The sequence below is a fragment of the Duganella sp. Leaf61 genome, assembly GCF_001421905.1.
Lineage (GTDB): Bacteria > Pseudomonadota > Gammaproteobacteria > Burkholderiales > Burkholderiaceae_D > Rugamonas > Rugamonas zoogloeoides.
This window is the reverse complement of the sequence record NZ_LMLM01000029.1, coordinates 57,672-519,044: the sequence shown is the minus strand read 5'-3', so window position 1 is coordinate 519,044 and position 461,373 is coordinate 57,672. Positions and strand designations below refer to the sequence as shown.

Here is a 461,373-nt window from a genome sequence, read left to right as displayed (position 1 = left end):
TCAAGCACAACGCCAACTACATCATCCGCAGCAATTCGGGCGACCTCGGACAGACTTCGCTGGAAGGGTCGCGCCGTTTCGATGCATTGAAGCTGTGGGTGTCGTTCAAGCTGCTGGGGGAGGACGGATATGCCGCATTGCTGGGGCACGCCGCCAGCCTGGCTGCTGCAATGCGCGGGCTGATCGCCGCCCAGCCCGACTTCGAACTGACCAGCAATTCGGACAATTTCATCCTGACATACCGCTACCTGCCGCCGGCAATGGGGCAGCGCCTGGCGCAATTGCTGGCCGCCGGCCGCGTCGATGAGGCGACCATCGTCAACCGCCAGGTCAACGAGCTCAATGCGCGCTTGCAGGAGCGGCAAAAGGCCAATGGCCACAGCTTTGTATCGCGCACGGTGCTCGAACGCGCGCCGTTTGCCGATGGCATCACGGTGCTGCGCGTGGTGCTCAGCAATGTCCATACCACGCCGGCGCACCTGCGCGAAATCATCGCCGAGCAGCGCCAATTGGGCACGGCGCTACTGGCTACGGCGTGCTGAACTAATCCGATTTGCCGACGCTGCCACTATCGACCACGCCCGGGATGCCGCTGGTGGGACGCGCAAACTGACCTTGCATGGCATCGACTCCGGTTTGCGGCCGCGCCAGCTCGCGCAATTCTTTGCGCTCGCTACGGATGTGGCTGGTATCCACGTCCAGGCGGCGGTCGAGCTGCTCCACCAGCCCGGGCCTGGCTTCGCCGTCGCGATTGAACGACCAGGCCAGCATCGGCTCGCCGAACGGCAGTGTGTCGTTGTGTTCGCCATGATGGCCCGTGTTCCAGATGTGCCAGGTTTTGCCATAGCTGTTCATCTTCGAGCGCATCAGCGATTTTTCCGCCGCAGCCGGCAGTCCTGGCGCGATCAGCTGGCCGCTGAGGATTTCACCATTGTGCGGGTGCCAGTACTTGCGCTCTGCTGCCGGCAGCGTGGCAAACAGTTTCTCCGAGATGATGTATTCGACCCCGTGCAGATTGGCGCTGCGGCTGCTGCCGTCGAATAATACACATTGGGCGAAGTCTTCGTTCTGCTGCTGGCAGTAATGGTGCGCTTCGATCTGGTTTTCCGGCATGTCGCGCATCGGGTGGAATCCCACCAAGTAAATATGGAAGCCCGGCAGCGGACCATTGCCCTGCAAGACTTTGGCCCCCAATTCGAGCGCGCGAGTGTGGGCCGACTTGTCGGCGCCCGGTGGGGCCGTCGGCTGGGCTTGGCAGTTCAGGACTGAGGCAGCGAGGGCGCAGCCGGTCAGGCGCGTGATGAGCTGGTACATGGCTGGTCTCCTTGGCTGAGAAAAGAGGGGCCTGCAAGTCTAGTCACAGCCAGCCGACAATGTCGCCCGCATGGCGCATGGCCGATGCCGTGATTGAAATCCTTCTTTTAAGAAATAAAAGTGGCGCTCAATTCTTAGACTGATTTACAATCGTCCGCGCTAATCACCACGCAAGTCGACGCCCAGATGAACGTAGATTCACAGGTTTTTATTCTTTTTTCGCTCGGGGTCGATCTCGTCCTGTGCATGGTGCTGGTGTTTTTGTGGTGGCGCCACAACGATGAAAAGCACGCGCTGGCCTGGGCCATTGGCCAGTTTGCGCTCTCGTTCGGCATCGTATGCTGGAGCCTCGGCCCCCAGTACCTGCCCAAGACAGCACTGGCCGCGCTCACGCTGACGGTCAGCGTGGCCGGTTTCTGGGCCGGTACCGAAGCCTTCCTTGGAAAATTGAACCCGGCGCGGCTGCTGCGCGCGGCCGCTGTGTCCGTCGGACTCGGTTTTGCCTGCTATGGCGTTTTTATCGCCATCGGTGTTCCCCGCTCGATTGCATCGGTGACTGCAGTTACCTATGGCCTCACATTCCTGTGGATCGGCTGGCGCCTGTTGAGCCAGCGTTCCGGCTACCGCTTGCTGGCGGTGGTGTTCTTGCTGCGTGGCGTGTTCAACCTGGCCAATGGCATGCACCTGGTGCCGACACTGTTCGAGCTGTGGCTGATCTGGTCGTTCCTGGTCAAGTCGGTCTCGATGCTGTGCCTGATCCACGCGGTGCAGGACAAGATCCAGCGGCGCTACACCCACGCCATCGACAGCCTGGGCAAAGGCTTCCTGGTCTATGACCGCGACGGCGTGATCCGTACCGCCAATGAACGCTGCGTGCAGTTGCTGGGCGCGCCCGGCATGCGGCAACTGGTCGGCAGCAATATCGGCGACTGGATGACGGGCGTCACCCGCACCACGGTGGCCGGCCATTTCCAGCGCTTTGCCAGCGCCGCCACCTATCCCTACGTGGAGACCACGGTATTTCGCCACGGCACCGAAGTCGAGCTGCCGGTGGAGCTGATCGCCTCGCCGCACTACGAGCGCGGCCAGCTGTTGTGCATGATGCTGGTGATGGACATCACCGACCGCAAGAAAAAGGACGACCAGCTCTACCGCGCCGCCCACTACGACAATGTCACCGGCACCCTCAACCGCCATGGCCTGGGCATCGAACTGGACCAGGCGCTGGCCCGCGCCCGCGACGCCGGCCAGCAGTGCGCGGTGCTGTTCATCGACGTCGACAAGTTCAAACGCATCAACGATTCGTTCGGCCACGCCACCGGCGACCAGTTGCTGCGCCAACTGGCGGCGCGGCTGCGCAGTTGCGTGGGCGACGGCGATTTGCTGGGCCGTTTCGGCGGCGATGAATTCGTGGTGGTGCTGCCGGGACTGGCCACCGGCATGGCGCCGGTGCAGGCCGCTGCCTGTGGCGAGCGGGTACTGCGCGCGCTGGGTGACAGCTTCGACCTGGCGCCGCACGCCATCACGGTCTCGGCCAGCATCGGCGTGGCCTGCCAGGGCAGCGACGGCGACGAGGCCGATACCCTGGTGCGCAACGCCGACATCGCCATGCACGACGTCAAGAAGTCGGGCCGGGGCGCGCTGCGTTTCTTCGACGCCGGCATGAGCGCCTACGCGCGCGAAGCGCTGGTGATCGACGGTGCGCTGCGCGGGGCGATTGCCGCCAGTGAGCTGCGGCTGGTCTATCAGCCGATCGTCGATGCCCGCACCGGCCGCATGGACAAGGTGGAAGCCCTGCTGCGCTGGCAGAGCGCGACCCTCGGCCACGTGGGGCCCGACCGCTTCATCCCGGTGGCCGAGGACAGCGGCTTGGTCATCGATCTCGGTGCCTGGGTGCTGGCCGAGGCGTGCCGCCAGCTGGGCGCGTGGCGCGACCAATTGCCGCACCTGTCGGTCAGCATCAATGTCTCGGCCCGCCAGTTGCTCGATCCGGCGTTCCTGGTGCTGGTGGAGCAGGCGCTGGCCGAGCACGGCCTGGCGCCGCAGCGGCTGGAACTGGAGCTGACCGAGCGGGTACTGATCGGTAACGGCGAACAGGTACGTGCGGCGCTGGGGCGACTGCGCGAGCTGGGCGTGAGCATTTCGCTCGACGATTTCGGCACTGGTTATTCGTCGCTCAGCTATCTGACCCAGTTCGAGATCAACACCCTCAAGATCGACCGCAGTTTTGTTACCGGCATGGTGGACAGCCCGCGCAGCCACGCGCTGGTGGCAACCATCGTCGCCATGGGGCAGAGCCTGGGCCTGCAACTGGTGGCCGAGGGCGTGGAAACCGCCGGCCAGGCCGACGCGCTCGACGCGATGGGCTGCCACTACCTGCAGGGTTACCATATCTCGCGGCCGGTGGCAGCCGACGACCTGCTGCGGTTCGCGGCGCTGCGCCGTGAGAGCGACTGATAATAACAGTCCGCGATGGCACTGGCAGCCGGTTTGGCGGCAGTCCTCGTCATCCGCGTTGGGGGTAAGGGAGGGGACGGGGAAGGGGGGGCGCCGCCATCGTAACGCACAACGAGCTATAACGCGACCAATTCACCTGAGCCGGTTATAAAATTATAAATCAGCAGTGCCTCGCCGGTCGCCTCTGCGCTAATGACCAGTTCACCGGCCGTATTCCAGATACCCGATTGTCCGGCGCCCACGAAGTTATCGGCCGGGCCCACGCAATTGGCCATGAATACCGTCATCGCGTGCTGCCTGGCGATAGCCGGATAATGGGCATACGCGGCAGCCACGCCACGTGCTGACTTGGCGACGCTGGTGAAATAAATGTGCGCGCCCGCGTCTGCCGCCTGCTGTGCATGGTTCGGTTGCAATGACTCGTAGCAGATGGCCGGCGCCAATACCTGGTCCCCGCAAGAGAATAGCTGCTGCCGCGCGCCCGGAATGAAAAATGGCAGTTCATCGGCATGCAATAGCTGCTTGGCATAGACGCGGCGCGTCACGCCGGGTTGAAAGGCGATCATGCCGATCTCGATGCCGTCGTTGCCGCGCATGGGCGCACCGACGGCAATCAGCATGCCGAGGCAGTCGCTCAGGCGCTGAAATTCATCGAGGCGCCGGTCGGACGGCTGCATCGCCAGCGTTTCGGCCAGCCCGGGCTCATAGCCGGTCAGCGACAGTTCCGGAAAATAGATGCCGTTGGCGCCGTGGTGGGCAGCGCGTACTACCAATTGCACGTGCTTGACCATATTTTTATCGATATCGCCAGCCATCGGCGCGATTTGTGCAGCGGCGAGCTTCATAAGTAGTCCTTTGTATCCGGTTCGGCGACGTTGCTGCCGCGCGGGCCATGCATCCCGCTGTAGGCGTGGAAATGGATCACGGTGCGACGCTTGAAGATTGTGCCAGCTTCCAGCGCCGGCTCGGATAATCGATGATAATCACCCGGTCGCCCAGCGGCTTCAAACCGAGCACGCCGATCAGCCGCACCGGCGCGTCGAACCCCTGGTTCACGCAATACGCGGCCATTACCGCGCCCACCGGGACGGCACCCACGATAAAGTCGCCAGCGGCCCCGGTCTCGTAGCAATCGACGTCGCGGCCCCAGCTCTTGACCGAGTATTTGCGCACCTTGTCGCTGGCCTGCAGCGGCGCGTTGCCGGTGAGCGCGGCCCATTCTGCGGCCCTGGTGGCGGTGAGGCCGAAGCGGGAGGCGCCAGTGTCGAGCAGGGCGTAGCCGGGTGGACGGCCATGCTGCGCGACCTCGACCAGCGGATGGCCGCCGGTGCCGGTCCAGCGCGCATAGAACAGCGGCTGGGCGCTGGCGTCGTTCGCCAGCAGCGCTTGCGGCGCGTAGGCCAGGCGGGCGCCGCCCAGGTCGAGCGTGAGCGTGCCCTGCTCGAAAAAGGCGTTGCCCAGGCTGGCGATCACGGTCTGCTTGCAGAGCGCGGTGCTCAGCCGCGCCAGGATGGCCGGTTCGGCACTGGCATATGCGCGGGCGCCCGCAATTTCCACCAGCACCTTGCGTGCTTCGGCAGCTGCCGGCGCCTGGGTGCCATCCGGCTGCGCGTGCCAGATCACGCCGCCATTGGCGCCTGTATCGAGCTGGGCGTAGCAGTCGACGCCGTCGATGGTGACCGGCAGCACCACGCCCAGCCGCTCCACCGGCCCGCCTTGCAGGCTGCCCATTTGCCAGTGGAATGCTTGCCAATCGGTGGCGCGGGCGGGCAGTAGCAGGCAGGACAGCAGCAGGGGAAGAGCTAGGCGCATAAACGGGATCTTCAGACAAAGAACGATGTTAGCAGCTATTGATCTCGGCCGCCCAATGCGGCCGCCTTGTCGGCCGCACTGCCAGTGAGCCTCACGCTCGACACATTGCCCGGCTGGCCTGCCTTCCTGGTTTATCTCGATCACACGTTGCCGGACCACGAGGCCGACGAACATTTCATCGTCAAGTTCGGCCGCGGCGACGATCCGCGCCTGGCCGATATCCTGAGGCTGGAAGCGCCGTACATGCAGTTGGCCGCCATGCTGGGCCTGAATGTGCACCGGCCGTTGACGCTGGTGGATCGGGCACTGTTCATTCCGCGCTTCGACCGTGCGGTAGCCGATGGCATCGTGCTGCGCTACGGCCAGGAAAGCGTGGCGGCGTTTTGCGAACTGACCGGATTCGGTGTGGCGCCCACCCATAACGAGGTGTGCCGCCGGCTGGGACTGTGGGCCACCGACCCGCTGGCGGACGTCATCGAATCTGCTGGCCCGGGTGTACCAGGCCGCACTGGACCTTGGCATCGACGAGCAGACTTTTCTGAAGCCGATCGAAAAATCGCTGCTGCAAGTGCGTGCGCAGCTGGAGGCGTTGTAATGGACAAGCGCTACCTTCCGCACAGCCCTTCCGAGCAACTGGCGCAGCGGCGCGCGCTGGCTGCGGAACTGGCGCAGCAGCCGGCCATGCCGATCCCGGACGTGCTGCGCAAAACCCGCACTGCCTTGCGCCTGACGATTGCCGAATACGCCGGCCTGTGCGGCGTCTCGAGCCGCACGCTGGCCGATATCGAACGCGGGCACACCAGTCCCACCCTGTCCACCGTGGAAAAGCTGCTACGTCCGGTGGGGTTGACGGTGGGGGCGGTGACCGCGCCTAAAAATCTTTAACGCACGCCCGAACCGCCATCCTTGCCTGGCCCGCCGTCGATGCGGCGGCTGCCCAGCGTGGTCGCGTATTCGTGGGTGAACAGGGCGCCGAAAAAGAAGATCTGCGCCGAATAATAAATCCACGTGATCAGCGCGACGATGGAGCCGGCCGCGCCGTACGAGCTGCTGAAGTCGCCGTGGCCGAGATACAGGCCGATCAACACTTTACCGACCAAAAACAGCAGCGCGGTCAGGATGGCGCCGACGACCACGTCGCCCCAGGCGATGCGGGTGGCGGGCAGGTACTTGTACACGAACGCGAACACCACGGTGACGATGATCATCGACAGCGCCGAAAACGCGTACTGCAAGATCTTGCCCGGATTGGTGGGATCGGCCCAGCTACTCTGGAATGCCGCCAGGCCGGCATTGATCGACAGCGACATCATCAGCATCAGCGCCAGCACCATCAACAGGCCAAAGGACAGGAAGCGCTCGCGGATGAACAGCCACACGCCCGAGCCTTGCGACGGTGGAATCTGCCACAGCTCGTCCAGGCTTTCCTTGAGTTCCGCAAACGCGCTGGTGGCCGTGACCAGCACGATCACGCCGGAGATGATGCTGGCCGCCAGGCTGCCATCGGCCTGGCGCGCGCCGGCAATGATCACCTTTAGTGCCTCGCTGCCCTGGGTGCCCGTCAGGCCGCCCAGTTCCGTCAGCAATGCGGTGCGCACCACGTCTTCGTCAAAAAACAGGCTGGCTAGGGCGACAACGAGCATCAGCATCGGCGCCAGCGAAAACAGCACGTACAAGGTGAGCGCGGCGCCCTTGCTGGCGGCGCGGCGGTCGAGCCAGGCCATGGCCGCCGACTTGGCCATCTGCGCGACCGCGTACAGCCACGCAGACAGGCCACCCTGCTTGACACGCAGGGCGATCTGGCGGCGGTTGCGGGCGACGGGGTCATCCTGATCGATGGTGGTAGTAGTCATGGATTTAACAATTGGTGGCAATAAGCGCATCGTCGCCGCCAGCGCATTCTGTGGTCGGTGCGCACGCGCACGGAAGCGGGAAGGGCGGTACAGCACACTGAAGTCCAACCCAAGCCGACCACCATGCCAGGAACCCCGATGACCAAAGTAACTCAAGCCGAACCCTATCCCCATCCCGCCGGCGGCTGGGGCTCCGTCAAGGAGGTCGGCACCATACTGCTTGAAGAAGGCGTGCTGCTCAAGGGCGGCAACATCATGCTGCACCAGAACAAGACCGAAGGCTATGCCTGCGTGGGTTGTGCCTGGGCCAAGCCGGCCAATCCGCACCCGTTTGAATTTTGCGAAAGCGGCGCCAAGGCCACGGCCTGGGAAATCACCAGCAAAAGCATCGGCGCCGATTTATTCCACCAGCACACGCTGACCGAACTGCGCACCTGGTCCGACCACCGACTCGAAGCCGTGGGCCGCCTGACCGTGCCGCTGCGCTGGGACCCGGTCAGCGACCGCTACGTGGAAGTGGCGTGGGAATCGGCGTTCGACGAAATCGGCCGTGAATTACAGGCGCTCGATCCCAAGAGCACGGTGTTTTACGCATCCGGCCGCGCCTCGCTGGAAACGTCGTATATGTACCAGCTGGCCGCGCGCCTGTACGGCAACAATAACCTGCCGGACAGCTCGAATATGTGCCACGAGAGCACCTCGGTGGCGCTACCCAAGACCATCGGCGTACCGATTGGCACCGTCAATCTCGACGATTTCGAACAGACCGACTGCATCCTGTTCTTCGGCCAGAACGTGGGCACCAACAGCCCGCGCATGTTGCACCAGTTGCAGGCCGCGCGCAAACAGGGCGTACCGGTGATCACTTTCAATCCCTTGCGCGAGACCGGTCTGCTGTCGTTCGCCAACCCGCAGTCGCCCGCCGAGATGCTGAGCACTGCCGAAACGCAGATCAGCACCCAGTACCTGCAAGTGAAAGCTGGCGGCGACAGCGCTGCCCTCATCGGCCTGTGCAAGGTGCTGATCGAGCGCGACGACGCGGCGCAGGCGACCGGTGGCGCGCGCGTGCTCGATGCCGCGTTCATTGCCGAACACACGGCCGGCCTCGACGAATTTGCGGCCAAGGTACGCGCCACGTCGTGGGCCGCCATCGAGGGCGAGTCGGGCCTGGCGCGCGCGGCGCTGGAAGAAGCGGCAGCCACCTATGCCGCTGCCAAGCGCGTGATCGCGGTCTATGGCATGGGCCTCACCCAGCACCGGCACGGTGTGCAGAACGTCGAGATGGTGTCCAACCTGCTGCTCTTGCGCGGCAATATCGGCAAACCGGGCGCCGGCATCTGCCCGGTGCGCGGCCACTCCAATGTGCAGGGCCAGCGCACGGTGGGCATCACCGAGAAGCCGAAGCTGGCGCCGCTCGACCGGCTGGAAAAACAGTACGGCTTCGCGCCGCCGCGTGACGAGGGATTGAATACCGTCACCGCCTGCCGTGGCCTGATGGATGGCACGGTCAAGGCGTTCGTCGGCCTGGGCGGCAATTTCCTGCGCGCCGCGCCCGACACCGACCGCCTGGAACGGGCGTGGTCGCAGCTGCGCCTGAACGTCCAGATCGCCACCAAGCTCAATCGCAGCCACGTGGTGCCGGGCGCCGTCAATTACCTGCTGCCATGCCTGGGCCGTATCGAGATCGACCGGCAGGCCGGTGGCGAGCAGTCGGTGGCGGTGGAAGACAGCACCGGCTACATGCACGGCTCGCGCGGCCGCGCCGAACCGGCTGCCGACACGCTGTGGTCGGAACCGGCCATCGTGGCCGGGCTGGCGCAAGCCATGCTGCCGCCCGAACGCGCCGCACTGGTGCCGTGGGCCGACTGGGTGGCCGATTACAGCCGCATCCGCGACGCCATCGCGGTGACATTCCCAGAGATTTTCAAGGATTTCAATGCGCGCATGTGGGAGCCTGGCGGCTTTCGCCGTCCGGTACCGGCCGCGCACCGCGAGTGGAAAACCCCGAACGGCCGCGCCAATTTCATTGCCCCGGCCACGCTGGAGGAAGACCCGGACCAGCCGCCAATTGACGGCGATGTGCTGCGCCTGTTTACCATCCGCAGCGACAGCCAGTTCAACACCACCGTGTATAACGAGGACGACCGCTTCCGCGGCATTTATGGCAGCCGCAAGGTCTTGCTGGTCAACCTGGCAGACCTCGGCCGCCTGGGCCTGGCGGAAGGAGATATGGTGGACGTGCACGGCGTGACCGACGACGGCGTGGTCCGCACCGTGCCGGGCCTGAAGCTGGTCGGCTACGACGTGCCGCCGGGCTGCATCGCCGGCTATTACCCGGAATGCAATCCGCTGCTGCCGCTCGAACATCATGCACTGGAAAGCATGGTGCCGGCGGCCAAGGCGATTGCAGTACGGTTGATGGCAGCAGCGGGATAACCGTCGCAAAATCACACAATGTCACGCGGCTGACATACTGCTGCGATAACATCAGGAAACTTTTGTTCCCCTGGATGTTATGTCGCGCTCGTTCGCCTCCCGATATTGGCCCTGGGCCTGGCTGCTGCTGGCCTTGCTGGCAGCGGCCGCCTGCTGGAATCATGCCGTGGTCAGCGCCGAACGCACCCGCCGCGACGTCGAGCAGACGGCGCGGCGCGAGCTGGCCGCCCACGTCGATGCGTTCGAGCATTATCTCACCCGCAGCATCGCCCAGATGGACCAGGTCACCATGCAGCTCAAGCATGGCTGGGAGCAGAGCGGCGGCACCCTGCAGCTCGATGCCTTGTACCGCGACGGCATGTTTACCGATCCCGCGTTTGCCGAGATCGCGATCTACGACGCCAACGGTCGCCTGCTTAGCCGCGCCGGACGTCGCCACGTCGGACGCACCCACAGCGCCCAGGGCCGCGTGCCGGCCTCATTCCCTTTTCATCAGACCAATAACTCATCGGCGCTGCGCATCATCGTGCCGGACGGAACCTTGCAGGCCAACCAGAAATTCGTGCAATTCACACGCCGCCTGGACGCCCGCGACGACGGTTTTGCCGGCGTGCTGGCGCTCACGCTCGACGCCCGTTACCTGACTTCGTTCTACAACCAGCGCCTGTTGGGAGGCAATGGCGTGATTGCCGTGCTGGGCGACGCCAGCACCTTGCGCATGGAAGAACATGGCAATACGTTGACGCTGGCGCCCGGCGCCTCCCTGTTTGCCACGGCGCCCGAACTGGGGAACGGCGTTGGCACCCGCCTGATGCCGGGCGCCGCCTTTTATGATCACGCCGAACGGCTGGTGAGCTGGCGCCACTCCAGCGCCTACCCGGTGCTGGCGGTGGCCGGCATGACCTCGCTCGAAGCGCTGGCGCCGGCCGCGACCGACTGGACCCGGCGCCGTAACCGTGCCTTCTGGCTCGGCTTGCTGACTCTGCTTCTGGGCGCGCTCGCCACGCATTACAGCCGCGGCATCCAGCGTCAACGCGTGCGCCGCAAGGCCGCGCACCAGGCCTACCGCATGGCCACCGAGCACGGCAGCGACGGCTTTTACCTCGCTGCTGCCGTGCGTGACGGCGCCGGCGCGGTCATCGATTTCGACATCATCGACTGCAACGCGCGCGGCGCCTATTTCTATGGGCTCGAACGCGACCAGTTGATCGGCCGCCGCATCTCCGCCCTCGACCAGGGCGTGTTCGGCACGACGCTGCTGCCGGTCTATCTGAAGGCGCTACAGGACGGCAACTACGAAGACGAGCGGCAGATGGCCGGCGATGGCCGTCTGAATATTTGCTGGGGCCGGCGCCGCATCGTGCGCGTGGGCGACTGCCTGGCCATCACCTTGCAGGACGTGAGCGAGCGCAAGCTGCACGAACGCGACATCGAACACCTGGCGCTGCACGATCCGCTTACCGGCTTGCCCAACCGGCAATGGCTGGTGCGCGAGCTGCCGCGCCGCCTGTCTGCCACGTCCGACCGCTACGGCGCACTGGCGGTGCTGCTGGTGGACCTGGACGACTTCAAGCATGTCAACGACACCCTGGGCCACGGCGTGGGCGACCAACTGCTGCAAGTGGCGGCGCAGCGCCTGGCGGCCCTGATGCGCACCGGCGACCGCGTGGTGCGCATGGGCGGCGACGAATTCCTGTTGCTGGTGGATCCGGCGGTGGAAGGCAACGACCTCGCCGAGCTGGCCCTGCTGGCCGAACGGGTGCTGGCCGTGCTGGCCGAGCCGATATCGCTGGGCGTGGAATCGCACCGCATCGAAGCGTCGATCGGCATCAGCTGCTATCCGCGCTATTCCGGCGAAAGCGCCGACCACGAAGCCCTGCTGCGCCATGCCGACATTGCCCTGTTTTCCGCCAAGAGCGAGCAAAAAGGCCATTACCGCTTCTTCGACGCATCGCAATACGTGCTGCTCAGCGCCCGCGCCCATCTGAAACACAGCCTGGCCAAGGCCATCGACGCCGGCCAGTTGAGCCTGCACTACCAGGCCCGCGTGGACGTGGTCAGCGGCCAGCCGGTGAGCATGGAAGCGCTGCTGCGCTGGCAGCATCCCACGCTGGGCATGGTGCCGCCGGTGCAATTCATTCCGTTGGCCGAAGCGAGCGGCTTGATCAACCGCCTGGGCGAGCTGGTGATGCGCCAGGCCTGCGCGCAACTGGCTGCCTGGCGCGACCAGGGGCTGCCGCTGGTGCCGGTATCGATCAATGTGTCGCCGCGCCAGTTCAGTTACGGCAGCGTGGCCGCCCAGCTGGCGCGCCACCTGACGCAGTACAAACTCGACGCCGACCTGCTGGAGGTGGAAATCACCGAATCGGCAATGGTGGCCGACCAGGTCGATGTGCAGGCCGAGCTGACCGCGATCCGGGCGCTGGGCGTGCGCGTGTTTGTCGATGATTTTGGCACCGGCTACTCGTCGCTGTCGCAATTGCAACGGCTGCGGCTCGACGGCCTCAAGGTCGATAAAGCGTTTACGCGCGAACTCGACCGCTCGCACGAGGGACGGGTGTTCTTCCAGGCCATCGTCTCGATGGCGCGCGCGCTGGGCATGACGGTGGTGGCCGAGGGCGTGGAAACCCCGGCCCAGATGGCCTTGCTGCGCGAGCTCGGTTGCCACCAGGCCCAGGGCTATCTGCTGGGTCGGCCGGTGGCGGCAGCAGCGATGGCGGTCACGCTGAAAGAGATCGGATACCACAGCGCGCTTTCCTTGGTGTACTAGCAATAACAGTGTTGTCACAATGGCGTCATATTGAGTTACTACAATACCGATTGCTACTTTGCATTGTTATTTGATTGGGTGAACTGTGGAATTCGACGCCTCCCGCCAGCATTTGCCACGTTACCGCCAGTCGACTGCGGCCGATCTGTGCCGCGAGTCGGTATCGATCGCGGCGGAAGCGTGCAACGCCGACGTGCACACGCTGTTCACCGAGCGCCGCGACCTGATGAGTTTGCCCGTGCTGGACGGCGGCCGCCCGATCGGCCTGATCAGCCGTAACATCTTCATGTCGCAAATGTCCAAGCCGTTCTACCAGGAGCTGTACGGCAAGAAGAGCTGCATCGCCTTCATGGACAAGGAACCGCTGATCGTCGAATGCGATGTCAGCATCGAAGACCTGACCTTCCGCGCCGTCGCTTCCGGCGAAAAAGCGCTGGCCGACGGTTTCATCATCACCCGCGAAGGCGAACTGGCCGGCGTGGGCTTCGGCCTGCAACTGATGAACGTGGTGGCCAATATGCAGGCCGAGCGCAACCGCCAGATCATGCACAGCATCGAGTACGCCAGCGTGATCCAGCGCGCGGTCCTGAAACCGTCGCGCGACGCGCTGGACAAACTCGCCGACGCCCACCTCGAATGGCAGCCGCGCGACCTGGTCGGCGGCGATTTTTACCTGGTGGAGCAGCACGAAGACGGCTGGTTCGTGGCGCTGGGCGATTGCACCGGCCATGGCGTGCCGGGCGCCTTCATGACGCTGATCGCCTCGCAGGTGCTCAGCGGCGCCCTGCAGCGCGTGGGACCGCGCACGCCGGGCCGGCTGCTGCAGGAGGTCAGCGGCGGCGTCAAGGCGCTGCTGGGCCAGACCACCGAGCAGCGCGCCGTGGCCGAATCGGACGACGGCCTCGATGCCGCCTTCCTGTGGTTCGAACCGCGTACCCGGCGCCTGTATTTTGCCGGCGCCCGCATCGCGCTGCACCTGCTGGCGCCAGGCGAACCGCTGCTGGTGGTCGAGGGCGAGCGCGCCGGCCTCGGTTATGTCGATACCGATCCCGACCAGGAATGGCCGACCCACGTGGTGGAGCTGACGCCTGGTACGCTGCTGTTTGTCACCACCGACGGCCTGATCGACCAGATTGGCGGGCCGAAATCGATCGCCTTCGGCAAGCGCCGCGTGCGCGAACTGCTGTCCGAAAACGCCGACGCCAGCGCCCCGGCGCTGTCCGGCGTCGTGCTCGAGGCGCTGGCTGCGTGGCAAGGGCCACAGCCGCGCCGCGACGATCTCACTTTCTTTTGTTGCCGTCCCTAAGGAGTAGCACCGTGTTGTACGAGGAATTCGACGAACTATGGCAAGTGGCGCAAAAGCGCCAGGTCATCTTCTTTTATGCCGGCTATTTTTCGCAGCCGGTGGTGGCCGCCATTTCCGAAACCATCCGCGCGCGCATGGACAGCGCCGGCGCGGCCGGTCCCACGCGGCGCCGCATCTTCTCGGCGTTTGTCGAGATGTCGCAAAACATCATGCACTATTCGTCCGAGGCGCTCACGCCGGCCGACCAGCGCGACGCCCAGATGCGGCGCGGCTCGTTCTGTATCGGCACCAGCGGCGACCATTTCTTCCTGTTGTGCGCCAACCCGGTGTCCACCGATCGCGTGCCGGGACTGCGCAGCCGCCTCGAAGGGCTGCGCACCATGACCGTCGACGAAATCAAGGCCGCTTACAAGCAGGCGCTGCGCGCCGAAGTGCCGGTCGACAGCAAGGGCGCGGGCCTGGGGTTCTTGACCATGGCGCGCGAAGCGAGCGAGCCGCTGGAATTCGAGTTTGCGCCGTCACCGAACGAGCCGGACACCACCATTTTCTGCATCAAAGCCATCATCTGACCGCCATGGACGCCTTATTTATAGCAGCAACTCCCACCTCGCCCGAAGTGGACTTCCGCTTCCCCGAGCACACGCTTTCGCTCAAGGGCGAGTCGTACCCGGAAAACGCCGCCGCCTTTTACGGCCCTGTGATCGAGCGCCTGCGCCGCTACCTGGAAGACTGCCGTGAACAAACCATCACGGTCCACGTCTCGCTGGCGTACTTCAACAGCTCGTCGACCAAGATGCTGTTCGCGCTGTTCGAAGCGCTGAACGACGCCGCCCTGGCCGGCAATGAAGTGCTGCTCAACTGGTACCGCGACGAAGAGGATGACACCATCATGGAATTCGGCGAAGAACTGCGCGACGATTTCGCCGCGCTGCATTTTACCGACCGGCCGATATGACAGCGCCGGTGCCGATCTTCGGCGCAGTGGCCGATGCCGAACCCGACCTGTTCGCGGCCGAGCAGCACGCGCTGGAACAGGCCCGCCGTGCCGCCGCGCACGAAAACAATCACCAGTGCGCGCTGCGCGAACTGGTGGCGCACTACGAACGGCTGCTGCGCGAAAGCCGGCGCCTGGTCCAGCGCAGCGACCGCGCCGAACGCCAGATGAACCAGCTCAACGCCCGCCTGCAGGAGATGGCCACCCAGCTCGAATACCGCGCCACCCACGACCCGCTGACCGGCGCCTTGAATCGCGGCGCCGTGATCGAACACGCGCGCAGCAGCCTGCTGCTGCACGACATCGTGCTGGTCGTGCTCGATATCGACTTCTTCAAACAGGTCAACGACACCTACGGCCACCCGGCCGGCGACACCGTGATCCAGGCCGTGGTGGCCTGCCTGACCGAGATGGTCGAAGGCCAGGCCTTTATCGGCCGCGTGGGCGGCGAGGAGTTCTCGGTGGTGTGGCCGGGTCTGAACCAGGTGCAGGGCCTGGCCCTGGGCGAACGGCTGCGCCAGGCCATCGCCAATACCGAATGGCCGGCGCCGATCACGGCCCCGGTCACGGCCAGCGTGGGCGTGAGCTGGAGCGCGCGCGGCAGTACCTTCGAACAAGCGTACTTCCGCGCCGACCAGGCGCTGTACTGTGCCAAGCGCAGCGGACGCAATTGCGTGCGCACGGCCGATTAAATCAGGAGAACAGCATGACAGAAGCCGTAACCGAACCAGCCATCGACCGCCGCCAGCCGGCCGGTGTTTTGCCTCCAGCAGAGCACAGCCTGGAAAGCGACGTGCGCAAGGCCGTAGCGCTGCGCCAGCAGGTAGGCGTCATCGCCGCCATCGAATACCTGAAAACCGTGGGCGCAGACCGCGAGCTGATCGAGCGGGTGGTGTTCGAGGGGGCAGTCAGGGCAGGGGACCGCGAAGTGGGGCCGAGGGTGGTGAATACGTCGCGGCGGTGGTCGTTGAGGGGTGCGGCGGTCTGATTAATTTTGATTAAGTTTGATTAAGGCTGATTGACTCTGAAACTTCGCCATGGGATCATTGGTCCGTTGCTATCCATCCCGAGGTATCTCCCATGGTAACCGAAACCAAAGTATTGACAACTCATGTACCCTTGCCGTTGGCTGACAAGGTTGACATGTTGGCTGCGCGGCTTGAGCGTTCTCGTGGTTGGGTGGTCAAGCAGGCGCTCAGTGCGTGGGTCGAACAGGAAGAAGAACGTAGCCGGCTGACGCGCGAGGCAATGGCGGACGTTCAAGTCGGCAATGTCATCGATCATCAAGCGGTGCAGGCCTGGGCTGAAAGTCTCGAGAGTGACACCCCGCTACCCGTACCCTCCGTGCGATGATGCGCGTGCAGTGGACCAGCAAGGCGCTGTCCGACCTGGCGCGTTTGCACGAGTTTCTGGCCACAGTCAACAGGCCCGCTGCTGCACGCGTTGTCAAGTCATTGGTGAGTGCGACGTCAGGGCTTGCAACGAATCCGCGTATCGGCGAGAAGCTGGATGAATTTGCACCAGCAGAGGTCCGCCGCATCCTTGTCGGTCAGTACGAGATGAGGTACGAAATCAAGGGATCGACGGTTTTCGTGCTCAGATTGTGGCACACGAGGGAGCAGCGATAACTGTGGCCCCGGCGCCAATCCAGGCAGCGCCGAGATATCGCACCTGTCGTTAAGCCAACCGGCCAGCAATCTCCGCCACGCGCTTGCCATACGCCTTGGCCGTATCGAGGTCGCCCTGCGGAATTTCATCGACGCTCGCATCCGATGGCGATTGCACTAGCACGCCGACCGAGCCGCCCAGGTTGTTCAGGTCGGTGCGTTGCGCGGCCTTGGTGTTGGCCGGCGGGATGCCGAGGCTGACCCAGATGCCGCCGTGTTGCGAGGCCAGGGTTTGCAGGGCGATCAGCGAGACGGCCTTGTCGCCATTGAAGCTGGCGCTGTTGGAGAAGCCGCCGAAGACCTTGTCCTGCCAGCCGCGCGTAAACCATACCTTCGACGTCGCGTCGGCGAATTTCTTGAACTGCCAGCTCGGGCTGCCCATGTAAGTCGGGGTGCCGAAAATGATGGCGTCGGCGGCAGCCAGCTGGTCCCAGCCGCCTTCGGGCAGTTCGCCGTCGGCGCTGATTTGCAGCAGCTCGGCGCCGGCGCCCGCGCCTTCGGCGACGTACTCGGCAACGCGCTGGGTGTGGCCGTAGCCGGAATGGAAGACGATAACAACCTTGCTCATGATTTGTCCTGTTTTTAGTGGGTAATGTGTGCCTGCCGACTATAGGCGAACCGGCGCCGCAACTCACGGTAGAATTCGTACCAGTAATGATCAATATGGGACATGCGATGGCCGGGCCGAAGTCGGTGGAAGTGATGGAGCGGGTAGATTACCAGCCGCCCGAACAATATAATCTGGACATTGAGGTCTTCCGTGTGTCGGAGCTGTGGCCCCGCCAAAAGGCGGAGCACTTCCGCCGCGCGCACCGGATCGAATTCAACCAGTTGCTGTTGCTGACCGAGGGGCGCTGCACGCACACCGTCGATTTCGACCCGGTCGCCTGCGTGGCGGGCACGGTGTTGATGGCCCGGCCAGGCCAGGCCCAGCAATTCGATGTGGACGGCGCCTGGGACGGCTGGCTGGTGCTGTTCCAGTCCGATTTCCTGTTGCCCTCCAGCGCGGCGCAGGATGGCCGCAGTGTCGGGCCCGAACTGGCCTGGCGCGGCCAGCCGATGCAACTCGACACGGCCATGCAGCAACTGGTAGCCGACGCCATCGGCCAACTGCACCGCGATACGCAACTGCCGGCTCAGCGCGGCGACCTGCACGCCTTGCTGCGCTACCAGTTGCACGCGCTGCTGATACGGCTGGCGATGGCCTGGGGCGAGCGCGAGGCGGCCAGCGCCGACCATCCGGTGCGCGCTGGCGAGCGGCAGCGCCACCGGCGCTTCCAGCAACTGCTCGACCAGCGTTTTCGCCACTGGCACCAGGTGCAGGATTACGCGGCGGCGCTGGGCTGCTCCGACAAGACCATCAACCGCGCGGTGCTGGCCGCCGCCGGCCGCACCGCCAAGGCCATGATCGTCGAGCGCATCATGCTCGAGGCCAAGCGCCTGCTGGCCCACACCGCGCTGCCGGTGGCGGTGGTGGGTGGCCACGTGGGCTTCGATGAGCCGACCAATTTCACCAAGTTCTTCCAGCGCGAGGCGGGCATGGTGCCAGGCGCGTTCAGGGCCCAGCACCGGCAAAAATAGTTCTGGATAGAAGCGTGGGTGAGGCTGCGTACAGTCGGCGCCAGGCCGGGAGCGTAAATTGTAACTTTACGCAACCGCGAGTTCACCATGCCACTCTCAGACCGCCGCAAACCGACCGCCACCGCCGCCATCATCGACGAGGCCAAGCAGTTGCTGCCCGCAATGGGCATCGATCCCGCCGCAGAATACGCGATGAGCCGCGGCATTCCGCGCTTTATCGCGTACAAGGTGCTGCGCGCGCCGCAAGCGCAGCAGCGTGTGGCGCCGCGCCGCAAGGACGGCGCTTAAATCAGCACCGGCGGCAGCAATGCCGCTGCCGCATACTGGATCAGCGTATCGCCAAAACCGCCGCGCGCCCGCGCATCGCGGCGGGCGCTGGTGGTCACGCGCGGCGCCGCGCTCCAGGCGATGCTGGCGCCACAGTTCTCCAGAGCTTCGACCAGCGCCACGTCTTCGCTGCATGCCAGTGGCGCGAAGCCGCCCACGCAGCGATAGGCCTTGGCGCAGACGCCCAGGTTGGCGCCGTGGATGTGGCGGTGGCCGTCGCTGTCGGTATAGGTCAGCTCGAAATGCTGGCGCAGCAGGGCCGGTTCTTCATGGTGTGTTGCCCAGTCATCGACACAGACGGTGCCGCACACGACGTCCACACCGAGGCCCAATTGCGCCACCAGCCAGTCGGGCGCCACGCGGGTGTCGGCATCGGTAAAGGCCAGCCAGCGCGCGCCGTTCGCGAGCAGGCGTTCGGCGCCGGCGGCGCGGGCGGCACCCACGTTGCGGGCATCGACCTCGATTGCTTCCACCCGGTAGCCCGCGCCTTGCAGGGCGCGGGTATGGGCGAGGGCGATCGCGCGCGAACCGTCGCTGCAATGGTCGAGCACCACGACCACGTGGACCGATTCGCCGCGCAGTTCGGGATGGCCGCAAGCGAGCCGGATAGCGTTCAGGCAGCCGTCGAGGTAGCGTTCTTCGTTGTGGGCCGGGATGACGATGCCGATCATGGCACCAGGCCCTCCAGCTGCGCGATGGACGACGGATTGCGCGACCAGATGTCGAGCAGGAAGTCGGCCTCGCTGTGCTGCATCAGGCGATGCATGCCCGGCGTGCCGTCGAAGCGGGCGTGGATGTCGGCGCTGTCCATCTGGCGGTCGGCAAACGGCCAGCGCCAGTGGCACAGCACCAGCGTACCATTGTCGGCCAGGGACGCCATGCAGCGATCGCGCAGATTGACCACTTCGTGCTCGGGCAGGTAATAGGCCATTTCGCTGATGACGATCAGGTCGAAGGTACTGTCCTCGGGCCAGTCCTGCGGCACGATCTGCTGGCGCACCCTCACCCGCGACGCGTCGCTTGGATGCTCCTTTTGGATGCGCTGCTGCGTCAGGCGCACTGCCTCGGGCGAAAGGTCGGTGGCCAGCACGTATTCGGCGCGATGGGCCAGGGCGGCGGTCAGCTCGCCGTTGCCGCAGGCAGGCTCGAACGCGCGGCGGTAGCGTTGCAGCGGCAGGCACGCCATCAGCAGGCTGCGTTTGCGTTGCTCGTACCAGCGCTGGCGCACCTTCCACGGATCGGCGTCCTGGGTGTAGAGCTGCTGGAAATGGGTGTGCCGATTGGTGATGGTCATAGGAAGCAGACTTCGTAAGGATGGGTCAGTCGCGCCAGCACATGCGGCGGCAGGATGGCCGGCTGGCCGGTGCTGGGATCGGGATGGAGCTGAGTGGCGTAACAGGCGATGGCGTCGCGCTTGCGTTGCAGCGCGGCGGCATCGAGCGCCAGCCGGCGCGCGCGGTGCCACGGCACGCGCCGGTCGCCCGGTTCGGCCCAGTGCCAGGTCCACACCGGCAGTTCCACCACGGTGGCGCCACACTGGCGCGCGGCCTGCGCGGTGGCGTAGCCACAGGCTTCGTGGTCGGGGTGGCCGTCCTGGCGCCAGGTGGTAAAGACCACGTCGTCGGCACGCAGCAGCTGTTCGAGCAAGCTCTGCAGCGCGCCCACCTGGCTGGTGACGCCGCCATCGGGCAGGCGCGCGCGGATCACCTGCGGCACCGGCTGGCCGGCGGGTATCAAGGCGCGCAGCGCGGCCTCGCTTTCTTTCGCGCGCAAGCGCGCCAGTTGCGCGGGCGGGTACATGGCCGATCCCGGGTGGCTGGCATCGCCGTCGGTGGCGGCCACCACCACGGTGCGCGTGCCTTGCGCCGCCAGCAGTTGCAGCAGCCCGCCGCAGGCCAGTACCTCGTCGTCAGGATGCGGTGCGACGATGATGGCGCGCTGGCCTGGCGTCACCAGCTCGTGGGCGGCCACCGGTGGCAACTGGCGCAGACCTTGCCAAGCCTGCCATGCGGCGTCGGGCGTGCCTTCGCCGGCGATCTGGCGCGGGTGCGCCACCCCTTCAGTGGCAAACGCGGGTGCAAATTTTTCTGTCATAAGGCCCATGGCGACTCTCCCGTCTTGGCCAGTTCCGAACCCAGCGTAGCCAGGTCGCGTTCCGCGTGGCTCTGGCGCAGGAACACGGGCAGGTCGGCCACCATCCGTGCAAAACCGGCGTTGCGGCAGAGCGGACCGGCGCCCAGGGCACGGCTGGCATGTTCCAGCACGGTGGTCGCTGCCGCTTCCACGGTCAAGCGCGCGCGCAGCGCCAGCGCGCAGTGGTCGGCTTGCGGGTGGGCGTCGATGGTCGCGGCGCTGTCGATCAGCAGCGCGGCGGCACCCGACAGTGCGATATCCACGCTGCCCAGGTGCGCCAGCCGGTGCGGATCGATCTTGCTGTTTCTATCGGCGGCCTGGTTGTGGGTGGTGGTCAGCAGGTGCTCGCCGATGGCGCGGGCGGCGCCATACCAGCAGGCGGCCACGCCGGCGCCACCGAGCCAGAAACCGGGCCGGGTCAGGTATGACTCGTGTTCGCCGACCGGCACGGCCTGCGCATCGGTGAACACCACGTCCACGCTGGCGCTGCCGGCCATGCCGACCGCTTGCCAGCCCTGGTCCGTCACTTCCACGCCGGGCTGGCGCAGACTCACGGCCGCCAGCATGCGGCGTCCGGCCGCGTCGCGGCAGCTCACCAGCGCGTGGCTGATCGACGCCGCGCCCGAGCACCACTGCTTGCGGCCGGACAGCGTGTAACGGCCGTTGCCGCCCATGCGCAGGGCCACGCCGGGTCCCGGCGGCTCCGCGCACCAGACTCCCCAGCTGGCGCCGGCGATCTCCGGGCCGTTCAATTCCGCCAGGATGGCCAGGGCGTCGGTATGGCCTTCGTACAGCTTGGCGAACGACAGGTCGTGGCCGCCAGCGATGGACAACGCCTGCCAGCGCGCCAGCGTGGCGCCGCTGCCGGGCAGCGGCAGGCGGTCGAGACCCGCATCCACGGCGCCATGCAGTGCAGACGCCGCGTCGCCATCAGTGACGCCGGCCAGAAACTGCGCCAGCATGGGCGGCACCCTGGCCGGGGCGGGCAGGAATTCCGGGCGCGATTGAGTGGTGAGGGCAGTGAGGGGCATGATGGCGGTCGCAGAAAGATATCGTCCTGCCATCATGTCCGCGATGCGCTGCCGTGTATGTTCGCTTGCACACGCAGGAGCGGGTTTGTTGCCTGTGCTACATACGCAGACGGGTCACCACTCGCACTGGCGGGCGTATGCGCGGCGCAGCATCGGACTGGCGCCGTATCAGCGCATGGTCCATCACCACCTGCTGCGGCGCGGCCGGGGCGCCGTCGCGGCGGTCGCGGATTTGCCGCACCAGCGCGCGCACGGCCGCTTCCGCCATCTCGGCGATCGGCTGGCGCACGGTGGTCAGCTCGGGCCAGATGGTGGTGGCCAGTGCCGTATCGTCGAAGCCGGCCACCGTCAGATCGCCGGGCACGTCGAGCGCCAGGCGGTGGGCGATGGCCACCACGGCGGCGGCCATGTCGTCGTTGCTGGCAAAGATGGCGGTGGGACGCGGCTCCTGCGCCAGCAGCTGCTCGGCGGCGTCCAGGCCGGAACGGTAGGTAAACAGGCCCTGCACGATCAGCTCCGGCGCCTGCGGCAGGTGGTGCTCTGCCAGCGCATCCTTGAAGCCCTGCAGGCGGCGCGCGCTGGCGGTCTGGTTGGGATGGCCGGCGACAAAGCCGATGCACTGGTGGCCCAATGCGATCAGGTGGCAGGCCATGGCATGCGCCGCCTGGTAGTCGTCGATGCGCACGCCGCTCAGGCGATCGTCGGGCTGGCCGCAGGCCACGGTGACCGCCGGCGTGCCCGATTGCGCCAGCAGGTCCACCAGTTCGGCGATGTCGCACAGCGGCGGCGGCAGGATGATGCCATCGACGCCGTTGTCGATCAGGCGCCGCGCCTGTTCCACGCCGTGTTCGTCGGCCTCGCATTTTTCCACCACCAGTTGCACGTTGTGGGGACTGGCCTGGTTGAGCAGGCCGACCAGGAATTCGCTCAGATAGCCGGCGCTGGGATTGGAGTACAAAAAGCCGATGCGGATGGCCCGCGCGCCGGCCAGGCGCTGGGCCGCCTGGTTGGGCACATAGCTGAGAGCTGTCATGGCGTCGGCCACCAGCTGGCGCGTGGCTTCGCGCACGCGGGTGTCGCCATTGAGCACCCGCGAGACGGTCATCGGCGAGACGCCGGCCTTGCGGGCGACGTCGCTCATGGTGGGATTGGCTTTGCTGGTCATGATGATTGGTGGGGTGAATGGTTCAGCCACGGCCCGGCGCATACGGGAAGTGGATGCCCTTATAGTACTCCAGCGGCTGCGGTGGCGGCGCCACGCCGTCCGGCAAAGGCAGGCCCGACACCGACTGGAAGTAGGCGATACAGGCATTGCGCCACAACTCCGCGTTCTGCACCTGGCGCCGCAGCCGCTGCGCCACTTCGGCATGGCGGCGCGCATCCACCACGCCGCGCAGGGCGTCCCAGCGGGTTTGCAGGTTGCGGGCTGCCGCCATGCCACGGTCGTAGTGGTGGATGATCTCGGCCCACAGCGTGCGGCCCGACGGCATCGCGTACGTCCACGGCAGGTGGTGAAACCACAGCAGGTATTTTTCCGGCGTGGTGCGCGGATCGGCGTACAGGCGAGCGAGCGCCGGCGCATACTGTTCCAGCGCATTGGTGCCGCTGGCGGTGCGGTCGAAACCGATGCCGTCGCGTGCGGCGCGGTGGTAGTACACGGGGTTCCAGTCCGGGCGTTCCAGGTCGTTTACCCACGGCGCCGGGCCGTGGTGGTGGGCCGTGCCCATCATGTGATGCAGTCCCAGCGGCGTCATGTAATCGACCACGGCTTCGCGCGACAGCATCAGCATGTCCACCACCGGGATGGTCACGCGGGCGTCGTTGCCGAAGGTTTGCGCGGCCCACTCGATGGCGATGGCGCGCGCGGAGGCCTGCGGATTCCACGCCAGGCGGCCGAAGGCGTACCAGTTGGCCTGGTCGAAATGATGGCCGGTCCAGTTGCGATCGACACCGATATTGGCCACGCCGGCCATGCCGGTCGCTGCCGGCTGGCCACCGGGGGTATCGGCGCCTTCGATGATCTGCGCCACGGTCGGGCCTTTTCCCGCGCCTTGCTGCATGGTGTCGCTCTCGAGCACCTCTTCGAACATCGTGCCCAGGTAGGCGATGTCGGTGGAAAAGCCCAGGTACTCCTTGGTGATCTGGAATTCCATCATCAGCGGCGTGTTGGGCATGGCGCCGAACAGCGGGTGGAACGGTTCGCGTGGCTGGAAGTCGATGGCGCCGTTCTTCACCTGCACCATCACGTTGGCCGCGAACTTGCCGTCGAGTGGCTTGAATTCTTCGTACGCCTGGCGGGCGCGGTCGGTTTCTTTGCCTGCTTCGGGGGCATAGACAAAAGCGCGCCACATCACGATGCCATGGTGCGGCGCCAGCGCAGCAGCCAGCATGTTGGCGCCGTCGGCGTGGCTGCGATGGTAATCCTGCGGGCCGGGCTGGCCCTCGGAATTGGCTTTGACCAGGAAGCCGCCGAAGTCGGGAATGGTGCGATAGATCTCGTCGGCCTTCTTCTTCCACCATGCCTGCACGGCGGGCGAGAGCGGATCGGCGGTATCGGTCTCCTTCAGTTCCAGCGGCGTGGAAAACCGCGCCGACAGGAACACCTTGATGCCGTAGGGGCGCAGCACGTCGGCCACGGCCGCTGCCTTGGCGATGTACGCGGGCGTGAGCACTTCCGGCTTGGAATTGACGTTGTTGAGCACCGTGCCGTTGATGCCGAGCGACGCATTGGCGCGCGCATAATCGGTATACCGGCTGTCGGTAATCTCGGGCAGCGCCCACCAGTCCCAGATCGACGCGCCCGCGTAGCCACGCTCCACGTGGCGGTCAAGGTTATCCCAGTGATTGAGCAGGCGCAGTTGCAGCTTCGGAGAAGATGCCGCTTCCGGCGCGGTGCCGGCAGCGGTCGCGCGCAGCCAGGCAAAGGCGCCGTACAGCAGACCGATATCGGTGTTGGCGGCGATCAGCGTGACCGTCCGGCCTTGCAGCCGCGTAGCGCGCAGCAAATAGCCTTCGCTGCCAAGCCCGGACAATTCGGCCTTCAGCGCTGCGTCGAGCGCCGGCAGGGTGGCCGTGGTGCCCAGCACCAGCGCGCCGTCGGCAATGGCGGTGGTCTGCTCCGGTGCCGGGCCGCCGCCCATGCCGGCCACGCCGCGTTGCAGTTCGGCGACAGCGGCGCGGGTGGTGGGTGTGCCCGCAGTGGTGAGCACGATGCTGCGCGACTGTGCTTTGAGCTTCACCTGCGCGGCCGGCGCCAGCGGTTGATAGCGCAGCCAGAGCTTGTAGCCATCTTCGTCTGCGGGCGCCTTGACTGTATGAGTGGCGGCGCTGGCCGTACCAAGGCTGGCGGCCAGCAGCAGGGCAGCCAGCACGGTGGTCAATAATTTATGCATTTTGTCTCCGTTTATTTTTTTGGATTACCGTGCGCGTGGACTTTCGGGCGGTCCGAGGTAGCTGTCTTGCAAGCCGCCCGTATCGACCACGATTTTTTGCAGCACCACGCCCGCATCCACCGCCCAGAACTTGAGTGTGTGGCGGCCGGCCGTGGCGATGGTGTGGCGCGAGGTCAGCACGGTGGCGCCGTCCGAGACGCTCTTTTCCCACGCCTGCTCGGAACTGTCTGCGTGCATGTTCACCAGCTGCGGCGCCTCGTCGTCGAACGAGACGGCGTAGCGCAGACCGGCGCCGGGCTGGAATTTCTGGGTAGGCGCCAGCGTGGCGTTTACCACGACTTTGCCGGCGGTTTGCAGGTGCAGCGCGTAGTCGAGCCGCATCTGCGGTGTCTCACCTGACTTCGCATCGACTGGCAGCGCAGTCACGCCGGACTGCGTGCGGCCCTGGCCTGGGATCGTGAGCCACTGGCGGCCGGCCGGTGCCACGGCCCTGGCAAAGTTGGCGGCCTCGATGGACACCACGCCGCCAGTCTCGACGAAGTCGCCTGCCACAGCCCCTTTGACCAGCCGGCGCAGCGGTGCCTTGATCGTGACCTTGGCGCCATTGGGGCCTTGTACCGTCAGCGTCGCATGATCGACGCCGCGCGGCACGTCGGCCCAGCGCACCTTGACGTGTACGCGGCGGTCGCGTTCGACCTGGCCGGCGGGCTGGTCGATCTCCAGCCACGGTGCGCTGGTCGTGATGCGGTAGTCGAACGGCTGCCGGCCGCGATTGAACACCTCCAGGAAGGCCGCCGCACCGGTGATTTCATCAAGGGCGGGCAGGGCCAGCTTGTCGCCGCCGGGTCCCGGCCACACTTGCGCATTGCCTTGCACGGCCACGCCCATGTCGCCCGCCAGCGGCGCCTGCACTTCGCTCACGGCAGGCATCACGTTGCGCGGCGGCTGGTTCCAGTAGGTGTAGCCCAGGTGGGTTTGCGACATCATGTGGTTCCATTTGCCGCCGCTGATGTCCTCGTGATAGCGCCGTGTCAGCTCCGCATCCTGCGCAAACAGGCTGCGCGCCTTGGCTGCCAGGTCGTTGGTCGAGGTGCGGCCCTGCACCGCGTACAGCCGGTTGCGGCCAGCTGTCGTATACAGCTCGTTGACCACGGCGCTCGCTTGCGCCGGATACTGCACCAGCTGGAAGAAGGCATCGCGCTGCGCCGCCGGCAGTTGCGCGGCGATGCGCTCAGCACGCGCGGCAATCGACTGAAACTCGGCCGTTACCCGTTCGGCTTCGTCGTAGTTGACGGGGTGGTAGGTGCCCGGTTCCAGTTGCTCGGGCTTGCGGCGGCCGTTGTAGCGCGCGTAGCTGGCCACGATGTCGGCGATGTCATCGGCGTGCTGTGGGCCGAATTCGCGCGTGGCCCACAGTTTCAGGTACTCGGGCAGGCGCTCTGCCGGCCAGGCGGCGGGGTTCCATGCATAGGTGAGGAAAAACTCGGTGGGCACTTCCATCGGTTTCAGGTCGCCCACGTTGACGATCCAGATGCGGTCGGCCTGGTACTGCCACGCCAGGTGCATTTGCTCCCAGATTTTCGGCAGCGGCGTCACATTGAGCCACTTGTACGAGCGCGGGCCGCCCACGTAATCGAAGTGGTAGTACACGCCCGCACCGCCGGCGCGCTTGCGTTCTTCGGTCGTGGGCAGGCGGCGGATATTGCCCCAGTTGTCGTCGCACCACAGCAGCGTGACGTCGTCGGGCACGCGCATGCCCTTTTCGTAGTAGTCCTGCACCTCCTTGTACAGCGCCCACATTTGCGGCACGGTGGCCGCATCGCGCCCCAGTTCCTTGCTGATGATGGCGCGCTGGTCGGCCACGATGCGTTCGAGCAGCGCCACGTTCGATTCTTCCGACATCGGCTCGTCGCCGTCGCCGCGCATGCCGATGGTGATCATCTTCTCGAAGTCGCGCGTGTTGCGCATGCCGCCGGTCCAGAAACTGCGCAGCACTTTCTCGTTGCGCTGGTAATCCCACGGGCCCTTGCCCTGGCGCGTCCACTCCTTCTGAGCGCGCATCATCGGCTCGTGGTGCGACGTGCCCATCACGATGCCATAGTCGTCGGCCAGCTTGCCGTTGAGTTTGTCGTCGTCATAAAACGCCGAATTCCACATCGCCGGCCACAGGTAGTTGGCGCGCAGGCGCAGCAGCAGCTCGAACACTTTCTCGTAAAAGCGATGGTTGTAGCCGCCATAGGTCTGCTGCACCCAGCCGGTCAGCGCCGGCTGCTCGTCGTTGAGGAAGATGCCGCGATACCTGACCACCGGTGCATCGTGCACGGCCGCTGGCGCATAGGCATACAACGCCGACTTTTTTGGTGGCGGCACGTCCGCCCACCAGTACCAGGGCGATACGCCGATCTGCTCCGACAACTCGTAGATGCCGTAGATGGCGCCGCGCTTGTCGCTGCCGGCAATTACCAGCGCGCGCTCCACGCCGGGCAGGGGCCGCAATACGGTTTGCACCTGCCAGCCTTCCCACTTGCCCTGGATGGCGGCGACATCGAGCTTGCCGGCCGCCACCAGCTTGTCGATCAGCGGACTGCGGCCCACGGTGCCGATGATGATGGCGTCGGCGCCGGCCGGTGCGCCGGTTTGCAGCGCTGGCGTAGCGCCGGTCACGCGGCCGATATCGGCCTGCAGGTCGCGCGCGGCGCGCAGCACGCCGGCATGGTCGGCGGTATCCACGTACAGCGTGGCGGTCTTGCCCGCTTGCGCAATGGCGACCGCGTTGGCGGGAGGGGAATCGAACAGCACCAGCCGTTTCTGGCCCAGTGCCTGGGCGGGCAGGGTGCAGCAGAGCAGGGCGGCGGCCAGGATGGCTCCCGCCGCAGCGATCAATGGTTGTCTCATTATTGTAGTTTTCCGTTTTTATGGTAGGTGGTACGGTGTTGGCTCAGGGCCGACTTCGACATCGCCGTCGTAGCATCTCGAGCGGCACCGCGTCGGCCATGGCGCGGTAGCCGGCCAGCGACGGATGCAGGTGGTCGCCCGAGTCGTACTGCGGCGCCAGCCGTTGCGGCTGCGCCGGATCGCGCAGCGCGGCGTCGAAATCGACCACCGCGTCGAACACGCCGGTATCGCGTATCCACGCATTGAGCTCCTGCCGGTCGGCCTCGTTGGCCGGCTCCGGGTGGTAGTAGTCGCTGCCGACATACGGCGTGACGGTGGCGCCGATCAGGCACACGCCTCGCGCGCGGGCGCGGGTTGCCAGCTGGCGGTGCGCCAGGCGCAGGTCGGCCAGCAGTTGCTGGCGATCGGCCGGCAGGTCGGGCGTGTTGCGGTGCAGGTTGCCCAGGTCGTTGACGCCGATGAGCACCAGCGCGTGGGTAACGCCGGCACGGGCCAGCACGTCGCGCTCGAAGCGCGAGACCACGTTCGGCCCCAGGCCGTCTTTCAACATGCGGCCGCCGCCGATGCCGGCGTTGACCGTACCTATTGGAACATTATCGCGACGCAGGCGCGCGGCCAGCACATCGGTCCAGCGGTCGTTGCCGTCCGTGGTCACGCCATAGCCGTCGGTGATCGAATCGCCGATGGCCACCAGCGCGCCGGCCGCGCGCGGCGCCAGTACATCGACGTCCGCGATCGCGAACCAGCGCGTCACCGTGGCGGCGCCGGGCCAGTCGGCATCCGCCGTGCGGTTGCCGGCGGCGAGGAAGCTGCTGGCGCGCGCGCCGCTATGGCTGGTCTGGCGCGCCGGTTCGCCGGTGAAGTGCAGAGAGATTGCCAGGTCGGCGCCGGCTGGTGCGTCGAGGGAAACCGGATCGCTGTAATACTCGGCGCCGGCGGGGATGGTGACCGCGCTGCGACCATCGAAGGTCAGGACTTGCAATGTGGCGGCGTCGATGGCGGCGCGGCCGGGCGCCACGGCGCGCGCCACGCTGGCCGCATCAACCAGCAGCGGCGCCGTGCCGTATGCATTGGAAAGGCGTACCCGCACCTCGCTGCCGCCGAGCGACAGGTGAACGACCTGGCGGATGCTGGCATCGCGCCAGTTGGCCGCTGGCAGTTCATTGGCGGTTTCCGGCACCATTTGCGCCGTGCCCCAGGAAGCGACCCAGTGCTGGCCTGGGTTGCTGGCGGTGCCCGGCGCCGTGGCGCAGCCGCCGAGCGCACCCACCGTGAAGATGATAGCCACTGCCGCAGCGATCTTGCCGCGCTTGCCTTGTTGACGTGATCCCATAAATCCTTCACACTGAGTAAATGGTAGCGCTAATCATTTTAGGATAAAGGCATGGTACAGGCAACACATTTACCGCATTCCTCCCCACGTTCCACGACACCGGTCGTCACGGCCATGCGCGTAATCCCGGTAGCCGGCCACGACAGCATGCTCCTCAACCTGTGCGGCGCGCACGCGCCTTACTTCACGCGCAACCTGGTGCTGCTGCAGGACAGCGCCGGCCACACCGGCATCGGCGAAGTGCCGGGCGGCGCCGGCATTTTGCGCGCGCTGGAAAATGCCGTGCCGCTGGTGGTGGGCACGCCGATCGGGCGCTACAACCGCACGCTGAACGGCATCCGTGCCGCCATCGTCAACCGCGACGTCAGCGGCCGCCAGTACCAGGTCACGTCCGCCGCCGAAGCTGCAGTGCTCAAGCAGCCGCACGAAATCAATCTGCGCCTCGAGAACGTGATCACGGCGGTAGAATCGGCGCTGCTCGATCTGCTGGGCCAGCACCTGGGCGTGCCCGTGTGCGAACTGCTCGGCGCCGGCCAGCAACGCGACAGCGTGCCGATGCTGGCCTACCTGTTCTACATCGGCGACCGCCGCCGCACCGACCTGCCATACCTGCCGGGTTCCGGTGACGACTGGTACGGGATGCGCCACCAGGAAGCGTTGACGCCGCAGGCGATTGCCGACCAGGCCGAGGCCACGGTGGCGCGCTACGGTTTCCGCGACTTCAAGCTCAAGGGCGGCGTCATGCAAGGCGCGGAAGAACTGGAAGCGATTGCCGCCATCAAGGCGCGCTTTCCCGCTGCGCGCGCCACGCTCGACCCGAACGGCGCCTGGTCGCTGCGCGAGGCGATCGACCTGTGTCGCGGCCAGGGCCACCTGCTGGCGTACGCGGAAGACCCGTGTGGTCCCGAGAACGGTTACTCGGGCCGCGAGACCATGGCGGAATTCCGCCGCGCCACCGGCATCCCTACCGCCACCAACATGATCGCCACCGACTGGCGCCAGATGGCGCACGCGCATTTGCTCGGCGCCGTCGATATTCCGCTGGCCGACCCGCATTTCTGGACCATGCAGGGCTCCGTGCGGCTGGCCCAGTTGTGCGCCGAATGGGGGCTGACCTGGGGCTCGCACTCCAACAACCACTTCGATGTATCGCTGGCCATGTTCACGCACGCGGCAGCGGCCGCGCCGGGCAAGATCACCGCCATCGACACCCACTGGATCTGGCAGGAAGGCCAGGAGCGCCTGACCCGCGAGCCGTTGCAGATCGTCGGTGGTGAAGTACTGGTGCCGGAGCGTCCGGGCCTGGGTGTGGAACCCGACATGGACCGCATCGAAGCGGCGCACCTGCTGTACAAGAAAGTAGCCACGACCGCGCGCGACGATGCGCTGGCGATGCGTTACCTGGTACCTGGCTGGACCTATGCCCCCAATAAACCCAGCCTGGGACGTTGAGCGTTTTGTAGTACCCACATAAAAAATATGGAGACAAGTATGAAAACCAACCGCAGGGACTTCCTGTCCTCGATGACCGGCGTCGCCGGCCTGTCCATGGTGTCGGCGCCGATGGCCTTTGCTGCCACGGCCGTCAATGTACCTTACAAGGACGCCGCCTTGCCGCTGGACCGCCGGGTAAACGACCTGCTGGGCCGCATGACGCTGGAAGAGAAAATCGCCCAGATGCTGTGCGTGTGGCAGAAGAAGACCGAGATCCAGGATGCCAGCGGCGAGTTCTCCGCTGCGAAAGCCAAGCTGGCCTACCCGCACGGCATCGGCATGATCGGCCGGCCGTCCGACCGCCAGCTGGGCCAGGCCGCCGGCGCCGGCGACACCGGCGGCGTCAAGAACCGCACGGCGCTGGAAACGGCCGTGTACACCAATGCTGCGCAAAAATGGGCGGTGGAACAGACCCGCCTCGGCATCCCGCTGTTCATGCACGAAGAGGCGCTGCACGGCTACGTGGCGCGCGATGCCACCAGCTTCCCGCAGGCGATCGGCCTGGCCTCGTCGTTCGATCCGGAGCTCACCAAGCAGGTGTTCAGTGTGGCGGCGCGCGAGATGCGCGCGCGCGGCGCCAACCTGGCGCTGGCGCCCGTGGTGGACGTGGCGCGCGAACCGCGCTGGGGCCGCATCGAGGAGACCTACGGCGAAGACGCCCACCTGTGCGCCGAAATCGGCAAGGCGGCGGTGATCGGCTTTGCCGGCGAAACCCCGGTGCTGGCCAAAGACAAGGTGTTCGTCACCCTCAAGCACATGACCGGTCACGGCCAGCCGGAAAACGGTACCAACATCGGCCCCGCCGAAGTGAGCGAACGCACCCTGCGCGAAGACTTTTTCCCGCCGTTCGAGCGCCTGATCCGCGAGACCAACGTGGCGGCGGTGATGCCGTCGTATAACGAGATCGGCGGCATTCCGTCGCACGCCAGCCACTGGCTGCTGCACAAGGTGCTGCGCGAGGAATGGGGCTTCCAGGGCGTGACGGTGTCCGACTACTTCGGCATCAATGAACTGGTCACGCGCCACAAGCTGGCCGCGGATCCGAAAGAGGCCGGCTACTATGCGATCAAGGCCGGCGTCGATATCGAAACGCCGGACCCGCTGGGCTACCTGTCGCTGGCCGCGCTGGTCAAGGAAAAGCGCGTGGCGGTCAAGGAAATCGACACCGTGGTGCGCCGCATTTTAAAACTCAAGTTCCAGGCCGGCCTGTTCGAGCAGCCGTACGTGGACGCCAACCGCGCCGACAGCCTGACCGCCACTGCCGACGCGGTAGCACTGGCGCGCCTGGCCGCTACCCGCACGCCGGTGCTGCTGAAAAACGACAAGGGCCTGCTGCCGCTCGACGGCAAGAAGGTGGGCAAGGTGCTGCTGCTCGGTACCCATGCCAAGGACACGCCGATCGGCGGCTACTCCGACATTCCGCGCCACGTGGTGTCGGTGTACGAGGGCCTGCAGGCCGAGAGCCGCGCCCAGGGCTTCGAGCTGGCCTACGCCGAAGGCGTGCGCATCACCGAAAGCCGTATCTGGGGCCAGGACGAGATCAAGTTCGTTGCGCCGGAAGTCAATACGAAGCTGATCGCCGAAGCGGTGGCGGCGGCAAAGAACGCCGACACCATCATCATGGTCCTGGGCGACAACGAGCAGACCAGCCGCGAAGCCTGGGCGGACAACCACCTGGGCGACCGCGAGACGCTGGACCTGATGGGCCAGCAGAACGACCTGGCGCGCGCCATTTTCGCACTGGGCAAACCGACGGTGGTGTTCCTGCTCAACGGCCGGCCGCTGTCGGTCAACCTGCTGGCGGAAAAGGCCGACGCGCTGGTGGAAGGCTGGTACATGGGGCAGGAGACCGGCAACGCGGTGGCCGACATCCTGTTCGGCCGCGCCAACCCGGGCGGCAAGCTGCCGGTGTCGATCGCGCGCAGCGTGGGCCAGCTGCCGATCTTCTACAACCACAAGCCGTCGGCGCGGCGCGGTTACATCGACGGCTCGACCAAACCGTTGTTCCCGTTCGGCTTCGGTCTCAGTTACACCACGTTCTCCATCTCGGAACCGCGCCTGAGCAAGGCCCGTATCGGCGTCAGCGAGAGCACCACGGTGGAAGTGGACGTGGCCAATACCGGCAAGGTCACCGGCGATGAGGTGGTGCAGATTTACATCCGCGACGATATCAGCTCGGTCACGCGGCCGGTGCTGGAACTGAAGGCCTTCAAGCGCGTGACCCTGCAACCGGGCGAACGCCGCACGCTGTCGTTCGAGATCAAGCCGGCGGACCTGTCGTTCTACAATGTGCGCATGGAGCGCGTGGTGGAGCCGGGCAGCTTTACCATCCACGCCGGCCCGGATTCGGCACAGCTGAAATCCGTCAAGCTGATGGTGGGGTAGTCGACGCCATTTCCGCGTCCACCGGGCGCGGCGCCTGCGGCGGCAGGAAGTGCGCCGGCGGGCGCACGCGCGGGGCGGCGTCGGACTGGCGCCGGATCAGCGAGAAATTCATCAACAGGTGTTCGGGTTTCAGTGGTGCGCCGTCGCGCCGGCGGCGGATTTGCCGTTGCAGCAGGCGTGCCGCTTCGCCCGCCATGTCGGTGATCGGCTGGTGCACGGTGGTCAATGCCGGCCAGATGGTGGTGGCCAGCGCGGTATCGTCGAAGCCGACCACCGTCAAGTCTCCCGGCACGTCCATGCCCAGCCGGTGCGCCACCGCCACCGTGGCTGCCGCCATGTCGTCGTTGCTGGCGAAAATGGCGGTAGGACGTTCTGCCAGCGCCATCAAGGCTTCCGCCGCCTCCAGCCCCGAACGATAGGTATACAAACCCGGAACAATCAACTCGGGCGCGTTATCGGCGCCGGCTTCCTGCAGCGCGGCCTGGTGGCCGGCCAGGCGCCGCGCACTGGCGGTCTGGTTAGCGTCGCCGGCGATGAAGCCGATGCGGTGGTGGCCGAGGCCAATCAGCTGGCGCGTCATCTGGTACGCGGCCAGGTAGTCGTCGATGCTGACGGAACTGACCGGGCTCACATCGGGATCGGGCTGGCCGCAGGCCACGGTCACCACCGGCGCGCCGGCGCTTTTCAGGCGCGCCAGGATGGCCGGATCGTCGCCGAGCGGCGGCGGCAGGATGATGCCATCGAGGTTGTTGCCGATCAGGCGTTCGATCTGTTCGAGCTGGTGGGCCTGGCCATCGCCCTTTTCCACGAACAGCTGCATATTGTGGATGCTGGACTGGTTCAACAGGCCGACCAGCAAGGCGCTCAGGTAGCCGGCGCTGGGATTGCTGTACAAGAAACCGATACGCATCGGCCGCGCGCCGGCCAGCTTGCGCGCTTCCTGGTTGGGCATGTAGTTGAGCGCGGCTGCCGCGTCGGCGACCTTCTTGCGGGTTTTGGCGTGGACCGTGTCCTTGCCGTTCATGACGCGCGATACCGTCATCGGCGACACGCCAGCCAGCCGCGCCACGTCGTGCATCGTCGGCTGGCTGCGCTCTTCTGGCGCCAATTTATTCATTGCGGGACTACCTTAGCTGGAAAATATCACTGGAAATGTCAGGCAACCATCGACCGATGGTTGCGGTAACACTTTAGCATATTTCCACCGTTTGCTTCCGGTCGTCGTACAACTGCTGCAGTACCCGCTACCCGCTACTTGTAGCGGTACAGCTTGACCCGTTGGGCGGTAAAGGCGCCGGTCACCAGCATCACCTGGCGGCCCTGGTGGATCTCGTCGCCATTGAGCCAGCGGCCCGGTACCCACTTGCCGTTCTCGTAGGTTCCCTCGGTGACCAGTTCCAGGCCGATGCTGTCGCCGGCGCCGGTGGCGTCCTTGAAGGTCACGGTCAGACCTTTGCCGGCGATGAGGAATTCGTCGTCGGCCAGCCGTATCACAAGGCCGCCAAACGATTCGATGTCCTTGTTGTCGGCCTTGGCCCACGGATTACCGAAGGCCACGTTCAAAGTGACGCCGCCCATGGTGGCCTGCTGCGGCGCTGCATCGACCACGCCGTCGTACGACACGCGCGCCTTGAAGCCGCGCGTGCGGCCGGCGCCCTGGTGCTGGTTGATCACCGGCGCCAGCTGGCGCAGCAGGCGGTAGGCGGCGGGCAGGGTGTCGTCGCCAAGACCGGTGCTGTCCTCGATGCCGAACGGCGAAAAGCCGAAGGCGTCGTGCTCGCCGATGGCATAAAAGGCCTTGGCGGCGGCGTCGTGGCGGCCGGCGTTGTCGGCCTCCGGCACGAACAGCGGGTTGTCGTGGCGCTTGAACTGCGGCGCCCAGTCGGTAAAGTTGGGGAAGTAGGTGTCGATCGCCAGCAGGTCTATCGACCGCGCCGCCGCCTTCCAGACATCGAACAGGTGCGGCAGCGGACCGGCGCTCGGGTACTCGCCCGGCTTCTTGCCTGGCCGGTTGAGCGCAGCGTTGACGTACAGCGGAATCGGGTACGCGGCTTTGCCGGCCGCGCTCATGGTTTCCACGAAAGCTGCATAGGCCCAGGCCTGGAACACTTCTTCGGCGCCGGTTGACGACCCGAACACCTCGGCCCAGGTGCCGCTGGTGCGCTGGCCCTGCGCATTCCACAAGGCCAGCAGCGATGGATGCAGGGTAGTGCGATGGGCTTGCAGGTAGTCGAGCAGGCGCCGGGGCACCTGGCCGGCCAGGGCGGCATTGGCCAGCGGGCCGAAGTCGCGCACGTCCGGCAGCATGCCGATCTCGTTTTCCACCTGCACCATGATCACGGTGCGCTGGGTGTCGGCCTGCTTCAGGTGCGCCAGCAGCGCGCGGAAGGCGGCGGTATCTCGCTGCAAGGTCTGTTCGCCGAACGGCGTCAGGATTTCCTGCGCGGCGCCGGCGCGGTTCTGCGCGCGCGGGAAGCGCTTGGTATCGCGCTTGACATACGGCGGCACATAGGTGGACATCGAGTTTTTCCAGGCGCCGAACCACAACAGGATCAGGCGCATGTCGTTGGCGCGGGCCTGTTTCAGCATGCCGTCCAGCACCGTGAAGCCGTAGCGGCCTTCCTCCGGTTCCACCTGGTCCCACTGCACCGGCGCCAGCACGGTGTTGAGCTCCGCCTTTTTCAGGGCGGGCCACAGCCGGTTCAGGTAGGGCAGGTGCGAGGCGGAAGAATTATGCAGTTCGCCGCCCAGCACCAGGAACGGCTGGTCGTCGACAATGAGCTGGGTAGCCGTGCCTTGCTGGCGCAGGTGCGGCACGTTGGGTGCGGCGACAGCGGAGGTACCGGCGAAAATGCCGATTACGGCGATGGCGCACAACGCATGAAAAGCGCGGCGGGTCGATGCGCACAGGGTCATCGTGGATATCCTTGGAGTCTGTCAAAAAAGAAGCACCGCCGCCACCCGGCGACGGTGCCCATAAACTGCTCCTTGAGTCAACAAGGGAGCAGGGAGCGACACATCAGAACTTCTTGCGCAAGCCGAAGGAATAGGTGCGGCCGGGGGCATACTCGGTGAAGCGGGCGTTCGAGAACTGGAAGTAGGTCTGCTTCGCGTCGCGGTTCAGGTTGACGATGTCGAACGTCAGCGTCGGCCAGCCGTCGCGGTCCAGCACCTGTTCCAGGTCGATGCTCGACGAGAAATCGAGCTGCTTGTAGTCGTTCACGTAAAGGTTGGCCAGTGCGATGCCGTTCTGGTTACCGGTGGATACCTGGCTGCCCTTGGAGAACGTGTGCGACAGGCGCGCCGAGTAGCCGTAGTTCTCGTAAAAGAGCGAGAAGTTGTTGGTACGCTTCGGTACCCCCAGCGCCACGAAGCCCTGGCTGCCTTCGCCGTTGGCGCGCTGCGTGATGAAGGTGACGGTTTCGTTGAAGCCCAGGCCCTTGAATGGCAGCAGCTTGTCGAGCGGCTGCACCCACCCCAGTTCCAGGCCGCGGATGCGCAGGGTGCCGCTGGCGTTGCGGGTGCGCGTCATGACGACGTTGGCGGCGTTCGGACCACCGCGGTCGTTGATCGCGCTTTGCTGGTTGGGCGTGAGATTGTTGTAGTTGATGCCGAATGCCGCCAGGTCGGTGAACGGCAGTGTCAGGTTTTCGTTGGCGGTGAAGCCGGCCACCTTTTTCTGGAACACGGTGGCGCTCACGTAGCCTTCGCGGCCCGTGTACCAGTCGAGCCCCAGGTCGATATTATCGGACAGGTACGGTTTCAGGGTCGGGTTGCCGATGGTGCCGATGTCCGCCGACGGCGACGAGAAGTTGATGCCGGGGCGCAGCGCGTTCGGGTCGGCGCGCGTCATGCTGCGCGAGACGGCGGCGCGGGCCACGATGTCGCTGCGCAGGTTGAGGGCGGCGGTTGCCGATGGCAGCGTGTTGTTGTAGGTAGTCTCCTGGTATACCCACTGGTCCACGTTCGGGTACTTGCTGCCGTTGAGCGGCAGGGTGGCGTTGCGCGGATCGGCAAACGAATTGTACGAGCCCACCTCCTGGCGCGTGCGCACGTAGCGGATGCCGGCGTTGTAGCGCAGGTCCAGGCCCCACGGCTTGGCTTCGCCATTGAGCTCGGTGTAGATGCCGGTGGTTTTTTCGGCGATGAAGCCGGCGCTGGCGCCGGTGGACGACGACGTGGCAAACGGTGCGTTGTTGTTGTACGTGTCGTAGTTGGAATCCTTGCGGAAGCGGTCCCAGTCGATGATCGGGCGGCCGTACGGGCCGGGCACGATGTAGCTGGCCAGCGCGGTTTGCGGGATCAGCGAGCCGCCGTAGGTGAGGGCGTCGGTGCGGCCGGCGGTGTAGCCGGTGCCGAAGCCCGGGTACAGCGCGGCGGCGCTGGCGCCCGGCGTATTGGCGCCGTTGCAGGCAGGGCCGCCATTGGGACCGGCCAGCAGCACGCTCGGATTGTTGCCGCACACGGCGGCCTGCCACGCGGCCGAATTTTCCTGGGCGCGGATGCGGCGGTTGATGTCGTCGTAGGCGATACCGGCCTTGATGTTGAAGGCGCGGTCGCCCCAGGTCAGGTCGGTGTGGGCGCCCTTGGTGCGGGTTTCGCGCAGCTCGTTGGCGATGTTGACGCGGCCGCCGGCCCACGCGTAGTTGGCCGGGTTGTTCAGATCGAGGCTGGAAGTGATGTTCGGGATGCCGCCGCCGTTGTTGTCATAGGTGACCGTATTGCCGCTGTTGGCAGGCGTGATCGGCATCACCGTCGGCGCTTCGTGGGTGAAGCGGCTGCGCGTGTAGTTCACTTGCGCATCGAGTTTCAGCTTGGGCGTGATGGTCCATTCCATGCCGGGGTTGATGCCCAGCAGGTCCACCTTGTCGCGGCGCGGGCCGTACTCGATGAAATTGAGCGAGTTGGCAAAAGTGCCGCCGGTGACGGTGCAGCCGGCGCTGCAATCGCTGCGGTCCACGGTCATGTTGAGCGGGATGACGCCGTTGTTGCGCACGGCCCAGTTGTAGGCCACGCGCTGGGCCTTGTCGTCACGCTTGCTGTACATCGTGTCGACGTAGAAGTGCAGGTCGTCGGTGGGGCGGTATTCGCTGCTGAAAATCGCCGAGAGCTTGTCCTTGGTGCCGAAGTAGTCCATGGTGCGGCCCAGGCGCGGCAGGATGGCGTTGTCGATCTGCTGGATGGTCAGGCCCGGATTGTGCTGCAGCAGGAAGGCCTGGTCGATCACCGTGCCCGGCACCAGCCCGTTGCCCGCATTGGCCGGCACCACGGCCGGGATGTTCCAGTTGCCGCCGCCGGTGTTGTTGCGGGTGGGCGAAGTGTTCTGGGTGGCGCTCAGGTTCGGGTTGGTCCAGCCTACCGATTCGAAACCGGTGGTGCGGATCTCCTGGCGCGACACCGAAATGCCGCCCAGGATGCCGAAGGTCTTGCCCCAGGTCTGGCTGGCCAGCAGCGAACCCCGGCCGCCGGTCTTGTCGGCGATCTGGTTGCGGGTACCGGTCACGCTCATGGCCACGGTGCGGCCTTCCTTGTCGAACGGGCGTGCGCTGCGCAGGTTCACCACGCCGGCGGCGCCGCCTTCGAGCATGCTGGCCGATGGGCTCTTGCTCACCGTGAGCTTGGTGAACAGGTCGGTGGGCAGCAGGTCGAGATCGACCTCGCGGTTGCTGTTCTGGCCATCGATCGGGCCGGACGACGCCACCGCGATCTGCGCATTGTTCAGCAGGATCTTGGTGAAGCTCGAACCGAGGCCGCGAATCTGGATGTTCATGCCTTCGCCGGTGACGTCGCGCGAGACGCCCACGCCGGGAATGCGGCTGAGCGACTCGGCGATATTCTTGTCCGGGAATTTGCCGAAGTCCTCGGCGTTGATCGAATCCTGGAAACCTACCGCTTCCTTCTTGTCCTTGGCCGACGAGATCAGGCTGTTGCGGTAGCCGCTCACCTCCACCTTCTGGATCGTCGCTTCGTCCACCGGCGCGGTGGGTGCGGTCGGTTGCTGGGCATAGGCCTGGGCGATCAGGCCGGCCATCATGGTGAGGCCACAGGCCAGGCGGGCGGGCACGCGGCGGCCACCGCCGGTTGGGGTGAGGGTACTGGGCATTGCTGTCTCCTAATGGTTTTTTTGACTGCTTTTTTGTTATCTGCCGCAGCCCTGTATTTATTATGGTACCGCGACCATTTGAGTGTAGAAGCGTTGCCAAGTTGTTGTCAACAGAAAGATTTCGCAAAATGTCATGCGCTACCATTTTGCTTGCATCGTGGCTAATCGACAACGCCGGCTTCGGTCCGGCGGCGCTCGGCTACAATGCCGGCTCCCCTTCCTGCGGAGTTATCCATGTTGCGCATTACCCTGACCATCCTGCTTGCCTGCTTTGCCACTGGCGCCGCCGCCAGCGAAGCGGCCACCGGCACTTTCACCGCGAACAAGCGCTGCGAGGCCTACGCGTCGTTCGCCAAGCGTACCAATCCCGGGGCCGCGCAGGTGACGGCAGGCCAGGGCTACACGGTGCGCGAGATCAACAAGGCGGACTACGACTGGGTGCGGGTGGAAGTGCCGGGCGCCGAGCCGAAGCTGCGCTGGGTGCAGCGCGACTGCGGCGCGGCGGTGCTCGAACCGATGGAGGCGCGCTCCACGCGGCCGCCGCGCGGCAGCGATCCGGCGGCGGACGGCGGGTCGTGCAGCATCGCCAACCGCCAGGACAGCTATGTGCTGGCCGTGACCTGGCAGCCGGGCTTTTGCGAACACTTCCTGTTCAAGGGCACCAAGCCCGAATGCGACGCCATGAACGGCGGCAAGCTTGAAGCGAAGACGTTGAGCCTGCACGGCCTGTGGCCGAACAAGAAGGAGTGCGGCACGCGCTACGGCAGCTGCGAAGGCCCGCCGTTCTCGCTGTCCAAGGACACCATCGCCAAGGTGGCGCCGTGGATGCCCAACTTCTACTACGAACGCACCTTTGGCGCGTATGAATGGAACAAGCATGGCAAGTGCCAGGAACTGGGCCCGGACGACTACTTCATCAAGGCCGTATCGGCAGTGCGGGTGGTCAACGATTCGGAAGTGGGCAAGATCATCCTGGGCAGCACCGGCAAGAGCATCCGGGTGGACGACTTTTTCGCGCGCGTGAAAGCGCGCCACGGCGAGAAGGTGGCCGCAAGCCTGACGCTGGTGTGCAGCCAGCGCAAGTACCTGCAGGAGATCCGGGTGTCGCTGCCGCTGGAATTCGGCACCGACCGCGACCTGGCGGCCATGGTGGGCAACGCCCAGCCGGCGCCGGCGCGGGTGCAGGGCTGTGCCGACGAGATCTACATCGAAGCAGCCGGCAAGGACTGATCCCGCGCCGCGAGCTTGCGTTCGGCCTTGCGCCGATACATGGCGTCGTCGGCGTCGGCCACCAGTTGGGCGGCCGTGACCGGCTTGCGCGGCGCGCTACCCGGCGGCGCCAGCATCGCCACGCCGATGCTGGCGCCGGCCACCAGTTCGTGTCCTTCGATGCGGTGCGGCAGGCCCAGGCTGGTTTCCAGTTTGGCCACCACGAGCGCGGTATCGGCAGCGTCGCTGCCCACCAGTACCACGGCGAATTCGTCGCCGCCCAGGCGCGCCGCCAGGTCCGACTTGCGCAATTCAGCGCGCAGGCGCGCGGCGGCGCCGGTGAGCAGCAGGTCGCCGGCGCCGTGACCGTAGGTGTCGTTGATATGCTTGAAGCGGTCGAGGTCCAGGTACAGCAGCGACAGGGGCGCGCCCGAGCGCGCGCACAGTTCCACTTGCCGCTCCAGGAACTCGCAAAACATGGCGCGGTTGGCCAGGCCGGTGAGCGGATCGTGCGTGGCCTGGTGGCGCGCCAGCGCGTGCATGCGCGCCGCATCGACCAGCGCGTTGCCCACCTCGTTGGCCTCGCGCAGACCGTATCTGGCTGCTGCCACCGGTTCGCCGCGCCCCAGCGCCATGGCCGGCGCCACCAGCGCGCCGATCGACTGCGTGATGCGGTTACCGATGCGCCAGGCAGTCAGCAGGCTTGCCACCAGCATGACGACGGTTACCAGTACCAGCAGCCATAGCTTGCGATTGAGTTCCGCATTGAGCACCTCGAGCGGAATGCCGATGCCGACCGTCCAGCCGGAAGCGCCCGCGCGTGTCATCACGGCCAGGATCGGTTTGCCATCGAGAGTGCTGGTTTCGATCGCGCCTTCGAAACCTTCGTGCATGCGCTTCATCACCTCGGGCAGCGCCTTGTAGCCCACGAAGCGTTGCATGTCCTGGCTGCGCGCGACCACGATGCCTTCGCGATCGAGGATGCTGGTGATCCAGTGCTGCGGGTAGCTTTGCTGTGCCAGCAGGGCGTTGAACCGCTCCACCGTGACAGTGGCGCTCAGCGCGCCCACGGTGTCCGGCTCGCCCGTGGCGTACCGCACCGGTATGCCGATCGACGCCACGTGGCGCTGCGAGACGGCGCCCACGAACAGGTTGGAAATCGCCGTCGCCTCGTGCTGCTGGATGTGGAGCAGCGCTTGCCCCACGTTGGGCGGCGGCAGTGCGGCGCCGTATGGCACAAAGGTGTTGAGCAGTTGCTGGCCGCTGGCATTTTCCAGCACGATGTTGAGCATGTTCTGGGCGCCCGCCAGGCCGCGCGCCTGCGCGTAGAACGCGGCCAGGTCGTTGCGCGCCAGGTCGGGCGAGGTGGCCAGCGCGCGCAGCGCCGCCTCCACGGTGGCGAACTCCTTGTCCACGTCAGTCGCATTGGCCCGCGCGGTGGCCATGGCGCCGGTGATGAAAGCGGTGCGCGCCTGCGTGTAATCGTAAGCGATCAGCAGGATCGCCATCAGCGAGGCCGGCACAATGCACGCCACCACGAGGTACAGCAGGCGGGATCGGATCGAGGGTGCGCGCATGGTTCTTCTGGTTCTGATGATGGGGGCTGCCTGCGATGTTACATCAGCAGGGAAAATTTGTGTCTCAATAGCAAGAAAATAGGTGATGCTACGTAGCCGATCGGGCCGGTGGCGTTGTATCCGTGGGATTTTCGACTATCATGTCGCCTATCTATTACGGAGCCTCCATGCATCTCGTCAGCTGTACCGAAGAACGCCACGCGCAAGCCATCCTCGATATCTTCAACGACGCCATCGCCAATTCGACGGCGCTGTACGAATACCATCCGCGCACGCTGGACACCATGAACAAATGGTTCGCGGCCAAGCGCGCCGGCGGCTACCCGGTGATCGGCTATGAAGACGCCGGCGGCACGCTGCTCGGCTTTGCCAGCTATGGCGCCTTCCGAGGCTACCCGGCCAACAAGTACGCGGTCGAGCATTCGGTGTACGTGCGTGGCGATCAGCGCGGCAAGGGCCTGGGCCGCGCGCTGCTGGAACAGGTGATCGCAGCAGCAGGGCAGGCCGACCTGCACACCATCGTGGGCGGCATCGACGCCGACAACCGCGCCAGCATTGCCCTGCACGAGCAGCTCGGTTTTGTCCACGCCGGCACCGTGCGCCACGCGGCCTTCAAGTTCGGGCGCTGGCTGGACCTGGCGTTTTACCAGCTGATTCTGCCCACGCCCGCCGCACCGGTGGACGGCTGAACGCCTTGCAATTCCCTTGTGCCGCCCCTATACTTCGCCGGTAGTCAAGCTTCTGGTATGCGCGGACATCGGGTGTGATCCGGTTCTGCATATTTAAATGGGAAGCCGGTGCGCCCGACCAGGGCCATGCCGGCGCTGCCCCCGCAACGGTAGTCGAGGTCAAGGAAGTGCAACAGCCACTGTGCGCAAGCATGGGAAGGCGCACTGCCAGGAGCAATCCACTCGTCAGCCCGGAAACCAGCCAGTAGCCGTCAACACGTTTGTATTGCGGAGGGCGATACGGGTGAGTGCTGCGCCGCCCTGTTCATCCGTTCCGATGCATCTCCGGCCGCTTCCCCGCTGTCCTTCCTCCGCGTACTTCCACGTATCCACGCACCCTGGAAGGAAGATCATGCCCGTCACCCCAGTCATCTCCGGTCAAGCCGAAGTTTCCAATCGCCTCGTCACCCTGCGCGAAAAGATGATCCCCGCGCTGTGCGCCGCCGGACTTGGCGCCGTGCTGCTGTTCGGCGCCGGTTTCGCGTCGATGGAAGCGCTGCACAATGCTGCCCACGACAGCCGCCACTCGGCGGGCTTCCCGTGCCACTAAGCCGCGCCAGCAATGGCGCCGGGGCGCCGGCCGGCATTTTCAACGGCATCGTGCGCACGGCTGCTGCCGCCGGCATCGTCGCCGGCTTGCTGCTGACCGGCGTGCAGCACCTGCAGGTGATTCCCATCATCCAGCAGGCCGAGGTCTTTGAAAAGGCGCAGGAGGCCGCTCCTGCATCTGAATCTGCTCCTGCCCCCGCCGAACATGCGCATGCCGCCGATGTGGCGCCGCACGCGCATGGCCACGATGCTCATGGCGCGGCGGAAGAAGCGCACAGCCATGGCGGCTGGGAGCCGGAAGACGGTGTCGAGCGCACCGCCTACACGGCGCTGGCCGATGTCAGCATGGGGGTCGGCTACGCACTGCTGCTGGCTGCCATGATCTGCCTGCGCGGCGGTGCGGTGACCTGGCGCAGCGGCATGCTGTGGGGCGCAGCTGCTTACGCCGTGTTCTTCATCGCGCCGTCGCTCGGCCTGCCGCCCGAATTGCCGGGCACCCTGGCTGCGCCGGTGTCGGCGCGCCAGGCCTGGTGGATCTGCACCGCGTTCTCCACCGCTGTCGCGCTCGGGGCGCTGGTCTGGAGCCGCAACGTGTGGTTCAAGGTGGGCGCCGTGGCGCTGCTGTTCGTGCCGCACCTGGTGGGGGCGCCGCAGCCTCCTGTGCACTCGATGGCAGCACCGCCCGAACTGGCTGGTTCCTTCATCATCGCCACCGCGCTGGCCAATGCCGTGTTCTGGCTGGCACTGGGCGGGCTGACTGGCTACTTCTACAAAAAATTCGCCTGATTCATGAGAACCCACCACCGCCACATCTTCATGTGCGTCGGTCCGCGCTGCGAGCCGAAAGAAGGCCGCGCGCAGGCCGTGTTTGAACACATGGGCAAGGTGATCGACGAACATCCCGAGCTGGCCGTCAAGCGTACCCGCACCCATTGCATGGTCGCGTGCCGCTTCGAGGGACCGGTGGTGGTGGTGTATCCGGAAGGCGTGTGGTACCAGCGCGTAAATGAAGCCAACGCCGAGCGCATCGTCCACGAACATCTGCTGGGTGGACGCGAAGTATCCGACCTGGTCTTCCACCGCCTGGGCGTGGGCGACACCTGCGAACCTGGACCGAAATGAATGAATCTTTAAATTTGCGCCGCAGTGAGTCTGATCTGGCGCTGCTGACTCACGCCTCCAACGACCTGACCGTGCTGCACCAGGCACAGGCTCAAATGCCCGAAGGCTTCGGTCCCGTGATGGGCGTAAACCTGCAGGCGCTCGGTGAAGAATCGACCCTGGCACAACTGCTCGACGGCGAATTGCGCGCAGCGCGCGTGATCGTGGTGCGGGTGCTGGGCCGGCTGGGCGGCGTGCCCGGTTTTTCGGACCTGGTCGAGCATGCGCGGCGCCAGGGCCGCCACCTGATCGTCGTCAGCGGTACCGGCGAACCTGATCCCGAACTGGCCGCCGTATCTACCGTGCGTTCCGACGTGCTGGATACGACCTTGCAGTACTTCCGGGCCGGCGGCAGCGCCAACCTGGCGCACCTGCTGCGTTTTCTGTCCGACCATTTGCTGCTGACCGGTTTCGGCTTCGAGACGGCGCTCGCGTTGCCCGACCATGGCATCTATCACCCGGACCTGGCGCACTGCGCCGATCTGGCCGCGTGGCAGGCGCTGGCCGATCCGCAGCGCCCCAGCGTGGGCATCGTGTTCTACCGCGCGCACTGGATGAGCGGTAATACGCGCTTCATCGACGCGCTGCTGAACGCCCTCGAAGCGCGCGGCATGAACGTGCTGCCGGTATTTACCGCATCGCTGCGGTCCGGCGCCAGCGACGGTAACGGCAAGCTGCCCGACGCCTTGCGCTACTTCGGCAGCGTGGATGGCGCTGTGACCCGCGCCCACGTCGATGTCCTGATCAACACCACGTCGTTCGCCATGGGCGAGATCACGCCGGGTGGCCCCACGCCGGCCGGCTGGTCGGTGGGCGTGCTGGAGCAACTCGATGTGCCGGTGCTGCAAGCGATCACCAGCGGCATGACCCTGCCGCAGTGGGAGCAGTCCGCGCGCGGCCTCAACCCGCTCGACGCAGCAATGAACGTGGTGCTGCCGGAGTTCGACGGCCGCATCATCACGGTGCCGCTGTCGTTCAAGGCGCGCACCGCCGGTATGCCGGGCGACGCTGTCGAATACGATCCGCTGCCCGACCGCGTGGCGCGCATCGCCGGCATTGCCTGGCGCGCGGCACGCCTCAAGCGCGTACCCAACGCCGAGAAGCGCGTGGCCTTCATGTTCACCAATTCCAGCAGCAAGGCGTCGCAGATCGGCAACGCCGTGGGGCTCGATGCGCCAGCCTCGCTGATGCGCATCCTCGAATCGATGAAGCAGGCCGGCTACACAATCGGCGAGCTGCCGGAAAGCGGCACCGCGCTGATCCACGACCTGGTGGCACGCTGCTCGTACGACAATATCTACCTGACGGCAGAGCAGATGCGCGGCGCCACCGGCCGGGTGCCGGCAGCCCAGTACCAGCAGTGGTTCGACGAAATGCCGCAGGCCATGCAGGACAAGATGACCAGGCAGTGGGGCGCCGCCCCCGGCGAGGCCTATGTGCACGAAGGCCACGTGGCGCTGGCCGGCATCGAGCTCGGTAACGCTTTCGTCGCGCTGCAACCGCCGCGCGGCTACGGCATGGACCCGGACGCGATCTACCACCAGCCCGACCTGCCGCCCACCCACCATTACTATGCCCTGTACCGCTGGCTGCGCGACGTGTGGCAGGCGGACGCCATCGTCCACGTGGGCAAGCACGGCACCATGGAGTGGCTGCCGGGGAAGGGCGTCGGATTGTCGGAAGAGTGCTTCCCCGACGCGCTGCTGGGCGACCTGCCGCTGTTCTACCCGTTCATCATCAACGATCCGGGCGAAGGCTCGCAAGCGAAGCGCCGGGGCCACGCGGTGGTGGTCGATCACCTGACGCCGCCGATGACCACGGCCGATACCTACGGCGCGCTGGCACAGCTGACGCAACTGGTGGACGAGTACTACCAGGTCGAAGTGCTCGATCCCGCCAAGCTGCCGTTGTTGCAGCAGCAGATCTGGGAACTGGTCAAGCAGACCAACCTCGATACGGATTTGCAGATGCGGTTGCTGCATCATGATCACGACCATGAGCATGGGCACGATCATGGGGATGGGCACGGCCACGGGCACGCGCACGGACCTCACGACCACAATCATGGGCACAAACACGGGCACGATCATGGGCATCATCACAATCACGATCACGACCATCATCATGGCCACGATCACGCACACGACGGCGAACTGCCGACCGCGCTGTCGGCCATGGGCGGCTCCGACGTCGCCCACCTGATCGAGGACCTCGACGGCTACCTGTGCGAACTCGGTTCGGCGCAGATCCGCGACGGCTTGCACATCCTGGGCCGACGGCCGGACGACACGCAAATGCCCGACATGCTGGTCTCGCTCACGCGCCTGCCCAACCTCGATATCCCGGGCCTGCAAGCGGAAATCGCCGGTCTGTTCGGTCTGAACATGGACATGCTGCTCGACCAGCAGGGCCGGCGCCTGAACGTCGATCCCGCGCTCGCCCGCATCTCGGGCCGCGCCGTGGTCTCGCGCGCCAATGCGCTGGAAGCGGTGGACTTGCTGTGCGCGCGCCTGTTCACGGCGCTGGGCGAGGCCGGTTACGATGCCGCACGCATTGACGGCGTGCTCGCTGCGGTGTTTGCCGAACTCGATGCCGCCACGCCTGCCGCACCGCTTTTGCAGCCGGTCTTGAAACCTACCGCCAATGTGCTGTCGCAGATGGGCAAGCCGCGTCCTAAAGTGGCCGCTGTCAAACCTGCGGCGCCGGCGCCGGTCAAGCCGTCCGGCGCTGCGCGTTTCGACGGCTTGCGCAAGATCCTGGCATTCGCCTGCACCGACCTGGTGCCGAACCTGACCCGCGCCACCGACGAAATCGACAACCTGCTGCACGGCCTGTCAGGCGGCTACGTGCCGGCCGGCCCGAGTGGCTCGCCCACGCGCGGCATGGCCCACATCCTGCCAACCGGCCGCAATTTCTATTCGGTCGATCCGCGCAGCGTGCCGTCGCAATCGGCCTGGCGGGTGGGGCAGCAACTGGCGCGTGAGGTGCTGGAGCGCTACCACCGCGAGACCGGAGAGTACCCGGAAAGCGTGGCGATCAGCATCTGGGGCACCAGCGCCATGCGCACCCACGGCGACGATGTCGCGCAGATCCTGGCGCTGCTAGGCGTGCGCCCGGTGTGGCGTGCCGAAAGCCGCCAGGTAAGCGGCGTGGAAGTGATTCCTCTCGACGAATTGAAACGCCCGCGCATCGACGTCACCACTCGCATCAGCGGCTTTTTCCGCGACGCCTTCCCGCAACTGATCGACCTGGTGGACGATGCCGTCAACCAGGTGATCCAGCTGGACGAGCCGCTCACGCACAACTTCGTGCGCAAGCACTACCTGGCCGAACTGGCCGGTTTGATGGCCGAAGGCGTGGCGCAGGGCGAAGCGGAAACGCGCGCCGCCTACCGCATCTTCGGCGCCAAGCCGGGAGCGTATGGCGCCGGCGTGCTGCCGCTGATCCAGCACCGCAACTGGGAAGCCGATGGGGATTTTGCCGAGGCGTACGTCAACTGGGGCGGCTATGCGTATGCGCGCGGTACCCAGGGCTCGGACCAGCGCGACGCCTTCCGCACCCGTCTGAACGGCGTGCAGATCGCGCTGCACAACCAGGACAACCGCGAACACGATATTTTCGACAGCGACGACTACCTGCAATTCCATGGCGGGATGATTGCCACCATCCGCGCGCTGAGCGGCCAGCAGCCGCGCCATTATTTTGGCGACAGCCACGATCCGTCGCGCGCCCAGGTACGCGATCTCAAGGAAGAAACCCTGCGCGTGTTCCGCTCGCGCGTGGTCAATCCCAAATGGCTGGCCAGCATCCAGCGCCACGGCTACAAGGGCGGCCTGGAACTGACCGCCACCGTCGATTACCTGTTCGGTTACGACGCCACGGCGCAGGTCATGGACGACTGGATGTACGAAGACGTGGCGCAGTCGTACGGTTTCGACTCCACCATGCAGCAGTTCCTGCAGGAGGCCAATCCATGGGCGCAGAACGCCATTGCCGAGCGCCTGCTGGAAGCGGCCACGCGCGGCATGTGGGCCGAGCCGAAGCCGGAAACGCTGGAACGCCTGCGCGAGCTGTACCTGCGCAGCGAAGCGCTGCTGGAAGAGCGCGGCGAAACCCCGCGTAACGGTTAAGGGCTGATAGATGACGAATTTTCCTTTCAGCGCCATCGTGGGGCAAGAGCAGTTGCGCAAGGCCTTGATGCTGTGCGCGGTCGATCCCGGCATCGGCGGCGTGCTGATACGCGGCGACAAGGGCACGGCCAAGAGCACGGCCGCGCGTGCGCTGGCCGAGGTGCTGCCGCCGATTGAACTGGTCCCTGGTTGCGCCTTCAACTGCACGGTGGACTCGCCGTGCGAGCACTGCCCAACCTGCAGCCAGGCCGACCGCGTGGCCACACTGTCGCCGGTGCCGTTCGTCACGCTGCCGCTGGGCGCCACCGAAGACCGCGTGCTGGGCAGCCTTGATCTGTCGCGCGCCCTGAACGGCGGCCAGAAGGCATTCCAACCCGGCTTGCTGGCCGCCGCCTATCGTGGCCTGCTGTATATCGATGAAGTCAACCTGCTGGCCGACCACCTGGTGGACGTGCTGCTGGACGTGGCGGCCATGGGCGTGAACCGCGTGCAGCGCGAGGGCCTGTCGGTCAGCCACCCCGCGCGCTTTACGCTGGTGGGCACCATGAACCTGGAAGAGGGCGACCTGCGCCCGCAACTGCTGGACCGCTTCGGCCTGATGGTGGAAGTCACCGCCCCGCGCGAAAAAGCGGTGCGCGCCGAGGTGGTACGCCGCCGCATCGGCTTCGAGGCTAATCCTGCCGCCTACGTGGAATCGTGGCGCGCGCAGCAGGATGCCTTGCAGGCCAGGCTGGCCACGGCGCAGGAGCTGTTGCCGCAAGTGCAGCTCGACGACGCGCTGCTCGATCTGATTAGCCACCTGTGCTGCGAACTGGAAGTAGCCAGCCTGCGCGCGGACATCGTCATGTACAAGACCGCGCGGGCGATTGCCGCACTTGACGGCCGTATCGAGGTCACGCCGCAGGACATACGCGGCGCGGCCGAACTGGTGCTGCCGCACCGCCGCCGCCGCAAGCCGTTCGAGCAGCCGGGCCTGAACCAGGACAAGCTCGATGACTTGATGCGGCAGGCGCAGGACGAGTCGCCGCCGCAGGATTTGCCGCCGGATGACATGGGCAGCGGCCAGCGCACGCAGGACAACCAGCAGAACGGCGGCGGGCAGCAAGCGCAGGGGAGCGGTCAACCCGGCAACGAGCCAGAGCAGGCGATAGAACCGCCGGATGGCGCGCAGCAACCGCATGGCAGCGAGCAGTTCGAAAGCGAGCAGCCGCAGAATGGCGAGCAGCAAGATGGCGAACAGCCGCAACGCGGTCAGGCAGAACAAGTATTTGCCGCCGCAGCCGGCGGGCCGACCGCGCGTATTTCAGTCGAGGCGCAGTCGGCTCCCGGCGATTCCGCCGCAGCCGGCCGCCGCAGCGTCGCCCGGCAGGCATCGCGCGGCCACGTGCTGCGCGCAGTGCCCAACGAGCAGCCGACCAGCATCGCCATCGGCGCCACCTTGCGCAGCGCCGCGCTGCGGGGCGCGGGCGGCGGCGTGCAGGTCACGCGCGCCGATCTGCACCAGCAGGTACGGGTAGGCACCAGTGCCAACCTGATACTATTCGTGGTCGATGCCTCGGGTTCGATGGCGGCGCAGCGGCGCATGGAAGCGCTCAAGGGCGCGGTGGTCAATTTGCTCACCGACGCCTATCAGCAGCGCGACGAAGTGGCGGTGGTGGCGTTTCGCGGCCAGCGCGCCGAGCTGCTGCTGGCGCCCACGCGCAGCGTCGATCTGGCCGAGCAGGGCCTGCGTGAACTGCCCACGGGCGGGCGCACGCCGCTGCCGCACGCGCTGCAACTGGCGCTGGAAACCTTGCAGCGTGCCGGCGCCAATGCCAGGGCCAATCCGCCGCTGCTGGTGCTGCTCACGGACGGCAAGGGCAATGTGCCGATCAGCGAAGGCGGCGATCCGTGGCGCGAGTCGCTGGCATTGGCGGAGCTGCTGGCCGAACGTCGCGTGCCGGCGCTGGTGATCGATACCGAAAACGGCTATCTGCGCCTGGGACGCGCCGCGCAACTGGCGCAGGCGCTGGGCGCCGAGTGTTTGACACTGGAAGAATTATCGGCCGACAGCCTGGCGCTGACGGTCCGGGCACGACTGGCCTGACGCCGGTCTCGTAAAGTTATCAGGAGTAGTAATGATTATTTGTATAGGCGCCGGCCCCGGCGACATCGGTTACCTGACCCAGCGCGGCGCGGAGTTGATCCGTGACGCCGACGTGGTGGCCGGCTTCGAGGCTGTGCTCAACGTGGTGCGCAGCCTGATTCCCGAGACCGCGCGTGTGATCAGCATGGGTTACCGCGACCAGGTCGAGCAGCTCGACAAGGTGGCAGTGGAACACCACGCCGGCAAAAAATGCGTGGTCGTGTTCATGGGCGATATCCATTTCAGCGGCTTCCAGTATCTAGAACGCGTGGAGCGCGCCTGCGGCCACCCGGTCGAATCGCTGCCAGGCATTTCGTCGGCGCAGATCCTGGCGTCTCGCGCCAAGGTGTGCTTCGACGAGACCACGTTCATTACCTTCCACCGCCGTGGCGACCTGGAACCATTCAAACGCCACCTGGTGCACGTGCTGCAAGACCAGCGCAACGCCATCGTGATCCCGTGCCCGTGGGATGCGGCGCGCTCGTTCATGCCGTGGCATATCGCCAAGTACCTGATCGAACAGGGCATCCCGCCGAACCAGCCCACCGAAGTGTGGGAAAACCTCACCCGTGGCGAAGCCGAGTGGCATGGCACGCTGGCCGAATGCGCCGAGCGCGAAGTGTCGGACATGAGCATCATGCTGATCCGCACCATGGCGCCGATGGCCAGCCAGATCGAACCGGCGCCGGTGGTGGCATGAGCGGTGGCGATCAATTCGGCATCGTGATCGCGGGCCATGGCAGCCGCGACCCGGACGCCGTGCGCGAATTCGAAGCGCTGGTGGAGCTGATCAAGCTGCGCGCGCCGCAGGACGTGGTCACCCACGGCTACCTGGAATTCGCCACGCCGACGATTGCGGAAGCGGTGGCGGCCAACCTGGCCGGCGGCACCAGACAGGTAGCGATCGTGCCCGGCGTGCTGCTGGCTGCCCGTCACGCCAAGAACGACATGCCAGCCGAAATGCAGGCCGCCGCGCGCGACTATCCCGAGATCGATTTCCACTTCGGGGCGCCGATGAACCTCGATCCCAAGCTGCTGCAACTGGCGCAGGAGCGCATCGTCGCTGCTGAGGCACTGTCACCCAATACCGTGCGCCGCTCGGACACCTGCCTGGTGGTCGTCGGTCGTGGCACCACCGACCCCGACGCCAACGGCGAAGTGGCCAAGCTGGCGCGCATGCTCGAAGAAGGGCTGGGCTTCGGTGCGGCCTACGTCTGCTATTCCGGAACCGCCAGTCCGCTGGTTGCCGACGGCCTGCGCAGCGCCGCAAAGCTCGGCTACGCGCGCGTGGTGGTGCTGCCGTTCTTCCTGTTCGACGGTGTGCTGGTCAAGCGCATCTACGCTGCGGCCGACGACCTGGCCGAGCGCGAGCCGGGCCTGGAAGTGCTCAAGGCCGGCTACCTGGGCGTGCATCCGTTGATGGCCGACGTGATGATCGAACGCGCGCGCGAAGCGGTGGCCGGTCGCGCGGCGATGAACTGCTCGCTGTGCAAGTACCGCGTGCAGATCGTCGGCTTCGAGCAGCAGGTGGGCGAGCCGCAGCAGGCGCATCACCTGGCGGTGCGTGCGCTATCGGCCAGGCTGAACGAGCCGGTTGCGGCGCAACCGACGCAGTACAAACCTTACCTGCCGCATCCGATCGAAGCGGAGAGTTTCCGCATCATCGCCGACGGCCGCGACTGGACGCCATTCCCGCAGGACCAGCTGACCATCCTGCAACGGCTGGTGCACACCAGCGGCGACTTCGACGCCGTCAACGACATGTATTTCTCGCCGGGCGCGGTGGACAGCGGCATCCGCGCGCTGCTGCGCTGCAAACGCATCCTCACCGATGTGACCATGGTGCAGACTGGGCTCAAGCGCGCGCTGCTCGAAGAGCTGGGCATCGACACCTGGTGCGGCGTGCATGACCGCGAAACGCATTTGATGTCCGAACAATACGGCATCACCCGTTCGGCGGCCGGCATTCGCCGTGGCTGGGAAAAATTCGGCAACGACGTGGTGGTCTCGATCGGCGACGCGCCGACCGCGATTGCCGAAGCCACGCGCCTGATCCGCGACCATGGCTGGCGCCCGCAACTGGTGATCGGCCTGCCGGTGGGCTTTGTCGGCACGCGCGAGACCAAGGAAGATTTGCGCCGCTGCCTGCAAGTGCCGCGCATTACCAACCGCGGCACGCGCGGCGGTTCGCCGTGGGCGGCCAGCGTGGTCAATGGTCTGATGATCGATGCGTTGAACGGCTTGGCGGCGCAACAAGCGGCTGAACAAGCGGCAGAACCGGCGGCAGTGCCGAGGGAAGATGTCGCTGGCTGAACGCCAGCCGTTCGACCTTGGCGTCCTGGCCCTGAACGGCTTGCGGCGCGGACGCACCACGGGCAGTTGCGCCACGGCGGCCGTCAAGGCGGCACTGCGGCTGCTGCTGCAAGGCGTGCGCGTATCGAAGGTGGATATCGGCCTGCCCGATGGCGCCCATTACTTGTCGGTGCCGATCCAGGCGGTGGAGTGGCTCGAGCCGGGGCAGGTGGTGCGCGCCGAAGTGATCAAGGATGGCGGCGACGATCCCGATAACACGCACGGCGCCACCATCTTCGCGGAAGTGCGGCGCAACGAGGCCGGCGAGGTGCGGTTCTTCGCCGGCCGTGGCGTGGGCACGGCAACCTTGCCCGGTTTGCGGGTGGCGGTGGGCGAACCGGCCATCAACCCGGTGCCACGCAAGATGATGCGCGAGGCCGTGGCCGATGTGATGCAGGGCGCAGAGCAGGGTTTTGATCTGACCATTGGCTGCGAAGGCGGCGAGATCATCGCCACCAAGACCTTCAATCCGCGCCTGGGCATTGTGGGCGGCATCTCGATCCTCGGCACGTCCGGCATCGTGGAACCGATGTCGCTGTCCACGTGGATTGCGTCGGTGGAGGTGTATATCCGGGTGGCGCTGGCGGGAGACCAGCAGTGCGTGGCTTACCTGCCGGGCAAGATCGGCCGTGAGTTCGCGCGCGACGTGTTGCAGCTGCCGGAGAAGCGCACGGTGCAGATCGCGAACTTCCTCGGCGACGCGCTCGATTTTACCGAGCAGGTGCTGGTGGAAGAGCAGCGCACGCTCGACGTGTTGTGGCTGGCCGGCCACCCGGGCAAGCTGGCCAAGGTGCTCGACGGCTGGTGGGATACGCATTCGAGCAAGAGCAAGATGGCCATGGGTGGCGTGGCCCGCGTGGCTTCGGAAATGGGATACGCACCAGCGATGGTGCAGCAAATTGAAAACGCCAATACAGTGGAAGCAGCAATGGATATATTAAGGCAGGAACCGGGCGCGCCAGCCTTCTGGCGCGAAATCGAACACCGCATCGCGGCGCTGGCGCGCGCGCGTGTGCCCTCGGCGCGCCGCATCGAGGTGCGCCTGTTCGACCTGGCCGGCAATCTGCTCGGAGAGCACGCATGAAGCTCGGGACTCTTTACGGCATCGGCGTCGGCCCCGGCCCGGCCGGCTTCGTACCGGTGGCGGCGCTCGAGGCGCTGAGGCACGCGGACCTGATCTACGCGCCGCGCGCGCGGGGCGCAGCCGATTCGGTGGCGCTGCAATGCCTGGCCAGCGCCGGTTTCATTCCCGCCCCGGACAAGCTGCGCGAGATCGAGTTCAATATGGACCCGGACCGCTCGGTACTGAGCGAGCATTACGCCCAGCTGGCTGATGCGCTGGCGGTGGAACTGCGGGCGGGCCGCAACGTGGCCTACCTGACCATCGGCGACTCGCTCACGTATTCGACTTACGGCTACGTACTGGCCGGGCTGCGCGAACGGATTCCCGATCTGCCGCAGCGCACGTTCCCCGGCATTACCAGCTACGCGGCGGCGGCATCGGCGCTGGCCTGGCCGCTGGGCGAGGGCAAGGAACGGGTGCTGATCCTGCCATGCCCGGAGACGCCGCAAGAGCTGCGCCACGAGATCGAAACCCACGATATCGTGGTGCTGATGAAGGTGGGTACGCGCCTGCCATGGGTGCTCGACCTGCTGCGCGAGATGAAGATCGCCGACCACTGCGCGTTCGCGCGCCGGATCGGTTTGCCGGGTGAACTGCTGGCGTCCGGCGTGGCCGACCTGGTGGCCGATGATGCGATGGGTTACCTGGCCACCTTGCTGGTGCGCCGCAACCCGCGAAAGGACAGATAAATGAAAGTGTATTTTGTAGGCGCCGGCCCTGGCGCCGCCGATTTGATCACCCTGCGCGGCGCGCGCCTGCTGGGCAGCGTGCGCATGGTGCTGTACGCGGGTTCGCTGGTACCGGTGGAAATGCTCAGCCATTGTGCGCCCGACACCGAACTGCTCGACACCGCGCAGATGGACCTCGAACAGCAGCAGGCCTGCTATGTGCGCGCCAAGGAACAGGACATCGACGTGGTGCGTTTGCACTCGGGCGACCCGGCCATTTACGGCGCCACCGCCGAGCAGATGCGCCGCCTCGAAGCGCTGGGCATCGAGTATCAAATCGTGCCGGGCGTGTCGTCGTTTACGGCGGCAGCCGCTGCCATCGGCACCGAACTGACCAAGCCGGAAGTGTCGCAAAGCGTGATCCTCACGCGCGTCTCTGGCCGCGCATCGGCCGTGCCGGAACTGGAATCGATTGCACGGCTGGCCGAGCACCGCGCCACCATGTGCATCTTCCTCTCCGGGCCGCACCTGAAGAAAATCGTTACCGACCTGCTGCTGCACTATCCGCCGGAAACGCCGGTGAGCCTGGTGCACCGCGCCACCTGGCCGGAGCAGCGCAGCTATACCGGCACGCTGGGCACGATCCTGGAAGAGACCAAGCGCGGCGCCTGGAATCTCACCACGATGATGCTGGTGGGCGCGGCGCTCGACAAGGGCATCGCGGCCGAATCGAGCCTGTATTCGAAAGATTTCACCCATTTGTTCAGGGTGGTGAAAAAGAACGAGGAAGCGGCATGACATCCGCCGCACCGCTCGGCATCTGGCTGGTGCGCCCCGAAGGGGAAGCGCTGGCTGCCGCCTTGCAGGCACGCCTTGGCGGCGACATCTACCGCCCGTGGATCCAGCCGGACCTGGCGCAAAAGACCCAGTTCGCCGCCAGCTATCGGCGCCATGCGCAATGGATCATGGTGGGCGCCAGCGGCATCGCCGTGCGCTTCCTCGAAGGGCTGCCGGTCGATAAGCATACGGATCCCGCCGTGGTGGTGATCGACGAAGCAGGGCGCCACGCTGTGGCGCTGTTGTCCGGTCACGAGGGTGGCGGCAATATCCTGGCGTACCGGGTGGCAAACGTGGTGGGCGCGGCGCCCGTGGTCACCACCGCCACCGAAGCATTGAAGCCGCTGACGGTCGGTATCGGCTGCCGCAAGGGCGTGCCGGCCGCTCGCATCGAGGCAGCGGTCGTGCAGGCCTTGCTGTCTGCCGGCGACTACGGCATGCGCGACGTGCGCGAAGTGGCGACGGTGGACTTGAAGGCGCAAGAGCCGGGCTTGCTGGCGTTCTGCCTCCAGCATGACCTCCCGCTGCGCGTGTTCGCACGCGCCACCCTGGCCGCGCGGCCTTGGGTCACGAAGCCGTCGGACTGGGTACAACAGAATGTGGGACTGAACGGGGTGTGCGAACCCTGCGCCCTGGTGGCAAGCCCGCGTGGCGCGCTGCTGGTACCGAAAATGAGCCTGGACGGCGTCGCCGTTGCAGTGGTGCTGGATAAATGGATGGAAATTTGATGAGTGGTGTTTTGAATCTGGTCTCGGTGGGCCCCGGTTACGAGGACTTGATCGTCCCGCGTGCGATTGCGGCCCTGAAGGACAGCGACGTGATCGTCGCCTACGAACTGTATCTGCGCTGGATCGCGCCCCATATCGAGGGCAAGCAGATTTTCAGTCCGCCGTTGACGCAGGAGCGCGAACGCGCGCAACTGGCGATCGAGCATGCGCGCAATGGCGCCAGGGTCTCGCTGATTTCGAGTGGCGACATCGGCATCTACGCGATGGCCGCGCTGGCGTACGAGGAAATGCGCGAGGACGACACCTACACGGTGAACCTGGTGCCGGGCGTGACGTCGGCCAATGCCTGCGCATCGCTGCTCGGCTCTCCGCTGTCGCACGACTTTGCGACCTTGAGCCTGTCGGATCTGCTGTGCCCCTGGGAGTGGATCGAACACCGCGCGCGCCACATCGCCCAGGCCGACCTGGCCTGCGTAATGTACAACGTGCAGAGCGCCAGCCGCCAGGAAGGCGTGTACCGCGTGCTGCAACTGATGCTCGAATCGAAAGCGCCTGGCACCCTGTGCGGCGTGGTGCGCAATGCGTACCGCCCCGGTCAGCAGGTGGACATTTATCGCCTCGACGAACTGCCCGGCCTGAAGTTCGACATGCTGACCACCATCGTGGTCGGCAACCGGTTTACGGCAAAAAAGCGCGGCCAGATTTTCACCCCGCGCGGATATAACGACTGGGCGCAGCCGGAAGGTCCAAAAACACAACAGGAAGATCAACTGCCCGGGAATGCGGTATGGGTCTTCTCCGGCACCAGCGACGGCAATGCGCTGGCCGCCGACCTGGCCGCAGCCAATATCGGCCCGGTGGTGGTGTCGGCCGCCAGCGATCATGGCGGAGAAATCGCGCGCCAGGATTGCCCGGGCGTTGCCATCTGGTCGGGCCGGCAGGGCGTGGAAGCGCGCCGCCGCGTGTTGAACGCCAAGGGCGCGCGCATGCTGCTCGACGCCACCCATCCGTATGCGCGCAATATGTCGGAACAACTGATGGCGCTTTCAACGGAGCTGGGGATTCCCTACGTGCGCTTCGAGAGGCCCAGCGAGTACGCGCCGCACGATGGCGAAGCGTGCGCCACGATCGAGGACGCGGCTGCACGCGCCGTGGCCTCAGGCCAGCGCATCTTCCTGGCCACTGGCTCGAAAGACCTGGCCACCTTCATGCAAACTCCGAGCGCGGCTGACAAACAATGGTTCGTGCGTCAGACCGCCGAACCGGAACTGATCGAACGCGCCCTGGCGCTGGGCATCCCGCGCGAGCGCATCTGCGCCATGCAGGGGCCGTTCTCGGCCGAGTTCAATACCGCGCTGTGGCGCGACTGGGGCATCGACTGCGTGGTGACCAAGGACTCCGGCGGCGCTGGCGGTTACCAGGCCAAGGTGCAGGCGGCCAAGGCGCTCGGCATTCCGCTGCTGGTCGTGGCGCGGCCGCAACTGGCTTATCCGGCCATGGTGGCCAATGTGGCCGATGTCGTCGATGCGCTGCACGAACTCAAGCCGGGACCAGCCGCAGCATGAAGCAGCTGATTCCCGTCACCATCGTTACGGGCTTTCTCGGCGCCGGCAAGACCACGTTGCTGCGCAGCCTGGTCGAGCGCCGTCAGACGCGCCGGCTGGCGTTGCTGATCAACGAGTTCGGCGAGATCTCGGTGGACGGCGCCGTGGTGCGCGATGCGGTGGGGGCCAACACGCAGATACACGTGCAGGACTTCGCCCACGGCCTGATCGCCTACGGCGACGACGAGCAGTTCGTGCCGGCCATGCTGGCCCTGGCCGCGCGTCGCGCCAACATCGACCATGTGCTGATCGAGACGTCCGGCCTGGCGCTGCCCACGGCCGTGATGGAGCAGTTGCAAGGCCCCGAACTGGCCGAGCACTTCATCCTCGACGCCACGCTGGCCGTGGTCGATACGCCGCTGCTGCTGTCGGACCGCTTCGAACACGGTGGCGGCGACGCACCGGCCGCCACCATGTTCGACCAGCAGCTCGAGTATGCCGACGTGGTGGTGTTCAACAAGATCGATGGCGTCGATGAAGACGCTCTACTGGCGGCCGAAACGCGGGTGCGCGAACGCGCGCCCAAGGTGCGCTTCCTCGAACTGGCCTACAACGCGCAGCTCGATATCCGCCTGGCGCTGGGACTGCGGCTGCACCAGCCCACGCGCATCGAGCACGCCCATGTGTATGCAGCGGTGGCCACCATGCCCGGCCAGGATGCAGCGCCGCTGGCGGTGCAGACGCGGCTCAACGGCCATGCCCATTCGGGCCTGGGCGCGCACAGCCACGGCCTGGCCACCCACAAGCATTTCCACGAGCAGGATCCGGGCTGGCTGTCGTTCGTGCTGCGCAGCGATGCGCCGCAGGACGCGGACCAGCTGGCGCAGGCGCTGTCGGAAGCCGCCAGGGCCGAACCGATTTTGCGCAGCAAGGGCTATGTGCACAGCGAAGATGGCGACGGCGCCTTGCTGGTGCAGGGCGTGCGCACGCGGGTGTCGGTCCATCGCGACCGTGACCGCGCCACGGCGCCGCGCTCGCAACTGGTCTTCATCGGTTACCACATCAATCGCGGCAAGATCGCCGCGCTGCTGTCGGAACGCACCGGTACCAAATGGCACTAACGGCACTAATGGCACTAATTTAATTTATCAAAAAGGGGAAACCATGAATTCGAAAAGCAAACTGTTATTGGTAATGACACTGGCCGCAAGCGGCAGCGCCATGGCGCACCCGGGCCATGCCGAAGGTGCCGTCGCGGGCCTGATGCATCCGCTCACCGGCCTCGATCACATCCTGGCGATGGTGGCTGTGGGCCTGTGGGCCGCGCAACTGGGCGGCCGCGCGCAGTGGCTGCTGCCGGCCAGCTTTGTCGGCTTCCTGGCGGTGGGCGGTGTGCTGGGCGCCAGCGGCTTCGTGCTGCCGATGGCGGAGGCGGGCATCGTCACGTCGGTGCTGCTGCTGGGCCTTCTGATCGGCTTTGCGGTGAAACTGAAGGCCGCGCCGGCGGCGCTGGCAGTGGGCGTGTTCGCGCTGTGCCACGGCTACGCGCACGGCGTGGAAATGCCGGCCATGGGCAGCGGCATGTTGTACGGTATGGGTTTCGTGGCCGCCAGCGCCGCACTGCACGTGTCGGGCCTGGGCCTGGCGCGCGCGGTGCAATCGCGCGGCAACTGGCTGCGCGCCAGTGGCGCAGCCATTTCGCTTGCGGGTGTGTGGCTCGGTCTCGCCGCCTGATTCCGTGATTCGGGATTAACTCTCTCTCATGCCGCGCAGGTGCTCGACGTCGGTGACAGCCTTCTGCCACACGGCGTCGGCATCGCTGATCGATCCCACTTGCAGCGGCAGGTTGCAGTCCTTGAGGACTTTACCGGCCAGTGAAATCTTGTAGCGCAGCGCCGTGTATTCGATATCGTAAGTCTTCTTCTGTCCCTGCCGGCGAACATAGGTGTCGTGTGATGCTGGCATATCTCCTCCCATGGTTTGAATTCTCAGGTTAGCACGCCATCCCGAAAAGTGAAGCGAATTCGGGACGGTCGTGCTATTTGATGAAATTATCCTTGATCAGATCCAGCACGTCGCCACCGCGACCGCTGAGCACTGCCTTGGCCGAATACAGCGCGGTGCCCAGCACCTGCGCCGCCTCCACCGCTGGCGGCATCACCAGTTCGAATTTGTCGGTGGTCACGTCCAGCAGCGCCGGTCCGGGATGTGCCAGCCATTCGATCACCGCGCGCTCGAGCGCAGCGGCCGACTCCACGCGGATGCCGTGGATGCCCATGGCCTCGGCCACCCTGGCAAAGTCCGGATTTTTCAATTCCGTGTAAGCGTCGAGCAGCCCTTCGACCTTTTGTTCGAGTTCCACGAAGCCCAGCGAGCCGTTGTTGAACACTGCCACCTTGATGGCGATATTTTCCTGTACTGCAGTAATCAGGTCGCCCAGCAGCATGGTCAGACCGCCGTCGCCCGACAATGCAATCACCTGCCGGTCGGGGAAAGCCTTCTTGGCGCCCAGCGCCTGCGGCATGGCGTTGGCCATGGTGCCGTGGGTGAGGCTGATCACGGTGCGGCGGGTGCCGACTGCGCGGGTATGGCGCAGCGCCCACACCATCGGCGAGCCGCAGTCCGCCGTGAAGATGGCGTCTTCGCTGGCATGCTTGTCGATCAGCGCGGTGAGATACTGCGGACGGATGGTGTCGCCGTCGCCGGGCGTGGCGCGCTCATTGAGGTTGGACATGGCCTTGTGGTAGCGCCCCACGCAGTGATCGAGCCAGGTGCTGTCGCCCCGGGCCTGCACGCGGGGCATCAGCGCGCGCAGGGTGTCGGCAATGTCGCCCACCACGCCCAGTTCCACTGGATGACGGCGGCCCAGGTGGGTGGGATCGAGATCGATCTGGATGATGCGTGCGTGGCTCGGGTAGAACTGGCGCCACGCAAAGTCGCAGCCCAACAGCAGCAGCGTGTCGCATTCGAGCACGGCGTGATAGCCCGACTCCACGCCGAATACTCCGGTCATGCCGACGTTATACGGGTTGTTCGGCTCGATAAAATCCTTGGCGCGCGAAGTGTGGGCGATCGGCGCCTTCATGCGTTCGGCCAGCGCCATCAACGCCCCATGCGCGTGCTCGCAGCCGGAACCGCCATAAATGGCGATCTTCTGGCCGGCGTTGAGGATCTCGGCCACGCGGTTGAGATCCGTTTCCGAAGGGCGCACATGCGGCTGCGCCAGGTGCACGGAAAAGTGCGGCTCGTCGCCGGCCGGCTCCTGCGAGACGTCGATCGACAGGATGATCACTGCCACGCCGCCTTTCGACAGCGCCGCCTGCGCTGCCATGGCCGTCACGCGGCGTGCCTGCGCGGGTGTGCGGATCTCCTGGCAAAACACGCTGCACTGGTCGAAGATTGGCTTGTAATCGACTTCCTGCGGAAAATCGAAACCCAGTTCATCGCGCTTGATCTGGCTGGCGATCAGCACGACCGGCGAACGGTTGCGGTGCGCTTCGAACAGGCCGTTGACAAAGTGCAGGCTGCCCGGCCCGCACGACCCGGCGCACAGCGCCAGGCGGTTGGCCACGGTGGCCTCGGCGCCGGCGGCAAAACCAGCTACTTCTTCGTGGCGCACATGTACCCATTCGATGTCGCTGCGGCGGATGGCGTCGGTGACGTAGTTGAGCGAGTCGCCCGGCACGCCCCAGCAGTGCCTGGCGCCTGCCTGCTGCAAGGTTTCGATGACGACTTCCGCGACTGTTTTTGCCATGGGGTGGTTCCTTGGTATGGTGAGTGGTATCGGTGGATAGCCGATCATGTGGCGTTCACCGCATGCCGTATGTTCGTTGCCGCACGCTAGGCGGCGTTGCACTGCGACGCGGTGTGACTGCTGGCTGATAATGCAGGCATACCATTCATTACAGCGATGCCATGTCCAAGTCCAAGTCCAAGCCCACCACCGATCATGTCGATACCGGTAGCGTGCGCGTGCGCGGCGCCCGCGAGCACAATCTGAAAAACGTCGATGTCGATATCCCGCGCAATGCACTGGTGGTGTTTACCGGCGTTTCCGGTTCCGGCAAATCATCGCTTGCCTTCGGCACGCTGTACGCCGAGGCCCAGCGCCGCTACCTGGAGTCGGTGTCGCCGTATGCGCGCCGGCTGTTCCACCAGATGGCCGTGCCCGAGGTGGACAGCATCGACGGCCTGCCGCCGGCCGTGGCCCTGCAACAGCAGCGCGGCGCCCCCACCACGCGGTCGTCGGTGGGCAGCGTCACCACGCTGTCGAATTCGATGCGCATGCTGTATTCGCGTGCCGGCGATTATCCGGCCGGGCAGGAATTGCTGTACGCGGAATCGTTCTCGCCCAATACGCCGCAAGGCGCGTGCCCACAGTGCCACGGTCTGGGCCGCGTGTACGAAGCGACCGAGCAATCGATGGTGCCCGACGACAGCCTGACCATCCGCGAACGCGCGGTAGCTGCCTGGCCCACTGCCTGGCACGGCCAGAACCTGCGCGACATCCTGGTCACGCTCGGACATGACGTTGATACGCCGTGGCGCGATCTGCCCAAAAAAGTGCGCGACTGGATACTGTTTACCGACGAGCAGCCCACGGTGCCGGTGTACGCGGGCCTGACGCCCGCCGAAACCAAGCGGGCATTGAAGCGCAAGGAAACCCCGAGCTACCAGGGCACGTTTACCGGCGCGCGTAAATATGTGCTGCAAACCTTTGCCGGCACCGAAAGCGCGATCATGAAAAAGCGCGTGGCGCAGTACCTGGTCGGCATGGATTGCCCGACGTGCCACGGCAAACGGCTGCGCACGGAATCGCTGTCGGTCACGTTCTGCGGCCACGACATCACCGAGATTGGCCGGTTGCCGCTCAAGCGCCTGGCCGAACTGCTGCTGCCGTTCGCCGAAGGGCGCGCCGTCAAACCGAAGGACGCCGCCAGGCATCCGGAAAAAGCCATCGTCACCCAACGCATCGCCGAGGACCTGGTGGCGCGCCTGGGCGTGCTGCTCGACCTGGGCCTCGGTTACCTGAGCATGGAGCGCGCCACGCCCACCTTGTCGCCGGGAGAATTGCAGCGCCTGCGGCTGGCGACGGCCGTGCGTTCATCGCTGTTCGGCGTGGTGTATGTGCTCGACGAACCGTCTGCGGGTCTGCATCCGGCCGACACCGAAGCGCTGCTGCGCGCGCTCGACCGGCTTAAGGGCGCAGGCAATTCGCTGTTCGTGGTCGAACATGCGCTCGACGTAATCCGCCACGCCGACTGGATCGTCGATGTGGGACCGCAGGCCGGAGAACACGGCGGCAAAGTGCTGTACAGCGGCACGCCGGACGGTTTGCGCGACGTGGCCGAATCGCGTACGGCCGGCTACCTGTTCGAGCGTATCGAACGCGATGCCCGGCCTCCACGCGCAGCCACCGGCAGCCTGCAACTGCGCGGTATCGAGCGCAACAACCTGCGCGCAGTCGATGTCGATATTCCGCTCGGCGTGATGACCTGCGTGAGCGGCGTGTCCGGCTCCGGCAAATCGAGCCTGGTGAGCCAGGCGCTGGTGCAGCTGGTGCGCGCACAACTGGGGCAGGATCATGTCGATGCCGAGCCGGAAGGCGCCGATCCGATGCTCGACGTCGGCGACGCGGGTGGTGCGATACCGCTCAAGGGCCGTATCGTCCACGGCATGCAGGGCGTGCGCCGGCTGGTACAGGTCGATCAGAAGCCGATCGGCCGCACGCCGCGCTCCAACCTGGCCACCTACACCGGCCTGTTCGACCACGTGCGCAAGCTGTTTGCCGCCACCCGCGCGGCGCGCGCCCGCAAGTTCGATGCCGGGCGTTTCTCGTTCAACGTCGCCAAGGGCCGTTGCCCCAACTGCGCGGGCGAGGGCTTCGTCATGGTGGAGCTGCTGTTTTTACCGAGCGTGTACGCGCCATGTCCCGAGTGCGAGGGCGCACGCTACAACCCGGAGACGCTGGCCGTGCGCTACAACGACCGTAATATCGCCGAGGTATTGAAACTCACCGTCGATGCGGCAGCCGAGTTCTTTGCCGACCAGCCGCCGCTGCGCCACGCGCTCGACGTGCTGCGCGCGGTGGGCCTCGGTTACCTGCGCCTGGGCCAGCCGGCCACCGAGCTGTCGGGTGGCGAGGCGCAGCGCATCAAGCTGGCAACCGAATTGCAGCGCGCCAGCCGGGGCGACACTTTATATGTGCTCGATGAACCGACCACCGGCCTGCATCCGTCCGATATCGATCTGCTGCTCACGCAATTGCATGGGCTCGTCGATGCGGGCAATACGGTGGTGCTGGTCGAGCACAATATGCAGGTGCTGGCGGCGGGGGACTGGGTGATCGACGTGGGGCCGGGAGCTGGCGAGGAGGGGGGCGCGATCGTGTTTGCGGGCACGCCGGCAACGCTGGCGAAGTGCAAGGGAAGCCGGACAGCTCCTTATTTGCGAAAAATGCTTGGTTAGCTGGTTTTGGTTCCTTCGGTCCCGCCTGCGCGGGACCGAAGAAATTCCGGCTGCAGAATCACACCGGCGGCTGGTTTTTCACGGAGTTGCGGTACTTGAGCCGTGCTGCGTCGCGTTTGACCGCTTCCGCCGCGATATTGCTGGCCTTGATCAGGCGCCGCTCGTCCTTGCCCCGGTGCTGGGCGATATGCTTGTTGCCGATGCGCTTGGTCATGATGTCTCCGTGTGATGAAAGGTGGAGCACCGAGCATAGACCCGGCAACCGGGACGCTCTGTTAGTCAGCTAACCGAAAGTCTACGAACAGCTGAAGTTCGCCGCATCCTCGATACTGCCGCTGCCCTTGTACTTTGCGGCTTTCGGATACGGGCACAGTGGCCGGGAACGCGCCGGCGACCATGCCGCCGGTACGCTGGCGTTCACACCACCGGCATTGCCCGCGCCGCGTGCGCTGGCCGTCACGCTGTCGGGCGCCACGCCTTTTTCCACCCAGTTCACCAGAGGCGTCAGCATGTCGAACTGCTCGGCGCTTGGCCCGCCCGAGCAGTGGTTCATGCCCGGCACCTGGTAGTAACGCGCGAAGTTGGAAGCGTCGCCGCCGTTGGCGGTGCGCAGGCCGTCGTACCAGGCGGCGCTGTCGTTGCTCGAGAAAATGGGATCGCTTGTGCCGTGATAGACCATCATCTTGGCGCCGCGATTTTTCAGCTGCGACAAATCGGTGGCATTGGGCGGCACCATGAACGACAGCGCGCTCTCCGTGAACAGGCCGCTGGTGGCGCCCACCTTGGTCAGCATGGCGGCAAGGTCGCCGTCGCGCACGAACGCCGCACCGTCGAACGTGGCGCCGTTTTCCGGCGGCGCCTGGAATACCAGGCCCACCGCGCCCGAGTCGCGCGTGGTCGGGCTGCTGAACTTCCAGCTGGCCCAGTCGGAAGTCGCCAGGCCCGCATCGTAAGGGAAACTGGTATAAATTCTGGTGCCGGCTGCCGTGGTGGCGCCGGCAAACAGGCCGCCGATGGTGGTTTTTTGCGCCACGCTCAAACAGCTGCCGTCGCGCGCGCCGGTACAGGTAGCCACATCGCGATTGAGGTCGAACGCCGCCTGGCACGCTTGCGTGTTCTGCACCATGCCGTCGGTGGCGCCATCGAGCGCGTCGCACTTGGCCAGCACCGCGTTGGACACCAGCGTGCGCTCGGCCGCCGTAAAACCGGTGGACGGATCGCCGGCGGTGGTGGCCAGCGAGGCGTAGGCCTTGCCGCCGGCGATGTTGGCCACTGCCGCCAACGGCAGCCGGTAGCCGGGGTTGCCGACCAACACGCCGTCGTACTGGTCGGCGTAGCGCGCTGCCGCCACCATCGCGTGGCGCCCGCCGTTGGAGCACCCGCCGATGTACGAGCGGTCCGGCTTTTTGCCGTACGCGGTTTCGATCAGGCTCTTGGCCATCGGCGTGAGCTTGCCCACGGCCTGGTAGCCGTAGTCGAGTCGTGCCTGCGGATCGGCGCCAAAGAAGGGCGTGGGCGCGCCATGGCCGGCGTCGGAACTGATCACGGCGAAGCCCTGGTTCAAGGCGTTGTCCAGCGGGCCGCCACCGCCCACCGGGCCGGTGGCCGGCACCACCGAGCCATCGAGACCGCCGTTGGCCTGATAGAAGAAGCGCCCGTTCCAGTTGGTGGGCAGGCGCATCTCGAAGCCGATCGCGTAGCGCTGGCCATCGACCGTGCTCACGCGGTCGAACATGCGGCCGGTGACCTGGCAGTGTGCCGGCACCGGCTTGCCGGCGATGGTGAGCGCACCGGCCGCAATGGCATTGGCGGCGGTGATGGTGGTGTTGGCAAGCTGGATCTTTGTCGCCAGGTCGGTGCACGATGCCAGCGTGGCGCCGGTGGCGGCGGCCAGTTGCGGCAGGGCCGGGGTGGCGGGCGTATTCGAGCCCAGGTTGGAGCTGCCGCCGGAGCAGGCGGTCAGCAGCAGGTTGGCGGCGATGATCGATAGTTTGAGCGTGGGTTGCATGGTGTCTCCTCGGTTCATTGCAAAAGCATGGGACGAGCCGGCCCGCGCAGCGTCTGCGGCTGCGTCGGACCTCGGGTGTACTACGGGTGGAAAGTTACTGCGGCGGGACGTCTTTGAGGGTGCCGATCGGCTGGTTCAGCAGCTTGCCGCTCACCTTGCGCACCTCTCGGATGTACATGTTCTGCACGATGTCGCGGGTGGCGGGATCGATGCTGATCGGGCCGCGCGGGCTGTCGAGCTTCATGCCGCTCAACACTTTGACAGCTTCGTCGCCGCTGATGTCGCCCTTGAGCTTACGGGCGGTCTCGTAGATCATGGCCATGGTGTCGTAGGCGGCCACGGTCACAAAGGTCGGCGGCGGACGGTTGGGCAGGGCGGCGGCGTAGGCGGCCAGGAAGGCCTTGTTGGCCGGGTTGTCCAGCGCGGTCGAGTAGTTCAGTACCGTGATGGCGCCCAGCGCGCGGTCACCCAGCGCTTCCAGCGTCGGCGAATCGCTGGTCATGTCGCCCACGCCCAGGAACTTGATGCCTGCCTTGTCCAGCCCCTTGTCGCTGAAAGCCTTGAGCAGCGCGGTGCCGTCCTCCGACCCCGGCGCGAAGAAGAACAGTGCATCGGGTTTTTCATCCTTGATGCGCTGGATGAATGGCGAGTAGTCGGGATTGGCCAGCGGCGAACGGGCCGATCCCACCACCTTGCCGCCGGCAGCCGTGAAGCCCTTGACGAACTTGGCCTCGGCGTCGTGGCCGGTGCTGTAGTCGCTCACCAGCGTGTATACCTTGCCCACCTTGTTCTGGCCCGACCAGGTGCCGAACGGCTCCGTCATCTGGTGCATGGTCATGCTGGTGCGCAGCATGTATGGCGACTTCGACGTGATGCCGGTGGTGACCGCGTTCATGACGATCATCGGAATCTTGGCCTTGGTGGCAATCGGCGCCACGGCCAGCGCACTTGGCGTGAGCGAGAAGCCCACCAGGAACTGCACCTTGTCGCGCGAGATCAGCTCCTGCGCGGCGCGCTTGGACAGGTCGGCATTGCTGCCGCCGTCGTCGCGGTAGATGATCTCGATCTTCTTGCCCGCCACGGTGCTGCCGTACTGCTGCATATAGGTCTTGATACCGTCTTCGAACGGCTTGCCGATATTGGCAAATGGTCCGGTCAGCGCGGCAATCACGCCGACCTTGATGGTGTCCTGGGCATATGCCGCATTCATGGTTAGCATTGCCGCGCCTACCGTCAGGCTCATGGCGGCCAGTTTGATGATTTTCATAGTGTCTCCGTTATAGTTGGTGATTTTTATCAGTTGCTATTCAGCGGTGATAACCTGTGGATCCGACCCCTCGTATAAAGCGTTGACCGTGGCCGCGCGGCGCGTGAGCACCGCTGCCTGGTTGATCGAGCCCTTGTCGGTGAGCTCGCGCTGATCGATGGACGGCGGCTCCGCCTGCAACAGCAGGCGGTCGATGCGCATCGACGAGCCGCTCGCGTCCTGGTTCAGGCGTTGCAGCAATTGCCGGAACCATTCCCGTACCGGCGCGCTGGCCAGCACCTCGGCGGCAGTGGCGCCTTCGCCAAGGCAGGCCAGGTTCTGGCAGTGTTCCAGGCGCGGGAATACCAGTAGGCCAATGGCGCTGCGGTCGATGCCGGTGACCACGGCGTCGAGCACATACGGTGTGGCCGCGCTGATCACGCGCGCCCGCAGCGGCCCCACGCTCACGAACGTGCCGGTATCGAGCTTGAAGTCTTCGGCGATGCGGCCATCGAACATGAAGCCCAGTTCCGGGTGCTCCGGCTCGGCGAAGCGCAGCGCGTCGCCGGTGCGATAGTAACCTTCCTCGTCGAAGGCGTCGGCAGTCAGGTCCGGTGCGCGCCAGTAGCCGGGCATCACGTGCGGTCCCTTGAAGCGCGCTTCGAGCTTGCCGCCCACCGGCACCAGCTTGACCTGGCAGCCCGGGACCGGCACACCGACGTAGCCGGCCTTGATGATGCTGCCGGTACCGAAGGTGCACGACGGCGACGTCTCGGTCATGCCCAGGCCCGTGATAATGCGGATCGATTCGCCGGTCTGGCGGATGCCCGCCTGGTCGAGCCGGTCCCACGCCGCCTGCGACAGTCCCGCGCCCGCGCACAGGAACAGCTTGACGCGCGAGAAGAAGTTGGCCGACAGCGTGGCATCGGTCTCCATGGCGTCGGTCAGCATCTCGAAACCCTTCGGGATGTTGAAGTACATGGTGGGCGCGATTTCGGCCAGGTTGCGCAGCGTGACGCCGAAATCGCGCGGCGTCGGTTTGCCGTCGTCCAGGTACAGCGTGCCGCCGTTATACAGCGCCATGCCCACGTTGTGGCTGCCGCCAAAGGTGTGGTTCCACGGCAGCCAGTCCACCAGCACCGGCGGCTCGTCGCCCATGAACGGAAAACTTTGCAGCAGCATTTGCTGGTTGCTGCACAACATGCCGTGCGTGGTGATGACAGCCTTGGGCTTCTTGGTGGAACCGGACGTGAACAGGAACTTGGCGATGGTGTGCTCGTTCACGGCCGCATGGGCTGCCTGCACCGACGCTGGCACGGCATCGAGCAGCGCGGCAAAGCGCAGTGCTTCCTGCTCCGCCACCTCGCCGTGCGCCAGCACCAGCCGCACGTCGGCTGGCAACGCCGGCAGCACCGCATTGATCGCACGGTTGTACGCGGCGCCGTCGCTGGCATAGATCGCGCCCGGCGTCAGGCGCTCGAGCATGTCGGCCAGCTTGGTGAAATCGGTGGCCACCAGCGAATACGACGGCGACACCGGTGCGAACGGCACGCCGGCATACATCGCGCCCAGCGCCAGCTGGTAGTGTTCGAGATCGTTCCCGGACAGGATTACCAGCGGCCGGTCGGCCGACAGCCCCAGGTCGAGCAGTGCCTGGCCGATGCGGCGCGCGCGGTCCAGCATCTGCGCGTAGCTGATGCGGATCCATTCGCCGTCCGGGCCGCGCCGGGCCACCGCGGTGCGGTCCGGGTGCAGCGCGGCGCCCGATTCCAGGCGGTCGGTAAAGCGCGGCGGATAGGCGTCCAGCGGCGTGACGGCGTCCACGTGCCACAACCCGTCGTCCTGCCAGGTTGCGATCTCGGGATTGCCCAGTTTGACCGGGCGCCGTTTTACTGTACCGATGGTCGGCTCCGCATTCAAAGACTGATTCATGCGGAGCTCCTGTCAGATCGGGTAGTGGCGGGGCGTGGTCTGGATCGTGATCCAGCGCAGCTCCGTGAACTCGGCGATGGCCGCCTTGCCGCCAAAGCGCCCGTAGCCGCTGCCTTTCACACCGCCGAACGGCATCTGCGCCTCGTCATGCACGGTGGGGCCGTTGATGTGGCAGATGCCCGATTCGATCTGGCGCGCCACGGCCATGGCGCGGCCGATGTCGCGGCTGAACACGGCCGAGGACAGGCCGTATTCGCTGTCGTTGGCCAGGCGGATCGCTTCCTCGTCGGAGTCGAAGCGCAGGATCGAGACGATCGGACCGAACGACTCTTCCTGGTACACGCGCATCTCCGGCGTGACGCCATCGACAATCGCCGGTTGCAGCAGGTTGCCTTGCACCGCGCTGGACGACTGGGTGACGGTGGCGCCGCGCTGCCGCGCATCGTCCAGCATGGCGGCCACGCGGGTGGCGGCGGCAGCGTCGATCATGCCGGTCAGCGGTGCATCGGCATGGGCGGCTTTCAACGTGGCGGTCTTGGTCGCCAGTTTGTCGAGGAAGGCGCTGGCCACCTTGTTGTCCACCAGGATGCGGTCGGCGGACATGCAGATCTGGCCCTGGTTGAAGAAGGCGCTGAAGGCCGCCGCTTCCACCGCTTCATCGAGGTCGGCGTCGTCCAGGACCAGCAGCGGGTTCTTGCCGCCCAGTTCCAGCAGCACCGGTTTCAGGTGTCTGGCGCAGTGCTGGGCGATGATGCGGCCCACGTTGGTGGACCCGGTGAAGTTCACGCGGCGCACGGCCGGTGCAGCGATCAGGCGTTCGACCACGGCCGGCGCATCGGCCGGGGCGTTGGTGATGACGTTGACCACGCCGGCGGGGAAGCCGGCCTGCTCGAACACGGTGCCGATCAGGCGGTGCAGGCCCGGGCACAGTTCGGACGCCTTGAGAATGACGGTATTGCCGCAGGCGAGCGGCATGGCAATCGCGCGGGTGCCGAGGATGACCGGCGCATTCCACGGCGCGATGCCCACCACCACGCCGGCAGCCTGGCGCACGCCCATGGCCAGCGATCCCGGCACGTCGGACGGAATGACTTCGCCGCTGATCTGGGTGGTCATCGAAGCCGCTTCGCGCAGCATGTTGGCCGCCAGCGTGACATTGAACTGGTACCACATCGGGCTGCCGCCGGCTTCCGCCACGCCGCGCGCCACGAAATCGGCGCGCAGGCCTTCCATGGCATCGGCGGCCTTGAGCAGCAGCGTGCGGCGCGCGCCCGGGTTGAGCGCGGACCAGGCGGGGAACGCTTCGCTGGCCGCCTTGACGGCCTTGTCCACGTCGGCCAGCTGGGCGGCGGCGGCGCGGGTGACGACGTCGCCGCTGGCGGGGCTGCGGCGCTCGAAGGTGATGTTGTCCTGGGCGGCGTGGGTGCTGCCGCCGATGAGCAGATCGGTATCAAACATGGTTGTCTCCTTTTATAATTTTTTGAGAGTTTAACCGCGCTTGAACGTTTGCAGACCGGGCTTGATGGTCTTATCGTCGAGGAACTGCTTGAGTCCCTGGGCGCGGCCTTTTTCGGGATCGCGGTAGTTCGACTGATCGACCTTGGCGTACAGGTAGTCCTCGTTCTGGTCCCAATTGAGTTCGCGGCAGCGCTTGAAGCCATTCTTGGCGATACGCAGCACGACCGGGGCTTTTTCCAGCAGCTTGTTGGCCAGCGCGGTCACTTCGTCCCGTAGCTGGGCGCGCGGCACGCTCTTGTTGATCAGGCCCATGGCTGCGGCCTCCTGGCCGGTGAAGGTGTCGCCGGTCATGATGTAGTGGAGCGCCTGGCGGTGGCCCATGGTGTCGGCGACGGCCTTGCTGACCAGGTTGCCGGGCGGGATGCCCCAGTTGATCTCGGAGAGACCGAACACTGCTTCGTCGGCGGCAATCGCCAGGTCGCAGGCCACCAGCGGCGAGAACGCGCCGCCGAAGCACCAGCCGTTGACCATGGCGATGGTGGGCTTGGCGTACATGCGCAGCAGCTTCCATTGCCACTGCGAGCAGTCGCGGCGCAGGCGCTCCTGGAAGATCTCGGGCTTGCCGTCGTTTTCGCGGAAGTACTCCTTGAGGTCCATGCCGGCGGTCCAGGCGTCGCCGGCGCCGGTCAGCACGATCACCTGCGCTTCTTCGTCGAGTTCCAGCGTCTCGAGGACGTCGATCATTTCACGGTTGAGCGTGGGGCTCATGGCGTTGCGCTTGTCCGGGCGATTGAGGGTGATCCAGCCGATGCCGGCCTCCACGTCCACTTTGACGGTTTCCCAGCGCGCTGCGTATTTCGACATGTTTATCTCCGATGTAAGTTTAGTGTTGCAGTATCAGGCTGCCTGATATGGAACTTATACTATACTCACGTCTTCCGAATTACAAGAAAATTTTATCGCCATGGTTGAACACGCTCCGAACCCGTCCGACGACACCAAGCCGCTGGGCCTGGCCTACCTGGTGGGCCGCCTCGATCACGTGCTGGGCAAGCGGCTGCGCGACTGCTGCGCGCCCGCCGGCGTGACGGTGCCGCAGTACACGGCGCTATCCGTGTTCCGGGCCCAGGGCGCGCTGTCGAACGCGCAGCTGGCCACGCGCACGATGGTGTCGCCGCAGTCGGCCAATGAAATGGTCAAGCAGATGGAGGGAAAAGGCTGGATCGAGCGCTCGCCCGATCCGTCGCACGGTCGCATCATCCAGATCCAGTTGACGCAGGCAGGGCATGCGATCCTGGGCCAGTGCGACGGCAAGGTGCGCGAGGTGGAGCTGCGCATGTTCCCCGACATGACGCCCGAAGAACGGACGCAGCTTTACGTGTCGCTGCGCAGCGCGGTGCGCGCGCTCAGCCTGGAAGGCATCTGAATTAACGACTCCAGAAGTTCATCAACGGCTTGACGCTCAAGCCGTGTACCACGATCGACAGCATGATGGTAAACAGCACGATGTTGGTCAGCTGTGCCGCCAGGTCGGGCGGCAGGCCGGCCTCGATGGCAAACACCAGGTAGTAGATCGAACCGATGCCGCGGATGCCGAACCACGCGGTCATCGCCTGCAAGCGTACCGGCGTGCCGCTGCCGGCCAACCCGAGGAACACGGCTGCCGGCCGTGCAATGAAGAACAGGAAGGCGGCCATGAACACGGCCTGCCAGCTGATCTCCTGCAGCGAGATCATCCCGCCCAGCAGCACTACCAGCGTGAGTTCGGACAGCCGTTCGAGGTGTTCCTTGAACACCAGCGATTCGGTGCTGACCGTGATCGGCGCCTCGCCCGGTGCGCTATCGAGCGCCACCTGCGATTTGCCGGTATCGGGTTCGAGCAGTCCTTCCTGGTCCTTCGGCGCGCCGGCCATCATCAGCTCGGTCTGGCGCAGCGCCACGGCCGCGAAGAACACGGCCAGGAAGCCCCACGCATGCACCAGCGTGGCCACCCCATAAGCTATTGCGATCAGGCCAAGTCCCACCAGGTCGTCCATGATGTCGTGGCGCGGCTTGATCATGCGCAGGCGCCAGGTCAGCCGCGCGGTGAGGGCGCCGAAGGCCACGCCGATCACCACGGCCGCCAGCGCCGCCCAGAACACATCGACGAACAGCCAGCGCCACGGCTGGCCGGCCGTCTCGTCCAGCCCCAGCACGCCGAGGCCCAGGAACACGAACGGCGCGGCGCTGCCGTCGTTCATGCCGGCTTCGCAGGTGAGGGTGAAACGCAGGCGGTCGGTATCGCCGGCGTGGCGGATCTGGACATCGGTGGCCAGCACCGGGTCGGTGGGCGCCAGGATGCCGCCGAGCAGAATCGCCGCGCCGGCGGGCAGTCCCAGCACGAAGAAGCCGAAGGCGGCCACCAGCATCACCGTGAAGATCATCGAAATCCAGGCCAGGCGCATGGGCGCCTTCCAGTTGGCGCGTTTGAACGGCACCGGCATCTTGATCCCGGCCGAGAACAGCGAGACCAGGATGGCGACCTCGGTCAGCACTTCCAGCACGCCCGATTCGTCGGCGGGTTCGAAGTGAAACAGGTTGAGGACGGTGGGGCCGAGCACCAGGCCCACGCCCAGGTACACGATGGCGGACGTGAACGGCGAGCGCGAAATGGTGGTGGCGGCCATGCCGCGCGCCAGCATCAGCAGGCCGATCAGGATGAACCAATGGACGGACGTCATGCCTGTTCCCCGGTGATGGTACGCCGACGTTTGAAAATCAACGGGTCTGGCCCGGGTAGCGCGACCGCGTATCGATCTCGCGGCCCGAGATCATGAACTGGCCGTCGCCGCGGTAGTGCAGGGTTTCGGGCAGCTTGGGACTGGCGGCGACGTGGGCGCGTACCACCTGCCACACGAACAGCGGCGCGTTCGGGTTGGGCGTGGCGTCGGCCAGCCGGCACTCGAAGCTGGCATAGCATTCGGCGATCAGTGGCGCGGCTACTTCCACACCCGGCCGGGCGGTCAACCCGAATCGGGCGAATTTGTCGGTGTCGTTGCCACTGCAGTTGCCGATGCCGATCACCTGCTCCAGCAGGTCCGCAGTGGGAATGTTGATCACGCACTCGCCGCTGCCCACCACCATGTCGTAGCTGTGGTTGGCGGGATCGATATAGCAGCCCACCAGCGCGGGCGTGAAGCCGATCATCATGTGCCAGCCCATGGTCATGATATTGGTCCGGCCGCCGTGGGCGGAACTGACCAGTACGACCGGGCCGGGCTCGAGCAGCCGGCGGATCTCTGCCAGGGCGTAATCGTCTTTGCGGTAGTGTTTCATGTGGCCTCCATGTGGCATGGTAGGCGCTGTCACCGTGGCTGTCTGTTGGTCAGGGCACCAATCAGCGTGATTGCGACAGGCCGATCACCCGGGTGGCCATGCGCGCCGGGATATCGGCGTCGTGCGTCACCAGCAGCACCGCGCAGCCGTACTCCCTGGCATGTTCGGCCAGCAGCGCCAGGGTTTCCTGCTGGGTGACGGGATCGAGCCGCGAAGTCGGTTCATCGGCAAAGATCAGCGCGGGGCGCAGCAGCAGCACCCGCGCCAGCGCGAAGCGCTGCAACTCGCCGCCCGACACCTGCGACGGCAGCCGGTCGAGCAGGCCGGGGCGCAACCGCAGGCGGGTGAGCAAGCCCTCCAGCTCCGGCCACGCCAGCCGGTGCAGCGCGACCACGTCCTGCAGCGACTGGCGCAGGGTTACAGACGGGGCGAACGCCGCTGCCGGGTCCTGGTAAATCTTCTGGAATGCCGTGCGCGCCAGTCCCGCGCCGCGCGTGACCGTGCCGCTGTCCGGCCGCAGCAGGCCCAGCACGATATTGCCGAACGTGGTTTTGCCGGAGCCGCTGGGACCGGTCACGGCGATGAATTCGCCGCGCCGGATCTGCGCCGTCACGCCGGCGAACAGGTGCTGCACGCCGAAGCTTTTTTTCACGTTGTCGATGTGGACCAGTGCCTCGCCTTCGTCGGCCTTGACTGGCGCCAGGTGCGGCCAGGCGGCCGGCTCCGCCGCCAGCAGGCGCCGCGTGTACGCGTGGCCGGGTGCGGCCAGCACGGTCGTGGTGTCGCCGCGTTCGACGATGTCGCCGCCCAGCATCACCGCCACCTGGCCGCGCAACTGGCGCGCCAGCCACACGTCGTGGGTGATGGTGAGCAGGGTGAGGCCGTCGGCGATGGCCGCGCGCAGCACGGCCAGCACGTCGGCGCGGCGGTCGGCGTCCAGCCCCTTGGTCGGTTCGTCGATGATCATCACCGGCGCGCCGGCGGCGTGGGTGGCCAGGAACGCCACGCGCTGCGCCATCCCGCCGGATATCTGGAACGGATATTTTTCGCCGGCGCCGCCCATGCCCAGGCGTTCCAGCCCCGCTTGCGCGGTGGGCGCCGCCACCTCCGGCGCCATGCCGGCCACCAGCTCGTGCACCTCGGCGATCTGGCGCGCCACGCGCATGGTCGGATCGAGCGCCAGCCACGGCTCCTGCGGCAGCAGCGCCAGTTGGCGGCCCCACAGCGCGCGGCGCGCACGCAGGTCGGCCGCGTCGGACCGGTGACCGCCCACTTCCACGGTGCCGCTGCATGACAGCGACGCCGGCAGGTTGCCCATGATGGCTTGCGCCAGCAGCGATTTGCCGGAGCCGCTTTCGCCCAACAGCGTCAGCACCCCGCCGGCCGGAATATGCAGGTCCACCGCGCGCACCAGCGCGTGGCCGGGCGTCCCTACCGACAGGCCGCTGACGGCCAGGTGGGCGGCGGCAAATGGCGTCGCGTGCGACTTGCGGTCGCCGGCGATTGAATCGTTATCGTTCATGCGTGTCTCCGCTGCCCAGCAGGATCATGCCCAGCAAGGTGGCGAACAAAATGAAAATGGGGGCGCCGACCAGCCATGGCGCCTCACTGTAATACGGCAGCAGTTCGATCATCATCACACCCAGTTCCGCCGTCGGTGGCTGCAGGCCCACGCCGATGAAGCCCAGCGCCGCCATGGCCAGCACGGCGCCGGCGTACCCGAAGCGCATCAGCGTCAATATGCGTGGCCGCAGTTCTGGCAGCAGGTGGCGACGCACGATGTACCAGGCGCCAAAGCCCAGCAGGCGCGATGCCTCCACCTGCGGGCTGGCCAGCATGATGGTGGCCGCCGCCCGCACCACGCGGAAGTACTCGACCCACAGCGCCAACGAGATGCCCACGTACAGGGGCCAGAACTGGCCCGGCGCGAACGCGGCCAGCAGCAGCACCAGCAGCAGGCCGGGCAGGGCGAGGATGGCGTCGGCCAGCGCGGTCAGCATGCGCTCGGCCCAGCCACCGCGCCAGGCCGCCAGCAGCCCCAGCGCGGTGCCGGGGATGGCGGCGCTCAAAACGCTCAGCAGCGCCATCGACAGCGACAGGCGCGAGGCGTCGGCCAGGCGGGCCAGCATGCTGCGGCCCAGGTGATCGAGGCCCAGCGGGTGCGCCAGGCTGGGCGCCTCCAGGAAGCGCGCCAGCGTCTGCCGCGCCGGATCGACGCCGATCAGCCAGGGGCCGAGCAGCGCAAACGCGGCGATCGCAATGAGCATGGCCGCCCCGATCACGCGCGCGGCCGGCCAGCGCCGTGGGGGACTCGCTGCCAGCAGCGCGTCGTGCAGGTCGGGCGTATCACGCACAGTGTTCATCGCGGCCGCCTGCGCGGGTCGATGGCGGCGCAGGCCAGGTCCACCAGCGCGTTGAACAGCACGAACATCAGGCCCAGCACCAGCGCCGTGCCCTGGATCATCGGCACATCGCGCCCGAAAATCGCGTGCACCAGCGCGTGGCCGATGCCTGGCCAGGCGAAGATGGTCTCCACCAGCACCACGCCTTCCACCAGGTACACCAGTTGCACCGCCACGTAGGCTACCACCGGCGCGCCGACGTTACGCACGCCGTGGCGCATGAGAGCCTGCCACGGCGACAGGCCCTTGGTCAGCGCGAACGCGTAATAGGCGCTGCCGCGCACGGCCACCATGGCGTCGCGCGCCACCCGCGACGATACGGCCGCGAGGCCGATCGCCAGCGTCAGCGCCGGCAGCGCCACGCTGCCGGAATCGACGTGGCCGGCGGCCGGCAGCGCGTTCAGTTCCACCGAAAACACCAGTACCAGCACCAGTCCCAGCACGAACGGCGGCATCGCGCGCAGCATGACCGACAACGCCAGCGTGGCGCGGTCGAACCAGCCGCCGGGATGCAAGCCCGCCAGCACGCCGGGGATGGGGCCGAGCAGCACCGACAGCAGCACCGCCCAGAACGACAGGCGCAGGGTCTGGCCCAGTTGCAGTCCGATCTCGGTGAGCACCGGCTGCGCGGTCACCAGCGATATGCCCAGGTCGAGCCGGAGCAGTCGCCCCCACCAGTCGGCCAGCGCTGCAAGCGCGGGGCGGTTCAGGCCCAGTTCTGCCCGCACCGCTTCGGCGGCGGCGGCATCGACCATGTCGTAGCCATAGCGGCCGGCAGCGATGCGGAACGCGGTGTCGCCGGGCAGCCAGCGCGTCATGAAAAAGCACAGCGTGCCAACCAGCAGCGCGACCAGCAGCGCCTGCAGCAGGCGCCGGCCCAGCAGCGGCGACCAGCGCCGCGCGGTATCGATCCAGGGTGTCAGGGATTCCATTTGATGTCCGATATCCGGTAGCTGCGCTCGAAGGCGTCGATGGTCACGTTGCGCACGCGGCTGGAGACGGCAATCGTTTGCCGGTACCACACGATCGGCACGACCGGCAGCGATGCCTGCAGGCGCGCGGCGACGATGGCGCGGTCGGCCTGCTGCGCGGCCGGCGCGGCGCCCGTGGCCAGCCGCGCCAGGGCGGCATCGAGCGCGGCGTCGTGCCAGTTCATGGCGCCCCAGTCGCCGCCGCCGCTGGTGTAGTCGCCGACCATGGTGGCGGTGGGATCGGGCGTGGTGCCGAAGTTGCGGGCGACCAGTCCCATGTCCAGCGATCCGCTGCGGTGGCCGGCCGGGATGTCGCTGGAGTTGCCGACCACTACCCGCACGGCGATGCCGATCTGGCGCATCTCTTCCTGGATCGCGGAGGCGATCAGCGGCAGTTCGGGGCGATCGACAAAGGTGTACAGCGTGATGGCGAAACGCCGGCCGCCTTTCACCAGGATGCCATCGGCGCCCGGCGTGAAGCCGGCTTCCTTCAACAGCGCGCGCGCGGCGGCAGGGTCGGTGCGCAACGGCGCCAGCGCCGGCTGGTGCCACTGCGTGAGTGCTGGCGGGAACAGCTGGGTGGCACCCAGGTCGGCGTCGCGCAGCAGGGCGCGGGCAATGCCGTCGCGTTCCACGCCCAGGCTGATCGCTCGGCGTACCCGCTCGTCGCGCATGAACGGGTGGGCCGCATTGAGCTTGAGGAACGTGGTGCGCGGCAGGTTCTGCGCCACCAGCGACACGCCTTGCTGGCGTTGCAGGCGGCGGATGCTGGGCGGATCGAGCGTAAAGGCAAGATCGGCCTGGCGGCTTTGCGCCATCAGCGCCCGCGTTTCCGCGCGCGACACGCTGATGTAGCGCGCGCGCCGCACGTCGGGGGCGTCGCCATTCCAGGTCTCGGCAAACTCGGTTTCGAACATCTGCGGCAGGGTCATCGACTTGATGCGATACGGGCCGCTGCCGACAATGGCCGTTACGCGGCCGGTGGCGTTGAACGACGATGGCGCCAGCAGTTGAGTGCTGTACTGGGTGAACAGGTACGGCAGCGGCGCAAACGGTTTGCGCAGCCGCACCACGATGGCGCCGCGCTCCGCGTACAGGTCGTCGATGCCGGCCAGTTGCAGCACGCCGGGCGTGCTCAAGGCCCGTTGCAACGACACCAGCGCGGTATTGGCGGTAAGCGCGGAGCCGTCGTGGAAGCGGTTGCCCTGGCGGATGAAGAACCGCCATTCGCGCTGGTCGCTCGATACTTCCCAGGTGCTGGCCGCGCCGGCCCGCAGGCGGCCCTGGTCATCGACGTCGAGCAGGGTTTGCGTGACTTCCATGCGGGTAAACATGAAGCCGCTGCGCGACGGTTCCAGTCCGGTCAGCTCCCACGGCCCGACCGCGGTCAGCGTATCGGCACTGGCAGGCGTGAGCTCGTGGACGTGCCCCGGATCGGCCAGGGCCGCCAGCGGCAATGCCAGCAGGGCGGCGACCATCAGGCGGCGTTTAAAGAGTGTGGCGGCAGCTGGTCTCATGGAGCGCACGGGGATGAAAGACCCCGCATGGTAAAGCAAGTTGAAGGGCGGGGCCAGTCCAACAGGCGGACAGGTGTCACGGCTTGTCTCGGCTGGCGACCTGCTACCCCGTACACTGCACAATCACATGAATCACCAACCCCGCCAGCCCACCCACCACCGTGCCATTGATGCGGATGAACTGCAAATCGCGCCCGATCGCCAGTTCGATGCGCTTGCTCATTTCGTCGCGGGTCCACCTGGCCAGCTGGGTTTCGATGAACAGGCCCACTTCGCCGCGATAGTTGCGCACCAGTTGCGCGCTGCCCGCTTCGAGCAGGCGGTTCAGGCCTTCGCGCATCGACTGGTTTTCGGTCAGCATGCGGCCCGCTTTTTCCACCAGCTTTTGCACGCCGGCCGGCACGCCTGGCGTCTCCGTGTGCAGGTCGGCCAGTGCGCGCGCGTGCAGTGCATCCCACAGGCCTTCGAGCATGTGCCGGATCTTGTCGCTGGCCAGTGCGTCTTGCTGGTAGCGGCTGATGGCGTCCTGCCATAGCGGGTCGGCCTTCAGCCGCAGCGCGCTTTCGGCGATCCAGACGCCCAAGCGCGCGCGCAGCGGATGATTGCGGTCGGCGCGCACGTCGGCCACCTTGCGGATGGTGGAGCGGATCAGGCGCGGCATGGCCTTGTGCAGCGCGTATTCGACCACCGAGCTGTCGGTATTGACCGCGCTTTGCACCATGTTGCCGATGGTCTCGTGGTTGTCCTCGTGCGCCAGGTACTCGCCCAACTGGTCGAGCAGCAGGTCCACCAGGTGCTGCGGCTGGTCTTCGGCGATCAGCGCATCGACGCAGTCGCCGGCCAGGCTGGCCAGGTCCAGGCGCGCCAGTTCGCGGGTGGCGGTGTCGCACACCATGCGCCGCATCTTGTCCTGGTCGAGCGAATGCAGCAGCTTTTCCAGCGCGGGGCCGGTCCACTGGGACAGGCGCGCGGCGTTGGCCGGCTGCTGCAGGTAGTTGCCGGCCCTGCCTGCAAGGTCTAGCTCGCGCAGGCGGGCGTTGATGGCCGCTTCGGTAATAAAATGGTTTTCGACGAACTGGCCCAGGCTCTTGCCGATGCGTTCCTTGCTGTTGGGGATGATGGCGGTGTGCCACAGCGGAATGCCGAGCGGGTGGCGGAACAGCGCCACCACCGCGAACCAGTCGGCAATCGCACCGATCATGGCCGCTTCGGAAAAAGCTTCCAGGTGGCCCCAGGCAGGATGCGCATGGCGTTGCGAGCGGGCCAGCGCGAACAGCAGCGCGGCAATCAATAACAGGCCCAGTGCAACCAGTTGCATGGTGCGCAGGCGCGCGCGTTGCAGCACTTCCTCCTGGTCGTCGAGCTGGCGGATGATGTCGACTTCGTGTTCCACGAGTATTCCCCCGGGTTAATTTGATTGCATTGTAGGGCAGGGCGCGCAGGACCGGTCACACGCCTAGCGCCGATGCGGGTAAAATAGCGCCGAGTCGAAAATGAGCAAGCCGGTTGGTAACCCGGCAAGTGTCCCGCTATGGGAGATGCTCCCGCACAACGGACCCACGGCGCCGATCTTGACTAATGACGGTCCGGGGATGCGTGGTGGCGTGTGCGCCATGTGTCTGCCGGCCATTGAGGACAATCCGATGGCATCAACCAATTCCACGGTCTCCGGCCTTGCGCTGGACCGCTCCGAACTCGAACACCACTTGGCGCAAGACACCCGCCACTTCGAACAATGCATGTTCGACGACGAGGACCTGTCGCGTCTCGACCTGCAGGGCTGTACGTTCGACCGCTGCACGTTCGGCGGCGCCAACCTGTTTGCCGCCAAAGTGGCGCGCACCGTGTGGCAGCGCTGCCGCGCTGGCGGCGCCGATTTCGAATCGGTGGACGCGGTCGATGCCCGCTTCGATAGCTGCGACCTGAACAACACCAAGTGGCGCCGCGCCAAGCTGGCCTCGGTCAGCTACCGCGGTTGCAAGCTGACCGGCGCCTCGTTCGAGGAAGTCGCGCACCTGGGCCTGATGTTCGAGGAAAGCCTGCTGGTGGGCGCCGACCTGCGCGGCTTTTCGTTCAAGAAGGCGACCTTGAAGGAGCTCGATTTTTCCGATGCCTACCTGGCTGGCTGCGACTTCCGCGAGTCCGTGTTCGAAGGGGGCAGCTTGCGCAACGCCACGCTCAAATTGGCCAAATTCCAGGGCGCCGACCTGCGCGGGACCGATATCGAAGGGCTGAAACTGTCGGATGCGGCCGTGTTCAAGGGCGCGGTGATTTCGCATGCTCAGGCCGCCAGCTTCCTGCGTGCGCTCGATTTTGTTGTCATTTAGTGTTGTTATTTAGAGTAATCTTTCAATCACCTGATTGATTATTTAAAAGATATCTATTTCTACACGGATATTCTCATACTTTCAGTTGTCTTTTTCTGCTAGCGTTGCTTTAGGGAATTATCCCTATAACAATAGCGGAGAAGACACATGACTATCAGCATCAAAATGACCGGCGCCGCCCTGGCTGTCATCGCAGCTTTCGCGGCCGCTCCGGCCTTTGCCGACGACACCCTGCAAACCGCGCCATCGAACGGATGGGCTGGCCAGAATGGCGGCACCAAGGGTGGCGCCGGCGCCTCGTCGGCGGCGACTTACAAGGTCAGCTCGGCAGCGCAATTACTTGCCGCGATCAAGGCCCAGGGTGACAAACCCAAGATTATCAAGTTGTACGGCACCATCGATCCAACCACGGCCGATAACGGCGGCCCCTACAAGAACGCTGCCGACCAGAAGGCGCGGCTGCAAATCAAGCTGACCAGCAACACCACGCTGATCGGCATGGGTTCCGACACCAAGCTCGTCAACGCCGGCCTGATCCTGAACGGCATCCAGAACGTCATCATCCGCAACCTCAATATCGTCAATCCGTGCGACATCAACCCGATCTGGGACCCGGAAGATGGCAGTGCGGGCAACTGGAACTCCGAGTACGACGGCATCAACATCGCAAACTCGAAGAACATCTGGATCGACCACAACGTGTTTACCGATGCGCCCAAGACCGACGACCAGCTGCCCACCGCCAATGGCCGCCTCAAGCAGTGCCATGATGCCGCGCTCGACGTCAAGAATGGCTCGGACTACGTGACCATCTCCAACAACCGCTTCGAGCTGCACCAGAAGAACAACCTGATCGGCTCATCGGACAGCACCACGTCCGACGATGGCCACTTGACTGTTACCTTCAACAACAACCATTTCCTGCACATCTCGGAACGGGCGCCGCGCGTGCGCTTCGGCAAGGTCCACGTCTTCAACAATTATTTCGAAGGCAGCCGCTCGCACAAGGTCTATCCGCACAAGTACAGCGTGGGCGTCGGCTACAAGGCCAAGATCATCATGCAGAACAACGCCTTCGACATCGCCGGCGCCAGCGCGTGCGCGGACATCGTCAACAATCCGGGCTCGGCCAGCAAGTCGGGTGCAATCACCGATACCGGTTCGCTGCTCAACGGCGCGGCGCTGAACCTGGCCGGGAAATGCAGCTTCAGCAATTCTGTGGGCTGGACGCCGCCGTACACCGCCAATCCGGCAGCGGCCTCGTCGGTCAGGCAGTCGGTATTGAATAATGCGGGGACGGGGAAAATCAGCGTGAACTAAGAACCTGCCGGCAAGCCGTTGCGGCTTGCCGGTTTCAGGGAGGATCAGTTGAGCAGCGAACGCTTGCGCGAGTAGGTGAAATACACGATCAGACCCAGCACGATCCAGATGGCGAACGCCACCCAGGTATGCCAGCTCAGGTAGGTCATCAGCATCACGCAGAAGATCACTGCCAGCGCCGGGATCAGCGGCACGAACGGTACGCGGAAGGTGCGCTTGAGGTCCGGACGTTTTTTACGCATGATGATCACGGCAATCGACACCAGGCTGAACGCGGCCAGCGTGCCGATGTTGATCAGCTCGGTCAGGATGTTGAGCGGCACGAACGCTGCCACCACGCCGAAGAACAGGCCCACCATCCAGGTCGCAAAGAACGGCGTCTGGTATTTCGGGTGAACGGTGGACAGCTTCTTCGGCAGCAGGCCGTCGCGCGACATGGCGTAGATGATGCGGGTCTGGCCGTAGGCCATGACCAGGATCACGGTGGTCATGCCAAGAATGGCGCCAGCATCCACCACGCGCGCCATCCAGTTTTCACCGGCATATTGCAGCGCCAGCGTGACCGGGTGATCGACACCGAGGAATTCCTTGTACGGCACGATGCCGGTCATGATGCCTGCCACGATCACGTACAGGATGGTGCACACGGCCAGCGAGCCGATGATGCCGATCGGCAGATCGCGCTCGGGGCGTTTGACTTCCTCTGCTGCCGAGGTCACGGCGTCAAAGCCGATGAAGGCAAAGAATACCAGCGCGGCTGCGCTCAGCATGCCGTTGTAGCCGTATGGCATGAAGGGTTGCCAGTTGTCCGGTTTGACGTGCGGTGCGCCCACAAAGATAAACAGCAGCACCACGCCGACCTTGATGGCCACCATGATGTTGTTCATGCGCGCCGACTCGCGCACGCCCCAGCCGAGCATGGCGGTCAGTACCAGCATGATCGCCAGCGCCGGCAGGTTGACGATGGTGGCCACGCCCGGCACGGCGCCCGGGGCAGCGGTCAGCGCCACCGGCAACTGGTAGCCATAGCTGGCCAGCAGCGACTGCAGATAGCCGGACCAGCCCACCGAGACGGCAGCCGAGGCCAGGCCATATTCGAGCAGCAAGTCCCAGCCGATCATCCAGGCGGCCAGCTCACCGAGGGTGGCATACGTATACGTGTAGATGGACCCGGCCACGGGGACCGAAGAGGCGAACTCGGCGTAACAGAGGGCGGCAAAGCCGCAGGCAATGGCGGCGACCACGAAGGACAGGGTGAGGGCGGGGCCGGCAGTCACGGCGCCGGTGCCGGTCAACACGAAGATGCCGGTTCCGACAATCGCGCCTATGCCCATCAGTATCAAATCGAATGGACCGAGTACTTTGGCCAGACCACCGGGCTTGTTAGCGCCGGCAATCATATCGTCGAGGTTCTTCGTTCTAAAAAGGCTCAAATTAAGCTCCAGATATTTTTATGGTGGCGGGATTGCACCCCGTGTCCCGGGTCGCGGCGACGGCAAATAATACAGGAAGATGACACCGCCGCGACAGTTTGCTTTGTTGCATTATTGTTTCGGATAACAAGCAGGCGCGGCAAAACTGCCGCGCAACCAGCGTCAGGACTGGTTGATGGGCGAATTGGACTTGAGGGAGCGTGCTATTTCTGCGTCGCGGTGCGGCGTTTTGGAACCGTCGCCTTGAAAGCAGCCCGAAACTCTGGAATGGAAATTCTGGAGCCGCCGAGCACTTTGGTTTGTCCGCCCAGCGTGGAAATAGACTGGGCATTCGCCGAGAGCTTCACCGTTACCACGCCGCCTCTTTGGGTGATGCCGTCTGCATCAGGTGCGCGATCTTTGTGAAGAATGCTACTCGCACGCCGTGCAGCCGCGCCCGATCGATACGCGGCAATCAATTCAGCATCGGTGATCGGCTTGCGGGTCATGATGGGACTCTGGCAAAGGCATTGAACAGGTAGTTTATCAGAACCCGCCATGAGCGGCTTCCTGCAGCCAGATCGAAACTCATTTCACGGCCGCGACCATGTTGTTCCCACAGCACGCTGTCGCGCGCCATCACGTCCAAGACCGATGCACAGCCTTGAAGTTGGGGCCACATATTGATATCCGCCGCAATCAAGGGGGCATCGAAACCAAACTTGGGCCAGATGAAATAGCCGATCAGGTCGTCAGCTTCCGGCTGCAAAGGTAAAGGCCCGCTGCCGCCGGCAAATAGTGTCAGTTGCCTGAATCCATATCGATAGGCCGTGCAGGCCATCAGCCCAATGGCGACCGAGCACAGGCGCGCTGGCGCATCGGGAGAGAACATGATACGTGCCAGATGAATGGAATCGAGCCGCACTCCTGTGCCATGGCTGTCTTGGTAGGCGATCACGACAACTGGCGCGCCATCGAGCACAAAGCCGTTATCGGAACTGACGTTGAACCCCGCTGGATTGCCGTTCGGTTGTTCTGGCAAACGAGAGAACGATACGATCGATTCGTCCGGCGCCAGGAATAGCCGACCTACCTCTGCGGCAGTCAGCGTGATCGTCCCGGGCGCAAAGCCGTCCAGCTCGACTGAAGTGAGCAAGGCATTGTCCGGAGTGTAGAGAACACCGGTGAATAAACTCCCCAGCGGATGGGAAAGCAAAAATTTCTCCAGCGGTATTACTTGCTGATCGAGAAACAGGCTTTCTTCACTGCTAATCATCGCTGTGATTCTCTCTGTGTCTGCCGCTTACTTGATCGCCCCAAACACCTTGCCCAGCAACTTGCTGCCCGTACCGATCGGATCGGCGCGGATGGCTTTTTCTTCTTCGGCGATCATCGTGTAGAGGCCGTCGAGGGCGCGCTGGGTGACGTAGCCTTCCACGGTGGATTGCTCCTTGGTGACCAGGCCCATCTTGGGCGCCATGGCCATGGTGCTGTTGTACTTGGTGGACAGGCTGGAGCGGTCCGTGACTTTTTTAACGATGGGCAGGAATTGCACGGCCAGCTTGGGCGAGGTCTTTTCGCGGAAGAAGTCGGTGACCGAAGTGTCGCCGCCGGTCAGGATGTTCTTGGCGTCGGTGATGCTCATCGATTTGACGGCGTCGAGCAGCAGCGGCTTGGCCAGCGGTACGGCCGCTTCGGCGGCATGGTTCATCTGGATCACCAGGTCGTCGAGCTGCTGGCCCTTGCCGGTCAACTTCAGCAGCGGCCGGGCCTGTTCGAGGATTTTCGGCAGCGGGATGCGCACGCGCTCGTTGTTGAGGAAGCCGTTTTCCACGCCCAGCTTGGCGACGGCCAAGCTGGCGCCTTGCTCGAGCGCGGCTTTCACGCCGCCGGACGCGTCCTGGTTGCTCAGGTCGGACAGCGACAGCCCGAAGGCGCTGGCGGTCAGCAGGCCGAGGGGAAGCAGGAGCAAAGCGCGGCGAGCGGTGACTACGGACTTGGACGGGAACATGGACGACCTTTCAGTTTTGCAGAACCGGCCAATGCCGGGATTGCATTACTGTAAACCACCGGCGCTCAAGCCGCTAGTGCCGGCAGTTCCTGTGCCAGCTGTTGCAGGAGGCGGTCGCATTCGAATACGCTCAGCGTCTGGTGTTGCTGGGTACCGCCTTCGCCGTCGGCCTCGATGTCGATCACGTCAGGCATGTCACTGCTGGGTCCGTTGCTGTCGGCGCCGCGCATGATGCGCGGCGCCGTGAAGCGGCGGCTGTCTTCGATGGTCATGATGTTTTGCACGGCATCGACCATCAGGCCGAATTTCTCCACGCCCAGTTCGCCCATGCGCTCGACCACCAGGATTTTGGTCTGGCCGGTGGTTTCCGCCGGCGCCATGCCGTACAGGCTGCGCAGGTCGATCACGCTGATCATCTGCTGGCGCAAGTTGAGCATGCCGCGCATGAAATCGGGCATGCCGGGCGGGCGTGCGATGTCCGGCGTGTAATCGATGATTTCGCGCACCTGCTTGATTTCGACCGCATAGATGTTATCGAGCGCAAAGGTGAGATAGACCTGGCGCTTGCTGCGCCGCGCTTCGCGCGCTGCCAGGCTCGCTGCTGCCGTGTCGTCGGTAGGGTACAAGCGGGCATGGCCGGTGCGCATCTCGACGATTTCCGAGCTCGACAGGATCTGGCGGTGGTCGAGCAGGATCACGTCGGCCTGGTCCGGCCGGGCGATGCACCCGGCAAACATGCCGGCGCGCGCCCGGCTCAGCAGCGGAATCGGCATCAGGTCTTCCGCATGGTAATTGACGATGCTGTCCACTGCATCGACCAGGAAGCCGATAGTGGCGTCGTCGATGCGGGCAATCACGATGCGCTGGTCGGGCAAAAACTCGCGCGCGGCGCAGTTGGCATTCGCGGTTTCCTTGCTGGCACCGGGCGCCGTGAGCAAGGTGCTGAAACACACGATGGCCACCGGGCTGCCGCGAAAATTGATGCGGCCCAGGCACAGTGCACTGTTAAGGATGGACGGTTGGATCTCGGGCACACGGATAATTTCCTGGATCGCGCTCATGTCGAAGGCAAACTTGAAGCCGGCCGCGCGGAAGCTCACGCATTGGCGCCGTTCACCCTGGTGGCGCCGCGCTGCCTGGCGTCCGGCGTTTTGCAGCGCCAGCACGTGAGGCACGTTTTCGATGCGCACCAGTGCGGCGGGATCGAGCACTTGCAGCAGGCGGGCGCCGTCCGCCAGCAGGATAGTGCCGGCAATCACGGCATGTTCGGCGCCGGGGGCGTAGCTGAGGGTGCTGCGCTGTTCCGGACGCACGCGCAGGATTTCACCGGTGGCGTGGAACAGCATGCCCACCAGCACGCCCTGGTAATCGAGGATGGCGATCTTGTGGCTGTTGTCGGCCTTCGGTGCGCCGGGATCGAACACGCGGCTGAGATTGACCACCGGGATCACCGTGCCGCGCAGGTTGAACATGCCGTCGAGGAAGGGTGGCGACAGCGGCACGACCGTCATCTTGTCCGGGTAATTGACCACTTCGCGGATGCAGCTGGCGGGCAGGGCGAATTCGTCCGGGCCCAGCAGGAAGGAGCCGAACAGTTCTGGCCCCGGTCCCGGTTCCGGTCCCGGTCCCGGTCCCGGTTCCGGCGCCGTTGTCGGCGCCCTTGCCACCGCCATGCTGCTCTCCACGGTGTCAGGCATGGTGCACCACCCGCGCCGGTTTCTGGATCGCGCTGACGCGTACTTCCTGGGTGGCGCAATCGACCGTCAGGGTGCGGCCGCACTTGCCGCCCACTTCGGCAAAGCGCACGTGCAGGCCGTGCAGGCGCAGGTGCTTCTGGGCGGCGTCGATATTTTGCTGGCCGATCTGGAAGCGCGCCGAGCACGCTTCGAGCATATTGCCGCCGCCGGCCACCACCACTTCGATGTCGGCGTAATCGGCCACGCAGGCGCCCATCAGGCGCAGCAGCGATGGCACCGCCTGGCTGACGTAGCGCGCGCCCAGTTCGGTGGGCGGCAGCGGCGACTCGGGCAGCAGGCAATGGGCCAGGCCGCAGCGGCCGCGTTTTTTCCACAGCAGGGCAATGCCCACGCACGAGCCCAGCAGCGCCTGCAACTGGTCGGTGCGGGCGCCCACGCGCAGTTCGCCGATATTGACGTGGAAGCAGCGCTGGCCGCCCACGGCAGCAATCGGCGCGGCGTCGGCATCGAACCATGGCGCCCTGGAGGCGAGGTCGGCAGGGAAGAGGGATGGTTGTGCGTGCATGGCGGCGCCCGTTATTTTTCGAACCTGTAAATCATCGGCCGGTCGAAGTGGTAGGCGGTGTCGAGGCCAGAGATCGATTCGGATTCACCCAGGATTAACCGGGCATGAGGCGCCATGCTGTGGCGGGCTTGCTGCAGGACGGTCTCCTGGTGTTCCCGGTCGAAATAGATCAGGACGTTGCGCAGAAACACGAGATCGAACTGTTTTGCTTGTTTCAGTGGAGTGAGCAGGTTGTGTTGGGCCAGCTCCACGTTTTTTTTCAATGCTTCAACGACTTGCAGGCCATGGCTGCTGGCCTGAAAATATTTTTTCACCCAGTCGGGGTGGCTGGTGCGGATTTTTTCCACCGAGCGGCCGGCATAGCGGCCCGCGCGCGCCTGCGCCAGGATTTGTTGCGAGATATCGGTGGCGTAAATCTGGTACGCGAATCCTGGCGTTCTGGCCTTGAACTCCTCGCCCAGGATCGCCATCGAATACAGCTCTTCACCGCTCGAGGCCGCCGCCGACCATATTTTCAGCGTCTGGCCCGCGTGGTCGCGCTGCCACTGCGGCAGGAATTCCTGCTCCACGTAGTCCCACACTTGCTGGGTGCGGAAGAACAGGGTGTCGTTGGTGGTCACCAGGTCGATAAAATGCGGCACCTCGGCGCGGTCCCTGACCACCTTGTCCAAATAGTCCTGGTAGCTGCCGATCTCCAGCGCCTGCATGCGCGGCCGCAGCCGGCGTTCGAGCAGGATGCTTTTGCGCTCGGACATGGCAATCCCCGTATGCTCGCGCACCAGCGCGATGAGCGCGGTGAGCGTTTCGGGCTGGATGCCGGCGGCCAGGCTCATCGCATTGCTCCCGCTTACACCACGAAACCGGATACGGTTTTGTTGAGGTCGCCGGCGCGCTGATTCAGTCCCTCGGTCGAACGGGCGATGCTGTCGCAGGCTGCCGCCGATTTTTCCGCTTCCTCGGCGATGTATTGCACGGCGGTGGCCACTTCGCGCGCGGTCAGTTGCTGCTCGTTGGTGGCCATCGAGATGTCGGAGATGGCGGCCGTGGTTTTGGCCACGCCGGCGACGATCTTGTCGAACGCTTCGCTGGCCTGGCGCGAAATTTCGCTGCCGGCCGACACGCGTTTCACGGACTCGTTAATCAACTTGGAAATTTCCTTGGTGGCTTGCGACGAGCGCTCGGCCAGCTTGCGCACTTCGTCGGCAACCACGGAGAAGCCCAGGCCGTGCTCGCCAGCCCGCGCGGCTTCGATGGCGGCGTTGAAGGCCAGCATATTGGTCTGGGTGGCGATTTCGCTGATGACCTTGACGATTTCGCCGATGTCCTCCGAGGAGCGGTTGATCAGGTCCATCGCTTCGATCGACTTGGCGACCGCCTTGGCGCCGGCTTCTGCCTCGCGCTGGGTGTCCTTGGCCAGGGCGTCGGCATTGGTGCTGTTGCCGGCGATGATGTTGATCGAGCTGCTCAGGCCGTCGATCGATGCATTCATTTGCTCGACCGTGGCGCCCAGTGCCTGGGTGCCGACCGCCACCGCGTTGGAGCGCTCGGCAATGGTGGTGGAAGCGTCGGACAGGCCGTTGGCAGAGGCCACCACGTCGCCGATCACCTTGCGCAGGTCGGCGATCATCTTGCTGATGCCTTCGGCCAGCTGGTCGAGCGCTTCGTCGCCGGAGATGTCGATTTCGCTGGTGAGGTCGCCCTGGGCAGCGCGCTCGACCGACAGCAGCAGGCTGTGGATCTTGGCGCTGTCCGCTTGCGACTTGGCGGCCACCGAGGTTTCCAGTTCCACCTGGCCGGTAATGTCGCTGGCAAATTTGACGACCTTGTACGGTTTGCCGTTCAGATCGAGCACGGGATTATAGGTGGCCTGTATCCATACTGTTTTACCATGGTTGCCAATTCGTTTATAACGTCCCGTATCGAACTCGCCCCGATTGAGTTTTTGCCAGAAACGCTTGTAATCGCTGCTGGCGGCATATTCCGGTTCGCAAAACATGCGGTGGTGTTCACCCTGAATATCATCGATGTCGTAACCCATTACACCGAGGAAGTTATCGTTGGCGTTGAGGATATGGCCAGACATGTCGAACTCGATCACGGCTTGGGCCTTGCCGATGGCAGCGACCTTGCTTTCATACTCTGCATTCTTGAGCTTGCTGTCAGTGATCACGGTAGCGAACTTGATCACCTTGTAGGGCTTGCCGTTGTCGTCGATGATGGGGTTGTACGACGCGCTGATCCAGATTTCGCGGCCCCCCTTGCCGATGCGCTTGTAGTCGCCACGGTCGAACTCACCGCGGCCCAGCTTGTCCCACAAGGCTTTGTAGGCGCCGGACTGCACGTATTCGGGATCGCAGAACATGGCATGGTGCTGGCCTTGGACTTCGTCCAGCGTGTAGCCGACGGTGGCCAGGAAATTTTCGTTGGCGTGCAGGATGGTGCCGTCCAGGTCGAATTCGATCAACGCCTGCACACGGTTGAGCGCGGTATTAATCGCTTGCAAATCCTGTTCGCGGGAGTGAATGACCTGGGTATGCGCGTCCATAATAGTCCTGTTATATTTGGAGAGAATTATTTCAAGGTAAATATTTAATGTAAGCGGTAATCAACAGCGCGCAATGTCGATCTGCGATAGCGTTTCATTATTCAGGTCTGGCCTCGCAATTTCAAGCCTGTTCGATTAATTTCGCTGTTTTATGTGCTTTATTTTCCACTCGGAATTAATGCCTGAATTAAACCAGTTGAATTATTCTCTCGCAGTAAAAGTTTTATCGCCGCATTCAAAAGCGGGTGGCGGTTTGGGCAAGTTTTCAGGTACGATCACGATCCGGGCCTAGCAGGCCATCCAGGGACAACACATGACTGCCGAATACCAGGTTCACGGCGCCGTTGCCGTTATCACTTTGAACAATCCGCCGGTCAACGGCATGGGGCTGGCCACGCGCACCGCTGCCGTGGCCGGCATCGAACGTGCGCTCGCCGATGACGCCGTCAGGGCCATCGTCATCACCGGCGCCGGCAAGGCGTTCTCGGGCGGCGCGGATATCCGCGAATTCAATTCCCCCAAGGCGCTGGCCGAGCCGTCGCTGCACACTTTTATCGCTACGGCAGAAAGCTCGACCAAGCCGGTCGTGGCCGCCATCCACACCATTTGCATGGGCGGCGGGCTGGAGCTGTCGCTCGGTTGCCATTACCGCGTGGCGTTGCCGGGAGCGAAAATCGCGTTGCCCGAGGTTAAACTGGGCTTGCTGCCGGGCGCCGGCGGCACCCAGCGCCTGCCGCGCGTGCTGGGGCTGGAACAGGCGCTCTCCATGATCGTCACCGGCGAGCCGGTCCTCTCGGAAAAGCTGGCCGCTACGCCGCTGTTCGACCGCGTATTCGAGCCCGGCGCGGATCTGGTCGCCTCGGCGGTGGCCTTCGCCGGAAGCATTGCCGATCTCCGGCCACTGCCCAAGGTGCGCGACCGGTCGGTTGACCATCCGCATGCCGAGGCGGTCCTGCAGTATGCGCACGAGCAGGCCCGCGCCAGAGCGCCCGGCTACCCGGCGCCGCTCGAGTGCATTGCCACCGTCGGTGCATCGGTCACCATGCCATTCGATGAAGGCATGAAATTCGAGCGCGAACGTTTCATGCACTTGATCCAGAGCACCGAATCGAAGGCGCTGCGCCACGCTTTCTTTGCCGAGCGCGTTGCCGGCAAGGTGCCCGATGTACCGGCCGACACGCCCTTGCGCGCGATGACCTCGGCCGCTGTGGTCGGCGCCGGCATGATGGGTGTAGGCATAACGATGAATTTCCTCAACGCCGGCATTCCGGTGGTGGTGCTGGAAACCTTGCAGCCAGCGCTGGACAAGGGCCTGGCGTCGCTGCGCAAGCTGTACGACAATGCCGTCGCCAAGGGCAAACTGAAGCCCGAGCAGCTGCAACAGCGCCTGGCGCTGGTCAGTGGCACGCTGGCGTACGCCGACCTGGCGCAGGCCGATATCGTGGTGGAAGCCGTGTTCGAAAACCTGGCGGTCAAGCAGGCCGTGTTCCGTGAGCTCGACGCGGTGATGAAGCCGGGCGCCATCCTGGCCACCAATACCTCCACGCTCGACGTCGATGCTCTCGCTGCCGTGACCACGCGGCCGCAGGATGTACTGGGCTTGCACTTCTTCAGCCCGGCCCACGTGATGAAGTTGCTGGAAATCGTGCGGGGCGAACACACTGCCACCGACGTGCTGGCTACTGCGCTGGCGCTGTCGAAAAAGCTGCGCAAGACCGGCGTGGTGGCGCGCGTTTGCGACGGCTTCATCGGCAACCGTCTGATCGAGCAATATAGTCGCCAGGCCGGTTTTTTGCTGGAGGAGGGCGCCTTGCCGGCGCAAGTGGATGCAGCGATCGAGCGCTTCGGCTTTGCCATGGGGCCGTTCCGCATGGCCGACCTGGCCGGCAACGACATCGGACTGGCCATTCGCCAGCGCCGCGCGGTGGAACAGCCGGATCTTGCCTACTCAAAAACTGCCGACCTGCTGTGCGCCGTGGGCCGGCTGGGCCAGAAAACTGGCGCCGGCTGGTACGACTACCGGGCCGGCGACCGCACGCCGTATCCGAGTTCGGAGGTGGACGCAATGGTCATTGCCCATTCGGCGCAGCTGGGTCTGGCACGACGGCACATCAGCGACGACGAAATCGTCGAGCGGCTGGTGTATGCGCTGGTTAACGAAGGAGCACGCATCGTGGAAGAGGGCATTGCCTTGCGGGCCTCGGATATCGACATGGTATATCTGACCGGTTACGGCTTCCCGCCGTACCGGGGCGGGCCGATGTTCTATGCCGACACGGTGGGCTTGCCCAAGGTGCTGGCTGCCATCGAGCGCTATGCCGCCGGGCGTCACGGCGAGGCCTGGACGCCTGCGCCATTGCTCGTGACGTTGGCTGCGGAGGGGCGCAACTTCAACAGCTGATGCCGAATGTTGCTGTATTCTCACATGTCTTAAGGAAAACTTAATGGCATGTGAGCATTTGTTTCAAAACAACGCTACAATGGCACTACCTACCCGCCATCGATACCCTAAAAAACGGTTCGAGTTGCAACGACGGAACGGCATCCGCACCGATGTCTTCGTTACAACCATATACTTTTTAGAGGTCATCATGAAGCGCATCGTTATCGCAGCCGCAATTTCCCTGTCCGCCTTTGTTTCCGCGCACGCCGCGTCGATCACCGGCCTGAACAACACCGGCATCGGCGCTGGCGGCGCTAACGACACCAGCTACCAGCTCAGCATTGTGAGCGATACCTGGAATGGCTCGACCGTCCCGGTCATCACCCTCGACAACACCTGGCCGGTGAATACCTGGCTGGCCAACGACAGCACCTCGAAGTGGATCACGCCAACGGCCAACCAGGGCCAGTCGTACGACGCCTGGAATAACGGTACCTATACCTATCGACTCTCGTTCGACCTGACCGGTTTTGACGCCGCCACCGCATCGTTCGCCGGCCGTGTGCTGTCCGACAATACAGTCAAGGTCTTGCTCAACAACACCGAGATCGCCAGTGGCAACGGCTTCACCACCTGGAGCAACTTCACCGCAGCCAGCGGTTTCACGAGCGGCGTCAACCAGCTCGACTTCGTGGTTACCAACTGGGCGCAAAACAGCGGCAACCCGACCGGCCTGCGCGTGGAATTCGGCCAATCAGCCGTCACCGCGGTACCGGAACCGGAAACTTACGCCATGATGCTGGGCGGCCTGGGCCTGGTAGGCTTCATCGCCCGCCGCCGCAAAAACAAGCAAGCCAGCGTATAAGCAAGCAAGTAGGCCACAGAGTGAGTTTGAGCCGCCAGCGATGGCGGCTTTTTTTCGCCCATAAAAATGGCCGGCCCCGCTCGCACGGGGCCGGCCACCTGGATGTCCGCCTGGACGATCAGTCGTTGGCGTAGATGTCGTTATCCTTGGTCTCGCCGACAAACAAGGCGCCGATCACGACCGTGATGAGGGCGATGATGATCGGGTACCACAAGCCGTAATAAATGTCCCCTTTGAATGCCACCAGTGCGAACGAGATGGTGGGCAGCAGGCCGCCGAACCAGCCGTTGCCGATGTGATAGGGCAGCGACATCGACGTGTAGCGTATGCGGGTGGGGAACATTTCCACCAGCATCGCGGCAATCGGCCCATAGACCATGGTCACGTACAGCACCAGCACGAACAGGATCAGCACCACCATCGGCTTGTTCATCTGGGCTTCGTCGGCCTTGGTCGGATAGCCGGCCAGCTTGATCGCATCCACCACGTCTTTCTTGAGGGTTGCCTCGGTCTTCTTGCTCTCGGCACTGAAGTTGAGGTTATCGGGCGTCATGACGGCGTTGAACGATGTGATTTCCTTGTCGCCGATCTTGACCTTGGCAATCGATCCGGCCGGTGCGTCTTCGTGGGTGTACGCCACCGAGGCGCGCGACAGGATGCCGGCGGCGATGTCGCACGACGACGGGAACTTGCGCTGGCCGGTCGGGTTGAACTGGAAGTTGCACGAGGCTGGATCGGCCACCAGCACCACCGGCGAATTTTTGAGCGCCATTTCCAGCGCCGGATTGCCGTAGTGGGTAAGCGCCTTGAACAGCGGGAAGTAGGTGGCCGCCGCAATGATGCAACCGCCAAGGATGATCCACTTGCGGCCAATCTTGTCCGACAGCATGCCGAAAATGATGAAGAACGGTGTGGCCAGGGCCAGCGACGTGGCGGTCATGATGTTGGCGGTGGCGCCGTCGATCTTGAGCGTTTCGGTCATGAAGAACAGCGCGTAGAACTGGCCCGTGTACCACACCACCGCCTGGCCCATGGTCAGGCCGATCAGCGCCAGGATCACCACTTTCAGGTTGCGCCACTGGCCGAAAGCCTCGCTCAGCGGCGCTTTGGACGTCTTGCCCTCGGCCTTCATCTTGGCAAATGCCGGCGACTCGTGCATCGACATGCGGATCCACACCGACACGCCGAGCAGCAGGATCGAGACCAGGAACGGCACGCGCCAGCCCCAGGCCTGGAACTCGTCCTCGCCGATGGCGGTGCGGGTGCCCAGGATGACCAGCAGCGACAGAAACAGCCCCAGCGTGGCCGTGGTCTGGATCCAGGCCGTAAACGAGCCGCGCTTGCCGGGCGGCGCATGTTCCGCGACATAGGTGGCCGCGCCGCCATACTCGCCGCCCAGCGCCAGGCCCTGCAGGATGCGCAGGAACACCAGGATGATCGGCGCCGCGATGCCGATTGCCGCATACCCCGGCAGCAACCCCACAATGAAGGTGGAGGCGCCCATGATCAGGATGGTGACCAGGAACGTGTATTTACGGCCGATCATGTCGCCGAGTCGGCCGAACACCAGCGCGCCGAACGGGCGCACGATGAAACCGGCGGCAAATGCCAGCAAGGCGAAAATGAAAGTGGTGGTGGGTTCGCCGATGAAGAACTGCTTGGCGATGATCGGCGCGAGCGCGCCATACAGATAGAAGTCATACCATTCGAACACGGTGCCCAGCGATGAAGCGAAGATGACCTTGCGTTCCTCTGGTGTGATCGGCGCGCCCTTGGACTGGTTGCGCGGATCGGCAGTACCCGACGATGATCCCATTATTTGTCTCCTTTTTTTAGTGTTGTGTTAAGCGGCAGACCTGGTAAAACCGGTTGAGCAAACCAACAGAAGACAAGCTCGACAGTTTCCAAATCGACAGCTTGGCAGCGAGTGTGAACGCCGAACCTTGCACCAAACTTACAACCGGCGAGCCGACGTACCTGTCGTTGAAAGCTTGCATTGTGCTATTCTTACCACCCTTTATTTGGCGCCTCGCCCGGAGAGAAACTATGTTGAAACACATCGTGATGTGGAAACTGAAAGACCACGCCGAAGGCGCCGACCGCGCCGCCAACGCCATCAAGATGAAAGCCTTGCTGGACGGCTGCGCCACGATCGTACCCGGCATCGTCAAGTTCGAGGCCGTGCTGGCCCAGCCTGGACTGGAAGCGACCTACGACGTGGTGCTGTACTCCGAGTTCACCGGCAAGGATGCGCTGAATGCCTACCTCGATCACCCTGAGCACGTTGCCATCAAGCCATTCATCGGCGCCATCCGGCTGGAGCGCCAGTGCATGGATTACGAGGTTTGACGATGCCGGACAGCTACCGACGCATCGTGCTGGCCAGCCGGCCGCGCGGCGCCGTCACGCCGGACAATTTCCGGCTCGAAACGGTGGCCACGCCCGTCTTGCAGGATGGCGAGCTGCTGGTGCGCAACCATTACCTGTCACTCGACCCGTATATGCGCGGCCGCATGAGCGCAGCCAGGAGTTACGCTGCCTCCCAGGCGCTGGACCAGACCATGATCGGCGGCACCGTCGGTGAGGTGGTCGCCTCGCGCCATGCCGGTTTTGCTGTCGGCGATGCGGTGGTTGGCGTGCTGGGCTGGACCGAGCTGGCGGTGACCGATGGCGCCCAGTTGCGCAAGGTCGATGCGGACAAATTGCCTTTATCGGCCTACCTGGGCGCGGTGGGCATGCCCGGCATGGCCGCCTGGTACGGACTGAACCGCATCATCAAGCCCAGGGCGGGCGAAACCATCGTGGTCTCCGCTGCCAGCGGCGCAGTAGGCAGCGTGGTGGGACAACTGGCGCGCTTGCAAGGCTGCCGCGTGGTGGGTATTGCCGGCGGACCCGCCAAATGCCGATACGTGATCGATGAGCTCGGCTTCGATGCCTGCATCGATTACAAGGCCGGCAAGCTCGAGGCCGACCTGGCCGCCGCCACGCCCGATGGCGTCGATGGCATTTTCGAGAACGTCGGTGGCGTCATGCTGGACGCCGCTCTGGCGCGCACCAGTGCGTTCGGCCGCGTAGCGTTGTGCGGCCTGATCGGCGGCTTCGGCGGCGCCGACATGGCGCTGCACAATGCCCGCCTGCTGCTGATCAACCGCCTGACAGTGCAGGGTTTTATTGTCACCGAGCACATGGAATTGTGGGACCAGGGGTTGACGGAGTTGGCGGAACTGGTGGCGTCGGGCCAGGTCAAATACCGTGAAACCGTGACGCAGGGCATCGCCGCTGCGCCCGAGGCGTTCATCGGTTTACTGCAGGGGTTCAATTTTGGCAAGCAATTGGTAAAGTTGATATGATTTGAACGCGTTGTGCCGCCGCAAACCGGCGGTGCATTTTGTTCGATCACGTCTACAAGGAATCACACAATGAAAACAGCCGCACTAAGCTTGAGCTGCATCCTGGCGCTGGCCGCCATTCAGACCGCCTCAGCAGCTAATGTCACCGCCCAAGCCAAGCTGGCGCCGACCGCCAACAGCAAGACGTCCGGCCTGGTCACGTTCGAGCAAACCGCTGACGGCGTGCACGTCAAGGCCAAGGTCGAAGGCCTGACCCCCGGCTTGCACGGCTTCCACATCCACGAAAAAGGTGATTGCTCGGCGCCGGACGGCAGCAGCGCCGGCGGCCATTTCAATCCCACCAGCGCACCGCACGGCGATCCTTCCCACGCCAGCAAGCACAGCGGCGACTTCGGCAATATCACTGCCGATGCCAAGGGCGTGGCCACGCTCGACGTCAAGGTGCCGCTGTCGCAACTGACGCTGACCGAAGGCAGCCCGGTCAATGCCCTCAACCGCGGCGTGATCGTGCACACGGCGCCCGACGACCTGAAAACCCAGCCGACCGGCAATGCCGGTGGCCGGCTCGCTTGCGGTGTGATTACTGCTGCCAAGTAAACCCGGACCGTGGTCCACTGGAGGGCGTTGCTGGACGCGCCTTCCAACAACGCCTCTCTGGCGATTAATTCAACAACGCCGCAATCGCCATCCCCGCCTCGGTCGTACTGGCCGAACCGCCGAGGTCAGGCGTTCTGGCGCTATCGGCAATCGTGCTTTCGATCGCCGCCAGTATCGCATCGTGCGCAGCCCGGTAGCTGGCGTCGCCCTGGCCCAAAAAGTCCAGCATCATGGCGCCGGACCAGATCATGGCGACCGGGTTGGCGATGTTTTTGCCATAGATGTCGGGCGCCGAACCGTGTACCGGTTCGAACAGCGATGGCCAGGTGCGGTCGGGATTGAGGTTGGCCGACGGTGCGATGCCGATGGTGCCGGTGCATGCCGGTCCCAGGTCCGACAGGATGTCGCCAAACAGGTTCGACGCCACCACTACGTCGAACCGCTCGGGCGAGAGCACGAAGCGGGCGGCCAGGATGTCGATGTGGTACTGGTCGCAGCGTATATCCTCGTAATCCTTGCCCATCAGCGCGAAGCGCTCGTCCCAGTACGGCATGCTGATCGAGATGCCGTTCGACTTGGTGGCCGACGTCAGGTGTTTTTTCGGCCGCGACTGCGCCAGCTCGAATGCATACTTCAGCACCCGGTCCACGCCGGTGCGGGTAAAGATCGACTCTTGCAGCACGAATTCACGATCGGTGCCTTCGAACATCTTGCCGCCCACCGACGAATATTCGCCTTCGGTGTTTTCACGGACGATGTAAAAATCGATGTCGCCAGGCTGCTTGTTGGCCAGCGGGCAAGGCACGCCGGGCATCAGCCGCACCGGGCGCAGGTTCACATACTGGTCGAACTGGCGGCGGAATTTCAGCAGCGAACCCCACAGCGAAATGTGATCGGGCACCAGCTCCGGCCAGCCGACCGCGCCAAAGAAAATGGCGTCAAAGCCCTTCAGTTGCTCGAACCAGTCGTCCGGCATCATCTTGCCGTGCTGGGCGTAGTAGTCGCAACTGGCCCATTCGAAGGTGGTCCATTCGATGCCAATGTTGAAGCGGCGGGCGGCGGCGTCCACCACGCGTATGCCTTCGGGCATGACTTCCTTGCCGATGCCGTCGCCGGCGATGACTGCGATTTTATGAGTATGCATGGCGATCTCCTTGTGCGTGGAAAACAGCATAGCGCGATTCCATTCCGTTTAGAATGGTGCTGTTTGTAAATGCATGGATCACGGAATGTGAATAATAATGACATCGAGAACAGTGACCTGCGCGTCTTCGCCGCCGTGGTGCGCAAGGCCAGCTTTGCTGGCGCCGCAGCCGAGCTGGGCATGTCGCCCGCGTATGTGAGCAAGCGCATTGCCGTGCTGGAGACAGCGCTGGGGGTACGCCTGTTTCACCGCAGCACGCGGAGGGTAGTGGTCAGCGCCGATGGCGAGCAGGTGTATGCACGGGCGCTGACTATCCTGTCCAGTCTGGACAGCCTGTTCGACGAAGTGGCCGAGCGCCAGGGCGTGCCGCGCGGTCAGCTACGGGTCAGCAGCAGCTTCGGCTTCGGACGCAACGTGGTGGCGCCGGCCATCGCGCAACTGGTGGCCGCCCACCCGGCGCTGCAAGTGCGCTTCGAAGTGCTCGACCGGCTGGTCGACATCGTTGCCGAAGGCTTCGACCTTGACATCCGGGTAGGCGAGGACATCGAGCCGAACCTGATCGCCCGCAAACTGATGAGCAATCACCGCATCCTGTGCGCCGCGCCGGCCTACCTGGACCGGCGCGGCACGCCGCGTGCGGTGGCAGAGTTGTCGGGCCACGATTGCCTGCCGATCAAGGAACGCGACCTGCCGTTTGGCGTGTGGAAGCTGCGCCATGGCGCGGGCGAGGACGTGGTGGTGAAAGTGACCGGACCGCTCTCGACCAACCACGGCGAGATTGCGCTGCAGTGGGCGGTGGCTGGCGCTGGCATCGTGCTGCGTTCGCTGTGGGACGCGCAACCGCACCTCGACCGGGGCGAACTGGTGCAAATACTGCCCGGTTATACGCAGGAAGCCAATGTGTGGGCCGTGTATCCGCAACGCCTGGCAAGCTCGGCAAAAGTACGTGTGTGCGTGGACTTCCTCGAACGGCACCTTGCGTGCGACAATCATTGTTTTTCCTGAGCAAACCGAAGCCATGAACGACACCGTCCACCACACGATCCGCTACGGCGACTGGGCCACCATGTCTGCCGAAGCCAAACTGATACGCACCGAAGTCTTTGTCGAAGAGCAGGGTGTGCCTGCCGAACTGGAAATGGACAATATGGATGTGCTGTGCCTGCACGCGGTGGCGTACGACGCTGCCGGCGTGCCGATCGGCACTGGCCGCCTGCTGCCCGATGGGCACATCGGCCGCATGGCCGTGCGCAAGTCGGGCCGGGGTACCGGCGTGGGCGGCGCGCTGCTGCAAGGCCTGATGGCGCAAGCCCGCGCACGCGGCGAAAGCCTGGTCGCCCTGAGCGCCCAGACCCATGCTGCCGCCTTCTACCAGCGCCACGGCTTTGCCATCGAAGGCGAAGAATTCCTCGAGGCAGGCATCCGCCACATCAATATGAACCACAAGTTCTAGTGGATCAGTTCTTCCTGTAACGTCGCAGTGGCGTCGGCGTAGAGCTTGACGACGGTGGACGTGCGGGTTCCGTAGCCGGGGCTTTCGATCTTGACCGACGACAGCACCCGTTCCACTTCCAGCGGCACGCCGGTTTCCGGCAAGCGCTGGTCGGGGGCGGGGGTGGTGTCGGACAGCATTTCGAAGAAGGCATCGTCCGGTGCGCCCAGGCACAACAGGCTGGCGAACTGCGCCTTGGTTTTGAGCACTTTCGGCCAGGGCGCATCGAGCAGAGCGTTCGAGACACCGTATACGCCGGGTTCGAGCGGCTTGCCGTTGCGCGGGTCGCTGTCGCCCCGGTTGGAGTACCAGATCAGGGTGTCGCGGTCGCCGATCACCAGGTTGAAGCCGTTGTATTGGTTGGCCCGCTGGCGCAGGTCATCGATGTACTCTTGCGGGCTCATGCAGCCGGCCAGGTAGTCGGCCACCAGCTGGCCGCGTGACGGCGCGTCGTCGCGATGCTCGCTGGGCGCGCGGATGTTGGTGATCGCGGCAAAACGCGCGCCGCCGTGGTGGTTGGGGCAGTCGGCCGGATGGGTGATGCCCATCCAGCTGCCGCCCGCCTGCAGGTCGCGGCCCGCATACACTTGTGGATGCTCGGGCCACGGCGCGGCCGGCGCGGTGGCGCGCTGGTAGAACTCGTCACGGTTGGCGGCAGCCACCAGCGGCACTGTCGGCAACACTTTCCAGGCAAAGACGATCAGGCACATGGCACGACATCCACGAACGCTTCGAGGTGGCGGGCGCCGACGATCCACTGCGACAGTCCGGCGCGGTCCACTGCTGCGGCCAGCGTGCCGGCGAAATTGCCGGGAGCGGCCGGATAGATTTCCATCCAGGTTTGCACGCCGTCGTCCGCTTCCGGACGGCGTTTGAGTTCGCTGGTAACGGCGAACTGTTCGGCCAGTTGCGCCTGCATGGCGGCAACTGCCGAGTGCAGGGCTGCCGCGTCGGCATCCCTGACCTTGTAGTAAATATAGAGATCCATGCTAGAGATCTAAGGGTTCCAGCACGTACGGCAGCGCCAGGAAGGTCAGCGCGGGGCCTGCAGCCGAGCCGAGGCGCACCGACGCCGCGTCGATTGCGGCGAGCTTCATTTCCACCAGCGCATCGACGCCGCCTTGTCCGTTCGGTGCGGCGTTGACAATCATGCCGCAAGGCTGCTCCGGATCGGCCGTGGCAAATACTTCGGCGCCGGCCACTGCGGCCGGATCGGCAATGCTGACCAGCGTGGTACGGCGCTTGAGCTTGCCGAGGTACTGGCTGCGGGCGACGATTTCCTGGCCCGGGTAGCAGCCTTTTTTAAAGTTGACCGCGCCCAGCAATTCGAAATTGACCATCTGCGGCACGAACTGTTCCTGCGTGGCCTTGTCGATCTGCGGTACGCCCGAGTGGATTTCGGCCAGGCGCCAGGCCTGGGCGCCGCCCACGGCCAGCTTGCTGGCCAGTTCGGCGGCGATGGTGTCGGCAGTGGCCGCCGACATCAGCCACTGGTACCGCGCCGCACCGAAGGCGTCGGCCACGCGCAGCAGCGTGCCCAGCGGATGCTCGACGCGGGTGAACGGTTTCGACGGCAGGGTGTCGAACCAGTTTTGCAGGACGACTTCGGCCTTGTCGCCGCCAAAGCCCAGCACCACCTCCATGCCCGGCAGTTCGGTGGCGTCAGTGAGCTTGGTCTTGGCGCGCAGCACGAACATCGACAGGCGCTTTTGCACCGGCGCCTGGATCTCGCGCGGCAGTTGCAGGAAGATGGTGGTGGCGCTGCGCCACATCAGGAACGATGCCAGCAGGCGGCCCTTGGGCGAGCAATAGCCGGCCAGGCGCACGTCGTCGGCGCCGAGGTGCTCGACATCGTTGGTCAGTTGGCTATGCAGGAACTTCGCCGACTCTTCGCCATCGAGGGCAATCAGGCCCTGGTCGGTGATCGGTGCGACAAAGCCGGCGGCAAGCGCGGCGGTGGTCAGCGGGCTAGCCGGGGCGGCGGCGGATAACAGTTCGGTCCAGGATGACATAATTTCCAATATTTAGCGACGTATGTGACGATGTAGGTGACGATTACGCATTATCATTACGGGCTCATTATAGTGATGTCCCGTCGATCGCGTCGGCAACGGTGCAAAAGCGTCGGAACACTGGCGCATCGCCTCCGGAAGTGGCAAGCTGGTCGATTGACTCAAATATGGCGTAGAAATGGCTTTTATTAAAAAAATAATCACACTCTGCATTCTTGTCGCGCTGGCGGCCGGCGGTTACTTCATGTACTGGCAGCAAGCGCCTATCCTCACCGGCGCTGCCGAACCGATCGCCTTCACCATCGTGCCCGGCAGCGGCGCCCACGCGGTCGGCCAGCAAATCGCCGAGGCCGGCGTGCCGATCCAGCCGCTGCTGTTCAATCTGCTGGCGCGCAGCACCGGCAAGAGCAGCCGCATCAAGGCCGGCTCGTACGAACTGAAGCCGGGCACCACGCCGGCGCGGCTGATCGAGCAGCTGGTGCGCGGCGAATTCGCGCAGGAGCAACTGACCATCATCGAAGGCTGGAGCTTCCGCCAGATGCGCGCGGCAATCGACGCCCACCCGGGCCTCAAGCACGACACCATCACCCTCAGCGACACCGATCTGATGAAAGCCATCGGATCCGAATACCAGCGCCCGGAGGGCCTGTTCTTCCCCGATACCTATTTGTTCGCCAAGGGTTCGAGCGAATTGCAGATCTATCGCCAGGCCCATGCGATGATGATCAAGCGCCTGGAGGCGGCGTGGGCCAAGCGTGAAGCGGGCTTGCCGTACAAGACGCCGTACGAGGCGTTGACCATGGCCTCGATCGTGGAAAAGGAAACCGGGCAAAAGTCCGAACGCAATATGATCGCCGCCGTGTTCGTCAACCGCCTGCGCCTGGGCATGATGCTGCAGACCGACCCGACCGTGATCTACGGCATGGGCCTCAAGTTCGAGGGCAATATCCGCAAGCGCGATCTGGAGACCGACACGCCGTTCAACACCTACACCCGCACCGGCCTGCCGCCCACGCCGATCTCGCTGCCCGGTGTGGAATCCTTGGCCGCCGCGATGGCGCCCGCCAAGACCGCCGCCCTGTATTTCGTCGCGCGCGGCAACGGCACCAGCAAATTCTCAGACAACCTGACCGACCACAACCGGGCAGTGAACCAGTACCAACGATAGAGCCATGACCGATTCCAGTATCCGCAACAACAAATTCATCACCTTCGAAGGCATCGATGGCGCCGGCAAATCCACGCATATCGCGTTTGTCAGCAAGTACCTGCAAGACCGTGGCATCGACCTGGTGAGCTCGCGCGAACCGGGCGGCACCCAGCTCGGCGAGAGGCTGCGCGAACTGGTGCTGCACGAAACCATGCACCTGGAAACCGAAGCATTGCTGATGTTTGCCAGCCGCCGCGAACATATCGCGCAGGTGATCGCACCGGCGCTGGCGCGCGGCGCCTGGGTGATTTCCGACCGGTTTACGGATGCCAGCTTCGCCTACCAGGGCGGCGGCCGCGGCATGGACCTGGCCAAGCTGGACGCGCTGGAGCAGTGGGTACACCCGCACCTGCAACCTGACCTGACCTTGCTGTTCGACGTGCCGCTGGAAGTGGCGCGCGCGCGGCTGGACGCCACCCGGTCGCTCGACAAGTTCGAGCAGGAAAAGACCGATTTCTTTGCCGCCACCCGCAACGAATACCTGCGCCGCGCCGCGCAGTTCCCGCAGCGGTTCCGCCTGATCGATTCCACCCGCACGATTGCCGAGATCGAGGTGGAGATCACGGCCATTCTCGACGAACTGCTGGCGCAGCACTAGCCGCAGATCCCGCAGCCCACGCCGACGGAGCCGACCATGATCTCCAGCCAGTTCGTGTCGCAGGTCCGATTACGCGTGGCCGACGTGCCGGGATTTGACCGGTATCCGTTTTCGCTGCCTGCCGTGCGCCATCTCGACGTGCTCGACCTGCATCCCAGGGTGACCTTTATCGTTGGTGAAAACGGCTCCGGTAAATCGACGCTGATGGAGGCGATCGCGGTGTCGTTCGGTTTCAACGCGGAGGGCGGCACGCGCAATTTCGGCTTCGGCACGCGCGCTTCGCATTCGGTGCTGCACCAGTACCTGCGCCTCTCGAAAGGCGTGCGGCAACCGAAAGACGGCTTTTTCCTGCGTGCCGAAAGCTTCTTCAATCTCGCCACCGAGATCGAAAGATTGGACAAGGAACCGGGCGGGCCGCCCATCATCAACTCCTACGGCGGCAAGTCGCTGCACGAGCAATCGCACGGCGAGTCGTTCTTTTCGCTGGTGATGCACCGTTTCGGCGGCAACGGATTTTATGTACTGGACGAACCGGAAGCAGCGCTCTCACCGCAGCGCCAGCTCTCGCTGCTGACCCGCATCCACGACCTGGTAAAGGACCGCTCGCAATTCGTGATCACCACCCACTCGCCGATACTGATGGCCTATCCCGACGCCGTGATCTACCAGTGCACCGACACCGGCATCCGCCAGGTCACGTACGAGGAGACCGAGCACTTCCAGGTGATGCATGATTTCGTGGTCAATCCGAAGCGAATGCTGGATATTTTGCTGGATTAGGAACCACTGATAGTATGGCGCTTTATTGACCTTAAATTATTAGGTAGCTGAATGTGAGTAAATCAGACTGGTAATTTCCGCCTGCACATTTAACGTTTCTGAGGATTGAAGCGATTCTTTTAGACCGCTAGGGCCCGTCACGCTAGACGCCGTTAGATTTTCGGATCAGGTCGAGTAATTAACTAGAAAAATTGTTAGGGTAAAAATGGATCATTCAACCGCGCAGAAGCTTATGGATGCCTACAAAGGCATTGGAGAGGCTCTCAATGGAGCAGATAGCATCATTCGCACACTGCCGGAAGACGAGCGGACTGCGCACTTGCGTGGCCTTGCCGAGATGATGGGACACCTCTGGTTCAAACTTGAACTTCCAGTTGTTCGCGAACACAGAGATCTGGATCCGGATGGCGATCGTTTCCAGAAAAAGTCGGATCAAGAATGATAAGTATGGCCGCTTTGGGGCGACAACGTCGCATCGGGGGCAGATCATGATGTTTTCGCAACGGCAACATGCTATGCTTGAACGACCGGCTGAGAACGGCCAAAAGCGGCCCTTCGGGAATGATATAGTGCAAGAATTGTGGGTGCAAAACGGGAGAAGCTGAGATGATTGATTATTGTCCGGTTTGCGGATACGGACCAAATCTTGGATACCCTTCAACTGAGGAATTGCGACGCTCACACGAAATCTGCGATTGCTGCGGCTGTGAGTTCGGGTATGACGATAACGTTGAACACTACGACCGATGGGTTTTAAAGGGAAGCCCTTGGTTTAACTCTAAGGCTCGCCCCTTGAACTGGTCGCTTGAAGAACAGCTAGCTCATACAATTCGGCCATGGCCTCCAGCTGCAAGCATCGGGACTTAAGGGCGGCAGTCGACTGCGGATGCAGCCTGTCGCCGCTGCCGCTGGATTCTCGGTCTGGCGAGCTGTTATGCTGGTCGGTACGGCCGGGTTCGGCCAGCAGCGGACCGTGACCTATAAAATTAAAATATGGAATTCATTTCAAAGAAAAATTCGACGAAGGGCAATACGACCGCGTCATTGCTGTTGGCGGTGATAAGGTTGATACTGCCGTTGCTGCAAGCGTTGCCATTTTCGATAGTGACGGTTTGGCGGTGATAAGGTTGATACTGCCGTTGCTGCAAGCGTTGCCATTTTCGATAGTGACGGTTTACGAACCCGAGTGAACGTGCTATCCAGCGCCGGAGCCTCATGCTTCCAAGATGTTCGATATGTAGGCAACCTCGTATTTATCGGCTTTGGTCAATATGTATTTATTTTAGACGTGAAGGCCGGTGCGGTAGTTAGCCATCAACTCGATGGCTATTTTGGCCATATGTACGATGGTGACGATTTTGAAAATCTACCCACAAAATTTTCCGTACTCGTTACATCCGCCTCAGAAGCGCTAGCGATCTCGAGGACGGGTGAATTGCTTTGGGTGCGGAAAAATCTCGGCATTGACGGAGTGCTATTGCATGCCGCAAACTCGAGACAATTCGACGGCGAGGGCGAGTGAGACCCTCCTGGTGGATGGCGGAAATTTTCAGTGTTGGCGGATTCAGGCACCGTCCTATAACGGCCAACAGCAGACATACACTTGAACGATGAAAAATCCAACCACGCAAGAAATTGAAGCCTTGCTGATGAACATCCTTAGCGACGGATTTAACAGATCCTTTGGTGCACTTCGAGCTACAAATTGTATTGATGAGCAAAAGCTGGCTGAAAAGTACAAAGGTGCAGGAAGCGAGTATTACGACTTGGTCACCGCTCAGATCGAGCTCACTGCGAAGTATGCTGCACCTGCCGTACGGGCGCTTTTTTTAGACCAGGAATGTTAAAGCGAGTAGTTCGTCATATTGGCCGCGTTCGGCCAACAGCGGACAGCGACAGGTAATCGAACTAGAGGAAAATGTGGGGACTGGAATTTTGTCAGCAGCCGAAGGGATAGCGCGAACTTATTTGAATCGAGACGAAGTCGAGGCAAGTGACGTGTGCGGCTGCTATCGTTGTGTTCGCTTGTTCGCCCCGACAGAGGTAACACTTTGGGCTGACTCGAACGATCCAAACGATGAGGACCCAGGTGCTTTGAGGGAAGCAAATGATAAGTTCTGTGGTTTGACAGCGGTATGCCCAGCCTGCGAAGACACCTCCGTCATAGGCTCGGCATCAGGGGCGACAATGACACTTTCTTTTCTTAAAGAGATGAATGATTACTGGTGCTCGCAGAATAGGCCAGTTGGCCTTTAGCCGCCAGCAGCAGGCCAATAGCCGACGGTGAGGGATTGTGAAAATTTAAACTGTGCAGCGAGAAAATTTAGACATACGAAATATGGTTTCATCGGAATTATTACAGTCATGGGCTCGAACTGAGATGTTATTGGAGAAAGCTCAGGATTTGCTCTCTCCTGAGGCCTTCCAAGAGCATGAGATTACGCTTACGCAGATGGCCGATTTTATCGAGCATAACGAGCTTGGACTTGCATTTGTTTGGTTGAAGTCGATTGCAGAGGAGAGCCAATGGGATTCTGTAGAGTTATTGAATACGCTCCTTTTAGCAGCAGAAAACATGAATCGAACCGATGATGGAAATGCATTGCGACAGCGTCTCCGTGAGCTGGCTTAGGTATCAGCAGGGTTCGGCAAACAGCCGACATAAGATGATTGTACTTTTGGGGGGAGCAGATGACTACGGTCTTGGCTGAAACTGAATGGGTTCAAAACCTTGCTTCAGAGTTTGTAATTCGTTTCCTAGCCAGGCTCAGTTGCGAGATAACCATTGTCGGGCGAAATGGTTATGAGGCCGGCACTGACGAGTTGATAAAGCCGAGACAACTTCGTAGAGTCAATGAAGTTCAAAATAAGGTTACTGCATGCCTTTCCCAATTGCTCGAAGGCGAATGCCCAGATGGTTTCGTTGAGTCGATTGCTCAGAGGGTGCTTGCGGAAGACGACGATGAGTTGAAGTGCATGCTTGAACGGTCAATGGCTTCAAGCGAAAAAGTACGTTCAATCGAAATGACCGCTTTGGGCGAAAACGGCGTGTCGGGGCAGATCATGATGTTTTCGCAACGGCAACATGCTATGCTTGAACGACCGGCTGAGAACGGCCAGATGCGGCCGTTCGATAAAGTCGCGTAAACCATCAAATCGGAAGAAACTTCCCACCTCCAAGAGGTCTCTTGAATAAGTTACTTTGCTCGTTTTTGTTGTTAATTTCTGGGGCAGCTATGTCAAGCGATCAAAAGGTTTATTTTCCATCGTCACAAGACATAGAGGTGTTGGCACACCAGCGGGCTGTCATCGAGAAGCTCTTGTCCCCATCGGACTTGGAATCAAAATATAGCACTGCACCTGGAAAACTGGGAACGTTGCGCGCGGTTATTGCTGCGAATATGTTCAAAGCAAACCAAACGTTCGAACTTCAGTGCATGGGGGTCGTCTTGGGCGACGCGTTTGTCCTCGACATGGGCTTCCATTGGGTAGTCGTCGAAGACGAATACGGCAGAGATTTTGCTCTTAGATACAAAGACACATCCGTCATAGTCTTCCCCATCACCATGATTTCAAAACGTGTTGAACGGGGAGAGACCGTTGATGTTTTTGATCTCTACAACGGTGTTGCAAACAGGTTTGAAGAGATTTTGAGTAAAAAAACCGACAAACTTTAGTCTAGATTTTCAGTGCAAGAACCGGCGGTGCCAACGGCCGAACGGCCGGCCCACGACTTCATTCACTCAGTCAACAGACTCCCAAGGCAATGGCCCTCCGGAAGAGATGAAGGTCCGCTTTGGGGCGACAACGGCGTGTCGGGCTAAGCATTTTTTTACTATGAAAATTGAACCGTCTGAATCCGGCCCGCAGCTGACTTTGGAGTAAATTCATAACGAAATTTTTACAAAGCGAACGCGAGACGTTGATAGGACCCGCTGCGGTAGGTGTTGCGTTGGGTATAGTTTTATCGGTCTGCACTATCGCGTTCAATAGTGAGTACAACGCAGCAGCTTCGTCCGACTGGGCAACAGTTGGCGACACGGCGTTGATTTTTCTCGGCGGGTTTTTCCTGGCGTTTGTCCCCTTCGGTTTGGCTCCCGTGTTAATCGGACGCATCAGACTCGGAGCCGGAAAAAAGGGCAAGTAACCCCGGCTGCGGCCAAGATCAGCCATTCAAAAAGCGGGTTTTAAACGCCATCACAACCCCGGAATATCGGCGTTATGAAACCTGCTCATCCCCACCACCCGGGTACTGCTGTCCGAATACGATAACTCCACCTTGTCCCCGGGCTTGGTCAACACCAGTTCCTCCGATAAATCCGAACTGCCGGTAAAGATCGTGCCCAGGGTTTTCTCGGCCGTGGCCAGCGTGATGTAGTACATGGTCTGGTTGTTGCGGAACTCCGACGAGATGCGCACCACCGTGCCCTTGAGCTCGACATCGCGCGCTTCGGTGCCGATGTCGGCGGCTACGCGGTTGGTCGAGCGTTTCGACTGGTAGCTGCGCAGCGTGGCGGAGAGCGTGTCGGCCACGCCGATCACCTGGTTGTTGCGCATATCGACCATGCCGAACGCGCGGGACACGCCCTGGGCGTCGCGCAGCGCCATCACGTACGTGGGTGCGCTGCCCACCAGGAATGGCAGCGGGTTGGTGGCCTGGTAGCGTTTTTCCGGGTTGACGTTCTCCGCCGCATGGGCCGCCGTGTATTGCGACACCGACGGCACCTTGAACCAGCGCACCGTCTTGGTCCGTGAATCGACAAAATAAAAGCCGGACAGGCCGTTGTTATTGCCTTTCGAGGTCATGCCGCCTACCCAGTACGGGCGCTGGTCGGAGCCGTACACCAGGTCGAGGTAGCCATCGACGCGCAGCCGGCCTTCGTTGTTGAGGTTGAAGTAGCCGTGGATGAACTCGCCGCGATCCTGCATCTGCTCGAGGATGAATTCCTCGGCCTGGATGCGATCAACCCACTTCGGTTCCGTGCCCAGCTTGTAGCGCACCACGGCGCCGGTGACAGCATTGACGGTGACGATGCCGGTCGATTCGCTGCCGGAGAAGCCCACCTTGTGCTCGTACGTGGTGCCGACGAAATATGGCACGCCTTCATCATCGATTTCCGGCTCGAAATCGGTCAGGCCCACCGTAGCCTGGCCCGACAGGTAGGCGTGGCGCTCGACGTGGTCGCCGAAATAGGCCGACAGCAGGTAGCGCAGCTTGAGCGGCTTGCCATTGAGTTCCATCACCAGTTGCACGTCCGCCGGGTCGTGCGCGGAGACGGTCAGGTAGCCGGGCGTGCCTCCGTCGGCAAACCACTTGAAGAAACCGCTATGCTCGAGAAAGGCCACCCACACCAGCTTGTCGCGCACCAGTTGTTTTACTGGCCGACCCACCCGCACTTGCGACCCGAGCGAGGCGATTTCGGACAGTCGCTTCTGCATCGCCTGCAAGGCCATGTCCTCCGACACCAGCGGCGCCTGGTCGATATCGATCGGCGGCAGGGCGTCGTGGAAATTGGCCTGGTGTTCCGTGCCCAGCATCTGGTAATAGGCATTCGCACGGATGATCGGCGCACTGGTCAAGAACACCACCGCGCCAAACAGCACGGTCAGCGCCGTGTACGCCGCCATCAGTCCCACCCGCCCGGTGAGCGCCACCGCCGGGATCGCCGCCACCAGCACTACTACATAGATCCCGGCAAAGTCCAGCGCCAGGGTCGGGATCTTGAAGTAGAACAGGGCCGCCAGCAGCAGGACCGAGAGGGCCAGGCCGATCATGCTTAATGTGCGGCGCGGGTAGCGGGAGTGGCCAGGGTGACGAAATCTCATGTGCTCCAATCGTAAGGTGCCGGGCTGTGGATGCCGGAATCGATGCATAGAATACCATTTTGCCTATGAGAAAGTAAGAAAACGGCGCCCGGTGGCGTACAATCGCTCACCCGCGTGGAGTATCTTTACTTTGCTTATGCGCATGATTTAAAACACACTACCAAGAATGAGCGATTCCATTTATCCCTGGCAGCAAGAATCCTGGCAACAATTGCAGCAGTTGCGCCAGCGCCTGCCGCACGCGATCCTGTTCCACGGCGCGGCCGGCATCGGCAAGGCCGATTTTATCGAGCGCTTCGCCCAGGGGCTGCTGTGCGAGGCCGTGCGCCCCGATGGTCACGCCTGCGGCCAGTGCGCGTCATGCGGCTGGTTCGCCCAGCACAACCACCCCGATTACCGCCGCGTGCGGCCCGAAGCGCTCGAAGACGAGCCGCCCGAGGGCGAGGAAGGCGAGGGCGATGGCGGCAAAAAGGCGGCCAAGTCCACCAAGACGCCGTCGAAAGAGATCAAGATCGAGCAGATCCGCAACCTGGCCGACTTCATGAACGTCTCCACCCACCGCGCCGGCTTGCGCGTGGTGGTGCTGTATCCGGCCGAGGCGCTGAATATGCCGGCGTCCAACGCACTGTTAAAGACCCTGGAGGAACCGCCGCCGGGCACCGTGTTCCTGCTGGCGTCCAACAGTCTCGATCGCCTACTGCCCACCATCCTGTCGCGCTGCCGCAAATTTGCCATGCCGATGCCGTCGCACGACCAGGCGCTGGCCTGGCTCAAGCAGCAAAACGTCCCGGACGCCGACAGCTGGCTGCGCGAGCAGGGCGGGGCGCCGCTGGCAGCCATGGCCCAGGCCGAAGCGGGCAACCGCGACGACCTGGAAACCCTGCTGCAACTGCTGGCCCGTCCCAGCGTGGAAGGCGCCCTGAAAGTGGCCGACAAGCTGCAAAAAGTGCCGCTCACGGCGCAGGTGTCATGGTTGCAGCGCTGGCTGTATGATGTGTGTGCGCTCAAGCTGGCGGGCAACGTGCGTTACTATCCACGCTATCAGCGCGAATTGGGCAGCCTGGCCGATAAAATCCATATCAGCCGGCTGCTGGCGGTGATCAAGGGCGTCAACGACCGCCGCGCCACGTCGGACCACCCGCTGTCGCCGAAGCTGTTTTTGGAGGATATGTTGCTCGACTATACCGCCGCCTGCACCCACTGAGAGATCGACCATGCCCGCTGACAGCCATTTCGATTCCACCGCCGCCCCGGGCCTGCCCGGCCGGCCCGCGGTGCTGTCGCTGGCGATCCGCGAAAAAGCAGCGCTGTATGCCGCTTACATGCCGTTCCTCAAGCATGGCGGCCTGTTCCTTGCCACCAAGCAGCCGTACAAGCTCGGCGACGAGCTGTTCCTGGCGCTGACCCTGATGGACGAGCCCGAAAAATACCAGGTGGCGGGCCGGGTGGCCTGGATCACCCCTGCGGGCGCCCACCACGACAAGGCGCAAGGCGTGGGCATCCACTTCCCGGACGACGAAGGCGGCCAGAAGCTGCGCCAGCGCATCGAGGATATCCTGGGGCCGGCGCTGCGCTCGGCCCGCGCCACGCACACCCTGTAGCCGCGCACTGGGGACAAGCGGTACAATCGCACCATGTATATCGATTCCCACTGCCACATCAATTTCCCCGAGCTGGCTGCTCGCATGCCCGAGATCCTGGCCAAGATGGCCGACAACGGCGTCACCCACGCCTTGTGCGTATCGGTTGATTTGCCGGACTTTCCGCAAGTACTGGCGCTGGCCCATGAGTATCCGCACATCTATGCGTCGGTGGGCGTGCATCCCGACTACGAGGACACGCCCGAACCCACCGTCGAACAGCTGGTCGCGCTGGCCAATGATCCGAAGATCATCGCCATCGGCGAGACCGGCCTCGACTACTACCGCCTGGAAGGCGACCTGGAATGGCAGCGCGAGCGCTTCCGCACCCATATCCGGGCGTCGCGCATTACCCGCAAACCGCTGATCATCCACACCCGCAGCGCCAGTGAAGACACCATCCGCATCCTGCGTGAAGAAGGCGCCGCTCCGGAGGCCGGCGGCGTGGCCGGCGTGATGCACTGCTTTACCGAATCGCTGGAAGTGGCGCGCGCCGCCATCGAACTGGGCTTTTATATCTCGTTCTCGGGCATCGTCACCTTTAAAAGCGCCAAGGAGCTGCAGGCCGTGGCTTTGGAGGTGCCGCTCGAACGCATGCTGATCGAGACCGATTCGCCGTACCTGGCGCCGGTGCCGTTCCGCGGCCGCACCAACGAGCCGGGCTATGTCGCCCACGTGGGCGAGTACATCGCCAGGCTCAAGGGTATCCCGGTGGAAGAGGTCGCAGCACAGACGTCGGCCAATTTTTTCAAACTGTTCAACGTCAAAGAGGCCGCCTGATGAAACGTCGTCACTGGTTGCTGGCCAGCGTAGCCATCATGTTGTCCGGACCGGCGCTGGCAGCAGCATTGCCGCCTGGCGAGGTGGACCTGTTCCGCGCGGTCGAGCAGGACCGCGCCAACAGCGTGAAAAAGTCGCTGGCGGCCGGCGTCAATCCCAATGCACGCGACCTGGGCGGCGAAACGGCGCTGATCGTTGCCATCCGCAACGACGCCAACGATGCGGCCACGGTCTTGATGGACCAGAAGGGCATCGACCTCGAAGCGAAGGCACCAAACGGCAACACGGCCCTGATGATGGCGGCCTACCGCAAGAACCAGCCGCTGGTAACCGACCTGCTACGGCGCGGCGCCAAGGTCAACCAGTCGGGCTGGACCGCCTTGCACTATGCGGCGGCGGGGGGCAGCGCCGAGATCACCAACTTGCTGCTCGACCACAAGGCCCAGATCGACGCCGAGTCGCCATCGGGCATGACGCCGCTGATGATGGCCGCACGCGAAGGCCAGGAAGACGCGGTCAAGGTGCTGCTCGCACGCGGGGCCAATGCCACCCTCAAGGATGGCGGCTTTCACTTGACGGCGGCGGGCTTCGCGCGCAAGGCCGACAAGCCGTGGATCGCCAAGGCCATCGACGCCCACCTGGCGGCCAAGGGCATCAAACCTCAGTAGCCGATGTCCTCGAGGAAGGTATCGATATAGTTCGAGCTGTCCTCGGGCGCGCTCAAATGCGGGCAATGGCCCACGTTGCTGATGACCTTTACGGTCGAGAGCGGCAGGTGGTCACGCAGGTAGTCGCCCACCTCGCGCGGCGCCACCAGGTCGTCGCTGCATTGCAGGACCAGTGACGGAATGGACGACCTGGCCAGGTCCGCGCGGTGGTCGGCGGTAAACGTCACGCGGGCGAAATGGCGGGCGATCTCCGGATCGTTATGCTCGAAGCGGGTAAGCAGTTCGCGCGTGAGCTGCGGCTGGTTCGGCGCCCCCATGATGGCCGGTGCCATGTGGCGGGCCCAGGCCAGGTAGTTATCATCGATCAGCTTGAGCAGTTGTTCGATGTCTTCCGCATTGAAACCACCGACGTAATCGCCGTCGTTGATATAGCAGGGCGAAGGGCCGACCATTACCTGCGCGGCGAAACGCTCGGGCCGCTGGATCGAAGCCAGCAGGCCGATCATGGCGCTTACCGAGTGCCCGACAAAAATCACCTTGCCTTTCGCATAGAGTTCGATAATCTCAAGCATGTCTTCGGCATGGCCGTGCAGGTCGGCATACTTGTTACGGTCGTAGGCGGACAGGTCGGAGCCACCGTGGCCGGTCAGGTCGAGCAGGATGATCTTGTAGCGCCGGCTGTACGCCGGGTGGATGAAACGCCACATGGTCTGGTCGCAACCATAACCATGGACGAACATGATCGTGTGTTCCCCATCGCCGTGACAATGGACGTTGTTGCGTTGCTGCACCGACATGACTATCTCCTTGAAAGCAACACACAGTATACGGTGAAAGTGCGGACAATAGTGACTAAAAGATAATTTAGCTGGAATCATACCGATAGATCGAGAATTGGCGGGTAATTCCTGTCCATCTCGTAACATCATGCCGAAGCGAAATTCTTGATAATGAGCCTATCCGCATTGCATCCAGAGACAGTGCGATTCATAGTTTGTTAATAGAGGGAAATCGAGGACATCCATGCTGAACGAACGCGAGATCGAAAGCTGCTATCTGGGGCAATTCATACCAGTCCACTACCATCACAATATGTTGATGGACCAAAACCGCATGCACGGGTTCAAATCGGCAATCGATTACGCGGTCCGGCCCGGCGCCAAGGTGCTCGAGCTCGGTGGTGGCACCGGCGTGCTGTCGTGGTTTGCGGCAGCCAAGGCCGCCAAGGTGTATTGCGTGGAATTCAACCCGGACATGGTGCGCGAGGCCCGCAAGATGCTGGCGCTTAATCCCAATGGCGAAAAAGTGGAAGTGATCCACGCCGACGCCTTCGAATACCTGCCACCGGAACCGCTCGACGTGGTGATCTGCGAAATGATCCACGTGGCCATGCTGCGCGAAAAACAGGTGGAAGTGATCGAATCGTTCAAGCGCCGCTACCTGGAACGTTTCGGCGGTCCGCTGCCGGTGTTTCTGCCCGAGGCGGTGATCATGGCAGTGCAGCCGCTGCAGCAGGAATACGATTTCGAAGGTTTTTATGCGCCGATCGTGCAATTCCAGGAAACCCAGGTGGTGTACCCGGGCACCGTGGAAATGGCCCATCCGGCCGTGTACAGCATCATCGACTTCAGCCAGCCCAACGAGCTGACCTATGCGTGGCAGGGCAAGTTCGTGGTCGAGCGCACCGGCGAGATCAATGCCATGCGTTTCGTCACCAAGAACGTGCTGGCCGTGGTGCAGGACCGGGCCACCACCATCGACTGGCTCAACCATTACATGACCTTGCCGCTGGCGCTGCCGGTCAAGGCCCGCGCGGGCGATGTGCTGGAAGTAAGCTTCCAGTACCGGGCCGGCGGTTCGATCCCGTCGCTGCAGGCGTCCCTCAAGGCCGAGCTGGTTTTTGAGGCGGCCACGCAATCCGTGGCACACGTGCCGGCCTTCGCCTAAGTTGCTGCTGTGGACTGCACGGGAACAGCGTATACTTCCGCTTTTATATTTTTAAGTTGAAGAAGATGGAACAGATCGACCAGCGCTACCTCGTCCAGCAGAACAAGATCGCCGACGGCGACACCAAGCCCCCGGTGTTTGCCAAGGTGATGCGCAGCAAGGAAGGCGCCTTCGAGGGCGTCTCGTTCATCAAGTCGAAGGACAAGGCGTCGGTGCTGACCATCGACCAGGCCAACGAGGCGATTGCGTGGTCGGCCAGGAAAAAGCCGAATGCGCACGAGTACGTGACCAAGATCATCTGCGTCGGCCAGTAATAGGTCCAACACCGCGGTCCAGCACCGCGGTCCACCACCCCGGTCCGCCACGCCGTTCATCCCGCCTTTTCCCCGCTTGATCCCCGTCTGGCTGCAACCGGTCGCACCATCGTTGCAGCAAAAACTCCCGGTCACTACAGTGTCAGCATCGACACCACTCTGATCCGGGAGTTTTTATATGTTCAGTTTTTTATTATGGCTCGTCCTGCTGTTCATTTGCTGGCCGCTGGCGCTGCTGGCGCTGGTGCTCTATCCGCTGTGCTGGCTGCTGACGCTGCCGTTTCGCCTGATCGGCATCGGCGTGGAAGGCATATTAGAGCTGCTGCGCGCCGTGGTCATGCTGCCGGCGCGCATCCTCGGTGGCGGCGCGCGCCGTTAAGACGACTTAGAAATCCACTTTCACACCGATGCCGATCGACTTCTGCGCGTAGTTGTAGTCGATCAGGCTCTGGCCATAGCCGCTGAAGCCCTGCACATACCCTTTCAGGTTGGCGGCCACCGGGAACGCCCAGCCCACCTGCAGTGCGCCGTGGTTGGTGTGCAGGTTGCGGCGCGCCAGCATCGTGATCTCGTGGCCGTCCCAACGGTAGCTGGCGGTGACGTCACCGTGGCCGAGGTAGTCGGTGATGTCGATGTTGTCGTTGTCCGAGCGGGAATTGTCGAGGCGCTTCCACAGGCGGAAGTTGACCGCGAAGTTACCCTTTTCGGCGCCGATCTGGGCGTAAATCCGGTTCCAGCTGCGCGACAGCGTTGACGTCTGGCCATTGGACTGGTGCACCATGCCCAGGGTCAGGAAGCGCACATCGACGCCACGGAGGTTCAGCGCCAGCGGCGTGGTCACCATCAGCTCGGGCTGGTAATTGGTTTCGCGGAACGGGCTCGATTCCGACCGGTTGTACGCCTGCCAGAAGCTCTCTTGCGTATAGCCGAACCACAGATCGACCGGGTAGCCGAATGCCTGCTCGAGCATCTTCATCTTGAAACTGAGCTGGTACATCAGTTCCACGTGTTTCGACTCGAGGCCGTCGGGCGAAAATTCCTTGAACGGCTGGTCGTTATTGCCGCTGCTGTAATTGGCCAGCAGCAGGTAGCTGTCGCGGTGCGGACGGAAATTGAACACGCCGCGCTTGGCCGACCGGTCCAGTTCCCACGACTGCACCATGCGCGAGACCCTGTCTTCGGCAGGGATGGTGGTCAGCTCGGCCACTTTCGGCGGCAGGACGGCTTCCGGTGGCGGCGGCGGGGCGTCGGGCTGGGTACGGGGCGGGGCATCCGCCGCCGCGACTTTTTCCGCCTCGGTGGCCGGGCCGCCGGTAGCCGGTGCGGCGGCGACCTGGCCGCCCGGCGTCTTGCGCGCCAGGCCGTCGTAGCAGGCCAGCCGCGCGCTGGCGTCGCCCAGTACCGAGCAACGTTCGACGCGTAATTCAAGTTCAGGGGTGTCGGTGGCGGCTACCTGGGCCAAAGCGAGGACGGGGGCCATGCCAAAGGATAGGAAAAGGGCGGTTTTCGGTCGGACAGTCATGCAGATATTCCCGGTGAGATGTAAGCTTGCAGTTTAGTCCAGAGACTATATTAATTGCTGTTCAGTACGTCGCACATTTGGAAACAACTTTACTGCTTGAAATATTCTGTGCGCGCCGCACCTGAGACTACCCAAACCAGTTGTGTACGAGGAGCTGTGATGACCCGCAAAACCCCTATCGAGCGCTATCGCAATATCGGCATCAGCGCCCACATCGACGCCGGCAAAACCACCACCACCGAGCGCATCCTGTTTTATACCGGCGTCAATCACAAAATCGGCGAGGTACACAACGGCGCGGCCACCATGGACTGGATGGAGCAGGAGCAGGAACGCGGCATCACCATCACGTCCGCCGCTACCACGGCGTTCTGGAAAGGCATGGCCGGCAACTTTGCCGAGCACCGCATCAACATCATCGATACCCCGGGCCACGTCGACTTCACCATCGAAGTCGAGCGCTCGATGCGTGTGCTCGACGGCGCCGTCATGGTGTACGACGCGGTGGGCGGCGTGCAGCCGCAATCGGAAACCGTGTGGCGCCAGGCCAACAAGTACAAGGTGCCGCGCATCGCCTTCGTCAACAAGATGGACCGCATCGGCGCCGATTTTTTGCGCGTGCGCGAACAGATCGCCAACCGCCTGAAAGGCGCGCCGGTGCCGATCCAGCTGCCGCTGGGCGCCGAAGACAATTTTCACGGCGTGATCGACCTGGTGAAAATGCGCGCGATTAACTGGGACGACGAGAGCCTGGGCGTGAAGTTTACGTACGAGGACATCCCGGCCGACTTGCAGGCGCAAGCACAGGAATGGCGCGACAAGCTGGTGGAAGCGGCGGCCGAAGCCACGCCCGAGCTGCTCGACAAATACCTCGAAGGCGAGCCGCTGACCGAAGACGAGATCAAGGCCGGCCTGCGCCTGCGTACCATCCGCAACGAAATCGTGCCCATGCTTGCTGGCAGCGCCTTTAAAAACCGCGGCGTGCAGGCCATGCTCGACGCCGTGATCGAATACCTGCCGTCGCCGGTGGATGTGCCGGCCATTGCCGGCACCGACGAGCAGGACCGGCCGATCGAGCGCCATCCGGCCGACAGCGATCCGTTCTCGGCGCTGGCGTTCAAGATCATGACCGATCCGTTCGTGGGCCAGCTGACGTTCTTCCGCGTGTATTCGGGCGTGGTCAATTCCGGCGATACGGTCTATAACCCGACCAAGTCGCAAAAAGAGCGGCTGGGCCGCATCCTGCAAATGCACGCCAACGAGCGCAAGGAGATCAAGGAAGTGTATGCCGGCGATATTGCCGCTGCCGTCGGTCTGAAAGGCGTGACCACGGGCGATACCTTGAGTTCGCCCGACCACGTGATCGTGCTGGAAAAGATGATCTTCCCCGAGCCCGTGATTTCGCAGGCGGTGGAACCGAAGACCAAGGCCGACCAGGAAAAAATGGGGATTGCCTTGAATCGCCTGGCGCAGGAGGACCCGTCGTTCCGGGTGCATTCGGACGAAGAGTCGGGCCAGACCATCATGTCCGGCATGGGCGAGCTGCACCTGGAAATCCTGGTCGATCGCATGCGCCGCGAATTCGGCGTGGAAGCGACGGTCGGCAAGCCGCAGGTGGCGTACCGCGAGACGATCCAGAAAGCCGTCACGGATGTCGAAGGCAAGTTCGTCAAGCAGTCGGGTGGACGCGGCCAGTACGGTCACGTGGTGCTGGCGCTCGAACCACTCGAACCGGGTAAAGGCTTCCAGTTCGTCGATGCGATCAAGGGCGGCGTGGTGCCGCGCGAGTTCATTCCGGCCGTCGATAAAGGCGTGCAGGAAACCTTGCGCAGCGGCGTGCTGGCCGGCTACCCGGTGGTCGATGTCAAGGTAACGCTCACCTTCGGCTCGTACCACGACGTCGATTCGAACGAAAACGCGTTCCGCATGGCCGGTTCGATGGCGTTCAAGGAAGGCATGCGCCGGGCCGACCCGGTGTTGCTGGAACCGATGATGCAAGTCGAGGTGGAAACGCCGGAAGAGTTCATGGGCAACGCCATGGGCGATCTGACGTCGCGGCGCGGGATGGTGCAGGGCATGGATGAAATTGCCGGTGGCGGTGGCAAGATCATCCGCGCGCTGGTGCCGCTGGCGGAAATGTTCGGCTACTCGACCACCTTGCGTTCGTTGTCGCAAGGCCGTGCCACCTACACGATGGAATTCAAGCACTATGCGGCCGTGCCCAAGCACATCCTCGACCAGATTGCCGTGTCGAAGTCCCGCAACTGAGTAACTGCTTGAATAAGCGATCCCCGCGCAAGCGGGGATTTTTTTACTCGAACACTTTCAATTTCAGCTGTACCGATAAGGCGCCATACAGCCGATCCTTGTATTTCGGTACTACCGCCACGTTCACGCCCACGCTCTTGTACTCGAAGCTGGCCGTCGGTATCGCTGCCGGGAACCAGCCGCCGTCGCGCATCTTCGGGTAGCCGTTGAACCCCCCCACTACCGCGCCCAGCCGCACCGGCCCGATGCTGAACGGCTGGTAATACACGCCCACGTAATTCGAATATTGCCGATCGCTGTTATAGAAGCGTCCCACCGTTGCCGATGCCACGGTCGAGAAGCGGTATTCCGCGCCCAGCCCCGGATTGCTGTTGTTCAGTCCCTTGTCGCGATCGAAGTGGTAAGAATAAAAGCCGGCATTGAGCCACACCTGCTTGAGCGGTGCGGACTCGATGACCTCGAAAGTATCGGCCATGGCCGCGCCGTGCAGCCCGGCCAACGCCAGAACGCCAAAAAGAAAACGCAATCGAGAGCTCATGTCATGGTTCCACGCAGTAAAAGATTGGCAATTATAGCGATCCTCTATAATTGCGCAGCTGAAACTTTAAATCTGAATGCCATGACGCTCGCCACCCGTGTACTCCCCCTGATTCTTGCCGTGCTGCTGGCCGGCTGTTCTGCTTCGATCAAGCAGCGCATCGCTGCCTGCAAGGTCGGCGACTGGCAGCAGATCGGCAAGACCGACGGCGCGGACGGGGCGCCGCCCAACTTCGCCGAGCGCAAGGATTTCTGCGATGACCACGTCGATGGCGGCAAGTCCGCCACGGCCGACGCCGCTGCCCGCTACACGACCGGTTGGGAACAGGGCAACGCCGAGCTGTGGTCGGGGCTGGGCGCGGCCGATGGCACGCGCGGCCTGCCGCAACAGTTTGCCGCGCGCGCTGCCGCCGAGGACATGCGCAAGCGCAAGACCCCGCCCAACCAGGGCGCTTATGACGCTGGCTGGCTCAAGGGCAATTCCCAGTACTGGGAAGGCATCGGCAAACGCGACGGCGTGGCCGGCCAGCCCTTGACCGCCAGGGAAGCGGGGCGCAGCCAGGCCGCGCAAACCGGCATTCGCTTCGACGACGCCGCCTACAGCAATGGCTGGCAGGTGGGCAACCGCCAGTTCTGGCAGGACGCCGGCACCAACGATGCCAGCAACGGTGTGCCCGACAGCGAACTGCAGAAGCGTGCATCGAGCGCCCGCAGCCTCGGCGTGCAAGTGCAGGAAGACGTGTACCGCGCTGCCTGGAATGGCGAAATCGTCAACTACTGGCGCAACCTTGGCGCGCGCGATGCGGTGACCGGTTCCGAATTCGGCGTGCGCGGCCGCGAAGCGCGGCAAAAAGGCCTCAAGATTTTCGAAGCCGAGTACCGGCAAGCGTGGGAAAAGCGCCTGATGGAACACTGGGAACAGGCGGGCAGGGAAGACGGCTACGGCAAACCGTTCCTGCTGGAAGAGCGCATCGCCAACGCCCGCCGCGACGGCGTGTTCGCCATTCCCGACACCCGCACTATCTATACCCGCGCCTGGGAAGCGGAAAATGCCCGCTACTGCGTTCCGGAAAACGCCTTCGAGCACGGCCGCGCCAACCGCAGCATGGCGATAGAAGTCTGCGGCTCGCCGCTGCGCGACAAGCTCAAACACGCGTACTTCAGCGGCCAGGACTTCGCCAGCGCCGAAGTGCGGCAACGCCAGGGAGTCGAAGACGCACGCCAGATCGAAGCACGGTTATACGATGGCCGCAAGCGCCTCGACCGCCTGGACCGCGACATCCGCAACAACCAGCCGACCAAGGAGAAACCGGCCACCGACGAATCGGACAACCAGAACCGCCGCCGCGAACAGGAGCGGCGCGAACTGGTAGATCACCTGCGCCGCCTGGAACGCCAGCTCGACGACGCCCGCCTGTGGCTCGACCAGAACGACCTGCACATGCAACGCCTGCGCCGCAATATCTACTAGGAGCCTGTTCCAATTGGGAATGAGGCGCTGCTTGCGCGCCTCGGCAGCGGGGCTGGCGTTGCTTGTCATTGCATGGCCTGCCCTGCATCTCGGTGCTCGCTTGCGTCTGGTTCTGCTGGCACAGGCGTTACCAGTGCCGCGCATGCGGATGGACCAGCTGCCGCCGACATTAGCCGTTGCCCGGCACACGCCAGGTTCGGTTGCCTCAGGTGTCAGCGGCCGCCCGGCATCCTGGCCGGGGCTGTACCCGCACCGGCACCCGAACCTGCTTCGGGCCGCGCGCCGGGACCGGCGCCACCGGCCCGTCGCGGCGGCGGCGTGGCGCCGCCGAAGCGGTAGCGCATGCCCAGATACATCACGCGGCCGTCGTAGCGCCGCAGCGAATTTTCCTTGAGGGTGCTGGTGTCGCTCATGAACGCCATCTTGTTGCCATTGAAGGCGTCCTGGATGTCGCGCAGCAGGTCGAGGCGCGGCGTGTACGCGTGGCGCACGGTGAAGTTGAAGGTGGTGGTCGGTTCGCGGTAGCCTTGGCCCACCAGGGTGCGCCCTTGGGCATTGAGCATCGACTGCACGGTGGTCTGCGGCGTGAGCTGGTAGCTCAATCGCCCGCGTCCGCTCAGCGAACTGGTGGCGCGCCGGTTGCTTTGCCCGGTGTCGTCGAGGATGCGCTGCTCGCTGCGCGCCAGGTTGCCGCTGGCATTGAGCGTGAGCGTGGGCATCAGCTTGCCGCTGAGACTGAACTCGAGGCCGCTGGCAGCCGAGCCGGGACCGTTGTCGCTGGTGGACAGCAGCACCGACTGGTTGATGAAGTAGCGGCGTGACAAAATGGCGTCGCTGTCCTTGCGGTAATAGCCACGTAGATTGGCGTCCATGCCGAACAAACGGCTTTCGTAGCTTAGCAGGTGCCGTACAACGCAACGATGGTCTCGTCGAGCTGGAAGCGGTTGGTGCGCGTGCTGCTGACGGTTTCCACCTGGCTTTGCGGATTGATGTCGAAGTAACGGGCATCGATATCGTTGTGGGTGCTGACCGCCTTGAAGCCGGCCTTGACCATGGACTGGCCCACCGGGCGCTCGTAGTCGGCGGTGAAGTCGGCCACGCGCTTGTCGTTCAGGTTGGCCTGGCGCGCCCGGGCGTCGAGCCGGCCTGCCGGCCGCACGTGGTAGGTATTGGCGTAAGCGCTGTTACTGCTAGTTTCCGCGCCCGACACGCGCAGGTCGAGCTTGAACAGCTCGCCGTCGATATCGCCCTTGTGATCGAGCCGTCCGCCCCAGCTGTAGCCGGTGTTGTCGCCGCTGCGCCGGCTGCTGCGGCTGTAATCGCTGGTGACGACCGGGCGGGTGTCGGTGAGCGCATAGGAGTCAATGCCGCGATTGTCGTTGCTGCGTGCGTTGTACGAGGCGCTGGCCTGCAGGGTGTCGCGCGCGTTCAGGTTGTAGGTCACCGCGCCATTGATGCCGGCCGAGTCGTTGAGCCCTTCCTGGCGCGAGCGCTGTACCGTGTGCGAACGCTCGCCGGTGAATGGCGAGATGCGGTCGCGCACGGTGTCGCCGGTGCTGTTGCGGCCATCGTGGCGCACGTTGATGCTGCCCTGGACGCCTCACAGACCGTCGTTATAGCCACCGGCCCGTTGGCTCGCGACGCACCAGGCGCGGCCGTGGGCACGTCGGCAGGCCCGGCTGCAGGCGAGGGAGCTTGCGCAGAGGCCGAGGCGCTGGCGCACAACAGCACAACGGTCGAGGCGCGGCGGATGGAATAGTTGATGGAAGGCATGACGCATACCAGCGCCTGTCCGCTCCGCAGAGTGCGCAACCGGTTGACAGTTTCTGGCTTGCACGCGGCAAGTAAGCATTGCCGCGACGCAGCAATTGTGGTTGCGTTTTTTGCACTATTGGTTATGATGGACGTTGATACTGCACAGGAGCAACGATGACTGTTACGCAAATTCCTCATCCGAACTACGACCGCCTGATCGATGCTGCCCGCAAAGCTGGGCACGTCACGGTTGCCGTTGTCCACCCGTGCGACCGCAGCGCGCTCGAAGGCGTGCTCGATGCCATCCGGCTCGGCCTGATCGCGCCGATCCTGGTCGGACCTGCCGCGCGCATTCGCCAGGTGGCCGAGGAGGCTGGCCTCGACATCGCCGGCCTGCCCATCGAAGACACGCCGCACAGCCACGCGTCGGCCGCCCGCGCGGTGGAGCTGGTGCACGAGGGCCGCGCGGCCGTGCTGATGAAAGGCAGCCTGCACACCGACGAATTGATGGGCGCCGTGGTGGCCACGGCCACCGGCCTGCGCACCGCGCGCCGCTTGAGTCACTGCTTCGTGATGGACGTACCGGGCCGGTCCGACCCGCTTATCATCACCGACGCCGCCATCAACATCGTGCCCACGCTCACCGACAAGGTCGATATCGTGCAGAACGCCATCGACCTGGCCCACGTGCTGCACTTCGACCCGGTACTGGTCGCCATCCTGGCGGCGGTGGAGACGGTCAGCGCCAAGATGCCCTCAACGATTGACGCCGCCGCCCTGTGCAAGATGGCCGACCGGGGCCAGATCACCGGCGCCATCCTCGACGGTCCGCTGGCGATGGACAACGCCATCGACCCGCACGCCGCCGCCATCAAGCACCTGGTCTCGCCGGTGGCGGGCCGGGCCAACGTGCTGGTCGCGCCCGACCTCGAAGCCGGCAACATGCTGGCCAAGAGCCTGAGCTTCATGGCCGGTGCGGCGGCGGCCGGCATCGTGCTGGGCGCGCGCGTGCCGATCGTGCTCACCAGCCGCGCCGACACCGTATCCGCGCGCCTGGCCTCGTGCGCGGTGGCGGTGCTGGTCGCCCACGACCGGCTGCGCAGCGCCAACGTGGTGGCCTGAGCGATGGATGCCACGGACAGCATTGTCGTCATCAACGCCGGCTCGTCGAGCATCAAGTTCTCGCTGTACGACGGCGTCGCGCTTGAACTGGCCATGCGCGGCAAGATCGAGAACCTGTATGCGGGCGTGACCCGTTTCGTGGCACAGGACGCCGCTGGCGCCGTCATCGACGAACACCGCTGGAGCGGCGGCGCGATCGACCACGCGGCCGGCATGCGCTTCCTGATCGACTTCGCGCAGTCGCACCTGGCCGGGCGGCGGGTAGTGGCCGTGGGTCACCGCATCGTCCACGGCGGTGTCGATTACAGCGGGCCGCAACTGCTGGACGCCGACGTGCTGGCGCAGCTCGATACGCTGGTGCCGCTGGCGCCGCTGCACCTGCCGCACAACCTGGCGCCGGTACGCTCGATGTTCGCGATGGCGCCGCAGGTGCCGCAAGTGGGCTGCTTCGACACCGCCTTCCATACCGGCCAGCCGGCCGCAGCGCAGGCGTTTGCGCTGCCGGCCCGCATCACCGACCTCGGTATTCGCCGCTACGGCTTCCACGGCCTGTCGTACGAATACATTGCCGGCACGCTGCCGCAGGCCGACCCGCAGCTGGCCAACGCCAAGGTGGTGGCCGCGCACCTGGGCAACGGCGCCAGCATGTGCGCCATGCACGGCGGGCGCAGCGTGGCCAGCACCATGGGTTTTACCGCCGTCGATGGCCTGCCGATGGGCACGCGCTGCGGCGCGCTCGACCCCGGCGTGGTGCTGTACCTGATCGAAGAACTGGGCATGGACGTGGCAGCGGTACAAAAACTGCTGTACCAGGAGTCGGGCTTGCTGGGCGTGTCCGGCCTGTCGTCGGACATGCGCACGCTGGAACAAAGCGCCGATCCGCGCGCGCAGGCGGCCATCGCGCTGATGGTCTACCGCATCGGGCGCGAGCTCGGTTCGCTGGCCGCCGCCCTGGGCGGGCTCGATGCGCTGGTGTTCTCGGGCGGGATCGGCGAGAACAGCACGGCGTTGCGCGCAGCCGTTTGCCGCGATGCCGCGTGGCTCGGCGTACAGCTCGACACCGCCGCCAACGACCGCAGTGACGACGGCGTGCGCCGCATCAGCACCGCCGGCAGCCGCGTGGCGGTGTGGGTGGTGCCCGCCAACGAGGAACTGATGATCGCCCGCCACACCCTTGACATCCTGGAGCAGCAATGAATACCGAAACCGTTTATCCGATATTGGCCGGCAAGCGCGCGCTCGTCGTCGGCGTGGCCAACGAGCACTCGATCGCCTGGGGCTGCGCGCTGGCGTTCCGCAAACTCGGTGCGGACGTGGTGCTGACGTACCTGAACGAGAAGGCGTATCCGCACGTGGCGCCGCTGGCCGCCGAGATCGACGCCCAGTTGCTGCCGCTCGACGTCACCCAGCCGGGCCAGTTGGAAGCGCTATTTGCTGCACTGGCAGGGCAGGGCCCACTCGACATCGTGGTCCATTCGATCGCCTTTGCACCGAAGGCCGACCTGCAGGGCGGCCTGCTCGATTGTTCGCTCGACGGTTTCCTGCAGGCGATGGACGTGTCGTGCCACTCGTTCGTGCGCATGGCAAAACTGGCCGCGCCGTTGATGACCAGGGGCGGCACCTTGTTCGCGATGAGCTACCACGGCGCCAACAAGGTGGTCCCCAACTACAACGTGATGGGCCCGGTGAAAGCGGCGCTGGAGGCGGCGTGCCGCTACCTGGCCTACGAGCTGGGACCGCAGGCGATTCGGGTGCACGCGATTTCGCCGGGACCGCTGAAAACCCGGGCCGCATCGGGGCTGAAGGATTTCGACCGCCTGCTCAACGATGCAGTGGAACGCGCGCCGATCGGCGAACTGGTGGACATCGTCGATGTGGGCAATACCTGCGCCTATCTCGCGTCGCCCTATGCGCACCGGCTCACCGGCAGCACGGTCTATGTGGACAGTGGCCTCAACATCGTCGCCTGACTTCCAAGGAGTTTTATCATGCAAATCATCTTGTCGGGCCTGCACTGCGATGCCTGTGAAACCAGCGTGACCGAAGGGCTGTCGCGCTTCCTGCACGTCAAGCACGTGCGCATGGTGCGCGAAGGAATAGAAGACAACCCGTGGGCGCTGATCGAGGTGGCCGATTCCTACGAGCGGGTATGGAACGTATGCAACCAGCTGCGCGGCGTGTTCCATCGCGGTAAAGTCATCAAGCTGTTTATCCCGCTGCACCAGGACAACGTGTATCACGACCTGGAACCGCACCAGCGCCTCGATATCTTTTAAGGCAAGCGCGCCAGGAAGCCGTGAATCTGCGACACCACGGCCGCGCCTTCACCGACGGCCGCCGCTACCCGCTTGGTGGAGCCGGCGCGCACGTCGCCGATGGCGAATACGCCCGGTACGCTGGTTTCAAGGCTGGCTACCGGCCGGTCGCGGTCACGGCGCTGGTCAGACGAACGATCATCAATTCGATCACCGCTTTGATCATTATTTCGATCACCAGTTTGATCATGTCGAACCAGCGCATCATGCCCGGTCAAAATAAACCCCTTGTCATCGACCGCCACGCCGCAGTCGTCGAGCCAGCCGGTGTTGGGATCGGCGCCGATGAACAGGAACACGCGGTTGATGGCGTAATCGCGTTCGGTGCCATGCTGCCGGTCGCGCACTTTTACCCGGTTCAGGCCCTCGTCGTCGTTGCCGTCGAGTTCCACGATCTCGGACTGCGTGTGCAGTACGATGTTGGGCGTGGCGGCGATGCGCTCGATCAGGTACGTGGACATGGTATCGACCAGGCTGTCGCGGCGGATCAGCATGTGCACGCGGGCTGCGTGCGCCGACAGGTACACGGCGGCCTGGCCGGCCGAATTGCCGCCGCCGACCAGGATCACTTCGGCATCGGCGCATAAGCCCGCTTCCAGCGGCGAGGCCCAGTAGTACATGCCCTTGCCCTCGAAGCGGGACAGGTTGGCCAGGGCAGGGCGGCGGTAGCGCGCACCGCACGCCACCACCACGCTGCGCGCGCGCAGTCGTTGCAGGCTGCCGCACATTTCCACTTCGAGCGGCCGGACGTCGCACAGCAATCGGCCAGCCGGCGCCGGAATCGCCATCTCCACGCCGAATTTTTTCGATTGCACGTAGGCGCGACCGGCCAGCGCGCGGCCCGAAATGCCGGTGGGGAAGCCCAGGTAGTTTTCGATGCGCGCGCTGGCGGCGGCCTGGCCGCCATAGGCGCGGGTTTCCAGGGCCAGCACCGATAATCCCTCCGAGGCCGCATACACGGCAGTGGCCAGGCCGGCCGGTCCGGCGCCCACCACGATCACATCCCACACCTGGTCGGAGTCGAGCGCGGGCAGGGTGCCCAGGCGCCGTCCCAGTTCGACGATGGTCGGATTTTTCTGCACGCTGCCATCGGGGAACACCACCAGCGGCCAGTCGTTGGCCTGCGGGTTGTGGCGCGCACACAACGCCCGTGCCTGCTCGTTCGCTTGCGGATCGAGCACCTTGTGCGGCTGGCCATTGCTGGCGAGCCAGCCGCGCATGGCATGCATTTGGGAATTGTTGTTGGGCGATAGCAACACCGGCCCGCAGGCCGCGCTCTCCATCAATTCGACGCGCCGCAATATGAAAGCGCGCACGATGCGCTCACCCAGCTCGGCCTCCGCCACCAGCAGTGCGCGCAGCGCGACAGTGGTGAGCACCAGTACTTCCACAGCACCCACGGCATGGCCGTTGACCAGCGTGGGCGCATCGGACAACTGGCTCATTTCGCCGGCAAATTCGCCGGCGCCGTGCTCGGTGATGAGCGAGCTGTTACCGAGGCCGTCATAGCGGCTGATGCGGATTCTGCCTTGCACCACCACCATCAAACCGAACTTGCTGCGACCGGCTTCGAACAGCATGTCGCCGTCATTGAACGCGGCGCGTACGCCGAAGCGCTCCATGCGTTTGAGTTCCGCCGGCGCGATGGTGGGCAGCGCTTGAGCGGTGCGTGATTGGAAAGTGTCGGGGAGTGTCATCGCGCCAGTGTAGCGCGGTTTTATGGTGCATTGCCAGATGCGAAAGAGGGAAAGTCCGGCGCACGATTGTGACAATCAGTGATCATCATTTTGATTCTTTGAGCGTTTCATGATTTTTATCCGCAAGTGACAACTAGAATGCGATCACAAGCTGATCATAAAACCAAGGCCACCCGAGGGCCATGACACAAATGGAGACCATAGTGACTCATCAGTACCAAGCCTCTCACAGCAATACCACCCGCCGCGCGATCGTCAGCGCAGTCGCTTCCGCACTGGCCACCCTCATGGCCGGCAATGCCGCCATGGCGCAAACCGCCGACGCTGCCGCTACAGCCGCTACTGCCGACAACGCGCAGGCTGCGCGTTCGCCGTCCGACGTCGCGCCGACCAACGTGGTGACGGTGGTCGGTACCCGCAAATCGGTGGCCTCGGCAATCGACCGCAAGATCCGCAACGCCACCATCTCCGATTCGCTGGTGGCCGAAGACATCAATCAATTCCCCGACAAAAACGTGGGTGAGGCGCTGTCGCGCATCACCGGCGTGCAGCTGACCCGCGACTTCGGCGAAGGCTCGCAGATCTCGATCCGCGGTGTTGAGCCCGACCTGAACCGGGTGGAAGTGAACGGCATGTCGGTGCTGGGCACGAACGGCAACGCCGGCCGCGGCGCCGAGCTGCGCGAGCTGGCTTCCGAACTGATCGGTTCGATCGACGTGTACAAGGGCAGCACCGCCGACCTGACCGAAGGCGGCGTGGGCGGCACCGTGGTGATCACTACCCGCAAACCGCTCGACTTCAAGAAATTCACGGTCGCCAGCTCGCTGGCCGCCGAGCACTCGACCAGCCGTGGCGGCGTGCAGCCGCGCGGCAGCCTGTTGATTGCCGACCAGTACCTCGATGGCAAACTGGGCGTGATGGCCAACATCGTCTACGACGATGTGCGCACTCGTAACGATTACTCGCGCAACACCACCTGGCGCTTCCTGCGCGACTGGGATTTCTCGCCAGAGAAAACCGTCAATTCGCTTGATCCGGCAGTCGCTGCCGTGGGTTCGGCCGCCGGTTGCGCTACTGCTACCAACTTGAGCGCTGCCCAGAAAACCGCGTGCAACCAGCAATGGTACGACTACTCGCCAGGCACGCCGCGCTACGGCATCTGGACCCGCGACCACAAGCGTTCGTCGGTCGAGTTGACCGCGCAGTACAAGGTCAGCAACGAAATGAAAGCGTTCGTCAGCTACCAGGGCAACCGCCAGGACCAGCGCCTCAACGACCGCAACTTCGGTACCGATTTTTCCAACGTCAACCGCCTGGCCAATGCCGGCCGCGCACCGGTGTACGCCGCCAACGGCAGCACCACCACGGCTGGTACCTGCCTGCCGGCTTCGACCACCAGCACGCCAGCCGGCGTAACCGTGGAAAACCACTACGTCACCGGTTACACGGTCGGTAGCTGCAACTACTTGGCAGGCCAGGGCGGCCAGGGCGCCTTCAGCACCTCGGCGCGCGACTTCAAGCTCAAGATTGATTCCAACTACGCTACCACCGGTTTCAACTACAAGGATGGTCCGCTGGAAGTGGACGGTCTGGCCGGACGTTCGCGTTCGACCTATCACAACGAGACCAACAGTATCGTCCTGACGCAAAACGCGCCAGGCCTGAAAGTGTCGCTCGATTCGCAAGGCTTGCCGCACTTCGACTTCCCGGCCGGTTACTCGCCGGACGACGCCAGCTCGTACGTGAAGGCCGAACTGCAATACCGTCCTTACGAAACCAAGAACGCTGAAGACCAGGTAAAACTGGACCTGAAATACCGCTTGACCACGCCATTCTTCACCAAGCTGTGGGCCGGCGCGCAAGCGCGTAAGTCGGAAGCCCAGCGTTACAACGGTGGTGGCTACCTCGCCAGCGGCGGCGCCGACCTGGTCAGCACCGCCGACGATATCTCGGTGCGCGGCGCCAACATCAACCAGACCATCACCTACGACCCGTACAACACGGGCGCGGTGCGCGGCCCCGATACCAACACCTTCATCAACGGCAACTACTCGAGCACGTACGTCACGGCTGCCAAGATGCAGGAGCTGATCAACGCCGTGCGCGGCTCGTCGCCGGGCACCTTCTTCGGCGGCTACGACAAGATCTCGAACATTCCGTCGGGCTGGATGTCGCCCGTGTATAACAACGCCAAACCGTTCTTCGACACGTCGAACTTCAACTTCAACAACGTCTATAACGCCATCGGCAGCGACGGCAAGATGTACCCGCAAGTGCCAGCCTACATGGTCGATGAGCGTGTACGCGCCGCCTACATCCGTGCCGACTTCGACACCGAACTGGCCGGCCACCAGATCTGGGGCAATATCGGTGTGCGCTACACCGGCACCAAGACCGATTCCACCGGTTCGCAATCGATCAAGGTCCGTATCCAGAATCCGACCGGCGCCCCTGGCACCTCGGTGGACCGTGATCTGAGCTTCGGCACATCCACCGTCAAGGGCAAGTACAACGACTACCTGCCGAGCTTTAACTTGATGGCCTGGGCGATTCCGGACCAGTTCATGGTGCGTTTCGGCCTGTCGAAGGTGATGTCGCGTCCGCGCATCGACCTGCTGGCACCGAACGTCGCTTGTATCATCGGCAGCGGCAACCCGACCTTCGGCGGCGACGGCGATGACGATTGCACGGCCGGCAACCCTAACCTGAAACCGTTCCGCGCCAAGAACACCGACCTGAGCTTCGAATACTATCCGAGCGCCGACAGCCAGTTGAGCATGGGCCTGTTCAAAAAGGATATCTCGAGCTACATCCTGGAAAAGCAGGTCGTGAAAGGGGTGGACCTGCTGGGCACCGGTCAGCGTTTCGACGTGAATACCGCCCTCAACGGCGAAGGCGCCACCACCAAGGGTGTGGAACTGACCGCGCGTACCGCGTTCACCTTCCTGCCGGGCTGGATGAGCGGCTTCGGCGGCGATGTCAACTACACCCGCATGAGCTACGACTATGCCAAGGGTACCGAGCGCATCAATCCGCTCGACGGTTCGATCCTGCCGTACGCCGGCCTGTCGAAAAACAGCTACAACGCCGCACTGTGGTATGACCTGGGCAAGATCAACGCCCGCCTGGCCTACAACTATCGCGACCGTTTCTACACCGGCACCAACGACGTTTCCGGCAACCCGAACTTCCAGGAAAAAACCGGTTTCCTGGACGCGAAGTTCCAGTACCGTTACAGTGACAACGTAACGATCTCGATCGAAGGCAAGAACCTGACCAAGGAATCGCAGATCACCGACGCCGGTGACCTGTACCGCGTCAACGAACTGGCCTGGTCCGGACGTCGTTACTTCTTCACCGTGTCGATCAAAAACTAAGGAGACCCATGGCGCAAGGACCATTTGCGCGCGGACTCAAAACGGTGGCCCTCGCGGCCGCCGTTTTTTCGTTTGCGCAGAACATTGCAGTTGCAGCAGAACCGACCTTCAACAACCCGCTGGTCAAGCACCGCGCCGACCCGCAGGTGGCGCTGCACGACGACGGCTATTATTACTACACGGCCACCGCGCCCGAGTACGACCGCATCGAAATCCGCCGCGCGCGCTCGCTCAACGACCTCGGTGCGGCCGAAGCCAAGGTGGTATGGCGCAAGCACGCCAGGGGCGAGATGGGCGCCCACATCTGGGCCCCGGAGATGCACCATATCGACGGTAAATGGTATATCTACTTTACCGCCGGCCGGTCCGATGCGGTCTGGGAGATCCGCCTGTACGTGCTGGAAAACGCATCGGCCAATCCCCTGGAAGGCGAGTGGAAGGAACTGGGGCAGCTGAAGACGGGCTGGGAATCGTTTGCGCTCGACGCCACCACGTTCGCACTCGACGGCAAGCGCTACCTGGCCTGGACCCAGCGCGGGCAGGATAGCAAAATCCACGCCACCAATATCTACCTGGCGCAGATGGATACGCCCTGGTCGATCACCGGCCCGGCGGTGCTGCTGTCAAAGCCCGACTACGCATGGGAAAAAGTGAAGCACGAGGTCAACGAGGCGCCAGCGGTGATCGTCAGGAACGGCCGCGTGTTCATGACCTACTCGGCCAGCGCCACCGATGCCAACTACGCCTTGGGCTTGTTGACAGCGCCGGTGGGAGCGAACCTGCTCGATGCGGCTTCATGGAAAAAATCACCGGTGCCGGTGTTTGCCAGCAGCGAGAAGAACAGCCAGTACGGTCCCGGGCACAACTCGTTTACCACCACGCCCGATGGCAAGACCGACATCCTGGTGTACCACGCGCGTAATTTCCGCGACATCGTGGGGGAGCCGCTGAAGGACACCAATCGCCACACGCGGGCGCAGGTGCTGCACTGGAAGGAAGATGGGACGCCGGACTTCGGGGTGCCGGTGGCGGATTGATGTTAATGAGACTGGATCCCCGCGCAGGCGGGGATCCTTTTTTTTTATAGCGCAGCCAACCACTCTGATCGATACTCGATCCAGCCATTCAACGCCAGCGGCGCCGCCACCGAACTAACCACCGCCGGCGCGCTGCCCCAGTGATGCAGCATCCAGCCACCGCACGTGGTGCCGCTGGTGTCGTCGGTGCTGCTGATGGCCTGGCCGGGCCGCAAGGCCGCGAGCAGCGGCGCAAACCACGGGTTGCCCGTGTAGCTGCCTTCCACCACCACGGCGCCATCGGCGCCCAGCTGTTCGAGACAGTAATCCGACACCAGCACGCAATACAGCGTGGCCAGCGCATACCGCTGGCGCGCGTCCGCCGGCGCCGGGCCGGTAATGGTCCCGTTGCGGCCGGCAAACGGCCCGCCGGCCTGCGAGAAACAGGGCAGGGCCATGGTCTGCTGGTCGATCAGCTGCTGCAGCTCTGCCACGGTACAGGTCTGTGCCTCGGCGCCGGCCAGTTCGGCGAACTCGCGTCCGCCCATGAAGCGGATGCAGGCCACGGCCTGGCCCAGCGCATTGGTATTGGCCAGCATGTCCGATTGCTCGCGCAAACCGCTCAAAGGCTTGCCCGGCGCGGCGGCGATCACCCAGGTGCCGGTGGAGAGCACGGCCGGCTGAGGCACGCCATCGACGGCCGCCAGGTGGCGCAGCAGCGACGCATTGCTGTCGTGGATGCCGCAGATCACGCGGCACGTGGCCGGCAAGCCGGTGCGCTCCAGCAGCTCCGCTTTCAACGGTCCCAGTGGCGCCCATGCCGGCTGCAATGGCGGGAACAGCGCATTCCACCCCATGCGTTCGACCAGCTGCGAATACTGCTGGCGCGCCGGTTGCCACAAATCGGTATGGCAGCCGAGCGACGTCACTTCGCTGGCGGCCACGCCGGACAAACGCCAGGCCCAGTATTGCGGATACATCAGGATGTGGTTCGCTTGCGCGAATTCGGCCGGGAAGGTCTGCGCCTGCCACGCCAGCTGGCGGCCCAGGTTCAGGCCGGCGGGCAGCAGCGGCGAATTGGTGGTGTCGTACGCCGGGCGCAGCGCCTGGTAGGTCGCTGCCTGCGCAGCAGGCGGTTCGAACTCGTAGTCGAGCACCGGCAGCACCAGGCCGTCGTCATCGACCAGCGCGGCGGTGGCCCCGTGCGTGACCGGGACGATGGCGCCGATGGTGGCCAGGCTCGAGAACTCGCGCATGCCGTCCAGCATCCAGTGCCAGATGCGCTCGACGTCGTGGTGCGGATACGGACCATCGGTCAGTATCGTGTTGGGGCTGCGCCGTTCGGCCAGCACCGCGCCGGCGGCGTCCAGCAACACCAGCTTGACGTTGGTCTTGCCGATGTCGAGGACGATGGTTGCATCGCTGGTTGCGTCATTGGTTGCCGTCATTTGGCGATCCTCTTGCCGCGCAACAGGCGGGGCAGGGCGATGGTCACCAGCAGCAGGATGCCGACCACGATGGTCATGTAAATGCCGGGGATGTTCGCCAGCGACAGGCCGTAGGTGACGGTGCCGAGAGTCAGTACCGCCAGCAGCACGCCGCCGATGGTGCCGGCGCCGCCGGCGATGCTCACGCCACCGAGGATCACCATGGTGATCACTTCGAGCTCCCAGCCCATGGCGATGTTCGGGCGGGTGCTGCCGATACGGCCGGTCAGGAACCACGCGGCCAGGCCAGCCATGGCGCCGGTCAGCATGAACAGGCCGAGGCGGTAGCTGTCCACGGGAATGCCGGAGAAGCGTGCGGCCACCGGGTTGTTACCGATCGCATAAACGCGGCGGCCCCAGGTCGTGCAGTGCAGGAAACCGGCAAACATCAGCGCGAACACCAGCAGCACCACGAACTCGCGCGGGATGAAACCGAAGAAGTACCCCTGACCCCAGTCGGTCATCAGCTGCGGGTAGCCGGTAAAGGCTTTATCGCCCAGCACCACGCTGGCCAGGCCGCGGAACAGCGACACCGTGCCGATGGTGACCACGATCGACGGCAGCTTGTAGCGCGTGACCATGATGCCATTGAGCCAGCCGCAGGCCGTGCCGGTGGCAATCGCGATCGGCAGCAGCACTTCGGGCGGAGCGCCGTTGGTGTGGGCCAGACCGATCGCCACCGACGACAGTGCCAGGATGCCGGACACCGAAATGTCGATCTCGCGGCAAATGATCAACAAGGCCATCGGCAGCGCGATCATCGCCTTTTCGCTGAAGTTGAAGGTGCCGTCGGCCAGGTTGTACATGTCGAGGAAATGCGGCTGGACGATGGCGCAGATGGTAAACGCAGCCACGAACAGCAACGCCAGCATGCTTTCCCAGCTGCCCAGCGCCGCGCCGAGGCGGAAGTTCTGGCGGTCGGCGATGATATAGCGCGACGTGGAGGCGGTCGGCTTGTCGGCGGCCGGATCTTTTACTTCAGTGGACATGACGGTACTCGTATTCACGCGGCGCTCCCTTGAGCGTTAGCTTTGTTCAGATGCAGGGGCAGAATCTGGCGCCCGCCGGTCTTGCCATTGCGGGCATTGATCAGGACCGCGGTCAGGATCACCACGCCGGTCAGCGCGCTTTGCCAGAATGGCGATACTTTCACCACCGGCAGGGCGTTGCCGATCACGGCCAGGAACAGGCCGCCCAGCACCGCGCCAGCCACGCTGCCGCTGCCGCCGGCGATGCTCACGCCGCCGATCACGCAGGCAGCAATCACGGTAAATTCGAAGCCGTAGGCGATCTCGGTGTAAGCGACCGCGTAGCGCGCCACCCACAGGTAGCCGCACAGGCCGGCGACCGCGCCGGAAATACCGTAGGTCCAGAACAGGCGCTTGGCGATCGGGATGCCGACGTAGCGGGCCGAGGCCGGGGCGTTACCGACTGCGTACAGGTCGCGGCCGAAGCGGCTGTGCATGGCGATGTACCAGAACACCAGGATCGTGAGTCCCGCAATCCACACCAGGTTGGTCACGCCGAGAAAGCGCGAGAGGGGGAACGCGATGAACTCTGGCGGCATCTGGTGCGACGATACCCACGCGCCGCCGGACAGCACGAACACCAGGCCGCGATACACGCTCATGGTGCCCAGCGTGACCACGATGGGCGCCAGGTCCAGGTACCCGATCAGGTAGCCGTTGACCAGGCCCAGTACCAGGCCAATGGCCACGGCGACCAGCATCACCACCGGCAGCGGCAGTTCCGGGAAGCGCACGGCCAGCAGCGCCGACATCATGCCCGACAGCGCCAGGGTGGACGCGACCGACAGGTCGATGCCACGGGTGACGATGACCAGCATCTGCGCCAGGGCCAGCATGATCAATAACGTGCTGTCGGTGAGCAGGTTGCCCAGGCTGGAGCTCGAGACGAACACCGGCGCGCGCGAACCGACCAGGGCGATCAGCACCACGATCGAAATCGCCAGCTGCGTTTCGCGCATTTTCAAGATTTCTTTCACGCGCAGTCCTCCGCCAGTTCGTTGCCAGATGCGGCGGAGACGATCATTTCCGGCGTCGCCTCGCCACGGTTGAATGTATGTTCGATGCGGCCCTGGTGCATGACCACGATGCGGTCGGCCAGGCCCATCACTTCAGGCAGCTCGGACGACACCAGGATCACCGACAGGCCCTTGCTCACCAGCTCACCGATAAAGCGGTGCACGGCGGCCTTGGAGCCGATGTCGATGCCCTTGGTCGGCTCGTCGAGGATGATGACCTTGGGGTTGGTGGCCAGCCATTTGCCCAGCACGACCTTCTGCTGGTTGCCGCCCGAGAGTTCGGAGACGTTTTGCGTCAGGTACGCAGCTTTCAGTTCCAGCTGTTCGGCGAAGTGGCGGGCGATCTTGTTTTCCTCGGCGCGGCGACCGCGCAGGAAGAAGCCGACCTTGGACAGGATCGGCAGCGTGATGTTCTGCAGGATGGGCAGCGTGAGGTGCGCGCCCTGGTGCTGGCGGTCCTCGGGCACGTAGGCGATGCCGTGGCGGATGGCGTCGGCGGCGCAGGTCACGCATACCGGTTTGCCGTCGAGGCGCACATTGCCGCGTACCTGGGTGGACAGGCCGAACAGCGCCTGCATCACCTCGGAACGGCCGGCGCCCACCAGGCCGTAAAAGCCGAGGATTTCGCCGCGCCGCAGTTCGAAGCTGACGTTATCGAATTCGGTAGGGTGGCACAGGTTCTCCACGGACAGCAGCACTTCGCCGGGCCTGACGTCCGCCTTCGGGTAGGCCTGCTTGACGGTGCGCCCGACCATCAGGGCGACCAGTTCCTGCTCGGTGATGTCGGCCAGCGCGCCTTCGGCGATGAACTGGCCGTCGCGCAGCACGGTGTAGCGGTCGGCCACTTCGTAAATCTCGTCGAACTTGTGCGAGATGAAGATGACCGCAGTGCCGGCGTCGCGCAACTGGCGGATGATGCGATAGAGCTCGCGGATCTCGCGCTGCGACAGCGACGCCGTCGGCTCGTCGAGAATCACCACGCGCGCATCCTGCGACAGGGCGCGCGCGATTTCCACGAAGTGGCGCTGCGCCACGGACAGGTCTTTTACCCGTGCGCGCACCGGCAGTGCTACTTCCAGTCGTTCGAACAGCTTCTCGGCTTCCGCCTCGATCTTGCTCCAGTCGATGCGCCCGGAGGCGCCGCGACAGGGCTGGCGCCCCACGTAAATGTTTTCCGCCACCGTCAATTCGTCGAACATCACCGTTTCCTGGTGCACGGCGGTGACGCCCGCTTTCATCGCATCCTGGGCATTGGCGAACTTGACGGGCTGGCCGGCCAGTTCGATGGTGCCCTCGTCGGGACGATAGATGCCGGTCAGGGTCTTGACCAGGGTGGACTTGCCGGCGCCGTTCTCGCCGATCAGCGCCATCACTTCACCGGCCCGTACCGACAGGGCGACGTTGTTGAGGGCGACGATGCCGGCAAAGCGCTTGCAAATCCCGGTCAGTTGCAGGACCGGGGTTGTATTCATATCCATGGGGCTGTTCCAGCTCAGAAGATCTTGGAGAACTTGTCGACGTTCCCTTTGTCGTACACGAATGGCGCGGCCATTGCACCTTCGCCGTTGGCATCGATGGCGATGGCGCCCATGCGGCCGGCGTTCACGCTGCCACCGGCCTTGGCGCCGGGAGCAGCTTTGACGAAGTCGTAGGCGGCGTAGGTGACGGCGTAACCGAGGTCGATCGGGTTCCAGATCGCGAACTCGCGCACGGCGCCGCTCTTCACGTGGCCCGCCATCTCCGACGGCAAACCGAGGCCGGTGACGAACACCTTGCCGACGAGCTTTTCATCGACGACGGCCTTGCTGGCGGCGTTGATGCCCACGGTGGTGGGGGAGATGATGGCTTTCAGGTTCGGATTGCTGCGCAGCAGACCGATCGCTTCGCGGTAGCTCTTGTCCGACTGGTCGTCGCCATAGACGGTGGCGACCAGCTTCATGCCGCTGTACTCGGGCTTGGTTAGCGTGTCCTTCATGATGCCGATCCAGATATTCTGGTTGGTCGCCTGCGCGGAAGCGGACAGGATGGCAATTTCTCCCTTGCCGCCGATGGCGTCGGACGCCATCTGGATCTGCTTCTCGCCGATCAGCAGCGCGTTCGACGGGTTCAGTTGCATCAGGCGGCCGTCCTTGGCCAGGCCGCTGTCGAAGCTCACGACCTTGATGCCGCGCGCCATGGCCTTCTTGGTGATCGGTACCAGCGCGTTCGGATCATTGGCCGAGATCACGATCGCATCGACCTTCTGGCTGATCAGCGAATTGATGATTTCGATCTGGCCTTCGGCGCTCGGCGTGGTGGGACCGGTATAAATGATTTCGACGTTTTTCAGTTCCTTGGCGGCGTCGTTGGCGCCGGCGTGGGCGGCATCAAAAAAACCGTTGCCCAGGCTTTTGACCACCATGGCAATGCGGATCTTTTCGCCGCTGGCGCCACCTGCGCTACCGTCAGCGCCGGTGGCGGCTTTTTTCTCACCGCAGCCGGCGACGGTCGCGAACAGTCCGGCGACCACGGTCGCCAATATGATTTTCCTGCGCTTCAATGTGATACCTCCGACTGGAACATGGCTGCCGCCTGGTAGTCAAACGGCGAAGTAAAAGGGCTGGCATTCAGCTGGGCGGGCACCGCTTCCGGTTCCACGGTCACCACGCGCACACCCGACTGCTCGAGCAGCTGCACGGCCGAATCGGAGGCGTAGGTGTCGGTGATGACGGTGGAGACGCGATTGAGGCCGCACAGGATCAGGCCAGCCTTCTTGGCGAACTTGGAGCTGTCCACTAGAACGATCAGTTCTTCGGCCTGCGAGATCAGGCGCTTTTCGGCCTGGATCAGCAGCGGATCGGCTTCCATGAGGCCGAGCAGCGAGAGGCCGTACACGCTCATGAACATCTTGGCCGCGTAGTGGTGCTGGGTGATGTCGTTGTCGAAGGGGCTGAGGATGACGTTCTGCTCGCGATAGACCTTGCCGCCGGGGACAATGATCTCGTTTTCGCTCGATACCAGCAGGCGCTCGGCCATCAGGAAGGAATTGGTGAGGATCTTGAGGTGGTGATCGACCAGGAATTCGGCCATCATGAAGGTGGTGGTGCCACCGTTGATGATGATGGTCTCGCCCTCGGAGCACATGCCCGCAGCGTGGCGCGCAATCGCGCGTTTGCGCTCGGCGTAGCATTGGATGTTGTGCTGGAAGGTCTCGCTGGTGAGGGTGAAGCTGCGCTTCTTTTGTTCCAGGTTGGCGGCCCCGCCCCTGGTGCGGGTGAGCAGGCTGCGGGCGGCAAGCCAGCTGATGTCGCGGCGCACGGTGGCCGGGGAGGCGCTGAGCCAGTCGACCAACTGCGGCACGCTGGCCGTCTGATGTTCGGCGAGCAACTTCAGCAAACGTTTACGGCGCTTGTGATTTACCATATTTGTCTCCATTTTTTTTCGTCCCTACTACCGTCGCTGCCGCGCAGCTACTCAGCTACTACTGCATTGCTGCTGCGGACCGATCCGGTGTGGCACTTTATTAATTACCAAGACTAAACATTTAGCCAGCCATCGTCAATCACTATGCGATCAAATATTTGATTGATTCGATAACCGTGTCATCAATCGCTCAAGTTTCAATCACTGGAGTGATTATTTCTGTCTTGGTCATCAAGTTGAGCGCTTGTGCATTGACACTGTTGCGGCGCTGATTTCTACTGGCTGCATGTGCCCAAAGCGGCATGAAATCAACACTCAGCACGCTATACCAATCAAACAACGACGGAGATCAGCAATGAATGTAACTCAGCAAGCCCCGATTACTTCCCTGTGGGACGATGCCGCAGCAGCCACCATGAGCGAACCAGAGCTGCTGCTGTACCGGTCCAACTTGCTCGGGTCCGATCTGCGCATCACCAACTTCGGCGGCGGCAATACCTCGGCCAAGGTCATGATGGCAGATCCGCTCAGCGGCGAGCAAGTGGAAGTGCTGTGGGTGAAGGGCTCCGGCGGCGACCTGGGCAGTATCAAGCTCGACGGCTTCTCGACCCTGTACATGAGCAAATTGAACGAACTGAAAGGCCGCTACCGCGGTCTGGCGCTCGAAGACGAAATGGTGGCGTACCTGCCACACTGCACGTTCAACCTGAACCCGCGCGCCGCCAGTATCGACACCCCGCTGCATGCCTACATCGACCGCAAGCACGTCGATCACATGCACCCCGATTCGCTGATCGCGATTGCCGCCTGCGCCAGCAGCAAGGCGCTCACGCAAAAAATCTTCGAAGGCGAACTCGGTTGGCTGCCATGGCAGCGTCCAGGCTACGATCTCGGTCTGAAGCTGGAAGAAGTCTCGAAAGCCAATCCGGCCCTGAAAGGCATCATCCTCGAAGGCCACGGCCTGTTCACCTGGGGCGATACCGCCAAGTCGTGCTACGAAACCACGCTGGCCATCATCAAACGCGCAGAAGAGTGGATCGCTGCGAACTCGAAACAACCGGCATTCGGCGGCCAGGCGTTTGACGCCCTGCCGGCCGAACAGCGCGCCGCGTTGGCCGCCAAACTGATGCCACTCTTGCGCGGTAAAATCAGCCGCGACGAATTCAAGCTGGGCGACTTCAACGACAACGCCACCGTGCTGGAGTTCGTGTGCAGCCGCGACCTGAAACCGCTGGCCGCACTCGGCACGTCGTGCCCCGACCACTTCCTGCGCACCAAGATCCGTCCGTTCGTGGTCGATTTCGATCCGCTGAACCCGGACTTCGACAAGCTGGTCGCCAGCCTGGATCAGGCGCTGGAAGACTATCGCGCCGACTACCGCGCCTACTACGACCGCTGCAAACGCGATAACAGCCCGGCCGTGCGCGACGCCAATCCGATCATCTACCTGATTCCGGGCGTGGGCATGCTGTCGTTCGCCAAGGACAAGGCCACCGCGCGTATCGCCGGCGAGTTCTACGTCAATGCAATCAACGTGATGCGCGGCGCCAACGGCGTGGACACCTACGTCGGCCTGCCGGAACAGGAAGCGTTCGACATCGAATACTGGCTGCTCGAAGAGGCCAAGCTGCAACGCATGCCGAAACCGAAAAGCCTGGCGGGCCGTATCGCCCTGGTAACCGGCGGCGCCGGCGGCATCGGCCAGGCCGTAGCCCGTCAGCTGCTGCAGGAAGGCGCTTGCGTGATGCTGACCGATATCGATCCGGAAGCACTGGAACAGGCCAAGAAAGACCTGACCAAGGCTGCCGGCAAGGACAGCGTCGAGAGCATCGTCGCCAACATCACCAGCGAAGAAGAAGTCGAGAACATCCTGGCCGCGACCTCGCTGCGCTTCGGTGGTGTCGATCTCCTGATCTCGAACGCCGGTATCGCCTCGTCGGCGCCGCTGGAAGACACCACGCTGGAAATCTGGCAGCGCAACCAGGACATCCTGGTCAAGGGCTACTTCCTGGCCGGCCGCGCAGCGTTCCGCATCATGAAGCAGCAAAAACTGGGTGGCAGCATGGTGTTCGTCGCGTCGAAAAACGGTCTCGTGGCATCGGCCGGCGCGTCGGCTTACTGCACCGCCAAGGCTGCCGAGATCCACCTGGCACGCTGCATCGCGCTGGAAGGCGCACCGCACGGCATCCGTGTCAACGTCGTCAATCCGGATGCAGTGATCCGTGGTTCGCGCATCTGGGACGGCAAGTGGAAGCAGGAACGCGCGCAGTCGAACAAGATCGAAGCCGACGACGTCGAAGCGTTCTACCGTGACCGCAGCATGCTCAAACTGAGCGTCCTGCCAGAGGATATCGCCGAAGCCGTGTACTTCCTGGCCAGCTCGAAATCGGCCAAGAGCACCGGTAACATCCTGAACGTCGATGCCGGCAACGCTGCCGCATTTACGCGCTGATCGCCCGCTGATAGCTATAAAATGCCGCCGGCCCGGTTCGTGACGAACGCACCGGCGGCACCATAAGAAACGAAGGAGACCCTCACATGAGCACCATTATCGACAGCGGCCGCGTGGCCGAACACAACGACAAGCTGCGGAGCAGCCTGGAAGAAGACTACGCCGCCCTGGCCGGCATGTTGTCGCGCCGTGGCGTGGACATCGAGCAGCTGACCGCCAAGGCGCAGAAATTCGCCGTGGCCCTGCCGAGCTGGGGCGCCGGCACCGGCGGCACGCGTTTCGCGCGCTTCCCTGGCCGTGGCGAGCCACGCAACGTGTTTGAAAAACTCGACGACTGCGGCGTGATCCACCAGCTGACCCGCGCCACCCCGGGCGTGTCGCTGCACTTCCCATGGGATAAAGTATCGGACACCCAGGCCCTGCGCCAGCAAGCCGAAGCCCACGGCCTGTATTTTGACGCCGTCAATTCGAATACCTTCCAGGACCAGGTCGGCCAGGAACACACCTACAAGTACGGCAGCATGACCGCGATCAGCGCCGCCACCCGCGCGCAAGCGGTTGCGCACAACGTCGAATGTATCGAACTCGGTAACGCGCTCGGTTCGAAAGCGCTGACCGTGTGGGTCGGCGACGGCGCCAACTTCCCGGGCCAGCACAACCTGCGCGGTGCGCTGGAACGCTACCTGGAAAGCGCACGCGAAATCTACGCCGCGCTGCCAGCCGACTGGAACCTGCTGATCGAACATAAGCTGTTCGAGCCGGCGTTCTACGCCACCACCATCGCCGACTGGGGCACCAGCTTTGCCTGCGCGCAATCGCTGGGCGAAAAAGCCAAGTGCCTGGTCGACCTGGGCCACCACGCACCGAACACCAACATCGAAATGATCGTGGCGCGCCTGACCCAGTTCGGCAAGCTCGGTGGCTTCCACTTCAACGACAGCAAGTACGGCGACGACGACCTCGATTCGGGCAGCATCAACCCGTTCCAGCTGTTCCTGGTCTTCAACGAGCTGGCCGATGCGGCCGAGCGCGAAGGCGCGGCGTTCAACCCGGCCTACATGCTGGACCAGTCGCACAACGTGACCGATCCGATCGAGAGCCTGATGAGCAGCGCGGTGGAAGTGCAGCGCGCCTTCGTCCAGGCCAACCTGGTCGATCGCGATGCGCTGCGCGGTTTCCAGGAGTCGCACGATGCGCTGCAATCGGCGCAAACCCTCAAGCACGCTTACCGTACCGACGTCTCGGCCATCCTGGCCATGGCGCGCCTGCGCAACGGCGGCGCCATCGATCCGGTGGCCTGCTACCGTGCTTCGGGCTACCGCGACCAGGTGGCGGAAGCCCGTCCGGCCAAGGCTGGCGCCAGCAGCAGCGGTATCGTATAAACGGTGGCACACGTCACTGTTGGACTGCGCGGGTGTGACCACCTGCGCGGTACGCTGTCGCCTGTTGCACAGGCGGCGGCGTTGGTCTGCGCCCTGGCTTGCTGTGTTGTCCCCGCAGCAGCGCTGGCGCAGGAACCCACACTGTCGAACCGGCTCGCCGACGTCGCCGCGCAGTTTGCGGCGCCGCCGCCCGATGCCAGGCCGATGGTACGCTGGTGGTGGTTTGGCCCGGCCGTGGTCAAACCCCAACTGGAACGCGAACTGCAAGCCATGAAGGCGGGCGGTTTTGGCGGCGTGGAGATCCAGCCGGTCTATCCGATGGAACTCGACGATCCCGCGCGCGGCATTCGTAACACACCTTATCTTTCTCCCGAATTCCTCGACAACGTCAGTTATACCAACCGCACGGCGCGCGCGCTCGGCCTGCGCGTGGACATGACGCTGGCCAGCGGCTGGCCCTACGGCGGCCCGCACGTGGCGGTGACGGAAAGCGCATCGCGCCTGCGCGTGCACGTGGCCGAACTGCCAGCCGGCAGCACGTCGGTGGCGCTGCCGTTGATCATGAGCGGCGAACAGCTGATCGCCAGTTTTGTCGGCGCGGGTACGCCCAAAGAGTACGACGCCACCGCCCTGAAACGCACGGAGCTTGGCGCGCCCACGGCCACCACGCCGGGGCGCGGCGCGATTGCCGCCAGCGGCCAGCAGCGCGTGGTGGTCAGCTATATCGCCAGCCGCACCGGCCAGCAGGTCAAGCGCGCGGCGCTGGGCGCCGAAGGTTTCGTGCTCGACCACCTGAGCCGCAAAGCCATCGACCACCACCTTGACGTGGTGGCCACGCCGTTGTTGCAGGCGTTCGGCGACCAGCCGCCGACGGCAGTGTTCTCGGACAGCCTGGAGGTCTATAACACCGACTGGACCGACGACTTTGTGCAAGAGTTCCAGCGCCGCCGTGGCTACGATCTGACGCCGTACCTGCCGCTGGTGACCAGTGGGCAGGGACCGGACGCCCCGGCGCTGCGGCGCGACTGGGTGCTGACCCAAACGGAACTGGTCAACGAGCGCTATTTGACCCCGGTCAACGACTGGGCCGTCAAGCACAAGACGCAGTTCCGCTCGCAGACGTATGGCGAACCGGCGGTATCGCTGTCGAGCTACCGGCTGGTGGGACTGCCCGAGGGCGAAGGCCCGCAGTTCCGCGAGTTTTCATTTACCCGCCTGGCCACGTCGGCCGGGCACCTGTACCAGCGCCCGGTGATCTCGGCCGAGACCTGGACCTGGCTGCATTCACCGGCATTTGCCGCCACCCCGCTGGACATGAAGGTGGAAGCGGACCTCATGCTGCTGCAGGGCGTGAACCTGTTCGTCGGCCACGGCTGGCCGTACACGCCGCCCGGCGCAACGGAACCGGGCTATTCGTTCTACGCGGCGGCCGTGTTCAACAACCACCAGCCGTGGTGGAACGTGATGCCGGACGTGAATGCCTACCTGACCCGCACCAGCTACCTGATGCGCCAGGGTCAGCCGGCCAACACGGTGGCAGTGCTGCTGCCCAACGACGATGCGTATGCGTCGATGACGCCTGGTAAGGTGTCGCTGTCGGAGAAAATGCAGCACTACGTCACACCGGCACTGACCACGCAAATCCTCGACGCCGGCCACAATCTCGATTACGTCGATGCGGACTCGGTGCTGTCGCTGGGCGTGAACCACCCGGTACTGGTGCTGCCGCATGTCACGCGGCTGGCGCCCGAAGTGCTGGCAAAACTGGACGACTACGTGCGCCAGGGCGGCAAGATCATTGCCGTCGGCGCACTACCGTCGAAAGCGCCCGGCTACCGCGATGCCGCGCGCATCACGGCGCAGGTGCAGGCGGCGTCGAAAGCATTGGCCGCTAAACCTGCCGTCACCGTGGTCGCGCAGGATGGCGACGTCGGTGCGGTCTTGAGCAGGGTGCTGACGCCCGACTTCAAGGTGGCGTCCAATGCGGCCGATATCGGCTTCGTGCGGCGCAAGCTCGCCGATGCCGATATCTACTTCATCGCCAACACCGGCAACCAGCCGGTGCGCACCACGGCTACACTGGCCAGCCTGCGCAAATCGGCGTCCTGGTGGAATCCTCACGACGGCACCACGCGCGCCGCGACGGTGTTCCCGGCGGTGGACCTGGACCTGGCGCCGTACGAATCGCGGGTGCTGATCCTCAGCGATGCGCCGGCCGCTCAGCAAGCCAACTCGCAGGCCGGCCCGGCACATTCGAATGCGGCACCGGTGGTGCTGGCCGACCTGGCACGCGACTGGCAGTTGCGCTACCCGGACGGCGCGGCGCAAGCCATGCCGCAGTTGCAATCGTGGACCGACGATCCGGCGCGCCGCTATTTTTCCGGCATTGCGACCTACACGCGCGACGTCACGCTCACGGCCGCGCAGCTGAACAATGCGGCGGTCAAGCTCGATTTCGGCCAGGGCACGCCGTTGGCGACCGCACCGAAGGTTCCCGCCGGCATGCGCGCCATGCTCGAGAGCCCAGTGCGCGAAGCGGCCGAAGTATTCGTCAACGGCCGCCGCGCCGGGTCGGTCTGGCGCCCGCCGTACACGGTGGACGTGACCAGCACCCTGAAACCGGGCGTCAACCGCATCGAGGTGAAGGTGGCCAACCTGGCACTGAATGCACTGGCGGGGCAGGAGCGGCCCGACTACCGGCTGCTGTCAAGCCGTTACACCCAGCGCTTCGTGCCGCAGGATACGCAGCTGATCACACCACAGCCATCGGGCATGCTGGGCGCCGTGCGCCTGCTGGCCCAACCAGCAAAGTGAGGACATCATGATTTTCAAGAAGTGGTTACATGCGGCAGCGCTCTCGCTGCTGGCACTGTGCGCAGCATCCGTCAGTGCTAAAACCTTCGATCCGTCGAGCTACGGCGCCAAGGGCGACGGCGTCACGCTCGACACCAGGGCGATCCAGGCCGCCATCGATGCTGCCGCCAAAGACGGCGGCACGGTGGCGTTCAAGCCGGGCACGTATCTGAGCGGCTCCATCTTTGTAAAAAGCGGCGTCACGCTGCAAGTGGACAAGGGCGTGACCATCCTCGGTTCGCAGAAGATCGCCGACTACACGGTGCTGCCCACCCGCATCGCCGGCATCGAGATGCGCTGGCCGGCCGCGCTGATCAACATCTATGAACAGAAGAATGCGTCCATCGTCGGCGAAGGCACCATCGACGGCGACGGCAAGATCTTCTGGGACAGCTACTGGACTCTGCGCAAAACCTACGAACCGCGCGGCCTGCGCTGGGCCTCGGACTACGACGCCCAGCGTCCGCGCCTGATCCAGGTGTTCAATTCGTCGCAGGTAAAAGTGGGCGGCGGGCTGCTGCTGCGCCGTTCCGGCTTCTGGACCCTGCATATCTGCTACTCGACCGATGTGACGGTGGATGGTGTCATCATCCGCAACAACGAGGGCGGCCACGGACCATCGACCGACGGTATCGATATCGACTCGTCGAAGAACATCCTGGTGCAAAATGCCGACATCTCGGTCAACGACGATGCGCTGTGCCTCAAGGCCGGCCGCGATTCGGACGGCCAGCGCGTGGCGCGTCCGACCGAGAATGTCGTGATCCGCAATTCCATCATCCGCGAGGGCGCCGCTGGCGTTACCTTCGGCAGCGAGACGGCGGGCGGCTTCCGCAACGTCGAGGCCTACGGCATCACGGTGCTGGACAAGGTGCCGGTCGGAATCCTGTTCAAGTCGGCACACACGCGCGGCGGCTTCGGCGACAATTTGCGCCTGCACGACATCACCATGAAGGGCACGCCGGTGGCGATCCGCATCACCATGAACTGGAATCCGAGCTACAGCTATGCCAAGATCCCGGACGACGTCAAGGAGCATCCGGATTACTGGAAAGTGCTGGCCACGCCGGTGCCGCGCGAGAAGGGCATCGCCCATTTCCACGACGTCAAAATCTGGAACATCAAGGCCACCGGCGCCACCACGGCGTTCGAGGTGAGCGGCTATCCGGAAGCGCCGTTGAACCGTTTCAGCTTTGAGAACATCGACATCGAAGCGCAAAATGGCGGCTTCATTTTCGATGCCAGCAACTGGCAGTTCAGGGATGTCAAGCTGGCCATCAAGCAGCCGGTGCACCTGCTGAACAACAATGACGTGCGCGGTCTGCCGGTCGCCAGCACGGTCGTCAAGCCGCGTCCACTGGAAGTGCCGCTCAAAGAAAAGAGCTTTGAAGAGCAGGATAAATCGTGAACAAATTATCCGTGCTGGCGGCTGTAATGTGCGCCTTGGGTGGCTGCGCCAGTGTCTCCCAAACTCCGTCGTATCCGCTGCCCACGCCGGCCATGCAGGCCATCGTGGACAAGGACATCAGCCGCCACTTCGGCGACGCCCCGGTGGATGGCGGCCCGCTGGCCACCGATCTGTCGCCGGCGTTGCGGCCGGCCGATATCGACAAGGCGCTGCGCAAGGTGGCGGACTGGCAGCTGGCGCGCACCACGCCGCATTTCGACCGCATCTGGACCTCCAGCGTGCTGTACTCGGGCTTCATGGCAGCATCAAGCGCTACCGGCGACGCCAAATACCGCGACGCCATGCTGGCCATGAGCGAGAAGTTCGAGTGGAAGCTGCGCACGCCGTACCCGGACGCCGACAACATCAGCGTGGCGCAGACTTACCTGGAGCTGTATCAGCGTGACCCTTCACCGGAACGCATCGCCTCCACCCGCGCGGAACTCGAGACCCTGATCGATCTGAAAACCATGCGGCCCGGCGACGCACGCCTGCCATGGTGGTGGTGCGACGCGCTGTTCATGGCGCCGCCGGTATGGGCCAAGATGTACCGGATCACAGGCGAGCGCCGGTACCTCGACTACATCCACACCCAGTGGCAAGCTACCTACGACCAGCTGTATGACCAGGAGGAACACCTGTACGCGCGCGACGCCAGCTACAAGGACAAGCGCGAGTCCAATGGCAAAAAAGTGTTCTGGTCGCGCGGCGAGGGCTGGGTGCTGGGCGGCCTGGCGCGTACCATCGACTTCATTCCGGACAACGATCCGAAAAAGCCGTTCTACGTGACGCAGCTGCAGCAGATGTCGGCGCGCCTGGCGCAGTTGCAGGGCAAGGACGGCCTGTGGCACGCGGGCCTGCTCGACCCGGCCAGCTATCCGCTGCCGGAAATCTCGGGCTCGGCGCTGTTCGTGTACGGCATGGCGTACGGCGTCAATCGCGGCTACCTCGATGCAGCAACGTATCGGCCCGTGATCGAAAAGGCGTGGGCGGGCATACTGAAGAACATTTATGCAGACGGCCGCCTGGGCGGCATCCAGCAAACGGGCGCCGAACCGGCATTCTATTTGCCGGCGTCGAGCTACAACTATGGCGTCGGCGGCTTCCTGCTGGCCGCCGCCGAACTGAAAACCATGACCAAGGACGACAAATGACTGGAACTGTACCGATCACCCGCGCTTTCCGCATGAAGCTCAAACCCGGCACGGTGGAAGAATACAAGCGCCGCCACGACGAGCTGTGGCCCGACCTGGCCGCCGCGCTCAAGCAGGCCGGCATCTACGATTATTCGATATTCCTCGACGAGGAAACCCTGCACCTGTTCGCGGTCCTGAAGCTTGCGCCCGACCACACCACCGCCGACCTGCCGCAGCAGCCGGTGATGAAGCGCTGGTGGGACTACATGGCCGAGCTGATGGAAGTGGAACCAGGCAACCGGCCAACCGAATGGCCGTTGCAGCAGGTGTTTTACTTCGCCTGAAGTTTCGCCACCGCCTTCGACGGCGTGAGCAGACCGCGCTCACGCAGCCATTCTTCGGCGCGGTGCGGCCACAGCGACGTGGTACCCAGGCCGTCGCGCATGCCCATGCCATGGCTGCCATGCTCGAACAGGTACATTTCGGCAGGTACCTTGGCGCGCGTGAGCGCCTGATAGAACACGATGCTGTTCTCGACCGGCACGGCCTGGTCTTCCTGGGTGTGGATCAGCAGGGTGGGCGGCGTGGCGGACGTCACCTGGTTTTCCAGCGACATCAGCTCGATCGCTGCCGGCGATGGATTCGCGCCCAGCAGCGCCTTGCGCGAGCCAGCGTGGGCAGCCGGGTCTTTCATGGTAATGACCGGGTACATCAGCATCAGGAAGTCGGGACGGGCGCTGGTGGCGTCGAGCGCCGCGCCGGTGCGGCCCAGCGGGTGGTCGAACAGGGTGCCGGCGCTGGCCGCCAGGTGGCCGCCGGCCGAGCTGCCCATCACGCCGATGCGCGCCGGATCGATGCCCAATTCCGCCGCGCGCGAGCGCAAGGTGCGCACCGCGCGCAGCACGTCCTGCAGCGGGGCAGGGTGGCCGTATTCCTGCATCCGGTACTTGAGCACATAGGCGGTCACGCCCAGGGTGCTGAGCCAGTTGCCGTATTGTTCGCCCTCGCGCGCGGTGGACATGCGCACATAGCCGCCGCCGGGGCAGATGATGACGGCGGTGCCGTTGGGCCGGTCCACGGCAGGGCCGATGCGGGTGAGCGAGGCGTCGGTGACATTGGAGTTGTAGCCGCCGCCGATTTTTTCAGGGCCGATCGCCTTTGCGCCCGGCACGCCTTCGGGCCACAAGGTGATGACATTGCTGTCGGCGTTGGCCATGCCGGCGCCGAGGGTGAGAAGCAGAGCTATCAGAGTTTTTTTCATGGGGAGACAATCAAATGATCAAGAAGATTTTATGGGCGACGGCAGTACTGGTGACCATGCAGTCTACCAGCGCCGCGCCATTGTTCAATGGCCGCAATTTCGACGGCTGGGAACTCAAGACCACGCCAGCTGCCACCATGGACCAGGTGTTCAGCGTGCTGCCGCAAGGCGTGATCGCATCCACCGGCCAGCCGGGCGGCTTCCTGGCCACGACCAAAAGCTATGCCAATTTCAAGCTCCACGTCGAATGGCGCTGGAGCGGCAAGCCCGGTAACGGCGGCGTGCTGCTGCACATCAGCGACGGTCCGATGGACCGCGTGTGGCCATTGAGCCTGCAGGTACAAACCAAGCATGGCAGCGCCGGCGACCTGCTGCCGATGGCCGGCGCGGCGTTCGCCGAACCGCTGACCAGCGCGCCCGGCGCCGAGCCGCGCATCAAGGGCAAGATCGCCGCCGACAGCGAACTGGCGCTCGGCCAGTGGAACGTGGCCGACATCGTCGCCCGCGACGGCACGGTGGAAGTGTCGATCAACGGCGTGGTGCAAAACCGCGTGACGGCCGTTAAACCGGCCGCCGGCCGCATCGGCTTCCAGCTCGAAGGTGCGCCGTACGAGTTGCGCAATATCGAGCTGGTGGAGCAGCCCTAACGTTTCAACCAGGTCTGTGGTACGGGGACAACCACGATATTCATCGAGCGGTTGTCCTCGGACAGCATGGCCGACTGGATCTGGATCTTGGTGCCTTCCTTGTTGAAGGTCGGGTGGGGATGATCGGCTGCCGTGGTCTTGTGGCCGGTGGTGAGCATGATCATCTCGCGCGTTTTGCGGTCGATCAGGTACACGCTGCGGCTGAAATCGTCGCCCACAGCCCACTTGCCGTCCGACGAGCCATGCACGTGCCACAAGCCGCTGCCCGATGGCGTCTGGCCAGCGATGGTCATCTCGCGCGTGCGCAGGTTGACGATCGCCAGGCCGGTCGGTTTTTCGCGGGTGCCGGTTGCGCCCCAGCCGTCGTCCTGGCCCGGGTTGGCGCCATAGACGCCGGTGGCTGACGCGGCCACGCCGCTCGGGCCTTCGGCGCCGGGAATCGGGCGGTGGCCCATGATCGCCATCGCTACTTCATCTTTCGAGATTACCGCTTCGTGGGTGACCCACTCGTACGGCGCTTCCGGGTACAGCGGGCGCAGGCCGGTGCCGTCGGCCTTGACGGTCCAGGTGCGTTGCGGCGACTTGCCGCCGGTCTCCCAGCAGAACACGATCTCGCCCGGGTTGTACAGGTTGGCCTGGATATGTCCGATCTGGAACGGCACCGACACCACGTGCTTGACTTCACCGGTGCGCACGTTCAGGCGCGCGATGCCATTCGGGCCGGCGCCCATCTTGCGCGGGCCGAATGCCGGTTCGATCTTGGTGCCTGCCGCCAGGTGCTGGCCAGACCAGGTGGGACCGGTGCGGAAATAGGCCCATTCCTCGTCGGCGTCGAGCGCCATGTCGCCGCCCGCTTCCAGCTCGGCGTCCGTGGTGCCGCAAATGCGCTGGTAGGCGTCGGCCTTTTTCAGGGTGCCGGCGGCGCTGTCGGCAAACAGCCTGGCCAGGTCCACCTCGACGATCTGCACGCGCTTGCTGTCGCCATCGGCGCGCATGAAGTACAGCTTCATCGATTTCTGGGCCAGGTTCAGCATGCCCATGTAGCCGCCCTCGGTCACCTGCACCAGGGTGCCGGTGGCTTCGTTGACGGCCATCGCCTCGCCCTTGACGCGGTTGGAGCGGAACACCAGCCACTTGCCATCGGAGGTCCACTGCGGGTGGGTGGGATAGATCTTGGAGTCGCCGCGCGGGGTACTGGTCAAAAAGGTCAGCATGGTGCCGGTGACCGGGTCCTTGACCACCTTGCGCTCGGACGGGAAGCGGGTGCCGATTTGCGCCTGGGCGGCGCTCGACGCGATCAACGCTGCGCAAATAAGTAATTTGGAAATCATCATTGGCCGAAAAAGGATGGAGAGGGTACGATTGTGGGCCGATACGCGGGTGCGTATTGCTCATGTTCCTGATTCTTTAAACGTCAAGAACAGGGGCATAAAAATCCTCGCATAGAATTGGCACCATGAACAAATATCTCGCCTCCTTTTTCCTCATGCTGTGCTGCGCCGCTGGAGTCAATTCCAGCGCCATCGCACAAGCCCCGGCCAACACCGACCCGCGCAATGCCAAGGTCACGCTGCCCGATCCCGCCAACCCCAAGCTGCCGTCGCTGATCATGATCGGCGATTCCACCGTGCGCAATGGTCACGACGACGGCCAGGGCAAGGGCGCGGCCGGCCAGTGGGGCTGGGGTAACCCGATCGCCGCGTACTTCGATCCCGCAAAAATCAACGTCGTCAATCGCGCCGTGGGCGGCTTGAGCAGCCGCACCTACATGAGTTCCGGCCACTGGGAACGCACGCTGCCGCTGATCAAGGCCGGCGACGTGGTGCTGATCCAGTTCGGCCACAACGACAGCGGCCCGGTCAACGACACCGTGCGTGCGCGCGGCACCATCAAGGGCACGGGCGAAGAATCGGAAGCGATCAACAACCTGATCACCAAGCAGGATGAAGTGGTGCACACCTATGGCTGGTACCTGCGCAGCTATGTCGCGCAGATCAAGGCGCGCGGCGCCACGCCGGTCATCTGCTCGCCGATCCCGCGCAACAATTGGGGTACGGATGACAAGGTTGCGCGTGCAGCCGACAGCTACGGCAGCTGGGCCAAGCAGGTGGCCGCCCAGGAAAAGGTCGGCTTCATCGATCTGAACGAGACCATCGCGAAGCAGTACGACGCCATGGGCCGCGACAAGGCCAACCTGATGTTCCCGCCTGACGAACGCACGCACACCAATATGGCGGGCGCCGAATTCAATGCCAGGGTAGTAGTGGCGGGCCTGAAGGCGCTGCGGCCGCCGCTGGCCGGGGATGCCTTGAACGCGTTGAACGACGCCGGCCGCGCCATCCCGGCAACTGAAGATGACCGCCCCGTGGTGGACGGCGCCAAGGTCGCCGGCGTGCAGCCGCGCGATCCGGCGCTGCCCAACCTGTTCCTGGTCGGCGACTCTACCGTCAAGAGCGGCGGCGCCGGCGGCGCCATCGGCTGGGGCGAGCGTATCGCCACCCACTTCGACACCAGCAAGATCAATGTCGTCAACCACGCCATCGGTGGCCGCAGCAGCCGTACCTTCTTCACCGAAGGCCGCTGGACCCGGGTGCTCGAGCAAATGAAGCCGGGCGATTTCGTCGCGATCCAGTTCGGCCACAACGACGGCGGCCGCATCGGCGACCCCGCCAACAAGAACCGCGCTTCGGTGGCGGGCACCGGCCCCGAGACCGTGGAAGACACCAGGCCCGATGGCAGAAAGGAACAGGTCCACACCTTCGGCTGGTACATGGCGCGCTACGTGGCCGATGCCAAAGCCAAGGGCGCAACCGTGATCCTGCTGTCGCCGGTGCCGCACCGCGACGTGTGGGAAAACGCCCGCGACTTCGCCAGCTTCGCCCAGTGGGACCAGGAAGTGGCTGCCAAGGGTGGCGCGCTGTACGCGGATTTGACGATGGTGGTGAGCGACGCCTACCGCAAGCAGGGCGCGCAAGCGGTCGATACCTATTTTTCGGACGCGCGTACGCATACCAACGAAGCCGGCGCCCAGTTCAATGCGGCGCGCGTGATCGATGCGTTTAATGGTTTGCCAGGCAAGCCGCTGGCGAAGTATTTGAAGTAATCTCTGGTGCCAGTGGGATTCCCCGCTTGCGCGGGGATTACCCGTGGTTACTTCTCCAGCCCTGCCACGACTTCCTCGGGCACGGCAATCACGGTACCGTGCCGCATGCGCTTTTTCGTGCCTTCGTCAGGGAACTGCATCTTGTCCGACACGTCTTCCCAGTGCACCAGGTCGCGCGAGCGCATGGCGCCGTAGTGCTTGGTGATGTAGGCGTCGTAGTACAGCACCACGTCGTCGCCGATCTGCAGCGCAGTCGGGCCTTCCACCCACAGCTTGGGCGGCGTGATCGGCGCGCCCAGCTCGCCGAACGGGCCTTGCAGGTCGGGCGCGTCGGCCACTTGCAGGTGTTTTTTCGGCGGGTTGCGGGTTTCGTCCTTCACCAGCAGGTGGTTCTTGCCTTTGAAGTTGACGAAGGTGGCGTCGATCACCGAGAAGCCGGGATCGTAAAACAGTCTGGTTGGCGTGTACGTTTTAAAATCGCGCGTGGTGGTTGCGTACATGCGGTGGTTGTACTTGTCTTCCGACGAGCCGTCGGTGGCCGGGAAGCGGCCGGGGATGGTGGAGGCCCAGAAGATCAGAAACTCGCCGCGCTTGTCGTCGTAGACGATTTCCGGCGCCCAGGCGTTGAGCGAACCTGGTTCGTGCGCCATCACCGGTACCTGCTGCTGCGGCGACCAGTTGACCAGGTCTTTCGACGACGCATAGCCGATATTGTTCTCGTTCCAGCCCGACGTCCACACCATGTGGAAAGTGCCGTCGGGGCCGCGCACGATGCACGGGTCGCGCATCAGCTTTGAATTGCCAACGACGGGCGTGAGGAAGCTGCGGCCACCGGCCACCTTGTCCCACTTGTAGCCGTCAGTGCTGCGGGCGAAATGCAGGCCGTCCTGGCCGTTTTCAGTGAAGTAGGCGAACAGGTAACTGTCCGCCGCCTGGGCGGCGACGCTGGCCGCAGCCAGCATCGCACCAGCGGCCAGCTGGCGCACGTTGAACAGGAAATTGCGGCTCTTCGGAATTCCCATCATCAGCGGTTGCCCTCGTCGCCCAGCGGACGCTCATTGGTGAAAGTGGGGCTGACCGGCACCGCGAATTTCGCTACCGGATCGGGATGCGACGGATCGAAATTGCCGTAGCCGTCAGCGATCCACTGCGCCGCCGGCACGCCGGCCTGGCGCAAGCCGGTGGCCACCGCCTGCGCCAGCTCGTAGCTGCCGTAGGGATTGTGGTGGGTGTTATCGAGCTTGCCCGGCTGCGGTTCGGCGAACGCCAGCTTGGAACCTTCCACGCCCAGCGCCGCGTACAGCGGCAAACTCATGGCGTGCAGGTCGATGAAGGCGGTGCCCAGTTCTTTGGCCGACTGGCGCGCGGCGGTGGCGTAGTCGGTCAGGGTTTCCTGCGGCTTGCCGGCGTCGTCGAAACGGCGGCGCTCCATCGACGACATGATGACCGGGATGCCGCCGTGCTTGCGGATGGCTTCCACGTGCTGGCGGATTTCGTCCTTGTACGTGGTGAAGGGGCCGCCCTTGTTGTCCTTGATCTGCTTCTGGTCGTTATGGCCGAACTGCATCAGGACCGTGTCGCCGGGGCGCATCATGCTCAGGACCTTGTCCAGGCGCCGGCGCGACAGCGAGTCGCGGTAGGTTTCGCCCGACTGTGCGAGGTTGGCCACCGCGATGCCGGGCTTGAAAAAGCGCGGCAGCATCTGGCCCCAGCTGTTGAACGGTTCGCCCGGCTGGTCGGACACGGTGGAGTCGCCCAGCAGGAAGATGGTTGGCGCGGTCACCGGCACGATGTCGATCGACTGGATCACCGGGTTGCTGCCGTTGATCTCGAGCGTGAGGCGCTGGTCCCAGGCGCGCGCTTCGGATACTGTTTCGCGCGGCACCTTGAGGTCCACCACGCCGGCCGCCACGCCCGCCACGGCCTTGATGCGCGGCGTGCGCACGTTGACGGTGAAGGTGCGGGTTTCCGTCGCGCCGCTGGCCGTGCTCACATTCTCGAGCATCAGGCGCCGCAGTTCGGACTTGATGGTGGTGTTGGAAGCCGTACCGTCCGCGCCCAGTTTGACGGTAACGTTGTAGTTCCCCTCGGGGACGTCGGCGGTGAAATAGGACGGTTTGGTCGCGACCAGGTACCCGGCGGTGCGCACCTCCGCGCCCGGTTCGAAGCCGAAGCCGCGTTTCGCATCGTACGCCATGCCGGCATCCACCGTGGTGTAGCCGTCCCTGGCCGCGCCAAAGCTGAAGTGCCAGGCCTCTGCTGAATGGGCTTGGCCCGGGCCGAGGATGGCGAGTGTAGAAAACCCTGCCAGCAGCAGCGCCGAGGAGACCCGGCGCGCCACCGGCAGGGAAGGAGTGCCCTGTCGGTGAAGTTTCATATTACTTGGTGGCTGCCAGCGCGACCGTGACCGGTGCGCGCACGCGCGCGGCCTGGGCCGAGACGTACTTGGTCCAGTCTTCGCGCTTGGCGAAGTCGCCGGCGCGGGTCCAGCCGGCGCCCACGTAGTAGCGCAGCGGCTGGCCGGAAACGATTTTCGCGGTGATCAGCGCATTGAGCTTGTCTTCGGCGTAGTCCTTTTCGCCGGCGGTCGGCACGATGATGGCGGTGCCGAAGGCGCCGTTCGATTTCTGTTCCACCCATTGCAGCAGCGCGCGGTCGGCCGGTTGCGTGATCGGCTGCACCTTGGCGTCCTGGCCCTTGTCGGCCGGGGTTTTGTTCAGGCCGATGGCGGCGGTGAGCTGCTGCGGACCGGTGAAGTTGAAGGTGCTGTCGATCTGGTCGAAGTAGTGGCCGGCATCGACGGTGAAGCGCTTCACTTCCGAGACCTTGGCGCCGCCGGCATCCCAGGCGTCGTACGACAGCTCGAAGATGGCGCGGATCGGGCCATTGGCGATCACTTTCCAGCCGGCGTAGTTCACGCCCGTGTACAGGGTCTTGCCGTCCCAGATGCCGGCGCCGCCGGCGCCGCGCGACTTGCCGACGTTGTACATGTCCATGCCTTCGCCTTCGTCGTCATGGTAATGGTCGTGGCCCTTGTTGTACCAGCGATCGACGATGGGGTACGGTACGCGCTTGAACCAGATGTCCATGCCGCTGGTGACCAGTACCTCTTTGCCGCTGCCTTCGGCGGCAGGCGCCGCCAACGCGGGACCGTAGGTGCGGTGCGCGACCTTGTCGTTCTCCCAGGCGAAATCGTCGAGGCGTTCCTGGATGTAGCGGGCCGACACCTTGCTCGGGAAGACCGGCGCCACGGTGTCGATTTTCTCGACCGTGAAGGTGGCCTTCTTTTCGCCCGGTGCGAAGTCATGCTGGAAAATCAGCTCGCCGTAGGCGATGCCTTCGTTCTTCGGATCCTTGGCCTGCGGCGCCACATTGGTCACCTGGTACGGCAGCACCTTGCCCGCAGCATCCTTGACGGCGATCTTCTGCAGCAGCGCACCAGGCAGGGCGCGATTGACTTCGGTCCAGGGGATGGTGATGGTTTCCGATGGGCGGGCCTGGTCCAGCGTGTGGGTGACGGTGACAGTCAGGCGCTCGGCGGCGTTGACAATGCCGGCGCTGGCCAGGGCGGAGAACAGGATTGCGGGGACGAACAGCTGCTGACGTAGTTTCATGTATTTACCAGTCCTTCGATACGAGTGAGGCAAGTGATACAACGATAGGGAGTATCGCGCAGAGGCGCAACGCGTAGACTGTACCGCAATCGGTTAGCCTGGCAAAGCACGCCATGATCGTTGGAGTATCGATAGTCTGATTGAGAGTGTCAACGCTTCGCGCCATCTAATCACTTTCGTGAGTAGATGGCGTAAAACCAGGTTCACACCGCAGAGTCACACCTCCAGGACGATGGCCGGCGCCGTCATGCGGCGGCGCTGTTCGGCATCGACGGCCGCGTTGAGGTCGGGCGAGAAGTCATCGACATGCACCGACAGGTCGGTAAAGCGCGCGAAGTCGGCCAGCGTGCGGCGCTCCTCCGGCGTGAGCAGGCCAAGCGACACCGCGTGCGCGCTCCACTGGTCCAGCAGCGGCAGGGTTTGCGGCATCGCTCCGAGCTGGCCGGCGCGTACGGCGGGTTTCAGGCGATGCTCGATGGCGTCCACCTGCGGCAGCAGGGCGAAAGCCAGTTCGCCGCAGGCCACCGGGTCGCGCAGATCGTCGGCCAGGAAGCCGTCGGCCAGCAGGCGTTCGCGGCTCGGGCCGGCCGTCTGCATGGCGCGCGCCACGTCGCCGCCCAGGTCGTCGTTCGGTTCCGCGTACGGCATCCCGAACGGGAACAGCAGCACGCGCACGGCGCCGGCGATGAAGCGGTTGGGGAAGTTGTCGAGCACCCCGGCGAGCGCCAGTTGCGCCTTGTGCAGCGCGTCCTGCACCGACCAGTGCACGTACGGCGCATCGTCGGCCTGGCGACCGTCGTCTTCGAATCGCTTGAGCGTGGCGCTCACCAAGTACAGCATCGACAGCGCATCGCCCAGGCGGGCGGAGATGCGTTCGCGGCGCTTGAGTTCTCCGCCCAGCACGAACATCGAGGTGTCGGTCAGCAGCGCAAAGGCGGTGGACATGCGGCCGACGGCGCGGTAATAGCCGGCCATGGCGGGATCGGCCTGCTGCGGCACGGGCGCGGAACTGGCGCCGGTGAGCGCGTACCACAGGCCGCGCGCGGCATTGGCGCACACGAAGCGCACGTGGCCGAAGAAGGCGTCGTCGAATTCCAGCTCGGCGCGGCGCTGGTCCTTGTCGGCCGTGGCGTGCATTTCGCGCAGCACGTAGGGATGGGCGCGAATGGCGCCCTGGCCGAAGATGATCAGGCAGCGCGTGAGGATGTTGGCGCCCTCCACCGTAATGGCGATCGGGATCTGCTGGTAGGCGCGGCCGAGGAAATTGCTGGGCCCCATGCAGATGCCCTTGCCGCCCAGGATGTCCATGCCGTCGTTGACCACCGCGCGTCCTCGTTCGGTGACGTGGTACTTGGCGATGGCCGAGATCACGGCCGGCTTCTCGCCGAGGTCCACGGCCAGCGCGGACAGCTTGCGGGTGGCGTCCATCATGTACAGGTTGCCGCCCATGCGGGCCAGCGCTTCCTGCACGCCTTCGAACTTGCCGATCGGCGTTTTGAACTGGCGCCGGATCGCGCAATAGGCGCTGGTGCCGCGCACGGCGAGCTTGGCGGTGCCCACGCTGGTCGATGGCAGGGATATCGCGCGACCGGCAGCCAGGCACTCCATCAGCATGCGCCAGCCCTTGCCGATCTGCTGCGGCCCGCCGATGATCCAGTTCATCGGAATGAACACGTCCTTGCCGCTGGTAGGGCCGTTCTGGAACACGGCGCCCAGCGGCCAGTGGCGGCGGCCGATCACCACGCCCTCGTGGGTGGTGGGTATCAGCGCGCAGGTGATGCCGGTATCGGTCCCGGGAGGCAGCAGCCGGTCTGGATCGACCACGCGGAATGCCAGGCCAAGCAGGGTGGCGATGGGGCCCAGCGTGATGTATCGCTTGTTCCAGGTGATGCGCAAGCCCAGCGTCTCGCGGCCTTCGTGGGTGCCCATGCAGACCACGCCGGTGTCGGGAATGGCGGCGGCATCGGACCCCGCGTAGGGGCTGGTGAGCGCGAAGCATGGGATTTCCTTGCCGGCGGCCAGGCGTGGCAGATAGTAGTTTTTCTGTTCTTCGGTGCCATAGTGGAGCAGCAGTTCGGCCGGTCCCAGCGAGTTGGGCACCATCACCTGCACGGCCAGTGCCGACGAGCGGGTGGACAGCTGCATCACCACCTGCGAGTGCATGTACGCGGAGAAGGCCTTGCCGCCGTACTCCCTGGGGATGATCATGCCGAGAAACCCCTTGTCGCGCGCATACTGCCAGGCCGGCGCGGGAATGCCTTGCCACACTTGGGTCGATTCCCAGTCGTCCACCAGTTCGCACAGGTGGCGCACTTCCACGTCGAGGAACGACTGTTCTTCGGCGGTGAGCGTGGGCTTGGGCAATTTCATCAGCTTGTCCCAGTCGGGCCGGCCCGAGAACAGGTCGGCGTCCCACCATGTGGTGCCGGCTTCGAGTGCGTCGCGTTCGGTGTCGGACATGGCGGGCAGGATGCGCTTGAACAGCGCGAAGATATGCGGCGTGACCAGGCTGCGGCGCAGTGCCGGCACGCCGAGGATCACGGCTGGTACGCCGATCAGCAATACCACTATGGTCCAGAAAATCATGATGTGCTCCTCCTGTTTTTAGGAGCACCATACTGCGGACCGCGATGCGCCACTGTGCGGCTGCGCTCATAAGTGCGCAGTGCCGCAGCCCAGCTTACAGCGACTTCAAAAACGCCAGCACGGCGTCGCGGTCGGTCCTGGACAGCTGTTCGAAGCGCTGCCGCGCCCGCGCCGCTTCGCCGTCGTGCCACAGGATCGCCTCGGTCAGGTTACGTGCGCGACCGTCATGCAGGTAGCCGACGCTGCCGGCGCTGCCCATCACCTTGTCGGTATAGCCAATGCCCCACAGCGGCGCGGTGCGCCACATATTGCCTTTCGCTTGTCCTTCCACCAGGTTGTCGGCCAGGCCGGGGCCCATGTCGTGCAGCAGCAGGTCGGAATATGGCGCGATGGCCTGGTTGCGCAGTTCCGCGAACAGGTGGCCGCTGCCGGTGGTCATTTGCGCCGTGTGGCAGGCCACGCAGCGCATGCCGTCGAACAGCCGCGCGCCGGCCGCCACCTCGGCGGCATCCACGCGGTGCTCGTCCAGCGGCGCCACACCCCTGGGGAAGCCGCTCGGCATGCTGCGCTGGGCCGGCACCGCCACCAGCGCCAGGTACTGGGTGATCAGTTGCAGGTCGGCTTCGGTGATGCCCGGCTGCGCGGCCGCCGCGCCGCAGCCGGCGGGATCGGTATGGCACGACCGGTTGCGATAGACAGGCGACGTGACCGCCATGTCGGCCAGCAGCGCCGACGCGGTCTGATGACGCAGGCTGGCCTTCGACGCCTTCCAGCCGAAGCGGCCCAGGCGCACCGCGCTCGACTCCGGATCGAACACGAAGTTGGCCACGCCGATGACACCGTCGGCGTCCGGGGAAGATCGCACGTGCGACAGGATCTCCGCTTCCGGGATCGCCTCGAGCAGGCCGGTGCCCATCATCGGCTGGGCTGCGCGCAGCGATACCGCCGCCGGGGTGGCGCCGTCGAAGGCGATGGCGGGCTTGCGCAGCTCGACCACGGTGCCGTCGGCCAGCGTGACCTGGCGCGTATCGAACGCCGCCACGCGCACGCCGCTGCCCCAGTTCTGGCGCGCGCCGGTAGCGGACACGCCGTTCATCTGCACCGCCGCGCCGTACTGCGGATGCGGCGACTGCACGCCGTTGGCGTCGATGGCAGCCACCCGCACCGACATCGTGTCCAGGCGCTGGTTGATGGCGGCGGGTGCCGGGCTGCGGCCGTTGTTGACGTGGCACGCGATGCAGGCCGACTGGTTGAAGCGCTGGCCTTGCAGCCCCACCGCCGCTGCATAGCGGTCGTTGCCAGGCTCGTTGTGCTCACCGGTGGTAAAACTGCTGTGCACCAGGCGCCGGCCCTCCACGAAGCGCTGCATGTTCTGCATGCCGATGTGGTTATGCGGTTGCTGGAACATGAACAGGCCGTTGTCGCTGTAGTTGTAGGACACCGAACCGAGGCCGCCGGCCAGCGTGGCTGCCGGCAGCGGCACCGAGTTCAAACGGGGCTGCACGCCATACCACGGCCGCAAACCGGCGCCCACCACGTAGATCCACTCCGCCGAGTAGTAGCGGATGCCGCCGGTGTCGCCAATGGCGCCCATGGCGGCGGTGGTGGAAAACATCGACGGCGACACCTCGATGGCATCGCCCACGGCCAGCGCCCGTGCCGGCACATGGACGTTGTTCGGCATGCCGGCGGCATCGAGGCCGCCGTGGCCCGGATATTCCTTGACCTGCAAGGTGCAGGCGCCGTTGATGCCGGTGGCGGTAGCCAGCTTGCCGTTGGCGGGGTAGGGCGTGGGTTTGCAGACGGCGACATCGCGGTCCACCAGTTCGCCGGGCGCCATCCAGCCGTAGCCGGTCACGCCGGGACGATCGAAGCCGCGAAAAAAGGCCACGCCGCCGGGCAGGAAATCGACGGTGGTGTACTGGTTGACGATCAAAGTAGGCTTGGCCACGCCGGCCACGCGGCTGTTGTCGATGATCTCCACGCCCCAGGTGCGGTTCTTGAAATACTGCGGCACGAAGGTGAGGTAGTTGCCTGGGCCCTTGTCCACCGGCAGGCCGGTGGCCGGATCCACGGTGTCATTGGGGCCGTAGCCGATTTCGTTCCAGTCCTCGCCCCGTTCGCGCCCGTGGCGCGCCAGCCCGCGCGCGCCGAAACGCGTGACCAGCGTGCCGTCGGCCAGGGTGAACTGCAGCGTCTCGAGCGGTTCGGCGCTCGCGGGCAGCGGCGTCCAGCCGGCGCCGCTGGCGGGATAGCGCAGCGCAGAAGTCGTGGCCGTGGGCAGGGTGTTGTCATTGCCGGGCGACTTGAACTCCACCTCGAACAGCGAGTAACCGTACTGCGTGGCGCGTTCCACGCCCTGCACGCGCAGATAGCGCGCCCGTGCGCCCAGGTTGAAGAACTCCTCGGCGCCGCCGCGGCCGTCGGTCACGTAGCGCAGCTGCGACCAGTTCTGGCCATCGTTGGACACCTGCACCGCGTACTGTTTTGCGTACGAGTCTTCCCACAGCAGTTTCATGTAGCCGATGGCGGTGCTGGCGCCGAAATCGAACTGGATATACGCGTTATCGACGGCGGTGCTGGACCAGCGCGTGGTCGCACTGCCGTCGATGGCTTGAAGGGCCGACATGGCCGGATTTTCCACGGCCGACGACGTGGCGCCCGCCGGCTTGACGACCACGCCCGGTTGGCCGGGATCGCTGACGATCGGCGCTGGGACGGCCACCACCGGGGGCGGTTGCACTTGCACCGGATCGGGCGTGGAGGTTGATGATTTTTCGCCCCCCCCGCCGCCGCCCCCGCCGCATGCTGCCAGGGCCAATGCTATGCCGATTGGCAGCATGCGGGTGGTGATGGTGTGTAGTGCGATCAAGACAGGCCCCTCGGCATTTGACGGCGGCATAATAGTGCCACATGGAAACATTAATGCTATCACATGTGTACCCGCGAAAAATGACCAAACCATGTCTTTTGGTAGATAAGCCACAGCAACCGGCGCGCGGCCACACCGGCCGCCATTTTCAACGCGCAGGAGTTACGGCATAAGCCTTGCCCCGCACCGCGTTGAAGTTGGTGGTATAGCCGAGGGCATCGCGCCGGCTGGCGGCTTTTACGCCGGCCACCTGCACCGGCACGGCGGTGCGCAGCACGCAGCGGCCATCGCGCCGCGCGGTGATGCGCGCCGATTTCAATTGCCCCTGACCCCAGTCGATATCGACGACGAAGTTGCCGCGCCCGACCAGTCCCTTGACCTCACCGTCGCGCCACGCGGTCGGCAGCGCCGGCAGCAGGTGCAGCTCGCCATTCTGGCTTTGCAACAGCATCTCGATCACGCCGGCGGTACCGGCGAAATTGCCGTCGATCTGGAATGGCGGGTGGGCGTCGAACAGGTTGGCGTAGGCGCCGCCGTGCTTGTCGCCCGGTTTGGTCAGGCGCAGCAAGTTGCGAAACAGCTTGTAGGCGTGGTCGCCATCGAGCAGGCGCGCCCACATATTGACCTTCCACGCCAGCGCCCAGCCGGTGCCGTCGTCGCCGCGCAGTTCCAGCGTGCGGCGCGCGGCGTCGGCCAGCCTGGGTGTGGCAAGCGGCGAGATGTCGCGTGCCGGATACAGCGCGTACAGGTGCGACACGTGGCGATGGTGCGGTTCGACTTCCTCGAAGTCTTTCGACCATTCCTGCAACTGGCCGCGCGCGCCCACCTGGAACGGCAGCAGCTTGTCGTGGGCGGCGCGCACCTGGCGGCGAAACGGCGCATCGATCTTCAATACCTTGCCAGCCGCTTCGAGGTTGCGGAACAGGTCACGGGCGATGGCGATGTCCATGGTGGACGCCACGCTGACCACGCCGGTCTGGCGGTCGCCATAATAAAAGGCGTTTTCCGGTGAGGTGGAGGGAGAGGTCACCAGTTGCGCCTGGGCGTTGGGCTGCAGCCAGGCCAGCATGAACTGCGCCGCGCCTTTCATGACCGGGTAGGCGCTGCGCAGGTAATCGCGGTCGCCGGTGAACTGGTAGTGTTCCCACAGGTGACGGGTGAGCCAGGCGCTGCCCATGCTCCAGTTGGCCCACTTGGGATCGCCCTTGCCGAAGTCGCCAACCGGATTGCTGCTGGCCCAGATGTCGGAATTGTGGTGCACCGCCCAGCCGGGCGCGTGGTAGTACGAGGCGGCCGTCTCGGCGCCGGTGACGGCCAGGTTGCGTATCAGGTCGTCCATTGGCGTGAACAGTTCGCCCAGGTTGGCGCTGTCAACCAGCCAGTAATTCATCTGGACGTTGATGTTGGTGGTGTAGTTGCTGCTCCATGGCGCGCGCACGATCGGATTCCAGATGCCCTGCAGGTTGGCCGGCGTGTTGCGGGTGCGCGAGGACGACATCAGCAGATAGCGGCCGTACTGGACGTATAGCGCTTCCAGTCCGGGATCGGCGGCGCCGGCCGTGTGCTCGGCCAGGCGGCGGTCGGTCGGGATGGCGCTGCGGTCGGGCGCGTTGCTGTCCAGTGTGAGCGAGACGCGGTCGAACATGCTGCGGAAGTTGTCCACGTGGGCGGCGCGCAGCGCGGCGTAGCTTCGTTTGGCAGCGGCGTCCAGGTAGCCCTGCGCCAGCGCGTGCTGGTCGCGTCCCGCGCTGTCGGGGCACCGGTCGTAGCCGGCAAAGCTGGTGGCGGCCGACAGTAGCAGCGTGACCGAGGTCGCGGCGCGGATGCGCAGGCGGGCGCCGTCATTTTCCACGGTGCCGTCGCCATCATCGAGCACCGGCTTGACCAGCAGCTCGTAGCGCATGCCCTTGCAGCCGGCCGGATCGATTTCCACGATCGGCTCGGGATTGTGCTTGACGTAGCTGGGGTCCACGTGGGCAGGCGCCTTGCCGGCCAGCCGCAGGCCGTCTGCCGTGGCCATGCTGGTCGATTTGAGCAGACTGGCCGTTTCCAGTTCCAGGTTCAGGCTGCGCGGCTGGTCGGCCGTGAGCCGCACCACGATCACCTGGTCGGGTACCGAGGCGAACACCTCGCGCCGGTACGCCACGCCATTTGCCGTAAAGGCTGTGGACTGGATGCCGTCGCGCAGATCGAGGCTGCGCCGGTAGCCGGTGGCCGGGGCGCCGGCCAAATCGTGGCGCAGGTGCAGGTCGCCCAGCGGCAGGAAGCCTTCCGTGTAGCGGCCTTGCAGCTTGCGCGACAGCGCGTAGGCTGCCGCGTAGTCGTCGCGGGCCAGGGCCTGGCGCACTTCGCCCAGCGCGGCAAAGGCGCCGGGATTGAGGTTCTTGTCCACCGGGCCGCCGCTCCACAGGGTGGCCTCGTTCAGTTGCAGCAATTCGTCGCCGGGGCGGCCGAACACCATCGCGCCCAGGCGGCCGTTGCCGACCGGGAGCGCCTCGGTCCAGGCGGCGGCCGGGCGGTCGTAGTGCAGGGTGAGGTCGGGTGTCGACGGTTTCGCGTGGACGGACATGGCAAGCAGCGTCAGGAGGCTGGTGACCGCGAGTCGATGGAGTGTCGGGCGCATGGCTGTACTTTGGTGGTGGTTGAGCGGTCGATGATACGGCGATGAACCGGGCGCTTCGCGTCAATCGCCTGATAATTTGGCAGCGCCGGGGCGATCGACGGCGCTTGTCATATTGCCGCTGCGAAGAAGCCATTTATCCGCTATATTCTGCATCCTTCTCCGGCCCCAGTTACGGTGTTTTCAGTTCATGACCTTGTCCCTGCCCAAAGCGTTGTTGTATCTACTGTTGGTCGTGGCGCACGGCTGCTGGGCGGCCGCGCCCCGGCCGCTGCTGTCCGAGTATACGCACACGGCGTGGACGGCAGTCGATGGCGCGCCCACCGGCGCCACCAAGTTCGCCCAGGGCGACGATGGCTGGCTGTGGGTCGCCACGCCTACCGGATTGTTCCGCTTCGATGGCGTCCATTTCGAGCGCGTGACGCAGGTGTACGGCCATGCGCTTGCCACCAGCAACATCATGGCGCTGACCACGGCGCCCGACGGCGCGCTGTGGGTGGGCGACCGTGTGGGCGGCGTGTCGGTATTTCGCAAGGATGGCGCGCAAACCTATACCGAAGCAGGCGGCCTGCAACCGGTGGGCGTGATGCATATCGAGGTGGCACCCGACGGTGCTGTCTGGGCGGCGATGCGCGACGGCGTGGCGGTGCTGGCGCCGGGCGCGCGGCGCTTCGAGTATCTGCCGCCAACCGCCGGCTTGCCGGCTCTGGGTGTGTTCCAGATCCTGTTCGCGCGCGACGGCACCACCTGGATCGGCACCAATATCGGCGCATATTTCAGGCCCAGGGGCGAGTCGCGCTTTCGCCCGTCATGGCCGCGCGAGGGGCGGGTGGCGCTGGCAGAGGCGCCCGATGGCGCGATCTGGGCCCAGGATTTTCAGCATAGCTATTACAAGGTGCGGCGTACCGCGCCGCCGGCCGGCACCGTGATCAAGCCGGACGTGGACGGATCGTCGCTCCGCTACGACCGGCGGGGCACGCAGTGGGTGCTGCACGCCGATGCGCTGGAACGCCGCGTCAAGGGCGCCGGTCCCGCCGCACCGGACCAGCGCCTGTCGCAATTGAACGGTATCAGTGGCCCGATGCTGTCAACCAGTTTCCAGGACCGCGAGGGCAACCTGTGGATCAGCACGTCGCAGGGCATCGACCGGCTGCGTCCCAACCGCCTGACTACCATGCCGGGCAAGGTGCGCCTGCAGTTTCCCGCGCTGATGACCGGCCCCGAAGGCGATATCTGGGTGGGCGACTATGCTGGCGACGTGTGGCGCTACGACGCCGATGGACCGCGCCAGCGCGAAGTGGCCGGCGAAATCACGGCCGCGCACACGGCGCAGGATGGCGTGCTGTGGCTGGGCGGCACCGCCGGCGTCAAGCGCCGCGCGCCCGATGGCGCGGTGACCACGTTCGGCTTTCCCGACGACGTCAAGGGCCTGCGCGTGCACGCGTTGCAACAGGACCGCCACGGCGCGCTGTGGGCCTCGTTCTCGGCCGGCAAGGGCGTGTACCGGCTGGAGCATGGCCGCTGGGTAAAGTCCGGCGGCCTGCGCGGCATCTCCGAGCTGCTCACCACCGCCATGGCGCTTGATGGTCAAGGCGATCTGTGGCTCGGGCATTTGCGCAGCGAGATCAGCGTGGTGGGCGACGGCGGCGTGCGCCGCCTCGGTGCAGCACATGGGCTGGAACTGGGCACCGTGCTGGCCCTGCATGCGGACGGCCAGCGCATGTGGGTGGGCGCCGAGAACGGCGTGGCACTGTATCGCGATGGCGGCTTCGTCGCACTGGCGGGTGAGCGTGGCGAGCGCTTTCGCGGCGTTTCGGGCATCGTGCGCATGCCGGACGGCGACCTGTGGCTGCACGGTGCGGAAGGCCTGTACCGCATCGCCGCTGCCAGCCTCGATGCATGGTCGAACAATCCGCGCGCGCTGCTGGCGTTCGAGCGCTTCGACGCCCGCGACGGCATGCAGGGCCACGCACCGCAACTGCGGCCGGTGCCGTCGCTGCTGCGCGCCCGCGACGGCAAGCTGTGGTACGCCACAACCAGTTCGGTCGGCACCATCGATCCGGCCAACATCCTGCGCAATCGCCTGCCGCCGCCCGTGCGCATCGTCGCGGTGGTGGCGGAAGGCGCACGCCATCCGGTCAGTGAAGCCGGACCGCACTCATTGGCGCTGCCGCAGGGCACACGTGACATGCAGATCGATTTTACGGCGCTCAGCCTCTCGATCCCGGAGCGGGTGCGGATGCGTTACCGGCTGGCGGGCCTGGACCGCGACTGGCAGGAGCCGGTGGGGCGGCGCGCAGCGTATTACACCAACCTGGCGCCCGGTAAATACCGCTTCGAGGTGATCGCCTCCAACGAGGACAACTTGTGGAACACCGCCGGCGCCGCGCTCGACATCGAGATCCCGCCGACGTTCGTGCAAACCGGCTGGTTCAAGCTGCTGCTGGCGGGATTGGCGCTGCTGCTGCTCTATATCGCGTACGCGCTGCGCATCCGCAGCCTTACCCGGCGCATGCAGGAGCGCCTGCAGGAACGGCTGGCCGAACGTACCCGGATCGCCCGCGCGCTGCACGATACCTTGCTGCAAAGCGTGCAGTCGCTGTTGCTGTCGTTCGACGCCCACAGCCGGCTGCTCAAGGAAGGTACGCAGGAACGCACGCGTCTGGACCAGACCCTGAATTTGGCCGAGCAACTGCTGGTGGAAGGGCGCGACCAGATCATGGACTTGCGGGCCTCGGCGTCGCCCGAGGAACTGGGGCTGGCGCTCGAGCAGTTCGGCAAGGGGCTGGCGGAGCACCGCGCCCACCAGTTCGAGATGCGGGTGCGCGGCGCGCCGCACCGCCTGCAGCCCGGTGTACAGGATGAGATTTACGCGATTGCCCGCGAAGCGCTGTTCAATGCGTCGCGCTATGCGGATGCGGGAAAGATCACCCTGGTCCTGGAGTACGGGGCCGGCGGCCTGACGCTGCGGGTGGACGATGACGGTCGGGGCCTCGATGACGCCGTGGCTGCAGCCGGCCACCGCCCCGGGCACTGGGGCATGGTGGGCATGCGCGAGCGCGCCCGCAACCTGGGCGGCACGCTGGACATCGATAGCGCACCGGGCGCCGGCACACAGGTAAAGCTGCATGTGCCGGCCCGCAAGTCATACTGATGGCGCCTGCCCGGGCCTTCAGGGCACGGCGCCGGTATTTCCTCAAGCGCCCGGGCGCTGGCGGTGGAATTTGATCGGCGTGTACGCCACGTTGGATGGCGGGGCGGACTTCAGGATGTTGGTCTTCATCGCGCCCACCACGTGCATCTCGCACGGTTTGCAGTCGAAGCGCAGGGTGTAGGTTTCCTTGCCGCTGACCAGGGTCATCGGCTCGGCTTTTACCTGTCCTTGCACGCCTTGCACGCCCTTGGCTTGCTTGGGGCACAGGTTGAACGAGAAGCGCAGGCAGTGCTTGGTGATCATCAGCGGTACTTCGCCGGCTTCCTCGTGAGCCTCGTAGGCGGCGGCGATCAGCTGCACGCCGTGCTTCTGGTAGAACGCGCGCGCCTTTTCGTTGTACACGTTGGCCAGGTAGCTCAGTTGCGTTTCCGGGTACACCGGCGGCGGTTCGATCGACGCCTTGCGCAGCGGTCGCTCCCAGGCTGCGAGACGCACCGCTTCGTGCGCTGCCACCGCATCGCGGCGCAGCGCGTTGATGGCGGCCGACGGCACGAACCATGGTTGCGAGAGATTGAGTTCCACGTCCGACGCCGTAAACATGGTGGCGCCCAGCTTGGACAGGCTGGCGCGCAGGCCGGCTGCAGCCTGGTAGGCCTGCTGCGCCGGTTGCAGCGCCATCGGCGCATCGGTCACGCTCAGGCAGCCGTCTTCGTCGAGCAGCGACAGGCGCAGGCCGGCGCCGCCGTCGAGTTCGGACAGGGTGGCGTGCACCGACACCTTGCGGTCTGCCGATTTCTTGTTCAGGATCGCTTCCCACTGGTGGTCGCGGTTGCGGTGGATGGCGATGCCGGGCTTGAAGCCGGGCAGGGCGAGGAAGGCTTCGTTGGGGAATACGCGCCACAATTCGCCGTCCTTGCTGTCGCCGAGTTTCTTGGCGACGTTGGCCTGCACGCCCACGGTTTCGCGCTTGTTCATGTAGTTCAAGCCGTCGCCGTTGGCCAGCGGGGCGTTCGACACCATGTCGAAGTGGTCGGTGGCCACGCGGGTGACGGTGCCCAGTTCCAGGCCCAGGTATTTCGGGCTGTCGAAGGCGCCGATTTCGTCCGTGCGGCCGTTGGCGAAGTAATCGGTGTGGCCGCGATTGAAGTTCTTCTCCACGTCCGGCGTGAAGTGAATGCTGGTGGTGCCGCTGGCAGCGCGCTTGAATTCGGTGCGGCGCTCGAGAATCTCGTCGAGCAGCAGGCGGTAGTGCGCGGTGATGTTCTTCACGTAGCCCATGTCCTTGTAGCGGCCTTCGATCTTGAGCGAGCGGATGCCGGCATCGATCAGTGCCTCCAGGTTGCGGCTCTGGTCGTTGTCCTTCATCGACAGCAGGTGCTTGTCGTAGGCGACCACGCGGCCGGCGTTGTCCGAGAGCGTGTATGGCAGGCGGCACGCCTGCGAGCAGTCGCCGCGATTGGCGCTGCGGCCCGTATCCGCGTGCGAAATGTAGCACTGGCCGGAAAACGCCACGCACAGCGCGCCGTGCACGAAATATTCGAGCGGGGTGTCGGTGGCGGCGTGGATGTCGCGGATTTGATTGATGGTCAGTTCGCGCGCAAGCACCAGTTGCGAGAAGCCGGCGTCGCCGAGGAACTTCGCCTTCTCTTTCGTGCGGATGTCGCACTGGGTACTGGCGTGCAGCTGGATCGGCGGCAGGTCCATTTCCATCAGGCCCAGGTCCTGCACGATCAGCGCATCGACGCCGGCCTCGTACAACTGCCAGATCTGCTTGCGCGCGCCTTCCAGTTCCGAGTCGTGCAGGATGGTGTTGAGCGTAACGAAAATGCGCGCATGGTAGCGGTGCGCGAACTGCACCAGCGCTGCGATATCCTCGATCGGGTTGCTGGCGTTATGGCGGGCGCCGAAGGCGGGGCCGCCGATATAGACAGCGTCGGCGCCGTGGAGGATGGCCTCCCGGCCGATTTCGGCGGTTTTGGCGGGCGACAGCAGTTCGAGCTGGTGGGCTAGCAGAGACATGGCGGATTCCTTCTGTGAAGGGCGACATTATAGCGGGGTTGGGACGGGGAACCCACAAAAGGATCGGGCGCCAGCAAAGCCTTTATTCATCCGCTAGAATGACCGATCCGCGCGCCGACACCCGTGCGCGCGTCCCTAGGAGATTTGTATGACCGAACCGACCAATTACGTCCCGCCCGCAGTCTGGACCGTGCCCACCACGGCAGGCGGCACCTTTGCCAGCATCAACCGGCCGGTAGCGGGCCCCACGCACGACAAGGAACTTCCAGTCGGCAAGCACCCGTTGCAGCTGTATTCGCTGGGCACGCCCAATGGCGTGAAGGTCACCATCCTGCTTGAGGAATTGCTGGCGGCAGGGCACACCGGCGCCGAGTACGACGCCTGGCTGATTCGCATTAACGAAGGCGACCAGTTCGGCAGCGGCTTTGTCGATGTCAATCCCAACTCCAAGATTCCCGCGCTGGTGGACCGCAGCGGAGCAGCACCGCAGCGCGTGTTCGAATCGGGTTCGATCCTGGTGCACCTGGCCGAAAAATTTGGCGCCTTCCTGCCGAAAGAGGGCAGTGCCCGCACAGAAACCCTGAACTGGCTGTTCTGGCAGATGGGTTCGGCGCCGTTCATGGGCGGCGGCTTCGGTCATTTCTATGCGTATGCGCCGGAAAAGCTCGAATACCCGATCAACCGCTATGCAATGGAAACCAAGCGACAGCTCGACGTGCTGGACCGTCAACTGGCCCAGCATCGCTACGTGGCAGGGGACGAGTACACGATTGCCGATATGGCAATCTGGCCGTGGTACGGCTGGATGGTGCTGGGGCAGCTCTACAATGCGGCCGAGTTCCTGTCGGTGCACGAGTACCAGCATGTCAAGCGCTGGGCCGAAGAGATTGCCGCGCGGCCGGCCGTGCAGCGCGGCCGCCGGGTGAACCGGGTGTTCGGCGAGCCGGCCGAGCAGCTGGCGGAGCGACATGACAAGGCTGACCTGGACTAAGAACCTATCCCGGTAGGGAATGAGGCGCTGCTTGCGCGCCTCGGCAGCGGGGCCAGCGTTGCTCGTCATCGCATGGCCTGCCATGTTTCTTCCTCGCGCCTTGACCCCGCTACCGAGGCATCGCAATCCGCCGCCTCCTCCCTACCGGGATAGGTTCTAAGTAATTCATGCTGCGGACGACGGGAAACATGTCCGCAGCACGCAGTTCCTTAACTCATTTAACTCGACATTACTACCTATATTGTCGATTAATATTACTGTATGCAATACTGTATAATTGGCTGTATATTCACACAGTCTTTTAGCCCGGTATCGACCATGCAGCAGCCAACGCCAGAGAAGAAGTTCGCCGTCATCAACCTCGAGCCGTTTCCCGCGCACAGCGACGGCGCGGCGCAGCGGCGCCAGCGCAACCGGGACGCCCTGCGTACCATTGCCGAGGACGCGATCACCGACGCCCAGACCGACAGCGAAATCGCCCGCGAATTCATCAGCCACGGCGAACTGGGCCCCAAATCGATCGCCAACACCCAAAAAGAGCTGTTCCGCTTCCTCACCTGGTGCCGGGAAGAGGCGGGCAAGACGCTGCGCCAGCTCAGCGTCGCCGAGCTCAATAGCTACAAGGACTTCCTCAAGGCGCCGCCGGCCTCGTGGATTTCCACCACCAAGTGGCCGCGCAGCGATGAGCGCTACCGGCCGTTCAGCGGGCCGTTATCGGACGCCAGCCGGCGCCAGGCCATGATCGCCGTCAAGGGATTGTTCGCGTACGCCACGCAGACCGGCTATCTGCGGCGCGATCCGGCGGCGCTGGTCAAGCACGTCAAGACGGTCAGTGCCAGCCGCATCACGCGCTACCTCACGCACGACGCGCTGGCCCTGGCGCTGCATACAGTCGCCACGCGCGAGGCGCCGACGCCAGCCGCCATGCGCCGCCGCGAACGCGATCGCTTCCTGCTGACGGCTTACATCCACACCGGCGCGCGCCTCAACGAAATCGTCAGCGCCAACATGGGCGCGTTCTACACCGAAGGCAACGGCCGCTGGTGGCTAGACGTGCTCGGTAAAGGCAACAAGCCGCGCCGGCTGCCGGTGCCGCCCGAGATGCTGTCCGCTTACCGACAATACCGCGCCGCCTTCGGCTTGCTGCCGCACACCATCCGAACCGACACCACGCCGCTGGTCCTCTCGAGCCGGGGCGACGCGCTGGTGCGCATCACCGACGAAGCCGCGTCCGACGCACTCAAAGCCATCTTCGCCGCCGCCGCCAGCGCTGCCGACGCGTTCGGCGATGCGGACATGGCAGCGACATTGCGCCAGGCATCGGCGCACTGGCTGCGCCACAGCATGCTCACCAATCATGCCAATAACGGCGTGCAGCTGAAAACGCTGCAGGAGACGGCTGGTCACGCCAGCATTGCGACGACGGCAGCGTATTTGCACAAGACCGATAATGAGCGGCACGATGAGATTCTGGCGTCGGCTGGGGTGCGGGCTGTGTCGGATACATAACTACGCATAATTTATATTATGTAAAATCGTGTTCGGGGAAATGAAACCTAAACTCTCCCACCGCGGGCCTCTTCACGTAGCCAGCGGACTCGGCTTGGCTACCCTCCCGCAAATTACGCCGACCTCAGCCTGAATTGCGGCCAGGCTTCCCTGGTCACACGAATGGCCGAGCGAAGAAATACCAGCGCAATCAACCCACCGATAACGATGTCGGGCCAGGTCGAATGGAATATCGCCACCGCCCCGCCCGCGCACACCACGCCCACGTTGGCGACCACGTCGTTCCGCGAGCATTCGAACGTGCTGCTCATGTTGACGTTGGTTTTGCGGAAGCGCCACAATAGTCCGAGGCACGTCACGTTGGCCAGCAGCGCCAGGAAGCCGAATATCAACATCAGGTCGCTCGATGGCGGCACGCCATGGCGCAGTTTGTAGGCGATCTCCACCACGATACCGATGAAGAACAGGAAAATGATGCCGCCTTTGGCGAGCGCAGCGCCTGCCTCCCAGCGCGCTCCCCGGTGTAAAGCAAACAAGCTCAGCACATAGACGATGGCATCGCCCAGCATGTCCACTGCATCGGCCATCAGCGCCGACGAATTGGCGATGTAGCCGGCAGAAAATTCAATCACGAACATCACCGCGTTAATCGCCAACACCCACAGCAGCACGCGGCGCTGGCCTGCTTTCAGTGACAGTTCGGCGATTTCCTTCCCCTTGTTTGAACAGCATTCATCCATGGAACCTCCCAGGTTTATCGAACTTGACTTGATGCGTACTTCCGCTTTATAAACGTTAAAGTCACTTCAAGGTCAAGCGCAATCCATGGATACATTCAATATCGGGCAGCTGGCAACGGCAGCGCAAACGCCGGCGGCAACCATCAGGTATTACGAAAAGATCGGCTTGCTACCTGCACCGGCCCGTACCGGCAGCAACTACCGCCGCTATGACGGCCATGCCCTGGCGCGCCTGAGTTTTGTTTGCCGCGCCCGCGATCTGGGATTTTCGATCGATCAAGTACGCAATTTGCTGGACCTGTCGGACCAGCGCGAACACGATTGCTGCACGGTCGATCAATTGACGCAGGCACACTTGGCGACAATCGAGCAGAAAATCGCCGACCTGAGCGCGCTCAAGCACCACTTGTCGCAATTGCTGGTGTCGTGCCATGGCGGCACGGTGGCGGATTGCCGCATTATCGATGCGCTGACACCAAGAAAGGTTCCTCTGGCCGGGAGTTAGCATATTTCGTTCACCGGGCCCCGCTGTGAAGCCTGTTGGTATTTCAAAAACATCGCTAATAAGTTAAGCTTGCTGATCTATACCGCTGTCCCCGAGGATGATCATGCAATGTGTTGTTTGCAGCACCCCGCAGTCGCAAGGTTTAACTGATTGGCATACTTCATGTTCCGCATGTGGATACGAGGGCGCAGCGCTGACGGTGAAAATCAACGCGCCACAGGAAGGCGCGCCGGTTGACGAGGTTGAGCGTGAGGTGGGTTTGAAATCGCTGCGGCAGGAGAATTTTCGCGACATTTTAAGCGTGGTGCTCAAGCATGTGAAGCCAGGGGCGCGGCGTCTGCTCGATGTCGGTTGTGCCCACGGATGGTTTCTCGAAACCGCGCGCGCGCATTTCGATGTGCTGGGCGTCGAGCCCGATTCGGTGGTTGGCAACCGCACCGCCTCGCGCGGCCTGCCGGTACGACCTGGTTATTTTCCTGATGCGCTCACACCCGGTGAATCATTCGATGTCATCGTGTTTAACGACGTTATCGAGCATATTCCTGATATCGCCTCGGCCCTGGATGCATGCAATGCGCGCTTGAGCGAAAACGGCCTGCTGGTTCTTAATCTTCCGAACAGCCGGGGATTTTTCTACCGCTTATCAAGAATATTTGCCCGACTGGGTTGGCGCAATCCGTTCAACCGGCTGTGGCAAAAGGATCTGCCCTCCCCCCACGTTCACTATTTCAATCCCCGCAATCTGGACTTGCTCGTGGCCCAGCATGGCTTCGTGAACGTGTATTCCGGACAGTTGCCTTCCTTGCGCAAGAAAGGTCTGTTCGAGCGGATTCGCTGTACTGGCGATATTTCGGGCTTCTCTTTATACCTGCAGTATTTTGCTGTGTTGTGTTCGATTCCCGTCTTGTCAGCCTTCCCAAGCGACATCATGTTCTGCGTTTTTCGCAAAACGACGTCCGAAGGCAGCTGAAACCATGCTGGAACGTATCCATCTCGCCACCCTGCTGGAAGTTGAAAAACAAGGCTCCCTGACGGCAGCCGCCGAAGTTCTGCACCTGACCCAGTCTGCGCTGAGCCACAGCATGAAAAAGCTCGAGCAGCAACTGGGCACCGACATCTGGCTGCGGGAAGGACGCACGTTGCGGCTCACCCAGGCGGGCCAGTACCTGCATGCGGTCGCCCAGCGCGTGATTCCGCAACTGGACCTGGCCGAAGAACGTCTGCGCCAGTTTGCCCAGGGCGAGCGCGGCACGTTGCGCATCGGCATGGAGTGTCATCCGTGCTACCAGTGGCTGCTTAAAATCGTCAGCGGCTACCTGGCGGCGTGGCCGCACGTGGATGTGGACGTCAAACAAAAATTCCAGTTCGGCGGCATCGGCGCCCTGTTCGGTTTCGAGATCGACTTGCTGGTCACGCCCGATCCGCTGCTCAAACCGGGCCTGCGGTTCGAACCCGTGTTCGACTATGAACAGGTGCTGGTGGTGCACAAGGACCATCCCTGGGCCGATCAGCAGGAAGTGCGCCCGGAACAGTTGAACGAAGAAACGCTGATCACCTACCCGGTCCCGCTCGAACGACTGGACATCTACAATATGTTCCTGCTACCCGCCAAGGTTGGGCCGCGCAAGCACAAGACCATCGAAACCACCGATATCATGTTGCAGATGGTGGCCAGCGGCCGCGGCGTGACCGCCCTGCCCAAGTGGCTGGTGACCGACTATGCGCCGCACCTGCAACTGCGCACGCTGCGCCTGGGGCCAAACGGCATCCAGAAACATATCTACCTCGGCGCCCGCGAAGTCGATTACGACACCGACTACCTGCAATCGTTCATCGCCATGGCGCGCAAAGCCGAAAGCTATTCGACGTAACATGAGCCGCGCTCATGGAAGTATGAAATAAGACCATTTTACTTCAACGATCCCCATGGTTATCATCGCTCCATCATTTCTTGCAGAAATCAGGACGCCAGAACACCATGAGCAACGATTTTACTTTCAACATCAAGAGCATAGTTTTCGATGAAAACTATCATCCGTCCGATAATACCCGGCTGACCACGAACTTCGCCAATTTGGCGAGGGGCAAAAGCCGCCAGGAGAATCTGCGCAATACCCTGCGGATGATCGACAACCGCTTCAACAACCTGGCGCACTGGGACAACCCCAATAGCGACCGCTACACGGTCGAACTCGACATCATTTCGGTAGAAATGTCGATCGGCGCCGCAGGCGGCAATGAGGCACTGCCGCTGATCGAGATATTGAAGCCGAATATCATCGACAGAAAAACCGGCGAGCGCACCGATGGCATCGCCGGCAACAACTTCTCGTCTTACGTGCGCGATTATGACTTCAGCGTCCTGCTGCCAGAACATAACGCCGACAAAGCCACGTTTGGCACGCCCGATAATTTCGGCGATTTTCACGGCAAGCTGTTCAAGCACTTTGTCAATTCCGACGCCTACAAACAGCATTTCAGCAAGCCGCCGGTCATTTGCATCAGCGCCTCGAGCAGCAAGGTCTATCACCGCACCGAGAATGTGCACCCGATACTGGGCGTCGAGTACCAGCAAAACGAGTTGTCGCCGACCGATCGGTATTTCGACAAAATGGGGATGAAGGTTCGCTACTTCATGCCGCCCAATAGTTTTGCGCCGCTGGCGTTTTATTTTATCGGCGACCTGCTGGCCGACTATACCAACCTCGAACTGATCGGCACCATCAGCACGATGGAGACCTTCCAGAAGATTTACCGGCCCGAGATCTATAACGCCAATTCCGCAGCGGGAAAACTGTATCAGCCCAGCCTGAAAAACCAGGATTACTCGTTGACGCAAATTGTCTATGACCGCGATGAGCGCAGCCAGTTGGCGGTCAAGCAGGGCAAATATACGGAAGAGCATTTCATCAAGCCGTACAAAAATATTCTTGAACAATGGGCGGCGAATTACGCGCGCTGATCGACCGACCTGCACAAAGACTTCATCATGAAAAAATTATTACCGACTTCAACCGCCGGCAGCTTGCCCAAACCATCCTGGCTGGCACAGCCTGAAAAACTCTGGTCGCCCTGGAAATTGCAAGGCGAGGAACTGGCGGAGGGCAAACAGGATGCGTTGCTGCTTGCGCTGCAGGAGCAGCAGCAAGCCGGCATCGACATCGTCAGCGATGGCGAGCAAACCCGCCAGCATTTTGTCACCACGTTTATCGAGCACCTGAGCGGCGTCGATTTTGAAAAGCGCGAGACCGTCAGGATACGCGATCGCTACGATGCCAGTGTGCCGACCGTCGTCGGCGCGGTGAGCCGCCAGAAACCGGTGTTCGTGGAAGACGCCAAATTCTTGCGCCGGCAGACCGACCAGCCGATCAAATGGGCCTTGCCAGGCCCGATGACGATGATCGACACGCTCTACGACAGCCACTACAAGAGCCGCGAAAAACTGGCCTGGGAATTCGCCAGGATCCTCAACCAGGAAGCGCGGGAGCTGGAAGCTGCCGGTGTCGATATCATCCAGTTCGACGAACCGGCATTCAATGTGTTTTTCGATGAAGTGAACGATTGGGGCGTTGCCACGCTGGAGCGGGCGATCGAAGGGCTCAAGTGCGAAACTGCCGTCCATATCTGCTATGGCTACGGTATCAAAGCCAATACCGACTGGAAAAATACGCTGGGGTCCGAGTGGCGCCAATACGAAGAATCGTTTCCCAAGTTGCAGAAGTCCAGTATCGATATCATCTCGCTGGAATGCCACAACTCGCATGTGCCCATCGACCTGATCGAACTCATCCGTGGCAAAAAGGTGATGGTCGGGGCCATCGACGTGGCCAGCCATGTGGTTGAAACGCCGGAGGAAGTTGCCAACACCTTGCGCAAGGCACTGCAATTCGTCGATGCCGACAAGCTCTATCCTTGCACCAACTGCGGCATGGCGCCATTGCCGCGCCATGTCGCCCGAGGAAAACTCAATGCGCTCAGTGCCGGCACGGAGATTATCCGCAGAGAGCTGTCAGCCTGATAGCTGGAGTGGCAAAAATACATCAAAAATTCTCCCCCTTATTATTTAAATAATAGTACTGTTATCGGTTGCGGGGCCATCGGTTTGTGGCTTGCCAATTGGTTAAACCATGGGGGGATAAATTGTTCAACTCAATGACCAGGCCAGCCGTGCTGGCAATCGCGCTGATTCTCACCGGATGCGCCAACCTCGGTGCGATCCAGGAATTCGGCAAGTTGTCGGCCGACGGCGCCAGCTATACCAGGCTGAGCGATGACTACGTGCAGAGCCCGGAAGTCAGAAAAGCCTACACGTTCAGGGCCGATACTGCACAGCGCGATCACCTGACCCGGGTTGCAGAAGAGCGCAAGAAACAAAGTGCGGAACTGGCGATCTATCACAAATCCATTTCCGCCTACATGAGCGCCCTGGCCGCCCTGGCCGGGGACGAGACGCCAAGTTTCGATCCCGAGCTTGACGCAATGGTCGACGCAGCAGCAGAAGCCCGCTACCTCACCGAGGAAAAAGCAGAGGCTGTCAGAGCACTCGGCAAGGCATTGACCAATGCGCTGGCCAGCGCCTATCAGCAACGGGAATTGAAGCAGGTGATCGAGAACGCCAATGCGCCCCTACAAAAAGTGATCGGTTCCATGACCGTGATGATGGAAGGCTTCGCTGAGTCCCTGCACACCGAGCACACGGCTTTCGTCAGCTACCATCAGACCCTGATCGGCATGGCCGAGGAAAAAGGCAAGGACGGCACCATGCGCGAACCGGTCGCCGCGCAAATGGCGTACGCAAATCTCGAGCTCGGCAAGCCTGCTTACGCGGCGCGCGCCCGCGCCGTTCCCAAATATATCGAGACCTTGCAGAAGATAGCCGCTGCGCATCAGTCGCTGTACGACAACCGTAACCGGATATCGGACAAGGAAGTTCTATCGCAACTCGCAAAGCAGACCCGGCAGATTCGCGCCGCTTACGTTGCCGTGCGTGCAGCCGAGTAAAACTAGATGGGGGTAACCATGAACGACAATATCTTGGCTGCAAAACAGGCGTTGCAACTGGCCAGGCAATTTCGGCTCGCAGCGGTGGCGGTGGGCGACCGTGTGTTTAGCGAATGGGACGCCATTCCAAAAAAAGACAGGGCCCAACTGCAATCACTGGAAGTAACGCTGCTCAACCTGGCGACCGACCTCACCACCCAGGCCGTTGGCATCGCTCTCGACGATGGCAAGATCAGCCTGGCAGCACTGGACCGTGCCACCGAATCTGGCAGGGAAGCGCTGAAGCACATCATAGACGCGAAAGCCATGATCGGCATTACCACCGCCCTGATCGGCTTGGCTGCTACCATCCCTACCGGAAACGTGCTGGGGATGATTTCGGCCGTCAAGAACCTGGACGATGCGGTGAAGGCGGCGCAGGCGCCAAAATCACCACCGCCGGAAAATAGCCAAGGTTAAGCGATGCGCCGCCGTGTGTCCGGAACGGCTATCCGTTCCTGCTGCGGCGACACAACCCAGCCCGTCAATTTGCTCTTGAGCGCATCCAGTTCGCCGGCCGCGATATCGACCAGCAAATTGTCGCCGCTGTGATGAATGACGCGCCCGTCAACGGTCGCGCCCACCAGGGAAAGCGCTTCCTCGGTGGAGACGGTGGCGTCAGCGGTACGTCGCAGGATAACTTGGCTCATATACCCAATATAGCATGATCACCGGCCCGCTCAAGGCAACATCCCCAGTCCCTCCAGGTCCTTGGGGAAGCCGAGCGGCTTTGCTGCGGCATTGATCACGGCCAGCATGGCCGTGGACCGGTCGCGGTTGCGCTTCATCTTGAGCACCTTGGGCTGGGCGGCCAGCAACGCGGCTGCGGCGCCGGCTGCGGCCGGACACGCCATCGAGGTGCCGCTCATCACACCATAGCCGCCACCGGGCAGCGTCGAAACGATGCCGACGCCAGGACCGGTCAGGTCGATTTCCGGCCCCACGTTGGAAAACTGCGCAATGAAAAGCTGTTCATCGGTGGTGGCTGCCGGCGGCGCCACGTCCAGTAGCTCGGACGAGTTGGCGGGAAAAGTACCCTGCCTGCCAGCGGCTGACACCGCAACGGACTCGGTCCATGCGGCCGGGTAAGAAACCGGCTGGCGGCCGTCATTGCCGGCCGCGACAATGCATAGAGTGCCCTTGTCATATGCCTCCTTGATGGCGTCGTGCACGGCCTCATCGGGCGAAGCCCCGCCCAGGCTCAGGTTCAGCAAGTCGCACTGGTCTTCGACCCCCTGCTCGATCGCGCGCAAGATGTCGTAGTTGGTGGCGCCGCCGCCGGCGTTGGGAAATACCCGGTAACTGTACAGCGCCACGCCGGGCGCCACGCCCGGTTTGCCGGCCGGCTGCTGGCCTCGGGAGGCGATGATGCCCGCCACATGGGTGCCGTGCTCGCCTTGCTCCTTGGCCGGTCCCCAGCCACCGGCATCATTCTCATCGGCGACAAACGCGGCGCCGCCCAGCACTTTTAAATCAGGATGCTTGCCATCGACACCGGTGTCGATCACGCCCACCCGCACGCCGTGGCCAGCCTCGGCGGGATGTTCGCCATAGACGGTGGCAAGGAAATCCGGCACCGCCAGGTCAATGGGGGCAATACCGACACTGTCGCCGTTCTTGATCTTGCGGGTGCGCTCGCACAGTCCCCAGTAGCCGGCCGGACCGTAGATCAGCAACAAGTCCAGCGTCTTGCTGGCAGTGGAAAACTGCAAGGTGACCTCGCCTTTCGCATTGCTGGTGCCCTGCGCGCCTTGCTGGCCGGCGAAATTCGTAAACGCGACCACCATGGCGCCCCTGACGGGCTTGCCACTGACGGTATCGACCACCTTGATCTTCAAGCCCGGCGCCGCTGCCGCAGCCGCCTTGCTGCGAACGGCCGCTGGCTGCAGGATCTGCCACCGGGGGCTGCGGGCGATCTCGTAGCGCACCAGCGGCACCAGCCTGATGCCGGCATTGCTGGCCTTCAAGGCAGTGGCTGCGACATCGCTCAGCTCTACCAGTTTGGGGCCGCTGTCTGCGCTGGAATGCACGATCTTGACGGCCGCAGCCGGCTGGACAGCCGTTCTGGCGGCACCCTGCAAGTCCAACCTGGCTGACATTACAGAGGAAAAAAGCTGGGGGGATGCAAGCGGCTCCCGTAGCGCCTCGGAGTGCAGACCCCGTTTAGGTAACAGCAGGTAGCGTTGAATATCGGTTGCCGTGTTGCGCGATCGGGATGCCATATGATTACCTCTTCCATGGATGTCACCCGATCATATTACTTTTAAAATAATATATATCGGATAACCAACATATATTTTTTGAACTGTCTGCACGCAACAACATCTACAGATCAGTCCGATGTTGCCTGTTGCTGCTCGAACGTGATCACGATGAATTCCGCCGGCCGCTGCACGGCCACCTTCACCGATACCCGCATGATGCCGTTCTGGATATCTTCGGGGGTCATCGTGATACCCAGGCCGATATCGACCTGGTAGGTATCGCCCGGCGATGCGCCCTGCAACCCTCCCTGTTTCCACACATCGGTGAGGAAGCTGCCGATCATGCTTTTGACGGCAGCCCAGGTATTGGCATCGTTGGGCTGGAAAACAAAGGCACGCGCCGCCTCCCTGATCGACTGCTCGAGGTAAATCATGGTCCGGCGCACCGCGATATAACGCCAGTCCTGGCTATTGCCATCGAGGGTGCGCGCGCCCCACACCAGGATGCCCTGGCCATTGAACATGCGGATGGCATTGATCGATTTACCGGTGGCCTCATCAATATTCAGCGCGGCCTGCTGGCTGTCCGACAGCCGGATCGGCAGGCTGACTGCGCCGGTGATGGGGCAATTCGCTGGCGAGCGCCAGGGGCCGTCCATGTTGTCGGTGGCCGTGTACACGCCCGCCATCGCGCCACTTGGCGGCAGGACATTGGCCAACTCGGTCACCGACGCCATGATCCGGGCATAGACAGGGCTGGCCGCCACCAGCGCCGCCTGCAACTGCCTGTTGGTCATCGGCTTTGCCGGTGGATGCTGGATCTGGGTGAGGATTTGTACTGCTTGCGGATTCGGCGCCGATGCCGGGCTCAGCAAAGAATTGAGCCTGGTCGTATCGCCACCGAACAAATTGGTGAAATTGAGTTCGCCCGTTTGCATGATGTTGGTGCCGAGAAACGGGTAGTAGCTGATGCCGTAATGCAGTCCGTTAATGCCGGTACTGTTGCGGAAATTGGCGATGTCGTCGGTGTACTGGATCGGATCGGGTCGGGCGCCGCCAATGATATCGAGCAGGCATACCGCTGTCCCCATTGCTGCTGCTTGCTGCAACATCGCCGGATTCAAAATGGCGTTATCGGCCAATGACATCAGCGTGGCATCGGGACACAGATACATGGTCGGCTCCTGCTCATTCTTCAGCAGCGCCAGACCACGTTGCAAATCGGCCAGTTTTACGTTGGGATTGACGATCTGCGCTGCCGGATCGGTGTTTGGTTTGCCACTGGCCGCGCCATAGGTGCCCACCGAAACGATATACGCGTCGCCGCCGCCATTCTGGTAGAACAGGCGCACGCTGTTATACAGATAGTAAATCGTGCTCGGGTCGGGCAGGACCGCGTAATACACGCCATCGAGTAAGATGTATTCGCCCGAAGCCGGCTTATCTTTTTGCGCCACCAGGTGATACTGCGGAGCATACTGCGCCACCGGATCGAGCGGCGCCGGCGGATCGGGCAACATGAAATATGCCTGGAAGTCCGCGAAGCTGGTGATTTTTACCGGGACATTGGCATATGACCTGCCCTGGTACGCAGCGACCGGGGTGTAACCAATAAATGCGGGAACAGCGGATGGCACCGCCACCACCGAGTTGGGAAAGGCGTTGAGTTCCTGGATGTACACGCCCGGGGTTACGTAAGCAGATGTCATGTTCAAAGTAAAAAGTGGCTCATGAGCAATAAATATATCACGTAAAAAGGCAGTATCACTCCCCTATGCGCACAACAAATATTCTCGCCGTCATACTCGTTACGCTGGCCGCGTCCCCAGTTCATCAAGCTGGCAGCGAGCTCGAGCAGCATGTCGGGCAAGCCTTACCAGGTGCGGTGCGGTGACAGCCAGCCCGTGGCCAGCCAGACCTGGCTGACCACTGAACTGCAAACCCTCCGCGCCAAAGCCGCCGCGCCGAAGTAACCCTCGCAACAACGGCGGGCAAACCGGACCACCTCGACTGACGCGGCATCATTACACTTTAGAACCGATGCTGCACGCCAGCCATCAAGCCCCGCTGGCTATCGGCAAACCCCGCATCGGCACGCGACAGGCTGATCAGCTTGCCGTTCTTGGCCTTGGCGTACGCTGCCGTCACGTACACGTCGGTGCGCTTGGACAGCGCGTAGCGGGCGCGGGTCACGTACATCTTCGGATCGGCATCGGTGCGGGCCGCCACGTTGCGCACGTCGGTATAGTAGATGGCGCCAACCAGCGTCAGCGCCGGGCCGGCCTTGTAGGTCAGGCCGGCCCAGTAGGTGTTGGCGCGCACATCGGGCAAGGCGCGGTTGTTCGATTCGTTCTTGTAGCTGCGGCCTACCAGTTGCACCTTGAAGTCGCCGGCAGTGACCATGCCGCCCAGGTGGTAGATATTGCTGGTGTCGTGGCGATTGGTGGCAGCAACATTGTTGCCGTTGCCTTGTTCGGCCGAGCCGATTACCGAGAACATGCCGGCCGTGTAGGTGGCGGCCACCTGCATTCTCGCGCCGTCGGCGGTACCGGTGCTCTGTTCGCCGAAGGCATACGTGGCGCCGAATTTGAGTGGCCCGGTTTCCAGCGAATATTTGACGATGTTGTCGGCCGACGTGATCATGCCGTAGCTGTTGACGTTCGAGGCCGACCCGCTCGATGCCCACGAATAATATGGCGCGTATGCCATCGGGTCGAACGGCACGATGAAATCGTACACGGTGGTAAACGAACGGCCCAGGACCACCCGGCCGAACGACCCTTCCAGGCCCACGTTGGCCTGGCGCCGGAACAAACCGCCGCCGTCGGAGCCGCCGATGTCGGTCAGCAGGCCGCCTTCAAGGTTGAACACGGCTTTCAGGCCGCCGCCCAGGTCCTCGGTGCCCCGAAAACCGAAGCGCGAGTTGTTCATGCCGCCCGAGCTCACGCGCGTGGCGCTGCCGCCCGGTCCCGCATGGGTCAGGTTTTCCACGCCCGTGTCGAGCAGGCCGTACAGCGTGACGTTCGACTGGGCGGCGGCCGGAACAGCTGCGCTGATGGCGGCCAGCACGGCGCCGGCAATAACGGTGGTTTTTTGCATGAAAATCTCCTGGATGGTTAATTATTGTGATGTTGGTTGTCTATGCCAGGCGGAAAACGCTGACGACTGCCGCCAGGTTGGCCGACTGTTCCTGCAATGCCGCTGCCGCTGCGGCGGCTTCTTCCACCAGCGCGGCATTCTGTTGCGTTACCTGGTCCATCTGGATCACCGCGCGGTTCACTTCTTCGATGCCCACGCTCTGTTCTTCGCTGGCGGCGGTGATCTCGGTCACCACGTCGCTCACCCGTCGTACGCTCTCGAGCATGTCATTCATCGACTTGCCGGCCTGCTGCACTTGTGACGTGCCGGAACCTACCTGCACCACCGAGTCGTCGATCAGCACCTTGATTTCCTTGGCGGCTGCCGCGCTGCGGTGGGCCAGGTTGCGCACTTCGGTGGCGACCACGGCAAAGCCCCTGCCCTGCTCGCCTGCCCGCGCCGCTTCGACGGCAGCGTTCAGGGCCAGGATATTGGTCTGGAACGCGATGCCATCGATCACGCTGATGATGTCGACGATCTTGCGTGACGACGCGCTGATCGATTCCATGGTGGTGATCACCTCGCCCACGACCTTGCCGCAATCGCCGGCGATGGTCGAAGCCGATTGCGCCAGTTTCTTGGCGTGGCGCGAGTTGTCGGCATTCTGCTTGACGGTGGACGTCAGCTCTTCCATGGCCGAGGCGGTTTCTTCCAGCGAACTGGCCTGCTCCTCGGTGCGGCTCGACAGGTCGAGGTTGCCGCTGGCGATCTCGGCCGAGGCCGTGGCGATGGTGTCGGTGCCGCTGCGTACTTCGCCGACCACGCGCAGCAAGCTGGCGTTCATCAGGCTCAGCGCCGCCATCAACTGGCCGGTTTCGTCGGCGCCGCCGCGAGCGATGTTGGCGGTCAGATCGCCATTGGCCACGCGCTGGGCCACTTCCACCGCCTCCTGCAACGGCCGCGACACGATGCGCGCCACCCACACGGCCAGCGCCATGCCGACTACGATCAGCACCCCGAGCACACCGAGGATCAGGTTGCGTGACAGGGCGAACGTGGCGGACGCCTGCTCGTCGGATGCTGCGCTGCCGTCATCGTTAATCTTGACCAGCGCTTCGAGCTGTTCGTTTACCTGGCGGAACAGTTTGTTGGACGCGCCCCGGAACAGCGTGCGTGCATCTTCCTTGCTGCCCGCGTGCGACAGGCCGGTGAGTTTTTTGCTTTGCGCCATGTAGTCGGCCAGCGACTTTTGCAGCTCGGCGTAAATGCGCTTTTCCGCGGGTTCGGACACCAGCGTGGCGTACGAGGCCTGCTGCTTGGCGAAGGTGTCGAGCCGGGTGGCCATCGACTTGTCGGTGGCCACCATGTCTTCTTCGGTGGTGAGCAGGATGTGGGTAGCTTCGGAAATGCGGTAGCGCGAGAGCGAATTCTGCATCTGTCCCAGGTAGCGCACTGCTGGCAGCCAGTTGGTGGCGATATCGCTGGACGCCTGGCTGACCTTGGTCATTTGGGCGATCGAGAACAGGCCCAGTGCGCAGGTGAAAATGGTGAGGATAGCGAACGAAATGATCAGCTTTTTGCCGATCTTCAAATCATAAAACCACTGCATGTCGCCTCCGGATTATTTTCCTTTTAGAAACATAATCATAGCGACCGGCTTTTTAAAAGTCGATCAAACCGGCACGGCTTTGACGATTGGCGGCCGATTTGTGGCTTTTTAGGTGAATCAGGTAGAAGTTAATCCATGTTGCGTAAAGAACTAGCTTATCAACTGTGTCGTCGCTTGCCGTTGTCGAACATGCGCGACTCGGCCGCCAGGGCCAGCAAGTTCGGATCGCGCTCGCGCGATTTGAGCATCAGCAGTGAAATCACCTGGTGCGACGCATACGGCGCCGCCAGTGCGATCAGCTCGATGCGCGCGCTGTACTCGGCCACGCGCGCCGGCAGCAGGCTGTAGCCCATGCCGCTGCCCACCAGGTTGATCAGCGAGAAAATGTCGCTGACCTGCATTGCGGTTTCCGGCTCGAAGCCGGCCTGGCGGAACGCGTGGTTGAAACTGTCGGCCGTCACGAAACCGGCGCCTAGCGTGATCCATTGCTCGTGGCGCAGCTGGCGCAAGTCCACCTGGGCGGCGCCCGCGTAGGGAGACCCGAGCGGCGCGGCCAGCCGCACCTCGTCCTCGAACATGGGAATGGCAATCAGGCGGGCGTCATCGCTCGGTGCTTGCAGGCCGATCACCACGGCGTCGAGACGGCCGTCGGCCAGGCCTTGCAGCAAATCCTTGTTGGAGCCGAGCGTGAGATCGACGTGCAGCTCGGGACGGCGTAATTTCAGGCCCATCAGCAGGTGCGGGATACAGCGCAAGGTCAGCGAGTAGAGCGAACCGATGCGCAGCCGGCCACTGTTGAAACCGGCGATTTCGCGCACCTTGCGGATGCCCTCTTCCGCCTCGTTGATAGCCCGCTGCGCATGCGTGGCCAGGGCGAACGCGGCCGGCTGGGCAGTCAGCTTGCGGCCTTCGCGCGCAAACAGCTGGCAGCGCAGGCCCTCTTCCAGCGAATGCAGCGCCCGGTGCACGCTGACCACGCTTTGCCCTACCTCGTCCGACACCCGCGCCAGGCTGCCCAGCCGCATGAAAGCCAGGAAGATTTCCAGTTTCTTGAGCGTGATTTCTTCGTCGATCATAGGGATTCTCCTCTCATCGAGTATAGCGATAGTTAACCTGAAGGTAAACGTTGAGGCGCTGCGGTTGATTGAACCGGACCGTATTGCAGCCTATGCTGGGTGCTGTCAGACATCCAGCTTATGTAGAGAACGTAATGACAGGAGACAATATGAACAACAGCAGCAAGCCGCCGCGCCAGTGGGACACGCGGCGCCAGGAAAAGCGCCGCCGCCTCGACTCCGTCCGCCACCTCAGCGACGGCCCCATCATCGGCACCGACGCCATCGTCGATGCCCTCTCGCTGCTGATCGCCAGCGGCGACCGCGTGGTCCTCGAAGGGAACAACCAGAAGCAGGCCGATTTCCTGGCCCGCGCCATGGTGCAAATGAATGCCGACAAGGTCAACAAGCTGCACATGATCATGCCGAGCGTGAGTCTGCCGCAGCACCTGGACCTGTTCGAGCGCGGCATCGCCAACAAGCTCGACTTCGCCTTTGCCGGCGCCCAGAGCCTGCGCATCTCGCAGTTGCTGCAGGACGGCGTGCTCCAAGTGGGCGCGCTGCACACCTACGTGGAACTGTATGCGCGGCTGTACGTGGACCTGGCGCCCAACGTGGTGCTGGTGGCCGGCTACATGGCCGACCGCCAGGGCAACCTGTACACGGGTCCCAGCACCGAGGACACGCCGGCGCTGGTGGAAGCGGCCGCCTTCCACGATGGCATCGTGATCGCCCAGGTGAACCAGATCGTCGACGATCCGGGCGACCTGCCGCGCGTGGACATTCCCGGCTCATGGATCGACTTCGTGGTGCAGGCCGACAAGCCGTTTTATATCGAGCCCCTGTTTACCCGCGACCCGCGCCTGATCAAACCGGTGCACGTGCTGATGGGGATGATGGCGATCCGTGGCGTCTATGAGCGCCACAACGTGCAGTCGCTCAACCACGGCATCGGCTTTAATACCGCCGCCATCGAGCTGCTGCTGCCTACCTACGGTGAACAACTGGGCTTGAAGGGCAAGATCTGCCGCCACTGGACCCTGAATCCGCACCCCACGCTGATCCCTGCCATCGAAAGCGGCTGGGTGGACAGCGTGCATTGCTTCGGCGCTGAACTGGGCATGGAAGCCTACACGGCCGCCCGCCCCGACGTGTTCTTCACCGGTCGCGACGGCTCCATGCGCTCGAACCGCCTGCTGTGCCAGATGGCCGGCCAGTACGCGGTGGACCTGTTCATCGGCGCCACCCTGCAAATGGATGGCCTGGGCAATTCTTCGACCGTCACGCACGGCCGGCTCACCGGTTTTGGCGGCGCGCCGAACATGGGCCACGACCCGCACGGCCGCCGCCACGCCACGCCGGCATGGCTGGACCTGTTCGAAGGCGACGACCCGCTCTCGCGCGGCCGCAAGCTGGTGGTGCAGATGGTGGAAACCTTCCAGGACGGCACCCAGCCCACCATCGTCGAATCGCTCGACGCCGTCGCCGTCGGCAAGGCGTCGGGCATGCCGTTGGCGCCGGTGATGATTTACGGGGACGATGTCAGCCACGTGCTGACCGAGGAAGGCATCGCCTACCTGTACAAGGCGCGCAACCTGGAAGAGCGCAAGGCCATGCTGGCGGCGGTGGCGGGCGTCACGCCCGTCGGCCTGCGCCACGATACGAAACAGACCGCGCGTATGCGCCAGGAGGGACTGATCGCGCTGCCGGAAGACCTGGGCGTGCAGCGCGCGCAGGCCACGCGCTCGCTGCTGGCCGCCAAGAGCATCGCCGACCTGGTTGACTGGTCCGATGGCTTGTACGACCCACCTGCCAAATTCAGGAGCTGGTAATGACGATGCTGACCGAACTTTTCCGCGCCGTGCCGATGGCATTGAATGGCACCATGCTGGCCGACATTGCCGTCACCGCACTGGTGGACGAAGCCATGCTGACACCGAAACCGGGCCTGGTGGACATGCGCGGCAGCGGCGCCCACACCGACTTGAGCTGGCTGCTGATGTGCCGCTCGGCCCACGCGCTGCGCCCCGCCTTCGAAGCCATGGCCCATGCAGGCGCCACGATGGACGACTTGCCTGCGCTGCGCCGGCGCATCGGCGCCATCGGCCGCGCCGGCGAAACGCTGATGATGAACGCCACCGGCGGCGTCAACACCCACCGGGGCGCGATCTGGGCGCTCGGGTTGCTGGTCACTGCGGCAGCCAGTGGCGACGTCGATGCACGCACCATCGCGGCCCGGGCCGGCGCCCTGGCGCGGCTGCACGATCCCGCCGCCCCGGCCAGCACCGGCAACAAGGGCGAGACCGTGCGCCGCATCTATGGCGTGGACGGCGCGCGCGGCCAGGCCGAGGCGGCGTTCCCGCACGTGACCGACGTGGCGCTGCCGATGCTGCACGCCTCGCGCGCCCGTGGTGACAGCGAAATCGCCGCGCAACTGAACGCGCTGCTGGCCGTGATGGCCGACCTGGACGACACCTGCCTGCTGGCGCGCGGTGGCCCGGCGGCACTGGCAGCGGCGCAGAACGGCGCCAAGGCGGTGCTTTACGCCGGTGGCGCCGGCACGGACACCGGCCGTGCGGCCTTGCGCAAACTCGATGCCGCCCTGCTGGCGCGTGGCGTCTCGCCCGGCGGCGCGGCGGACCTGCTGGCGGCCACGCTGCTGCTCGACCGCCTCGCGCATCCGAACCACCGCATCACCCCACAATTACAAGCTACGGAGGCCCAACATGGAACGACTGCATTTTGAATTCCCCGCCGGCCAGCCCGCTGCGCCCACTATCGTTGCCCGCGTGGTCACCGGCGTGGTGGCATCGGGCGACCTGGAGGTGCTCTTGGCCCCGCAAGGCGGCGCGCTGACCACCATCGCGGTGCAAACCTCGGTGGACGGCTACGGCGGCACCTGGAAAGCCCTGCTCGAACGCGTGTTTGCCGGCGCCACGCTGCCGGCGGCCAGCATCGAGATCAACGACAACGGCGCCACGCCGGGCGTGGTACGCATGCGCATCGAGCAGGCGTTCGAAGAAGCGCAAGCGGCAGGAGGTCAACCATGAATATCGAACAACTGCTGAACCGCGACAGCTTTATCGAGCGCAGCGCCCGCAACCGCGCCCACGCGCTGCTCGACACCGGCTCGATGCGCGAACTGATCGGCCCTTTCGATCGCGTCACGTCGCCGTGGCTGGCGCAGCAAAAACTGGTCACCCAGTCCGATGACGGCGTGGTCGTGGCCAAGGGCACGGTCGATGGCGTCGCCACCGTGGTGCTGGCCATCGAAGGCGCGTTCCAGGGCGGCAGCATGGGCGAAGTGGGCGGCGCAAAAATCGCCGGCGCGCTCGAACTGGCGGCCGATGACAACCGTGCCGGCATTCCCACCCAGGCCGTGATCGTGTTTGAAACGGGCGGCGTGCGGCTGCAGGAAGCCAACCTGGGGCTGGCGGCGATTGCCGAAATCCAGTCGGCCATCGTCGATCTGCGCCGCTACCGGCCCGTGATCGGCGTCAGTGCCGGCACCGTGGGCTGCTACGGCGGCATGTCGATCGCTGCCGGCCTGTGCTCGTACCTGGTGCTCACCCGCGAGGCGCGCCTGGGGCTGAACGGCCCGCAGGTGATCGAGCAGGAAGCGGGGATCGCCGAATTCGATGCCCGCAACCGCGCCCTGATCTGGGGCCTGACCGGCGGCCAGCAGCGCGCAGCGACCGGCCTGGCCGATGCGCTGGTGGACGACGATACGGCGCAGGTGCGCAGCCTGGTGGTGGAACTGTTCCGCGCCGGCGTGCCAGCCGACCATCGCAGCGACCGTTACGCCCACTACCTCGAACGCCTGGCGCGTTTCGATACCGCCAACCAGCCCGAGGCGGCCGATGTCCGCGCCCTGTACGGAAAGGATCTCTGATGAATACCGCAAACCACACCTCCAACGGTGGCACCTGGCTCGACCTGCTCGCTGGCGGCGCCGATGTTTATGACTGGCCGGCAGTGCGCGTGCGCGATGGCAACCTGGCCGGCGCGCCGACGCGCTTCATCGCCGTGGTGCCCGATGCCGATAACCGCTTCCCGCGCGCCCGCACCGGCGAAGTGGGCCTGGTCGAAGGCTGGCAGCTGGCGCAGGCCGTGCACGAGGTCATTGCCGCCGACCGCGCGGCCAGCAGCAAGCGCGCCATCGTCGCCGTGATCGACGTCACCAGCCAGGCATACGGCCGCCGCGAGGAAGCCTTCGGCATCCACCAGGCGCTGGCCGGCGCGGCCGGAGCATATGCCCAGGCGCGGCTGGCCGGCCACCCGGTGATCGGCCTGATCGTCGGGCTGGCGATGTCGGGTGCATTCCTGGCGCACGGCTACCAGGCCAACCGCCTGATCGCGTTCGACGATCCCGGCGTGATGGTGCATGCGATGGGCAAGGCGTCCGCTGCGCGCATCACGCTGCGGTCGGTGGAAGCGCTGGAAGCGCTGGCGCAGAGCGTGCCGCCCATGGCGTACGACATCCATAGCTATGCGTCGCTCGGTTTGTTGTGGAAAGTGCTGCAGCCTTCGAGTGCATCGGCGCCGTCAGCGGACGACGTGGCGCTGGTGACGGCCACGCTGGAAGCGGCGCTGGCCGATATCGCCAACGACACCCGCAAAGACCTCGCCGCCCGTTTCGATGGCGAACACCGGGCCGCCTCGCGGCGCGTCCGGCAACTGCTGCGCGAGCAGTGGAAAGGAGAGACCAGCGCCTGACCCACTATGACGGCCGCCCATGAAACCACTATATAAACCGGGGCGGCCGATCCCTGGAACGAGTTGAAACTAGTTGGAGACACAATCATGATTATCTACGGAACAGCTTTACTGGCGATCTGCCACCTGCTGGGGATCTTCCTCGGCGACCTGCTGGGCACCCTGATCGGCGCCAAGACCAATGTCGGCGGCGTGGGCATTGCGATGATATTGCTTATCTGCGCCCGGCTGTGGATGCACAAGAAGGGCTGGATGCCCGAGCAGACCGAAATGGGCGTGGCGTTCTGGGGCGCGATGTACATCCCGGTGGTGGTCGCCATGGCCGCGCAACAGAACGTGCTGACCGCGCTGCGCGGCGGTCCGGTCGCGCTGCTGGCGGCGGTGGGCAGCGTGGTGGTGTGCGCCTGCGTGATCGCGCTGATCAACCGCGGCGAAAAGGTCGAGGAATCGGCGTTGCCGCCGCTGGAAGTGCCAACCCCTGCCACCGTGCGCTAAGGAGATCGTCATGCTCGAACTACTCGAAGGAACTGTCCGCCACAATGGCCTGGTCACCGCATTTGCACTGGTGGGCCTGGTGATGCTGATCTCCATGAAACTCTCGCGCCACTTGACCATGGGGCGCGTGCACGGCTCCGCCATCGCCATCGTGATCGGCCTCGGGCTCGCCTACTGGGGCGGCGTGCAGACCGGCGGCACCAAGGGCCTGGCCGACGTCTCGCTGTTTGCCGGCGTGGGCCTGATGGGCGGCGCCATGCTGCGCGACTTCGCAATTGTCGCCACCGCGTTCGAAGTGCAGGTGGTGGAAGCGAAAAAGGCCGGCATGGTCGGCGTGGTGGCGCTGTTGCTGGGCACCTTCCTGCCGTTTATCGTCGGCGCTTGTGTGGCCTACGCGTTCGGTTATCGCGATGCGGTCAGCATCACCACCATCGGCGCCGGCGCGGTCACGTATATCGTCGGTCCGGTCACCGGGGCGGCCATCGGCGCCACGTCGGACGTGATGGCGCTGAGTATTGCCGCTGGTCTGATCAAGGCCATCCTGGTGATGGTGGCCACGCCGGCCGCCGCCAAATTCCTCGGCTTGCGCACGCCGCGTTCGGCGATGGTGTTCGGCGGCCTGGCCGGCACCGTGTCCGGCGTCTCGGCCGGTCTGGCGGCCACCGACCGCAGGCTGGTGCCGTATGGCGCGCTGGTGGCCACGTTCCACACGGGACTGGGCTGCCTGCTCGGACCATCGCTGTTATTCTTTGCCACCCGCGCCATCGTTGGATAACATCATGAAGAACCCGCCCTGCCGTCCGCACGACCTGCTGTTCCTGCGCCTGCCCGACCGTTTTACCACCGGCGGTGGCGAAGCCTGGCCCAAGTGGCTCGACGCAGCGTGGCTCACGCAAGCGCCGCTGGTGGTGCGGCGCGAGGCGGCGCCTGGCAGCCTGCTGCCGGTGGGTGCCCGCGGCCTGACGCGCAGCCAGCGCTGCAAGGGATATGTGCAGCGCGATGCCGTGGCCCGCTGCGTCACGCCCGAGATGCTGGCGCGCCTGCATCCGCGCGCAGTGCGTTCGGGCGAGTGCCAGTCGGACCTGCCGCCACTGCGCGCGCTGGCCGCCATGGCGCCGCGCCTGAAAGACCTGGGCCTGGCGTGGGGCCCCACCGGCGGCGCCGGCTTTTACCTGGCCTCCGGCCTGCCGGTGTTGCGCGCAGACAGCGACCTCGATCTGCTGGTGCGCGCACCGGAACCGCTGCCAGTCTGGATCATCGACCGCCTGCTGCGGTTGCAGGAGCAGCCATGCCGAGTCGACATCCAGGTCGATACGGGACTGGGCGGTTTCGCCCTCAACGAATACGCGCGCGGTGGCCGGGTGATGGTCAAGACTGCGCACGGGCCGGTGCTGGCGGCCGATCCGTGGCGCGTGACGGACGCACAGCGCGAGGCAGCATGAGCGTGCTGTTCACTTTCCCCGGCCAGGGCGCGCAAAAGCCGGGGATGCTGCACGCCCTGCCCCCGCACGCGGCGGTGGGTGACACCCTGGCCGAAGCATCGGCGGCGCTGGGCAGCGACGTGCTGTCGCTCGACACCGTGGAAGCGCAGCGCTCCACCGTTGCCGTGCAACTGTGCCTGCTGGTGGCCGGCGTGGCTGCCGCGCGCTACCTGGCTGTGCACGGTGCACAGCCGGCAATGGTGGCAGGCCTGTCGATCGGCGCCTATCCGGCCGCCGTCACCGCCGGTGTGCTGGACTTTGCCCACGCCGTGCGGCTGGTACGTCTGCGTGCACAGTCGATGGAAGATGCCTATCCGGCCGGCTTTGGCATGACAGCGGTATCGGGCCTGCTGGCAGCCCAACTCACGCCGCTGGTGGCGCAAGTGCACAGCATGGAGACGCCCGTGTACCTCGCCAACCTGAACGGCCCGCGCCAGCTGGTCATCGCCGGTTCCGACCAGGCCATGGCGGCGGTGGTTGCGCTGGTGCAGGCTGGCAGCTCGGGCACCAAGGCCGAGCGGCTGGCGGTGAGCGTGCCATCGCATTGCGAATTGTTCAACCAGCAGGCCCTTGAACTGGCAGCGGCGATGGCTGGCGTGCCGTTGCGCCGTCCGCGCATGACGTACATTAGCGGCAGCGCGGCGCGGGCGCTGTTCGACGGCGCCGCCATCGGCGACGATCTGGCCCGCAACATGGCGCGGCCCGTGCAGTGGCACGACAGCATGCGCCACGCGTGGGAACGCGGCGTGCGGCTGGTGGTGGAAATGCCGAGCGGCAGCGTGCTGACCAAGCTGGCGCAGCCGGTGTTTGACGGTGGGATGGCGGTCAGTTGCGAGGGGATGCGGTTTGAGGATATTGCGCGGCTGGTTGCCAGAGGTGATGACTAATCCCGCGCCGCCATCCGGTCCAGGTAGGCTCGCAACTGCTCCCCCACCTGCTCCTGGATCTGCGCACGTGCCTCGGCCTGCACCAGCAGCAGTTCCAGTTCGCGGGCTCGCGCCTGCGCTGGCGCCAGGGCCGATTCCATCGCCGCCACCTGCTCGCCCAGGCGCTCGTTGTGGGCGATGCTGGTGGCCAGCTGCCGTTCGAGGTCGCCCGTGTGGCGTTGCTGCGCCTGCAGTTGCTCGACTTTCTGTTCGAGCTTGCGGGCGTTGGTCAGCTGTTCGTACAGCGACTGCTGGGTGTGCGCCAGCTCGGTCGCGATGCGGCTGCTTTCCTTGCTCAGTTGCGCCAGTTCGTCCTGCTTGATATTGAAGGCCAGCCGCTGCTGGCGCAACTCGGTTTGCAGCCGCGCTTCCTGTTCGCGCGTGCTGCGCAATTCGCTTTCCAGCTGCCGATTGGCTTGCGCCAGCTGCTGCTCTTTCTCCGCCAGTTCCGCGCGCGCGAGATCGAGCTGGTCGTCCGACTCCTGGCGCAGCCGCGCCGCCAGCCGTTCCACCAGGTCGTGCAGGGCATCGCTGATAGTCGATGGGCGCACGCCAGCCGGGCTGGCGCCGCCCTGCCCTTCATCGAGCTCTTTCAAATACTTGTGGATCGTGGTCTTGGAGCCGGTGTTGCCCAACGCCACGCGTACCGCATCCACCGACGGGTACTGGCCTTGTGCTAGCAAACCGGCGCGCGCCTGTGCCACCTCTTCTTTTGATAATCCGGTACGTGCCATTCTCCACTCCCAATATAATAACGTATTACATACCATGTATTATGTAATACGAATAGACTCGAGGCAAGCGCTTGCCATTCATTGGTGACTCCAACTGCCTGCGATCTCGATGACGGTCTTGACCGAGTTGGCCAGGAAGCAGCTTTCGTGTGCCTCGTGGTGCAGCCGCTCGAGGGCGTCATCATCGGGCACCAGCGTGCCGGAGAACGTCACCGCCGGCCGCAAGGTCACGCGGGTAACGGCTTCCCTGCCCTCGGCGTTCTTCGCCATCTCGCCCACGGCGGCATCAGCATAACGATCGACCAGGTAACCGTCGCGCGCGGCAAAGCCGAGGAACCACAGCATGTGGCAGCTCGACAGCGACGCCACGAACGCCTCTTCGGGATCGACGCACGAGGGATCGGAAAAAGGCACGCGCACCACGTGGGGTGAGCTGGAGGCAGCAACCACGGCACCGCCGTCGAAGCCCCAGCGGTGCACGCGGCTGTAGCGGTTGTCGGTGAAACGACCGTCGTGTCGTTCCCAGAGAATTTCGGCGGTATGGCTGGACATGGGTGCAAGGTGGTGGTTATGTAATACCGCCGATTGTGTCCGGTTCCACCGCCGTTGACAAGCCAGGCGACCTACCGGCCCGCCGCCGAATACTTGCGCGCCCACTTCGCGTACTTGTCCAGCGTCGATGCCGGATTGTTCACGTACCACGCGTAACCGGCACGGCGTTCGGGTGAAAGTTCGTTGACGTCGGTGTGGATGGTGCGGTCGCGGTCACCGAAGATCGGGCGCATGGTGGCGATGTCGTACAGGCGCGCCCATAAAGGGCCGGCGCCGGCTTTGGGCGTGAGGCCGGCACTGTCCTTGCTGCGCACCCATTCCTGGTCGTGGATGGCGGCGCGCTTGAGCCACGCCGCACCGGCATCTACCGCGTTGACGATGTCCGGACTGGGCGCCGGGTCGCGCATCAGCACGTTGAGCAGCCGCGCGCTTTCCACGCTGGTGAGCGCGGTCGGCTCGAAGTTGCGGGCGCCGACCGGGGCGAGCGTCACCGCGTCGTGCTGCTGGCACCAGGCGGTGAGCACGCCATCGACCCGGATCTGGCTGGCGATGATCACCTGCTCGGCCTTGTCGCGCGACTGCGCCGCGCGCGCGGCCAGCTCCGGCGGGACAAAACTGTAGTCGCCCTTGCGCAGTGCCACCTCTTCCAGCAGGTCGGTAACGTTGGCCAGCGCGTTGTCGTTGTAGGTGATGGCGTCGTGGTAGCCGCCGGCCAGCGGATACACCTGCGGGAAGCCGCCGTTCGGATACTGGGCAGTAAACAGGTATTCCATGCCGCGCACGAAGGCTGCGGTATATTCAGGTTTGCCGGCACCACCTCCGCTGGCGATTACCCGCGCCAGGAAGCGCAGTTCGGTGATGGTGGCGTCGTTGTCGATGGTGCCGACGTACGACCACCCTTCCAGCTTGCCGCCGTCGCTGTGGACATAGGCTTCACCCTTCTGGCGCGGCGGTTCGCTGCGGTTGACATTTTTGCCCCACCCGCCAGCCGGGGTCTGGTAGCTGACGATGTTGTCGGCCACGCGCAGCGCTTCGGCAGAACCATACCAGGCCCCCGGATTCTTGAGCGGCATGCCGTTGCCCGGCGGCGGGTGCGTCGCTGCTGCAAGCTGCCACATCTGAACCGATGCGCGTTCGGCGGCCAGCGCCGCCTTGTCGGCCGCCATCAGGCTGCGCGAGCGCTGCAGGTACGCCTGCCACGTGGCGCGCTCCGGCACGGACAACACGTTGAGCCGCGCTTCGCTCAACGCTTGCGGGGTCTCCATCTTGCCAATCACTTCGGCGTGGGTGGCACCCGCCGCCAGCACCAGCGAAATGGCCGCAGCCACGATACGTCGTTTCATTAACAACACTCCTAAGGCACGCGCACGATGCGCAGCGCCATGTACGGACGGCCCGGCAGCGCGATGCTGCGGCCATCCTTGTCGGCAAACATATAGTCGTCGCGCTTCTTGATCTCGAACACGCCTTCGATCGGCGTGACCGTCATGTTCCACGTATCGATCACTTCGACCTTGAAGCGCATGCCGTCTTTCAGGCCCGTCTTGAACAAGGCGAACGGCCAGGTGGTCGGCTGCGCGCGGTTGAAGTAACCGAGATAATACTCGCCATGCTTGCCGGCGAACGGATGCTCCTGCCATTTGTCGATCGGTTCCAGGCCCCCGGCCGGGCTGTCGGCCAGTATCTTGCGGAAGAACGCCAGCCGGGGCGCGCTCTGACCACGCAACACGCCGCCCTTGCCCAGCCAGATTTCGCCCTTGCCGCTGGTGTCGGTGTAGATCTCGCTGTGGCCCACGTAGGTGCCGGCCACCGCGCCGTTCCAGAAGCGCAGCACCATTTCTTCGGGTGTCAGTTGTCCCCAGCGCTTGGTCCAGTTGCCTTCGTATTTCACTTCATCGAACACCACCGGCTTGTTATAAACGTCGCGGAACAGTACCGCGCGCTCCGGGTCTTCCGTTGCCGCGCCGTGCTGGATGCTCACGTGCGTGACCCACGGCTTGCTGTGGTCATAGAAGCGGAACGCGTTGTGGATCGAGCGCAGGTGGTTGTACGGATCGGCGGCCTGGACGATGCGGAAGTAGCGGTCCCAGTCGTCGGTCCTCTTCTCGGTGAGGAAGTCGTACTCGTTGGCCATCGACCACCACACGTTGCGGTACGCGGACAGGCGCGCCACCACGTAGCGCAGGTAGCGATCATCAACCGCAGCGGGCATGCGGTCGAAGCCCCAGCGGCCCTTGTCGTACGGGTGGAACAGGATCAAATCGGCCTCGATGCCGAGCGCGCGCAACTGCGCCACGCGCTGGTCGAGGTTGCGAAAGAAGACCGGGTCGAAGCGGGTAAAGTCCCAGCCGTGCGGCGGCTTGCCGGCGAACGGAAAATGCTGGCCCGCCACCTGATCGTCGTTGTTCGGGAAGATCGCCATGCGGATCTTGTTGAACGGCGCGCCGGCCAGGGTCTTGAGCGTTTGCTCCTGCAGCGCCGCGCTCTGGTGGGTCCAGGCATAGCTGGTGGTGCCTACCTGCCAGAACGGCGTGCCGTCGCCGTAGCCGAAGTGGTACGTGTTGCGTACCGCGACCGGGCCGTGGTTGCCGGGCGCCGGCTGCACCGCCGTGAAGGCGCCGCGCTTGCCGTGCAGCGCGGGCGCGCCGGAACGGGTTTCGTACGTCCAGTCGCCCACGGAATCGGGCATGAAGCGGATTTTATAGACGCCGTCGCCATCGTAAAAGCCTGGCACCAGCTGTTCGCGCCCGCCCTGGCGGAACACGGCCGACAGTTCCACGTCCACGAACGGGTTGCCGGTGGCGGGTCCCGTAAACGACAGTTCGAGCGTACCCCACCGCTCCACCGGCCCGGCAGCTCGCGTCACGCCAAACTGGTTCACTGCTGGCTGGGCAGCAGCATGGCCGGCATGGCCAAGAACGACCACGCCGGCCAACAACATCATGCAAACACGTCGTTTCATTTTTACCCCGACAGGTTCTCGTCGTACCGCTTGCCGCCAATGACGACGTTGCGCAGCGCGATATTTTTTGCGTTGTGGATGAACCAGGGCTGCGCGGCGTTGACCGGCGTGCCGAAGTCGCAATCGCTGATGGTCACGTCCGTGACCGGCAGGACCGGCTTGCCGGCCGGGCCGTTGTAGCTGTGGCCCACGGGACCGAGCACGATGAATGCCTGGTAGCAGCCGAACGTGCCTTCGGCAGTCTTCACGTCCGCCACCCGGATATCCGAGATATGCACGTGCGAGACTTCGGGCGGGCGGCTGCGGATCAGGTCGAACGCGGGCGCGTAGTCGCAATCGAAGGTGATCACGGCGCCGCCGCCCGTTGGCACGGTACCGGCCTTGACCGGGCCGCCCGGGATCGGCTTGTAGAAGCCGGGCTTCAAACGCACGCCGTTGGGCAGTTTGACATCGCGCACATAAAAATGGCGCAGGAAACCGCCCCGATTCATATTGGTTTTCAGGCGCACCACGGTATTGAGCGGGTCGGTCTGCCAGTGCTGGTTGCGCACGTCCAGGTGCTGGGCGTACACGTGCTCGATCCCGGCCGACATTTCGCTGCCCAGGGTCACGGCGCCGTGACCGCTGTTCATCACCGAATTCTGGATCACGACGTTGCGGGTGGGACCATAATTGGTATCGAGGTTCTTGCCGGCCTTGATGGCGATGCAGTCGTCGCCGGTGTTGAACCAGCAGCCGTCCACCAGCACGGTGTCGCACGATTCCGGATCGAAACCGTCGGAATTCGGGCCGATGCTCTCCATGCGCACCTTGGAAAAATGCACGCGGCGGCAATCGACCGGGTGGTGGATCCAGAACGGCGTGTTGATCACCTGGTAGCCCTGCATCAGCACATGGTCGCAGTCGATGAATTCGACCATGCACGGGCGCAGGTAGTGGCCGAGGCCAAAGATGCGTTTTTCGACGGGCACACCGGCTTCGGATAGCGCCGGCAGGAATTTTTCGTCGCTGCGCCAGTCGGGCGCATCACCCTGGATCCGCGCCAGCACGGCCGCATCGAGCCCCGGCGCCAATGCGGCCAGCGACGCGGGGTTGAGCGGATTGTTGCGGCCCTGGTGCATGGCGTCCGGATTCGGTCCCTGGCGCGCGCCCTTGGGGTTCATGCCCCACCAGCCGTTGCCGCTGCCGTCCTCGAACGGCACGCCGGCCTGGCCATCGAGCTCGCTGGTCCAGTCGGCGCCGGTGATGGCGATATTGCGTTGGCCGCGCGCATACACGAGCGGCGAGAAATTCAGGCAGTCGTTGCCCTGCCAGCGCGAGAGCACCAGCTTGCCGTTGGCGCCGCAATCGTAGTCGCCGTCGCGCGCGTAATCGCGCGGATCGGCGGAAAAGCGTATCCGCGCCCTGGCCGCCAGGTGCACGCGCACGTTCGAGCGCAGCACGATCGGACCCTTGCAGTACCAGTCGCCGGCGGGCACCAGCACGGTGCCGCCGCCGGCCTGGTGGACGGCGGCAATCGCAGCGCGCAGCGCGGGATAGCAATCGTGAGAACCGGGAACGGGCGTGAGGACTTTACCTTTGGCGTCGATGGTCGGAAAGCCATCGACGGCATGCAGCTGGCACGGCCTGGCGCCATGGCTGGTGATGGACACTTCGCGCTGCGAGAAATCGAGCGGTTTGGAAAATTGATCGATGATGCCCTGGGCATAAGCCCAGGGATCGGCGGGGGCCGACCTGGCCGCTGACGGCGCGCCCGCCACCGAGGCGGCGGCCATGGCGGCCGCCCCCTTCAGCAAACGGCGCCGTCCCTGGTGCGGAGACGGTTGGTTCATGTGACTTAGAACTTGTATTCCACCGACAGGCGGTAAACACGGCCCAGCATGTCCGCCATACTCGTCACGTAGCCGCCGCTATAAGTGCTGTTGGCGGTCAGTGGCGGGAATTCCTTGGTGATGTTGTTCACACCGAAGGTGACGGTCGCTTTGGGAATGCCGGTGTAGCGCACGTTCATGTTGAACTGGCTGTACGCATCGACCTTGGTCAGGGTCGAACCGGTACGTGGCGTCAGGTCGCGCACGCTGGTGTTATAGCGGTGCGACAACGTGGTGCGGAAGTCGCCATAACCCCAGCCGATCGACGCCGTGTGCTTCCAGCGTGGATTGATCTGTGGCAGGCCTGCCAGACCGGCGTTGGGACCAGCGCTGCCGTAACGGCCATCGTTGGTGATCACGCCCACGTTCTGCAGCCAGACGCCGTCCTTCTCGCCCTGGAACTCGTTCTTCTGGTACCAGGTGCCATCGAGCTTGGTGTCGAACGTGCCGAACGAGGTTTTCGGGAAGCGGTAGTTGGCCGACAGGTCGGCGCCGCGGATGCGGGCCATGCCACGGTTGGCCTGGCTGGCGACGATATGGTCGATCAGGCCGTCTGCGCCACGGATGATCTGGTCGCTGTACTTGCCCGGATTTTGCTGGATTTCCGCGATCGACACGGCGCCCAGCACGTCACGCATTTTCAGACCCCAGTAATCGACCGTGATCGACAGGTTCTTGATCGGTTCCAGCGCGAAGCCGTACGAGAAGCCGCGCGATTTTTCCGGCTTCAGGAAGCTGTTGTTCGGCGACTTGGTCCAGTAGCTGGTCAGCACGTTACACACCTGGTCGGCGGTACGGCCGGCCACCGGAGTGCCGGTACCCGCCACGGTCGGTTGCGCGCTCGGGCACAGGACCGGATCGTCCATCTGCTGGGTACGCACTTCGGCGGTCGGGTTCTGGATGTCCATGATCGACGGCGCCCGGAAGCCGGTCGAGACCGAACCACGCAGTACCAGCGGCTGGTATGGCTGCCAGCGCGCGGCCAGTTTCGGATTGACGGTGGTCTGATCGAGGTCGTCGTACTTGTCGGCCCGGACGGCGGCGTTCAGCAGGAACGTCTCGGTGATCGGCGCATCGACTTCGGCCAGGATCGACGAGATCTTGCGCTTGAGTTTTTTCGCCACGCCTTGCGGCACTTCACCGACCAGGTCGTGCTGCAGCACGTTGCCGGCCGCATCAATGTTGTAGCTGCCATCGGCCTTGCGATAGACGTAGTCGAGCGGCGCATCGAACGTGCGCGCGCTGTCCTGGCGCAGTTCGCCGGAAACGGCCAGCGTCAGGTCGCCGCCACCGAGCTTGAACAGGCCCTTGGACAGGGTCAGGTCGATGCTCTTGTTGTAGGCCTTGTTCAGGCGGTACGTGTAATCCTTGGCGACGATGCTTTTCAGATAAGCGGTACCAGCTTCGTCCTGGGCGCCGAACGGATTGAGGATGCCGCGGTTGATGCCGTCCTGCGCCTTCGAGTACAGGATGTAGCCGTCGCCGACCATGGTGTTACGCTCTGCCACGCCGTAGTTGGCGCCCGCGCGGTAGTCCCAGCCCAGCACTTCGCCTTCGGCGGTGAGCACCAGGCGCTTGTTGGTCTGCTTGTCGTTGCGGTAGGCCGAACCGAGTTCCGCCGGACCCCACTGGAAGTAGATCGGACGGTTGGCCATGTTCAGGTTGACCGGCGTGCCAGGGGTCTTGGTCGCGTCGATGTACATGGTTGGCGTGCTGGTCGCGCCATTGGTGCCCACTACCCGCACCGCCGGCGTGATGCCGTTGCCCGGGTAGAAGCGGCTGGTCGATGGCATCGAGTACGTGGTGAACGGATTGGTCGCGGCCGGGGTCTGCATGCCGCGGAATTTCTGTACTGTGAACTCGGAGTTCAGCACGTCCATGTCGATCTTGTGACCGCCGGACAGGTTGAAGCTCAGGCGACCGGACATGGTGGTGATCTTGCTGCCGTCAGTGACCGCGTTGAAGTACAGCGGATTGCGGTAGCAACCAGGCGCATAGGTCGGGGTGGCAGCGGTACTTTGCGCACCGAGGGTCGGCAGCGAGGCCGGCGAATTACAGCCGGTGGCGTAGTTCGGATTGTAGTTCGAGTTCGAGGCGCGGGTGAAACCGAAGTTGGCCAGCGGGTTCGAGTTGCGGCCTTCCGGCAGCAGGCCCAGGCCCAGCGAACGCAGGGTGTCGGGGTCGTGCTGTTCGGGACGGTCGCCCTGCATCAGCGCCGATTTTTCCTGGTGGTCGATGGCGAAGTAGGCATTGAAGCCATCCTTGCCCAAGTCGCCGAAGCCGCCGATGGCGCCGAACGACTTGGTGGTGCCGCCGCCGTGCATTTGCGGTGCGGCGAATTCACCTTTCAGGGTCAGGCCCTTGTAACCGCGCTTGGTCCAGAAGTTCTGCACGCCGCCGATGGCGTCGGCGCCGTAGATCGACGCAGCGCCGCCGGACAGGGTTTCCACGCGATCGAGCGCCATGCGCGGGATTACGTTCACGGACACGTACTGGTCCTGCAGCGGCTCGTTGGCCAGGCGGCGGCCGTTGAGCAGGGTCAGGGTACGCATCGGGCCCAGGCCGCGCAAGTTGGTCACCGGACCGGCGGCGCCGGTATTGGTGCCCAGCGACAGCGATTGCGGCTGTTCGAGGACCAGGTCTTTCAGTTCGGTGTGGCCGCGTGCTTCCATTTCGGCCGATTTGATGGTGGTCAGCGGGGTGGCGCCTTCGTCCGCGACGCGGCGGATCAGCGAACCGGTAACAACGACTGCCTGAACTTCCTGTGCAGGGGCTTCGGCCGGTGCGGTCTGGGCGTAAGCCTGGCCGCTCATTTGAAGCAGTGCTACTGAAATGCAAACTGCCATCGTCGCCCGACGCAGCGGTGGGGTGGATTGATACTGCATGTGTCTCCTCCGTCCTGGATTTTATAAATTGGTTGGATCGGTTTAATCTTCTGGTAAACCAATCTTAGAATTGGTCGGACCAGTTTTTTTAGTATGCACGTAGTTGCCCAATCGGTCATTAGTCTTTGCATCGATGTTGTGGAAATGCATCACTAAATTGGAAAACGATTAACCAAGCACGTTTCCATGCGAGTTTTTTGGCAACGGCGGGCGTTTTCGGGGCCAAAGGAAATACGTTTTTCGGTGAATTTTGGCTATCTATATGATAGTGACTGGCACTCAAAACAGGACGAATCTCTCAAGGAATTGATCGGATGACAGATTTTTCGTGCTGTGTAACCATTTATCATGAGCGCTCGGAATCTTTAACCATCAGATACAGGGTCCATGCTCACTATTCCACCACGCTTTCCCGGACGTCGCGCCCCCGCTTCCCGCCCCCGCCTGAAGTTGCTCCATACCGGCCTGACCGCCCTTGGCGGCATGTCGCTTGCGCTCAGCTGCATGGCGCAGGAACTCGGTATTCCCCAGGCCTCCGATGCCAACCGCCCCGCGTCGACCACCACCTCTGCCGCCAGCGCCAACAACCCGGCCGCCAACGTCCAGGCGTTCGTGCTGACCAGTGTCAACCTGGCGTCGAATAATGCGCTGAGCGTGTTTTCGTCCACCGATGGCGTGACCTTCACATCGCTGGCCTCGGAAGCGTTCCAGCCCGATCAGGCAACTGGCAGCGCCACGCTGCGCGATCCGGCCATCGTGCGGCACAGCGACGGCTATTACTACGTGGTGTATGCCACCGGCAGCGCACTGGCCCTCACCCGCTCGCAGGATCTGAAACGCTGGCAGTTCGTGCGCGACTTGCCCGGCATCGCCGGCACGCCGCGCTGGCTGCGCGACAAGGATGGCGCACTGAAGCTTGTGGTCGCTTCCAGCACAGGCAACGTGCAACTGCTGACGGCCAATGCCGACCTGTCGCAATGGTCGGCGCCTGTCACGCTCGTCGGCCTGCCCGCCGCCAGCGATGCCGTGGTGGTGGCGACCGATGACGGCTATGCCGCGCTGGTGCGCGATGACAAGACCGGCTTGCTGGAACTGGCCACCGCCACCGCGCTGGCCGGGCCGTGGACGGTTGCCCCCCGTGGCGACCGCGAGAGCTGGGGCCGCACGGCCGGCGGCCAGTCGCTGGTCAAGCTGGCCAACGGCCACTGGCGCGCGTACTTTAGCGATGCCGTTCTGGGCAAGCTGTGGTACGCCGACAGCAGCGACGGTCTGCGCACCTGGACCGCGAAACAGGAACTGGGCGGCGTGTCCGGCCTGCTGGGCAAGACCGCCGTGCTGGCGGAAGACGGCAAGCAGTTCGCTGCCGCCACCAGGCCGAAAGGCCAACCAAAAAAAATCAGCTGGGACGAGCATTCGATGCTGGTCGATGGCAAGCGCATCGTGGTGTGGTCCGGTGAAATCCACCCGTTCCGCCTGCCCAACCCGTCGCTGTGGCGCGACGTGATCCAGAAGATGAAAGCGCTCGGCTTCAACGGCGTGGCCTTTTATTTCGACTGGGGCTATCACTCGTCAGCGCCCGGCGTGTACGATTTTTCCAATGTCCGCAATGTCGAGCGCGCGCTCGAGATCGCCGAAGAAGAAGGCATGTACGTGATTGCCCGTACCGGTCCGTACGTCAACGCGGAACTGACCGGTGGCGGCTACCCGGGCTGGATGTTCCGCAACCGCGCCGAGGCGCGTACCGACGACCCTGTGTACCTGGCGGCCGTCGATGAATGGATGACGCAGATTAACGCCATCATCGCCCGCCACCAGGCCACGACGGGCGGCGGCAACGTGATCGCCTACCAGCTCGAAAACGAACTGGGCAAGGTTGAGCCGAAACACGTGCGCCAGATGGAACACCTGGCAAAAAAGGCCCGCGCCGATGGCCTGACCGTGCCGTTCTTCCACAACTCGGCCGGCCGCCTGCCAGACTGGACGCCAAAGAACTCCACCGCGCCATGGGCCAATCCCGGCCCCACCGACATGTACGCGTTCGACGGCTACCCGGGCGGCACCTGCAACGTGTTTGCCAGCCCGGCCGGCCCCAACCGCGCGCCCGACTGGGGCATCTATGGCAAGAACTCGCCCAAGATCGGCTCGCTGTCGTCGCCGAAGACGCCCGGTTTTGCGGCCGAGCTCGGTGGCGGCTGGTTTGATTACTGGGGCTCCAACGGCACCTATAATTGCACCGCCGAACGCCAAGGCACCGGCTACCAGCGCGTGTTCTATGGCACCAACCTGATCAACCGCATCACCATCCACAATGTGTACATGACTTTTGGCGGCACGTCGTGGGGCTGGCTGGCCGGTCCGGTGGTGTACACGTCGTACGATTACGGCGCGCCGATCTCGGAAGATCGCGGCTTGCGCGCCAAGGCGCTGTCGCTCAAGCAGCAAGGCATGTTCGTGCAGGCTGCCGAACAGGCGCTGGCCAAGATGGACAAGGGCCCGGAAATCACCACCTCGTCGCCGAAAGCCAAGGTCTATCACAACATCAATCCGGACCTGGGCACCCACGTGCTGTTTGCCGTGCACAGCCCGTCCGACCTGACCACCGACGACAGCTTTACGTTCGACCTGGCCACGGCCGACGGCAAGTACCAGGTGCCGCTGCGCCTGAACGGCCAGGACGCCAAGATGCTGCTGGCGAACTACAAGCTCGAGCGCCAGCACCTGGTGTATTCAACCTCGGAAATCCAGACCCATTTCGCCAACGGCGAGCGCGACATCGCGCTGCTGCACGGCCGCGATGGCGAGGCCGGCGAAACCGTGCTGCGCTTCAAGGGCGAACCGAAGGTGGAAGTGCTGGCCGGCCAGGTGGCAGCGCGTTTCGATGCCGCTACGGGCGACCTCAAGCTGACCTACACCCACGATGGCCTGGCCCGCGTGCGCATCACCGGCGGTGGCCGCGCGCCGCTGTTGCTGCTGCTGGCCGATAACAAGCACAGCCTGCAGTTCTGGAGCCAGAACACTGCGGCCGGCCAGGTATTGCAACTGACGCCAGCCATGGTGCGCACCGCCACCCTGGCTGACGGCAAACTGGCCCTGACCGGCGACACCGCCGCCGCCAGCGAGCTGACCGTGTGGGGCCCGGCCTTTACCTCGGCCAGCTTCAACGGCGACAACCTGGCGCTGGTGCCGCAGCCCGATGGCAGCATCAAGGCCGGCACGCTGGCCGGTCCTGCCGCCGTCAAACTGCCCGACCTGGCCACCCTGCCCTGGTCGCGCCGCATGGACAGCCTGGAAGCCCAGCCCGGCTTCGACGACAGCAAGTGGACAAAGGTTGATAATCGCGCCTCGGCAGCGCAAACCTGGACCATGCCCGAGCGCGGCCAGCCGACGCTGGCGATGAGCGACTATGGCTTCCACCACGGCGATGTCTGGTATCGCGGCCGCGTCAACATTGTTGACCCCAAAACCAACCAGCTGGAACTGTTCTACGGCGCCGGCGGCGCGGGCATGGTGCAGGTGTGGGTCGATGGCAAGTTCATTGGCCAGGACGAGATGGACGTCGGTCGTTCGTTCCCCGAGACCACCGACAGCGTCAAGCTGTTTTTCGGCGATAAATTGACGAAGGGCGAGCACGTCATCGCGGTCATGGTGCGCAATAATTCGCACAACTGGAACCTGATGGCCGACGATTACCACCGCGAAGCGCGCGGCCTGATCGCCGCCTCGTTGACCAAGCGTGGGGGCCAGCGCTTCGGCGTGCCGATCACCTGGCGCATTCAGGGCAACCTCGGCGGCGAGCAGATTGCCGACGTGGTGCGCGGTCCGATGAACAATGGCGGCCTGTACGGCGAGCGCGCCGGCTGGTATCGCCCGTTGTGGGAGCAGCAGGACAGCAAAACCGGTTGGGCCGCCGCCAAGCCCACCGCTGCGCCACCGGCAGCCGGCACCTACTGGCTGCGCACGTCGTTCGACCTCGACCTGCCGAAAGACCACGATGTGCAACTGGGACTGGCATTCGGCGACACGACCACGCCGCGTTCGGAGCGCGAGAACCGCGTGCTGATCTTTGTGAATGGCTGGAATATGGGCCAGTTCATCGCCCACATCGGTCCGCAACGGGTGTTCGTGCTGCCGCCGGGCATTCTGAATCCCAACGGTCAGAACACGATTGCGCTGGCGGTCACCACCGATGGCAAGGCGACCAACGCACTGGAGCCTGTGAAACTGGTGAATCTGCGGACGGTACGCGGTGGGGTAAAGCTGGAAATAGTGCCGGGGTCGAACGCCCCGGCGAAGTAAGAAATACGCGATCCCCGCAATTGCGGGGATTTTTTTTACGCGTTATCGGCCTGCGGTTCTACCCGGCTGATCAGCACCGTGGCAATCCTGCGCTCCAGCAGTTCCGCCACCTCGAAGCGCAATCCATCGACCTCGATGGCCTGGCCCAGCTCCGGCAAGGCGCCGAATTGTTCCAGCATGAAGCCACCCAGTGACGCGTAGTCGTCGGTCTCGCTGACCAGCGCATCGGTCTCCAGCACTTGCTGCAAGTGGTGCAGGTCGGCGCTGCCGGCTACGCGCCAGCGGCCCGGGCCTTCCACTTGCACTTCCGGTTGCTCGTCCTCGTCCGGGAACTCGCCGGCGATCGCTTCCAGGATGTCGATCGGCGTGACCAGGCCCACGATGGTGCCGTACTCGTCGGCGATCAGCACCAGTTGGCGCGAGCGCTTGAGGGTTTCCATCACTTTCAGCACGCCACCTGCTTCGGGCATGATGATCGGTGCGCGCACGTATTCGTCGGTGATTTCCTGGCCGGCGGCCAGGCAGGCCACCAGGTCCTTGGCGCGCACGATGCCCACCACGTTGTCGAGCTGGCCCCGGCTGACCGGGAAGAAGCTGTGCGGCGTTTCCAGCAACTGGCCCTGGATGGTGGCGCTGTCCTGGTCCAGGTCGATCCACGAAATGTCGGAACGGTTGGTCATGATGGACCGGATCGAGCGCTGCGACAGGCTCAGCACACCGCTGACCATATTGCGTTCCTGTTCTTCAAATGCAGGCAATTCGACGGTGTCGCTGGGCTCCTCAGGCTCAACACCTGCTGCTGCACGCTTCTTGCCGCCCAGCAGGCGCAATACAGCGTCGGCCGTACGGTCGCGCAGCGCGATATGCGCGTCCTTGCGCAGAAAGTTGCGGCGCGCCAGCTGGTTGAGGAACTCGATCACGACCGAGAAACCGATCGCTGCGTACAGATAACCTTTGGGGATGTGGAAGCCCAGGCCTTCGGCGATCAGGCTCAAGCCCACCATCAGCAGGAAGCTCAGGCACAACACCACCACGGTCGGGTGGGCGTTGACGAAACGCGTCAGCGGTTTCGACGCCAGCACCATCACGGCCATCGAGATCACCACGGCGGCCATCATCACGCCCAGTTGCTCGACCATGCCGACAGCCGTGATCACGGCGTCGAGGGAGAACACGGCGTCGAGCACGACGATTTGCGCCACGACCGCGCCAAAGCTCGCGTATTCGCGGTTGCCGGTGTGAACGTGGACCTTCCCCTCGACCCGCTCGTGCAGCTCGGTAGTAGCCTTGAACAGCAGGAACAGGCCACCCAACAGCAGGATCAGGTCACGGCCGGAGAACGGTTGCGAGGCTATGTGGAACAGCGGCTCGGTCAGGGTGACCAGCCAGGACATGACAGACAGCAAGCCGAGGCGCATGACCATCGCCAGGCTCAAACCGATCAGCCTTGCCTTGTCGCGCTGCTCGGGCGCGAGTTTGTCCGCGAGAATTGCTATGAATATCAGGTTATCAATACCGAGAACGATTTCGAGTACGATAAGTGCGAACAAGCCGACCCAAATGTTTGGGTCGAATAGCCATTCCATGCCTTGCCTTCCAGAGTTAAGAGGAGGCCATTGTAATCGATTATCTCGATAAGACTACTTATCCCTGGTGTATGAAACCGTGGACATTTTCGGTCAAGATGGGTGTATCGCCCACCTTTCTGACTTGAATCTTGTTCAAAGTGACATTGTTGACGTGGATATTGCGCACGTAGCCGCCACGCCGCTCGTTGGTTTTGACGACCAGCATAGCCCGTCATTCCCGCAAAAGCGGGAATGACGGATGGGCGGCTAGCGGTCGCTGGTCACGCCTGCTGCGGCAACTTGTCGATCAGCTTGTCGAGCGTGATCGGATATTCTCGCACGCGCACACCGGTAGCGTTATAGATGGCGTTGGCGATCGCCGCCCCTACCCCGCAAATACCGAGTTCGCCGACACCCTTGGCCTTCATCGGCGACGACATCGGGTCGGTTTCGTTAAGGAAGATCACGTCCTGGTGCGGAATGTCGGCATGGACCGGTACTTCGTAGCCGGCCAGGTCGTGGTTGACGAAGAAGCCACGGCGGTGGTCCACCACCAGGTCTTCCATCAAGGCAGCACCCGCGCCCATGGTCATGGCGCCGATGACCTGGCTGCGGGCCGACTTGGGGTTGAGGATGCGGCCGGCTGCGCAGACGGCCAGCATGCGGCGGATGCGGGTTTCGCCGGTGTCGGCATCGACTCCCACTTCGACGAAGTGCGCGCCGAACGTCGATTGCTGGAATTTCTTGTCCAGGTCGCCAAACTCGATGCTGTCCTCGGCCATGATATCGCCACTTTCGGCGGCCTTGGCCAGGGTGGCCGTCTTGCCGCCGCCGCGCACCGAGCCATCGGCAAATTCCGCGTCTGCCGGCAGGCCCAGTTTTTGCGCCACGGCCTCGCGCAGCTTGACGCAGGCGGCGTACACGCCGGCGGTGGAGCTGTTGCCGCCCCACTGCCCGCCCGAGCCGGCCGAGACCGGGAAATCGGAGTCGCCAAGCTTGACCACGACCTTGTCGATGGTAACGCCCATCATTTCAGCGGCGGTCTGGGCGATGATGGTGTAGCTCCCGGTGCCGATGTCGGTCATGTCGGTTTCGACCGTGATGATGCCCTTGCTGTCGAGTTTGACGCGCGCGCCCGACTTCATGACGATGTTATTGCGGAAAGCAGATGCGACACCGTAGCCGATCAGCCAGCGGCCATCTCGCACCTGGCCCGGCTGGGCGTTGCGCTTGTCCCAGCCGAAGCGCTCGGAACCCACGCGCATGCACTCGACAAAGCGGCGTTGCGAGAACTTGCGCTCGCGCTTGGCCGGATCATGGGTGATGTCGTTGATGATACGGAAGCGCACCGGATCCATTTTCAGCTTTTCGGCCAGCTCGTCGATCGCCACTTCCAGCGCCATCAGGCCCGGCGCTTCGCCCGGGGCGCGCATGGCGTTGCCTTCGGGGAGATTGAGAACAGCTAAGCGCATTTTGGTCATGCGGTTGGCGCCGGCATACAGCAGCTTGGTCTGGGCGGTGGCGGTTTCCGGTTGACCTTCGGGCAGGTCGCCGGACCAGCTTTCGTGGCCGATGGCGGTGATCTTGCCCTCGCGGCTGGCGCCGATGCGCAGGCGCTGGATGGTGGCCGGGCGGTGCGTGGTGTTGTTGAACATGAACGGCCGTGGCAGGGTCAGCTTGACCGGGCGGCCGGCCGCCTTGGCGCCGAGCGCCGCCAGCACGGCCTCGCAGCGCACGAACAGCTTGCCGCCGAAGCCGCCGCCGATGTAAGGCGACACCAGCCGCACCTGGTCCTTGGACAGGCCGAGAGTCTTGGCAACATCGCCCTGGCCCCAGGCGATCATCTGGTTCGAGGTCCAGATGGTGACCTTGTCGCCATCCCATTTGGCGATCGACGCGTGCGGTTCCATCATCGCGTGCGACTGGTCGGGCGTGGTGTAGGTAAGGTCGATTTTGACCGGCGCCGCTTTGAAGGCGCCGTCGAAGTCGCCAACCTTGGTATCGGCGTTTTCCTTGTCCTTGTGCGGCTTGGCGGTGTCCTTCACCTTGGCCAGCTCATAGGCGCCTGCGCTTTCGGCGTATTTCACTTGCACCAGCTGGGCGGCGGCGCGCGCCTGTTCCCAGGTGTCGGCCACGACCACGGCGACGGCCTGGTGATAGTGTTCGACGTCTGGACCGGCCAGCAGGTGGGCGGTGTTCATCTTGCCCTTGCCCAGCTTGCCGGCATTTTCGTAAGTGACGATGGCCAGCACGCCCGGCGATTTGCGGGCAGCAGCCAGGTCGATCGCCGTAATCTTGCCCTTGGCGATAGACGAACCGACCACGTAGCCGTAGGCGGCATTCGGCGCCACCGCGTGCTGCTCGTAGGCATACGGCGCGGTGCCGGTAGTTTTCATGGGGCCGTCGATGCGGTCGAGCGGCTTGCCGACGACCTTCAGCTGGTCGATCGGATTGGTGGTAGCGGGAGTGGTAAATTTCATGGCTTAGGCTTTCTTCGCTTCCGCCAGCACGGCGGAGATCGTGCGCTGGACCAGGGTGATCTTGAAGGCGTTGTCTTCGGTGGTGCGGGCGCCGGCCAGCAACTGGTCGGCCACGGCCTTGCCGCCTTGCGCCACGCTGGAGTCCGCCGCCGGCAAACGCCACGGCTTGTGGGCGACACCGCCGAGGGCCACGCGGCCGGTGCCGTCCGGCAGCACCACGGCCGCCACCGAAATCAGCGCGAATGCGTACGACGAGCGGTCGCGCACCTTGCGGTAATAGTGCTTGCCGCCCAGCGGCTTGGGCAAGGTCACCGCCGTGATCAGTTCGCCCGGTTCAAGCGCGGTCTCGATGTGCGGCGTGTTGCCCGGCAGACGGTGGAAGTCAGCCATGGCGATGGTGCGGGTGGCGCCGTCGGCTTTCACGGTTTCCACGCGCGCATCGAGCAATTGCATGGCCACGGCCATGTCGCTCGGGTGGGTGGCAATGCAGGCATCGCTGGTGCCGACGACCGCGTGCTGGCGCGAAAAGCCGCCGATGGCCGAGCAGCCACTGCCCGGTTGACGCTTGTTGCACGCCTGGTTGGTGTCGTAGAAGTATGGGCAGCGCGTGCGTTGCAGCAGGTTGCCGGCCGTGGTGGCCTTGTTGCGCAACTGCGCCGAGGCACCCGCCAGCAAGGCGCGCGACAGCACGGCGTAGTCACGCCGCACGCGCTGGTCGGCGGCAAGATCAGTGTTACGGACCAGCGCGCCGATGCGCAGGCCGCCTTCTTTTGTCGCTTCGATCTTGTCGAAGCCGATGCCGTTGACGTCCACCAGGTGCGTGGGCGCCTCGATTTCGAGCTTCATCAGGTCGAGCAAGTTGGTGCCGCCGGCGATGAATTTCGCATTCGGTTGGCGGGCAATCGCGGCCGCTGCTTCAGCCGGGGTCCTGGCGCGTTCGTAGCTAAAGGCTTTCATGCGCGGCTCCCGGCGACGTCGTTGATGGCGTCGATGATGTTGGAGTACGCGCCACAGCGACAGATATTACCGCTCATGCGCTCACGCAGTTCCTCGCTGCTGAGTAGCGGCTTGGTGTTAAGGTCGGCGGTGACGTGGCTCGGGATGCCCTGTTTGATTTCCTCGATGGCCGAGATGGCCGAACAGATCTGGCCGGGGGTACAGTAGCCGCACTGGTAGCCATCGTGCTTGACGAACGCCGCTTGCATCGGGTGCAATTTGTCGGGCGTGCCCAGGCCTTCGATGGTGGTGATCTTGTCGCCGTCGTGCATCACGGCCAGCGACAGGCAGGAGTTGATGCGCCGTCCTTCGACGATGACGGTGCAGGCGCCGCACTGGCCATGGTCGCACCCCTTCTTGGTGCCGGTCAGGTGCATGTTTTCACGCAGTACGTCGAGCAAGGTGGTGCGGGTATCGACGTCCACCGCACGCGACTGGCCATTGACCACCAGCGTGACCTTGTTGATCACGGGGGCGGCAGCCGCTTGCGCCGCGCCGCCATTGCCGCCGCCGGAGTTGCTGTTGTTTTGAGCGCCGGTCACCGACGGAACGGCGGCAGTAGTGGCGGTAATGGCGCCTGCGATCAGCAGGTCGCGCCGGGTGATTTTTACATCGCTAAGGTCGTTCATCATCGATTCGTCCTGTGGCTAGATTGTGAGTAATGATTCATCGACGACTTGTGGCCGGATGAGTCAAAGCATCTTAATCGCATTATCAGGACGACATCCGCACTGTTGACTGCAGGTTAGTGCGGCTTACGTGATACTACTTATTGGCGCAAAGGTCGGCGATTTCCTCTTCCGTAAAACCGGCCTGGCGGCGCGCTTCGAGATTGAACGGGCCACGCGGCACCGGCGCCCAGTATTCCTCGCACAGCGCGGCGAACGTCGCGCGCGGCTCCAGCCCGCGCTGGTGGCACAGGTGGCGGTACCAGCGGTTGCCGATCTCGACGTGGCCGATTTCGTCGTCCAGGATAATGTCGAGAATGGCAGCGGCCTGCAAGTCGCCGGCCTGGGCGATCTTGGCGCGCATCGGCGGATTGGCGTCCAGCCCCCGCGCTTCCAGCACGCGTGGCACCAGGGCCATGCGCGCCAGCGCGTCGCCGGTGGTCTTGGCCACCATTTCCCACAGGCTGCCGTGGGCGGTGAAGTCGCCGTAGGCATAGCCGAGCGTCACCAGGTGCGCGGCCACCAGCGAAAAGTGCAGCGATTCCTCTTGCGCCACTTTCAGCCAATCGGTGTAGTAGGCAGCAGGCAGATCGGGGAACCGCCACAGCGCATCGAGCGCCAGGTTGATGGCGTTGAATTCGATGTGGGCCAGCGCGTGGATCAGCATGGCGCGCCCTTCCACCGTGTTCATCGAACGCTTGCCCAGTGCTGACGGCAGCACCAGTTCCGGCAAGTCCGGGCGACCTGGTATCGGCCGGTCGGCCGGCGCTTGAAGCTGCGCGGCGGGATCGGGCGCGCAGCTGCCGGCACGAACGGCTGCGGCCAGGGCGTTGACGGCGGCGACTTTCTCGAACGGGTCCGATTGCAGCAGGCAGTGCAAGGCGCGGGTGCGCAGTTCGGCGCTGTGAGCGTATGGGGGCAAGGACATGAAAATACGGGAGAGCAAAGGCACGAGTGTAGCATCTTGCTATGTGCCTCAGTTACTCATCCTGGTCCTACAGTCGTGCCGCGCGTGCACCTATAGCCGTCTCGGCGAGCTCACCGCATCATCGGTCCTGTGCTGCGCTACACACCCGGCGGAAAGCGCCGGAAGCCAGCGTGTATCCCCCAACCATCAGGAGACCACCATGAGCTACCTCGACCGCGACACCTACGGCATTTACAACACCGATTATGCAGACATCGACAACGGCCCCGGCCCGCGTCTGATGGGCGCCGACACCCTCATCGGCGAAGACGTGTACAACCTGCAGGAAGAAGACCTGGGCGACATCAAGGAAATCATGCTCGACATGCGCCAGGGTAATGTGGCCTACGCCGTGTTGTCGTTCGGCGGCTGGCTGGGCATGGGCGACAAGCTGTTTGCGGTGCCATGGGAAGCGCTGCAACTCGACACCGTCAACAAGCGCTTCCTGCTCAACGTGTCGAAAGACCACCTGAAGAACGCTCCCGGCTTCGACAAGGACAATTGGCCCGACATGGCCAGCTCCGAATTCTCCACCCAGATTCACGATTTCTATGGCACCCAGCAAGCCATGCCCGGCGGCCGTACCGCCAGCGGCAGCGTGATGAGCGCCGGCAACGGCAGCCTGCAGAGCGATCCCGGCTATTCGAGCAGCCGTGGTTCGGGACTTGGCAACCTGTAAGTCTTAAAATTACCACCGAAAAAGCACGCGCTGGTCGCGTGCTTTTTTTATGCACCATAATCGTGCGGGTCTTCTGGCATGTTTCTTGATATAACTGCACTCAACAGGGGGAAGTTATATTATGGGAAAATTTTTCAATGAAATGACCGCAGATGGCCTGGCACACAACGCCAGCGCCGAGGTGCGTGAGCATTACCGTGAGTTTTGTGGCTGGCTGCAACGCCAGTCGCCCGATACCATCGAACGCAAGCGGGCGGAGGCGGATCTGACCTTCCGCCGGGTGGGTATTACTTTTGCCGTCTACGGCGACGACGCCGGCACCGAACGGCTGATTCCGTTCGACACCATCCCCCGCATCATCACCGCTGCCGAATGGAAGCAGATGGAGGCCGGCCTGGTGCAGCGCGTTAAAGCGCTCAATATGTTTATCCATGATATTTATCATGACCAGAATATCGTCAAGGCCGGCCTGATCCCGGCAGAGCAGATCTACAAGAACGCCCAGTATCGACCGGAAATGCAAGGCATCAATGTCGCCTCCGACATCTACGCCCATATTGCCGGGGTCGATATCGTGCGCGCCGGCGAAGGCGAGTTTTACGTGTTGGAGGACAATTTACGGGTGCCGTCCGGCGTGTCGTACATGCTGGAAGACCGCAAGATGATGATGCGCTTGTTCCCGGAGTTGTTCGCGCGCAACAAAATTGCACCGGTCGATCATTATCCAGACATGCTGCTCGACAACTTGCGCTCGGTCGCGCCGATGGGCATTACCGACCCGGTGGTGGTGGTAATGACCCCCGGCATGTACAACTCGGCCTACTTCGAACACGCGTTCCTGGCCCAGCAGATGGGCGTGGAACTGGTCGAGGGCAAGGATTTGTTTGTCAGCGATAACACGGTCTTCATGCGCACCACGCGCGGCCCCAAGCGGGTCGATGTGATTTACCGCCGCCTGGACGACGATTTCCTCGATCCGCTGGCGTTCCGTCCCGATTCTTCGCTGGGCGTGCCCGGTTTGCTGTCAGTGTACCGCGCCGGCCGCGTTACCCTGGCCAATGCGATCGGTACCGGCGTGGCCGACGACAAGTCGATTTACCCGTTCGTGCCCGACATGATCAAGTTTTACCTGTCGGAAGAACCGATCCTCAACAACGTACCGACGTACCAGTGTCGCAAGAAAGAGGATCTGGCGTACACGCTGGCCAACCTGCCCGACCTGGTGGTCAAGGAAGTGCACGGCGCCGGCGGCTACGGCATGCTGGTAGGACCGGCCTCGACCAAGCAGCAGATCGAAGACTTCCGGGCCCGCCTGCTGGCCAACCCCAACGGCTATATCGCCCAGCCCACGCTGGCCCTGTCGGCCTGCCCGACGTATGTGGAGGACGGCATCGCGCCGCGCCATATCGACTTGCGGCCGTTCGTGTTGTCTGGCAAGACCATTTCGATGGTACCCGGCGGCCTGACGCGCGTGGCCTTGCAGGAAGGCTCGCTGGTGGTGAACTCGTCGCAAGGCGGCGGCACCAAGGATACCTGGATTTTGGAACGCTAAGGAGACACCCATGTTAAGCCGCACCGCCGACCACCTGTTCTGGATGGCGCGCTACACCGAGCGCGCCGAGAACACCGCCCGCATGTTGGACGTCAATGTGCAAACCTGCATGTTGCCGCAGTCCGATGAAGATAACGCCCAGGTCTGGCGCGCCCTGCTCGGTATTTCCGAACTGGAGCACCGCTTTGCCGAGCACTACGATGTACTCGGTGCACGCGAAGTCATCGACTTCATGGTGCGCGATCCCGCCAATCCGTCTTCGGTGGTTTCGTGCCTGACCGAAGCGCGCGAAAACGCCCGCGCCGTGCGTGGCACGCTGACCACCGAGGTCTGGGAAACCCAGAACCAGACCTGGCTTGACATGCAGAAAATGCTGAAGACCAATATGCTGGAAGACGACCCGAGCAAGTTTTTCGAATGGGTCAAGTACCGCTCGCACCTGTCGCGCGGCGTCACGCTGGGCACCATGTTGCGCGACGAGGCCGTGCATTTCATCCGCCTGGGCACCTTCCTGGAGCGGGCCGACAACACGGCGCGCATCCTCGACGTCAAGTTCCACAGCGGTACCGCCGCGCCGGCCGTGCGCGACGCCATGAACCAGCGCGATTTTTATTACTGGGGCGCGCTGCTGCGTTCGGTCTCGGGTTTCGAAATCTATCGCAAGGTGTACCGCGACGTGATCACCCCGGCGCGCATCGCCGAACTGCTGATGCTGCGTGCCGACATGCCGCGTTCGCTGCTGGCGTGCATGGACGAGGTGGTACACAACCTGGGCGAAGTGCGCAACGATGTGTCGGCCGATACCGAGCGCCTGGCCGGGCGCCTGCGCGCGGCGCTGCAGTTTTCCAAGATCGATGACATCCTCGAAGCTGGCCTGCACGACACCCTCACCCGCTTCCTGGCCGACATCAATCAGCTTGGCAATCGCGTCAGCCGCGATTTCCTGGTTCCCCTGGCGGCATGAACGAAAGGTAATCGATGCAATTGACCATACGGCACGAAACGCGCTATATCTATACGGCGCCGCTGGCCTATACCATCCAGCAACTGCACATGACGCCGCGCAAGGAGCCGCAGCAGCAGGTGCAGTCCTGGCACCTGAACGTGCCTGGTCATGTGCACGCTTACACCGACGCTTTTGGCAACCTGTCGCACATGATGACGATGGACACCCAGCACCGGGGGCTGGACATCGTCGCGTCGGGCATTGTCGAGACCACGGCCCCGCTCAAGGGCCGGGTGCCGAACGGCGATGCACTGTCGCCGCTGTTGTTTACCGCGCCTACCCGGCTGACCGAAGCCACGCCCGGCATTCTCGAGCTGGCCGCGTCGTGCCTGCCGGATGGCCGCGCGCAATCGCGTGACCTCATGAGTTTAGCCGAGCACATCTTTGGTGCAGTCAAGTATCAAAGCGGTGCAACGGCGGTCACGACCACTGCCAGCGACGCGCTGGCGCTGGGCCAGGGCGTGTGCCAGGATCACGCTCACCTGTTCCTGGCCTGCTGCCATGCGCATGGCATTCCGGCGCGCTATGTGTCCGGTTACATCGATCCGGAAGACAGCGACCACGCGGCCAGCCATGCCTGGGTGGACGCCTGGGTGGAGGACAAGGATTATCACGGCTGGATCAGCATCGACGTTACCCATGCGCGCCTGATGACCGATGCGTATTGCCGGCTGGCGATCGGGCGCGACTATGACGGCGCAGCGCCGATACGCGGCGTGCGGCGCGGCGGCGGCATTGAATCGATGGAAGTGACAGTCGATATTTCTACCCGCTAGTGTCCGTGAAAGGTTGCTCGGTGTAAAATTAAACTGTTTTCATTAATCAAGATCCAACATGACTTATTGTGTGGCCATGCGCCTCGATGCCGGCCTGGTGTTTTTATCGGATTCGCGGACCAACGCGGGTGTGGACCAGGTGGGTACTTTCCGCAAGATGAGCGTCTTCGACGTCCCCGGCGACCGCACCATGGTCATGATGACCGCTGGTAACCTGTCGATCTCGCAATCGATCCGGCAACTGGTGGCCGATTATGTCAGCGCCGATGGCCGCAGCATCTGGAATGTCACCAGCATGTTCGAAGCGGCGCGCCTCCTCGGCGATGTGGTGCGGCGGGTGCACGAGCGCGATGCGAAAGCGCTGGCCGAGTTCGGCATCGACTTCAATGTCAGCATCATCCTTGGCGGCCAGATCGGGGCCGAGCGCTGCCGCCTGTTCCAGATTTATTCTGCAGGCAACTTCATCGAATCGCACGATGAAAATACCTATTTCCAGATCGGCGAGGCCAAGTATGGCAAGCCGATCATCGACCGCGTGATCACGCCTGCCACCAGCCTCGACGATGCTGCCAAGTGCGCGCTGATTTCGATGGATTCCACCTTGCGCTCGAACGTGTCGGTCGGCTTGCCGCTCGATTTGCTCGTGTATGAGCAAGGCGCGCTGGCCATTACCCACTTCGTCACCATCGACCAGCGCAACCAGTACTTCCAGATGATCCGCAACACCTGGGGCGACCAGCTCAAGCAAGTGTTCGAGGGACTCGACAAGCCGGTATGGGACGCCGCGCCCGACACCCGCGACAATGTGCTGCATGCCAGCACCGCGACGGGCAAGCCGATGCGCGTGCCGGCGCCTGCCGGCGTAGCGGTCGCCACCGCACTCAGGGTGCCACTGCAAACACTGGCGCAGCAGTTCAGCGACGGCCAGCAGTAGGGATCCCCATTAAATTGTAACAATGTGTGCACTGCCGCCCGGTGCGTCCTCGGCGGACCCGGGTATGATGTGCACTCAACCTCTGGAGTGACGCATGCCTGATACCCCCCGGTCACCTACCGACGACGACGTATTCTCGGTCGCCACGCTGCTCAAATACATGGGCAATGATGACAAGGCGCTGGCCATAGTCAGCAAGATCGTCCGCGATGCCTGCGCTCCGCGCCAGATGCCGCTCGACCAGGCCCGCGCAGCCATCGATGACGGCCGCCTGGCCGAAGCGGGCAAAATCTTCCACGGCCTGCGCGGCTCGGTGGGCAGCCTGGGCGCCAAGCGCCTGGTTGCCGCCTCGCTGGCGCTGGAACAGGCCCTCTCCGCGCGCGATACCGCTGGCATCCCTGCACTGCTGGACATCGTCGACGCTGAATATAACGCCGTACTGGCAGCAGGCGATGCTTGGCTCGCGCAACAGTGACTTTCGCCTGAAGGCGGTTGACGGCTTTAACGAATGGTTACAATTGTTACCCTAAGCCATCCTTGAAATCGTCAATGTTGAGAAATCTGCATGCTACTATCGCCATCGCTGGTCACGGATGGCAGCCTCTTTTGCTGTGCAAGCCGTGCGACGCCGTAGTGCGCCCGATTGTAAGATCGGGAAATCGAATGGCTTGCATCGAAGGGAATAGTCGAGCATATGGATTTATTCAACAAGTCTGGAGTGCTGGTGGCGTCGGTACTGGTAATGGTCGGTACCGCGATAGGCTGGCAGGCGCAGGAAAGCCCGATACCCGCTCCGACCAAGATTGAAGCCGTGGCCACGCGCATCGGCGACGCCGGCCACGTCGCCGCCGAGCGCAGGTTGCAGGAATGGGCCGACCTCGGCTCCCCGGTGGCCCAGCGCGAACTGGCGCTGCGTTACCTCTCCGATCCTGATAAACGCGACGAAGCGATGGACTTGTTCCAGCGTGCGGCCAATGGCGGCGATGCCCGTGCGGCCGGCCTGGTTGGCCTGGTACGCGCCGGCCCGGGCCACTTGCAGCGCTAGTCGGTCGAGTCGCCTGGTCCGACCAATCGCCGCGCCGCCCCAGGGCCGCGCGGTTTTTTTATGCGCGCCGGCCGTGGTCCAGTTGTTCGATATACCAGCGCAAGGCCTGGCGCAGGCCGCGCCGCAGGTCGTGGGTGGGTGCATAGCCGAGCAGGTCAGCGGCCTTGGTAATGTCGGCCTGTGAGTGGCGCACGTCGCCAGCGCGGAAACCGGCGTACACCGGCTGGAAGTCGCGCAGGTGGCCGTAGCGGTCCACCAGCAACTCCTGCAACAGCAGGTACAGCTCGTTGAGGCTGGTGCGACTGCCGAGCGCTACGTTGTACACCTGGTTGGCGGCAGCCGGCTGCTCGCCCAGCGCCGCCAGCAGGTTGGCTTGCACCACGTTGGCCACGTAGCAAAAATCACGGCTGCTGTCGCCGTCGCCATGGATGACGACCTGGCGCTGGCCGATCATGGCCGCAATCCATTGCGGTATCACGGCCGCATACGCGCCGCAAGGGTCCTGGCGCGGACCGAACACATTAAAGTACCGCAAGCCGATCGATTGCTGGCCATAGCTGCGCGCATACACTGCTGCGTACAGTTCGTTGACATGCTTGCTCACCGCGTAGGGCGACAGTGCCCGGCCGATATGCGGCTCCTGCTTGGGCAACGCCGGGTGGTCGCCGTAGGTGGCGCTCGACGCCGCATATACCACGCGCCGTGCGCCCGCCAGCCGCGCAGCGTCAAGCACGTTGAGGAAACCGCCGACATTGATGTCGTTGGTGAGCAGCGGATCCTCGAGCGAACGCGCCACCGAACCCAGCGCGGCCTGGTGCAGCACGAAGTCGGCCCGTTCGCAAACGCGGCGGCATACCACGGCGTCGCGAATATCGCCTTCGATCAGCTCGAAATTGCGCCAGATCGCAGGGCCGACCTGTTCGCGCACCTGCTCCAGGTTGTGGCGGTAGCCGGTGAGGAAATTATCGAGCCCCACTACCCGCTGCCCCAGTTCCAGCAGCGCTTGCAGCAGGTTGGAGCCGATGAAGCCGGCCGCGCCGGTCACCACCCAGCGGTACTGTTGCTGCGCCAGTTGCTCACGCACGCGCTGGTAGGCGCCGGTGGCGGGCGCGCCGTTTTCGTAGGCGTTGTCGTAGTCGTGCATTACAACCTCCACACGGACAGGCCGCTCTCGCGCAGCGTTGCTTCGTCGAACTGCGACTTGAGGTCGATGAAGCAGCCGGCCGGGGCGATCTTGTCGCGCACCTGGGCCAGCGGGCGCTCGCACAGTTCGCGGTGGGCCACCGCGGAAATCAGCGCCTCCGCGCACGGCAGTTCGTCCCAGCTCGACAGCTTGACGCCGTATTCGTGCATGGCTTCGGCGGCATCGGCCACCGGATCGTGCACGTGCACTTGCAGGCCGTACGATTCGAGTTCGCGGATCATATCGGCCACCTTGGAGTTGCGCAGGTCGGGGCAGTTTTCCTTGAAGGTCAGGCCCAGCACATTGACCCGGCAACCCTTGAGCTTGAAGCCGGCCTGCACCATCTGCTTGACGGTCTTCTCGGCCACGAACTTGGCCATGCCGTCGTTGATGCGGCGCCCGGCCAGGATCACGTGCGGATGGTAGCCGAGCATTTCGGCCTTGTGGGTCAGGTAATAGGGATCGACGCCGATGCAGTGGCCGCCCACCAGGCCCGGGCGGAACGGCAGGAAATTCCACTTGGTGCCGGCGGCCTGCAAGACTTCCAGCGTGTCGATCTCGAGCCGGTCAAAGATGATGGCCAGCTCGTTCATCAACGCGATATTGAGGTCGCGCTGGGTATTTTCAATGATCTTGGCCGCTTCGGCCACCTTGATGCTCGACGCCCGGTGCACGCCGGCATCGACCACCTGCTCGTACAACTGCGCCACGCGCTGCAGGGTGGCGTCGTCATCGCCCGAGACTACCTTGCGGATCGAGGTCAGCGTGTGTTCCTTGTCGCCGGGATTGATGCGTTCGGGCGAAAAGCCCACGTGAAAATCGCGCTTCCAGGTCAGGCCCGAGTGGTGCTCAAGCAGCGGGATGCAGATTTCCTCGGTGGCGCCCGGGTACACGGTCGATTCGTAGACGACGATCGCGCCCGGTTTCATGTAGCGCCCCACCGACTCGCTGGCGCCGACCAGCGCCGAAAAATCGGGGTTGTGGGCGCTGTCCACCGGCGTGGGCACGGCCACGATGATGACGTCGGCCTCGCCCAGGGCTGCCGGATCGCACCCCATTTCCAGCCAGCGCGAAGCCTGGAATTGCGCAGCGGTGACTTCGCCGGCGGGGTCGATGCCCATCCGGTAACTGGCGACCTTGCGCTCCGATAAATCGACACCGATGGTGCGCCGGCTGGCGCCGAACGCCACCGCCAGCGACAGCCCTACGTATCCCAATCCGACTACTGCAACCACTTCCATTTGGCACCTCGTCTGAAAAGCGTTGAATCCAGGCGGGTTTTCGACCCGTGTCTGGCCGATTCTACGGAGGGGTGCCGCCCCACCATTGAGGTGGCACAAACGGCCGTCCATTGCGGGAACCTCGAAACCTGCTGCGCGATGATCGCCACATCGGGCGCGATCTTGCGGGACATCAACGAAGCGTGCGACCAAGCTCCTTACCCTAACAAGTCTTGTTCGCCAGGAGCGCGCCATGCCCAAGCTGTCTCCATTGTTGTGTACGGTGTTGATGTCCGTGCTGCTGACCGGCTGCGGCGCCAGGTCCAGCCCCCAGCAACTGCTGGCCGAGGCGCGCCAGCTCGAGGCGCGCGGGGAAACCAGGTCGGCCATCATCAAGCTGAAAAACCTGGTCCGCGCTGCGCCCAAAGACGCCGGTGCCAGGATGGCGCTCGGGCGCTTGTACCTGGACACGGGCGACATCCTGCCGGCGGAAAAGGAAATGCGGCGCGCGCTGGACTTGGGCGTGCCGGCCACCGAGGTGTGGCCGTGGCTGGGCAAGGCACTGTTGCTGCAAGGGCAGTTCGACCAGATGCTCGAACAGATCGCTGCCGATCTGCAGCAGCCGCAGCTGCTGGCCTTGCGCGGCCACGCCCTGCTGGGCCTGCAACGCAACGACGAGGCGGCCAGGCTGTTCGCGCAGATACTGGTGCGCCATCCCGAGCATCCGGCGGCACTGATCGGGCAGGCGCGCATCGCCCTGCAGACGGCGGACCACGCGCTGGCGCTGTCCCTGGTCGAGCGGGCGCAGGCGCGTTTTCCCGATGACGTCGATGCCTGGCGCCTGAAAGGCGACCTGCTGCGCCTCAACAGCGACAACCCCGGCGCGCTGGCCGCGTATCGCCGTGCCCTGGCGTTGCATCCGGCGCTGGTGCAGGCGCACGTCGATATCGCCAGTCTGCATATCCAGTCCGGCCAGTTCGAGCAGGCGGGCAAGGAGCTGGCGATTGCCCGCAACGTCTCGCCCAACAGCCTGATGCTGATCTATACCCAGGCGCTGCTCGATTTCCGCCAGGGCAAGCTGCAATCGGCGCGCGAGCAATTGCAGCTGGTGCTGCGCGCCGCGCCCGAACACTTGCCCAGCCACTTGCTGATGGGCGTGGTGATGCGCGGCGTGGGTTCCTACCCGCAGGCGGAACAACACCTGCGCAAATTTCTCGAAGCCCACCCAGGCCAGGCTTACGCCAGCAAGCTGCTGGCCTCGGTGTTGATGCATGGCGGCGATGCCAAACAGGCACTGACGGTGATCGCACCGCTGCTCTCGAACCACGGGAAGGACCCCGAACTGCAAGCGCTGGCCGGCGAATTGTCGCTGCGGCTGCGGCGCTACGACCAGGCGGCCGCGCATTTCGAAAAGGCCAGCGCGCTGGCGCCGAACACCACCATGCTGCGAACGGCGCTGGCGATGAGCCACCTGGGCCAGGGCGACAGCGAGCGCGCCATCGCCCAGCTCGAAGAGGCGGTCAGCCTCGACGAAAAATCGTCGCGTACCGGCGTGTTGCTGGTGCTCGCGCAACTGCGCAGCAAGGACTACGACGGCGCACTGGGCACGGTGCAGCGCATGGAAAAACAGCATGCCGACAATCCGATGGTGCAAAACCTGAAAGGCGGCGTGCTGCTGATGAAGCGCAACCATGCCGGCGCGCGCGCCAGTTTCGAACGGGCGTTGGAGGCCGACCCGCTATTTCTGCCGGCGCACGACAACCTGACCCGGCTCGACCTGATCGACAAGCAGCCGGAGCGCGCGCGCAAGCGGCTGGAAAACGCGCTGGCGCGCGATCCGCGTAACCTGGACTTGATGGTGTCGCTGACCAACCTGGCCCTTTCGACCGGCCAGCCGGCGATGGCCCAGACCTGGCTGGAACGGGCGGTACGCGACTATCCCGACGATGTCGATGCCACCTTGCGGCTGGCACGATTCCTGGCGCGCGGCAACACCTTGCCGCGTGCTTTGTTATTGTTGGAAAAGCTGGCAGCCACCCATCCCGCCCACCCGCAAGTGCTGGGCCAACTGGCGCAGTTGCAGGAGCGCAGCGGCAAGCCCGACGAGGCGCTCGACAACTGGGTGCGGCTGTCCATCGTTCAACCGAATGCGGCAGATGTACAACTGCGCATTGCCGATTTGCGCACGGTCAATGGCGACTTCGACGGCGCCCACAAGGCGCTCAACAAGGTGCTGGCACCGGGCGCCCTGGCGGCCGGATCACCGGCACGCGCCCAGGCGCAAGTGGCGCAAGTGCGGCTGCTGATCCGGCAACGCGGCTGGGAGCAAGCGTTGCAAGTGGTGCACGGCTTGCAGAAGGCACAGCCGGCCGATGCCTTCGGCTACCGGTTGGAGGCCGACATCCTGCTGGCGCGCACACAATTCCTGGCGGCCGCAAAGCTGTACCAAAAGGCGTTCGACATGCAGCCGGGGGCGCCGATGCTGATCCCGCTTTACAGCGCGCTGGTGCAGGCCGGTCAGCCCCACCAGGCCCGGCAACGCATGCGGCAATGGCTGGACAGTCACAAAGACGACCGCACCACGCGCCTGTATTACGCCAACAGCCTGCTGGCCGAGCAGGATTTCGTGGCCAGCATCGCGCAGTTCGAGCACCTGCACCAGCAGTCGCCCGGCCAGGTGCTTGTGCTCAACAACCTGGCCTGGTTGTACCAGCAAATCCAGGACAGCCGCGCCTTGCCCACCGCCGAGCAGGCCTATGCCATTGCGCCGGACAACCCGGTAGTGCTCGACACCCTGGGCGCCATCCTGGCCGGGCAAGGCCAGTTGCCGCGCGCCATAGGCTACCTGAAACGCGCGGCACATTTGGCGCCGGACAACGCCGATATCCGCCGCCACCTGGAGGCCGCGCAGGCCAAAGCTGGCGTGCCTGGCCCGGTCGCCAGCCGCTGATCGCGCGTTTTTACAGTGCGCAGCGCGGGCGAACGGTTGTTCAGGTGGGCGGTCGCCGGGCTGGCGATGGCTGCGCTGGCGGCGGCGCTCTCCGTCTATCCGCTGCGCGGACACTGGCTGGCGCCGCTGCTGCTGTGCTACGTGGCCCTGCTGTGCTGGCGTCCGGCACTGTGGCTATTCCTGCTGCCGGCGCTGCTGCCGGTCGTGGACCTGGCGCCGGTGACCGGCTGGTTCTTCCTCGAAGAAATCGATCTGATCGTGCTGGCCACGCTGGCGTGCTGTTACGGCCGCCTGCAGTGCGAAAAGACCGCCCTGCCCGCCTGGGCGCCGCTGTTGCGTACCGGCGTGGCGGTGATGACAATCGCCAGCATGATCGGCTTGTGGCGCGGCTTGCAGACGTGGTCCGGCTCTGGATTCGACTTCGCGATGCTGGCTGATCCCAATGCTTTCAGCAATTACTTCAGCCCGTTCAATGCCGCGCGCATCGCCAAGGCATGGTTGTGGACACTGCTGTTGCTGCCGCTGCTACGCCGCACGGCAGGTTCGCAGCTGGAACGCCTGTCCAGCCACTTCGTGCCCGGCATGCTGGCCGGACTGCTGTTGGTGGCGACAGCAGCAGTGCGGGAACGGGTGCTGTTTCCCGGCTTGTTCAATTTGTCCACCGATTACCGCATCACCGCGCCGTTTTCCGCCATGCATACCGGCGGCGCGGCGCTCGATGGCTACCTGGCGCTGTGTGCGCCGCTGGTGGCGCTCTGGCTGCACCAGGCCCGGTGCTGGTGGCAGGCGCTGGCGGGCCTGGCGCTGCTGGGTCTGGCCTTGTACGCGGGCCTGGCGACGTTTTCGCGCGGCTTGTATGCGGCGTACGCGGTATCGCTGCTGGTGGTGGCTGCCGGGTGGTGGCAGGCGTCGGCACCGGCGACAGGCCGATCCCGCAGGCTTACGGCTGCGCTCGCCGTTTTGCTGGTGACGGCGGCGGCCCTGGCTTTTCACGACGGCTATTACGTCGAGCGGCGCTTTGCCACTACCGCCACCGACTTCGACCACCGCCGTCAGCACTGGCGCGATGTGCTGGGTATGATGGATGATGATGGCGCGACCTCGGCGCTGGGTATGGGACTCGGTACATTTCCAGCGACCTATTACTGGCGTAATCCCGGGCAGGAACTCCCGCCAAGCTACCGGTACGTCAAACAGGAGGACGATGGGCTTCCCGAGGAGACGACTCGCCAAAGTCGGTCTTACGGCAACGACATCGACGGAGGTTGCTCAAAGAGTGGCCGTATCCACGACGAGCGCACTCTCGAAGACCAGTTTCACAACAACCATCTCGACGCTAGCGGCTGTTGCGGTGGCCGCTACCACTGCGATCGCTTTTATGGCGGCCAACCTGATGACAGCCGATTCCACAGCAGCCGCTTCTTGCGGCTCTCCGCCGGCCGATACGCGGCAGGCTACGGCGAGTTGCTGCGGATCTGGCAAACCGTGCCGCTCATCGCCGGGCGCGAGTACCACCTGTCGGCGGACGTGCGCACCGCGTCACCGATGGCATTGCTGCACCTGCGACTGTGCGAACGGCAATTGCTGTATCCGATCCATTGCATCGCCGTGCCGCTGCAGCGGCGGGCCACCGGCCCGGACTGGCAGCGCCTGGCCATGAATTTCAACGCCGGCAAGCTGGGCAGCCGCGCGGCGCCGGTGCGGCTGGAGTTGGCTGTGGAGGGACAAAACGCGGTGGTCGAGGTGACCAGCGCCAGCTTGCGCCTGCTGCCCGATGACCGCGAACTGCTGCGCAATGGCGACTTTAACCAGGCTAACGATTACTGGTTCTTTTCCAGCGATCGCCACCACCTTCCCTGGCACATCAAGAATCTCGCGCTCAACCTGTATTTCGAGATGGGCGCGACAGGGCTGCTGGCCGCCCTGGTGCTGGCATTTGGCGCCGGCGCCGAACTGCTGGTTCGCGCTTTCGCGCAACGCGAGTTTGCGGCAGCGGCCTGGCTGGCAGCGCTGGCCGGCTTCCAGGTCGTGGGCTTGTTCGACAGCCTGGTCGATGTACCACGCATCGCCTTGCTGTGCATGCTGGTGGTGGGGGCGGCGTCGCTGCGGCCGTGTCAGGTCTTTCCATCGATCAGGCGGCCGGTGATGCCGGGCTCGTCCCAGCGCGGGAAAAAATAGGGGTAGAACGAGCGCTCGGATGCCTCGTGCTTTTCCATCTGGCCGCCGAATTTGCGGATTTGCTCGCCCATGTATTCGAGTTCGAGCCGTAACAGCACTGCCGGCGCGCCCACCCGGGTGCATTCGCGCTGGCCGCCAAAGTTGCGGAAACCGAGCATGCGCTTGTAAAACATGACGTGGCGCGGATTAACCTCGATCACGTAATCGGTATAGCCGTGGATGTTGCGGGCATAGATGTAGGAAATGTGGATCAACGCCGCGAACACGCGCTTGGAGACGCCTTTGTCAATGGCCAGCCGCGACGGTTCGCACAGGCGCCGGTGCTCGCCGCGCAGTTCGTCAAGCTTGTCGCGGTAGTTTTCGTCGGCAGGCAAGCCCATCTCGGTGCTGTCGAGGCACAGAGACATGGTGCCCACGGTTTCACCGCCGGTTTCGGCAGATAGCGTGATCTTGTTCGCTGACGGCGTAGTACCGGGCTCCACCGCGTAACCGCGCCAGCCATACATTTTTTTCAGCAGCAAGCTGGCGGCTTCGCGCCGCCCTTCCGAGTTGGCCATGCGAATATGAAATATTTGCTGGTCCAGCTGATGGTCGAGCAGGGCTTCGCCCTTGCCTTCTCCCACCACCAGGTCGCGCAGGTCCATTCCAGCTTCAAAAGAAATGATAGCGTCGTCATCGTGCACTTTGGGCTCCAGTCTGGTCTACCGGCCAGCACCGGCAGGGGCGCTGGGCTCATGCAGGATTCAGACAGAGCTACTTTCAAATAAGTTCCCTCAAATAAAAAAAATATTGTGGGAACTTTTTTAGAACCAGCCCTCCGGAATTACCAATATGTCGCCCGGCAACAGCATGACATTGGCTGAAATGTCGCCTTTGCGCAGCAAATCATGCAGGCGTACCGGCAGCGCCAGCCGCTGTCCATCGACAGTGCGGATGATGTTGGCTTTGTTTCCCGCCGCAAAATCGGTAATGCCACCGACCGCGATCAGCACGTCCATCAGCGACATGCCTTGCCGGTAGGCCAATGCCTGGGGCCGCGCAGCCTGGCCGATCACCCGGATCTGCTGGGCGTAAGGGCCGACGAAGCTGGTGACGATCACTGTCACCAGTGGTTGCTGGATGTATTTTTCCAGCGATTTTTCAATGTCGCGGGCTAGTTGGGTGGAAGTTTTGCCGGCGGCCTGCAAGTCTTCCACGAGCGGCGTGGTAATCTTGCCGTCCGGCCGCACCGGCACGCTCAACGACACTTCAGGGTTGCGCCAGACGTTGATGTTGAGCACGTCGCCGGCGCCGATCAGGTAATCGACCGGGGCGGCGGGCGCTTCCGGCTCCAACAGCGATGGCGCGTTGGCGCAGCCGGCCAGGGCCGCCAACAATATGAATACTCCCGCAACCTTCAAATAGCCCAGCATGATCGCCCCCGTGTCGATGTCCGGCTTCCATGATTGAGAATTCAGGCGAACTCTGCTTGATGTGCCTCAAGCGCGACGGACTTAGGAAAAATCACTGGAAACCGGCCCCTATAATCGAATTCCCTGTCCGCAGCCACTGGAGAATCCGATCATGGAGGAGTTGATTACCCAGCTCGTCTCCAGTCTCAAAGGGATCTGGAAGTACCGCTGGGCCGCGATGTCGGTGATGTGGCTGGTCGCCGTACTGGGCTGGACCAAGGTGGCCCTGTTGCCCGACGATTACCAGACCACGGCGCGCGTATTTGTCGATACCCAGAGCATCCTGAAACCATTGCTGGCCGGCATGACCAGCGTGCCCAACGTGGAACAGCAAGTGTCGATCATGAGCCGCACCCTGCTTAGCCGGCCCAATGTGGAACGGGTGATGCGCATGGTCGATCTCGACGTCAATGCCCGCACGCCCAGGGAACAGCAGCGCCAGCTGGATGAACTGATGGGCAAGATTCGCATCGGCGGCACCGCCAACTACGACATTTATACGATTACCTACAGCAATTCCAATCCGCGCCTGGTACGCGACGTGGTGCAGTCGCTGCTAACCATTTTTGTCGAGGGCAGCCTCAAGGGTAAAACCAGCGAAACCCGCAAGGCCGTGCAATTCATCGACGACCAGATCAAGGCGTACGAAGACAAACTGGTGGCGGCGGAAAATTCGGTGATGGAATTTCGCCGCAAGCACACCGGCCTGCTGCCGCGCGGCGGCGCTGATTTCAGCAGCCAGTTGCAGCAAGCTGCGGACCAGTTGAGCGCCGCCCGGCTCGAACTGGTGGAGGCACAACAGGCGCGTAATGCCATCGCCGGCCAGATCAGCGGCGACGAGCCCATCCTGTCGGTCGATCCCCATCCGGCCAGCATCGACAATCCCGAGCTCGACGGCCGGATCGCCGCGCTCAACAAGAATCTCGATGCGATGCTGCTGCAATTTACCGAGCTGCACCCGGACATCGTCGCTGCCCGCCGCCTGGTGGCGCAACTGGAGGCGCGCAAGGTTGAGGAAAGCAAGCTGCGTGCTGCCAGCGATCCCGGCCGCAACTACAGCCCGATGTTGCAGCAGCTCAAGGTGGCGCAGACCGAGGCCGAGGCCCGGGTGGCCGCTATCGGCGCCCGCGTGCAAGAGTACGAAGCGCGTCACCAGCGCCTGCTGGCCCAGGTGCACGCAGTGCCGGAGGTGGAATCGCAACTGGCCCAGCTCAACCGCGATTACCTGATCAACAAGGAAAACTACGAAAAACTGATCGGCCGGCGCGAAGCGGCCAAGCTGTCGGGCGATCTCAGCTCCACTACCGACATGATGACCTTCAAGATCATCGACCCACCCACGGTGCCGCTGACACCCAACGGCCCCAACCGGCCTTTGCTGTCCACCCTGGTGCTCGGCGGTGCTTTGCTGACTGGAATCGCCGCAGCGTTGCTGATCAGCCAGGTGCGCCCGACTTTCCTCACGCCCGGCGAGCTACGTGCGCGCACCGGTTTGTCCGTGCTGGGTACGGTGTCGATGAACTGGACCGAGCGCGAGAAAGTCAAACGCAAGCGCGCCAATGTTGCGTTCGGTTCGGCACTGGCCAGCATGTTGGTGGCCTATGGTGCGGTGCTGGCCGGCACCGCGCTGCGCTAGGAGCCGCCATGGAGCTGAGCAATTCACGGCAAGTGGCACTGGACCTGGAGCGGCTCGCCGGGCTGGGCCTGGTCACCCAGGAGGGTGGCCGGACGGCAGTGGCCGAGGACTTTCGCGCCATCAAGCGCCCGCTGCTGCGCACTGCGCGGGCCGCAACCATCGCCAACAGCAACCTGATCGTGGTCACCAGCGCCCTCCCCGGCGAAGGCAAAACATATTGTGCCGTCAACCTGGCCATGAGCATCGCCATGGAAATGGACAGCACGGTATTGCTGGTCGATGCCGATGTGGCTCGCCCGTCGGTGCTCAAGGTGCTCGGCTTGCCGCCCGGGCCCGGCCTGATGGATGTGTTACTGGGCGAACAGGCGGACTTGTCGGACGTGATTCTCAAGACCAATATCCGCACCCTGAGCGTGGTGCCGGCCGGCCGTGCGGACAAGCACGCCACCGAATTGCTGGCCAGCCGCAGCATGAGTCGTCTGCTGGCCGATATTGCCGGACGCTATGCGGACCGCATCGTCATCTTCGATTCACCGCCATTGCTGCTGACCACGGAAGCCAGCGTGCTGGCCGCCCACATGGGGCAAGTCGTGATGGTGGTCGAAGCCGAGCACACCACCCAACATGCGGTGAAGGAAGCATTGCAGCGTATCCAGCATTGCCCGAACGTCAACCTGATCTATAACAAGAGCCGCGCTACCGCCGATGCCAAATACTATGGCTACTATGATTAGACTCTCGGCGGTCGTGCTGGGTCTGCCGTTGGTGCCATCGCTGGCACACGCTGCCGACTGGACCGTGACGCCCACCGTGCGCCTGCGCGAGAGCTATACCGACAATGTCAACCTGGCGCCGGCAGAACGGGCCCAGTCCGAGCTGAGTACGGAAATCGCGCCCGGCATCGCCATTACCGCCAACGCCGGCCAGCGCTTGCAGCTGGCGCTCTCGTATGGGCTGCACAAGGTCATCTACCAGCGCCGCGCGGAGCGTATCAACCACCAGCTCGATGCCAGCGGCCATGCGCAAGTGCTGCCGGACTGGCTGTACTTCGATGCCCGCGCCAGCATCAGCCGGCAAAACATCTCCGGCTTCGGCCCGCGCCTGGTGGATCCGGTGCAGGTGACCGCCAACAGCGATACCGTGCATGCCCACAGCGCCAGCCCCTATCTGCATCACTATTTTCGCGGCCTGGCCACCGCCACGCTGCGCTACGACATGCAGCGCGTGGCCAGCGGCAGGCTCTTGAGCGTGCGCAGCGACGCGGCCCGCCTGCAACTGGTGGGCGATAACGGCGGGCGCGGCTGGAACTGGGAGCTCAATCTCGACCGCCACCATATCGACGACAGCGCGCTGGCGCCGGTCACCATGACCAATGCGGCGCTCACGCTCAGCTACCCGCTCAAGCCCCAACTGGGCGTGTTTGCCACCGGCGGGCGCGAAAAGAAGGATTATCACGCCAGCAGCAGCCAGCCCGAAGGCCAGTACTGGTCGGCGGGCGCCAACTGGACGCCGTCGCCGCGCACCCGGGTTGCAGCCAGTTATGGCAGACGCTACTTCGGCAAGACCTACAAGCTCGACGCCGCCTACCGCATGCGCAGCATGTTGTGGACGCTGAACTACGATGAAGACATCACCACCATGCATGCGCAGTTCTTCCGCGTGTCACCCGCCGGCCTTGGCGATTTTTTGTACCAGCTGTGGGAAACCAAGATCCCCGATCCGCAAAAGCGCCTGCAAAGCGTCAAGGCCTTCCTGCTGATTTCGCAACTGCTGGGCAGTGACGGCAATGTCAATTTCTTCAGTCATCGCTACTACCTGCAAAAATCGCTGCGGCTGGCGTCCGTGTACAGCGGCACCCGGGGTGCGCTGGCGTTCAATGCGTCGCGCCTGGACCGCACGGCGCAGACCAGCAGCGCGGTGGACAGCATCCTCACCGGGCCGGATGAATTGACGCTCGAGGACCGCACCCGCCAGAGCGCCTTCCAGGCCGCCTGGAACTGGCAGTTGTCGGCGCGCGCCGGCGTCACCGTAGGCGCCAGCCACAGCCGGGCCAAGTCATTGACCACGCGGCGCCAGGACCGCAACAGCGTGGTTTCGGTGCAGTGGTCGCACCGGCTGCGCAGCGGCATCGACCTCGATGTCAACCTGCGCCACAGCCGCCATGCCAGCAATGCCGGCGGTAGTTACCGCGAGAACGGCCTGGGCGCCGGCTTGACGGTGGCCTTTTGAACCTCACCCTATGACGGAGTCGCTCATGCCATCCCAGCCGCCCAGCAAACCGGTTATCGTCTGTGTCGTCGCAGCCCGGCCCAATCTGATGAAAATGGCGCCGATCCTGCGCGCGTTCGCCAAACCGGACTTTGCCGCGCGGCCGGTGCTGGTCCACACCGGCCAACATTACGACGCCGACATGGACAGCGATTTTTTCACGGCGCTCGACATCGCCGCGCCCGACTTCCGGCTCGAGGTGGGTTCGGCCAGCCACGCATGGCAGACCGCCGAAGTGATGCGCCGCTTCGAACCTGTGCTGGACCAAACGCAACCTGCCGCAGTGCTGGTGGTGGGCGATGTCAATTCCACGCTGGCCTGCGCGCTGACCGCCGCCAAGAAGGATATCCCGGTGTTCCACGTCGAGGCGGGCTTGCGCAGCCACGACCGCGCCATGCCCGAGGAAATCAACCGCGTACTCACCGACCAGGTGGCAGAACTGCTGTTTACCAGCGAGGTGAGCGGCACCAGCAACCTGCTGCGCGAAGGGATAGGCGCCGGCCGCATCCACTTCGTCGGCAACGTCATGATCGACACCCTGCGCCTGCGTCTGTCTTCTGCGCCGTCCGTGGCGCAAGTGCTGCGCGACGCCAACCTGGCCGGCTTCATCGCCGACGGTGCTCCGTATGCGCTACTGACCCTGCACCGGCCGTCGAACGTGGACGATCCGCAGCGCCTGCGTTCACTGCTGGGCACCGTGGCCCGCCTGAGCGCGGACGTGCCGGTGCTGTTCCCGCTCCACCCGCGCACCCGCGCCATGATCCACCAGCACGACCTGTCCGACCTGCTCGATGCGCCCGGGCTGGCCTGCATGCAGCCGCAACCCTACCTGGCGATGCTGGCCATGATGCAGGCGGCGCGCATGGTGCTCACCGATTCGGGCGGGGTGCAGGAGGAAACCACGGCGCTGGGCGTGCCATGCCTGACCCTGCGCGAGAACACCGAGCGGCCGATCACGGTCACCGAGGGCAGCAATGCCATCGCCGGGCGCGATCCGGCCGTGATCCTGGCGCTCTCGCGCGACATCCTGCGCTTCGGCGGCAAGGCCGGCCGGGTGCCGCAGTACTGGGACGGCCACGCAGCCGACCGCATTGCCGATGCCGTCAACACGTGGTTCGCGCAACGGCGCCGGAGGCGGCCATGACCAGCACGAATGACATGCTGCGCAATGCCATGACCATCGACGTCGAAGACTATTTCCAGGTCTCCGCCTTCGACAGCCATATCGCCCGCGCCGACTGGGACAACTGGCCGTCGCGCGTGGAGCGCAATGTCGAGCGCATCCTGGAATTGCTCGACCGCCACCACGTGCTGGCCACGTTTTTCACGCTGGGGTGGATCGCCGAACGCCATCCGGCCCTGGTGCGACAGGTGGCAGCGGCCGGTCACGAAATCGCCAGCCACGGCTACGGCCACCAGCGCGTCACGCAATTGACGCAGCCAGCATTCGCCCACGATGTCGTTCGCAGCAAGCGGCTGCTGGAAGACCTGTGCGGCCAAGCGGTCCTCGGGTATCGCGCGCCGAGCTTTTCCATCGCTGCTGGCAACCTGTGGGCGCTGGAAAGCCTGCACCGCGCCGGTTACCGCTACAGCTCCAGCATTTACCCGATCCGCCACGACCACTATGGCATGCCCGACAGCCCGCGCTTCGCCTGGCGTCCACGCGGGGAAACAGGGGTGCTGGAACTGCCAATCAGTACCGTGCGGCTGTGCGGACGCCAATGGCCGGCCGGCGGCGGCGGTTATTTCAGGCTGCTGCCGTACGCCGCCTCGCGGTGGGCGTTGCGTCAAGTCAACTTCCGCGACGAACAAGCTGGCATATTCTACTTTCACCCGTGGGAGCTCGATCCCGGCCAGCCTCGACCGGCCGGACTTGGCGCGAGAACCCGGTTTCGCCACTACCTGAACCTGCACCGGACCGCAGCGCGCCTCGAACGCCTGCTGCACGACTTCCGCTGGGGCCGCATCGACGACATCTTTTTGGGACCCGTATGACGCCGCCCCCGCTCACCGTGACCCTGATGAACGCCGCCAGCCGCCAGCGCTGGGACGAATTTGTCTTCAACCATCCCGATGCAACCTTCTTCCACCGCGCCGGCTGGCAGGACGTGATCGAGCGGCACTTCGGCCATCGCACCTGGTTCCTGGCTGCCGAGTCGAACGGCCAGATCCGTGCGATCCTGCCGCTGGCGCAAGTGAAAAGCCGGCTGTTCGGCCATACCCTGGTGTCGCTGCCGTTCTGCGTGTATGGCGGCATCGTCGCGCGCGATGCGGAAGCGGCCGAAGCGCTCGACCGCGAAGCACAGGCGCTGGCGATCCGCCTGGGCGTCGATCACCTCGAATACAGGCAACTGCAACCGCGTCACCCGGAATGGCACACGCGCAGCGTGTATGCCACCTTCCGCCGGTCGTTGCTGCCCACGCCCGAAGAAAACCTGCTGGCAATCCCGCGCAAGCAGCGCGCCATGGTCCGCAAAGGGATCGCGGGCGGATTGCGCAGCCATGTCGATCACGATACTGACCAGCTGTTCAAATGCTACGCGGCCAGCGTGCACCGCCTGGGCACCCCGGTCTTCAGCCGCCGCTATTTTGCTTTTCTTGCCGAGACCTTCAGCGACGCGTGCGAAGTGCTCAGCATCGAACATGGCGGCAAGCCGGTGAGCGCTGTGCTCAGTTTCCGCTTTCGCGACCAGATCCTGCCATATTACGGCGGCGGCGAACTGCAAGCGCGGCAACTGGCCGCCAACGACTTCATGTACTGGGAAGTGATGCGGCGCGCCTGCGAAGCGGGTTGCACCGTGTTCGACTTCGGCCGCAGCAAGGTCGGCACGGGATCGTTCGCCTTCAAGAAGAACTGGGGCTTCGAACCGCAACCGCTGCATTACGAGTGCCACATGGTGGGCGCCGCTGCGCCGCGCGACAACCAGCCGCTCAACCCGCGCTTTGCGCTGTTCATCCGCGCCTGGAAGCTGCTGCCGCGCGGCGTGGCGAATGCGCTCGGCCCCCACCTCGTGCGCCAGCTCGGATAAGCCATGCGCGATGTCCTGTTCCTCACCCACCGCATTCCATACCCGCTCAACAAGGGGGAGAAGATCCGTGCCTATCACGTGCTGCGCTACCTGCAAGCGCGTGGCCGGGTCCATCTGGGCACCTTTATCGACCATCCCGACGACGAACGCCACGCCGGCATGCTCGCTGCCGGCTGCGCCAGCTCGTGCATGATCAGGATCGCGCCCCGGCTGGCCAGGCTGCGCAGCCTGGCGGGATTGTTCACCGGCCAGGCCCTCAGCGTGCGCTATTACCTGGACCAGGAGCTGCAACGCTGGGTGCGGCAAACGCTGAACGACCACGATATCGGCGCGGTGCTGGCTTATTCCGGACCGATGGCGCAGTACGTGCCGGCCACCAGCCCCCGGCCGCTGCTGCGGCTCATGGACCTGGTCGATGTCGACTCAGAAAAATGGCGCGCTTATGGCGAGGCCGCGCGCTGGCCGCTTGCCGGCATCTATCGCCGCGAGGCGCGCCGGCTGCTGGCCTGGGAACGCCAGGTGGCACAGCGCTGCGACCACACCTTGCTGGTGTCCGGCGCGGAAGCGGCGTTGTTGCGCCGCCTGGCGCCCGAGTCGGCGCACAAGATCGATTATTTCAACCTGGGCGTGGACAGCGATTTTTATTCACCCGCGCACCGGTTCGACACGCCTTACCCGGCAGGCATCAACCTGGTATTTACCGGCGCGCTTGACTACCAGCCCAATATCGAGGCCGTGGACTGGTTCGCGCGGCGTGTCCTGCCGCACCTGCAAAGCCGTCATCCCGGCCTGATGTTTCACATCGTCGGTCTGCGCCCGGTGGCCCGCGTGCTGGGACTGTGCCGGAACGCCGGCGTGGCCGTGCATGCAAACGTGCCCGATGTGCGGCCCTACCTGCACCATGCGACGCTGGCGGTGGCGCCGTTGTCGCTGGCGCGCGGCATGCAAACCAAGGTGCTGGAAGCGATGGCGATGCAGAAGGTGGTGGTCGTCACGCCACAAGCGTTCGAAGGCATCTCGGCCCACACGCAGCAGGAGTTGATGGTGGCTCCCGACGATGGCGCTTTCATCGAGTGCATCCTCGGCGCGCTGGCCGATCCCGGCACGATGGCGGTCATGGGCGCGCGCGCCCGCCAGCGGATATTGCTGGACTATCGCTGGGAGACCAGCTTGCAGCGCCTGGGGCGACTGCTGCAAAATCATCCATTGCAAGAGCGGACATGGCAAGCCGCGTCGGCGTGCGTTTTGCGGCCGACAACATGAACGCACCCTCGGCCCGCCGCCGCCTGGGTTTGCACCCGCCGGCGCCAACCGGCACACCGTCTGCCCATCGCGCGCTGGCCTGGTGCCTGGTGCTTGCGCTGGCGGCGCTGCTGGTGCTGTATTTTGCCAGCGTACGGTCGCTGTTCGACGTCTGGATCCGTTCAGCCACGTTTGCCCACGGCTTCATCATCGCGCCGATTGCCGCCTGGCTGGTATGGCGCCAGCGCGCGCACTGGCGCCATGTGCCCATCCGGCCCGCGCTGCTGGCGTTGCCGGTGCTGGCAGCCGTCGGCGCGGGTTGGCTGCTGGCCATGGTCGCCAGCGTGCAGGTAATGCACCAGTTCTGCCTGATACTGCTGGTGATCGGCAGCGTGGTGGCAATCGGCGGGGTGGCGCTGGGCCGCGCCCTGGCTTTTCCGCTCGCCTACCTGCTGCTGGCCGTGCCGTTCGGCGAAGTGTTCATTGCGCCGCTGATCGACTTCACCACCGCTTTTTGCGTGGTGACGCTTCAAGCGCTGGGGATACCGGTGTTCAGGGAGAATAACTACCTGACCTTGCCCACCGGGACCTGGTCGGTAGTGGAAGCGTGCAGCGGCTTGCGTTACCTGATCGCCTCGCTGGCGATGGGCGCGGTGTACGCATACCTGACCTACCGCAGCACGTGGCGGCGGCTGGCATTCATCGCCGTGTCGCTGGTGGCGCCGGTGCTTGCCAACGGCATACGAGCGGCGCTGATCATTCTTCTCGGTCACTACAGCGACATGAGCCTGGCGCTGGGGGTTGACCATCTGATTTATGGCTGGGTGTTCTTCGGGCTGGTGACCCTGCTGCTGTTCTGGTGGGGTGCTCGCTGGCGTCAGCCAGAGGCGCCCGTGCCTGCCGCGCCATCTGCACCCAGGCCATCGGCATCGCCGCGCCGCCTGGCTGCGATGACCGCTGCCGTGGTGACGCTTTGCGCGATCTGGCCGGCCATCGAGCGCCTGGTGGCAGCGCGCGATACCGCCCCAGCCACCGACGTCATGGCCGGCCGCCCATTTCACCTGTCCGCGCCACCGACGCCGTGGACCGCCACGCCCATGGCGCCCACCGACTGGCATGCGCTGCACCGCGGCCTGCCACGGCGCTGGTCGGCCAACTATCACGATGGATCGGGCGCCACCGTGTCGCTGCAACTGACCTGGTACCAGCACCAGCGCCGCCGCGACGAACTGCTTTCGCCAGTGCGGCGCATGGTCGTTCCAGGCCTGCCGCGCTGGCTCGAGACGCCAGCCGGCCGACGCGACATCATTGTGGGCGGGCGGCGCATCACGGTGCAGCAAACCATCGAACAATCGGCCAACGTCAAGCTGCTGGTGTGGCGCTGGTATCGCCAGCAAGATCTGGAAACGGCCAGCCCGGTGATGCTCAAGCTGGTCATCGCCAAAAACCGGCTGCTGGGCGGCGACGATAGCGCCGCCGAAATCATCGTCGCCAGCAGCTACGACGACGAACCGGCACCAGCCGAACGCGCCATGACTGCCTTGCTGGACGCGCTGCTGCCCGCCATCGAACAGGGACTGCACCATGTCGCCGCCCCTCGATAACACGCACAACGCGGCCGCGCCGCTGATCGTGCACCTGGTGCACCGGCTCGACGTCGGCGGCCTGGAAAACGGCCTGGTCAACCTGATCAACCACTTGCCGGTGGAGCGTTACCGCCACGCCATCATCTGCCTGACCGACCACAGCGAATTTCGGCGCCGCATCCGCCGTCCCGGCGTGGAAATCATCGCCATCAACAAGCGCGAAGGCAAGGACTGGGGCCACTACCTGCGCCTGTTCCATGCGCTCAAGCGTTTGCAGCCGGCGCTGGTCCACAGCCGTAACCTGGCCAGCATGGAAGGCCAGTTGCTGGCGGCGGCAGCCGGCGTGCGCTGGCGGGTGCACGGCGAGCATGGCCGCGACTTCGATGACCTGGACGGCAGCAAACCCCGCTACCGCCTGTTGCGCCGGGCGCTCAAGCCGCTGATTGGCCAATTCATCGCTGTCAGCCGCGACCTGGAAGCCTGGCTGGTGGACGCCATTGGCGCGCGGCCGCAACTGGTCACGCACATCGGCAACGGTGTGGACAGCATGCTGTTCCACCCCAGGTTGGGGCCGCGCGCGGCAATCGGGCCGGCGGGATTCATCAGCGAACAGTGTTTTGTCATCGGCAGCGTGGGTCGCATGGCCGAGGTCAAGGACTATCCGACGCTGGCCCGCGCCTTCCTGCTGCTGACCGAAGACGACGATGCAGCGCGCGAACAACTGCGGCTGGTGATCGCCGGCGACGGCCCGGGCCGCGAGCAATGCATGGACCTGCTGTGCGACGCCGGCCTGGCGCGCCAGTCCTGGCTGCCGGGCGCGCGCGAAGACGTCGCCGCGCTGATGCGCGCCTTCGACGTGTTCGCGCTGCCGTCGCTGGCGGAAGGTACCTCGAACACCATCCTGGAAGCGATGGCCAGCGGCTTGCCAGTGGTGGCCACTGCCGTTGGCGGCACGCCCGAGCTGGTGCAAAGCGGCTGGACCGGCACCCTGGCCCCGCCCGGCGATCCGGTGCGGCTGGCGCGCGCCATCGATCCTTATTACCGCATTCCCGGCCTGGCCGCCCACCACGGCGCCTGCGGGCGCCGCCGCGTGCTGGAACATTACAGCATGGGCGCCATGGCCGCGGCCTACCTCGCGGTCTACGACCGCCTTATCCAACCTCAAACTCAAGCGCCGACGAAAGGATAGCCATGTGTGCGATTGCCGGAATTTTCGACCTGTACCGCCACGCCGAGATCGACACCGAACTGCTGCGGCACATGACCGACATCCAGCGCCACCGCGGCCCGGACGGGCGCGGCGTGCACCACGAACCGGGGCTGGGCCTGGGCCACCGGCGCCTGGCGATCATCGACCTGGCCGGTGGCCAGCAGCCGTTGTTCAACGAAAACCACACGGTGGCCGTGGTGTTCAACGGCGAGATCTATAACTTCGCGGTGCTCAAGCGCACGCTGGAGCAGTATGGCCATATCTTTCGCACCCATTGCGATACCGAGGTGATCGTCCACGCCTGGGAGCAATGGGGCGAAGCCTGCGTCGGACATTTTCGCGGCATGTTCGCGTTTGCCATATGGGACCGCAAGCAGCAGTGCGTGTTCCTGGCGCGCGACCGCCTCGGCGTCAAGCCGTTGCACTATGCGTGCCTGGCCGATGGCCAGGTGGTGTTCGCCTCCGAGATGAAAGCGCTGCTGCTGCATGCCGGCCTTCGGCGCGAACTCGATCCGCTGGCGATCGAAGAGTATTTCGCCTACGGCTACGTGGCGGAGCCGCGCACCATCTTCCGCCAGATCCGCAAGCTCGAATCCGGCCACACCCTGCTGCTGCGCAAGGGCTTCGAACCGCCGGCGCCCCGGCGCTACTGGGATGTGCCGTTCCGCGTGCATCCGGTCGCCACCGATGCCAATTACGCGGTGCACTGCGAAGAAGAATTAATGGCGCGGCTGCGCGAGGCGGTACATATCCGCATGGTGGCCGAGGTGCCGCTCGGAGCTTTCCTGTCCGGGGGCGTCGATTCCAGCGCCGTGGTGGCGATGATGGCGCAACTGTCGTCGCAGCCGGTCAACACCTGTTCGATCGCCTTCGACGACGCCCGCTTCGATGAGTCGCGCTACGCTCACCTGGTGGCGCAGCGCTACCAGACCCGCCACCACTGCCAGACCGTGCGCCAGCACGATGTCGACCTGGTGGACCAACTGGCCGGCCTGTACGACGAACCGTTCGCCGACAGTTCCGCGCTTCCCACCTACCGCGTGTGCCAGCTGGCGCGCCAGCGGGTAACGGTGGCGCTGTCGGGCGACGGCGGCGACGAAAACCTGGCCGGCTACCGCCGCTATCGCGGCCACCTGCGCGAGGAGCGCTGGCGGTCGATGCTGCCGCTGGGATTGCGCCAGCCGCTGTTCGGCACCCTGGGTCGGCTGTACCCCAAGGCCGACTGGGCCCCGCGTCCGTTACGCGCCAAGACCACCCTGCAGGCGCTGGCGCGCGACAGCGTGGAAGCCTATTTCCACACGGTGGCGATCATGAACGACACCCAGCGCCAACGCCTGTTCAGCCCTGCGCTGCACAACGCGCTGGCCGGTTATCACGCGGTCGAGGTCATGCGCCGGCATGCGGCCGAAAGCCCGGCGCAGGATGCGCTGTCGATGGTGCAGTACCTCGACCTGAAAACCTACCTGCCAGGCGACATTCTGACCAAGGTCGATCGCGCCAGCATGGCGCACGGACTCGAAGTGCGCTCGCCGCTGCTCGACCACCAGCTGGTGGAATGGTTGTCGGGACTGCCGCCGGCGTTCAAGCTGCACGGCGACAGCGGCAAGCATTTGTTCAAGCGCGCACTGGGGCCGTACCTGCCGCACGATGTGCTGTACCGCCGCAAGATGGGCTTTTCGGTACCGCTGGCCGACTGGATGCGCGGCCCGCTGCGCGCGCGCTTGCAGGCAAGTCTGGACAGTCCGCTACTGGCCGATTGCGGCTGGTTCGACCGCGCCGGCGTGCGCGAGCTGCTGGCTCGGCACCTGTCGGGCCGCAGCGACCACAGCGCGCCATTATGGTCGCTGATGATGTTCGAATCGTTCCTGCGCCAGACGGCAGCTGCGCCCTCCAGCGGCCGGCAAAGGCAGGCGGCATGAGCTGGCGTATCCTTCACATCCTCGACCATTCACTGCCGCTCCATAGCGGCTACACGTTCCGCACCGCAGCCATTTTGCGGCACCAGCGCGCGCGGGGCTGGCACACCAGCCAGTTGACGAGCGCCCGCCAGGGTGGCAGCGGCGGCGAGCACCTGGTGGACGGCTGCAACTTCTATCGCACCCGGGAGCTTGCCACCTGGTGGACGCGACTGCCGGTCCTGCGCCAGGTGGGCCTGGTAGTGGGACTGTCCCGGCGCCTGCGGCAGGTGGTGCAAAGGGAACGGCCCGACGTGCTGCACGCCCATTCGCCCGGGCTCAATGCGCTGGCCGCGCTGCGCGTCGGCCGGGCGCTGGGAATCCCGGTGGTGTACGAGATCCGCGCCTTCTGGGAAGACGCGGCCGCCGACCATGGCACCAGCCCCGCCGGCAACTTGCGCTACCGCCTCACGCGCGCGCTCGACAACTACCTGCTGCGGCGCGTCGATGCGGTCACCACCATCTGCGAGGGCCTGCGTGCGGACCTGGTCGCGCGCGGCGTGCCGGCCGCCAGGGTAACCGTAGTACCCAACGCGGTGGACCTCGAGCAGTTCGCTGCAGTGCCATCAGCAGCCGGCATGCTGGCACACCAGCTGGGACTGACGGGAAAACTGGTGATCGGCTTCATCGGTTCGTTCTACGCTTACGAGGGACTGGGGCTGCTGATCGAATCACTGCCGAAGATGCTGGCCAGCGTGCCGTCACTGCACCTGCTGCTGGTCGGCGGCGGCCCGCAAGAGGCGGCGCTGCGCGCACGCAGCGCACAACTCGGAATCGAACACCGCGTGACGTTTGCGGGCCGGGTCGAGCATGAACGGATCGCTGGCTACTATGCGCTGATCGACATCATGGTGTATCCGCGCCTGCCGATGCGGCTGACCAACCTGGTCACGCCCCTCAAGCCGCTGGAAGCGATGGCCCAGCACCGGCTGGTGGTGGCTTCCGACGTCGGCGGCCATCGCGAATTGATCGAGGATGGCAAAACCGGTCTGTTGTTCCGGGCCGGCGATGCCGACGCCCTGGCCGCCCAGGTGGTGCGCCTGCTGCGCCAGCCCGACACCTGGCCGATGATGCGCCTGCAGGCCCGCGCCTTTGTCGAGCAGCAGCGCAACTGGCCGGCCAGCGTGGCGCGTTATCGTGCGGTGTATCAGCAGTTGGCGCCACGATGACAGGCCGTCATCAAATACCGGGCTTTGCCGGCCTGCGCATTGCCCTGGTCGGGCCGCTGCCGCCCCCTTCCGGCGGCATCGCCAACCAGACCGTGCAACTGGCAGCGTTGCTGCGCGATGCCGGCGCCGAGGTGGAACTGGTGCAGGTGAACCCGCCGCACCCGCGCTGGGTGGCCAATCTGCGCGGCGTGCGCGCGCTGGTGCGACTGCCCTGCTACCTGTGGCGCCTGTGGCGCGCCGCCGGCCGCGCCCAACTGCTGCACGTGATGGCCCATTCCGGCTGGTCGTGGCACTTGTGCGCGGCGCCGGCGATCTGGATCGGTCGCCTGCGTGGCGCCGGTGTATTGGTCAACTATCGGGGCGGTGAGGCACACGCCTTTTTCGCCCGCCAGGCGGCGCTGGTCGTCCCCAGCTTGCAGCGCGCCGATGCACTGGTCGTGCCATCCGAGTTCCTGGCTGGCCTGTTCCGCCAGCGTGGCCTGGCAGCGGCCATCGTGCCCAACGTGGTGGATCTGGCCCGCTTCCACCCGGCCGGCGATTCTGACAAACCACGCGCCCACATTCTGGTTGCACGACACCTGGAAGCCGTGTACGACAACGCCAGCGCTTTGCGCGCGCTGGCGCTGCTGCTGCCCACCGTGCCGCACGCGCGCATGACGCTGTGCGGCGAAGGCCCGGAACTGGACCGCCTGCGTCAACTCGCCAGTGAGCTGGGCGTGGATCGCGCCGTGCGCTTTGCCGGCAGGAACGGCCACGAACAGATGGCGCACTTGTGCCGGCAGGCCGACCTGCTGCTCAATCCCAGCCTGGCCGACAATATGCCCAATTCGATCCTCGAAGCCTGGGCCAGCGGCGTGCCGGTGGTGAGCACGGGCGTGGGCGGCATACCGTACCTGGTGCATCATGGCGAAGACGGCTTGCTGGTGGCGCCGGGCGACAGCGCGGCGATGGCCGGCGCCATGGTGGCGCTGCTGACCGATGCCGGCAGCGCGCGCCGGCTGGCCGCCGCCGGTGCGACGCAGGCGCAACGCCACGCGTGGACGCAGGTGGCGCCGCTGCTGTCGGCGCAATATCGCCGAGTGCTCAAGCGGCCGCCATCGTCCGGTTACACCGGCTGGGTGGCGCGGCGCCTGTTTCCGTTGCAGGAATGGCTCAAGCGCCACGACAGCCACCGGTTGCTGCAAGAACTCGAACATTCGCAATGGTGGCTGGCGGAAGACCTCGAAGCGTTGCAGCTGCGCCGCTTGCAGGGCTTGCTGCGCCACGCGGGAGAACACTCGCCGTACTATCGCCGGGTGTTCGCGGAACACGGCTTCGATCCCGACAAGGTGCAGCATCGGCGCGACCTGCACTGCCTGCCGATCCTGCGCAAGGCCGACATCAACGACCATCGCAAAGATTTTTGCACCCGCGACAGCGGCACCCTGCAAAGCATGACCACCGGCGGTTCAAGCGGCGAGCCGCTGATTTTCCATGTCGGCAAAGCGCGGGTGAGTCACGACGTTGCGGCCAAGTGGCGCGCCACGCGCTGGTGGGGTGTCGATATCGGCGACCGCGAAGCGGTGATGTGGGGCTCGCCCATCGAACTGAAAGCGCAAGACTATTGGCGCGCTTGGCGCGACCGGCTGCTGCGCACCCATCTGCTGCCGGCATTCGACTTGTCGCCCGCACGGCTCGACACGTATCTCGCCAGTTTGCGCCGGCAGCGGCCGGCGATGTTGTTCGGCTATCCCTCGGTGATGTGCCTGCTGGCGCGCCATGCACGCCAGCGGCGGGTGCGGCTCGACGATCTCGGCATCAAGGTGGTGTTCGCGACGGCGGAGCGCCTGTACGAAGAACAGCGTGCGCAGCTGGCTGACGCTTTCGGTGCGCCGGTCGCCAATGGCTACGGCGGGCGCGACGCCGGCTTCCTGGCGCACGAGTGCCCGGAAGGCGGACTGCATATTTCGGCCGAAGACATCATCATCGAGATCGTCGATCAGCAGGGGCAACCGGTGCCGGACGGCGACAGCGGTGCGATCGTCGTCACCCACCTGGCCAGCGCCGATTTCCCGTTCATCCGTTACGCTACCGGCGACATCGGTGCGCTCGATACCCGGACGTGCGCTTGTGGGCGCGGCCTGCCGCTCCTCAAAAGCATCGACGGCCGAACCACCGATTTCGTGGTGGCCCGCGACGGCACCGTGATGCACGGCCTGGCGCTGATCTACATCCTGCGCGACCTGGCGCAGATCCGCGCCTTCAAGATCATCCAGGAAAGCGTGGTCCGTACGCGCATCCTGGTGGTGGCCACGCCGCAGTTACCGCTGTCACTCAAGCAGGATATCGCCGCCAAGTTCCATGCCCGGCTGGGCGCCGGAGTCAAGATCGTGATCGAACCGGTGACTGCAATTCCGGCCGAGGCGTCGGGCAAGCACCGCTACGTGGTCAGCCACGTGGCGCAACAATAAAGGATTGCCATGTTCATGATCGTCTGCTTCACGACCCTGGCGCTACCGTTGCTGCTGCCGTTCTACCTGCTGCACAAGCTGCGCCGGGTGCACTTGCTGCTGCACGACGTGCGTGACGATGTACGCGGCGGCCATGATAGTCTGTTTCGCCAATTGGAGGCTTTGCAGGGCCTGTACGTGGAATTGCAGCTCGAGCACAGCCTGCCGGCCACGCGGGGCTGGGCCGGTTCGCCGGACTTCCTGCTGGAGGTGGCGCGCCAAGTGCGCTCGGCCCGACCACGGGTGGTCGTCGAATGCAGCAGCGGTGCATCGACCGTGGTGATCGCGCGCATCCTGCAGCGCAACGGTAGCGGCAAACTCTATAGCCTCGAGCATGACGCTGATTATGCGCGCCTCACCCGTGTACAGTTGCTGCGCCACGGCCTGCAAGACTGGGCCACGGTGCTCGACGCACCGCTGGTGGCGCAGCCGCTGGGAGCTGACAACTGGCCATGGTACGACCTGGCAGTCCTGCCGAAGGATATCGCCATCGACTTGCTGGTGATCGACGGCCCACCCCAGGCCACGCATGCGCTGGCGCGCTATCCGGCCGCGCCGCTGCTGTTTCCACGCCTGGCGCCAGGCGCGATGGTGTTGCTCGACGACGCCAACCGGCCGGACGAGCAGGCGGCGCTGCGGCGTTGGGCTGCGGAGTTTCCGGCCTTGGTGCAGTCGTCGCGGCCGTGCGAAAAAGGCTGCGCCGTGCTTATCGCGCCGCAGATGCCTTGACCAGGTCTAGCACCATCCTCGCTTGCAGTGCATGCTCTGCATGATAGCGTTCCAGCCCGGCGCGCTGCCTGGCCTGGTGCAGCGCCACCGTCTGCGGCGCCAGTTCTACGCCGAAGTCCGGGTACGCTGCCACTTCGCCTTCCAGCAGGCGCGCCAAAATCAGGGCCCCGACGTTGGTGCGGTAGTGCGAGGTTTCCCAGTACCAGGTCATGGTCTCGGGCCCGCCCGCATGCGGTAACGGCTCCATGGTGATGCTGTTAAAACCCGAAAAATCGACAATCCGGGCGTCACAACCACTATCGCGGTAGCGCTGGAACATGTCGGCCAACTGGCGCTGCCATTGTTCCACGGCTGGCCATTTGCCGTTGCGATATAGCGCGTCGGCCATCATCGCGTGGGTGGGGTTGATGTACGCACGCACCTGCACCCCCGCCCGGCACGCATGCCCGACAACCTTGTCAAACTCGGCCAGTGCATCGCTGGTCGGTCCCGGTCCCCGGATGAATTCACGTATTCGGGGTATAACCGCGCGGCGCGTGCCGCCCCAGCCATCGATGCGGTCGCGCACGCACACGGCGTCGCGCTGGCCGTACAAGGCCAGACTGGAATGGCACACGGCGCCGAAGGTGCCGCGCTGCAGGCGTATCGAATCTAACGTCATGTCGGCGGTCACCGCGCGTTTGAGGTCGATCAGCTTGCGGCGCCACAGGTACCAGCGATCGGTGGCGACCACTGCGCGATCAAACTCGGTGTTGCCCACGTCCAGCGTGAAGGTTGGCGCGTCGATGCCCCATATCACGGTCGCCGGCGGGCCCACTTGCAGCGCATGCGACACCATTGCCAGCGAGTCGCCGAGCGAGGCGCCGGCCAGGCCGCCGTTGAAGACGGTGCGGCCGGTCAGCGGTGTAGCGACCGTGGGTACGCCCAGTTCGGTGCGCGAATTGCCCGCATAGAGCACCTGCGGCCGGTAGCGCGCCAGCGCATAGGTCTTGCCCCACGCAGCCAGCTTTTCACGCCCGGGCCGCAACTGCTGTACCTGGGGCGTATCCCACTGGTGGATCAGGTAGGGATCGACCTGGTAGTTGAACGCAGCCACCGCCGCGATCACGCCGGCCGAGGTGAGGCCGAACAGCGCCAGGTAACGGCGCCAGTGGGCAGCGGAATAGTTGGCCATGGTCAGAACTGGAAGTAGAGGAATTCGCTGACGCGGTTCATGCTGAACGCGCAACCGAGGAACAACGCTGCCAGCCCGAGGCTCCAGGCGCGGTTTGGCCGCCAGTGCCAACGGCCGGCGGAACCGGCAAACCGCTCCAGGGCCGGCCCGTAGCGGCGGAAAATCTGCTGGGTATTTGGTGCATACCAGGCTACCACGCAGGCAACAACCAGGGTCGGCACGCCGATGCCGCTGAAATCGATCCAGCGGATCCCTGAAAACGTCACATCGATGGACTGCACACCGCCGCCATATGCCGCCAGCCCGCGCGGCAGCGCGATGCCATTGGCGCCGAACATGGCGCCAATGATGTCGGCGGCGGTGGCCAGGTCCGGCGCGCGAAACACCACCCAGGCCAGCATTACCGCCAGAAACGTCAGTGCCCGCCCCCACCAGCGCGGCGCCTGTGCACCAGTCCACGATCGCCAGCCGAGGTGCAGCACCAGAAACAGCCCGTGTAATCCGCCCCATACGACGAAGGTCCAGCCGGCGCCGTGCCACAGGCCGCCGAGCAGCATGGTCGCCATCAGATTGCGGTAGCGGCGTAGCAGGCCGGCGCGGTTGCCACCCAACGGCACGTACAGATAGTCGCGCAGAAAGCGCGACAAGGTCATGTGCCAGCGGCGCCAGAATTCGGCGATGTCGCGAGCCTGGTAAGGCGAATGGAAATTGAGCGGCAGCCGCACGCCGAACAGGCGCGACAAACCGATTGCCATGTCCGAGTAGCCGGAAAAATCGAAGTACAGCTGCATGGTGTAAGCCAGCGCCCCGATCCACGCCTCGACCAGTTGCGGCGCAGCGCCCGGCGCGAACACGGGCCCCACCAGCACCGACAGCGGATCGGCCAATAACACCTTCTTGGCCAGGCCGATGACGAAGATGGACGTCCCCACGGCGAAATCGGCGGCATTGGGCCGGCAGCGGCTGGCGAATTGCGGCATCATTTCCTTGTGATGCAGGACCGGACCGGCGATCAGGTGCGGGAAATAGCTGACGAACAGCGTGTAATGCACGAACCGGTATTCGCCAGCCAGCCCGCGATAGCAATCGACCAGGAAGGCGACCTGGGTAAAGGTAAAGAACGAGATACCGATGGGCAGGATGATCTGCCAGCCCTGCAGATGGCCGCCGCTCACCGCGTTGACGCTGTCGATAAAAAAATTGGCATATTTATAGTGCGCCAGCAGTGCCAGGTTGGTCGCCAGTGCACCGATCAGCCACTGCTTGCGGCGCGCCTGCGCCGCAAGGATGCGCAAGCCGCACCAGTAGTTGAAGACAATGGACGCCAGCAGCAACGGCAGGTAGCGGCTGTCCCAGTAGCCATAGAAAAACAGCGACATCAGCGCCAGCCAGCCGACGATCCACTGCGGCCGCCAGCGCGCCAGCAGCAGGTAGCCGGCCAGCACCACCGGCAGGTACAGGAACAGGAAGCTGAACGAATTAAACAGCACGGCGCTCTGCCGGCAAGGCGGGCGAATTTTCGCTCACCTCTGCGAGCAGCCCGGCGTAACAATCGGCCAATTGCTGCGCCACCCGCCGCCAGGTGAATTGCTCGACCAGCGCGCTCACCGCCGCCCGCTCCGGTGGGCAGTTGATGAAGCCATCGAGCGCCGCGCGCCAGGCCGGCATGTCGTCGGCACGCAGCTGGCGCAGGGCGAAGCCGCTGTCCGGCAACTGGAGCGCGCTGGCGCGCGTCATCACCGCCGGGGTACCGGCGGCCAGCGCTTCAAGCACCACCAGCGGAAACACCTCGCCCTGGCTGGGCAACGCCAAAGCGGCAGCAGCGGCGTAGGCGCTGGCCAGCAGCGGGTTGTCATGCGCCAGCGCGCCGAGCCAGTGCACGTTGGGACAGTCCAGCAATTGCCGCAGGTAGTCGCGGTGCTGCGGCTGGGCGCAGCCGGCCAGCACCACGTTGATACTCGCACTGCCCAACGCCTGGGCCAGCGCCAGCTGGTTCTTGTATGGAGAGATGGCGCCCGCCATCAGCACGAACGGTCCGCCGATACCCGTGTGGCGGAAGAACAAGCTGGAATCGGCCTCGAAGAAGCGCCGGTCCACGCCGTTGGGCAGCACCCGGATCTTGTGCGGATCGGTGCGAAACGCTGCGACGATGGCGGTACGCTCGGCGGTGCCGAGCGCGATCACCCGTTGCGCCAGTTGCAAGGCGCGCTTGGTCTGGGCGTAGCTGGTTTGAACATTCCAGGCGGTGAGGCGACCGGCCAGGCGGTCCGCAAACCGGGCGCAGGCACCGCTCGATCGGTCCCAGGCCGGTGGCAGCAAGGCAGAAAGCACCACCGGCACCCCCATCTCCGCCGCTGTCTCGACGATGCGGTAGTTGCCATTGATGGCGGAGAACACGTGAATCACGTCGTACTCGTCGAGCCGGTGCCGGTGCGGGTCCACCAGTTCCGCTTGCACGCCGGCTTGCACCAGGGCGTCGAGCGTGGCGCGCAACTGCACCTGCAAACCGCCTTCGCGCTGGAACAACATGGGATACGACAGCAGACCGACACGCATAATCATCCTTTGACGTTAGGGCCGCCAGGCCAGCACCTTGCGGCCGGCATTGCGGCATTCATCGGCCAGCTCGTGCCTGACCAGCACTACCGCCAGCAACCACAGCACCGCGCAGCTGGCGGCGGCGGCTGGCAATTGCAGCCAGGTGACGTCGATGCTCAGTGCCGCCAGCGCCGGTCCCGCCAGGCACACCAGCGCGATTGCCGCGCTCTTGCGCACCGCCGCCAGCAATGGCTGCCACCGCACACCGCAAAGCCGGTGCAGGGCCCGATACGTAAGCCAGCTGCGAAATACCGCACCCGCCGCCACCGCCCACGCCACCCACAGCAATCCGAACGGCGCCGCCAGCAACAGCGCGGCAATCCGCAGCGGTACGGCCGTCGCGTCGAGGCGGGCCTGGGCGCCTACCTCGCCCATGGCCACCAGAAGGTAGCGCGCCATGCCGAACACGCTGTAGAGCGCCACGCCGATGCAGATCACGCGTATCAACGGCACTGCCGCGTCCCACTGGTCGCCGTACAGCGCCCGCACGATGGCCGGCGCCAGCAGTGCCACGAATCCGAAGAACGGCCAGGCCAGCGCGGTAACATAGCTGGCCGTCAATAGAAACGCCGCGCTCATGTCGCCCCCCTGCCGCGCACGCGCCGCGTACAACGGAAAGATTACCGGCGACACCGCCGCCGTCACCATCTGGTTGAACACATTGATCACGCCCATCGCCTTGCCGAAAATGCCCACCTCGGCCACGCCGATCAGCTTGCCGATCACGAGGTCCGGCGCGGCCACACCCGCCTCGTCGATCACGGTACCGCCCGTGGCCACCGAACCGAAGCGCCAGATCGCGCCGATGCCGCGCCAGCCTGGTAGCCACGGCAACTCGGCTGGCCGGCAGCACACGCTGGCCAGTAACCCCGCCGCCGCGCCGGCCAGCGCGCCCCACACCAGGCTCAAATACCCAAATCCCAGCCATGCCAGCCACACGCCGCACATTAGTTGCGCCACCGTCTGGCTCAGGTTGATGGCAAAGATGGCCGCGAACCGCAGTTGCCGCCGCAGGCAAGGCAAGGCCAGCGCGCTGAAAGGCAGCAAAACAAAATTGACAGCCAGCAGTTGCACGACCGTTTGCAGCCGTGGTTCGTGGTAAAACCAGGCCGCCAGCGGGCCGGCGGCAAACACCAGCGCGGCCAGCAGCCAACCTACCAGCATGCTCATGCCGAGCGCGGCGCGCAGCTTGGTGCGATCGAGCTGCTTTTCCTGCACCAGATAAGCGCCCACGCCGAAGTCGCGCACCACATGAACCAGCCCGGCCAGCACCGCGCCGATCGCATACAGCCCCACGTCCGCTGGCGTCAGCAGGCGTGCCAGCACCATTGCGCCTGCCGTATTCAATAGCAGCAGCGTGTATTTTTCCGAGAACGACGCCAGGAACGACAGGCGTGCGCGGCCGGCGCTACCGTTATCAAGCGAGATCGGCATAAAAGTCCCGCACCAGCTGCCCCACCACGTCCACGCTGTAGCGCGCTTGCGCCTCGGCCCGTCCTTGTGCCCCCATGCGGGCGCGGCGCGCCGGATCGCCCAGCAAGGCGGCGATGGCCGGTACCGCCGGTTTCAGATTGCCGCGCGCCACCAGCAAACCGGCCGCACTGCCGCGCAGGACGTCGGCATTGCCCGGCACATCGGTCGCCACCACCGGCACGCCGCACGCCATTGCCTCCACCGTGGCGATGCCGAAGCCCTCGTTGCGGCTGAGCAGCAGGTGCAGGTCGAAAGCCGGCATCAAGGCGGCCACATCATCGACAAAGCCGGTGAATACAACCTGTCCGGACAGCCCCATGCGTGCCGCTTGTGCCCGCAGCGAAGCTTCCAACGGCCCTTGCCCGGCCAGCACCAGGCACAGGTCGGGAAAACGCTTGCGCAGCATCCCAAACAGGGCCAGTACAGACTCTGGCTGCTTTTGCGGCGACAGGCGCGCCACCGAGCCGAGCACCAGCGCGTCGTGCGGCAGGCCCCAGCGCAGGCGCGCGATGCGGCGGGCGGCGGCGCTGGGCCGAAAGCGCGCCGTATCGACGGGGTTGGGGATCACGGCCAGCCGTATACCGCGTGGAAGATAAGGCTGGTAGATCGCCAGAAAATGCTCCATGGCCGATGTCGAGACCGCGTACACGCCGCGCACGCCGGCAAATGCCTGCACCAAAAGCGGGTGCTGCCAGCGGCCGAACGCGGCTGGCGGAAAAGCGTTGTGGACGCTGATCACGGTGGGCAAGCCGCAGTGCGCGGCCAGCCACAGCACCGAGGCGCCGTAATTGGTCCAGCAAAATGCGACATGGACCAGCTTGGCCCTGAACGCATTCATACGGCTCGCTGCCAGCCAGCGGGCGCGCCACAGTTGCCGGCGTCGTCCCGGCCATGTTTCGAGAAAGTCAGGTGGATCGAACACTGCAACGCCGATCTGCTCAGCGGCCAGGCGTTGCGACCAGGCATCGAGACCCGCGAACGGGCGCAGCGCCAGGGTGGCCGCATGGCCGTTCTGCTGCAGATAGCGTACCTCCTGCGCCATGCGCAATTCCATGCCACCTAACTCGCCGGAATAACTGGTGACCAGTACCGACCGCGCCGCTGGACGGCCACCACGACAGGCCTCGCTGACATAGCCTTTTAGATAGGCCAGGTCCCAGCGTGCGCGCAGCAACGTATCGCGGTCACGCCGCAACCAGGCCAGCGCGCAGCTGCCCAGTGCGGCCAGATATTGACGCCACATCCAGCGCGGCACCCCGGCCAGCTCGGGGAAGGCGCCGGGACAGTCCTGCCGATACTTGCCGCGCCCGAAGCGGCGCGCTTTTTGCAGCACGTATCCGAGTTGCAGCTGGGGGGGGCGGATATGGTGGGCCACGCGCGGCCCCGGGCTGTGCCAGCTGCGCTGGCCGGCCAGCGCTACTCGCCGCACGAACTCGGTCTCACTGCCCATCGCATAGTCGCCGCCGGACGGGCCAACCGAGGCCTCGAAGCGGTGGCCGGCCAGGAATACCGTTGCGCGCACCGCCATATTGGCGCCCCAGACCAGGCCCGGGAACACAGGGCCTTCCGACAAATCGGCAGCGGTCAGACCGTAGGTCAGGCCGGTGGGGACCAGCCGCAGCAGCCAGTCGGGAGGCGTCTCCACCCAATCGGGCGTGATGGCACCGCCGAATACGGCGTAGCCGGGCTGCTCGCGTGCCACCATTTCCCATTGTTGCAACCAGTCGGGTGCAGGGCTGGCGTCGTCGTCGGTGAAGATGAACAGGTCGCTTTCCGACGCGGTGGGCAGCAAAACGTCAAGGGCGGTATTGAGGGCGCGGTTCTTGCCCCGTTGCGGTTCGTGCAGCAGGCGCAGCGGCAGGCGATCGGCGTGGCTGGCGACAATCGCCGCCGTGTCGTCGGTGCTGCCGTTGTCGATGACCAGCAGTTGCCACGGCTGGGCGGGTGCACGCAACCGTTGGTAGGCGGCCAGCACCTGTGGCAGCGTGGCAGCCCCATCATAAGTCGCCATGAGAACAGTCAACAAGGGCGCCGCTCCTCTGCTCTAAGATTGCCGGACGTACTTACCGGAAATAAGCAGTGTAATGACTGGCTCAACCGCTCATTTGCGCCACATCAACGACTGCCCGCCCCTCCCCATGCGCGACATCCTCGTCACCCTGATCGTGTTTGCCAGCCTGCCGTTGATCGTCCGCAACCCCGTCAACGGCGTGCTGATGTGGGTCTGGATCAGCGTGATGAATCCGCACACCCAGGGCTGGGGCTTCGCCACCACCTTTCCCTTTGCCATGATCGTCGGCGTGGCCACCCTGTTCAGCGTGGCCATCACGCGCCAGCCGAAGACCTTGCCTGCGTCAAACATCACCTTCATCCTGATCGCTTTTATCCTGTGGATGAACGTGACCACGCTGTTTGCCATTTTTCCCGAAGCCTCGATGGTGCAATGGGGCAAAGTCATGAAGATCATGTTGATGAGCCTGGTAACCATGATGGTGATCCGCACCCGCGAAGATATCCAGCGCATGGTCTGGGTGCTGACCTTGTCGCTGGGCTTCTACGGCGTAAAAGGCGGTATCTTTACCGTGCGCAGCGGTGGTCAGGACCGGGTGTGGGGGCCGGTGGGTACCTTCATCGGCGACAACAATTCGCTGGCGCTGGCGTTGATCATGACCATCCCGCTGATGCGCTACCTGCAACAGACCACCGACCGCCGCTGGGTGTGGCACGCGCTGACGGCCATGATGCTGCTGTCGGCGCTGGCGGCATTGGGTTCCTACTCGCGCGGCGGCTTGCTGGCGATCGGCGCCATGGTGATTTACATGTGGCTGCAAAGCCACAACAAGCTGGTGACCGGGATGCTGATCATGCTGCTCACCCCGCTGGCGCTGCTGTTCATGCCCGAGCGCTGGAGTGAACGCATGGACAGCATCGGCGACTACCAGAACGACGGTTCGGCCCTGGGACGCATCAATGCCTGGCACATGGCGTACAACCTGGCCAGGGATCGCTTCTTCGGCGGCGGTTACGAGGTGTCCGAAGCGTCCGTATTCCTCCTGTACGCGCCCGATCCCAAGGCCATCCACGCCGCCCACAGCATCTATTTCCAGGCGCTGGGCGAGCATGGTTTTGTGGGCCTGTTCATCTACCTGTTGCTGGGTTGGCAAACCTGGCGCTCGGCCTCTTGGATCGTGCGCCACAGCGAAGGTATTGCAGACCTGGCCTGGGCCGGCCACCTGGCCCGTATGATGCAGGCCAGCCTGGCCGGGTTTGCTGTCGGTGGCGCCTTCCTCAGCCTGTTGTATTACGACGTACCGTATTACCTGATAGCGGTGGTGGTTGCCACCCGTATCGAGGTGGCGCGGTATCGCGCGCAGGCGCCTGTCGCACTGCCGACTCCTGCTCTTACACTGGAGCGTGCCCGATGACCGGCGACCTGTCGCTGCTGATGTACCACCGCGTGCTGCCGGCAACCGATCCGCTGCTGCCCGGCACTCCGGACCAGCCCACGTTCGCCCGGCAGCTGCGCTTGGTGAAGCGCTGGTTCCGGGTGCTGCCGCTGCCGCAGGCGCTCGACCTGCTGGACCGGCATCGCCTGCCCGCGCGCGCGCTGGCCATCACCTTCGACGACGGCTACGCCGACAACGCCGAACTGGCGCTGCCGGTCCTGCAAGACCTGGGCTTGTCCGCCACCTTTTTTATCGCCAGCGCCTACCTGGACGGCGGCCGGATGTGGAACGACGCCATCATCGACCATGTGCGGCAAGCGCCAGCCGGCATGCTCGACGGCGGCAGCGCCGGCCTGGGACTGCTGCCCGTGCACACGCCCGCCCTGCGCTGCCAGGCCATCGCGCAAATGCTGGCGGCGCTCAAGTACCGGCCGTTCGGCGAGCGCCAGGCCATCGCCGACCAGTTGGCGCCGCCCCGCGCAGCGCCGTTGATGATGACCTCGCACCAGGTCGCACAACTGCACCGCGCCGGCATGACCATCGGCGGCCATACCCATAACCATCCGATCCTGGTCACGCTGAACGATGCGGCAGCACGCCAAGACATCGCAGAAAACCGCCAACGCCTCGAGCAACTGACCGGCGACCCGGTCGATTTGTTCGCCTACCCCAACGGCAAGCCAGGCGCCGACTTCGACGACCGCCATCCGCCCCTGCTGCGCGACCTGGGTTTCCGTGCCGCAGTCACCACCAGCCCCGGCATTACCCGCGCAGGCACCGACCGCCTGCTTCTGCCGCGCTACACGCCGTGGCAAGCCGACAGCCCGCGTTTTTTATTGGGGTTGCTGATGAACCGGCGCCGATCAAGCCCTCAACAGTGATAGGCCAGGGCCGCGTGGGCGGTGCCGGGAACCTCCGCGCGCTGCGCGCTTTGCACGCGCAGCCACTGCTCCAGCATCATCAACACCCACACCATGGTGCCGTGATACGCCGGATGCTCGTGCACCATCCTGCCGGTCAGCGCATCGATAAAGCTGGTACGCACGATGCGGCGCGATTTGAGGTCGCTCAGGCTGTCGTAGGCCAGCGCGCGCAGGCCCGCATGCTCTTGCAGCCAGAGGCCGAACGGCAGGCCGAAACCGTGCTTGCGCTTGCGGACGATGGCGCGCGGCAGGTGATCGGCCAGCGCCTGCTTGAAAAAATGCCGCAACTGCGTGCCACGCAGCTTGGCTTCCGGGGCCAGGCGGGCGGAGAATTCCAGCATGGCGTCGGACAGGAACGGAAACGCCACTTCCACCCCGGCCAGCTCGCACGCGTGGCGTACCTTGGGCAGGTCGTTGTCGGCCAGCGTAAAACGCAGGTCGAGCGCCTGCATGCGGTTGATTTGCGCGATCGCGTCGGCCTGCCAGTAGCAGGCGTCGAGTTCCGCTTGCGGCAGCGTCGTGTCGATCCGCGCCAGAAATTCGGTAGTCAGCACTTCGATGGGGCCGTAGCGGCGCAGCAGGTTGTAAGTCTCCAGCCGGGCCGGCATGGTGACCAGCGCCTGGTCCACGTAGCTGCGCGCCTTGCGCAACGGCGCCACATCGAGTCCGCCCAGGGCGCCGAACAGCAGCGGCTCGAGCAGCAACTGCCGACACGCCGACGGCAACCGCTCGTAGCGCGCGAACACCGCCTGCCGCGCATAGCGCTCGTTGCCGCCGAATAGCTCGTCGCCGCCGTCGCCGCCGATCATGCGGGTGACGCCATCGGCAGCCGCCATGCGCGCGCAAAAATAGACAGGCACCAGCGACGCGTTGCCGAACGGCTGGTCGCACGCGGCGGCCAGCCGTGGCACGGCTGCCACCACGTCGTCGGCGGTGACATAATATTCGTGGTGGTCGGTGTCGAAATGATGGGCGGCCAGGCGCGCGTACTGCATTTCGTCGTAGCCCGGCACATCGAAGCCGATCGAATAGGTTTGGGGGCGCCCATCGCGCACCTGGCCCAGGATGCCGGCCAGGGTCGAGCTGTCGGTGCCGCCGCTGAGGAAGGCGCCCACCTTGCCTTGGCCCGATGCCGCGCGCACCGCGTCCTGCAAGATGGCGCGAAATTCCTGCTTGCGCCCGGCGAACGGCGGGCGATTCTGCTCGTCGAAGCGCAGACGCCAGTAGCTGGCGCGCGTGGCCTTGCCATGTCGGTACAGCAGGTACTCGCCCGGTAGCAGGCGTGCCTGCCCCGTAAGCGCCGTGTGCGGCGCCGGTATCATGTGGAAATGCAGGTAGTGGTATAACGCCTGCGGATCGGCCGCGCGCGCGGCGTCGGGATGGCTTAGCAAGGCCGCCGCCGATGATCCGAACAACAGCCCGTGCGGCGTGAGCTGGTACAGCAGCGGCAGCGACCCGCAACGGTCCACTGCCAGGCATACGTGGCCGGCCACGGTATCGACCATCGCCAGCGCAAACGCGCCGGACAGCGACTGGCAGGCCTGCGGACCACTTGTCTGCCACAACTGCGCCAACCGTTCGGCCACGCGATCCGCGCGGTCGCCCAGCATGGGCCGGCCCCACAGCGCTACCAGCAAACCCTCGCGCCGGTACAGATGGCAGGCGCCGTCCGGCGCCGCCACTGCCACTGCGCCGGACTGCGCTTGCAGCGTATCGAGTTCCGTGCCGCTGGTGGTCAGGCGCGTCCCCATCGCGCTTATGACGTCTGCCACAGCGTCCTGCGCCCTGTCATAAAAGCCGCACAAACCGCTCATACCAGCACCTCCAGCGGGGCGGGATGTCCGAGAAAGGCCGTGGGACTGGCGGTCAAGCCATAGGCGCCGGACTGGAATACCACCACCAGGTCGCCCGGTTCGGCGCGTGCAAGCTCCATGCGCTCGGCCAGCAGATCGAGCGGCGTGCACAGGGGGCCGACCACGGTGACCGTCTCGCGTGCGTCGCCGGCGATGCGGTTGCCGATCGCCACCGGGTAGTTCTTGCGCAGCACCTGGCCGAAATTGCCCGATGCCGCCAGGTGGTGGTGCATGCCACCGTCCGTGACCAGGAACACCTGGCCATGCGACAGCTTGCGCTCGATCACCCGGCACACGTAAACGCCTGCCTCGGCCACCACGTAGCGGCCCAGTTCCAGCACCAGCCGGGTATCGGGCCACTCGCTGCGCAGCAGCTCGACCAGCGGATGCAGCCCCTGCGCCACAGCGTGCAAGTCGAGCGGGCGCTCACCCGGAAAATACGGCACACCGAAGCCGCCGCCGATATTGAGCACGCGCACCGGCGACGGTGCGTGCTCGGCCAGTTCGAGCCCCAGCACCACGCAGGCGTGCTGGGCTTCGCAAATCGCCGCCGCCGACAGGTTTTGCGCACCGCAGAACAGGTGGAATCCGTAAAAATCCAGCCCCAGGCGCGCGATCCGGCGCAGCATGGCCGGTACTTTTTCCGCATCGACGCCGAACTGGTGCGCGCCGCCGGCCATCTTCATGCCAGCTTGCTTGAGTTCGAAATCGGGATTGACCCGCACCGCCACCCGGGGCGTGATACCCAGCAGGTCGCCGGCAGCCAGCACGCGGTTCATCTCCTCCTCCGATTCGAGGTGGATCAGCACGCCCGCCGCGACGGCGCTGCGCAATTCGCTCGCGCGCTTGCCGGGACCGGCAAAGCTGATGCTGTGCGGCGCCATGCCGGTATCGAGCGCGGTTTTCATCTCGCCGGCAGAAGCGACATCGAATCCGTCCACCAGCGTTGCCAGCAATTGTGCCACGGCCGGCATCGGATTGGCCTTCAGTGCGTAATGCAGGTGCACCCCGGCTGGCAGTTCGCTGCGCAGCAGCGCCACGCGCGAAGCGATGTGGCTGCGTTCATACGCGTAGAACGGCGTACGCCCCACGCGCTCGGCCAGGCGGGACAAGGTCACGCCGCCGATCTGCAAGCTGTCTTCCTGCACCGGGAACTGGCGCTGCGGCGCGTGACGGGCCGGCGCAAACTGGTCCAGCAAGGCGGCGGTCATGACGCCACCTGCTCGGCAGCGCGTACGCCGGCGGCCAACTCGGTAGCGATGCACACCCGATCGAGCTTGCCGTTGGGGTTGCGCGGCAGCGGCTCGTCGCGCAGTTCGATCTGCAACGGCACCATGTAGGAAGGCAGCGTGCGCCGGCAGGCGGCCAGCAGTTCGGCTTCGCCCGTATCGATACCAGCTTTGAGGCACACCACCAGCGCAATCGATTGGCCCAGCAGCGGATGCGGCATGCCGATCGCCACCGCCTCGGCCACCAGCCCGGTGTCGTACACCACCTCTTCGACCTCGGACGGGCTGACGCGGTAGCCGGACGTCTTGATCATGTCGTCGCTGCGGCCGATAAAGTACAGGAAACCTTCGGTATCGAGGCGCACGGTATCGCCCGACCACACGGCCATTTCCGGCAACGGCAGGCCGCCGGTCGGATCGCGCAACGGCCGGAAGCGCTGCGCGGTGCGGGCCGGGTCGTTCCAGTACCCGAGCGACACCAGCGCACCGCGATGCACCAGTTCTCCCGGCTCGTCGGGCGCGCAGCGGCTGCCGTCGGGCCGCAGCACCAGGATCTCGGCATTGGGAATGGCCTTGCCGATGGAGTCGGGCCGGCGCCCCAGCTCCTCCGGCGGCAGGTACGTGGACCGGAAGGCTTCGGTCAGGCCGTACATCAGGTACACGCGGCTGCGCGGCAGCGCCGCCTGCAGCGCCTGCAAGGTACTGCGCTGCATGACACCGCCCGAGTTGGTGATGTAGCGCAGGTGGCGGGCATTGCTCCATCCGAGCGCCGCCAGCTGGATCCACAGCGGCGGCACCGCCGCCAGGCCCGTGATGCGCTCGCGCGCCACGGTCTCGATGACGTCGCGCACCAGCAGGTGGTTTTGCAGCACGGCGCACGCGCCCACTGCAAACGCGGTGGTCAGCTGGCTCAGGCCATAGTCAAAGCTGAGCGGCAGCACGCACAGGATGCGGTCCTCGGGCACATTGTGCAGGTAGGCGGAGACGCTCAGCGCGCCCGCCACCAGGTTGCGGTGCGAGAGCACCACGCCCTTGGGCCGGCCGGTGCTGCCGGATGTGTACAGGATGGCCGCCATGTCGGCGTCGATCACGGCGTGTGGCGCGCGCGGGCTGGAACCCTGCATCGCCGCCTGCCAGCCCAGCAAGCGCACGCCCTCCACCGGCCCCATGCCTGCCAGCGGACCGGCCAGGACCACCGTATGCAGATCGGGGCACTTTGCCAGTTCGCCGTCCATGGCCAACGTGGCCAGCCGTTCGGGCGATGTCACCAGCAGCCGCACATTGCAGTCGCGCAGGATGTGCATGACCTGCGCCGTCTTGAGCACCGGGTTGACCGGCACAAACACCAGGCCCGCTGCGGCCGCACCGAACATCGCCACCACGGCCTCTTCGCGCTTTTCCAGGTACACGGCCACCCGCTCGCCGCGCGCCAGACCGGCGCCCAGCCAGGCATCTGCGGCCACCTTTACCTGGCCGGCCAGCACATCGTAAGTGAGCACGTCGCCGTCGTGCGCAAGCGCGTGGCGCTGCGGCATGCGGTATGCGGATTGGTAAATCAGATCATGCAGGAGTTGTGGCACGAGTTGCGGAACGATTGGCGTCATGGCGGCGGTCCTGTCGAGAGAAAGGTTCCAAGTCCTCCATGATCGAAACAAATCGTCAGCGCGCTGTTGACCCAGATCAAAGGCCGCGTCCGCTTGTGCGGGCGCAAGCCACAAGCGGCGGGGCCAGTGTCTAATCGCGGTTTCCCCGTGTTGGAATTCCTCATGGCAACTAACCTGCGACAGACGCTAGCCCAGATGGGCTGGCAAAACGCGGCCCTGTACTGGCTAGCACGTGTGCTGGCGCGGGCCAGTGGCGGCCGCTGGCGTATCCATCGCTACCATTTCGTGGCGCAGTACCTTGGTGAGACATCCGTGATCGGCGCGCGCGGACGCGATATCGAGATTCTCCCGCACGATCCGCAGGCTGCACTGCCGCCCGGCTATCCCCGTGCGGCCCGGGTGGTGGCGGCGCGCCATGCCCAGGGCGCCCGCAGCCTGCAGGCTTGGCGCCATGGCCGGCTGGCGGGTTTTCTGTGGCTGGTCCACGGGGCTTACCACGAAGACGAAGTGCGCGCGCGCTTCGAGTTGGCCTCGCCACACTCCTGCTGGGACTTCGATGTGTGGATCGCGCCCGAGCAGCGGCTGGGACTGACATTCGCCCGCCTGTGGGATGCAGCCCGCGCGCAACTGCGCCAGCACGGTACGCACTGGACTTGCAGCCGCATCTCCGCCTTCAATCCGGGCTCGCTGCGCGCCCATGCCGGGCTGGGACCGGGCCTGACACCGCTTGGCTCCGCGTTGTTCATCTGCTGCGACGGCTGGCAATGGATGTTTTCCAGCGTGGCCCCGCGTTTTCATCTATCGCGCACGCCGTCGTCGTTCCCCCGTCTGACCTTCGATACCGGCGCAGTGTCCTTACCCACCAGGGAGCACTCATGAACAATCTCGAAAACCAGGTCTGCGACGTCTTGCGCGGCACGCTGGGCCTGGGCAAGATGCCGCTGTCGGCCGACTCGCCGTTGCTGGGCGCCTTGCCGCAACTCGACTCGATGGCCGTGCTGGCGCTGTTGACAGCACTCGAAGAATACTTCGGCATCGCCATCCTCGACGATGAAATCAGCGCCCGCCATTTCGCCACGGTGGGCACACTGACGGACTTCGTGCAGTCCAAGCGGCCGTGAGCGCGCAAACGTTCTTCCTGCCGTCGGGTAACGCCGGCCCGGGCCAGCGCTTTTGCCTGCACCACGCCGCCATTCCGGCAGTGGCCGCACGCGGCGCCATCGTCTATATCCATCCGTTTGCAGAAGAAATGAACAAGAGCCGACGCATGGCGGCGTTGCAAGCACGCGCGTTTGCCGGTGCTGGCTTCCACGTGCTGCACATCGACCTGTATGGCTGCGGCGACAGCAGCGGCGATTTTGCCGATGCACGCTGGGAATTGTGGCGCGAGGACGTGGCCCTGGCCGCCCACTGGCTGCGCGACAGCTTTCCCGGTCCGCTGACCCTGTGGGGCCTGCGCCTGGGCACCCTGCTGGCGCTCGACTGCGCCCACCGCCTGCGTCCGGACGGTCTGCTGCTGTGGCAAGCAGTGGTGAGCGGTCAGGCGCACCTGCACCAGTTCGCGCGCCTGCAAACCGCCGCGCGCCTGTTAGGCGGCGACACTGCGCCGGGTGCAGACAGCCACGACATCGCCGGCTACTCCATCGCCCCAGCGCTGGCCGATGCCATGCGCAGGCAGGAAGCGCCGCCGCTGCCACCAGCGTGCCCGGTGCAGTGGCTGGAGCTGACCCCGGCATCTCCCGAGCAGCCGCCCGCGCTGCAGGCGGCATCGATGCTGGTCATCGACCGCTGGCGCCAGGCCGGCGCCAGCGTCACCGCAAAGGCGCTGTGCGGCACGCCGTTCTGGAGCAGCAGCGAGATTGTCGAGGTACCCGCCTTGCTGGACGCCTCGCTGGACGCCATGGACTCCCTCGCGCCGGCAGGGGCAGCATCATGACGGCGACCGAGCACGCGCTGCGCTTTGCCTGCCGGGGCCAGGGCCTGGTCGGTATCCTGCATCTGCCGGCGCAGCCGCTGGCGCGCGGGGTGCTCGTCGTTACCGGCGGACCGCAGTACCGCGCGGGCAGCCATCGCCAGTTCGTGCTGCTCGGTCGTCACCTGGCTGCCGCCGGCATTGCCGTCATGCGCTTCGATTATCGCGGCATGGGCGACAGCGAAGGCGCAATACGCGGCTTCGACGACATCGGCGACGACCTGCAAGCAGCCATCGACCAGTTCTTTGCTGCCGTGCCGCAGTTGCGCGAACTGGTGTTGTGGGGACTGTGCGATGGCGCCACGGCCGCCGCCTTCCACGCTGCTGCCGATCACCGCATCAGCGGATTGGTACTACTCAATCCCTGGGTGCGCACGGAAGCCGGCGCGGCCCGGGCCACTTTGCGCCACTATTACCTGCGGCGCCTGTGCTCGGGAGCCTTCTGGCGCAAGCTCGCTGGCGGCGCGGTCGATACCAATGCCTCGCTGGCGTCCTTGCGCCGGTCGGCGCTGGTCGCGCGGCGCGGGAAACACAGGGCAGGCGCCGACGACCTGCCAGCGCGCCTGCACCGCGCGCTGACGCGCTTCCCGGGCCGCATCCTGGTCATCCTTGCCGGCGCCGACCTGGTGGCGCGCGAGTTCGAGGCACTTTCCGAACAACACCCGCACTGGCGCCAATTGCTTGAAGCACCGCGCGTCCACCGGATCGACATCGCCGACGCCAATCACACCTTCGCCCGCCGGGCATGGCGCGACCGCGTGGCACAAGCGACCGCCGAATGGCTCGCATCATGGTAAAACGTGTGCTGATGGTCGCGTTTCACTACCCGCCGCTGCAAGGCGGCAGCGGCATCCAGCGCACGCTGGCATTCTCCCGCCATTTGCCGGCATGCGGCTGGGAGCCGCTGGTGCTGACGGTCACCCCCGGCGCCCACGCCAGCCTGGAACCGGGTGGCGCCGACCAAGATGGTTGCATCGTCCACCGCACGCGGGCGCTCGACGCCAGTCGCCACCTGGCCATCAAGGGCCGTTATCCCGACCTGCTGGCCATGCCCGATCGCTGGGCTACTTGGTTGATCAGTGCCGTGCCGGCTGGCCTGCGGCTGATCCGCCGCTACCGGCCGGACCTGATCTGGTCCACCTACCCGATCGCCACTGCCCACCTGGTGGCGCTGGCCCTGCATCGCGCCAGCGGTCTGCCGTGGATCGCCGACCAGCGCGACCCGATGCTCGACGACGGCTATCCGACCGACGCACGGCGCCGGCGCCAGCACGCCTGGATCGAACAGCGCGTGATGGGGTGTTGTGCTGCGGTGGTGTGCACCACGCCCGGGGCGGTGGCAGCCTTGCGCGAACGCCATCCGCGCCGCACCAGATGCCAGGTCAGGCTGATCGAGAACGGCTACGATGAAGATGCTTTTTACAACGCTGAAAAACTCCCTGCGTCCAACACTCAGGCCGGGCAACCATTCAGGTTACTGCACAGCGGCGTGATTTATCCGTCCGAGCGCGATCCCGCGCCGTTGTTCACGGCACTGGCGAGGTTGCTTAACTGCGGCGAGATCCGTCCGACCACGTTCCGCCTGGTACTGCGTGCCAGCGGCCATGACGACCACTTGCGCGACATGCTGGCCCGCCATCCCGGCCTGTCGTCGCTGGTGGAACTGGCGCCGCCGTTGCGCTATCCCGCCGCCCTGCGCGAGATGCTCGATGCCGACGCCCTGCTGCTGCTGCAAGCGGCCAACTGCAACGCTCAAATTCCGGCCAAGTTTTACGAATACCTGCGTGCGCAACGGCCCATCCTGGCGCTGACCGATGCCGCTGGTGATAGCGCCGCCGCGCTGCGCCATGCCGGCCTGGGCACCATCGCCCCGCTCGACGATGCCGAAAAAATCGCCATCGCGCTGCGCCGCTTCGTTGCGCTGTGCCGGCAGGGCCAGGCGCCGCTGGCCAGCGCGCAGACGGTGGCAGATCACGCCCGCAGCGCACGCACGCGCGAACTGGCGGCCCTGTTCGACGCCACCCATCACAAGGAGCTGCAATGAAACACCTGAAACCGCACCGCCTCGCCAGCCTGGCCGCCGCCTGCCTGTTGTCGACCGCCGTGGCGGCCAGCCCCTCCCCGCTGCCTGTCTGCCCGGATTACGTACCCGGCAAACCGGGGGGCGACTATAACGATCCCACCGACCGCGAAGGCCTCACGGTTGTCGAACAGTTTCACTTCACACCGCCCGTGGAGAGCCTGGTCAAGGGCGCTTCCGGCCCGTTGGGCGGCGACATCGGCTACACGCTCGACCACTTTCCAAATCACCACCGGGCGCTCGCGGCCATGATGAAGCTCGCCTTGCGCGAGAAGAACCGCAAGCCGCCCGGTGCGCGCTACACGATCGACTGCTACTTCGAGCGCGCCACCCGGTTCCGGCCCAACGACGCCAAAGTACGCACGCTGCACGGCAGCTACCTGCTGGCCATCGGCCGCCAGGACGACGCCCTCGAACAGCTGGAAAAGGCGGCCGTGCTGGAGCCGGCCAATCCGACCGCGCACTACAACCTGGGCCTGCTCTACGTGCAAAAGCAGCAGTACGACAAGGCACGCGCCAGCGCCCAGCAGGCCTACATAATGGGATTTCCGCTGCCGGGACTGAAGAACAAGCTCGTCGCCGCCGGTCAGTGGAAAGAAGCAAACTAGTGAGCGCCTGACAAAGCCTCCAGAGCAATGCGCAGCGACGAAGACAATATGAATGCACGGCGAGAAGATGCAACGCGGCTATGAAAGTTTTATCACGCGCTCACTTCAGACCGTGGTGATTCATCAAGTCATATAAAGTGGGGCGACTGATGCCCAGCAATTCCGCGGCCCGGACGATATTGCCATCCACCCGTGCCAGCGCCTTGACCATGACCTTGTATTCGGCGGCATCGCGCGCCTGGCGCAGGTTGAGGTTTTCTTCCACGGCTTCGATGGCAGGCAAGTCCAGGTCGGCCGGGGTGATCTGCGCGCCGTCGGCCATGACCACCGCGCGGCGTATACAATTTTCCAGTTCGCGCACATTACCCGGCCAAGCATGCGCTTCCAGCGCGGCAATGGCATCGGCACTGAAACTGAGCGCGGGACGCGCTTCGCTGGCACAGAAACGGTGCTTGAAATGATGCGCCAGCAAGGCGCAATCGCCGGCGCGCTCGCGCAGCGGTGGTATCGACAGCACGATCTCGCCCAGCCGGTAATACAAATCCGCGCGGAAGCGCCCTTCTTTCGCCAGCGCCTTCAGATCCTGGTGGGTGGCGCACACGATACGCACGTCGATGGCGATCTCCTGGCGCCCGCCCACGCGTTCGATCACCCGCTCCTGCAAGAAGCGCAGCAGCTTCGCTTGCAACGGCAAGGCCATGTCGCCGATCTCGTCGAGAAAAAGTGTGCCGCCGTGTGCCATTTCCAGCTTGCCGATGCTCTGGCGCTGAGCGCCCGTGAAAGCGCCCTTTTCGTGGCCGAACAATTCGCTCTCGAGCAGTTGCTCAGGAATCGCCGCACAGTTGATGGCCACGAAACGCTTGTCGCGCCGCCCGGACAGGCCGTGCAGGCCGCGCGCGACGAGCTCCTTGCCGCTGCCGGAGTCGCCCAGCAGCATCACCGAGGCTGATGACGGTGCGATCTTCTCGACGTTGCGACACAGCTTGAGCATGGCCGGGTCGCGCGTGATGATGCCGGCCAGTGGCGAGTCGGCCTCGATCTGCATCATGCGCCGGTTTTCCTGCTGCATCGCGTGCAAGGTGCGGGCGCGCGCAATCACCAGCGCCAGGGTGGCGGCATCGAGCGGCTTTTGATGGAAATCGTAGGCGCCCATGGCGATGGCCTTGAGCGCATTGGCGCGGTCGTGGTTGCCCGACAGGACGATCACCTTCAGGTCGGGCGCCACTGCCAGCATCTGCGCCAGCAGGGCCAGGCCTTCGCTGGCGCCGTCGGCATCGGGTGGCAGGCCCAGGTCCATGGTGGCCACCGCCGGCTGGTGGCGGCGAAGCTGCGCCATCGCTGTCTCGCGGTCGTGGGCCACCACCACGTCGTCGTCGTCGAATGCCCAGCGCAGCTGCTGTTGCAGCCCCGGGTCGTCTTCCACTACCAGCAATTTCGCTTTAGCCATCGTGCTTCTCCTGGTGTACAACGTCCAGCGTGATGCAAAAACGGGTGCCGACGCCGGGCATGCTGACCACGTCGATTGCGCCGCCCAATTCCTGCAGATATTCGCGCGCTTCGAACACGCCGATGCCCATGCCCGCCGGCTTGGTGGAGTCGAACGGCTGGAACAGGCGGTCGCTCACGAAATCGGCCGACATGCCCTGGCCGGTATCGGCCACCTCGATCAGGGCCGATTCTCCCCGGTGCTCCAGGCGCACGATCACTCTGCCATCCGCATCGGTGGCCTCCACCGCGTTGAGGATCAAATGGGCGAACACACGCTCCAGCCGTTCGGGCTGGGCGGCCACCAGCAGCGGTGCGGACGGCACCACCAGCACCGGTTGCGGCGCCAGGCCGGCACACGCCTGCACGGCGCGGGTCAGCGCCGCGCCCAGGTCCACCAGCACGGCCGGTTCCGCAGCGTCAGCGTCCGGAGCCTGGTGCAGCTTGCGCAGCAAGTGCTGCATTTTTCCCAGCGCGTGGCGCGACGTGTCCAGTATGGCATCCTGGAACTGCGGGTTGTCGCGGTGCCGCTCGGCATTCGAGAGCAGCAAGCCCAGTTGCGATACGAGGTTCTTCAAATCGTGGGCGACGAATGCCGTCATGCGGTTGAACGACTCGAACTGGCGCGCCACGGCCAGGTCGTTGGCATACTGCCGGTGCGCCAGCACGGCGGCAGCCTGGCGCCCGGCGATGCGCAGCACGTCGCGCACTTCCCAGTTGACCGCTACCGGCGCGCGCGGCGGCGCCAGGCACACGAAGCCGAACAGCCGCCGGTCGAGCAGCAGTGGCGCCATCAGCCACACGGCCGGCCCGGCCGCCTCCAGCCACGCCGGCACGGGCAGATCGCCATACAGCGACGGCTGGCGGCGCCATGCCGCCGGTTCCACCACCCATTGACGCGCCTCCAGCAACTGGCACAACCCGCTGCCTGCCGCTAGTGCACTCTCGGTCACACGTGGCAGGGGCAAGTTCCAGGCAGCCGCAGGCTTGAACGCCGAGTCGCCGTGCCGCAGCCACAACACGCCGGCAGGGCTTTCTACCAGGCCGGCCAGCGCTTCAATGATCCGTTCCGGCAGCGGTCCGCCAGCGGCGCCCAAGCCGTGCGTGAAGCGCTGCCATTCCTCGCGGTAGTCGTAGCGCGCCCGATAGAAATGCTTGCCGATCAGGACTTTCAGACGTGCCCGCACCGCGCCCGAAAACAGCACCGCCGCCAGCAGCAGCACCGCGCCGCACAGACAGCCAAGCTGCATCACGGGTCCCCATGCACCGCCCACAAGCCGCAGGTACCAGGCGCTGGCCGCCATCGCCAGCAGGTAGCCGGCGGCGCCCAGCAGGGCCACCGATCGGAACATGATTTGCCGCGAGAACTGAAAGTTATGTCCCCACGCAGGATTGCGGCGCAACGCTGCGATCAGCAACGGCACGCACAGCGCGTTCACCACCCCGCGTGCGCCCCAGATATCGATCGAAACCCGCTGGAACAGCAAGGCGTCCGCGTAAAGGTAGACGTCATACGCAAACAGCGCGCCGATGCCCAGGCAGGCCAGCTTGATGCCCCAGCGCGCGCCGGGTGGCGCGGCCCGGTACACCTGCTCTACCAGCAGCATGCCGGTCACAGCCAGCGCCAATCGCATCATGGTCAGGTGGACCGCGCCAACCCACGGCAGGGCCAGAGCGGAGAGTTGCAGCGCTGCCGCGACACCCACCGCGACCGACCAGCGGCGCCGATGCGCACCGGCGCCGCCCATGGCAGTCAGTGCGAGCAGCCAGGCCGCCGTACGCAGCACCTCCGGTCCGTCGATCAACCACACCTGGCGGAGATCGGTCGCGCCTGAGAATGCGGCCATGCCGGCCCAGAAGAAGGACAGCAATGCTGCCAGGGCAATGTGGAATGCCAGCGGCGCCCGCCGGCGCCGTGCGGCGGACATGAAGAGCAGCAGGAACGCCCCCGCCGCCAGGCCGTAGCTGGCGATCGACACAGCCAGCGGTTGCAACCACCATGCCGCGTGCAGTTGCCATCCATCGAACCACAGCGGCATCAGCGCCCCTTGCCGAACAGGACCACCTGCACCGTATCGACCAGGATCAGCACATCGAGGAACAAGCTGTTGTTCTTGACGTAGTACAGGTCGTACTGCAGCTTGCACACGGCGTCGTCAAACGAGGCGCCGTAGCTGTAGCGCACCTGCGCCAGGCCGGTGATGCCCGGCTTGATCCCGTGCCGCATGTTGTAGTAGGCGATGTCGCGCGCCAGTTGGTCGACAAAATAGCTGCGCTCCGGACGCGGCCCGACAAAACTCATCTCGCCCTTGAACACGTTGAGCATCTGCGGCAGTTCGTCGATGCGCAGCTTGCGCAGCCAGCGGCCCACACGGGTCACGCGCGGATCGTCCTCGGTGGCCCAGGTGGGCGTGCCGTCGCGCTCCGCGTCGATGCGCATGCTGCGGAATTTCAGAACCCGGAACAGGCGGTTGTCGCGTCCCACCCGCTCCTGCTGGTAAAACACCGGACCGCCATCTTCCAGGCGTATGGCCAGCGCGGCCAGCAGCATCACCGGCATCGTCGCCAGCCCGATGAAGGCGCTGGCAGCCAGGTCAAACGCGCGCTTGACGGCAGCCCGGAACAGGCTCTGGTCGAAGCCACCGCCGAAAATCAGATAGCTCGGTTGCAGCGAGTCGAGCCGGATCTGGCATGCCTCGCGCTCGAAAAAAGTGGCGGCGTCGGTGACGCGCACGCCGCCCACCGCGCATTCAAGCAGTTGGCGCACCGGGAAGCCGCCGTTACGGCGATCCGACACCGAGACGATGATTTCATCGGCCGCGTAACGCCGCGCCAGGGCCAGCAACGACAGGTCCGGCGGCAACACCAGCGCGGGCGGCACGCGCAGCTGTTCTCCTTCGACCGGTACGCAGCCGACCACCCGGAACCGGTGAAAGCCGCCGCCGCCCGCAAGCTCCAGGCATTCGTGCGCGGCCGCGCCATGGCCGACGATTATCAGGCGCTTTTCCAGCATGCGCGAACCGGCCGACGTGAACACCACCACCCGCGCCAGCAGCACCGCCGCGCCGCCGAGCACGAACACCATGCTGCCCAGGCGCCCGAACTGTGGCGCCGGCAGCAGCATGGCCAGGAGGCTGAACAGGCAAAAGCCGAGCAGGAACGACGGCAATATCCGGCGCAGGGTGTTGTGCTGGTACATGCCCAGCGCCCCCATCGAAAACACCAGCACCAGCGCAAAAGCGGCGGACGGCAGATACAGGGTATCGGGCGTCAACGCCTGGCCCGGCAGCAGCAACGGTGCACTGGCCAGGGCCGCCGTGACCAGCAGCAGCACTTCCATCAGCAGCAGCAGGAAGGCCATTTTCGATACATAGTGATGAAAAATACGGATCACGATCGGCTCCCCGGCTGGCGAAAACGCGGAAGCTTCCATGATCGCAAGATCGAGTCCGCCTGCCTTTGCGCCGCCACAATCACCGCAATCGGCAATCATCGCCGTGATCGAAACGGCGCAAAACCTGTGTAATTAACAGGGGTATATGACCAAAGTATGACAAATAGACTATAGTCATGCTTCCCTACTGCATCCAGCCATGTGAATCATGAAATTTGATGTTGCAATCGTCGGCAGCGGACTGGCCGGCCTCTCGGTCGCCCTGCACCTCGCCGAAACCCGTACTGTCGCCATTATTTCCAAACGTGCCTTGCGAGATGGCGCCAGCAACTGGGCCCAGGGCGGCATCGCCGCAGTGCTCGACTCCGGCGACAGCCACCACCAGCACATCGACGACACGCTGGTTGCCGGCGGCGGCCTGTGCGACGAAAGCGCCACGCGTTTCATCGTCGAACATGGCCGCGAAGCGATCGAATGGCTGATCGCCCAAGGCGTGCCCTTTACCCGCGACGCCACCGCCGAACTGGGCTTCCACCTCACCCGGGAAGGTGGCCACAGCCAGCGCCGCATCATCCACGCGGCCGATGCCACCGGCCACGCGGTACAGGTCACGCTTGAAGAAAAAGTGCGCGCCCACCCGAATATCTCGTTGTTCGAGCACCACTGCGCGATCGACCTGATCACGTCCGACAAGGTCAACCCGGACGCCAGGCGCCACTCGCAGCCGAAGTGCCACGGCCTGTACGTCCAGGACGAACGCAGCGGCGTGGTGCACACTTTTGCGGCCGAACACACGGTGCTGGCCACCGGCGGCGCTGGCAAGGTGTACCTGTACACCACCAACCCGGATACCGCCAGCGGCGACGGCATTGCCATGGCGTGGAGGGCGGGCTGCCGCATCTCGAACATGGAATTCATCCAGTTCCACCCGACCTGCCTGTACCACCCGTATGCGAAGTCATTCCTGATCACGGAAGCGATCCGTGGCGAAGGCGGTTTGCTCAAGCTGCCGCCCGAAGCCGGTGCTGCCGCCGGCACCCGCTTCATGCTGGCCCACGACGACCGCGCCGAGCTGGCCCCGCGCGACGTGGTGGCGCGCGCCATCGACTTCGAGATCAAGAAGCGCGGCCTCGATTACGTCCACCTCGACATCAGCCACAAGCCGGCCGACTGGCTGATCGAACACTTCCCGACCATTTACGCGCGGTGCCTGGAGCTGGGCATCGACATCACCAAAGAGCCGATCCCGATCGTGCCGGCCGCGCACTACACCTGCGGCGGCGTGGTCACCGACCTGCAAGGCCGCACCGATTTGCCAGGCTTGTATGCGGTCGGCGAAACGGCCTGCACCGGCCTGCACGGCGCCAACCGCCTGGCCAGCAACTCGCTGCTCGAATGCGTGGTGGTGGGCAGCGCTTGCGCGCGCGATATCGCTTCGAAAGAAAAAGGCGAGATCCCGTACCTGCCCGACTGGGACGAGAGCCGCGTGACCGACGCCGACGAAGAAGTGGTGATCGCCCACAACTGGGACGAGCTGCGCCGCTTCATGTGGAACTACGTGGGTATCGTGCGCACCACCAAGCGCCTCGAACGCGCCCAGCACCGCATTGCACTGCTCAAGGAAGAAATCGACGAGTACTACCGCAACTTCCGCATCACCCACGACCTGCTGGAACTGCGCAACCTGGTCGATGTAGCGAGCCTGATCGTCAACAGCGCACTGCAGCGGCGCGAAAGCCGTGGCCTGCACTTCAGTCGCGACTACCCGGAAACCCTGCCCAAGGCGCTGCCAAGCATCCTGACGCCACCGCGCCGCAGCTAGGACCATGGCGACCGTCCGCACCGCCATCCACGCCGACATTCCTGCCATGGAGGCGCTGATCCGCCGCTCCGGTATCGGTTTGAGTACGGGCTTCTACACGCCGGAGCAGGCGCGCGCGGTCACCGACCACGTGTTCGGGGTCGATACCCAGCTGGTGATCGACCAGACTTACTTCGTGGTGGAAGACGGTGGAGAGATGGTGGCATGTGGCGGCTGGAGCCGGCGTTCCACCCTGTTCGGCGCTGACCGCATGAAGCAGGAGGCCGATCCCCTGCTCGACCCGGCCACCGAACCTGCGCGCATCCGAGCCTTTTTTGTCGATCCTTCAGCCGCGCGGCGCGGCTACGGCAAACTGCTGCTGGCCTGGTGTACCGATGCGGCAGCCGCCGGTGGGTTCACCACGCTGGAACTGGCCGCGACGCTGCCGGGGGTACCGCTGTACCTGGCGTGTGGCTTCAACGAAGTCCAGCGCCTCGAACTGGACCTTCCTGGTCCGGTACGGGTACCGCTGGTCCGGATGCACAAGACGATTGCAGCGAAATAACTGTGGCGCCAGTTCCACGGACACGATTTGTGTCGAGATGGCAATGCTAGAATCAGTTGTCGTCAGACTCGCCTGCCTTCATCGGCCAGGCCTCATTTCATGGGCAATGCATCCGATCGAACCTGGCAGCAGTCGCACGGCGTGCGCGCCAGCCTGGGCGCGCTGGTCATCGCCAGCATCCTGCCGGTGGCTGCCGTGGCGGCTGTCATCATCGTCGGTTTTTACCACAAGGAACGAGCCCAGCTGATCAGCAACACGGTGGCGCGGGCCCACACCATGATCAACGCGGTCGACCATGATTTCAGCAATACCAGGGTCGCGCTGAGCGCCCTCGGCACCTCCAGAATGCTGTCGTCCGGCGACTTGCGCGGCTTTCATACGCGTGCCGTCGAGGCGCTGGACAATCTGCACGCCGACAGCATCCTGGCACTCGATACCGATGGCCGCATGCTGATGTCCACGCAGCGTCCCTACGGCGCACAACTGCCGGTGCTGGCCAGCACGCCGCTCCTGCGGCGCATCCTGGCAGACGGCCAGCCCGGCGTGTCCGACCTGTTCACCGGGCCCATCAATAAAACCCTCATCTACACGGTAGGCGTGCCCATTCGCCGCGACGGCCGCATCGTCATGACGCTCAACGCCACGGCCACCCCCGCCCAGCTGGCCCACGTGATTGCGGAGCAGCGCCTGCCCCCCACCTGGCGCGCCAGCGTGATCGACACCGCCGGCCGGGTGGTGGCCCGCTCGCACGATATCGACAGATATGCGGGCCAGCGTCTCAGCGACGACCAGTTACGGCATGCTACCACCGCCCAGGAAGGCGGTTTCGCAACCCGCAGCCTCGACGGCATCGATGTGTTCGTCGTCTTCAGCCGCTCGCCCCACAGCGGATGGTCCGCTTACCTCGGCATACCGCTGCGCGAACTTAACGCTGGTCTGCACAGCACCATGGCCTGGCTGATCGGCGCCACGCTCGCCGCACTGGCAGCCGGCCTGGGATTGGCCTGGCTGATGGGCGGACGCATCACGCGCTCGGTACAGGCGCTGATCCCGCCAGCGCTGGCCATCGGCGAAGGTAGTGTGCCGGTGATCCCAGCATTGCATTTTCGCGAAGCGCATGAACTGGGCCAAGCGCTGCGCAATGCCGACGCCAGCGTCCGCGACGCGCGTGCCGCTTCGCAGGAGAGCGCGCAGCGCCTGACGCTCGCTGCCAACGCGGCGCACCTGGGCATCTGGGTCCGCGACCTGCACCAGCACACCATTTGGGTATCGGACCAATGGCGCGCCCTGTTTGGCTTTGGCAAGGAACAGCAGGTCGAACTGGCCGACCTGCTTGGCCGGGTGCACGCCGACGACCGCCCCCACGTCGCGCAGACGCTCGACAGCGCCAGGCTTGGCGCACCGCGTTACGATATCGAGTACCGTATCGTGCTGCCCGACGGCGGGCTGCGCTGGATCGGTTCGCAAGGCAGCGTGGAGTTCGACCACAGCGGCCACCCGGCACTGGTACGCGGCGTATCGCTCGACATTACCGCGCGCAAGCTGGCCGAACTCGATGCGCGGCAGAAGCAGAAGGAAGTCACCCATCTGTCGCGGCTGGCCGTGCTCGGTGAACTGTCGGGAGCACTGGCGCACGAGTTGAATCAGCCGCTCACGGCCATTCTCAGCAACGCCCAGGCGGCGCGGCGCTTCATGGCGCAACAACCGCCGGACCTGACCGAGGTTGACGAGATCCTCGGCGACATCATCGCCGAAGACCAGCGCGCGGGCGCGGTGATCGAGCGCCTGCGCCGGTTGTTCGACAAGAGCGAAACGCCGCGCGCACCGGTGAACCTCCACCGGCTGGCGGAGGAAGTGATCCACCTGTTGCGTAACGACCTGATCAACCATGGCATGGTGGTGTATACCGACTTTGCGGCCGGTGCGGACGCCTCGGCCACCGTCTACGCCGACGCCGTGCAACTGCAGCAGGTCCTGATCAACCTCCTGATGAACGCCTGCGACGCCATGGCCGGCGCCTTGCCGGCAAACGCGGTCATTACCGTGCGCACCGCGCCCGACGGGCTTGACGCCGTGCGCCTGAGCGTGATCGACAGCGGCAGCGGCATCGCCGACGCCGACCTGGCGCGCATCTTCGAGCCGTTTTACACCACCAAGGCGCGCGGCATGGGACTGGGATTGTCGATCTGCCGTAACATCGTTGCCGCCCACCAGGGTCGCTTGTGGGCGGAAAACAATCCGGCTGGGGGCGCCAGCGTGCATTTGCGCCTGCCGCTGGCGCACGAGGCAGCACCATGAGCGGCGCCCAGGTCTTCCTGGTGGACGACCAGCCGGCCGTGCTCAAGGCACTGGGACGCCTGCTCGCCGCTGCCGGCTACCGCGTGGGCGCCTACGCCACCGCCGAGGCCTTCCTCGACGCCGGCCACGCCGACCAGGAAGGCTGCCTGGTGCTGGACCTGTCGATGCCGGGCATGGACGGACCGGCATTGCAGGACGCGCTTTCCGCGCGCGCCAGCCGGCTGCCGGTGATCTTCCTTACCGGCCACGGTGACCTCGAGAGCGGCATCCGCGCCATGAAACACGGCGCCGCCGATTTTCTGACCAAGCCGGTGGACGACATACGCCTGATCGCTGCCATCGAACTGGCGCTGCAGCGCAACCGCGAACGGCGCCAGGCCGACGGCGAACTGGCCGCCATCCGTGCACGGTTGCACACGCTGACGCCGCGCGAAGCCGAGGTGATGAACCTGGTCATCGAAGGATTGCTCAACAAGCAGATTGCCGCAGCCCTGGGCACTGTGGAAAAGACGGTCAAGGTGCATCGCGCGCGGGTCATGGCGAAGATGGCGGTCAAGTCGGTGACGGCGCTGGTGCGCCTGGTCGACCGCGCCCGCAGCGACGGCACCACCTGAAGCCCCCGACCGGGGCGGCGGCATTGGCCCAAGGTCCAATACCGCACCCGCAGTGGCGGCGGTATCGTCCAGGTATGGACACCACACTTCCCTGGGTAGCGGTAGTCGACGACGAGGCCGGCATACGTCGCGCGCTGCTGCGCCTGCTGCGCTCGGCCGGCATCCCGGCACTGGCGTTTGAATCGGGCGCCAGCTTCCTCGCTGCACTGGAAGATGGCGCACCATGTTGCGCGGTGATCGATGTCCACATGCCGGGCGGGTCGGGACTCGACCTGCTGGCGCAATTGTCCCGCTGCGCGCCGGCGGTCGCGGTGATACTGATGACCGGCCACCACACCGCTGGCGAGCACAGCCTTGCATTGCAATGGTATCCGGTTGCTTATTTACAAAAGCCGCTCTCCGACCAGCTGTTGCTGGCCGCCATCGGCGCCGCCTGTCCCTACTGGAGAGAATCATGACCATCTTCCTCAGCCCGTTTCCGCAGAACTGCATCGCGCGCGGCCTGCCCCACTGCGGTGTGGACGCCGGCACCGGCCTGCTTTCGCGCAACCTGTTTGCCTGCACGCTGGAACGCGAGCTGGCGCGGGTGTGGCCCCGCGCCAGCGCCCTGCTGCTGATCGACGTCGATGGATTGGACGATCTGGACGAGGCATTCGGCCGAACTGGTGTGGAGACGGTGCTGGAGCAGTTTGCCCGGCGCCTCGAGAATCTGGCGCCACGCGGCGCCGCGCTCGGCCGGCTTGACCACGATACACTGGCGCTGCTGCTGGCCGGTCTCGAAGACCTGCACCAGGTCACGCGCACGGCAGCGCACATCCGCCGCGCGCTCGAGCAGCCATTCGACCTCGCTGCAGGCGACCTCATGCTGACCGCCTGCATTGGCATTGCTACCTGCCCGGCTGATGCCTGCACGGCAGCAGAATTGCTGGGCCATGCCGGCATCGCGCTGTTACACGCAGGCCTGGCCGGCCACGGGGTATGCTGCTTTTACACGGCTTCGATGCAGGCGCTGCCGGCTACGCCGTGGAGCGCCCGGTACCGGGCGCACTGGTCAGGTGCGACAGCCGGCGGTGCGGTGCAGCGCCCTACCGTACCTGCCTAGCCGACGATGCGCAACGAATAATCGGTGGCCCGAATATCCTTGGTCAGGCTGCCGATCGAAATGCGGTCCACGCCGGTTTCGGCAATCGCCCGCACGGTATCGAAGTTGATCCCGCCCGAGGCTTCCAGCAACGCCCGGCCCGCATTGATCACCACCGCTTCGCGCATCATGTCGGTGCTGAAGTTGTCGAGCAGGACGGAGACCGCGCCAGCGTCCAGCGCTTCGTGCAGTTCCGCCAGGTTTTCCACCTCGACCTGGATGGTCACGCCAGCGTCGAGCTTTTTGGCTGCCAGCACCGCGTTGGTCACGCCGCCAGCGGCCGCGATATGGTTTTCCTTGATCAGGATGCCGTCGTACAGCGCCAGGCGCTGGTTCTGTCCACCACCCACGCGCACCGCGTACTTTTGCGCCAGCCGCAGGCCGGGCAAAGTCTTGCGCGTATCGAGAATCGCGGCGCGGGTGCCGGCGATTACATCGACATACTTGCGGGTGGCCGTGGCCACGGCGGACAGCAGTTGCAGGAAGTTGAGCGCCGAACGCTCGGCGGTCAGCAGCGCGCGCGCCGGCCCGGTCATGGTGCAGACCACGCTATCGGCAGTCATCAGGTCGCCCTCGGCGTATTGCCAATCGATCTCGATACCGGCCTGCATGCAGTTCATCACGCCTTCGAACCACGGGGCGCCGCACAGTACCGCGTCTTCGCGCACGATCACGCGCGCCGTCACGCGGCCACCGTCCGGTACGAGCAAGCCGGTCAGGTCGCCCGTACCCACGTCTTCCAGCAGGGCTGCCAGCAGGTTGGCTTCAAACGCGGTGCGCAACGCGTCGTCGAACGGCGCAAAGGTATTTTTAAGGGTACTCATCATGCCGGTCCGATTCCTGAAAACAGTTGCGCTTCCTGGCCCAGGTCGGGGCCCGGCTGCACCTTGGCTTTTTTGGCTGCCGCGAAGTCCAGCATGCGGTTGATGGAGGTGACAGCCTGCTTGCCGATGGCTGGATCGACAAACACTTCGTGCGCGGCGATGGTGCCCTTGCTGTCCATGTTTTCCAGCAGGTCGGCCAGGTTTTGCAGGCCGTTCATCGCCATCCACGGGCAATGCGCGCAGCTTTTGCACGTGGCGCTGTTGCCGGCCGTCGGCGCGACGATAAATCGTTTACCGGGAGCGGCCGCCTGCATCTTGTGCAGGATACCGTTGTCGGTGGCGACGATGAAGGTATCGGCGTCCATCTCGACGGCGGCATTGATGATCTGGGTGGTGGAACCCACCACGTCGGCCAGCGCCACTACATTGGCGGGCGACTCCGGGTGCACCAGCACCTTGGCGTCCGGGTACTGTTCCTTGAGCAGGTCCAGTTCCACGCCCTTGAACTCGTCGTGCACCAGGCACGAGCCCTGCCACAGCAGCATGTCGGCGCCGGTTTCCTTCTGGATGTAGCCGCCAAGGTGCTTGTCCGGCGCCCACAGGATCTTCTTGCCCTGCGCGTGCAGGTGCTTGACGATATCGAGGCCGATCGACGAGGTGACCATCCAGTCCGCGCGCGCCTTGACGGCCGCGCTGGTGTTGGCATACACCACCACCGTGCGGTCCGGATGCTGGTCGCAGAACGCCGTGAACTCATCGACCGGGCAACCGAGGTCGAGCGAACAGGTGGCGTCCAGGTCAGGCATCAGGATGCGTTTTTCGGGACTGAGGATCTTGGCGGTTTCGCCCATGAAGCGCACGCCGGCGACGATCAGCGTTTTCGCTGCGTGGTCGCGGCCGAAGCGCGCCATCTCCAGCGAATCGGACACGCAGCCGCCGGTTTCCTCGGCCAGGTCCTGCAAATCGGCATCGACGTAGTAGTGCGCCACCAGCACGGCTTCGCGCTCGACCAGCAACTGCTTGATGCGCGCCTTGAGCTGCGTGCGCTGGTCGGCGGTGGGCGTGGCTGGCGTGCGGGCCCACGCATGGGCAACGCAGCTGGCGCCGTCTTGTGGATGCTCGTACTCGACGGGTTTGATTTCTACAGTTTGCATGATGGAGTGAATACGATTCGGGTGCTTAGGCAATGCCCTGGCTGGTCAGATATTCCTCGTAGTTGCCACGGAAGTCGACAACTTCGTTTTCCTTGATTTCGATGATGCGGTTGGCCAGCGACGAGACGAATTCGCGGTCGTGCGACACGAAAATCAGGGTGCCGGCGTACTTGTCAAGCGCAACGTTGAGCGACTCGATCGATTCCATGTCCATGTGGTTGGTCGGCTCATCGAGCAGCAGCACGTTGTGGCGGCCCAGCATCAGCTTGCCGTACATCATGCGACCCTTTTCACCACCGGACAGCACCTTCACCGATTTTTTCACTTCGTCGCCGCCGAACAGCAGGCGGCCCAGGATCGAACGCACGGCCTGGTCGTCGTCGCCTTCCTGGGTCCAGTTGCCCATCCAGTCGGTCAGCGTGATGTCTTTGGCAAATTCCTCGGTCGGATCTTGCGGCATGTAGCCGACGTTGGCGTTTTCCGCCCACTTGACCATGCCGTGGTCCGCGTGCAGGCCGGCAATGTCATCCCCGCCGATGCAACGCAGCATGGTGGTTTTACCGGCGCCGTTGGCGCCGATAATGGCAATCCGCTCACCCGCTTCCACCATGATGCTGAAGTTGTTGAACAGGTTGCGGTCGTAGGTCTTGGAAATGCTGTCCACTTCCACGGCCAGTCGGTGCAGCTTTTTCTCGCCGTCGAAACGCACGAACGGGTAGGCGCGCGACGATGGCTTGATGTCATCCACCTTGATCTTGTCGATCTGCTTGGCGCGCGACGTGGCCTGGCGGGCTTTCGACTTGTTGGCGGCAAAGCGGCGCACGAAGTCTTGCAGTTCGGCGACCTTCTCTTTAGCCTTGGCGTTGTTGGCCAACTGCTGGTTGCGTGCCTGGGTGGACGCGAACATGTACTCGTCGTAGTTGCCCGGGTAGATTTTGAGCGTGCCGTAGTCCATGTCGGCCACGTGGGTGCATACCTGGTTGAGGAAGTGGCGATCGTGGGAAATGATGATCATGGTGGAGTTGCGCTCGTTGAGCACGTCTTCCAGCCAGCGAATCGTGTTGATGTCCAGGTTATTGGTCGGTTCGTCGAGCAGCAGGATGTCCGGGTTCGAGAACAGCGCCTGCGCCAGCAGCACGCGCAATTTCCAGCCTGGCGACACATTGCTCATCGGACCGTGGTGCAGCTCGATCGCCACGCCGGCGCCCAGCAGCAGTTCGCCGGCGCGCGACTCGGCCGTGTAGCCGTCGTACTCGGACACTTTGCCTTCCAGTTCGGCGGCTTTCATGTAGTCGTCGTCGGTGGCTTCCGGGTTGGCATAGATGGCGTCGCGTTCCTGCATCGCCGCCCACATCTCGGTGTGGCCCATCATCACCACGTCCAGCACGCGCATGTCTTCAAAGGCAAACTGGTCCTGGCGCAGCTTGCCCAGGCGTTCGTTAGTGTCGAGCATGACGTTGCCGCCGGACGGATCGAGATCGCCGCCGAGGATTTTCATGAACGTCGATTTGCCGCAACCGTTGGCGCCGATCAGGCCATAACGGTTGCCATCGCCGAACTTGACGGAGATGTTTTCAAACAACGGCTTGGCGCCGAACTGCATCGTAATATTTGCGGTGGATAGCATCTGGAATGAGGTTTTTCTATTGAAATCATGCCGTTAGGCGGAATGCCATGATTATACAGCACCGGCCCCCTGCCGCTCCAGCAGCCCCGGGATCTCGCCGGGTCTTGAAATGAATTTCGCATAAGGATAGTTTCGTTATTGCAACTTTAAATGTAACAAACGCCCTTGTTCTGATATTTTTATTTTAGAAACATTTCAGCGACTTTCAACATTAAACTCCTTTCAGGAAGCGCCGGGCGACGCCACCATCACCCAGGCCGCCGAGGACATCAAGAAAGTCGTCATCAACGGTACCCGCGCCTCGCAGCAGTCGGGCATTGAGCGCAAGAAGAATGCCGCCACCACGATGGATTCCATCGTCGCCGAAGACGTCGGGGCGTTTCCCGACCGTAATATCGGTGAAGCGATTTCGCGCATCTCCGGCGTGGCGCTCGACCGTGGCTGATCGCCACCAGCAAGTTCCTCGACAACCGGCTCGGCGTGCTGATCAACGCCTCCACCTCGCGCATGGTCAACGAATCGCACTCGACCGAAATCGCCACCTCGCGCAACGCCGGCCATGCGCGCCTGATCGACTTCGACAACTCGCCGAACAAGACCTTCACTTACCTGCCATCCACGCAGTCAACGGACGATCCCGCCGCCCAGCGCAATGCCTTCAACGGCAACACCGCGCGCAACCAGGCCAGCAACGCCCGCAGCAATGAGCTGATCAGCTGCCTGAACCAGTGGAACGATTACACGCCGTCGCTGGTGCGCTTCATCGAGCGCCGCCAGGAGGACAAGCGCAACAATGTCGATCTGCGCTTCGACTTCAAGGTCAACAACGAGCTGACCGTGTTTGCCAAGGGCAGCTATGCGCGCCGCAAGGTGGACGACACCAACATGACGCTGGCGCTTGGCGGCCTCAATGTCAATCCCGCCGTCACCGTCAGCCCTACCTACCAAGGTGCGGCCTGGACCGACAACGCCAGCGGCATGCGCAGCGCAGTGCCGGGCTCCGCTTACTACCTGTACGACAATGCCAGCTCCCGCGCCCAGGTGGCCACCGCGCGCGGCGCCGTCGCCAACGTCGATCCGCGCTCGGTCATGGTCGATGCCAACCACCATGTCCCGCAGTTCAGCATCAGCGACGCCAACGCGAATACCGACCAGGCGGACCCCGCCCTGTATGCGATCGTGCGCCCGGCCGGCGCCGCCACCGTGGCCGTACCGGCCGGCGCCAACGTGCCGGTGGCGATACCCGCCTATATCGTCAATCAGCAGCCGCTCTCCACGCAGGCGCCGCAATTGCAGTTCTCGCCCAAGATGGCCGAGACCGAAGAGCGCACGGCCATGGCCGACTTCAGCTACGCGCTGGGCGCCAGCGCGCCGTTCTTCAGCCGCATCAAGGCCGGCTTCAATCTGCGGGAAACCGCGGGCAGCAGCTGGGGCGCCGGTGGTTACGAGGCCGTGGACGCCATCGGCCAGTTCAGCCGCCCGGCCGGTTAGACGCCGGCGGTGGTGGTGCCGACCGCCAACGTGCGCAGCAACTTCGTCGGCTGCGTCGATACGCCCGGCTCGCTCGGTACGAACGGCCGCCCGTGCGCGTTCGGCTACGTGGCCAACGTGGCGCCGGCCACCGCGCTGTCGGGCACGGCGACCGTGACACCGCAGCAGTTCCAGGACATCATCGCCGCATCGATGACGCAAAAGAACACGCCATTCTTCAACGGCGCCCCCGATCGCCCGGCCGGCCTGATCGATGGCTGGACCCAGATCGACGTGGAAAAAGTGTTTGCGCTGTCGGGCATCCCGAATGTCAATTTCGACTGCGTCAAGCAATGCGCAGCCAATGACGGCAAGGTCTACCAGCAACCGGTGACGCGCTACAAGGAGCGCGCCACGGCCGGCTACGTGATGACCGACTTCAGCTTCGACCACCTGCCGTTCACCAACCGCAGCCTGCCGTTCGGCCTGGAACTCGATGGCAACTTCGGCTACCGCGTGGTGCGCACCAAGGTGCAGGCCAGCGGCACCATTGGCTTGACGTCGGCCCTCACCACCGCCAACTTCGACCCCGCTGCACCGAACGCAGTGGGCGGCACAGTGACAGCCACCACTGGCCGCGCCACCCGCATGGAGGCAACCACCACCGACTACCTGCCGATCCTCAGCCTGGCGCTGTGGCTGGTGCCGAACGAAGTGGTGCTGCGCTACAACCGCGCCAAGCAGGTGGCCCGGCCGCCCGTCACGGCCCTGATTATCTTTGCCGGGGGCCGCAACCTCAGCCTGAGCGCGACATCGAACAGCCAGGGCGAGTACGCGGGCTTCGCCGACGGCACGACGAACCTGCTCGCTGTGACGTATGCGGGCCGCCGCATCATGGTTGGCGTGAACTACCGGAATTGAGGTAACCCCGTCGGACAAGCAATCACGCAGTTGATCGAAGAGTAGCTGACCTTGGGCCCGGCCGCCTTGTGCGCCGGGCTTTTTTTTTGCAGTGCAGAAAAGTGATATCGAAATGACGCGCAAAATCGCCGATTTGCGTTAAAGCGACATTACTGATCAGTCGCATGATTGTTTTCTAATATGCAATCCACGACGTGTTGTTCGCCACTAGACTAACCACTGAAATATCAGCGGGCGATCACAGCCGCAACTTAAAACAGGCCACAAGGCCACTCAGGGAGATACACATGACGACCACCGATTACGGCACCCGCCGTAAGCCGCTCAGCTACGCCATTTCCATCGCACTCGCGTCCTTCGTTGCCAGCGGTTACGCGGCTGCGCAAGAGACCGCGCCTGCGCAAGGCACCGAAGCCGCCGCCTCCACTGCCGCCGACGGCGAGATCAAAAAAGTGGTCGTGCAAGGCACGCGCGCTTCGCAGCAGTCGAGCATCGAGCGCAAGAAAAATGCCGCCACCGCGATGGACTCCATCGTCGCGGAAGACGTGGGCTCGTTTCCCGACCGTAACATCGGCGAGGCGATTTCGCGCATCTCCGGCGTGGCGCTCGATCGCGGCGATTTCGGTGAAGGCGTCAGCGTGGCGATTCGCGGCAACTCGGCCGACCTCACCCGCGTCGAGATCGACGGCCAGGGCGTGCAATCGGCCGGCGGCACCGACATGAACGGCGGCGGCAGCGGCCGTGGCACCGAGTTCCGCTCGCTGTCCGCCGACCTGATCAAGAGCGTTGACGTGGTCAAGGGCTCCACTGCCGACATGACCGAAGGCTCGCTCGGTGGCGGCATCATCATCAAGACCCGCACCAGCCTGGAATTCGACAAGCCGTTCGTCTCGCTGCGCGTAGCCGGTACACAAAGCTCGATCAACGAAAAATGGACCCCTGACGCCAACCTGATCGCCACCAAGAGATTCTTCGACAACCGCTTCGGTGTGATGGTCAACGCCAGCACCTCGCGCGTGGTCAACGAGTCGCACTCGTCGCAGGTGGCGACATCGGCTGATCAAGGCTATGCGCGCGCGATCGACTTCGACAACTCGCCGAACAAGACCTTCAGTTACCAGCCGGGCACGCTGTCGCGTACCGATGTGTCCGTCAACCAGCCGCTGCTGCAATCGACCCTGACCGCTGGCGGATTCTTCAACGCCGCCACGCCGATGGAAATCCTGACCAAGTCGGCCGCGGCCCAGACCAAGGCCGAATGCTACGCAGCATTCCCGAACCTGACCACGGCACAGCGCAACTCCCTGACCGGCGGCGCCAACCTCACCAACGCCATTAATGCGCGCAGCAACGAGCTGATCTCGTGCCTGAACCAGTGGAACGACTACTCGCCGTCGCTGGTACGCTTCATTCAAAAGCGCCAGGAAGACACGCGCAAGAACATCGACCTGCGTTTCGACTTCAAGGTCGACAACAACCTCAGCGTGTACGGCAAGGTCAACTACTCCAAGCGCGAGGTGGACGACACCTTCATGACGTACGGCCTGGGCGGCCTGAACGTCAATCCCGGCGTCACCAACAGCCCGACCTACAACGGCCTGGCATTTACCGATACGGTCACCAACGGCAATGGCGTGCGCCGGCCGGTGGCAGGTTCCGGTTACTATCTGTACAACAACCCCAGCTATGTCAGCGGCGCCTACCCGTACCAGGGCGCGGTAGCCAACGTCGATCCAAGTTCGGTGGTGGTCGATGCCAATCACCACGTCACGCAAATGCGTATCAGCGACGCCAACGTCAATACCGACCAGATCTTCAATGCGATGGAGACCTCCACCCGCTACCTGCAGGCAGGCGGTACTTATCGCAATGGCGGGTTCGCCGCCGAATTCTTCGTGGGCGACTCCAAGTCCGACTGGCGCCGCGGCGACAAGCGCACCAACTGGAGCTACAACTACGGCCCGGCCGTCATGAAGGTGTTGCCGAATGGCTTGTGGACCTATGAGGCGGTACCTGGCAGCACGTTCAATCAGGCCGATCCGACCATTTACGCCGGTGTGCGCCCCGCCACCGTTGGCACCGCTGCAGTGCCGGCCGGTCCCAATGTGCCGGTGGCGATTCCCGCCTACACGGCCAACCAGATCCCGCTGACCACGCAGTCGCCGCAAATCACCTATTCACCCAGAATAGCGGAAACCGCAGAGAAAACCGCCAAGGCCGACTTCAGCTATGCACTAGGCGCAGCAATCCCGGTCTTCAGCCGTATCAAGGCTGGCTTCAACCTGCGCGACACGTCGGGCAGCAGCTGGGGCGCCGGCGGCAACACGGTGCAAAGCCAGGTAGGCGAGTTCGGCAAGCCAGGGTATGTGCCGGCCGTGATCATCCCGAGCGCCAACGTGCGCAGCTTCTTCACCGGCTGTACCGATACCCCGGGTTCGCTGGGCGCAGGTGGCAGGCCATGCCAGAGCGGTTACGTGGCAAACACCAATCCGGCTGCCGCCAACTCCGGCACCACCTATATGTCCCAGCAGCAGTTCCTGGACATCATCTCGCAGTCGATGAAGGCGCCGAACTCGACTTTCTTCAATGGCATGCCTGACCGTCCTGCCGGCATCATCAATGGCTGGAACCAGATCGACGTGGAAAAAGTGTTCCAACTGGTGGGCTCGCCTAACGTCAACTTCGACTGCGTCAAGGAGTGCACGGCCAACGACGGCAAGGTATATGCCCAGCCAGTCAACAAATTCAAGGAAAAAGTCACCTCGGGCTACCTGATGACCGATTTCAACATCAGCGAAATCCCGTTCACCAACTGGACACTGCCGTTCGGCATGGAGCTTGACGGGAACTTCGGTTACCGTATGGTCCGTACCAAGATCACGGCCACCGGCAACATGGGCTTCACGTCGATCTATATCGTGCCGGGCGTGTACAATCCGTTGCGTCCGAACGATGCAGGCGGCACCATCACGGCCACCACCCGCAAGCCCACCACGTTCCACGCCAAGACCACCGATTACCTGCCGGTGCTGAACCTATCGATGTGGCTGGTGCCGGACCAGGTGGTACTCCGGTATAACCGCGCCAAGACCGTGGCCCGTCCGCCCGTCAATGCGCTGATTCCGGTCGGTGATTGCACTTACGACCAGCGCCGTACCGGACTGGACGGCAACACCGAACTGAACCAGACCTGCGGCAGCGTCATCGGCAACCCGGCCCTGCGCGCGCAAACCAACAAGAACCAGAATCTGGCTCTGGAATGGTATCCGAACAGCGACACCAACCTGTCGATCGCCGGCTTCCGCCAGGTCGGCATCGTGGGCGCCAACACCGTGGTCGGCCGCAGCGATGTGCGCATCTTCGACGGCACCGGCATCGTCGATCCGCAAACCGGCCAGCCGGTGGACAATATCGATTTCGACTACCGCACTTACGAAAACGGCCCGAACATCATTCGCAAGGGTGTGGAAGTGGGCGGCAAGACAGCCTTCACCTTCCTGCCGTGGATGCTGCGCTACACCGGCTTCGACTTCAACTACACCAAGCTGAAATCGTCGAACACCACGGCGCGCATTGTCGATCTGCTGACCGGCGAGGAATTGCCGCCGATGGGCGAGTCCAAGTACACGTACAACGCCGCCCTGTGGTACGACGACGGCAAGTTCTCGGCACGGATCGCCCTGCAGGCGGTGGGCCAGAAATTCACCTGTATTGCTGCCTGCGGCAAGAACACGGTGAACAACTACCCGAACGAAGGCGGCGGCCGCACCACCTTCGCGCCGTACAACCCGGGTTCGCCGAACTTCAAGGACGCCACCCGATACGTGGACGCCAAGATCTCGTACCGCATCAACAAGAACCTCGAGATCTTTGCCGAAGGCCGCAACCTGAACCTCTCGTCGACCACCAACAGCCAGGCCCACTACGCAGCGTTTGCGGATGGCACGCCAAGCATCCTCGACACCGCATATGCCGGCCGTCGCATCATGGTCGGTCTGAATTTACGTAACTAATTCACGTGCAACTCCAGGGAGGGTGGCAACACCCTCCATGTCTTTTGGCCCGGCCGCGCAAGCGTCCCGGGCTGTTTTTTTTGGGGGTGTTACAAGGTGGGATAGTCGCCGATGGTCAGGGTGAAGCCGCGCGCGCTCGAGGCCAGCCGCGCCATGCCGCCGAACGGCAAGGTGGTGTGGCGCCGCACATGGCCCAGCGGCAGGCCGGTGAGCACCGGCAGCGGCAGCGTGGCGCGCACGTAGGCGAGCATGGCCTCGAAGTCGTAACCGTTCTCGTACGCGCCCAGTTTATAGGCGGTGAATTCGCCCAGCACCACGGCACGCTGGCGTTCCAGTACGCCCGCCTGCTGCAACTGCAACAGCATGCGCTCCACCCGGTACGGGTGCTCGCCCACGTCTTCCAGGAACAGGATGCCGTCGTCGATGGTCGGAAAATACGGCGTGCCCAGCAGGCTGACCAGCATTGCCAGGTTGCCGCCCCACAGCCGCCCTTCTACTTTGATCTCGGGATTGTCGGACGCGCCATCGGCCACCGCGCCCAGCACCCGGTGCTGCGGACCACGCAGGCAATTGAAAAACTCGGTGACGGTGTAGTCGTCCGGCTCGGCCGGTGCGAAATCGGCGCAGATCATCGGGCCGGCAAAGCTGATGTGGCCGGTCGCCTGCATCAGGGCCATCTGCAAGGCAGTAAAATCGCTGTAGCCGACGAACAGCTTGCCGCTATCGGCCAACAGCTGGTAATCGATGTGCGGCAGCAGCCGGGTCATGCCATAGGAGCCGCGCAGGGCCATCACCACCTTCACCGCCGGGTCGGCGGCGGCGGCGTGCAGCTGTGCCACGCGCGCTTCGTCGGTGCCGCCGAAGCGCTGGTGGCGGGCGCCGTGATCGTAATAGTTATGAACGATAAAGCCCTGCTGCTGCAGGCGGACGATGCCGGTGTTGAGGGCGTCGGCGTCGGGCGCGAAGCCGCTTGGCGCGACAATGGCGATGCCTGTCGGTGGTTGGTTCAAGATGCCTCGGATAGTCATGGAAGGTGGCGGCTGGCCGCCGGCGCGGGGCGCGGCTGGCGGGGCAGGACCCGCCGCCATCTTACCGCGCAGCCGCAGGCCGGGCAAGCGACCTCATTGAGCCGCTTCCAGCGCAGCGCGGCGGGCGGCGGCAACCTGCGCGCGGCGGGCGGCAAAGAAGCGCTTGAGCAGATCGGCGCAGGCATCGGCCAGCACGCCGCCGGTCACCTGCGCGTGGTGATTCAGCTGCTCCTGCTCGAACAGGTTGACCACCGAGCCGCAGGCGCCGGTCTTGGGGTCGGGCGCACCATAAACAATTTTCGCCACGCGCGCATGCATCATGGCGCCCGAGCACATCACGCACGGTTCGAGCGTGACATACAGCTCGCAGCCGGGCAGGCGGTAATTGCCCAGCACTTCGGCAGCGGCGCGCAAGGCGACGATCTCGGCGTGGGCCGTGGGGTCGTGCTTGCCGATCGGCTGGTTGTAGCCGGTAGCGATCACCACGCCATCCTTGACAACGACCGCGCCCACCGGCACCTCGCCCAGATCCCATGCGTGCTGGGCCTGCTCGAGCGCCAGCTTCATGAAATCGTCATGCAGGGACTCAGGCATCGGTGATCTCGGCCCAGCAGTTCGGGGTTTCGTGCAGCACCAGCTTGTGCAGGCGCAGGCCGGTACCGAAACGGTCGGTAAACGCCGCCTTGAGGATGCCGAATGCCACGTGGGCGAGGTTTTCCACGGTAGGAATGCGGTCGATCACGACGGTCTTGTGGTCGGGCAGGCTGGCCAGGAATTCACGGACCGCCGTGTCCTTCTCGTAGACGATGAAGGCGTGGTCCCACACATCGACCAGGTGCTGCTTGGCCAGCGTCTTGACGTCGGAAAAGTCCATGATCATGCCGTTATCGGAATTGCCTTCGGCGGTGATGATTTCGCCAGTGAGCGTGATTTCCAGCGTGTAGCGGTGGCCGTGCAGGTTGCGGCACTGACTTTTATGGTCGGGAATACGGTGGCCGGCGTCGAACTCCAGCTTGCGGGTAATGGTCAGCATTATGGTATCTGTAAAAGTTTATGGGTTTGCAAGCTCAGCTTCCATTTCGGATGGCGCTTGCAGGTTTCGATTGCCAGCGTGGTGTTGAAGGCGGCCAGCGGGCCGTCCATCGCCTGCACGTAGAAATGCTCGAAATCGAGGTGTTCGTAGGCGGCCAGGTCCTGGTTGGTTTGCGGAATCACGACTTTCAATTCGCTGCCCCTGGTCACCACCAGGGTGGAGCCCATCTTGGGGCTGACGCAAATCCAGTCCACGCCTTCGGGCACTGGCAAGGTGCCGTTGGTCTCGATGGCAATCGTAAAACCCTGGGCATGCATGGCGGCAATCAGCGGCGCGTCGAGTTGCAGCAACGGTTCGCCGCCGGTAAATACCACGTATTTGCTGGCGGGATAGCTTTCGGGCCACAGCGCGTTGATGGTGGCGGCCAGCTCCTCGGGCGACTTGAACTTGCCGCCGCCTTCGCCGTCGGTGCCGACGAAGTCGGTATCGCAGAACTGGCAGATGGCGCTGGCGCGGTCGCTCTCGCGGCCGGTCCACAGGTTACACCCGGAAAAGCGGCAGAACACGGCCGGCCGGCCGGCATGCGCGCCCTCGCCCTGCAAGGTATAGAAAATCTCTTTGATGCTGTAAGTCACGATAGTTCCTGAATGGACAACCCTCGATTATATCGCACGCGTCTGCCGCTGTCCTGATCCGTCGCTTTTTCATGCATTGCAGCATGAATTGACATAGCACAAAGATGCAAATAGGCAAGCAATGTATTTTCGTTGAATCGAGTCCTGCTTTTTTGCAACCAATTTGTCATTGGGAATAATATTCACAGGGAGATACCGGGCATGGAAACCGCTGCAATACTGAATGAAATCGACCTCATCGTGGCGGGCATGTGCCTGCTGGCAGGATTGACCCTGTTCCTGTACTGGCGCCAGCGCCACCAGCATATTGCACTGCACCGACTGCAGGCGCGGCTGGAGCGCGAACGCGCCACCCGCGAACAGGCCGAACAGGCCCTGGCCGATACCCGGCGCCAGGTGTGCCACCTGAGCGCCAGCCAGCAATCGCTGCGCGACGCCGAGCGGCGCCGCATCGCCCGCGACCTGCACGACGACCTCGGCCAGCACCTGCTCACCCTGGGCATGGAACTGCGCGCGCTGGGCGCTAGCCAGCCGGCGCTCGTAGAAATAGTGGACCGGATCGACGGCCATGTCCAGAACACCGTGCGCGCCATGCGCTGCGTGGTGCGTGACTTGCAGCCCGAAGCGCTGGAAAACGGCCTCGAGGCAGCAGTCAACGGTCAACTGGCGCAGTTTTCGCGCCTCTCCGGCATTCCGTGCCAGCTCGACGTCCAGCCCGAGGTATTCGACAACCGCGATGCCGGCGTTGAAAAAATGATCTACCGCATCCTGCAAGAGTCGCTCAGCAATATCGCCCGCCACGCCCACGCCACCCAGGTCTCGGTGGCCATCGCCCGCGCCGCCAACCGCCTCGACCTGACCGTGCAGGACAACGGCGTGGGCATGCCGGCGTCGCCCCTGCCAGCCTGCCGAACCGGCGTCCGGGTGGGCTTGCGCGGCATCGCCGAGCGCGTTGCCGAGGCGGGCGGACGGTTCGATGTGGCCAGCACGCCCGGCCAGGGCACGGCGCTGACCATGTCGTTCCCGCTCACCACCATCCATTGAGTCGTTAATCAGGTAACCCATCCGCCGACCAGCAAAGGACGTCATGAACAGTACGCACAAGGTTTCGCACATGATGTTGCACACCACGGAATTGTCCCATGCAAACCAGCAGCACGGCTTTGCGCTCAATATGTTGCAATCGCTGGTGATACCGACCTTCGTCATCGATATCGACGGCAAGGTGATCATCTGGAACGCCGCCTGCGAACGCCTGACCGGCGTGCAGGCCTGGGAAGTGCTGGGCACAGACAATCACTGGCAAGCGTTTTACGAAGACCAGCGTCCCACCCTGGCCGACCTGGTGATCGAAGGCAGCCGCCGGCTGGCGACAGGCCCAGGCCAGCCGGCGCGCTCCGGCGATGCCGACGCCAGCCTGGGCTCGCAAAACTGGTGCGACATGCCGCGCGTGGGACGGCGCCGGTTCCTGGCGGCCGACGCCAGCCCGATACTCGACGCCAACGGCAAGTTGCTGGCGGTGGTGGAAACCCTGCGCGATGTCACCGACGAAAAGCGCGCCCAGGTGGCGCTGGAACAGCTGGCCACCCGCGACGGCCTGACCGGCCTGGCCAACCGCCGCTGCTTCGACGATACCCTGCAGGCCGAGTGGCAGCGCGCGCTGCGCCAGCAGCAGCCATTGTCGTTGCTGATGGTCGATGTGGATAATTTCAAGCAGTACAACGATGCCTACGGCCACCTCGGTGGCGACGAGTGTCTGCAGCGCATTGCCGCCGCCGTCGCCAACGAGATGCGCACCAACGACCTGGTGGCGCGCTACGGCGGTGAAGAATTCGCGGTGATCCTGCCCAACCAGTCGCTCAAAGGCGCTGCGATCGTGGCCGAACGGATCCGCTGCCGGGTCGAGCAGCTGCACCTGCCCAACCTGGGCAGCCAGCCGCACGTGGTGACGGTGAGCATCGGCGCCGCCACCGCCCTGCCCTCGCACGACACCGATCCCAGCCAGCTGGTGGCAACCGCCGATTCGGCGCTGTACCGCGCCAAGCACATGGGCCGCAACCGCATCAGCCTGCCCAACAGCGAATTGCTGGCTTGAGCCTTTAGAACAGCCTCAGGCGAACGGGTTGTCCACCGTTTCCACGGCGGGAGGCGGCAACTGCTTCGGCAAGTCCTGCTGCGCTTCCAGATGTTCGACCACCGCGCCCAGCAGGCGGTGCAAGTCGCGGGCGTCGGCCAAGCCGGCCTGGTCGGCGGTGAGATCGATGTCGCCGCTGACGGTGATGCGGTCGAGCCGGTTTTCGATGGTCAGGCGGCCGATGGTCAGCACGTCTGCTTCATTGGCATAGGGTTTGAATGGCATTATTTACTCCGTTCCTTGCGTTGACGCACATTGGGCAGGCGCAGCATCACTTGTTTTTCGCGCGCCGACAACGACGGTAGCAGATCGATGCCGATCCGGCTTTCCAGTTGCGCCACGGTCAGGGTCTCGTACGTGGCGCCAGCCTTGTTCTCGACAAAATAAGCACCGCCGGCGCGCTGTCGCGGGCTGTATACGAGCTTGTACAAATGCGTGGGCACCAGCACCTTGCCGACTTTTTGCAGGTTGCTGCCGATGAAGGCCGGACCGGTCAGCACGTACAAGTCGCCTTCTTTCCTGGCCATGCCGCGCACTACGCCTTCGATGCCGGCCCACAGGTTGCGGTTGATGTCGCCATCTTGCGGCACCATATTGGCCAGGGTAAAACTTTCGCGCTGGGTGCTGCGGTCGGGCATGTCGGCATTGGGCGCCATGTGGCCGCGATCGTAGCCGCTGCGCGCATAGTCGTCCAGCTCGGCGCGGGCATTGGCCGGCAACCGTTTTTCAGCATGGAAAGAGTTCTCGCGCGACAAGTCCTTGGCGGCCTCGAGATTGTCCACCTTCAAATGCTCGGCCGACCACAGCGGCGTGCGCGTGATGCCGGAATGCATGACGCCAAACACGCCGTAGCAAAGTTCGGTGGTGGCTGCTTCCATCTTGCGATTGAGAATTTCAGGGGGGCGGCCATCGACGTAATGGGTCGGGCACTGGCTGGCGGCTGCCAGGCCGGCGGCCAGCAGGCCACCGGCAACGAACACGGCGGCGGCCGAACGCTGGATCAAATTCATTGAGTAAGACAAGAAATATTGTGAGGCGGGATACTAGCAAAAAAATGGCCGGTTCCCCAAGGGGCCGGCCATTTTTTTGTCACGACGCTTTGGCACGTCGCACCGTATTTCGTCTGCGATAACCGGTGCCGGTGCGACCGCCTTGCGGCTCTTTGGTCTCGCCGGCGTCGGCGCGCTGCTGGTTGACGATGCGGGCGGCGACTTCTTCCTCGTGGCCCGGGTAGCGGCCCTCCTGCTTGAATTTCTGTTCCAGCTCCTTGAATTCGCGCTCGCGCTTGGGGTTGGCGCCTCTGGGCATGTCGTACTCCTTAAACATTCGCATGGCCTATCCTAATGAATGCTGAGCGCGGAAGTCGCACGACTGCCGACACTATTGCCACACTACACCAGCGCTTGCTGGTGTAACTCTGTCTCCTATGCAATACTAGATTCAGCCCCCCTCGAAAAGCGCACCATGGACGTTGCCGTCATCCTTCCACGGAGTCTCAAGTTCCGCATGACCCTGGTCGTGATTTTGCTGGTGCTGGTCGCCACCATGATCGTGACGTGGGTGGCGCTGGTGCTGGCGGAGCGCGACATGAAAGCCATCATCGGCAACCAGCAATTTGCATTGCTGTCATCATCGGCGGCACAGATCGACGCGCAATTGAACGCCAAAAAGCTGCTGCTGGCCAGCCTGGCCGAAGATTTGCCGCTGGCTGCCACCGCCAGCGCGGCAGACATGCTCGAGTTCGTCAATCGCCACCCGATCGCGCGGCGCGAGTTTCGCAACCTGGTCATTTATAACCGGCAGGGCGACCTGCTGCACACCCAGGGCCACGGCGTGGCCACGCTCGACACCAGCGCCTCGCTGCGCGCTTACCTGGGCAAGGTGCTAGCAGACGGCAAGGCCATCGTCTCGCCGCCCTACAAGAGCGTGATGACCGGCGCACCGGCGGTGGTGATCATGCAACCGGTGACCGACGCCGAAGGCCGCCCGACCATGATGCTGGGCGGCAGCCTCGACCTGGCCGACTCCAACATGCTGGAACAGGTGGCCGGGCAACGATCGGGACAGACAGGCTATTCTTTCATCATCACCACCCGCGGCGTGCTGGTCCAGCACCCGGACCGCGCGCTGCTGCTCGAAGATGTGACCAAGCGCGCCCACCCCAACCTCGGCACGCAACGGGCACTGGAAGGGTTCGAAGGCTGGACCGAGGCGACTGGAAAAGATGGCACGAGCAGTATCTATTCCTATAAGCGCTTGCGCAGCGCGGACTGGATCGTCGGCGCCCGCTACCCGGTCGATGAGGCGTTCGCACCGATGATCGCCATGCGCCACCAGGGCATGCTGGCAGCGGCCGTATTTGCGGGCGTGGCCGGTGTGATGGCCTGGCTGGCGATCCGGGCGATGTTGCGCCCGCTGAGCTTGCTGCGCCAGCACGTTGGCGAGATCCGCAACGGCAGCGCCGACATCGGCGTGTTGCAACCGTGCCGCCCCGACGAGATCGGCGAACTGGCCGGCGCGTTCCACGAGCTGATGGCCGAGCGCGAAGCGGCGCAAAAGGCGGTGCGCGACAGCGAAGCGCTAATCAGCAGCATCCTCGAGCGGGCGCCGGACGCGTTTGTCAGCTGCGCGGCAGACGGCGCCATCACCAACTGGAACGAGGCGGCCGAGCGCACGTTCGGCTGGCGCCGTGCCGAAGCGCTGGGCCGCGATATCGCCGAACTGATCGTGCCGCCGGCCATGCGCGGCGCGCACCAGGCCGGCATGCGCGCGTTTGGCGAGGGCCACATGGGACGCCTGATCGACGCACGGGTGCGCATCAGCGCCCTGCACCGCGACGGCCACGAAGTGCCGGTCGAACTGTCGGTCGGCTCGATCCGCCATGGTGGCGCCTACTATGCCACGGCGTTTTTGCACGACATTACCGAGCGGGTGGCGTTCGAAGAGCGGCTGACCCAGCTGGCCCGCATCGATCCGCTGACGGGCATTGCCAACCGCCTGTACTTCGAGGAAGTGCTGCAACAGGCCGTGGTGCGGGCGCGCCGCAACCGCATGCCGCTCGCGCTCGCCTATCTCGATATTGACCGTTTTAAATCCATCAACGACAGCCTGGGCCACGCGGCCGGCGACGCCGTGCTGTGCGAATTCGCCACCCGCCTGGGCGCCAACGTGCGTGCGGCCGATACGGTGGCGCGCATTGCCGGCGACGAATTCGTGATCATCTTCGAGCAGGTGGACCAGGCCGACGAAGCGGCGCGGATGGCGCAAAAGATCGTCGCCGCGATCCGGGTGCCATTCAACCTGAACGGCGCGCCCTTGCTGGTTACTACCAGCATCGGCATCGCACTGCTCGACGGCGACGACCTGGCCCCGGCCGCGCTGGTGGCGCGCGCCGACGCCGCGCTGTACCAGGCCAAGCGCAAGGGCCGCGACGGTTACGCGCTGGCCCCATGAAAAAAAAGATAGCCCATCCGTGCTATTGTTCGCCCTTGCAAAAAAACCGCCGCTACCGCAGGAGCCCCCCGTGTCCTCTCATCAGTCCCAGATTTCCCGATTTTTCCAGCTCCCCGAGCATGGCAGCAATGTGCGCACCGAGGTGGTGGCCGGCATTACCACCTTCCTGACGATGGCCTACATTATCTTCGTCAACCCCACCATCCTCGGCGACGCCGGCATGCCGCGCGACGCGGTGTTCGTGGCCACCTGCGTCGCTGCCGCCATCGGCAGCCTGATCATGGGCCTGTACGCCAACTACCCGATCGGCATGGCGCCCGGCATGGGCCTGAACGCCTATTTCGCCTACGCCGTGGTGCTGGGCATGGGCGTGCCGTGGCAATCGGCACTGGGCGCGGTCTTCATTTCCGGCTGCCTGTTCTTCCTGGTGAGCATTTTTAAAGTGCGCGAGCACATCGTCAACGGCATCCCGCACTCGTTGCGGGTTGCCATCACCGTGGGCCTTGGACTATTCCTGGCGCTGATCGCCATGAAAAGCTCGGGCCTGGTGGTCGGCAACCCCGCGACCCTGGTCACGGTAGGCGACATGCACAATCCGCACACCATCATGGCCGTGTTCGGCTTCCTGCTGATCGTCACGCTCGATCGCCTGAAAGTGCCGGGTGCTTTGCTGATCGGCATCGTCGCCGTCACCGTGCTCAGCTTTTTCTTCGGCGGCAATACCTTCAACGGCTTCATGTCGCTGCCGCCGTCGATCGCACCAACCTTCTTCCACCTCGACCTGTCCGGCGCCCTGTCGATCGGCCTGTTCAACGTCGTGCTGGTGTTCTTCCTGGTGGAATTGTTCGACGCCACCGGCACCCTGATGGGCGTGGCCAGCCGCGCCGGCCTGCTGGTCGGCGGCAAGATGGCGCGCCTGAACAAGGCGCTGATGGCCGACAGCGGCGCCATCCTCGCCGGCTCCATGCTGGGCACGTCCAGCACCACCGCCTACCTGGAGAGCGCCGCCGGCGTGCAGGCCGGTGGCCGCACGGGCCTGACCGCCGTGGTGGTCGCGGCACTGTTCCTGGCCGCGCTGTTCTTCGCACCGATCGCCGGCGTGGTGCCCGCCTACGCCACCGCGCCCGCGCTGCTGTTTGTCGCGTGCCTGATGCTGCGCGACCTGGTGGAAGTCGACTGGACCGAGACCACCGAAAGCGTGCCGGCCGCCATCACCGCGCTGGTGATTCCGTTTACCTATTCAATCGCGCACGGCATCGCCTTCGGCTTCATCACCTACGCCGGCCTCAAACTGCTGACCGGCCAGGCGCGCCAGGTCAAGCCGGTGGTGTGGATTATCGCCGTGGTATTCCTGGCCAAGTACAGTTACACCTGATATTGCTGTGGATGAGCGATAAGGTTTGACACCAGCGCTGGTAAGAAACCGATTTTTTAAATAGTCCGTGAACACATTCATATTTTCCACAAACGGTCTCCAAACCGCAGGAGTTACGCTAATTGATGTAGTAAAGTCTGGGTAATTTACAGGGTTAGCGAAATATTGCGAATGACCGTTGTCGCCCCGAAGCGGACCTAGCGCAACGTCGCTGTCAGAATTGTGGATTCTCGCCCCTTGCTCGAAGCACTTTACGCTCCGCCTCGAGTGCCACTTCAATTTGTCCGTCGCTTCCATCCCACACAAGCTCTACCGCCTCCGTTAGCCACGAGCTTTGCACCTGCTTGATCCAGACTTTAGTGCCTGGACTATTTTGCTTTGCACGCAAGATGCGCTTGCCCTCACTCCAGATGGAACAGCTTTTGCCGTTGACGCGTAGCTCGAGGCTGTGGTGTCGCCTGTCGTCGAAAAATTCGAGAAAGTCGTCTAAGTCGATCTCTGCTGAAACAGCATAGGCATTTGCGTGATAGCGCTCATACACGCTTGTTGGCAAAGCGCGCGCCGCCACGACGACTTCACGCGGCATTTCTTTCCATCTGCCGTTAAGGCCGATACCATCATTAGCGTTACATCCATATTCCTCGATGTAGTTCGATTCGACCTTAAAGATGTCTTGGCCTTCCGGTACGTTACACAGATAAGTTAGGGAAATGCGATGGCAGGCATCCACCGCCTCAGCAAGGCCATAATGCACACGTCGATAATTTTTACCATTTTTGTAGGGCTTTCCTGCACGCAGTTTGCTGACGTTCCGCGGGTAATGCTGAGTGGGGCGCTTACTACCACCGTTGGCTTTACCGATATAGCGACCGACTAATTTTCCTTGTAAATCGCGGATTTCCCACATGTAGATCAGTGGAGCGCCGACATCAACATCAGAATCGAGCACGCTATAGTGCATATTTATTCTTTCCTTTGCTTGTCAGGAAGTGCACAAAGTCCGCTCTTGCCGCGCTCGGCCGCGTGCGTCAGCATAGCGGCTTGCCCGGCTGCAAAACCCGAAAATTCCCACAGACGACCGATGACGCCCCATAACCGACCTTCGACTATGCTCGGTAACTTCAACTAATTCGTAGGCCGTGCTAAATTCTGCCGAGCTTCCTCTTTACTGATGGCACGACGGCGGATAGTCTTGAGTGCTCGTTTGTACTCTCCCCAAGCCACTTCAGAACCATCTCCGAGTTCCTCGTAGATTGGCAACAAATCGACGATTCCTTCGAATACCCACTGCACGTCTACGCCAGCTGGACCACCCTTATACGGTGAGGTGTTCTCAAGGCCGAACGTGACCGCTTTGTCATAAGCCTCATCAATACCAGATGCTTTCACTAAAATCGTGTTTTCCCAAATAAGGAATCGACGTTCGGGATCATTATTTGCTGTGTGCGCCAATTCGATGAATCTCAGCTGATAAGTTGCCAAATACCATCCAACTGGAGAGATATCGCTATCGTTACTCATAGGCTCTGCATTGTTGAGGTCTAGCAATAGGCGCCGATCCAAAAACTACAATAAAACGCATATTGCGCAACGGCGGGGAACGTCGCCTTCTGGCCGTTCGCGGCCCAAACTTAACCCGAAAAGATTTGTTCTTTAAAAACCGTGAACTTGGTCTCTCCAGCTACCGACTCTATGGACCAAGGCTTCTCAGTGCTCACCCGTACCAGGCTTCGTCCCAGTTCATCAACCCATTCCTCTTCAATGACGCAGCGGATGTGTCCCAGGTGGGGGTAATGGCTCCCGGACATTTGTTCTCCAGTTCTTATGACGGGTTCTTTTTCGACGAATTCATGTAGTATGCCGTCAGCATCGGTAAGCACGCATCCTACCCACATCGGAAAGTGGTCGTCAACAACGCGCTCTATCTGCACTTCCAAACTAAGCATTGGTCATATCCACGTTTATAAACCCTATTATGTTCAGTGTCCGCTCCTGGCCGCTAGCAGTCTGCGGTAGTAAGGCTATTTATGGCAATGACTTCGCATAGTGCCACTGGTTTTGCCCCTTCTACGAATGCCCCCTTGGTCCCTATTGATACTCGTTCCCGGTGATACGACTCGTTGTTCAGATTTACGATATACATCATTGCTCGCCCAGTCTGAGGTACTTCTCCGTCCGGAAGTACACTACCGTCAGAAGAAAGAAACTCTGGCCAAATCATCCAAATTCCATCCGCAGAAGGGTCGTCCCCGTCATACAAAAAATCCCACCGAGTGTGCTGATGCAGCGGAGCTTTTCGCCCACCTGCGTCAGCTGTAAAGAACCGATAAAAAACTTCAAAAGAAGGCTTTCTTCCAGACCGTACAGAATACGATATCATCACAATCACTCAGCAAATGAAATTTGAACGGCGGCTTCTGGCCGCTTGCCGCCTATCGCTGCATTTCACATTTTGACCCCTGATAGTTCCAGCGGCCGCCACTGTCCAGGCATCCGTCAATCGCAATCTCACGCCAAGCCCATACCGAAACAGCAGCAACACCCAGGAGCGCTCCAACCAAAAGAAGATAACGACTTCGTTTCTTACTCGGTTTTCCCATTCCGTCTGCTTGTGGCCGTTCTCGACCGGTCGTGCCAGCATAGCATGTTGCTGCTGAGAAAACATCATGATCTGCCCCGATACGCTGCTGTGAGGGCCTTTGCGGCCGTCCTGCGCGGCTCGAGAAATCCGGGAAAATAGCTGCCTGTACGGGGCTTTGGAATCTTTAAGTCGACCTTACCGGCCCGGATTTCGTAGCCACGGTCCCGATAACCGTTGCGGCTGTTGATACATTCGTCGCTGCGCTCGCCGTAAGCTGCCTGGCAAAGCGCCTCGACGTCCATTTCCATGAGTCGCTGCAGAGCGTGCTACAACGTCTGGCGGATGAAATCTGCATCTGCCCCCTTTTCGGCAAGCTCAGATAATGCGATAGTGGTGTCGGTCATTGCGATTCCTAAAGTGGTTTTGTTAAGGTCTTCGTAAACCCAACATTACCTCAAGAATCACAATGATCACCTTCTCGCAACCTTCCTAAACGCCATCTCTGGCCAAGTCTTCATACACCACGTCGTGGGACACCATCCATCCATGAACCGAATCCGGAAGTGTAGCTGTGGGAACCGTTCATAATTAGGTAGTTCCGCTTTACATCTGCTGGTAGCTTGATGCCATGGCGTCGTTCCACTTGTTCAAATAAGGCCTGGTCTGCGGGTGCTTCAGGATGCTCGTTTTCGGACGCAAGTTGATGGAGGATGTCAGGCCCGAAGCGACCAAAGCGATCTTCGCTTCAGTAACTTGCTGAGGGAGCTGACCGGCTCTCCCGGGCGGGATCATGCGTCCGGCAATAGCCGGCGTGATGCACGATACCAGCGGCCTGACCGTCCGCGTTAATGGTCACGGTCAGGGTGAACTGATCACCCCAGTGGTGCTTGTAGTAGTGAATCCGGGGCCAAGGTTGAGGTGCGAAGTCGAGCGTGATTCGTGCTGCCGAGATTTCTTCTAGTCGGATATTCGAGAGGTCTGCCAACTTTGCAAGAAGGCGGCGATAGCGCACCAATACGATTCCGAACTCGGACGACGGGGGTTGAATGGTTGACGTCAGAAGGTCGAATATTACCGTGGACTCACCATTCTGCTCTGCCAGCGAGCGCAGTTGGCCAATTGACCAGTAGCCATCCAATTCGTTGTTCCGGCTAGCAAACGAGCCGCACAAACCGCTGGCGATATTCGTCAAGCGCGCCCCTCTTGGCATACATCGGTCCTTTTCAATTAATCTGGGGCGCTACGCTGAGCTGCGACCGCACGTTATTGGCCGACAGGATATCAGCTTGCCTACCGAAAAAACTCACTAATTATCACCCACGCCTTCGCCAACAACAGCGATCCCGACAGCATTCCGTACCGGTGCATGCGGCTTTCGATTCATATTAATTTAACAAACCTGCGCCAAGTGTTATACCTTGGTATAACGGTAAATCAGTAATCATCGGATAAAGGCGCGTATGAAAAGCGAAGCGAATGAAGTCGCCGCCAGGTTCTTGGTTGCAGCCCAGAATGTGGGCGGGATGCCAGCGGATGAGAGGGGCCCGGTTCCGCAGGATATAGTTCGCCTTGCAAGGGAGATTAGCAACGCCGCCCGTGAAGTCTGCAGTTCGCGTTTCAAGCCTTGGGCCTGCGCAATCTCTGCGCTCGCGCTGTCCAGCGTCCTAATGGCTGCCCATGCAGCATTACCTGTGGACCAGGCATCGTCGACTCCTGGCGAAGTCGAAGTCGTCAACATCACCGGTACCAGAGATCCGGCCATGCGCACCTATCGCAGCGTGTCACGCGGCCTCGACGCTTTTGACGAACACCGGCACCTGGCGCCCAACGCAGCGCTACGTTTCCGCTTCGCTCACAACGCAACAGTGCTCAAGCCGGGTACCGTGGCCAATAAACTGGAGGCCGGCCCAGCAGCCAGTGATGTCGATGGGCTATCGCTCCGCTTGGCCAGCGACGATGGATCGGTTCCGAGAACCATCGACGCCGACGGCCGATTCGATATTCCACGCAGCCAGGCCGCTTATGACGCCGACGCCACCTTTGTCTTAAATAAAAAGAGCGGGCTGTTCACGTACTATCCTGACATTCGCTCGCCCGGTCTTCCGCAGAATGTGCGTCGCCTCGGAGACCTGTGGCTTGAGTGTTTCGTGTGGCAAGCTATTGCGCGGGAAGAGATATCGTTGGTGACAAAATTAATGCTCACAGCACTGTTCCGGTCGAGCGACTTTTGCGCCAAAAGAGATTTCCGTCTGGGTATGCCTGCCTATGGCCAACTGGCCAGGGTGACGATATGGAACGGTGCGGCACTTGGCGAGTTCTCCTTCGACGGCACGACGTACTCGGTTCCGATTGGTCCGGGCGCTTTCAGCGACGATGCCTTGATCACGCTGGAATACGTTTCTCAGGGAAATTCTCCCTCGACGGCTCCATAAAAAACTGAAGATCCCATCTTCGACAATGGCGGCCATTCTTCAGCGCATCTCGGCAACGCAGGCTGGTGTCGAACGTTGCTGGTAATGGTCTGATTTATTCGCCGACAATTCCCGGATCGGCAGCACGCCGACCAGGTTGTGCAGGCGCATCCGGCACAAGGTCAGCGGTTCGGGATCTTGGCCGGCCAGCCGCAACAACACTTCCACGCCACCGGGCGTAGAAGTGGTGCGCAATGCCCGCAGTTCGAGGTCGAGTCGGCGCACGATGGCCAATACCTGCTCCAGGGTGGCGATGGGAGCGTCCGGCTCCAGGCAAAAGCGATAGCTGGTCTGATGAGGTTTCATGCCTCCAGAATACTGCCCGGCGGCGGGAATAGGCTCCCTGATTTCCTGCGATCTCCGCAATTTCAAAGAAACATTACCCATCTTCGGTACAATACCTGGAATAATCTTCTTTTGATATCAAAATGGAAATCGACGAAATCGATCGCCGCATCTTGCGTGAACTGCGCCGTGACGGGCGCCTGTCCAACACCAGGCTGGCCGAGCTGGTCGGCCTGTCCACCACGCCGTGCTGGAACCGCGTGCGCGCGCTCGAACAAGCCGGACTGATCGAGGGTTACACGGCGCTGCTCAGCCAGACAGGCCTGGGCTATCCGGATACGGTCATCATCGAAGTCACGCTCGACCGCCACGACGACGACATCTTCGACAAATTCGGCCAGGCGCTGGCGGACTTGCCGGAGGTGATGGAAGCCTACCTGCTGACCGGCGACTACGACTACCTGATCAAGGTGGCGGTGGCCGGCACCGCCGGCTACGAGGAATTCTTGCGCCGCAAACTCTACAAGCTGCCAGGACTTAAGCACAGCCGCTCCACCTTCGTGCTGCGCTGCCTGAAAAAGACCCATTCTGTGGAACCCTGAAAACCACACTGTCTTCGGCGCCACACTCGGAGAGCTTGTTATTCGTTTGCCAAAAAACATATACTAGTGCAATAACATTTGGCAATCATGCGTAAACTTCTGGCTTATTCCTATTCCATCAGCGATCCCCGACATCGCCAACAGTTTTTTGAAGAAGTCCATCACATCGTGGCGCTGACCCAGGCGTTCGGCTTGCTGGCATGGCTGGTCACGGTGACACTGGTGCTCGATACCTACGGCAGCGCCCGCGCGCCCGTATTGTGGGGCTTGCCCGTGATGGTGATCACGCTGGCGATGAGCTTGCGCGCCCGGGCGCTGACCCCGCTCCTCATCAGCGGCGCGCTGGGCGCACTGGCGACGGCCTGGGCCTATCGCGGCTTCCTCAACTACAGCGACCATCCCGGGCTGTGGGTATTACCGCTAGGTATAACCATTTCGCTGGCGGCGGCGCCCGTATTTTGCAGCCTGCTCAACTACCTGGCCACGGCCTGCGGTTGCTGGCTGATCCTGGCGCTCGGCCACTTTCCAGCGCAGCCGGGCCATGTCAACTTCTACCTGGGGCTGGTGGCGGTGATCGGCACGCTGTGCATCGGCGCGTACCTGAACGTTTATTTCCTGACCCTGCGGGTGAATAACTACCGGGTACGCGAGGAGTTGACGACGCTGGCCTTCAAGGACAGTGTCACGGGATTGAACAACCGCCGCAAGTTCACTCTCGATGCACGCGCGGCGCAAGCACGCACCGACGCCACACCGCTGCAATTCCTCATGATCGACATCGACGACTTCAAGGTCATCAACGACACCCTGGGCCACGATGCCGGCGACGAAGTACTGCAACGCACGGCCGAGGTCATCGGCAGGCTGTCGGCCGGTCACCTGTGTGGACGCCTGGGCGGTGAAGAATTCGGTGTGGTGCTGGCCGGTAGCGCCGACGCGGCGCGCCAGTTTGCTGCGCTGCTGCTGGCGGAGGTACAGACCGCGTGCCAGCCGCCACGCACGGTCAGCATTGGGATTGCCGAACTATGCAAGAAAAGCGACCTGGCGCTCAGCTACCGCGATGCCGACCAGGCCCTGTATGCCGCCAAGCGCGCGGGCAAGAACCGCTACGCCGAGGCTGCGCCCCGGCTGGCAATCGAACGCACGATCAGCGGGTAGCCACGGTGCGGCTCTGGCGTCGCATGTCGTCGCGCATCAGCATCGTCGTGCGCGCGGTTTGCAGGGTGACGACGTCGGTGCCGGCGGCATTGCGTACCAGCGGACGCGGCAGGTCGGCCCAGCGGCTGCGCGTGAGGCCGGTCGAAATGGAGGCGGACTGGGTCGCAGCAACATCGTCGGTCTGGTGCGCGGACTGCGCGCCGGTGGTGACTATCAGCCCGGCTGCGCCGTTGTCGCTGACGTCGTCGTTGACGGCGCGGCTGTTGCGCCGGCACGGTTCGTCGGTGAGGGTGACGCGGCCTTCGGCATCGACGCAGCGGTTGACCTGGGCCTGGGCGCTGCCGGCAGCTGCGGCCAGCGCGGCGCACAGCAGGATGGCGGCGGTGGCGCCCGTGATCGGATGGTTGGTATTCATGGCCGCCTCCTGGCGTGTTTTGTAGCGATGCGCCATGATCGCGCGCCGCGCGCGTGTAATCTGTACGGAACCACACGCAGGCATGCCTCGGGTACAATAGCACCTCATCCGTAACCCTTTAGCAACGTTGCCTGGCCCGCCCATGGCGCCATGGAACCCGCTCACCATGCCTATGAAATCTTCCCTGCTCGTTACTCCGCTTGCCCTGACCCTGTTATGCGGCAGCGCCGCCGCGATCGATGGCCCGCCGCCGTACGGCTGGAGCACCTCGGCCGAACTGGGCGCCATCTCCACTTCCGGCAACACCGTTGGTACCTCGGTCACTGGCAAGATCGATGCCAAGCAAGAATTGCCCGACTTTAGCAACGAGTACATACTGGCCGGCTATTTCAAGGATGAACAGATCACCAACGAAGACGGCAGCAAGTCGCGCCAGCGCTCGGCGCAGCGCTACTCGGTGTCGGGCAAGACCGCCTACAAGCTGATGGAAGACAACGACCGCCTGTTCGCATTGGCCACCCACGTCAACGATAAATTCGGCGCGTACACCACCTATTCGACCGTCGGCGTCGGTTACGGCACCCGGCTCTACAGCGCGGAAAACCTGACCATCGACGGCGAACTCGGTCCGGGCTACTTCCGCGGCGAACGCTCCACCGGCGAAACGGAAAACGGCATGACGGTGCGCGCCGCCGGCAGCCTGAAGTGGCGCCTGAGCGAATCGGCCCTGTTCAGCCAGCTGGTCACGGTCGAACGCGGCACCTCGAACACCCACTCCACCGCCGAGACTTCGCTGTCCACCAAGATCAACACCACCATGCAGATGAAGGCGGCGTTCAGCGTGCGCAGCGACACCAGCGTCCCGGACGACAAGAAAAACACCGATACCCAGACCTCCGTCACCCTGGTCTACTCGTTCTGATATTTTGGCCACCATGAATACTGCACGCTTTATCGGCACGCCGCTGTCGCCGTCCGCCACCAAGGTCATGTTGCTCGGCTCCGGCGAACTGGGCAAGGAAGTCATCATCGCCCTGCAACGCCTGGGCGTGGAAACCATCGCAGTTGACCGCTACCCCAACGCGCCCGGCCACCAGGTCGCGCACCGCGCCCACGTCATCGACATGACCGACGGCGCCGCGCTGGCGGCATTGATCGAGCAGGAGCAGCCGGACCTGGTGGTGCCCGAGATCGAGGCGATCGCCACCGACACCCTGGCCGCGCTGGAACGCGCCGGCAAGATCACCTGCATCCCCACCGCGCGCGCCGCCCAGCTGACCATGAACCGCGAAGGCATCCGCGTGCTGGCTGCCGAAACCCTGGGCCTGGCCACGTCGCCCTACCGCTTCGCCAGCAGCCTGGCCGAGCTGGAAGCCGCAACCGGGCAGATCGGTTTTCCGTGCGTGATCAAGCCGGTGATGTCGTCGTCGGGCAAGGGCCAGTCGAAAATCGACAGCGCTGCCGAGGTGCAGGCCGCCTGGGACCATGCCGCCGCCGGCAGCCGGGTCGATGCGGGCCGCGTGATCGTCGAAGGCTTCATCGATTTCGATTACGAGATCACGCTGCTGACGGTGCGCTCGATTGGTAGCGACGGCCAAGTCACCACGCAGTTCTGCGAGCCGATCGGCCACGTCCAGGTGCAGGGCGACTACGTGGAATCGTGGCAGCCGTGCCGCATGCATCCGCTGGCCTTGCAGCGCGCGCAGGACATCGCCGCCCAGGTCACCGGCGACCTCGGTGGCCTGGGCCTGTTCGGCGTGGAGCTGTTCGTCCGTGACGACATGGTGTGGTTCTCGGAAGTGAGCCCGCGCCCGCACGACACCGGCATGGTCACCATGGCCACGCAAACGCAAAGCGAATTCGAGATCCACGCCCGCGCCATTCTCGGCCTGCCGGTCGATGTCTCGCTGCGCGCGCCAGGCGCCTCGGCCGTAATCTACGGCCAGCACGAAGCCCCAGGCATCGCTTTCGAAGGCCTGGCAGACGCGCTGCGGGTACCGGGCGCGGACGTGCGCCTGTTCGGCAAGCCGGAATCGTTCGCACGGCGCCGCATGGGCGTGGCGCTGGCCACCGCTGCCGACACCGATACCGCGCGCGAACGCGCCAAGCTGGCCGCGTCCAAGGTGCGGCCCGTCATCGCCTAGAACCTGCCACGTGCGAGGCGCGCAGGCAGCGTCTCGTTCCCTGCCGGGACAGGTTCCCGGTCACATTACATTTGCCGGAACAGGTCTGCGTAATTCCGGCTCACCACCAGTTGCTCGGGGCGGTCCTTCAGCTGCACCATCAACCTGCCCCGAAAATCGTGGCGCGTGCCCGCCACGTGGCGCGCCGCCACGATCACACTGCGATGAATCTGCCAGAACTGCTGGGCATCGAGCTGCTCGCGCAGCTTGCTGATCGGCGTGCGGATCAGGCACTCGCCATCGGCCAGCACCACGCTCGTGTACTTGTCGTTGCTCTGGAAGTACAGCACCTCGTCCACCGCGATCAGGCGGGTTTGTTCGCCTTGCGAAGCGCGTATCCATTGCAGCGGTGCCGCTGCTGGCGCCGGTGTTGAGAGCGCGGCCGGGCCGCCCAACTGCGCCAGCAAGGCCCGCAGCGCGTCCAGCGGCGGCGCCGCTGCAACTGGTGCGGCCAGCGCCGCCTTCAGTTTCCCCGCTGTTTTCGATAACCGTTCCAGCGACGCCGGCTTGAGCAGGTAGTCGAGCGCCGAGTGCTCGAACGCCTGCACCGCGTACTGGTCGTAGGCGGTGACGAACACGATCTGCGGCGGCGCCGGGCCTTCGATCAGCCGCGCCGCCACGTCCAGTCCCGTCAGACCGGGCATGCGGATATCGAGGAACACCACGTCGGGCGCCTCGTCGTCTATCAGGCGCAACGCCTCGAGGCCATTGGCGGCGCGGCCCACCACGCGCAGTTCCGGCCACACGGCGGCCAGTTGCTGTTCCAGGTAATCGCGCAAGTGGGCTTCGTCGTCGGCGATCACCGCGCGCGGAGAATTGTTCATATTGGTAGCGATATGGTTGATGTGATCCTCGTTCAGCGGGACGGCAGCGGCAGGACGATGCGTACCACCACGCCACTCGGCTGGTTTTCCAGCAGTTCGACTCTGGCCTCGGCGCCGTACAGGGTGCGCAGGCGTTCGCGCAGGTTGCCCAGCCCTACCCCGCCGCCCGGCTTGGTCGACTGCGTGCCGGACAGCCCGGCGCCGGTATCGGCAACCGTGAGGCACAGGCGGCCATCGGCAACGGCGGCGCCTATGGCGACCTCGCCGCCGTCGACCTGCGGTTCCAGGCCGTGGGCAATGGCGTTTTCCACCACCGGTTGCAGCAGCATCGGCGCGATGGCGATGGCGCGCAGTTCGTCAGGTACGTCGATGCGATAGCGCAGGCGCGGGCCCATGCGTACGGCCAGCACGTCGAGGTAAGCGGCCAGCAGGCGGGCCTCGTCGCCCAGCGTCGACGATTCACTGCGGCTGGTATCGAGGCTGGCGCGCAGGTAGTCGATAAAGCGCTCAAGCATGTAGCGCGCCTGGTCCGGCCGGGTGCCGATCAGGCTGACCACGTTGGCCAGCGTGTTGTACAGGAAGTGCGGTTCGATCTGCGCCTGCAAGGCGCGCAGGCGTGCTTCGGCCAGCAGGCGCGCGGTGGCTGCCGCCGCCTCCTTCTGGCGCGCCTCGTCCATCGCGGCCTGGATGCGCCGCTCGGCGTTACGCCGCACCATGACCATGAAGCCGGCGATCACCGCCGCGATCAGGGTACATTCGAGCAGCACCACCGGTCGCGCCAGCAAATGCAGCGCCGGGCCGCCGCTGAGCAGCACATTGGCCAGCGCAATCGCCGCCAGCACGCTGGCCACGCTGAACACCACGTGCAGCGCCACCCTGGGCAGTCCGCGCAGGCGCCGTGGCAAATTGTCAAACCAGCGGTTGAGCAGCACCATGCCGCCATGGATGAACAGCCCGCACAGGTTGGCCACCAGCAGCATGTGCAGGAAGTAGCGCACCACCGGTGGGCCGTCGTCGGAAAACGCGGTGCGCGCGGCGGTCAGCACGGCTGCGATCAGGGTGCTGAAGATGGCCGTGTACAGCGCGTTGCGCCAGCGCGAGGCCGGCCAGCGCCGCAAGCCGGGAATCAGCTCGAGCGGGTGGGCGGATACGATGATGTCGGGATTTTTCATGCCGCCAGAAAGTTACCATGAAAACACACCGGAGCGCGATAGACGAGCCGCGCTAACGCCACCGGGCCGTCCTTGACGTTGCGTGCATCGAACACGGTCAGCACGGTCTGGCCGCGCCGCGTATCCTGCGCCACGCCCACCACGTAGCCGTCCGTCTCAGACCTGGCGCCACTGCGCGGCACCAGCACATGCTCCTCGACCTGCCAGCCAGGGCCGAAGCGGTAGCCATCGACCTTGCCGCTGTCGGTATCGACCAGGTTGACGGAATCGAGCGCTTGCGCCGTGCTGCCCGCGCCAACGCCGAGCACCAGCAGCTTGCGGTGGCGGCGCGACACCACCTGCGGCGCCACCCGTGGAAATTCGCTGACGCCGAACAGCCGCGCCTCGCGTGCCTGGCCGCTGGCAAAATCAAGCGTGATCTGCACCGCGCTGCTGCGCTGGGCTTCGTACGGGCGCATGTCGCCGCGCATCGGCAGCGCCGGTTCCGGCACGATATCGCCCGCGTGCAGCACGGCGTCGAGCCGGATGCAGTCGCCGTCATCCCACGCATTCCCAAGATGGAAAACCGAACGCGCCGGCAGCTCGAACACCTGGCGCACGGTGAGCGTGGCCTTGTCCACCACCACCGCACGCAGCGGCCGCTCGCCGCCCTGCCAGCGCAGCCGCTCGGCCAGGCTGCGGCCCGGGGCGTCCAGTGCATACGGCGGCACCAGGAACACCAGGTGGCGCGCGCTGACCACGAAATCGTGCACCATGTTCAGCTGCGGCACCGGCAGCATGGCCGTGCGGATGACGGCGCCGCGCACGTCGAGCCGATAGATGATCAACTGGTCGGCGCCGGGCAGGTTACCGAAGTTCCACAGGCCGCCGTCCGGGTCATGCTTGGGATGGGCGGAAAACGGCATCGCTTTCAGATCCGGGCGCCAGGTCTTGATGCCGCGCGTGGACAGCGTGTCGGGATCGAGCTCGGTGGCCGAACCGCCTTCCCACAGCGCATACACGCCACCGTTGAACGGCAGCAGATTGGTGTTGGCGACGTTGATGGTATCGTTGCTGCGCACCGGGGCGCGGTCGATCCGGGTACCGAAGGCGCTGTAGAGAAAGCGTCCCGCGCGGGTCTCCTGCTCGAATTTCTGGGTGGCGACGAAGCGCCCGCGATGGTGGACCTTGCCATCCGCGATGGTCCAGCACTGGGCAAAGCCATCGCCGTCGAACCAGTGGTGATAGCGTTCGCCCCCCAGTTCGAACCGGCCGGGGCCGTTGCGGTAGAACACCCCTGCCAGGTCTGTCGGCAAGCGTCCGAGCACGGTCGCATCGCCGGCCAGCTCGCCCGCGAAGTCGGCGTACGGAAGCAGGCGGGCGTCGCCGTCGAGGGCAGCATGGAAGCTGCGGTACGTGGCGGTATCGGCCAGCGCGGTGGCGGATACACCGAGGGCGGCGAGGCCGGCGCAGCGGGAGAGAAATTGGCGGCGTGCTGGCATGATGAACCTCAGCGCAGGTTGACGGTGGTGGCAAGGCCGGCGGCCGGCAGCGTGAAGCGCGCGGCGTCGAAGCCGGGCGCGCCGCCCTGCCCCATGGCGTTGTTACTGAAAGCGAAGTCCTCGACCGGCATGCCGACCGGGTTCATGTCCAGCTGATTGTTGGCGTTGGCGTCGTGGTACACGACAAACGCGTAGTCGCCGGGGGCGAGATCCTTGACGTCGATGCGCACGGTGCCGGCGGCAGCCGGCGCCACCAGCGCGCGCACCGGCTTGCGGCGGAAGGTCTCGGCCGAATCGAACAACGCCACCATCACCCGGCCATCGGCGCTGGCCACGCCCTCGACCGCAATCTGGAGGTCTGCGGCATGGACGGACTGCGCGGCAACGGTGATGAACAGGGCTGCGAGATGGTATCGGAAAGACATGCTGTGCTCCATGTGGTGGGAATGACCACACTGTAAGGAACGGCCAGGTGTTGCGTGGAGCGCTGCGACGAACGGTATCCTGGCGGCGCCAGTTGCACCATGGTGGCGCCAGTTGCAGCGGTACGTTATAGTCATTCCAGACACGAACCACGAGAGCTGCCATGCCCGCAGTGCCACCAACCGTTACAGCTCAATCAACCCGAGCCCCGGCAGCCGCGAATTCCGATTTCGATCCCCTGCCGCCGCAGGGCCTGGGCCGCAACCACCATCCGGGCGCGGGCGCCCTGCTGCTGCTCACTGCCAGCTACGCGATCGTGGCGGGACTTAGCCTGCAGCTGGGCTTCGCCCACACCAACGCCACGCCGCTGTGGCCACCGTCGGGCATGGCCCTGGCGGCTATCATCCTGCTTGGCTATCGCGCCTGGCCGGCCATCATGCTTGGCGCCTTCCTCGCCAACCTGGTCACTTTTTATATCAACGGCCAGCCGCTGTCGGCCACGCTGGTGCTGGTCTCCACCGTGATCGGCGCCGGCAACGCGTTCGAGGCGCTGGCCGGCGCCTGGATGATGCGGCGCTACACCGACGGCGCGCAACCGCTCGGCCAACTGCAAAACGTCTATAAATTCGCCCTCGTGGCCATGGTCATGAGCATGGTCGGCGCCGGCATCGGCGCCAGCGCGCTGGTGGCGGCCGGGCTGGCGCCGGCGGGCACCTTCGGTACCGTGCTGCTTACCTGGTGGGTGGGCGACACCGCCGGCGTATTGCTGGTGGCGCCGGCCATCGTGATCTGGCGGCTGCGCCCGCCCCCGGGCTGGCACGAGCGCGGCGCGCTGCGGGTGGCGCTGGAGTTGGCGGTGTCGCTGGCGCTGCTGGCGGCGCTTGGCGCGGCCATCTTCATGCGCAGCTATACCGGCGACGATGCGCTGGGCTGGTTGCCGTACCTGTTCGTGCCCTGCGTGGCCTGGGCCGCGCACCGTTATGGCTTGCGCGGCGCCAGCGCCGTGTGCCTGCTGGCGGCCGGCGCCGCCGTGCTGGCCACCGTCAACGGCCAGGGGCCGTTCGTGGCCGGCACCCTCAACGACGCCCTGATCGCGCTCGATACGTTCGTGGTGCTGTGCAGCCTGATCGGCATGGTGCTCAGCGCCGACGCCGCCGAGCGCCGGCGCCTGCAAGCGGGCGTGCTGCAGCACAGCGCCGTGCAATGGGCCACGCTGCTGCTGGGTGTGGCGCTGACGGTGCTGGTGTGGCACCTGGTCACGGTGGGTACCGAGCGCCGCGCGCGCGAGCATTTCGAGGCCGACAGCCGCGACATTGCCGAGCGCATCACGCGCCGCATCTCGCTATACGAATCGGGCTTGCGCGCGGCGCAGGCGCTGTTCCAGGCCGAGCAGCAACCGAGCCGCGAACAATGGCGCGGCTTTGCCGCCGGCATGGACTTGCAGCGCAATTTCCCCGGCGTGATGGGCCTCGGTTACGGCGCCTTCATCCGCAAGGGCCAGCGCACCGCGCTCGAGGCGCAGGTGGCGCGCGAAGGCTATCCCGATTTCCGCATCTGGTCGCGCGAAGGCGTGGCCGACCTGGGCATGTACGTGCCGGTGTACTACCTCGAACCGTTCATCGGCCGCAATGTGATCGCTTTTGGCTACGACATGCTGTCCGAGCCGGTACGCCGCGTGGCCCTGCTCAATGCGGGCCGCAGCGGCCAACCGGCCCTCACCGACCGCGTGGTGCTGATCCAGGATGCCCAAGGCGGCGGCCAGCCGGGCTTTTTGATGTACTTCCCCGTGTACCGGCGCCAGGCCGGCCTGCGCCAGGACGCCACCCCGGAGCAGCGCATGGCGGCGCTGCAGGGCTTTGCCTACAGCCCGATCCGGGCGGCAGACCTGATGGCAGGCCTGATGGGCACCGGCGTGCACGATATCCGGCTCGAAGTGTTCGACGGCGACAGCACCGCCCCCGGGCAGCGCCTGTACGCCAGCGCCCCCGACCGCAGCGCAGCCGACCAACTGCAATATCCGAACCCCTACCAGGACGTACAGACGCTCGATTTGCTGCAACACCGCTGGACCTTGCGCTTTACCTCGCTGCCGGCCTTCGAGCGCGCCATCGACCGCCAGAAGTCGCACATCGTGCTGCTGGCGGGGATGATCATCAGCCTGCTGTTCTTCGGCGTGGTGCGCGCGCTCACCGCGCGCCACCTGTATGCCACCGGCCTGGCGCGCCAGATGACGGCCGCGCTGCGCGAATCGCAGCAGTCGCTGATCGTGGCCCGCGACCAGGCCGAAGCGGCCAGCCGCGCCAAGACCGAATTCGTCGCCAACATGAGCCACGAGATCCGCACGCCGCTCAACGCGGTGCTGGGCATGGCCCACCTGCTGGACCAGACCGCGCTGGCGCCGCCGCAGCGCCAGTACGTGGGCATGATACGGTCGTCGGGCAGCTCGCTGCTGGCCATCCTCAACGACGTGCTGGACTTTTCCAAGATCGAGGCAGGCCGCATGGAACTTGAACCGTCCCCGTTCGCACTGGCGCAGGTGCTCGAAGCGGTGGCCACCATCATGAGCGTGAACGCCGGCGAGAAAAACCTGCACCTGGCCATCGGCGTCGATGCCGGCGTGCCGGCCCAGCTGGTCGGCGACAGCCACCGCCTGCAGCAAATCCTGGTCAACCTGCTGGGCAATGCGATCAAGTTCACCGAACAGGGTTCGGTAGTGCTGCTGGTGGAAACACTGCACACCGCGCCGCAACACGGCGGGCCCGTATCGCTGCGATTCACCGTGCGCGACACCGGCATCGGCATCGCGCCCGAACGCCTGGCGCAATTGTTCGCGCCGTTTGCACAGGCCGATGCATCGATGACGCGCCGCTTTGGCGGCACCGGCCTGGGCCTGACGATTTCACGGCGCCTGGCGGATCTGATGGGCGGCGCCATCGACGTGCGCAGCACCCTTGGCGCCGGCAGTGATTTTGTCCTGACCGTGCCGTTACAGCGCGGGGCCGACACAGAAGAACCCGGCATGCCCCGCACCGGCAGCCAGCAAGCGCTGCACCTGTTGCTGATCGGCGACCTGGGACCGGGCGCCGGCTACCTGGGGCGCACGGTGGCATCCTGTGGCTGGACGTCCACGCCGGCGGCCGGTGGCGACCACGCCCTCGAATTGCTTGGCGATCCGGCGCAGCACTACGATGCGGTGCTGCTGGACTGGAATATGCCGGGCCTGTGCGGCCGCGCCATCCTGCGCCAATTGCGTGACGACGTCCGGCTGGGCGGCCGCCCGGTGATCGTGATGGTCAACGCCTACGAGCAGGGCCGCCTGCTGCTGGTGGAAAACGAACAGGCCGCCGACGGCGTGCTATTAAAACCGGTGACCGCCGCGCGATTGCATGAAGCGCTGAAAGCGGCGCTGAAGGAAGCGCCGCACCACCACGCCGCGCATGAACCGCTTCCGGCAGCGCCGGTGCCGCAAGAGGCCTCCGCGCACATACGCCTGGACGGCGCGCACCTGCTGCTGGTCGAGGACAACCCGGTCAACCAGCTGGTCGCCCGCAGCATGCTCGAATACGCAGGCGCCCACATCACCGCCGTGGACAATGGCCGCGCCGCCATCGACGCGCTACGGGACAGCGTCAACGGCGGCGACCAGCACTACGACCTGGTGCTGATGGATGTACAGATGCCGGAGATGGACGGCTTTACCGCCACCGGCTTGATCCGCACCGAACTCGGTTTGACGCTGCCGGTGCTGGCCATGACCGCTGGCGTGATGGAATCCGAGCGCGAACAGTGCATCGCCTCGGGCATGAACGACTTCATTGCCAAGCCGATCGATGTCGAACAGATGCTGGCGGTTATACGGCGCCATTTGCCGCACGACCGGCAGGCAACAACACCGCCGCGCGCCTGAGCACCGGCCGCGCCTTCGCCGCTGCCGCCACGACCGTGGTGTCCTCGGCGGCGGCGCCGTCGATGCGGAACGAACCGACCAGCGCAGCCAGGTCACGCGCCTGCGCCTGCATGGCGTCGGCGGCAGCTGCCGCTTCCTCCACCAGCGCGGCGTTTTGCTGGGTCACGCCGTCCATTTCGCCGATCGCCCGGCCCACCTGCTCGATCCCCGATTCCTGCTCGCCGCTGGCGGTACTGATGGCGCCGATGATCACGGTCACCTGCTCCACGCTGGCAACGATATCGTCCATGGTGGCGCCGGCCGCCTGGGCTTGCGCGCTGCCGCTGGCGATGCGCTCGGCCGAGGCGGTGATCAGCTTCTTGATTTCGCGCGCGGCATCGGCCGAGCGTTGTGCCAGCGACCGTACTTCGGAAGCCACGACCGCGAAGCCGCGTCCCTGTTCACCGGCACGCGCCGCTTCCACGGCTGCATTCAGCGCCAGGATATTGGTCTGAAAGGCGATGCCGTCGATCACGCCGGTGATGTCCGAAATCTTGCGGGCGTCGTCGTTGATGCCGGCCATGGTGTTGACCATGTCGCGCACTGCGTGACCGCCCTTGCCGGCCACGCCGGAGGCCGACACCGCCAGGGTATTGGCCTGGCGCGCATTGCTGCTGTTTTGCTTCACGGCCGTGGTCAGCTCCACCATCGCCGACGCGGTTTCCTGCAGGGCGCCGGCCTGGTGCTCGGTGCGGCGCGACAGGTCGAGGTTGCCGTTGGCGATCTCGCGCGAGGCGGCGTCGATGGCGACTGCGCCGTCGCGCACGCGGCCCACGGTATCGGCCAGGCGCGCCGTCATGTGGCTCAATGCGTCGAACAACTGGCCGATTTCATCGCGGCGGCCATGATTGATGACTGCATGCAGTTCACCGGCGGCCACCTGCTCGGCCAGCGCCACCGCCTGGGTGAGCGGCTGCACCACGCTGCGGGTCAGCATCCAGGCCAGCACGATGCCCGCCGCCAGCGCTGCCGCGCCGAGCGCTGCCAGCAGCACGCGGCTGTTGCGGAACTGCTGGTCGGACGCCGCCGCCAGCGCGGTCGCCTCCTGCGTTTGCCAGGTGAGCAACTGGTCTAGCGCGCCCGTGTACTGCTTGAAGGTGGCGCCCAGGCGGGTGTCGAGCAGGCTCTCGACGTCCTGGATGCGGCCCATGTCCTTGAACTTGAACAGGTCGGCGCGCAGCGCCATGTACGCCGCCTTTTTTGCCGCCACGGCCTGCAGCAGCGCCGCTTCCGCCGCTTCGGCCGACAGTGCAGCCAGCTTGCGCTCCATGGCCTCGGCCTGGCGGTCGCCGGCCACCAGCTGCGCCATGAACAGGTCCGATACTTCCAGGCTGTCGCTGCGGGCCACGGAAATCGCCCGCAGACCATTGAGTTCGGCCGCACCCAGCAGCTCGGAAGTGAGCTGCTCGCGCGCCAGCTTGTCGTGCACCAGGTTGGCAGTGGTGTCATTGGCCGATTGCAGGCGCCACAACGAGACGGCCGACATGCATGCCATCAGCAGCAGCAGCGCCGCGAACGACGCCACCACGCGCATCCCGGTATTGAGTTGGGGGAGTTTCAGCAAGGTCATATTAATTCCACAAGGTAAGGAATGTTGCCACGATGACAGCAATCATACCTTGTGAATGTGACGCGCCGATGACGCCCCATGCCGCAAGCAAGATTAGTTCACTGGAGTCAATAATTGGTTGCCGGCGAAATGTGCCAGCAGGTTATCGACCACCAGTTGTCCCATGGCGTGGCGGGTCTCCACGGTCAGGCTGCCGACGTGCGGCGTAAGCACCGCGTTGTGGACTTCACGCAACGCCGGCAGCACGCGCGGTTCGTCGGCGAACACGTCGAGCGCGGCCATGCCCAGCGTGCCGTCGCGCAGCGCATCCACCAGCGCCGCTTCGTCCACCAGGGCGCCGCGCGAAATGTTCACCAGCGTGCCTTCCGCGCCCAGCGCGGCCATCACCTCGGTGTTGATGGCGTGGCGCGTGGCCGGCGTGCCGGGCGCGCACACCACCAGGTAGTCGCTGGCGCGCGCCAGGTCCAGCAGCGAGTCCGCGCGTGGCGTGGCCACGCCGTCGATGGCGCGCGGCTGGAAGTACTGGACGCTCATGCCGAATGCCTGGGCGCGGGCAGCCACCGCCTGGCCGATGCGGCCGAACCCGAACACGCCGCAGGTCTTGCCGCGCAGGGCGCGCGTGGGCTTGAGCGCCACGCCGGCCTCCCATTCGCCTGCACGCACGTAGCGGTCCAGCGCCGGCAGCCGGCGCGCCGCTGCCAGCAGCAGGGTCAGCGCGTGGTCGGCCACGTCGTCGGTCAGCACTCCCGGGGTGTTGCTCACGGCCAGGCCACGGGCGCGGGTGAGGTCGAGCGGGATGGCGTCGAGGCCGATGCCGTTGATGGCCACCATTTCCAGCTTGGGCAACTGGTCGAGCAGCGCCTGGTCCACGCCGATGGCGGCGGTGGTGAGCACCGCGCGCACGCCCGCTGCGACCGATGCGATATACGCGGCGCGCCCGTCCTGCGGCTGGCGCCACACGTGGTGGCAGTGGAAATGCTGGTCGAGTTGTTCCATCACGGACGCGGACGGGCTGGCGGCAAGTACCAAGACTTCAGGTTTCATCGGGATTCCATGTGTTGTAAAGACTGGTAGCAATTGTACTGGGCAGCTGCATTTCACGCTGGTACTCGTGGACTTTGCCCAGGGTATTCCGTATGCTCTTAGCAATAGATTTGCCTGACGGGGAGCGTTGCTTAGTTGAATATCCAGCCCGGAGTGCCGCAAGTTATCCACGCCGGCTGGCGCCGGCTGCTGGCGTTCGTCCTGGTGCTGGCGATAAGCGCGAGCCTGGGATTGACGCCGGCGCGCGCCGGCCAGGAACGCTGGGACAACCTGGCCACGCCGCTGTTCGAGCACCTGGGTCTCGACCAGGGCCTGCCCAATCCGGTCGCCACGGCGCTGGCGCAGGATGGCGATGGCTATATCTGGGTGGGTACCCAGGCCGGGCTGGCCCGCTGGAACGGCTACCATTTCCGCAGCTTCGTCCACGTTGCCTCCGACCTCGGTTCGCTGCCAGGCGACTTCATCCAGGCGCTGCACACCGACCCGGGCGGCCGCTTGTGGGTAGGTACCGCCAACGCCGGGCTGGCGATGTTCGACCAGCGCACCGAAAAATTCGTGCGTCCCGCTGACGAACTGAGCCACGGGGCCATCAACGCGATTGCCAGCGACAGCCAGGGCAGGCTGTGGGTCGGCACGCCCACCGCGCTCAAGTTGTACAACCTGGCAGATGGCACGGTGCGCAGCTACACCCGCGACAACGACCCCGGCCTGCCCGCCAGCGATATCCGCGCGCTGATGATGGACCGGACCGGCACGCTGTGGATCGGCACCGCCAGCGGCCTGGCGCGCCTGCCTCCCGGCGGCGCCATCGTGCAGGTGCCGGTGGCAGTGGCCGGTCTCGGTGAATGGCAGGATGCGGTGCTGGCGCTCGGGGAGAACCGCCAGGGACAAATCGCTTTCGGCACCATGAAAAGCGGGATCGGCGTGGTCGGGCCGCAGGGCGAAAGCGCGATACTGATCAAGCCCGCCGGCGTGTCCGACCTCGAAGCGAACATGGTGCCGGGCATCGTCGAAATCGCCCCCGGCCGCTGGTGGGCCACCACCAGCGGCAACGGCATTGTTGAATACCGCACCGACCATCGCGCCAGCACCCGCATCCTGCACCAGCCGGCGGTCCAGGCCAGCCTCTCCCACGACCGCAGCGGCGCCATGCTGCGCGACCGCAGCGGCATGATCTGGGTTGCCACCGAGCGCGGCGTGGACAGCTACGACCCGCACACGGAAGCGATCGATTCGGTATTCGGCGCCGAGGGCCAGCTCGAAGCCGGCATCACCGCGCTGCTCAACGATGTCCACAACGACGTCTGGATCGCGCTGGGCGACCGCGGCCTCGACCTGGTGGGCCCGAGCGGCAATCGCCGCGCCCTGCTGCGGCCCAACCCGCACCAGCCCGATGCCGCCCTGCCCAACCGCATGATCCTGGCGCTGGCCGAGGCCACACCCGGCGAAGCCTGGATCGGCACCCAGGCGGGGCTCTACCTCACCAGCGAACATGGCAGCCAAGTGCGGCGGGTGGCGCTGCCGCAGGATAATCCGTACCCGGGCATCAAGGCCATCCTGCCGCAGGACGGCAAGCTGTGGCTGGGCACCTTCCACGGCTTGCTGCGCTACGACAGCGCCACCGGCATCGTCCGGCGCCAGGTACGAGGCGCGCCCGAGCACGGCGGCCTGACCGACAACCGTATCAACGCCATGGTGATCGATGCCCATGGATCGCTCTGGATTGCCACCGGCAACGGCTTGAACCGGCTCGATCCCGAGACCGGCGCAGTGGAGCAGATCATGGCCACGCCCAACATCTCGACGGAACTGCCGGCAGCAGTGCTGAACGCACTGGTCTTCGACGCCCGGGGCCGGCTGTGGATTGGCACCCAGGGCGGCGGCATCTGCGTGATGACGGGCCGCGATGCGCGCGGCAAACCGGTGTTCGAGCGGATGGCGCCGACAGCAGGCCTGCCCGGCATGGCTACCAGCACCATCATGAGCCTGCAAGCCGATCCCGCCGGCCGCATCTGGGCCGCCACCGGCGACAGCATCGTCGTCGTCGACGCCAACACCTTCAAGGTCCACGCCATCACGCGCGCCGACGGCCTGGCGTTCCGCACCTTTTACCTGGGCGCCAGCGCGGTCACCTCCGACCGCGACCTGATCTTTGGCGCCACCACCGGCATGGCGGTGATCTATCCCGATCAGCTGGCCGACTGGAACCACCGGCCGCCGGTGGTGATCAGCGCGGTGCGCATCGACCAGCGGCAGCTCACCGCCGCCCAGCTCAATGGCGACGGCGGGCCGGCCATCAGCCTGCGCGCCGACAGCCAGGGCTTCGACGTGGAACTGGCGGCGCTCGACTACTCGGCGCCGCAGCGCAACCGCTATGCCTACATGCTCGAAGGCTTCGACCGCACCTGGATCGAGGTCGATGCCAGCCGCCGCATCGCCAGCTACACCCACCTGCCGGCCGGCGATTACGTGCTGCGCATGCGCGGCAGCAACCGCGAAGGCGCGTGGACCACGGAAGAACTGGCGATGCAGGTGAAGGTGCTGCCACCGTGGCACCAGACCTGGTGGGCATGGCTGGCCTACGGCCTGGCGTGCTGCCTGCTGGCCTGGGCCGTGGTGCGCTGGCGCCTGCGCCAGTTGCAGCTCAAGGGCGAGGATTTGCAGGCGCTCGTGTATTCGCGCACCCAGCACCTGGAAAAGCTCAACGCCATCGTCCGCTCGATCAACGAGCAGCTCGATTTTGACGCGCTGCTGCACACCATCTTGCAGGAATCGACCGCCGTCCACGGCGTCGATTCGGCGCTGGCGCTGGTACGCGAGGATGGCAGCGACATGCTGGGCCTGCGCGCAGCGTGGGGCCGCATCGACGTTGCCGACGACGCCTACCGCATCGACCTGCGCCAGGCCGAGGCGCGCTACGCGCCGGCCGGCTGCGAGATCGCGCCGGACATCTTCAAGATTCACCATGATCGCGCGCTGCCCGGCGACGTGCATGCGCTGCTGTCGGTGCGGGTGGTGATCGACGGCCAGGTCGAGGGCTACCTGATCTTCGAAAACTTCCAGTACCAGGTTTCGTTCAATGACAGCGACATCGACCTGCTCAAGGCCTTGAAAGAGCCGTTCGTCTCGGCCTACCAGAAGGCGCGTGCGCTGCGCGCCATTGAGCATGCACGCCTGAACGCCGAAGCGGCCACCCGCGCCAAGAGCGAGTTCCTGGCCAATATCAGCCACGAGATCCGCACGCCGATGAACGCTATCCTCGGCTTCGCCGGCCTGGGCACGCACCTCGACATCGGCTCGCAGCCGCTCGACTACTTCCGCAAGATCGGCCGCGCGGGCCAGAGCCTGCTCGAGATCATCAACGACGTGCTCGATTTTTCCAAGATCGAATCGGGCAAGCTGGAACTGGAAGCGCTGCCGTTCGACCTGCTCGACACGCTCAACCAGCTGGCCGACCTGTTTTCCTGGCGGGCGTCGGAACGGGGACTGGAGCTGGTGATCTGGGCCACGCCCGAGGTGCCGTCGAACCTGCTGGGCGACCCGCTGCGGCTCTCGCAGATCCTGGTCAACCTGGTAGGCAACGCTCTGAAATTCACCGCCAGCGGCCAGATCGAAGTGCGGGTGCAACTGGCCGCCCCGGTGGCCGAGCAGCCGGTACCGCCCGGCATGGTGGCGCTGTGCTTCGCGGTCGAGGACAGCGGGCTCGGTATCAGCCCCGAGCAGCAGGCGCGCCTGTTCCAGGCCTTCTCGCAGGCCGACGCCAGCACCACGCGCCTGTACGGCGGCACCGGACTGGGGCTGGCGATTTCACAGCAACTCGTGCGCAAGATGGGCGGCGTGATCACGGTTGACAGCGAACCGAACGTGGGCAGCAGTTTCAGTTTCACGGTGCAGATGCAGGTGGCGGCAACCCAGGGCCAGCGCCAGGCGCCGGTGCCCGAGGCGGCGCTGGGCAAGCGCGTGCTGATCGTGGACGACAACAACGCCGTACGGCACAAGCTCAAGGCGCAGCTGACGGCATGGGGCCTCAAGCCAGCGGTGGTGGCGTCGGGCGCCGCAGCGGTGGCAGCGATGCAGCTGAACGACTACGACATGCTGCTGATAGACGCCGAGATGCCCGACATCGACGGCATCGAAACCCTGCAACGGATTGCCGAAGACGGCGAACTGGCGGCCGTGCCGCCGGTGCTGATGGTAAGCGCCTACGCACGCGAGCATCGCTTCCGGGGCGCCGAACTGCTGCGCACCACGCCCTTCATCGACAAGCCTGTCAACCCGTACTTGCTGCGCAGCGCAGTGCTGATGGCGCTGGGACTTGAAGTTGGCCAGGGGGCGGTAAAACTGGCGCCGCCGCCCTCGTTCGCGGTGCAGCGCATCCGTGGCGCGCACGTGCTGGTGGTGGACGACAACAACATCAACCTGCAGGTGGCCAGCGAAATCCTGCAGCGCGCAGGCGTGCGGTCGGACCTGGCGGCGAGCGGCGACGAGGCCGTACGGATGCTTAGCGACCGCAAGTACGATGCCGTGCTGATGGACATCCAGATGCCCGACATGGACGGCTACCAGGCCACTGCCCTGATTCGCGCCGACGACCGCCACGCCAGCCTGCCGATCATCGCCATGACCGCGCACGCGGTGGCCGGCTACCGCGAGCGCTGCCTGAACATGGACATGAACGACTACGTGACCAAGCCGATCAACCCGGAAACGCTGTACACGGTGCTGGCAGCCTGGGTGGCGCCCGACCCTGCCAGTGCGGCGGCAGTGACGGCACCGGCGCTGTTGACACACGCGCTGCCGCCCGCGCCAACGCCGGTGCCAGCCAAATCACAAACATTGCAGACGTCGCAGGCATCGCAAACATTACAAGCACCCGCGCCATCGGCGCCATCGATGCCCGGCATCGACATGACAGCCGCCCTGGAGCGACTGGGCGGCAACGCCGCCCTGCTCAAACGCCTGCTAGCGATGTTCGCCAAGGACTTCGAACCATCGCAACGACTGATCCGGGAAGCTGTGGACACGGGCCGCTGGCTCGACGCCGCCGACCTGGTCCACAAGGTGCGTGGCGCCGCCGGCAACATCTCTGCCACCGAACTGTACGAATCCGCCACCGCGCTGGAAGACCGCCTGCGCGCCCAGCACGAAGACCTGCAAGGCTTGCTGGCCGCCTTCAACCACGCCCTTGGCATCGTCCTGCAAAGCGCGCGGGCCGACGCTGCCTGAGCGGGTCAGATCATTTGACGCGCTGTTTTTCCAGCTTACGGGCCAGCGTGCGGCGATGCATGCCGAGGCGGCGGGCCGCTTCGGAAATATTGAAGTCGGTCTCCGCCAGCACCGTGTGGATGTGCTCCCACTCCAGGGTTTTGACCGACGTGGTGCGGTTGGTGACTTCGACTTCGGCGGTGCCGGCCACGTGTTCGAACGCGGCTTCGATGTCGTCGGTGTTCGACGGCTTGGCCAGGTACTGGCAGGCGCCCAGCTTGATCGCTTCCACTGCCGTGTTGATGCTGGCGAAGCCCGTCAGCACCACGATCAGCATGTCGGGATCGTGCTGGTGCAGCATCTGCACGCACGCCAGGCCCGACGAATTGCCCTTGAGTTTGAGGTCCACCACCGCGTAGCCGGGCGAATTGTCCATCAGGGCCGCGCTGGCTTCATCGACGTTCTCGGCCAGTATCACCCGGTAGCCGCGCCGCTCGAACGAGCGGCCCAGCGTACGGGCAAAGGCCGCGTCGTCTTCGACCAGCAGGAGTACGCGTTCATCAGCGACGGGTTCAGTAATCATGTGCTTGTTCCGGTTGTATGGCGATGGCCGACAGCGGCAGGTGAACCCGCACCACCGCCCCGCCCTCTTCACGATTGCTGGCGGCCACGGTGCCGCCCAGGGTGCGCGCCACGTTCACCACCAGGAACAGTCCCAGGCCTCCGCCCGGCCGTCCTTTGCTCGAATTATACGGCTTGCCGAATTGCGCCAGGATCGCCTCGGCAAAACCGGGGCCGGCGTCAGTCACCGTCAGTACCAGCGCATTTGCCTCGATCACCGCGTCGAGCCGCAGCCAGCGCGGCGACGCTTCCAGTGCGTTGTCGAGCAGGTTGCTGATCATCTGCTTGACGGTGGAATCGGCCACGACCGGCAAGTCCACCTCGACGCGGTTGTCGAACTCGAATTGCTGTACCGGCCGGCCGATACGCCATTCGGCCGTCACGTCGTACAGAAAATCGTCGAGCGTGGTTGCTTCCGACGACTCGCCGCGCGTCTCGCCGGCCGACAGCAGGATGCCGCTGACGATGGTCTTGCAGCGCTGGAGCTGGGTCTGCATTTCGCCGATCTCTTCGAGCAGCTCCGGATTGCCCTTGAACTCGGGCATGTGCTTCCAGTCGCCAAGGATGACGGCCAATGTAGCCAGCGGCGTACCGAGTTCGTGCGCTGCGCCCGATGCAAGCAAACCCATGCGTACGATATGTTCTTCTTCGGCCGCACGCTGGCGCAGGTCGGCCAGCTTGCTGGCCGTGGTGCGCATATTGCGCATGATGCGGTTGACGAATACCACCAGCAGCGCGGCGTCGATGATGAAGCACAGCAGCATGCCCTGCACATACAGGCTCATGATGCCGCGCTCCTGGTCCAGCGGCAGGCGCAGCGGTTCCGAGAACAGCGCCAGGCCGGCGATGCAAAAACCGGTGACGCCGGCAATGGTCCAGGTGGACCAGGTTTCCAGCAGCACCGCACCTAAAATTACGTGCAGCAAATACAGGAACACGAACGGATTGGTGGCGCCGCCGGACAGGTAGAGCTGCGCCGTCAGGCTGGCCACATCGACCGTCAACGCCAGCAGCAGCTCGCTGTTGGACACCACCTGGTTTTCCTGCCAGCGCAAGGTGCTGGCAATATTAAAAGCGATCAGGCAGGCCAGCACATTGAGCATGGCCGGCATCGGCAACTGCACGTCGAGCAGCATCGAGGCAATCGCGATCGTTGCCACCTGGCCGACCACGGCGATCCAGCGCAGCTGGATCAGCTGCTGCATGTTCTTGTGGCCGGCCGCGTGGGTGATCGAGTTGGCTGCTGCCAGCGGCTCGATCACCGGCGTCGGCCGGCTGCCATGGTCGAACGGGTTCTTGTTAGCTTTCGCCATTCACGCCTTCTTGTTTACTGCGGCGGGCATCGCGCACCACCCATACGGCAGCGGCCACCACCATCAGCGCCAGGCCATACCAGGTCAGCGCATACACCAGGTGGTTGTTGACGAACGATACCACCGTCAGGCCGCCTACCGGCACGGCGGTTTCTCCCGGCACCGGCAAATTGGCGGCCGCAGCGGAGGCCGCATCGGCGTCGATAAAGTATGGCGCCACGGCCGGCAAGCCGCGCGCCTCGGCAATTGCCCTGGTGTCGCGCGTGTACCAGTAATTGCGCGCCGGTTCGTTCTTGCGCAGCGAACTGGCCATCTCGCTCAGGCGCAGCAGGCCCGATACCGTGCTTGGCGCCGGCGACGACTCGGCCAGCGTGCCGCAGGCATCGGCTTGCACTTTCGGTGGCGCCGGTTGCGCACGCCAGCCGCCCGCGCCTGCCGGCACGAAGCCGCGGTTGACCATGACGATACCGCCATCGGCCGTGCAAAGCGGCGTCAGCACCCAGTAACCGATGCCGCGGTCGAGCGAGGCCAGGGTCAAGGTGTCGGCGCCAGGCAGGTACGTGCCGGTGATGCGCACGTGGCGATACTCGTCGGTCTCGGCGCTGACCAGCGGCCACTGGGCCACGGTCGGTGCGTCGATCGCAGGCGCGTGCACGCGCTGGTCCACCCGTTCGATCAGGGCCAGCTTCCATTGCAGTCGATAGACTTGCCAGGTTCCCAAAGCAAAAAACCCTGCAAACATCAACCCGGCCAAAATGGCCAGGCTGATGCGCAGGGTGCGGGAACGCTGGCGCTGTTCAGCGCCGCCCGTCATTTCATCTCATGCATGTTGTGCACGTCGTCACCCATCGAAGGCATCATGTTGATGTTCATGTGGTACATGACCCAGATCGAACCGGCCATCACGATGATCAACAGGATCAGGGTAAACAGCGTGGACAGCAGGGTCCAGCCGCCTTCGTTCTTGCCGTTCATGTGCAGGAAGTAGATCATGTGGACGACTACCTGGACGGCGGCGAAGCCGAGGATGACGAAGGCGGTGGTGCTCGACTTGTCGAACACCTTGGCCATCACCAGCCAGAACGGAATCGCGGTCAGGATCACGGACAGCACGAAGCCGATCGCGTATTCCTTCATCGTGCCATGGTTGCCATCGTCCTGCTCGTGATGACCATGGTCGTCGTGGCCGTGGTGGTCGTGACCACCGTGATTAATTGGCGCGCTCAAGGCAGAACTCCCATCAGGTAAACAAAGGTAAACACACCGATCCAGATCACGTCCAGGAAGTGCCAGAACATGGACAGGCACATCAGGCGACGGCGGTTTTCAACGGTCAGGCCGTGCTTTTTCACCTGGAAGATCAGGGTGACCAGCCAGATGATACCGAACGTCACGTGCAGGCCGTGGGTACCGACCAGTGCAAAGAACGAGCTCAGGAACGCGCTGCGCTGCGGACCGGCACCCAGGTGGATCAGGTGCATGAACTCTTCGATTTCCAGGAACAGGAAGGCCAGGCCGAACAGGCCGGTCACGATCAGCCAGCCGATCACGGCGCCGACCTTGCGGCGCTGGGCGGCGATCATGGCGAAGCCGTACGTGATCGACGACAGCAGCAGGAACGCGGTGTTGAGCGCGATCGTGCCCAGTTCGAACAGCTCGGCGCCGGTCGGTCCGCCAGCATAGTTGCGGCCCAGCACAGCGTAGGTAGCGAACAGGCCGGCGAACAGCAGGCAGTCGCTCATCAGGTACAACCAGAAGCCCAGCAAGGTGCTGTTCTCCGGGTGGTGGTCGCGCGTCCAGTAACGCGCGCTTGGGTCGGCGCTCGCGGCGCCGTTAGCGGTAATTTCAGACATGACGTTCCAGCAGACGAGTATGGGCTTCTTCGGTACGAACTACTTCTTCCGCAGGGATGTAGTAGTCGCGCTTGTAGTTGAACGTGTGGACGACGATCGCAACCATCATGGCCACGAAGCTCAGGCCGGCCAACAGCCACATGTGCCAGATCAGGCCAAAGCCAAGCACGAAGCTGATGGCGGCGATGATGAAGCCCATCTCCGTGTTCTTCGGCATGTGGATGGCCACGAAACCGCTCTTCGGACGCTGATAGTTGTTTTCTTTCATATCAGCCCAGCTGTCGCTGTCGTGCACGACTGGCGTGAACGCGAAGTTGTAGTCTGGCGGTGGCGACGAGGTCGCCCACTCCAGGGTACGGCCGCCCCATGGGTCGCCGGTCACGTCGCGCAGTTTTTCGCGGTTCATGAAGCTGACGAACAGCTGGATCAGGAAAGCGCCGATACCGGCTGCGATGATCAAGGCGCCGATGGCGGCGATGATGAACCATTTTTGCAGCGAAGGATCGTCGAAGTGGTTCATGCGGCGGGTAACGCCCATGAAGCCCATCACGTACAGCGGCGTGAACGCCACCCAGAAACCGACCAGCCAGCACCAGAACGATACCTTGCCCCAGAACTCGTCGAGCTTGTAGCCGAACGCTTTCGGGAACCAGAAGTTGATACCTGCGAACAGACCGAACACCACGCCACCGATAATCACGTTGTGGAAGTGGGCGATCAGGAACAGCGAGTTGTGCAGTACGAAGTCGGCTGGCGGAACAGCCAGCATCACGCCGGTCATACCACCGATGACGAAGGTCAGCATGAAACCGATGGTCCACAGCATGGGGACTTCAAAGCGGATGCGGCCCTTGTACATCGTGAACAGCCAGTTGAAGATCTTCGCGCCCGTCGGGATCGAGATAATCATCGTGGTGATACCGAAGAACGAGTTGACGCTGGCGCCCGAACCCATGGTGAAGAAGTGGTGCAGCCATACCAGGTACGACAGGATGGTGATCACGACGGTGGCGTACACCATCGAGGTGTAACCAAACAGGCGCTTGCCCGAGAAGGTCGAGACGATTTCCGAGAACACGCCGAATACCGGCAGGATCAGGATGTACACCTCTGGGTGGCCCCAGATCCAGATCAGGTTCACGTACAACATCGGGTTACCGCCGAGTTCGTTCGTGAAGAAGTTGGTGCCAACGGTACGGTCCAGCGACAGCAGCGCCAGGGTCACTGTCAGGATCGGGAACGATGCAACGATCAGTGCATTGGTGCACAGCGAGGTCCAGGTGAACACCGGCATTTTCATCAGGTCCATGCCCGGCGCGCGCATCTTGACGATGGTCGCGATCAGGTTGACGCCGGACAGTGTGGTACCCACCCCGGCCACCTGCAATGACCAGATATAGTAATCGACCCCCACATCTGGACTTGCCAGCACGCCCGACAGTGGCGGGAACGCCAGCCAGCCGGTCTTGGCGAACTCACCGATGAACAGCGACGCCATGGTCAGCATCGCGCCAAAAGTGGTCATCCAGAACGAGAAGTTGTTCAGGAACGGGAACGCCACGTCGCGCGCGCCGATTTGCAGCGGCACCACGTAGTTCATCAGGCCGGTTACCAGGGGCATGGCCACGAAGAAAATCATGATCGTGCCGTGGGCGGTAAACACCTGGTCGAAGTGGTGCGGTGGCAGGAAGCCGGGATTGTCGCCAAAGGCCATGGCCTGTTGCGCGCGCATCATGATGGCGTCGGCAAAGCCGCGCAGCAGCATGATGATACCGAGCACCATGTACATGATGCCGATGCGTTTGTGGTCGATACTGGTAATCCAGTTGCGCCACAGGGTGCCCCACAGTTGGAATTTGAACATGAGGGCCAGGAACAGTATGCCGCCCAGCGCCACGCCCGCGAAGGTGCCGATCAGAATAGGCTCGTGGAGCGGGATGGCCGCCCACGACAACTTACCCATGATCAACGAAGTTGATGTATTCAGGTTGGTATCAGACATGGTCATTCTTTACGGATAGTTGGTGCGGCAACCGCAGCGGTAGCAACGTCGGTTTCGCAAACTTCTGCTTCCAGTTGCTTGGCGACGGCGGCGGCTTTGACGCGCTTGGAATCGCTATGCATCTGCTCGTTCATGCACACGGTGCCATCGACCACGCAACGGTTGACGACGCGGTCGAACAGGCCCTGCTCCACGGAGGCGAAGTGCATGATCGGGTGCTTGATGGTCGGCTTGTCCAGGGCAATGAATTCAGCGCGGTTGAGCTCGCCACCACCGGAGGCCTTGGTCTTGGCGACCCAGGCGTCGAAGTCGGCTTGCGTCACGCCGTGGTACTTGAAGCGCATCTGCGAGAAGCCGGCGCCGCTGTAGTTGGCCGAGAAGCCGTCGTACACGCCCACCTTGTTCATCACTGCGTTCAGTTCCGTCTGCATCGAAGGCATGGTGTAGATCATGCCGGCCATTGCCGGGATGTAGAACGCGTTCATCACGGTCGACGACGTCAGCTTGAAGCGGACCGGCACGTCGATCGGGGTGTACAGCTCGTTCACGGTGGCAATACCCTGCTCCGGGTAGATGAACATCCACTTCCAGTCCAGTGCCACGACCTGGATTTCCATCGGCTTGACGTGGGCGGCCAGTGGACGCTCATGGTCGATGCGCGACAGCGGACGATACGGATCGAGCAAGTGGGTGTAAATCCAGGTGATCGCGCCCAGCACGATGATGATCAGGAGCGGTGCGCCCCAGATCAGCAGCTCGAGCTTGGTCGAGTGGTCCCAGTTCGGTTCGTATTTGGCGGAAGTATTTGACTTCCTATAGCGCCAAGCGAACAGACAGATCAAAAACATAACAGGTACGATGATCAACAACATCAGCAAGGTTGAAATGACAACCAGATCAGCTTGCTGTGCAGCGATATCTCCGGACGGGTTCAGCACCACCGTGTTGCAGCCAGCTAGCCACAACAACGGTGCGAGGAACAGTCCACGGCGGACGAGAGGAGGAATCATGCGGTAATTTTCGTTACTAATGATGGATAACATGCTACTGTACCAATCACGGGTGCTTCATGCTATTGGACACTTTGTCCTACCGGCCATGGACGCGCGTGATAACTATTAACTCACAAAGAGACGAGACCATGGCCAACACGACTACACTGAATGGCGTCCAAGCTGGCGTCCACGAACAACCCCAAACCAGCCAGGGCGCCCGCAACATCAATGCCAGGGATGGGCATATTTCTCCAGGTGAGATAGCAATCGGCGTGGTGATCGGCCGCGCATCCGAGTATTTCGACTTCTTCGTGTATGCCATTGCTTCGGCACTGGTGTTCCCGTCCGTATTCTTTCCGAACTACAGCCGGCTTGACGGAACACTATACGCTTTCGCGATTTTCTCGCTAGCGTTTATCGCCCGCCCGGTCGGGACTGTGGCGTTTATGGCAGTTCAACACCATTTCAAGCGAGAGACCAAGCTCACCCTGGCGCTGATGGTGATGGGTGTGTCCACCGCAGGTATTGCTTTCCTGCCAAGCTTCGAGTCGCTGGGCACCACCGCCATCTTGCTGCTGGCACTGTTCCGCATCGGCCAGGGTATCGCCCAGGGTGGCTCGTGGGACGGTCTGCCATCGCTGCTGGCGCTGAACGCACCCGAAAACAAGCGCGGCTGGTACGCGATGCTGGGCCAGCTCGGCGCGCCGCTGGGCTTTGCGATTGCCGCCGGCCTGTTCGCCTACCTGATGGCAGCCCTGTCGTCGGCCGACTTCCTCGACTGGGGCTGGCGCTATCCGTTCTACGTGGCCTTCGCCATCAACGTCGTGGCCCTGTTCGCCCGCCTGCGCCTGGTCACCACCACCGAGTACTCGAACCTGCTCGATGACCGTCAACTCGAACCGGTGAGTGCTGTCGAACTGGTAAGCAAGCAAGGCCGCAACATTGTCATCGGCGCGCTGGCTGCCTTGGCATCGTACGCACTGTTCCACCTGGTCACCGTGTTCCCGCTGTCGTGGGTGGCCATTAACGAATCGCGTTCGCTCACCGGCGTGCTTGGCGTGCAGCTGCTGGGCGTGGTGCTGATGACTATCGGCATCATCATTTCCGGTATTGTTGCTGACCGTTACGGCCGTCGCCGCACCCTCGGTACGCTGGCGACCCTGATTGCCATCTTCAGCGTGGCCGTGCCGTTCCTGCTCGACGCCGGCGAAAGTGGCCAGAACATCTTCATCCTGCTGGGCTTTGCGCTGCTGGGCTTGTCGTATGGCCAGGCTTCCGGCGCCGTGACCGCCAACTTCGAACAACGCTTCCGCTACACCGGCGCGGCGCTGACTTCGGATCTGGCATGGCTCGTCGGTGCCGCGTTTGCACCGCTGGTGGCATTGGGCGTATCGACCCACTTTGGTCTCGCTTATGCCGGCCTGTACCTGCTGTCGGGTGCGGTTGCTTCGCTGGCAGCACTGAGCCTGAATCGCCGCCTCGATATCCGCAACTAATATAAATAGCAGTTAGCTCAGTCCAAGGGCCGCGCAAGCGGCCCTTTTTACGTCATTGGCCCGTCATATTGGGCGGGTACAGTGATGAAAGTCCAAACTGAGGAGTGTTGCGTGAATCTGAACCAGGAACAATTACTCGAACGAGTCCATTTCGAGCTGATGGACGGCTACGATGAAGAACTGGAAATGGAACTCGAAGACCGCGAAATCGACCCGGTCACCCGCAAGGTCATCGAGTACGAGCGCACCGAGTCGGCCAAGGAAGAGCGCCGCCTCTATTTCCGCGAGCTGTTCCGCCTGCAGGCCGAACTGGTCAAGCTGCAGGACTGGGTGGTGCATACCGGCCACAAGGTCGTGATCATTTTCGAAGGCCGCGACGCCGCCGGCAAGGGTGGCGTGATCAAGCGCATCGTGCAGCGCCTCAATCCGCGCGTGTGCCGCGTCGCTGCCCTGCCCGCTCCCAACAACCGCGAACGCACGCAATGGTATTTCCAGCGCTATGTGTCGCACCTGCCGGCCGCCGGCGAGATCGTGCTGTTCGACCGTAGCTGGTACAACCGTGCCGGCGTCGAACGCGTGATGGGTTTTTGCAGCGACGAGCAGTACGAGGAATTCTTCCAGGACGTGCCGGAATTCGAGCGCATGCTGGCCCGCTCGGGTATCCAGGTCATCAAGTACTGGTTCTCGATCTCGGACGAAGAGCAGAATGCCCGCTTCCTGGGTCGCATCCACGATCCGCTCAAGCAGTGGAAGTTGAGCCCGATGGACCTGGAATCGCGCCGCCGCTGGGAAGAATATACAAAGGCCAAGGAAATCATGCTGGAGCGCACCCACATTCCGGAAGCGCCGTGGTGGGTAGTGCAAGGCGTGGACAAGAAAAAGGCGCGCCTCAACTGCATCCACCACCTGCTGTCGCAAATGCCCTACGTGGAAGTGCCGCATCCGGAAATTACCCTGCCCGAGCGCGAGTACCATGACGACTACGTGCGCCGCCCGGTGCCTGCGGAAATCATCGTACCGGAATACTACTGATATGAAAAAGGCGCGCTGCGACTGGATGCGCGCCTTTTTTTGCCTTGCCATTGCGGGTCAGGCAGGCAGCTGCGTTCCCAGCGCACTGAAGATCAACTCACCGGGCTCGCCAGGGCGCCACACCAGGCCGCCGGCGATATTGTCGTTGGTCAGCTGGTTCCACTGGAAGAACAGGTTGCGGGCGGGATCGCTGCTGCTGGTGATGAAGCTGACCGGTGGGCCCAGGAACGTGAACAGCGCCAGGCCGGTGATCGGCACCGGCCGCAAGCCGGTCACGAAAGGTATGACAACCGAGCCGTCGATCCGGTACACGAACAGGTCGAACGTGTCCTGCTGCTGGACCTGCGCATAAACCCGCGCCAGGTCAACGTCGCCCGGCGCAGCGGCTTTGGCGGCCTGGGCCGGATCGACCGACTGGCTGAAGTCTATGCTGAACCGAAGGGTACCGAACAGCGTCAGTCCCTGCGCGGTTTTCAGCAACAGGGTGAAAACGGATTCATCCATGATAATCTCCTTAGGTATGGACACGGGGTGGCGACGTCAGAATGGCAGGCGCAACTGGATGCCGAGCAGGCTGAACACCAGTTCGGCCGGTTCACCGGGACGCCATATGAGACCGCCGGCAATCTGATTGCCGCTGACCTGGTTGAACTGCAGCGCCAGTTGGCGAGCTGGATCATTGCTGATCAGTATCGTGGTGATCGGGCCCGCTGCCGTGGCCAGCAGTATTCCTTGCAACGGCACCGTGCCGAAGCCGGTCAGCAATGGCACCGACACCGAGCCTTCAAGCGGCAGGATGACCGCCGTGATGACGCCCAGCTGCCGGCTTTCGGCCAGCAGCGCAGGCACGCCGCCATCGGGCACGGTGGCCAGCGGATCGGTGAAGCGGTAACGCAAGGTGCCGAACAGCGTCAACCCCTGCTCGCCGGTCAGTATCAGGTTGTAAATAAAGTCGTTCATCATGACCTCCCATGGATAGCTAAGAAATAAAAAAACGTCCGCCCCGTGCAGGCCGGACGTCCAGCTTAGCCAGCCGCAGTGAGCGCCATCCTGATCCATTCGACATTTGCCGTCGTCCGTCAGGCAGGTACCCGCACCAGTGTTCCCAGCAGGCTGAAGGTCAGCTCGCCCGACTCACCGGAACGCCACACCAGGCCGCCGCAAATGTGCTCGGGATCAAGTTCGTACAGTTGCATGCTCACGTTGAAGCGCTGGTCGGTCGAGGAAAGAAACGCCGTCACGAACGGACCGATGAGCGGGAACCAGGCCGTGCCTGCCAACGGCACCTGCGCCAGGCCAGCCAATAAGGGAATGTTGATGCTGCCTTCCACCGGATACACGAACAGTTCTGACGTACTCTGCTGCTGCGCTTGCGCCAGCAGTTGCGCGGTGCCGGCCGGCGAGCGATCGAGCGGCTCCGTCGCCACTACCTGGAAGCGCAGCGTGCCCAGCAGCGTCAAGCCCTGCGCCGTTCTGAGCAGTAAGGTGTAATAAGCTAATTCGTCCATGACACTCTCCCTATTGGATGTATCGATCAGAACGGCAACGGCGTGGCCGTGCCCAGAAAGCTGAACACGAGTTCGGCCGGATCGCCGGGGCGCCACAAAACACCACCGGCAATGCGCAACCCATCGATATTGTTGAACTTGACAATCGCCTGGCGTGCCGGATCGGCGCTACCGAGCACATACGCCAGTCCGGCAGCCGGCGTGACCAGCAAGGCGCCGGTCAGCGGCACGCGGCCGAAGCCGGTCAACAGCGGTATCGACAGCGAACCCTGCACCGGGTACACGACCACCGTGGCAGTACCCAGCGGCTGTGCCGCGCCCAACGTCACGGGCAGGGCCGAAGCGGGTGGTGGCGCCGCCGTTCCTGCTTGCGATTCGAGCAGCACGCGAAAGCGCAAGGTACCGAACAGGGCGTAACCACCCTCGCCGGTGAGCAACAACCTGAAAATAATCTCGTCCATCATGTCCTCCATGGTGTGGTGATATGAGCTGCCCACGCTCAGGCAGGCAGCGCGACGCGCCTGCCGAGGATGGCGTATTCCACGACATTCGAATTCGGCAGCTGCGACAGCAAGCCACCGGCGATGCGTTCGAAACCGATGGGATTGAATTGCACGGTCAGTCCCCGCGCCGCGTCTTCGCTGTAGAACCAGTTCAGCAGCGGCTGCCCCATCTGCACGTAGATCGCGAAGCCGCTCAACGGCACCGGCTGCAGACCGGTCAGGAACGGGATGGTGATACTGCCGCGCGCCGGATACACCACGCCGCCGATCGTGGCAGCCTGCTGCTGCCGGTCCGCGCTTGCATCGAGTGCAGTGGTGAAGTCGATCGAGTACCGCAACGTCCCGAGCAAGGTCAGGCCCGTTGCGCCTTTCAACAGCAAGCTATAGATATTCTCATCCATGACTATCTCCCTGGTTGATGGTGTGGCGTCATGCCAGCGTGCCCACTTGCCGCGCCAGCAGGCTGAACGGCACGGTGAACGCCGTACCCGGCGGCCCCGGCTGCCATAGCAGCCCACCGACCAACACGACGCGGGAAAAGAAGCCGAATTGCAGCACCACCGAAGGCGTTCCGGTGTTGAACAGCACCGCCGACAGCGGGAAGCCGACCGCCGAATAGATCACGCCGGTCAGGCGCACCGGAGCCAGGCCGGTCAGTAGCGGCGCGGTCAGCGTTCCGGCCAGCGGCGCTTCGTTGATCTCGATGTATTGGGCTTGCGACGGCGCCTGGCTGCGCAACTGTTCAAGGATTGCGGGCGGCTGACCGGCACTGTCCGGCAGGACAGTGCCGGGATCGTAGTCGATGCGCAGGGTCCCGAACACGCTCAGGCCCAGTTCGCTGGTCAGCAGCACATTGTAGATACTCTCGTCCATCATGACCTCCATGGTGTAATGCCTTGTCAGGCAGAAGAACCGTCAAGCCGGCAAGATTTGCCGCTTGCCCAGCAAGCCGAAACTGGTATTGGTCGGCCCCCACAACAGGCCGCCGCCGATCTGCTCGTTGTTGACCTGGTTGAAGCACATCAGCACCCGGCTGTCGTCGGCGAACAGCCGGGTGACGATCGGCGGTCCCATCTGGATGAAGAACGCCACATCGTCAACGGGGATGGCGCGGTTGCCGGTCAACAGCGGAATCGTGACCGTACCTTCGGCCCGGTACACCAGCGCAAAAATGTTTTCCTGCTGCTGTTGCTGCGGCTGCTGGTGGGCCTGGCGCAATGCCGGCAAGGTGAAGAGGTTCCTGGCTCCTCCCTGGTCGGCCTCCAGGCTGCTCAAGCGGTAGCGCAATACGCCGAACAAGATCAGCCCGCCACGCGATTTCAGGAGCAGGTTGTACACAAACTCATCCATAGTGTTTCCTTCCATAACAGTTGGGAGCTACGTCAGAAAGCGCGCGGCAGCTGGCGCGCCAGGACGCTGAACACCAGTTCGCTGTAGTTGCTGCTGCCCCAGATCACGAAGCCGCCCAGGTCAGGGCTGCCGAACGGAAAAAGCTGGATGCCGGCCGACGGCCGCGTGTTGCCGCTGTCGAGGGCGAACGAGAAGAGGCCGGCGGCGGTGGCAAAAGCAATGCCGCGCAGCGGTACCCGGCGAAACGGCGCCAGTAACGGCAGCGAGATATCCCCTTTGACCGGCACCGGCACCAGCTCCTGCGTGACGGGCACCAGCGCCTCGGTCGCCTGGGCCGGTAAGCGAACGCTGCCGGTTGACATATCGGCCTCGATACGGCGCAGGCGCAAGGTGCCGAACAGGCTCCAGCCCTGCTCGCTTGTCAGAAACAGGTTATAGATTTCATCTTCCATCAGTACCTCCAGAGTGGGTAACGGGAACACATGACTCGCGATGAGCCTGCATCCAGCGTAGCCAGCCGGACGCCACCGATGCTGACGCAATCGACATGCGCACCCACATCGGGCGTACTATTCAGGGTCTGAATTTCCGTGGAGATTAAAAATGCAAATTGGTACCGTCACACCGCTGCTCAGGGTGTTCGATGAAGAAAAAGCGCACGCGTTTTATATCGATTACCTCGGATTTACGCGCGACTGGGAACACCGCTTCGAGCCGGGCATGCCGCTGTACCAGCAGGTATCGCGCGGCGCCTGCGTGCTGCACCTGACCGAACATCACGGCGATTGCTGTCCCGGCGCGGCGATCCGCGTAACGGTGGACGACATTGATGCGCTGCACGCCGAACTGGCCGCCAAGCCATATGCCCATGCACGGCCCGGCATCGAAAATATGCCGTGGGACAGCAGGGAAATGTCGATCAAGGATCCGTTCGGCAACCGGCTCACGTTCGTGCAGGTGGCCGACCAGGTTTGAAGAAGGAGATGGGAATTTACGGAACTAGTGGGTCGTGGCAGCAAACGCCTGGTAAAACCGCAGCGCGGACGCGAAGTCGTTCACGCCCACGAAAACGTGCGAAATCATTGGTACCAGGGCCGGGTGATTTTCAGCGGCCGCACATCGAGCCGCATATTGAGGACCGTGTACGCTTCCGATGCAGCCGAGGAATAGCCGGTGGTGGCGGCGTCGCGGGTGAGCTTGAATTCGAAGCCCAGTTCCTGGTGCGGCTCGCCCGGGCCGGCGGTGGCGATGCCGATTGCCTCGGTCTGCGAGCTGTCCACCAGCTTGGACATCATGATCAGGATGGTGTTGTGGCCCAGCACGTCGGCCGAGAACACCGGGTCGGAATAATACGGATTGACCGGATCGACCTTGCCGTCGACCTTGTCTTCGGACGGCGTGTACTTGTGCAATTTGAGGTCGTACTTGTCGCCGCGGTCGAGATAGCTCAGGCGGGCGTTTTGCAGGTTGAACTGCTTGACGTCGCTGTTGACGGTGGCACGGGTGAGGTCCACCACCAGCGCGCCCTGGTAGCCCAGCACTTCCACTTCGCGCTGGGCATTGATCACCACGGCCGAGTTCTCGTCGATGCCGATGCCAAGCTTGTAGCCTTTCTTGAGCATGGCCGGCAGCATGCGGGCGAAGCGTCCGCGCGCCAGCAGGTGCTGGTCGATAAAGATGTCGTCGCCGACGAAACCGAGGCCCAGGGCCAGCTCGCGGCCATTGACCCCTTCGCTCAGGGTGCCGAACACGGTTTTCGCCTCGTAATACATAGTGGTGCTCATGATGGCGGCGCCGGCGCTGGTGCCGAAGATCACGCCGCCGCGCCGGTACACGTCCCAGATCGCTTCGAGCACCTTGGTGCGGCTACCGTCCGGGCGGACCAGCGCCTGCGTGATCAGGGCTTGGTCGCCGCCCGAAAAATACACGCCGCCCGCGTCGCGGATCGATTGTGCAATGGTGTCGTCGTCGGCATCACGGCGGTAATCGCGGTCTTTCATGCGCACGGCCAGCGGCACCACGAAGGCGTTGGCGCCCTGCTTGTTCAGGCCTGCGGCCGCGTAGGCCCCGGAACGGACCGGGTTGCCGGCTGCGCTGGGCAGCACCGCGATGCGGGCGCCGGCGCCGCCGGCCAGTTGCACCACGCGCTGCCAGATCACGGTATTGTCACCGCGCACAGCGCCGCCGGCGATCACCAGCGAGCCCTTGGGAGGCGCTTCGGCCGCCGCTGCCTGCGGTACCGTCAACATCATTGAAATGGACATCGCCACCACCATCGCCGCCCGAACAATACTTACCATGCCTGCCATCCCCGGAATCACTATTGAATATGCCCGCGCCAGTGCGCGCAGACGTAAGACTACCATATGGGCAACAAATTAATTGCCCGGATAGGCGCGAGTTGCTACCATGCGGCCTTGCCGACCACAACCTCCCCATGCGCGAACATCTGCTTACCCCCTCGCTGTCGGCCACTACGCGGCCGGTCACGCTGTACTCCGTCCAGTCGAGTTTCCTGGTTGCCTTCCTGGGCGGCCCGGTGGCCATCCTGCTGTATAGCAGTCTGAATTCCTGGCACCTGCGCCGCACCGGAGATATTCCGGTGATTGTGCTGGGCGCCGGCGCGGTCGTCGGCCTGGTGTACGCGCTGCTGTTCCAGCCGATGCTGTTTGCCGGCCTGGTCGAGCTGCTGGGCAACGACACCTTCCGTGCACTGCGCACCGTTTTGTCGCTGGCGATCTGCGGCGTGTTCTATGGCCTGCACCAGAAGCAGCACCGCTCGGCCGCCTTCTTTCACGACAAGCCGCCGTCGCCATGGATTCCGGCCCTTATCTGTATCGTTGTCGGTTATGTCAGTTTCTTCCGCCTGTTTGACGTGATCAAGGGAATAGCGTCATGAGCGAAAACGCCCTGCTTTCCGCGCGCGACTACGCGCTGCAAATCGAAGGCCTGCTCGAGCGCAACCGCTATGCCCATGCACGCGTGCTGATCGGCGAAGCGCTGGCCTACTACCCGAACGACAGCACGCTGCTGTTTGCCGCTGCCCGCGTCGATTACGACACCGGCGCCCGCGACGAAGCCCGCCACACGCTGCAACAGATCCTGGCCCACGATCCCGACGACTACGCCGCCCGTTCGCTGATGGTCAACGTGCTGCAAGACCAGGGCGACCTGCCGCAAGCGGAACTGCTGCTGATCGAGCTGATCCGCGAGTATCCGGAAGCTGGTTTCCAGTATGCGCGCTATGCGCTGCTGATGTACCGCACCCTGCACATCGAAAAAGCCCAGGCGCTGGCGCGCGAAGCCTTCCGGCTCGACCCGAACAACGAGCTGGCCCTGACCACGTGCCTGATCGGCGACATCATCGACGGCCGCAAAGGCGCCGAGCAGGCCGGCCTGGCGCGGCTGCTGCAAGGCCACCCGGAAAGCGAAAACACGGCCCGCATGCTGATCACGCACCTGCTCAGCCGGGGCCGCTACAAGGCCGCCAAGCGCATCGCGGTGGAGCTGCTCAAGCTGTATCCGAATTCGCGCGAGGTACTGGAACTGGTGGTGCAGCTCGATGCGCTGAGCCACTGGAGTATGTTGCCGCTGTGGCCCCTCAACCGCTGGGGTTGGGCAGCCTCGGGGGCGCTGTACGTGCTCACCCTGCTGGGCCTGAACCTGGTCCGCAACCAGGCGCCGCTGTTTGCCAGCGCCGCCACCTGGACCCTGCTTGGCTATTGCGCCTATTCCTGGATTTACCCATCACTCTTGACGCGCTGGCTCAAACGCCGCGCAGGACTCTGACCGCCATGACCATGACACGAGAAGCCTACGAAGCGGCGCTGGTGAGCGACCCGTTCAATATCGACTCCCGCCTCGGCTACGCCCGCCTGCTGCTGGACGCGCAAGACGCGGCGGCTGCTTTAACCCAGTTCGAACTGGTGGCGCGCCAGCGGCCGGACGCTGCCAGCCTTGGCGGCAAGGCGCTGGCATTGCTGGCGCTGGGACGCACGCCGGAAGCGCTGGAAGCGTACACGGCGGCGCGCCAGCACCCGGATTTCACCGCACACGACGCGCTGGAACAATTGCAGCAAAAGGCGCGGCCGGCGACCGGCCCGGTGCTGTCGGTGGTAGGCGGCGGCGCCAAGGTGGTGCCTTTGAAACCACAAGCGCCGGACCAGGTGCGCTTTGCCGACGTGGGCGGCATGGAAGACCTCAAGAAAACGCTGCGCCTGCACATCATCGAACCATTCCTGCGCCCGGGCCTGTTCGCCAAATTTAAAAAAAGCGGTGGCGGCGGCATACTGCTGTACGGCCCGCCCGGCTGCGGCAAGACCATGATTGCGCGCGCCATCGCCAACGAGTGCAATGCCTCGTTCGTGTCGGTGGGCATCAGCGAAGTGCTCAGCATGTGGCACGGCGAAAGCGAACGCGCGCTGGCCCAGTTGTTCGAGAAAGCGCGCGCGCAAAAGCCGTGCGTGCTGTTCTTCGACGAACTCGACGCACTGGCCTTCTCGCGCAGCAAGGCGCACAGCGAAAACAGCCGCACCATCGTCAACGAATTCCTGTCGCAGCTCGACGGCTTCGAACGCGACAACCGCGACGTGCTGTTCCTGGCCGCCACCAATATGCCGTGGGACGTGGACCAGGCCATGAAACGCACGGGCCGCTTTGCGCGCCAGCTGTTCGTGCCGCCGCCTGATGCCGAAGCGCGCAAGCACATCATCGAACTGAAGCTGCGCGACATCCCCGTGCAGGACATCGACGTGGATGCGCTGGTCACGGCCACACCCCATTACTCGGGCGCCGACATCGACGGCCTGGTGGACCTGGCCAAGGAAAGCACGCTGCACGACATCCTGTCCGGGGCGCCGGAACGGCCGATCGGCCCGAAGGACATGGAATACGCCCTGGAGCAGATGCAGCCGTCCACCATCGAATGGCTGAAAACCGCGCGCAACCTGGTGCGCTACGCAGGCAGCGACGACAGCTACCGCGACGTCGAGAAGTACCTCAAGAAGACCAAGTTCGCCTGATTGTCCACGGTCATCGCACCCGCCCGCGCCGGAACAGGTTGACGATCGCCAGCAGGATCAGCGCGCCGAGGAACGACACACCGAGCGAGGCCAGGCTGAAGTCGTCGGAGTTGATGGTGCCGGTGCCCAGCACGGGCGCCAGCAGCCAGCCGCTCAGCAGCGCGCCGACGATGCCGACCACGACGTTGAGCAACAGACCTTGCTGGGCGTCGGTTTTCATGACCAGGCTGGCCAGCCAGCCCAGGATGCCGCCTATGACTATCCACAGTATCAGATTCATCTTTTCCCCCTTGTAGTTGAGTGTGCCTGGTGAGCGCGCCTGAACGACGGCACGCCGACCGGTCGGTTGATTATGCGGAGCCGGGACGCGCGCGCCTATCGGCACACGTCGCAAGCTGGTGTCGGAAGACTCCTAACTTGCGCCTGACCTGCGGCCATATGTATGCTGGCGAACGGAGTGTGCGCCGCCCTTGGTTCACCATCTGGCTAACCATCACGGAGTACCTGCCATGACCACGCATGCCCTTCCCCCTTCGCGACCACTGCAGCTGCCGGCCCTGGCCGGCTGGGTGGTCTTCACCTTTGTGTTTGCCGCCATCGGCGCGTTTGCCACGTCCCAGGCCGGCGCGTTCTATCAACAGCTCGACCGCCCCGCGTGGGCGCCACCGGCCTGGCTGTTCGGGCCGGCGTGGACGGTGCTGTATGCCCTGATGGCGGTCGCCGCCTGGCGCGTGCACCGCACCGCGTCCGAGCGCAGCGTGCAGCCCGAGCTGACCTTGTACGTGGCGCAGCTGGCGCTCAACGCGCTGTGGAGCTGGCTGTTCTTTGCCTGGCACAACGGCCCGCTGGCGTTTGCCGAGATCATCGTGCTGTGGCTGGCGATTGCCGCGACCATCGTCGCCTTCGGCCGGCGCGACCGATTGGCCGGACTGTTGTTGCTACCATACATCGCCTGGGTCACCTTCGCCGGCGCGCTGTGCTACAGCATCTGGCAGCGTAACCCGGGCGTGCTGGGCTGAAGTCATGGCGCCTTTGCATGAAAAAATAGCAATCAGGAAATTATGTTGTTCTGGCAGCTACTAAAAGTGAAGCCAAGCTGATAGACTGCGAGGCTTGGCTTTTTCTTACTGCTTTCATGTTGAAATCTTGCGTTCCCGACCACGCCGCCACCCTGGCATTGACCTTGTCGTCGCTGACACTGCTTGCCGGCGCGCCCGCCGCCGCCCAGGAGCAGGCGGGCGCGGCCCTGCCTGAAGTGGTGGTCACCGCCCAGCGCACGCCAGCGCTGGAATCGAAGACGCCGGTGTCGATGACGGTGCTGGGAGAACGGCAACTGGTCGAACGCGGTCTCGATAACCCCGGCGACATCGGCGCCGCCATCCCCAACGTAGAATTCAACAATGCCACCGACGGCCTGCGCATCACCATGCGCGGCGTGTCCAGTGCCGATACCACCGGCAAGGGCGATCCGTCCGCCGCCTTCATGCTCGATGGCGTCTATATCGCCCGTCCGCAAATCCAGAACCTGTCGTTCTACGACCTGGAACGGGTGGAAGTACTGCGCGGACCGCAAGGCACGCTGTATGGCCGCAACACCACCGCCGGCGCCGTCAATGTCATCTCCAAAACGCCGGTCGATACCTTCGCCTTCGATGCCCATGCCGGCATCGGCAACTATCGCAGCCGCGAGGCCGGCGCCATGCTCAACGTGCCGGTCAACGACACGCTGGCGCTGCGCGCGGCCGTGGTGGCGCACCGCCACGACAGCTACCTGCGCAACGGCCAGGGTACCCCGTACGCGCTGGGACTGGACCGCGACGACGTGTCCGCGCGCTTGTCTGCCAAAATCAGGCTGCACCGCGACGCCACCCTGCTGCTGCGGGCCGACCACAGCCGGGTGGACGACAACAACGACAGCTTCGTCCCCGACACCAATTTCTATTCTGGCGTATCCGCCGGCGTACCGGTCTGGCAAGGCGGCAGCACGCGCGATCTGCTCACCAACCGCTTCATCTCGCCCAATTCAACGCCATCGCAGGGCTACAGCCACAAGACCACCTCCAGCGTCGGCGCCGACCTGCAATGGGACCTGGGCGCGGCCACCCTGTACTACCTGGGTTCGCACCGCGACTACGACCAGCAGCAGCTGACCAACTCCTACTACCGCGTGGCGCCCGGCGTGGCGCTGGGCGTGCACCAGGACTTCGACGGCTGGTACCGGCAAGACTCGCACGAAGTGCGCCTGGCCAGCAAGGCCACCGGGCCGCTGACGGGGCAGGCCGGCGTGTATTACTTCCGCGAGCGGTCGTCGCAGTCGTACACGTTCCGCGACCTGGAAGCGGCCGGCCTGACGCCGTATTACGCTTTCCCGCACGGTCCCACGCGCTCGGCCAGCAAGGCGCTGTTCGGCCAGGCCACTTACCAGGTGCGCGGCGACCTGCGCCTGACGGCTGGCGCGCGCCGTACCATGGACAAAAAATCGCGCTATGGCGCCACCAGCTTCCAGCAGGCCAGCGTGTTCAACCCGGCCACCGATCTGCAACTGCTCAACGCCGCCGACCTGGCCACCAACCAGACCACCTGGCGCCTGGGCGCGGACTTCGATGTCACGCAATCGACCATGGTGTATGCGTCGATTGCCACCGGCTACAAGGCCGGCGGTTTCAATGACGGCTGCATGGCGGGCGCGCAGGCGCTGGGCCTCACCTGCAACCCGGCGCTGGCCGTGCCGCGCACCACGCTGGTGTACCAGCCGGAGCAACTGCGCGCGTACGAAGCCGGCGTCAAGACCCGCTTCCTCGACCAGCGCGGCGCGCTCAATGTCTCCGTGTTCAGCTACGACTACACCAATTTGCAGCTCTCGGGGGTGGCCGTCGTGGCGGGCGCCCCACGCTTCATTACCGGCAATGCCGGCGAGGCCAGCGTCAAGGGACTGGAACTCGAGGGCCAGTTCAACCTGACCGCGCAGGACCGCCTGGTGTACGCGCTGTCGCTGCTGGACGCTCACTACGTGCGCTACTCGCCGGACGGCGTCCATTCATGGAACGGCAACAAGCTCGATCGGGCCCCGGCGCACACCGTGTCGCTCGGCTATGAACGCAGCATGCGCGTGGGCGATGGCGTGCTGGCGGCGGGACTCGACACCCGCCGCAGCGCCGACTACGAGATTGCCGTGGCGTCGCAACTGCTGCGCTACCGGGTACCGGCACGCACCGAGACCGGCGCCTCGCTGCGCTACACCGTGGCAGGCGGCGCCTGGAGCGTGCTGGCCCGGGTGAAAAACCTCGAGAACAAGGTCCGCCCGATCAGCATCGACAGTTTCGGCATGGCGGTGCCGAGCGATCCGCGCACGGTCGATCTGCGCGTCGATTACCGTTACTGATCGCGCCATGACCACGCCACCACTGTCATTCTTCCTGCCCGCCTGGCGCAGGCTGCTGGCGTGGTTGGCGTTGCTGCTCTGGATGCCGGCACTGGCGCTGGCGCAAACACCGCTGCAACTCGATTCGGGCCGCGACGTGATCGACGCCTGGCCGGCGGTGACGGTAATGACAGATTCGAGTGGCGCCATCACGCCGGAACAGGCGCTGGCGCAGGCCAGCCGCTTTGCCGCGCCCACGTCCGCACATGCCACGCTTGGCGTGCACAAGGACGTGGTCTGGCTGCGCATTCCGGTGGCGGTGCCGGCGTACAGCAGCGGCCACTGGGTGCTCAGCATCGACTACGCGGTAGTCAACCGGGTGGACGTGTACGTGGCCACCAACGGCAACATCGAACGCCACATCGTCACCGGCAACTTGCAGCCGGTGGCCGAACACGCGCCGCGCGCGCGGGTGCCTGCCGCGCAGCTGCAACTGGCGCCAGGCGCCAGCCACGTACTGCTGCTGCGCGTGGAAAACATCGGCGCCATGATCCTGCCGGTGCGGCTGTCGCGCCCTGCCGCCTTCCATGCCGAGTCGCTCGACGAGCAGATGCTGCAAGGCCTGTTGCTGGGATTATGTGCATGCCTGCTGATTTACAGCCTGGCGCAATGGCAGAACCTGCGCGAACCGCTGTTCGGCAAATTCGCGCTGATGGTGGCCGGGCTGACGCTGTTTTCGGTGGAGTTTTTCGGCCTCGGCAACCAGTACCTGTGGCAGAACAGCGTGTGGATGAGCATCCACGCCGGCGGCTTGTTCGCGTTGGCCGCCAGTTGCGGCGCCTACCTGTTTGTCGAGCAGGTGCTGGCCCGGCCCGGCCAGGACCTGCTGTTCAGCCGCCTGATGAAAGGCGGCGCCGCGCTGTGCGTGGTAGCGGCCGTGGCTTATGCCACCGACCTGATCGACGTCGGCGCGCTGGTAGTTATCGTCAGCACGCTGGGCATTATGCCCATGCTGATCGGCCTGCCCGGCGCCTACCTGCGCGCGCGGCGCGGCGATGCGGTGGGCGTCTATCTGTTGCTGGGCTGGTCGGTCAGCTTCTCGACCTCGGTGGTATTGAGCCTGGTGATCAATGGCGCGCTGGCGGCCAATTTCTGGACCATGCATGCGCTGCAGTTCGGAAATATCTTCGACATGCTGCTGTTCATGCGCATCCTGGGCCTGCGCACGCGCGACATGGAACTGGCGATGCTGCGCGCGCAGGAAGCCACGCGCGCCAAGTCGGAATTCCTCGCCCACATGAGCCATGAAATCCGCACGCCGATGAACGCCATCATCGGCATGAGCCGGCTGGCCTTGACCACCGCGCCCGACCCCAGGCTGCGCAATTATCTCGACAAGATCCTCGGCGCCGGCGAACATCTGCTGGCGGTGCTCAACGACATCCTCGATTTTTCCCGCATCGAAGCGGGCAAGATGCGCCTCGAGCACGTGCCGTTCGACCTCGCCGACGTGCTGGAGCCACTGGCGCCGCTGGCGGCCACGGGGACCGCCATCTTGAGCACGCGGGTGCAAACCGGTGTGCCCACGCGCCTGGCCGGCGATCCGCTGCGCTTGCGCCAGGTGATGATCAACCTGGTCGGCAACGCATTCAAGTTCACCGAGCGCGGCGAAGTATCGGTGACGGTGGACCTGGTGGCGCGCGCCGCCGACAGCGTGGTGCTGCGCTTTACCGTCGCCGACACCGGCATCGGCATGAACCCGGACCAGGTACGGCGCCTGTTCCAGTCGTTCACCCAGGCCGACGACAGCATCGCCCGCAAATACGGCGGCACCGGCCTGGGCCTCAGCATCTGCAAGCAGCTGGTGCGGTTGATGGACGGCGACATTCAGGTCAGCAGCACACCCGGCGTGGGCAGCCGTTTCAGCTTCACGGTACGCCTGGGCATTGCCGGCGCGGCCACGATGGCAGCGGTTGCGGCGCCGACGTTCGACGCGGCAGCGCTGGCCGGCGCCCGCATCCTGCTGGTGGACGACAACGCCAACAACCGCGAAGTGGCGCACGACTTCATGACGGCCGCGCGCTTGCAGGTCGATGTCGCGTGCAACGGCCTGGAAGCGATCCGCATGGTGCAGGCGGTCGACTACGACCTGGTGCTGATGGATGTGCAGATGCCGGAACTCGACGGACTGGCCGCCACGCGCCGCCTGCGCTCCTTGTCGCGCTACGACAAGCTGCCGATCATCGCCATGACCGCGCACGCCCTGTCCGCCGACCGCGCGAAAAGCCTGGCCGCCGGCATGAACGACCATCTGACCAAGCCGATCGACCCGGACCAGCTGTTTGCAGCGCTGGCCAGATGGATTGCGCCGCAGGCCTTAGCGCAGCGCCGACCTTCAACGGAGCCGGTGAACGAGACAAACGTGAGCGCCGCGCCCGATGTCCCTTTGCCGCAAGCTCCAGGACTCGACTGGGACCGCGCCCTGCGTCTCGCAGGCGGCCAGCGCGCCAGCCTGGACCTGCGCATCCGCAGCTTTGTGCGCGAATATGCAGCCGCGCCCTCAATCATCCGCGCCGCCGCAGCGAGCGGCGACCACGCACCTTTACAGCGGCTGGCCCACGACCTGCAAGCCACCGCCCCTTACGTGGGCGCCGGCCCCGTAGCCGCCGCAGCGCAAGCGCTCGAACACGAACTGAAAGCCGGCCAGGCCGACACCGTCACCGACGTCGCCAACCAGTTAGCCGACGACCTGCAACAATTGGTCGCCACCCTCCAACAATAGCTTCGGCGGCAGTGCCGACATCCGGATACAGGCTCGGCAGCCATATGGCTGAGCTCCCGCCCAAATGTCGGCACCTGCCCCGAAGCTGTGTGAGGCCGATCAGGCGATGCGGCGGACCTGGAAGTTCTCCACTTTCTGACGCGACTGCGTAGTGCGGAAACCAAAGTAGCCACCGCCCGCCTGCGGGCCCGGAGCACTGAACCACTCGCGGTCGTCCACGTACAGGCGCGTGCCCTTGGCGTCTGCGACAATGCGGATGCGGTACGGCTGGTTGGCTTTCAACAGGTATTCCGGCGCCAGGTACTCTTGCAGCAGCTTGCGTTCGCCGGTGCCGTCGTAGGTGCGGAAGCGCGAGGTGGTGTTGGTGTTGCCGCCAATGCCGGCGTAGAACATCGGTACCTTGTCGTAGTCTTCCAGCTTGCCGGAACGGCTGAACGGATCGGCGCCCAGTTGCGCCTCCCAGAAGAAGTTCAGATCGGACAGGCGCTCGTGCGGTTTGCCCTCGGCCAGCACCGTGCGGGTAAAGCTGATTTCGTAGTGGCCGATCAGCTGCTTGCGCAGCCATACCGTCAGTCCGCGCTCGGCATCGAGTATCAACGCGCCTGACGACGCGAACGCCGCCTGCTCAGGCTTGCCGGCTTCCGCCTCCACCGCCCACGCACGCGGATCGAAGCGCTGGAAATTATCCGCCACCACCGTCTGGCCGATGGCGTCGAGCGCCACCATGCCCATCGCCCCCAAAGCCCACTGGGCGATGGCGTTGGTGGAGATGGCCGGCGCTTCCTCGATCTCGCGCAGCAACAGCGGTGGTTTGACGCGGCGCGATACCAGGTCCTTGTCCACCAGGCCCGCCTTGCCCTCGTAGAATTGCACCCAGGCGCGCTTGAGCAGTGCCGGATCCTGCCACTGCACGGCGGCGTAGCCGAGCAGGCGCGCGTGGCCCTGGCCCAGATTAAGCTTGCCGAGGCTCTGGCCCAGCTCTGCCTTCTGTTGCGCCTCGGTGGCGTTGTAAAGGCGGCAGTAGCGCAGCCAGGCGTCGCGGAACGCCGGTTGCGGCACGGTGCGTATCAATTCGCTGCAAATTTCCGGCAGGCCGAACACCGCGCTCAGGTGCGAGACGTTGATCTTGCGCTCCTTTTCGACGATGAAGGCGCCGGTGCGCAGGTTCATGGTGCCGCCGCCGGCCAGGAAGCCTTCCGGCTGGGCGGCAATGCTGGCCATCGACCGCAGCAGCTTGTCGCGGATCTCGGGCTGGCCGCTGCGCTCCCACGCGGTAAACCACGCGCCGGCAATGGCGCCCCAGTCGGTGCCGAACGACACGCTGGCATGGTTTTCCGGATCGATGGTCGGCGCCACCTGGCCGATCTTGCGGCCCGGGATCACCGTTTGCAGGCGGTTGACGGCATCGGTCTGCGCCGTCATCAGGTCGCCGATGCGTTCATCGGCGGTCAGGTAATACATGAAGCGGCGGTTGATCACGGTGGAGATGCGCAGCTGCTTGGCGCTATCGCCCCAGTGCTGCACATTGTGGCGCGATCCCAGCGGCGCGAACGGGCCGATATGGTGGACATCGACTTCGCCGGTGTGGCGCGTCATGGCTTCGGCCATGCGGAACACGTCGGCGCGGCCCGTGTGCAGGTAGTAGTGCCACAGCCAGATGTCGGTGCTCAGCTCCGAGTTGTCCCAGGCATAGCCGCCGACATCGTAACGCCACACGTGGCGCTGGTTGTCATACGTGTGCATCACGTCGCCGAAGTCCCAGAAGCCATACCACTTGCGGTCCTCGACCTGGTTGCGGTAAAAGTCGAAGCTCCACGCCAGCTGCTTTGCCAGCTTCGCTTGCGCGGCATTCGGTTGCGCCACCGCCGGGCTCCAGTAGTCGCTGAACACGCCCGCCTGGTAAATCCGTTCGGAACTGGCAACCAGCAGCGGCGGCGACTGGATGCGGCGGCTGATCGACACCAGGTCCTCGTTCGATGGCGTGGCTGCCAGCAGCTGCCATTGCAGCTCGCTGGTGCGGGCCACGCCCAGCGGCGTACCAAAGCCCTGTTCGTAGTCCTCGTAGGTGATGTCCAGCGCGTCGCGCTGCTTCTCGTGGGTGTCCTCGCCCATACCGTCATGGTAGAAGCGCAGGTCCATGGCGGGTGCGTTGGGCGCCCACAGCCACATGGTCACCGTCGCCTGTGCGGTTTCGGCGCCCTGGATGTCGATCTGGCCCGGATAGCTTTGCCAGAAATTGCGCACGCCGAAAGCCACGCCGCCATCGGGTGCGCCGACATACGCGGTACCGGAAGCGCGCGCGCCACTGGCCGCGTGAATCCAGCCGTGTCCCGCGCTGGTGCGCTTGCTGATCGAGAAGCCGTCCGAGTGCGATTGCAGCAGCGAGTAGCTGCCGAATGCCGGAATGTATTGCAGTCCCTTTTTGACCTGCGCGCCCATTTGCGCCAGCGGCACCGCGCGGCCATTGAGCTGCGCGTCATAGACGGCGGCGCCCGAGTCGCGGCGCAAGCCGGTCAGCCCTTTGACCGCTTCGGCAAACACGCCGCCGTTGTCACCCACGAAACGCACATGGCGGTCATACAGTTCGGCGGCCAGCGGTACGCCGAAGCGCAGGCCCACGCCACGAATGTAGGACTTGGCCGGATCGGCGTCGTACACCAGCGTGTGCACCAGGCGCACCGCGTCGGAATTCTTGTAAAAATACAGGCGCACCACGAACGGCAGCAAGGTGGCGCCGTCCGCATGGCGATGGCTGCCGTCGATGCGCACCACCACGCGCTGCGCGCCGTTCTGCTCCAGCGTCACCTTGTCGATGGCGCCGTCATAGGCGCGGCGGCTGGCGCCCCGGGTCTCGTCATCGAGCGCGCCATCGACCAGCAGCACCAGGCGGCCGTCGCGCAGCAGCTGCTTGCCGCTGCGTTTCATGGCCGTGACCAGCACCGCGCCCGACCGTGGCAGCGAGCATTGCAGCACGCCGGTATCGATCTCGATTGCACCAGCACTCTCTGTTGCCAGCGGCGCGCCGGGCTTGACCGCTTTGGCGGCGTCGCCGACCAGCGGATGCAGGCTGTAACCCGCTTGCGGCAGGCCGCCTTTGGCGTCCGGCGGCAGCGCATGCGCCGACCATTTGAGCGAGCCGTCCGGCCAGTAGGCCAGCGGCCACGATTGCACCGGTTGCCCGTCGCCACCGGCGCTGCGCAATTCAAAGCCGGCATCGCGCGGGATGCGGCCTTGCGGCCATGGCACGCCCCAGGTGGCGCCACCAAAGCTGGCGGGCTGGCCTTCAAGCCACTGCAACGGGGTTTCGCCCGGTTGCGGCAGCCCGGTGCGGCCGGCGCGATCGACCGTGGCCGGCGCGGTGGCGGCGACGGCGGTCGACGCCTGGGTGAGCGCCGCAGCGCCCCCGGTCAGCAACGATGCCAGTTTGATGAATTGACGACGCTCGAATGATGCACTCATGCCTGCCTGCTCCGTAACTGTTTACCTAGTATTTGTATGTCAGTGTCGCGCCAAACGTGCGCGCTTCACCCAGCCAGCCCCAGACCGTGCCGTAGTCGCCGGCGCCTGTGCGCTGGTAGTACCGCTTGTCGAAGGCATTGTTAATCCAGAGCGATGCGCTCCAGTCTCCTCGTTCCAGCTTACCACCGGTGCCGGCCGAAAACGAGGCCAGGCCATAACTACTCACCCGGGTGAGCGCCGAGTTATCGACGGTGCCGAACATGTCGCCACGATAGGCGTAGCGGGCGCTGACGAAATTATCGAGGCCTCCTTCGGTGCGCCAGCCGTAGCGTCTGGTTATCGCTCCAGGGCGGCGCGGCCCAGGTGGCGCGCCAGAATCGAGAACATCTGTTCGACGTCGATCGGCTTGCCGATAAAGTCGTCCATGCCGGCCGCGATGCACTGCTCGCGCTCGCTGGCCATCACGCCGGCCGTCGTGGCAATCACCGGCAGCGACAACCGCAGTTCTTCGCGGATGATGCGGGTGGCGGTAAAGCCGTCCATCACCGGCATTTGCACATCCATCAGCACCAGGTCGCAATCGAGGCGGCGCAGCTGCGTGACGGCGTCCTCGCCGTTCTCGGCCACCGCCACCCGCGCGCCGGCCTGTTCCAGCAGGCCGCGCGCCACCACCTGGTTGATCGGATTGTCTTCCACCAGCAGGATGCGTACGCCAGCGAGCGCCGGCTGGGCGTTATCGCCGGGTACGGGCGGCTCGCGGCCGTGGGCGCGCGCGGCCTGCACTGCCTCCAGCAGGCCCACCGCCGTCACCGGCTTGGCCAGGCAGGCGGCAATGCGGGCGTTGGCCATGTCTTCGGCAACCAGGTCGCGGCCGTAGGCGTTGAGCATGCAGATCAGCGGGGCCTTGATCTCGGGCTGGAGGGCGCACAGTTCGGCCATCTGCCAGTCCACCAGCACCGCATCGTACACGGCGCCATTGCGCAGCAGCGCAATCGCCGCCTGCGCGTTGGCGGCGACGTCGCAAGTCCAGCCCGCAGCGGCGATGGCCTGGGCGATGCAGTGGCGGCTGGTGGCGTTGTCGTCGGCCAGCAGCAGGTGCAGCGGGGCGACGGACTGCGCGGCATCGACGGTATCGATGGCTTCGCTGACGTCGAGCGGCACGGTGATGCGGAATTCGCTGCCATCGCCCGGCATGCTGTGTACGTTGATTTGCCCCTGCATCAGTTCGACCAGGCCCTTGGAAATGGTCAGCCCCAGCCCGGTACCGCCGAAGCGGCGCGTGGTGGACAGGTCGGCTTGCGTAAACGGTGAGAACAGCCGCGCCACCTGCTCTTCGTTCAAGCCGATGCCGGTGTCCTTGACCGCAAAGCGCAGCAGGCTGGCGCCGCCCGGCGCCGGCAGCCGCGATACCATCAGCGACACCTCGCCGCGCTCGGTAAACTTGATGGCGTTGCCGGCCAGGTTGACCAGCACCTGGTGCAGCCGCAGCGCGTCGCCGACCAGGGCGCGCGGCACGTCGGCATCGACACCGATGGCCAGTTCGAGATCCTTGTCGCCGGCGCTCACGCTCATGATGGTGGCCACCGCGTGCAGCACGTCGTCGAGGCGGAACGGCGCGTGGTGCAGCTCCACCTTACCGGCCTGCATCTTGGACAGGTCGAGGATGTCGTTGAGGATGCCGAGCAGCGACTGGCCCGAGGTGCGTATCATGTCCAGGTAGCGCGCCTGTTCCGGCGAGACGCCGGTGCGGCCCAGCAGGTGCGCCACCCCCAACACGGCGTTCATCGGCGTGCGCAGTTCGTGGCTCATGTTGGCGACAAAAACGTCCTTGGCGGCGTTGGCCGCCTGCGCTTCACGCATCGCCGATTCGAGCTGGCGGGTACGGTGTTCGATCAGGTTTTCCAGGTGATGGCGGTAGCGCAGCAGCTCCGACTCCACGCCGTGCAGGGTGTCGAGCGCCTGCGCTGCCTCGTGGAACGCAGCCGGCGGCACCTGCCCCTGGCGCGCCTTGCCGCCCAGCGCCATCGCCGCCGTGGTGAGCGAACGCACCGAGCGCTCGATGTTGCGCGCGAAGTGCCAGGCCACGCCGAAGCCGGCGGCGGTGACCACCGCCAGGAACGCCATGATCCAGGTAATCGATTCGAACACTGCGGCATACACCGCGCTGCGCGGCACGCCGATCACCACCGACCAGCCGCTTTGCAACGACCGGCTGTACATCGAATAGACGGGGATACCTTCGAGGGTGGTGGCCTCGATCGCGTCTTCCTGACGCAGCCGGAATTGCGACATCAAGGTGGGCGAGACTGGCCGGCCCACGTATTTTTCCGGATCGTGGGTGCGCGCCACCAGCACGCCATTGGCGTCGAAAATCCCGGTCACGCGGTCGGCCGGCAGCAGTTGTTCCCGCAGCACCTGGCCCAGGCGCTCGGGCACGAAGGCCACCGAGATCACGTACACCACCTTGCCATCACGGATCACCGGCGCGTGGATCGCCGCCAGCGGGCGTTTCAGCGCGCCGGCATAAAACAGATTGGAAATCAATGGCTTGCCGGTCTTGAATACCTGGGCGATGCGCGCCGCGCTGAACGGATCGGGATAGACTTCGCCATATGGGCGGGCGGTGTTGAGCAACTGGACCGAATCGCGGTCGTGCAGCACGAAGTTATAGCCGGGGAATGCCGGGCGCAGCACGTCGGTGGCCTGGCGGTAGAAGGCGGCGAAATCGCGGTTGTCGATGCTGGGCGAGTTGGCCAGCGCCAGGGCCACCGTGATGCCGGTATTGAGGTCGCGATCGACCGCCTGGATCAGGGCCCGGGCGGTGATCAGCGTATCTCGCTGGATGGTCTTGCGTTCGCGGACGATGAAGTTGTTGGTCAGCAGCGCAATGCCGAGAATGGCCGGCAAGGCGCAGGCCCAGACCAGGCTGTAGAGCTGGGAGCGTATGGTCGGCAACCTGGCCACGTACTTCTGTTCACCCTGGTGCGGCGCCATGAAAATCCTTCCTGCGGGCGTGCGTACATGCATTGCCGCAGGAAATGACTTTAGCACAGACTGGAGTTAGCTCCCTAATTGTGTTCCCAGGCGCAACACCGCAGCGATGTTGCGCGCCGAGGTACGCACGTTGTAGGCGGCGTCGGCCAGCGCCCGCTCCAGCGTGCACGGGCAATTGACCACGCTGAACACGGCATCGATGCCATGACCGTGGATGACGCCCGCGCCCGGTTCCAGGCTGCCGGCGATGCCGATCACCGGCTTGCCGTGGCGCTTGGCCACGCGCGCCACGCCGATCGGGGTTTTGCCGTGGATGGTCTGGCTGTCGATGCGCCCTTCCCCGGTCAGCACCAGGTCGGCGTCCGCCACGGCGGCGTCCAGGCCCACGGCGTCGGTCACGATCTCGCTGCCCGGGCGCAAGCTGCCGCCCAGGAAAACCAGCATGGCCGCACCGATGCCGCCGCCCGCGCCCGCGCCGGGCAGATCGGCCACATCGGCCAGGTTGCGGTCGAGGTCGCGGGCAATCACGGCTGCGTAGTGGCGCAGGTTGGTATCGAGCAGCGCCACCATGGCCGGCGTGGCGCCCTTTTGCGGGCCGAAGATGTGCGAAGCGCCCTGCGGCCCCACCAGCGGGTTGCTGACGTCGCACGCCACGTCGAACACGCAGTCCTTGATGCGGGCGTCGAGCCCGGACAGGTCGATCCGGGCCAGCGCGTCAAGGGCGCCGCCACCGGGCGCCAGGTCGCGCCCGGCCGCGTCGAGCAGCCGGCCGCCGAGCGCCTGCACCATGCCGGCGCCGCCGTCGTTGGTGGCGCTGCCGCCGATGCCGAGCACGAAGCGGCGCGCGCCGGCGTCCAGCGCGTCACGAATCAGCTCGCCCGTGCCGTAGCTGGTGGTGTGCAGCGGGTCGCGGCGGTTGGGCGGGACCAGTTCCAGGCCGCTGGCGGCAGCCATTTCAATTACGGCCGTCTGGCCGTCGCCCATGATGCCGTAGAAGGCGTCGACCGGCTCGCCCAGCGGGCCGCGCACCGACAGGTCCACGCGGCGGCCGCCGCTGGCGTCGATCATGGCTTGCACCGTGCCTTCGCCACCGTCGGCCACCGGCACCTTGACGTAAAGGGCGTCGGGGAAGATTTCGCGGAAGCCGGCTTCGATTTCATTGGCAATCGCCATCGCGCTCAAGCTTTCCTTGAACGAATCGGGAGCGATGACGAATTTCAGTTGCTTGTTCATGATGATTATCGATTCACTAACTTGGCCGGTACTCGCAGGACCAGCAGCGCGCCGAGCAGCATCACCGCCGACAAGACATACAGCGCGGCATCGGTGCTCTGGGTGGCATCCTTGATCCAGCCGACCAGGAACGGGCTGACGAAGCCGGCAATCTGGCCCAGCGAGTTGATCAGCGCCAGGCCGGCGGCGGCAGCGGCGCTGCCGAGGAAGGCGGCCGGCAGCGACCAGAACATCGACAGTGCGGCCAGTGCACCCATGGTAGCCATCGACAGGCCCACCATCACGACCAGCGGGTTGGTGGAAAAGTTGGCGGCCATCATCAGGCCGAACAGGCCCATCAGCATCGGCGCACTGACGTGCCAGCGGCGTTCGCGGTGCTTATCAGCCGAACGGCCGGCCCACACCATGAATACGGCAGCAAACAGGTAAGGAATGGCGCTGAGCCAGCCGACGGTCTGGGTGTCGTAACCGAGCGACTTGATGATCGATGGCAGCCAGAAGTTAATTGCGTACACGCCCATCTGGATGCTGAAATAAATCACGCCCAGCATCCACACGCTGCCGTTTTTCAGTACGTCGCCGATCGACTGGCCGACGGTGCTGGTCGCCTGGCGCTGCTTTTCGTCGTCGTCGAGCGCGGTCTGCATGGCGGCTTTTTCTTCGGTGCTCAGCCACTTGGCCTGGGCGATGCCGTCATTCAGGTAGAAGTACACGGCCACGCCCAGCAGCACGGTCGGCAGACCCTGCAGCAGGAACAGCCACTGCCAGCCGGCCATGCCGCCCTGGCCGGCCGAGAAGTGCGCCAGCATCCAGCCCGACAGCGGGCCGCCGATCAGGCCCGAAATCGGGATCGCCGACATGAACAGCGCCATCACCTGGCCGCGCTTTTGCGACGGGAACCAGTGGGTGAAGTACAGCACCATGCCCGGAAAGAAGCCGGCCTCGGCCACACCGGTGAAGAAGCGCAGCACGTAGAACGAGGTGGGCGTGGTGACGAACAACATGGCCGCCGACAAGGCGCCCCACATGATCATCATCACGGCGATCCAGCGCCGCGCGCCGAGTTTATGCAGGATCAGGTTGCTTGGCACGCCGCTGAGGACATAGCCGATGAAGAAAATGCCGGCGCCGAGGCCGTACACGGTATTGCTCAGGTTGAGCGCGTCCATCATCTCCAGCTTGGCGAAACCGACGTTGACGCGGTCCAGGTAGTTGAAGAAATAACAGACGAAGATAAACGGAATCAGATGCCATGTGGCTTTTTTGTAGGCGCCGTCGAGTACGGCACCGGCCGTGGCAGCGGTGGTGGTGGAATTGCCCATGCAGGTCTCCTAGATGTTGTAGTGTCATGACTGCTGACCGGCTGATTATCTGGAATCGCCTGAAAAAAATCATCGGCCGAATGCACGAGAATCGGTGGCTTGTGGTACAAAATACTGGGCATCTGCCCAAATATTTCCACGGGAAAACGACTTTTCAGCACAATCCGTCATTCCTTGGCACAATCACAGTCGAAGTCACCCACCCATGAACAGTTATCAATGACCATCTTGAACAGCGCGTTGGCGCAGGACATCGTCACCCGCACGATGAAAATCATCCCGTACAACGTGAACGTGATGGACGCCCACGGCAGCATCGTCGCCAGCGGCAATGCTGCCCGCATCGGCGAGTTGCACACGGGCGCGATGCTGGCCCTGGCCAAGCAGTTGCCGGTCGAGATAGATGCGGCCAGCGCCCGCAATATGCACGGCGCCCAGCCCGGCATCAACCTGCCTTTGAGCGTCAACGGCCAGCTGTGCGGCGCCATCGGCCTCTCGGGCGCACCGGACGACGTGCGCCAGTTTGGCGAACTGGTGCGGTTGACCGCCGAAATGATCCTGGAACAGGCGCAACTGACCGATGCCCTGCAACGCGACTCGCGCTACCGCGAAACCTTCGTGCTGCAACTGATCGCCAGCGATCCCGGCGCCCGGTCCGGGCTGGAATCGTGGGCGCGGCGCCTGGGCGTGGACTTCCGTCGTCCGCACGTGGTGATGTTGCTGGAACTCGACGACCGGGCGGCCGGCACGGTGGAAGCACTGAGCGAAATCCAGCGCCTGCAGTTGCGCCTGCTGGGCCGGCAGCCGTCGGCACTGACGGCGGCGGCCAGCTCGCACGAGCTGGTCATCCTCGATTTTCATGACAGCGTGGCCGCCACCGATGTTCCGGCCTGGGCCCAGCGCAAGCTTGAGGCGCTGGCGACATTGCTCGATGAAGAAGGCGCGCAAGCTCATGGACTGACGGTGGGGATCGCCCTGGCGGGCCTGGATAACGTGGCGATCTCGTACCAGAGCGCGCGCACGGCGGCGCGCATCGGCCGGGCCCGCGATGGCGGACGGCGACGCTACAGCTATTACGACCAGGCGTTGCCGGTGTTGTTATCGGGGCTCGATGCCGGTTGGCAGGCAGAGCAACTGCGCCAGCCGATGCTGCGCCTGCAGGCGCAGGACAAGAACAAGGAACTGTTGCAGCGCACGTTAGAAACCTGGTTCCGCCACGACAGCCACCTGGCGGCGACGGCGGAAGCGTTGCACATCCACCGCAATACACTCGACTACCGGCTGCGCCGCATCGGCGAAATTACCGGGCTCGATCTGTCGCGGCTGGAAGACCGCTTTTTGCTCTATGTTTCGCTGCTGCTGGCAGACGTCGGCTAACAGCCTGTTCCGGCCGGGAATGAGGCGCAGCTTGCGCGCCTCGGCAGCGGGGCCGGCGTTGCTCTTCATCGCATGGCCCGGCCAGGCGTGGCCCGGCCTGGCGTGGCCCGGCCTGGCCAGCCGCGCCAGTTCAGCGGCCCAGTGCCAGGACCGGACGTTTGGCGCCATGGCCCAGGCGCGGCGCCGATTGCGCATCGACCTTGAAGGTACTGACCAGCTCTTCCAGGGTGGCCGCCTGTTCCTGCAGCGAACCTGCTGCTGCCGCCGCCTCTTCCACCAGCGCCGCATTTTGCTGGGTCACTTCGTCCATCTGGGCGATGGCCTGGTTGATCTGGTTGATGCCTTCGCTCTGTTCTTCGCCGGCTACCATGATTTCGCTGATGATGCCGGTCACGCGTTCGACGCTGCTGACAATCTCATCCATCGTCGCGCCCGCCTTGTCCACCAGTTGCGAGCCGGCATCCACCTGCTCCACCGACGCCGTGATCAGTTCCTTGATTTCCTTGGCGGCCGCCGCCGAGCGCTGAGCCAGGTTGCGCACTTCCGTCGCGACCACGGCAAAGCCACGGCCCTGTTCGCCTGCACGGGCCGCTTCCACCGCCGCGTTCAGCGCCAGGATATTGGTCTGGAACGCAATGCCGTCGATCACGCCGATAATGTCGGCGATCTTGCGCGACGAACCGTTAATCGTGCTCATGGTATCGACCACTTGCGACACCAGTTGGCCGCCCTTGCTGGCGACGTCCTGGGCGGTGACCGCCAGATGATTGGCCTGGCGCGCATTGTCGGCGTTATGGCGCACGGTGGTAGTCAGTTCTTCCAGCGACGACGCGGTTTCTTCCAGCGCGGCGGCCTGGTTCTCGGTGCGGCGCGACAGGTCAAGATTGCCCTGCGAAATTTCCGCGCTGGCGGTCGCGATCGAATTGCTGCCGTTGCGGATGCCGCGCACGGTGGTGGACATCTGGTCCTGCATCTTGATCAATCCCTGCATCAGGCTGCCCATTTCGTCGTCGCGTTCGATCCGGATATCGTTGGCCAGGTTACCGCCCGCGATCTGGTCGAAGTGGCCCAGCGCGGCGCGCAGCGGTTTGAGGATGGCCGACAGCAGGCGCAGCGTCGAGTACACGATCAGCACCATGCCGCCCAGCAGCGCGATCACAAAACCGACCTCGAAGGCGCTGAAGAACGACTGGCTGTCGTCGTAGTGTTTGCGCGCGCCGTCGAGCTGGTATTTTTCCAGCTTGTTGGAGGCGGCGTCAAAAATGCCGAATTCCTTGCTCATCTTGTTCATCGCCAGATCGTCGATTTTCTCGGCGTTTTGCGACTTGATCGCAGCCATCAGCTCGCGCAGAAAACCGATATAGACCGTGCGCTTCTTGTCGAGGTCGGTCGCCAGTTGCTGCTCTTCACCCGTCAGCGGCAAGTCCAGGTAAGCCCTCCAGGACTTGTCGCCATCCAGAATGAAACCCTCGGCACGGGCCAGCGTCTTGTCCAGGTCTGAGGCATCAGGATGGAATACGCCGCGATCGATGACAAAGCGTGCACGATTGAGGAAGTTCTTCGACTCGGTGAGGATCAGCACAGACGCCATCTGGTTCGAATACACATCCTTGAGCGCGAAATTGACCTTGTTCATGCCGAACAGGCTGACCGCGCCGATGGAAATAATCAACAGGCCAAGTACTGCCATCGAGACAATCAGCCGGGTACGGATAGTGATGCTAGTGAACATGGGATCCTGGAGCGCAAGGTGGGAAATGTGAACTTAGAGAAATGCTGCAAGGCAATATTTTAAGTGAAAGTACGTATTTCCGTCAATCAATTCACCAATGAAGTAACTTACTATTAGCAAGCATGTGCACGCGACGCACTTGGCTGTGCTGCGGTAAAATCGCGCTTTCCGGCCTCTGGGCCGGGTGCTCTTCACAGGAACCATCATCGCTACCAATCTGACCTCGCTGCCGCTGGACAATTCTTTTGCGTCCCTGCCGCCCGCGTTCTATACCCGGCTGAGGCCTACTCCGCTGCCCGCGCCCTACCTGGTGGCGGTCAGCCCGTCGGCGGCACAACTGCTCAAGCTTTCGCCGGATCAGGTCGCGGACAGCCTCGACATCCTGGTCGGCAATGCCGTGCCGGAACAGGGTCAACCGCTGGCAGCCGTGTATTCGGGCCACCAGTTTGGCGTGTGGGCCGGCCAGTTGGGCGACGGCCGCGCCATCCTGTTCGGTGCGGCCGCCACCGATAACGGTCCGCTGGAACTGCAATGGAAGGGGGCCGGCCAGACGCCGTACTCGCGCATGGGCGACGGCCGTGCCGTGCTGCGGTCGTCGATTCGTGAGTTCCTGTGCTCGGAAGCCATGCATGGCCTCGGCATACCGACGTCGCGCGCGCTGTCGATCGCCGGCTCCAACCAGGGCGTGATGCGCGAGACGGTGGAAACCGCTGCCGTCGTGGTGCGCATGGCGCCCAGCTTCGTGCGCTTCGGCTCGTTCGAGCACTGGTACTACCGCAAGCAGAACGAACAACTGAAAGTGCTGGCCGACTACGTCATCGACCATTTTTATCCCGACCTGCGCGCCAGCGACAACCCGTACCAGGGCCTGCTGGCGGAAGTCACGCGCCGCACCGCGCACATGATCGCCCAGTGGCAGTCGGTCGGCTTCATGCACGGCGTGATGAACACCGACAATATGTCGATCCTGGGTCTGACCATCGATTATGGTCCATTCGGCTTCATGGAAGCGTTCGACGCCGACCACATCTGCAACCACACCGACCAGCAAGGCCGGTACTCGTACGCGAACCAGCCGCAGGTTGGACACTGGAACTGCTATGCGCTGGCCCAGGCCCTGCTGCCGCTGATCGGCGCGCCGGAAGACGCGCAAGCCGCGCTCGACGTTTATCAGCCCGCCTTTGCCGCCAGGCTCGACGAACTGCTGCACGCCAAGCTGGGCTTGACCCAGCTGGACATGCATGCCGATGCCGACCGCGCCCTGTTCGACGCCATGTTTGCTGTCATGCAGGCCAACGGCGTCGATTTCACGCTGTTCTTCCGCCGCCTGGGCGACCTGAAGGCGGCAGACGCCAGCGGCGATGAGCCGCTGCGCGACCTGTTCATCGACCGCCCTGCTTTCGATGCCTGGGCCGGGCAATACCGCCAGCGCCTGCAAGCCGAGCACAGTGTCGATGCCGACCGCCAGCTTGCGATGAACCAAATCAACCCCAAATACGTGCTGCGCAATTACCTGGCCCAGGTGGCCATCGACAAGGCGCACCAGCAGGACTACTCGGAAGTGGCGAAATTGCTGGCGATCCTGCAGCATCCGTACGACGAGCAGCCCGAGCACGACCACTACGCCGCCTTGCCCCCCGACTGGGCCAGCCACCTCGAAGTAAGTTGTTCTTCTTAAGAAAGATCTAAGCCATGACCAATAAAGTCACCAAGTCCGACGCCGAATGGCGCGCCATGCTCGATCCGATGGAATACCAGGTTACCCGCCACGCCGCCACTGAACGCGCCTTTACCGGCAAGTTCTGGGATCACCACGAACACGGAATCTATACCTGCGTCTGCTGCGACACGCCGCTGTTCCGCTCCGACACCAAGTTCGACTCCGGTTGCGGCTGGCCCAGCTACTTCGAAGCCATCGATCCAGCCAACGTGATCGAGAAAACCGACCGGACCCATGGTATGCTGCGCACCGAAATTCTGTGTGCCGTGTGCGACGCCCACCTGGGACACGTATTCCCGGACGGCCCGCCGCCAACCGGGCTGCGTTATTGCATCAACTCGGCGTCGTTACGGTTCGATCCACAAGAGTAAATAAATACTGAGGCAACATGAAATTCCTGTTCGACTTATTCCCGGTCATCCTGTTCTTCGGCGCGTATAAACTGGCTGGCATGCATGCCGAAGCAGCCCAGGTGTTCACCAACACCTACCTGGGCAGCATCATTTCGGGTGGCAGCGTGACGCCGGACCAGGCTCCCATCGTGCTGGCCACGGTAGTCGGCATCCTGGCCACCATGCTGCAGATCGCCTACCTGAAAGTGCGCGGGCGCAAGGTCGAAGGCGTGATGTGGTTCTCGCTGGCCATGTTCGTGTTCTTCGGCGGCCTCACCATTTACCTGCACGACGAAGCCTTCGTCAAATGGAAGCTCAGCATCGTTTACTGGTCGTTTGCCATCGGCCTGCTGGTCAGCGACCTGGTGTTCAAGAAAAACCTGATGCGCAAGTCGATGGGCGAGTTCGTCGAACTGCCCGACGCTGGCTGGAGCCGCATCAACCTGGCCTGGATCGCCTTCTTCACAGTGATGGGCGTACTGAACTGGTATGTCGCCTTCGTGCTGTTCAAAGGTAATACCGACGCCTGGGTCAACTTCAAGATGTTTGGCACCACCGCCCTGATGTTTGTCTTCATCATTGGCCAGACCGTTTATCTCTCGCGTCACATGAAAGAACAGCCATGAACGATACCCGCATCGAACGCATCCGCAGCAAGATGGAAGCGGCCCTGGCCCCGGTCGAATTGACGCTCAACGACGACTCCCATTTGCACGCCGGCCATGCCGGCGCCGCTTCCGGAGGCGGACATTACAGTATCAGAATCGTTTCGTTACAATTTGAGGGGCAGAAACTCGTCACAAGACATCGACTCGTGTATGATTCCGTGAACGATATGATGCATAAAGAAATTCATGCATTGGCCATTACTGCATTGGCACCGTCCGAAGTATGATGTTGTGCCGGTGGGGTGGACCCAGGCTATTGGTTTCAGAAAATAATCGAACACAAAACTGAACAAAAACACAGATAGCAGATCTAACTCCCTCCTCCGGTTTTCGCTAAATCTTCCCCCTACAGGAATTAATAATGACTTTCAAGCCAGCCCGTTTGCTGATTGCACTTCTCGCCGTTGCCGCCGTACCTGCTTTCGCACAAAACGTTGCCGTTGTTAATGGCAAAGCCATCCCGAGCTCGCGTGTTGACGCCGTCGTCAAGCAAGTCGTCGCCCAAGGCCAGCAGCCGGATTCGCCACAGCTGCGCGAACTGATCAAGAAAGACCTGATCGGCCGCGAAGTAATGATGCAAGAAGCCGAGAAACAAGGCTACGGCAAAAATGCAGCGGTCAAGGAACAACTCGAAAACGCCCGTCAGCAAATCATCACCAATGCTCTGGTGATGGACTACGTCAAGAAAAATCCCGTATCGGACGCCGACGTCAAGGCTGAGTACGACAAAGCTGTTGCTGCCGCATCGGCTGAAAAAGAGTACCACGTGCGTCACATCCTGCTGGCGACCGAAGCCGAAGCCAACGACGTGATCGCCAAGCTCAAAGGCGGCGCCAAGTTCGAAGACCTGGCCAAGCAGTCGAAAGACACCGGTTCGGCTGCCAACGGTGGCGACCTGGACTGGGCAACCCCATCGTCGTTCCCACCAGTTTTCTCGCAAGCATTTGTCAACCTGCAAAAAGGTGGCGTGACCGAGAAGCCAGTGCAAACGCCTAACGGCTGGCACGTGATCAAGGTGGACGACATCCGCGCTGTAAAGCTGCCACCGCTGGAAGAAGTCAAGGGCCAGGTACAAGAAGGTCTGATGCAGAAGAAAGTACAAGCTTACCAGGAAGAACTGGTTAAAAAAGCAAAAGTGCAGTAATGTTCTGCAAGGCGGCGCCCTACGGGGCGCCGTTTTTGGTTCTACATGAGTAATATACGCATTCGAGTGCGATCTAAAAGTTTTTAAAGGATTTAAATAATGATGTTGAAACCAGCCCGTCTGTTGTTAGCCATGATTGCTGTTGTTGCAGCGCCCGCCTTTGCGCAAAATCTCGCTACCGTGAATGGCAAAGCCATTCCGGCCGCCAAGGCAGACCAAATGGTCAAACAAGTTGTGGCACAAGGCCAGCAACCTGACAGCCCGCAATTGCGCGAAATGGTCAAGAAAGAACTGATCGGCCGCGAAGTCATGCTGCAGGAAGCCAATAAACAAGGTTATGGCAATAAGGCTGACGTCAAAGCCGCCATCGATAACGCCAGCCAGAGCATTATCATCAACGCCATGCTGGCCGATTATGTGAAAAAGAATCCGGTCAAGGATGCCGATATCAAAGCCGAGTACGATAAATACAAGGCGGCCAACGGCGGCAAGGAATATCACTCGCGCCATATCCTGGTTACCACCGAACAGGAAGCCAAGGACATTATCACCAAGCTGAAAGCCGGCGGCAAATTCGAAGAGCTGGCCAAGGTGTCGAAAGACGGTTCCGCCAACAATGGCGGCGATCTGGGCTGGATGTCGCCAGGCAAGCTGGTCAAGCCGTTTGCCGATGCGATGGTGGCCCTGAAGCCAGGTGCGATCACCGAAACCCCGGTCAAGACCGAGTTCGGCTACCACGTGATCAAGCTGGACGAAGCACCACGCGACGCCCAGTTCCCACCGTTTGACCAGGTCAAGCAGCAGATCTCGCAGCAAATGCAACAAGGCAAGATCGCCGCCTACCGGGACGAACTGCAAAAGAAAGCCAAGATTCAGTAATCAGGAACCGGACAGCTTCAAGGCTGTCCTGAGCTAAACAGCGCCCGGCCCTGTGCCGGGCGTTGTCGTTTACGGCCTTCCACGCTTGCACCGAACCAGTTTTTGGCACGTTCCAGCTGCTTTCCAGCTTGATCCGCACCAGATATCCGAGATAGTCCTTCCATCCGGATTGGACCACGGCTACCGCACCGATCCAGACAAAGAAAAACCGGGCCGCTGCTTGCGCAGGGGCCCGGTTTCAACTGAGCGGCTAAAACTTAACCGACGAACTTGCGTGCGTTACGGAACATGCGCATCCATGGCGATTCTTCGCCCCACGCTTCCGGGTGCCACGACTGCTGCACCGTGCGGAATACGCGCTCGGCGTGCGGCATCATGACGGTGAAGCGGCCGTCAGGCGTGGTGACCGAGGTCAGGCCCTGCGGCGAACCATTCGGGTTATACGGGTAGGCTTCGGTCGCATCACCACGGTTATCGACGAAGCGCATGGCAGCGACAGCTTCGGTAATATTCCCGGTCTGGGTAAAGTCGGCATAACCTTCACCGTGCGCAATCGCGATCGGGGTTTGGGTACCGGCCATGCCATTGAAGAATATCGACGGGGAATCCAATACTTCCACCATCGCAAAGCGAGCTTCGAATTTCTCCGATTTATTCGTGGTGAATTTCGGCCAGGCATGGGCACCGGGAATAATCGATTTCAGATTACTCATCATCTGGCAACCATTACAGACGCCCAAGCCGAAACTGTCGCCACGCGCAAAGAAGCGCGCGAATTGTTCCGACAACGCGGTATTGAACAGGATGGTTTTAGCCCAGCCCTCGCCCGCACCCAATACGTCGCCATACGAGAAACCACCGACGGCGATAATACCCTGGAAGTCGTCGAGTTTGACGCGGCCGGCAATCAGGTCACTCATGTGGACATCGACCGCGGTAAAGCCGGCCTGGTGCATCACGTAAGCGGTTTCAATATGCGAGTTGACACCCTGCTCGCGCAGGATGGCAACGCGCGGACGCACGCCGGTGGCCAGGAATGGCACGGCGATATTCTCGGCCAGGTCGAACGTGACTTTCGGCTGCATGCCTGGATCCTGTTCGTCGAGCAGGCGGTCGTATTCGGCGTCGGCGCAGGCCGGGTTGTCGCGCAGGCGGGCGATGCGCCAGCTGGTTTCGCTCCACAGGCGGTGCAGCGCGCTGCGCGGCTGGCTGTAGATCAGCTTGGCGTCACGGGTAAACTCGATCACGCCACGGTCGTTCGGTTTGCCGATGATATGGCTGCAGGCGCCCAGGTTGAAGCTGCGCAGCACGTCCATGACCAGCGATTTTTCGTCGGCGCGGACCTGGATCACGGCGCCCAGCTCCTCCGAGAACAGCGCGCGCAGGGTTTGCTCGTTGCGGCGTTCGGCGATCTGGCCGGCCCAGTTCTTGGCGTCGCCCTGGTCGGCGCCATGGCCTTGTTCCAGGGTCAGGATGTCGAGGTTGATCGACAGGCCGGCACGGCCGGCAAACGCCATCTCGGTCAGCGTGCCGTACAGGCCGCCGTCGGAACGGTCGTGGTAGGCCAGCAGCTTGCCGTCGCGATTGAGTTGCTGGATGGCGGCGAAGAAGCCTTTCAGGTCTTCCGCGCTGTCCACGTCCGGCGTGTCGTTACCCAGCTGGTTCATCACCAGCGACAGCGCCGAGGCGCCCAGGCGGTTCTTGCCACGACCGAGGTCGATCAGGATGATCGAGGTCTCGCCGGCATCGGTCTTGATCTGCGGCGTCAGCGATTTGCGCACGTCATAGACCGGTGCGAATGCCGAGACGATCAGCGATACCGGCGACAGCACGGCCTTGGCATCGTCGCCCTCTTTCCAGGTGGTACGCATCGACAGCGAATCCTTGCCGACCGGGATGCTGATACCGAGCGCCGGGCACAGCTCCATGCCCACGGCCTTGACGGTATCGTACAGCGCGGCGTCCTGGCCCGGCTGGCCGCAGGCGGCCATCCAGTTGGCGGACAGCTTGATGTCGGAAATGTCGGCAATCGGTGCGGCAGCGATATTGGTGATCGCTTCAGCGACCGCCATGCGGCCCGAGGCGGCGGCGTCGATCACAGCCAGCGGGGTGCGCTCGCCCATCGACATTGCTTCGCCGAGATAGCCTTCAAAGCTCATGGTGGTGACGGCGCAGTCGCCGACCGGCACCTGCCACGGGCCGACCATCTGGTCGCGCACCGACATGCCGCCCACGGTGCGGTCACCGATGGTGATCAGGAACGATTTGTCGCCCACGGTCGGCAGCAGCAGCACGCGCTTGGCAGCCTCTTCCAGGTCGATGCCGGTCAGGTCCAGCGCCGGCAGTTCGCGCACCACGTGTTCGACGTCGCGCTGCATTTTTGGCGGCTTGCCCAGCAACACGTCCATCGGCATATCGACCGGGTTGTTGCCAAGTTCCGGATCGATCAGCTTGAGCTGGCGCTCCTCGGTGGCAGTGCCGACCACGGCAAACAGGCAGCGCTCGCGTTCGCACAGGGCCTGGAACAGCGGCAGGCTCTGGGGCGCAATCGCCAGCACATAGCGTTCCTGCGACTCGTTGGACCAGATCTCTTTTGGCGCCATGCCGCTCTCTTCCAGCGGAATCTTGCGCAGGTCGAAAATCGCGCCGCGCTTGGCGTCGTTGGTGATTTCAGGGAACGCGTTCGACAACCCGCCGGCGCCGACGTCGTGGATCGAGATGATCGGATTGTCCTGGCCCAGCTGCCAGCAGCCGTTGATGACCTCCTGGGCGCGACGTTCCATTTCCGGGTTGCCGCGCTGGACCGAGTCGAAGTCCAGGTCGGCGGTATTGGTGCCGGTGGCCATCGACGAGGCAGCGGAACCGCCCATGCCGATACGCATGCCAGGACCGCCGAGTTGCACCAGCAGGCTGCCGACCGGGATGTCGTTCTTGTGTGTGTGCTGCGACGAGATATTGCCGATGCCGCCAGCAATCATGATCGGCTTGTGATAGCCGAACACGGTGGCCGCGCCAAACTGGGCGCTGACGTTTTGCTCGTAGGTACGGAAGTAGCCGCCCAGGACCGGACGGCCGAATTCGTTGCTGAACGCGGCGCCGCCGAGCGGACCGTCGATCATGATTTGCAGGGCCGAAGCAATGCGGTCCGGCTTGCCATAGGCTTTGCCATCGGCGTCGACTTCCCATGGCTGCACGGCGCCCGGCAGCAGCAGGTTCGAGACCGTGAAGCCGGCCAGGCCAGCCTTGGGCTTGGCGCCGCGGCCGGTGGCGCCTTCATCGCGGATCTCGCCGCCGGCGCCGGTGGAGGCGCCAGGGAATGGCGAGATGGCGGTCGGGTGATTGTGGGTTTCCACCTTCATCAGCGTGTGGGTCAGCTCGGTAACCGGCGCATATTCCTGGCCAGCGCCTTGCGGGAAGAAGCGCATCACGGTCGCACCTTCCATGATCGACGAGTTGTCGCTGTAGGCGACCACGGTGCCCTTCGGCTGCAGTTCGTGCGTATTCTTGATCATGCCGAACAGCGATTTCGGTTGCGCCACGCCGTCGATGGTCCAGTCGGCGTTGAAGATCTTGTGGCGGCAGTGTTCGCTATTGGCTTGCGCGAACATCATCAGTTCGACGTCGGTCGGGTTGCGGCCGGCGCGGGTGAACGCCGCATCCAGGTACTCGATCTCGTCCTGCGACATCGCCAGGCCCAGGTCGGTATTGGCTTGTTCCAGCGCACCGGCGCCGGCGCCGATCACGTCCACGGTTTCCAGCGGCTTGGCGTCAAGCGTACGGAACAGGCCGGCCGCTTCGTCCGGGTGGCGCAGCACCGACTCGGTCATGCGGTCATGCAGCAGGCCTGCCACCGTCAGCACATCCTGGTCCGACAGCTTTTTCGGCGCGCCGATGCTGCTGCCGAGGATGCCGGCCTTCAGGTTGATGCGGAACGCGATGCCGCGCTCGACACGCTTGATGTGCGCCATGCCGCAGTTGTGCACGATGTCGGTGGCCTTGGAAGCCCACGGCGAAATGGTGCCGAAACGCGGGATCACGAAGAATTCCTCGACCGCCCCGTCAGCGTTGTCGGCGTGAGCCGGTTCGCCGTAGGTCAGCAGCGCGCCGAGGCGGCTGGTGTCGTCGGCCGACAGCGGCTGGGCGGCATCGATGAAGTGGACATAGCGGGCCTGGACTGCGGCGACCTGGGGAAGCGCGGCTTGCAGTTGGTTTAACAGGCGTTGGCTGCGGAAGGCGGACAGGGCGTTGGAGCCCGGGAGTATCAACATGATGGAGGAGTAGTTGATGCAGCGTGGCTGCGGATTAAAGGTAGAAAGCGAAAATTAAACACAGGCTTGGGCTTGCAGAATTCCTTTTGCGCGCATTATACCCTTTCCCACCCTCGCCATACAGCGCCAAGATGACCCCGAAACGTGGCTCGAAGTATTCTGCAAGCAACATTTCACGCCTGCCGCGCGCCGAAATGCGCCTTGTGCAACGCAAAAACGCGTGCTTTGAACGACCTTCGGTTATGCTAGAACCAATCTGAATGGATGGAAAACATGGCCGAATATAGCGAGTTGTCGGTACTGATCGTGGACCCGAATCCGGGCATGCGCGGCAGCCTGCACAATATGCTGAACCAGTGCGAGATCACCCGTATCGAATACGCGGTGGGATCGGGCACGGCCATACGCCAGCTGACCAAGAAGCAATTCGACATCGTGCTGTGCGAGTACGACCTCGGTAACGGCAACGAAAACAGCGGCCAGGACGGCCAGCAGTTGCTGGAAGACCTGCGCCATCATCGCCTGATTCCGGCATGGACGATCTTCATCATGATCACGTCCGAGGGCGTGTACAGCCGCGTGATCGGCGCGGTGGAGCTGGCCCCGACCGATTACGTGCTCAAGCCGTTCACCGTGGACGCCTTGCTGCAACGGATCCGCCGCGCGGTGGAGCGGCGCGAAGTATTCTGGCCCGTCTACCAGCAGGTTGCGGCCGGCAATATCCGCAAGGCGATTGCCGGCTGCAAGGACGGCGAGCAGACCAATGCCCGCTACGCTGCCGACTATGCGCGCTTGCGGGCCGAGCTGCTGGTGTCGATTGACGACCTGGAGGAGGCCGAGTTCGTGTACCAGGCCATCCTGCTCACCCGCCCTACCGCCTGGGCCAAGCTGGGCCTGGCGCGCTGCCAGTTCGGCCTGGGCAAGCTGGTCGAGGCGCAGCAAACCCTGACCGACCTGCTGCAACACCATACCACCTTCATGGCCGCCTACGATTTGCTGGCGCGCACCTTGCAGGCGCTGGGCCAGCAGCAGTCGGCCAAGAAGGTGCTGGAAGACGCGGTGGAGATTTCACCGCACATGGTGCGCCGCCTGCGCCACCTGGGAGAAGTGGCGTTTGCCACCGGCGACGTCGGTGCCGCCGAGCGGGCGTTCAAGCAGGTGGTGAACAAGGCCAAGTATTCCGAATTCCGCGACCCCGAGGACCACGTCAAGCTGGTCAAGACACTGGTCAAAAAAGGCGATGCCCACCAGGCGGGCGGCGTGATCCGCGACATGGAGCGCTCGCTGCGCAGCAATGCCAACACCGATACCTGCCGCGCGATTGCCGCCGGCATGGTGCAGGAGATGGCCGGCAACCTCACGGCCGCCGCCACCGAGCTGACCATGGCGGTCAACAATATCGCCAACACGCGCGGGCTGTCGAGCGGGCTCAAGCTCGACCTGATCCAGAGCTGCCTGAACGTCAAGCTCGACCAGCAAGCGTCATCCGTGATGCTGGACCTGATGAACGACGACGCCAGCGGCGTGTCGATGGACGATGCGGTGGACGTGTTTGAAAAGGCGGGACGCCACGACCTGGCGCAGGGCATGGGCGAGCAGATCAGGATGCAGGTGAGCGAGCTGCTGGCGCACGCTGCCGAAAAAAGCAAGCAAGGCGACCTGCGCGCAGCGGTGGACACGCTCAATGCCGGCCTGCGCAAGGCGCCGGCCAATATGGCGCTGCTACCGGCGGCCGCGTCGGCCATCCTCAAGCAGCTCGACGACATGGGCTGGGAGGCGCCGCTGGCCGAGCAGGCCGTGTACCTGCTCGAACGCATGCGCAAGATCGACGCGCACCACCCTGCGCTCGATGCGTTAATGGCGCAATATCATCACACCCAGCGCAAGTACGGTATCGCCACTTCGGCGTAATTGACCGATAGTTAGCGGTAAAAGATCATGGTGCCGGGCATGCTGGACCATTGGTTGATCAGGCACCACGACGCGAAATACAGGCCGCAGAGAAAGAATGCCGACAGCACCGCCGTGTTGGCCGACGAGCGCCCGCGCAAGAGTTTTTTCAATCGATGCAAGGTAGCCTCCAGCACAGCATAAAAGTCCGACTGTACTGCGGAGCAACGTTGTCATCAAGTCCAGCAGCGATGGTATCGCCAGCCGATACCATCGGTACCGTGTTGAAAGCTCAGCGCGCTTTGGGGACCGGCGCCAGCGGGTCGAGCAACTGGCCGGCCAATGTCGCGGGTTGCGGCGTATCGGTACCGACCTCGGCCGGCCAGTGGCGCGGCAGATAATAGGTGCCGAACAGGCGGTCGAGCACCGGCAAGGTCGAGGCGTAGTTGCGGTTGATGTGGTCGTTGCGGCTGTGGTGCCAGTGATGGAAGGCCGGCGTGGAGATCAGCCATTCCAGCGGACCGAAGCGCCAGCGCAGGTTGGCGTGGATAAAGAAGCCCCACAACGTCCCCACCACCAGCAGCGCGGCTGGCGCAGCGGTACCGGCCGTGGTGGGACCGGCCAGGCCCAGCAAGTACAGCGGGACCAGGCCGAACAGGCGCGTGATCACCATATCGACCGGATGGGTGCGGGTATTGGCCAGGAAATTCATGTGCTCGGTGCTGTGGTGCAGCGCGTGGAAGCGCCACAGCCAAGGCAGTTCGTGGCTGAGCCGATGGCCCCAGTAAAACCCGGTTTCGCCGACGATGAATACCAGCGCCACTTTTACTGCCAGCGGCAGGCCGGCGATCGCGCCGGTCAGCGGCTCCGGCACCACTTGCCGGGCCACCACCGCCAGCAAGGCCGTCGGCACACCGAGCAGTACGATCGGCACCATGCTGCTGATGACGTAATACGCGATATTGTGCGCGTGCTCGCGGCGCGGCCGGGGCGCATGGCGCGCACCGAACCAGCGCTCCAGTGGCACGAACACCACCGTCAGCAGCACCAGCCAGGCGGCCAGGCGCACCGCGGTGGCGGCAAACCCGGCCAATGTCTCGGACATGGAAAATGCTTACGCCAGAGCGGCGCTGCCACGCTGGCGACGGCGCGCCAGGAAACCGACCAGGCCGAAACCGCCAAGCATCATGGCCCAGGTGGTTGGCTCCGGTACGGCGGTCAGGTTGACGCCATCGAGCAGCAGGAACGGCGGCGCGCCCGGCGCGGTGGTTTGCGCCAGGAACGACAGCACCTGGCTGGTGCCCGATGCCTGGAAGGTCATGGTGGCAGTCTGCCAGCCGCTGAAGCCGCCGCTGGTGATGCTCAGGCCGCTCGAGTTGGCGCTCTGGTCGCCAAACATCACGTGCCAGAAGTTATTGGTGTTGGCGCCGGTGAAACCGACTTGCTGCGACAGCGCGTAGTCGAACGTCAGCTGGTAGTAGGCGTCCTGTTTCAGGCCGGTGATGGTTTGCGCCAGCGTGCCCGGGCCGTACAGTGCATCGGATGCAAAGATATTGCCGCCGTTGGCCGACGATGCGTAGCCGTTGCTCACGCCATCCACTTCGCTCCTGAGCCAGATGACCGAGTCCCAGGTCTTGGCGGTGTTGGCGTCCAGGACGAAGTTGTAGCCGCCGCCGTTGCCTTCGATACTGGTGCTGGTCCAGCCGGACAGCGTGGTGCGGTCGGTTTCGTTGGTCGGCGACGCCGATAAACGCTTGTTGTTGCCATTGGTGGTGTCGTCGAAATTGCCGTTGGTAACCAGGTTGGTCGCGGCGTGGGCCATGCCTGCGCTCAGGGCGGCAACGGCGGACACGGACAACAAAACAGACTTGAGGCGCATGGTGGACATGAAGCAGGCTCCAAAAAATTTAACAGGCAGTGTAAGTGGGCAACTGACGGCGATTTTTGGGCCGGCTCGATGACAAGGCGCGATCTTACCAGAACTGGATCAAAAAAAACTAAAGTATCCTAAAAACAATTTAAGTATGCAGGAAATAATACTTCAGAGAATTTACTCTTGCTCGGACGACGAGTTCAGCACCTGTCGCACCTTGCGCGCCAGCGCCTCGCGGGAATACGGTTTGCCCAGCAACTGCACACCCGCCTCCAGCCGGCCGCCGTGGACGATCGCGTTCTCCGCGTAGCCGGAGGTGTAGAGCACTGCCAGCCCAGGCGTCTTTTGCCGCGCCAGTCTGACCAGGTCGGTACTTCGCAGCGAACCTGGCATCACCACGTCCGTAAACAGCAGGTCGATGCCGATGCCGCTGTCGAGAATGCTCAAGGCTGCCGTGGCATCGGCGGCCTTGAGGACGGTGTAGCCAAGTTGCTTGAGCAACTCGACCGCCGTATCGCGCACGCCTTCGTCGTCTTCCACCACCAGCACGGTTTCGCTGCCGCCCACTACTGCGTCGGCTTCCGGCGGCGCCGTGCAGTCCTCGTGTTCGTCGAGGCAGCGCGGCAGGTAGAGCTTGACGGTGGTGCCGCTGCCTACTTCGCTGTAAATATTGATGTGGCCGCCCGATTGCTTGACGAAGCCAAATACCATCGACAGTCCCAGGCCGGTGCCCTGCCCTTCAGGCTTGGTGGAAAAGAACGGATCGAACGCCTGTTGCACAACTTCGGGCGGCATGCCGCAGCCAGTGTCGGTGACAGCGATGCGCACGTATTGTCCGGGCTGGACTTCCGCGTGGCGTTTCGCATACTGCTCATCGAGGCTGGCGTTGGCCACTTCAATGGTCAGCCTGCCGTGGCCGTTCATGGCGTCGCGGCCATTGATGCACAAGTTGAGCACGGCGTTTTCAACCTGCGCGGTATCGACCAGCGTACTCCAGATGTCGGGGGCGATGACCGTGACCACATTGACCGTCTCACCCAACGAACGGGTCAACATCTCGTCCATGGCAGCAATCAGCGTGCCCACCTTGACCACGCGCGGCGCCAGCGCCTGGCGCCGGCCGAACGCCAGCAGGTAGCTGGCCAGCCGCGCACCACGCTGCACCCCGCCCAGTGCGCTGTCCACGTAGCGCTGGCCGCGGGCGTCGCCCGCCACCACGTGCGACAGCAAGTGCAGGTTGCCGGCGATAACCTGCAACAGGTTGTTGAAGTCGTGCGCGACGCCGCCGGTCAGATTGCCCATTGCCTCCATTTTATGAGCCTGCTGCAACGCCGCCTCGGTGCGTTTGAGGGCTTCGGCAGCCGCCCGCTCGGCGGTGCTGTCGCGGCCGATTCCCAGCAGAAAATTGCCATTGAGTGCGTTGGTCCAGTCGATGTGCACGTACTCGCCGTTGCGGTGGCGCATCCGGACTTCGAGCCTGGGCGTGCCGCGACCATGACGGAAGGCGCGCAGGCGCCCCAATACGAAGTCCTGTTCGAGCGGATGAACCAGCGCGGTGAATGGCGTGCCGGCCAGTTCGCCCTCGTCCCAGCCCAAGGTGCGGCTGAACGCGGGATTGATGGCTGCCACGGTGTCGCTGGCGTCGAGCAGTGTCATGGCATCGCTCGACAGTTGCCAGATGCGGTCGCGGTCCTGGGTCAGCGCCTGCAACTCGTCCTTCAGGGCTGACGAAAAGCGCGCCGTCTCGCGCATGGCATGCACCTTGGACGTGGTTTCCACCACCGTGTCGAGCACGCCCACGGTAACGCCTTGTTCATCCAGCACCGGGCTGTAGCAAAAAGTAAAAAATGCCTCCTTGCTGTGACCGTCGCGGTCCACCATCAAGGGAAAGTCTTCGATGAAGGTGGAGCTGCCAAGCCAGGCGCGCTCGAGGATCGGCTTGATATCGTCCCAGACCTCGCTCCATACCCGGGCCAGCGGGCGGCCGAGCGCGTCGGGCTTCTGGCCCATCAGCAGCAGGTAGGCGTCGTTATAGATCATCAGCATGTCCGGGCCCCAGAACAGGCACGATGGAAAATCCGAGGCAAGGATCAGGTTCACACTGACGCGCAGCGAAGCTGGCCAAGAGGCAATGTCGCCCAGTCCGGTGCCGGCCCAGTCGTGCGCATACACCCGCGCCGCCATCGGGCTGGTCAGTTGCGCCGGACGGCTAGTCGTCGCCTGACCGATGATCATGGCAGCACCGTGCCATAACCGCCGCCGCCCGGGGTTTCGATCACGAAAGCGTCGCCGGCCTGCATGTCGGTCTTGCCGATATGACCCAGCTGTTCCGTGGTGCCGTCGGCGCGCAGCACGGTATTGCGCCCCAGCGCTCCGGGGTGGCCGCCGGCCATGCCGAACGGCGGATAAATACGGTTGTTGGACAGGATCGCTGCCGTCATCGGCTCCAGGAAGCGCACGGTGCGCACGCCGCCGTCACCGCCGCGCCATTCACCGGCGCCGCCACTGCCGGCGCGGATGCGGTAGCTCTCCAGCCGCACCGGGAAGCGGAACTCGAGGATCTCGGGATCGGTGAGGCGCGAATTGGTCATATTGGTCTGCACCACGCTCACGCCGTCGAAGCCGGGACCGGCGCCGGAGCCGCCGCTGATGGTTTCGTAGTACTGGTATTGCGCGTTACCGAACGTGAAATTGTTCATCGTGCCCTGCGCTGCCGCCATCACACCCAGCGCGCCATATAAGGCGTTGGTGATGCAGGTGGACGTTTCCACGTTGCCCGACACCACGGACGCCGGATAGTGCGGATTGAGCATGGAACCGGGCGGGATGATCACGCGCAGCGGTTTCAGGCAGCCGGCGTTAAGGGGAATCTCATCATCGACCAGGGTGCGGAACACGTACAGCACCGCCGCCATGCACACGGCCGACGGCGCGTTGAAATTGTTGTCGAGCTGCGGCGACGTGCCGGTGAAGTCGATCTCGGCGCTGCGGGTGTCGTGATCGACCATCACGCTCACTTCGATTTGCGCGCCGTTGTCGAGCTGGAGCCGGTAGCTGCCATCGCGCAGCGCGCTGATCACGCGCCGCACCGCTTCTTCGGCATTGTCCTGCACGTGACCCATGTAGGCACGCACGACGTCAAGGCCGAAGTGCGCGACCATCTTGCGCAATTCTTCCACGCCCTTCTGGTTGGCAGCCACTTGCGCACGCAGGTCGGCCAGGTTCTGCTCGGGATTGCGCGCCGGGTGGCGGGCGCCGGCCAGCAACGCCCGGGTTTCCGCTTCGCGCAGGCGGCCGCCTGCGGCGCCCGCACTTGCCCCATCGACCAATTTGAAATTGCTGATCAACACGCCCTCCTCCTCGATCACGCGCGAATCGGGCGGCATCGAGCCGGGGGTGGTGCCGCCGATGTCGGCGTGGTGCCCGCGTGAGCCGACATAGAACAGGATCTCGGCGCCGGCCTCGTCGAACACGGGCGAGATCACCGTGACGTCGGGCAGGTGGGTGCCGCCGTTGTACGGATCGTTGAGCATGAAGACGTCGCCGGCCTGCATGCGGCCGGCATTTTCGCGCATCACGGTCTTGATGCTCTCGCCCATGGAACCGAGGTGCACCGGCATGTGCGGGGCGTTGGCGATCAGGTTGCCGTCGGCGTCGAAGATCGCGCAGCTGAAGTCCAGCCGCTCCTTGATATTAACGGAATACGCCGTGTTTTGCAGCCGCAGGCCCATCTGCTCGGCGATGGACATGAACAGGTTGTTGAAGATCTCGAGCATGACCGGGTCGGCGCTGGTGCCGATCGCCCGGCGCGCCGGCAGCGCAGCCACGCGGCGCAGCACCAGGTGGCCGCGCGGCATGGCCTCGGCGCGCCAGCCCGCCTCCACGATGGTGGTGGCATTGGCCTCGGCAATGATGGCCGGACCGTCGATCAAGGCGCCCGCGTGAATATCCGCGCGCTGGTACAAGCCGGTTTGCAGCCACTGGCCACTCGCGTACATCGGCACCACGGCGCCGGGCGCCGGTGCGGTGGCTACATCGGTAACTGCATCGCGGGGACCGGCTTCGGCCGGCGCATCGGATGCGCCCACCGCCTCCACCGACACCGCCTCCACGATCAGCGCCCTGCCCTGCATCAGGAACGAGTAGCGCTTGCGGTACGCGGTTTCGAACTGTGCGCGCATTGCCGCGGTGCCGTCGGTCTGGTCGAACAGCACGATCAGCGCGGTATCGGTGCCATCGTAGCGCAGGTGCACGCGTTCGATCAGGGTGATGCGCTCCTGCTCCACGCCCTGCTGCAGCAGGTCGGCGCAGGCTTGCCGGCCCAGCGCGTGCAGCCGCGCTTCGAGGTCGGGCAGCGCGTCTTCGTCGAGGCGCGCTTCCACCGCCGCTTCTCGCATGCTGGACTGGTCGGCCAGGCCCATGCCGTAGGCCGACATTACGCCGGCCAGCGTGTGCACGAACACGGTTTTCATCCCCAGCGCGTCGGCCACCAGGCACGCATGCTGGCCGCCGGCGCCGCCGAAGCTGGTGAGCGCGTAGTCGGTCACATCGTGGCCGCGCTGCACCGAGATCTGCTTGATGGCGTTGGCCATGTTGCCAACCGCGATGTCCAGGAAACCTTCGGCGACCTGTTCGGGCGTGGTGGGGTTGCCGGTGGCGGCGGCAATCCGGGCCGCCAGTTCCACGAAGCGCACCCGCACGGCCTGGGCGTCAAGGGGCTGGCGGCCGTCGGCGCCGAACAGGTGCGGGAAGTGGTCGGGCTGGATCTTGCCGAGCATGACGTTGCAATCGGTGACCGCCAGCGGTCCGCCGCGCCGGTAGCTGGCCGGGCCCGGGTTGGCGCCGGCGCTGTCGGGACCGACGCGGTAGCGGCTGCCGTCGAAGTGCAGCACCGAACCGCCGCCGGCCGCCACGGTATGGATGCTCATCATCGGCGCGCGCATGCGCACCCCGGCCACCTGGGTTTCGAACACGCGTTCGAACTCGCCCGAGAAATGCGAGACGTCAGTGGACGTGCCGCCCATGTCGAAGCCGATCACCTTGTCGAAACCAGCCAGCTGGCTGGCGCGCACCATGCCGACGATACCGCCGGCCGGACCGCTGAGGATGCTGTCCTTACCCTGGAACGCCCTGGCATCGGTCAGCCCGCCGGACGACTGCATGAACTGCAAATTCACGCCCGGCAGTTCGCGCGCCACCAGGTCCACGTAGCGGCGCAGGATCGGCGACAAGTAAGCGTCGACCACGGTGGTGTCGCCGCGCGCGACCAGTTTCATCAAGGGACTGGCCTGATGCGAAACCGACACCTGGGTGTAGCCGATGGCACGCGCGGCCTCGGCCACGCGATTTTCGTGGGCGTGATACCGGTAGCCGTGCATGAAGACGATGGCCAGCGAACGCAAGCCCTTGTCGTAGGCCGCTTGCAGCGCCACGCGGGCGGCGGCCAGGTCGAGCGGCACGACCGTCTCGCCGTGGGCGCCCATGCGCTCGTCGATTTCGATAACGTCCGTGTACAGCAGTTCGGGCAGCACAATGTGGCGGTCAAACAGGCGTGGCCGGTTCTGGTAGGCAATGCGCAGCGCGTCGCCGAAGCCGCGCGTGATCGCCAGCACGGTCGGCTCGCCCTTGCGCTCGAGCAGCGCGTTGGTGGCCACCGTGGTGCCCATCTTGACAGCGGCAATACGCTCGACCGGAATCGCCTCGTGCGATGCCACACCCATCAGTTGCCGGATACCGGCAATGGCGGCGTCGGCATAGTGTTCGGGATTTTCGGAAAGCAGCTTCAGCGTGCGCAATTGACCGTCGGGCGCCAGCGCCACGATATCGGTAAAAGTGCCGCCCCGGTCGATCCAGAATTGCCAGTCCATGCATGCCTCGTCACTGTCGGTAAAGCGGTTATTGTAGTGCGTGATGCGGCGGTCGCCTAACACGGCACGCGCGATCACCGATGTTAAGATGACAGCATGAACCCACTTTATTGCACCACCGAAATCCGCGCCATCGAACATGCCGCCATTGCCGTCTTGCCCGAGGGCGAATTGATGCGGCGGGCCGGGCTGGCTGCGGCGTCCGCTGCGCTCAGGCTGCTGCCAGGAGCAGCTTCTGCCGCAGCTTCAGCGGGTCCGGCGCCGGTCGCGGCCCCGGACCCGTCCCTGGATCCGGGTCCGGGCCTGGTCGTGAGCGGGATTCCGGTTGCGGACCCAGCTCCGGGCTCGGTTCCGGCTATTGCTCCTGCACCGGGGCTGGTACTGGTCTTGGCCGGTCCCGGCAACAACGGTGGCGACTCGCTGGAAGCAGCCGCGCACCTGGCCGATGCGGGCCTTGCGGTGACGGTGCTGCACAGCCCACCAGCAGGCACCCAGTCGCCGGAACGCGCTGCCGCCTGGCAGCGGGCCGCAAGCAGCGGCGCGCATATCATCGATGTCTCGTCGCCTGCGGCGCAAGCCACCGGCGGCAGGCAACAGCGACAAAGCAGTAGCGCGCCGCTTACCGCCACCTGGTCAGCCGGGGCGCAGCCATTAACCGGGAGCCAAAAGGCGGCCAGCAGCGACAAGAACACCATCGAAGAACTTGCGGCAACCGCCCTGCCCTCGGCCCACTGGCAACTGGTCATCGACGGCCTGTTCGGCATCGGCCTGGCCCGGCCTGTCACCGGAACGCTGCGCGCACTGGTGGCAGCGGTCAACCAGCTGAACTGCCCGGTCCTGGCACTGGACGTGCCGAGCGGCCTCGATGCGGACACGGGCGCCATCGTCGGCCCGGACGGCATCGCGCTGCGCGCCAGCCACACCATCACTTTTATCGGTAACAAGCCGGGCCTGCACACCAACCAAGGGCGCGATCACGCCGGGCTGGTCGAGGTGGCGCACCTCGATATCGCGCCGTCGCTGTTCCCGCCCGCGCACCTGCACCTGAACGGACCGGACCTGTTTGCCGGCCACCTGCACGCACGGCGCCACAGCGGACACAAGGGCACTTACGGCAGCGTGGCGGTGATCGGCGGCGGCGCCGGCATGCGCGGTGCGCCTATCCTGTCCGCGCGCACGGCCCTGCACGCCGGCGCCGGCCGTGTGTACGTGCTGTTTCCCGAAGATCCGCTGCCAGCCGACAGCGGCCAGCCCGAACTGATGTGCCGCCTGGCCGAGGGCTACGACTTCGAACAAGCCACGCTGGCAATCGGCCCCGGCCTGGGCGACTCGGCCACCGCAGCGGAGTTGCTGGCGCGCGCCATCGCCAGCAATAGCGCACTGCTGATCGACGCCGACGCCCTCAACCTGCTGGCGCGCGACCCGGCCCTGCAACAGGCGCTTGCCCACCGCAGCAATACCGCCGTGCTCACACCGCACCCGCTGGAAGCAGCGCGGCTGCTGGGCACTAACGTAGCCGGCGTGCAGGCCGACCGCGTGGCGGCAGCGCGCACGCTGGCCGCGCGCCTGCAAGCGGTGGTGGTCTTGAAAGGTTCGGGCACGGTGATCGCCGCGCCGGACGGTGAATCGGTGATCAACCCCACCGGCAACCCGGCGCTGGCCACGGCCGGCACCGGCGACGTGTTATCGGGACTGTGCAGCGCGCTGCTGGCGCAAGGCTGTCCGCCTTGGCCGGCGGCGCTGGCGGCAGTTTGGCTGCATGGTGCGGCGGCGGACGAACTGGTCGCCAGCGGTATCGGCCCGATCAGCATGGCGGCCGGCGAGCTGATACCGGCCATTCGCGCCGCCCTGAACCGGCTGGCGCGGCGGGCCGCCGGCTAGCGCCGAACGAGATCCGCTTCGATTGCTTTAAGGAAAGCCCGTTGCGACCATTCCAGATCGTTGACCACGATGGCCGGCGTATAGAACGTGGCGGCGCTGCGCGGACGGTTGACCACCACCTTGGACGGCACCACCACCGACGCCAGGCCTGACTTGAGCGGTTCGAGGCGGATGTCGGTGTACGACGAGTCGGCCGCGCTGGGCGCGCCGATCAATTTCGTGTTCGGGAACAGCGAGAACACGTCGAGCGCTTCGAGGCAGGCGCCGGTGCATTGGCCCGGCACCACCACGTACACCGGCTTGGTGAACGGGGCCGGATCGCCGGGCAGGTTCTCGGCGCGGTCGCTGTCGCTGACCGGGTCGCGGCGGGCCGGATCGGGATAGAATTTTTCATCGCGGGACTGGGCTGCCAGCATGCCTTGAGCGACTACGGCCGGATCGTAGCCCAGTTGGCGGCGCTGCTGTTCCGACAGGTCTGCTGCTTCGAACGACGCGTGGGCAATGTTGGCGAACGACGCGCGCCACAGCACCGCCTGGCGCGCCTGCGTCACCTTGAGGCGGCGGTTGACGCGGGCCTCGCCCCACAGCGCACGCGCCAGGTTCAGGCCCCAGACGGCATCGCCGCCCTGGTTGCCGCGCAAGTCGATCACCACGGCGTTGGCCTCGAGGTAGCGCTGGCGGTTGGCCTGTACCTCGGCCAGCATGGCGCCGTACGCTGCGCGCTCGGTGTCGTTGGGCTGGAACGTGGGCAGCGCGAACCAGTGCAGGCCGTAGCGCGGCGTTGTCACGCCGATCGGCTGGGTGACTCCGTTGAAACTGTCGTCGCGCAGGCGTTGGGCCGCTTCGTCCATCGCGCGCCAGCTGAGCGTGAGGCGCGATTCGCGGCCTTCGTCAATGAAGATGCACTGTACCGGCAAGGTAATGAAGGGGTTGCCCTGGTCGATGAAAACGTCGGGCGCAAATGTCCACCACGGGCCGGTGCCGCCGCTGCGCTGGCCGAAGCCGAACACATTGGTCTCCACCAGTTGCGCGATCGGCTTGCCGTCGCAGTCGGCAATGCGCGCGCCCACGGCCGGGCCGCCGGGCGTGGTGGCGGCCACAAACATATTGTCGCCGCGCCAGGCAGTGATGAAGCCGGGCCACCGCGGCGGCGCCGGCGGCATGTCCTTCAGTACCACGCCGGCACGGCCATCGCCGAGCACGGCGTTAAAGTGCTGCAGCGCGGCCGCGTAGCCGGCGCCGTCGCGCACCCTGGAAGCCAGCGCCTGGCCGCCTTCGCGCGCTTTTTCAAGATTGCGGGCAAAATCGGGATTGGCCGGATCGACCGTGCCCGGGTGGTCGTCGAGCGTGATCAGGTAGGCAGCTTCGACATCGGCGACAGCGGCCTGGCGCCACTGCTCGGCGGACATGGTGGGAGCCGGTGCTGGCGCCGGCGCCGGCCGCTGGGCCGGACCCTGGGCATAAGCGGCGGCCACGGCAAAGGCCAGCAGGGAACCGGCGCCGAATCGGCGCGCGGATTTTTTAAAAAATGCGATCGACATGCTTGCTCTCCTGATCACACCAGCCGCCCGGCGGCAATCGTGATCGTGCGGCCGCAGCGCGCAGCCATCGATTGGTCGTGCGTGACCAGTACCAGGGTGGAGCCATGCTGGCGGTTTAATTCGAACATCAGCTGGATCACCGCCTCGCCGGTGGCCGCATCGAGGCTGCCGGTCGGTTCGTCGGCAAACAGCAACGGCGGTTCGCTGACGAACGCGCGCGCCAGCGCCACGCGCTGCTGCTCGCCGCCCGACAGATATTTGGGATAATGCTTGAGGCGCGACGACAGGCCCACCCGGCCCAGCATCGCCTCGGCCTTGTCGCGCGCGCCTGCCACGCCGGCCAGTTCCAGCGGCAGCATCACGTTTTCCAGCGCGGTCAGGTGCGCCAGCAACTGGAACGACTGGAACACAAAGCCCAGCTTTTCCTTGCGCAGCGCGGCGCGGCCGTCTTCATCGAGCGCATAGATATCGACGCCGTCCAGGATCACCTTGCCGGCGCTGGGCGTGTCCAGCCCGGCCAGCAAGCCGAGCAAGGTGGACTTGCCGGAACCGGACGCGCCCACGATGGCAAGCGTCTCCGCCCGTTGCACGGTAAAATCGACCTCATGCAGGATCGTCAGTTCGCCGCTGGCGTCGGCCACGCGCTTGGCGAGGCCGCTGACGACGATGGCGGCCGAGGCGTGGTTCGCCGCAGCACTGGCGGCGGTCACATCGGCTGCGTTGAATCCGGGACCATCCGGCACGAAATTGGAAGACGCTTTAGGGAAATCAGGCATGCGCAATATGGAAATGAAGTTAGCAAAGAAACTGAGTGTACACGTCGCGGCGGCCTGGCTCATGGTGGCGGCAGCGGCGAGCGCTCATTCTGCACCAAAAACCGTCCTCGTGCTCGGCGACAGCCTCTCTGCGGAGTACGGCCTGGCCCGGGGCACGGGCTGGGTCGCGCTGGCCGAAAAGAAAGTAAAAGACCAGAAACTCGATGCCGAAATCGTCAACGCCAGCGTCAGCGGCGAGACCACCAGTGGCGGCCGTAGCCGCTTGCCAGCCCTGCTGACCAAGCATAAGCCGGCGCTGGTGGTGATCGAACTGGGCGCCAACGACGGCCTGCGCGGCCTGCCGGTGGCTGCGGCCCAGGCCAATCTCAAGGCCATGGCGGATACTGCCGGCAAGTCCGGCGCCAAGGTGATGCTGATCGGCATGCGCATTCCGCCCAACTATGGCCGCGACTATTCCGACAAATTCTACGCCATGTACGGCACCCTGAGCCGCGAGCTGAAAGCGCCGCTGGTGCCGTTCATGCTCGACGGCGTAGCGGAAAAGACCGAGATGTTCCAACCCGACCGCCTGCACCCGCTGGCCGAAGCCCACCCTACCATCCTCAACAATATCTGGCCCGTGCTGGAAAAATCGATCAAGGCAAAATGAAATATCCGGAAGTGCTCGGCATCGCCGAGGTCCTGCCCCAACTTGCCAGCTTCGACGCCATCATCGACGCCCGCAGTCCGTGCGAATACGCGCAGGACCACCTGCCCGGCGCCATCAATGCACCGGTGCTCGACGACGAGCAGCGGATACGCGTGGGCACCATGTACAAGCAGGTGGGCTCGTTCGAGGCCAAGAAGCTGGGCGGTGCGCTGGTGGCAAAAAATATCGCCAACCACATCGAGCAGCTGTGGCTTGAACAACCGCGCGAATGGCGCCCGCTCGTGTACTGCTGGCGTGGCGGCAACCGCAGCGGCGCCATGGCCCACATCCTGTCCAAGATCGGCTGGCCCGTGGTACAGCTCGACGGCGGCTACAAGGCGTTTCGCGCCGAGGTCAACGCTGCGCTGGAATTGGCGCCACAACTACGCTTCAAGGTAATTTGCGGCACCACCGGCAGCGGCAAGAGCCGCTTGCTGGAAGTGCTGGCCGCGCAAGGTGCGCAAGTGCTGGACCTGGAGCAACTGGCCGCCCACCGGGGCTCGGTACTGGGCCACCTGCCCAGCCAGGCACAACCGAGCCAGAAGGCGTTCGAGACGCGCATCTGGGACTGCCTGCGCCGGTGCGACCCGGCGCTGCCGGTGTTCGTGGAATCGGAAAGCAAAAAAGTCGGCAACCTGCGCGTGCCGGCCGCGCTGATGGACACCATGCGCGGCGCCGACTGCATCGCGCTCACTTTGAGCCGCGCCGACCGCGTGCGGCTGCTGATGGAAGACTATGCGCATTTCCTGGTCAGCCCGGCCACCCTGAATGCGCAACTCGAACATTTGACGGCCTTGCATGGCAAGGAAAAGATACGCCGCTGGCAATCGATGGCCGACAGCGGCGCCATGCCGCAGCTGGTCGATGAATTACTGGCCGAGCATTACGATCCTGCCTATTTGCGCTCGATCGACCGCAATTTCGTGCGGTATGGCGATGCTGTGCCGCTGGCGCTTGGCGATATCGGCGCCGCCGACTTTCTGGCGGGTGCGCGCTTCCTGATCGAGAACGTGCACTGAGTTTTTTTGCAGGTGCAATAAGAAAGGGCCGCGTCATGAACGCGGCCCTTTTTACGTGTTGCTGATTACTCTTTAACTTCCGTCACGGTGGTGGTGACGATAGGCTTGAGGATCTTGACCTTGGCGCGCTGCTTGAGCAGCTCGATGTACTCGTACATCTCTTGCTGGGCAATGATGGTGCCGATCTGTTCGGCTTCCTGCTTGCGTCGCTCGGCATCCTGCTCGGCAGGCTGTTGCACCTTGCCGATACGGTACACGCTGTAACCCATCCCTGGCAGTTCCACGCCCACGTAGGCTGGCAGCTTGCTGGTATCGGCTTTCATCACTTCTTGCAGGGCCACACCGTTCAGGCCTTCCGGCTTGCTGCGCGACACCAGCTTGGCAGGACCGAAACCGGCGGCATCGCCGGCCTTCCTGGCGGCAGCCAGTTTTTCGGCGCCGGCCTTGCTGGCCAGCTTGGCGGCTTCTTCCATCGTCACGCGCTGGCGGATCGCCGCGTCGACTTCGGCCAGCGGACGCTTAGAGGCCGGTTTGAACTCGACGATACGGCCGGCAACCAGGGTGCTTGGCGCCACTTCGATCGCTTCGGTATTGCTCTTCTTGGTGATCGAGTCGTTCGAGAACAGCGCAGTCAGGAACTTGGCGTTGTTGTACGGCGCAGGGCCAGCTTGCGGCGACGGCGTGCGCGAGATATTGCTGGCGGTCTCGATTTTCAGGCCCAGCTTGTCGGCAGCCGGCTTCAGGCTGTCCGATTGCTCGTACACGGTGTTGGTGAACGCTTCAGCCATTTCCGAGTATTTTTTCGACGCCTGCGAGGTTTTCAGTGCATCGGCCACTTCGGTTTTCACCGATTCCAGCGGCTTGACCACGGCAGGCTTCAATTCGGTCACGGTCAGCACGTGGAAACCATAGTCCGACTGCACCGGATCGCTGATCTCGCCCTGCTTGAGCTTCATCACAGCAGCTTCCAGCGGCGCCGGCAGGCTGCCCTTGGTCACGTAGTCGAGGTCGCCGCCCTGCTCGGCCGAAGGATCTTCGGACTTGGCCTTGGCAATCTTGGCGAAGTCGCCCGGCGTTTTGCGTACTTCGGCAGCAATCGCTTCGGCCTTGGCCTTGGCGGCTGCCACGTCGGCAGCGCTTGCGCCTTTTTTCAGTGCCACCAGGATGTGCGCAGCACGGCGGCTTTCCGGGGTGGTGAACGCGGCCTGGTTGGCCTCGTAGTATTTCGCGATGTCGGCGTCGGTGACTTTTACCTGGCTCAGCACGGCGTCGTTGTTGAGCACGACGTATTCGATCTTCGCTTGTTCTGGGATTTCGAAGAACTTGCTGTTCTTGTCGTAAAACGCCTTGACCATGGCGTCGGTCACTTTGACTTGCGGCACGAACTCGGTGATCGGCAGCGCCAGTTCCTGCACCTCACGCTCTTGCGAACCGATGTTCGACAGCGTGGTCGCGACCGTGCGCGGCGCGAAACCGGTGCTTTGCACGGCGCCGCCCAGCTGTTGCAGGGCCATGTCGCGGCGCATGCGAGCGTCGTTCATGGCCGGCGTCAAGCCTTGCGACGCCAGGATGGCCTTGTAGCGTTCCATGTCGAAGTTGGCGGCGCCGCCAAACAGGTCCATGATTGCGCGCTGCAGTTGCGCATCGCTGATGGTCAGGTTGGAACGGGTTACTTCCACGCCGATCGCGCGTTCGGCGATCAACTGGTCGAGGATGTTTTGCTTGAACTCGGGCGTGTCGAACATTTTCTGGTCGAACTGCTCGCCCATGCGCTGACGATAGCTGTCGAGCTGGTTACGCAAGGCATTGTCAAATTCTTGCTGGGTCAGCGGTTGACCGCCGACTTTGGCGATGGTGGTCGCATCGTCGCCAAAACCTTTGTAGCTTTCGAGACCGACTAAGGCAAACGACGGGACGATGATGATCGCCAGGAGAATCTGCATCAAACGTTGATGATTACGAATAAATTCAAACATGGTCAGCCAATTCGGATTGATAGGGACTTGCACATACAAAAATGGCGAACTCGCGTCCGCCAATTCCACCGGATTTTACAGCGCACACACCTCTATAGCAAGGGTAATCATGGCAGCTTGCTATGGGCGGCGAGCTCGTGTTTAAGCTGAAATTAATCAGTTTTAAGATTATCTTGGCGAAATATAACGCACAAAAGAAAAACCCCGCAGCTATTACTAGCTGCGGGGTATCTTGTTCTTGGCGGAGCGGACGGGACTCGAACCCGCGACCCCCGGCGTGACAGGCCGGTATTCTAACCAACTGAACTACCGCTCCTTTGGTACTTCCATTTACTGCTTTTGCTGCACAATCTAACAAGCTGCTGGCGGAGCGGACGGGACTCGAACCCGCGACCCCCGGCGTGACAGGCCGGTATTCTAACCAACTGAACTACCGCTCCAGCAAACTTACTAGGTGCAACATTTTACTACAGGTCACTACATTTTGCAAACCCTGGTGGGCGGTGAGAGGCTCGAACTCCCGACCTAAGCCTTGTAAGGGCTCCGCTCTACCAACTGAGCTAACCGCCCCAGTTTTTGCCATCGCAAGCAGCCTTGTTACCTTGGCTGCTCACCGAAGTCCGTTAGTTTACAGCATCTTTCAAAGCTTTGCCAGCTTTAAATTTAGGAACTTTTGCTGCTTCAATGGTGATCTCTTCCTTGGTGCGCGGATTGCGGCCGGTACGGGCGGCGCGTTCGCTCACGGAGAAGGTACCGAAGCCGACCAGGGTCACGCTGTCGTTCTTTTGCAGGGTGGTGGTCACGCCGTCGATTACGGCATCCAGCGCGCGCGCAGCAGCAGCTTTCGAGATATCAGCGGAAGTAGCGATATGGTCGATCAATTCAGTCTTATTCAAAGCAGTTCCCCGTCACATAAGTTATAACATTTAGCCCGTCGGTTTATCGTTGATGCATTTGATAAATCGCGGCCGAGAAAAATCTCAGGCCGTATTAAACAAGCCAGCATACTTCCCTGTCAAGGTTGACACTGTAGAAAAGTAGGTAAAAATAAAAAACAGGCGCCATAAAAGCGCCTGTTTTGGTAAAACAAGATACTAAAAACGAATAAGTGTTAGTGCTTTACCACTTCCGTTTGGCCGTCGGGTTTGGCAGCGGCAGCAGCCACCGCTTCCACCGGCGCGGTTTCCGTCAGCGGTTCAGGCTGGCGTTCCAGGGCCACTTCCAACACCTTGTCGATCCAGCGCACCGGCACGATCTCGAGCTTGTTCTTGACGTTGTCCGGGATGTCGGCCAGGTCCTTGACGTTCTGCTCGGGAATCAGCACGGTCTTAATGCCACCGCGCTGGGCCGCCAGCAGTTTTTCTTTCAGGCCCCCAATCGGCAATACTTCGCCGCGCAACGTGATCTCGCCCGTCATGGCCACGTCGGCGCGGACCGGAATACCCGTGAATACCGACACCATCGCCACCGTCATCGCCGCGCCGGCCGAAGGACCGTCTTTTGGCGTTGCGCCTTCCGGCACGTGGATGTGGATGTCGCTCTTCTCGAACACTTCGTTCTTGATGCCGAGGCGGTTGGCGCGGCTGCGCACCACGGTGCGGGCCGCTTCGATCGACTCTTTCATCACGTCGCCCAGGGTACCGGTGCGGATCACGCCACCTTTACCAGGCATCGACACGGCCTCTATGGTCAGCAGATCGCCGCCCACTTCGGTCCAGGCCAGGCCAACGACTTGACCGATCTGGTTTTCTTTCTCGGCCACGCCGAAATCGTAGCGGCGCACGCCCAGGAACTTGTCCAGGTTTTTCGGCGTGACCAGCACTTTTTTGTCGGACTTTTTCAGCAGCAGCATCTTGACGACCTTGCGGCAGATCTTCGAGATTTCGCGTTCCAGCGACCGCACACCGGCTTCGCGGGTGTAGTAGCGGATGATGTCGCGCAACGTGGCTTCCGATACCGAGATTTCCTCTTCCTTCAGGCCGTTGTTCTTGATCTGTTTAGGGAGCAAGTAACGCAGCGCGATATTGGTCTTCTCGTCCTCGGTGTAACCGGACAGGCGGATCACTTCCATGCGGTCGAGCAGCGCCGGCGGAATGTTATACGAGTTCGACGTCGCCACGAACATCACGTCCGACAGGTCGAAGTCCACTTCGATGTAGTGGTCCGAGAACGTGTGATTCTGTTCCGGGTCCAGCACCTCGAGAAGGGCCGACGACGGATCGCCACGGAAATCGGCGCCCATCTTGTCGATCTCGTCGAGCAGGAACAACGGGTTGCGCACGCCGACTTTCGACAGCGATTGCAGCACCTTGCCCGGCATCGAACCGATGTAGGTACGACGGTGACCGCGGATCTCGGCCTCGTCACGCACGCCGCCCAGGGCCATGCGCACGAACTTGCGGTTCGTGGCGCGGGCGATGGACTGGCCCAGCGAGGTTTTACCCACGCCCGGAGGACCAACGAAGCACAGGATCGGTGCTTTCAGTTTGTCCACGCGTTGTTGCACCGCGAGGTATTCCAGGATGCGTTCCTTGACCTTGTCCAGGCCATAGTGTTCGCCTTCCAGCACTTTCTCGGCGTTCGACAGGTCGTTGTTGACCTTGGATTTTTTCTTCCATGGCAGGCTGACCAGCGTGTCGATGTAATTGCGCACGACGGTGGCCTCGGCCGACATCGGCGACATCAGCTTGAGTTTTTTCAGCTCGGCGGTGGCCTTGTCCAGCGCTTCCTTCGGCATCTTGGCCAGCACGACTTTCTTCTCGAGTTCGTCCAGGTCGGCGCCGTCCTCGCCCTCGCCCAGTTCTTTCTGGATGGCTTTGACTTGCTCGTTCAGGTAGTACTCGCGCTGCGATTTTTCCATCTGGCGCTTGACGCGGCCACGGATGCGTTTCTCCACTTGCAGGATGTCGAGCTCGCCTTCGAGCTGGCCCAGCAGGTGCTCGAGGCGCTTGGCCACGCTGAAGATTTCCAGGATGACTTGTTTCTGCTCGAGCTTGAGCGGCAGGTGCGCAGCCACGGTATCGGCCAGGCGACCGGCGTCGTCGATGCCCGACAGCGAGGCCAGGATTTCAGGTGGAATCTTTTTGTTCAGTTTGACGTACTGGTCGAACTGCTGAACGATGGCGCGGCGCATCGCTTCGATTTCCGAATCGTCGCCCAGCTCGGAGTCGAGCGGCGTCAGGTCGGCCACGAAGTGCGTTGGCGTGTCGGTGATCTTGTTGATGCGTGCGCGCTGGGCGCCCTCGACCAGCACCTTGACGGTGCCGTCCGGCAGCTTGAGCATTTGCAGAATATTGGCCACGCAGCCGATTTCGTAGATATCGGAAGCAGAAGGTTCATCCTTGGCAGCCGCCTTTTGCGCAGCAAGCATGATGCTCTTGCCCTGCTCCATTGCGGCTTCCAGCGCCTTGATCGATTTCGGGCGTCCTACGAACAGCGGTATCACCATATGCGGAAAAACGACGACATCCCGCAACGGCAATAACGGCAGTTGAGTTTGCTCTGTTAATTTGGAAGTTGTCATGGCGTACCTTATGTGAAAGCGTGAAGATGATGTGGCGATGGTCTGCCCAATCACAAGACCGAACTACAAGAAATAATACTACGGATGAAAGAATATTGCCCTGAGCGTAGTCACGTGACGGTCTCGCTGATAATCCAATAAAAAAAGCCACGCGCAACAGCTGCTGTCACGCGTGGCTTTTCGATGGAAGCCTGCTCTGTCTTGATTTAAATTGTACTGCCTGGCCCGGACGATGCGAAAAGATTTTTACATCGATCCGGGATAAGTGTGCACCTCTTAATTAATTCTCACCAGAGGCTTTCGCCTGTTCCTGGTAAATCAATAAAGGTTTGGCGCCGCTGGTAATGGTATTTTCATCAATAACCACTTTTACGACATTGGTTTCATTCGGCAGCTCGTACATGGTATCGAGCAGCGCATGTTCCAGGATCGAGCGCAGGCCACGGGCGCCGGTCTTGCGCGCCAGCGCCTTTTTGGCGATCGCGTGCAGGGCGGCCGGACGAATTTCCAGCTCGGCGCCTTCCATGTCGAGCAGCTTGGCGTATTGCTTGACCAGCGCGTTCTTCGGTTCGACCAGGATCTGGATCAGCGCTTCTTCGGTCAGCTCGGCCAGGGTGGCAACCACCGGCAGACGGCCGACCAGTTCGGGAATCAGGCCGAACTTGATCAGATCTTCCGGTTCCGCATCGAGCATCACTTCGCTGTTGCTGCGCTCTTTCTTGCTCTTCACGCTGGCCGAGAAACCGATGCCCGATTTTTCGGAACGGTTGGAAATGACCTTGGCCAGGCCGTCGAACGCACCGCCGCAAATGAACATGATGTTGGTGGTGTCGATCTGCACAAAGTCCTGGTTAGGATGCTTGCGACCGCCTTGTGGCGGCACCGAGGCCATGGTGCCCTCGATCAGTTTCAACAGCGCCTGCTGCACCCCCTCGCCCGACACGTCACGGGTGATCGACGGATTGTCCGACTTGCGCGAAATCTTGTCGATCTCATCGATATAGACGATGCCACGCTGGGCTTTTTCCACATCGTAGTTGCAGCTTTGCAGCAGCTTCTGGATGATGTTTTCCACGTCTTCACCCACGTAACCGGCTTCGGTCAGGGTGGTGGCGTCGGCGATCACGAACGGCACGTTAAGCATGCGCGCCAGGGTTTGCGCCAGCAGGGTTTTACCCGAGCCGGTAGGGCCGACCAGCAAGATGTTGCTCTTGGCCAGTTCGATATCGTCTTTTTTGCCGAGGTGCTTGAGACGCTTGTAGTGGTTGTACACCGCCACCGACAGGATGCGCTTGGCCGTTTGCTGGCCGATCACGTACTGGTCGAGCAGATCCTTGATCTCGTTCGGGGTGGGCAGGTCCGACTTGGCGCCGGTCACCGATTCCACGGCCGAAGTTTCGTCGCGGATAATGTCGTTACACAGATCGATGCACTCGTCGCAGATGAACACCGACGGCCCGGCGATCAATTTCTTTACCTCGTGCTGGCTCTTGCCGCAAAACGAGCAGTACAGTAATTTTTCGCCGCTGGAGGTTTTTTTGTCTGACATGGGGCAATTTTCTCTAGTTACAGGAGGCAAGCATGAATGCAGAAATGTCCGCTAAGCCACATGCTACCCGAAATAAAAACGAAACGCCCGAACGTTTGATCGCCCGGGCGTTTCATGGCAATTCGTCAGCGATATTGCGGAGATCGCGCAGCCCGCAGATCAGGCACGATTGGTCAGTACCTGGTCGATAATGCCGTACTCTACCGCTTCTTCGGCCGACATGAAACGGTCGCGATCGGTATCCTTGGCGACCTGTTCGATCGATTGACCGGTACGGTCAGCCATGATCGAGTTCAGGCGATGGCGCAGATACAGGATTTCCTTGGCCTGGATTTCGATGTCCGACGCCATGCCTTGCGAACCACCGGAAGGCTGGTGAATCATGACGCGCGAGTTAGGCAGCGAGAAGCGCTTGCCCTTGGCGCCGGCAGCGAGCAGGAAGGCGCCCATGGACGCGGCGATGCCGGTGCACAGGGTGGACACTTCAGGCTTGATGAACTGCATGGTGTCGAAGATCGCCAGGCCGGCCGATACCGAACCGCCAGGGGAATTGATGTACAGCGAGATGTCCTTGTCCGGATTTTCGCTTTCCAGGAACAGCAGCTGGGCCACGATCAGGTTGGCCATCTGGTCGTTGACAGGGCCAACGAGGAAGATCACGCGTTCCTTGAGCAGGCGCGAGTAGATGTCGTAGGAGCGCTCACCACGGCCACTCTGTTCGACCACCATCGGAATCAAGCCGAGAGCTTGGGTGTCCAGTGCCGGATTACGGTCGGGGGTACCAAAATAACCAGTCATTCTTTTTCCTTGTGAAGCAGCTAGGGCCCAGAGGGAGGAACGGCGGCGTCAGCGATATCGCCCCGCTTGCGCGGAACGACGATGCTTGCGCCGCCGATTGCACTCTATTCTAGCCTAGCTGGATTACGCTTGTGCGTTGCTTCCCATCAGTTCGTCAAAGGCAATACCTTTGGCCGAAGTTTTCGACAGGCCCAGCACGTAGTTGACGACGTTTTCTTCCAAAACAAGGGCTTCGACTTCAGCCAGACGACGACGATCGCTGTAGTAGTACTTCAGCACTTCGCGTGGATCTTCGTAGCTTTGGGCGAAGTCTTCGATTTGCGCTTTGACTTGCTCAGGCTGGGCTTGCAGATTGTTTTCGCCGACCAGTTGCGACAGGATCAGGCCCAGGCGTACGCGACGCTCGGCCTTGTCTGCGAACAGTTCTGGTGGGAATGGCACGTCCTTGACGTTCATGCCGCGCTGCGCCATGTCCTGGCGGGTGATTTCAGCCAGACGCTCGGTGTCCTGGGCGATCAGCGACTGTGGCACGTCCAGGGTGGCGGTTTTCACCAGCGCATCCATGACGGCTTCCTTGTTGCGTGCTTTCACACGGCCAGCGACTTCGCGTTCCAGGTTGACTTTGATGTCTTCGCGCATTTTGGCGATGTCGCCGTCAGCCACGCCCAGCGACTTGGCGAACTCGCCGTCAACTTCCGGCAGGTGCGCCCATTCCAGTTTTTTCAGGGTGATGGTGAACGAGGCGGTTTTGCCGGCCACGTCTTTACCATGGTAGTCCTCTGGGAAAGCCAGTGGGAAGGTCTTGGCTTCGCCAACTTTCAGGCCGATGGTCGCAGCTTCGAATTCCGGCAGCATGCGGCCTTCGCCCAGCACGAACGGGTAGTCTTCAGCTTTGCCGCCCGGGAATTCAACACCGTCGATCGAGCCGACGAAGTCAACGGTAGCGCGGTCGCCGTTGGCAGCAACTGGCTCGCCGCCGTCGCCGTGCTCGCCAGCTTCGCCCTTGGTGTGGAAGTGCACGCGCTGCTTGCGCAGGATGTCGATGGTCTTGTCGATTTCGACGTCGGTGACGTCAGCTTTGACGGTTTCGATTTCCACGGTGGTCAGGTCGCCGACCTGCACTTCCGGGTAAACTTCGAAAGTTGCGTCGAAGGACAGCACGCCGGCTGGCGACTCTTCCTTCGGCACGATGTTCGGGTAGCCGGCAACGCGCAGTTGGGCTTCGTTCGCGGCGTCGTTGAAAGCACGGCCAACTTTATCATTCAGCACCTCGGTTTCGATCTGATAACCGAATTGTGCTGCGACCATTTTCATAGGTACTTTGCCCGGACGGAAGCCTGGTGCTTTAGCCGTTTTGGCTTGCACTTTCAGGCGCTTCTCTACTTCAGCGCGGACTTCGGTCAGCGGGAAGGAGATCGTGATACGACGTTCGAGTTTGCCCAAGGTTTCGACTGCAGTTGCCATGTAAAAATCGTCCAAAAAAATATAATACAGTTGGTGCGAGGAGGGGGACTCGAACCCCCACACCATTGCTGGCGTCAGGACCTAAACCTGGTGCGTCTACCAATTTCGCCATCCTCGCGGCATGTTTGCACAAAAGCAAAGGGCGACCCGTAAGTGAAAACGGTCGCCCTTACCCCGGTAGACTCGGGGGCTTTCAACTTCAACGCGATATTCTAACGGGTTTTTTAGCGAAATGTGGTGTTTTTTAAACCAACCGGATTAATGCACCATTTTTCGCTTATTTTCCCGCTATTCCACGCCATTAGCAGGTTTCGCAACCGGCTTTTCGACGCGGAACCACGCCGCATACAACGCCGGCAGGAACAACAGCGTTAATGCCGTCGCCAAAATCAGCCCGCCCATGATGGCCACCGCCATCGGCCCCCAGAATACCGAACGCGACAACGGGATCATCGCCAGTGCTGCGGCAGCGGCCGTCAGGATGATCGGCCGGCAGCGGCGCACGGCCGATTCGACGATCGCGGTCCACGGATCGTGGCCCGCAGCAATGTCCTGCTCGATCTGGTCCACCAGGATCACCGAGTTACGGATGATCATGCCGAACAGCGCAATGATGCCCAGGTTGGCGACAAAGCCCAGCGGCCGGCCCAGCAGCAGCAAGGCCATCGCCGCCCCGGCCACGCCGAGCGGCCCGGTCAGGAACACCAGCAGCGCCCGCGAGAAACTATGCAGCTGCAACATCAACAGCGTGAAGATGATGAAGATCGCCAGCGGCAGGTTGGCCGCAATCGACGCTTCGGCCGTACCGCTGTCGGCGGCGGCGCCCTTGACGGTGATCGCGTAACCGGCCGGCAGCGCCGCCCGCAACTTCGCCAGTTCAGGGTCGATCTGGCCCGACACGGTGGCGCCCTGGATATGGTCGCCCACGTCGGCCTGCACGGTGATCGCCCATTCGCGCCCTTCGCGCCACACCACGCCCGGCTCCCACACGAAATGCGCGCGCGCCAGCTGGCTGATCGGCACATACTTGCCGCTGGCCGTCGGGATATTGGTGTCGTTGAGCACGGAAATCGTGTTGCGCTCCTCGATCGGCTGGCGGATCTGGATATCGATCAGCCGGATATCTTCGCGGAACTGCCCCACCGTGGTGCCGGACAGGATGGTATTGGCGGCGCGCATCACCGTTTGCGAGGTGACGCCCAGCGCGCGCATCTTGTCCTGGTCCAGGTCCAGGCGCAGCACCTTGACCGACTCGTTCCAGTTGTCGTTGACGCCGATCGCATTCGGATTGGCGCGCATGATGTCCTTGACCTGGTCGGCAATCGCGCGCACCTTGGTCACCTCGGTGCCGGTCACGCGGAACTGCACCGGGTACGGCACCGGCGGGCCGTTCGGCAACAGTTTCACCCTGCCGCGCACTTCGGGGAAGTCTTTTTGGAAGACCTTGGTGATCTGGTCACGCAGCGCCGCCCGCGCCGCCAGGTCCTTGGGCAGCACGACAATTTGCGACACATTCGATTGCGGGAAGATCTGGTCGAGCGGCAGATAGAAGCGCGGGCTGCCGGTGCCGACATAGCTGGTCACGCTGACCACGCCCGGCAACTTGCCTACGAACGCTTCGAATTTTTTTACCTGCGCCTCGTTGGCCGCAAAACTCGTGCCTTCGGGCGTCCACAGCTCCACCATCAGTTCGGGCCGGCTGGAATCGGGGAAGAACTGCTTCTCGATGAAGTTGAAGCCGTAGATGCCGAGCGCAAACACCAGCAAGGTCGCGGCAATGGTGGTCTTGCGGAACTCCACGCACCAGTTGACCACGGCGCGGAAGCGGCGGAAACCGGGCGTATCGAAAATGTCGTGCTCGCTGTGACCGTCGGCATGCGGCTTGACCTTGAGCAGCAAGAAGCCCAGGTAAGGCGTAAACGTCACTGCCACCACCCACGAAATGATCAGCGCCAGGGCATTGACCGAGAAGAGGGAAAACGTGTATTCGCCAGCCGCCGACTTGGCCAGGCCGATCGGCAGGAAGCCCGCGACCGTGATCAGGGTGCCGGTCAGCATCGGGATCGCGGTGGACGTGTAGGCGAACGTGGCCGCGTCAAACCGCGACATGCCCTCCTCCATCTTGCGCACCATCATTTCCACCGCGATGATGGCGTCATCGACCAGCAGGCCCAGCGCAATGATCAGCGCGCCAAGCGAAATCTTGTGCAGGTCGATATCGAGCATGCGCATGAACAGGAACGTCACGGCCAGCACCAGCGGGATCGACAGCGCCACCACCAGGCCCGGGCGTACGTCAAGGCGGAACGGCTTCGTGTGCAAACCGAGCGCGACAAAGCTCACCGCCAGCACGATCAGCACCGCTTCGATCAACGTATGGACGAACTCGCCCACCGATGCCTTGACCGCCTCGGGCTGATCGGACACCCGCTCGAGCGTGATGCCGACCGGCAGCTTGGCCTTGATCTCGGCCACGGTTTTTTCCATGTTCCGGCCGAGGACGATGATGTTGCCGCCCTTCTCCATCGACACGCCCAAACCGATCACTTCCTTGCCATTGAAACGCATCTTGTCGCCCGGCGGATCCTGGTAGGCGCGCTTGATGGTGGCAAAGTCGCCGAGGCGAAACGTGGTGCCGTTGGCGCGCAGTTCCAGCTGTTCCAGGTCTTTCGGCGTTTTCAGGGCGCCGGTCACCCGTACCTGCAGGTTGTCGGTGGGCGTGACCAGCACGCCCGTCGATTCCACGCTGTTTTGCGTGGCGATCTGGTTGGCAATGGTTTCGATCGGAATGCCGAGCTGGGCGAATTTCTTGTGGGAGAACTCGATGACCAGCTTTTCATCCTGCACGCCGAACAGCTCGACCTTGGCAACCGTGGGCACCTTGAGCAGGCGCTGGCGCACGAAATCGGCGTATTCCTTCACCTCGGCATAGTTGAAACCGTCGCCGGACAACGCGAAGATCGAGCCGTACGTGTCGCCGTACTCGTCGTTGAAGAACGGCCCGGCCACGCCCGGCGGCAAGGTGCCGGCAATATCGCCGATCTTTTTACGCACCTGGTACCACGACGCGGGCACGTCCCCGGGCGACGTCGATTCGCGCAATTTCAAAATGATCAGCGTCTCGCCCGGCTTGGAATAGCTGCTGATTTCATCGATGCCCGGGGTTTCCTGGAGTTTCTTTTCCAGCTTGTCGGTGACCTGTTCGGCCATTTGCAGCGCAGTCGCGCCCGGCCACATGGCGCGCACGACCATGGCGCGGAAGGTGAACGGCGGATCTTCGTCCTGGCCCAGGTTGCTGTAGGCGAGCGCGCCACCGATCAGGAGCACCGCCATCAGGTAGCGCGTCAGCGGAATGTGTTCGAGCGCCCAGCGCGAGAGGTTGAAGCCACCTTTCATTTGGCGGCCCCGGCCACTGCCTTCGATGGCGCCACCGGTACATCGTTACCGAGGATGGTCACTTTCTGTCCCGGCTTGAGCAGGTTGACGCCAGCGGTGACCACCGACTGCCCCGGCTTGACGCCGGCGGACAGTACCAGGTCGTTGCCGGCAGCGCCCGCCACGGTGACGGGCACGAGCTTGACGGCGCCGTTTTCGACCACCCACACCGAGGTGGCCGATTTTTCGTGGAACAGCGCCGTCAACGGCACCTTGATCTGCGGCGTGGCGGTGTGCGAGGCGAACTGCACCACGGCAGTCATGCCCAGCCTTGCGTCCAGCGTGTCGGGCACCGTCACCTTGGCGGTGTAGGTGCGCGTGGCCGGATCGGCCACCGGCGAAATTTCGCGGATCTTGCCGGCCACCGAGCGCCCGGGGTCGGACCACAGCCGCACTTGCACGTCGGTGACCTGGCGCAATGTATCGACCTTGTCTTCAGGCAAACCGATGACGATTTCCTTGTCGCCGGCCTTGGCCACCTGCACCACCGCCGTACCGGGCGACACGACTTGCCCCACTTCGGCATCGACTTGCGTGACCACGCCATCGACATCGGACGTCAAGGTGGCGTACGCCGCCTGATTGGACTGGCCGCTGTACAGCGCCTGCTGTGCATCAACCGACGCCTGCGCTGCGCGCAGGGTTGATTCCTTTTCATCGAGCACTGCCTGGCTGACGAAATTCTTGCCGCGCAGCTCGCGGTAGCGCTGGGCGTCGGCCTTGGCCAGGTCGCGGCTGGTTTCCGCCGAACGCAGCGCGGCCATGGCCTGTGCCTGCGACAATTTCAAATCCTGCGGATCGAGCGCCATCAGCACCTGGCCGCGCTTGACGAGGGTGCCGACATCGACCTTGCGGCTGACGATCTTGCCGCCCACGCGGAAACCGAGGCGCGATTCCACCCGCGCCCGCACCTCGCCGGCAAACTCGGCATTGACATCGACATCGCTGCCAGCCAGCACCATCACCCGCACCGGGCGGATATCCTCGGTCTTTTCGACCGGCTTGGAACAGGCAGCAAGCGCGGCACACGCAATTGCCATATAAATAGTGGAAATACGAGGGGTGAAACGGGGAAAACTGGAGGAGACCACGATACTTTCCTTTTCCTTGCTCTGAGCGGCTTGAGGCACTACCATTACGGGTTGGAAATAAATGACTTTCCGTTAATTAATTATATGCCGAGCAAACTGGTTTGCAAATGACTTTTAAGTCATTTAATCCGGAAATTTGCCAATTTTGCTTTGGGTTAAGACTACATGTCGGTAGAACACTACGAAAACTTTCCTGTCGCTTCGATTTTATTGCCGAAAAGGTTACGTCCGGCGGTCGAGGCCATCTATGCTTTTGCCCGCAGCGCCGACGACCTGGCCGATGAGGGCGACGCCACGCCGGATCAGCGCCTGGCGGACCTGGCCGCCTACGAAGCTGCGCTCGATCGCATCGCCGGGGGTGCGACGGACCATAGCCCCATGTTCGAACGGCTGGCCGTGGTGGTGCGCGAGTACGACTTGCCGCTCGCGCCCATGTACGCGCTGCTGTCCGCCTTCAAGCAGGACGTGACGGTGCACCGCTACGCCACCTACGGCGCCCTGCTCGACTACTGCGCGCGCTCGGCCAACCCGGTCGGCCACCTGATGCTGCATCTGTACGGCCAGGCCAACGAAGAAAACCTGCGCGACTCGGACGCCATTTGCAGCGCGCTGCAACTGATCAACTTCCTGCAGGACGTGGCGATCGACCTGCACAAGGAGCGCATTTATTTACCGCTGGAAGACCTGAACCGCTACGCCATCCTGCCCGGCGCACTCGACGCACCGGACTCGCGCCCGCGCTGGCGCGCCATGATGAAGTTCGAAGTGACCCGTGCCCGCGCCCTGATGCACAGTGGCGCGCCGCTGGCGCTGCGCATGAAGGGCCGCATCGGCTTCGAACTGCGCATGGTGGTGCAAGGCGGGCTGAAAATTCTCGATGAGATCGAGCGCGTACAATACGATGTGTTCCGCCACCGGCCCAAGCTGGACCGGCGCGATTGGGTAGGCGTGTTCTGGTCGGCCGTACGCATGAAGCAAAGGATGAAATCGGCCCCGTTACAGGGCGCGACACTATAAAATAGCGGCTTCGATAGGCCAACCTTGCTTTTTTATTCATGTCCCCCGACGACTACTGCCAGCAAAAGACCGCGCAAAGCGGCTCCAGTTTTTATTACAGCTTCCTGTTTCTCACGCCGGAGCGTCGTCGCGCCATCACTGCCCTGTACGCATTTTGCCGCGAGGTGGACGACACCGTCGATGATTGCACCGACGAGTCGGTCGCCCGCATCAAGCTGGAATGGTGGCGCAAGGAAATCGCCGGCATGTATGAAGGCCGCCAGTCGCACCCGGTGACGCAAGCGCTGCAGCCGCTTCTCGCGGTATACGACCTCAAGCAGGAACATTTGCAGGCCATCATCGACGGCATGGAGATGGACCTGAACCAGACCCGCTACCTCGACTACGCTGCGCTCACGCGCTATTGCTGGCACGTGGCCAGCGTGGTGGGCATCCTGTCGGCCAGCATTTTCGGCGTCACCACGCCGCAAACCTTGCAATTCGCGGAAAAACTGGGGCACGCATTCCAGCTCACCAACATCATCCGCGACGTGGGAGAAGACGCGCGCAAGGGCCGCATCTACCTGCCAGTGAACGAATTACAACAATTCGGCGTCACCGCCGCCGACCTGCTCAACGCCCGCCACTCGGAGAAATTCGAGCAATTGATGGCGTTCCAGGTGGCGCGCGCCCAGCAAGCGTACGACGATGCGTTCGCGCTGCTGCCCAGGCAGGACCGCCGCGCGCAACGCCCGGGCCTGATGATGGCCGCCATCTACCGCACCCTGCTCGACGAAGTGCAGGCCGACGGCTACCACGTGCTGACCCAGCGCATCTCGCTCACGCCGATCCGCAAGCTGTGGCTGGCGTGGAAAACCTATGTCCGTGGCTGACGGCGCCGTGGTCGATCACCCTGGTAACAGTGCCGCTGACAACGCGGCTGAAAAACGCCTTGTGGCCAAGGGAGATACCGATATCAGCCGCAGCATTGCCGTCATCGGCGGCGGCTGGGCCGGCTGCACGGCGGCCGTGGAATTGGCGCGCGCCGGTTTCAAGGTCACGCTGTTCGAAGCGGCCCGCGTGCTCGGGGGACGCGCGCGCCGCATCGAAACCGACCGCAAGCTGCTCGACAACGGCCAGCACATCCTGCTGGGCGCCTACCGCGAAACCCTGCGCGTGATGCAACTGGTCGGCGTCGATCCGGCCCAGGCGTTGCTGAAACTGCCATTGCAGATGCGCTACCCGCGCGTGGCCGGCGGTCCGGGCGGCATGGACTTCGTTGCGCCAGTTATGCCGCTGCCGGCGCCGCTGCACCTGGCCGTGGCGCTGCTGCGCAGCAAGGGCCTGGACCGGGCCGACAAGCTGAGCCTGTTGCGCTTTTCGTCCACCGCGCGCTGGATGGGCTGGCAGTTGCACCAGGATTGCACGGTGACCGAGTTGCTCGAACGCTACGATCAAACCCCGCGCCTGACCCGCCTGCTGTGGCGCCCGCTCTGCCTGGCCGCGCTCAATACGCCGCCGGAACGCGCTTCCGCGCAAGTATTCCTGTCCGTGCTGCGCGACAGCCTGGGCGCGCGCCGCGCCGCCTCCGACATGCTGGTGCCGCGCGTGGACCTCTCGGCGCTGCTGCCCGAGGCGGCCGCCAAGTATATCGAGGCGAACGGCGGCTCGGTGCGCACCGGCGCCAAGGTACAGGCGCTGCGCTCGATCGAAGGCCGGCTGTGGCAGGCCGATATCAGCGGCGCCGCCGTGGGCGGCATGTGGAGCACTTATTTCAACGGCGTGGTGGTGGCAACCGGCCCCAACCAGGCAGCGGCACTACTGCACGGCATCGCCGGCTGCGACACCAGTGCTGCCTGCGCCAGCCTGATCGCGCTGGAGCCGGAAACCATCACCACCGTTTATTTGCAATTCGCACCCGATATCCGGCTCGACTTGCCGTTCTACGCCCTGCTTGACGATGCGAAAAACCACGAGTGGGGCCAGTTCGTGTTCGACCGCGGCCAGCTGGATCCGGCCCAGGCCGGCCTGCTGGCCGTGGTGATCAGCGCGTCGGCCAGCGCCGCAGCGGAACAGCAGGACTTGCTGGCCGAAGCCGTGGCGGTGCAACTGGCGGTTGCCTTCCAGCGCCCGGACCTGGGCCGGCCGCAATGGTTCAAGGTGATCACGGAAAAACGCGCCACCCATGCCAGCACCCCGGGCCTGGTACGGCCTGCCAATGCCACCGGTTTGCCTGGCCTGGTGCTGGCCGGCGACTACACGGCCAGCGACTATCCGGCCACCATCGAATCTGCCGTGCGCAGCGGCGTGGCGGCTGCGCGCCTGCTCAAGGGTGCCTGACCGCCGTCGCCCCGGTCGCGCAGCATGCGGCCTGGCGCGCTGGCGGGTCGCCTGTACCGCAATTTACGCAGACTGTCACATGCAAGTGGCGCGGCGCGGCGCTCTTGCGTACAGTGCCAACATCGACAGCAACAACTACTGACCATCATGAAACCCGATTCCTCCCGCCAACCGTCACCACCGCGCCACATCATCCGGACCGTCGGCTCGGTGATCGGTCTGGCCATCTTCAACCTGTTCATGGTGATTCCGGCAGCGGTGTATGCATCGCTGCTGCTGGCGGTGTACCTGTCGGCGTTCAGTTTTTACATCGGCGGCGTGGCGGTGACGGCCAGCGGCCTGTCGGGACAAAACGAACTGGCGCTGCAGGGCCCGATCCGCCAGGTGATGGCGCTGACCAATTCGCGCTTCGATACGCGCGAAGAGGAAGAAGAGGCAATGGGCTGGAAAGTGGCGATCACCGGGCGCGGCATCCAGGTGTTCCGCGACTCCGACGCTGGCGGCGCCGGCAACGATGCGGCTACCGCCAGCCGCAACGCCCGCATCTGGGACCGCGCCGAAGCCATGGCCACCGGCGACATGACCATCACCACCGATTTCGACGGCGGCGCCCGCACCACCCAGACCCTGATCGGCCTTGGACTGGTGCTGGGCGGCATCGGCCTGTGCCTGGTCTGCATCGTGCTCACCCGCTACACGGTAGTGGGCATGCGCCGCTACGCCGCCATGAACGTCTCGTTGCTGCGCGGACACTGAGAGGCCCACCATGCGCTCCCTGATGAAAATCGGCTTCAGCCTGCTCTTGTTCTCCTTCGTGCTGATCGGCATCACCTACAGCATGCTGAAATCGTATGGCGCCGCCAACCCGGCCAGCAGCGCCGGCCGCTCGCTTTCGAGCGAAACCCGCAGCATCAACGCCATGGCCAAGGTGGTCGATATCACCGGCCCGATCGATCTGATACTGACCCAGGGCCCCACCGCCTCGCTCAAGGTGCGCGGCGAGCAGCGCTCGCTGGCCAATATCGGCACCGACCAGGATGGCCGTGACCTGCACATCGGCACCAAGGGCATGTTGCTCAACCCGCGCCACCGCTTGCAGGTGGAGCTGGTGCTGCCACAACTGGAGGAACTGTCGGTACGCAGCAGCGGCAACGTCAAGGTCAGCGGTTTTAACGGCGAGCGCATGGACCTGCAATTGCAGGGTTCGGGCGACGTGGCCTTCAACGGCCGCTATCGCAAGCTCAGTGCGGCATTACATGGCAGCGGCAACCTCGCGCTCAACGCCGGCAGCGGCCAGCACGTGGAACTGGAATTGCTGGGCTCGGGCCGCATCACGGCTGCCGGCAGCTGCCAGGTGATGGAGATGCAGCTGGCCGGCTCCGGCACGCTCGACGCGCGCCACCTGGCGGCGGACCGGGTGGAAGTACTGCTCAAGGGATCGGGCACCGGCCACGTGTTCGCCCGCAAAGCTGCCAATCTCGAGCTGCAGGGCAGCGGCAACCTGACCGTGTACGGCAACCCGGATCAGCGCGAGATCAGCCGCAAGGGGTCGGGTTCGGTGCACTGGGAGTAAACTCCGTTACCGCAGTACCCGACCGCGACAGGGTTACCGCTGCGGGACCTGGTGCATACAGGGTCAGCGGTTCAGAGTTTCAGCAGTTTAGTCGCCTGCTTGGCCGTGCAGGCTGTCCAGCCATGCCAGGGCGTCGCGGCCCGCCGCAATCCCGCTGGCAAAGCACGCGGTAAGCAGATAGCCGCCGGTCGGCGCCTCCCAATCGACCATCTCGCCCGCCACGAACACCCCCGGCGCAGCCTTGAGCATGGCGCCATCGAGCGCCTGCCACATCACGCCACCGGCGCTGCTGATCGCCTCGTCGATCGGGCGCGGACGCACGAGCCGCACCGGCAGGCGCTTGATCGCGTGCGCCAGCAAGTGCGGATCGCCATACGACTCCTTATCGAGGCATTCCCGCAGCAGCCCCGCCTTGACGCCCTTGAGACCGAGCCGGCTTTGCAGGTGGCTGGCCAGCGAGCGGGCGCCGCGCGGGCGCGTCACTTCATCGAGTACCCGTTCTGGCGCCAGGTCGGGCAGCAGGTCAAGATACATCGTCGTGTGGCCGCTGGCGGCGATCTGGTCGCGCAGCGCGGCCGACAGCGCATAAATCAGGCTGCCCTCGACGCCACCACTGGTCACCACGAACTGCCCCTGGCGGCGGAACTCGCGCCCGTCCGCACCGACCGAGGTGATTGCCACCGTGGTGAGCGGTTCGCCGGCGTAACGCTCGCTGAAATGCGCGCTCCAGTCCACGTCGAAGCCGCAATTGGCCGGCACCAAAGGCGCGACCGCCACGCCACGCGCCTGCAATAACGGAATCCAGGCGCCGTCCGAGCCGAGCCGCGCCCAACTGCCGCCGCCCAGGGCCAGCACCACGGCATCGGCCTGCACGGTCAACTCGCCATCGGGCGTCCCGAATACCAGCGCGCCGTCGTCGCTGCGCCAGCCGGTCCAGCGATGGCGCATGTGGAACCGCACACCGTGCTCGCGCACCCGGTGCAGCCAGGCCCGCAGCAGAGGTGCAGCCTTCATATCGGTCGGGAACACCCGGTTGGAACTGCCGACAAAGGTCTGCACACCGAGGCCATGGATCCACGCGCGCACGTCCGCAGGACCGAAGGCGTCGAGCATGGGGCGCAGCGACGCCGCCTGCGCGCCATAGCGGGTGACGAAATCGGCATACGGCTCGGCGTGGGTAATGTTCATGCCGCCGCGCCCAGCCAGCAAAAACTTGCGGCCGACCGAGGCCATGGCATCGTACACATCGACCTGCACCCCGCCCAGCGCCAGGGTTTCGGCGGCCATCAGGCCCGCCGGGCCGCCGCCGATGACGGCGACGCGAAAAGATGGCACACTAGGCTGCATGGTGTTCAATAATCAAAATGAGAGGGAGACTGTATGGGCGCATTGTTCTGGCTGAAACGCTACCTGCTGGCAGCGTTTCCGCTGTTTGCGATCCTGGCCGCCGTGGAATGGTTCAAGGGCTCCACCACGCGCGACGATTACCTGAGCGCCGCGCTGTGGGCCATGGCCGCCGCCGGCATTTTTACATACGGCCACTGGCGCCGCTACCGCCTGGCCATGCCATGCGCCAGCTGTGACGACGTCAGCGCCGGCACCAGGCCGGGCAAACGCTAACCGCCCGTCACCGGCGGGAAAAACGCCACTTCCGCGCCGTCGGTTACAGGGGTGGTGGCGTCGCACATCACCTGGTTGCACGCCATGCGCAATGCCGGACTGGCCAGCGCGCCGCGCCAGTTGTCGCCGCGCGCGGACAGGTGCTCGCGCAGGTCGCCCACCGTGCTAACTTCCGCCGGCAGGGCCAGGGTGTCGCTGGAAACGCCCACGGCTTCGCGCACGCTGGCAAAAAATTTTACGGTAACCGCCATCAATACATCAACTCGCTGAACGGGATGAACCGTACCAGGTCGCCTTCGGCGATGGTGCGGTTGGGGGGATTGTCGATCACGCCGTCGCCCCAGACAGTGGACGTGAGCACGCCCGAACTCTGGTTGCGGAACGGTTCCAGCCCGCCGCCGGCGTTGATGCGCGCGCGCAGGAACTCGTTGCGGCGATCGGCCTTGGGCAGATTGAAGTCCGCCCGCATGGTAAACGCGCGCGGCGCCACCGTGCCCTGTACGCCTTGCAGGCGCAGGATGAACGGCCGCACGAACATCAAAAAGGTGATAAAGCTCGACACCGGGTTGCCGGGCAAGCCCACGAAGGCGGCCTGCCCCACTTCGCCAAACGCCAGCGGCTTGCCGGGCTTGATGGCGATTTGCCACATGGTGAGGCGCCCTTCCGCTTCCACGGCCGGCTTGACATGGTCTTCCTCGCCCACCGACACTCCGCCCGACGTGATGATCAGGTCGTGGCCACTGGCGCAGTCACGCAGTACGGCGCGGGTGGCGTCGAGCGTATCGGGCACGATGCCGAAATCGGTGATCTCGCAACCGAGGTTTTCCAGCAGCGCGCGCAGCGTAAAACGATTGGAGTTGTAGATGGCGCCGGGCGCCAGCGGTTCGCCGGGCATGGTCAGCTCGTCGCCGGTGAAGAACACGGCCACGCGCAGCTTGCGCCGCACCGGCAGTGTCGCCAGGCCGACCGACGCGGCCAGGCCCAGCTCCTGGCTGCGCAGGCGCGCGCCGGCCGGCAGGATGGTGCTGCCGCTGGTAATGTCTTCGCCAGCACGGCGTATCCACTCGCCCGCTTTCGGCGTGTGGCGAATGATGACGGTATCGCCGTCGGCGCCGCTCACTTCGCACTGCTCCTGCATCACGACCGCATCGGCGCCCTGGGGAATCAGCGCGCCCGTAAAGATGCGCGCGGCGGTACCGGCCTGCAATGGCTGGCCGACATGGCCGGCCGGGATGCGCTGCGACACCTTGAGCACGGCATGACCGCTGATGCAGTCAGCCGCGCGCACGGCGTAGCCGTCCATCTGCGTGTTGTCCTGGCCCGGCACGTTCATGCCCGATACCTGGGCTTCGGCCAGCACGCGGCCGTTGGCCTCGAGCGTGGGCACCGTCACGATGTCGGCCACCGGACGGGCGGCGGCCAGCATCTGCGCCAGCGCCTCGGCCATGGTCAGCATCGGCTTGGGGGCGTGCACGGCGCCGCTCACAGGCCGGTGTTGGCGGCGATGTAGGCTTTCATCGCCTCCACGTCGGCCTTCATGACCACGAACTTCTGCGGCAGGTCTTCGATGTTCTCGAAGCCTTGCGGACGTTCGGCGTCTTCGCCCAGCGCGTCGAGGATGGTCTCGTTGAACTTGGCGGCCAGCGCGGTTTCCAGCACGATCATCGGCACGCCCGGTTGCAGGTGTTCGCGCGCGACCTTGATGCCGTCGGCGGTGTGGGTGTCGATCACAATGCCGTAGTCGTCGGCCACGTCGCGGATGGTGTCGAGGCGGTCGTCGTGGGTGGATTTGCCCGACTTGAAGCCGTAACTGGCCACCAGTTTGAACTCGTCGCCGTCGCTTCCCGGTTTGCCGGACAGATCGAAACCGCCGTGGGTTTCCACCTTGTGGAACAGCGCGCGGGTGCGGTCGCCATCGCGGCCCACCAGCTCATAGACGAAGCGCTCGAAGTTGGACGCCTTGGAGATGTCCATCGACGGGCTGCTGGTGTGATAGGTCTCGGACGACTTGCGCACGCGGTACACGCCGGTGCGGAAGAATTCGTCGAGCACGTCGTTTTCGTTGGTGGCGGCCACCAGCTTGTCGATCGGCAGACCCATCATGCGGGCGATATGGCCGGCGCAGATATTGCCGAAGTTACCCGACGGGACCGTGAACGACACCTTCTGGTCGTTCGATGTGGTCGCTTCGAGATAGCCACGGAAGTAGTACACCACCTGCGCCACCACGCGGGCCCAGTTGATCGAGTTGACGGTGCCGATCTTGTGGCGCGCCTTGAAGTCGAGGTCGTTGGAGACCGCCTTGACCATGTCCTGGGCATCGTCGAACACGCCTTCGATGGCAATGTTATAGATGTTGGGGTCCTGCAGGCTGAACATTTGGGCGGTCTGGAACGCGCTCATTTTTTCGTGCGGCGACAGCATGAACACGCGAATGCCCTGCTTGCCGCGCATCGCGTATTCGGCCGCGCTGCCGGTATCGCCGGACGTGGCGCCGAAGATGTTCAGTTCCGCATTCTGCTTGGCCAGCGCGTATTCAAACAGGTTGCCCAGCAATTGCATGGCCATGTCCTTGAACGCCAGCGTGGGGCCGTTCGACAGCGCTTGCAGCATCAACCTGGTGCCATTGCCCTCTTCCAGCACGCGCAGCGGCGTGATGCGCGCCGCGTCGTCATCGGGACGGGCGTTGCGGTACACCTCTTGCCTATACGTTTTGGCGGTGAGCGCGCGCAGGTCCGCTTCCGGAATATCGGTGGCGAATTTGCGCAGGATTTCAAATGCCAGTTCGGCGTAGGACAGCTTGCGCCAGGCATCGAGTTCGGCGCCGGTCACCTGCGGGTACTCGGCCGGCAGGAACAGGCCGCCGTCGGTGGCCAGGCCGCCGAGCAGAATGTCCGAGAATGGTTGGGAGTTCGACGATGCGGCCGGCGAGGAGGCGGCGCGGGTAGAGACGTATTGCATAGATGAGAGAAGTCCGGTTGTACTGGCAACAAAATGGCGGAACGCTGCAAAATGAGCGGATATTATAGTGCGCCACGGCGGTTGCGGTGAAGATCGTTGTTTTATGGCGTACTGACGGGCCGCTCACGCACGCTGCGGAGCAATTCAGCACCCGTGCGCTGGTCTCGCTGTCTTTGAGGCAATATACTGCATACGTCAGTTTTTCCAGGGTTTCAAGGCGCCTGCCGCCGTTCATTATGAAGTTGCCAGTCTCCCGTCAGCCCGCGCCCAGGCAGTTCGTCAGCATCCTGTGGGCCTGTTTCGGCGGCCTGTTCGTCGTCACCATCGCCTTCCTGCTCTATGTCTGGACTGAAAAGCGCATCGACCACGCCAACCAGCAGCGCTACGCCTCGCGCACGCTGATCGAAGAGCTGCGCCAGTCTTCCGACGACCTCACCCGCATGGCGCGCAGCTACGTGGTTACCGGCGATCCGCAATATCGCCGTCACTACCAGGAAATCCTCGACATCCGCGACGGCCGCGCGCCGCGCCCGCAGGGCTACGACAATGTGTATTGGGACCTGGTCGTCGAAAGCGGCCGGCGTCCGCGCCAGCCCGGCGCCGCCGTGCCCCTGATGGACCTGTTGCGAGGAGCCGGCTTTACGGCTGCAGAACTGCGCCTGCTCACGCGCGCCAAGGACGAATCGGACCGCCTGACCGGGATCGAGAACAAGGCGCTGGCCATGCGCGATTTCGGTGGCGACGATCCCGACGCGCTCGCTGCCGCCCGCGCCATGCTGTTCGATGCCAGCTACCACCGCGCCAAGGCCGCCATCATGCTGCCGATCGCCCAGGTGACCGAGAGCGTGGAACACCGTACCCTGCGCGCGGTGCAGAACACGGCGCTGCAAGCCAATGACGCGCGCCTGGGCTTTGTCCTGTTTGCGCTGGTGCTGGTAGCGCTGCTGTGGCGCGCCAAGCGCCGGCTCGACGCCACGCTGGGGTGTTCGGTGGACCAGTTGCAGCAGGAGATCCGCCGACTGGGGCGTGGCGACATCACCGAACCGCCGCCCGTGCCGGACCACGCCCGCGACAGCGTGCTGGCATGGCTGGCCGAAACCCGCCACAACCTGGTGCGGGTGGAGCAGCAACGCACCGACGCCCTGGCCCGGGCCCAGCGCCTGGGCAAGCTGTACGCGGCGCTCAGCCAGTGCAACCAGGCCATCGTGCGCAGCCGCGACGAGCAGGAGCTGTTCGACAGCGTGTGCGACGCCGTGGTGTCTCACGGCGGCATGTCGCTGGCCTGGATCGGCCTGATCGATCCGGCATCGCTGCGGGTGACGCCGGTGGCCGGCGCCGGCGACCATATCGAGTACCTCAATGCACAGCTGATATCGGTCGATCCGGCACTGCCGGAAGGGCGCGGCCCGGTCGCCGCCGCGTATCGCGACGACGCGCCGTTCTGGTGCCAGGATTTCGGGCAGACGCCGCAGTCGCCGCAGTGGCGCAAGCATTTCGAGCGCTGCGGCTGGCGCGCAGCCATGTCGATTCCGCTGCATCGCGACGGCGCCATCACGGGCTTCTTCTCGGCCTACTCCATCGCGACCGGCGCTTTCGACCCCGAGGTGCAGTCGCTGTTCATCGAGATGGCCAGCGACATCGACTATGCGTTGAAAAACTTCGACCGCGAACGCCAGCGCGAACAGACCGACCAGCGCATCCAGTACCTGGCCCACTTCGACACCCTCACCGGCCTGCCCAATCGCGCCCAGTTGCAGGAGCACACGCTGCAATCGCTGGAACACGCACGCATTCATCGCACGCCGCTGGCGTTGATGATGCTGGACCTCGACCATTTCAAGGACATCAACGACTCGCTGGGCCATAGCGTGGGCGACGGCCTGCTGTGCGAGCTGGCCAAGCGCCTGGGCCATGCGATTCGCGAGGGCGACATGGTGGCGCGCCTGGGCGGCGACGAATTCATCTTCGTACTGCAAGGCGCCGGCGCCCAGGATGCCACCGATGCGGCGCGCCGCGTGATGGAACTGATCGCCCAGCCGTTCCGGGTGGGCATCCATGATCTGAAAGTGACGGCGTCGATCGGCATCGCGCTGTGCCCCGACGACGGCGACGACATGGAAAACCTGCTGCAGCGCGCCGATGCCGCCATGTACCAGGTCAAGCGCGCCGGCCGCCACGACTACCGCCTGTTTACCGCCGCCATGCACCTGCGCGCAGCGCGCCACCTGCAGTTGGTCAACCTGCTGCGCTACGCGATCGAGCGCGACCAGCTGCGCGTGGTCTATCAACCGCAGGTATCGCTACCCGACCAGCGCATCGTCGGCGCCGAAGCGCTGCTGCGCTGGAGTACGCCGGAACTGGGCGACATCTCGCCGGTGGAATTCATCCCCGCCGCCGAAGACAGCGGCCTGATACTGCCGATCGGCGCCTGGGTGCTGCGCCAGGCCGTACGCCAGGCGCGCGCGTGGCTCGACGCGGGCTTGCCCCCGCTGGTGATGGCGGTGAACCTGTCCGCCACCCAGTTCCGCAAAACCGACCTGCCGGAACTGGTGTCGCAAATCCTGTTCGAGGAAGGTCTGCCGCCCGAATACCTGGAGCTGGAACTGACCGAAGGCGTGGCCCTGCACGACCCGCAGGGCGCAATCACCATGATGAATCACCTGCACGAGCGCGGGATACGGATGTCGATCGACGACTTCGGCACCGGCTACTCGTCGCTGAGCCACCTGAAAAAATTCAAGGTCTATAAACTGAAGATCGACAAGTCGTTCGTGCGCGACATCAGCACCGATGCGGAGGACAAGGCCATCGTCAGCGCCATCATCAACATGGCGCGCAGCCTGGGATTGAAGACAATTGCAGAGGGCGTGGAGACGGCGGAGCAGCTGGCGTTTTTACAGCAGCAGCATTGCGACGAAATGCAGGGATACTACTTCAGCAAGCCCGTGGCGCCGCTGGAGTTCCAGGGCTTGCTCGAAGGTGGCAAACTGCTCTGAGAAAATTCAGCAGGCAGCGTGGTTGACGGTGATGACGTGGATCGCCAGGCCGCCCAGCGAGGTTTCCTTGTACTTGGCCTGCATGTCGGCGCCGGTCTGGCGCATGGTCTCGATCACCTCGTCGAGACTGACGAAGTGGGTGCCGTCGCCCTTGAGCGCCAGCGATGCGGCGGTAATCGCCTTGACCGCGCCCATGCCATTGCGCTCGATGCACGGAATCTGCACCAGGCCGCCGATCGGATCACAGGTCATGCCCAGGTGGTGCTCGATGCCGATTTCGGCCGCATTCTCGATTTGCAGGTTGGTGCCGCCCAGCGCCGCCACCAGGCCGGCAGCGGCCATCGCGCACGCCACGCCCACCTCGCCCTGGCACCCGACTTCGGCGCCCGAGATCGAGGCGTTGCGCTTGCACAGCATGCCGACGGCTCCTGCCGTGAGTATGAAGTCGCGGATGCCGGTGACCGGATCGCTCGGCTTACAGTCTTCCGCGTAGTAGCGCAGCACCGCCGGGATGATGCCGGCCGCGCCGTTGGTGGGCGCCGTCACCACGCGCCCGCCGGCGGCGTTTTCCTCGTTGACCGCCATCGCGTACAGGCTGACCTGGTGCAGCGCGTCGTGCGGCAGGTGGTTCGCTGGCGCCACGTTCGACTGCGTCTGCTGCCATAACCGCGCCGCGCGGCGCTTGACCTGCAGGCCGCCCGGCAGGATGCCGGCGGTTTCCAGCCCGTGGTTGATACAGTCGCGCATGACGTGCCAGATGCGGTCGATGCCGGCATCGAGTTCGTCGTTACCCAGCCGCGCGCACTCGTTGGCGCGCAACATCTGCGGAATCGTCAGGCCGCTGGCCTGGCCGTGCGCCAGCAGCTGGTCCATGGTGTCGAACGGGTATGGCAGCACGGGGCGCGAGGTATCGGGCGCCGGCTGCTGCGCTTCCCCTTCCTCGCGGATAAAGCCGCCGCCCACCGAGTAATACACCTTGCTGATCGTTGATCCGTCGGTGCGCGTGAGCGTGAAGCGCATGCCGTTCGGGTGTTCGGCCAGCGATTCGGCCATGTGGAAAACCAGGTTGACGCCGCGTTTGAACGGCACCACGTGCCCGCCCAGCAGCGCCAGCTGGCCGGCCGCTTCGGTGGCAGCCAGTTGCGCATCGACCTGGGTAGGTACCACGTCTTGCGGGGTTTCGCCCATCAGGCCGAGGATGACCGCCTTGTCGGTGGCGTGGCCCACGCCGGTCAGCGCCAGCGAGCCATACAGCTCGGCGGTGACGCCTACGGCGTCATCGAGCGGCGCGCAGTCCAGCAAAAAGCGGCGCGCCGCCACCATCGGTCCCACCGTGTGGGAACTCGATGGTCCTATGCCGATCTTGAACAGATCGAATACGCTCATGTCCATCAGTGTCTCTCGTTGTAGTTTTATATGATGGTTAAATTTATGCGGCCTGACCAAGCTGGACATTAACGTTGGCCAGCATGTCGGCCACCATGGCGTCGATACCGATGCGCGCCTGCCAGCCCCAGTCGGCGGTGGCCACGGCGTCGTCGAGGCTTTGCGGCCACGAGTCGGCAATCGCCTGGCGGCTGTCGGGCTGGTAGCCGATCTTGAAGTCCGGTACCGCGCGGGTGATGGCGGCGGCCAGTTGTTCGGGGTTGAACGATACGCCGGCCACGTTGTAGGACGAGCGCACTTTCACCTGTTCGCTTGGCGCTTCCATCAGTTCGATGGTGGCGCGGATGGCGTCGGGCATGTAGATCATCGGCAGCGTGGTGTGCGGGCCGAGGAAGCATTCGTAGCGTTCGCCGCGCAGCGCCGAGTGGAAGATCGCGATGGCGTAATCGGTGGTGCCGCCGCCCGGAGGCGATTTGAAGCTGATGATGCCCGGATAGCGGATGCTGCGCACGTCCACACCGTACTTGATGAAGTAATACTCGCACAGGCGTTCGCCGGCCAGCTTGCTGATGCCGTAAATGGTGGTCGGGTCCATGACCGTGGTTTGCGGCGTGTTCACCGCCGGGGTGTTGGGGCCGAAGGCGGCGATCGACGACGGCCAGAACACTTTCAATGGCTTGCCGATGGCACCGCGCTCGCGCGCCACTTCCAGGATGTTGAGCAGGCCGTCCATGTTCAGGGTCCAGGCCTTGAGCGGGGCTGCCTCGCCGGTGGCCGACAGCATGGCCGCCAGCTGGTACACCTGGGTGATGCCTTCGCTGGTGACCAGCGCCGACAGCGCTTCCTTGTCGAGCACATTGAGCGTCAGGTAGCGCGCTGCGTTGTACAGGTTGGTGGGGCTGATGTCGGCGGCGAAGACGTTGTCGGCGCCGTGGCTGGSGGCCAGGGCCTCCACCAGTTCGCTGCCGATCTGGCCGTTGGCGCCGATGACGAGAATGCGATCGGCGCTTGGGATAGTGGTGTTCATGGGGTTCCTGACGAGTTGCATATTATTGTTTGGCGGCGTGGTTCAACAGGCCGAGTTCATTGCCGGCCTGCTCGAAGGCCTTGAGCACCGTATCGAGCTGCTCGCGGGTATGGGCGGCGGACAGCTGCACGCGCACGCGCGCCTGCCCCATCGGCACTACCGGATAGAAGAAGCCCGACAAGAGCACGCCCAGTTCGTACATGCGGGCAGCAAACTTTTGCGCCACCGGTGCGTCGAACAGCATCACCGGCACCACCGGGTGCGTGCCCGGCTTGATGGTGAAGCCGATTCGCTCGATCTCCTTGCGGAAATAGGCGGTATTCAGGTGCAGGCGGTCGCGCAGTTCGGTCGATTGCGACAGGCGCTCGAACACTGCCAGCGAAGCGCCGGCGATCGACGGCGCCAGCGTGTTGGAGAACAGGTACGGGCGCGATTTCTGACGCAGCATGTCGATCACTTCCTTGCGCGCCGAGGTAAAGCCGCCCATGGCGCCGCCCAGGGCCTTGCCCAGCGTGCCGGTGATGATGTCGATGCGGCCCATCACGTTGTGGTGTTCGTGCGTGCCACGGCCGGTAGCGCCCATGAAGCCGGAAGCGTGGCATTCGTCGATCATCACCAGCGCGCCGTACTGGTCGGCCAGGTCGCAGATCTTGTCCAGTTGGGCGATGGTGCCGTCCATCGAGAACACGCCGTCGGTGACGATGACTTTATGGCGCTTGCCGGCGGCCGCTTGCAGCTGCTTTTCCAGGTCGGCCATGTCGTTATGGGCGTAGCGGAAGCGCGCAGCCTTGCACAGGCGGATGCCGTCGATGATCGAGGCGTGATTGAGCGCGTCGGAAATGATGGCGTCGTTCTCGTCGAACAGCGGCTCGAACACGCCGCCGTTGGCGTCGAAGGCTGCTGCGTACAGGATGGTGTCTTCGGTGCCGAGAAACTTGGAGATCGCCTGCTCCAGCTGCTTGTGCACGGTCTGGGTGCCGCAGATGAAGCGTACCGACGACAGGCCGTAGCCGTATTGTTCGGTGGCGTCGATCGAGGCCTGGGCCACCCACTCTTCGCCGGACAAACCGAGGTAGTTATTGGCGCACATATTGATCAGGGTGCGGCCGTCCTGACCCACCACTTCGGCGCCCTGGCGCGACGCCAGCACCCGCTCCGGCTTGAACAGGCCATCGCTGCGCAACTGGTCGAGGGTGTGCTGCAGGCCGGTGAAGAAGGTGTTTTTGGCGTCGATGCTCATGGTGGTCCCTGGTCTGGATGGTTCTGCTGGTATCGGTATGGTACGATTGCGACACGTTTTCACTGCCTCGGCAGAAATTCGCTATGTCGAACTAAAATTCAATATAGTGGATATTACAGAGAACCAGTGCACTGCGCAAGCCGGAACCATGCGGAAATACCCGCCGGTTGCCGACAGACTCACCAGCAATTTAGTCCATCCGCCGAATAAAACAATGCAAACACCCGTTTCGACGAACGCCCCGCCCGAAGTCGGCGCCGCCCTGCAACGCCTGCGCCTGGCGCGCGGCCTCACGCTCGAGGATCTCTCGCGCATTGCCGGCGTCTCGAAATCGATGCTCTCGCAGATCGAGCGCGAAAAAGCCAATCCGACGATTGCCATCACCTGGCGCCTGGCCAACGCGCTGGGCGTGCCGATCGGCGACCTGCTGGCTTCAACCGAAAAGGAAACCGCTACCATCCGCGTGCTGGAAGCCCACGAAACCCCCACCCTGCCCGGCAACCACGCCGGCTACGTGCTGCGCATCCTCGGTCCGATGGAACTGGCCGGCAAATACGAATGGTACGAACTGACCCTGGCCCCGGGCGGCGAACTGGCCTCGCAAGGCCACGACCCCGGCGCCCAGGAACACCTGACACTGCTGCATGGCTCGGTGGAAGTGGAAGTTGGCGCGGACAAGAAAAAGGTCAAACTGGGCGCCACGGCACGCTACCCGGCCGATATGCAGCACGTGATCCGCAACGTGGGCAAGACCGAGGCGAAGGCGTTAATGGTGGTGATCCACCGCTGAACACCAGTAAAACTTACGCTACCGCCGCAACGCCTGATCAACGGTTGCCGCCAGCTGCCCCAGGTGGAACGGTTTGCGCAGCACGGTGTTGTCACCGATGACCGCGTCGATCGCTTCCATGTCGGCGTAGCCGGTGGCGATGATCATGGGCAGGCCGGGGAACTCGATGTTGGCGGCGGCGACCAGTTGGGCGCCGGTCATGCCCGGCATCAGGTAGTCGGTGATCATCAGGTGCGGCTTGGCGCGCCGTAGTTCGCGCAGGCCCGCTTCGCCGTCGTCGGCCTGGCTCACCTGGTAGCCCAGCGTCTCGAGCAGTTCCACCATCGACTGCCGCACCGATTTGTCGTCTTCCACCACCAGGATGCGCACGCCGGCGCCGGCCGGCTTGGGGGCGATCGCCAGCGGTGCGCCTGCGTCTGCCTCGGCCTGCTGCGCCAGTTGCAGCCAGATCTCGATGGTGGTGCCGCCACCGTCGGCGCCCACGATGCGCGCCGTGCCGCCCGACTGCTGGGCCATGCCGTACACCTGGCTCAATCCCAAGCCAGTGCCCTTGCCCACGCTCTTGGTGGTGAAGAACGGCTCGAACACCTTGCCGATGATGGCCGGGTCAATGCCGGGACCATTGTCGGTCACGGCGATGCGGCAGTAACGGCCCGGCGGCAACAAGCCTTCCGGCGCACTGGCCACGCTGGCGCTTACCGCCAGCCTGCCGCCGCCCGGCATGGCGTCGCGCGCGTTGATGGCCAGGTTGAGCAGCGCCATTTCCATCTGGTTGGTGTCGGCCATGACCAGGCCCACATCGTCGGCCACCTCGAACACCAGCTTCACGCCGCTGCCCAGGGACGTGGCCATCAGTTCGCGCACGCCGTCGAACATGGCGCGCACCGGCGTAGCACGCAGATTCAGGCGCTGGTTGCGCGAAAATGCCAGCAACTGGCTGGTCAGCTTGCCGCCACGCTCGCAGGCGCGGCGCGCCACCTCGGCCTTGTTGCGCGCATGGGGATCTTGCGACAGCAGCAGGATCAGGTCCATGCTGCCCTGAATGACGTTGAGCAGGTTGTTGAAATCGTGGGCGATGCCGCCGGTGAGACGACCGACCGCTTCCATTTTCTGCAACTGCACCATGGCCAGTTGCACCCGTTCGCGTTCGATCACTTCGTTCATCAGGCGGTCGTTGGCCTGCGCCAGTGCCCGCGTGCGTTCTTCGATGCGCGATTCGAGCGTCTCGTTCAGTTGCAGCAGTTCGGCGCGGCTGTCGCGCAGGCTGTCGGAGGCCAGTGTACGCTCGGCCAGGATGCGGCGCGACTCGTACTGGCGCCGCCGCGCGCGCAGCGCGGACGCGGCGGCGCTGCGCAAGGTCTCGGCATTGAGCGGGCGTTCAAGCAGGATGATGTTGCCCAGTTGGTCGAAGGTGCTGCGCGCGGCCTGGGTATGGCCGCCGCCCCTGGCCACCAGCACCACGAACGGAAAATCGGACCACGGCTCCTGGGTGCCCAGCCATGCCAGCAGCTGTTTGACGCTGGAGTCGCGCAGTGCTTCCTCGGCGATCACGCAGGCACCGGCGCCCTGCTGCAGGCCGGTCACCAGCGCCTCCACGTTGGCCACCGCGCCGCCGGCAAATCCGTCGCGCAGCAACACCTGGTGGATCACCTCGGCGTCGCGCCCGTGGGGCGCGAGGATCAGGATCCGCTCCTCGATGGCGGGATCAGGCGCGGACATCGGCATCGGTCGCCATCATCGGAGTGGCGCCGCGATAGGTGGGCAGGCCGGTGAGCACGCCCTCGAAACCTTCGAGCGCCGGGCCGATGGCCAGGCCGCCGCTGCCCAGCACCAGTTCGTGGATGGTCAGCGCATGGTCGGCGGTGCGGCTCTTGATCACCGTGAGCGCGCGACGCAGCCTGCCGTTCGATTCGAAGAAGCGCACCAGCACCGTGGTGTCGCTCATGTAACTGAGATCGACGTCGGTGCGCACCTCGCCGATCACGCCGTGCTGGCCCAGCACCAGCACCGTGGTCACGCCCTGCTGGTTCAGGTACGACAGCAGTTCATGCATCTGCAAGGTGAGGAAATGCTCGCCGGGCATGGCCTGCAGATAGGCGTTCAGGCTGTCGATGACGATGAACTTGACGTTTGCGCCCTCGACCGCGTCGCGCAGCATCTGGGCGAATTCGCCCGGCGCCAGTTCGGCCGGATCGATGTGATGCATCTTGAGCTGACCGCTCTCGGCATAGCTGCGCAGTTCCATTCCGAGCGCGGCTGCGCGGGCAAAAAAGGTGCCCAGTCCCTCGTCGAACAGGTAGAACGACGCCCTTTCGCCACGCTCGAGCGCCGACAGCAGACAGCGCACCGACATGGTGGTCTTGCCGATGCCGGACGGCCCCACGATCAGGGTGTTGGTGCCGGAGGCCAGGCCGCCGCCCAGCAGCGCATCGAAACCGTCGGAACCGGTGGAGCTGACATGGGCGCTGTACGGGCGATGGTGCTCCGCCGCCACCAAACGTGGGAAAATTTTCAGGCCACCCGTCTCCAGAATGTAGTCGTGGTAGCCGCCACGGAACTTGGTGCCGCGCATCTTGATCACGTTGACGCGGCGGCGCTCCTTGCCGAATTCCTGGGCGATCTGTTCAAGGCTGATCACGCCGTGGGCGATGCTGTGCAGCTGCTGGTCGGGCGTATTCGATTTATCGTCGAGCAGCAGCACGGTGCAGTCGCGCTGCGAGAAAAACTGCTTGAGCGCGAGGATCTGGCGCCGGTAGCGCAGCGGATTTTGCGCCAGCAAACGCATCTCGGACAGGCTGTCGAATACCACGCGCAAGGGCTTGAGCGCATTGACGCGCTCCATCACGCTGCGCGTGGTCTCGCCCAGTTCCACTTCGGAAGGATGAAACACCGATTGCTGGGCATCGATATCGAGCGAGGTATCGTTGGCCAGCTCGAACACGTCGATGCCAGCCATGTCCCAGGCGTGGCTTTCCGCCACGGCGTCAAGTTCATCGGCGGTCTCCGACAGCGTGATGTACAAGCCGGTCTCGCCGCGCTTGACGCCCTCGAGCAGAAACTGCAGGCCCAGCGTGGTCTTGCCCGTACCCGGCGAGCCTTCCACCAGGTACACGCGCTGCGCCGTCAAGCCGCCGCACAGGATGTCGTCCAGACCATGGATGCCGGTCGAAATACGCGAGGTGGGCTGACGCTTGCTGCGCGTGGCGATGGCAATGTTACTGGTCGGAGGCGTGGTCATAAAATCGGCAGTGGTGGAAGCTGTGACCAATAGTAATTCCACCACGCCATTTTTTATGTTCGCTATCGAACCTTACTTGCCATCCATATGCAGGGCGCGGGTGAGGAAGCCCCAGCGGTCGGCTACTTCTTCGATCTGCTTGGTCGTCGGCTTGCCGGCACCATGGCCTGCCTTGCTGTCGATACGGATCAGGATCGGGGCGGCGCCCGGCTGGCCTGCCTGCGCAGCCTGCGCGGTGGCAGCGAACTTGAAGCTGTGCGCCGGTACCACGCGGTCGTCATGGTCGGCCGTGGTGATCATGGTGGCCGGGTAGCATGCACCTTTTTTCAGGTTGTGCAGCGGCGAGTACTTCATCAGCGCTTTGAACTCGTCGGCGTTGTCGGACGAGCCGTAGTCGGACGTCCAGGCCCAGCCGATCGTAAACTTATGAAAACGCAGCATGTCCAGCACGCCCACTTGCGGAATCGCCGCCGCAAACAGATCCGGGCGCTGGGTCATCGCTGCGCCCACCAGCAGGCCGCCGTTGCTGCCGCCGCCGATCGCCAGTTTCGACGGGGACGTCACCTTGTGCGACACCAGCCATTCGGCCGCGCCAATGAAGTCGTCGAACACGTTCTGCTTTTTCAGCTTGGTGCCTGCTTCGTGCCACGATTCGCCGTACTCGCCGCCGCCGCGCAGGTTGGCCATCACGTACACGCCGCCCATTTCCAGCCAGGCCAGGTTGGCCACCGAGAAGGTGGGCGTGAGCGAGACGTTGAAGCCGCCGTAGCCGTACAGATAGGTTGGATTGCTGCCATCGTACTTGATGCCCTTCTTCGCGACGATGAACATCGGCACGCGGGTGCCATCGCGGCTGGTGAAGAATTCCTGGCGCGTTTCATAGCCGGCCGGGTCGAAGTCCACCTTGGGCTGGCGATAAACGCTGCTTTTGTTCGACTTGAGGTCGTGGCGATAGATGGTCGCCGGGGTGGTGAAGCTGGTGTACGAATAGAAGGTTTCTGTGTCAGTGCGCTTGCCCGAGAAGCCCGAGGCGGTACCGAGGCCCGGCAGCTTGACGTCGTGCAGCGGCTTGCCGCGCAGGTCGAACACCTTGACCAGGCTGTGGGCGTCGCTCAGGTAGTCCACCAGCAGCTGGTTGTTGACCAGCGACGCGGAGACCAGCGTGCTGCCGCTCTCGGGCACGATCTGCTTCCAGCTCAATACCGCAGGCTTTTTCACGTCGATGGCGACGATGCGGCCGCGCGGCGCGTTGCGCTCGGTGTGGAAGTAGAACACCTGGCCGTCGTTGCCCACGAAATTGTAGGCGGCGTCGAAGTCTTCCAGCAAGCCCACCACCTTGCCGTCCTTCTGTTTGAGGTCCTTGTAAAACACGCGGTTCTTGTTCTCGGTACCCTGCGAAGCGGTGATCACCAGGAAGCGGCCATCTTCGGTGACCTGGGCGTAGAATCCCCAGTCCTTGTTGTCCGGGCGGTCGTACACCAGCGTGTCCGCACTTTGCGGCGTGCCGATCTTGTGGAAGTACAGCTTCTGGAAGTAGTTGACGGCGGCCAGCTTGCCTGCTTCGGTCGGCTCGTCGTAGCGGCTGTAGAAGAAGCCGGAGCCGTCATGCAGCCAGGCGGTGTTCGAGAACTTGACCCACTTGATATGGTCGGCCACGTCCTCGCCTGACTCGATATCGCGCACGCGGATCTCGTTCCAGTCCGAGCCCGAGGCGGCGGTGCTGTACGCGAGGTATTTGCCGTTCGGGCTGACCGCCAGGCCGGCCAGCGCCACGGTACCGTCGGCGGCCAGGGTGTTCGGGTCGAGCAGTAATCTCGGCATGTCGGCCAGCGACTTCATGGTGTAGAGCACCGCCTGGTTTTGCAGGCCGTCGTTACGGCTGTAGAAATAGCGCCCGCCTTCCTTGAACGGCACGCTGAAACGCTCGTAGTTCCACAACTTGGTCAGGCGCGCCTTAATGGCGTCACGGCCGGGAATCTGTGCCAGGTAACCTTGCGTGAGCTTGTTCTGTTCCTGCACCCAGGCGGCGGTATCGGCGCTGTTGGCGTCTTCCAGCCAGCGGTACGGGTCGGCCACGGTCGCGCCGTGGTAATTGTCCTGCTGCTCCACGGTGCGGGTGACCGGGTAGTCGATGGCCGGCCAGTTGCCGTTGCAGGTTTGCGCCATGGCGGCGCCTTGCGTCAAGATCAGGGAAGCTAAGAGGGTCAGTCGTCGTGGCATTGCGATCCTTGGTTTTTGAACAGAACGGATGTGTTCGGCAACCAGATCATAGCCTGAAGTGTGACAAATATGACACGCCAGGCATGCCTGTAAAGAAACTTTTATTCGGTAACGTCGCCAGGTACCGCCGCCGCTGCTGTTGCTGGTACCGCCGCCGGTACCGCAATCGGCGCCTGCCATTTTTCCAGCCACGCCACCAGTTGATCGCCCGGAATCGGCCGGCTCATGAAATAGCCTTGGCCCTGGTCGCAGCCCAGTTCCGCCAGCAGGCGCCACACGGCTTCGCTCTCGATGCCCTCGGCCACCACGCGCAGGCCCATGTTGTGACCGAGGTCGATGGTCGAACGCACGATCTTGGTATCGCCCTCGTCGTTCTCCATGTTCAGCACGAACGACTTGTCGATTTTCAGCTCGTTGACCGGCAAGCGTTTCAGATACGCCAGCGACGAATAACCGGTGCCGAAATCGTCGATCGACAGATCGACGCCCATGTTCGCCAGCCGTTCGAGCGTGGTTTGCGCGCGCACCGGGTCGTCCATGATGGCGCTCTCGGTGATCTCCAGGCAGAACGATGCGGGCGACAGGCGGTGGCGCGCCAGCAGGTCGGCAAACTTGACCGGCAAGTCCTGGTCCAGCAAATCGCGGGTGGACAAATTTACCGACACCTTCAGGTGATGGCCCTGCGCCGCCAGTTGCTGGCACAGCTCCGCCGATTTTTCCATCACCCACCGCGTCAGCAGGCGGATAAAACCGGTCCGCTCGGCAAACGGTATGAACTCGTCGGGGAACACGTTGCCGCGCTCGGGGTGCACCCAGCGCACCAGCGACTCCATGCCCACCACCTGCCCCGTGTCGAGCATGATCTTGGGCTGGACGAACAGTCGGAACTCGTTGCGCTCGATGGCGTTGCGCAGCTCCGTCAGCAGCGACAGGCTCTTGTCGCTGGACTTGTCCATCGCCGCATCGTACACCACGGCGCCGTCATTGCGGGTCTTGGCCGTGTACATCGCCACTTCGGCCATGCTCAGCAGCGCCTCGCCGTCGTCGCCATGTTCGGGGTAGCCGGCAATGCCGAGGCCCGCGCCGATATCGACGGTCTGGTCGTCGAGCGACAGCGGCGCTTCCAGCGTTTGCAGGATCTCGCCGGCCATGCGCTGCGCCGCGTCGAGGTCGGACGCCGGCAGCAGCACCGCAAATTCGTCGCCGCCCAGGCGCGCTACCTGGGCCGACGATTGCAGGCGGTTGACCAGCAGCAGCTGCAGCCGGCTGGCGACCTGGCGCAGCAGCGCGTCGCCGAAGCTGTGGCCCATCACGTCGTTCACGTGCTTGAAGCGGTCGAGGTCCATCATCAGCACGAACACGGCCTCCTCGCGGCGGCGCGCATCAAGCAGTGCGTCATTGAGCAGCAGCAGGAACTGGGCGCGGTTGGGCAGATTGGTCAGCGTATCCCAGTACGCCAGGCGGCGGATTTCCTGTTCGCGCTTGGCGATCGAGTCGCGCATCGAGTCGAACGCGCCGGCCAGCGCGCCGATTTCGTCGGCGCGGCTGGTGTCGATGTCGCCCTTATAGTCGCCCTGCTCCAGGCGGCGCGCGGTGGCGGCCAGCTCGCTGATCGGCTGGGCGATGCGCTTGGCGGTAATCACGATGGCAATCGTGGAGATGGCGATGCCGCCCAGCGTGAGCAGGATCAGCCAGTGCTCCAGTCGGCGATACTCGGCCGTGGCTTCGTCGATCGAGCGGGCCAGGATCACGCCGGCGAACTGGCCGTTGTCCTCGCCGATGCGCAGCAGGCGCGCGCTGTAGCGGTTTTCTTCCACGCTCAGGTCGAACGACGTGCCGACCGCCGTCACTTTGCCCGGCAGCGCCTGCAACTGCGAGGTCACGGCCTGCGCCGATGACGCCAGGAAAGTGGATCCGGCCGGCAGCCACTGGCCCGCCTGGTCGCGGGTGGCGATGGTGGCGTGCAGCGACGTCACTTCGCGCATCTCGTTGGCCAGTTGGCGGTCGATCGGGAACGTCATGACGATCCAGCCGATGGTGATCGGCGCCTTCACCGGCATCACCACCACCTGGTACGGGCGGCGTTCGACGATGGCGATGCCGTTGGCGCCGTCCGCCGCCTCGGCCGCATCGAGCATGCCATCGACAATTTTTGCCAGCGCCCCGGCCTGGGCGGCATTGGTGGAGACGCTGAGCTGGCGTTCGCTGTTGACCAGCATCGTCATCGACGCCTTGATGCGGCGCCCGCTGTTGGTCAGCGCCGATTCGATGGTGGCGCGATCGCCCTCCTCGTTGTTGCCGATGGCAGCCAGGAAGGCTGTGTCGCGCGCCAGCAGCCGCGCGCCGAAACGCAGGTTCTGCGCATTCTGCTCCAGCAGACGGCCGAACACCTTGGTACCGTTGTTCAATTCACCGGCGATGGCCTGGCGGGCGTTGTTGTCGATGCCGCGCTGGATCACCAGCAGGCCGATCACCTGGACCGCCACGATCAGCACCAGGAACAGGGTGACAATCCGGCTCTCCAGGCTGCGAAATGCTAAGCGCATGCGGTACCCTTTACATCGACGCCGCGCCGTCAGCAGGCGCCGGCGGCTTCATCGGCAGCTTGAAGATGGCGGTGGCCAGAACGTCGCCAGCCTTGACCAGCACCACCTGCTCGGGCGTGGCGCCGCCCACGGTGTTGTAGTGCCAGGCGCGCACCGTGTATTTGCCGCCGGTCGGCAGCTCGATGCGCACCGCGCCGGCGCCATCGGTCTTGGCGAAGTACGGCGTGTCGACGATTTTTACGTAGGCCAGCATCTTGTCGTGGATATTGCAGCCCAGGACCACGGTGCCGGCCTTGTCGAATACCTGCGGCGTGGCGGCCTGGCCCGAGTACAGCTTCTGGTCGAACTTGTGCGCGGGCGAGAACGAATAGATGTGGTGGCGCACCTTGTCGTTATTGGGGAAGTTGATCCTGGCGCCGGTCTGGATCACGGTCACCAGCGGCAGGAATTTCAGTCCCTTCTGTTCGATCTCGGCGCCCGCCGGTGCTTTGCCGGCGCCAAAGCCGCCTTCAGGCTCCAGGTACACGACGGTGTCGGGCAGCGGCTTGCCGGTGGCATCCTGCACTTGCACCGCCACGCCTGTGGCGCTGGCGGCGGTACAACAACCCGTCAGGACGCTGGCGATGACAGCGCGGCTCGTAAAACGTCGCATGGCTTACCCGGAGTGTGAAAACGTGATCACCCATTGTAGCGCCTGGGAGATGCATCATGGCAATAGTTACGCCGATGGGGATGAAAATGCGCGATCGAAGGTGAAATGTGTCGCAAAATGGTTCGCGCTGTCACAGACGCTAGCAGGCAGATAGTGGCGTCGCTCTTACCGGCCACGCATTCGTACCTGCGCCGGTTGGCGCAGCCGCCAGCGCCGCAGCAGCTCCTGCGCCCGCGCCATGGCCGCCGCGCTCATGGCCGGCGCCATCCTGGTGCAGTTGGTGATTGCCGCCGCCTCGCCCTTTTCTGCCGCCAGGCACATCCACATGAAGGCGCGCGCCGGATCGCGCGCCACGCCGCGGCCGCTGCCATACATGGCGCCCAGGTTGATCTGCGCCAGCGCGTGGCCCTGGCGCGCGGCACGTGCGTACCAGTTGGCGGCCAGGCGCTGGTCCGCCGGCACGCCCTGGCCGCTGGCGTACATCACGCCCAGGTTGTTCTGGGCGCTGGCATCGCCCTGGCTGGCTGCGCGCCGGTACCACAGCACGGCACGGATCTCGTCGCGGGGCGTGCCCTGGCCGTTGGCGTACATCACTGCCGCGTTGAACTGCGCGCTGGCTGCCCCCTGCTCCGCCGCCCGCAGATACCAGGCCAGCGCCCGCGCGTGGTCGCGGGCCGCACCGCGTCCGCGAGCATACATGCCAGCCAGGTTGTACTGGGCCAGCATGTGACCCGACTGCGCGGCGCGGTAGTACCAGGAAAATGCCTGTTCGTCATCGCGCATGATTTCGCCCCCCTTGCCGGCGCGACCGCTGGCGAGCAGGATGCCGAGGTTGAATTGGGCGTCGGCATCTTCCTGCTCGGCCGCGCGCAACAGCCAGGCAAACGCGCGCGGCGGATCGACCGCCACGCCCTGGCCTTCGGCATAGGCCACGCCGACCAGGCGCTGCGCGACCGGGTCGTTTTGCGCGGCAGCTTGCCGCAGCCACGCCAGCGCCTGGCGGTCGCAGCTCGCCACGCCCTGCCCCTTCTTGTACATCAGGCCGAGATTGAGCTGGGCGCCGGCATGGTTCTGCAGCGCCGCCTTGCGCAACCAGGCCAGCGCCAGCGCGTCGTTGCGGCGCACACCGATGCCCCTGGAATAGGCCAGGCCCAGCAGGGTCTGGGCGCTGGCCACGCCCTGTTCGGACGCCAGGTAGCACCACGAGAGCGCGGCTTCGTCGTTGCGCGGCACGCCGCGTCCCTTTTTGTACATCAGGGCCAGGTTTTGCTGGGCCGAGGCGTCGCCCTGGCCGGCGGCGCGGCGGAACCAGCGCACAGCCGCACGGTCGCTGGGCGGCACGCCGCGCCCGTTGTAGTACAGCACACCAAGATGGTTCTGGGCGAATGCCAGCCCTTGCAACGCCGCCTTGAGGAACCACTGTGCGGCCTGGCGGTCGTCGCGAGCCACGCCGCGCCCGTGCTTGTAGAGCAGGCCGAGGTTGAACTGGGCGTAGGGGTCGCCACGCTCGGCGGCAGACCGGTACCACAGGTAACTGTCGTAGCCATCCCTGGCCGAGCGTTGGTTATTCATGGTACACCTCTAGTCATCTTTGCAACAAAGTTGACTAAAGTGTAAAACCCGCCCGAGTCCGGCGTTTGCGCGGAGTCAAACGAGTCCGGGACCGTTACGGCTAGAGCGGGTCAGACTGCTGCCCGGGATGCCGATTGCTGTTTCAGGAGAAATTGGTGGACCTTGGCGGCGGCCAGCTTGTTGACCGACACCAGCAACGCCGGATCGACGGCAGCGATACCGTACGTGGATCCGATATGCTTGCCGATATGGATCAGCACCTGGGCGGCCACCTCGGCATCGGACTCGGCCCGGTGGGCCGCGCTCTTGAAACGGATGCCGAGCTGGCTGGAGAGCTGACCCAGCTTGTAGCTGGGCAGTTGCGGAAACACCCGGCGCGACAGCTTGAGCGAGCATACCAGCGACTGGTGGCGCGCCTGCAGGTTCAGGCGCGCGGCCTCGGCCAGCAGGAATTTCTCGTCGAAGCTGGCATTGTGGGCCGACAGCGTGTCGCCGCCGATAAAGTCCAGCAGTTCCGGCAGCACGCGGTGCACCGGCGGCGCGCTGTCCACCATGGCCTGGGTGATGCCGGTCAGTCCGGTGATGAACGACGGGATGCGCACATTGCAGTTGATCAGCGAAACATAACGCTCGACCACCTCGCCGCCGACGATACGCAGCGCCGCCACCTCGGTGATGCGGTCGCCCATCACGGGCGAAAGACCGGTGGTCTCGAAGTCGAGCATGACGATCGGCTGGTCAAGCATGGGCGCCGCCGAACTTGCGCACCGCATCGAGCGCCAGGCCGGCGCCGATGCTGCCGAACAGATCGCCCTCGACCTTGCGCGCACCCGGCACCAGCGCCGCGATGCGCTCGCGCAGCATGCGCACGCCGCTCGAACCACCGGTGAAGAACACGGTATCGACCTGGTCCGGCGTGACACCGGCGTCGCGCAGCAGGTTGAGCACGGTGGTTTCCACCGAGCCGACCAGGTGGCTGATGGCGTCATCGAAGCGGGTGCGGTCGAGTTCGATCGTCACCGCCGGCGTCAGGCGGTCCAGTTCCAGCAGGTGGCGCTCGGCGCCGGACAGCGCGATCTTGCCTTCCTCCGATTTCATCGCCAGCCAGTGGCCGGCGCGGTCGTCGATCAGGCGTTGCAGGCGGCCCAGCTTTTCCTGTTCGGCGGAATCGCGCAGCAGGTCGGCCAGCTGGGTCCACATCTTCTTGGTGTAAGCCTGGTTGATGGTGTGCCAGGTGGCCAGGTTAAAGAAATAGCTCGATGGCACTTCGCTGCCGTTGCGCAGCTTGCTGCCGAAACCGAGCAGCGGCATCACTGCAGCCAGGCTCAGGTATTTATCGAAGTCGGTACCGCCGATGTGGACCCCGCCGTTGGCCAGGATGTCGTCGCGCCGCTCGGCCTTCTTGGCGCGGTCGGGCGACAGGCGCACCAGCGAAAAGTCGGACGTACCGCCGCCGATGTCGGCGATCAGCACCAGTTCTTCGCGGTCGATCTGCGACTCGTAATCGAACGCGGCGGCTATCGGCTCGAACTGGAAGGCGATGTCGGTAAAGCCCACCGAGCGGGCGATCTCGGCCAGCGTGTCTTCGGCCAGCTGGTCGTTGGCGGCGCTGTCGTCGATGAAGTGCACGGGGCGGCCGAACACGGCAGAATTGAACTGGCGGCCGGCGGCGCGCTCGGCGCGGTGCTTGATTTCGCCGATGAACTGCGCCAGCAACATGCGGAACGGCAGCGCGCGGCCACTGACCTCGGTCTGGCCGTCGATCAGGCTGGTGCCGAGCAGGCTTTTAAGCGAGCGCATCAGGCGGCCCTCGTAGCCGGCCAGGTAATCGGCCAGCGCCGCGCGGCCGAACTTGACTTCTTCCTCGTCGGCGTTAAAGAACACGACCGACGGCAAGGTGGTTTTGCCGTCTTCCAGGCCGAGCATCACGGGGTGGCCGGGACGTACCCAACCCACCGTGGAATTTGACGTACCGAAATCGACGCCGCATGCGTTGGCCATGTCGCCCCTTCAACTGATAAAGGGGCGGTATTTTAGCAGGAAAATTGGCAGAAAGCTGCCTGCCGCAGAAGAAAATGCGGCGGTGCTGCAACACATTACACCGCACCTGGACCAATACGTAAGTAATTTCCACATAGAAACACCCAATAAGTAAGAACAGGGCGCAATTTATATTGCCTTGTGGTAATTTATTGATTAAGCTCCTTGCAATACAACCGCTGGCGCGGCAATGCCCGGCTCGTCCGGGTCCGTCCCTGCGCCAACCACGAGACAATGACCAAAATAAAGCCGTGTGTGGAGACTACCGCCATCGCCCACAAAGCCCTGATCGCCCGCGAGGCACGCCGCGTGACCTCGTATGACGTGGCGCTGGTGGCCGGGGTGTCGCAGTCCGCCGTATCGCGCTGCTTCCAGCAGGGCGCCAGCGTCTCCGAGGCCACGCTGGCCCGGGTGATGAAGGCCGCCGCCCTGCTCGACTACATTCCCAATGCCGCCGCGCGCAGCCTGATCACGCGCCGCTCCAACATCGTGGCCGTGCTGATCGCCAGCCAGGCCAACCTGCACTATCCGGAACTGCTCGGCGAATTGAGCCAGCAAATGGGGGCGCGCGGCAAGCGCGTGCTGCTGTTCACGCTGCCCAGGGAGACCGACGTCGATCGCGTGCTGTCCGAAGTGTGGCAGTACCAGGTCGATGGCGTGATCGCCGCCGCCCGCCTCACCGCCGACCATATCGCCGAATTCGAACGGCGCCAGATGCCGCTGGTGCTGTTCAACCGCACCTTGCGCGAAAGCGCCGTCAATACCGTCACCTGCGACCACCGCGAAGCCGGCCGCATGCTGGTCTCGCGCCTGGCCGCCGCCGGCCACCGCCGTTTCGGCATCATTGCCGGCATTGAAGATTCCACCGTCGCCAACGAACGCCGGCGCGGCGCCTGCGAGCGTTTGGCCGAACTGGGCCTGCCGCCGCCGGTAGTGGTGCCGGGCCAGTCCGACTACCCGAGCGGCGCGGCCGGCCTGCGTGCCCTGATCAGCGCCATGGGCGCGGTGCCGGATGCGATCATCTGCGGCAGCGACGTGATGGCCATCGGCTGCCTCGATTGCGCCCGCCACGAACTGGGCATCGATGTGCCGCGCCAGTTGTCGGTGGCCGGCTTCGATGCGGTCGAACCGTCCAACTGGCTCAGCTACAACCTCACCACGCTGCGCCAGCCGATGCCCAAGATGGCGATGGCGGCCGCCGAGCTGCTGTGCGCCGTCATCGACCGCAGCGACAATGCTGCGGCCACACCGGACCGCCGCGTGTTCAGCGCCCAGTTCATCGAGGGCGCAACCGCGCGCCTGGAGCCGGTGTTCAGCGCAGTCAAGGGGAGCGGCGCGGGTTTGTCCGCGCCGGTCGCTATAATGTAGCGGATGAACGCTACCCAGTCCCCGCCACTCCAGAACCAACCCCGCTTCACCCCGCGCGGCCTGATCCCCACTCTCGAGCAGCGCGCCATCCAGCTGTCGCAAAACCGGGTCACGCTGGTGGACGCCAACGCCGGCGCCGCCAAGACCACCACGCTGGCCCTGCGCATCGGCGAAGCGCTGGCCCGTAAACTCCCGCCCGAACAGATCCTGGCCCTCACATTTACGCCCGAGGCGCGCGATGTCATGCGCCAGCGCCTGCTGGACGTGGGCGTGCCGGCCACATTGGCCGAGCGCGTCGATGTGCTGACGTTCGAAGACTTCAGCGCGCGCCAGCTCGACGCCATCGACGGCGACAACCTGCGCACCTGCACCGAGCCGCGCCAGTTGAAACAACTGGCGCTGGCCGCCGTGGACCGCGTGGGCGAACGCTACGCTGGGCGCCTCGACAGCCTGGAACTGCACACTCACAGCATCGCGGTCAGCCAGTTCCTCGAAGCGCAACTGACCCTCAAGGCCACCATGGCGCTCGACGCCGACATCGAATTCATGGACGTCGAAGAAGCAGCCGAGCAGCTGGGCGTGCCGGTGACCGACTACCTGACCACGCTGGAATACGAGGCGCTGCGGCTGGACGGCGGCGCTGGCGCCCTGCTGCGCGGGCCGTTCGACGCCACCTACGACCTGGCCTGCAACCTGGTGGGCGGCGCGCGCCTGGCGGAACAGTTCCCCGACTACCGGCTGGTGCTGTGCGACGAGCTGCACGACCTGAACGAGGCGGCGTTCCGCATCCTCGAAGCGCTGATCGACCGTCCGCAATGCTATTTCGTCGGCGCCGGTGACCGCGACCAGGTAATTTACGCCAGGCTGGGCGCCAGCGACGCTTACCTGAACCAGCGTTTCGCGGCACGGTTTCCGAAGCTGGCACGCTACCCGCTGACCTTCAGCTACCGCCACGGTCCGCACCTGGCGTACGCCATGGCCGCCTTCAAGGACAAACCGGTGGAATCGAACCTGCCGCTGCGTACCGAGATCAGCCAGCCCCACTACGACGACGCCGCCCACTGCGCACGCCAGGTGGTGGAAGCCGTCAAACGCTGGAAGGCGGACGGCCATGCGCTCGACGGCTGCGCCATCCTGATCCGCGACCGCCACCAGTCGGTGGCCATCGAAAACGCGCTGATCGAAGCCGACATCGACTACCGCACGCCCGCCATGGCAGGCTACCTGCAACGCGACGAAATCCTGTTCTTGCGCGGCATGCTGGCCATCGCGCTGCGCGATTTTCGTGCCGTCAAATCGGATCAGGTGCGCGGCGCCGTGGTCGATGCTTTGGTGGCGTTCTCCGAAATGGCCTTTACGGCCCGCCGCATCGACCACTTCAAGACGCAGATCGCCAAGTCGCCCGACCTGCTGGGTGAACTGTTTTTGATCGAGGATGAGCATCGCGACGGCGTGGAACCCACGTGGCGCGACGTCGCCAGCGTGACCACCAAGCGCGCCGTGATCGACGCCATCGCCTGGCTGGCCACGCTGGACCCGGCCACGCCGGCGGCGCAGGTCCTGACCGAATTGTGCGAACGGGTGCAGCTGGTGGCGGCAGCACGGCGCATCTTCGTGCGGCCGTACGACGCCGGCGTGGTCAACAAGTCGGTGGACGGCCTGCTGGCGTGGGCGGCCGCGTCCGAATTGGGACTGGCCGACTTCTGGGCCGCCATGAACGCCCGCGAAGCGTTTGTCCGCCGCAAGCGCGCGCCGAAGGCAGTGCTGATCGAGTGCGTGGCCAACGCCAAGGGCAAGGAATTCGACCACGTGATCCTGCCATATCTGCAGGCAGACGAATTCCCGCATCCCCAGCAACCGCGCCGCGACGAGGAAAACCTGTTCTACGTGGCCGCCACCCGCGCACGATTGAAACTGACTTTGTTGTCGCCATCCGACACTGCTGCCCGCAGTTCCTTCCTCGCGCGATTGCGCCTGCCGCAATGCAGCACCGCCGCCGACACCGCCATCACGCGCAACCAGGCGCAGCAGGCAGCAGCTGCATCGGCACCGGGCCGCCACTACCTGACCGCCAGTTACCAGGAGAAGGATGCGGTGAAGGCGCTGGGCGCGCAGTTCGACATGGCGCGCCGCGCATGGTACGTCGAAAGGGGGACCGATTTGACTCCCTTCGCGCCATGGCTCAAAAAATAATGCAGCGCGCCAATTATAATCAGAGAAACCCTTATATAATATTGGTCGCGGCTGGCTTGACAGCCTCACACCCTTTAGTGTGCCCCACAACATAATTCGAATCGGGAGTATATCGATGAAAAACACCAACATCCTGCTGGCAGCCTGCACCGTAGCCCTGCTGAGCGCATGCTCGACCCCAGCACCTGCACCAGCTCCAGCACCTGAGCCAGTCAAAGCTGCGCCGGCACCTGTCCCGGCACCAGCGCCAGTCGCTGCACCGGTACAAGCGCCACTGGCCGCCTACCTGGACCCGAACAGCTCGATCTACAAAAACCGTAGCGTCTACTTCGACTTCGACAAGTACACTGTCAAGCCAGAATTCGACGGCCTGGTTGCCGATCACGGTAAATTCCTGGCTGCCAACCCTAACGTGTCGATCAAAGTCGAAGGCAACACCGATGACCGCGGCAGCGCCGAGTACAACCTGGCCCTGGGCCAGAAGCGCGCGCAAGCCCTGATCACCGCCCTGAAAGTACAAGGCGTGAAAGACGGCCAGATGGAAGCCATCAGCTACGGTAAAGAAAAGCCAAAAGCTACCGGTTCCGATGATGAATCGCGCGCACAAAACCGTCGCGACGACATCGTCTACCCAAGCAAGTAATTCTGTCGCGCCTGTGCGCAACAGGTAAAACGCCCGGCCTGCGCGCCGGGCGTTTTTGTATCCGCACCGCATCCGGAGCAAAATAAGCTATTTTGTTTATTTGATACATATCGGTAAAATGGGGCACCGAGTTTCAGCCGGCCCATCCGATGTCGTGGTTCTCCCGAACTCCCTTACTGATCGCCTTGCTGTCCTGCGCAGGGGCCCGCGCCAACACGCCGGCACCGGTCGTGGCCTGGCCGTGGGACAGCGCCGTGCTGCCGTCATGTGCAGCTGGACCTGGAAGCGAAGCCGTCGCAGCGCGACTTTTACCGCGCTGGTAACACGGTGGCGCGCGGGCGGCTGGCAGCAGATGGCAAACGCTGGCTCAATACCGCGCTGGCGGCAAGCGACCTGTTGACGCTGGCGGCGGACCGGCAACTGCCGGCCGATGAACGCGGCCGCATCGCCCTGACCGCCCTGATGCGTTTCGACATGACGGGCCAATACGAGGCGGCCGTGAAAGCGGCGCAGCAGGTGGAAGTCGATGCGCCGGAACTGGCGCCGGTGATGCAAACCGTGTGGCTGGAACAGGCGCCACCGATGCCGCAGGTGGCCGGCGTGGATGCTATACGCCGCAAGGCGGAACTGGTGCAGCTGGGCGCGCTGAAAGCCGCCACCGGCTACCTGGGCGACCACGTGCTGCAACGCGTGGCCAGCAAGCCGAACGACGCCGACCTGCCGTGGCTGCTGCACGTGGTGGTGCGCTCAACGCGCGGCGGCTGCCTCGACGACGACGCCAAGGCGGTGTCGAAACAGGCCTTCACCGTGCTGCACAAGCGCTACGGCAACAGCGCATGGGCGAAGAAAACGCCCTATTTCTATTGATCCGGTGCGCGGTGAAAGGTCAACGCACTTCCACCAGTTCGATATCGAAGACCAGGTTGGCGTTGGGTGGAATCACACCATTGCCGGTGCCGGTGGCGCCGTAGCCCATGCTGGCCGGGATCATCACGGTACGTTTGCCGCCAACTCTCATGCCCGTCACGCCCTCGTCAAAACCCTTGATCACCAAGCCGCCGGCCAGGACGAAGTCAAGCGGCGACCTGCCAGCCGACGAATCGACCTGCGCTCCTTTTTTCGATGTCGCGGTGGCATCGTAGAGCCAGCCGGTGTAGTGCACATAAACAGTTTTCCCGGCTACGGCCAGCGCGCCCGTGCCGACCACATTATCGATCTTCTGCAGCGTGATGGTGTCAGGAACCGCAGGGATGGTCGGCGCCACTGGCGCAGCAACATCGCCACCGCCGCCACCGCCGCAACCGGCCAGCGCCAACGCCAATCCAAACGCGCACGAAGAAAACAAATGTCTCATAAAACTCTTTCTTGATAATGGTTAACACAAATGCCGCGAAATGCGCTGGCAGCATACAGTAACAATGTATTTGTGACCATCATTCAAGCAAACTATTTGAGGATGACCTTGCGGACGAACTCGACCGCAGCCAGGGCGAAGAAAGTGTAGGCGCACCAGGGCACCAGGTAGCCGGGGATGAACGACGGCCGGAATGCAGCCAGGGCCGTAAAGGCGGCGCCGAAGGCGAAGGCCGCTGCCAGCACCCATTCCTTTTGTTTCGAGAACAGGCCCACGCAGGTGATGGTGCCGGCCAGGCTGATGATGGTTGCGATCTGCATTGGAGTGGATTTTCTGTCAAGGATGCGCAGAATACCACGAACACGTCAGGCGGTCACCGAGACGCCGGCCCGTGCCAGCAACTGCTCGCAGCGCGTAGAGAGATGCTGCACTTGCAGCCGTTTGCCGGCGCGCGCGTAGCGTTCGCTCAGTGCCGCCACCGCCACCACCGCCGAATGATCGACCAGGCGCAGGTGGCGGCAATCGAGTACCACGGTTTGCGGATCGTCCTGCGGCGAAAACAGGTCGTTGAAGTGGGCGATCGACGCGAAGAACAGCGTGCCGTGCGGCGTGTAGTGCTTCACGCCGTCGGCATCGACCATGGCCTCGGTGCGCACTTCGCGCGCGTGGCGCCAGGCGAAGCTGAGCGCGGCAATCACGATCCCGCACAGCACTGCCACCGCCAGGTCGGTCGCCACGGTGATGCAGGTGACAACAACGATCAGCAGCGCATCGTGGCGCGGCACCTTGCCCAGCACTTGCAGCGAACTCCAGGCAAACGTCTGCTGGGCGACGACGAACATCACGCCCACCAGGGCCGCCAGCGGAATGCGTTCGATCAGCGGCGACAGGAACAGGATGAACAGCAGGATCATGATGCCGGCGACCGTGCCCGACACCCGCGTACGCCCGCCGGAGCCGAGGTTGATCATGGTCTGGCCAATCATGGCGCAACCGCCCATGCCGCCGAACAGGCCGGAGGCGACGTTGGCTGCGCCCAGCGCCACGCATTCGCGGTCGGGCAGGCCTCGGGTTTCGGTGATTTCGTCGGTGAGGTTGAAGGTCAGCAGCGTCTCGAGCAGGCCGACGACGGCCATCAGCAGCGCATACGGCAGCACGATGCGCAAGGTCTCCATGGTCAGCGGCAGTTGCGGCAGGCTGAACGACGGCAGGCCGCCGGCAATGGTGGCCATGTCGCCCAGCGTGCGCACCGGCAGGTGAAGCAGTTCCGACAGCAGCCCCACCCCGACAATCGCCACCAGCGCCGGCGGCACCGCCTTCGTCAACCGCGGCAGCACATATACGATAGTCATGGTCAGCGCCACCAGCCCGCACATCCACCACATGGCCGCGCCCGGCAACCAGCTGCCATCGACGCGAAAATGCTGCAACTGCGACCAGGCGATTACGATCGCCAGCCCGTTGACGAAGCCGAGCATCACCGGATGCGGCACCATGCTTACCAGCTTGCCCAGCCGCAGCACGCCAAACAGCAGCATGATCACGCCGCTAAGCACCACGGTGGCGAGGAAATACTGCAACCCATGCTGGGCGACGAGCGCCACGATCACCACCGCCATCGAACCGGCAGCACCCGAAATCATGCCGGGACGGCCGCCGAACACGGCGGTAATGGTGCAAATAAAGAACGCACCGTACAGCCCGACCAGCGGATTCAAGTGCGCAACCAGCGCAAAAGCAATGCATTCGGGAACCAGCGCAAACGACGTGGTCAACCCTGCCAGGGCGTTTTTAGTGAAATTGGAGGACCACATAGGGGATCTGAGAGTAGGTAAACACGATGAACACCGCGCAAAAAAATAGCTGCCGAGCATCATTGATGCGCCGCAGCAGACGTATTTTACACGGATGGGATGGTTTACCGCAGTGCTTGGGTGAACTGGCGCACATTCAAAACCGGGCGGGACAGGCAAAATGGCTTTGCTTTCCACTCAACAACTTTCAAGTCGAGCCCGCCATGTCTGCCATGATGAACGCTACCCGCGCCCTGAACCGTCAAAAAATCGCTGTCGAGAGAACGCTGTATGCGCGTTCGGCAGAGGAATCGCAACTGGCAGCGCGTTGGGCCGCCGCCTGGCACAAACTCGTCCAGCGCAAACTGGACAACCTGGCCACCCGCTCTGCCCCCCGGGTGGACTTCAGCGGATTCCTGGTGAACCCGCCGTCCCGCGTCTTGCATTAATCCTTCTGTTCTTTCTCAAGCAGCACGCTGCTCCATGCCGGCCGCCTTGTTGCGGCCGCCCTGGTAGCAGCTGCCTGCACGCGCTTCCATTCCCGCACGATCAAGCACGGTAACGCAACCACGGCGGTAGGAGATCAGGCCTTCGTCGGACAGCTTGCCTGCGGCGCCGGTCACGCTTTCGCGGCGTACGCCCAGCATGTTGGCGATCATTTCCTGCGTCACTTTCAATTCATTGCCCATTGAGCGGTCCAGGCGTTCCAGCAACCAGCGGCACAGTTTCTGTTCGATGCTGGTGTGGCGGCTGCCGGCCACGCTTTGCGCCAGCTGGGCGAACATCGCGCTGGTGTAGCGCATCAGTTGCTGGGCCAGCGGGCCGCCGGCGTAAAACACTTCGCGCAGCACGTCGGTGCGCAGGCGGTAGCCGTAACCGGCGGCTTCCACGACGGCCGAGTACGAAGCGCGCTCGGTCGGGTACAGGGCCACGCCCACCACGCCTTCACGGCCGACCACTGCGATCTCCGTGGTGGCACCGTCTTCCATCACGTATTGCAGGGAGATGATTGCGTTGGTCGGGAAGTACGTGTATTCGACCTTGTCGCCGAAGTCGAACAGGTGTTTGCCGGCAGGCAACGCAACCAGTTCCAGCGCGCTGAACAGGGCCAACAGATCGTCACGCGACAGCGCGCGCAGCAAATCGTTTTGTTGGGCGCCGATCAGGCTGATCTGCGAACCGGCGCTGCTATGGCCTGCGGTGGCGTTGGCGGCGGTGGTTGCGGAGCTGGTGTGGTATGCGTTCATGGTGTCTGCCTCTCGGTGTGTGGTCTTGGTGGCTTGGTTATCGCTCACCGTTGATGACACTATATCTAGCAGGCCGATCCGCGGGTATAGGAGCGGCGTGTAGGCCAATGTAGGCACCAAGCAAGAGGAAATGTGGTCCTTGTCCTACGTTGGCATCAAGACACTGTGTAGTAGCACACCGAACAACTCAATAACTGGCGCGCAATTGCAGGTAAGCGGTACGTGGCGCACCAACCATACGGCCCGCATTGCCGTCCACGTTGCGGGTGTAATAGCGGCGGTCCGACAGGTTGTTCAACCCGGCCATCACCTCGTACCCCGGTTGCCCTTTCAGCTTCCAGCCTACTTGGGCGTTCCACAGGCGGAAACCGGGGATGGCGCCGACAGCGCCGCTGGCAGCTTCCGCCACGGTGTTGGCGGCATCCGAGAACTGGCGCGTCTGGTGGGTGCCGGAGACGTTGAACGACCATGTATCGATCCGGTAGCGCGCGCCGACGGTGTCGGTGCCGCGCGAGTAGAACGGCACGTCCAGGCCGGCCGTGGCGCCCGATTCCTGGATCGCCCTGGTGGAGGTGTAATTGGCGTAGAGGTTCAGGCCGGCGAGCGCGCTGGCGTCGGCAAAACTGTAATCGAACGCGGTCTCGATGCCTTCGTGGCTGGTGGCGCCGATGTTCTGGAACGTGGCAGGCACGGTGCCCGGCACCTGCAGGATCTGGTTGTCGAACTTGAGTTTGAAGGCGGTGAACTCGGCACTGATGGCGCGGTCCTTCCAGCGCGCACCGGCCTCGAATGTCTTGGCCACTTCCGGGTTGAGCGGGTTGGTCGCGCTCTGCGAATTGAGCTGGGTGTTTTGCACGGCGCCGAACGACGTGGTGTAGTTGGCAAACACGGTCAGCGCCGGGTTGACCAGGTAGGCCACGTTCAGCGATGGCAGCGCCTTGTTGTTGTCCGACGCAAAAGCGGCAGCGCTGCCGCTATCGCGACGGTCGGAACGGATGCGTTCATACCGCACGCCCGGCGTGATGCGCCAGGCGCCCAGCGCGATGCGGTCGTCGATATACACCGAGTGGGCGTCGGTCGCGTTGTCGAACCTGGTAGTGGCGCCGCGCACGCCGGTGGCGACGGTGACGGAGTAGTTGTTGTCATCACCGCGCTCGCGCAGGAAGCGGTAGCCGGCCGTGACATCGTGCGTGAGGCCGGCAGCGGCGAAGCGCTGGGTGTAGCGCGGTTCGACGCCCAGCACCTGGTAGTTGCGCGGCTGCCAAGTCACCTGGGTACGGGCGGCGTTGATCAGCGCGCTCTGGCGGAAGCTCTCGTTGTAATACGCCTTCACTTCGAATTCCTGGGTGGCCGAGATGGTGTTGAGATAGCCGACGTCGCCGCCCTTGCGCTCGCCGCTCCAGAAATCGGTGGGACGGGTGTTCTGGAACGGGTCTGCCGCGTACTGCGCCGCCGTCAGCCCGCCCGGCGTGCGCGAATTGACGTCGAAGTACGTGAGCTTGCCGTACACCTCGCTGTGGCCATTGAGCGGATAACGGAATTTCAGCGCCACGTCATTGAGTTTGTCGTTACTGGCGGTGCGCCAGCCGCCGCCGTCCATGCCCGAGTACATCAGCGCCAGGCCCAGGCCGTTGTCAAAGGTGCCGCCCAGGAAGGCGCCGTACTGGGTGTTGTGTCCCGCGTCGCTGTAGTCGTTGTAGCGCACCGAGACGTCGCCCTTGATGGCGCCTTCGGGAATAGCCCGGCTGCGGAAATTGATGATGCCGCCCACGTTTTGCGGACCGTAGCGCACTGCGCCGCCGCCGCGCACCACGTCGATCGATTCGATATTGTTGAGGCTCACCGGGGCGAACGACAGTTGCGGCTGGCCGTATGGGGCCACGGCCAGCGGTATGCCGTCGAGCAGGATGGTGGAACGGGGCGAGTAGCGCCCGGTCAGGCCACGCACGCCGATATTGAGCGAAATGGCGCTGCCGGCGGTGCCCGAGTTGTCGGTGGCCTGCACGCCCGGCACACGGCGCAGCACGTCGCCGATGTCGAGCGCACCCGAGTCCTCGATGTCTTCCTTGTTCACGACGGTGCGCGCGCCGGGGAAGTTCTTGACACTGTTTTGCAGGCCGGACCCGAGCCAGCTGCCGGTGACCTGGATCGATTCCACCGGCGCCGCTGATCCTGCCTGGGCCTGTTCCTGTCCCTGGGCCAGGGGCGCTGCCAGCAGCGCGAACGCTGCGGCCATGGAAGTCAACGGGAATGGTGGCGCGGCGCGCAGGGGGATAGGAGGCATGGCAATGAAAGAAGTATCATGAAAGTGACAATGATAACACTTCTCATTCGCAACATGGCGACCTTCCCGGTCTCCCTGAAGGCCATGTTAAGATGCTGACTATGCAAACATCCTCTTCAGACCAGGCAGAAGCACTGATCCGCGCCACCGGTGCCCGCGTCACGCGCCAGCGTGTGACCGTGCTCGACTTTTTGATGGGACAGGAAAAGTCGCTGACCCACCACGATATCCAGGCCTTGCTGTCCGACGAAGCGCTCGACTCGGTCACCCTGTACCGGGTGCTCGAATGGCTGACCGAAAACGAACTGGTGCACCGCATCGCCGGCGCCGACCAGGTGTGGCGTTTCCGCGCGGGCGCCGGCCACCATTCGCACGAGCACGCCCACTTCCAGTGCACCCGCTGCGAAGAAGTCACCTGTTTCACCGACGTGCCGCTGCCGCGCACGATCAAGCTGCCCAGCGGCTTCCAGAGCCAGGAAATGGATTTTCTGATCAAGGGAACCTGCCCGCACTGCGCAAAATCGAAGCCATAAAAACTCCCCGGACTTAATGCAATAAACTTGCATTAGCGCTGAAACAGACTTATGATGCAACTCAATTGCATTTGACGGGCTTTCTCCGTCCTTGTTTCCGTCCGCGCGTCCGCGCCTTTTCAGCGAGCCATCCATGACTACCAACCCCGCATTCCTGGCCGATTTGCGCCTGCCCGTTACCGTGCTTTCCGGCTTTCTCGGCGCCGGCAAGACCACCCTGCTCAACCACGTGCTGGCCAACCGCGAAGGCTTGCGCGTGGCCGTCATCGTCAACGACATGAGCGAGGTGAATATCGACGCCTCGCTGCTGCGCCAGGGTACCGAAAACGCCGGCGCAGCCCTGTCGCGCACCGAGGAGAAAATGGTCGAGATGAGCAACGGCTGCATCTGCTGCACGCTGCGCGAAGACCTGCTGCTCGAAGTGCGCAAGCTGGCTGCCGAAAACCGCTTCGACTACCTGCTGATCGAATCGACCGGCGTGGGCGAGCCGATGCCGGTAGCCGCCACCTTCGATTTCGCCGACGAAGACGGATTGTCGCTCAACGATGTGGCCCGCATCGACACCATGGTCACCGTGGTCGATGCCGTCAACCTGCTGAACGACTACAACTGTGCCGACTTCCTGGCCCAGCGCGGCCAGAGCGCCGGCGAAGGCGACGACCGCACGCTGGCCGCGCTGCTCTCCGAGCAGATCGAGTTCGCCGACGTGATCGTGGTCAGCAAGACCGACCTGGTCACCATCGAACAAATGGGCGCGGTGCGCGCCGTGATCAAGGCACTCAATCCCACCGCCACCATGGTGCTGGCTGAAAAAGGACGGGTGCCGCTGCACCAGATTCTCGGCACCGGCAAATTCGACCTGGACAAGGCCAGCCAGATGGCTGGCTGGGCGCGCGAGCTGGCCGGCATCCACACGCCTGAGACCGAGGAATACGGCATCGACAGCTTCGTGGTGCGCGAACGCCGTCCGCTGCACGCGCAGCGCTTCGATGAATTCCTCGACCTGGCGCTGCCGGGACTGATACGGGCCAAGGGTTATATCTGGTTCGCCAGCCGTCCCGACTGGGCGGTTGCCTATTCCCGGGCCGGGCGCATCGCGTCGGTGGAGCCGGTAGGACAATGGTGGGCCGCCAGCGACCGCGCCAACTGGCCGCCGGTGGGCGACGCGGACCGCGCCGGCATCGAAGCGGCCTGGGTGGAACCGTTCGGCGACCGCCAGAACGAACTGGTCTTCATCGGCGCGGGCATGGACCGCCCCGCGCTGGAGGCAGCCTTCCGCCGCTGCGTGCTGACCGACGGCGAACTGGCTGCCGGCGCCCCCGCCTGGCTGACCTATGCCGATCCCTTCCCGGCCTGGAGCCGCGAGGACGAACTCGAAGAAGAGCCGGCATAAAAGGTCGCTGACGCGTTCCGGCAGGGGCAGCTATACTGCACGCTTTTTCCGATTTGCAGATTCTCCATGGCCGCCCTGTCCTCCTTCGTCCGCACCGCCCTTGCCGCCGCCAGCCTGCTGGTGCTGAGCGCCGGCGCCCAGCCCTCCGCCACCACCCCGGCCCTGGCGCGCACGCCCGATACCATCGCATCGCTGCGCCTGATCGGCGAGCAGCGCCTGCCCTGGCGCATGCGCTTCGAGGGCACGCTGGTGGGCGGCCTGTCGGGCATCGACTACGACGCCGCGCGCGGCGACTGGGTGATGATCTGCGACGACCGCTCCGAGCACAACGCGGCGCGCTACTACCGCGCGCGGCTCGATTACGACCAGCAGTCCTTTACGTCGGTACAGCTGACCGGCGTGACCACGCTGCTGCAAGCCGATGGCACGCCGTATCCGTCCAAGAATGATTTCGCCCGACTGGGCGGCGCGGTGGCCGACCTGGAAACCCTGCGCGTCGATCCGCGCGATGGCGCCATCTGGTATGGCAGCGAAGGCGATGTCTCGCTGGCCCTCAACCCGTTCGTGCGCCAGGCCGGCGCCGATGGCCGCTTGCGCTACGAGCTGCCGCTGCCGCCGCTATTCAATGTGAAGAAGGATCACAGTTCCGGCCCACGCAACAACCAGGCCTTCGAGGGCATGAGTTTTACGCCCGATGGCGCCTCGATCTGGGTGTCGCTGGAAGGACCGATGTACCAGGATGGTCCGGTGCCCACGACCGCTCACGGCGCGGTCAACCGCATCACCCGCTTCGGCCGCGACGGCAAGGTGCTGGGCCAGTATGCGTATGCGCTGGAACCGCTGGCGGCCGCCCCTGGCACCGGCAAGAACGCCGACAACGGCATTTCCGAAATCCTGGCGCTGAGCGATAACCGCCTGCTGGTGCTCGAGCGCGCCGGCATACAGGACGATGCCGGCCGCTATCGCAACTACGTGCGCCTGTACGAGGTGGACAATGCTGGCGCCACCGATATCGCACAACTGCCCACCGTGGCTGGCGCCAGCATCACCCCGGTGAAAAAGCGCCTGGTGCTGGACCTGAACCAGGCCGGCCTGCCGCAGGTGGACAACCTCGAAGGCATGGCTTTCGGTCCGCGCCTGGCCAATGGCCATGCCAGCCTGGTGCTGATCTCGGACGACAACTTCAACAACCGCCAGGTTACGCAGTTCCTGCTGTTCGAGGTAAACCCGTAGCGCCTGTATTGACAACGGCTGCCGCGGCCACCAGCGGCGCCGGCGCCAATCCGGGCAAACTGGCGGCGGCGACCGGCGGCACGTCCGGCGGACCCGGCTCCTGTGCGATCGGCTCCGCAAGCGCCGCGCCAGCCTCCAGGTCGAACGACGACAGCTGGATCGCCGGCGGAGACAGGCAATTGTCGCACTTGCAGCACCGCTCGAAACCGGGCGACGCATCGTCGAAGTAATCGAGCAGCAGCTTCCAGCGGCAGTAGCCGCTCTGGGCGTAGCCCACCATTTGCTCCAGTCCCTCGCGGTCGCGTTCATGCTTGTCCGCGTACACTTGCGCCATCTCGTCGTACCGGGCAGCCTTGGGCCCGGTAGCGCCGCCGGGCAGCTTGGCCAACGCGTAATCGAGCTTGCGGCTGCGCTTGAGCAGCTTGCCGTCCTTGAGCATTTTCAGGCAGATTTTCAGCTGGCTGGCAGAGATATGCTCGAGCTTTGGTTTCAGGTCGGCCTCGGTGAACGCGGCGCCATCGTGGGCGGCAGCCGCCTCGTACACTGCCCGCAGCTCTTCGGCTTGCGGATAGTGCTTGACCAGGAAGAACTGCTGCAGCCGTTTATCGGCGTGGTAGTACAGCAGCGTGCATTGCGCATCGAGGCCATCTCGCCCCGCCCGGCCCGACTCCTGGTAATAAGCCTCCAGGTTGGCCGGTATCTGCAGGTGGATCACGAAGCGCGTGTCGGCCTTGTCGATGCCCATGCCGAAGGCGTTGGTGGCCACCATCACGCGACGTTCGCCGCTCATGAACAGGTTCTGGTTTTCCACCCGTTCGGCGGCGCGCAGCTTGCCGTGGTAAATCGTTACGCTTTCGCCGGCTTCCTTCAGTTGTGCATGCATTTCCTCTGCCGCCTTGACGGTGGCAGCGTAGATGATGCCCACGCCTGCTGTCTCGCGCACCAGTTGCAGCGCCTGCGCCGCCTTCTCGGACGGATTGGTGACCTGCTTGACGCGGTAGTGCAGGTTGGGCCGGTAGATGCCGGTATTGACCACTGCCATGCGTTGGCGGCCCAGCTGGGTGCGGATATCCTTGATGACGTCGTCGGTGGCGGTGGCGGTGAGCGCCAGCACCTGCGGGCGCCCCAACGCTTCCAGTGCGGCGCCGATTTCGAGGTAGGCGGGACGGAAGTCGTGCCCCCACTGCGAGATGCAGTGGGCCTCGTCGATCACCACCAGCGCGATCTCGCTCTGCTTGAGCAGCGCCAGGAAATCGGGCGTGATCAGGCGCTCGGGGGTGCAGAAAACGATGTCGTGGGCGGCGCTCTCGATGCCTTCGAGCGCCGCGAGTTCGTCGGCGCGCGACAGGCTGCTGTTGATCTGCGCGGCGCTGGCGATGCCGGCTTCCTCGAGCTTTTCAGCCTGGTCTTTCATCAGCGAGATCAGCGGCGAGACCACCACCGTCAACCCTTGCAGCAGCCGGGCCGGCAACTGGTAGCACAGCGACTTGCCGCTACCGGTGGGCATGACGGCCAGCGTATCGTGGCCGGCCAGCACGCTGTCGATCACGTTGCGCTGGCCGTCGCGCAGTGCCGCGATGCCGAAAACCTTGCGCAGCAAGGTGGTGATTTGTTTGCTCTGCGGGGCTGCCATGGAAGACTCTCTGGTTGTAGAAAACTAAAGCCAGAGTAGCCAACGGGCCGGGGATCGACTGTGCGGCAGCACACCGCGCGGCGTAACCGGCCATCCCCTTTCAGGCGCGGTTTGTCATGCAACAGTCGTATCGATCCGGGCGCCGGTTTTGAGCGTCAGGGTCACCGGCGTACGCTCGGCGATATCGGCCAGCCGCGCCACCTGTTCCGCATCGAGCGCGCCGGTCAGGTGCAGCGTGCGGGTGATCACGGTGCCGTCATCGCCGCGCGCCAGGTGCAGGTCCACTTTCACCGCCTCCAGCGGCCACTGCTTGCGGTCGGCGTACATGCGCAGCGTGATCGCCGTGCACGAGCCGAGGCCCGCCAGCAGAAAGTCGTACGGCGCCGGCCCCGCATCCTGGCCGCCGTTGCGCGGCGGTTCGTCGCCGGTCAGCTTGTGTCCACCCACCTCGATCTCGGTGGTATACATGTCGCGCCCGATACGGGCATATCCTTGTGCCATGGTTAAATCTCCTTTCCGCCATTCTAGCCGCTACCCAGGCGCCAGCCCTCTGCCAGAAAGAAGACGACATACTCCGCTTACAAACTTCACGCCAGCTTCATGTAAGTAAAGTATTGTAAATGGCAAGTTTTTAGGCATTGCTTCTGTAAAATACCGGCATTGACCTACATTCATCACCCACCCCCTTCCCCCATGCAAAAGATACTCCTGACCTGCTCCCTGCTGACGGCGCCGTTGTCCGCGCTTGCCCAGTCCACCGATGCGCCGCCGGCTACGCAGACCAACCCGCCGGCAGCCAAGCCCGGCGCCGTCAAGGCCGAGGCAACGCCGGTGGTGCCGTCGGTGACGGTCGCGGCGGAACGCCCCACCAACCGCATCGACCGCCAGGTGTACGACGTCAAATCCGACGTCTCGAGCACCAACGGCACCGCTGCCGACGCCCTGAACAACGTGCCGTCGGTGGCGGTCGATCCCGATGGCACGGTGTCGCTGCGCGGCAGCAGCAATGTGCAGATCATGGTCGATGGCAAGCCGTCGGCCATGCTGCAGGGCGAGAACCGGGGCGCGGCGCTGCAGGCCATGCCGGCCGACGATATCGAATCGGTGGAAGTGATCAACAACCCCGGCGCGCAGTTCGGCAACGAGGGCGGCGGCGGTCCGATCCTGAACCTGGTCATGCGCCGCAACCGCAAGCCGGGCGGTTTCGGTTCGGTCAGTGCCAACGCCGGCACCGAGGGGCGCTACAACAGCTCCGTCAACGGCAGCTACAACCAGGGGCTGTGGGGCTTCCAGGGCGGCCTCAATGTGCGCCACGACGGCCGCAACTCCACGTCGGAAGTGAACCGCGAGCGGCTCGATGCGCGCACCGGCCAGTATGTGCCCAGCACCCAGGATTCAGTGAGCAAGGGGCTGAACGACATGGTCGGCGCCAATGGCACCGTCAGCTACAATATGAACCAGACCGACACCCTGACCGGCAGCCTGTCGTTCATGGGGCGCGGCAACGACCAGCGCTCGACCGAGCATTATGTGAACGGCGCCACCGGTTTCAACCCCGCCAGCGCCGCCAGCGAATATGTGCGCAACACCTCGCGCAGCGGCGACGCCAAGAACTTCAGCTGGGGCGCGCGCTACGACCACAAGGGCGAACTGCCGGGCGAAACGCTGAAAATCGACCTGCGCGTATCGGCTGCCGACAACGATAACGATACCAACTACGCCAGCGACTACGCGGTCGGCGCGGACAACTTCGGCCGCACCGATACCCGCGCCTTCCAGCACAACGACACCAGCACCCGCGTGATCGATTTCACCGGCGACTACGGCCGTCCGCTGTGGGGCGGCACCACCAATGTCGGCTACAAGATCGCCCGCACCAGGAACAATTTCGACACGCTGTACACCGACATCGATCCGGTCACCAATCTCGCCACCGTCAACCCGTCGCGCACCAACCGCTTCGACATCGAGGAAACCGTGCTGGCCCTGTACGGCACGTACCAGATGCGCCTGTCCGAGCGCTGGGGCCTGCTGGGGGGAGTGCGTACCGAGCACACCGACATGGACATCCACCAGATCACCGGCGGCATCACGGCCAAAAACAGCTACATCAATTTCATCCCCAGCATGTTCGCGACGTATAAAGTGTCGGACGACGCCAATATGCGTTTTGCCTACGCGCGCCGCTTGCGCCGCCCGCAGGCCAACGACCTCAATCCGTACGTGACCTACCGCGACGAATTCAACGTCTCGGCCGGTAATCCGGACCTGAAACCGACCAAGACCGATTCGTTCGAAGTCGGTTACGAGACCAAGTTCGGCGGTCTGGAGACCAATCTGCGCGGCTACTACCGGCGCGATACCGACGCCATCGTCGATTACCGCTACTTCATCGCCGACAATGTGCTGCTGACCACCCGCCAGAATGGCGAAGGCAGCCACTCGAGCGGCCTGGAATTCACTGTCAGCGGCAAGCTCACGCCCACGCTCACGCTCAACACCAGCGGCAATTTGATGCGTAACCAGCAGCGCTCGCAGGATGAAGCGGGCGTGATCACCAGCCGTACCGCCAACTCGCTCAGCGGGCGCGCGCGCCTGAACTGGCAGATGACCACGGCCACGCAGGTGCAGCTGGCGCTGCAAATGCAGGGCAAGATGCTGTCGGGCCAGGGTTACCGCTCGCCCAACAACACGGTCAACATGAGCGTGCGCCATGCATTGAACAGCCAGTGGAACCTGGTGGCCAATGTCACCGACATCTTTGACCGCAACAAGATGGAAACCATCGTCGACAGCACCACGCTGCGCGAGACCAGCACCCGCCGCTTCGACGGCCGCGTGTTCTACGTGGGATTGTCGTACCGCTTCGGTGGCGTCAACAGCACCCGCAGCGAGGGTGAAGGCGAAGGCGGCTTCCGTGGCCGTCCCGGTGGTCCCGGTGGTCCCGGCCCCGGCGGCTTCGGTGGCCCGCCCGGCGCCTGATCGCCACAAAAAAACGCCCGGGGCCTTGCGGCTACCGGGCGTTTTTCATGTAACTGGCGTTACTTGACCACGGCGACCTTCACCCGCTTGCCCTTCTGGAACGTGAAGATGGTCAACGCGCCGTCCTTGATATCGCCACGCGCATCGAAAGCGATATCGCCGGTCACGCCCTTGTGGTTGATCTTGGCCAGGTACGGCAGGTACTTGACCGGATCGGGCGAGCCGGCCTGCTGCATCGCATCGACCATGGTCATCAAGGCATCATAGGTTTGCGGCGCGTAGGTCTGCACCTCGACACCAAAACGCTTTTTGTAGGCAGCCTTGAAATCGGTCAGCGCCTTTTCCTGCGCCGGCGCCACGCCGCCCGCTTCCGCGCACAGCACCTGGTCGTCGTTCATGCCGTCGCCGGCCAGGCGCGGCACCGAGTCCGAGCACATGCCGTCGCCGCCCATGAACTTGACCGGGAAGCCCAGCTGCTTCATCTGGCGCAGCATCGGCGCCGCCACTGCGTCCATGCCGCCGTAGAAGACCAGGTCCGGCTTGGTGGCCTTGACCGTGGTGAGGATGGCGTTGAAGTCGGTTGCCTTGTCGTTGGTGTACTGGGTACTGACGATGGCTGCACCAGCCGCCGGTCCCAGGCGCTTGATATTTTTCGAGAACTCATCGGCCAGGCCCTTGCCGTACGCGGTGCGGTCGTCGATCACGGCGATGCGCTTGGCCTTGACGTTTTGCAGCGCATAGCGGGCCAGCGCCGCGCCCTGCTGCTCGTCGTTGGCGATATTGCGGAACGCCGAATTGAAGCGCTGCCGCGTGTACTGCGGATTGCTGGCCGACGGCGAAATTTGCGGAATGCCGGCGTTGAAGTAAATGCGCGACGCCGGGATGGTGGTGCCCGAGACCTGGTGGCCGATCACGCCATTGACTTTGGCATCGACCAGCTTTTGCGCCACGGCCGTGCCCTGCTTGGGATCGGACGCGTCGTCCTCGGCCTGCAGCACAATCTTGTACTTCTTGCCACCGATGACGACGCCCTTGGCGTTGAGTTCCTCGACCGCCATGCGGGCGCCGTTTTCATTGTCCTTGCCCAGGTGGGCGGCGATACCGGACGTGCCGGAAGCGTGGCCGATCTTGATGATTTCCTGCGCGTTGGCGAATGCCGGAAGCGCGCTGCTTGTCAATCCCAGCGTGATCGCCAGGGCAATTTTTGTTGCGTATGTTGGGTACGGCATACAACTCCTTACGAATTTAGCCGGTTAGGATACCATCCGACAAGACAGACCGCCATCAGTAGATGCCGCACGGCTATTTACGTAATATACTTATTACCCCACTGCATAAGTCATTGAAATAACTATGGAAATTTCGCATCGCATCGCCAAGTCCCGGCCGCTTGCCACCACCGCCTTGCACGGCCGGGTGGACGCCATGAAGGACCGCGGCGAACACGTGATCGATTGTTCCATCGCCATCTCGCATTTCCCCGCACCGTCGGCCGTACTCGCTGCCATGCACGAGGCGCTGCACCGCCCGGCCCTGCCTTACACGGCGGTGGGCGGCGACGCCGGCGTGCGCGCACGGCTGGCTGCCCGCGTCACGCGCGAAAACGGCATCGATGCCGCGCCGGCCGAGATCCTGGTCACCAACGGCGCCAAGCAGGCGCTGTACCAGGCGTTGTACGTGATGGCCGATCCGGGCGACGCGGTGATCATCTTCAAACCGTACTGGCCCGCGTACGTGGCCACCAGCGAGCTGCTGGGCCTGGAGCCGATACTGGTCGATCTGCCCGCACAGATCACCACCGAACTGCTCGACAGCCTGCCGCCAGCCAAAGTCATGATCCTCAACAATCCGCATAACCCCACCGGCGCGCTGCTGTCGGCCACGGAGCTCGACTGCATCGCCGCCTGGCTGGGTAAAGCCGGCACCCGCGCCATCGTTGATGAGAGCTACGAAAAGCTGGTGTTCGACGGCGTTCACCACAGCCTGGCCGCGCGGCCCGACTGGCGCGCGCTGGGCGTGGTCACGCTGTTCTCGGCCTCGCAAAGCTACGCCATGATGGGCTGGCGCGCCGGCTTCGCGGTGGCGCCGGCGCCGCTGGTGGCGGCCATGGAAACCGTGCAGGGACCGATCACCGCCGCCGCTCCGATGCTGATCCAGCTGGCATTGGCCGCCGCCTTCGAATCCGACGACTCCCCCGAATCCACCGCCATGCTGGACGACTACCGCGCCCGCCGCGACCTGGTGCTGGACCTGACCGCCAACCTGGCGTGGCTGACGGTGCGCGCCCCCGCCTCGGGGCCCTACCTGTGGTTGGACGTGTCGGCACTGGGGCTCGACACCGTAGCCGCTGCCGAACAACTGCTGACCGAATACGCAGTGGCGGTGATGCCCGGCGACGCACTGGGCGTGCCCGGCCACCTGCGCATCGGCTATATCTCCGACGACGTTGCCACCCTGCGGCGCGGCGTGCAGGCCATCATCGCGTTCGGCAACCAGCGCCACGGCAGCCTTTGAACCATGGCCTTTCTGCTCTTTAGCCTCAACAGCCTGCGCGGACGGCTGATGCTGCTGGTGGCGCTGGCGATCGCGCCGATCGCCGTGATGACCATCATCAGCGGCATCCGCGAGCATGATCATGCGATCAGCGTGGCCGAGGAAAACCTGCAACGCCTGACCAACCTGGCCGCCGCCAACGAAGCGCAGTCGATCGCCAGCGCGCGCCAGATCCTGCGCGACCTGGCCAGCGTGCCCGACCTGATGAACGACCAGGCCCGCTGCATCAACCTGCTCGACAGCATTCAGCGCCAGAATGGCGACTACGCCAACTTCGGCGTGATCCAGCTGAACGGCGACGTCACCTGCAGCGCCATCCCGTCGTCGGGACCGGTCAACCTGCGCGACCGCTCGCATTTCCGCCGCGCGGTCCACCTCAAGCGTTTTGTCGCCGGCGGCTACATCTTCGGGCGCGTGATCCAGAAGCACACGGTCAACCTCACCTATCCGATCCTCGACGATGACGAGCAGGTTCGCGGCGTGGTGTTTGCCGCGCTGGACCTGACCAAGCTCGATCGCTTCGTGGCCGACATCCAGCTGCCACCGGGCTCGGTGCTGATGACGGCCGACTCGGAGGGCAAGATCATCGCCCGCAAACCGAACCCGGAAGAATGGTTCGGCAAGCCGGTATGGCCCGAGATGCGCGCCGCCATGGCCGGTGAACCGGGCAAGCCGGTGCGGCTCACGGGACCGGACGGCGTGGAGCGGCTGCACCGCTTCGCCCGCGTGGGCAACAACGGTCTCACCGACTACACCGTCACCATCGGCATCCCCGTCGATGACATCACCGCCGTGGCGCGCCGCGACCAGGTCATGGATCTGCTGGCCCTGGGCGTGACGCTGGTGCTGGCCATGCTGGCGGCGTGGTTCGTCGGCGACGTGCTGGTGCTGCGGCGGGTGAAAATGCTGGCCACCACGACCAACAGCATCGCTTCCGGATCATTGAGCGCCCGCAGCGGCATCACTTACGGCAAGGAGGAAATCAGCGAACTGGCGCGCGCCCTCGACGCCATGGCCGCTGCCTTGCAGGAAAAGGAACGCCAGCACCTGAAGGCGGAAGCGCAGTTGCGCCTGGCCGACCAGCGCAAGGACGAATTCCTGGCCATGCTGGCGCACGAGCTGCGCAATCCGCTGGCGCCGATCAGCGCCGGCGCCCAGCTGCTGCGCAGCGGCAACGCCTCGCCGGCCGCAGTGGACCGCACTGCCGACATCATCGTGCGGCAGGTGCACCACATGACGCGCCTGATCGACGACCTGCTCGATGTCTCGCGCGTGACGCGCGGCCTGGTGACGATCACCCGCGCGCCGCTGCGCGTGGCCGACATCGTGGCCGACGCCGTCGAGCAGGCCGAACCCATGATGCGCGCGCGCCAGCACCGCTTTGAACTGGTCATGCCCGAGCAGCCGTTGCAGGTGGTGGGCGACCACAAGCGCCTGGTGCAGGTGCTGGTCAATGTACTCAACAACGCCGCCAAGTACACGCCGAGCGGCGGCGCAATCACGCTGAGGGTGCTGGCCATCGACGGCAACGTCCGCCTCGAGGTGAGCGACAACGGTATCGGCATGTCGCCCGAACTGCGCGGCCGCGTGTTCGAGCTGTTCGCCCAGGCCGACCGCACCTCCGACCGCTCGCAGGGCGGCCTGGGGCTGGGACTGGCGCTGGTCAAGATGCTGGTGGAGCTGCACGGCGGCACGGTGACGGTGGACAGCGGCGGCGAACGCCAGGGCAGCACCTTCGCCATCGTGCTGCCGGCTACCGAAGCAGACGTGGTGCCGGCGCCGACAAAACCGGACAACGTCACCGGCAGGCAACTGCGCGTGCTGGTGGTGGACGACAACGTGGACGCCGCCCAAACGCTGCAACTGCTGCTCGAAGCGGCCGGCCACGAAGTGGTGGTGGCGCACACCGCGCACGGCGGGCTGGAAGCGGCGCAGCGGCTCGGACCCCAGCTATGCCTGCTCGACATCGGCCTGCCCGACCTGAACGGCAACGACCTGGCACGCGGCCTGCGCATGCTCCCGGCCAGCAAACACGCCACGCTGGTGGCGGTATCGGGCTATGGCCGGCGCGAGGACCGCGAGATGTCCAAAGCGGCCGGCTTCGACCACTATTTTGTCAAGCCGCTCGACCATGACGCACTGCTGGCGGTGATCGCCCGCCTGTAATTCAGGACGATGCCGTGCAGGCCATGCTGGTCAGCACCTGCGCGGCCAACGCGCGGCCGCTGAGCCATGCATCTTCCACGCGGCCACCGGCAAGCCAGTCACCGCACATGCCCACCCGCACCGCCGGCAGCCACACGGCCTCGCGGTGCAGGCCAGGCTCGCTGTCCGCGCTGTCCTGGTCCGGCTGTTCACGGTGTGGAGCGCCGGCCCTGGCGTAGCGCCAGCGGTGCGCGGTAACCGCGTCCGGCGGTGGTGCGCCCAGTTCGGCGAAGGCCGCCAGCAGCGCGGCGCACACCGTCTCGTCATCGTCTTCGAGGTGGGCGGCACTCCACTCGGCACTCGCTTGCAGCACCCACGCTTCGCTGCCCTGCCGGCCCGGCTTCGAACCATCGCGGGCAATCCAGGCCAGCGGTCCGTGATTGATGAAAGCGGCATCGTAGCCGGGCGCAAATCGGATGCCTGGCGTACGGTAGCGCAGCATCAGGGTCCAGCAGGGCAGCATGTCCACTGCCGTCTGCCATGAAGTGAGCGGCAAGAGCGGCGCGAGCAGCACCGTGGCCTGCGGCCCGGGTACGGCCAGCACTACTGCGTCGAAACGCTCTTCGTGCACGCCGTGCTCCTTCGACTGCAGGCGCCAGCCGGCGCGGTCGTGCTGCATATCGACGATGGTATGGCCACTGTGCACGCGCAGGTTCGACGCCAGCCAGCCGGCCGGCGCGCTCATGCGCGGAATGCCGACGAAACGCGCCACGCTGTCCGGCGCCTTTCTCACGCAAGCGCCTGCCGCGGTCAGCTCCACCAGCCGGGGCTCCCACAGGCCGGCCACGCCGGCCGCTTCCCAGCGCGCCACTTCGTCGCGGAAGCGGTTATCGCGCACCGTGAAATATTGGGCGCCGTGGTCGCACTGCCAGTCGTCGCCGCGCCGCGTGCTCATGCGTCCACCGGGGCCGCGCGCCTTCTCGAACACGGTTGTGCGGCAGCCCGCATCCTGCAAATGGCGCGCACAGGACAGCCCGGCCAGGCCGCCACCGATGACTGCAATATTGGGTCTTGTAACGATCATTTTAAAACTTTCCTGATTACCTGTTCCACCGATGTCCCAGTATACTGGCGAAGATACGTTCAATAGCGCTGCGAAAGAACTAAAAAGCGGTTCATGACCGGGACAATGTGGCTCACAGGCATGAAACTGTTAAAATGCGGCCATCAACCGACAGGAACCAACGTGACAGACTCCGACGACAATTCGCGCAGCACCGGCGCCGGCTACCGCAGCGGCGTGGCCGCGCGCCTGGCCGGCCTGCCGGTAGAGACCCTGCGCGTGTGGGAGCGGCGCTACGGCGTATCGGATGCCGGCCGTTCGCCGCGCGGCCAGCGCCTGTACTCGTCCGAGCAGGTACGCCGCCTCGGCCTGCTCAAGCGTGCGGTGGACCAGGGACACGCGATTTCCACCGTGGCCCGCCTCGACCTCGACGAACTGCTAGCCCTGGCCGGCGTGGCGCCGCCGGTGGAAAACGAACCGCGCCTGCTGCGCCTGGCGATTGCCGGCGGCGCCCTCACCCGCCAGCTGGCGGCGGCGCGCACCGCCCCCGTGCTCGACATCGTGGCCAGTTGCCAGTACCTGGAACAGGCGCCGCAGTCGCTGGCCGGCGTGACGGCCGACCTGCTGCTGATCGAAGCGTCCGAGATGAACGCCGATGCACTGCCGGCGGTGATGGCCACGCGCGCCGCGCTGAACGTCCGCGCGGTGGTGGTGCTCTACCGTTTCTGCGACAGCGCCACCGTGCGCCGCCTGCGCGAGCAGGACTGCCTGGTGGCGCGGGCGCCTTCCGACGCCGCCGAAGTGGCGCTGCTGTGCGCCACTGCGTTTGCCGGCGGCGGCCGCCCGCCGGCGCCACCGGCCACGGCGGTCGCGCCGCGCCGGCTCGACGACCAGCAACTGGCGGAACTGGCCGCCATGTCCACCAGCATCGATTGCGAATGTCCGCGCCACCTGGCGGATATACTGCTGATGTTGACCAGCTTCGAGCGGTACAGCGCCCAGTGCGTGAGCCGCAATGCCGCCGACGCCACGCTGCACCAGGACCTGGCGCGCAGCGCCGGCCATGCGCGCATGCTGATGGAACAGGCGCTGGAGCGGCTGGCCTATGCCGAAGGCCTGCCGCTGCCGCCGCAGTAGCAACTCTCTTTTTTGATTGGATTTTCGCATGACCACCGAGCCGCAACCGGCATACCTGCCTGTCACCACCACCGCCTCCGAACGCATCCGCGCACGGCTGGTGGCCAGCAACACGCGCTTCCACGCCAACGACAATATCGCCGCCTATATTGAACCGGGCGAGCTCGATCAGTTGCTCGACGAAGTGAGCGGCCATATGCAAAAGGTGCTCGAGAGCCTGGTGATCGACACCGTGAGCGACCACAATACGCAGGACACCGCGCGCCGCGTGGCCAAGATGTACATGACCGAGGTGTTCGGCGGGCGCTATGTCGAGATGCCGCCGGTCACCGAATTTCCCAACGCCGCCAACCTCAACGAGTTGATGATCATCGGGCCGATCACCGTGCGCAGCGCGTGCTCGCACCACCTGTGCCCCGTGATTGGCAAGGTGTGGATCGGCGTCATGCCCAACCAGCATTCGAACCTGATCGGCCTGTCGAAGTACGCGCGCCTGGCCAGCTGGATCATGAGCCGCCCGCAAATCCAGGAGGAAGCCGTGGTGCAATTGGCCGACCTGCTGCAGGAAAAAATGCAGCCGGACGGCCTGGCCGTGATCATGGAAGCCGACCATTTTTGCATGCAGTGGCGCGGTGTCAAGGACATGGACGCGCGTATGATCAACAGTGTGATGCACGGCTCGTTCCTCAAGGACCCGGCGCTGCGCCGCGAGTTCCTTTCGCTCATCAAACGCTAATCAAACGTCAATCTCCGGGAGATACCAGCATGCTTGTCCGCCTTCTGTACGCCAGCCACGCCGCCAGGGATACGCCCGTGGGCGGCATCACCGCCATCATGCAGCAGTCGCACAACTACAACCCCAAGCATGGCATCACCGGGGTGCTGTGCCACAGCGACCGCCTGTACCTGCAAGTGATCGAAGGGGGGCGCGAGCAGGTCAACGCGCTGTACGCAAAGATCCTGCGCGACCCGCGCCACACCGACGCCATCCTGCTGCACTACGAGGAAATCTGTGAACGCCGCTATTCCGGCTGGACCATGGGCCAGGTCAACCTGAACAAGCTCAATCCCGGCACCCTGCTGCGCTACTCGGCGCTGCCCGAGTTCAATCCGCACGCGCTGTCGGGCAAAAGCTCATTGGCGCTGATCGACGAGCTGATGGCCGCCGCCTCGATCCTGGGCCGCGCGTAATCCGGTGAGCGCCGCCTCGCTCAAGCTGGTGCTGGGCGACCAGCTCAACTGCCAGCACAGCTGGTTCCGGGCGCCGGACCCTGGCGTGGTGTTCGTGCTGATGGAGGTGCGGCAGGAAACCGACTACGTGCTGCACCACGCCCAGAAAATCATCGCCATCTTTGCCGCCATGCGCGACTTCGCCCGGCGCCTGCGCGCCGCCGGCCACCGGGTGCACTACCTCACCATCGACGATCGCGACAACCTGCAATCGCTGCCGGCCAACCTGGACCGGCTGCTGGCCTTGTATGGCGCCAGCGACTTCGCCTGGCAGGCGCCCGACGAGTACCGGCTCGACCGGCAACTGACCGCGTATGCAGACGGTTTGACCATTGCGTCCGCGATGGCCGACACAGAACATTTTTACACCGCGCGCCACGAGGCGGCGGCGCTGTTCGACGGCCGCATCAGCTGGGTGATGGAACACTTTTATCGCCACATGCGGCTGCGCCACAAGGTGCTGGTCTCGGACACCGGCAAACCGGCGGGCGGCCAATGGAACTTCGACCACGACAACCGCGAGGCGTGGAAAGGCGTCCCGTGGGAGCCGGCCGACCTGCGCGAGTCGCACGACCACAGCGCGCTATGGGCGACCATCGAGGCCTCCGGCGCGCAAAGCTTCGGCGCGCCCAATGCGGCCGACCTGCGCTGGCCGCTCAACCGCGACGAAGCGCTGGCGCAACTGGAGCGTTTCGTCAAACACGCCCTGCCGCACTTCGGCCAGTACCAGGACGCGATGAGTTTCAAGGCCTGGCGCCTGTTCCACTCGCTGCTGTCGTTCGCGATGAACGTAAAAATGATCGCTCCGCACGAGGTGGTGGACCGCGTGCTGCAGGCGCTGGCCGATGGCGCCGCGCCGCTGGCGGCGGTGGAAGGCTATGTGCGGCAAATCCTGGGCTGGCGCGAATACGTGCGCGGCGTGTACTGGCACCGCATGCCCGGTTACGACCAGTTGAACACCTTCGGCCACGAGGAACCGCTGCCGCACTGGTTCTGGTCCGGCGACACGCGCATGCGCTGCCTGGCAACCGCCATCGGCCAGTCGCTCGAACACGCGCACGCGCACCACATCAACCGCCTGATGGTGATCGGGAATTTTTCGCTATTGGCCGGCCTGTCGCCGCAGGCGCTGCACGGCTGGTACCTGGGCGTGTACATCGACGCCTTCGAATGGGTGGAACTGCCCAACACCCTGGGCATGAGCCAGTTCGCCGATGGCGGCCTGCTGGCGACAAAACCGTACGTGTCGAGCGCCGCGTATATCGACAAGATGAGCGATTACTGCAAGGGGTGCCATTACGACAAAAAGGCGCGCACCGGCGAGCGCGCCTGCCCGTACAACGCGCTGTACTGGGATTTTTTCGATCGCAACCGGGATCGGTTGGCCGGCAACCACCGGCTGGGGATGGTCTATCAGCAGCTCAAGCGCATGGACGGGCCGGTACTCGATGGCGTGCGTGAACAGGCGGCGCGCACGCGCGCCAGCCTGGCCGACCTGTAAATCAGGTACGGCGCGCCGTCAGCCACTGTGCCGGCCTCAACGCCCCCGAGGCGACGCGGATCTCGCCGATATTGCCGAAGAAACCATCGGCCCGTTCGCCATCCCACGAACCGCCGCCCACTACCCACGGCGACGCCGCCGACAGCGTCGCCAAACCAACGACGTTGCTGCTGTTGCGCAGTACCGGTGCGCCTTCCACGTACATCACCGTGTCGTGCGTGACCGGGTCGTTGACGATGGCGATGTGCACCCAGGTGCCGGCAATGATCTCGCCCGACCAGCTGGCGAGGCCGCCGCGCGTGCCCGTCACGTCAGGCACCACTTCCCACTGCACTTCGCGCAGGCTCGAAATCGCAAACAGCAGCGGTGGCGATTCGGCGTCGCCGCCGTTGAAGCCGGCCAGGTTGCCGCGTACGCCGTCGCGCGTCATGATGTTCATCCATGCGTGTTTCGAGTTGACCCAGGCCGGGTTGATCTTGATGAAGGCTTCGATCGTGTAACCGGTGGTGGCAAAGGTCTGGGCGTTGATCGCGGCCGAAGTGTCGGTGACGAAATAGCTCAGGCGCGGCACATTCTTGTCGGTGTTGAGGAAGCTGACCGATCCCGGGGCCGACGACAGGCGGTGGCGGTCGGCGCTCCACACGATGTCGCCTGCTTCCGCATTTTTCACGCCGCCGCGATTGAGGGCGTCGCGCACCAGCGGGTTGGCGCCGGTGACGTCCGCAATGCGCGTGCCCGGCGCCACGACCGCGCCGTCGGCGCCGCCGAAGAAGCGCCAGTGCGCCACGGTCGATGCCACTTTTGGATAGTCGTCGGCGTCCTTGGGCGCGACCGGCGTGACCACCGCCGGTTCCGTGTAACCCTTCAATACCAATGCCTTGGCCTGGTCCACCAGCGACGACGCCACCGAGGCCTGGCCCGTGCCGAAGGTGGGGTTGAAGCGCGCGAAGCGCTTGGCAAAGTCGATCGTGATGGTGAAGACTTCGTTGGTTTCGGTGAGCACCGCGCGATCGAAGGCGTTGAGTGTGTCGGCCGGTTTCATCGGCACCCACGGCGAGAACGACAGCACCTTGATCTGCTTGTTGGTCAGGTCGAACTCGTACAGGCGCATCAAGCCGTTGCCGCCCTGGTAGGCCATCTGGTAATCGACCACCATTTCCTCGACCGGGTTGCCGAAGTTGTTGGTCTTGGTCAGGCGCGCGGCGCCGTGGTGGTGGCCGTTGAGGGTCATGAAGATCTGGTCATTATCGCGGATCAGCTTTTCCCACAACATCTTGCCGTACTCGGTTTCCAGCGGGCTGACGGCGTCCGGCGCGATGTTGAGCAGCTGGTGATTGACCAGGATGGCCGGCAGCGTGGGGTTGTCGGCCAGGACCTTGCGCGCCCAGGCGATGCCGGCGTCCGAGATGCGCCACGACAGCGACAGCACCAGGAAGCGCTGGTCCTGCGCGGTGAAAATATGGTACTCGTGGAAACCACTGGCATCGCGCCCGCCGAAGGTGGCCTGGCGCTGGGCGCGGCGCGTGCCGAACCATTGCAGGTAAGGCTCGTTGGCCAGCACCCGCTGCGCGTCGGTGCCTCGCGACTGGTCACCAGTGTAATCGAGGTCGTTGAGCACATCGTGGTTGCCGGCCAGGATGGAGTACGGCAGCTTGGCCACTTCCAGCACCTGCATGGCGCTGTCGGCTACCTTCCACTGCTCCGGCTTGCCCACCTGGTCCACCACGTCGCCGAGGTGGATCAAAAACGGAATGTTAAGCGCCTGGGCGTTGCGCGCGACCCAGTTGGTTTGAGCGGCAAACGGCTCGTTGCCGTAGTGGCGCTGGTACTGGTTGCTCTCGCCCGAGGTGGCGTAGCGCGAATAGAACTGGGTGTCGGGCAGCACGGCCAGCGCGAAGCTCGATATCTTTGCTGCGGGAGCCGGGGCCGGCGTCGGCGTGGGGGCGGCGCTCACCGGATCGCTGCCGCCGCCGCAACCGGCCAGCAGGCCGCCGACTGACAGGGTCGAGGCGGAAGCGAGCCCCATTTTCAGCAGCGCGCGGCGGCTGGCCTGGGGCTCGCTGGCTGGTTCGGTGGTGGTGTCGTACTTGGCGTGGTTATGCATGACCGGCTCTGGAAAGGTTGGAATGCCAACAATTCTAGAGCCGTGGTGTTACACGCCCATGACAAACTTACTAAACAAAAGTCACCCTTTGGAACCCGCGCGCCAGCGCAGCTTGAAGCCGTACTTGTTGCCGATCACCTCGTGGCCGCTGATCTTGCCTTCACCGGACACATAGTCCACCAGCTTGGTCACCTGCAGCTTGCCGCCCTGGTTTTCGATCATGGCGATCGCGCACATCGGCTGGTTGCCGCCGTGGTCGAGGCGCACTTCCACCGGCGGCTGGTTCGGCACTTCGATCAGCACTACGCCATCGGTGGCGGCCCAATTCGGCACACCCTCGTAGATGAAGCTGAAAATCAGCACGCGGCCGATTTCGTCGAAGCGGTCGCCGTTGATGTAGATGTTTTCGCCGTCGCTGACCGCGCCGCTGCGGTCGTCGCCGGCCAGGTGGATGTACGGCGGACGGTCGAACGCGCCCCAGCTCTCGCCCAGCGCCTGGACGCCGCCCGGCGTACCGTCGCGCAGCTCGAACAGGCAGGCCAAATCGAGGTCGATGCCCTTGGGCTGGCCGCCGCCGGTCAGCTTGGCGAAGAAGCCGGTCTTGGCCGGCTGCTCCTGCGGGCGCTGGTTCCAGTTCAGGTTGACGCGGATCTTGCCAAAGCCGCGCCCGGCGCCCTTCTCGAGCGAGATCTTGTCGCCGCGCTTTTCCAGCGTGATTTTCGAGAGCGAGATTTTTGGCGCGGGCGCTGGGGCAGGCGCCGGTGTCGGCGCAAACGCTGGCGCCGGTGCGGGCGCAGGCGCCGGTGCAGCAGCAGACGATGCCACCTCGGTGCCGCCAAAGTGCGCCAGCAGCGCTGCCATGCCGCCGTTGAATCCCTGGCCGACGGCGCCGAAGCGCCAGGCGCCTTCGCGGCGATACACCTCGGCCAGGATCACGGCCTTTTCGTCGGCGAAGTCCGCGCCGCTCAACGGGAAAGTGGCGGCGCCGCCGATGGCGATGCTGCCGGGAGCAATCGCCCGCATGGTGCCGCCGCCATCGAGCGCGCCGGTAAACACCAGGCGCTCGATCGAGGCCGGCAAGGCGTCGAGATTGAGCTGGAATGTGGCGGCGCCCGCCGACAGGGTCAGGCGCACCGCGCCTTCGGGGCTGGCCAGTTGGTTGTAGAAGACCATGTAGCGGTCATCCGACAGCTTGCCTTGCGCGTCGAGCCCGAAGCACGACAGGTCGATGGTGGCGCCCGGCGCCTGCAGCGCCACGTTCACCGCCACGTTGCTGCCGCAACCGAGGTCCGCCAGCTTGCCTTTTTGACCGCGTCCGAAAGTAATCATGTGCACACTACCCTTATTCAAGTGATCGTGTGCGACATGCTAACCGATAAGCGGCTGCCTGAGCGCCGCGTCACGATGTCTTACAGCTTGCCGCGCACGGTGCCGCCATCGGCCGTGATCGAGCCTTTGCCGCCATTGGCGCCCACGCGTACCAGCACGCTGGCGATGCCGCCTTCGGTGGTCACCGTGGCAGGGCCGACGATTTCGTAGGCGCCGCCGGCAGTAAACTTCACCGACTGGCCGCTGTCGGCCACCAGGTTGCCCTTGGCATCGACCGTCTTGGCGCGGATGAATACCAGGTCGCCGGCCGTCGATTTCACACCGAGGTCGTCCACGGAGACGTCCAGTTTGGCTGCCTCGCTGGCCGTGCGCACCACGTGTTCGGCAACCTTCTTGCCGCCCAGCCAGGCAACCGCCTTCAGCTCACCGGCAGCGTACTGGCCGGCGTTGAATTCCAGCGGCGGATGCTTGAGGTTCGGATGCAGCTTGGTCGGCGCGCTCTTCACGCGGCCCAGGCTTTTACCGTTCAGGAAAAGCTCCACTTCGTCGGCATTCGAGAACACGCGCACCTGTGGCGAAGAGTCCTTGTTCCAGTGGCTGGCGATGAACACCATCGGACCGCCACCCCACTTGCTCGACTCGAGCGCGCTGCGCTGCGAGCGGAAGAATTCGTTCGAGAATTTCGGCAGGCGGTCGATGGTCATGATGCCGGACGACTCCAGGTCCGGTGCGTAGCCGCGGCCATAGTCGAACATCACCCAGTAGCCATCGGCGACGGCGCCGGTATTGAAGTTGTCGTCGTGCGATTCGGCCAGGTTTTTCGCTTGCTGCAGCAGGCGGGTTTCGCCGTCGGCCAGCAACTGGCGGCTGCTGCGGTCGGCCGCTTTCAGGTCGCCCCAGGCGGTCTGGTTGAAGCCCGCGTTCATCGCATAGTATTCCCAGTCGCCGTATTCAGAAACGATCAGCGCCTTGTCGGGCAACGGCCGCTTGTCTTCCAGGCGGTGCTGGCGTGCTTGCAAATATACGTCGTAGGTTTGCGGCACCCAGCCGGCCGAATAGGCCTGGCCGCCGGGGAACTCGGTGTGCACGGTCTTGTGCAGTTTTTCGACCAGTGCGTCCGGCATTTGCGTTTCGTTGAGCGAACATTCCCAGGCCAGCACGCTGGCGTGGTTGCGGTCGCGGCGCACCATGTCGGTACAGGTTTTCACGACCTGGGTGGTAAACGCTGGATCGGGATTGAAGTACTGCCAGCCAGGGATGCCCGGCACCACCATGATGCCCAGTTCATCGGCGGCAGCCATGAAGGCCGGCGAATGCGGGTAGTGCGACAAGCGGATGTAGTCGAAACCGGCGCGCTTGATCAAGAGCGCATCGCGGTATTCCGCCTGCGGCGACAGCGCATAGCCCACGTATGGATATTCCTGGTGGCGATTGACGCCGCGCAGCACGGTCTGCTCGCCGTTGATCAAGAGCTTGCCCTTGCCCATCTCGATGCTGCGGATGCCGATGCGGGTTTTCACCAGGTCCGATCGGCCCTTGCTGGCGACCGTGGTTTCCAGCGCATACAGGTTCGGCGCCTTCGGCGACCACAGTTGCGGACGATCGACCTTGAGGTCGCGCGTGACATGGCGGCACTCGCCGGCCGCCAGGCTGACGTTATCAAAGCCATCGGCCACGCGGGTGTTCTTGCTGAGCAGGCGGTGGCGCAGTTCGGCGGTGCGCGGCTCGGCAGCGGTGTTGCACACTTCCGCCTTCACGCGCACGGTGGCCGACGTCTTGTCGATCTGCGGGTAGGTGACAAAAATGCCGCCGCCCGCTTCGGTGTTGGACAGCATCTCGTCGCTGATATGGACAGCAGGCTTGATGGTGAGCGTGACGTCGCGGTAGATGCCGCCGTACTGGATGTAGTCGAGGTCTTTCAGCGGCTTGGGACCGGTGATGGCATTGTCTTCGTTATTGATGCGCACCACCAGCTCGTTGCCGCCGCCCGCTTTCAGGTGCGGCGTTACGTCGTACGAGAACGGCAGGTAGCCGCCCAGGTGCTGGCCCAGGTGTTTGCCATTGACCCAGACATCGGCCACGTTCATCGCGCCCTCGAAGCGCAAGATCGCCTGCTCGCCGGGCGCCACCTTGGCATCGAAACTCTTTTTGTAGAATGCCGTGCCCTGCCAGGAATTGACCGGCACCTT

General features: G+C 64.2%; 377 protein-coding genes, 4 tRNA genes, 1 pseudogene and 1 riboswitch (2 of these 383 running past the window's edge). Of the genes and pseudogenes, 189 read left to right on the top strand and 193 right to left on the bottom strand.

Annotated features, from left to right (window positions below):
• A protein-coding gene (locus tag ASF04_RS20285; RefSeq protein WP_056145827.1) for an aminotransferase class V-fold PLP-dependent enzyme crosses the window boundary here: on the top strand, nt 1-542 show its final stretch. 1,039 nt of this gene lie to the left of the window's left edge; 542 of the gene's 1,581 nt are visible here — the last part of the coding sequence; its start codon lies beyond the left edge, outside the window; the stop codon is at nt 540-542.
• A 1-nt stretch (nt 543) separates the two neighbouring features.
• Here the strand turns inward: ASF04_RS20285 and ASF04_RS20280 are convergent, their stop codons facing one another.
• Nucleotides 544-1,314, bottom strand: coding sequence for an OBAP family protein (locus ASF04_RS20280; RefSeq protein WP_056145823.1), 771 nt, complete (start codon nt 1,312-1,314; stop codon nt 544-546).
• A gap of 186 nt (nt 1,315-1,500) precedes the next feature.
• Between ASF04_RS20280 and ASF04_RS20275 the strand changes: the two genes are divergently transcribed.
• Nucleotides 1,501-3,771, top strand: a complete 2,271-nt coding sequence (locus ASF04_RS20275) for a bifunctional diguanylate cyclase/phosphodiesterase (protein WP_056145822.1) — start codon at nt 1,501-1,503, stop codon at nt 3,769-3,771.
• Between the two features lie 116 nt (nt 3,772-3,887).
• On the opposite strand, the gene ASF04_RS20270 is transcribed toward ASF04_RS20275, so the two are convergent.
• Together ASF04_RS20270 and ASF04_RS20265 are read right to left on the bottom strand one after the other, a co-directional pair.
• Nucleotides 3,888-4,616 carry a carbon-nitrogen hydrolase family protein gene (locus tag ASF04_RS20270; RefSeq protein WP_056145820.1) on the bottom strand — a complete coding sequence of 243 codons (729 nt, stop codon included), beginning with the start codon at nt 4,614-4,616 and terminating at the stop codon, nt 3,888-3,890.
• A 76-nt stretch (nt 4,617-4,692) separates the two neighbouring features.
• Nucleotides 4,693-5,583, bottom strand: a complete 891-nt coding sequence (locus tag ASF04_RS20265; RefSeq protein ID WP_156368715.1) for a hypothetical protein — start codon at nt 5,581-5,583, stop codon at nt 4,693-4,695.
• Nucleotides 5,584-5,649: 66 nt separating this feature from the next.
• On the opposite strand from ASF04_RS20265, the gene ASF04_RS28815 reads away from it, so the two are divergent.
• Nucleotides 5,650-6,468 carry a HipA domain-containing protein gene (locus ASF04_RS28815; protein WP_373922149.1) on the top strand — a complete coding sequence of 273 codons (819 nt, stop codon included), beginning with the start codon at nt 5,650-5,652 and terminating at the stop codon, nt 6,466-6,468.
• Here the strand turns inward: ASF04_RS28815 and ASF04_RS20255 are convergent.
• Nucleotides 6,465-7,436, bottom strand: a complete 972-nt coding sequence (locus tag ASF04_RS20255) for a YihY/virulence factor BrkB family protein (RefSeq protein WP_056145815.1) — start codon at nt 7,434-7,436, stop codon at nt 6,465-6,467. The two genes, ASF04_RS28815 and ASF04_RS20255, sit on opposite strands and share 4 nt — an antisense overlap.
• A gap of 138 nt (nt 7,437-7,574) precedes the next feature.
• Between ASF04_RS20255 and ASF04_RS20250 the strand changes: the two genes are divergently transcribed.
• The 9 genes from ASF04_RS20250 (at nt 7,575) to ASF04_RS20210 (ending at nt 16,570) form a co-directional block, all read left to right on the top strand.
• Nucleotides 7,575-9,872 (top strand): FdhF/YdeP family oxidoreductase, encoded by a 2,298-nt coding sequence (locus ASF04_RS20250; RefSeq protein WP_056145813.1) that lies wholly within the window; start codon nt 7,575-7,577, stop codon nt 9,870-9,872.
• 79 nt (nt 9,873-9,951) lie between these two features.
• A complete protein-coding gene (locus ASF04_RS20245; protein WP_056145811.1) occupies nt 9,952-12,642 on the top strand; it encodes an EAL domain-containing protein in 2,691 nt (896 codons plus the stop codon).
• Nucleotides 12,643-12,727: 85 nt separating this feature from the next.
• Nucleotides 12,728-13,948 (top strand): SpoIIE family protein phosphatase, encoded by a 1,221-nt coding sequence (locus ASF04_RS20240; protein ID WP_056145809.1) that lies wholly within the window; start codon nt 12,728-12,730, stop codon nt 13,946-13,948.
• A gap of 11 nt (nt 13,949-13,959) precedes the next feature.
• A complete protein-coding gene (locus ASF04_RS20235) occupies nt 13,960-14,517 on the top strand; it encodes a SiaB family protein kinase (protein WP_056145806.1) in 558 nt (185 codons plus the stop codon).
• Nucleotides 14,518-14,522: 5 nt separating this feature from the next.
• Nucleotides 14,523-14,903, top strand: a complete 381-nt coding sequence (locus ASF04_RS20230) for a DUF1987 domain-containing protein (protein WP_056145803.1) — start codon at nt 14,523-14,525, stop codon at nt 14,901-14,903.
• On the top strand, nt 14,900-15,634 hold the full coding sequence (locus tag ASF04_RS20225) for a GGDEF domain-containing protein (RefSeq protein WP_056145800.1): 735 nt from the start codon (nt 14,900-14,902) through the stop codon (nt 15,632-15,634). Before ASF04_RS20230 ends, ASF04_RS20225 begins: the two co-directional genes overlap by 4 nt.
• 14 nt (nt 15,635-15,648) lie before the next feature.
• Nucleotides 15,649-15,930: a hypothetical protein gene (locus ASF04_RS20220; RefSeq protein WP_056145798.1), complete on the top strand. Its 282-nt coding sequence runs from the start codon at nt 15,649-15,651 to the stop codon at nt 15,928-15,930.
• Between the two features lie 92 nt (nt 15,931-16,022).
• Nucleotides 16,023-16,295: a CopG family ribbon-helix-helix protein gene (locus ASF04_RS20215; RefSeq protein ID WP_056145795.1), complete on the top strand. Its 273-nt coding sequence runs from the start codon at nt 16,023-16,025 to the stop codon at nt 16,293-16,295.
• Nucleotides 16,295-16,570, top strand: coding sequence for a type II toxin-antitoxin system RelE/ParE family toxin (locus tag ASF04_RS20210; RefSeq protein ID WP_056145961.1), 276 nt, complete (start codon nt 16,295-16,297; stop codon nt 16,568-16,570). Before ASF04_RS20215 ends, ASF04_RS20210 begins: the two co-directional genes overlap by 1 nt.
• A gap of 49 nt (nt 16,571-16,619) precedes the next feature.
• On the opposite strand, the gene ASF04_RS20205 is transcribed toward ASF04_RS20210, so the two are convergent.
• Nucleotides 16,620-17,177, bottom strand: coding sequence for a flavodoxin family protein (locus ASF04_RS20205; RefSeq protein WP_019921294.1), 558 nt, complete (start codon nt 17,175-17,177; stop codon nt 16,620-16,622).
• Nucleotides 17,178-17,263: 86 nt separating this feature from the next.
• Here ASF04_RS20205 and ASF04_RS20200 point away from each other — a divergent pair, with 86 nt between their 5' ends.
• The gene (locus ASF04_RS20200; RefSeq protein ID WP_056145792.1) at nt 17,264-18,190 is read left to right on the top strand and encodes an AraC family transcriptional regulator; all 927 of its coding nucleotides are present in this window, start codon (nt 17,264-17,266) and stop codon (nt 18,188-18,190) included.
• An 87-nt stretch (nt 18,191-18,277) separates the two neighbouring features.
• Nucleotides 18,278-18,478 carry a hypothetical protein gene (locus tag ASF04_RS20195; RefSeq protein WP_056145788.1) on the top strand — a complete coding sequence of 67 codons (201 nt, stop codon included), beginning with the start codon at nt 18,278-18,280 and terminating at the stop codon, nt 18,476-18,478.
• On the opposite strand, the gene ASF04_RS20190 is transcribed toward ASF04_RS20195, so the two are convergent.
• The 8 genes from ASF04_RS20190 to ASF04_RS20155 form a co-directional block, all read right to left on the bottom strand.
• Complete coding sequence (locus tag ASF04_RS20190) at nt 18,475-19,188, bottom strand: glycosyltransferase family 2 protein (protein WP_056145785.1); 714 nt, start codon at nt 19,186-19,188, stop codon at nt 18,475-18,477. The two genes, ASF04_RS20195 and ASF04_RS20190, sit on opposite strands and share 4 nt — an antisense overlap.
• Nucleotides 19,185-19,811, bottom strand: a complete 627-nt coding sequence (locus ASF04_RS20185; protein ID WP_056145782.1) for a trans-aconitate 2-methyltransferase — start codon at nt 19,809-19,811, stop codon at nt 19,185-19,187. The genes ASF04_RS20190 and ASF04_RS20185 overlap by 4 nt, the downstream gene beginning before the upstream one ends.
• Nucleotides 19,808-20,611, bottom strand: coding sequence for a PIG-L family deacetylase (locus ASF04_RS20180; RefSeq protein WP_082488890.1), 804 nt, complete (start codon nt 20,609-20,611; stop codon nt 19,808-19,810). Before ASF04_RS20180 ends, ASF04_RS20185 begins: the two co-directional genes overlap by 4 nt.
• Nucleotides 20,608-21,612 carry an acyl-CoA dehydrogenase family protein gene (locus ASF04_RS20175; protein WP_056145775.1) on the bottom strand — a complete coding sequence of 335 codons (1,005 nt, stop codon included), beginning with the start codon at nt 21,610-21,612 and terminating at the stop codon, nt 20,608-20,610. The genes ASF04_RS20180 and ASF04_RS20175 overlap by 4 nt, the downstream gene beginning before the upstream one ends.
• Nucleotides 21,613-21,778: 166 nt before the next feature.
• Nucleotides 21,779-22,846 (bottom strand): LacI family DNA-binding transcriptional regulator, encoded by a 1,068-nt coding sequence (locus ASF04_RS20170; protein ID WP_056145958.1) that lies wholly within the window; start codon nt 22,844-22,846, stop codon nt 21,779-21,781.
• A gap of 22 nt (nt 22,847-22,868) precedes the next feature.
• Nucleotides 22,869-25,073 carry an alpha-glucuronidase family glycosyl hydrolase gene (locus ASF04_RS20165; RefSeq protein WP_082488888.1) on the bottom strand — a complete coding sequence of 735 codons (2,205 nt, stop codon included), beginning with the start codon at nt 25,071-25,073 and terminating at the stop codon, nt 22,869-22,871.
• Between the two features lie 24 nt (nt 25,074-25,097).
• Nucleotides 25,098-27,968 (bottom strand): glycosyl hydrolase 115 family protein, encoded by a 2,871-nt coding sequence (locus ASF04_RS20160; RefSeq protein ID WP_056145772.1) that lies wholly within the window; start codon nt 27,966-27,968, stop codon nt 25,098-25,100.
• A gap of 43 nt (nt 27,969-28,011) precedes the next feature.
• Complete coding sequence (locus ASF04_RS20155; RefSeq protein WP_229205136.1) at nt 28,012-29,301, bottom strand: SGNH/GDSL hydrolase family protein; 1,290 nt, start codon at nt 29,299-29,301, stop codon at nt 28,012-28,014.
• A gap of 51 nt (nt 29,302-29,352) precedes the next feature.
• On the opposite strand from ASF04_RS20155, the gene ASF04_RS20150 reads away from it, so the two are divergent.
• Both ASF04_RS20150 and ASF04_RS20145 read left to right on the top strand, forming a co-directional pair.
• Entirely contained in the window at nt 29,353-30,753 is a 1,401-nt protein-coding gene (locus ASF04_RS20150) for an enolase C-terminal domain-like protein (protein ID WP_056145769.1), read from the top strand.
• Between the two features lie 39 nt (nt 30,754-30,792).
• Entirely contained in the window at nt 30,793-33,180 is a 2,388-nt protein-coding gene (locus tag ASF04_RS20145) for a glycoside hydrolase family 3 N-terminal domain-containing protein (protein ID WP_156368714.1), read from the top strand.
• On the opposite strand, the gene ASF04_RS20140 is transcribed toward ASF04_RS20145, so the two are convergent.
• From ASF04_RS20140 to ASF04_RS20130, 3 genes are all read right to left on the bottom strand, one after another.
• Nucleotides 33,161-34,297, bottom strand: coding sequence for a LacI family DNA-binding transcriptional regulator (locus ASF04_RS20140; RefSeq protein WP_056145763.1), 1,137 nt, complete (start codon nt 34,295-34,297; stop codon nt 33,161-33,163). The two genes, ASF04_RS20145 and ASF04_RS20140, sit on opposite strands and share 20 nt — an antisense overlap.
• A gap of 134 nt (nt 34,298-34,431) precedes the next feature.
• Nucleotides 34,432-36,096, bottom strand: a complete 1,665-nt coding sequence (locus ASF04_RS20135; RefSeq protein ID WP_056145760.1) for a DUF5597 domain-containing protein — start codon at nt 36,094-36,096, stop codon at nt 34,432-34,434.
• 103 nt (nt 36,097-36,199) lie between these two features.
• Nucleotides 36,200-39,283 carry a TonB-dependent receptor gene (locus ASF04_RS20130; protein ID WP_082488886.1) on the bottom strand — a complete coding sequence of 1,028 codons (3,084 nt, stop codon included), beginning with the start codon at nt 39,281-39,283 and terminating at the stop codon, nt 36,200-36,202.
• Nucleotides 39,284-39,517: 234 nt separating this feature from the next.
• Here ASF04_RS20130 and ASF04_RS20125 point away from each other — a divergent pair, with 234 nt between their 5' ends.
• Complete coding sequence (locus ASF04_RS20125) at nt 39,518-40,513, top strand: ribonuclease I (protein ID WP_056145757.1); 996 nt, start codon at nt 39,518-39,520, stop codon at nt 40,511-40,513.
• On the opposite strand, the gene ASF04_RS20120 is transcribed toward ASF04_RS20125, so the two are convergent.
• Nucleotides 40,486-42,069 carry a sensor domain-containing diguanylate cyclase gene (locus ASF04_RS20120; RefSeq protein WP_056145753.1) on the bottom strand — a complete coding sequence of 528 codons (1,584 nt, stop codon included), beginning with the start codon at nt 42,067-42,069 and terminating at the stop codon, nt 40,486-40,488. The genes ASF04_RS20125 and ASF04_RS20120 overlap by 28 nt on opposite strands.
• Before the next feature lie 167 nt (nt 42,070-42,236).
• Here ASF04_RS20120 and ASF04_RS20115 point away from each other — a divergent pair, with 167 nt between their 5' ends.
• The 15 genes from ASF04_RS20115 to ASF04_RS20045 all read left to right on the top strand — a co-directional run bounded on the left by ASF04_RS20115 (nt 42,237) and on the right by ASF04_RS20045 (nt 59,748).
• Nucleotides 42,237-42,758, top strand: coding sequence for a GNAT family N-acetyltransferase (locus tag ASF04_RS20115; RefSeq protein WP_056145749.1), 522 nt, complete (start codon nt 42,237-42,239; stop codon nt 42,756-42,758).
• 63 nt (nt 42,759-42,821) lie between these two features.
• Nucleotides 42,822-43,019, top strand: a riboswitch (cobalamin riboswitch).
• A 130-nt stretch (nt 43,020-43,149) separates the two neighbouring features.
• A complete protein-coding gene (locus ASF04_RS20110) occupies nt 43,150-43,347 on the top strand; it encodes a CbtB domain-containing protein (protein WP_056145746.1) in 198 nt (65 codons plus the stop codon).
• Nucleotides 43,338-44,132 carry a CbtA family protein gene (locus ASF04_RS20105; protein WP_229205135.1) on the top strand — a complete coding sequence of 265 codons (795 nt, stop codon included), beginning with the start codon at nt 43,338-43,340 and terminating at the stop codon, nt 44,130-44,132. The genes ASF04_RS20110 and ASF04_RS20105 overlap by 10 nt, the downstream gene beginning before the upstream one ends.
• 3 nt (nt 44,133-44,135) lie before the next feature.
• A complete protein-coding gene (locus ASF04_RS20100) occupies nt 44,136-44,468 on the top strand; it encodes a ferredoxin (protein ID WP_056145742.1) in 333 nt (110 codons plus the stop codon).
• Entirely contained in the window at nt 44,465-48,637 is a 4,173-nt protein-coding gene (locus tag ASF04_RS20095; protein WP_056145740.1) for a cobaltochelatase subunit CobN, read from the top strand. Before ASF04_RS20100 ends, ASF04_RS20095 begins: the two co-directional genes overlap by 4 nt.
• Before the next feature lie 10 nt (nt 48,638-48,647).
• Complete coding sequence (locus ASF04_RS20090) at nt 48,648-50,723, top strand: putative cobaltochelatase (protein WP_056145737.1); 2,076 nt, start codon at nt 48,648-48,650, stop codon at nt 50,721-50,723.
• 31 nt (nt 50,724-50,754) lie between these two features.
• Nucleotides 50,755-51,462, top strand: coding sequence for a cobalt-precorrin-7 (C(5))-methyltransferase (locus tag ASF04_RS20085; RefSeq protein ID WP_056145733.1), 708 nt, complete (start codon nt 50,755-50,757; stop codon nt 51,460-51,462).
• The gene (locus ASF04_RS20080) at nt 51,459-53,075 is read left to right on the top strand and encodes a precorrin-8X methylmutase (protein WP_056145730.1); all 1,617 of its coding nucleotides are present in this window, start codon (nt 51,459-51,461) and stop codon (nt 53,073-53,075) included. Before ASF04_RS20085 ends, ASF04_RS20080 begins: the two co-directional genes overlap by 4 nt.
• On the top strand, nt 53,062-54,198 hold the full coding sequence (gene cbiD, locus ASF04_RS20075; protein ID WP_056145728.1) for a cobalt-precorrin-5B (C(1))-methyltransferase CbiD: 1,137 nt from the start codon (nt 53,062-53,064) through the stop codon (nt 54,196-54,198). The genes ASF04_RS20080 and cbiD overlap by 14 nt, the downstream gene beginning before the upstream one ends.
• A complete protein-coding gene (cobI, locus tag ASF04_RS20070) occupies nt 54,195-54,926 on the top strand; it encodes a precorrin-2 C(20)-methyltransferase (protein WP_056145725.1) in 732 nt (243 codons plus the stop codon). Before cbiD ends, cobI begins: the two co-directional genes overlap by 4 nt.
• Nucleotides 54,927-55,703, top strand: a complete 777-nt coding sequence (gene cobM / locus ASF04_RS20065; protein ID WP_056145722.1) for a precorrin-4 C(11)-methyltransferase — start codon at nt 54,927-54,929, stop codon at nt 55,701-55,703.
• A complete protein-coding gene (locus ASF04_RS20060; protein WP_056145719.1) occupies nt 55,700-56,470 on the top strand; it encodes a cobalamin biosynthesis protein in 771 nt (256 codons plus the stop codon). Before cobM ends, ASF04_RS20060 begins: the two co-directional genes overlap by 4 nt.
• Nucleotides 56,470-58,035, top strand: a complete 1,566-nt coding sequence (cobJ, locus tag ASF04_RS20055; RefSeq protein WP_056145716.1) for a precorrin-3B C(17)-methyltransferase — start codon at nt 56,470-56,472, stop codon at nt 58,033-58,035. The genes ASF04_RS20060 and cobJ overlap by 1 nt, the downstream gene beginning before the upstream one ends.
• Complete coding sequence (locus tag ASF04_RS20050; protein WP_056145713.1) at nt 58,032-59,135, top strand: GTP-binding protein; 1,104 nt, start codon at nt 58,032-58,034, stop codon at nt 59,133-59,135. The genes cobJ and ASF04_RS20050 overlap by 4 nt, the downstream gene beginning before the upstream one ends.
• A 43-nt stretch (nt 59,136-59,178) precedes the next feature.
• Complete coding sequence (locus ASF04_RS20045) at nt 59,179-59,748, top strand: HupE/UreJ family protein (RefSeq protein ID WP_056145710.1); 570 nt, start codon at nt 59,179-59,181, stop codon at nt 59,746-59,748.
• Nucleotides 59,749-59,763: 15 nt separating this feature from the next.
• On the opposite strand, the gene ASF04_RS20040 is transcribed toward ASF04_RS20045, so the two are convergent.
• Nucleotides 59,764-59,979, bottom strand: coding sequence for a hypothetical protein (locus ASF04_RS20040; RefSeq protein ID WP_056145708.1), 216 nt, complete (start codon nt 59,977-59,979; stop codon nt 59,764-59,766).
• A 73-nt stretch (nt 59,980-60,052) separates the two neighbouring features.
• Complete coding sequence (locus ASF04_RS20035; protein ID WP_056145705.1) at nt 60,053-61,768, bottom strand: thiamine pyrophosphate-dependent enzyme; 1,716 nt, start codon at nt 61,766-61,768, stop codon at nt 60,053-60,055.
• 161 nt (nt 61,769-61,929) lie between these two features.
• Here ASF04_RS20035 and ASF04_RS20030 point away from each other — a divergent pair, with 161 nt between their 5' ends.
• On the top strand, nt 61,930-64,482 hold the full coding sequence (locus ASF04_RS20030) for an excinuclease ABC subunit UvrA (RefSeq protein WP_056145703.1): 2,553 nt from the start codon (nt 61,930-61,932) through the stop codon (nt 64,480-64,482).
• A 58-nt stretch (nt 64,483-64,540) separates the two neighbouring features.
• Here ASF04_RS20030 and ASF04_RS27860 read toward each other — a convergent pair whose 3' ends face one another.
• From ASF04_RS27860 to ASF04_RS20005, 6 genes are all read right to left on the bottom strand, one after another.
• Nucleotides 64,541-64,696, bottom strand: coding sequence for a hypothetical protein (locus tag ASF04_RS27860; RefSeq protein ID WP_019921259.1), 156 nt, complete (start codon nt 64,694-64,696; stop codon nt 64,541-64,543).
• An 81-nt stretch (nt 64,697-64,777) separates the two neighbouring features.
• Nucleotides 64,778-66,490, bottom strand: coding sequence for a tannase/feruloyl esterase family alpha/beta hydrolase (locus ASF04_RS20025; protein ID WP_200931122.1), 1,713 nt, complete (start codon nt 66,488-66,490; stop codon nt 64,778-64,780).
• A gap of 94 nt (nt 66,491-66,584) precedes the next feature.
• A complete protein-coding gene (locus ASF04_RS20020) occupies nt 66,585-67,757 on the bottom strand; it encodes an ABC transporter substrate-binding protein (protein ID WP_056145697.1) in 1,173 nt (390 codons plus the stop codon).
• 36 nt (nt 67,758-67,793) lie between these two features.
• Nucleotides 67,794-69,668 (bottom strand): feruloyl-CoA synthase, encoded by a 1,875-nt coding sequence (locus tag ASF04_RS20015; RefSeq protein ID WP_056145692.1) that lies wholly within the window; start codon nt 69,666-69,668, stop codon nt 67,794-67,796.
• Between the two features lie 12 nt (nt 69,669-69,680).
• Complete coding sequence (locus tag ASF04_RS20010; RefSeq protein WP_056145689.1) at nt 69,681-71,126, bottom strand: aldehyde dehydrogenase; 1,446 nt, start codon at nt 71,124-71,126, stop codon at nt 69,681-69,683.
• A gap of 30 nt (nt 71,127-71,156) precedes the next feature.
• Entirely contained in the window at nt 71,157-71,990 is an 834-nt protein-coding gene (locus tag ASF04_RS20005; protein ID WP_019921254.1) for a p-hydroxycinnamoyl CoA hydratase/lyase, read from the bottom strand.
• Between the two features lie 100 nt (nt 71,991-72,090).
• On the opposite strand from ASF04_RS20005, the gene ASF04_RS20000 reads away from it, so the two are divergent.
• Nucleotides 72,091-72,552 carry a MarR family winged helix-turn-helix transcriptional regulator gene (locus ASF04_RS20000; protein WP_019921253.1) on the top strand — a complete coding sequence of 154 codons (462 nt, stop codon included), beginning with the start codon at nt 72,091-72,093 and terminating at the stop codon, nt 72,550-72,552.
• Between the two features lies 1 nt (nt 72,553).
• Here the strand turns inward: ASF04_RS20000 and ASF04_RS19995 are convergent, their stop codons facing one another.
• From ASF04_RS19995 to ASF04_RS19965, 7 genes are all read right to left on the bottom strand, one after another.
• Entirely contained in the window at nt 72,554-73,846 is a 1,293-nt protein-coding gene (locus ASF04_RS19995; RefSeq protein WP_056145685.1) for a sodium:proton antiporter, read from the bottom strand.
• A gap of 37 nt (nt 73,847-73,883) precedes the next feature.
• Nucleotides 73,884-74,441 (bottom strand): flavin reductase family protein, encoded by a 558-nt coding sequence (locus ASF04_RS19990; RefSeq protein ID WP_056145683.1) that lies wholly within the window; start codon nt 74,439-74,441, stop codon nt 73,884-73,886.
• A 61-nt stretch (nt 74,442-74,502) separates the two neighbouring features.
• Nucleotides 74,503-75,963: an ABC transporter ATP-binding protein gene (locus ASF04_RS19985; protein WP_056145681.1), complete on the bottom strand. Its 1,461-nt coding sequence runs from the start codon at nt 75,961-75,963 to the stop codon at nt 74,503-74,505.
• Nucleotides 75,953-76,804 carry an ABC transporter permease gene (locus ASF04_RS19980; protein WP_056145678.1) on the bottom strand — a complete coding sequence of 284 codons (852 nt, stop codon included), beginning with the start codon at nt 76,802-76,804 and terminating at the stop codon, nt 75,953-75,955. Before ASF04_RS19980 ends, ASF04_RS19985 begins: the two co-directional genes overlap by 11 nt.
• A complete protein-coding gene (locus ASF04_RS19975) occupies nt 76,801-77,775 on the bottom strand; it encodes an ABC transporter permease (protein WP_056145675.1) in 975 nt (324 codons plus the stop codon). The genes ASF04_RS19980 and ASF04_RS19975 overlap by 4 nt, the downstream gene beginning before the upstream one ends.
• Nucleotides 77,763-79,331 (bottom strand): ABC transporter substrate-binding protein, encoded by a 1,569-nt coding sequence (locus ASF04_RS19970; protein ID WP_056145672.1) that lies wholly within the window; start codon nt 79,329-79,331, stop codon nt 77,763-77,765. The genes ASF04_RS19975 and ASF04_RS19970 overlap by 13 nt, the downstream gene beginning before the upstream one ends.
• A 103-nt stretch (nt 79,332-79,434) precedes the next feature.
• A complete protein-coding gene (locus ASF04_RS19965; protein WP_056145669.1) occupies nt 79,435-80,724 on the bottom strand; it encodes a DUF445 domain-containing protein in 1,290 nt (429 codons plus the stop codon).
• 250 nt (nt 80,725-80,974) lie between these two features.
• Here ASF04_RS19965 and ASF04_RS19960 point away from each other — a divergent pair, with 250 nt between their 5' ends.
• Both ASF04_RS19960 and ASF04_RS19955 read left to right on the top strand, forming a co-directional pair.
• Nucleotides 80,975-81,658, top strand: coding sequence for a pentapeptide repeat-containing protein (locus tag ASF04_RS19960; RefSeq protein ID WP_056145943.1), 684 nt, complete (start codon nt 80,975-80,977; stop codon nt 81,656-81,658).
• A 147-nt stretch (nt 81,659-81,805) separates the two neighbouring features.
• The gene (locus ASF04_RS19955; RefSeq protein WP_056145667.1) at nt 81,806-82,978 is read left to right on the top strand and encodes a polysaccharide lyase family 1 protein; all 1,173 of its coding nucleotides are present in this window, start codon (nt 81,806-81,808) and stop codon (nt 82,976-82,978) included.
• A gap of 44 nt (nt 82,979-83,022) precedes the next feature.
• Here the strand turns inward: ASF04_RS19955 and ASF04_RS19950 are convergent, their stop codons facing one another.
• The 8 genes from ASF04_RS19950 to ASF04_RS19920 form a co-directional block, all read right to left on the bottom strand.
• Complete coding sequence (locus ASF04_RS19950) at nt 83,023-84,411, bottom strand: amino acid permease (RefSeq protein ID WP_040377595.1); 1,389 nt, start codon at nt 84,409-84,411, stop codon at nt 83,023-83,025.
• A 203-nt stretch (nt 84,412-84,614) separates the two neighbouring features.
• Complete coding sequence (locus ASF04_RS27620) at nt 84,615-84,899, bottom strand: hypothetical protein (protein WP_156368713.1); 285 nt, start codon at nt 84,897-84,899, stop codon at nt 84,615-84,617.
• Entirely contained in the window at nt 84,896-85,666 is a 771-nt protein-coding gene (locus ASF04_RS19945; protein ID WP_056145665.1) for a hypothetical protein, read from the bottom strand. The genes ASF04_RS27620 and ASF04_RS19945 overlap by 4 nt, the downstream gene beginning before the upstream one ends.
• Nucleotides 85,667-85,693: 27 nt before the next feature.
• Nucleotides 85,694-86,401, bottom strand: a complete 708-nt coding sequence (locus tag ASF04_RS19940; RefSeq protein ID WP_056145662.1) for a DUF4197 domain-containing protein — start codon at nt 86,399-86,401, stop codon at nt 85,694-85,696.
• A 65-nt stretch (nt 86,402-86,466) separates the two neighbouring features.
• Nucleotides 86,467-88,098, bottom strand: a complete 1,632-nt coding sequence (locus tag ASF04_RS19935) for a chemotaxis protein CheW (RefSeq protein WP_229205134.1) — start codon at nt 88,096-88,098, stop codon at nt 86,467-86,469.
• Nucleotides 88,091-88,663, bottom strand: a complete 573-nt coding sequence (locus ASF04_RS19930; protein ID WP_056145656.1) for a chemotaxis protein CheD — start codon at nt 88,661-88,663, stop codon at nt 88,091-88,093. The genes ASF04_RS19935 and ASF04_RS19930 overlap by 8 nt, the downstream gene beginning before the upstream one ends.
• 11 nt (nt 88,664-88,674) lie before the next feature.
• Nucleotides 88,675-89,496, bottom strand: a complete 822-nt coding sequence (locus ASF04_RS19925) for a protein-glutamate O-methyltransferase CheR (RefSeq protein ID WP_056145653.1) — start codon at nt 89,494-89,496, stop codon at nt 88,675-88,677.
• Nucleotides 89,497-89,510: 14 nt separating this feature from the next.
• Entirely contained in the window at nt 89,511-91,208 is a 1,698-nt protein-coding gene (locus tag ASF04_RS19920) for a methyl-accepting chemotaxis protein (RefSeq protein WP_056145652.1), read from the bottom strand.
• 313 nt (nt 91,209-91,521) lie between these two features.
• Between ASF04_RS19920 and ASF04_RS19915 the strand changes: the two genes are divergently transcribed.
• Nucleotides 91,522-93,609 (top strand): 3-hydroxyacyl-CoA dehydrogenase NAD-binding domain-containing protein, encoded by a 2,088-nt coding sequence (locus ASF04_RS19915; protein WP_056145649.1) that lies wholly within the window; start codon nt 91,522-91,524, stop codon nt 93,607-93,609.
• A 190-nt stretch (nt 93,610-93,799) separates the two neighbouring features.
• Nucleotides 93,800-94,456, top strand: coding sequence for an FxDxF family PEP-CTERM protein (locus ASF04_RS19910; protein WP_056145645.1), 657 nt, complete (start codon nt 93,800-93,802; stop codon nt 94,454-94,456).
• Nucleotides 94,457-94,574: 118 nt separating this feature from the next.
• On the opposite strand, the gene ASF04_RS19905 is transcribed toward ASF04_RS19910, so the two are convergent.
• Complete coding sequence (locus ASF04_RS19905) at nt 94,575-96,272, bottom strand: MFS transporter (protein ID WP_056145642.1); 1,698 nt, start codon at nt 96,270-96,272, stop codon at nt 94,575-94,577.
• 230 nt (nt 96,273-96,502) lie between these two features.
• Here ASF04_RS19905 and ASF04_RS19900 point away from each other — a divergent pair, with 230 nt between their 5' ends.
• The 3 genes from ASF04_RS19900 (at nt 96,503) to ASF04_RS19890 (ending at nt 98,403) form a co-directional block, all read left to right on the top strand.
• Complete coding sequence (locus tag ASF04_RS19900) at nt 96,503-96,805, top strand: Dabb family protein (protein ID WP_056145638.1); 303 nt, start codon at nt 96,503-96,505, stop codon at nt 96,803-96,805.
• 2 nt (nt 96,806-96,807) lie between these two features.
• A complete protein-coding gene (locus ASF04_RS19895; RefSeq protein ID WP_056145635.1) occupies nt 96,808-97,806 on the top strand; it encodes an NADP-dependent oxidoreductase in 999 nt (332 codons plus the stop codon).
• 69 nt (nt 97,807-97,875) lie between these two features.
• Nucleotides 97,876-98,403, top strand: coding sequence for a superoxide dismutase family protein (locus ASF04_RS19890; RefSeq protein WP_040377593.1), 528 nt, complete (start codon nt 97,876-97,878; stop codon nt 98,401-98,403).
• Nucleotides 98,404-98,467: 64 nt separating this feature from the next.
• On the opposite strand, the gene ASF04_RS19885 is transcribed toward ASF04_RS19890, so the two are convergent.
• Complete coding sequence (locus ASF04_RS19885) at nt 98,468-99,547, bottom strand: tartrate dehydrogenase (RefSeq protein WP_056145939.1); 1,080 nt, start codon at nt 99,545-99,547, stop codon at nt 98,468-98,470.
• Between the two features lie 87 nt (nt 99,548-99,634).
• Here ASF04_RS19885 and ASF04_RS19880 point away from each other — a divergent pair, with 87 nt between their 5' ends.
• Both ASF04_RS19880 and ASF04_RS19875 read left to right on the top strand, forming a co-directional pair.
• Entirely contained in the window at nt 99,635-100,552 is a 918-nt protein-coding gene (locus tag ASF04_RS19880; RefSeq protein WP_164474780.1) for a LysR substrate-binding domain-containing protein, read from the top strand.
• Nucleotides 100,553-100,565: 13 nt separating this feature from the next.
• Complete coding sequence (locus tag ASF04_RS19875; protein ID WP_056145630.1) at nt 100,566-101,000, top strand: GNAT family N-acetyltransferase; 435 nt, start codon at nt 100,566-100,568, stop codon at nt 100,998-101,000.
• Here the strand turns inward: ASF04_RS19875 and ASF04_RS19870 are convergent.
• From ASF04_RS19870 to ASF04_RS27775, 4 genes are all read right to left on the bottom strand, one after another.
• Complete coding sequence (locus ASF04_RS19870; RefSeq protein WP_056145627.1) at nt 100,997-101,749, bottom strand: NRDE family protein; 753 nt, start codon at nt 101,747-101,749, stop codon at nt 100,997-100,999. The two genes, ASF04_RS19875 and ASF04_RS19870, sit on opposite strands and share 4 nt — an antisense overlap.
• Complete coding sequence (locus tag ASF04_RS19865; RefSeq protein WP_056145624.1) at nt 101,740-102,027, bottom strand: DUF4936 family protein; 288 nt, start codon at nt 102,025-102,027, stop codon at nt 101,740-101,742. The genes ASF04_RS19870 and ASF04_RS19865 overlap by 10 nt, the downstream gene beginning before the upstream one ends.
• A gap of 1 nt (nt 102,028) precedes the next feature.
• Complete coding sequence (locus ASF04_RS19860) at nt 102,029-103,051, bottom strand: folate-binding protein YgfZ (RefSeq protein WP_056145621.1); 1,023 nt, start codon at nt 103,049-103,051, stop codon at nt 102,029-102,031.
• 67 nt (nt 103,052-103,118) lie between these two features.
• Nucleotides 103,119-103,310 (bottom strand): hypothetical protein, encoded by a 192-nt coding sequence (locus ASF04_RS27775; protein WP_162241454.1) that lies wholly within the window; start codon nt 103,308-103,310, stop codon nt 103,119-103,121.
• Between ASF04_RS27775 and mltG the strand changes: the two genes are divergently transcribed.
• The 9 genes from mltG (at nt 103,230) to ASF04_RS28315 (ending at nt 109,316) form a co-directional block, all read left to right on the top strand.
• Nucleotides 103,230-104,219: an endolytic transglycosylase MltG gene (mltG, locus tag ASF04_RS19855; RefSeq protein WP_200931121.1), complete on the top strand. Its 990-nt coding sequence runs from the start codon at nt 103,230-103,232 to the stop codon at nt 104,217-104,219. The genes ASF04_RS27775 and mltG overlap by 81 nt on opposite strands.
• Nucleotides 104,220-104,223: 4 nt before the next feature.
• On the top strand, nt 104,224-104,859 hold the full coding sequence (gene tmk / locus ASF04_RS19850; RefSeq protein ID WP_229205133.1) for a dTMP kinase: 636 nt from the start codon (nt 104,224-104,226) through the stop codon (nt 104,857-104,859).
• Between the two features lie 36 nt (nt 104,860-104,895).
• The gene (locus tag ASF04_RS19845; protein WP_056145618.1) at nt 104,896-105,639 is read left to right on the top strand and encodes an AAA family ATPase; all 744 of its coding nucleotides are present in this window, start codon (nt 104,896-104,898) and stop codon (nt 105,637-105,639) included.
• 205 nt (nt 105,640-105,844) lie between these two features.
• Entirely contained in the window at nt 105,845-106,081 is a 237-nt protein-coding gene (locus ASF04_RS27615; protein WP_152882986.1) for a hypothetical protein, read from the top strand.
• Between the two features lie 744 nt (nt 106,082-106,825).
• On the top strand, nt 106,826-107,161 hold the full coding sequence (locus tag ASF04_RS27610; RefSeq protein WP_156368712.1) for a hypothetical protein: 336 nt from the start codon (nt 106,826-106,828) through the stop codon (nt 107,159-107,161).
• An 88-nt stretch (nt 107,162-107,249) separates the two neighbouring features.
• Nucleotides 107,250-107,486: a hypothetical protein gene (locus ASF04_RS19835; RefSeq protein ID WP_056145612.1), complete on the top strand. Its 237-nt coding sequence runs from the start codon at nt 107,250-107,252 to the stop codon at nt 107,484-107,486.
• Between the two features lie 533 nt (nt 107,487-108,019).
• On the top strand, nt 108,020-108,271 hold the full coding sequence (locus ASF04_RS19830) for a hypothetical protein (RefSeq protein ID WP_056145608.1): 252 nt from the start codon (nt 108,020-108,022) through the stop codon (nt 108,269-108,271).
• A gap of 59 nt (nt 108,272-108,330) precedes the next feature.
• On the top strand, nt 108,331-108,786 hold the full coding sequence (locus ASF04_RS19825; protein ID WP_156368711.1) for a hypothetical protein: 456 nt from the start codon (nt 108,331-108,333) through the stop codon (nt 108,784-108,786).
• A 41-nt stretch (nt 108,787-108,827) separates the two neighbouring features.
• Entirely contained in the window at nt 108,828-109,316 is a 489-nt protein-coding gene (locus ASF04_RS28315; protein ID WP_229205132.1) for a DUF3806 domain-containing protein, read from the top strand.
• A gap of 520 nt (nt 109,317-109,836) precedes the next feature.
• Here ASF04_RS28315 and ASF04_RS19815 read toward each other — a convergent pair.
• Nucleotides 109,837-111,465 (bottom strand): hypothetical protein, encoded by a 1,629-nt coding sequence (locus ASF04_RS19815; protein ID WP_156368710.1) that lies wholly within the window; start codon nt 111,463-111,465, stop codon nt 109,837-109,839.
• A 166-nt stretch (nt 111,466-111,631) separates the two neighbouring features.
• Here ASF04_RS19815 and ASF04_RS19810 point away from each other — a divergent pair, with 166 nt between their 5' ends.
• The 4 genes from ASF04_RS19810 to ASF04_RS19795 are packed head-to-tail and all read left to right on the top strand — an operon-like array spanning nt 111,632 to nt 114,553.
• Nucleotides 111,632-112,669: a DNA polymerase III subunit delta' gene (locus ASF04_RS19810; protein WP_056145596.1), complete on the top strand. Its 1,038-nt coding sequence runs from the start codon at nt 111,632-111,634 to the stop codon at nt 112,667-112,669.
• A 10-nt stretch (nt 112,670-112,679) separates the two neighbouring features.
• On the top strand, nt 112,680-113,066 hold the full coding sequence (locus tag ASF04_RS19805) for a PilZ domain-containing protein (RefSeq protein WP_056145593.1): 387 nt from the start codon (nt 112,680-112,682) through the stop codon (nt 113,064-113,066).
• A 33-nt stretch (nt 113,067-113,099) separates the two neighbouring features.
• Nucleotides 113,100-113,885 carry a TatD family hydrolase gene (locus ASF04_RS19800; protein WP_056145591.1) on the top strand — a complete coding sequence of 262 codons (786 nt, stop codon included), beginning with the start codon at nt 113,100-113,102 and terminating at the stop codon, nt 113,883-113,885.
• Nucleotides 113,885-114,553 (top strand): ankyrin repeat domain-containing protein, encoded by a 669-nt coding sequence (locus ASF04_RS19795; protein ID WP_056145587.1) that lies wholly within the window; start codon nt 113,885-113,887, stop codon nt 114,551-114,553. The genes ASF04_RS19800 and ASF04_RS19795 overlap by 1 nt, the downstream gene beginning before the upstream one ends.
• Here the strand turns inward: ASF04_RS19795 and ASF04_RS19790 are convergent.
• Nucleotides 114,547-115,350, bottom strand: coding sequence for an alpha/beta fold hydrolase (locus tag ASF04_RS19790; RefSeq protein WP_056145584.1), 804 nt, complete (start codon nt 115,348-115,350; stop codon nt 114,547-114,549). The genes ASF04_RS19795 and ASF04_RS19790 overlap by 7 nt on opposite strands.
• A gap of 226 nt (nt 115,351-115,576) precedes the next feature.
• Here ASF04_RS19790 and ASF04_RS19785 point away from each other — a divergent pair, with 226 nt between their 5' ends.
• From ASF04_RS19785 to ASF04_RS19775, 3 genes are all read left to right on the top strand, one after another.
• Nucleotides 115,577-116,500, top strand: a complete 924-nt coding sequence (locus tag ASF04_RS19785) for a methyltransferase domain-containing protein (protein ID WP_056145582.1) — start codon at nt 115,577-115,579, stop codon at nt 116,498-116,500.
• Between the two features lie 65 nt (nt 116,501-116,565).
• Nucleotides 116,566-116,814 carry a hypothetical protein gene (locus ASF04_RS19780; RefSeq protein WP_019921213.1) on the top strand — a complete coding sequence of 83 codons (249 nt, stop codon included), beginning with the start codon at nt 116,566-116,568 and terminating at the stop codon, nt 116,812-116,814.
• Nucleotides 116,815-116,992: 178 nt separating this feature from the next.
• Entirely contained in the window at nt 116,993-117,193 is a 201-nt protein-coding gene (locus ASF04_RS19775; protein WP_056145579.1) for a hypothetical protein, read from the top strand.
• A 6-nt stretch (nt 117,194-117,199) separates the two neighbouring features.
• On the opposite strand, the gene ASF04_RS19770 is transcribed toward ASF04_RS19775, so the two are convergent.
• On the bottom strand, nt 117,200-118,294 hold the full coding sequence (locus ASF04_RS19770) for a phospholipase A (RefSeq protein ID WP_056145576.1): 1,095 nt from the start codon (nt 118,292-118,294) through the stop codon (nt 117,200-117,202).
• A gap of 201 nt (nt 118,295-118,495) precedes the next feature.
• Here ASF04_RS19770 and fusA point away from each other — a divergent pair, with 201 nt between their 5' ends.
• Complete coding sequence (gene fusA, locus ASF04_RS19765) at nt 118,496-120,604, top strand: elongation factor G (RefSeq protein ID WP_056145573.1); 2,109 nt, start codon at nt 118,496-118,498, stop codon at nt 120,602-120,604.
• Between the two features lie 43 nt (nt 120,605-120,647).
• Here fusA and ASF04_RS19760 read toward each other — a convergent pair whose 3' ends face one another.
• Nucleotides 120,648-121,142 carry a hypothetical protein gene (locus tag ASF04_RS19760; protein ID WP_056145570.1) on the bottom strand — a complete coding sequence of 165 codons (495 nt, stop codon included), beginning with the start codon at nt 121,140-121,142 and terminating at the stop codon, nt 120,648-120,650.
• An 81-nt stretch (nt 121,143-121,223) separates the two neighbouring features.
• Between ASF04_RS19760 and ASF04_RS19755 the strand changes: the two genes are divergently transcribed.
• The gene (locus ASF04_RS19755; RefSeq protein ID WP_056145567.1) at nt 121,224-122,612 is read left to right on the top strand and encodes a DUF2799 domain-containing protein; all 1,389 of its coding nucleotides are present in this window, start codon (nt 121,224-121,226) and stop codon (nt 122,610-122,612) included.
• 212 nt (nt 122,613-122,824) lie between these two features.
• Here ASF04_RS19755 and ASF04_RS19750 read toward each other — a convergent pair whose 3' ends face one another.
• Nucleotides 122,825-123,484 carry an outer membrane beta-barrel protein gene (locus ASF04_RS19750; RefSeq protein WP_156368709.1) on the bottom strand — a complete coding sequence of 220 codons (660 nt, stop codon included), beginning with the start codon at nt 123,482-123,484 and terminating at the stop codon, nt 122,825-122,827.
• 23 nt (nt 123,485-123,507) lie between these two features.
• Complete coding sequence (locus tag ASF04_RS19745) at nt 123,508-124,191, bottom strand: outer membrane beta-barrel protein (protein ID WP_056145561.1); 684 nt, start codon at nt 124,189-124,191, stop codon at nt 123,508-123,510.
• Between the two features lie 350 nt (nt 124,192-124,541).
• Between ASF04_RS19745 and ASF04_RS19740 the strand changes: the two genes are divergently transcribed.
• Genes ASF04_RS19740 through ASF04_RS19725 form a run of 4 tightly spaced genes read left to right on the top strand, consistent with a single transcriptional unit; the run spans nt 124,542 to nt 127,765 of the window.
• A complete protein-coding gene (locus ASF04_RS19740; protein WP_082488880.1) occupies nt 124,542-125,489 on the top strand; it encodes a phosphate acetyltransferase in 948 nt (315 codons plus the stop codon).
• Nucleotides 125,490-125,492: 3 nt separating this feature from the next.
• Entirely contained in the window at nt 125,493-126,686 is a 1,194-nt protein-coding gene (locus ASF04_RS19735) for an acetate/propionate family kinase (protein WP_056145559.1), read from the top strand.
• Nucleotides 126,683-127,459 carry an enoyl-ACP reductase FabI gene (gene fabI / locus ASF04_RS19730; RefSeq protein ID WP_056145556.1) on the top strand — a complete coding sequence of 259 codons (777 nt, stop codon included), beginning with the start codon at nt 126,683-126,685 and terminating at the stop codon, nt 127,457-127,459. The genes ASF04_RS19735 and fabI overlap by 4 nt, the downstream gene beginning before the upstream one ends.
• Nucleotides 127,460-127,477: 18 nt before the next feature.
• Nucleotides 127,478-127,765, top strand: coding sequence for a hypothetical protein (locus ASF04_RS19725; RefSeq protein ID WP_056145553.1), 288 nt, complete (start codon nt 127,478-127,480; stop codon nt 127,763-127,765).
• Here the strand turns inward: ASF04_RS19725 and ASF04_RS19720 are convergent.
• Nucleotides 127,762-129,501 (bottom strand): FAD-dependent oxidoreductase, encoded by a 1,740-nt coding sequence (locus tag ASF04_RS19720; RefSeq protein WP_056145550.1) that lies wholly within the window; start codon nt 129,499-129,501, stop codon nt 127,762-127,764. The genes ASF04_RS19725 and ASF04_RS19720 overlap by 4 nt on opposite strands.
• Before the next feature lie 203 nt (nt 129,502-129,704).
• Here ASF04_RS19720 and ASF04_RS19715 point away from each other — a divergent pair, with 203 nt between their 5' ends.
• Nucleotides 129,705-132,878: a TonB-dependent receptor gene (locus ASF04_RS19715; protein ID WP_082488879.1), complete on the top strand. Its 3,174-nt coding sequence runs from the start codon at nt 129,705-129,707 to the stop codon at nt 132,876-132,878.
• Nucleotides 132,879-132,886: 8 nt separating this feature from the next.
• Complete coding sequence (locus ASF04_RS19710) at nt 132,887-133,915, top strand: family 43 glycosylhydrolase (protein ID WP_056145545.1); 1,029 nt, start codon at nt 132,887-132,889, stop codon at nt 133,913-133,915.
• Between the two features lie 44 nt (nt 133,916-133,959).
• On the opposite strand, the gene ASF04_RS19705 is transcribed toward ASF04_RS19710, so the two are convergent.
• From ASF04_RS19705 to ASF04_RS19680, 6 genes are read right to left on the bottom strand one after another with little or no spacing between them, the layout of a single operon-like run.
• On the bottom strand, nt 133,960-135,342 hold the full coding sequence (locus ASF04_RS19705) for an FGGY-family carbohydrate kinase (protein WP_056145541.1): 1,383 nt from the start codon (nt 135,340-135,342) through the stop codon (nt 133,960-133,962).
• A complete protein-coding gene (locus ASF04_RS19700) occupies nt 135,339-136,370 on the bottom strand; it encodes an ABC transporter permease (protein ID WP_056145537.1) in 1,032 nt (343 codons plus the stop codon). The genes ASF04_RS19705 and ASF04_RS19700 overlap by 4 nt, the downstream gene beginning before the upstream one ends.
• Nucleotides 136,371-136,384: 14 nt before the next feature.
• Nucleotides 136,385-137,386, bottom strand: a complete 1,002-nt coding sequence (locus ASF04_RS19695; RefSeq protein WP_019921194.1) for an ABC transporter permease — start codon at nt 137,384-137,386, stop codon at nt 136,385-136,387.
• The gene (locus ASF04_RS19690) at nt 137,383-138,903 is read right to left on the bottom strand and encodes a sugar ABC transporter ATP-binding protein (RefSeq protein WP_162241461.1); all 1,521 of its coding nucleotides are present in this window, start codon (nt 138,901-138,903) and stop codon (nt 137,383-137,385) included. The genes ASF04_RS19695 and ASF04_RS19690 overlap by 4 nt, the downstream gene beginning before the upstream one ends.
• Nucleotides 138,904-138,917: 14 nt before the next feature.
• Entirely contained in the window at nt 138,918-139,943 is a 1,026-nt protein-coding gene (rhaS, locus tag ASF04_RS19685) for a rhamnose ABC transporter substrate-binding protein (RefSeq protein WP_227012061.1), read from the bottom strand.
• Nucleotides 139,944-139,960: 17 nt separating this feature from the next.
• A complete protein-coding gene (locus tag ASF04_RS19680; RefSeq protein WP_019921191.1) occupies nt 139,961-140,827 on the bottom strand; it encodes a DeoR/GlpR family DNA-binding transcription regulator in 867 nt (288 codons plus the stop codon).
• A 355-nt stretch (nt 140,828-141,182) separates the two neighbouring features.
• On the opposite strand from ASF04_RS19680, the gene ASF04_RS19675 reads away from it, so the two are divergent.
• The 6 genes from ASF04_RS19675 (at nt 141,183) to rhaM (ending at nt 150,441) form a co-directional block, all read left to right on the top strand.
• Nucleotides 141,183-143,279 carry a bifunctional rhamnulose-1-phosphate aldolase/short-chain dehydrogenase gene (locus ASF04_RS19675; RefSeq protein WP_056145534.1) on the top strand — a complete coding sequence of 699 codons (2,097 nt, stop codon included), beginning with the start codon at nt 141,183-141,185 and terminating at the stop codon, nt 143,277-143,279.
• A gap of 86 nt (nt 143,280-143,365) precedes the next feature.
• On the top strand, nt 143,366-144,661 hold the full coding sequence (rhaI, locus tag ASF04_RS19670) for an L-rhamnose catabolism isomerase (RefSeq protein WP_056145531.1): 1,296 nt from the start codon (nt 143,366-143,368) through the stop codon (nt 144,659-144,661).
• Between the two features lie 3 nt (nt 144,662-144,664).
• On the top strand, nt 144,665-147,475 hold the full coding sequence (locus ASF04_RS19665) for a glycosyl hydrolase (RefSeq protein WP_229205131.1): 2,811 nt from the start codon (nt 144,665-144,667) through the stop codon (nt 147,473-147,475).
• Between the two features lie 7 nt (nt 147,476-147,482).
• A complete protein-coding gene (locus tag ASF04_RS19660) occupies nt 147,483-148,922 on the top strand; it encodes a glycoside hydrolase family 28 protein (protein WP_056145524.1) in 1,440 nt (479 codons plus the stop codon).
• Nucleotides 148,919-150,115 (top strand): glycoside hydrolase family 105 protein, encoded by a 1,197-nt coding sequence (locus ASF04_RS19655; RefSeq protein ID WP_082488878.1) that lies wholly within the window; start codon nt 148,919-148,921, stop codon nt 150,113-150,115. The genes ASF04_RS19660 and ASF04_RS19655 overlap by 4 nt, the downstream gene beginning before the upstream one ends.
• The gene (gene rhaM / locus ASF04_RS19650; protein WP_056145521.1) at nt 150,112-150,441 is read left to right on the top strand and encodes an L-rhamnose mutarotase; all 330 of its coding nucleotides are present in this window, start codon (nt 150,112-150,114) and stop codon (nt 150,439-150,441) included. The genes ASF04_RS19655 and rhaM overlap by 4 nt, the downstream gene beginning before the upstream one ends.
• On the opposite strand, the gene ASF04_RS19645 is transcribed toward rhaM, so the two are convergent.
• Nucleotides 150,429-151,358 carry an alpha/beta hydrolase gene (locus ASF04_RS19645; RefSeq protein WP_056145518.1) on the bottom strand — a complete coding sequence of 310 codons (930 nt, stop codon included), beginning with the start codon at nt 151,356-151,358 and terminating at the stop codon, nt 150,429-150,431. The genes rhaM and ASF04_RS19645 overlap by 13 nt on opposite strands.
• 14 nt (nt 151,359-151,372) lie before the next feature.
• Here ASF04_RS19645 and ASF04_RS19640 point away from each other — a divergent pair, with 14 nt between their 5' ends.
• A complete protein-coding gene (locus tag ASF04_RS19640) occupies nt 151,373-152,005 on the top strand; it encodes a DUF1080 domain-containing protein (protein ID WP_056145514.1) in 633 nt (210 codons plus the stop codon).
• Here ASF04_RS19640 and ASF04_RS19635 read toward each other — a convergent pair.
• A complete protein-coding gene (locus ASF04_RS19635) occupies nt 152,002-153,306 on the bottom strand; it encodes a hypothetical protein (RefSeq protein WP_200931119.1) in 1,305 nt (434 codons plus the stop codon). The two genes, ASF04_RS19640 and ASF04_RS19635, sit on opposite strands and share 4 nt — an antisense overlap.
• Before the next feature lie 155 nt (nt 153,307-153,461).
• Here ASF04_RS19635 and ASF04_RS19630 point away from each other — a divergent pair, with 155 nt between their 5' ends.
• Nucleotides 153,462-155,108, top strand: a complete 1,647-nt coding sequence (locus tag ASF04_RS19630; protein ID WP_056145509.1) for a rhamnogalacturonan acetylesterase — start codon at nt 153,462-153,464, stop codon at nt 155,106-155,108.
• A gap of 47 nt (nt 155,109-155,155) precedes the next feature.
• Here the strand turns inward: ASF04_RS19630 and ASF04_RS19625 are convergent, their stop codons facing one another.
• The 6 genes from ASF04_RS19625 to ASF04_RS19600 all read right to left on the bottom strand — a co-directional run bounded on the left by ASF04_RS19625 (nt 155,156) and on the right by ASF04_RS19600 (nt 166,749).
• The gene (locus ASF04_RS19625; protein ID WP_056145507.1) at nt 155,156-156,133 is read right to left on the bottom strand and encodes a glycoside hydrolase family 43 protein; all 978 of its coding nucleotides are present in this window, start codon (nt 156,131-156,133) and stop codon (nt 155,156-155,158) included.
• Entirely contained in the window at nt 156,133-157,485 is a 1,353-nt protein-coding gene (locus tag ASF04_RS19620) for a rhamnogalacturonan acetylesterase (RefSeq protein WP_229205130.1), read from the bottom strand. The genes ASF04_RS19625 and ASF04_RS19620 overlap by 1 nt, the downstream gene beginning before the upstream one ends.
• Nucleotide 157,486: 1 nt before the next feature.
• On the bottom strand, nt 157,487-158,722 hold the full coding sequence (locus ASF04_RS19615) for a DUF4861 domain-containing protein (RefSeq protein WP_056145500.1): 1,236 nt from the start codon (nt 158,720-158,722) through the stop codon (nt 157,487-157,489).
• Nucleotides 158,723-158,938: 216 nt separating this feature from the next.
• Complete coding sequence (locus ASF04_RS19610; RefSeq protein ID WP_056145495.1) at nt 158,939-161,308, bottom strand: acyl-CoA dehydrogenase; 2,370 nt, start codon at nt 161,306-161,308, stop codon at nt 158,939-158,941.
• A gap of 94 nt (nt 161,309-161,402) precedes the next feature.
• Nucleotides 161,403-164,180 carry a di-heme oxidoredictase family protein gene (locus tag ASF04_RS19605; RefSeq protein ID WP_056145492.1) on the bottom strand — a complete coding sequence of 926 codons (2,778 nt, stop codon included), beginning with the start codon at nt 164,178-164,180 and terminating at the stop codon, nt 161,403-161,405.
• Between the two features lie 148 nt (nt 164,181-164,328).
• Complete coding sequence (locus tag ASF04_RS19600) at nt 164,329-166,749, bottom strand: glycoside hydrolase N-terminal domain-containing protein (RefSeq protein ID WP_056145490.1); 2,421 nt, start codon at nt 166,747-166,749, stop codon at nt 164,329-164,331.
• A 241-nt stretch (nt 166,750-166,990) separates the two neighbouring features.
• Here ASF04_RS19600 and ASF04_RS19595 point away from each other — a divergent pair, with 241 nt between their 5' ends.
• Nucleotides 166,991-169,954: a triple tyrosine motif-containing protein gene (locus tag ASF04_RS19595; RefSeq protein WP_229205129.1), complete on the top strand. Its 2,964-nt coding sequence runs from the start codon at nt 166,991-166,993 to the stop codon at nt 169,952-169,954.
• 42 nt (nt 169,955-169,996) lie between these two features.
• Here ASF04_RS19595 and ASF04_RS19590 read toward each other — a convergent pair whose 3' ends face one another.
• Entirely contained in the window at nt 169,997-171,973 is a 1,977-nt protein-coding gene (locus ASF04_RS19590) for a U32 family peptidase (RefSeq protein ID WP_056145487.1), read from the bottom strand.
• A 148-nt stretch (nt 171,974-172,121) separates the two neighbouring features.
• Between ASF04_RS19590 and yghU the strand changes: the two genes are divergently transcribed.
• Both yghU and ASF04_RS19580 read left to right on the top strand, forming a co-directional pair.
• A complete protein-coding gene (gene yghU / locus ASF04_RS19585) occupies nt 172,122-172,964 on the top strand; it encodes a glutathione-dependent disulfide-bond oxidoreductase (RefSeq protein ID WP_056145482.1) in 843 nt (280 codons plus the stop codon).
• Between the two features lie 318 nt (nt 172,965-173,282).
• Nucleotides 173,283-174,473 carry a tyrosine-type recombinase/integrase gene (locus ASF04_RS19580; RefSeq protein WP_056145480.1) on the top strand — a complete coding sequence of 397 codons (1,191 nt, stop codon included), beginning with the start codon at nt 173,283-173,285 and terminating at the stop codon, nt 174,471-174,473.
• Between the two features lie 113 nt (nt 174,474-174,586).
• Here ASF04_RS19580 and ASF04_RS19575 read toward each other — a convergent pair whose 3' ends face one another.
• On the bottom strand, nt 174,587-175,213 hold the full coding sequence (locus ASF04_RS19575) for a cation transporter (protein WP_056145475.1): 627 nt from the start codon (nt 175,211-175,213) through the stop codon (nt 174,587-174,589).
• An 85-nt stretch (nt 175,214-175,298) separates the two neighbouring features.
• Between ASF04_RS19575 and ASF04_RS19570 the strand changes: the two genes are divergently transcribed.
• The 7 genes from ASF04_RS19570 (at nt 175,299) to ASF04_RS19540 (ending at nt 181,178) form a co-directional block, all read left to right on the top strand.
• Entirely contained in the window at nt 175,299-175,718 is a 420-nt protein-coding gene (locus ASF04_RS19570) for a helix-turn-helix domain-containing protein (RefSeq protein ID WP_056145473.1), read from the top strand.
• A 199-nt stretch (nt 175,719-175,917) separates the two neighbouring features.
• Nucleotides 175,918-176,688, top strand: a complete 771-nt coding sequence (locus ASF04_RS19565) for a bifunctional 2-polyprenyl-6-hydroxyphenol methylase/3-demethylubiquinol 3-O-methyltransferase UbiG (protein WP_229205128.1) — start codon at nt 175,918-175,920, stop codon at nt 176,686-176,688.
• A gap of 4 nt (nt 176,689-176,692) precedes the next feature.
• Nucleotides 176,693-177,589, top strand: coding sequence for a LysR family transcriptional regulator (locus ASF04_RS19560; protein ID WP_056145471.1), 897 nt, complete (start codon nt 176,693-176,695; stop codon nt 177,587-177,589).
• Between the two features lie 107 nt (nt 177,590-177,696).
• Entirely contained in the window at nt 177,697-178,680 is a 984-nt protein-coding gene (locus ASF04_RS19555; protein WP_056145468.1) for a DUF1852 domain-containing protein, read from the top strand.
• A 27-nt stretch (nt 178,681-178,707) separates the two neighbouring features.
• A complete protein-coding gene (locus tag ASF04_RS19550; RefSeq protein ID WP_082488876.1) occupies nt 178,708-179,736 on the top strand; it encodes a methionine synthase in 1,029 nt (342 codons plus the stop codon).
• A gap of 134 nt (nt 179,737-179,870) precedes the next feature.
• Nucleotides 179,871-180,719 carry a hypothetical protein gene (locus ASF04_RS19545; RefSeq protein WP_056145464.1) on the top strand — a complete coding sequence of 283 codons (849 nt, stop codon included), beginning with the start codon at nt 179,871-179,873 and terminating at the stop codon, nt 180,717-180,719.
• An 18-nt stretch (nt 180,720-180,737) separates the two neighbouring features.
• Nucleotides 180,738-181,178: a hypothetical protein gene (locus tag ASF04_RS19540; RefSeq protein WP_056145461.1), complete on the top strand. Its 441-nt coding sequence runs from the start codon at nt 180,738-180,740 to the stop codon at nt 181,176-181,178.
• Here the strand turns inward: ASF04_RS19540 and ASF04_RS19535 are convergent.
• The 3 genes from ASF04_RS19535 to ASF04_RS19525 all read right to left on the bottom strand — a co-directional run bounded on the left by ASF04_RS19535 (nt 181,175) and on the right by ASF04_RS19525 (nt 184,671).
• Nucleotides 181,175-181,408 carry a hypothetical protein gene (locus ASF04_RS19535; protein ID WP_056145458.1) on the bottom strand — a complete coding sequence of 78 codons (234 nt, stop codon included), beginning with the start codon at nt 181,406-181,408 and terminating at the stop codon, nt 181,175-181,177. The genes ASF04_RS19540 and ASF04_RS19535 overlap by 4 nt on opposite strands.
• Nucleotides 181,409-181,438: 30 nt before the next feature.
• Complete coding sequence (locus ASF04_RS19530) at nt 181,439-182,857, bottom strand: S8 family serine peptidase (protein WP_056145456.1); 1,419 nt, start codon at nt 182,855-182,857, stop codon at nt 181,439-181,441.
• Between the two features lie 233 nt (nt 182,858-183,090).
• Entirely contained in the window at nt 183,091-184,671 is a 1,581-nt protein-coding gene (locus ASF04_RS19525) for a phage tail sheath C-terminal domain-containing protein (protein ID WP_056145453.1), read from the bottom strand.
• Between the two features lie 54 nt (nt 184,672-184,725).
• Between ASF04_RS19525 and ASF04_RS28625 the strand changes: the two genes are divergently transcribed.
• A complete protein-coding gene (locus tag ASF04_RS28625; RefSeq protein ID WP_307141153.1) occupies nt 184,726-184,935 on the top strand; it encodes a DUF5329 family protein in 210 nt (69 codons plus the stop codon).
• A 58-nt stretch (nt 184,936-184,993) separates the two neighbouring features.
• On the opposite strand, the gene ASF04_RS19520 is transcribed toward ASF04_RS28625, so the two are convergent.
• From ASF04_RS19520 to ASF04_RS19510, 3 genes are all read right to left on the bottom strand, one after another.
• Nucleotides 184,994-186,061 (bottom strand): porin, encoded by a 1,068-nt coding sequence (locus ASF04_RS19520; RefSeq protein ID WP_056145451.1) that lies wholly within the window; start codon nt 186,059-186,061, stop codon nt 184,994-184,996.
• Between the two features lie 40 nt (nt 186,062-186,101).
• The gene (locus ASF04_RS19515) at nt 186,102-187,649 is read right to left on the bottom strand and encodes a methyl-accepting chemotaxis protein (protein WP_056145447.1); all 1,548 of its coding nucleotides are present in this window, start codon (nt 187,647-187,649) and stop codon (nt 186,102-186,104) included.
• A 158-nt stretch (nt 187,650-187,807) separates the two neighbouring features.
• Nucleotides 187,808-188,725 carry a LysR family transcriptional regulator gene (locus tag ASF04_RS19510; protein ID WP_056145444.1) on the bottom strand — a complete coding sequence of 306 codons (918 nt, stop codon included), beginning with the start codon at nt 188,723-188,725 and terminating at the stop codon, nt 187,808-187,810.
• A gap of 149 nt (nt 188,726-188,874) precedes the next feature.
• Between ASF04_RS19510 and mdcA the strand changes: the two genes are divergently transcribed.
• The 9 genes from mdcA (at nt 188,875) to mdcH (ending at nt 196,283) form a co-directional block, all read left to right on the top strand.
• Nucleotides 188,875-190,536, top strand: coding sequence for a malonate decarboxylase subunit alpha (gene mdcA / locus ASF04_RS19505; protein ID WP_056145441.1), 1,662 nt, complete (start codon nt 188,875-188,877; stop codon nt 190,534-190,536).
• Nucleotides 190,536-191,450: a triphosphoribosyl-dephospho-CoA synthase gene (locus tag ASF04_RS19500; RefSeq protein WP_056145438.1), complete on the top strand. Its 915-nt coding sequence runs from the start codon at nt 190,536-190,538 to the stop codon at nt 191,448-191,450. The genes mdcA and ASF04_RS19500 overlap by 1 nt, the downstream gene beginning before the upstream one ends.
• Nucleotides 191,431-191,754: a malonate decarboxylase subunit delta gene (locus ASF04_RS19495; protein ID WP_056145435.1), complete on the top strand. Its 324-nt coding sequence runs from the start codon at nt 191,431-191,433 to the stop codon at nt 191,752-191,754. Before ASF04_RS19500 ends, ASF04_RS19495 begins: the two co-directional genes overlap by 20 nt.
• Entirely contained in the window at nt 191,751-192,596 is an 846-nt protein-coding gene (locus ASF04_RS19490; RefSeq protein WP_056145431.1) for a biotin-independent malonate decarboxylase subunit beta, read from the top strand. Before ASF04_RS19495 ends, ASF04_RS19490 begins: the two co-directional genes overlap by 4 nt.
• On the top strand, nt 192,596-193,420 hold the full coding sequence (mdcE, locus tag ASF04_RS19485) for a biotin-independent malonate decarboxylase subunit gamma (RefSeq protein ID WP_056145429.1): 825 nt from the start codon (nt 192,596-192,598) through the stop codon (nt 193,418-193,420). The genes ASF04_RS19490 and mdcE overlap by 1 nt, the downstream gene beginning before the upstream one ends.
• 87 nt (nt 193,421-193,507) lie before the next feature.
• Nucleotides 193,508-193,915, top strand: a complete 408-nt coding sequence (gene madL / locus ASF04_RS19480) for a malonate transporter subunit MadL (protein ID WP_056145426.1) — start codon at nt 193,508-193,510, stop codon at nt 193,913-193,915.
• Nucleotides 193,916-193,925: 10 nt separating this feature from the next.
• On the top strand, nt 193,926-194,690 hold the full coding sequence (gene madM, locus ASF04_RS19475) for a malonate transporter subunit MadM (protein WP_056145423.1): 765 nt from the start codon (nt 193,926-193,928) through the stop codon (nt 194,688-194,690).
• 4 nt (nt 194,691-194,694) lie between these two features.
• Entirely contained in the window at nt 194,695-195,357 is a 663-nt protein-coding gene (locus ASF04_RS19470; protein WP_056145420.1) for a malonate decarboxylase holo-ACP synthase, read from the top strand.
• The gene (mdcH, locus tag ASF04_RS19465) at nt 195,354-196,283 is read left to right on the top strand and encodes a malonate decarboxylase subunit epsilon (protein ID WP_056145419.1); all 930 of its coding nucleotides are present in this window, start codon (nt 195,354-195,356) and stop codon (nt 196,281-196,283) included. The genes ASF04_RS19470 and mdcH overlap by 4 nt, the downstream gene beginning before the upstream one ends.
• On the opposite strand, the gene ASF04_RS19460 is transcribed toward mdcH, so the two are convergent.
• The 6 genes from ASF04_RS19460 to ASF04_RS19435 all read right to left on the bottom strand — a co-directional run bounded on the left by ASF04_RS19460 (nt 196,280) and on the right by ASF04_RS19435 (nt 205,254).
• Nucleotides 196,280-197,056, bottom strand: a complete 777-nt coding sequence (locus ASF04_RS19460) for a DNA-binding protein (protein WP_162241460.1) — start codon at nt 197,054-197,056, stop codon at nt 196,280-196,282. The two genes, mdcH and ASF04_RS19460, sit on opposite strands and share 4 nt — an antisense overlap.
• A gap of 78 nt (nt 197,057-197,134) precedes the next feature.
• Nucleotides 197,135-197,608: an OsmC family protein gene (locus ASF04_RS19455; protein WP_056145413.1), complete on the bottom strand. Its 474-nt coding sequence runs from the start codon at nt 197,606-197,608 to the stop codon at nt 197,135-197,137.
• A 71-nt stretch (nt 197,609-197,679) separates the two neighbouring features.
• A complete protein-coding gene (pelA, locus tag ASF04_RS19450) occupies nt 197,680-198,951 on the bottom strand; it encodes a pectate lyase (RefSeq protein ID WP_229205126.1) in 1,272 nt (423 codons plus the stop codon).
• A gap of 11 nt (nt 198,952-198,962) precedes the next feature.
• Complete coding sequence (locus ASF04_RS19445) at nt 198,963-200,570, bottom strand: DUF5060 domain-containing protein (RefSeq protein ID WP_229205125.1); 1,608 nt, start codon at nt 200,568-200,570, stop codon at nt 198,963-198,965.
• Nucleotides 200,571-200,572: 2 nt separating this feature from the next.
• Nucleotides 200,573-202,402: a glycoside hydrolase family 28 protein gene (locus ASF04_RS19440; protein ID WP_056145407.1), complete on the bottom strand. Its 1,830-nt coding sequence runs from the start codon at nt 202,400-202,402 to the stop codon at nt 200,573-200,575.
• Between the two features lie 5 nt (nt 202,403-202,407).
• Nucleotides 202,408-205,254, bottom strand: coding sequence for a TonB-dependent receptor domain-containing protein (locus tag ASF04_RS19435; protein ID WP_056145404.1), 2,847 nt, complete (start codon nt 205,252-205,254; stop codon nt 202,408-202,410).
• A gap of 459 nt (nt 205,255-205,713) precedes the next feature.
• Here ASF04_RS19435 and ASF04_RS19430 point away from each other — a divergent pair, with 459 nt between their 5' ends.
• On the top strand, nt 205,714-209,622 hold the full coding sequence (locus ASF04_RS19430; protein WP_229205124.1) for a beta-galactosidase: 3,909 nt from the start codon (nt 205,714-205,716) through the stop codon (nt 209,620-209,622).
• A gap of 35 nt (nt 209,623-209,657) precedes the next feature.
• On the opposite strand, the gene ASF04_RS19425 is transcribed toward ASF04_RS19430, so the two are convergent.
• The 5 genes from ASF04_RS19425 to ASF04_RS19405 form a co-directional block, all read right to left on the bottom strand.
• Nucleotides 209,658-211,208, bottom strand: a complete 1,551-nt coding sequence (locus tag ASF04_RS19425) for a TerC family protein (RefSeq protein ID WP_056145400.1) — start codon at nt 211,206-211,208, stop codon at nt 209,658-209,660.
• Nucleotides 211,209-211,471: 263 nt separating this feature from the next.
• Complete coding sequence (gene paoC, locus ASF04_RS19420) at nt 211,472-213,670, bottom strand: aldehyde oxidoreductase molybdenum-binding subunit PaoC (protein ID WP_056145397.1); 2,199 nt, start codon at nt 213,668-213,670, stop codon at nt 211,472-211,474.
• 3 nt (nt 213,671-213,673) lie between these two features.
• Nucleotides 213,674-214,627 carry a xanthine dehydrogenase family protein subunit M gene (locus ASF04_RS19415; protein ID WP_056145394.1) on the bottom strand — a complete coding sequence of 318 codons (954 nt, stop codon included), beginning with the start codon at nt 214,625-214,627 and terminating at the stop codon, nt 213,674-213,676.
• Entirely contained in the window at nt 214,624-215,298 is a 675-nt protein-coding gene (gene paoA / locus ASF04_RS19410; RefSeq protein ID WP_373922148.1) for an aldehyde dehydrogenase iron-sulfur subunit PaoA, read from the bottom strand. The genes ASF04_RS19415 and paoA overlap by 4 nt, the downstream gene beginning before the upstream one ends.
• A gap of 133 nt (nt 215,299-215,431) precedes the next feature.
• Nucleotides 215,432-216,262 carry a ferritin-like domain-containing protein gene (locus ASF04_RS19405; protein WP_056145390.1) on the bottom strand — a complete coding sequence of 277 codons (831 nt, stop codon included), beginning with the start codon at nt 216,260-216,262 and terminating at the stop codon, nt 215,432-215,434.
• 199 nt (nt 216,263-216,461) lie between these two features.
• Between ASF04_RS19405 and ASF04_RS19400 the strand changes: the two genes are divergently transcribed.
• From ASF04_RS19400 to ASF04_RS19370, 7 genes are all read left to right on the top strand, one after another.
• Nucleotides 216,462-216,980, top strand: a complete 519-nt coding sequence (locus tag ASF04_RS19400; protein ID WP_056145386.1) for a PRC-barrel domain-containing protein — start codon at nt 216,462-216,464, stop codon at nt 216,978-216,980.
• A gap of 121 nt (nt 216,981-217,101) precedes the next feature.
• The gene (locus ASF04_RS19395) at nt 217,102-218,532 is read left to right on the top strand and encodes a circularly permuted type 2 ATP-grasp protein (RefSeq protein WP_056145383.1); all 1,431 of its coding nucleotides are present in this window, start codon (nt 217,102-217,104) and stop codon (nt 218,530-218,532) included.
• 10 nt (nt 218,533-218,542) lie between these two features.
• Nucleotides 218,543-219,496 (top strand): alpha-E domain-containing protein, encoded by a 954-nt coding sequence (locus ASF04_RS19390; protein ID WP_019921121.1) that lies wholly within the window; start codon nt 218,543-218,545, stop codon nt 219,494-219,496.
• Nucleotides 219,497-219,510: 14 nt separating this feature from the next.
• On the top strand, nt 219,511-220,314 hold the full coding sequence (locus ASF04_RS19385) for a transglutaminase family protein (RefSeq protein WP_056145381.1): 804 nt from the start codon (nt 219,511-219,513) through the stop codon (nt 220,312-220,314).
• 58 nt (nt 220,315-220,372) lie between these two features.
• A complete protein-coding gene (locus ASF04_RS19380; protein WP_056145378.1) occupies nt 220,373-221,248 on the top strand; it encodes a proteasome-type protease in 876 nt (291 codons plus the stop codon).
• 94 nt (nt 221,249-221,342) lie between these two features.
• A complete protein-coding gene (locus ASF04_RS19375; RefSeq protein ID WP_056145375.1) occupies nt 221,343-221,723 on the top strand; it encodes an Hpt domain-containing protein in 381 nt (126 codons plus the stop codon).
• Nucleotides 221,724-221,942: 219 nt separating this feature from the next.
• Nucleotides 221,943-222,293, top strand: a complete 351-nt coding sequence (locus ASF04_RS19370; protein ID WP_056145373.1) for a hypothetical protein — start codon at nt 221,943-221,945, stop codon at nt 222,291-222,293.
• Nucleotides 222,294-222,351: 58 nt separating this feature from the next.
• Here the strand turns inward: ASF04_RS19370 and ASF04_RS19365 are convergent, their stop codons facing one another.
• Nucleotides 222,352-223,437, bottom strand: coding sequence for an SDR family oxidoreductase (locus ASF04_RS19365; protein WP_056145370.1), 1,086 nt, complete (start codon nt 223,435-223,437; stop codon nt 222,352-222,354).
• Nucleotides 223,437-224,717, bottom strand: a complete 1,281-nt coding sequence (locus ASF04_RS19360; protein WP_056145367.1) for a nucleotide sugar dehydrogenase — start codon at nt 224,715-224,717, stop codon at nt 223,437-223,439. The genes ASF04_RS19365 and ASF04_RS19360 overlap by 1 nt, the downstream gene beginning before the upstream one ends.
• A gap of 232 nt (nt 224,718-224,949) precedes the next feature.
• Between ASF04_RS19360 and prsT the strand changes: the two genes are divergently transcribed.
• Complete coding sequence (gene prsT / locus ASF04_RS19355; protein ID WP_056145364.1) at nt 224,950-227,646, top strand: XrtA/PEP-CTERM system TPR-repeat protein PrsT; 2,697 nt, start codon at nt 224,950-224,952, stop codon at nt 227,644-227,646.
• Between the two features lie 36 nt (nt 227,647-227,682).
• Complete coding sequence (locus ASF04_RS19350) at nt 227,683-229,824, top strand: O-antigen ligase (protein WP_156368708.1); 2,142 nt, start codon at nt 227,683-227,685, stop codon at nt 229,822-229,824.
• On the opposite strand, the gene ASF04_RS19345 is transcribed toward ASF04_RS19350, so the two are convergent.
• On the bottom strand, nt 229,761-230,468 hold the full coding sequence (locus tag ASF04_RS19345) for a hypothetical protein (RefSeq protein WP_056145357.1): 708 nt from the start codon (nt 230,466-230,468) through the stop codon (nt 229,761-229,763). The genes ASF04_RS19350 and ASF04_RS19345 overlap by 64 nt on opposite strands.
• Before the next feature lie 159 nt (nt 230,469-230,627).
• Complete coding sequence (locus ASF04_RS19340; protein ID WP_056145354.1) at nt 230,628-231,236, bottom strand: XrtA/PEP-CTERM system exopolysaccharide export protein; 609 nt, start codon at nt 231,234-231,236, stop codon at nt 230,628-230,630.
• Between the two features lie 151 nt (nt 231,237-231,387).
• Here ASF04_RS19340 and ASF04_RS19335 point away from each other — a divergent pair, with 151 nt between their 5' ends.
• Genes ASF04_RS19335 through ASF04_RS19275 form a run of 13 tightly spaced genes read left to right on the top strand, consistent with a single transcriptional unit; the run spans nt 231,388 to nt 248,588 of the window.
• Nucleotides 231,388-232,911 carry an XrtA system polysaccharide chain length determinant gene (locus ASF04_RS19335; RefSeq protein ID WP_056145351.1) on the top strand — a complete coding sequence of 508 codons (1,524 nt, stop codon included), beginning with the start codon at nt 231,388-231,390 and terminating at the stop codon, nt 232,909-232,911.
• A gap of 8 nt (nt 232,912-232,919) precedes the next feature.
• Nucleotides 232,920-233,645, top strand: a complete 726-nt coding sequence (locus ASF04_RS19330; protein ID WP_056145349.1) for an XrtA-associated tyrosine autokinase — start codon at nt 232,920-232,922, stop codon at nt 233,643-233,645.
• Nucleotides 233,638-235,140, top strand: a complete 1,503-nt coding sequence (locus ASF04_RS19325) for a TIGR03016 family PEP-CTERM system-associated outer membrane protein (RefSeq protein WP_056145346.1) — start codon at nt 233,638-233,640, stop codon at nt 235,138-235,140. Before ASF04_RS19330 ends, ASF04_RS19325 begins: the two co-directional genes overlap by 8 nt.
• Nucleotides 235,141-235,165: 25 nt before the next feature.
• Entirely contained in the window at nt 235,166-236,323 is a 1,158-nt protein-coding gene (gene wecB / locus ASF04_RS19320; RefSeq protein WP_056145905.1) for a non-hydrolyzing UDP-N-acetylglucosamine 2-epimerase, read from the top strand.
• Nucleotides 236,320-237,174, top strand: a complete 855-nt coding sequence (locus ASF04_RS19315; protein WP_056145343.1) for an XrtA system polysaccharide deacetylase — start codon at nt 236,320-236,322, stop codon at nt 237,172-237,174. The genes wecB and ASF04_RS19315 overlap by 4 nt, the downstream gene beginning before the upstream one ends.
• Nucleotides 237,171-238,208, top strand: coding sequence for a FemAB family XrtA/PEP-CTERM system-associated protein (locus ASF04_RS19310; protein WP_056145340.1), 1,038 nt, complete (start codon nt 237,171-237,173; stop codon nt 238,206-238,208). Before ASF04_RS19315 ends, ASF04_RS19310 begins: the two co-directional genes overlap by 4 nt.
• Nucleotides 238,209-238,211: 3 nt before the next feature.
• Nucleotides 238,212-239,471 carry a TIGR03087 family PEP-CTERM/XrtA system glycosyltransferase gene (locus ASF04_RS19305; protein WP_082488870.1) on the top strand — a complete coding sequence of 420 codons (1,260 nt, stop codon included), beginning with the start codon at nt 238,212-238,214 and terminating at the stop codon, nt 239,469-239,471.
• Nucleotides 239,429-241,054 carry an exosortase A gene (gene xrtA, locus ASF04_RS19300; protein WP_082488869.1) on the top strand — a complete coding sequence of 542 codons (1,626 nt, stop codon included), beginning with the start codon at nt 239,429-239,431 and terminating at the stop codon, nt 241,052-241,054. Before ASF04_RS19305 ends, xrtA begins: the two co-directional genes overlap by 43 nt.
• On the top strand, nt 241,035-242,225 hold the full coding sequence (locus tag ASF04_RS19295) for a TIGR03088 family PEP-CTERM/XrtA system glycosyltransferase (RefSeq protein ID WP_056145336.1): 1,191 nt from the start codon (nt 241,035-241,037) through the stop codon (nt 242,223-242,225). The genes xrtA and ASF04_RS19295 overlap by 20 nt, the downstream gene beginning before the upstream one ends.
• Before the next feature lie 2 nt (nt 242,226-242,227).
• Nucleotides 242,228-244,165, top strand: coding sequence for an XrtA/PEP-CTERM system amidotransferase (locus ASF04_RS19290; RefSeq protein WP_056145333.1), 1,938 nt, complete (start codon nt 242,228-242,230; stop codon nt 244,163-244,165).
• Entirely contained in the window at nt 244,162-245,370 is a 1,209-nt protein-coding gene (locus tag ASF04_RS19285) for a TIGR04063 family PEP-CTERM/XrtA system glycosyltransferase (RefSeq protein ID WP_056145331.1), read from the top strand. Before ASF04_RS19290 ends, ASF04_RS19285 begins: the two co-directional genes overlap by 4 nt.
• On the top strand, nt 245,367-247,820 hold the full coding sequence (locus ASF04_RS26965; protein ID WP_082488868.1) for a glycosyltransferase: 2,454 nt from the start codon (nt 245,367-245,369) through the stop codon (nt 247,818-247,820). Before ASF04_RS19285 ends, ASF04_RS26965 begins: the two co-directional genes overlap by 4 nt.
• Nucleotides 247,821-247,829: 9 nt before the next feature.
• The gene (locus ASF04_RS19275) at nt 247,830-248,588 is read left to right on the top strand and encodes a class I SAM-dependent methyltransferase (RefSeq protein WP_056145329.1); all 759 of its coding nucleotides are present in this window, start codon (nt 247,830-247,832) and stop codon (nt 248,586-248,588) included.
• Here the strand turns inward: ASF04_RS19275 and ASF04_RS19270 are convergent.
• Genes ASF04_RS19270 through ASF04_RS19250 form a run of 5 tightly spaced genes read right to left on the bottom strand, consistent with a single transcriptional unit; the run spans nt 248,566 to nt 255,859 of the window.
• The gene (locus ASF04_RS19270; protein WP_056145326.1) at nt 248,566-249,762 is read right to left on the bottom strand and encodes a hypothetical protein; all 1,197 of its coding nucleotides are present in this window, start codon (nt 249,760-249,762) and stop codon (nt 248,566-248,568) included. The genes ASF04_RS19275 and ASF04_RS19270 overlap by 23 nt on opposite strands.
• A gap of 2 nt (nt 249,763-249,764) precedes the next feature.
• On the bottom strand, nt 249,765-251,252 hold the full coding sequence (locus tag ASF04_RS19265) for an MBOAT family protein (protein ID WP_056145322.1): 1,488 nt from the start codon (nt 251,250-251,252) through the stop codon (nt 249,765-249,767).
• Nucleotides 251,242-252,318 (bottom strand): glycosyltransferase family 4 protein, encoded by a 1,077-nt coding sequence (locus ASF04_RS19260; protein WP_164474779.1) that lies wholly within the window; start codon nt 252,316-252,318, stop codon nt 251,242-251,244. Before ASF04_RS19260 ends, ASF04_RS19265 begins: the two co-directional genes overlap by 11 nt.
• A gap of 15 nt (nt 252,319-252,333) precedes the next feature.
• Nucleotides 252,334-253,794, bottom strand: coding sequence for an oligosaccharide flippase family protein (locus tag ASF04_RS19255; protein ID WP_056145318.1), 1,461 nt, complete (start codon nt 253,792-253,794; stop codon nt 252,334-252,336).
• Nucleotides 253,778-255,859, bottom strand: coding sequence for a glycosyltransferase (locus ASF04_RS19250; protein ID WP_229205123.1), 2,082 nt, complete (start codon nt 255,857-255,859; stop codon nt 253,778-253,780). The genes ASF04_RS19255 and ASF04_RS19250 overlap by 17 nt, the downstream gene beginning before the upstream one ends.
• Nucleotides 255,860-255,917: 58 nt before the next feature.
• Between ASF04_RS19250 and ASF04_RS19245 the strand changes: the two genes are divergently transcribed.
• Both ASF04_RS19245 and ASF04_RS19240 read left to right on the top strand, forming a co-directional pair.
• Complete coding sequence (locus ASF04_RS19245; protein ID WP_229205122.1) at nt 255,918-257,258, top strand: putative O-glycosylation ligase, exosortase A system-associated; 1,341 nt, start codon at nt 255,918-255,920, stop codon at nt 257,256-257,258.
• The gene (locus ASF04_RS19240) at nt 257,255-258,160 is read left to right on the top strand and encodes a polysaccharide deacetylase family protein (RefSeq protein WP_056145309.1); all 906 of its coding nucleotides are present in this window, start codon (nt 257,255-257,257) and stop codon (nt 258,158-258,160) included. The genes ASF04_RS19245 and ASF04_RS19240 overlap by 4 nt, the downstream gene beginning before the upstream one ends.
• Here the strand turns inward: ASF04_RS19240 and ASF04_RS19235 are convergent.
• Genes ASF04_RS19235 through ASF04_RS19225 form a run of 3 tightly spaced genes read right to left on the bottom strand, consistent with a single transcriptional unit; the run spans nt 258,151 to nt 262,888 of the window.
• Entirely contained in the window at nt 258,151-259,974 is a 1,824-nt protein-coding gene (locus tag ASF04_RS19235) for an asparagine synthetase B (RefSeq protein WP_229205121.1), read from the bottom strand. The genes ASF04_RS19240 and ASF04_RS19235 overlap by 10 nt on opposite strands.
• Before the next feature lie 38 nt (nt 259,975-260,012).
• Nucleotides 260,013-261,266: a pyridoxal-dependent decarboxylase, exosortase A system-associated gene (locus ASF04_RS19230; protein ID WP_056145304.1), complete on the bottom strand. Its 1,254-nt coding sequence runs from the start codon at nt 261,264-261,266 to the stop codon at nt 260,013-260,015.
• On the bottom strand, nt 261,263-262,888 hold the full coding sequence (locus tag ASF04_RS19225) for an acyl-CoA ligase (AMP-forming), exosortase A system-associated (protein WP_056145300.1): 1,626 nt from the start codon (nt 262,886-262,888) through the stop codon (nt 261,263-261,265). The genes ASF04_RS19230 and ASF04_RS19225 overlap by 4 nt, the downstream gene beginning before the upstream one ends.
• Nucleotides 262,889-263,050: 162 nt before the next feature.
• Between ASF04_RS19225 and ASF04_RS19220 the strand changes: the two genes are divergently transcribed.
• The 6 genes from ASF04_RS19220 to ASF04_RS19195 are packed head-to-tail and all read left to right on the top strand — an operon-like array spanning nt 263,051 to nt 267,548.
• Nucleotides 263,051-263,767, top strand: coding sequence for a hypothetical protein (locus tag ASF04_RS19220; RefSeq protein WP_056145296.1), 717 nt, complete (start codon nt 263,051-263,053; stop codon nt 263,765-263,767).
• Nucleotides 263,764-264,009, top strand: a complete 246-nt coding sequence (locus ASF04_RS19215) for an acyl carrier protein (protein ID WP_056145293.1) — start codon at nt 263,764-263,766, stop codon at nt 264,007-264,009. The genes ASF04_RS19220 and ASF04_RS19215 overlap by 4 nt, the downstream gene beginning before the upstream one ends.
• Entirely contained in the window at nt 264,006-264,824 is an 819-nt protein-coding gene (locus ASF04_RS19210) for a hydrolase 2, exosortase A system-associated (RefSeq protein WP_056145290.1), read from the top strand. Before ASF04_RS19215 ends, ASF04_RS19210 begins: the two co-directional genes overlap by 4 nt.
• The gene (locus ASF04_RS19205; RefSeq protein ID WP_056145287.1) at nt 264,821-265,657 is read left to right on the top strand and encodes a hydrolase 1, exosortase A system-associated; all 837 of its coding nucleotides are present in this window, start codon (nt 264,821-264,823) and stop codon (nt 265,655-265,657) included. The genes ASF04_RS19210 and ASF04_RS19205 overlap by 4 nt, the downstream gene beginning before the upstream one ends.
• The gene (locus tag ASF04_RS19200) at nt 265,651-266,904 is read left to right on the top strand and encodes a glycosyltransferase (RefSeq protein WP_056145284.1); all 1,254 of its coding nucleotides are present in this window, start codon (nt 265,651-265,653) and stop codon (nt 266,902-266,904) included. Before ASF04_RS19205 ends, ASF04_RS19200 begins: the two co-directional genes overlap by 7 nt.
• Nucleotides 266,901-267,548: a tetratricopeptide repeat protein gene (locus ASF04_RS19195; protein WP_056145281.1), complete on the top strand. Its 648-nt coding sequence runs from the start codon at nt 266,901-266,903 to the stop codon at nt 267,546-267,548. The genes ASF04_RS19200 and ASF04_RS19195 overlap by 4 nt, the downstream gene beginning before the upstream one ends.
• Before the next feature lie 100 nt (nt 267,549-267,648).
• Here the strand turns inward: ASF04_RS19195 and prsR are convergent, their stop codons facing one another.
• Genes prsR through ASF04_RS19180 form a run of 3 tightly spaced genes read right to left on the bottom strand, consistent with a single transcriptional unit; the run spans nt 267,649 to nt 272,466 of the window.
• The gene (gene prsR, locus ASF04_RS19190; protein ID WP_056145279.1) at nt 267,649-268,995 is read right to left on the bottom strand and encodes a PEP-CTERM-box response regulator transcription factor; all 1,347 of its coding nucleotides are present in this window, start codon (nt 268,993-268,995) and stop codon (nt 267,649-267,651) included.
• Complete coding sequence (prsK, locus tag ASF04_RS19185; protein WP_082488867.1) at nt 268,988-271,072, bottom strand: XrtA/PEP-CTERM system histidine kinase PrsK; 2,085 nt, start codon at nt 271,070-271,072, stop codon at nt 268,988-268,990. The genes prsR and prsK overlap by 8 nt, the downstream gene beginning before the upstream one ends.
• The gene (locus ASF04_RS19180; RefSeq protein ID WP_307141018.1) at nt 271,072-272,466 is read right to left on the bottom strand and encodes a TIGR03013 family XrtA/PEP-CTERM system glycosyltransferase; all 1,395 of its coding nucleotides are present in this window, start codon (nt 272,464-272,466) and stop codon (nt 271,072-271,074) included. Before ASF04_RS19180 ends, prsK begins: the two co-directional genes overlap by 1 nt.
• A 169-nt stretch (nt 272,467-272,635) precedes the next feature.
• Between ASF04_RS19180 and nadB the strand changes: the two genes are divergently transcribed.
• From nadB to ASF04_RS19150, 6 genes are all read left to right on the top strand, one after another.
• A complete protein-coding gene (gene nadB, locus ASF04_RS19175) occupies nt 272,636-274,249 on the top strand; it encodes an L-aspartate oxidase (RefSeq protein WP_056145276.1) in 1,614 nt (537 codons plus the stop codon).
• Nucleotides 274,250-274,253: 4 nt separating this feature from the next.
• Nucleotides 274,254-274,793 carry a GNAT family N-acetyltransferase gene (locus ASF04_RS19170; RefSeq protein WP_056145272.1) on the top strand — a complete coding sequence of 180 codons (540 nt, stop codon included), beginning with the start codon at nt 274,254-274,256 and terminating at the stop codon, nt 274,791-274,793.
• 99 nt (nt 274,794-274,892) lie between these two features.
• Nucleotides 274,893-277,091, top strand: coding sequence for an ATP-binding protein (locus ASF04_RS19165; RefSeq protein ID WP_056145269.1), 2,199 nt, complete (start codon nt 274,893-274,895; stop codon nt 277,089-277,091).
• Nucleotides 277,088-277,705, top strand: a complete 618-nt coding sequence (locus ASF04_RS19160) for a response regulator transcription factor (protein ID WP_056145267.1) — start codon at nt 277,088-277,090, stop codon at nt 277,703-277,705. The genes ASF04_RS19165 and ASF04_RS19160 overlap by 4 nt, the downstream gene beginning before the upstream one ends.
• A 74-nt stretch (nt 277,706-277,779) precedes the next feature.
• Nucleotides 277,780-278,163, top strand: a complete 384-nt coding sequence (locus ASF04_RS19155; protein ID WP_056145264.1) for a response regulator transcription factor — start codon at nt 277,780-277,782, stop codon at nt 278,161-278,163.
• On the top strand, nt 278,160-278,807 hold the full coding sequence (locus ASF04_RS19150; protein ID WP_056145261.1) for a GGDEF domain-containing protein: 648 nt from the start codon (nt 278,160-278,162) through the stop codon (nt 278,805-278,807). The genes ASF04_RS19155 and ASF04_RS19150 overlap by 4 nt, the downstream gene beginning before the upstream one ends.
• Here the strand turns inward: ASF04_RS19150 and nadC are convergent.
• From nadC to ASF04_RS19135, 3 genes are read right to left on the bottom strand one after another with little or no spacing between them, the layout of a single operon-like run.
• Nucleotides 278,804-279,670, bottom strand: a complete 867-nt coding sequence (gene nadC, locus ASF04_RS19145; RefSeq protein WP_056145258.1) for a carboxylating nicotinate-nucleotide diphosphorylase — start codon at nt 279,668-279,670, stop codon at nt 278,804-278,806. The genes ASF04_RS19150 and nadC overlap by 4 nt on opposite strands.
• Nucleotides 279,670-280,824, bottom strand: a complete 1,155-nt coding sequence (gene nadA / locus ASF04_RS19140; RefSeq protein WP_056145255.1) for a quinolinate synthase NadA — start codon at nt 280,822-280,824, stop codon at nt 279,670-279,672. The genes nadC and nadA overlap by 1 nt, the downstream gene beginning before the upstream one ends.
• Before the next feature lie 25 nt (nt 280,825-280,849).
• Nucleotides 280,850-282,451 carry an ABC-F family ATPase gene (locus ASF04_RS19135; RefSeq protein ID WP_056145251.1) on the bottom strand — a complete coding sequence of 534 codons (1,602 nt, stop codon included), beginning with the start codon at nt 282,449-282,451 and terminating at the stop codon, nt 280,850-280,852.
• A 480-nt stretch (nt 282,452-282,931) separates the two neighbouring features.
• Between ASF04_RS19135 and ASF04_RS27955 the strand changes: the two genes are divergently transcribed.
• The 3 genes from ASF04_RS27955 to ASF04_RS19120 all read left to right on the top strand — a co-directional run bounded on the left by ASF04_RS27955 (nt 282,932) and on the right by ASF04_RS19120 (nt 288,855).
• A complete protein-coding gene (locus ASF04_RS27955; RefSeq protein ID WP_056145248.1) occupies nt 282,932-283,942 on the top strand; it encodes a hypothetical protein in 1,011 nt (336 codons plus the stop codon).
• A 15-nt stretch (nt 283,943-283,957) separates the two neighbouring features.
• Nucleotides 283,958-284,842: a hypothetical protein gene (locus ASF04_RS27950; RefSeq protein ID WP_200931118.1), complete on the top strand. Its 885-nt coding sequence runs from the start codon at nt 283,958-283,960 to the stop codon at nt 284,840-284,842.
• Between the two features lie 287 nt (nt 284,843-285,129).
• Nucleotides 285,130-288,855 (top strand): TonB-dependent receptor, encoded by a 3,726-nt coding sequence (locus ASF04_RS19120; RefSeq protein WP_056145242.1) that lies wholly within the window; start codon nt 285,130-285,132, stop codon nt 288,853-288,855.
• 89 nt (nt 288,856-288,944) lie between these two features.
• On the opposite strand, the gene ldcA is transcribed toward ASF04_RS19120, so the two are convergent.
• From ldcA to queE, 4 genes are all read right to left on the bottom strand, one after another.
• Complete coding sequence (gene ldcA, locus ASF04_RS19115) at nt 288,945-289,865, bottom strand: muramoyltetrapeptide carboxypeptidase (protein ID WP_082488865.1); 921 nt, start codon at nt 289,863-289,865, stop codon at nt 288,945-288,947.
• A gap of 111 nt (nt 289,866-289,976) precedes the next feature.
• Nucleotides 289,977-290,477 carry a tRNA adenosine(34) deaminase TadA gene (gene tadA, locus ASF04_RS19110; protein ID WP_056145239.1) on the bottom strand — a complete coding sequence of 167 codons (501 nt, stop codon included), beginning with the start codon at nt 290,475-290,477 and terminating at the stop codon, nt 289,977-289,979.
• Nucleotides 290,470-290,916: a 6-carboxytetrahydropterin synthase QueD gene (queD, locus tag ASF04_RS19105; RefSeq protein ID WP_056145237.1), complete on the bottom strand. Its 447-nt coding sequence runs from the start codon at nt 290,914-290,916 to the stop codon at nt 290,470-290,472. The genes tadA and queD overlap by 8 nt, the downstream gene beginning before the upstream one ends.
• Nucleotides 290,916-291,551: a 7-carboxy-7-deazaguanine synthase gene (gene queE, locus ASF04_RS19100; protein WP_056145234.1), complete on the bottom strand. Its 636-nt coding sequence runs from the start codon at nt 291,549-291,551 to the stop codon at nt 290,916-290,918. The genes queD and queE overlap by 1 nt, the downstream gene beginning before the upstream one ends.
• Before the next feature lie 201 nt (nt 291,552-291,752).
• Here queE and ASF04_RS19095 point away from each other — a divergent pair, with 201 nt between their 5' ends.
• Nucleotides 291,753-292,595 (top strand): sensor histidine kinase, encoded by an 843-nt coding sequence (locus ASF04_RS19095; RefSeq protein ID WP_056145231.1) that lies wholly within the window; start codon nt 291,753-291,755, stop codon nt 292,593-292,595.
• Between the two features lie 43 nt (nt 292,596-292,638).
• On the top strand, nt 292,639-293,646 hold the full coding sequence (locus ASF04_RS19090; protein WP_082488864.1) for a sensor domain-containing diguanylate cyclase: 1,008 nt from the start codon (nt 292,639-292,641) through the stop codon (nt 293,644-293,646).
• A 15-nt stretch (nt 293,647-293,661) separates the two neighbouring features.
• Here the strand turns inward: ASF04_RS19090 and ASF04_RS19085 are convergent, their stop codons facing one another.
• The 3 genes from ASF04_RS19085 to ASF04_RS19075 form a co-directional block, all read right to left on the bottom strand.
• Nucleotides 293,662-293,910, bottom strand: a complete 249-nt coding sequence (locus ASF04_RS19085; RefSeq protein ID WP_056145228.1) for a hypothetical protein — start codon at nt 293,908-293,910, stop codon at nt 293,662-293,664.
• The gene (locus tag ASF04_RS19080; protein ID WP_056145224.1) at nt 293,910-294,695 is read right to left on the bottom strand and encodes a DNA/RNA non-specific endonuclease; all 786 of its coding nucleotides are present in this window, start codon (nt 294,693-294,695) and stop codon (nt 293,910-293,912) included. The genes ASF04_RS19085 and ASF04_RS19080 overlap by 1 nt, the downstream gene beginning before the upstream one ends.
• Nucleotides 294,696-294,774: 79 nt before the next feature.
• Nucleotides 294,775-295,017, bottom strand: a complete 243-nt coding sequence (locus ASF04_RS19075; protein WP_229205120.1) for a hypothetical protein — start codon at nt 295,015-295,017, stop codon at nt 294,775-294,777.
• 132 nt (nt 295,018-295,149) lie between these two features.
• Between ASF04_RS19075 and ASF04_RS19070 the strand changes: the two genes are divergently transcribed.
• Entirely contained in the window at nt 295,150-297,138 is a 1,989-nt protein-coding gene (locus ASF04_RS19070) for a diguanylate cyclase domain-containing protein (protein WP_229205119.1), read from the top strand.
• Between the two features lie 70 nt (nt 297,139-297,208).
• The gene (locus tag ASF04_RS19065; protein ID WP_056145218.1) at nt 297,209-298,513 is read left to right on the top strand and encodes an NCS2 family permease; all 1,305 of its coding nucleotides are present in this window, start codon (nt 297,209-297,211) and stop codon (nt 298,511-298,513) included.
• Between the two features lie 214 nt (nt 298,514-298,727).
• On the opposite strand, the gene ASF04_RS27945 is transcribed toward ASF04_RS19065, so the two are convergent.
• The 4 genes and pseudogenes from ASF04_RS27945 to ASF04_RS27605 all read right to left on the bottom strand — a co-directional run bounded on the left by ASF04_RS27945 (nt 298,728) and on the right by ASF04_RS27605 (nt 302,286).
• Nucleotides 298,728-299,474, bottom strand: coding sequence for a hypothetical protein (locus tag ASF04_RS27945; protein WP_200931117.1), 747 nt, complete (start codon nt 299,472-299,474; stop codon nt 298,728-298,730).
• Between the two features lie 164 nt (nt 299,475-299,638).
• Complete coding sequence (locus ASF04_RS26950) at nt 299,639-300,034, bottom strand: DUF4288 domain-containing protein (RefSeq protein ID WP_082488863.1); 396 nt, start codon at nt 300,032-300,034, stop codon at nt 299,639-299,641.
• Between the two features lie 1,164 nt (nt 300,035-301,198).
• A pseudogene (locus ASF04_RS19050) lies at nt 301,199-301,498 on the bottom strand (transposase); the annotation flags it as partial.
• Nucleotides 301,499-301,839: 341 nt separating this feature from the next.
• Complete coding sequence (locus ASF04_RS27605; protein ID WP_156368706.1) at nt 301,840-302,286, bottom strand: hypothetical protein; 447 nt, start codon at nt 302,284-302,286, stop codon at nt 301,840-301,842.
• A 268-nt stretch (nt 302,287-302,554) separates the two neighbouring features.
• Here ASF04_RS27605 and ASF04_RS19040 point away from each other — a divergent pair, with 268 nt between their 5' ends.
• On the top strand, nt 302,555-303,526 hold the full coding sequence (locus ASF04_RS19040; RefSeq protein ID WP_056145201.1) for a hypothetical protein: 972 nt from the start codon (nt 302,555-302,557) through the stop codon (nt 303,524-303,526).
• 39 nt (nt 303,527-303,565) lie between these two features.
• On the opposite strand, the gene ASF04_RS19035 is transcribed toward ASF04_RS19040, so the two are convergent.
• Nucleotides 303,566-303,871: a hypothetical protein gene (locus tag ASF04_RS19035; RefSeq protein ID WP_056145198.1), complete on the bottom strand. Its 306-nt coding sequence runs from the start codon at nt 303,869-303,871 to the stop codon at nt 303,566-303,568.
• Between the two features lie 122 nt (nt 303,872-303,993).
• On the opposite strand from ASF04_RS19035, the gene ASF04_RS19030 reads away from it, so the two are divergent.
• Together ASF04_RS19030 and ASF04_RS19025 are read left to right on the top strand one after the other, a co-directional pair.
• Nucleotides 303,994-304,452, top strand: a complete 459-nt coding sequence (locus ASF04_RS19030) for an Lrp/AsnC family transcriptional regulator (protein ID WP_056145196.1) — start codon at nt 303,994-303,996, stop codon at nt 304,450-304,452.
• Nucleotides 304,453-304,539: 87 nt separating this feature from the next.
• Nucleotides 304,540-305,610, top strand: a complete 1,071-nt coding sequence (locus tag ASF04_RS19025) for a diguanylate cyclase (protein ID WP_056145192.1) — start codon at nt 304,540-304,542, stop codon at nt 305,608-305,610.
• Here the strand turns inward: ASF04_RS19025 and ASF04_RS19020 are convergent.
• Nucleotides 305,600-306,025 (bottom strand): DUF4124 domain-containing protein, encoded by a 426-nt coding sequence (locus tag ASF04_RS19020; protein ID WP_162241459.1) that lies wholly within the window; start codon nt 306,023-306,025, stop codon nt 305,600-305,602. The genes ASF04_RS19025 and ASF04_RS19020 overlap by 11 nt on opposite strands.
• Before the next feature lie 172 nt (nt 306,026-306,197).
• On the opposite strand from ASF04_RS19020, the gene ASF04_RS19015 reads away from it, so the two are divergent.
• Together ASF04_RS19015 and purT are read left to right on the top strand one after the other, a co-directional pair.
• Entirely contained in the window at nt 306,198-306,947 is a 750-nt protein-coding gene (locus ASF04_RS19015) for a YdiY family protein (protein ID WP_056145188.1), read from the top strand.
• A gap of 13 nt (nt 306,948-306,960) precedes the next feature.
• The gene (gene purT / locus ASF04_RS19010) at nt 306,961-308,169 is read left to right on the top strand and encodes a formate-dependent phosphoribosylglycinamide formyltransferase (RefSeq protein ID WP_056145185.1); all 1,209 of its coding nucleotides are present in this window, start codon (nt 306,961-306,963) and stop codon (nt 308,167-308,169) included.
• 65 nt (nt 308,170-308,234) lie between these two features.
• Here purT and ASF04_RS19005 read toward each other — a convergent pair whose 3' ends face one another.
• From ASF04_RS19005 to ASF04_RS18990, 4 genes are read right to left on the bottom strand one after another with little or no spacing between them, the layout of a single operon-like run.
• On the bottom strand, nt 308,235-309,032 hold the full coding sequence (locus ASF04_RS19005) for a LytTR family DNA-binding domain-containing protein (RefSeq protein WP_082488861.1): 798 nt from the start codon (nt 309,030-309,032) through the stop codon (nt 308,235-308,237).
• Between the two features lie 32 nt (nt 309,033-309,064).
• Nucleotides 309,065-310,204, bottom strand: a complete 1,140-nt coding sequence (locus ASF04_RS19000; RefSeq protein ID WP_056145182.1) for a sensor histidine kinase — start codon at nt 310,202-310,204, stop codon at nt 309,065-309,067.
• On the bottom strand, nt 310,201-311,685 hold the full coding sequence (locus ASF04_RS18995; protein ID WP_056145179.1) for a carotenoid oxygenase family protein: 1,485 nt from the start codon (nt 311,683-311,685) through the stop codon (nt 310,201-310,203). Before ASF04_RS18995 ends, ASF04_RS19000 begins: the two co-directional genes overlap by 4 nt.
• An 8-nt stretch (nt 311,686-311,693) precedes the next feature.
• Nucleotides 311,694-312,110: a DUF2141 domain-containing protein gene (locus ASF04_RS18990; RefSeq protein WP_056145175.1), complete on the bottom strand. Its 417-nt coding sequence runs from the start codon at nt 312,108-312,110 to the stop codon at nt 311,694-311,696.
• 161 nt (nt 312,111-312,271) lie between these two features.
• Between ASF04_RS18990 and ASF04_RS18985 the strand changes: the two genes are divergently transcribed.
• Nucleotides 312,272-316,015 carry a CHASE domain-containing protein gene (locus tag ASF04_RS18985; protein ID WP_056145172.1) on the top strand — a complete coding sequence of 1,248 codons (3,744 nt, stop codon included), beginning with the start codon at nt 312,272-312,274 and terminating at the stop codon, nt 316,013-316,015.
• Here the strand turns inward: ASF04_RS18985 and ASF04_RS18980 are convergent.
• Together ASF04_RS18980 and ASF04_RS18975 are read right to left on the bottom strand one after the other, a co-directional pair.
• Complete coding sequence (locus tag ASF04_RS18980; protein ID WP_056145166.1) at nt 315,960-317,624, bottom strand: methyl-accepting chemotaxis protein; 1,665 nt, start codon at nt 317,622-317,624, stop codon at nt 315,960-315,962. The genes ASF04_RS18985 and ASF04_RS18980 overlap by 56 nt on opposite strands.
• A 93-nt stretch (nt 317,625-317,717) precedes the next feature.
• The gene (locus ASF04_RS18975; protein WP_056145164.1) at nt 317,718-318,668 is read right to left on the bottom strand and encodes a 2-hydroxyacid dehydrogenase; all 951 of its coding nucleotides are present in this window, start codon (nt 318,666-318,668) and stop codon (nt 317,718-317,720) included.
• 135 nt (nt 318,669-318,803) lie between these two features.
• Here ASF04_RS18975 and ASF04_RS18970 point away from each other — a divergent pair, with 135 nt between their 5' ends.
• Nucleotides 318,804-323,894 (top strand): response regulator, encoded by a 5,091-nt coding sequence (locus tag ASF04_RS18970; RefSeq protein ID WP_229205118.1) that lies wholly within the window; start codon nt 318,804-318,806, stop codon nt 323,892-323,894.
• Nucleotides 323,895-323,904: 10 nt separating this feature from the next.
• Here ASF04_RS18970 and ASF04_RS18965 read toward each other — a convergent pair whose 3' ends face one another.
• The 7 genes from ASF04_RS18965 to cyoA are packed head-to-tail and all read right to left on the bottom strand — an operon-like array spanning nt 323,905 to nt 330,672.
• Nucleotides 323,905-324,456, bottom strand: coding sequence for a response regulator transcription factor (locus ASF04_RS18965; protein WP_056145159.1), 552 nt, complete (start codon nt 324,454-324,456; stop codon nt 323,905-323,907).
• Nucleotides 324,446-325,807, bottom strand: coding sequence for an ATP-binding protein (locus ASF04_RS18960; protein WP_056145155.1), 1,362 nt, complete (start codon nt 325,805-325,807; stop codon nt 324,446-324,448). The genes ASF04_RS18965 and ASF04_RS18960 overlap by 11 nt, the downstream gene beginning before the upstream one ends.
• Complete coding sequence (locus tag ASF04_RS18955; RefSeq protein ID WP_056145151.1) at nt 325,794-326,621, bottom strand: SURF1 family protein; 828 nt, start codon at nt 326,619-326,621, stop codon at nt 325,794-325,796. Before ASF04_RS18955 ends, ASF04_RS18960 begins: the two co-directional genes overlap by 14 nt.
• The gene (gene cyoD, locus ASF04_RS18950) at nt 326,618-327,034 is read right to left on the bottom strand and encodes a cytochrome o ubiquinol oxidase subunit IV (RefSeq protein WP_026637143.1); all 417 of its coding nucleotides are present in this window, start codon (nt 327,032-327,034) and stop codon (nt 326,618-326,620) included. The genes ASF04_RS18955 and cyoD overlap by 4 nt, the downstream gene beginning before the upstream one ends.
• Entirely contained in the window at nt 327,031-327,660 is a 630-nt protein-coding gene (gene cyoC / locus ASF04_RS18945; RefSeq protein ID WP_019921061.1) for a cytochrome o ubiquinol oxidase subunit III, read from the bottom strand. Before cyoC ends, cyoD begins: the two co-directional genes overlap by 4 nt.
• Complete coding sequence (cyoB, locus tag ASF04_RS18940) at nt 327,653-329,668, bottom strand: cytochrome o ubiquinol oxidase subunit I (RefSeq protein ID WP_019921060.1); 2,016 nt, start codon at nt 329,666-329,668, stop codon at nt 327,653-327,655. The genes cyoC and cyoB overlap by 8 nt, the downstream gene beginning before the upstream one ends.
• Nucleotides 329,665-330,672 (bottom strand): ubiquinol oxidase subunit II, encoded by a 1,008-nt coding sequence (gene cyoA, locus ASF04_RS18935; RefSeq protein WP_082488895.1) that lies wholly within the window; start codon nt 330,670-330,672, stop codon nt 329,665-329,667. The genes cyoB and cyoA overlap by 4 nt, the downstream gene beginning before the upstream one ends.
• Before the next feature lie 131 nt (nt 330,673-330,803).
• Between cyoA and ASF04_RS18930 the strand changes: the two genes are divergently transcribed.
• Together ASF04_RS18930 and ppk2 are read left to right on the top strand one after the other, a co-directional pair.
• The gene (locus ASF04_RS18930) at nt 330,804-332,153 is read left to right on the top strand and encodes an MFS transporter (RefSeq protein WP_056145145.1); all 1,350 of its coding nucleotides are present in this window, start codon (nt 330,804-330,806) and stop codon (nt 332,151-332,153) included.
• 159 nt (nt 332,154-332,312) lie between these two features.
• The gene (gene ppk2 / locus ASF04_RS18925) at nt 332,313-333,185 is read left to right on the top strand and encodes a polyphosphate kinase 2 (RefSeq protein ID WP_227012120.1); all 873 of its coding nucleotides are present in this window, start codon (nt 332,313-332,315) and stop codon (nt 333,183-333,185) included.
• A gap of 57 nt (nt 333,186-333,242) precedes the next feature.
• Here ppk2 and ASF04_RS18920 read toward each other — a convergent pair whose 3' ends face one another.
• The 8 genes from ASF04_RS18920 to ASF04_RS18885 form a co-directional block, all read right to left on the bottom strand.
• Nucleotides 333,243-333,689 (bottom strand): hypothetical protein, encoded by a 447-nt coding sequence (locus tag ASF04_RS18920; protein WP_056145142.1) that lies wholly within the window; start codon nt 333,687-333,689, stop codon nt 333,243-333,245.
• Between the two features lie 36 nt (nt 333,690-333,725).
• The gene (locus ASF04_RS18915; RefSeq protein ID WP_229205117.1) at nt 333,726-334,145 is read right to left on the bottom strand and encodes a hypothetical protein; all 420 of its coding nucleotides are present in this window, start codon (nt 334,143-334,145) and stop codon (nt 333,726-333,728) included.
• A 119-nt stretch (nt 334,146-334,264) separates the two neighbouring features.
• Entirely contained in the window at nt 334,265-334,693 is a 429-nt protein-coding gene (locus ASF04_RS18910) for a hypothetical protein (protein ID WP_056145136.1), read from the bottom strand.
• Nucleotides 334,694-334,719: 26 nt separating this feature from the next.
• On the bottom strand, nt 334,720-335,154 hold the full coding sequence (locus ASF04_RS18905; protein ID WP_056145133.1) for a hypothetical protein: 435 nt from the start codon (nt 335,152-335,154) through the stop codon (nt 334,720-334,722).
• 38 nt (nt 335,155-335,192) lie between these two features.
• Nucleotides 335,193-335,597 (bottom strand): hypothetical protein, encoded by a 405-nt coding sequence (locus tag ASF04_RS18900; protein ID WP_056145131.1) that lies wholly within the window; start codon nt 335,595-335,597, stop codon nt 335,193-335,195.
• A gap of 28 nt (nt 335,598-335,625) precedes the next feature.
• The gene (locus ASF04_RS18895) at nt 335,626-336,069 is read right to left on the bottom strand and encodes a hypothetical protein (protein ID WP_229205116.1); all 444 of its coding nucleotides are present in this window, start codon (nt 336,067-336,069) and stop codon (nt 335,626-335,628) included.
• A 42-nt stretch (nt 336,070-336,111) separates the two neighbouring features.
• Nucleotides 336,112-336,546: a hypothetical protein gene (locus tag ASF04_RS18890; RefSeq protein WP_056145125.1), complete on the bottom strand. Its 435-nt coding sequence runs from the start codon at nt 336,544-336,546 to the stop codon at nt 336,112-336,114.
• A gap of 32 nt (nt 336,547-336,578) precedes the next feature.
• Complete coding sequence (locus tag ASF04_RS18885; protein WP_056145122.1) at nt 336,579-336,998, bottom strand: hypothetical protein; 420 nt, start codon at nt 336,996-336,998, stop codon at nt 336,579-336,581.
• Nucleotides 336,999-337,149: 151 nt separating this feature from the next.
• Between ASF04_RS18885 and ASF04_RS18880 the strand changes: the two genes are divergently transcribed.
• Entirely contained in the window at nt 337,150-337,521 is a 372-nt protein-coding gene (locus ASF04_RS18880) for a glyoxalase superfamily protein (RefSeq protein WP_056145119.1), read from the top strand.
• A gap of 104 nt (nt 337,522-337,625) precedes the next feature.
• Here ASF04_RS18880 and ASF04_RS18875 read toward each other — a convergent pair whose 3' ends face one another.
• Complete coding sequence (locus tag ASF04_RS18875) at nt 337,626-338,846, bottom strand: cyanophycinase (protein ID WP_229205115.1); 1,221 nt, start codon at nt 338,844-338,846, stop codon at nt 337,626-337,628.
• Between the two features lie 137 nt (nt 338,847-338,983).
• Here ASF04_RS18875 and ASF04_RS18870 point away from each other — a divergent pair, with 137 nt between their 5' ends.
• The 3 genes from ASF04_RS18870 to ASF04_RS18860 are packed head-to-tail and all read left to right on the top strand — an operon-like array spanning nt 338,984 to nt 341,567.
• On the top strand, nt 338,984-339,445 hold the full coding sequence (locus ASF04_RS18870; RefSeq protein WP_056145113.1) for a hypothetical protein: 462 nt from the start codon (nt 338,984-338,986) through the stop codon (nt 339,443-339,445).
• The gene (locus ASF04_RS18865) at nt 339,442-340,335 is read left to right on the top strand and encodes a lipopolysaccharide assembly protein LapB (RefSeq protein ID WP_056145110.1); all 894 of its coding nucleotides are present in this window, start codon (nt 339,442-339,444) and stop codon (nt 340,333-340,335) included. The genes ASF04_RS18870 and ASF04_RS18865 overlap by 4 nt, the downstream gene beginning before the upstream one ends.
• A 5-nt stretch (nt 340,336-340,340) precedes the next feature.
• A complete protein-coding gene (locus ASF04_RS18860) occupies nt 340,341-341,567 on the top strand; it encodes an ATP-binding protein (protein WP_056145107.1) in 1,227 nt (408 codons plus the stop codon).
• A gap of 10 nt (nt 341,568-341,577) precedes the next feature.
• Here ASF04_RS18860 and ASF04_RS18855 read toward each other — a convergent pair whose 3' ends face one another.
• On the bottom strand, nt 341,578-341,847 hold the full coding sequence (locus tag ASF04_RS18855) for a GlsB/YeaQ/YmgE family stress response membrane protein (RefSeq protein ID WP_019921041.1): 270 nt from the start codon (nt 341,845-341,847) through the stop codon (nt 341,578-341,580).
• A 229-nt stretch (nt 341,848-342,076) separates the two neighbouring features.
• Between ASF04_RS18855 and ASF04_RS18850 the strand changes: the two genes are divergently transcribed.
• The 3 genes from ASF04_RS18850 to ASF04_RS18840 all read left to right on the top strand — a co-directional run bounded on the left by ASF04_RS18850 (nt 342,077) and on the right by ASF04_RS18840 (nt 347,710).
• Nucleotides 342,077-342,586 (top strand): TspO/MBR family protein, encoded by a 510-nt coding sequence (locus ASF04_RS18850; RefSeq protein WP_056145104.1) that lies wholly within the window; start codon nt 342,077-342,079, stop codon nt 342,584-342,586.
• Nucleotides 342,587-342,702: 116 nt separating this feature from the next.
• Nucleotides 342,703-344,949: a TonB-dependent receptor gene (locus tag ASF04_RS18845; RefSeq protein WP_229205114.1), complete on the top strand. Its 2,247-nt coding sequence runs from the start codon at nt 342,703-342,705 to the stop codon at nt 344,947-344,949.
• Nucleotides 344,950-344,956: 7 nt separating this feature from the next.
• Nucleotides 344,957-347,710, top strand: a complete 2,754-nt coding sequence (locus ASF04_RS18840; protein ID WP_056145098.1) for a hybrid sensor histidine kinase/response regulator — start codon at nt 344,957-344,959, stop codon at nt 347,708-347,710.
• A gap of 99 nt (nt 347,711-347,809) precedes the next feature.
• On the opposite strand, the gene ASF04_RS18835 is transcribed toward ASF04_RS18840, so the two are convergent.
• The 5 genes from ASF04_RS18835 to ASF04_RS18815 form a co-directional block, all read right to left on the bottom strand.
• Nucleotides 347,810-351,169 carry a DUF6250 domain-containing protein gene (locus ASF04_RS18835; RefSeq protein WP_200931116.1) on the bottom strand — a complete coding sequence of 1,120 codons (3,360 nt, stop codon included), beginning with the start codon at nt 351,167-351,169 and terminating at the stop codon, nt 347,810-347,812.
• Nucleotides 351,170-351,194: 25 nt separating this feature from the next.
• A complete protein-coding gene (locus ASF04_RS28810) occupies nt 351,195-351,431 on the bottom strand; it encodes a TonB-dependent receptor (RefSeq protein WP_056145095.1) in 237 nt (78 codons plus the stop codon).
• Between the two features lie 74 nt (nt 351,432-351,505).
• Nucleotides 351,506-354,163, bottom strand: coding sequence for a hybrid sensor histidine kinase/response regulator (locus tag ASF04_RS18825; RefSeq protein WP_056145092.1), 2,658 nt, complete (start codon nt 354,161-354,163; stop codon nt 351,506-351,508).
• Nucleotides 354,164-354,229: 66 nt separating this feature from the next.
• Complete coding sequence (locus tag ASF04_RS18820) at nt 354,230-355,384, bottom strand: glycerate kinase (RefSeq protein ID WP_026637133.1); 1,155 nt, start codon at nt 355,382-355,384, stop codon at nt 354,230-354,232.
• 17 nt (nt 355,385-355,401) lie between these two features.
• Nucleotides 355,402-356,718, bottom strand: a complete 1,317-nt coding sequence (locus tag ASF04_RS18815) for an MFS transporter (protein ID WP_056145089.1) — start codon at nt 356,716-356,718, stop codon at nt 355,402-355,404.
• 219 nt (nt 356,719-356,937) lie between these two features.
• Between ASF04_RS18815 and ASF04_RS18810 the strand changes: the two genes are divergently transcribed.
• Nucleotides 356,938-358,095 carry a sugar diacid recognition domain-containing protein gene (locus ASF04_RS18810; protein ID WP_056145086.1) on the top strand — a complete coding sequence of 386 codons (1,158 nt, stop codon included), beginning with the start codon at nt 356,938-356,940 and terminating at the stop codon, nt 358,093-358,095.
• Between the two features lie 130 nt (nt 358,096-358,225).
• On the opposite strand, the gene ASF04_RS18805 is transcribed toward ASF04_RS18810, so the two are convergent.
• Nucleotides 358,226-359,827, bottom strand: a complete 1,602-nt coding sequence (locus tag ASF04_RS18805; protein ID WP_056145083.1) for a methyl-accepting chemotaxis protein — start codon at nt 359,825-359,827, stop codon at nt 358,226-358,228.
• A gap of 175 nt (nt 359,828-360,002) precedes the next feature.
• Between ASF04_RS18805 and ASF04_RS18800 the strand changes: the two genes are divergently transcribed.
• From ASF04_RS18800 to ASF04_RS18775, 6 genes are all read left to right on the top strand, one after another.
• Nucleotides 360,003-361,505: a protein adenylyltransferase SelO gene (locus tag ASF04_RS18800; RefSeq protein ID WP_200931125.1), complete on the top strand. Its 1,503-nt coding sequence runs from the start codon at nt 360,003-360,005 to the stop codon at nt 361,503-361,505.
• 14 nt (nt 361,506-361,519) lie between these two features.
• Nucleotides 361,520-361,918, top strand: coding sequence for a peptide-methionine (R)-S-oxide reductase MsrB (msrB, locus tag ASF04_RS18795; protein ID WP_019921027.1), 399 nt, complete (start codon nt 361,520-361,522; stop codon nt 361,916-361,918).
• Between the two features lie 17 nt (nt 361,919-361,935).
• On the top strand, nt 361,936-362,565 hold the full coding sequence (locus tag ASF04_RS18790; RefSeq protein WP_056145080.1) for a septation protein A: 630 nt from the start codon (nt 361,936-361,938) through the stop codon (nt 362,563-362,565).
• Nucleotides 362,562-362,834, top strand: coding sequence for a BolA family transcriptional regulator (locus ASF04_RS18785; protein WP_056145077.1), 273 nt, complete (start codon nt 362,562-362,564; stop codon nt 362,832-362,834). Before ASF04_RS18790 ends, ASF04_RS18785 begins: the two co-directional genes overlap by 4 nt.
• Nucleotides 362,835-362,968: 134 nt before the next feature.
• A complete protein-coding gene (locus ASF04_RS18780; RefSeq protein ID WP_056145074.1) occupies nt 362,969-363,751 on the top strand; it encodes a peptidyl-prolyl cis-trans isomerase in 783 nt (260 codons plus the stop codon).
• A gap of 99 nt (nt 363,752-363,850) precedes the next feature.
• Nucleotides 363,851-364,630: a peptidylprolyl isomerase gene (locus tag ASF04_RS18775; RefSeq protein WP_026637131.1), complete on the top strand. Its 780-nt coding sequence runs from the start codon at nt 363,851-363,853 to the stop codon at nt 364,628-364,630.
• Between the two features lie 257 nt (nt 364,631-364,887).
• Here the strand turns inward: ASF04_RS18775 and purL are convergent, their stop codons facing one another.
• Nucleotides 364,888-368,898, bottom strand: coding sequence for a phosphoribosylformylglycinamidine synthase (gene purL / locus ASF04_RS18770; protein ID WP_056145072.1), 4,011 nt, complete (start codon nt 368,896-368,898; stop codon nt 364,888-364,890).
• 273 nt (nt 368,899-369,171) lie between these two features.
• Between purL and ASF04_RS18765 the strand changes: the two genes are divergently transcribed.
• Nucleotides 369,172-370,809, top strand: a complete 1,638-nt coding sequence (locus ASF04_RS18765) for a response regulator (protein ID WP_056145876.1) — start codon at nt 369,172-369,174, stop codon at nt 370,807-370,809.
• Between the two features lie 11 nt (nt 370,810-370,820).
• On the opposite strand, the gene ASF04_RS27855 is transcribed toward ASF04_RS18765, so the two are convergent.
• The 5 genes from ASF04_RS27855 to ASF04_RS18745 all read right to left on the bottom strand — a co-directional run bounded on the left by ASF04_RS27855 (nt 370,821) and on the right by ASF04_RS18745 (nt 378,528).
• Nucleotides 370,821-370,961: a hypothetical protein gene (locus ASF04_RS27855; RefSeq protein WP_164474778.1), complete on the bottom strand. Its 141-nt coding sequence runs from the start codon at nt 370,959-370,961 to the stop codon at nt 370,821-370,823.
• A 119-nt stretch (nt 370,962-371,080) separates the two neighbouring features.
• Complete coding sequence (locus tag ASF04_RS18760) at nt 371,081-371,893, bottom strand: sterol desaturase family protein (RefSeq protein WP_056145069.1); 813 nt, start codon at nt 371,891-371,893, stop codon at nt 371,081-371,083.
• 9 nt (nt 371,894-371,902) lie between these two features.
• Nucleotides 371,903-372,676, bottom strand: coding sequence for a PEPxxWA-CTERM sorting domain-containing protein (locus ASF04_RS18755; protein WP_056145064.1), 774 nt, complete (start codon nt 372,674-372,676; stop codon nt 371,903-371,905).
• 162 nt (nt 372,677-372,838) lie between these two features.
• On the bottom strand, nt 372,839-374,896 hold the full coding sequence (locus ASF04_RS18750; protein ID WP_056145059.1) for an ATP-binding protein: 2,058 nt from the start codon (nt 374,894-374,896) through the stop codon (nt 372,839-372,841).
• Nucleotides 374,893-378,528 carry a hydantoinase B/oxoprolinase family protein gene (locus ASF04_RS18745; protein ID WP_056145871.1) on the bottom strand — a complete coding sequence of 1,212 codons (3,636 nt, stop codon included), beginning with the start codon at nt 378,526-378,528 and terminating at the stop codon, nt 374,893-374,895. Before ASF04_RS18745 ends, ASF04_RS18750 begins: the two co-directional genes overlap by 4 nt.
• 96 nt (nt 378,529-378,624) lie before the next feature.
• On the opposite strand from ASF04_RS18745, the gene ASF04_RS18740 reads away from it, so the two are divergent.
• Entirely contained in the window at nt 378,625-380,409 is a 1,785-nt protein-coding gene (locus tag ASF04_RS18740; protein ID WP_056145055.1) for an NAD(P)H-hydrate dehydratase, read from the top strand.
• Here ASF04_RS18740 and ASF04_RS18735 read toward each other — a convergent pair.
• Both ASF04_RS18735 and ASF04_RS18730 read right to left on the bottom strand, forming a co-directional pair.
• Entirely contained in the window at nt 380,406-381,950 is a 1,545-nt protein-coding gene (locus ASF04_RS18735) for a hypothetical protein (RefSeq protein ID WP_056145052.1), read from the bottom strand. The two genes, ASF04_RS18740 and ASF04_RS18735, sit on opposite strands and share 4 nt — an antisense overlap.
• Nucleotides 381,951-381,964: 14 nt before the next feature.
• A complete protein-coding gene (locus tag ASF04_RS18730; protein WP_056145050.1) occupies nt 381,965-382,693 on the bottom strand; it encodes an ABC transporter ATP-binding protein in 729 nt (242 codons plus the stop codon).
• A gap of 31 nt (nt 382,694-382,724) precedes the next feature.
• On the opposite strand from ASF04_RS18730, the gene ASF04_RS18725 reads away from it, so the two are divergent.
• Both ASF04_RS18725 and mnmH read left to right on the top strand, forming a co-directional pair.
• Nucleotides 382,725-383,375, top strand: coding sequence for an arylesterase (locus ASF04_RS18725; RefSeq protein ID WP_056145048.1), 651 nt, complete (start codon nt 382,725-382,727; stop codon nt 383,373-383,375).
• Nucleotides 383,372-384,433, top strand: coding sequence for a tRNA 2-selenouridine(34) synthase MnmH (mnmH, locus tag ASF04_RS18720; protein ID WP_056145045.1), 1,062 nt, complete (start codon nt 383,372-383,374; stop codon nt 384,431-384,433). The genes ASF04_RS18725 and mnmH overlap by 4 nt, the downstream gene beginning before the upstream one ends.
• Nucleotides 384,434-384,498: 65 nt before the next feature.
• On the opposite strand, the gene ASF04_RS18715 is transcribed toward mnmH, so the two are convergent.
• From ASF04_RS18715 to ASF04_RS18660, 12 genes are all read right to left on the bottom strand, one after another.
• Complete coding sequence (locus tag ASF04_RS18715; RefSeq protein ID WP_082488893.1) at nt 384,499-386,409, bottom strand: SurA N-terminal domain-containing protein; 1,911 nt, start codon at nt 386,407-386,409, stop codon at nt 384,499-384,501.
• A 239-nt stretch (nt 386,410-386,648) separates the two neighbouring features.
• Nucleotides 386,649-386,725, bottom strand: a tRNA-Asp gene (locus tag ASF04_RS18710).
• Between the two features lie 47 nt (nt 386,726-386,772).
• Nucleotides 386,773-386,849, bottom strand: a tRNA-Asp gene (locus tag ASF04_RS18705).
• A gap of 54 nt (nt 386,850-386,903) precedes the next feature.
• A tRNA-Val gene (locus ASF04_RS18700) sits at nt 386,904-386,979 on the bottom strand.
• A 53-nt stretch (nt 386,980-387,032) separates the two neighbouring features.
• Nucleotides 387,033-387,305, bottom strand: coding sequence for an HU family DNA-binding protein (locus ASF04_RS18695; protein ID WP_019921008.1), 273 nt, complete (start codon nt 387,303-387,305; stop codon nt 387,033-387,035).
• Nucleotides 387,306-387,520: 215 nt separating this feature from the next.
• The gene (gene lon / locus ASF04_RS18690) at nt 387,521-389,932 is read right to left on the bottom strand and encodes an endopeptidase La (RefSeq protein WP_056145039.1); all 2,412 of its coding nucleotides are present in this window, start codon (nt 389,930-389,932) and stop codon (nt 387,521-387,523) included.
• Nucleotides 389,933-390,212: 280 nt separating this feature from the next.
• Nucleotides 390,213-391,481 (bottom strand): ATP-dependent Clp protease ATP-binding subunit ClpX, encoded by a 1,269-nt coding sequence (clpX, locus tag ASF04_RS18685; RefSeq protein WP_019921006.1) that lies wholly within the window; start codon nt 391,479-391,481, stop codon nt 390,213-390,215.
• 159 nt (nt 391,482-391,640) lie between these two features.
• A complete protein-coding gene (gene clpP / locus ASF04_RS18680) occupies nt 391,641-392,279 on the bottom strand; it encodes an ATP-dependent Clp endopeptidase proteolytic subunit ClpP (protein WP_056145035.1) in 639 nt (212 codons plus the stop codon).
• A gap of 123 nt (nt 392,280-392,402) precedes the next feature.
• The gene (gene tig, locus ASF04_RS18675) at nt 392,403-393,743 is read right to left on the bottom strand and encodes a trigger factor (protein WP_056145868.1); all 1,341 of its coding nucleotides are present in this window, start codon (nt 393,741-393,743) and stop codon (nt 392,403-392,405) included.
• A 31-nt stretch (nt 393,744-393,774) separates the two neighbouring features.
• Nucleotides 393,775-393,861 (bottom strand) — tRNA-Leu (locus ASF04_RS18670).
• Between the two features lie 170 nt (nt 393,862-394,031).
• Entirely contained in the window at nt 394,032-397,139 is a 3,108-nt protein-coding gene (locus ASF04_RS18665) for an efflux RND transporter permease subunit (protein WP_056145032.1), read from the bottom strand.
• Complete coding sequence (locus ASF04_RS18660) at nt 397,136-398,218, bottom strand: efflux RND transporter periplasmic adaptor subunit (protein WP_056145029.1); 1,083 nt, start codon at nt 398,216-398,218, stop codon at nt 397,136-397,138. Before ASF04_RS18660 ends, ASF04_RS18665 begins: the two co-directional genes overlap by 4 nt.
• A 216-nt stretch (nt 398,219-398,434) precedes the next feature.
• Here ASF04_RS18660 and hpnC point away from each other — a divergent pair, with 216 nt between their 5' ends.
• The 5 genes from hpnC (at nt 398,435) to ASF04_RS18635 (ending at nt 403,178) form a co-directional block, all read left to right on the top strand.
• Entirely contained in the window at nt 398,435-399,286 is an 852-nt protein-coding gene (hpnC, locus tag ASF04_RS18655; protein WP_056145026.1) for a squalene synthase HpnC, read from the top strand.
• 38 nt (nt 399,287-399,324) lie between these two features.
• Nucleotides 399,325-400,158, top strand: coding sequence for a presqualene diphosphate synthase HpnD (gene hpnD / locus ASF04_RS18650; protein WP_056145025.1), 834 nt, complete (start codon nt 399,325-399,327; stop codon nt 400,156-400,158).
• Nucleotides 400,145-401,605: a hydroxysqualene dehydroxylase HpnE gene (gene hpnE / locus ASF04_RS18645; RefSeq protein WP_082488858.1), complete on the top strand. Its 1,461-nt coding sequence runs from the start codon at nt 400,145-400,147 to the stop codon at nt 401,603-401,605. Before hpnD ends, hpnE begins: the two co-directional genes overlap by 14 nt.
• Before the next feature lie 147 nt (nt 401,606-401,752).
• Nucleotides 401,753-402,361, top strand: a complete 609-nt coding sequence (locus tag ASF04_RS18640; protein ID WP_229205113.1) for a DUF1700 domain-containing protein — start codon at nt 401,753-401,755, stop codon at nt 402,359-402,361.
• Nucleotides 402,362-402,371: 10 nt separating this feature from the next.
• Nucleotides 402,372-403,178: a head GIN domain-containing protein gene (locus ASF04_RS18635; RefSeq protein ID WP_056145022.1), complete on the top strand. Its 807-nt coding sequence runs from the start codon at nt 402,372-402,374 to the stop codon at nt 403,176-403,178.
• A gap of 87 nt (nt 403,179-403,265) precedes the next feature.
• Here ASF04_RS18635 and ASF04_RS18630 read toward each other — a convergent pair whose 3' ends face one another.
• Nucleotides 403,266-404,525, bottom strand: coding sequence for a TIGR03862 family flavoprotein (locus tag ASF04_RS18630; RefSeq protein ID WP_056145019.1), 1,260 nt, complete (start codon nt 404,523-404,525; stop codon nt 403,266-403,268).
• A gap of 33 nt (nt 404,526-404,558) precedes the next feature.
• Between ASF04_RS18630 and ASF04_RS18625 the strand changes: the two genes are divergently transcribed.
• Nucleotides 404,559-404,798, top strand: a complete 240-nt coding sequence (locus tag ASF04_RS18625) for a hypothetical protein (protein WP_056145016.1) — start codon at nt 404,559-404,561, stop codon at nt 404,796-404,798.
• Here the strand turns inward: ASF04_RS18625 and moaD are convergent.
• The 3 genes from moaD to thrC are packed head-to-tail and all read right to left on the bottom strand — an operon-like array spanning nt 404,795 to nt 407,759.
• Nucleotides 404,795-405,049 (bottom strand): molybdopterin converting factor subunit 1, encoded by a 255-nt coding sequence (gene moaD / locus ASF04_RS18620; protein WP_056145014.1) that lies wholly within the window; start codon nt 405,047-405,049, stop codon nt 404,795-404,797. The genes ASF04_RS18625 and moaD overlap by 4 nt on opposite strands.
• Nucleotides 405,049-406,254, bottom strand: a complete 1,206-nt coding sequence (gene glp / locus ASF04_RS18615; RefSeq protein WP_056145857.1) for a gephyrin-like molybdotransferase Glp — start codon at nt 406,252-406,254, stop codon at nt 405,049-405,051. The genes moaD and glp overlap by 1 nt, the downstream gene beginning before the upstream one ends.
• Nucleotides 406,255-406,280: 26 nt before the next feature.
• On the bottom strand, nt 406,281-407,759 hold the full coding sequence (thrC, locus tag ASF04_RS18610) for a threonine synthase (RefSeq protein ID WP_056145010.1): 1,479 nt from the start codon (nt 407,757-407,759) through the stop codon (nt 406,281-406,283).
• Between the two features lie 236 nt (nt 407,760-407,995).
• Here thrC and ASF04_RS18605 point away from each other — a divergent pair, with 236 nt between their 5' ends.
• Complete coding sequence (locus ASF04_RS18605; protein WP_056145007.1) at nt 407,996-410,755, top strand: bifunctional diguanylate cyclase/phosphodiesterase; 2,760 nt, start codon at nt 407,996-407,998, stop codon at nt 410,753-410,755.
• Nucleotides 410,756-410,761: 6 nt separating this feature from the next.
• On the opposite strand, the gene ASF04_RS18600 is transcribed toward ASF04_RS18605, so the two are convergent.
• Genes ASF04_RS18600 through kbl form a run of 3 tightly spaced genes read right to left on the bottom strand, consistent with a single transcriptional unit; the run spans nt 410,762 to nt 414,408 of the window.
• Nucleotides 410,762-412,147, bottom strand: a complete 1,386-nt coding sequence (locus ASF04_RS18600; RefSeq protein WP_056145004.1) for an L-serine ammonia-lyase — start codon at nt 412,145-412,147, stop codon at nt 410,762-410,764.
• Nucleotides 412,148-412,184: 37 nt separating this feature from the next.
• Nucleotides 412,185-413,168, bottom strand: coding sequence for an NAD-dependent epimerase/dehydratase family protein (locus ASF04_RS18595; RefSeq protein WP_056145001.1), 984 nt, complete (start codon nt 413,166-413,168; stop codon nt 412,185-412,187).
• A gap of 22 nt (nt 413,169-413,190) precedes the next feature.
• Nucleotides 413,191-414,408, bottom strand: coding sequence for a glycine C-acetyltransferase (gene kbl, locus ASF04_RS18590; RefSeq protein ID WP_056144998.1), 1,218 nt, complete (start codon nt 414,406-414,408; stop codon nt 413,191-413,193).
• Nucleotides 414,409-414,622: 214 nt separating this feature from the next.
• Here kbl and ASF04_RS18585 point away from each other — a divergent pair, with 214 nt between their 5' ends.
• Nucleotides 414,623-415,198 (top strand): helix-turn-helix domain-containing protein, encoded by a 576-nt coding sequence (locus ASF04_RS18585; RefSeq protein WP_056144995.1) that lies wholly within the window; start codon nt 414,623-414,625, stop codon nt 415,196-415,198.
• A gap of 18 nt (nt 415,199-415,216) precedes the next feature.
• Here ASF04_RS18585 and ASF04_RS18580 read toward each other — a convergent pair whose 3' ends face one another.
• From ASF04_RS18580 to ASF04_RS18545, 8 genes are all read right to left on the bottom strand, one after another.
• Nucleotides 415,217-416,923, bottom strand: a complete 1,707-nt coding sequence (locus ASF04_RS18580; protein WP_082488857.1) for a response regulator — start codon at nt 416,921-416,923, stop codon at nt 415,217-415,219.
• The gene (locus ASF04_RS18575) at nt 416,904-418,436 is read right to left on the bottom strand and encodes an ATPase domain-containing protein (RefSeq protein ID WP_056145851.1); all 1,533 of its coding nucleotides are present in this window, start codon (nt 418,434-418,436) and stop codon (nt 416,904-416,906) included. The genes ASF04_RS18580 and ASF04_RS18575 overlap by 20 nt, the downstream gene beginning before the upstream one ends.
• Nucleotides 418,437-418,508: 72 nt before the next feature.
• Complete coding sequence (locus tag ASF04_RS18570) at nt 418,509-420,656, bottom strand: prolyl oligopeptidase family protein (RefSeq protein WP_200931115.1); 2,148 nt, start codon at nt 420,654-420,656, stop codon at nt 418,509-418,511.
• Between the two features lie 101 nt (nt 420,657-420,757).
• Nucleotides 420,758-423,202 (bottom strand): bifunctional diguanylate cyclase/phosphodiesterase, encoded by a 2,445-nt coding sequence (locus tag ASF04_RS18565; RefSeq protein WP_056144990.1) that lies wholly within the window; start codon nt 423,200-423,202, stop codon nt 420,758-420,760.
• Nucleotides 423,203-423,212: 10 nt separating this feature from the next.
• On the bottom strand, nt 423,213-423,854 hold the full coding sequence (locus ASF04_RS18560; protein ID WP_056144987.1) for a methylamine utilization protein: 642 nt from the start codon (nt 423,852-423,854) through the stop codon (nt 423,213-423,215).
• Between the two features lie 165 nt (nt 423,855-424,019).
• Nucleotides 424,020-425,426 carry a tetratricopeptide repeat protein gene (locus tag ASF04_RS18555; protein ID WP_056144985.1) on the bottom strand — a complete coding sequence of 469 codons (1,407 nt, stop codon included), beginning with the start codon at nt 425,424-425,426 and terminating at the stop codon, nt 424,020-424,022.
• A gap of 110 nt (nt 425,427-425,536) precedes the next feature.
• A complete protein-coding gene (locus ASF04_RS18550; RefSeq protein WP_056144981.1) occupies nt 425,537-426,172 on the bottom strand; it encodes a PolC-type DNA polymerase III in 636 nt (211 codons plus the stop codon).
• A complete protein-coding gene (locus ASF04_RS18545; RefSeq protein ID WP_056144978.1) occupies nt 426,165-427,427 on the bottom strand; it encodes an Hsp70 family protein in 1,263 nt (420 codons plus the stop codon). The genes ASF04_RS18550 and ASF04_RS18545 overlap by 8 nt, the downstream gene beginning before the upstream one ends.
• Nucleotides 427,428-427,721: 294 nt before the next feature.
• Here ASF04_RS18545 and ASF04_RS18540 point away from each other — a divergent pair, with 294 nt between their 5' ends.
• From ASF04_RS18540 to ASF04_RS18525, 4 genes are all read left to right on the top strand, one after another.
• The gene (locus tag ASF04_RS18540; protein ID WP_229205112.1) at nt 427,722-428,834 is read left to right on the top strand and encodes a LacI family DNA-binding transcriptional regulator; all 1,113 of its coding nucleotides are present in this window, start codon (nt 427,722-427,724) and stop codon (nt 428,832-428,834) included.
• Between the two features lie 3 nt (nt 428,835-428,837).
• On the top strand, nt 428,838-431,027 hold the full coding sequence (locus ASF04_RS18535; protein WP_056144972.1) for a UvrD-helicase domain-containing protein: 2,190 nt from the start codon (nt 428,838-428,840) through the stop codon (nt 431,025-431,027).
• A gap of 115 nt (nt 431,028-431,142) precedes the next feature.
• Nucleotides 431,143-431,670: a peptidoglycan-associated lipoprotein Pal gene (gene pal / locus ASF04_RS18530; RefSeq protein WP_056144969.1), complete on the top strand. Its 528-nt coding sequence runs from the start codon at nt 431,143-431,145 to the stop codon at nt 431,668-431,670.
• Between the two features lie 267 nt (nt 431,671-431,937).
• Nucleotides 431,938-432,537, top strand: coding sequence for a hypothetical protein (locus ASF04_RS18525; protein WP_056144964.1), 600 nt, complete (start codon nt 431,938-431,940; stop codon nt 432,535-432,537).
• A 19-nt stretch (nt 432,538-432,556) separates the two neighbouring features.
• On the opposite strand, the gene ASF04_RS18520 is transcribed toward ASF04_RS18525, so the two are convergent.
• The 3 genes from ASF04_RS18520 to ASF04_RS18510 all read right to left on the bottom strand — a co-directional run bounded on the left by ASF04_RS18520 (nt 432,557) and on the right by ASF04_RS18510 (nt 434,838).
• The gene (locus ASF04_RS18520; protein WP_056144961.1) at nt 432,557-433,024 is read right to left on the bottom strand and encodes an FKBP-type peptidyl-prolyl cis-trans isomerase; all 468 of its coding nucleotides are present in this window, start codon (nt 433,022-433,024) and stop codon (nt 432,557-432,559) included.
• Between the two features lie 92 nt (nt 433,025-433,116).
• The gene (locus ASF04_RS18515) at nt 433,117-433,344 is read right to left on the bottom strand and encodes a hypothetical protein (RefSeq protein ID WP_056144959.1); all 228 of its coding nucleotides are present in this window, start codon (nt 433,342-433,344) and stop codon (nt 433,117-433,119) included.
• 45 nt (nt 433,345-433,389) lie between these two features.
• Nucleotides 433,390-434,838: a SulP family inorganic anion transporter gene (locus ASF04_RS18510; RefSeq protein WP_056144957.1), complete on the bottom strand. Its 1,449-nt coding sequence runs from the start codon at nt 434,836-434,838 to the stop codon at nt 433,390-433,392.
• A gap of 26 nt (nt 434,839-434,864) precedes the next feature.
• On the opposite strand from ASF04_RS18510, the gene ASF04_RS28310 reads away from it, so the two are divergent.
• Complete coding sequence (locus ASF04_RS28310) at nt 434,865-435,266, top strand: hypothetical protein (RefSeq protein ID WP_229205111.1); 402 nt, start codon at nt 434,865-434,867, stop codon at nt 435,264-435,266.
• Between the two features lie 15 nt (nt 435,267-435,281).
• Here the strand turns inward: ASF04_RS28310 and ASF04_RS18500 are convergent, their stop codons facing one another.
• Entirely contained in the window at nt 435,282-436,064 is a 783-nt protein-coding gene (locus ASF04_RS18500) for a Crp/Fnr family transcriptional regulator (protein ID WP_019920969.1), read from the bottom strand.
• 187 nt (nt 436,065-436,251) lie between these two features.
• Nucleotides 436,252-438,348, bottom strand: coding sequence for a TonB-dependent siderophore receptor (locus ASF04_RS18495; RefSeq protein ID WP_156368702.1), 2,097 nt, complete (start codon nt 438,346-438,348; stop codon nt 436,252-436,254).
• 101 nt (nt 438,349-438,449) lie between these two features.
• Here ASF04_RS18495 and ASF04_RS18490 point away from each other — a divergent pair, with 101 nt between their 5' ends.
• The 3 genes from ASF04_RS18490 (at nt 438,450) to ASF04_RS18480 (ending at nt 441,507) form a co-directional block, all read left to right on the top strand.
• On the top strand, nt 438,450-438,881 hold the full coding sequence (locus tag ASF04_RS18490; RefSeq protein ID WP_040377684.1) for a Fur family transcriptional regulator: 432 nt from the start codon (nt 438,450-438,452) through the stop codon (nt 438,879-438,881).
• Nucleotides 438,882-439,014: 133 nt separating this feature from the next.
• Nucleotides 439,015-440,274: a GTP-binding protein gene (locus tag ASF04_RS18485; protein ID WP_056144951.1), complete on the top strand. Its 1,260-nt coding sequence runs from the start codon at nt 439,015-439,017 to the stop codon at nt 440,272-440,274.
• A 66-nt stretch (nt 440,275-440,340) separates the two neighbouring features.
• On the top strand, nt 440,341-441,507 hold the full coding sequence (locus ASF04_RS18480) for an esterase-like activity of phytase family protein (protein WP_056144948.1): 1,167 nt from the start codon (nt 440,341-440,343) through the stop codon (nt 441,505-441,507).
• Here the strand turns inward: ASF04_RS18480 and ASF04_RS18475 are convergent.
• Nucleotides 441,473-443,140 carry an ATP-dependent DNA helicase RecQ gene (locus ASF04_RS18475; RefSeq protein ID WP_056144945.1) on the bottom strand — a complete coding sequence of 556 codons (1,668 nt, stop codon included), beginning with the start codon at nt 443,138-443,140 and terminating at the stop codon, nt 441,473-441,475. The two genes, ASF04_RS18480 and ASF04_RS18475, sit on opposite strands and share 35 nt — an antisense overlap.
• Nucleotides 443,141-443,254: 114 nt before the next feature.
• On the bottom strand, nt 443,255-443,641 hold the full coding sequence (locus tag ASF04_RS18470) for an OsmC family protein (protein ID WP_056144942.1): 387 nt from the start codon (nt 443,639-443,641) through the stop codon (nt 443,255-443,257).
• 192 nt (nt 443,642-443,833) lie between these two features.
• Here ASF04_RS18470 and ASF04_RS18465 point away from each other — a divergent pair, with 192 nt between their 5' ends.
• Nucleotides 443,834-446,122: an outer membrane beta-barrel family protein gene (locus ASF04_RS18465; protein ID WP_056144939.1), complete on the top strand. Its 2,289-nt coding sequence runs from the start codon at nt 443,834-443,836 to the stop codon at nt 446,120-446,122.
• Between the two features lie 59 nt (nt 446,123-446,181).
• On the opposite strand, the gene ASF04_RS18460 is transcribed toward ASF04_RS18465, so the two are convergent.
• On the bottom strand, nt 446,182-447,351 hold the full coding sequence (locus tag ASF04_RS18460) for a branched-chain amino acid ABC transporter substrate-binding protein (RefSeq protein WP_056144937.1): 1,170 nt from the start codon (nt 447,349-447,351) through the stop codon (nt 446,182-446,184).
• A gap of 124 nt (nt 447,352-447,475) precedes the next feature.
• Here ASF04_RS18460 and ASF04_RS18455 point away from each other — a divergent pair, with 124 nt between their 5' ends.
• Both ASF04_RS18455 and ASF04_RS18450 read left to right on the top strand, forming a co-directional pair.
• A complete protein-coding gene (locus ASF04_RS18455) occupies nt 447,476-448,636 on the top strand; it encodes a pyridoxal phosphate-dependent aminotransferase (RefSeq protein WP_056144934.1) in 1,161 nt (386 codons plus the stop codon).
• 3 nt (nt 448,637-448,639) lie between these two features.
• Nucleotides 448,640-450,841: an ATP-binding protein gene (locus ASF04_RS18450; RefSeq protein ID WP_056144931.1), complete on the top strand. Its 2,202-nt coding sequence runs from the start codon at nt 448,640-448,642 to the stop codon at nt 450,839-450,841.
• Nucleotide 450,842: 1 nt separating this feature from the next.
• On the opposite strand, the gene ASF04_RS18445 is transcribed toward ASF04_RS18450, so the two are convergent.
• Nucleotides 450,843-451,904 (bottom strand): NAD(P)/FAD-dependent oxidoreductase, encoded by a 1,062-nt coding sequence (locus tag ASF04_RS18445; RefSeq protein WP_056144928.1) that lies wholly within the window; start codon nt 451,902-451,904, stop codon nt 450,843-450,845.
• A gap of 162 nt (nt 451,905-452,066) precedes the next feature.
• On the opposite strand from ASF04_RS18445, the gene ASF04_RS18440 reads away from it, so the two are divergent.
• From ASF04_RS18440 to ASF04_RS18425, 4 genes are read left to right on the top strand one after another with little or no spacing between them, the layout of a single operon-like run.
• Nucleotides 452,067-453,020 (top strand): MerR family transcriptional regulator, encoded by a 954-nt coding sequence (locus tag ASF04_RS18440; protein ID WP_056144925.1) that lies wholly within the window; start codon nt 452,067-452,069, stop codon nt 453,018-453,020.
• 28 nt (nt 453,021-453,048) lie between these two features.
• Nucleotides 453,049-453,756, top strand: a complete 708-nt coding sequence (gene folE / locus ASF04_RS18435; RefSeq protein ID WP_056144922.1) for a GTP cyclohydrolase I — start codon at nt 453,049-453,051, stop codon at nt 453,754-453,756.
• A gap of 29 nt (nt 453,757-453,785) precedes the next feature.
• Nucleotides 453,786-454,211 (top strand): BLUF domain-containing protein, encoded by a 426-nt coding sequence (locus tag ASF04_RS18430; protein ID WP_056144919.1) that lies wholly within the window; start codon nt 453,786-453,788, stop codon nt 454,209-454,211.
• Nucleotides 454,212-454,215: 4 nt separating this feature from the next.
• Nucleotides 454,216-455,751 (top strand): cryptochrome/photolyase family protein, encoded by a 1,536-nt coding sequence (locus tag ASF04_RS18425; RefSeq protein ID WP_056144917.1) that lies wholly within the window; start codon nt 454,216-454,218, stop codon nt 455,749-455,751.
• 1 nt (nt 455,752) lies between these two features.
• Here the strand turns inward: ASF04_RS18425 and ASF04_RS18420 are convergent, their stop codons facing one another.
• From ASF04_RS18420 to ASF04_RS18410, 3 genes are all read right to left on the bottom strand, one after another.
• Nucleotides 455,753-457,855: a LamG-like jellyroll fold domain-containing protein gene (locus tag ASF04_RS18420; protein ID WP_056144913.1), complete on the bottom strand. Its 2,103-nt coding sequence runs from the start codon at nt 457,853-457,855 to the stop codon at nt 455,753-455,755.
• Between the two features lie 81 nt (nt 457,856-457,936).
• Nucleotides 457,937-459,184 carry a TerD family protein gene (locus ASF04_RS18415; protein WP_056144910.1) on the bottom strand — a complete coding sequence of 416 codons (1,248 nt, stop codon included), beginning with the start codon at nt 459,182-459,184 and terminating at the stop codon, nt 457,937-457,939.
• Between the two features lie 80 nt (nt 459,185-459,264).
• A protein-coding gene (locus ASF04_RS18410) for a glycoside hydrolase family 2 TIM barrel-domain containing protein (RefSeq protein WP_056144907.1) crosses the window boundary here: on the bottom strand, nt 459,265-461,373 show its 3' portion. The gene runs 222 nt beyond the window's last position; the window shows 2,109 of its 2,331 coding nt (coding positions 223-2,331); its start codon lies off the right edge, out of view; it ends in the stop codon at nt 459,265-459,267.

Excerpts from the sequence above, each read along its gene's own strand:
- ASF04_RS20280 (WP_056145823.1), bottom strand. The coding sequence starts at position 1,314 with ATGTACCAGCTCATCACGCGCCTGACCGGCTGCGCCCTCGCTGCCTCA.
- ASF04_RS20275 (WP_056145822.1), top strand. The coding sequence starts at position 1,501 with ATGAACGTAGATTCACAGGTTTTTATTCTTTTTTCGCTCGGGGTCGAT.
- ASF04_RS20270 (WP_056145820.1), bottom strand. The coding sequence starts at position 4,616 with ATGAAGCTCGCCGCTGCACAAATCGCGCCGATGGCTGGCGATATCGAT.
- ASF04_RS20265 (WP_156368715.1), bottom strand. The coding sequence starts at position 5,583 with ATGCGCCTAGCTCTTCCCCTGCTGCTGTCCTGCCTGCTACTGCCCGCC.
- ASF04_RS20255 (WP_056145815.1), bottom strand. The coding sequence starts at position 7,436 with ATGACTACTACCACCATCGATCAGGATGACCCCGTCGCCCGCAACCGC.
- ASF04_RS20250 (WP_056145813.1), top strand. The coding sequence starts at position 7,575 with ATGACCAAAGTAACTCAAGCCGAACCCTATCCCCATCCCGCCGGCGGC.
- ASF04_RS20245 (WP_056145811.1), top strand. The coding sequence starts at position 9,952 with ATGTCGCGCTCGTTCGCCTCCCGATATTGGCCCTGGGCCTGGCTGCTG.
- ASF04_RS20230 (WP_056145803.1), top strand. The coding sequence starts at position 14,523 with ATGGACGCCTTATTTATAGCAGCAACTCCCACCTCGCCCGAAGTGGAC.
- ASF04_RS20225 (WP_056145800.1), top strand. The coding sequence starts at position 14,900 with ATGACAGCGCCGGTGCCGATCTTCGGCGCAGTGGCCGATGCCGAACCC.
- ASF04_RS20220 (WP_056145798.1), top strand. The coding sequence starts at position 15,649 with ATGACAGAAGCCGTAACCGAACCAGCCATCGACCGCCGCCAGCCGGCC.
- ASF04_RS20215 (WP_056145795.1), top strand. The coding sequence starts at position 16,023 with ATGGTAACCGAAACCAAAGTATTGACAACTCATGTACCCTTGCCGTTG.
- ASF04_RS20210 (WP_056145961.1), top strand. The coding sequence starts at position 16,295 with ATGCGCGTGCAGTGGACCAGCAAGGCGCTGTCCGACCTGGCGCGTTTG.
- ASF04_RS20205 (WP_019921294.1), bottom strand. The coding sequence starts at position 17,177 with ATGAGCAAGGTTGTTATCGTCTTCCATTCCGGCTACGGCCACACCCAG.
- ASF04_RS20200 (WP_056145792.1), top strand. The coding sequence starts at position 17,264 with ATGATCAATATGGGACATGCGATGGCCGGGCCGAAGTCGGTGGAAGTG.
- ASF04_RS20195 (WP_056145788.1), top strand. The coding sequence starts at position 18,278 with ATGCCACTCTCAGACCGCCGCAAACCGACCGCCACCGCCGCCATCATC.
- ASF04_RS20190 (WP_056145785.1), bottom strand. The coding sequence starts at position 19,188 with ATGATCGGCATCGTCATCCCGGCCCACAACGAAGAACGCTACCTCGAC.
- ASF04_RS20185 (WP_056145782.1), bottom strand. The coding sequence starts at position 19,811 with ATGACCATCACCAATCGGCACACCCATTTCCAGCAGCTCTACACCCAG.
- ASF04_RS20180 (WP_082488890.1), bottom strand. The coding sequence starts at position 20,611 with ATGACAGAAAAATTTGCACCCGCGTTTGCCACTGAAGGGGTGGCGCAC.
- ASF04_RS20175 (WP_056145775.1), bottom strand. The coding sequence starts at position 21,612 with ATGCTGGCGCAGTTTCTGGCCGGCGTCACTGATGGCGACGCGGCGTCT.
- ASF04_RS20170 (WP_056145958.1), bottom strand. The coding sequence starts at position 22,846 with ATGACCAGCAAAGCCAATCCCACCATGAGCGACGTCGCCCGCAAGGCC.
- ASF04_RS20165 (WP_082488888.1), bottom strand. The coding sequence starts at position 25,073 with ATGCATAAATTATTGACCACCGTGCTGGCTGCCCTGCTGCTGGCCGCC.
- ASF04_RS20160 (WP_056145772.1), bottom strand. The coding sequence starts at position 27,968 with ATGAGACAACCATTGATCGCTGCGGCGGGAGCCATCCTGGCCGCCGCC.
- ASF04_RS20155 (WP_229205136.1), bottom strand. The coding sequence starts at position 29,301 with ATGGGATCACGTCAACAAGGCAAGCGCGGCAAGATCGCTGCGGCAGTG.
- ASF04_RS20150 (WP_056145769.1), top strand. The coding sequence starts at position 29,353 with ATGGTACAGGCAACACATTTACCGCATTCCTCCCCACGTTCCACGACA.
- ASF04_RS20145 (WP_156368714.1), top strand. The coding sequence starts at position 30,793 with ATGAAAACCAACCGCAGGGACTTCCTGTCCTCGATGACCGGCGTCGCC.
- ASF04_RS20140 (WP_056145763.1), bottom strand. The coding sequence starts at position 34,297 with ATGAATAAATTGGCGCCAGAAGAGCGCAGCCAGCCGACGATGCACGAC.
- ASF04_RS20135 (WP_056145760.1), bottom strand. The coding sequence starts at position 36,096 with ATGACCCTGTGCGCATCGACCCGCCGCGCTTTTCATGCGTTGTGCGCC.
- ASF04_RS20130 (WP_082488886.1), bottom strand. The coding sequence starts at position 39,283 with ATGCCCAGTACCCTCACCCCAACCGGCGGTGGCCGCCGCGTGCCCGCC.
- ASF04_RS20125 (WP_056145757.1), top strand. The coding sequence starts at position 39,518 with ATGTTGCGCATTACCCTGACCATCCTGCTTGCCTGCTTTGCCACTGGC.
- ASF04_RS20120 (WP_056145753.1), bottom strand. The coding sequence starts at position 42,069 with ATGCGCGCACCCTCGATCCGATCCCGCCTGCTGTACCTCGTGGTGGCG.
- ASF04_RS20115 (WP_056145749.1), top strand. The coding sequence starts at position 42,237 with ATGCATCTCGTCAGCTGTACCGAAGAACGCCACGCGCAAGCCATCCTC.
- ASF04_RS20110 (WP_056145746.1), top strand. The coding sequence starts at position 43,150 with ATGCCCGTCACCCCAGTCATCTCCGGTCAAGCCGAAGTTTCCAATCGC.
- ASF04_RS20100 (WP_056145742.1), top strand. The coding sequence starts at position 44,136 with ATGAGAACCCACCACCGCCACATCTTCATGTGCGTCGGTCCGCGCTGC.
- ASF04_RS20095 (WP_056145740.1), top strand. The coding sequence starts at position 44,465 with ATGAATGAATCTTTAAATTTGCGCCGCAGTGAGTCTGATCTGGCGCTG.
- ASF04_RS20090 (WP_056145737.1), top strand. The coding sequence starts at position 48,648 with ATGACGAATTTTCCTTTCAGCGCCATCGTGGGGCAAGAGCAGTTGCGC.
- ASF04_RS20085 (WP_056145733.1), top strand. The coding sequence starts at position 50,755 with ATGATTATTTGTATAGGCGCCGGCCCCGGCGACATCGGTTACCTGACC.
- ASF04_RS20080 (WP_056145730.1), top strand. The coding sequence starts at position 51,459 with ATGAGCGGTGGCGATCAATTCGGCATCGTGATCGCGGGCCATGGCAGC.
- cbiD (WP_056145728.1), top strand. The coding sequence starts at position 53,062 with ATGTCGCTGGCTGAACGCCAGCCGTTCGACCTTGGCGTCCTGGCCCTG.
- cobI (WP_056145725.1), top strand. The coding sequence starts at position 54,195 with ATGAAGCTCGGGACTCTTTACGGCATCGGCGTCGGCCCCGGCCCGGCC.
- cobM (WP_056145722.1), top strand. The coding sequence starts at position 54,927 with ATGAAAGTGTATTTTGTAGGCGCCGGCCCTGGCGCCGCCGATTTGATC.
- ASF04_RS20060 (WP_056145719.1), top strand. The coding sequence starts at position 55,700 with ATGACATCCGCCGCACCGCTCGGCATCTGGCTGGTGCGCCCCGAAGGG.
- cobJ (WP_056145716.1), top strand. The coding sequence starts at position 56,470 with ATGAGTGGTGTTTTGAATCTGGTCTCGGTGGGCCCCGGTTACGAGGAC.
- ASF04_RS20050 (WP_056145713.1), top strand. The coding sequence starts at position 58,032 with ATGAAGCAGCTGATTCCCGTCACCATCGTTACGGGCTTTCTCGGCGCC.
- ASF04_RS20045 (WP_056145710.1), top strand. The coding sequence starts at position 59,179 with ATGAATTCGAAAAGCAAACTGTTATTGGTAATGACACTGGCCGCAAGC.
- ASF04_RS20040 (WP_056145708.1), bottom strand. The coding sequence starts at position 59,979 with ATGCCAGCATCACACGACACCTATGTTCGCCGGCAGGGACAGAAGAAG.
- ASF04_RS20035 (WP_056145705.1), bottom strand. The coding sequence starts at position 61,768 with ATGGCAAAAACAGTCGCGGAAGTCGTCATCGAAACCTTGCAGCAGGCA.
- ASF04_RS20030 (WP_056145703.1), top strand. The coding sequence starts at position 61,930 with ATGTCCAAGTCCAAGTCCAAGCCCACCACCGATCATGTCGATACCGGT.
- ASF04_RS27860 (WP_019921259.1), bottom strand. The coding sequence starts at position 64,696 with ATGACCAAGCGCATCGGCAACAAGCATATCGCCCAGCACCGGGGCAAG.
- ASF04_RS20025 (WP_200931122.1), bottom strand. The coding sequence starts at position 66,490 with ATGCAACCCACGCTCAAACTATCGATCATCGCCGCCAACCTGCTGCTG.
- ASF04_RS20020 (WP_056145697.1), bottom strand. The coding sequence starts at position 67,757 with ATGAAAATCATCAAACTGGCCGCCATGAGCCTGACGGTAGGCGCGGCA.
- ASF04_RS20015 (WP_056145692.1), bottom strand. The coding sequence starts at position 69,668 with ATGAATCAGTCTTTGAATGCGGAGCCGACCATCGGTACAGTAAAACGG.
- ASF04_RS20010 (WP_056145689.1), bottom strand. The coding sequence starts at position 71,126 with ATGTTTGATACCGATCTGCTCATCGGCGGCAGCACCCACGCCGCCCAG.
- ASF04_RS20005 (WP_019921254.1), bottom strand. The coding sequence starts at position 71,990 with ATGTCGAAATACGCAGCGCGCTGGGAAACCGTCAAAGTGGACGTGGAG.
- ASF04_RS20000 (WP_019921253.1), top strand. The coding sequence starts at position 72,091 with ATGGTTGAACACGCTCCGAACCCGTCCGACGACACCAAGCCGCTGGGC.
- ASF04_RS19995 (WP_056145685.1), bottom strand. The coding sequence starts at position 73,846 with ATGACGTCCGTCCATTGGTTCATCCTGATCGGCCTGCTGATGCTGGCG.
- ASF04_RS19990 (WP_056145683.1), bottom strand. The coding sequence starts at position 74,441 with ATGAAACACTACCGCAAAGACGATTACGCCCTGGCAGAGATCCGCCGG.
- ASF04_RS19985 (WP_056145681.1), bottom strand. The coding sequence starts at position 75,963 with ATGAACGATAACGATTCAATCGCCGGCGACCGCAAGTCGCACGCGACG.
- ASF04_RS19980 (WP_056145678.1), bottom strand. The coding sequence starts at position 76,804 with ATGAACACTGTGCGTGATACGCCCGACCTGCACGACGCGCTGCTGGCA.
- ASF04_RS19975 (WP_056145675.1), bottom strand. The coding sequence starts at position 77,775 with ATGGAATCCCTGACACCCTGGATCGATACCGCGCGGCGCTGGTCGCCG.
- ASF04_RS19970 (WP_056145672.1), bottom strand. The coding sequence starts at position 79,331 with ATGAGACCAGCTGCCGCCACACTCTTTAAACGCCGCCTGATGGTCGCC.
- ASF04_RS19960 (WP_056145943.1), top strand. The coding sequence starts at position 80,975 with ATGGCATCAACCAATTCCACGGTCTCCGGCCTTGCGCTGGACCGCTCC.
- ASF04_RS19955 (WP_056145667.1), top strand. The coding sequence starts at position 81,806 with ATGACTATCAGCATCAAAATGACCGGCGCCGCCCTGGCTGTCATCGCA.
- ASF04_RS27620 (WP_156368713.1), bottom strand. The coding sequence starts at position 84,899 with ATGACCCGCAAGCCGATCACCGATGCTGAATTGATTGCCGCGTATCGA.
- ASF04_RS19945 (WP_056145665.1), bottom strand. The coding sequence starts at position 85,666 with ATGATTAGCAGTGAAGAAAGCCTGTTTCTCGATCAGCAAGTAATACCG.
- ASF04_RS19940 (WP_056145662.1), bottom strand. The coding sequence starts at position 86,401 with ATGTTCCCGTCCAAGTCCGTAGTCACCGCTCGCCGCGCTTTGCTCCTG.
- ASF04_RS19935 (WP_229205134.1), bottom strand. The coding sequence starts at position 88,098 with ATGCCTGACACCGTGGAGAGCAGCATGGCGGTGGCAAGGGCGCCGACA.
- ASF04_RS19930 (WP_056145656.1), bottom strand. The coding sequence starts at position 88,663 with ATGCACGCACAACCATCCCTCTTCCCTGCCGACCTCGCCTCCAGGGCG.
- ASF04_RS19925 (WP_056145653.1), bottom strand. The coding sequence starts at position 89,496 with ATGAGCCTGGCCGCCGGCATCCAGCCCGAAACGCTCACCGCGCTCATC.
- ASF04_RS19920 (WP_056145652.1), bottom strand. The coding sequence starts at position 91,208 with ATGGACGCGCATACCCAGGTCATTCACTCCCGCGAACAGGATTTGCAA.
- ASF04_RS19915 (WP_056145649.1), top strand. The coding sequence starts at position 91,522 with ATGACTGCCGAATACCAGGTTCACGGCGCCGTTGCCGTTATCACTTTG.
- ASF04_RS19910 (WP_056145645.1), top strand. The coding sequence starts at position 93,800 with ATGAAGCGCATCGTTATCGCAGCCGCAATTTCCCTGTCCGCCTTTGTT.
- ASF04_RS19905 (WP_056145642.1), bottom strand. The coding sequence starts at position 96,272 with ATGGGATCATCGTCGGGTACTGCCGATCCGCGCAACCAGTCCAAGGGC.
- ASF04_RS19900 (WP_056145638.1), top strand. The coding sequence starts at position 96,503 with ATGTTGAAACACATCGTGATGTGGAAACTGAAAGACCACGCCGAAGGC.
- ASF04_RS19895 (WP_056145635.1), top strand. The coding sequence starts at position 96,808 with ATGCCGGACAGCTACCGACGCATCGTGCTGGCCAGCCGGCCGCGCGGC.
- ASF04_RS19890 (WP_040377593.1), top strand. The coding sequence starts at position 97,876 with ATGAAAACAGCCGCACTAAGCTTGAGCTGCATCCTGGCGCTGGCCGCC.
- ASF04_RS19885 (WP_056145939.1), bottom strand. The coding sequence starts at position 99,547 with ATGCATACTCATAAAATCGCAGTCATCGCCGGCGACGGCATCGGCAAG.
- ASF04_RS19875 (WP_056145630.1), top strand. The coding sequence starts at position 100,566 with ATGAACGACACCGTCCACCACACGATCCGCTACGGCGACTGGGCCACC.
- ASF04_RS19870 (WP_056145627.1), bottom strand. The coding sequence starts at position 101,749 with ATGTGCCTGATCGTCTTTGCCTGGAAAGTGTTGCCGACAGTGCCGCTG.
- ASF04_RS19865 (WP_056145624.1), bottom strand. The coding sequence starts at position 102,027 with ATGGATCTCTATATTTACTACAAGGTCAGGGATGCCGACGCGGCAGCC.
- ASF04_RS19860 (WP_056145621.1), bottom strand. The coding sequence starts at position 103,051 with ATGTCATCCTGGACCGAACTGTTATCCGCCGCCGCCCCGGCTAGCCCG.
- mltG (WP_200931121.1), top strand. The coding sequence starts at position 103,230 with ATGGCTTTTATTAAAAAAATAATCACACTCTGCATTCTTGTCGCGCTG.
- tmk (WP_229205133.1), top strand. The coding sequence starts at position 104,224 with ATGACCGATTCCAGTATCCGCAACAACAAATTCATCACCTTCGAAGGC.
- ASF04_RS19845 (WP_056145618.1), top strand. The coding sequence starts at position 104,896 with ATGATCTCCAGCCAGTTCGTGTCGCAGGTCCGATTACGCGTGGCCGAC.
- ASF04_RS27615 (WP_152882986.1), top strand. The coding sequence starts at position 105,845 with ATGGATCATTCAACCGCGCAGAAGCTTATGGATGCCTACAAAGGCATT.
- ASF04_RS19835 (WP_056145612.1), top strand. The coding sequence starts at position 107,250 with ATGAAAAATCCAACCACGCAAGAAATTGAAGCCTTGCTGATGAACATC.
- ASF04_RS19830 (WP_056145608.1), top strand. The coding sequence starts at position 108,020 with ATGTTATTGGAGAAAGCTCAGGATTTGCTCTCTCCTGAGGCCTTCCAA.
- ASF04_RS19825 (WP_156368711.1), top strand. The coding sequence starts at position 108,331 with ATGACTACGGTCTTGGCTGAAACTGAATGGGTTCAAAACCTTGCTTCA.
- ASF04_RS19815 (WP_156368710.1), bottom strand. The coding sequence starts at position 111,465 with ATGAGATTTCGTCACCCTGGCCACTCCCGCTACCCGCGCCGCACATTA.
- ASF04_RS19810 (WP_056145596.1), top strand. The coding sequence starts at position 111,632 with ATGAGCGATTCCATTTATCCCTGGCAGCAAGAATCCTGGCAACAATTG.
- ASF04_RS19805 (WP_056145593.1), top strand. The coding sequence starts at position 112,680 with ATGCCCGCTGACAGCCATTTCGATTCCACCGCCGCCCCGGGCCTGCCC.
- ASF04_RS19800 (WP_056145591.1), top strand. The coding sequence starts at position 113,100 with ATGTATATCGATTCCCACTGCCACATCAATTTCCCCGAGCTGGCTGCT.
- ASF04_RS19795 (WP_056145587.1), top strand. The coding sequence starts at position 113,885 with ATGAAACGTCGTCACTGGTTGCTGGCCAGCGTAGCCATCATGTTGTCC.
- ASF04_RS19790 (WP_056145584.1), bottom strand. The coding sequence starts at position 115,350 with ATGTCGGTGCAGCAACGCAACAACGTCCATTGTCACGGCGATGGGGAA.
- ASF04_RS19785 (WP_056145582.1), top strand. The coding sequence starts at position 115,577 with ATGCTGAACGAACGCGAGATCGAAAGCTGCTATCTGGGGCAATTCATA.
- ASF04_RS19780 (WP_019921213.1), top strand. The coding sequence starts at position 116,566 with ATGGAACAGATCGACCAGCGCTACCTCGTCCAGCAGAACAAGATCGCC.
- ASF04_RS19775 (WP_056145579.1), top strand. The coding sequence starts at position 116,993 with ATGTTCAGTTTTTTATTATGGCTCGTCCTGCTGTTCATTTGCTGGCCG.
- ASF04_RS19770 (WP_056145576.1), bottom strand. The coding sequence starts at position 118,294 with ATGGCCCCCGTCCTCGCTTTGGCCCAGGTAGCCGCCACCGACACCCCT.
- fusA (WP_056145573.1), top strand. The coding sequence starts at position 118,496 with ATGACCCGCAAAACCCCTATCGAGCGCTATCGCAATATCGGCATCAGC.
- ASF04_RS19760 (WP_056145570.1), bottom strand. The coding sequence starts at position 121,142 with ATGAGCTCTCGATTGCGTTTTCTTTTTGGCGTTCTGGCGTTGGCCGGG.
- ASF04_RS19755 (WP_056145567.1), top strand. The coding sequence starts at position 121,224 with ATGACGCTCGCCACCCGTGTACTCCCCCTGATTCTTGCCGTGCTGCTG.
- ASF04_RS19750 (WP_156368709.1), bottom strand. The coding sequence starts at position 123,484 with ATGGACGCCAATCTACGTGGCTATTACCGCAAGGACAGCGACGCCATT.
- ASF04_RS19740 (WP_082488880.1), top strand. The coding sequence starts at position 124,542 with ATGACTGTTACGCAAATTCCTCATCCGAACTACGACCGCCTGATCGAT.
- ASF04_RS19735 (WP_056145559.1), top strand. The coding sequence starts at position 125,493 with ATGGATGCCACGGACAGCATTGTCGTCATCAACGCCGGCTCGTCGAGC.
- fabI (WP_056145556.1), top strand. The coding sequence starts at position 126,683 with ATGAATACCGAAACCGTTTATCCGATATTGGCCGGCAAGCGCGCGCTC.
- ASF04_RS19725 (WP_056145553.1), top strand. The coding sequence starts at position 127,478 with ATGCAAATCATCTTGTCGGGCCTGCACTGCGATGCCTGTGAAACCAGC.
- ASF04_RS19720 (WP_056145550.1), bottom strand. The coding sequence starts at position 129,501 with ATGACACTCCCCGACACTTTCCAATCACGCACCGCTCAAGCGCTGCCC.
- ASF04_RS19710 (WP_056145545.1), top strand. The coding sequence starts at position 132,887 with ATGGCGCAAGGACCATTTGCGCGCGGACTCAAAACGGTGGCCCTCGCG.
- ASF04_RS19705 (WP_056145541.1), bottom strand. The coding sequence starts at position 135,342 with ATGACGGCAACCAATGACGCAACCAGCGATGCAACCATCGTCCTCGAC.
- ASF04_RS19700 (WP_056145537.1), bottom strand. The coding sequence starts at position 136,370 with ATGTCCACTGAAGTAAAAGATCCGGCCGCCGACAAGCCGACCGCCTCC.
- ASF04_RS19690 (WP_162241461.1), bottom strand. The coding sequence starts at position 138,903 with ATGGATATGAATACAACCCCGGTCCTGCAACTGACCGGGATTTGCAAG.
- ASF04_RS19680 (WP_019921191.1), bottom strand. The coding sequence starts at position 140,827 with ATGGTAAATCACAAGCGCCGTAAACGTTTGCTGAAGTTGCTCGCCGAA.
- ASF04_RS19675 (WP_056145534.1), top strand. The coding sequence starts at position 141,183 with ATGAATGTAACTCAGCAAGCCCCGATTACTTCCCTGTGGGACGATGCC.
- rhaI (WP_056145531.1), top strand. The coding sequence starts at position 143,366 with ATGAGCACCATTATCGACAGCGGCCGCGTGGCCGAACACAACGACAAG.
- ASF04_RS19660 (WP_056145524.1), top strand. The coding sequence starts at position 147,483 with ATGATTTTCAAGAAGTGGTTACATGCGGCAGCGCTCTCGCTGCTGGCA.
- rhaM (WP_056145521.1), top strand. The coding sequence starts at position 150,112 with ATGACTGGAACTGTACCGATCACCCGCGCTTTCCGCATGAAGCTCAAA.
- ASF04_RS19645 (WP_056145518.1), bottom strand. The coding sequence starts at position 151,358 with ATGAAAAAAACTCTGATAGCTCTGCTTCTCACCCTCGGCGCCGGCATG.
- ASF04_RS19640 (WP_056145514.1), top strand. The coding sequence starts at position 151,373 with ATGATCAAGAAGATTTTATGGGCGACGGCAGTACTGGTGACCATGCAG.
- ASF04_RS19630 (WP_056145509.1), top strand. The coding sequence starts at position 153,462 with ATGAACAAATATCTCGCCTCCTTTTTCCTCATGCTGTGCTGCGCCGCT.
- ASF04_RS19625 (WP_056145507.1), bottom strand. The coding sequence starts at position 156,133 with ATGATGGGAATTCCGAAGAGCCGCAATTTCCTGTTCAACGTGCGCCAG.
- ASF04_RS19620 (WP_229205130.1), bottom strand. The coding sequence starts at position 157,485 with ATGAAACTTCACCGACAGGGCACTCCTTCCCTGCCGGTGGCGCGCCGG.
- ASF04_RS19615 (WP_056145500.1), bottom strand. The coding sequence starts at position 158,722 with ATGAAACTACGTCAGCAGCTGTTCGTCCCCGCAATCCTGTTCTCCGCC.
- ASF04_RS19610 (WP_056145495.1), bottom strand. The coding sequence starts at position 161,308 with ATGATTTTCTGGACCATAGTGGTATTGCTGATCGGCGTACCAGCCGTG.
- ASF04_RS19600 (WP_056145490.1), bottom strand. The coding sequence starts at position 166,749 with ATGTCCGTCCACGCGAAACCGTCGACACCCGACCTCACCCTGCACTAC.
- ASF04_RS19595 (WP_229205129.1), top strand. The coding sequence starts at position 166,991 with ATGACCTTGTCCCTGCCCAAAGCGTTGTTGTATCTACTGTTGGTCGTG.
- ASF04_RS19590 (WP_056145487.1), bottom strand. The coding sequence starts at position 171,973 with ATGTCTCTGCTAGCCCACCAGCTCGAACTGCTGTCGCCCGCCAAAACC.
- yghU (WP_056145482.1), top strand. The coding sequence starts at position 172,122 with ATGACCGAACCGACCAATTACGTCCCGCCCGCAGTCTGGACCGTGCCC.
- ASF04_RS19580 (WP_056145480.1), top strand. The coding sequence starts at position 173,283 with ATGCAGCAGCCAACGCCAGAGAAGAAGTTCGCCGTCATCAACCTCGAG.
- ASF04_RS19575 (WP_056145475.1), bottom strand. The coding sequence starts at position 175,213 with ATGGATGAATGCTGTTCAAACAAGGGGAAGGAAATCGCCGAACTGTCA.
- ASF04_RS19570 (WP_056145473.1), top strand. The coding sequence starts at position 175,299 with ATGGATACATTCAATATCGGGCAGCTGGCAACGGCAGCGCAAACGCCG.
- ASF04_RS19560 (WP_056145471.1), top strand. The coding sequence starts at position 176,693 with ATGCTGGAACGTATCCATCTCGCCACCCTGCTGGAAGTTGAAAAACAA.
- ASF04_RS19555 (WP_056145468.1), top strand. The coding sequence starts at position 177,697 with ATGAGCAACGATTTTACTTTCAACATCAAGAGCATAGTTTTCGATGAA.
- ASF04_RS19550 (WP_082488876.1), top strand. The coding sequence starts at position 178,708 with ATGAAAAAATTATTACCGACTTCAACCGCCGGCAGCTTGCCCAAACCA.
- ASF04_RS19545 (WP_056145464.1), top strand. The coding sequence starts at position 179,871 with ATGACCAGGCCAGCCGTGCTGGCAATCGCGCTGATTCTCACCGGATGC.
- ASF04_RS19540 (WP_056145461.1), top strand. The coding sequence starts at position 180,738 with ATGAACGACAATATCTTGGCTGCAAAACAGGCGTTGCAACTGGCCAGG.
- ASF04_RS19535 (WP_056145458.1), bottom strand. The coding sequence starts at position 181,408 with ATGAGCCAAGTTATCCTGCGACGTACCGCTGACGCCACCGTCTCCACC.
- ASF04_RS19530 (WP_056145456.1), bottom strand. The coding sequence starts at position 182,857 with ATGTCAGCCAGGTTGGACTTGCAGGGTGCCGCCAGAACGGCTGTCCAG.
- ASF04_RS19525 (WP_056145453.1), bottom strand. The coding sequence starts at position 184,671 with ATGACATCTGCTTACGTAACCCCGGGCGTGTACATCCAGGAACTCAAC.
- ASF04_RS19520 (WP_056145451.1), bottom strand. The coding sequence starts at position 186,061 with ATGCAAAAAACCACCGTTATTGCCGGCGCCGTGCTGGCCGCCATCAGC.
- ASF04_RS19515 (WP_056145447.1), bottom strand. The coding sequence starts at position 187,649 with ATGCAGTGGTTTTATGATTTGAAGATCGGCAAAAAGCTGATCATTTCG.
- ASF04_RS19510 (WP_056145444.1), bottom strand. The coding sequence starts at position 188,725 with ATGATCGACGAAGAAATCACGCTCAAGAAACTGGAAATCTTCCTGGCT.
- mdcA (WP_056145441.1), top strand. The coding sequence starts at position 188,875 with ATGAACAACAGCAGCAAGCCGCCGCGCCAGTGGGACACGCGGCGCCAG.
- ASF04_RS19500 (WP_056145438.1), top strand. The coding sequence starts at position 190,536 with ATGACGATGCTGACCGAACTTTTCCGCGCCGTGCCGATGGCATTGAAT.
- ASF04_RS19495 (WP_056145435.1), top strand. The coding sequence starts at position 191,431 with ATGGAACGACTGCATTTTGAATTCCCCGCCGGCCAGCCCGCTGCGCCC.
- ASF04_RS19490 (WP_056145431.1), top strand. The coding sequence starts at position 191,751 with ATGAATATCGAACAACTGCTGAACCGCGACAGCTTTATCGAGCGCAGC.
- mdcE (WP_056145429.1), top strand. The coding sequence starts at position 192,596 with ATGAATACCGCAAACCACACCTCCAACGGTGGCACCTGGCTCGACCTG.
- madL (WP_056145426.1), top strand. The coding sequence starts at position 193,508 with ATGATTATCTACGGAACAGCTTTACTGGCGATCTGCCACCTGCTGGGG.
- madM (WP_056145423.1), top strand. The coding sequence starts at position 193,926 with ATGCTCGAACTACTCGAAGGAACTGTCCGCCACAATGGCCTGGTCACC.
- ASF04_RS19470 (WP_056145420.1), top strand. The coding sequence starts at position 194,695 with ATGAAGAACCCGCCCTGCCGTCCGCACGACCTGCTGTTCCTGCGCCTG.
- mdcH (WP_056145419.1), top strand. The coding sequence starts at position 195,354 with ATGAGCGTGCTGTTCACTTTCCCCGGCCAGGGCGCGCAAAAGCCGGGG.
- ASF04_RS19460 (WP_162241460.1), bottom strand. The coding sequence starts at position 197,056 with ATGGCACGTACCGGATTATCAAAAGAAGAGGTGGCACAGGCGCGCGCC.
- ASF04_RS19455 (WP_056145413.1), bottom strand. The coding sequence starts at position 197,608 with ATGTCCAGCCATACCGCCGAAATTCTCTGGGAACGACACGACGGTCGT.
- pelA (WP_229205126.1), bottom strand. The coding sequence starts at position 198,951 with ATGAAACGACGTATCGTGGCTGCGGCCATTTCGCTGGTGCTGGCGGCG.
- ASF04_RS19445 (WP_229205125.1), bottom strand. The coding sequence starts at position 200,570 with ATGAAACGACGTGTTTGCATGATGTTGTTGGCCGGCGTGGTCGTTCTT.
- ASF04_RS19440 (WP_056145407.1), bottom strand. The coding sequence starts at position 202,402 with ATGAACCAACCGTCTCCGCACCAGGGACGGCGCCGTTTGCTGAAGGGG.
- ASF04_RS19435 (WP_056145404.1), bottom strand. The coding sequence starts at position 205,254 with ATGAGCGGCCAGGCTTACGCCCAGACCGCACCGGCCGAAGCCCCTGCA.
- ASF04_RS19430 (WP_229205124.1), top strand. The coding sequence starts at position 205,714 with ATGCTCACTATTCCACCACGCTTTCCCGGACGTCGCGCCCCCGCTTCC.
- ASF04_RS19425 (WP_056145400.1), bottom strand. The coding sequence starts at position 211,208 with ATGGAATGGCTATTCGACCCAAACATTTGGGTCGGCTTGTTCGCACTT.
- paoC (WP_056145397.1), bottom strand. The coding sequence starts at position 213,670 with ATGAAATTTACCACTCCCGCTACCACCAATCCGATCGACCAGCTGAAG.
- ASF04_RS19415 (WP_056145394.1), bottom strand. The coding sequence starts at position 214,627 with ATGAAAGCCTTTAGCTACGAACGCGCCAGGACCCCGGCTGAAGCAGCG.
- paoA (WP_373922148.1), bottom strand. The coding sequence starts at position 215,298 with ATGATGAACGACCTTAGCGATGTAAAAATCACCCGGCGCGACCTGCTG.
- ASF04_RS19405 (WP_056145390.1), bottom strand. The coding sequence starts at position 216,262 with ATGTCCTTGCCCCCATACGCTCACAGCGCCGAACTGCGCACCCGCGCC.
- ASF04_RS19400 (WP_056145386.1), top strand. The coding sequence starts at position 216,462 with ATGAGCTACCTCGACCGCGACACCTACGGCATTTACAACACCGATTAT.
- ASF04_RS19395 (WP_056145383.1), top strand. The coding sequence starts at position 217,102 with ATGGGAAAATTTTTCAATGAAATGACCGCAGATGGCCTGGCACACAAC.
- ASF04_RS19390 (WP_019921121.1), top strand. The coding sequence starts at position 218,543 with ATGTTAAGCCGCACCGCCGACCACCTGTTCTGGATGGCGCGCTACACC.
- ASF04_RS19385 (WP_056145381.1), top strand. The coding sequence starts at position 219,511 with ATGCAATTGACCATACGGCACGAAACGCGCTATATCTATACGGCGCCG.
- ASF04_RS19380 (WP_056145378.1), top strand. The coding sequence starts at position 220,373 with ATGACTTATTGTGTGGCCATGCGCCTCGATGCCGGCCTGGTGTTTTTA.
- ASF04_RS19375 (WP_056145375.1), top strand. The coding sequence starts at position 221,343 with ATGCCTGATACCCCCCGGTCACCTACCGACGACGACGTATTCTCGGTC.
- ASF04_RS19370 (WP_056145373.1), top strand. The coding sequence starts at position 221,943 with ATGGATTTATTCAACAAGTCTGGAGTGCTGGTGGCGTCGGTACTGGTA.
- ASF04_RS19365 (WP_056145370.1), bottom strand. The coding sequence starts at position 223,437 with ATGCACGACTACGACAACGCCTACGAAAACGGCGCGCCCGCCACCGGC.
- ASF04_RS19360 (WP_056145367.1), bottom strand. The coding sequence starts at position 224,717 with ATGGAAGTGGTTGCAGTAGTCGGATTGGGATACGTAGGGCTGTCGCTG.
- prsT (WP_056145364.1), top strand. The coding sequence starts at position 224,950 with ATGCCCAAGCTGTCTCCATTGTTGTGTACGGTGTTGATGTCCGTGCTG.
- ASF04_RS19345 (WP_056145357.1), bottom strand. The coding sequence starts at position 230,468 with ATGGACCTGCGCGACCTGGTGGTGGGAGAAGGCAAGGGCGAAGCCCTG.
- ASF04_RS19340 (WP_056145354.1), bottom strand. The coding sequence starts at position 231,236 with ATGCTGGGCTATTTGAAGGTTGCGGGAGTATTCATATTGTTGGCGGCC.
- ASF04_RS19335 (WP_056145351.1), top strand. The coding sequence starts at position 231,388 with ATGGAGGAGTTGATTACCCAGCTCGTCTCCAGTCTCAAAGGGATCTGG.
- ASF04_RS19330 (WP_056145349.1), top strand. The coding sequence starts at position 232,920 with ATGGAGCTGAGCAATTCACGGCAAGTGGCACTGGACCTGGAGCGGCTC.
- ASF04_RS19325 (WP_056145346.1), top strand. The coding sequence starts at position 233,638 with ATGATTAGACTCTCGGCGGTCGTGCTGGGTCTGCCGTTGGTGCCATCG.
- wecB (WP_056145905.1), top strand. The coding sequence starts at position 235,166 with ATGCCATCCCAGCCGCCCAGCAAACCGGTTATCGTCTGTGTCGTCGCA.
- ASF04_RS19315 (WP_056145343.1), top strand. The coding sequence starts at position 236,320 with ATGACCAGCACGAATGACATGCTGCGCAATGCCATGACCATCGACGTC.
- ASF04_RS19310 (WP_056145340.1), top strand. The coding sequence starts at position 237,171 with ATGACGCCGCCCCCGCTCACCGTGACCCTGATGAACGCCGCCAGCCGC.
- ASF04_RS19305 (WP_082488870.1), top strand. The coding sequence starts at position 238,212 with ATGCGCGATGTCCTGTTCCTCACCCACCGCATTCCATACCCGCTCAAC.
- xrtA (WP_082488869.1), top strand. The coding sequence starts at position 239,429 with ATGGCAAGCCGCGTCGGCGTGCGTTTTGCGGCCGACAACATGAACGCA.
- ASF04_RS19295 (WP_056145336.1), top strand. The coding sequence starts at position 241,035 with ATGTCGCCGCCCCTCGATAACACGCACAACGCGGCCGCGCCGCTGATC.
- ASF04_RS19290 (WP_056145333.1), top strand. The coding sequence starts at position 242,228 with ATGTGTGCGATTGCCGGAATTTTCGACCTGTACCGCCACGCCGAGATC.
- ASF04_RS19285 (WP_056145331.1), top strand. The coding sequence starts at position 244,162 with ATGAGCTGGCGTATCCTTCACATCCTCGACCATTCACTGCCGCTCCAT.
- ASF04_RS26965 (WP_082488868.1), top strand. The coding sequence starts at position 245,367 with ATGACAGGCCGTCATCAAATACCGGGCTTTGCCGGCCTGCGCATTGCC.
- ASF04_RS19275 (WP_056145329.1), top strand. The coding sequence starts at position 247,830 with ATGTTCATGATCGTCTGCTTCACGACCCTGGCGCTACCGTTGCTGCTG.
- ASF04_RS19270 (WP_056145326.1), bottom strand. The coding sequence starts at position 249,762 with ATGGCCAACTATTCCGCTGCCCACTGGCGCCGTTACCTGGCGCTGTTC.
- ASF04_RS19260 (WP_164474779.1), bottom strand. The coding sequence starts at position 252,318 with ATGCGTGTCGGTCTGCTGTCGTATCCCATGTTGTTCCAGCGCGAAGGC.
- ASF04_RS19255 (WP_056145318.1), bottom strand. The coding sequence starts at position 253,794 with ATGCCGATCTCGCTTGATAACGGTAGCGCCGGCCGCGCACGCCTGTCG.
- ASF04_RS19245 (WP_229205122.1), top strand. The coding sequence starts at position 255,918 with ATGACTGGCTCAACCGCTCATTTGCGCCACATCAACGACTGCCCGCCC.
- ASF04_RS19240 (WP_056145309.1), top strand. The coding sequence starts at position 257,255 with ATGACCGGCGACCTGTCGCTGCTGATGTACCACCGCGTGCTGCCGGCA.
- ASF04_RS19230 (WP_056145304.1), bottom strand. The coding sequence starts at position 261,266 with ATGACCGCCGCCTTGCTGGACCAGTTTGCGCCGGCCCGTCACGCGCCG.
- ASF04_RS19225 (WP_056145300.1), bottom strand. The coding sequence starts at position 262,888 with ATGACGCCAATCGTTCCGCAACTCGTGCCACAACTCCTGCATGATCTG.
- ASF04_RS19220 (WP_056145296.1), top strand. The coding sequence starts at position 263,051 with ATGGCAACTAACCTGCGACAGACGCTAGCCCAGATGGGCTGGCAAAAC.
- ASF04_RS19215 (WP_056145293.1), top strand. The coding sequence starts at position 263,764 with ATGAACAATCTCGAAAACCAGGTCTGCGACGTCTTGCGCGGCACGCTG.
- ASF04_RS19205 (WP_056145287.1), top strand. The coding sequence starts at position 264,821 with ATGACGGCGACCGAGCACGCGCTGCGCTTTGCCTGCCGGGGCCAGGGC.
- ASF04_RS19200 (WP_056145284.1), top strand. The coding sequence starts at position 265,651 with ATGGTAAAACGTGTGCTGATGGTCGCGTTTCACTACCCGCCGCTGCAA.
- ASF04_RS19195 (WP_056145281.1), top strand. The coding sequence starts at position 266,901 with ATGAAACACCTGAAACCGCACCGCCTCGCCAGCCTGGCCGCCGCCTGC.
- prsR (WP_056145279.1), bottom strand. The coding sequence starts at position 268,995 with ATGGCTAAAGCGAAATTGCTGGTAGTGGAAGACGACCCGGGGCTGCAA.
- prsK (WP_082488867.1), bottom strand. The coding sequence starts at position 271,072 with ATGCCGCTGTGGTTCGATGGATGGCAACTGCACGCGGCATGGTGGTTG.
- ASF04_RS19180 (WP_307141018.1), bottom strand. The coding sequence starts at position 272,466 with ATGGAAGCTTCCGCGTTTTCGCCAGCCGGGGAGCCGATCGTGATCCGT.
- nadB (WP_056145276.1), top strand. The coding sequence starts at position 272,636 with ATGAAATTTGATGTTGCAATCGTCGGCAGCGGACTGGCCGGCCTCTCG.
- ASF04_RS19170 (WP_056145272.1), top strand. The coding sequence starts at position 274,254 with ATGGCGACCGTCCGCACCGCCATCCACGCCGACATTCCTGCCATGGAG.
- ASF04_RS19165 (WP_056145269.1), top strand. The coding sequence starts at position 274,893 with ATGGGCAATGCATCCGATCGAACCTGGCAGCAGTCGCACGGCGTGCGC.
- ASF04_RS19160 (WP_056145267.1), top strand. The coding sequence starts at position 277,088 with ATGAGCGGCGCCCAGGTCTTCCTGGTGGACGACCAGCCGGCCGTGCTC.
- ASF04_RS19155 (WP_056145264.1), top strand. The coding sequence starts at position 277,780 with ATGGACACCACACTTCCCTGGGTAGCGGTAGTCGACGACGAGGCCGGC.
- ASF04_RS19150 (WP_056145261.1), top strand. The coding sequence starts at position 278,160 with ATGACCATCTTCCTCAGCCCGTTTCCGCAGAACTGCATCGCGCGCGGC.
- nadC (WP_056145258.1), bottom strand. The coding sequence starts at position 279,670 with ATGAGTACCCTTAAAAATACCTTTGCGCCGTTCGACGACGCGTTGCGC.
- nadA (WP_056145255.1), bottom strand. The coding sequence starts at position 280,824 with ATGCAAACTGTAGAAATCAAACCCGTCGAGTACGAGCATCCACAAGAC.
- ASF04_RS19135 (WP_056145251.1), bottom strand. The coding sequence starts at position 282,451 with ATGCTATCCACCGCAAATATTACGATGCAGTTCGGCGCCAAGCCGTTG.
- ASF04_RS19120 (WP_056145242.1), top strand. The coding sequence starts at position 285,130 with ATGACGACCACCGATTACGGCACCCGCCGTAAGCCGCTCAGCTACGCC.
- tadA (WP_056145239.1), bottom strand. The coding sequence starts at position 290,477 with ATGCCTGAGTCCCTGCATGACGATTTCATGAAGCTGGCGCTCGAGCAG.
- queD (WP_056145237.1), bottom strand. The coding sequence starts at position 290,916 with ATGCTGACCATTACCCGCAAGCTGGAGTTCGACGCCGGCCACCGTATT.
- ASF04_RS19095 (WP_056145231.1), top strand. The coding sequence starts at position 291,753 with ATGGAAACCGCTGCAATACTGAATGAAATCGACCTCATCGTGGCGGGC.
- ASF04_RS19090 (WP_082488864.1), top strand. The coding sequence starts at position 292,639 with ATGAACAGTACGCACAAGGTTTCGCACATGATGTTGCACACCACGGAA.
- ASF04_RS19085 (WP_056145228.1), bottom strand. The coding sequence starts at position 293,910 with ATGCCATTCAAACCCTATGCCAATGAAGCAGACGTGCTGACCATCGGC.
- ASF04_RS19080 (WP_056145224.1), bottom strand. The coding sequence starts at position 294,695 with ATGAATTTGATCCAGCGTTCGGCCGCCGCCGTGTTCGTTGCCGGTGGC.
- ASF04_RS19075 (WP_229205120.1), bottom strand. The coding sequence starts at position 295,017 with ATGCGAATGTTTAAGGAGTACGACATGCCCAGAGGCGCCAACCCCAAG.
- ASF04_RS19070 (WP_229205119.1), top strand. The coding sequence starts at position 295,150 with ATGGACGTTGCCGTCATCCTTCCACGGAGTCTCAAGTTCCGCATGACC.
- ASF04_RS27945 (WP_200931117.1), bottom strand. The coding sequence starts at position 299,474 with ATGCACTATAGCGTGCTCGATTCTGATGTTGATGTCGGCGCTCCACTG.
- ASF04_RS26950 (WP_082488863.1), bottom strand. The coding sequence starts at position 300,034 with ATGAGTAACGATAGCGATATCTCTCCAGTTGGATGGTATTTGGCAACT.
- ASF04_RS19040 (WP_056145201.1), top strand. The coding sequence starts at position 302,555 with ATGAAAAGCGAAGCGAATGAAGTCGCCGCCAGGTTCTTGGTTGCAGCC.
- ASF04_RS19035 (WP_056145198.1), bottom strand. The coding sequence starts at position 303,871 with ATGAAACCTCATCAGACCAGCTATCGCTTTTGCCTGGAGCCGGACGCT.
- ASF04_RS19030 (WP_056145196.1), top strand. The coding sequence starts at position 303,994 with ATGGAAATCGACGAAATCGATCGCCGCATCTTGCGTGAACTGCGCCGT.
- ASF04_RS19025 (WP_056145192.1), top strand. The coding sequence starts at position 304,540 with ATGCGTAAACTTCTGGCTTATTCCTATTCCATCAGCGATCCCCGACAT.
- ASF04_RS19020 (WP_162241459.1), bottom strand. The coding sequence starts at position 306,025 with ATGAATACCAACCATCCGATCACGGGCGCCACCGCCGCCATCCTGCTG.
- ASF04_RS19015 (WP_056145188.1), top strand. The coding sequence starts at position 306,198 with ATGAAATCTTCCCTGCTCGTTACTCCGCTTGCCCTGACCCTGTTATGC.
- purT (WP_056145185.1), top strand. The coding sequence starts at position 306,961 with ATGAATACTGCACGCTTTATCGGCACGCCGCTGTCGCCGTCCGCCACC.
- ASF04_RS19005 (WP_082488861.1), bottom strand. The coding sequence starts at position 309,032 with ATGAACAATTCTCCGCGCGCGGTGATCGCCGACGACGAAGCCCACTTG.
- ASF04_RS19000 (WP_056145182.1), bottom strand. The coding sequence starts at position 310,204 with ATGAAAAATCCCGACATCATCGTATCCGCCCACCCGCTCGAGCTGATT.
- ASF04_RS18995 (WP_056145179.1), bottom strand. The coding sequence starts at position 311,685 with ATGCCAGCACGCCGCCAATTTCTCTCCCGCTGCGCCGGCCTCGCCGCC.
- ASF04_RS18990 (WP_056145175.1), bottom strand. The coding sequence starts at position 312,110 with ATGTCTTTCCGATACCATCTCGCAGCCCTGTTCATCACCGTTGCCGCG.
- ASF04_RS18985 (WP_056145172.1), top strand. The coding sequence starts at position 312,272 with ATGCCCGCAGTGCCACCAACCGTTACAGCTCAATCAACCCGAGCCCCG.
- ASF04_RS18980 (WP_056145166.1), bottom strand. The coding sequence starts at position 317,624 with ATGACCTTGCTGAAACTCCCCCAACTCAATACCGGGATGCGCGTGGTG.
- ASF04_RS18975 (WP_056145164.1), bottom strand. The coding sequence starts at position 318,668 with ATGAAACCTGAAGTCTTGGTACTTGCCGCCAGCCCGTCCGCGTCCGTG.
- ASF04_RS18965 (WP_056145159.1), bottom strand. The coding sequence starts at position 324,456 with ATGATTACTGAACCCGTCGCTGATGAACGCGTACTCCTGCTGGTCGAA.
- ASF04_RS18960 (WP_056145155.1), bottom strand. The coding sequence starts at position 325,807 with ATGGCGAAAGCTAACAAGAACCCGTTCGACCATGGCAGCCGGCCGACG.
- ASF04_RS18955 (WP_056145151.1), bottom strand. The coding sequence starts at position 326,621 with ATGACGGGCGGCGCTGAACAGCGCCAGCGTTCCCGCACCCTGCGCATC.
- cyoC (WP_019921061.1), bottom strand. The coding sequence starts at position 327,660 with ATGTCTGAAATTACCGCTAACGGCGCCGCGAGCGCCGACCCAAGCGCG.
- cyoB (WP_019921060.1), bottom strand. The coding sequence starts at position 329,668 with ATGACCATGTCTGATACCAACCTGAATACATCAACTTCGTTGATCATG.
- cyoA (WP_082488895.1), bottom strand. The coding sequence starts at position 330,672 with ATGATTCCTCCTCTCGTCCGCCGTGGACTGTTCCTCGCACCGTTGTTG.
- ASF04_RS18930 (WP_056145145.1), top strand. The coding sequence starts at position 330,804 with ATGGCCAACACGACTACACTGAATGGCGTCCAAGCTGGCGTCCACGAA.
- ppk2 (WP_227012120.1), top strand. The coding sequence starts at position 332,313 with ATGGACGGCTACGATGAAGAACTGGAAATGGAACTCGAAGACCGCGAA.
- ASF04_RS18920 (WP_056145142.1), bottom strand. The coding sequence starts at position 333,689 with ATGGATGAATCCGTTTTCACCCTGTTGCTGAAAACCGCGCAGGGACTG.
- ASF04_RS18915 (WP_229205117.1), bottom strand. The coding sequence starts at position 334,145 with ATGAACGACTTTATTTACAACCTGATACTGACCGGCGAGCAGGGGTTG.
- ASF04_RS18910 (WP_056145136.1), bottom strand. The coding sequence starts at position 334,693 with ATGGACGAATTAGCTTATTACACCTTACTGCTCAGAACGGCGCAGGGC.
- ASF04_RS18905 (WP_056145133.1), bottom strand. The coding sequence starts at position 335,154 with ATGGACGAGATTATTTTCAGGTTGTTGCTCACCGGCGAGGGTGGTTAC.
- ASF04_RS18900 (WP_056145131.1), bottom strand. The coding sequence starts at position 335,597 with ATGGATGAGAATATCTATAGCTTGCTGTTGAAAGGCGCAACGGGCCTG.
- ASF04_RS18895 (WP_229205116.1), bottom strand. The coding sequence starts at position 336,069 with ATGGACGAGAGTATCTACAATGTGCTGCTGACCAGCGAACTGGGCCTG.
- ASF04_RS18890 (WP_056145125.1), bottom strand. The coding sequence starts at position 336,546 with ATGGATGAGTTTGTGTACAACCTGCTCCTGAAATCGCGTGGCGGGCTG.
- ASF04_RS18885 (WP_056145122.1), bottom strand. The coding sequence starts at position 336,998 with ATGGAAGATGAAATCTATAACCTGTTTCTGACAAGCGAGCAGGGCTGG.
- ASF04_RS18880 (WP_056145119.1), top strand. The coding sequence starts at position 337,150 with ATGCAAATTGGTACCGTCACACCGCTGCTCAGGGTGTTCGATGAAGAA.
- ASF04_RS18875 (WP_229205115.1), bottom strand. The coding sequence starts at position 338,846 with ATGGTAAGTATTGTTCGGGCGGCGATGGTGGTGGCGATGTCCATTTCA.
- ASF04_RS18870 (WP_056145113.1), top strand. The coding sequence starts at position 338,984 with ATGCGCGAACATCTGCTTACCCCCTCGCTGTCGGCCACTACGCGGCCG.
- ASF04_RS18865 (WP_056145110.1), top strand. The coding sequence starts at position 339,442 with ATGAGCGAAAACGCCCTGCTTTCCGCGCGCGACTACGCGCTGCAAATC.
- ASF04_RS18860 (WP_056145107.1), top strand. The coding sequence starts at position 340,341 with ATGACCATGACACGAGAAGCCTACGAAGCGGCGCTGGTGAGCGACCCG.
- ASF04_RS18855 (WP_019921041.1), bottom strand. The coding sequence starts at position 341,847 with ATGAATCTGATACTGTGGATAGTCATAGGCGGCATCCTGGGCTGGCTG.
- ASF04_RS18850 (WP_056145104.1), top strand. The coding sequence starts at position 342,077 with ATGACCACGCATGCCCTTCCCCCTTCGCGACCACTGCAGCTGCCGGCC.
- ASF04_RS18845 (WP_229205114.1), top strand. The coding sequence starts at position 342,703 with ATGTTGAAATCTTGCGTTCCCGACCACGCCGCCACCCTGGCATTGACC.
- ASF04_RS18840 (WP_056145098.1), top strand. The coding sequence starts at position 344,957 with ATGACCACGCCACCACTGTCATTCTTCCTGCCCGCCTGGCGCAGGCTG.
- ASF04_RS18835 (WP_200931116.1), bottom strand. The coding sequence starts at position 351,169 with ATGAGTGCATCATTCGAGCGTCGTCAATTCATCAAACTGGCATCGTTG.
- ASF04_RS28810 (WP_056145095.1), bottom strand. The coding sequence starts at position 351,431 with ATGTTCGGCACCGTCGATAACTCGGCGCTCACCCGGGTGAGTAGTTAT.
- ASF04_RS18825 (WP_056145092.1), bottom strand. The coding sequence starts at position 354,163 with ATGGCGCCGCACCAGGGTGAACAGAAGTACGTGGCCAGGTTGCCGACC.
- ASF04_RS18815 (WP_056145089.1), bottom strand. The coding sequence starts at position 356,718 with ATGGGCAATTCCACCACCACCGCTGCCACGGCCGGTGCCGTACTCGAC.
- ASF04_RS18810 (WP_056145086.1), top strand. The coding sequence starts at position 356,938 with ATGACCATCTTGAACAGCGCGTTGGCGCAGGACATCGTCACCCGCACG.
- ASF04_RS18805 (WP_056145083.1), bottom strand. The coding sequence starts at position 359,827 with ATGTTCACTAGCATCACTATCCGTACCCGGCTGATTGTCTCGATGGCA.
- msrB (WP_019921027.1), top strand. The coding sequence starts at position 361,520 with ATGACCAATAAAGTCACCAAGTCCGACGCCGAATGGCGCGCCATGCTC.
- ASF04_RS18790 (WP_056145080.1), top strand. The coding sequence starts at position 361,936 with ATGAAATTCCTGTTCGACTTATTCCCGGTCATCCTGTTCTTCGGCGCG.
- ASF04_RS18785 (WP_056145077.1), top strand. The coding sequence starts at position 362,562 with ATGAACGATACCCGCATCGAACGCATCCGCAGCAAGATGGAAGCGGCC.
- ASF04_RS18780 (WP_056145074.1), top strand. The coding sequence starts at position 362,969 with ATGACTTTCAAGCCAGCCCGTTTGCTGATTGCACTTCTCGCCGTTGCC.
- ASF04_RS18775 (WP_026637131.1), top strand. The coding sequence starts at position 363,851 with ATGATGTTGAAACCAGCCCGTCTGTTGTTAGCCATGATTGCTGTTGTT.
- purL (WP_056145072.1), bottom strand. The coding sequence starts at position 368,898 with ATGTTGATACTCCCGGGCTCCAACGCCCTGTCCGCCTTCCGCAGCCAA.
- ASF04_RS18765 (WP_056145876.1), top strand. The coding sequence starts at position 369,172 with ATGGCCGAATATAGCGAGTTGTCGGTACTGATCGTGGACCCGAATCCG.
- ASF04_RS18760 (WP_056145069.1), bottom strand. The coding sequence starts at position 371,893 with ATGTCCGAGACATTGGCCGGGTTTGCCGCCACCGCGGTGCGCCTGGCC.
- ASF04_RS18755 (WP_056145064.1), bottom strand. The coding sequence starts at position 372,676 with ATGTCCACCATGCGCCTCAAGTCTGTTTTGTTGTCCGTGTCCGCCGTT.
- ASF04_RS18750 (WP_056145059.1), bottom strand. The coding sequence starts at position 374,896 with ATGATCATCGGTCAGGCGACGACTAGCCGTCCGGCGCAACTGACCAGC.
- ASF04_RS18745 (WP_056145871.1), bottom strand. The coding sequence starts at position 378,528 with ATGGACTGGCAATTCTGGATCGACCGGGGCGGCACTTTTACCGATATC.
- ASF04_RS18740 (WP_056145055.1), top strand. The coding sequence starts at position 378,625 with ATGAACCCACTTTATTGCACCACCGAAATCCGCGCCATCGAACATGCC.
- ASF04_RS18735 (WP_056145052.1), bottom strand. The coding sequence starts at position 381,950 with ATGTCGATCGCATTTTTTAAAAAATCCGCGCGCCGATTCGGCGCCGGT.
- ASF04_RS18725 (WP_056145048.1), top strand. The coding sequence starts at position 382,725 with ATGCGCAATATGGAAATGAAGTTAGCAAAGAAACTGAGTGTACACGTC.
- mnmH (WP_056145045.1), top strand. The coding sequence starts at position 383,372 with ATGAAATATCCGGAAGTGCTCGGCATCGCCGAGGTCCTGCCCCAACTT.
- ASF04_RS18715 (WP_082488893.1), bottom strand. The coding sequence starts at position 386,409 with ATGTTTGAATTTATTCGTAATCATCAACGTTTGATGCAGATTCTCCTG.
- lon (WP_056145039.1), bottom strand. The coding sequence starts at position 389,932 with ATGACAACTTCCAAATTAACAGAGCAAACTCAACTGCCGTTATTGCCG.
- clpX (WP_019921006.1), bottom strand. The coding sequence starts at position 391,481 with ATGTCAGACAAAAAAACCTCCAGCGGCGAAAAATTACTGTACTGCTCG.
- clpP (WP_056145035.1), bottom strand. The coding sequence starts at position 392,279 with ATGACTGGTTATTTTGGTACCCCCGACCGTAATCCGGCACTGGACACC.
- tig (WP_056145868.1), bottom strand. The coding sequence starts at position 393,743 with ATGGCAACTGCAGTCGAAACCTTGGGCAAACTCGAACGTCGTATCACG.
- ASF04_RS18665 (WP_056145032.1), bottom strand. The coding sequence starts at position 397,139 with ATGAAAGGTGGCTTCAACCTCTCGCGCTGGGCGCTCGAACACATTCCG.
- ASF04_RS18660 (WP_056145029.1), bottom strand. The coding sequence starts at position 398,218 with ATGGCAATTGCGTGTGCCGCGCTTGCTGCCTGTTCCAAGCCGGTCGAA.
- hpnC (WP_056145026.1), top strand. The coding sequence starts at position 398,435 with ATGTCGGTAGAACACTACGAAAACTTTCCTGTCGCTTCGATTTTATTG.
- hpnD (WP_056145025.1), top strand. The coding sequence starts at position 399,325 with ATGTCCCCCGACGACTACTGCCAGCAAAAGACCGCGCAAAGCGGCTCC.
- hpnE (WP_082488858.1), top strand. The coding sequence starts at position 400,145 with ATGTCCGTGGCTGACGGCGCCGTGGTCGATCACCCTGGTAACAGTGCC.
- ASF04_RS18640 (WP_229205113.1), top strand. The coding sequence starts at position 401,753 with ATGAAACCCGATTCCTCCCGCCAACCGTCACCACCGCGCCACATCATC.
- ASF04_RS18635 (WP_056145022.1), top strand. The coding sequence starts at position 402,372 with ATGCGCTCCCTGATGAAAATCGGCTTCAGCCTGCTCTTGTTCTCCTTC.
- ASF04_RS18630 (WP_056145019.1), bottom strand. The coding sequence starts at position 404,525 with ATGCAGCCTAGTGTGCCATCTTTTCGCGTCGCCGTCATCGGCGGCGGC.
- ASF04_RS18625 (WP_056145016.1), top strand. The coding sequence starts at position 404,559 with ATGGGCGCATTGTTCTGGCTGAAACGCTACCTGCTGGCAGCGTTTCCG.
- moaD (WP_056145014.1), bottom strand. The coding sequence starts at position 405,049 with ATGGCGGTTACCGTAAAATTTTTTGCCAGCGTGCGCGAAGCCGTGGGC.
- glp (WP_056145857.1), bottom strand. The coding sequence starts at position 406,254 with ATGCTGACCATGGCCGAGGCGCTGGCGCAGATGCTGGCCGCCGCCCGT.
- thrC (WP_056145010.1), bottom strand. The coding sequence starts at position 407,759 with ATGCAATACGTCTCTACCCGCGCCGCCTCCTCGCCGGCCGCATCGTCG.
- ASF04_RS18605 (WP_056145007.1), top strand. The coding sequence starts at position 407,996 with ATGAAGTTGCCAGTCTCCCGTCAGCCCGCGCCCAGGCAGTTCGTCAGC.
- ASF04_RS18600 (WP_056145004.1), bottom strand. The coding sequence starts at position 412,147 with ATGGACATGAGCGTATTCGATCTGTTCAAGATCGGCATAGGACCATCG.
- kbl (WP_056144998.1), bottom strand. The coding sequence starts at position 414,408 with ATGAGCATCGACGCCAAAAACACCTTCTTCACCGGCCTGCAGCACACC.
- ASF04_RS18585 (WP_056144995.1), top strand. The coding sequence starts at position 414,623 with ATGCAAACACCCGTTTCGACGAACGCCCCGCCCGAAGTCGGCGCCGCC.
- ASF04_RS18580 (WP_082488857.1), bottom strand. The coding sequence starts at position 416,923 with ATGCCGATGTCCGCGCCTGATCCCGCCATCGAGGAGCGGATCCTGATC.
- ASF04_RS18575 (WP_056145851.1), bottom strand. The coding sequence starts at position 418,436 with ATGACCACGCCTCCGACCAGTAACATTGCCATCGCCACGCGCAGCAAG.
- ASF04_RS18570 (WP_200931115.1), bottom strand. The coding sequence starts at position 420,656 with ATGCCACGACGACTGACCCTCTTAGCTTCCCTGATCTTGACGCAAGGC.
- ASF04_RS18565 (WP_056144990.1), bottom strand. The coding sequence starts at position 423,202 with ATGCGCTTAGCATTTCGCAGCCTGGAGAGCCGGATTGTCACCCTGTTC.
- ASF04_RS18560 (WP_056144987.1), bottom strand. The coding sequence starts at position 423,854 with ATGCGACGTTTTACGAGCCGCGCTGTCATCGCCAGCGTCCTGACGGGT.
- ASF04_RS18555 (WP_056144985.1), bottom strand. The coding sequence starts at position 425,426 with ATGAATAACCAACGCTCGGCCAGGGATGGCTACGACAGTTACCTGTGG.
- ASF04_RS18550 (WP_056144981.1), bottom strand. The coding sequence starts at position 426,172 with ATGCTTGACCAGCCGATCGTCATGCTCGACTTCGAGACCACCGGTCTT.
- ASF04_RS18545 (WP_056144978.1), bottom strand. The coding sequence starts at position 427,427 with ATGGCCAACGCATGCGGCGTCGATTTCGGTACGTCAAATTCCACGGTG.
- ASF04_RS18535 (WP_056144972.1), top strand. The coding sequence starts at position 428,838 with ATGAACGCTACCCAGTCCCCGCCACTCCAGAACCAACCCCGCTTCACC.
- pal (WP_056144969.1), top strand. The coding sequence starts at position 431,143 with ATGAAAAACACCAACATCCTGCTGGCAGCCTGCACCGTAGCCCTGCTG.
- ASF04_RS18520 (WP_056144961.1), bottom strand. The coding sequence starts at position 433,024 with ATGAGACATTTGTTTTCTTCGTGCGCGTTTGGATTGGCGTTGGCGCTG.
- ASF04_RS18515 (WP_056144959.1), bottom strand. The coding sequence starts at position 433,344 with ATGCAGATCGCAACCATCATCAGCCTGGCCGGCACCATCACCTGCGTG.
- ASF04_RS18510 (WP_056144957.1), bottom strand. The coding sequence starts at position 434,838 with ATGTGGTCCTCCAATTTCACTAAAAACGCCCTGGCAGGGTTGACCACG.
- ASF04_RS28310 (WP_229205111.1), top strand. The coding sequence starts at position 434,865 with ATGAACACCGCGCAAAAAAATAGCTGCCGAGCATCATTGATGCGCCGC.
- ASF04_RS18500 (WP_019920969.1), bottom strand. The coding sequence starts at position 436,064 with ATGAACGCATACCACACCAGCTCCGCAACCACCGCCGCCAACGCCACC.
- ASF04_RS18495 (WP_156368702.1), bottom strand. The coding sequence starts at position 438,348 with ATGCCTCCTATCCCCCTGCGCGCCGCGCCACCATTCCCGTTGACTTCC.
- ASF04_RS18490 (WP_040377684.1), top strand. The coding sequence starts at position 438,450 with ATGCAAACATCCTCTTCAGACCAGGCAGAAGCACTGATCCGCGCCACC.
- ASF04_RS18485 (WP_056144951.1), top strand. The coding sequence starts at position 439,015 with ATGACTACCAACCCCGCATTCCTGGCCGATTTGCGCCTGCCCGTTACC.
- ASF04_RS18480 (WP_056144948.1), top strand. The coding sequence starts at position 440,341 with ATGGCCGCCCTGTCCTCCTTCGTCCGCACCGCCCTTGCCGCCGCCAGC.
- ASF04_RS18475 (WP_056144945.1), bottom strand. The coding sequence starts at position 443,140 with ATGGCAGCCCCGCAGAGCAAACAAATCACCACCTTGCTGCGCAAGGTT.
- ASF04_RS18470 (WP_056144942.1), bottom strand. The coding sequence starts at position 443,641 with ATGGCACAAGGATATGCCCGTATCGGGCGCGACATGTATACCACCGAG.
- ASF04_RS18465 (WP_056144939.1), top strand. The coding sequence starts at position 443,834 with ATGCAAAAGATACTCCTGACCTGCTCCCTGCTGACGGCGCCGTTGTCC.
- ASF04_RS18460 (WP_056144937.1), bottom strand. The coding sequence starts at position 447,351 with ATGCCGTACCCAACATACGCAACAAAAATTGCCCTGGCGATCACGCTG.
- ASF04_RS18455 (WP_056144934.1), top strand. The coding sequence starts at position 447,476 with ATGGAAATTTCGCATCGCATCGCCAAGTCCCGGCCGCTTGCCACCACC.
- ASF04_RS18450 (WP_056144931.1), top strand. The coding sequence starts at position 448,640 with ATGGCCTTTCTGCTCTTTAGCCTCAACAGCCTGCGCGGACGGCTGATG.
- ASF04_RS18445 (WP_056144928.1), bottom strand. The coding sequence starts at position 451,904 with ATGATCGTTACAAGACCCAATATTGCAGTCATCGGTGGCGGCCTGGCC.
- folE (WP_056144922.1), top strand. The coding sequence starts at position 453,049 with ATGACCACCGAGCCGCAACCGGCATACCTGCCTGTCACCACCACCGCC.
- ASF04_RS18430 (WP_056144919.1), top strand. The coding sequence starts at position 453,786 with ATGCTTGTCCGCCTTCTGTACGCCAGCCACGCCGCCAGGGATACGCCC.
- ASF04_RS18420 (WP_056144913.1), bottom strand. The coding sequence starts at position 457,855 with ATGCATAACCACGCCAAGTACGACACCACCACCGAACCAGCCAGCGAG.
- ASF04_RS18415 (WP_056144910.1), bottom strand. The coding sequence starts at position 459,184 with ATGATTACTTTCGGACGCGGTCAAAAAGGCAAGCTGGCGGACCTCGGT.